423 protein-coding genes, 2 tRNA genes, 6 rRNA genes and 3 riboswitches (3 of these 434 only partly in view) are annotated in these 450,095 nt (G+C 68.4%); of the genes, 206 read left to right on the top strand and 225 right to left on the bottom strand.

Features of this window, described 5'->3' with window-relative positions:
• Window position 1, top strand: partial view of an SRPBCC family protein gene (locus ABC337_RS10660; protein WP_412883979.1) — a 1-nt sliver only. It extends 461 nt beyond the left edge of the window; just 1 of its 462 coding nucleotides falls inside the window; the start codon falls outside the window, past its left edge; the stop codon is cut by the window's left edge — 1 of its three bases falls inside, at window position 1.
• Window positions 1–501, top strand: partial view of a type II 3-dehydroquinate dehydratase gene (gene aroQ, locus ABC337_RS10655; RefSeq protein WP_412883980.1) — the 3' portion only. It extends 3 nt beyond the left edge of the window; 501 of the gene's 504 nt are visible here — the last part of the coding sequence; its start codon lies beyond the left edge, outside the window; the stop codon is at window positions 499–501. The genes ABC337_RS10660 and aroQ overlap by 4 nt, the downstream gene beginning before the upstream one ends.
• A 1-nt stretch (window position 502) precedes the next feature.
• A complete protein-coding gene (locus ABC337_RS10650) occupies window positions 503–1,543 on the top strand; it encodes a DUF2332 domain-containing protein (protein WP_412883981.1) in 1,041 nt (346 codons plus the stop codon).
• A 3-nt stretch (window positions 1,544–1,546) separates the two neighbouring features.
• Here the strand turns inward: ABC337_RS10650 and ABC337_RS10645 are convergent, their stop codons facing one another.
• Window positions 1,547–2,728, bottom strand: coding sequence for a MarP family serine protease (locus ABC337_RS10645; RefSeq protein ID WP_412883982.1), 1,182 nt, complete (start codon window positions 2,726–2,728; stop codon window positions 1,547–1,549).
• Between the two features lie 227 nt (window positions 2,729–2,955).
• Between ABC337_RS10645 and ABC337_RS10640 the strand changes: the two genes are divergently transcribed.
• Window positions 2,956–3,633 carry a Crp/Fnr family transcriptional regulator gene (locus ABC337_RS10640; RefSeq protein WP_290256164.1) on the top strand — a complete coding sequence of 226 codons (678 nt, stop codon included), beginning with the start codon at window positions 2,956–2,958 and terminating at the stop codon, window positions 3,631–3,633.
• A gap of 76 nt (window positions 3,634–3,709) precedes the next feature.
• Here ABC337_RS10640 and ABC337_RS10635 read toward each other — a convergent pair whose 3' ends face one another.
• Genes ABC337_RS10635 through sp36 form a run of 3 tightly spaced genes read right to left on the bottom strand, consistent with a single transcriptional unit; the run spans window position 3,710 to window position 5,328 of the window.
• Window positions 3,710–4,621, bottom strand: coding sequence for an NUDIX hydrolase (locus ABC337_RS10635; protein ID WP_412883983.1), 912 nt, complete (start codon window positions 4,619–4,621; stop codon window positions 3,710–3,712).
• A gap of 15 nt (window positions 4,622–4,636) precedes the next feature.
• Complete coding sequence (locus ABC337_RS10630) at window positions 4,637–5,170, bottom strand: RidA family protein (protein WP_412883984.1); 534 nt, start codon at window positions 5,168–5,170, stop codon at window positions 4,637–4,639.
• Window positions 5,171–5,172: 2 nt separating this feature from the next.
• Window positions 5,173–5,328: a Sp36 family protein gene (gene sp36, locus ABC337_RS10625; RefSeq protein WP_003797879.1), complete on the bottom strand. Its 156-nt coding sequence runs from the start codon at window positions 5,326–5,328 to the stop codon at window positions 5,173–5,175.
• Between the two features lie 37 nt (window positions 5,329–5,365).
• Here sp36 and ABC337_RS10620 point away from each other — a divergent pair, with 37 nt between their 5' ends.
• From ABC337_RS10620 to ABC337_RS10600, 5 genes are all read left to right on the top strand, one after another.
• Window positions 5,366–7,744, top strand: a complete 2,379-nt coding sequence (locus tag ABC337_RS10620; RefSeq protein ID WP_412883985.1) for a transglycosylase domain-containing protein — start codon at window positions 5,366–5,368, stop codon at window positions 7,742–7,744.
• An 8-nt stretch (window positions 7,745–7,752) separates the two neighbouring features.
• Window positions 7,753–8,691, top strand: a complete 939-nt coding sequence (locus ABC337_RS10615; RefSeq protein WP_412883986.1) for a metallophosphoesterase — start codon at window positions 7,753–7,755, stop codon at window positions 8,689–8,691.
• Window positions 8,692–8,858: 167 nt separating this feature from the next.
• On the top strand, window positions 8,859–10,676 hold the full coding sequence (locus ABC337_RS10610; protein ID WP_412883987.1) for an ABC transporter ATP-binding protein: 1,818 nt from the start codon (window positions 8,859–8,861) through the stop codon (window positions 10,674–10,676).
• Window positions 10,673–12,532, top strand: coding sequence for an ABC transporter ATP-binding protein (locus ABC337_RS10605; protein ID WP_412883988.1), 1,860 nt, complete (start codon window positions 10,673–10,675; stop codon window positions 12,530–12,532). The genes ABC337_RS10610 and ABC337_RS10605 overlap by 4 nt, the downstream gene beginning before the upstream one ends.
• A gap of 127 nt (window positions 12,533–12,659) precedes the next feature.
• Window positions 12,660–12,736 (top strand) — tRNA-Pro (locus ABC337_RS10600).
• A gap of 149 nt (window positions 12,737–12,885) precedes the next feature.
• Here ABC337_RS10600 and ABC337_RS10595 read toward each other — a convergent pair.
• Window positions 12,886–13,104, bottom strand: a complete 219-nt coding sequence (locus ABC337_RS10595; RefSeq protein WP_290256171.1) for a hypothetical protein — start codon at window positions 13,102–13,104, stop codon at window positions 12,886–12,888.
• Between the two features lie 131 nt (window positions 13,105–13,235).
• Here ABC337_RS10595 and ABC337_RS10590 point away from each other — a divergent pair, with 131 nt between their 5' ends.
• Window positions 13,236–14,519, top strand: coding sequence for a helix-turn-helix domain-containing protein (locus tag ABC337_RS10590; protein WP_412883989.1), 1,284 nt, complete (start codon window positions 13,236–13,238; stop codon window positions 14,517–14,519).
• Window positions 14,520–14,567: 48 nt separating this feature from the next.
• Here ABC337_RS10590 and ABC337_RS10585 read toward each other — a convergent pair whose 3' ends face one another.
• Entirely contained in the window at window positions 14,568–15,509 is a 942-nt protein-coding gene (locus ABC337_RS10585) for a phosphoribosylaminoimidazolesuccinocarboxamide synthase (protein WP_412883990.1), read from the bottom strand.
• Window positions 15,510–15,511: 2 nt separating this feature from the next.
• Window positions 15,512–16,816, bottom strand: coding sequence for a phosphoribosylamine--glycine ligase (purD, locus tag ABC337_RS10580; RefSeq protein WP_412883991.1), 1,305 nt, complete (start codon window positions 16,814–16,816; stop codon window positions 15,512–15,514).
• A gap of 166 nt (window positions 16,817–16,982) precedes the next feature.
• Between purD and ABC337_RS10575 the strand changes: the two genes are divergently transcribed.
• From ABC337_RS10575 to ABC337_RS10565, 3 genes are read left to right on the top strand one after another with little or no spacing between them, the layout of a single operon-like run.
• A complete protein-coding gene (locus ABC337_RS10575; RefSeq protein WP_412884948.1) occupies window positions 16,983–18,521 on the top strand; it encodes a molybdopterin-dependent oxidoreductase in 1,539 nt (512 codons plus the stop codon).
• 36 nt (window positions 18,522–18,557) lie between these two features.
• Window positions 18,558–19,574 (top strand): asparaginase, encoded by a 1,017-nt coding sequence (locus tag ABC337_RS10570; RefSeq protein ID WP_412883992.1) that lies wholly within the window; start codon window positions 18,558–18,560, stop codon window positions 19,572–19,574.
• Window positions 19,575–19,578: 4 nt separating this feature from the next.
• Window positions 19,579–19,944, top strand: a complete 366-nt coding sequence (locus ABC337_RS10565; protein ID WP_412883993.1) for a sterol carrier family protein — start codon at window positions 19,579–19,581, stop codon at window positions 19,942–19,944.
• Window positions 19,945–20,007: 63 nt separating this feature from the next.
• Here ABC337_RS10565 and ABC337_RS10560 read toward each other — a convergent pair whose 3' ends face one another.
• Window positions 20,008–20,766, bottom strand: a complete 759-nt coding sequence (locus tag ABC337_RS10560) for an SDR family oxidoreductase (protein ID WP_412883994.1) — start codon at window positions 20,764–20,766, stop codon at window positions 20,008–20,010.
• A gap of 84 nt (window positions 20,767–20,850) precedes the next feature.
• Here ABC337_RS10560 and ABC337_RS10555 point away from each other — a divergent pair, with 84 nt between their 5' ends.
• Window positions 20,851–21,798 (top strand): CHAD domain-containing protein, encoded by a 948-nt coding sequence (locus ABC337_RS10555; RefSeq protein WP_412883995.1) that lies wholly within the window; start codon window positions 20,851–20,853, stop codon window positions 21,796–21,798.
• A 13-nt stretch (window positions 21,799–21,811) separates the two neighbouring features.
• Here the strand turns inward: ABC337_RS10555 and ABC337_RS10550 are convergent, their stop codons facing one another.
• The 4 genes from ABC337_RS10550 to ABC337_RS10535 form a co-directional block, all read right to left on the bottom strand.
• Window positions 21,812–22,987 carry a zinc-dependent alcohol dehydrogenase gene (locus ABC337_RS10550; RefSeq protein ID WP_412883996.1) on the bottom strand — a complete coding sequence of 392 codons (1,176 nt, stop codon included), beginning with the start codon at window positions 22,985–22,987 and terminating at the stop codon, window positions 21,812–21,814.
• A 137-nt stretch (window positions 22,988–23,124) separates the two neighbouring features.
• Window positions 23,125–23,817: an HAD family hydrolase gene (locus ABC337_RS10545; RefSeq protein WP_412883997.1), complete on the bottom strand. Its 693-nt coding sequence runs from the start codon at window positions 23,815–23,817 to the stop codon at window positions 23,125–23,127.
• A complete protein-coding gene (locus ABC337_RS10540; protein ID WP_290256181.1) occupies window positions 23,804–24,103 on the bottom strand; it encodes a YegP family protein in 300 nt (99 codons plus the stop codon). Before ABC337_RS10540 ends, ABC337_RS10545 begins: the two co-directional genes overlap by 14 nt.
• A gap of 129 nt (window positions 24,104–24,232) precedes the next feature.
• On the bottom strand, window positions 24,233–26,008 hold the full coding sequence (locus ABC337_RS10535; protein ID WP_412883998.1) for a glycoside hydrolase family 15 protein: 1,776 nt from the start codon (window positions 26,006–26,008) through the stop codon (window positions 24,233–24,235).
• A 42-nt stretch (window positions 26,009–26,050) separates the two neighbouring features.
• Here ABC337_RS10535 and ABC337_RS10530 point away from each other — a divergent pair, with 42 nt between their 5' ends.
• The gene (locus tag ABC337_RS10530; RefSeq protein WP_412883999.1) at window positions 26,051–26,821 is read left to right on the top strand and encodes a DUF72 domain-containing protein; all 771 of its coding nucleotides are present in this window, start codon (window positions 26,051–26,053) and stop codon (window positions 26,819–26,821) included.
• Between the two features lie 26 nt (window positions 26,822–26,847).
• Complete coding sequence (locus ABC337_RS10525) at window positions 26,848–27,912, top strand: App1 family protein phosphatidate phosphatase (protein ID WP_412884949.1); 1,065 nt, start codon at window positions 26,848–26,850, stop codon at window positions 27,910–27,912.
• Here ABC337_RS10525 and ABC337_RS10520 read toward each other — a convergent pair.
• From ABC337_RS10520 to ABC337_RS10505, 4 genes are all read right to left on the bottom strand, one after another.
• On the bottom strand, window positions 27,909–29,435 hold the full coding sequence (locus tag ABC337_RS10520) for a GH1 family beta-glucosidase (protein ID WP_412884000.1): 1,527 nt from the start codon (window positions 29,433–29,435) through the stop codon (window positions 27,909–27,911). The genes ABC337_RS10525 and ABC337_RS10520 overlap by 4 nt on opposite strands.
• 117 nt (window positions 29,436–29,552) lie before the next feature.
• Window positions 29,553–29,942, bottom strand: coding sequence for a hypothetical protein (locus ABC337_RS10515; RefSeq protein WP_412884001.1), 390 nt, complete (start codon window positions 29,940–29,942; stop codon window positions 29,553–29,555).
• Between the two features lie 57 nt (window positions 29,943–29,999).
• Complete coding sequence (locus tag ABC337_RS10510) at window positions 30,000–30,317, bottom strand: J domain-containing protein (protein WP_412884002.1); 318 nt, start codon at window positions 30,315–30,317, stop codon at window positions 30,000–30,002.
• Between the two features lie 141 nt (window positions 30,318–30,458).
• Complete coding sequence (locus tag ABC337_RS10505; RefSeq protein WP_412884950.1) at window positions 30,459–30,884, bottom strand: Hsp20/alpha crystallin family protein; 426 nt, start codon at window positions 30,882–30,884, stop codon at window positions 30,459–30,461.
• A 170-nt stretch (window positions 30,885–31,054) separates the two neighbouring features.
• On the opposite strand from ABC337_RS10505, the gene ABC337_RS10500 reads away from it, so the two are divergent.
• Window positions 31,055–31,360 carry a MerR family transcriptional regulator gene (locus ABC337_RS10500; RefSeq protein WP_412884003.1) on the top strand — a complete coding sequence of 102 codons (306 nt, stop codon included), beginning with the start codon at window positions 31,055–31,057 and terminating at the stop codon, window positions 31,358–31,360.
• 30 nt (window positions 31,361–31,390) lie between these two features.
• Here ABC337_RS10500 and ABC337_RS10495 read toward each other — a convergent pair whose 3' ends face one another.
• A complete protein-coding gene (locus ABC337_RS10495) occupies window positions 31,391–32,173 on the bottom strand; it encodes a phosphatase PAP2 family protein (protein ID WP_412884004.1) in 783 nt (260 codons plus the stop codon).
• Window positions 32,174–32,486: 313 nt separating this feature from the next.
• Here ABC337_RS10495 and ABC337_RS10490 point away from each other — a divergent pair, with 313 nt between their 5' ends.
• Window positions 32,487–32,696 (top strand): hypothetical protein, encoded by a 210-nt coding sequence (locus ABC337_RS10490; protein WP_290256190.1) that lies wholly within the window; start codon window positions 32,487–32,489, stop codon window positions 32,694–32,696.
• Window positions 32,697–32,870: 174 nt separating this feature from the next.
• Here ABC337_RS10490 and manD read toward each other — a convergent pair whose 3' ends face one another.
• From manD to ABC337_RS10455, 7 genes are all read right to left on the bottom strand, one after another.
• A complete protein-coding gene (manD, locus tag ABC337_RS10485) occupies window positions 32,871–34,100 on the bottom strand; it encodes a D-mannonate dehydratase ManD (protein ID WP_290256191.1) in 1,230 nt (409 codons plus the stop codon).
• Between the two features lie 75 nt (window positions 34,101–34,175).
• Entirely contained in the window at window positions 34,176–35,204 is a 1,029-nt protein-coding gene (locus ABC337_RS10480) for a sugar kinase (RefSeq protein ID WP_412884005.1), read from the bottom strand.
• A complete protein-coding gene (locus ABC337_RS10475) occupies window positions 35,201–35,869 on the bottom strand; it encodes a bifunctional 4-hydroxy-2-oxoglutarate aldolase/2-dehydro-3-deoxy-phosphogluconate aldolase (protein ID WP_412884006.1) in 669 nt (222 codons plus the stop codon). The genes ABC337_RS10480 and ABC337_RS10475 overlap by 4 nt, the downstream gene beginning before the upstream one ends.
• Before the next feature lie 5 nt (window positions 35,870–35,874).
• Window positions 35,875–37,023, bottom strand: a complete 1,149-nt coding sequence (gene dgoD, locus ABC337_RS10470) for a galactonate dehydratase (protein ID WP_412884007.1) — start codon at window positions 37,021–37,023, stop codon at window positions 35,875–35,877.
• A 6-nt stretch (window positions 37,024–37,029) separates the two neighbouring features.
• Window positions 37,030–37,923, bottom strand: a complete 894-nt coding sequence (locus tag ABC337_RS10465) for a carbohydrate ABC transporter permease (protein ID WP_412884008.1) — start codon at window positions 37,921–37,923, stop codon at window positions 37,030–37,032.
• Window positions 37,920–38,888 carry a carbohydrate ABC transporter permease gene (locus ABC337_RS10460; protein ID WP_364133941.1) on the bottom strand — a complete coding sequence of 323 codons (969 nt, stop codon included), beginning with the start codon at window positions 38,886–38,888 and terminating at the stop codon, window positions 37,920–37,922. Before ABC337_RS10460 ends, ABC337_RS10465 begins: the two co-directional genes overlap by 4 nt.
• A 109-nt stretch (window positions 38,889–38,997) precedes the next feature.
• Complete coding sequence (locus tag ABC337_RS10455; protein WP_400158396.1) at window positions 38,998–40,293, bottom strand: ABC transporter substrate-binding protein; 1,296 nt, start codon at window positions 40,291–40,293, stop codon at window positions 38,998–39,000.
• Window positions 40,294–40,426: 133 nt separating this feature from the next.
• On the opposite strand from ABC337_RS10455, the gene ABC337_RS10450 reads away from it, so the two are divergent.
• Entirely contained in the window at window positions 40,427–41,230 is an 804-nt protein-coding gene (locus tag ABC337_RS10450; protein ID WP_412884009.1) for a FadR/GntR family transcriptional regulator, read from the top strand.
• Between the two features lie 19 nt (window positions 41,231–41,249).
• Here ABC337_RS10450 and ABC337_RS10445 read toward each other — a convergent pair whose 3' ends face one another.
• Window positions 41,250–42,281, bottom strand: coding sequence for an aldo/keto reductase (locus ABC337_RS10445; protein WP_412884010.1), 1,032 nt, complete (start codon window positions 42,279–42,281; stop codon window positions 41,250–41,252).
• 8 nt (window positions 42,282–42,289) lie between these two features.
• Window positions 42,290–43,162, bottom strand: coding sequence for an NAD-dependent epimerase/dehydratase family protein (locus ABC337_RS10440; RefSeq protein WP_412884011.1), 873 nt, complete (start codon window positions 43,160–43,162; stop codon window positions 42,290–42,292).
• A 159-nt stretch (window positions 43,163–43,321) separates the two neighbouring features.
• Between ABC337_RS10440 and ABC337_RS10435 the strand changes: the two genes are divergently transcribed.
• The 3 genes from ABC337_RS10435 (at window position 43,322) to ABC337_RS10425 (ending at window position 44,900) form a co-directional block, all read left to right on the top strand.
• On the top strand, window positions 43,322–43,795 hold the full coding sequence (locus tag ABC337_RS10435) for a universal stress protein (protein ID WP_412884012.1): 474 nt from the start codon (window positions 43,322–43,324) through the stop codon (window positions 43,793–43,795).
• A gap of 17 nt (window positions 43,796–43,812) precedes the next feature.
• On the top strand, window positions 43,813–44,532 hold the full coding sequence (locus ABC337_RS10430) for a hypothetical protein (RefSeq protein ID WP_412884013.1): 720 nt from the start codon (window positions 43,813–43,815) through the stop codon (window positions 44,530–44,532).
• A gap of 101 nt (window positions 44,533–44,633) precedes the next feature.
• On the top strand, window positions 44,634–44,900 hold the full coding sequence (locus ABC337_RS10425; protein ID WP_290256203.1) for a DUF6480 family protein: 267 nt from the start codon (window positions 44,634–44,636) through the stop codon (window positions 44,898–44,900).
• Window positions 44,901–44,935: 35 nt separating this feature from the next.
• Here ABC337_RS10425 and ABC337_RS10420 read toward each other — a convergent pair whose 3' ends face one another.
• The 3 genes from ABC337_RS10420 to mgtA form a co-directional block, all read right to left on the bottom strand.
• A complete protein-coding gene (locus tag ABC337_RS10420; protein ID WP_412884014.1) occupies window positions 44,936–45,361 on the bottom strand; it encodes a DUF302 domain-containing protein in 426 nt (141 codons plus the stop codon).
• 3 nt (window positions 45,362–45,364) lie between these two features.
• Entirely contained in the window at window positions 45,365–46,717 is a 1,353-nt protein-coding gene (locus ABC337_RS10415) for a phosphoribosyltransferase family protein (RefSeq protein ID WP_412884015.1), read from the bottom strand.
• 102 nt (window positions 46,718–46,819) lie between these two features.
• On the bottom strand, window positions 46,820–49,567 hold the full coding sequence (gene mgtA / locus ABC337_RS10410) for a magnesium-translocating P-type ATPase (RefSeq protein WP_412884016.1): 2,748 nt from the start codon (window positions 49,565–49,567) through the stop codon (window positions 46,820–46,822).
• 298 nt (window positions 49,568–49,865) lie between these two features.
• On the opposite strand from mgtA, the gene ABC337_RS10405 reads away from it, so the two are divergent.
• On the top strand, window positions 49,866–50,600 hold the full coding sequence (locus ABC337_RS10405; RefSeq protein WP_412884017.1) for a GAF and ANTAR domain-containing protein: 735 nt from the start codon (window positions 49,866–49,868) through the stop codon (window positions 50,598–50,600).
• On the opposite strand, the gene ABC337_RS10400 is transcribed toward ABC337_RS10405, so the two are convergent.
• From ABC337_RS10400 to ABC337_RS10380, 5 genes are all read right to left on the bottom strand, one after another.
• A complete protein-coding gene (locus tag ABC337_RS10400; RefSeq protein WP_412884018.1) occupies window positions 50,597–51,277 on the bottom strand; it encodes an esterase/lipase family protein in 681 nt (226 codons plus the stop codon). The genes ABC337_RS10405 and ABC337_RS10400 overlap by 4 nt on opposite strands.
• Window positions 51,274–52,155, bottom strand: a complete 882-nt coding sequence (locus ABC337_RS10395; RefSeq protein ID WP_412884019.1) for an alpha/beta fold hydrolase — start codon at window positions 52,153–52,155, stop codon at window positions 51,274–51,276. Before ABC337_RS10395 ends, ABC337_RS10400 begins: the two co-directional genes overlap by 4 nt.
• A gap of 109 nt (window positions 52,156–52,264) precedes the next feature.
• Complete coding sequence (locus ABC337_RS10390) at window positions 52,265–53,311, bottom strand: IS3 family transposase (protein WP_412882303.1); 1,047 nt, start codon at window positions 53,309–53,311, stop codon at window positions 52,265–52,267.
• On the bottom strand, window positions 53,275–53,697 hold the full coding sequence (locus ABC337_RS10385) for a transposase (RefSeq protein WP_412882304.1): 423 nt from the start codon (window positions 53,695–53,697) through the stop codon (window positions 53,275–53,277). Before ABC337_RS10385 ends, ABC337_RS10390 begins: the two co-directional genes overlap by 37 nt.
• A 184-nt stretch (window positions 53,698–53,881) precedes the next feature.
• A complete protein-coding gene (locus tag ABC337_RS10380) occupies window positions 53,882–54,223 on the bottom strand; it encodes a cupin domain-containing protein (RefSeq protein ID WP_412884020.1) in 342 nt (113 codons plus the stop codon).
• A 199-nt stretch (window positions 54,224–54,422) separates the two neighbouring features.
• On the opposite strand from ABC337_RS10380, the gene ABC337_RS10375 reads away from it, so the two are divergent.
• Complete coding sequence (locus ABC337_RS10375; RefSeq protein ID WP_412884021.1) at window positions 54,423–54,665, top strand: hypothetical protein; 243 nt, start codon at window positions 54,423–54,425, stop codon at window positions 54,663–54,665.
• Here the strand turns inward: ABC337_RS10375 and ABC337_RS10370 are convergent.
• Together ABC337_RS10370 and ABC337_RS10365 are read right to left on the bottom strand one after the other, a co-directional pair.
• Window positions 54,662–55,075 carry a VOC family protein gene (locus ABC337_RS10370; RefSeq protein WP_412884022.1) on the bottom strand — a complete coding sequence of 138 codons (414 nt, stop codon included), beginning with the start codon at window positions 55,073–55,075 and terminating at the stop codon, window positions 54,662–54,664. The two genes, ABC337_RS10375 and ABC337_RS10370, sit on opposite strands and share 4 nt — an antisense overlap.
• A gap of 194 nt (window positions 55,076–55,269) precedes the next feature.
• Window positions 55,270–55,836: a type 1 glutamine amidotransferase domain-containing protein gene (locus ABC337_RS10365; protein ID WP_412884023.1), complete on the bottom strand. Its 567-nt coding sequence runs from the start codon at window positions 55,834–55,836 to the stop codon at window positions 55,270–55,272.
• Window positions 55,837–56,107: 271 nt separating this feature from the next.
• Between ABC337_RS10365 and ABC337_RS10360 the strand changes: the two genes are divergently transcribed.
• Both ABC337_RS10360 and ABC337_RS10355 read left to right on the top strand, forming a co-directional pair.
• Window positions 56,108–56,359, top strand: a complete 252-nt coding sequence (locus tag ABC337_RS10360) for a DUF2630 family protein (RefSeq protein WP_412884024.1) — start codon at window positions 56,108–56,110, stop codon at window positions 56,357–56,359.
• A 192-nt stretch (window positions 56,360–56,551) separates the two neighbouring features.
• Window positions 56,552–57,973, top strand: coding sequence for a S8 family peptidase (locus ABC337_RS10355; RefSeq protein WP_412884025.1), 1,422 nt, complete (start codon window positions 56,552–56,554; stop codon window positions 57,971–57,973).
• A 78-nt stretch (window positions 57,974–58,051) separates the two neighbouring features.
• On the opposite strand, the gene ABC337_RS10350 is transcribed toward ABC337_RS10355, so the two are convergent.
• The gene (locus ABC337_RS10350) at window positions 58,052–59,530 is read right to left on the bottom strand and encodes a purine-cytosine permease family protein (protein ID WP_412884026.1); all 1,479 of its coding nucleotides are present in this window, start codon (window positions 59,528–59,530) and stop codon (window positions 58,052–58,054) included.
• Between the two features lie 313 nt (window positions 59,531–59,843).
• On the opposite strand from ABC337_RS10350, the gene ABC337_RS10345 reads away from it, so the two are divergent.
• Both ABC337_RS10345 and ABC337_RS10340 read left to right on the top strand, forming a co-directional pair.
• Window positions 59,844–61,208 (top strand): ammonium transporter, encoded by a 1,365-nt coding sequence (locus ABC337_RS10345; RefSeq protein ID WP_412884027.1) that lies wholly within the window; start codon window positions 59,844–59,846, stop codon window positions 61,206–61,208.
• A 42-nt stretch (window positions 61,209–61,250) separates the two neighbouring features.
• Window positions 61,251–63,125, top strand: coding sequence for a Na+/H+ antiporter (locus ABC337_RS10340; protein ID WP_412884028.1), 1,875 nt, complete (start codon window positions 61,251–61,253; stop codon window positions 63,123–63,125).
• 74 nt (window positions 63,126–63,199) lie between these two features.
• Here ABC337_RS10340 and ABC337_RS10335 read toward each other — a convergent pair whose 3' ends face one another.
• Both ABC337_RS10335 and ABC337_RS10330 read right to left on the bottom strand, forming a co-directional pair.
• Window positions 63,200–63,328, bottom strand: coding sequence for a hypothetical protein (locus ABC337_RS10335; RefSeq protein ID WP_412884029.1), 129 nt, complete (start codon window positions 63,326–63,328; stop codon window positions 63,200–63,202).
• Window positions 63,328–63,864, bottom strand: coding sequence for a Pr6Pr family membrane protein (locus ABC337_RS10330; protein ID WP_412884030.1), 537 nt, complete (start codon window positions 63,862–63,864; stop codon window positions 63,328–63,330). Before ABC337_RS10330 ends, ABC337_RS10335 begins: the two co-directional genes overlap by 1 nt.
• Before the next feature lie 159 nt (window positions 63,865–64,023).
• Here ABC337_RS10330 and ABC337_RS10325 point away from each other — a divergent pair, with 159 nt between their 5' ends.
• Window positions 64,024–64,353: a DUF6221 family protein gene (locus ABC337_RS10325; RefSeq protein WP_412884031.1), complete on the top strand. Its 330-nt coding sequence runs from the start codon at window positions 64,024–64,026 to the stop codon at window positions 64,351–64,353.
• Between the two features lie 111 nt (window positions 64,354–64,464).
• On the top strand, window positions 64,465–65,106 hold the full coding sequence (locus tag ABC337_RS10320) for an NADPH-dependent F420 reductase (RefSeq protein WP_412884032.1): 642 nt from the start codon (window positions 64,465–64,467) through the stop codon (window positions 65,104–65,106).
• On the opposite strand, the gene ABC337_RS10315 is transcribed toward ABC337_RS10320, so the two are convergent.
• On the bottom strand, window positions 65,103–65,702 hold the full coding sequence (locus ABC337_RS10315; protein ID WP_412884033.1) for a DnaJ family domain-containing protein: 600 nt from the start codon (window positions 65,700–65,702) through the stop codon (window positions 65,103–65,105). The genes ABC337_RS10320 and ABC337_RS10315 overlap by 4 nt on opposite strands.
• Window positions 65,703–65,985: 283 nt before the next feature.
• Between ABC337_RS10315 and ABC337_RS10310 the strand changes: the two genes are divergently transcribed.
• The gene (locus ABC337_RS10310; RefSeq protein ID WP_412884034.1) at window positions 65,986–67,161 is read left to right on the top strand and encodes a glycosyltransferase; all 1,176 of its coding nucleotides are present in this window, start codon (window positions 65,986–65,988) and stop codon (window positions 67,159–67,161) included.
• Window positions 67,158–68,612, top strand: a complete 1,455-nt coding sequence (locus tag ABC337_RS10305) for a lipopolysaccharide biosynthesis protein (protein WP_412884035.1) — start codon at window positions 67,158–67,160, stop codon at window positions 68,610–68,612. The genes ABC337_RS10310 and ABC337_RS10305 overlap by 4 nt, the downstream gene beginning before the upstream one ends.
• Window positions 68,613–68,715: 103 nt before the next feature.
• On the opposite strand, the gene ABC337_RS10300 is transcribed toward ABC337_RS10305, so the two are convergent.
• The 8 genes from ABC337_RS10300 to ABC337_RS10265 form a co-directional block, all read right to left on the bottom strand.
• On the bottom strand, window positions 68,716–70,566 hold the full coding sequence (locus tag ABC337_RS10300; protein WP_412884036.1) for a nucleoside/nucleotide kinase family protein: 1,851 nt from the start codon (window positions 70,564–70,566) through the stop codon (window positions 68,716–68,718).
• A 277-nt stretch (window positions 70,567–70,843) separates the two neighbouring features.
• The gene (locus tag ABC337_RS10295) at window positions 70,844–72,532 is read right to left on the bottom strand and encodes a long-chain-fatty-acid--CoA ligase (protein ID WP_412884037.1); all 1,689 of its coding nucleotides are present in this window, start codon (window positions 72,530–72,532) and stop codon (window positions 70,844–70,846) included.
• 100 nt (window positions 72,533–72,632) lie between these two features.
• Window positions 72,633–73,898 (bottom strand): aminoglycoside phosphotransferase family protein, encoded by a 1,266-nt coding sequence (locus ABC337_RS10290; protein WP_412884038.1) that lies wholly within the window; start codon window positions 73,896–73,898, stop codon window positions 72,633–72,635.
• Window positions 73,882–74,685 carry a glycoside hydrolase family 16 protein gene (locus tag ABC337_RS10285; RefSeq protein ID WP_412884039.1) on the bottom strand — a complete coding sequence of 268 codons (804 nt, stop codon included), beginning with the start codon at window positions 74,683–74,685 and terminating at the stop codon, window positions 73,882–73,884. Before ABC337_RS10285 ends, ABC337_RS10290 begins: the two co-directional genes overlap by 17 nt.
• A gap of 16 nt (window positions 74,686–74,701) precedes the next feature.
• On the bottom strand, window positions 74,702–76,816 hold the full coding sequence (locus ABC337_RS10280) for a hypothetical protein (protein ID WP_412884040.1): 2,115 nt from the start codon (window positions 76,814–76,816) through the stop codon (window positions 74,702–74,704).
• Between the two features lie 199 nt (window positions 76,817–77,015).
• Window positions 77,016–78,314, bottom strand: coding sequence for a glycosyltransferase family 2 protein (locus ABC337_RS10275; protein ID WP_412884041.1), 1,299 nt, complete (start codon window positions 78,312–78,314; stop codon window positions 77,016–77,018).
• On the bottom strand, window positions 78,311–79,312 hold the full coding sequence (locus ABC337_RS10270; protein ID WP_412884042.1) for a glycosyltransferase family 2 protein: 1,002 nt from the start codon (window positions 79,310–79,312) through the stop codon (window positions 78,311–78,313). Before ABC337_RS10270 ends, ABC337_RS10275 begins: the two co-directional genes overlap by 4 nt.
• A gap of 1 nt (window position 79,313) precedes the next feature.
• Window positions 79,314–80,093, bottom strand: coding sequence for a glycosyltransferase family 2 protein (locus tag ABC337_RS10265; protein WP_290256231.1), 780 nt, complete (start codon window positions 80,091–80,093; stop codon window positions 79,314–79,316).
• 768 nt (window positions 80,094–80,861) lie between these two features.
• Between ABC337_RS10265 and ABC337_RS10260 the strand changes: the two genes are divergently transcribed.
• The gene (locus ABC337_RS10260) at window positions 80,862–83,102 is read left to right on the top strand and encodes a PKD domain-containing protein (protein WP_412884043.1); all 2,241 of its coding nucleotides are present in this window, start codon (window positions 80,862–80,864) and stop codon (window positions 83,100–83,102) included.
• A gap of 153 nt (window positions 83,103–83,255) precedes the next feature.
• Here the strand turns inward: ABC337_RS10260 and ABC337_RS10255 are convergent, their stop codons facing one another.
• On the bottom strand, window positions 83,256–84,035 hold the full coding sequence (locus tag ABC337_RS10255) for an SDR family NAD(P)-dependent oxidoreductase (RefSeq protein WP_412884044.1): 780 nt from the start codon (window positions 84,033–84,035) through the stop codon (window positions 83,256–83,258).
• Window positions 84,036–84,147: 112 nt separating this feature from the next.
• Between ABC337_RS10255 and ABC337_RS10250 the strand changes: the two genes are divergently transcribed.
• Entirely contained in the window at window positions 84,148–84,690 is a 543-nt protein-coding gene (locus ABC337_RS10250; RefSeq protein ID WP_412884045.1) for a TspO/MBR family protein, read from the top strand.
• Between the two features lie 43 nt (window positions 84,691–84,733).
• Here ABC337_RS10250 and ABC337_RS10245 read toward each other — a convergent pair whose 3' ends face one another.
• The 5 genes from ABC337_RS10245 to ABC337_RS10225 form a co-directional block, all read right to left on the bottom strand.
• A complete protein-coding gene (locus tag ABC337_RS10245; protein WP_412884046.1) occupies window positions 84,734–85,231 on the bottom strand; it encodes an SRPBCC family protein in 498 nt (165 codons plus the stop codon).
• Between the two features lie 32 nt (window positions 85,232–85,263).
• The gene (locus tag ABC337_RS10240) at window positions 85,264–85,632 is read right to left on the bottom strand and encodes an ArsR/SmtB family transcription factor (protein ID WP_412884047.1); all 369 of its coding nucleotides are present in this window, start codon (window positions 85,630–85,632) and stop codon (window positions 85,264–85,266) included.
• Between the two features lie 46 nt (window positions 85,633–85,678).
• Window positions 85,679–87,682 carry an ATP-binding protein gene (locus tag ABC337_RS10235; RefSeq protein ID WP_412893226.1) on the bottom strand — a complete coding sequence of 668 codons (2,004 nt, stop codon included), beginning with the start codon at window positions 87,680–87,682 and terminating at the stop codon, window positions 85,679–85,681.
• A 113-nt stretch (window positions 87,683–87,795) separates the two neighbouring features.
• A complete protein-coding gene (locus ABC337_RS10230; RefSeq protein WP_412884049.1) occupies window positions 87,796–88,233 on the bottom strand; it encodes a DUF7793 family protein in 438 nt (145 codons plus the stop codon).
• Between the two features lie 49 nt (window positions 88,234–88,282).
• Entirely contained in the window at window positions 88,283–90,598 is a 2,316-nt protein-coding gene (locus ABC337_RS10225) for a glycosyltransferase family 2 protein (RefSeq protein ID WP_412884050.1), read from the bottom strand.
• A gap of 214 nt (window positions 90,599–90,812) precedes the next feature.
• Here ABC337_RS10225 and ABC337_RS10220 point away from each other — a divergent pair, with 214 nt between their 5' ends.
• The 3 genes from ABC337_RS10220 (at window position 90,813) to ABC337_RS10210 (ending at window position 93,173) form a co-directional block, all read left to right on the top strand.
• Window positions 90,813–92,393, top strand: coding sequence for a chitinase (locus tag ABC337_RS10220; RefSeq protein WP_412884051.1), 1,581 nt, complete (start codon window positions 90,813–90,815; stop codon window positions 92,391–92,393).
• 54 nt (window positions 92,394–92,447) lie between these two features.
• Entirely contained in the window at window positions 92,448–92,654 is a 207-nt protein-coding gene (locus ABC337_RS10215) for a hypervirulence associated TUDOR domain-containing protein (RefSeq protein ID WP_290256242.1), read from the top strand.
• Between the two features lie 315 nt (window positions 92,655–92,969).
• Complete coding sequence (locus ABC337_RS10210) at window positions 92,970–93,173, top strand: hypothetical protein (protein ID WP_412884052.1); 204 nt, start codon at window positions 92,970–92,972, stop codon at window positions 93,171–93,173.
• A 7-nt stretch (window positions 93,174–93,180) separates the two neighbouring features.
• Here the strand turns inward: ABC337_RS10210 and ABC337_RS10205 are convergent, their stop codons facing one another.
• Both ABC337_RS10205 and ABC337_RS10200 read right to left on the bottom strand, forming a co-directional pair.
• A complete protein-coding gene (locus ABC337_RS10205) occupies window positions 93,181–94,140 on the bottom strand; it encodes a diguanylate cyclase domain-containing protein (protein ID WP_412884053.1) in 960 nt (319 codons plus the stop codon).
• On the bottom strand, window positions 94,137–94,952 hold the full coding sequence (locus tag ABC337_RS10200; RefSeq protein ID WP_412884054.1) for an alpha/beta fold hydrolase: 816 nt from the start codon (window positions 94,950–94,952) through the stop codon (window positions 94,137–94,139). The genes ABC337_RS10205 and ABC337_RS10200 overlap by 4 nt, the downstream gene beginning before the upstream one ends.
• A gap of 188 nt (window positions 94,953–95,140) precedes the next feature.
• Here ABC337_RS10200 and ABC337_RS10195 point away from each other — a divergent pair, with 188 nt between their 5' ends.
• Together ABC337_RS10195 and ABC337_RS10190 are read left to right on the top strand one after the other, a co-directional pair.
• Window positions 95,141–95,521 (top strand): hypothetical protein, encoded by a 381-nt coding sequence (locus ABC337_RS10195; RefSeq protein ID WP_412884055.1) that lies wholly within the window; start codon window positions 95,141–95,143, stop codon window positions 95,519–95,521.
• Complete coding sequence (locus ABC337_RS10190; RefSeq protein WP_412884056.1) at window positions 95,518–96,528, top strand: serine/threonine-protein kinase; 1,011 nt, start codon at window positions 95,518–95,520, stop codon at window positions 96,526–96,528. Before ABC337_RS10195 ends, ABC337_RS10190 begins: the two co-directional genes overlap by 4 nt.
• Before the next feature lie 14 nt (window positions 96,529–96,542).
• Here the strand turns inward: ABC337_RS10190 and ABC337_RS10185 are convergent, their stop codons facing one another.
• The 9 genes from ABC337_RS10185 to ABC337_RS10145 form a co-directional block, all read right to left on the bottom strand.
• Window positions 96,543–96,932 (bottom strand): hypothetical protein, encoded by a 390-nt coding sequence (locus tag ABC337_RS10185; protein WP_412884057.1) that lies wholly within the window; start codon window positions 96,930–96,932, stop codon window positions 96,543–96,545.
• Window positions 96,929–97,540: an Asp23/Gls24 family envelope stress response protein gene (locus ABC337_RS10180; RefSeq protein ID WP_412884058.1), complete on the bottom strand. Its 612-nt coding sequence runs from the start codon at window positions 97,538–97,540 to the stop codon at window positions 96,929–96,931. Before ABC337_RS10180 ends, ABC337_RS10185 begins: the two co-directional genes overlap by 4 nt.
• Complete coding sequence (locus ABC337_RS10175) at window positions 97,537–98,127, bottom strand: RNA polymerase sigma factor (RefSeq protein ID WP_412884059.1); 591 nt, start codon at window positions 98,125–98,127, stop codon at window positions 97,537–97,539. The genes ABC337_RS10180 and ABC337_RS10175 overlap by 4 nt, the downstream gene beginning before the upstream one ends.
• A 108-nt stretch (window positions 98,128–98,235) precedes the next feature.
• Entirely contained in the window at window positions 98,236–98,466 is a 231-nt protein-coding gene (locus ABC337_RS10170) for a CsbD family protein (RefSeq protein ID WP_290256251.1), read from the bottom strand.
• Between the two features lie 61 nt (window positions 98,467–98,527).
• Entirely contained in the window at window positions 98,528–99,133 is a 606-nt protein-coding gene (locus tag ABC337_RS10165) for a hypothetical protein (protein ID WP_412884060.1), read from the bottom strand.
• A complete protein-coding gene (locus tag ABC337_RS10160) occupies window positions 99,130–99,711 on the bottom strand; it encodes a hypothetical protein (protein WP_412884061.1) in 582 nt (193 codons plus the stop codon). Before ABC337_RS10160 ends, ABC337_RS10165 begins: the two co-directional genes overlap by 4 nt.
• On the bottom strand, window positions 99,708–100,049 hold the full coding sequence (locus tag ABC337_RS10155) for a hypothetical protein (protein WP_412884062.1): 342 nt from the start codon (window positions 100,047–100,049) through the stop codon (window positions 99,708–99,710). Before ABC337_RS10155 ends, ABC337_RS10160 begins: the two co-directional genes overlap by 4 nt.
• Window positions 100,046–100,237, bottom strand: a complete 192-nt coding sequence (locus tag ABC337_RS10150) for a DUF2273 domain-containing protein (protein ID WP_400158352.1) — start codon at window positions 100,235–100,237, stop codon at window positions 100,046–100,048. The genes ABC337_RS10155 and ABC337_RS10150 overlap by 4 nt, the downstream gene beginning before the upstream one ends.
• Window positions 100,234–100,707, bottom strand: coding sequence for an Asp23/Gls24 family envelope stress response protein (locus tag ABC337_RS10145; RefSeq protein WP_400158351.1), 474 nt, complete (start codon window positions 100,705–100,707; stop codon window positions 100,234–100,236). Before ABC337_RS10145 ends, ABC337_RS10150 begins: the two co-directional genes overlap by 4 nt.
• Window positions 100,708–100,940: 233 nt before the next feature.
• On the opposite strand from ABC337_RS10145, the gene ABC337_RS10140 reads away from it, so the two are divergent.
• From ABC337_RS10140 to ABC337_RS10130, 3 genes are all read left to right on the top strand, one after another.
• Window positions 100,941–101,966, top strand: a complete 1,026-nt coding sequence (locus ABC337_RS10140) for a DUF6454 family protein (protein ID WP_412884063.1) — start codon at window positions 100,941–100,943, stop codon at window positions 101,964–101,966.
• Window positions 101,967–101,996: 30 nt separating this feature from the next.
• Window positions 101,997–103,745, top strand: a complete 1,749-nt coding sequence (locus ABC337_RS10135) for a phospholipase C (protein ID WP_412884064.1) — start codon at window positions 101,997–101,999, stop codon at window positions 103,743–103,745.
• Window positions 103,746–103,843: 98 nt separating this feature from the next.
• Complete coding sequence (locus ABC337_RS10130) at window positions 103,844–104,593, top strand: ABC transporter permease (protein WP_412884065.1); 750 nt, start codon at window positions 103,844–103,846, stop codon at window positions 104,591–104,593.
• 94 nt (window positions 104,594–104,687) lie between these two features.
• Here ABC337_RS10130 and ABC337_RS10125 read toward each other — a convergent pair whose 3' ends face one another.
• From ABC337_RS10125 to ABC337_RS10115, 3 genes are all read right to left on the bottom strand, one after another.
• Entirely contained in the window at window positions 104,688–106,022 is a 1,335-nt protein-coding gene (locus ABC337_RS10125; protein ID WP_412884066.1) for an MFS transporter, read from the bottom strand.
• Complete coding sequence (argE, locus tag ABC337_RS10120) at window positions 106,019–107,269, bottom strand: acetylornithine deacetylase (RefSeq protein ID WP_412884067.1); 1,251 nt, start codon at window positions 107,267–107,269, stop codon at window positions 106,019–106,021. The genes ABC337_RS10125 and argE overlap by 4 nt, the downstream gene beginning before the upstream one ends.
• Window positions 107,270–107,455: 186 nt before the next feature.
• Window positions 107,456–108,070, bottom strand: a complete 615-nt coding sequence (locus tag ABC337_RS10115) for a helix-turn-helix domain-containing protein (protein ID WP_412884068.1) — start codon at window positions 108,068–108,070, stop codon at window positions 107,456–107,458.
• An 83-nt stretch (window positions 108,071–108,153) separates the two neighbouring features.
• Between ABC337_RS10115 and ABC337_RS10110 the strand changes: the two genes are divergently transcribed.
• The 8 genes from ABC337_RS10110 (at window position 108,154) to ABC337_RS10075 (ending at window position 116,027) form a co-directional block, all read left to right on the top strand.
• Window positions 108,154–108,726, top strand: coding sequence for an MOSC domain-containing protein (locus tag ABC337_RS10110; protein WP_412884069.1), 573 nt, complete (start codon window positions 108,154–108,156; stop codon window positions 108,724–108,726).
• Between the two features lie 34 nt (window positions 108,727–108,760).
• Window positions 108,761–109,444 carry a GntR family transcriptional regulator gene (locus ABC337_RS10105; protein WP_412884070.1) on the top strand — a complete coding sequence of 228 codons (684 nt, stop codon included), beginning with the start codon at window positions 108,761–108,763 and terminating at the stop codon, window positions 109,442–109,444.
• Window positions 109,445–109,642: 198 nt separating this feature from the next.
• Window positions 109,643–110,365: a DUF969 domain-containing protein gene (locus ABC337_RS10100; RefSeq protein WP_412884071.1), complete on the top strand. Its 723-nt coding sequence runs from the start codon at window positions 109,643–109,645 to the stop codon at window positions 110,363–110,365.
• Window positions 110,362–111,333, top strand: coding sequence for a DUF979 domain-containing protein (locus tag ABC337_RS10095; protein ID WP_412884072.1), 972 nt, complete (start codon window positions 110,362–110,364; stop codon window positions 111,331–111,333). The genes ABC337_RS10100 and ABC337_RS10095 overlap by 4 nt, the downstream gene beginning before the upstream one ends.
• A gap of 30 nt (window positions 111,334–111,363) precedes the next feature.
• The gene (locus tag ABC337_RS10090) at window positions 111,364–112,440 is read left to right on the top strand and encodes a DUF2891 family protein (protein WP_412884073.1); all 1,077 of its coding nucleotides are present in this window, start codon (window positions 111,364–111,366) and stop codon (window positions 112,438–112,440) included.
• An 82-nt stretch (window positions 112,441–112,522) separates the two neighbouring features.
• Entirely contained in the window at window positions 112,523–113,299 is a 777-nt protein-coding gene (locus tag ABC337_RS10085) for an electron transfer flavoprotein subunit beta/FixA family protein (protein WP_412884074.1), read from the top strand.
• Between the two features lie 11 nt (window positions 113,300–113,310).
• Window positions 113,311–114,321 (top strand): electron transfer flavoprotein subunit alpha/FixB family protein, encoded by a 1,011-nt coding sequence (locus ABC337_RS10080; RefSeq protein WP_412884075.1) that lies wholly within the window; start codon window positions 113,311–113,313, stop codon window positions 114,319–114,321.
• A 647-nt stretch (window positions 114,322–114,968) separates the two neighbouring features.
• Entirely contained in the window at window positions 114,969–116,027 is a 1,059-nt protein-coding gene (locus tag ABC337_RS10075; protein WP_412884076.1) for a cytochrome b/b6 domain-containing protein, read from the top strand.
• On the opposite strand, the gene ABC337_RS10070 is transcribed toward ABC337_RS10075, so the two are convergent.
• Both ABC337_RS10070 and ABC337_RS10065 read right to left on the bottom strand, forming a co-directional pair.
• Window positions 116,024–116,359 (bottom strand): YqfO family protein, encoded by a 336-nt coding sequence (locus ABC337_RS10070; RefSeq protein ID WP_412884077.1) that lies wholly within the window; start codon window positions 116,357–116,359, stop codon window positions 116,024–116,026. The genes ABC337_RS10075 and ABC337_RS10070 overlap by 4 nt on opposite strands.
• Before the next feature lie 10 nt (window positions 116,360–116,369).
• Window positions 116,370–116,711: a YciI family protein gene (locus ABC337_RS10065; protein WP_412884078.1), complete on the bottom strand. Its 342-nt coding sequence runs from the start codon at window positions 116,709–116,711 to the stop codon at window positions 116,370–116,372.
• A 263-nt stretch (window positions 116,712–116,974) separates the two neighbouring features.
• Here ABC337_RS10065 and ABC337_RS10060 point away from each other — a divergent pair, with 263 nt between their 5' ends.
• Window positions 116,975–117,403 (top strand): hypothetical protein, encoded by a 429-nt coding sequence (locus tag ABC337_RS10060; protein WP_412884079.1) that lies wholly within the window; start codon window positions 116,975–116,977, stop codon window positions 117,401–117,403.
• 106 nt (window positions 117,404–117,509) lie between these two features.
• Here ABC337_RS10060 and ABC337_RS10055 read toward each other — a convergent pair whose 3' ends face one another.
• From ABC337_RS10055 to ABC337_RS10040, 4 genes are read right to left on the bottom strand one after another with little or no spacing between them, the layout of a single operon-like run.
• A complete protein-coding gene (locus ABC337_RS10055) occupies window positions 117,510–118,793 on the bottom strand; it encodes an MFS transporter (protein ID WP_412884080.1) in 1,284 nt (427 codons plus the stop codon).
• Between the two features lie 14 nt (window positions 118,794–118,807).
• On the bottom strand, window positions 118,808–120,034 hold the full coding sequence (locus tag ABC337_RS10050; RefSeq protein WP_412884081.1) for a CaiB/BaiF CoA transferase family protein: 1,227 nt from the start codon (window positions 120,032–120,034) through the stop codon (window positions 118,808–118,810).
• Window positions 120,031–121,494: a dihydroorotase gene (locus tag ABC337_RS10045; protein ID WP_400158334.1), complete on the bottom strand. Its 1,464-nt coding sequence runs from the start codon at window positions 121,492–121,494 to the stop codon at window positions 120,031–120,033. Before ABC337_RS10045 ends, ABC337_RS10050 begins: the two co-directional genes overlap by 4 nt.
• 52 nt (window positions 121,495–121,546) lie before the next feature.
• Window positions 121,547–122,914, bottom strand: coding sequence for an FAD-dependent oxidoreductase (locus ABC337_RS10040; protein ID WP_412884082.1), 1,368 nt, complete (start codon window positions 122,912–122,914; stop codon window positions 121,547–121,549).
• Window positions 122,915–123,131: 217 nt separating this feature from the next.
• Between ABC337_RS10040 and ABC337_RS10035 the strand changes: the two genes are divergently transcribed.
• The 5 genes from ABC337_RS10035 (at window position 123,132) to ABC337_RS10015 (ending at window position 128,388) form a co-directional block, all read left to right on the top strand.
• Window positions 123,132–123,926, top strand: a complete 795-nt coding sequence (locus tag ABC337_RS10035) for an IclR family transcriptional regulator (protein WP_412884083.1) — start codon at window positions 123,132–123,134, stop codon at window positions 123,924–123,926.
• The gene (locus tag ABC337_RS10030; protein ID WP_412884084.1) at window positions 123,923–124,744 is read left to right on the top strand and encodes an HpcH/HpaI aldolase/citrate lyase family protein; all 822 of its coding nucleotides are present in this window, start codon (window positions 123,923–123,925) and stop codon (window positions 124,742–124,744) included. The genes ABC337_RS10035 and ABC337_RS10030 overlap by 4 nt, the downstream gene beginning before the upstream one ends.
• A gap of 18 nt (window positions 124,745–124,762) precedes the next feature.
• Window positions 124,763–125,599 carry a cyclase family protein gene (locus ABC337_RS10025; RefSeq protein WP_412884085.1) on the top strand — a complete coding sequence of 279 codons (837 nt, stop codon included), beginning with the start codon at window positions 124,763–124,765 and terminating at the stop codon, window positions 125,597–125,599.
• The gene (locus tag ABC337_RS10020; RefSeq protein WP_412884086.1) at window positions 125,596–127,014 is read left to right on the top strand and encodes an MmgE/PrpD family protein; all 1,419 of its coding nucleotides are present in this window, start codon (window positions 125,596–125,598) and stop codon (window positions 127,012–127,014) included. The genes ABC337_RS10025 and ABC337_RS10020 overlap by 4 nt, the downstream gene beginning before the upstream one ends.
• Before the next feature lie 135 nt (window positions 127,015–127,149).
• Window positions 127,150–128,388 (top strand): NAD(P)/FAD-dependent oxidoreductase, encoded by a 1,239-nt coding sequence (locus ABC337_RS10015; protein WP_412884087.1) that lies wholly within the window; start codon window positions 127,150–127,152, stop codon window positions 128,386–128,388.
• Between the two features lie 78 nt (window positions 128,389–128,466).
• Here ABC337_RS10015 and ABC337_RS10010 read toward each other — a convergent pair whose 3' ends face one another.
• The 6 genes from ABC337_RS10010 to ABC337_RS09985 form a co-directional block, all read right to left on the bottom strand.
• On the bottom strand, window positions 128,467–129,267 hold the full coding sequence (locus tag ABC337_RS10010) for a MerR family transcriptional regulator (protein ID WP_412884088.1): 801 nt from the start codon (window positions 129,265–129,267) through the stop codon (window positions 128,467–128,469).
• A gap of 62 nt (window positions 129,268–129,329) precedes the next feature.
• Entirely contained in the window at window positions 129,330–129,653 is a 324-nt protein-coding gene (locus ABC337_RS10005; protein WP_412884089.1) for a YciI family protein, read from the bottom strand.
• A 62-nt stretch (window positions 129,654–129,715) separates the two neighbouring features.
• Entirely contained in the window at window positions 129,716–130,591 is an 876-nt protein-coding gene (locus ABC337_RS10000; protein ID WP_412893225.1) for an aminoglycoside phosphotransferase family protein, read from the bottom strand.
• A 30-nt stretch (window positions 130,592–130,621) separates the two neighbouring features.
• Window positions 130,622–131,101, bottom strand: a complete 480-nt coding sequence (locus ABC337_RS09995) for a GNAT family N-acetyltransferase (protein WP_412893224.1) — start codon at window positions 131,099–131,101, stop codon at window positions 130,622–130,624.
• Window positions 131,102–131,125: 24 nt separating this feature from the next.
• Window positions 131,126–133,129: a vWA domain-containing protein gene (locus ABC337_RS09990; protein ID WP_412884092.1), complete on the bottom strand. Its 2,004-nt coding sequence runs from the start codon at window positions 133,127–133,129 to the stop codon at window positions 131,126–131,128.
• 24 nt (window positions 133,130–133,153) lie between these two features.
• Entirely contained in the window at window positions 133,154–134,542 is a 1,389-nt protein-coding gene (locus tag ABC337_RS09985) for a sigma 54-interacting transcriptional regulator (protein WP_412884093.1), read from the bottom strand.
• 93 nt (window positions 134,543–134,635) lie between these two features.
• Between ABC337_RS09985 and ABC337_RS09980 the strand changes: the two genes are divergently transcribed.
• The 4 genes from ABC337_RS09980 (at window position 134,636) to ABC337_RS09965 (ending at window position 137,952) form a co-directional block, all read left to right on the top strand.
• On the top strand, window positions 134,636–135,310 hold the full coding sequence (locus ABC337_RS09980) for an MSMEG_4193 family putative phosphomutase (RefSeq protein WP_412884094.1): 675 nt from the start codon (window positions 134,636–134,638) through the stop codon (window positions 135,308–135,310).
• 25 nt (window positions 135,311–135,335) lie between these two features.
• The gene (locus ABC337_RS09975; protein WP_412884095.1) at window positions 135,336–136,037 is read left to right on the top strand and encodes an SCO1664 family protein; all 702 of its coding nucleotides are present in this window, start codon (window positions 135,336–135,338) and stop codon (window positions 136,035–136,037) included.
• A 212-nt stretch (window positions 136,038–136,249) separates the two neighbouring features.
• Window positions 136,250–137,455, top strand: a complete 1,206-nt coding sequence (gene ftsW / locus ABC337_RS09970) for a putative lipid II flippase FtsW (RefSeq protein ID WP_412884096.1) — start codon at window positions 136,250–136,252, stop codon at window positions 137,453–137,455.
• Between the two features lie 32 nt (window positions 137,456–137,487).
• Window positions 137,488–137,952 (top strand): phage tail protein, encoded by a 465-nt coding sequence (locus ABC337_RS09965; RefSeq protein WP_412884097.1) that lies wholly within the window; start codon window positions 137,488–137,490, stop codon window positions 137,950–137,952.
• 16 nt (window positions 137,953–137,968) lie between these two features.
• Here the strand turns inward: ABC337_RS09965 and ABC337_RS09960 are convergent, their stop codons facing one another.
• Window positions 137,969–138,142 (bottom strand): hypothetical protein, encoded by a 174-nt coding sequence (locus ABC337_RS09960; RefSeq protein WP_412884098.1) that lies wholly within the window; start codon window positions 138,140–138,142, stop codon window positions 137,969–137,971.
• Window positions 138,143–138,164: 22 nt separating this feature from the next.
• Between ABC337_RS09960 and ABC337_RS09955 the strand changes: the two genes are divergently transcribed.
• Window positions 138,165–138,539, top strand: a complete 375-nt coding sequence (locus ABC337_RS09955) for a hypothetical protein (protein WP_412884099.1) — start codon at window positions 138,165–138,167, stop codon at window positions 138,537–138,539.
• 140 nt (window positions 138,540–138,679) lie between these two features.
• Here ABC337_RS09955 and ABC337_RS09950 read toward each other — a convergent pair whose 3' ends face one another.
• Together ABC337_RS09950 and ABC337_RS09945 are read right to left on the bottom strand one after the other, a co-directional pair.
• The gene (locus ABC337_RS09950) at window positions 138,680–139,396 is read right to left on the bottom strand and encodes a haloacid dehalogenase type II (RefSeq protein ID WP_412884100.1); all 717 of its coding nucleotides are present in this window, start codon (window positions 139,394–139,396) and stop codon (window positions 138,680–138,682) included.
• Window positions 139,393–140,427 (bottom strand): Lrp/AsnC family transcriptional regulator, encoded by a 1,035-nt coding sequence (locus tag ABC337_RS09945; RefSeq protein WP_412884101.1) that lies wholly within the window; start codon window positions 140,425–140,427, stop codon window positions 139,393–139,395. The genes ABC337_RS09950 and ABC337_RS09945 overlap by 4 nt, the downstream gene beginning before the upstream one ends.
• Window positions 140,428–140,686: 259 nt before the next feature.
• Here ABC337_RS09945 and ABC337_RS09940 point away from each other — a divergent pair, with 259 nt between their 5' ends.
• From ABC337_RS09940 to ABC337_RS09920, 5 genes are read left to right on the top strand one after another with little or no spacing between them, the layout of a single operon-like run.
• Entirely contained in the window at window positions 140,687–141,607 is a 921-nt protein-coding gene (locus ABC337_RS09940) for a polysaccharide deacetylase family protein (RefSeq protein WP_412884102.1), read from the top strand.
• Window positions 141,604–142,917: an MFS transporter gene (locus ABC337_RS09935; RefSeq protein ID WP_412884103.1), complete on the top strand. Its 1,314-nt coding sequence runs from the start codon at window positions 141,604–141,606 to the stop codon at window positions 142,915–142,917. Before ABC337_RS09940 ends, ABC337_RS09935 begins: the two co-directional genes overlap by 4 nt.
• A complete protein-coding gene (locus ABC337_RS09930; RefSeq protein WP_412884104.1) occupies window positions 142,914–143,723 on the top strand; it encodes an SDR family NAD(P)-dependent oxidoreductase in 810 nt (269 codons plus the stop codon). Before ABC337_RS09935 ends, ABC337_RS09930 begins: the two co-directional genes overlap by 4 nt.
• The gene (locus ABC337_RS09925; protein WP_412884105.1) at window positions 143,720–144,736 is read left to right on the top strand and encodes a ketopantoate reductase family protein; all 1,017 of its coding nucleotides are present in this window, start codon (window positions 143,720–143,722) and stop codon (window positions 144,734–144,736) included. Before ABC337_RS09930 ends, ABC337_RS09925 begins: the two co-directional genes overlap by 4 nt.
• Window positions 144,733–145,929 (top strand): M20 family metallopeptidase, encoded by a 1,197-nt coding sequence (locus ABC337_RS09920; protein ID WP_412884106.1) that lies wholly within the window; start codon window positions 144,733–144,735, stop codon window positions 145,927–145,929. The genes ABC337_RS09925 and ABC337_RS09920 overlap by 4 nt, the downstream gene beginning before the upstream one ends.
• A gap of 279 nt (window positions 145,930–146,208) precedes the next feature.
• Here the strand turns inward: ABC337_RS09920 and ABC337_RS09915 are convergent, their stop codons facing one another.
• The 4 genes from ABC337_RS09915 to ABC337_RS09900 are packed head-to-tail and all read right to left on the bottom strand — an operon-like array spanning window position 146,209 to window position 151,418.
• Window positions 146,209–147,324 carry an ABC transporter substrate-binding protein gene (locus tag ABC337_RS09915; RefSeq protein WP_412884107.1) on the bottom strand — a complete coding sequence of 372 codons (1,116 nt, stop codon included), beginning with the start codon at window positions 147,322–147,324 and terminating at the stop codon, window positions 146,209–146,211.
• Between the two features lie 37 nt (window positions 147,325–147,361).
• A complete protein-coding gene (locus ABC337_RS09910; RefSeq protein ID WP_412884108.1) occupies window positions 147,362–149,140 on the bottom strand; it encodes an ABC transporter permease in 1,779 nt (592 codons plus the stop codon).
• On the bottom strand, window positions 149,137–150,234 hold the full coding sequence (locus ABC337_RS09905; protein ID WP_412884109.1) for an ABC transporter ATP-binding protein: 1,098 nt from the start codon (window positions 150,232–150,234) through the stop codon (window positions 149,137–149,139). The genes ABC337_RS09910 and ABC337_RS09905 overlap by 4 nt, the downstream gene beginning before the upstream one ends.
• A 38-nt stretch (window positions 150,235–150,272) precedes the next feature.
• Window positions 150,273–151,418 (bottom strand): PrpF domain-containing protein, encoded by a 1,146-nt coding sequence (locus ABC337_RS09900; protein WP_412884110.1) that lies wholly within the window; start codon window positions 151,416–151,418, stop codon window positions 150,273–150,275.
• Window positions 151,419–151,730: 312 nt separating this feature from the next.
• On the opposite strand from ABC337_RS09900, the gene ABC337_RS09895 reads away from it, so the two are divergent.
• From ABC337_RS09895 to tcuA, 3 genes are all read left to right on the top strand, one after another.
• Window positions 151,731–152,390 carry a GntR family transcriptional regulator gene (locus ABC337_RS09895; protein ID WP_400160181.1) on the top strand — a complete coding sequence of 220 codons (660 nt, stop codon included), beginning with the start codon at window positions 151,731–151,733 and terminating at the stop codon, window positions 152,388–152,390.
• Window positions 152,391–152,466: 76 nt separating this feature from the next.
• The gene (locus ABC337_RS09890) at window positions 152,467–152,889 is read left to right on the top strand and encodes a universal stress protein (protein ID WP_412884111.1); all 423 of its coding nucleotides are present in this window, start codon (window positions 152,467–152,469) and stop codon (window positions 152,887–152,889) included.
• Between the two features lie 211 nt (window positions 152,890–153,100).
• Window positions 153,101–154,570 (top strand): FAD-dependent tricarballylate dehydrogenase TcuA, encoded by a 1,470-nt coding sequence (gene tcuA / locus ABC337_RS09885; RefSeq protein ID WP_412884112.1) that lies wholly within the window; start codon window positions 153,101–153,103, stop codon window positions 154,568–154,570.
• Between the two features lie 32 nt (window positions 154,571–154,602).
• Here the strand turns inward: tcuA and ABC337_RS09880 are convergent, their stop codons facing one another.
• The gene (locus ABC337_RS09880; RefSeq protein WP_412884113.1) at window positions 154,603–155,334 is read right to left on the bottom strand and encodes an alpha/beta fold hydrolase; all 732 of its coding nucleotides are present in this window, start codon (window positions 155,332–155,334) and stop codon (window positions 154,603–154,605) included.
• A 140-nt stretch (window positions 155,335–155,474) separates the two neighbouring features.
• Between ABC337_RS09880 and ABC337_RS09875 the strand changes: the two genes are divergently transcribed.
• The 3 genes from ABC337_RS09875 (at window position 155,475) to ABC337_RS09865 (ending at window position 158,589) form a co-directional block, all read left to right on the top strand.
• Window positions 155,475–156,116 carry a GntR family transcriptional regulator gene (locus ABC337_RS09875; protein WP_412884114.1) on the top strand — a complete coding sequence of 214 codons (642 nt, stop codon included), beginning with the start codon at window positions 155,475–155,477 and terminating at the stop codon, window positions 156,114–156,116.
• 484 nt (window positions 156,117–156,600) lie between these two features.
• Window positions 156,601–157,425 carry a hypothetical protein gene (locus tag ABC337_RS09870; protein ID WP_412884115.1) on the top strand — a complete coding sequence of 275 codons (825 nt, stop codon included), beginning with the start codon at window positions 156,601–156,603 and terminating at the stop codon, window positions 157,423–157,425.
• On the top strand, window positions 157,426–158,589 hold the full coding sequence (locus ABC337_RS09865; RefSeq protein WP_412884116.1) for an ImmA/IrrE family metallo-endopeptidase: 1,164 nt from the start codon (window positions 157,426–157,428) through the stop codon (window positions 158,587–158,589). It abuts the gene before it with no gap.
• A gap of 374 nt (window positions 158,590–158,963) precedes the next feature.
• Here the strand turns inward: ABC337_RS09865 and ABC337_RS09860 are convergent, their stop codons facing one another.
• The 4 genes from ABC337_RS09860 to ABC337_RS09845 all read right to left on the bottom strand — a co-directional run bounded on the left by ABC337_RS09860 (window position 158,964) and on the right by ABC337_RS09845 (window position 164,602).
• The gene (locus ABC337_RS09860) at window positions 158,964–159,656 is read right to left on the bottom strand and encodes a DUF3800 domain-containing protein (RefSeq protein WP_412884117.1); all 693 of its coding nucleotides are present in this window, start codon (window positions 159,654–159,656) and stop codon (window positions 158,964–158,966) included.
• Window positions 159,653–160,495, bottom strand: a complete 843-nt coding sequence (locus tag ABC337_RS09855; RefSeq protein ID WP_412884118.1) for a hypothetical protein — start codon at window positions 160,493–160,495, stop codon at window positions 159,653–159,655. Before ABC337_RS09855 ends, ABC337_RS09860 begins: the two co-directional genes overlap by 4 nt.
• A 271-nt stretch (window positions 160,496–160,766) precedes the next feature.
• Window positions 160,767–162,869, bottom strand: a complete 2,103-nt coding sequence (locus tag ABC337_RS09850; protein WP_412884119.1) for an ABC transporter ATP-binding protein — start codon at window positions 162,867–162,869, stop codon at window positions 160,767–160,769.
• A complete protein-coding gene (locus tag ABC337_RS09845; RefSeq protein ID WP_412884120.1) occupies window positions 162,866–164,602 on the bottom strand; it encodes an ABC transporter ATP-binding protein in 1,737 nt (578 codons plus the stop codon). Before ABC337_RS09845 ends, ABC337_RS09850 begins: the two co-directional genes overlap by 4 nt.
• Before the next feature lie 243 nt (window positions 164,603–164,845).
• Here ABC337_RS09845 and ABC337_RS09840 point away from each other — a divergent pair, with 243 nt between their 5' ends.
• The gene (locus ABC337_RS09840) at window positions 164,846–165,667 is read left to right on the top strand and encodes an MBL fold metallo-hydrolase (protein ID WP_412884121.1); all 822 of its coding nucleotides are present in this window, start codon (window positions 164,846–164,848) and stop codon (window positions 165,665–165,667) included.
• A 30-nt stretch (window positions 165,668–165,697) separates the two neighbouring features.
• Here ABC337_RS09840 and ABC337_RS09835 read toward each other — a convergent pair whose 3' ends face one another.
• Together ABC337_RS09835 and ABC337_RS09830 are read right to left on the bottom strand one after the other, a co-directional pair.
• The gene (locus ABC337_RS09835) at window positions 165,698–166,735 is read right to left on the bottom strand and encodes a DUF808 domain-containing protein (RefSeq protein WP_412884122.1); all 1,038 of its coding nucleotides are present in this window, start codon (window positions 166,733–166,735) and stop codon (window positions 165,698–165,700) included.
• Between the two features lie 155 nt (window positions 166,736–166,890).
• On the bottom strand, window positions 166,891–168,810 hold the full coding sequence (locus ABC337_RS09830; RefSeq protein ID WP_412884123.1) for an alpha-amylase family glycosyl hydrolase: 1,920 nt from the start codon (window positions 168,808–168,810) through the stop codon (window positions 166,891–166,893).
• Between the two features lie 210 nt (window positions 168,811–169,020).
• Here ABC337_RS09830 and ABC337_RS09825 point away from each other — a divergent pair, with 210 nt between their 5' ends.
• Complete coding sequence (locus tag ABC337_RS09825; protein ID WP_290256312.1) at window positions 169,021–169,173, top strand: hypothetical protein; 153 nt, start codon at window positions 169,021–169,023, stop codon at window positions 169,171–169,173.
• 19 nt (window positions 169,174–169,192) lie between these two features.
• On the opposite strand, the gene ABC337_RS09820 is transcribed toward ABC337_RS09825, so the two are convergent.
• The 4 genes from ABC337_RS09820 to ABC337_RS09805 form a co-directional block, all read right to left on the bottom strand.
• Window positions 169,193–170,071 carry an aldo/keto reductase gene (locus tag ABC337_RS09820; protein WP_412884124.1) on the bottom strand — a complete coding sequence of 293 codons (879 nt, stop codon included), beginning with the start codon at window positions 170,069–170,071 and terminating at the stop codon, window positions 169,193–169,195.
• Between the two features lie 146 nt (window positions 170,072–170,217).
• The gene (locus ABC337_RS09815) at window positions 170,218–171,219 is read right to left on the bottom strand and encodes an alcohol dehydrogenase (protein WP_412884125.1); all 1,002 of its coding nucleotides are present in this window, start codon (window positions 171,217–171,219) and stop codon (window positions 170,218–170,220) included.
• Between the two features lie 181 nt (window positions 171,220–171,400).
• Window positions 171,401–172,840 carry a C4-dicarboxylate transporter DctA gene (gene dctA, locus ABC337_RS09810; RefSeq protein ID WP_412884126.1) on the bottom strand — a complete coding sequence of 480 codons (1,440 nt, stop codon included), beginning with the start codon at window positions 172,838–172,840 and terminating at the stop codon, window positions 171,401–171,403.
• A gap of 59 nt (window positions 172,841–172,899) precedes the next feature.
• Complete coding sequence (locus tag ABC337_RS09805) at window positions 172,900–174,057, bottom strand: PrpF domain-containing protein (protein WP_412893305.1); 1,158 nt, start codon at window positions 174,055–174,057, stop codon at window positions 172,900–172,902.
• A gap of 116 nt (window positions 174,058–174,173) precedes the next feature.
• On the opposite strand from ABC337_RS09805, the gene ABC337_RS09800 reads away from it, so the two are divergent.
• Genes ABC337_RS09800 through ABC337_RS09790 form a run of 3 tightly spaced genes read left to right on the top strand, consistent with a single transcriptional unit; the run spans window position 174,174 to window position 176,250 of the window.
• Window positions 174,174–175,118, top strand: a complete 945-nt coding sequence (locus ABC337_RS09800) for a LysR family transcriptional regulator (RefSeq protein WP_412884128.1) — start codon at window positions 174,174–174,176, stop codon at window positions 175,116–175,118.
• Window positions 175,115–175,804: a haloacid dehalogenase type II gene (locus tag ABC337_RS09795; RefSeq protein ID WP_412884129.1), complete on the top strand. Its 690-nt coding sequence runs from the start codon at window positions 175,115–175,117 to the stop codon at window positions 175,802–175,804. The genes ABC337_RS09800 and ABC337_RS09795 overlap by 4 nt, the downstream gene beginning before the upstream one ends.
• Window positions 175,805–175,806: 2 nt before the next feature.
• Window positions 175,807–176,250 (top strand): YdeI/OmpD-associated family protein, encoded by a 444-nt coding sequence (locus ABC337_RS09790; protein WP_412884130.1) that lies wholly within the window; start codon window positions 175,807–175,809, stop codon window positions 176,248–176,250.
• A gap of 8 nt (window positions 176,251–176,258) precedes the next feature.
• Here the strand turns inward: ABC337_RS09790 and ABC337_RS09785 are convergent, their stop codons facing one another.
• Complete coding sequence (locus ABC337_RS09785) at window positions 176,259–176,450, bottom strand: hypothetical protein (protein ID WP_412884131.1); 192 nt, start codon at window positions 176,448–176,450, stop codon at window positions 176,259–176,261.
• Between the two features lie 83 nt (window positions 176,451–176,533).
• Entirely contained in the window at window positions 176,534–177,454 is a 921-nt protein-coding gene (locus ABC337_RS09780) for a 2-hydroxyacid dehydrogenase (RefSeq protein ID WP_412884132.1), read from the bottom strand.
• 182 nt (window positions 177,455–177,636) lie between these two features.
• Here ABC337_RS09780 and ABC337_RS09775 point away from each other — a divergent pair, with 182 nt between their 5' ends.
• On the top strand, window positions 177,637–178,611 hold the full coding sequence (locus ABC337_RS09775; protein ID WP_412884133.1) for a serine hydrolase: 975 nt from the start codon (window positions 177,637–177,639) through the stop codon (window positions 178,609–178,611).
• Window positions 178,612–178,729: 118 nt separating this feature from the next.
• Window positions 178,730–179,734 (top strand): IS481 family transposase, encoded by a 1,005-nt coding sequence (locus ABC337_RS09770; protein ID WP_412882958.1) that lies wholly within the window; start codon window positions 178,730–178,732, stop codon window positions 179,732–179,734.
• A gap of 67 nt (window positions 179,735–179,801) precedes the next feature.
• On the opposite strand, the gene ABC337_RS09765 is transcribed toward ABC337_RS09770, so the two are convergent.
• Window positions 179,802–179,963, bottom strand: coding sequence for a hypothetical protein (locus tag ABC337_RS09765; RefSeq protein ID WP_412884134.1), 162 nt, complete (start codon window positions 179,961–179,963; stop codon window positions 179,802–179,804).
• 192 nt (window positions 179,964–180,155) lie between these two features.
• Here ABC337_RS09765 and ABC337_RS09760 point away from each other — a divergent pair, with 192 nt between their 5' ends.
• Window positions 180,156–180,992: an alpha/beta fold hydrolase gene (locus ABC337_RS09760; protein ID WP_412884135.1), complete on the top strand. Its 837-nt coding sequence runs from the start codon at window positions 180,156–180,158 to the stop codon at window positions 180,990–180,992.
• Between the two features lie 29 nt (window positions 180,993–181,021).
• On the opposite strand, the gene ABC337_RS09755 is transcribed toward ABC337_RS09760, so the two are convergent.
• The 3 genes from ABC337_RS09755 to ABC337_RS09745 all read right to left on the bottom strand — a co-directional run bounded on the left by ABC337_RS09755 (window position 181,022) and on the right by ABC337_RS09745 (window position 183,097).
• Window positions 181,022–182,038, bottom strand: coding sequence for a serine hydrolase (locus ABC337_RS09755; protein WP_412884136.1), 1,017 nt, complete (start codon window positions 182,036–182,038; stop codon window positions 181,022–181,024).
• Between the two features lie 103 nt (window positions 182,039–182,141).
• The gene (locus ABC337_RS09750; protein ID WP_412884137.1) at window positions 182,142–182,381 is read right to left on the bottom strand and encodes a hypothetical protein; all 240 of its coding nucleotides are present in this window, start codon (window positions 182,379–182,381) and stop codon (window positions 182,142–182,144) included.
• A 65-nt stretch (window positions 182,382–182,446) separates the two neighbouring features.
• Entirely contained in the window at window positions 182,447–183,097 is a 651-nt protein-coding gene (locus ABC337_RS09745; RefSeq protein WP_412884138.1) for a uracil-DNA glycosylase, read from the bottom strand.
• Between the two features lie 47 nt (window positions 183,098–183,144).
• On the opposite strand from ABC337_RS09745, the gene ABC337_RS09740 reads away from it, so the two are divergent.
• Window positions 183,145–183,669, top strand: coding sequence for a DUF488 domain-containing protein (locus ABC337_RS09740; protein WP_412884139.1), 525 nt, complete (start codon window positions 183,145–183,147; stop codon window positions 183,667–183,669).
• Between the two features lie 3 nt (window positions 183,670–183,672).
• Here ABC337_RS09740 and ABC337_RS09735 read toward each other — a convergent pair whose 3' ends face one another.
• Window positions 183,673–184,656, bottom strand: coding sequence for an aldo/keto reductase (locus ABC337_RS09735; protein WP_412884140.1), 984 nt, complete (start codon window positions 184,654–184,656; stop codon window positions 183,673–183,675).
• Between the two features lie 73 nt (window positions 184,657–184,729).
• Between ABC337_RS09735 and ABC337_RS09730 the strand changes: the two genes are divergently transcribed.
• From ABC337_RS09730 to bcp, 3 genes are all read left to right on the top strand, one after another.
• Complete coding sequence (locus ABC337_RS09730; RefSeq protein ID WP_412884141.1) at window positions 184,730–184,894, top strand: hypothetical protein; 165 nt, start codon at window positions 184,730–184,732, stop codon at window positions 184,892–184,894.
• 10 nt (window positions 184,895–184,904) lie between these two features.
• Entirely contained in the window at window positions 184,905–185,711 is an 807-nt protein-coding gene (locus ABC337_RS09725; protein WP_412884142.1) for a hydroxypyruvate isomerase family protein, read from the top strand.
• 82 nt (window positions 185,712–185,793) lie between these two features.
• Window positions 185,794–186,270, top strand: coding sequence for a thioredoxin-dependent thiol peroxidase (bcp, locus tag ABC337_RS09720; RefSeq protein WP_412884143.1), 477 nt, complete (start codon window positions 185,794–185,796; stop codon window positions 186,268–186,270).
• A 36-nt stretch (window positions 186,271–186,306) separates the two neighbouring features.
• On the opposite strand, the gene ABC337_RS09715 is transcribed toward bcp, so the two are convergent.
• The gene (locus ABC337_RS09715) at window positions 186,307–187,155 is read right to left on the bottom strand and encodes a methyltransferase domain-containing protein (RefSeq protein WP_412884144.1); all 849 of its coding nucleotides are present in this window, start codon (window positions 187,153–187,155) and stop codon (window positions 186,307–186,309) included.
• A 183-nt stretch (window positions 187,156–187,338) separates the two neighbouring features.
• On the opposite strand from ABC337_RS09715, the gene ABC337_RS09710 reads away from it, so the two are divergent.
• From ABC337_RS09710 to purM, 3 genes are all read left to right on the top strand, one after another.
• A complete protein-coding gene (locus ABC337_RS09710; protein WP_412884145.1) occupies window positions 187,339–187,668 on the top strand; it encodes a hypothetical protein in 330 nt (109 codons plus the stop codon).
• A gap of 88 nt (window positions 187,669–187,756) precedes the next feature.
• Complete coding sequence (gene purF, locus ABC337_RS09705) at window positions 187,757–189,469, top strand: amidophosphoribosyltransferase (protein WP_412884146.1); 1,713 nt, start codon at window positions 187,757–187,759, stop codon at window positions 189,467–189,469.
• A complete protein-coding gene (gene purM, locus ABC337_RS09700; protein WP_412884147.1) occupies window positions 189,466–190,629 on the top strand; it encodes a phosphoribosylformylglycinamidine cyclo-ligase in 1,164 nt (387 codons plus the stop codon). The genes purF and purM overlap by 4 nt, the downstream gene beginning before the upstream one ends.
• Window positions 190,630–190,719: 90 nt before the next feature.
• Here the strand turns inward: purM and ABC337_RS09695 are convergent, their stop codons facing one another.
• Complete coding sequence (locus ABC337_RS09695) at window positions 190,720–191,499, bottom strand: VOC family protein (RefSeq protein ID WP_412884148.1); 780 nt, start codon at window positions 191,497–191,499, stop codon at window positions 190,720–190,722.
• A gap of 138 nt (window positions 191,500–191,637) precedes the next feature.
• Entirely contained in the window at window positions 191,638–191,871 is a 234-nt protein-coding gene (locus ABC337_RS09690; protein WP_290256489.1) for a DUF3073 domain-containing protein, read from the bottom strand.
• A 287-nt stretch (window positions 191,872–192,158) separates the two neighbouring features.
• On the opposite strand from ABC337_RS09690, the gene ABC337_RS09685 reads away from it, so the two are divergent.
• Complete coding sequence (locus tag ABC337_RS09685) at window positions 192,159–193,154, top strand: septum formation family protein (protein WP_412884149.1); 996 nt, start codon at window positions 192,159–192,161, stop codon at window positions 193,152–193,154.
• Window positions 193,155–193,194: 40 nt separating this feature from the next.
• Here the strand turns inward: ABC337_RS09685 and clpB are convergent, their stop codons facing one another.
• The gene (clpB, locus tag ABC337_RS09680) at window positions 193,195–195,867 is read right to left on the bottom strand and encodes an ATP-dependent chaperone ClpB (protein ID WP_412884150.1); all 2,673 of its coding nucleotides are present in this window, start codon (window positions 195,865–195,867) and stop codon (window positions 193,195–193,197) included.
• A gap of 278 nt (window positions 195,868–196,145) precedes the next feature.
• Between clpB and ABC337_RS09675 the strand changes: the two genes are divergently transcribed.
• A complete protein-coding gene (locus tag ABC337_RS09675; protein WP_412884151.1) occupies window positions 196,146–196,643 on the top strand; it encodes a carboxymuconolactone decarboxylase family protein in 498 nt (165 codons plus the stop codon).
• Here ABC337_RS09675 and ABC337_RS09670 read toward each other — a convergent pair.
• From ABC337_RS09670 to ABC337_RS09650, 5 genes are read right to left on the bottom strand one after another with little or no spacing between them, the layout of a single operon-like run.
• Window positions 196,640–197,719, bottom strand: coding sequence for an SDR family oxidoreductase (locus ABC337_RS09670; protein WP_412884152.1), 1,080 nt, complete (start codon window positions 197,717–197,719; stop codon window positions 196,640–196,642). The genes ABC337_RS09675 and ABC337_RS09670 overlap by 4 nt on opposite strands.
• Before the next feature lie 37 nt (window positions 197,720–197,756).
• On the bottom strand, window positions 197,757–198,857 hold the full coding sequence (locus ABC337_RS09665; protein WP_412884153.1) for a sulfate/molybdate ABC transporter ATP-binding protein: 1,101 nt from the start codon (window positions 198,855–198,857) through the stop codon (window positions 197,757–197,759).
• On the bottom strand, window positions 198,854–199,720 hold the full coding sequence (locus ABC337_RS09660; RefSeq protein ID WP_412884154.1) for an ABC transporter permease: 867 nt from the start codon (window positions 199,718–199,720) through the stop codon (window positions 198,854–198,856). The genes ABC337_RS09665 and ABC337_RS09660 overlap by 4 nt, the downstream gene beginning before the upstream one ends.
• Window positions 199,717–200,478 (bottom strand): molybdate ABC transporter substrate-binding protein, encoded by a 762-nt coding sequence (gene modA, locus ABC337_RS09655; RefSeq protein WP_412884155.1) that lies wholly within the window; start codon window positions 200,476–200,478, stop codon window positions 199,717–199,719. The genes ABC337_RS09660 and modA overlap by 4 nt, the downstream gene beginning before the upstream one ends.
• Window positions 200,475–200,900, bottom strand: a complete 426-nt coding sequence (locus ABC337_RS09650; RefSeq protein WP_412884156.1) for a TOBE domain-containing protein — start codon at window positions 200,898–200,900, stop codon at window positions 200,475–200,477. The genes modA and ABC337_RS09650 overlap by 4 nt, the downstream gene beginning before the upstream one ends.
• 104 nt (window positions 200,901–201,004) lie before the next feature.
• Between ABC337_RS09650 and ABC337_RS09645 the strand changes: the two genes are divergently transcribed.
• Window positions 201,005–201,874, top strand: coding sequence for a DUF4031 domain-containing protein (locus tag ABC337_RS09645; protein WP_412884157.1), 870 nt, complete (start codon window positions 201,005–201,007; stop codon window positions 201,872–201,874).
• Window positions 201,875–201,887: 13 nt separating this feature from the next.
• On the opposite strand, the gene ABC337_RS09640 is transcribed toward ABC337_RS09645, so the two are convergent.
• Both ABC337_RS09640 and ABC337_RS09635 read right to left on the bottom strand, forming a co-directional pair.
• On the bottom strand, window positions 201,888–202,403 hold the full coding sequence (locus ABC337_RS09640) for an SRPBCC family protein (protein ID WP_412884158.1): 516 nt from the start codon (window positions 202,401–202,403) through the stop codon (window positions 201,888–201,890).
• 42 nt (window positions 202,404–202,445) lie between these two features.
• On the bottom strand, window positions 202,446–202,847 hold the full coding sequence (locus ABC337_RS09635) for a YccF domain-containing protein (protein WP_412884159.1): 402 nt from the start codon (window positions 202,845–202,847) through the stop codon (window positions 202,446–202,448).
• A 180-nt stretch (window positions 202,848–203,027) separates the two neighbouring features.
• Here ABC337_RS09635 and ABC337_RS09630 point away from each other — a divergent pair, with 180 nt between their 5' ends.
• A complete protein-coding gene (locus tag ABC337_RS09630; RefSeq protein WP_412884160.1) occupies window positions 203,028–204,113 on the top strand; it encodes a metallophosphoesterase in 1,086 nt (361 codons plus the stop codon).
• Window positions 204,114–204,154: 41 nt separating this feature from the next.
• Here ABC337_RS09630 and ABC337_RS09625 read toward each other — a convergent pair whose 3' ends face one another.
• Window positions 204,155–204,754 (bottom strand): phosphoribosylanthranilate isomerase, encoded by a 600-nt coding sequence (locus ABC337_RS09625; protein WP_412884161.1) that lies wholly within the window; start codon window positions 204,752–204,754, stop codon window positions 204,155–204,157.
• 129 nt (window positions 204,755–204,883) lie between these two features.
• On the opposite strand from ABC337_RS09625, the gene ABC337_RS09620 reads away from it, so the two are divergent.
• From ABC337_RS09620 to ABC337_RS09600, 5 genes are all read left to right on the top strand, one after another.
• Window positions 204,884–205,435 carry a HutD/Ves family protein gene (locus tag ABC337_RS09620; protein ID WP_412884162.1) on the top strand — a complete coding sequence of 184 codons (552 nt, stop codon included), beginning with the start codon at window positions 204,884–204,886 and terminating at the stop codon, window positions 205,433–205,435.
• A 47-nt stretch (window positions 205,436–205,482) separates the two neighbouring features.
• Window positions 205,483–205,546, top strand: a riboswitch (guanidine-III (ykkC-III) riboswitch).
• A gap of 11 nt (window positions 205,547–205,557) precedes the next feature.
• Window positions 205,558–205,881, top strand: coding sequence for a DMT family transporter (locus tag ABC337_RS09615; protein ID WP_412884163.1), 324 nt, complete (start codon window positions 205,558–205,560; stop codon window positions 205,879–205,881).
• Window positions 205,881–206,285 (top strand): DMT family transporter, encoded by a 405-nt coding sequence (locus ABC337_RS09610; RefSeq protein ID WP_412884951.1) that lies wholly within the window; start codon window positions 205,881–205,883, stop codon window positions 206,283–206,285. Before ABC337_RS09615 ends, ABC337_RS09610 begins: the two co-directional genes overlap by 1 nt.
• 199 nt (window positions 206,286–206,484) lie before the next feature.
• Complete coding sequence (locus ABC337_RS09605; RefSeq protein ID WP_412884164.1) at window positions 206,485–207,492, top strand: aldo/keto reductase; 1,008 nt, start codon at window positions 206,485–206,487, stop codon at window positions 207,490–207,492.
• A gap of 20 nt (window positions 207,493–207,512) precedes the next feature.
• On the top strand, window positions 207,513–208,163 hold the full coding sequence (locus tag ABC337_RS09600) for an MBL fold metallo-hydrolase (RefSeq protein WP_412884165.1): 651 nt from the start codon (window positions 207,513–207,515) through the stop codon (window positions 208,161–208,163).
• Between the two features lie 192 nt (window positions 208,164–208,355).
• On the opposite strand, the gene ABC337_RS09595 is transcribed toward ABC337_RS09600, so the two are convergent.
• The 3 genes from ABC337_RS09595 to ABC337_RS09585 all read right to left on the bottom strand — a co-directional run bounded on the left by ABC337_RS09595 (window position 208,356) and on the right by ABC337_RS09585 (window position 213,194).
• Entirely contained in the window at window positions 208,356–210,254 is a 1,899-nt protein-coding gene (locus ABC337_RS09595) for a DEAD/DEAH box helicase (RefSeq protein WP_412884166.1), read from the bottom strand.
• Between the two features lie 381 nt (window positions 210,255–210,635).
• Window positions 210,636–212,138 (bottom strand): MFS transporter, encoded by a 1,503-nt coding sequence (locus ABC337_RS09590; protein ID WP_412884167.1) that lies wholly within the window; start codon window positions 212,136–212,138, stop codon window positions 210,636–210,638.
• A 9-nt stretch (window positions 212,139–212,147) separates the two neighbouring features.
• The gene (locus tag ABC337_RS09585) at window positions 212,148–213,194 is read right to left on the bottom strand and encodes an Lrp/AsnC family transcriptional regulator (protein ID WP_412884168.1); all 1,047 of its coding nucleotides are present in this window, start codon (window positions 213,192–213,194) and stop codon (window positions 212,148–212,150) included.
• Between the two features lie 130 nt (window positions 213,195–213,324).
• Here ABC337_RS09585 and ABC337_RS09580 point away from each other — a divergent pair, with 130 nt between their 5' ends.
• The 5 genes from ABC337_RS09580 (at window position 213,325) to ABC337_RS09560 (ending at window position 221,480) form a co-directional block, all read left to right on the top strand.
• On the top strand, window positions 213,325–214,590 hold the full coding sequence (locus tag ABC337_RS09580) for a M20 metallopeptidase family protein (RefSeq protein ID WP_412884169.1): 1,266 nt from the start codon (window positions 213,325–213,327) through the stop codon (window positions 214,588–214,590).
• A gap of 51 nt (window positions 214,591–214,641) precedes the next feature.
• A complete protein-coding gene (locus ABC337_RS09575) occupies window positions 214,642–215,931 on the top strand; it encodes an MFS transporter (RefSeq protein ID WP_412884170.1) in 1,290 nt (429 codons plus the stop codon).
• A 127-nt stretch (window positions 215,932–216,058) separates the two neighbouring features.
• Window positions 216,059–216,982, top strand: coding sequence for a tRNA (guanosine(46)-N7)-methyltransferase TrmB (gene trmB / locus ABC337_RS09570; RefSeq protein WP_412884171.1), 924 nt, complete (start codon window positions 216,059–216,061; stop codon window positions 216,980–216,982).
• A 91-nt stretch (window positions 216,983–217,073) separates the two neighbouring features.
• Window positions 217,074–217,880 carry a DUF1206 domain-containing protein gene (locus ABC337_RS09565; RefSeq protein WP_412884952.1) on the top strand — a complete coding sequence of 269 codons (807 nt, stop codon included), beginning with the start codon at window positions 217,074–217,076 and terminating at the stop codon, window positions 217,878–217,880.
• A gap of 108 nt (window positions 217,881–217,988) precedes the next feature.
• Window positions 217,989–221,480, top strand: a complete 3,492-nt coding sequence (locus ABC337_RS09560) for a DEAD/DEAH box helicase (protein ID WP_412884172.1) — start codon at window positions 217,989–217,991, stop codon at window positions 221,478–221,480.
• A 12-nt stretch (window positions 221,481–221,492) separates the two neighbouring features.
• Here ABC337_RS09560 and ABC337_RS09555 read toward each other — a convergent pair whose 3' ends face one another.
• From ABC337_RS09555 to ABC337_RS09525, 7 genes are all read right to left on the bottom strand, one after another.
• Complete coding sequence (locus ABC337_RS09555; protein WP_412884173.1) at window positions 221,493–221,891, bottom strand: hypothetical protein; 399 nt, start codon at window positions 221,889–221,891, stop codon at window positions 221,493–221,495.
• 286 nt (window positions 221,892–222,177) lie between these two features.
• The gene (locus tag ABC337_RS09550) at window positions 222,178–222,600 is read right to left on the bottom strand and encodes a heat shock protein transcriptional repressor HspR (RefSeq protein ID WP_412884174.1); all 423 of its coding nucleotides are present in this window, start codon (window positions 222,598–222,600) and stop codon (window positions 222,178–222,180) included.
• A 10-nt stretch (window positions 222,601–222,610) separates the two neighbouring features.
• The gene (locus tag ABC337_RS09545; RefSeq protein WP_412884175.1) at window positions 222,611–223,591 is read right to left on the bottom strand and encodes a DnaJ C-terminal domain-containing protein; all 981 of its coding nucleotides are present in this window, start codon (window positions 223,589–223,591) and stop codon (window positions 222,611–222,613) included.
• 246 nt (window positions 223,592–223,837) lie between these two features.
• Window positions 223,838–224,485, bottom strand: coding sequence for a nucleotide exchange factor GrpE (locus ABC337_RS09540; protein WP_412884176.1), 648 nt, complete (start codon window positions 224,483–224,485; stop codon window positions 223,838–223,840).
• A gap of 2 nt (window positions 224,486–224,487) precedes the next feature.
• Complete coding sequence (gene dnaK / locus ABC337_RS09535) at window positions 224,488–226,344, bottom strand: molecular chaperone DnaK (protein ID WP_412884177.1); 1,857 nt, start codon at window positions 226,342–226,344, stop codon at window positions 224,488–224,490.
• 379 nt (window positions 226,345–226,723) lie between these two features.
• Entirely contained in the window at window positions 226,724–227,155 is a 432-nt protein-coding gene (locus ABC337_RS09530; RefSeq protein ID WP_412884178.1) for a hypothetical protein, read from the bottom strand.
• A 181-nt stretch (window positions 227,156–227,336) separates the two neighbouring features.
• On the bottom strand, window positions 227,337–229,544 hold the full coding sequence (locus ABC337_RS09525) for an MMPL family transporter (protein ID WP_412884179.1): 2,208 nt from the start codon (window positions 229,542–229,544) through the stop codon (window positions 227,337–227,339).
• 190 nt (window positions 229,545–229,734) lie between these two features.
• Here ABC337_RS09525 and ABC337_RS09520 point away from each other — a divergent pair, with 190 nt between their 5' ends.
• Both ABC337_RS09520 and ABC337_RS09515 read left to right on the top strand, forming a co-directional pair.
• Entirely contained in the window at window positions 229,735–230,226 is a 492-nt protein-coding gene (locus ABC337_RS09520) for a MarR family winged helix-turn-helix transcriptional regulator (protein ID WP_412884180.1), read from the top strand.
• Window positions 230,227–230,235: 9 nt separating this feature from the next.
• The gene (locus tag ABC337_RS09515) at window positions 230,236–231,051 is read left to right on the top strand and encodes a methyltransferase domain-containing protein (RefSeq protein ID WP_412884181.1); all 816 of its coding nucleotides are present in this window, start codon (window positions 230,236–230,238) and stop codon (window positions 231,049–231,051) included.
• Between the two features lie 231 nt (window positions 231,052–231,282).
• Here ABC337_RS09515 and ABC337_RS09510 read toward each other — a convergent pair whose 3' ends face one another.
• From ABC337_RS09510 to ABC337_RS09500, 3 genes are all read right to left on the bottom strand, one after another.
• Window positions 231,283–231,789 (bottom strand): hypothetical protein, encoded by a 507-nt coding sequence (locus ABC337_RS09510; RefSeq protein WP_412884182.1) that lies wholly within the window; start codon window positions 231,787–231,789, stop codon window positions 231,283–231,285.
• Between the two features lie 632 nt (window positions 231,790–232,421).
• Window positions 232,422–232,664, bottom strand: coding sequence for a hypothetical protein (locus tag ABC337_RS09505; protein ID WP_412884183.1), 243 nt, complete (start codon window positions 232,662–232,664; stop codon window positions 232,422–232,424).
• Between the two features lie 670 nt (window positions 232,665–233,334).
• On the bottom strand, window positions 233,335–233,952 hold the full coding sequence (locus ABC337_RS09500; RefSeq protein WP_412884184.1) for a GNAT family N-acetyltransferase: 618 nt from the start codon (window positions 233,950–233,952) through the stop codon (window positions 233,335–233,337).
• Between the two features lie 638 nt (window positions 233,953–234,590).
• On the opposite strand from ABC337_RS09500, the gene ABC337_RS09495 reads away from it, so the two are divergent.
• Window positions 234,591–234,752 (top strand): hypothetical protein, encoded by a 162-nt coding sequence (locus tag ABC337_RS09495; protein ID WP_412884185.1) that lies wholly within the window; start codon window positions 234,591–234,593, stop codon window positions 234,750–234,752.
• Between the two features lie 315 nt (window positions 234,753–235,067).
• Here the strand turns inward: ABC337_RS09495 and ABC337_RS09490 are convergent, their stop codons facing one another.
• Window positions 235,068–235,373 carry a hypothetical protein gene (locus tag ABC337_RS09490; RefSeq protein WP_412884186.1) on the bottom strand — a complete coding sequence of 102 codons (306 nt, stop codon included), beginning with the start codon at window positions 235,371–235,373 and terminating at the stop codon, window positions 235,068–235,070.
• Between the two features lie 1,008 nt (window positions 235,374–236,381).
• On the opposite strand from ABC337_RS09490, the gene ABC337_RS09485 reads away from it, so the two are divergent.
• On the top strand, window positions 236,382–236,801 hold the full coding sequence (locus tag ABC337_RS09485; RefSeq protein WP_412884187.1) for a hypothetical protein: 420 nt from the start codon (window positions 236,382–236,384) through the stop codon (window positions 236,799–236,801).
• Window positions 236,802–237,027: 226 nt separating this feature from the next.
• A complete protein-coding gene (locus ABC337_RS09480) occupies window positions 237,028–237,615 on the top strand; it encodes a DUF4304 domain-containing protein (RefSeq protein WP_412884188.1) in 588 nt (195 codons plus the stop codon).
• Between the two features lie 757 nt (window positions 237,616–238,372).
• On the opposite strand, the gene ABC337_RS09475 is transcribed toward ABC337_RS09480, so the two are convergent.
• Window positions 238,373–238,540, bottom strand: coding sequence for a hypothetical protein (locus ABC337_RS09475; protein ID WP_412884189.1), 168 nt, complete (start codon window positions 238,538–238,540; stop codon window positions 238,373–238,375).
• A gap of 149 nt (window positions 238,541–238,689) precedes the next feature.
• Window positions 238,690–239,016: a histone-like nucleoid-structuring protein Lsr2 gene (locus ABC337_RS09470; protein ID WP_412884190.1), complete on the bottom strand. Its 327-nt coding sequence runs from the start codon at window positions 239,014–239,016 to the stop codon at window positions 238,690–238,692.
• Window positions 239,017–239,285: 269 nt separating this feature from the next.
• Between ABC337_RS09470 and ABC337_RS09465 the strand changes: the two genes are divergently transcribed.
• Window positions 239,286–240,050 (top strand): carbohydrate kinase family protein, encoded by a 765-nt coding sequence (locus tag ABC337_RS09465; protein WP_412884191.1) that lies wholly within the window; start codon window positions 239,286–239,288, stop codon window positions 240,048–240,050.
• A 146-nt stretch (window positions 240,051–240,196) separates the two neighbouring features.
• Here ABC337_RS09465 and ABC337_RS09460 read toward each other — a convergent pair whose 3' ends face one another.
• A complete protein-coding gene (locus ABC337_RS09460; protein WP_412884953.1) occupies window positions 240,197–241,129 on the bottom strand; it encodes an NADP-dependent oxidoreductase in 933 nt (310 codons plus the stop codon).
• Window positions 241,130–241,233: 104 nt separating this feature from the next.
• Between ABC337_RS09460 and ABC337_RS09455 the strand changes: the two genes are divergently transcribed.
• From ABC337_RS09455 to ABC337_RS09435, 5 genes are all read left to right on the top strand, one after another.
• Entirely contained in the window at window positions 241,234–241,728 is a 495-nt protein-coding gene (locus tag ABC337_RS09455) for a MarR family winged helix-turn-helix transcriptional regulator (RefSeq protein ID WP_412884192.1), read from the top strand.
• Window positions 241,729–242,255: 527 nt separating this feature from the next.
• Window positions 242,256–242,888, top strand: coding sequence for a DUF433 domain-containing protein (locus ABC337_RS09450; RefSeq protein WP_412884193.1), 633 nt, complete (start codon window positions 242,256–242,258; stop codon window positions 242,886–242,888).
• A complete protein-coding gene (locus ABC337_RS09445; RefSeq protein ID WP_412884194.1) occupies window positions 242,885–243,298 on the top strand; it encodes a PIN-like domain-containing protein in 414 nt (137 codons plus the stop codon). Before ABC337_RS09450 ends, ABC337_RS09445 begins: the two co-directional genes overlap by 4 nt.
• A gap of 188 nt (window positions 243,299–243,486) precedes the next feature.
• Complete coding sequence (locus tag ABC337_RS09440) at window positions 243,487–246,282, top strand: DNA methyltransferase (RefSeq protein ID WP_412884954.1); 2,796 nt, start codon at window positions 243,487–243,489, stop codon at window positions 246,280–246,282.
• Between the two features lie 315 nt (window positions 246,283–246,597).
• Window positions 246,598–247,890, top strand: coding sequence for an ISL3 family transposase (locus ABC337_RS09435; RefSeq protein WP_412883490.1), 1,293 nt, complete (start codon window positions 246,598–246,600; stop codon window positions 247,888–247,890).
• Here ABC337_RS09435 and ABC337_RS09430 read toward each other — a convergent pair.
• From ABC337_RS09430 to ABC337_RS09415, 4 genes are all read right to left on the bottom strand, one after another.
• On the bottom strand, window positions 247,859–249,121 hold the full coding sequence (locus tag ABC337_RS09430) for an MFS transporter (protein WP_412884195.1): 1,263 nt from the start codon (window positions 249,119–249,121) through the stop codon (window positions 247,859–247,861). The two genes, ABC337_RS09435 and ABC337_RS09430, sit on opposite strands and share 32 nt — an antisense overlap.
• The gene (locus ABC337_RS09425) at window positions 249,118–249,660 is read right to left on the bottom strand and encodes a Chromate resistance protein ChrB (protein WP_412884196.1); all 543 of its coding nucleotides are present in this window, start codon (window positions 249,658–249,660) and stop codon (window positions 249,118–249,120) included. Before ABC337_RS09425 ends, ABC337_RS09430 begins: the two co-directional genes overlap by 4 nt.
• 171 nt (window positions 249,661–249,831) lie before the next feature.
• Window positions 249,832–250,209 carry an ArsR/SmtB family transcription factor gene (locus tag ABC337_RS09420; RefSeq protein ID WP_400599932.1) on the bottom strand — a complete coding sequence of 126 codons (378 nt, stop codon included), beginning with the start codon at window positions 250,207–250,209 and terminating at the stop codon, window positions 249,832–249,834.
• Window positions 250,193–251,455: an MFS transporter gene (locus tag ABC337_RS09415; RefSeq protein ID WP_412884197.1), complete on the bottom strand. Its 1,263-nt coding sequence runs from the start codon at window positions 251,453–251,455 to the stop codon at window positions 250,193–250,195. Before ABC337_RS09415 ends, ABC337_RS09420 begins: the two co-directional genes overlap by 17 nt.
• 350 nt (window positions 251,456–251,805) lie before the next feature.
• Here ABC337_RS09415 and ABC337_RS09410 point away from each other — a divergent pair, with 350 nt between their 5' ends.
• On the top strand, window positions 251,806–252,387 hold the full coding sequence (locus tag ABC337_RS09410; protein WP_412884198.1) for a recombinase family protein: 582 nt from the start codon (window positions 251,806–251,808) through the stop codon (window positions 252,385–252,387).
• 593 nt (window positions 252,388–252,980) lie between these two features.
• On the opposite strand, the gene ABC337_RS09405 is transcribed toward ABC337_RS09410, so the two are convergent.
• Window positions 252,981–253,475 (bottom strand): hypothetical protein, encoded by a 495-nt coding sequence (locus ABC337_RS09405; protein ID WP_412884199.1) that lies wholly within the window; start codon window positions 253,473–253,475, stop codon window positions 252,981–252,983.
• Complete coding sequence (locus tag ABC337_RS09400) at window positions 253,472–253,603, bottom strand: hypothetical protein (RefSeq protein ID WP_400160376.1); 132 nt, start codon at window positions 253,601–253,603, stop codon at window positions 253,472–253,474. The genes ABC337_RS09405 and ABC337_RS09400 overlap by 4 nt, the downstream gene beginning before the upstream one ends.
• Before the next feature lie 698 nt (window positions 253,604–254,301).
• On the opposite strand from ABC337_RS09400, the gene ABC337_RS09395 reads away from it, so the two are divergent.
• The 3 genes from ABC337_RS09395 (at window position 254,302) to ABC337_RS09385 (ending at window position 256,865) form a co-directional block, all read left to right on the top strand.
• On the top strand, window positions 254,302–254,787 hold the full coding sequence (locus ABC337_RS09395; RefSeq protein WP_412884200.1) for a Chromate resistance protein ChrB: 486 nt from the start codon (window positions 254,302–254,304) through the stop codon (window positions 254,785–254,787).
• Window positions 254,788–254,868: 81 nt separating this feature from the next.
• Entirely contained in the window at window positions 254,869–255,573 is a 705-nt protein-coding gene (locus ABC337_RS09390; RefSeq protein WP_373993043.1) for a DedA family protein, read from the top strand.
• Window positions 255,574–255,761: 188 nt separating this feature from the next.
• Window positions 255,762–256,865 (top strand): alkaline phosphatase family protein, encoded by a 1,104-nt coding sequence (locus ABC337_RS09385; RefSeq protein ID WP_412884201.1) that lies wholly within the window; start codon window positions 255,762–255,764, stop codon window positions 256,863–256,865.
• Between the two features lie 83 nt (window positions 256,866–256,948).
• On the opposite strand, the gene ABC337_RS09380 is transcribed toward ABC337_RS09385, so the two are convergent.
• Both ABC337_RS09380 and ABC337_RS09375 read right to left on the bottom strand, forming a co-directional pair.
• Window positions 256,949–259,621, bottom strand: coding sequence for a bifunctional lysylphosphatidylglycerol flippase/synthetase MprF (locus tag ABC337_RS09380; RefSeq protein WP_412884202.1), 2,673 nt, complete (start codon window positions 259,619–259,621; stop codon window positions 256,949–256,951).
• 70 nt (window positions 259,622–259,691) lie between these two features.
• On the bottom strand, window positions 259,692–260,420 hold the full coding sequence (locus ABC337_RS09375) for a phosphatase PAP2 family protein (protein WP_412884203.1): 729 nt from the start codon (window positions 260,418–260,420) through the stop codon (window positions 259,692–259,694).
• A 156-nt stretch (window positions 260,421–260,576) separates the two neighbouring features.
• On the opposite strand from ABC337_RS09375, the gene ABC337_RS09370 reads away from it, so the two are divergent.
• Window positions 260,577–261,260, top strand: coding sequence for a response regulator transcription factor (locus ABC337_RS09370; RefSeq protein WP_237429497.1), 684 nt, complete (start codon window positions 260,577–260,579; stop codon window positions 261,258–261,260).
• Window positions 261,261–261,351: 91 nt separating this feature from the next.
• Here ABC337_RS09370 and ABC337_RS09365 read toward each other — a convergent pair whose 3' ends face one another.
• Entirely contained in the window at window positions 261,352–261,633 is a 282-nt protein-coding gene (locus ABC337_RS09365) for a hypothetical protein (protein ID WP_011689709.1), read from the bottom strand.
• Between the two features lie 130 nt (window positions 261,634–261,763).
• Window positions 261,764–263,218: an ATP-binding protein gene (locus tag ABC337_RS09360; protein WP_412884204.1), complete on the bottom strand. Its 1,455-nt coding sequence runs from the start codon at window positions 263,216–263,218 to the stop codon at window positions 261,764–261,766.
• A gap of 186 nt (window positions 263,219–263,404) precedes the next feature.
• On the opposite strand from ABC337_RS09360, the gene ABC337_RS09355 reads away from it, so the two are divergent.
• The 11 genes from ABC337_RS09355 (at window position 263,405) to ABC337_RS09305 (ending at window position 273,330) form a co-directional block, all read left to right on the top strand.
• A complete protein-coding gene (locus tag ABC337_RS09355; protein ID WP_011689707.1) occupies window positions 263,405–263,743 on the top strand; it encodes a hypothetical protein in 339 nt (112 codons plus the stop codon).
• A gap of 158 nt (window positions 263,744–263,901) precedes the next feature.
• Window positions 263,902–265,224: an alpha/beta hydrolase gene (locus ABC337_RS09350; RefSeq protein WP_412884205.1), complete on the top strand. Its 1,323-nt coding sequence runs from the start codon at window positions 263,902–263,904 to the stop codon at window positions 265,222–265,224.
• A 91-nt stretch (window positions 265,225–265,315) separates the two neighbouring features.
• Window positions 265,316–266,053: an ABC transporter ATP-binding protein gene (locus ABC337_RS09345; RefSeq protein WP_237429493.1), complete on the top strand. Its 738-nt coding sequence runs from the start codon at window positions 265,316–265,318 to the stop codon at window positions 266,051–266,053.
• Entirely contained in the window at window positions 266,050–266,952 is a 903-nt protein-coding gene (locus ABC337_RS09340; RefSeq protein WP_011689704.1) for an ABC transporter permease, read from the top strand. Before ABC337_RS09345 ends, ABC337_RS09340 begins: the two co-directional genes overlap by 4 nt.
• Entirely contained in the window at window positions 266,945–267,913 is a 969-nt protein-coding gene (locus ABC337_RS09335; RefSeq protein ID WP_412884206.1) for an ABC transporter permease, read from the top strand. Before ABC337_RS09340 ends, ABC337_RS09335 begins: the two co-directional genes overlap by 8 nt.
• Window positions 267,914–267,918: 5 nt before the next feature.
• Window positions 267,919–268,506 (top strand): hypothetical protein, encoded by a 588-nt coding sequence (locus tag ABC337_RS09330; RefSeq protein ID WP_412884207.1) that lies wholly within the window; start codon window positions 267,919–267,921, stop codon window positions 268,504–268,506.
• Between the two features lie 183 nt (window positions 268,507–268,689).
• Window positions 268,690–269,034, top strand: coding sequence for a hypothetical protein (locus ABC337_RS09325; protein ID WP_412884208.1), 345 nt, complete (start codon window positions 268,690–268,692; stop codon window positions 269,032–269,034).
• 327 nt (window positions 269,035–269,361) lie between these two features.
• Window positions 269,362–270,042 (top strand): curculin domain-containing protein, encoded by a 681-nt coding sequence (locus tag ABC337_RS09320; RefSeq protein WP_412884209.1) that lies wholly within the window; start codon window positions 269,362–269,364, stop codon window positions 270,040–270,042.
• Between the two features lie 950 nt (window positions 270,043–270,992).
• Window positions 270,993–271,871 (top strand): prolipoprotein diacylglyceryl transferase, encoded by an 879-nt coding sequence (gene lgt / locus ABC337_RS09315; RefSeq protein ID WP_412884210.1) that lies wholly within the window; start codon window positions 270,993–270,995, stop codon window positions 271,869–271,871.
• A gap of 307 nt (window positions 271,872–272,178) precedes the next feature.
• Window positions 272,179–272,415 (top strand): recombinase family protein, encoded by a 237-nt coding sequence (locus ABC337_RS09310; RefSeq protein ID WP_430270366.1) that lies wholly within the window; start codon window positions 272,179–272,181, stop codon window positions 272,413–272,415.
• A 411-nt stretch (window positions 272,416–272,826) separates the two neighbouring features.
• Window positions 272,827–273,330 (top strand): GrpB family protein, encoded by a 504-nt coding sequence (locus ABC337_RS09305; RefSeq protein ID WP_412884211.1) that lies wholly within the window; start codon window positions 272,827–272,829, stop codon window positions 273,328–273,330.
• A 68-nt stretch (window positions 273,331–273,398) separates the two neighbouring features.
• On the opposite strand, the gene ABC337_RS09300 is transcribed toward ABC337_RS09305, so the two are convergent.
• Window positions 273,399–274,496: an IS110 family RNA-guided transposase gene (locus ABC337_RS09300; RefSeq protein WP_412884955.1), complete on the bottom strand. Its 1,098-nt coding sequence runs from the start codon at window positions 274,494–274,496 to the stop codon at window positions 273,399–273,401.
• Between the two features lie 422 nt (window positions 274,497–274,918).
• Entirely contained in the window at window positions 274,919–276,199 is a 1,281-nt protein-coding gene (locus ABC337_RS09295) for an IS110 family RNA-guided transposase (RefSeq protein WP_412884956.1), read from the bottom strand.
• Between the two features lie 1,253 nt (window positions 276,200–277,452).
• Between ABC337_RS09295 and ABC337_RS09290 the strand changes: the two genes are divergently transcribed.
• Together ABC337_RS09290 and ABC337_RS09285 are read left to right on the top strand one after the other, a co-directional pair.
• Window positions 277,453–278,121: a hypothetical protein gene (locus tag ABC337_RS09290; protein WP_412884212.1), complete on the top strand. Its 669-nt coding sequence runs from the start codon at window positions 277,453–277,455 to the stop codon at window positions 278,119–278,121.
• Window positions 278,121–278,384, top strand: coding sequence for a helix-turn-helix domain-containing protein (locus ABC337_RS09285; RefSeq protein ID WP_412884213.1), 264 nt, complete (start codon window positions 278,121–278,123; stop codon window positions 278,382–278,384). The genes ABC337_RS09290 and ABC337_RS09285 overlap by 1 nt, the downstream gene beginning before the upstream one ends.
• 97 nt (window positions 278,385–278,481) lie before the next feature.
• Here the strand turns inward: ABC337_RS09285 and ABC337_RS09280 are convergent, their stop codons facing one another.
• A complete protein-coding gene (locus ABC337_RS09280; protein WP_412884214.1) occupies window positions 278,482–279,687 on the bottom strand; it encodes an IS110 family RNA-guided transposase in 1,206 nt (401 codons plus the stop codon).
• A gap of 376 nt (window positions 279,688–280,063) precedes the next feature.
• Here ABC337_RS09280 and ABC337_RS09275 point away from each other — a divergent pair, with 376 nt between their 5' ends.
• The gene (locus tag ABC337_RS09275) at window positions 280,064–280,282 is read left to right on the top strand and encodes a hypothetical protein (protein WP_412884215.1); all 219 of its coding nucleotides are present in this window, start codon (window positions 280,064–280,066) and stop codon (window positions 280,280–280,282) included.
• Between the two features lie 92 nt (window positions 280,283–280,374).
• Here the strand turns inward: ABC337_RS09275 and ABC337_RS09270 are convergent, their stop codons facing one another.
• Window positions 280,375–280,524 carry a hypothetical protein gene (locus ABC337_RS09270; protein WP_412884216.1) on the bottom strand — a complete coding sequence of 50 codons (150 nt, stop codon included), beginning with the start codon at window positions 280,522–280,524 and terminating at the stop codon, window positions 280,375–280,377.
• Window positions 280,525–280,678: 154 nt separating this feature from the next.
• Here ABC337_RS09270 and ABC337_RS09265 point away from each other — a divergent pair, with 154 nt between their 5' ends.
• The 4 genes from ABC337_RS09265 to ABC337_RS09250 all read left to right on the top strand — a co-directional run bounded on the left by ABC337_RS09265 (window position 280,679) and on the right by ABC337_RS09250 (window position 283,039).
• Window positions 280,679–280,828: a hypothetical protein gene (locus tag ABC337_RS09265; RefSeq protein WP_412884217.1), complete on the top strand. Its 150-nt coding sequence runs from the start codon at window positions 280,679–280,681 to the stop codon at window positions 280,826–280,828.
• Window positions 280,829–281,168: 340 nt separating this feature from the next.
• Window positions 281,169–281,678 (top strand): hypothetical protein, encoded by a 510-nt coding sequence (locus ABC337_RS09260; RefSeq protein ID WP_412884218.1) that lies wholly within the window; start codon window positions 281,169–281,171, stop codon window positions 281,676–281,678.
• 138 nt (window positions 281,679–281,816) lie between these two features.
• Window positions 281,817–282,365, top strand: coding sequence for a dihydrofolate reductase family protein (locus ABC337_RS09255; protein ID WP_412884219.1), 549 nt, complete (start codon window positions 281,817–281,819; stop codon window positions 282,363–282,365).
• A gap of 50 nt (window positions 282,366–282,415) precedes the next feature.
• Window positions 282,416–283,039 (top strand): LysE family transporter, encoded by a 624-nt coding sequence (locus ABC337_RS09250; RefSeq protein WP_412884220.1) that lies wholly within the window; start codon window positions 282,416–282,418, stop codon window positions 283,037–283,039.
• 8 nt (window positions 283,040–283,047) lie between these two features.
• Here the strand turns inward: ABC337_RS09250 and ABC337_RS09245 are convergent, their stop codons facing one another.
• From ABC337_RS09245 to ABC337_RS09225, 5 genes are read right to left on the bottom strand one after another with little or no spacing between them, the layout of a single operon-like run.
• Window positions 283,048–284,676 (bottom strand): acyl-CoA synthetase, encoded by a 1,629-nt coding sequence (locus ABC337_RS09245; RefSeq protein ID WP_412884221.1) that lies wholly within the window; start codon window positions 284,674–284,676, stop codon window positions 283,048–283,050.
• 34 nt (window positions 284,677–284,710) lie between these two features.
• Window positions 284,711–285,166: a MaoC family dehydratase gene (locus ABC337_RS09240; RefSeq protein WP_412884222.1), complete on the bottom strand. Its 456-nt coding sequence runs from the start codon at window positions 285,164–285,166 to the stop codon at window positions 284,711–284,713.
• 28 nt (window positions 285,167–285,194) lie between these two features.
• On the bottom strand, window positions 285,195–286,403 hold the full coding sequence (locus ABC337_RS09235; protein WP_412884223.1) for an acyl-CoA dehydrogenase family protein: 1,209 nt from the start codon (window positions 286,401–286,403) through the stop codon (window positions 285,195–285,197).
• Window position 286,404: 1 nt separating this feature from the next.
• The gene (locus ABC337_RS09230) at window positions 286,405–287,298 is read right to left on the bottom strand and encodes an amidohydrolase family protein (RefSeq protein WP_412884224.1); all 894 of its coding nucleotides are present in this window, start codon (window positions 287,296–287,298) and stop codon (window positions 286,405–286,407) included.
• A gap of 1 nt (window position 287,299) precedes the next feature.
• A complete protein-coding gene (locus tag ABC337_RS09225; protein ID WP_412884225.1) occupies window positions 287,300–288,235 on the bottom strand; it encodes an SDR family NAD(P)-dependent oxidoreductase in 936 nt (311 codons plus the stop codon).
• A gap of 184 nt (window positions 288,236–288,419) precedes the next feature.
• Between ABC337_RS09225 and ABC337_RS09220 the strand changes: the two genes are divergently transcribed.
• Complete coding sequence (locus tag ABC337_RS09220; RefSeq protein WP_412884957.1) at window positions 288,420–288,827, top strand: MarR family winged helix-turn-helix transcriptional regulator; 408 nt, start codon at window positions 288,420–288,422, stop codon at window positions 288,825–288,827.
• Window positions 288,828–288,836: 9 nt separating this feature from the next.
• Here ABC337_RS09220 and ABC337_RS09215 read toward each other — a convergent pair whose 3' ends face one another.
• Window positions 288,837–289,292 carry an SRPBCC family protein gene (locus ABC337_RS09215; protein WP_412884226.1) on the bottom strand — a complete coding sequence of 152 codons (456 nt, stop codon included), beginning with the start codon at window positions 289,290–289,292 and terminating at the stop codon, window positions 288,837–288,839.
• Window positions 289,293–289,388: 96 nt separating this feature from the next.
• Here ABC337_RS09215 and ABC337_RS09210 point away from each other — a divergent pair, with 96 nt between their 5' ends.
• On the top strand, window positions 289,389–289,946 hold the full coding sequence (locus ABC337_RS09210) for a hypothetical protein (RefSeq protein WP_412884227.1): 558 nt from the start codon (window positions 289,389–289,391) through the stop codon (window positions 289,944–289,946).
• An 88-nt stretch (window positions 289,947–290,034) separates the two neighbouring features.
• On the opposite strand, the gene ABC337_RS09205 is transcribed toward ABC337_RS09210, so the two are convergent.
• The gene (locus ABC337_RS09205) at window positions 290,035–290,259 is read right to left on the bottom strand and encodes a hypothetical protein (RefSeq protein WP_412884228.1); all 225 of its coding nucleotides are present in this window, start codon (window positions 290,257–290,259) and stop codon (window positions 290,035–290,037) included.
• Window positions 290,260–290,346: 87 nt separating this feature from the next.
• Between ABC337_RS09205 and ABC337_RS09200 the strand changes: the two genes are divergently transcribed.
• Window positions 290,347–290,688, top strand: a complete 342-nt coding sequence (locus tag ABC337_RS09200; RefSeq protein WP_412884229.1) for a peptidoglycan DD-metalloendopeptidase family protein — start codon at window positions 290,347–290,349, stop codon at window positions 290,686–290,688.
• Complete coding sequence (locus ABC337_RS09195) at window positions 290,685–291,344, top strand: Type 1 glutamine amidotransferase-like domain-containing protein (protein ID WP_412884230.1); 660 nt, start codon at window positions 290,685–290,687, stop codon at window positions 291,342–291,344. Before ABC337_RS09200 ends, ABC337_RS09195 begins: the two co-directional genes overlap by 4 nt.
• Before the next feature lie 916 nt (window positions 291,345–292,260).
• Here the strand turns inward: ABC337_RS09195 and sigK are convergent.
• Complete coding sequence (gene sigK, locus ABC337_RS09190) at window positions 292,261–292,845, bottom strand: ECF RNA polymerase sigma factor SigK (RefSeq protein ID WP_412884231.1); 585 nt, start codon at window positions 292,843–292,845, stop codon at window positions 292,261–292,263.
• Between the two features lie 208 nt (window positions 292,846–293,053).
• Between sigK and ABC337_RS09185 the strand changes: the two genes are divergently transcribed.
• From ABC337_RS09185 to pabB, 4 genes are all read left to right on the top strand, one after another.
• On the top strand, window positions 293,054–293,749 hold the full coding sequence (locus tag ABC337_RS09185) for a TetR/AcrR family transcriptional regulator (RefSeq protein WP_412884232.1): 696 nt from the start codon (window positions 293,054–293,056) through the stop codon (window positions 293,747–293,749).
• A 104-nt stretch (window positions 293,750–293,853) separates the two neighbouring features.
• The gene (locus ABC337_RS09180) at window positions 293,854–294,384 is read left to right on the top strand and encodes a GNAT family N-acetyltransferase (RefSeq protein WP_412884233.1); all 531 of its coding nucleotides are present in this window, start codon (window positions 293,854–293,856) and stop codon (window positions 294,382–294,384) included.
• A gap of 104 nt (window positions 294,385–294,488) precedes the next feature.
• Window positions 294,489–295,070 carry a low molecular weight protein-tyrosine-phosphatase gene (locus ABC337_RS09175; RefSeq protein ID WP_412884234.1) on the top strand — a complete coding sequence of 194 codons (582 nt, stop codon included), beginning with the start codon at window positions 294,489–294,491 and terminating at the stop codon, window positions 295,068–295,070.
• On the top strand, window positions 295,067–297,130 hold the full coding sequence (gene pabB, locus ABC337_RS09170; RefSeq protein WP_412884235.1) for an aminodeoxychorismate synthase component I: 2,064 nt from the start codon (window positions 295,067–295,069) through the stop codon (window positions 297,128–297,130). The genes ABC337_RS09175 and pabB overlap by 4 nt, the downstream gene beginning before the upstream one ends.
• A gap of 34 nt (window positions 297,131–297,164) precedes the next feature.
• On the opposite strand, the gene cls is transcribed toward pabB, so the two are convergent.
• Complete coding sequence (gene cls / locus ABC337_RS09165; protein WP_412884236.1) at window positions 297,165–298,640, bottom strand: cardiolipin synthase; 1,476 nt, start codon at window positions 298,638–298,640, stop codon at window positions 297,165–297,167.
• 91 nt (window positions 298,641–298,731) lie between these two features.
• Here cls and ABC337_RS09160 point away from each other — a divergent pair, with 91 nt between their 5' ends.
• Window positions 298,732–299,682, top strand: coding sequence for an aminodeoxychorismate lyase (locus ABC337_RS09160; RefSeq protein ID WP_412884237.1), 951 nt, complete (start codon window positions 298,732–298,734; stop codon window positions 299,680–299,682).
• A 24-nt stretch (window positions 299,683–299,706) separates the two neighbouring features.
• Here the strand turns inward: ABC337_RS09160 and ABC337_RS09155 are convergent, their stop codons facing one another.
• From ABC337_RS09155 to ABC337_RS09135, 5 genes are all read right to left on the bottom strand, one after another.
• Window positions 299,707–300,477 (bottom strand): hypothetical protein, encoded by a 771-nt coding sequence (locus tag ABC337_RS09155; protein WP_412884238.1) that lies wholly within the window; start codon window positions 300,475–300,477, stop codon window positions 299,707–299,709.
• A gap of 157 nt (window positions 300,478–300,634) precedes the next feature.
• Window positions 300,635–301,714 (bottom strand): ACT domain-containing protein, encoded by a 1,080-nt coding sequence (locus ABC337_RS09150; protein ID WP_412884239.1) that lies wholly within the window; start codon window positions 301,712–301,714, stop codon window positions 300,635–300,637.
• The gene (locus tag ABC337_RS09145; RefSeq protein WP_412884240.1) at window positions 301,711–303,006 is read right to left on the bottom strand and encodes a glycosyltransferase family 2 protein; all 1,296 of its coding nucleotides are present in this window, start codon (window positions 303,004–303,006) and stop codon (window positions 301,711–301,713) included. The genes ABC337_RS09150 and ABC337_RS09145 overlap by 4 nt, the downstream gene beginning before the upstream one ends.
• On the bottom strand, window positions 302,993–303,937 hold the full coding sequence (locus ABC337_RS09140; protein WP_412884241.1) for an ATP-grasp domain-containing protein: 945 nt from the start codon (window positions 303,935–303,937) through the stop codon (window positions 302,993–302,995). Before ABC337_RS09140 ends, ABC337_RS09145 begins: the two co-directional genes overlap by 14 nt.
• Window positions 303,934–304,839, bottom strand: coding sequence for a PIG-L deacetylase family protein (locus ABC337_RS09135; protein ID WP_412884242.1), 906 nt, complete (start codon window positions 304,837–304,839; stop codon window positions 303,934–303,936). Before ABC337_RS09135 ends, ABC337_RS09140 begins: the two co-directional genes overlap by 4 nt.
• Before the next feature lie 466 nt (window positions 304,840–305,305).
• Window positions 305,306–305,418, top strand: a riboswitch (SAM riboswitch).
• Between the two features lie 115 nt (window positions 305,419–305,533).
• On the opposite strand from ABC337_RS09135, the gene ABC337_RS09130 reads away from it, so the two are divergent.
• Genes ABC337_RS09130 through ABC337_RS09120 form a run of 3 tightly spaced genes read left to right on the top strand, consistent with a single transcriptional unit; the run spans window position 305,534 to window position 307,361 of the window.
• The gene (locus ABC337_RS09130) at window positions 305,534–305,749 is read left to right on the top strand and encodes a DUF1737 domain-containing protein (RefSeq protein ID WP_412884958.1); all 216 of its coding nucleotides are present in this window, start codon (window positions 305,534–305,536) and stop codon (window positions 305,747–305,749) included.
• Window positions 305,746–306,153, top strand: coding sequence for a rhodanese-like domain-containing protein (locus ABC337_RS09125; protein ID WP_412884243.1), 408 nt, complete (start codon window positions 305,746–305,748; stop codon window positions 306,151–306,153). The genes ABC337_RS09130 and ABC337_RS09125 overlap by 4 nt, the downstream gene beginning before the upstream one ends.
• Window positions 306,150–307,361 carry an O-succinylhomoserine sulfhydrylase gene (locus ABC337_RS09120; protein WP_412884244.1) on the top strand — a complete coding sequence of 404 codons (1,212 nt, stop codon included), beginning with the start codon at window positions 306,150–306,152 and terminating at the stop codon, window positions 307,359–307,361. The genes ABC337_RS09125 and ABC337_RS09120 overlap by 4 nt, the downstream gene beginning before the upstream one ends.
• 25 nt (window positions 307,362–307,386) lie before the next feature.
• Here ABC337_RS09120 and ABC337_RS09115 read toward each other — a convergent pair whose 3' ends face one another.
• The 5 genes from ABC337_RS09115 to ABC337_RS09095 form a co-directional block, all read right to left on the bottom strand.
• On the bottom strand, window positions 307,387–308,535 hold the full coding sequence (locus ABC337_RS09115; RefSeq protein WP_412884245.1) for a glutamate--cysteine ligase 2: 1,149 nt from the start codon (window positions 308,533–308,535) through the stop codon (window positions 307,387–307,389).
• 23 nt (window positions 308,536–308,558) lie between these two features.
• Complete coding sequence (locus ABC337_RS09110; protein ID WP_412884246.1) at window positions 308,559–310,082, bottom strand: UDP-N-acetylglucosamine 1-carboxyvinyltransferase; 1,524 nt, start codon at window positions 310,080–310,082, stop codon at window positions 308,559–308,561.
• A gap of 100 nt (window positions 310,083–310,182) precedes the next feature.
• Window positions 310,183–310,986 (bottom strand): energy-coupling factor transporter transmembrane component T family protein, encoded by an 804-nt coding sequence (locus tag ABC337_RS09105; protein ID WP_412884247.1) that lies wholly within the window; start codon window positions 310,984–310,986, stop codon window positions 310,183–310,185.
• A complete protein-coding gene (locus ABC337_RS09100) occupies window positions 310,983–312,542 on the bottom strand; it encodes an ABC transporter ATP-binding protein (RefSeq protein WP_412884248.1) in 1,560 nt (519 codons plus the stop codon). The genes ABC337_RS09105 and ABC337_RS09100 overlap by 4 nt, the downstream gene beginning before the upstream one ends.
• 10 nt (window positions 312,543–312,552) lie before the next feature.
• Window positions 312,553–313,185 carry an ECF transporter S component gene (locus ABC337_RS09095; protein WP_412884249.1) on the bottom strand — a complete coding sequence of 211 codons (633 nt, stop codon included), beginning with the start codon at window positions 313,183–313,185 and terminating at the stop codon, window positions 312,553–312,555.
• A 67-nt stretch (window positions 313,186–313,252) separates the two neighbouring features.
• A riboswitch (TPP riboswitch) is annotated at window positions 313,253–313,394 on the bottom strand.
• A 236-nt stretch (window positions 313,395–313,630) separates the two neighbouring features.
• Between ABC337_RS09095 and ABC337_RS09090 the strand changes: the two genes are divergently transcribed.
• A complete protein-coding gene (locus tag ABC337_RS09090) occupies window positions 313,631–313,894 on the top strand; it encodes a DUF4235 domain-containing protein (RefSeq protein ID WP_290256419.1) in 264 nt (87 codons plus the stop codon).
• A gap of 42 nt (window positions 313,895–313,936) precedes the next feature.
• On the opposite strand, the gene mnhG is transcribed toward ABC337_RS09090, so the two are convergent.
• From mnhG to ABC337_RS09060, 6 genes are read right to left on the bottom strand one after another with little or no spacing between them, the layout of a single operon-like run.
• Entirely contained in the window at window positions 313,937–314,344 is a 408-nt protein-coding gene (gene mnhG, locus ABC337_RS09085) for a monovalent cation/H(+) antiporter subunit G (RefSeq protein WP_412884250.1), read from the bottom strand.
• On the bottom strand, window positions 314,334–314,612 hold the full coding sequence (locus ABC337_RS09080) for an MrpF/PhaF family protein (protein ID WP_412884251.1): 279 nt from the start codon (window positions 314,610–314,612) through the stop codon (window positions 314,334–314,336). The genes mnhG and ABC337_RS09080 overlap by 11 nt, the downstream gene beginning before the upstream one ends.
• Window positions 314,609–315,154 (bottom strand): Na+/H+ antiporter subunit E, encoded by a 546-nt coding sequence (locus tag ABC337_RS09075; protein ID WP_412884252.1) that lies wholly within the window; start codon window positions 315,152–315,154, stop codon window positions 314,609–314,611. The genes ABC337_RS09080 and ABC337_RS09075 overlap by 4 nt, the downstream gene beginning before the upstream one ends.
• Window positions 315,151–316,779 carry a Na+/H+ antiporter subunit D gene (locus ABC337_RS09070; RefSeq protein WP_412884253.1) on the bottom strand — a complete coding sequence of 543 codons (1,629 nt, stop codon included), beginning with the start codon at window positions 316,777–316,779 and terminating at the stop codon, window positions 315,151–315,153. The genes ABC337_RS09075 and ABC337_RS09070 overlap by 4 nt, the downstream gene beginning before the upstream one ends.
• On the bottom strand, window positions 316,776–317,321 hold the full coding sequence (locus tag ABC337_RS09065) for a Na(+)/H(+) antiporter subunit C (RefSeq protein ID WP_412884254.1): 546 nt from the start codon (window positions 317,319–317,321) through the stop codon (window positions 316,776–316,778). Before ABC337_RS09065 ends, ABC337_RS09070 begins: the two co-directional genes overlap by 4 nt.
• Window positions 317,318–320,272, bottom strand: a complete 2,955-nt coding sequence (locus tag ABC337_RS09060; protein WP_412893223.1) for a Na+/H+ antiporter subunit A — start codon at window positions 320,270–320,272, stop codon at window positions 317,318–317,320. The genes ABC337_RS09065 and ABC337_RS09060 overlap by 4 nt, the downstream gene beginning before the upstream one ends.
• A gap of 156 nt (window positions 320,273–320,428) precedes the next feature.
• On the opposite strand from ABC337_RS09060, the gene ABC337_RS09055 reads away from it, so the two are divergent.
• The 3 genes from ABC337_RS09055 to ABC337_RS09045 all read left to right on the top strand — a co-directional run bounded on the left by ABC337_RS09055 (window position 320,429) and on the right by ABC337_RS09045 (window position 323,573).
• Entirely contained in the window at window positions 320,429–321,826 is a 1,398-nt protein-coding gene (locus ABC337_RS09055) for an MFS transporter (protein ID WP_412884256.1), read from the top strand.
• Window positions 321,827–321,890: 64 nt separating this feature from the next.
• Window positions 321,891–322,373, top strand: coding sequence for a cation:proton antiporter regulatory subunit (locus ABC337_RS09050; protein WP_290256427.1), 483 nt, complete (start codon window positions 321,891–321,893; stop codon window positions 322,371–322,373).
• Between the two features lie 3 nt (window positions 322,374–322,376).
• Entirely contained in the window at window positions 322,377–323,573 is a 1,197-nt protein-coding gene (locus tag ABC337_RS09045) for a cation:proton antiporter (protein ID WP_412884257.1), read from the top strand.
• Window positions 323,574–323,610: 37 nt separating this feature from the next.
• Here the strand turns inward: ABC337_RS09045 and dcd are convergent, their stop codons facing one another.
• Window positions 323,611–324,192, bottom strand: coding sequence for a dCTP deaminase (gene dcd / locus ABC337_RS09040; RefSeq protein WP_412884258.1), 582 nt, complete (start codon window positions 324,190–324,192; stop codon window positions 323,611–323,613).
• A 79-nt stretch (window positions 324,193–324,271) separates the two neighbouring features.
• Window positions 324,272–324,718 carry an SRPBCC family protein gene (locus ABC337_RS09035; RefSeq protein ID WP_412884259.1) on the bottom strand — a complete coding sequence of 149 codons (447 nt, stop codon included), beginning with the start codon at window positions 324,716–324,718 and terminating at the stop codon, window positions 324,272–324,274.
• A gap of 234 nt (window positions 324,719–324,952) precedes the next feature.
• Between ABC337_RS09035 and ABC337_RS09030 the strand changes: the two genes are divergently transcribed.
• The 3 genes from ABC337_RS09030 (at window position 324,953) to ABC337_RS09020 (ending at window position 326,440) form a co-directional block, all read left to right on the top strand.
• A tRNA-Gly gene (locus ABC337_RS09030) sits at window positions 324,953–325,026 on the top strand.
• Between the two features lie 107 nt (window positions 325,027–325,133).
• Window positions 325,134–325,283, top strand: coding sequence for a hypothetical protein (locus tag ABC337_RS09025; protein ID WP_412884260.1), 150 nt, complete (start codon window positions 325,134–325,136; stop codon window positions 325,281–325,283).
• On the top strand, window positions 325,280–326,440 hold the full coding sequence (locus ABC337_RS09020; protein ID WP_412884261.1) for a N(5)-(carboxyethyl)ornithine synthase: 1,161 nt from the start codon (window positions 325,280–325,282) through the stop codon (window positions 326,438–326,440). The genes ABC337_RS09025 and ABC337_RS09020 overlap by 4 nt, the downstream gene beginning before the upstream one ends.
• A 90-nt stretch (window positions 326,441–326,530) precedes the next feature.
• Here the strand turns inward: ABC337_RS09020 and ABC337_RS09015 are convergent, their stop codons facing one another.
• Window positions 326,531–327,847 carry an MFS transporter gene (locus ABC337_RS09015; protein WP_412884959.1) on the bottom strand — a complete coding sequence of 439 codons (1,317 nt, stop codon included), beginning with the start codon at window positions 327,845–327,847 and terminating at the stop codon, window positions 326,531–326,533.
• Window positions 327,848–328,096: 249 nt separating this feature from the next.
• Between ABC337_RS09015 and ABC337_RS09010 the strand changes: the two genes are divergently transcribed.
• Window positions 328,097–328,951 carry a LysR substrate-binding domain-containing protein gene (locus tag ABC337_RS09010; RefSeq protein WP_364134548.1) on the top strand — a complete coding sequence of 285 codons (855 nt, stop codon included), beginning with the start codon at window positions 328,097–328,099 and terminating at the stop codon, window positions 328,949–328,951.
• A gap of 252 nt (window positions 328,952–329,203) precedes the next feature.
• Window positions 329,204–329,563 carry a hypothetical protein gene (locus ABC337_RS09005; RefSeq protein ID WP_412884262.1) on the top strand — a complete coding sequence of 120 codons (360 nt, stop codon included), beginning with the start codon at window positions 329,204–329,206 and terminating at the stop codon, window positions 329,561–329,563.
• Between the two features lie 131 nt (window positions 329,564–329,694).
• On the opposite strand, the gene ABC337_RS09000 is transcribed toward ABC337_RS09005, so the two are convergent.
• Window positions 329,695–333,201 (bottom strand): bifunctional proline dehydrogenase/L-glutamate gamma-semialdehyde dehydrogenase, encoded by a 3,507-nt coding sequence (locus ABC337_RS09000; RefSeq protein WP_412884263.1) that lies wholly within the window; start codon window positions 333,199–333,201, stop codon window positions 329,695–329,697.
• Between the two features lie 236 nt (window positions 333,202–333,437).
• Complete coding sequence (locus ABC337_RS08995) at window positions 333,438–334,901, bottom strand: amino acid permease (protein ID WP_412884264.1); 1,464 nt, start codon at window positions 334,899–334,901, stop codon at window positions 333,438–333,440.
• A gap of 150 nt (window positions 334,902–335,051) precedes the next feature.
• On the opposite strand from ABC337_RS08995, the gene ABC337_RS08990 reads away from it, so the two are divergent.
• The 14 genes from ABC337_RS08990 (at window position 335,052) to galK (ending at window position 351,813) form a co-directional block, all read left to right on the top strand.
• Complete coding sequence (locus ABC337_RS08990) at window positions 335,052–335,960, top strand: LysR family transcriptional regulator (RefSeq protein ID WP_290256437.1); 909 nt, start codon at window positions 335,052–335,054, stop codon at window positions 335,958–335,960.
• An 84-nt stretch (window positions 335,961–336,044) separates the two neighbouring features.
• Complete coding sequence (gene panD, locus ABC337_RS08985; protein ID WP_364134559.1) at window positions 336,045–336,473, top strand: aspartate 1-decarboxylase; 429 nt, start codon at window positions 336,045–336,047, stop codon at window positions 336,471–336,473.
• Window positions 336,474–336,507: 34 nt separating this feature from the next.
• Window positions 336,508–337,434 carry an AEC family transporter gene (locus tag ABC337_RS08980; RefSeq protein ID WP_412884265.1) on the top strand — a complete coding sequence of 309 codons (927 nt, stop codon included), beginning with the start codon at window positions 336,508–336,510 and terminating at the stop codon, window positions 337,432–337,434.
• Window positions 337,435–337,530: 96 nt separating this feature from the next.
• On the top strand, window positions 337,531–338,676 hold the full coding sequence (locus tag ABC337_RS08975) for a GmrSD restriction endonuclease domain-containing protein (RefSeq protein WP_412884266.1): 1,146 nt from the start codon (window positions 337,531–337,533) through the stop codon (window positions 338,674–338,676).
• A 72-nt stretch (window positions 338,677–338,748) separates the two neighbouring features.
• Window positions 338,749–339,933 (top strand): NAD(P)/FAD-dependent oxidoreductase, encoded by a 1,185-nt coding sequence (locus ABC337_RS08970; protein ID WP_412884267.1) that lies wholly within the window; start codon window positions 338,749–338,751, stop codon window positions 339,931–339,933.
• A 4-nt stretch (window positions 339,934–339,937) separates the two neighbouring features.
• A complete protein-coding gene (locus tag ABC337_RS08965) occupies window positions 339,938–340,813 on the top strand; it encodes an RNA polymerase sigma-70 factor (RefSeq protein ID WP_412884268.1) in 876 nt (291 codons plus the stop codon).
• Window positions 340,814–340,983: 170 nt separating this feature from the next.
• Complete coding sequence (locus ABC337_RS08960) at window positions 340,984–342,300, top strand: ABC transporter substrate-binding protein (RefSeq protein ID WP_412884269.1); 1,317 nt, start codon at window positions 340,984–340,986, stop codon at window positions 342,298–342,300.
• 41 nt (window positions 342,301–342,341) lie between these two features.
• Window positions 342,342–343,295, top strand: coding sequence for a carbohydrate ABC transporter permease (locus tag ABC337_RS08955; RefSeq protein ID WP_412884270.1), 954 nt, complete (start codon window positions 342,342–342,344; stop codon window positions 343,293–343,295).
• Window positions 343,292–344,239 (top strand): carbohydrate ABC transporter permease, encoded by a 948-nt coding sequence (locus ABC337_RS08950; RefSeq protein ID WP_412884271.1) that lies wholly within the window; start codon window positions 343,292–343,294, stop codon window positions 344,237–344,239. Before ABC337_RS08955 ends, ABC337_RS08950 begins: the two co-directional genes overlap by 4 nt.
• 2 nt (window positions 344,240–344,241) lie before the next feature.
• A complete protein-coding gene (locus ABC337_RS08945; protein WP_412893222.1) occupies window positions 344,242–346,314 on the top strand; it encodes a beta-galactosidase in 2,073 nt (690 codons plus the stop codon).
• 47 nt (window positions 346,315–346,361) lie between these two features.
• The gene (locus tag ABC337_RS08940) at window positions 346,362–347,156 is read left to right on the top strand and encodes a DeoR/GlpR family DNA-binding transcription regulator (protein ID WP_412884273.1); all 795 of its coding nucleotides are present in this window, start codon (window positions 346,362–346,364) and stop codon (window positions 347,154–347,156) included.
• A 69-nt stretch (window positions 347,157–347,225) separates the two neighbouring features.
• Window positions 347,226–349,475 carry an alpha-galactosidase gene (locus ABC337_RS08935; protein ID WP_412884274.1) on the top strand — a complete coding sequence of 750 codons (2,250 nt, stop codon included), beginning with the start codon at window positions 347,226–347,228 and terminating at the stop codon, window positions 349,473–349,475.
• A 1-nt stretch (window position 349,476) separates the two neighbouring features.
• Window positions 349,477–350,607 carry a galactose-1-phosphate uridylyltransferase gene (gene galT, locus ABC337_RS08930; RefSeq protein WP_412884275.1) on the top strand — a complete coding sequence of 377 codons (1,131 nt, stop codon included), beginning with the start codon at window positions 349,477–349,479 and terminating at the stop codon, window positions 350,605–350,607.
• A gap of 18 nt (window positions 350,608–350,625) precedes the next feature.
• Complete coding sequence (gene galK / locus ABC337_RS08925) at window positions 350,626–351,813, top strand: galactokinase (protein ID WP_412884276.1); 1,188 nt, start codon at window positions 350,626–350,628, stop codon at window positions 351,811–351,813.
• A 2-nt stretch (window positions 351,814–351,815) separates the two neighbouring features.
• Here galK and ABC337_RS08920 read toward each other — a convergent pair whose 3' ends face one another.
• Window positions 351,816–352,805, bottom strand: coding sequence for an LLM class flavin-dependent oxidoreductase (locus ABC337_RS08920; protein WP_412884277.1), 990 nt, complete (start codon window positions 352,803–352,805; stop codon window positions 351,816–351,818).
• A 180-nt stretch (window positions 352,806–352,985) separates the two neighbouring features.
• Here ABC337_RS08920 and ABC337_RS08915 point away from each other — a divergent pair, with 180 nt between their 5' ends.
• From ABC337_RS08915 to ABC337_RS08900, 4 genes are all read left to right on the top strand, one after another.
• On the top strand, window positions 352,986–353,855 hold the full coding sequence (locus ABC337_RS08915) for an aldo/keto reductase (protein WP_412884278.1): 870 nt from the start codon (window positions 352,986–352,988) through the stop codon (window positions 353,853–353,855).
• A 58-nt stretch (window positions 353,856–353,913) separates the two neighbouring features.
• Window positions 353,914–354,621 (top strand): type 1 glutamine amidotransferase domain-containing protein, encoded by a 708-nt coding sequence (locus ABC337_RS08910; protein WP_412884279.1) that lies wholly within the window; start codon window positions 353,914–353,916, stop codon window positions 354,619–354,621.
• Between the two features lie 49 nt (window positions 354,622–354,670).
• Entirely contained in the window at window positions 354,671–356,365 is a 1,695-nt protein-coding gene (locus ABC337_RS08905) for a helicase HerA-like domain-containing protein (protein ID WP_412884280.1), read from the top strand.
• A 156-nt stretch (window positions 356,366–356,521) separates the two neighbouring features.
• Entirely contained in the window at window positions 356,522–357,514 is a 993-nt protein-coding gene (locus ABC337_RS08900; protein WP_412884960.1) for a hypothetical protein, read from the top strand.
• Between the two features lie 257 nt (window positions 357,515–357,771).
• On the opposite strand, the gene ABC337_RS08895 is transcribed toward ABC337_RS08900, so the two are convergent.
• The 3 genes from ABC337_RS08895 to ABC337_RS08885 form a co-directional block, all read right to left on the bottom strand.
• Window positions 357,772–359,733, bottom strand: coding sequence for an NHL domain-containing thioredoxin family protein (locus tag ABC337_RS08895; protein WP_412884281.1), 1,962 nt, complete (start codon window positions 359,731–359,733; stop codon window positions 357,772–357,774).
• Window positions 359,733–361,871, bottom strand: coding sequence for a bifunctional copper resistance protein CopD/cytochrome c oxidase assembly protein (locus tag ABC337_RS08890; protein ID WP_412884282.1), 2,139 nt, complete (start codon window positions 361,869–361,871; stop codon window positions 359,733–359,735). The genes ABC337_RS08895 and ABC337_RS08890 overlap by 1 nt, the downstream gene beginning before the upstream one ends.
• A 132-nt stretch (window positions 361,872–362,003) precedes the next feature.
• Complete coding sequence (locus tag ABC337_RS08885; protein WP_056341443.1) at window positions 362,004–362,291, bottom strand: HU family DNA-binding protein; 288 nt, start codon at window positions 362,289–362,291, stop codon at window positions 362,004–362,006.
• Between the two features lie 726 nt (window positions 362,292–363,017).
• Between ABC337_RS08885 and ABC337_RS08880 the strand changes: the two genes are divergently transcribed.
• Entirely contained in the window at window positions 363,018–364,310 is a 1,293-nt protein-coding gene (locus ABC337_RS08880) for an ISL3 family transposase (RefSeq protein WP_412883490.1), read from the top strand.
• 98 nt (window positions 364,311–364,408) lie between these two features.
• On the opposite strand, the gene rrf (ABC337_RS08875) is transcribed toward ABC337_RS08880, so the two are convergent.
• The 3 genes from rrf (ABC337_RS08875) to ABC337_RS08865 form a co-directional block, all read right to left on the bottom strand.
• A 5S ribosomal RNA gene (gene rrf, locus ABC337_RS08875) occupies window positions 364,409–364,525 on the bottom strand.
• A 216-nt stretch (window positions 364,526–364,741) separates the two neighbouring features.
• Window positions 364,742–367,867 (bottom strand): 23S ribosomal RNA (locus tag ABC337_RS08870).
• A gap of 568 nt (window positions 367,868–368,435) precedes the next feature.
• Window positions 368,436–369,959: ribosomal RNA gene (locus tag ABC337_RS08865) — 16S ribosomal RNA — on the bottom strand.
• The 16S, 23S and 5S rRNA genes sit together here, the layout of an rRNA operon.
• A gap of 693 nt (window positions 369,960–370,652) precedes the next feature.
• Here ABC337_RS08865 and ABC337_RS08860 point away from each other — a divergent pair.
• Window positions 370,653–373,094 (top strand): HAD-IC family P-type ATPase, encoded by a 2,442-nt coding sequence (locus tag ABC337_RS08860; RefSeq protein ID WP_412884283.1) that lies wholly within the window; start codon window positions 370,653–370,655, stop codon window positions 373,092–373,094.
• A 64-nt stretch (window positions 373,095–373,158) separates the two neighbouring features.
• On the opposite strand, the gene rrf (ABC337_RS08855) is transcribed toward ABC337_RS08860, so the two are convergent.
• From rrf (ABC337_RS08855) to rpmB, 6 genes are all read right to left on the bottom strand, one after another.
• A 5S ribosomal RNA gene (gene rrf / locus ABC337_RS08855) occupies window positions 373,159–373,275 on the bottom strand.
• A gap of 215 nt (window positions 373,276–373,490) precedes the next feature.
• Window positions 373,491–376,616: ribosomal RNA gene (locus ABC337_RS08850) — 23S ribosomal RNA — on the bottom strand.
• 567 nt (window positions 376,617–377,183) lie between these two features.
• Window positions 377,184–378,707 (bottom strand): 16S ribosomal RNA (locus ABC337_RS08845).
• Between the two features lie 666 nt (window positions 378,708–379,373).
• A complete protein-coding gene (gene rpsN / locus ABC337_RS08840; RefSeq protein WP_043485315.1) occupies window positions 379,374–379,679 on the bottom strand; it encodes a 30S ribosomal protein S14 in 306 nt (101 codons plus the stop codon).
• 4 nt (window positions 379,680–379,683) lie between these two features.
• A complete protein-coding gene (gene rpmG, locus ABC337_RS08835) occupies window positions 379,684–379,851 on the bottom strand; it encodes a 50S ribosomal protein L33 (RefSeq protein ID WP_290257284.1) in 168 nt (55 codons plus the stop codon).
• A complete protein-coding gene (gene rpmB / locus ABC337_RS08830) occupies window positions 379,851–380,087 on the bottom strand; it encodes a 50S ribosomal protein L28 (RefSeq protein WP_056737118.1) in 237 nt (78 codons plus the stop codon). The genes rpmG and rpmB overlap by 1 nt, the downstream gene beginning before the upstream one ends.
• Before the next feature lie 462 nt (window positions 380,088–380,549).
• Here rpmB and ABC337_RS08825 point away from each other — a divergent pair, with 462 nt between their 5' ends.
• The 3 genes from ABC337_RS08825 to ABC337_RS08815 are packed head-to-tail and all read left to right on the top strand — an operon-like array spanning window position 380,550 to window position 383,345.
• Window positions 380,550–381,992 (top strand): ferredoxin reductase family protein, encoded by a 1,443-nt coding sequence (locus ABC337_RS08825; RefSeq protein ID WP_412884284.1) that lies wholly within the window; start codon window positions 380,550–380,552, stop codon window positions 381,990–381,992.
• Window positions 381,989–382,546 (top strand): FMN-binding protein, encoded by a 558-nt coding sequence (locus ABC337_RS08820; protein WP_412884285.1) that lies wholly within the window; start codon window positions 381,989–381,991, stop codon window positions 382,544–382,546. Before ABC337_RS08825 ends, ABC337_RS08820 begins: the two co-directional genes overlap by 4 nt.
• Window positions 382,547–382,586: 40 nt before the next feature.
• Window positions 382,587–383,345: an FAD:protein FMN transferase gene (locus ABC337_RS08815; RefSeq protein ID WP_412884286.1), complete on the top strand. Its 759-nt coding sequence runs from the start codon at window positions 382,587–382,589 to the stop codon at window positions 383,343–383,345.
• Window positions 383,346–383,373: 28 nt separating this feature from the next.
• Here ABC337_RS08815 and ABC337_RS08810 read toward each other — a convergent pair whose 3' ends face one another.
• The 3 genes from ABC337_RS08810 to ABC337_RS08800 form a co-directional block, all read right to left on the bottom strand.
• The gene (locus tag ABC337_RS08810; protein ID WP_412884287.1) at window positions 383,374–384,762 is read right to left on the bottom strand and encodes a GH1 family beta-glucosidase; all 1,389 of its coding nucleotides are present in this window, start codon (window positions 384,760–384,762) and stop codon (window positions 383,374–383,376) included.
• A gap of 61 nt (window positions 384,763–384,823) precedes the next feature.
• Window positions 384,824–385,585, bottom strand: coding sequence for an SGNH/GDSL hydrolase family protein (locus ABC337_RS08805; RefSeq protein ID WP_412884288.1), 762 nt, complete (start codon window positions 385,583–385,585; stop codon window positions 384,824–384,826).
• 51 nt (window positions 385,586–385,636) lie between these two features.
• On the bottom strand, window positions 385,637–386,134 hold the full coding sequence (locus ABC337_RS08800; RefSeq protein ID WP_412884289.1) for a MarR family winged helix-turn-helix transcriptional regulator: 498 nt from the start codon (window positions 386,132–386,134) through the stop codon (window positions 385,637–385,639).
• Between the two features lie 105 nt (window positions 386,135–386,239).
• On the opposite strand from ABC337_RS08800, the gene ABC337_RS08795 reads away from it, so the two are divergent.
• The gene (locus tag ABC337_RS08795; RefSeq protein WP_412884290.1) at window positions 386,240–386,527 is read left to right on the top strand and encodes a YciI family protein; all 288 of its coding nucleotides are present in this window, start codon (window positions 386,240–386,242) and stop codon (window positions 386,525–386,527) included.
• A gap of 8 nt (window positions 386,528–386,535) precedes the next feature.
• Here ABC337_RS08795 and ABC337_RS08790 read toward each other — a convergent pair whose 3' ends face one another.
• From ABC337_RS08790 to ABC337_RS08765, 6 genes are all read right to left on the bottom strand, one after another.
• Complete coding sequence (locus tag ABC337_RS08790) at window positions 386,536–387,357, bottom strand: SGNH/GDSL hydrolase family protein (RefSeq protein ID WP_412884291.1); 822 nt, start codon at window positions 387,355–387,357, stop codon at window positions 386,536–386,538.
• 115 nt (window positions 387,358–387,472) lie between these two features.
• The gene (locus ABC337_RS08785; RefSeq protein ID WP_412884961.1) at window positions 387,473–388,453 is read right to left on the bottom strand and encodes a siderophore-interacting protein; all 981 of its coding nucleotides are present in this window, start codon (window positions 388,451–388,453) and stop codon (window positions 387,473–387,475) included.
• Window positions 388,454–388,506: 53 nt separating this feature from the next.
• The gene (locus ABC337_RS08780) at window positions 388,507–389,373 is read right to left on the bottom strand and encodes an ABC transporter ATP-binding protein (RefSeq protein WP_412884292.1); all 867 of its coding nucleotides are present in this window, start codon (window positions 389,371–389,373) and stop codon (window positions 388,507–388,509) included.
• Window position 389,374: 1 nt separating this feature from the next.
• Window positions 389,375–390,388: a FecCD family ABC transporter permease gene (locus ABC337_RS08775; protein WP_412884962.1), complete on the bottom strand. Its 1,014-nt coding sequence runs from the start codon at window positions 390,386–390,388 to the stop codon at window positions 389,375–389,377.
• A gap of 17 nt (window positions 390,389–390,405) precedes the next feature.
• On the bottom strand, window positions 390,406–391,416 hold the full coding sequence (locus tag ABC337_RS08770; RefSeq protein ID WP_412884293.1) for a FecCD family ABC transporter permease: 1,011 nt from the start codon (window positions 391,414–391,416) through the stop codon (window positions 390,406–390,408).
• Between the two features lie 8 nt (window positions 391,417–391,424).
• Window positions 391,425–392,531 carry an iron-siderophore ABC transporter substrate-binding protein gene (locus tag ABC337_RS08765; RefSeq protein ID WP_412884294.1) on the bottom strand — a complete coding sequence of 369 codons (1,107 nt, stop codon included), beginning with the start codon at window positions 392,529–392,531 and terminating at the stop codon, window positions 391,425–391,427.
• Window positions 392,532–392,971: 440 nt separating this feature from the next.
• Between ABC337_RS08765 and ABC337_RS08760 the strand changes: the two genes are divergently transcribed.
• Entirely contained in the window at window positions 392,972–393,466 is a 495-nt protein-coding gene (locus ABC337_RS08760; RefSeq protein ID WP_412884295.1) for an FBP domain-containing protein, read from the top strand.
• 61 nt (window positions 393,467–393,527) lie between these two features.
• Here ABC337_RS08760 and ABC337_RS08755 read toward each other — a convergent pair whose 3' ends face one another.
• From ABC337_RS08755 to ABC337_RS08745, 3 genes are read right to left on the bottom strand one after another with little or no spacing between them, the layout of a single operon-like run.
• Entirely contained in the window at window positions 393,528–397,031 is a 3,504-nt protein-coding gene (locus ABC337_RS08755) for an ATP-binding protein (protein WP_412884296.1), read from the bottom strand.
• On the bottom strand, window positions 397,028–397,864 hold the full coding sequence (locus tag ABC337_RS08750; protein ID WP_412884297.1) for a DUF4194 domain-containing protein: 837 nt from the start codon (window positions 397,862–397,864) through the stop codon (window positions 397,028–397,030). The genes ABC337_RS08755 and ABC337_RS08750 overlap by 4 nt, the downstream gene beginning before the upstream one ends.
• A gap of 2 nt (window positions 397,865–397,866) precedes the next feature.
• Window positions 397,867–399,315: a DUF3375 family protein gene (locus ABC337_RS08745; RefSeq protein ID WP_412884298.1), complete on the bottom strand. Its 1,449-nt coding sequence runs from the start codon at window positions 399,313–399,315 to the stop codon at window positions 397,867–397,869.
• Window positions 399,316–399,601: 286 nt separating this feature from the next.
• Between ABC337_RS08745 and ABC337_RS08740 the strand changes: the two genes are divergently transcribed.
• From ABC337_RS08740 to ABC337_RS08730, 3 genes are all read left to right on the top strand, one after another.
• Window positions 399,602–399,931, top strand: a complete 330-nt coding sequence (locus tag ABC337_RS08740; RefSeq protein ID WP_412884299.1) for a hypothetical protein — start codon at window positions 399,602–399,604, stop codon at window positions 399,929–399,931.
• A gap of 64 nt (window positions 399,932–399,995) precedes the next feature.
• Window positions 399,996–402,014 carry an acyl-CoA dehydrogenase family protein gene (locus tag ABC337_RS08735; protein WP_412884300.1) on the top strand — a complete coding sequence of 673 codons (2,019 nt, stop codon included), beginning with the start codon at window positions 399,996–399,998 and terminating at the stop codon, window positions 402,012–402,014.
• A gap of 154 nt (window positions 402,015–402,168) precedes the next feature.
• Complete coding sequence (locus tag ABC337_RS08730; protein WP_412884301.1) at window positions 402,169–403,188, top strand: TIGR04086 family membrane protein; 1,020 nt, start codon at window positions 402,169–402,171, stop codon at window positions 403,186–403,188.
• 22 nt (window positions 403,189–403,210) lie between these two features.
• Here ABC337_RS08730 and ABC337_RS08725 read toward each other — a convergent pair whose 3' ends face one another.
• On the bottom strand, window positions 403,211–403,609 hold the full coding sequence (locus tag ABC337_RS08725) for a YchJ family protein (protein WP_412884302.1): 399 nt from the start codon (window positions 403,607–403,609) through the stop codon (window positions 403,211–403,213).
• A 203-nt stretch (window positions 403,610–403,812) separates the two neighbouring features.
• Between ABC337_RS08725 and ABC337_RS08720 the strand changes: the two genes are divergently transcribed.
• The 3 genes from ABC337_RS08720 (at window position 403,813) to ABC337_RS08710 (ending at window position 405,827) form a co-directional block, all read left to right on the top strand.
• A complete protein-coding gene (locus tag ABC337_RS08720; protein WP_412884303.1) occupies window positions 403,813–404,181 on the top strand; it encodes a hypothetical protein in 369 nt (122 codons plus the stop codon).
• A 40-nt stretch (window positions 404,182–404,221) separates the two neighbouring features.
• Complete coding sequence (locus tag ABC337_RS08715) at window positions 404,222–405,226, top strand: aldo/keto reductase family protein (RefSeq protein ID WP_412884304.1); 1,005 nt, start codon at window positions 404,222–404,224, stop codon at window positions 405,224–405,226.
• Window positions 405,227–405,386: 160 nt separating this feature from the next.
• Window positions 405,387–405,827, top strand: coding sequence for a DUF4282 domain-containing protein (locus ABC337_RS08710; protein WP_412884305.1), 441 nt, complete (start codon window positions 405,387–405,389; stop codon window positions 405,825–405,827).
• Window positions 405,828–405,868: 41 nt separating this feature from the next.
• On the opposite strand, the gene ABC337_RS08705 is transcribed toward ABC337_RS08710, so the two are convergent.
• The 6 genes from ABC337_RS08705 to ABC337_RS08680 all read right to left on the bottom strand — a co-directional run bounded on the left by ABC337_RS08705 (window position 405,869) and on the right by ABC337_RS08680 (window position 411,082).
• Complete coding sequence (locus ABC337_RS08705) at window positions 405,869–406,750, bottom strand: cytochrome c oxidase assembly protein (protein ID WP_412884306.1); 882 nt, start codon at window positions 406,748–406,750, stop codon at window positions 405,869–405,871.
• Between the two features lie 51 nt (window positions 406,751–406,801).
• Window positions 406,802–407,521 (bottom strand): SGNH/GDSL hydrolase family protein, encoded by a 720-nt coding sequence (locus ABC337_RS08700; RefSeq protein ID WP_412884307.1) that lies wholly within the window; start codon window positions 407,519–407,521, stop codon window positions 406,802–406,804.
• A 123-nt stretch (window positions 407,522–407,644) separates the two neighbouring features.
• Window positions 407,645–409,264 (bottom strand): DUF4389 domain-containing protein, encoded by a 1,620-nt coding sequence (locus ABC337_RS08695; RefSeq protein WP_412884308.1) that lies wholly within the window; start codon window positions 409,262–409,264, stop codon window positions 407,645–407,647.
• Window positions 409,261–409,701 carry a flavodoxin family protein gene (locus tag ABC337_RS08690; RefSeq protein ID WP_290257262.1) on the bottom strand — a complete coding sequence of 147 codons (441 nt, stop codon included), beginning with the start codon at window positions 409,699–409,701 and terminating at the stop codon, window positions 409,261–409,263. The genes ABC337_RS08695 and ABC337_RS08690 overlap by 4 nt, the downstream gene beginning before the upstream one ends.
• The gene (locus ABC337_RS08685) at window positions 409,698–410,753 is read right to left on the bottom strand and encodes a zinc-dependent alcohol dehydrogenase family protein (protein ID WP_412884309.1); all 1,056 of its coding nucleotides are present in this window, start codon (window positions 410,751–410,753) and stop codon (window positions 409,698–409,700) included. The genes ABC337_RS08690 and ABC337_RS08685 overlap by 4 nt, the downstream gene beginning before the upstream one ends.
• On the bottom strand, window positions 410,750–411,082 hold the full coding sequence (locus tag ABC337_RS08680; RefSeq protein WP_412884310.1) for a hypothetical protein: 333 nt from the start codon (window positions 411,080–411,082) through the stop codon (window positions 410,750–410,752). The genes ABC337_RS08685 and ABC337_RS08680 overlap by 4 nt, the downstream gene beginning before the upstream one ends.
• Window positions 411,083–411,490: 408 nt before the next feature.
• Between ABC337_RS08680 and ABC337_RS08675 the strand changes: the two genes are divergently transcribed.
• Entirely contained in the window at window positions 411,491–413,014 is a 1,524-nt protein-coding gene (locus ABC337_RS08675) for an amidohydrolase (RefSeq protein ID WP_412884311.1), read from the top strand.
• On the opposite strand, the gene ABC337_RS08670 is transcribed toward ABC337_RS08675, so the two are convergent.
• The gene (locus tag ABC337_RS08670) at window positions 412,998–413,519 is read right to left on the bottom strand and encodes a hypothetical protein (RefSeq protein ID WP_412884312.1); all 522 of its coding nucleotides are present in this window, start codon (window positions 413,517–413,519) and stop codon (window positions 412,998–413,000) included. The two genes, ABC337_RS08675 and ABC337_RS08670, sit on opposite strands and share 17 nt — an antisense overlap.
• A 350-nt stretch (window positions 413,520–413,869) precedes the next feature.
• Here ABC337_RS08670 and ABC337_RS08665 point away from each other — a divergent pair, with 350 nt between their 5' ends.
• From ABC337_RS08665 to ABC337_RS08625, 9 genes are all read left to right on the top strand, one after another.
• Window positions 413,870–415,315, top strand: a complete 1,446-nt coding sequence (locus ABC337_RS08665; protein ID WP_412884313.1) for an HNH endonuclease — start codon at window positions 413,870–413,872, stop codon at window positions 415,313–415,315.
• Window positions 415,316–415,635: 320 nt separating this feature from the next.
• Window positions 415,636–416,253 (top strand): uracil-DNA glycosylase family protein, encoded by a 618-nt coding sequence (locus ABC337_RS08660; RefSeq protein ID WP_412884314.1) that lies wholly within the window; start codon window positions 415,636–415,638, stop codon window positions 416,251–416,253.
• A 114-nt stretch (window positions 416,254–416,367) separates the two neighbouring features.
• Entirely contained in the window at window positions 416,368–417,111 is a 744-nt protein-coding gene (locus tag ABC337_RS08655; RefSeq protein ID WP_412884315.1) for an SDR family oxidoreductase, read from the top strand.
• A gap of 6 nt (window positions 417,112–417,117) precedes the next feature.
• On the top strand, window positions 417,118–418,095 hold the full coding sequence (locus ABC337_RS08650; RefSeq protein WP_412884316.1) for an L-lactate dehydrogenase: 978 nt from the start codon (window positions 417,118–417,120) through the stop codon (window positions 418,093–418,095).
• Between the two features lie 76 nt (window positions 418,096–418,171).
• Window positions 418,172–418,879, top strand: coding sequence for a FadR/GntR family transcriptional regulator (locus tag ABC337_RS08645; RefSeq protein WP_412884317.1), 708 nt, complete (start codon window positions 418,172–418,174; stop codon window positions 418,877–418,879).
• Window positions 418,880–418,927: 48 nt separating this feature from the next.
• Entirely contained in the window at window positions 418,928–419,971 is a 1,044-nt protein-coding gene (locus tag ABC337_RS08640) for an asparaginase (RefSeq protein WP_412884318.1), read from the top strand.
• A gap of 8 nt (window positions 419,972–419,979) precedes the next feature.
• Window positions 419,980–421,392: an aspartate ammonia-lyase gene (locus tag ABC337_RS08635; protein WP_412884319.1), complete on the top strand. Its 1,413-nt coding sequence runs from the start codon at window positions 419,980–419,982 to the stop codon at window positions 421,390–421,392.
• A 29-nt stretch (window positions 421,393–421,421) separates the two neighbouring features.
• Window positions 421,422–422,975 (top strand): amino acid permease, encoded by a 1,554-nt coding sequence (locus ABC337_RS08630; protein ID WP_412884320.1) that lies wholly within the window; start codon window positions 421,422–421,424, stop codon window positions 422,973–422,975.
• Between the two features lie 66 nt (window positions 422,976–423,041).
• Window positions 423,042–424,355 (top strand): ATP-binding protein, encoded by a 1,314-nt coding sequence (locus tag ABC337_RS08625; RefSeq protein WP_412884321.1) that lies wholly within the window; start codon window positions 423,042–423,044, stop codon window positions 424,353–424,355.
• On the opposite strand, the gene ABC337_RS08620 is transcribed toward ABC337_RS08625, so the two are convergent.
• Together ABC337_RS08620 and gluQRS are read right to left on the bottom strand one after the other, a co-directional pair.
• Window positions 424,352–424,897 carry an HD domain-containing protein gene (locus ABC337_RS08620; protein ID WP_412884322.1) on the bottom strand — a complete coding sequence of 182 codons (546 nt, stop codon included), beginning with the start codon at window positions 424,895–424,897 and terminating at the stop codon, window positions 424,352–424,354. The two genes, ABC337_RS08625 and ABC337_RS08620, sit on opposite strands and share 4 nt — an antisense overlap.
• A 9-nt stretch (window positions 424,898–424,906) precedes the next feature.
• Window positions 424,907–425,797 carry a tRNA glutamyl-Q(34) synthetase GluQRS gene (gene gluQRS, locus ABC337_RS08615; RefSeq protein ID WP_412884323.1) on the bottom strand — a complete coding sequence of 297 codons (891 nt, stop codon included), beginning with the start codon at window positions 425,795–425,797 and terminating at the stop codon, window positions 424,907–424,909.
• 327 nt (window positions 425,798–426,124) lie between these two features.
• Between gluQRS and ABC337_RS08610 the strand changes: the two genes are divergently transcribed.
• The gene (locus ABC337_RS08610; protein ID WP_400159627.1) at window positions 426,125–426,583 is read left to right on the top strand and encodes an Lrp/AsnC family transcriptional regulator; all 459 of its coding nucleotides are present in this window, start codon (window positions 426,125–426,127) and stop codon (window positions 426,581–426,583) included.
• A gap of 35 nt (window positions 426,584–426,618) precedes the next feature.
• On the opposite strand, the gene ABC337_RS08605 is transcribed toward ABC337_RS08610, so the two are convergent.
• From ABC337_RS08605 to ABC337_RS08590, 4 genes are all read right to left on the bottom strand, one after another.
• The gene (locus tag ABC337_RS08605; protein WP_412884324.1) at window positions 426,619–427,119 is read right to left on the bottom strand and encodes a DUF456 domain-containing protein; all 501 of its coding nucleotides are present in this window, start codon (window positions 427,117–427,119) and stop codon (window positions 426,619–426,621) included.
• 24 nt (window positions 427,120–427,143) lie between these two features.
• Window positions 427,144–428,358: an NAD(P)-dependent malic enzyme gene (locus ABC337_RS08600; protein ID WP_412884325.1), complete on the bottom strand. Its 1,215-nt coding sequence runs from the start codon at window positions 428,356–428,358 to the stop codon at window positions 427,144–427,146.
• A gap of 217 nt (window positions 428,359–428,575) precedes the next feature.
• Entirely contained in the window at window positions 428,576–429,172 is a 597-nt protein-coding gene (locus ABC337_RS08595) for a helix-turn-helix domain-containing protein (RefSeq protein WP_290257244.1), read from the bottom strand.
• A gap of 124 nt (window positions 429,173–429,296) precedes the next feature.
• Complete coding sequence (locus tag ABC337_RS08590; RefSeq protein ID WP_412884326.1) at window positions 429,297–430,577, bottom strand: MFS transporter; 1,281 nt, start codon at window positions 430,575–430,577, stop codon at window positions 429,297–429,299.
• A 97-nt stretch (window positions 430,578–430,674) separates the two neighbouring features.
• Here ABC337_RS08590 and rraA point away from each other — a divergent pair, with 97 nt between their 5' ends.
• From rraA to ABC337_RS08575, 3 genes are all read left to right on the top strand, one after another.
• A complete protein-coding gene (rraA, locus tag ABC337_RS08585) occupies window positions 430,675–431,151 on the top strand; it encodes a ribonuclease E activity regulator RraA (RefSeq protein ID WP_412884327.1) in 477 nt (158 codons plus the stop codon).
• Between the two features lie 107 nt (window positions 431,152–431,258).
• The gene (locus ABC337_RS08580; RefSeq protein WP_412884328.1) at window positions 431,259–432,917 is read left to right on the top strand and encodes an MDR family MFS transporter; all 1,659 of its coding nucleotides are present in this window, start codon (window positions 431,259–431,261) and stop codon (window positions 432,915–432,917) included.
• 188 nt (window positions 432,918–433,105) lie between these two features.
• Window positions 433,106–434,545, top strand: a complete 1,440-nt coding sequence (locus ABC337_RS08575; RefSeq protein WP_412884329.1) for a sugar porter family MFS transporter — start codon at window positions 433,106–433,108, stop codon at window positions 434,543–434,545.
• A gap of 109 nt (window positions 434,546–434,654) precedes the next feature.
• On the opposite strand, the gene ABC337_RS08570 is transcribed toward ABC337_RS08575, so the two are convergent.
• Both ABC337_RS08570 and ABC337_RS08565 read right to left on the bottom strand, forming a co-directional pair.
• Window positions 434,655–435,881, bottom strand: a complete 1,227-nt coding sequence (locus ABC337_RS08570) for an MFS transporter (protein ID WP_412884330.1) — start codon at window positions 435,879–435,881, stop codon at window positions 434,655–434,657.
• 77 nt (window positions 435,882–435,958) lie between these two features.
• On the bottom strand, window positions 435,959–436,417 hold the full coding sequence (locus ABC337_RS08565) for a MarR family winged helix-turn-helix transcriptional regulator (RefSeq protein ID WP_412884331.1): 459 nt from the start codon (window positions 436,415–436,417) through the stop codon (window positions 435,959–435,961).
• Window positions 436,418–436,567: 150 nt separating this feature from the next.
• On the opposite strand from ABC337_RS08565, the gene cycA reads away from it, so the two are divergent.
• Entirely contained in the window at window positions 436,568–438,031 is a 1,464-nt protein-coding gene (gene cycA / locus ABC337_RS08560) for a D-serine/D-alanine/glycine transporter (protein WP_290257236.1), read from the top strand.
• A 117-nt stretch (window positions 438,032–438,148) separates the two neighbouring features.
• Here cycA and ABC337_RS08555 read toward each other — a convergent pair whose 3' ends face one another.
• From ABC337_RS08555 to ABC337_RS08545, 3 genes are read right to left on the bottom strand one after another with little or no spacing between them, the layout of a single operon-like run.
• Window positions 438,149–439,297 (bottom strand): mannitol-1-phosphate 5-dehydrogenase, encoded by a 1,149-nt coding sequence (locus tag ABC337_RS08555; RefSeq protein ID WP_412884332.1) that lies wholly within the window; start codon window positions 439,295–439,297, stop codon window positions 438,149–438,151.
• Window positions 439,297–441,279 (bottom strand): PTS mannitol transporter subunit IICBA, encoded by a 1,983-nt coding sequence (locus ABC337_RS08550; protein ID WP_412884333.1) that lies wholly within the window; start codon window positions 441,277–441,279, stop codon window positions 439,297–439,299. The genes ABC337_RS08555 and ABC337_RS08550 overlap by 1 nt, the downstream gene beginning before the upstream one ends.
• A 58-nt stretch (window positions 441,280–441,337) precedes the next feature.
• A complete protein-coding gene (locus tag ABC337_RS08545; protein WP_290257232.1) occupies window positions 441,338–442,066 on the bottom strand; it encodes a TetR/AcrR family transcriptional regulator in 729 nt (242 codons plus the stop codon).
• Between the two features lie 188 nt (window positions 442,067–442,254).
• Here ABC337_RS08545 and ptsP point away from each other — a divergent pair, with 188 nt between their 5' ends.
• From ptsP to ABC337_RS08530, 3 genes are all read left to right on the top strand, one after another.
• Entirely contained in the window at window positions 442,255–443,940 is a 1,686-nt protein-coding gene (ptsP, locus tag ABC337_RS08540; RefSeq protein WP_412884334.1) for a phosphoenolpyruvate--protein phosphotransferase, read from the top strand.
• 53 nt (window positions 443,941–443,993) lie between these two features.
• Window positions 443,994–444,413: a helix-turn-helix domain-containing protein gene (locus ABC337_RS08535; RefSeq protein WP_412884335.1), complete on the top strand. Its 420-nt coding sequence runs from the start codon at window positions 443,994–443,996 to the stop codon at window positions 444,411–444,413.
• Between the two features lie 74 nt (window positions 444,414–444,487).
• Window positions 444,488–444,721: a hypothetical protein gene (locus ABC337_RS08530; protein ID WP_412884336.1), complete on the top strand. Its 234-nt coding sequence runs from the start codon at window positions 444,488–444,490 to the stop codon at window positions 444,719–444,721.
• A 22-nt stretch (window positions 444,722–444,743) separates the two neighbouring features.
• On the opposite strand, the gene ABC337_RS08525 is transcribed toward ABC337_RS08530, so the two are convergent.
• The gene (locus ABC337_RS08525) at window positions 444,744–445,964 is read right to left on the bottom strand and encodes a helix-turn-helix domain-containing protein (RefSeq protein ID WP_412884337.1); all 1,221 of its coding nucleotides are present in this window, start codon (window positions 445,962–445,964) and stop codon (window positions 444,744–444,746) included.
• Between the two features lie 245 nt (window positions 445,965–446,209).
• Here ABC337_RS08525 and ald point away from each other — a divergent pair, with 245 nt between their 5' ends.
• Entirely contained in the window at window positions 446,210–447,328 is a 1,119-nt protein-coding gene (gene ald / locus ABC337_RS08520; protein WP_377970883.1) for an alanine dehydrogenase, read from the top strand.
• A 56-nt stretch (window positions 447,329–447,384) separates the two neighbouring features.
• On the opposite strand, the gene ABC337_RS08515 is transcribed toward ald, so the two are convergent.
• Both ABC337_RS08515 and ABC337_RS08510 read right to left on the bottom strand, forming a co-directional pair.
• Window positions 447,385–448,449: a Gfo/Idh/MocA family protein gene (locus tag ABC337_RS08515; protein WP_412884338.1), complete on the bottom strand. Its 1,065-nt coding sequence runs from the start codon at window positions 448,447–448,449 to the stop codon at window positions 447,385–447,387.
• A gap of 135 nt (window positions 448,450–448,584) precedes the next feature.
• On the bottom strand, window positions 448,585–450,095 hold the 3' portion of the coding sequence (locus tag ABC337_RS08510; protein ID WP_412884339.1) for an ABC transporter family substrate-binding protein. It continues 202 nt past the right edge of the window; 1,511 of the gene's 1,713 nt are visible here — the last part of the coding sequence; its start codon lies off the right edge, out of view; its stop codon occupies window positions 448,585–448,587.

The following is a 450,095-nucleotide window of genomic DNA, read 5'->3' as shown; positions in this document are numbered from 1 at the left end:
AGCGAAGCGATCTCCCCCGAGTCCAGCACCGACGGCGCCGCCACCGACACCGCCGGACGCGGCACCATCCTGGTCCTCAACGGGCCCAACCTGAACATGCTGGGGACCCGGGAACCTGAGAAGTACGGCACGGCCACGCTCGCCGACGTCGAACGGCTCGCCGTCGAGGCCGGCGCCGCCCATGGCCTGGCAGTGGAGTGTTTCCAGTCCAACCACGAGGGCGCATTGGTTGACGCCATCCACGCCGCCCGCGGCAAGGCCATCGGCATCGTCCTGAACGCCGGTGCCTACACCCACACCTCGGTGGCCATCCGGGACGCGATCAGCGCGGTGCAGATCCCCACGGTGGAGGTCCACATCACGAATGTCCATGCCAGGGAACCGTTCCGGCACACGTCCTACCTCTCGGACATCAGCAAGGCGGTCATCGCCGGCGCCGGCGTCCTCGGCTACCGGTTCGCCGTGGACTACCTGGCGGCCCTGGACGCGGGCCGGGCCTGACATGACTCCGGCGGCAGGGGCCGGCGCCACGGCCGACTGGTACCGGCACTTCGGCGGCGTCGACGCTCCGGGCAACTCCCCCTGCTACGCCGACTGGTCCCTGCAGATCGCCGAGGACCCCGCCCTGCTGGAACGCATCGACCGATGGCCGCACACCAAGCGCCAGCCCCTCCTGCTGCTGGCGGCGGCGCGCTACGCCGGGGCCGTGACCGGGCCCTACCCGCAGTTCCGGGCCTTCCTGGACGCGCACTGGGAAGAGGTGTCCCGGACGGTTCTGGCGCGCTCAACCCAGACCAATGAGGCGGGCCGCTGCGCCACCCTGCTGCCCTCCCTGGCCAGAATCGCCGAGGCTGAAGCGCGGCCCCTCGCCCTGCTGGAGGTCGGCGCCTCCGCCGGGCTGACCCTGTTTCCCGACCGGTACGGGTACGAATTCGTCGACGGCGGCGCCCTGAGGCGGCTGGACCCGCGGGATACCGCGCCAGGCAGTTGCCCGGTGCTGCGCTGTGACACCAAGGGTCCGGTCCCGTTGCCCCGCAAGGTGCCGGAGGTGGTGTGGCGGGCGGGGATCGACCTGAACCCGTTGGACGTCAACAATCCCGACGACGTCGCGTGGCTGGAGGCGCTGGTCTGGCCCGAACAGGACTTCCGACGGGCGCGGCTGCGGCAGGCGATCGCCATCGCCCGCGCCACACCGCCCCGGCTGGTGGCCGGCGACCTCAACGACCAGTTGGTCAGCCTCGCGGACCAGGCTCCGCCGGAGGCCGCGCTGGTGGTCTTCCACAGCGCGGTGATGGCCTACCTGGACGCGGACGGCCGGGAGCGTTTCCGGGACACCATCGCCCTGCTCGCCGCGGACCGGGGCTGCCACTGGATCTCGAACGAGGGTCACATGGTCATCGTGCAGCCGGACGGGTCCAGCGTGGTTCCGGAGATGGACGAAGCGAGGCTCCGGGGACGCTTCCTCGTGATGGAGGACGGCGTGCCCGTGGCCGCGGCCGGGCCCCACGGCCAGAGCCTGGAATGGCTCGAAGGCGGGGGCTAAGGCCTACTTCTTGATGCACTGCCCGGGCGAGACCGGGTCCCCCAGGCCGGAGGCCTTCGCCGCGACCGGTCCCAGGTCGTTCATCGTGATCGCGAACCCGAGGGAGTTCTCCGACGTCGACTTCGCGAAGACCACCCCGGCCACCTGGCCGTCCGTGGTCAGCAGCGGGCCGCCGGAGTTGCCCGGCTGGACGTCGCCCGCCAGCCGGTAGACGTCCTCCGGGGCGGCGTTGTTGCCATAGATGTCCGGCACCAGCACGGTGGCGATGTCCCGGATGGCGGCCGGCTTGGACTGGAACGGGCCGCCATGCGGGTAGCCCGCGAACGCGGCCTGGCTGCCGGCGGGCAGGTTGGAACTCAGCTGCAGCGGGGCGGACCGCAGGCCGTCCACGGCCAGGACCGCCAGGTCGTGCTGGCTGTCGAAGTAGACCACCCGGCCGGGCAGCGCGCCCCCGCCGGGAACCTCGACGACGGGCTCGGGCACGCCGGCAACGACGTGCGCGTTGGTCACCACGCGCCCGGCGGAGACCACGAACCCGGTCCCGGTCTGGTTCTGGCCGCACTGGTAGGCGGTGCCCGCGATCTTCAGGACCGACGCCGAGGCGCGGTTCAGCGCGGGCGTGTCGGTGCTGGCGTCCGGGACAGGGACCGGCTGGCCGCCGATCCCCTCGAACAGCGTGGGGATGCCGTCGCCGATGACGGCGGAGCGTAGCTGGGCGAGGGACGCCTTGAGGGGTGTGGGGGTAACGCCGTCGATGAAGCCGATCACCTTGGAGTCGGCCAACTGCTGCGACACCATCGGGACGCCGAGGGCGCTGATGCTGAAGGCCAGCATGGACATCACAAGGGCGGAAACGGCGACGTTGACGCCACCGCCCACCACCCGGTCCGCGAACCGCAGCGGTCTGGGTTTGACGACGCTGCGGATGCGGCGGCCGATCATGGTTCCGAGCCCGTGGCCCAGCATCATCAACGCCACCGTGGCGGCGATGATCGCGGTGAGCCGCCACCCAGGGTCGCCGACAAGGTCGCTGACGATGGGGACCGCGAAGAACGCGGCCACGGCACCGGCCGCGAAACCGGCGATACCGCCGAGCGTCACCAGGAACCCGTTGCGCAGGCCGTAGATCAGGTAGGACAACAGCGTCAGGATCAACGCGAGGTCCAGGATGGTCAAGCCAAACAACGGGGCTCCTTAGGGGCTGGTAGGAGGCTCATTCTACCGGTGCACCCTGACAGTTTGCGGGGCACGGGCCGCCGCCGGAACGTCACCGGAGCAGCTGCGGGGTACCCGCCGGGCCCGGCACCGCCGCCTCTTCTGGCGCGTCCCGGTGCCAAGTACGTCACAGAAGCCGCAAAATTCTGAAACAATGGCTGAAGCGCCCCAGCCGACACAGTTAGTCAGGAGTTTTCATGGATATCGAGGTATTGCGCCGCGCACCCCTTTTTGCCACGCTCGACGACGAGGCCTTCCGTCTGCTGACGGACGAGCTCACCGAGGTGGACCTTTCCCGCGGTGCCTCGGTCTTCCGGGAAGGCGACCAGGGCGACCAGCTCTACTTCATCGTCTCCGGCAAGGTGAAGCTCGGCCGCACCTCCCCCGACGGCCGCGAGTCGCTGCTGGCGATCCTCGGACCGGGCGAGCTGTTCGGTGAGATGGCCCTCTTCGACCCGAGCCCCCGCACCGCCACCGCGACGGCCGTGTCCGAGACCCGCCTCGCGGGCCTGAAGAACGAGAGCCTGAACGCCCTGCTCCGCAGCCGCCCCGAGGTGTCAGCCCAGCTGTTGCAGGCACTGGCCCGCCGCCTGCGCCGCACCAACGACTCCCTCTCGGACCTGGTCTTCTCCGACGTTCCGGGCCGCGTGGCGAAGGCCCTGCTGGACCTCGCCGACCGCTTCGGCCGTCCGGCGACCGACGGCGTGCTGGTCGCCCACGAACTGACCCAGGAAGAGCTCGCGCAGCTGGTCGGCGCCTCCCGCGAGACGGTCAACAAGGCCCTGGCAGAGTTCGTCCAGCGCGGCTGGCTGCGGCTCGAGGCCCGCGCCGTCGTCATCCTGGACATGCAGCGCCTCCGCCAGCGCTCCCGCTAGACACACCCCAGCAGCAAACGCGAAAGGGCCGGCTCCGAAGAAAACGGAGCCGGCCCTTTCGCATAGGCGGACGGCCCTAGCGTTCGCGCTGGGGCTCGTTGGCGACGGTCTTGGCGGCCTCGACCTCGAGCATGAGCACGCCGTCCTCCTCCACCAGCTTCGGCTGGTAGACGTGGGCGCTGCGCTTGTAGCTGAGGTAGGCGATGCAGCCGTTGGCGCTGGCCATCTTCTCGAGCATGATCTCCGAGCCGGGGACAAGGAGCTGGCCCAGACGGAGACCCACGGTGTTCGGCTGGCCCACCTCGTCGCCCAGTGCGGTGGTGTCGCGCTCGGCGATGACCTTGCGGACGCAGACCCAGCGCGCCCACACCCCCTTGCTGGCCAGCATGGACGGCTGCTGGTTCATCGGCACGGTGGCGGCGAAGTAGCGGGTATTGAAGCGCCGGTGCGAGAAGTCGGGGCTGAGCCAGTTGACCAGCGGCTTGAGCAGGTCCGTGCGGACGGAGAGGCCGCGTTTGGCCAGTACGTCGGTAAAGGATTTCTCCTGCTCCGCGACGGCCTCCCGGGCCCGCATCCACTCCGGGGAGGTGTTGTTCTCCACCGTGGAGGAAAGGTCCGGACCGGCGAGGAGGATGCCCGTTTCTTCGAACAGCTCGCGGATCGCTCCGATCACGTGCCGGCGGGCGAGGCCGACGTCGGCCGTTCCCATCCGCTCCGCCCAGTATGAGGGCGGCGGCCCGAGCCAGCCGACGGCGTCGTCGTCGGAGGACTCCAGCGAGCCGCCCGGGAAGGCGAGCACGCCCAGCGGTGATGTGCCCGGCCGGTAGCCGAGCCAGGTCTCCAAACCCGTGGGCGAATCCCGGAGCAGCACCACCGAGGAGGCGAAACGCGGGGCGCGCGGAGTGCGCTCCCCGTGCTCCAGCCAGCTGCGGGCCGCTCCCTCGAGGTCCGGGGGAAGATCAAACAAACGTCGTGCGAGGTGTGGCAAGGAAAGCGACCGGCCTTAGGCGAATTCTGCGATCAGTTCGACTTCCACCGGGGAATCGAGCGGCAGGACGGAGACACCGACGGCGGAGCGGGCGTGCTGCCCGGCGTCGCCAAGGACCCTGCCCAGCAGCTCGGAGGCGCCGTTGATGACGCCGGGCTGGCCGGTGAAGGACGGGTCGGAGGAGACGAAGCCGACCACCTTGACGATCCGGGTGATCCGGTCCAGGTCGCCGATGACGCTCTTGACCGCGGCGAGGGCGTTCACGGCGCAGATCGCGGCGAAGCGCTGGGCGTCCTCCGGGGACACGGTGGCCTCGTCGGAGGCACCCTCGGCGCCCGAGGAGACCTTGCCGGTCTCTTCCAGGCGGCCGTCGACGAACGGCAGCTGGCCGGAGGTATAGACGTGGTTGCCGGAGACGACGGCGGGAACGTAGGCGGCCACGGGCGCGGCCACCTCGGGGAGCGTCATGCCGAGTTCGGCGAGGCGCTGTTCGACGGCGGACGTCGCACCCGCGGAGGCTGCCGGCGTCGTGGCTTCGGACGTGCTCATGGTTACTGCTTCTCCCGCTTCAGGTAGGCCACCAGGCCGTTGCCGTCGGGGCCCGGAACTACCTGCACCAGCTCCCAGCCGTCGTCACCCCACTGATCAAGAATCTGCTTGGTGGCGTGAATAATGAGCGGAATCGTGGCGTACTCCCATTTGGTCATGAAGGAAAGCCTAGTGCTTGCCGCTAAAGTGGAAAACATGGCGACTGGTAAGAACCCTGTATTCGACACTGCCACCACCCTCGGAAAGCTCATCCTTTTCCTTGGCGTGAGCGTTGTCTGTGGCGTGCTCGTTGCGGGGCTGCTCGTTCCCGCGGCGGCCCTCTCCGGCAACACGGCCAGCGGGTCGATCAAATTCTTTGAGGCTCTCCCGGCGGAGCTCCAGGTGGACCCGCCGAGCCAGGCGACCACCATCCTCGCCTCCGATGGCAGCGTTATCGCCAGCGTCTACTCGGAGAACCGCACCCGCGTCTCCCTGGACCAGATGTCCCCTTACGTCAAGGACGCCGTGGTCGCGATCGAGGACAGCCGCTTCTACGAGCATGGCGGCGTGGACACCACCGGTATCCTCCGCGCGCTCGTGGCGACCGCCCGCGGCAACAAGCAGGGCGCCTCCACCATCACGCAGCAGTACGTGAACAACGTCATCAACTCCTCCCTGGAGATGGAGGGCAAGAGCGACCAGGTACTACTCAACGGCGTCAATAAGAGCATTGGCGACAAGCTCCGCGAGATGAAGCTCTCGATCGCCCTGGAGAAAAAGTTCTCCAAGGAACAGATCCTCGAGGGCTACCTGAACATCGTCTTCTTCAACCGCGACGCCTACGGCATCGAGGCTGCCTCGAAGTTCTTCTTCAGCACCTCGGCCAAGGACCTGACGCTGCCCCAGGCCGCGCTGCTTGCGGGTCTGGTCAACAGCCCGTCCTTCTACGACCCGATCACGCACCCGGACAATGCCAAGGTCCGCCGTGACCTGGTCCTCAAGGCCATGCTGACCCAGGGCAAGATCAAGCAGGCCGACTACGACGCCGCTGTGGCCACCCCGGTGGAAACCAAAGTCACGCAGCCCCAGCAGGGCTGCCAGAACGCCGCGATGGCGCCGTACTTCTGCGACTACGTCATGCACCTGCTGCAGAACAACCCCGCGTACGGCGCCGACGCCGACGCCCGGGAGCGCAAGATCTTCCGCGGCGGCCTGACCATCAAAACCACCCTTGATCCGAAGGCCCAGGCCGTGGCCCAGGAACAGGTCAACGCCACCGCCGGGGCGAACCCGGACAAGTGGGGCGCCTCGCTGGTTTCCGTCCAGCCCGGCACCGGCAAGATCATCGACATGGCCCAGAACACCTCGTTCCTGGCCGGCGACGGCAAATTCAACACCCAGCTGAACTTCAACGTCGACGCCTACGACAGCAAAGGCCAGGACCTCAACGGCGTGGGCGGTATGCAGCCCGGCTCGACCATGAAGCCCTTCACGTTCGCGGAGTGGCTGAACGAAGGCAAGTCGATGAACACCATCGTTGACGGCTCCGTCCGGAAATATCCGCTCAACTTCAAGTGGAAGAACTCCTGCGGCGTGACCACCGGCGCGTACAACACCGCCGAAAAGGCGCTGGGTGCTGCGGACGACCTCCAGAACGCCGAGGATGGCTACTACAAGCCGATGACGGTCCTCAAGGGGCTCTATAACTCCATCAACACGGTGACCTTCGCGTCCGCCGCGCAGCTGGACTTCTGCGGCATCCAGAAGATGGTGGATTCGGTGGGTCTGCACTCCGGCCTCCCCGAGAAGGACAAAGACCAGAAGATCATTCTTGATGCCAACGGCAACATTGCGAACCCGAACCCCAAGATCGACATGTTCACCACGGCCAACCTCCTGGGCTCCACCCAGACCTCGCCGCTGGCCATGGCCAGCGCCTTCGCGACCTTCGCCAACGACGGCAAGTACTGTGAGCCGATCGCCATCACCTCGGTGACCGATGCCACCGGCGCGCAACTGCCGGCCCAGAACACCAATTGCCGTGACGCGGTCAAGCCCGAGGTGGCCCGTGGCGTGAACTACGCGCTACAGGAAGTCCTGAACCAGGGTTCCGGCTCGCTGATCCGCCCCCGGATCTCCACCCGGACCGACTTCCCGATTGGCGCAAAGACCGGTACCTCCAACAACAACGGCTCCACCTGGGTGGTGGGTCACACCACCGGCCTGGCCACCGCCTCCTGGTTTGGCGATCCGCTGGGGAACCAGTTCCGCCCGGGCCAGAACGTCACCATCAACGGCCAGTTCTACACGGGCATCGACGGCTACATGCTCGCCGGTCCGCAGTTCTCCAAATTCATGGCTGCCGTCGCCCCGGGCTACGGCACAAACCCCTTCCCGGCTCCGCCGTCGAACCTGGTCAACGGCTACACGCCCGTCCCGGTGCCCAACACCCGGCAGAACACCCAAGCGACGCCGGCGCCGAACAACCCGGCCCCCAACAACCCGGCACCTGCTCCCAGCAGCCCGGCTGCACCGGCTCCCGCGCCGAGCTCGGCGGCACCGGCGCCGACCAACCCCGGCACTGGCAAGCCGTGACCCCCTCCATGAGCACGCTGGCGAGCCGCGTCCGAAGCATCGGGCGCGGCATTGCCGTCACCACCGCCGTCGGAGCCGCGGCCGGCGCCGCCGCAACCGGCTACGGTCTCTGGGAGAAGAACCAGTTCGTGCTCCGCGAGGAATCCTTGGCGATCCTGCCTCCGGGCTACGGCCCGCTGCGCGTGCTGCACCTCAGCGACATCCACTTCGTACTCGGCCAGCGCAAGAAGGCCGACTGGCTGGCTTCCCTGGCCGCGCTGGAGCCGGACCTGGTGGTCAACACCGGCGACAACGTCAGCCACGTCAACGCCATCGACCCCGTCCTGGAGGCCCTCCGGCCGTTGCTCCAGTTCCCGGGTGTCTTCGTGCCGGGCTCCAATGACTACTACGCGCCCCGGTTCAAGAACCCCGCGTCCTACTTCACCGGGCCCTCCTCCACCCCCAAGACCCCCGTGGCCCTCGACTGGCCCAGGCTGCGCACCGGCTTCGGCATGTCCGGCTGGGTGGACCTGACCAACCGCTGCCAGTCCCTGGTGGTCGACGGCCTCCGGCTGGACTTCTCCGGCGTCGACGACCCGCACCTGCGACTGGAAAAGTACGCCGGCTGGCCCCGCGGCACCCGCAACCAGGACACGAAACCTCACCTGCGGATTGCCGTCGCGCACGCCCCCTACCAGCGCGTCCTGGACCACTTCACCGAGGACGCCGCGGACCTGATCCTCGCGGGGCACACCCATGGCGGCCAGATCTGCGTCCCCGGCTACGGCGCCCTCGTGGCCAACTGTGATCTGCCCACCTGGCGAGCCAAGGGCCTACACGACTGGACAAGCAACGGGCTGACGACGCCGGTCAACGTCTCGGGCGGCATCGGTACCTCACGCTTCGCCCCGGTCCGCATCGCCTGCAAGCCCGAGGCCGTGCTGCTGACTCTCACCGCGAAGGCCTAGACGCGCCGACTGACCCGGAGCGGTCATTACGGAACATAATTTCTGCGCCAGATTGGCAGGGGCCGCAGAATGCTGTGAACGTGGTCACGCCATGGCCTAGGGTAGTTGCTACCGGAAACTACATTCAGTTGCGTAAACCCTTTCGCAGTTGCAGTTAAGAAGCAGGCATGGCTACACAGACCCCGTTCTTCTCTTCCATCAACCGCCTCTATCCCCACGTCCGGCCGATCCTGCCGCGCCTGATCCTGGGCCTGCTCAGCGCCCTGATGGCCAGTATCGTCGCCCTGGCCATCCCGCAGGTATTGCGGGTCCTGATCAACGATTCGCTCAAGCCCGGCGGCAGCGGCCAGGCCGTCTGGATCTCCGCCGGGATCGTCCTGCTGCTGGGCATCGCGGAGGCGGGGCTGGTGGCCCTCCGGCGGCAGTTCGTCATCAACCCGGCCACCACGGTGGAAACCCGGATGCGGGTCTCGCTCTACGACCACCTGCAGGACCTCGCCGTGGCCTTCCACGACCGGTGGGGATCCGGGCAGCTGCTCTCCCGGGCCATGACGGACCTGAACTTCCTCCGCCGCTGGATGGCCTTCGGCGCCATCATGCTGGTGGTCACCACCCTGACCGTGCTGATCGGCGTCGTGGTCATGTTCGCCATGAGCTGGCAGCTGGCCCTGATCTTCCTCGCCGCGGCCGTGCCGATCATGATCTACGGCTTCCGTTTCCGGACCCGGTACTCCAAAGTGGCACGCCGCAGTCAGGACCAGGCCGGTGACCTGGCCACCACGGTGGAGGAATCGGTCCACGGCATCCGCGTGCTCAAGGCGTTCGGCCGCAGCCGCGAGGCCCTGGAGAACTTCAACGAACAGGCCGAGGAACTGCGCCAGACCGAGATCGACAAGGCCAAGCACCTGGCCACCTTCAGCCTGGTGGTCACGCTGCTGCCCGAACTCGCGCTCGGCGCGGGCCTCGTCGCCGGCGTCCTGCTCGCCGCCGACGGCCAGCTCAGCATCGGCGCCCTGGTGGCCTTCTTCGCCACCGCCGCCGTCATCGCCGCCCCCGTGGAAGTCTGCGGCATGCTCCTGGCCATGGCACTCACGGCCAAGACCGCCATCGACCGGCACTTCGAGGTGATGGACGCGGTGAACACCATCACCAGCCCGGACCACCCCCGCAGCCCGGCCGACCTGAAGGGCGCACTGTCCTTCCGGCACGCCACCTTCGCCTTTGAGGACGCTCCGGACAAGCCCATCCTCAAGGACATCACCCTGGACATCAGGCCCGGCGAGACCATGGCGCTGGTGGGCATTACCGGCAGCGGCAAGAGCACCCTGCTGCAACTGGTCCCCCGCCTGTTCGACGTGACCGCCGGGTCGGTGGAGATCGACGGCGTCGACGTGCGCGAGTTCGACGTCGCGGGGCTGCGCAGCGCCGTGGCCGTCGCCTTCGAGGATACCACCCTGTTCTCCAACTCCGTCCGGGACAACGTCCTCCTCGGCGTCGCGGACACCGTGCCGGCCGAGCGCCGCGAGGAGATCCTGGCCGAGGCCCTGGACACCGCCCAGGCCCACTTCGCCTATTCCCTGCCCGAGGGACTCGACACCCTGATCGGCGAGGAGGGCCTCAGCCTCTCCGGCGGCCAGCGCCAGCGCATCGCCCTGGCCCGCGCCGTCGCCGCCGACCCCACGGTCCTGGTCCTCGACGACCCGCTCTCGGCCCTGGACGTCAACACCGAGGAACTGGTGGAAACCCGGCTCCGCGAGGTCCTCGCGGACACAACCACCCTGGTGGTGGCGCACCGGCCCTCGACCGTGGCCCTCGCGGACCGGGTGGCCCTGCTGCAGGACGGCCGGATCACCGCGGTGGGCACCCACACCGAACTGCTCGCGGAGAACAGCCACTACCGCTACGTCATCGCCAGCCTGGACCCCGAACCACGGGACCTGGACTCCGAACTCTCCGCCCTCGAGGCCGAGGAGGTTTCGCCATGAGCACCGCCACCTTCGGCACCGCCAACGAGGACAACGCCCACCTCTCCAAGGCCGAGAGCCGGGCCGTGCGGCGCCGCTCTTTGGCCCTGCTGGGCTCGCTGATCCGGCCCGTCCGGCGGCGCTTCTGGCTCACCATCGCCGCCGTCGTGCTGTCGCAGGCCGCCCGCGTGGCCGGGCCCGCCCTGATCGCCTTCGGCATTGACCGGGCGCTGCCCGCGCTGCGCTCCGGGGACAGCTTCCCCCTGGTCTTCGCCGGAGCGGCCTACCTGGCGGCGGCGATCGCGACGGCGGGACTGACAGCGCTCTACGTGACGTCCACCGCCCGGCTGAGCCAGTCGATGCTGCTGGACCTGCGGGTGCGGGTCTTCCGGCAGACGCAGCGGCTGAGCCTTGAGTTCCACGAGAAGTACACTTCGGGCCGGATCATCGCCCGGCAGACCTCCGACCTGGAGGCGCTGCGCGAGCTTCTGGACTCCGGGGTCTCGTCGCTTGCGTCCGGGTTGCTGTTCATGATCTTCACGGCCGTCACCATCTTCGCCCTGGACTGGCGCAGCGGCCTGCTGGTCCTGGCCGCCGGCGTCCCGATGTACTTCCTGTCCCGCTGGTACCAGAAGCATTCGCAGATCGCATTCCGGGAGTCCCGGGTGGTCTCGGCCCGGCTGATCGTGCACTTCGTGGAGACCATGACCGGCATCCGTGCCGTGAAGGCCTTCCGCAAGGAACGGCAGAACGCCGAACGCTACGCCGAGCTGTCCGAGGAATACCGGCTGGTCACGGTCCGTTCGATCAACCTCAACGGCGTCTTCCAGCCCGGCCTGGTGCTGATCGGCAACATCTGCGTCGCGGTCGTCCTGCTGGTGGGTGGCTTCCGGGTGCTCGACGGCGGCCTGGCCGTCGGCGTGCTGCTGGCCCTGATCCTCTCCACCAAGCGCTTCTTCCAGCCCGTGGACCAGATGGCGATGTTCTATAACTCCTTCCAGAGCGCCCAGGCGGCCCTCGAGAAGGTCTCCGGCCTCCTCGAGGAGGTGCCCACCGTCCGCCCGCCGGAACACCCGGTGGCACTCCCCCGCGCCACCGGGCGGATCGACTTCAACCAGGTGGAGTTCCGCTACGGTGACGGCCCGGTCATCATCCCCACCCTGGACCTGCACATCCCGGCCGGCCAGACGGTCGCACTCGTGGGCCAGACCGGCGCTGGCAAGTCCACGCTGGCCAAGCTGATCGCGCGGTTCTACGACGTCTCGGCCGGGTCGTTGACGCTCGACGGCGTCGACCTCCGGCAGCTTGCGACGGCGGATCTGCGCCGCAACGTCGTCATGGTCACCCAGGAGGCCTTCCTGTTCAGCGGCACCGTGGCGGACAACATCGCCCTGGGCCGGCCGGACGCGAGCCGCCAGGAGATCGAGGCGGCCGCCATGGCTGTCGGCGCGCACGGGTTCATCACCGAGCTGCCGGACGGCTACGACACCGACGTGAACAAGCGCGGCGGCCGCGTCTCCGCAGGCCAGCGGCAGCTGATCAGCTTTGCCCGCGCCTTCCTGGCCCGGCCCGCGGTGCTGATCCTGGACGAGGCCACCTCCTCCCTGGACATCCCGTCCGAGCGCATGGTCCAGGCCGGACTGGCCAGCCTGCTCCGCGGCACCGGCGGGGCGGAGAGTGACGGCCCCGAGAACGCCGACGCCGGCAGCCGCACCGCGCTGATCATCGCCCACCGCCTCTCCACCGTGGAAACCGCGGACCGGGTGCTGGTGGTCCACGACGGCAAGGTGGTGGAAGACGGGTCGCCCGCGGAACTGATCGGCGGCGGCGGCCGTTTCGCCGCCCTGCACGGGGCCTGGAAGGACTCGCTGGTCTGAGCCGGAGCCGCCGGCACCCGCCCCGGACGGTTGAAGCGCCGCCGAGGGAGGACGTTTGGGCGGTCCCGATTTCGCATCCGGGGCCGGTATCGGATACTCTTGTGAAGTTGCTTTTGCAGCAACGGATCGGGATGTGGCGCAGCTTGGTAGCGCGCGTCGTTCGGGACGACGAGGTCGCAGGTTCAAATCCTGTCATCCCGACCAGTCAAAAGAGGGCCTTCCACTGGAAGGCCCTCTTTTTGTATCCGCTCCCGGGGGATGTACCTTCGCGGTGGCCGAATCGAATCGACGGCGGAGACAGCACGGCCCCGGCATCGTGTGATGCCGGGGCCGTTGAGTCTGCGAGTCAGGGATTACATCGGGTCGGGCCAGTTGCCGACGTTGGTGGAGTAGGTCATCGGGTCCGGCCAGTTGCCGACGGCGGAGGCGACGCGCATCGGGTCGGGCCAGTTGCCGACGGCGGTTACCTGCGTGGAATCGGAGCTGGAGCCAGCGGCGATGATGCCGGGAGCCGCCGCGGAGAAGGCCAAGGCCCCTGCGAGTGCCAGGCCTGCTGCAATCTTCTTCACCATGGTGATCCTCAAATCTTGAGTCGGAGTCGTTACCAAGCCTGTAGTTCCCTTGTTGACATACATTGTAAAATTTCTTCCACAGATGCTGTCAAGCATTTAGTACATCGATTGTCCGGAATGAGGTGGGATCCGTGGGGAACGGATTTGGCGAAAAACTCCGCGCGGAGCGGCTGGACCGCGGGCTCACGCAGGCTGAATTGGGCAGGGACTTGTACTCGCCCAGCTACATCTCCCTGCTTGAGACCGGGCGCCGCGAACCCACTGCCGACGTGATCGAGGAACTGGCCCGCCGCCTGGACCTGGCCCCGAAGGCCTTGGAGGCGTGGAGCCAGCCGGTCTCCATCAGCGACGCCGAGTACGTGCTGGCCGGCCTTTACGCCCGCCAGGCCTGGGACCTGCGGGATTACCCGCTGGCCGCGCAGCACGCCGCGACCGCCGCACAGATCGCCCTGGAGTCCAAGAACACCAGCGCCTGGTGGAACATGACCTACATGCAGGCCGAGTGCCTGATCAAGCAGGGCCTCTGGGCCGAGTGCCGGGCCATGGTCCAGCGCCTGCTGGACCACCCGCTGGCCGCCGAATCGGCGGGCCTGGGTGTCCGGGCCCGTCAGATGCTCGCCGCCGCCGCACAGGGCCAGGGCCAGCTGAAGGACGCCGTCGACTACGCCCAGGAGGCTGTCCGGCTCTGCGCCCAGCTGCCGAAGGGCTCCACCATGATCATCGGCGCCCTGCGCGCCCTGATTGGCGCCCTGGCCGAGAGCGGCCGCCTGGACGAGGCCTGGAAGTACTGCCAGGACATGAACGCGGAGATGGAAGGCCAGTCACTGCCCCAGCTGGCCGGCGAGGTGGCCTGGGTGGTGGGCAACGTCGCCTTCATGCGCCATGACTACGCGGAGGGCATCAAGTACCACGAGGAGGCCGGCAAGCTCCTCTCCCCCGCCTACGACATCGACCTCTGGGCCCGGTTCAACAAGGCCTCCGCCGCGGTGCGGCTCTCCTCCGGCATCGTCGAACCGGAAACCCTGTCCGCGATCGAACGTGCTGAGCTGGCCCTCTCGATCGTCGGCGGCACGGACACTGACCGGCTGGAGGTCGCGTTCATCCGCGCCCGGTGGCTCTACCTCACGGGGGACATCATGGGCGCGGTGCAGAAACTGCGCGAGATCCATGCCGAGCGCTCACTCCTGGCACGGCACACGGCCGGCGAGGTGTCGCTGCTGCTGGGCAAGGCGCTCAAGGCCGCCGGCGAGGTTGAGGAGGCCCTGGTCTACCTGGACGAGGCGCAGAAGGACTTCAGCGCCGCCGGGGCCTCGGACCGCGTCCAGCAGGCGCTGGACGCCGTCCTGGAGATCAAGCTGGCCCAGCGCCGCGCCGAGGCGGCATCGGCCGGCAGCCAGCAGCCCGCCACCAGCTAACTGAGGCCCTCAGCTAACAGGGGCCACCAGCCAGCGGCCGGCGGCGCCTCAGGCGAAGGTGCGGCCGGTCAGCAGCTCGTAGGCCTCCACGTAGCGGCTCCGGGTGCGGGCGACGACGTCGTCCGGCAGCGCCGGCGGCGGCGTGTCGGAGGACTTGTCCCAACCCGACGCGGCCGAGGTCAGCCAGTCGCGGACATACTGCTTGTCGTAGGAGGGCTGCGCCTTGCCCGGCTCGTAGGTGGCGGCGTCCCAGAACCGTGACGAGTCGGGCGTCAGGACCTCGTCGCCGAGGGTGATCACACCGGTGGCGGCGTCCACGCCGAACTCCACCTTGGTGTCCGCGAGGATGATCCCGCGGCCCCGGGCGATGTCCTCGGCCTTGGTGTAGATCTCCAGGGTCAGGTCCCGCAGCCGCGCGGCGGTGTCGGCGCCGACCAGGTCCACGACGGCGTCGTAGGTGATGTTTTCGTCGTGCTCGCCCACCTCGGCCTTGGCGGAGGGAGTGAAGATGGCGTGCTCCAGCCGGGAGCCGTCGACCAGCCCGGGCGGCAGCGGGATGCTGCAGACCGTGCCGGAGTCCCGGTATTCGACCAGGCCGGAGCCGGTGAGGTAGCCGCGGGCGATGCATTCGACCGGGAACATGTCCAGCTTCTTGCAGATCATGGCCCGGCCCTCCACCTCTGCCGGGACACCGTCGGCGGCCATGGCGGCGAGGACGTGGTGCTCGACACCGAGCTGCTCGAACCACCACAGGCTCAGCTGGGTCAGGATGCGGCCCTTGTCCGGGATCTCGCTGGCCAGCACGTGGTCATAGGCGCTGATCCGGTCGCTGGCCACCACCAGGACGCAGTCCTGGCCCATCCGCTCCGTGATGGCGGGGTCCGCCGGCGCGTAGAGGTCGCGGACCTTGCCCGAGTAGATGTGCTTCCAGCCCGGCAGCTCGGGGGCTTGGGTCTGGAGGCCGCCGGCGAGGGGTTCGTGTGCGTTCATGGTCAGGACTTCGCTTTCGTCGCGGCGGCGGGGCCGGCCACGGTGATCGCACCGCGGGCGGCCTTGGCACCGATGTCGGTGCGGTACTGGGATCCCTCCAGCTGGATCAGCTCGACGCCGTCGTACGCCCGTTCCCGGGCCTCCACCAGATCCGTTCCAAGCGCGACGACGGCGAGGACGCGGCCGCCGGCCGAGACCACCTTGCCGTCGTCGTCGAGCCGGGTGCCGGCGTGGATCACGTGGACGCCATCCAGGGCCTCGGCCTTCTTGAGCCCGCGGATCCGGTCACCGGTGCGCGGGGTGCCGGGGTAGTTTTCGGCGGCCACGACGACGGCCACCGCGGTGTCCCTGGACCAACGCAGCGGCTGGACTTCGGCGAGTTCGCCCTTCGCGGCAGCCATCAGCAGGCCGCCCAGCGGGGTCTTGAGCCGGGCCAAGACCGCCTGCGTTTCCGGGTCGCCGAAGCGGACGTTGAACTCGATTACCCGGGTACCGCGTGAGGTCAGCGCGAGGCCGATGAAGAGCACGCCGACGAAGGGAGTGCCGCGGTGGGCCATCTGGCTGACGGTGGGCTGCGCCACCCGTTCCAGGACCTCGTCCACGAGGCCTTCGGGCGCCCATTCCAGCGGGGTGTATGCGCCCATGCCGCCGGTGTTGGGGCCCTCGTCGTTGTCGAAGATGCGCTTGAAGTCCTGGGCGGGAGAGAGCGCCACCGTGGTGCTGCCGTCGCAGAGGACGAACAGCGACACCTCGGGTCCGTCGAGGAACTCCTCGATGACCACGGTACCGCCGGCGTCGAAGCAGCTCTGCGCGTGGGCCAGCGCCTCGTCCCGGTCGTTGGTGACCACGACGCCCTTGCCCGCGGCGAGCCCGTCGTCCTTGACGACGTACGGGGCGCCGAAGGTGTCGAGGGCGTCGGCGGCTTCCTCGGCGTTGGAGGCCACGCGGGCCATGGCCGTCGGCACGCCGGCTTCGGCCATGATGTCCTTGGCGAAGGCCTTGGAGGCCTCGAGCTGGGCGGCGGCCTTGCTGGGGCCGAAGACCGGGATCCCGGCTTCACGGACCGCGTCCGACACACCGGCGGCGAGCGGCGCCTCGGGGCCGACGACCACCAGGTCGACGGCCAGCCGGGTCGCGAGGGCGGCGACGGCGTCGGGATCGTTGGCGTCGATGGCATAGGTGGGGACCAGGGTGCTGATGCCGGCGTTCCCCGGCGCCGCGTGGACCTCGGAGACATTCGGATCGGCGAGCAGGGAACGGACAATGGCGTGTTCGCGGCCGCCGGGGCCGATGACAAGTACCTTCACAGTTCCCTAGGGTACTTTGTGCACGCGGCAGGCTCCTAAGCTGTGTCGGGCCGGCAATCCCCCGGGTCAGCGGCTCCGAATAAGGGATATGACATCGTCCAGCAGCACTCAGCCCGGCACCACCGCGCGGCCGCGTAAGCGTTTCCTGCCCTCGGGGCCCACGGTCATGGCCGCCCTGGCCGGGGTGGTGTCCGCCGGCGTCGTCCTTGCCGTCGCGGAACTCGTAGGGGCCTTCTTCACGGCCCGCGCCACCCCGCTGATCGCCCTCGGTTCGACCTTCATCGACTTCACCCCGCCGTGGATGAAGGACTTTGCGATCGCCACGTTCGGCACCAATGACAAGGCCGCCCTCTTTGCGGGGATGGGCCTGACCATCTTCCTCCTCGCCTGCGTGCTCGGCATCGTCGCCTACCGGCGTTGGTCGCTCGGCGTCGCCGGGGTGCTGCTGATGGGCGCCGTGATCGTCGCCAGCGTCGTGACGCGTGCCAGCGTCAAGCCGCTGGATGCCATCCCGTCGCTGATTGGCACCGTGGCTGGCCTGGTGGTCCTGCGGTTCCTGATCGGGAAGCTCTGGCGGATGCGGTCCTGGCCCGACGCCGAAGTCGGGCGCAGCGCCAAGGAACCGGACCGGCCGGCCACCAGCCGCCGCGCCTTCTTCGCCGCAACCGGCATCACCGCCGTCGGGGCTGCCGTGGCCGCCACCGGTGGCCGGCTGCTCAGCGCCGCCCGCAGCAACGTGGCCAAGGCCCGTGAGAGCCTGGCCCTTCCCGCACCGGCCAAGGCTGCCGCCCCCGTTCCCGCCGGGGTGCAGTCCAAGGTGCCCGGTGTTACGCCGTGGCTGACCCCGAACAAGGACTTCTACCGCATCGACACCGCCCTCAGCGTGCCCGAGGTCAATGCCCAGGACTGGGAACTGCGGGTCCACGGCATGGTGGAGCAGGAGGTCCGGCTCACCTTCCAGGACCTGCTGGACGCGAAGCTGATCGAGTCCCACGTCTCGCTGACCTGCGTCTCCAACCCGGTGGGTGGCAACCTGGCCGGCAACGCCAAGTGGCTGGGCATGCCCATCCGCGACGTCCTCGCGATGGCCCGGCCCAAGGACGGCGCCGACATGGTGCTCTCCACGTCCGTGGACGGCTTCAGCGCCTCCACCCCCATCGAGGTCCTGCGGGATGACCGCGACGCGATGCTGGCCATCGGCATGAACGGCGAGGCGCTGCCGCTGGAACACGGCTACCCGGTGCGGATGGTGGTCCCGGGCCTGTACGGCTTCGTCTCCGCCACCAAGTGGGTGGTCGACCTTGAGGTGACCCGGTTCGCGGACGCCAAGGCCTACTGGACCCAGCGCGGCTGGTCCGAGCGCGGACCGATCAAGACCATGGCCCGGGTGGAGGTGCCCAAGTCCTTCGCCAAGGTCCCCGCCGGCAAGGTAGCGGTGGGCGGCACCGCGTGGGCGCAGACCCGCGGCATCACCAAGGTGGAGATCCAGATCGACAACGGCCCCTGGACCCCGGTGGAACTGTCCACCGAGGCGTCCCTGGTGACGTGGCGGCAGTGGTCCTACGAGTGGGACGCCACCCCCGGACCGCACTACCTCAAGGTCCGCGCTACCGACGGAACCGGCGAGGTGCAGACGGACAAGCGGGCCGATCCGGTCCCCGACGGTGCCTCAGGCTGGCAGTCCGTCATGGTCACCGTGGAGTAACCGGGTGACAGCGGCCCGGGCACCTAGACTGGCAGCATGCCTCTGAACCCGCATGCCACCTTCTCCGTCGAGTCCGCCGTCGAATTGGCGGTGGTGGAGCGCAGCGGTTTCATCGAATCACGGCACATCGGGGCCGCCGTCGTGCTTTCCGCCGATGGCCAGGTGGTCACCGAACTGGGCGACATCACCGCCCCGGTGTTCGCCCGCTCCACCCTGAAACCGTTGCAGGCCCTCGCCGCGATGCAGGCGGGCGTCCCCCTGAGGGGCGCCCAGGTGGCCATTGCCTGCGGCAGCCACGTCGGGTCCCTGGACCACATGGACGTGGTTGAGGGCATGCTCAAGGCCGCCGGCGTGACCGAGGACCAGCTGCAGTGCCCCGCCGACTGGCCGGCCGACGAGACCGCCCGGACCTGGCTGGTGCAGACCGAGCGCGGCAAGTCCCGGCTGGCCTTCAACTGCTCCGGCAAGCACGCCGCGTTCCTGTGGGCCTGCACGGAGAACGGCTGGGACACCCACAGCTACCTCGAGCCGAACCACCCGCTGCAGCAGCGCGTCCGCTCTGTGATTGAGGAATACTGCGGGGAACGGATCGCCCACCTGGGCATCGACGGCTGCGGAGCCCCCGTGGCCGCCGTCTCCCTCACCGGACTGGCCCGGGCCTACTCCCAGCTGGCCAAGGCTCCCGGCGACCACCACTCCAACGCCCGGGCCGCCACCATCGCCACCTCCATGCTGGATTACCCGTGGGCGGTCCAGGGCCGCGGCGAGGCGAACACTATCGTGATGAACGACCTCGGCATCATCGCCAAGATCGGCGCCGAAGGCGTCCTGGCCATGGCCACCCCGCAGGGCGTCGCCGTGGCCATCAAAGTCCTCGACGGGAACATCCGCGCCACCACCCTGGTGGGGCTGACGCTGCTGGCCGCCGCCGGTGCCGTGGACATTCCCGAGGTCTCCAGCGTGCTCGAAAAAGTCATCGACCCGGTGCTGGGAGGTGGCCGGCCGGTGGGCAAGATCCGCCTCGGCCACGCCGTCTCGGCGCTGCTGGACTAGGGCCATGGCAGTGGCACGGCGCCGGATCCCGGTGGACGAAGGACGCGCGGCCCTGGCGGCCTGGCGCGCAGCCACGGACGGGGCGGTCCCCCGCGCCACCGTGGCCACCGCCGTCCGCTACACCCTGGAGGAAGTCACGGCCCGGGCGCCCGGAAACTCCGTGGAGGTCCGGGTCCCCCCGTTCGGCGTCACCCAGTGCGTGGAGGGCCCCCGGCACACCCGCGGCACGCCACCGAACGTGATCGAGTGCGACGCCGCCACCTGGCTCGCCATGGTCACCGGCTCCCTGGCCTGGGCGGACGCGGTGGACGCTGGCAAGGTGGCCGCCTCGGGCCTCCGGGCGGACCTGTCCCGGCTGCTTCCGCTCTAGTCCCGCCACGGGCTGGGGCGGCTGGGCTACTGCCGCAGTGCCGCTGCGCCGAGCCCGCTTAGCTCACCCGCGGCCGATGAAGGGCATGCCGGCGGCGGTGATGACCACCGAGCCCACGCTGGCGGCGGCCGGCATCCCGGCCATCATCAGCACCGCCCTGGCCGCATCCTCCACCGGGAAGGTCGGTTCCACCCGGCGGCTGCCGTCCGCCTGCAGGGCCCCGTCGCCCACGCCGATCGTGTCCATCAGCCCGGTGGCGGCGTTCCCGATGTCGATCTGGCCGCAGGTGATGCCGAAGCCCCGGCCGTCCAGCTCGATGCTTTTGGTCAGCCCGGTGATCGCGTGCTTCGTCACGGTGTAGGCCACCGACCGGGGCCGGGGCGAGTGGGCGGAGATGGAGCCGTTGTTGATGATCCGGCCGCCCTGCGGCATCTGCTCCTTCATCGCCCGGACCGCGGCACCGGCACAGAGGAGGGACCCGGTGATGTTCACCGCCGCCGTCGCCTCCCAGTCCTCGGGGCTGAGCTCGTCCACGGCCGCCGACGGACCAAACGTTCCGGCGTTGTTGAACAGAACGTCCACCCGGCCCCAACGCTCCAGCGTCACCGCGAAGAGGCGTTCGACGTCGTCGGGCCGGGTGATGTCGCACGGCACGGTGAGCGCCAGGGCGTGCCCGGCCCCCGTTTCCAACAGCTTCTCTTCCCGCCTGCCGGCCAGGACCACGCGGTAGCCCTCGGCCAGCATCAGCCGGGCCACCGCCCGTCCGATGCCGGATCCCGCTCCGGTGACGACGGCGACCTGGCCGGCGTGGTGGTGTGTCATGGGGTCTCCTGGGGCGTGGCGGCGGGTGCGGTCCAGCCCAGCCTACGCCGGGCGGGGCCGGCCGCTGAAGACGTACAGTGAAGCGTGGCATCCACCGCGGGAGACGTCGTGCTGGCCTACCTGGCCGGGCAGGTGGCCGAGGTGCGCCGCCTGGCGCCCGGCGCCGGGGCGGGCCGGGCCGGGCATATCCACCAAATGCGGGTCGCCGTCCGGCGGCTCCGTTCGGTCCTCGCTTCCTGCCGGACCCTGTTCGTCAGCGGTGCCGTGGAACCGCTGCGCGACGAGCTGCGCTGGCTCTCGGGGGTGCTGGGCTCGGCCCGGGACCCCGGCGTGGTGCGGGACCGGCTCCTGGAGGCGGCGGCCACGGAGCCTGCGGCCCTGCGCTGGGCAGTCGACCCCGCTGCGGCCCTGATCGGCACACGGCTGGATGCCGACACGGCGGCCGGGCACGCCGCGGCCGCCGACGCCCTCACAGGTGCCCGCTACGCCGGGTTGCTGGCAGCCATCGATACTTTCCTCGCCGACCCGCCCTCGGCTCCTGCCGCCGGGGAGCCGGCGCGCCGGGTCTACCGGGCCGTGCGCCGGGACGGCCGGCGCCTGGTCCGGGCCGCCGTGGCCCTGAATGACGACACGGCGGGCGCGGACCCGGGCGCCGGGCCGGGCAGGGAGTCGGGCGCGGATCACGACGTCGCCCTACACACGGTGCGCAAGGCCGCCAAGCGGCTGCGGTACTCCGCCGAGCTGATGCTGGACGCCGTGCCGGACGGACCGGCCAAGCGGCTGAAGTACGGCCGCCGGGCGGCCAAAGGCGCCCGGTCAGTCCAACAGGTTCTGGGCCTGCACCAGGACAGCGTCATGGCGCGGGCGGTTCTCATGGAGCTGGCCCGGCGTCCCGGCGCGGGGGGCGAAGCCGTCGCCGGGTCCGCCGTCGGCTTCGCCCTCGGCCGGCTGCACGCCGCCGAGGACCTGCGTGCAGCGGCAGCCGAGAAGACGTTCCGTAAGTCCTGGCGGAAGCTGCGGCGGCTGCTGTAAGCCCGGCGGCAGCCTAGGGTTTCAGGACCACCTTGATGCAGCCGTCCTGCTTCTTCTGGAACATCTCGTACATGGCCGGGGCCTCGCTCAGGCTGGCCTCGTGGGTGACAAGGTCCATCACGCCCAGCGGGTCGGCGTCGTCCTCCACCAGCGGCAGCAGGTCCTCGGTCCAGCGGCGGACGTTGCACTGGCCCATCCGCAGCTGGATCTGCTTGTCGAACATGGACATCAGCGGCATCGGCGAGGCCTCGCCGCCGTAGACGCCGCTCAGGGAGACGGTGCCGCCGCGGCGGACCGCGTCGAGGGCTGTGTGCAGGGCCGAGAGCCGGTCCACCCCGGCGCTTTCGAACGTCTTCTGCGCCAGCTTGTCCGGGAGCAGCCCGGCCGCGTGCTGCATGAATGAGGCCACCGGCGAATCGTGCGCTTCCATGCCGACCGCGTCCACCACCGAGTCGGCGCCGCGGCCCTGGGTCATGGAGCGCAGCTCATCGGCCACGTCCTTGGACAAGTCGAGAGTTTCCACTCCGTGCCGCTCGGCCATGGCGCGGCGCTCCGGGACGGGATCCACGGCGATGACCCGAAGTCCCAGGTGGCGCCCGATCCGGGAGGCGAACTGACCGACGGGACCCAGCCCCATCACTGCCATGGTCCCGCCCTCGGGGACGTCGGCGTATTTCACTCCCTGCCACGCGGTGGGCAGGATGTCCGAGAGGAACAGGTAGCGCTGGTCCGGCAGTTCAGAGCCCACCTTGATCGGACCATAATCTGCGTGCGGGACCCGCAGGTATTCGGCCTGGCCGCCGGGCACCGAGCCGTATAGCTCGGAGAAGCCGAACAGCGAGGCGCCGGAGCCCTTCTCCTTGACCTGGGTGGTCTCGCACTGGGACTGCAGCCCCATGCTGCACATGTAGCAGCTGCCGCAGGAGATGTTGAAGGGAATGACCACGCGGTCGCCAATGGCCAGGTTATTGACCGCGCTCCCAACCTCGACGACGACGCCCATCGGTTCGTGACCAATCACGTCACCCTTGTGCATGTACGGGCCGAGGACCTCGTACAGGTGCAGGTCGGAGCCGCAGATGGCGGACGAGGTGATTTTCACAATTGCGTCCGTCGGTTCCTGAATGACCGGATCCGGGACCTCTTCCACGCTCACGGATCGTTTGCCCTGCCATGTGAGTGCCTGCATGCGCATTCCTCTTTCTTGGGTCGAATCTGTCGGTGAAAACTATGGGATCTGGTGATGGGGAGGGTGGAGCCGCCGGCGCGGGGCGCAGAAGCACCGACGGACCCTGTGAGGGCGGCCGGCGCCGGGTGCCGATGCCGTCACCGGCTGCGGGCGGCGAGTTTCCCGATGACGCTGCCGGCGAGGTTGGCGAGCAGGGCGCGCGGGTTTTCGTAGACCTCCGCCGCGCCGGCGTCGCGCAGTTCGGCCTCGCTGGTGCCGCCGCAGGTCACGGCGACGGTGGGAATGCCGAGTTTGGCGGCGGCCTTGATGTCCCAGACGGAATCGCCGACGTAGACCGCGTTGTCCGCGGCAACGCCCACGGCTTCCAGCGCGGCGACCAGGATGTCCGGCTGCGGTTTGCTCTCCTCCGCATCGGCCGAGCTGGTGGCCGCGTGCAGGTAGGCGTCGGCGTCAATCGCGCCGCGCAGCATCTCCAGGTCCCGCCCGTGGGCGGAGGAGGCGAGGGCGACGGCGAGGCCGACGTCGTGGCACTGGACTAAGAGTTCGCGGGCCCCGTCGGTGCGGCGCAACGCCGGCCAGTAGGTGGCGAAGACGGCCGCCTGAGAGGCGGTGAGGGCGTCGTCGCCGTCGCGGTCGCGGTCCGGCAGCAGGTGGTCCAGCAGCTTGTCCCCGCCCATCCCGACCGAGCGGTGAATGCTCGCCATCGGCACGTCGAGTCCCGCCTGGCGGAAGGACTGCCACCACGCCAGGGTGTGAAGGTAGGAGGAGTCGACCAGCGTGCCGTCGACGTCGAAGAGGACGGCCGCGCGCGGGTGGTCAGTGATGGGCACGGGTTCGCTTCGTCGCAGCCAGCGTGCCGCCGGTGAGGGATGATCCACGCCCCGCACCCGCCGTCCGGCGCTTGGCCATCGACGCCATGATCGCGGTCTGCCCGTCGCCGCTGCGGTCCCGCACCAGTCCGGTGCCTGCGATCTCGCGGGCCTGGGCGATCCCGGCCACCGCCGCCCGCTTGGTCGGGAAGGTCACGGAGACCGCCATCAGGTCGCCTGCGGCGTCAATCATCCGGATCCGGTACCCGCCGTCGGGTGCGTCTACGAGCTCAAAGTATCCTGCCATCGCCAACTCCTTCAGTGCTGTTCCCCTCGTGGGGGACGTTAGTAAGTATACTTATCTAAGCTCTGGAGGAAAGTCCCCGGCGTGATTCCGGGGACTGCTGCCGGCGGCGCGCCAGTGCGGCCGGAGCGGCTAGTCGCCGCGATCCCCCTTCTCCGGTTCCAACTGCAGCGCGGTGCGGATCAGGGCGAAGTGGCTGAAGGCCTGCGGGGTGTTGCCCAGCTGCCGGGCCTCCTCGACGCCCCACTCCTCGCTCAGCAGGCCGACGTCGTTGCGCAGCGCCAGGAGCCGCTTGAACAGCTCCTCGCCCTCGCGGCGCCGGCCGGCCCCGAGCAGGGCCTCCACCAGCCAGAACGAGCAGGCCAGGAAGACGCCCTCTCCGCCGGCGACGCCGTCGTCGCTCTGCTCCACCCGGTAGCGCAGCACAAAACCGTCGTGCGTCAGTTCCCGCTGGATGGCCTCGATGGTGCCGATCACCCGCGGATCGTCCGGCGGCAGGAACCCCACCCGCGGGATGAGCAGCAGGCTGGCGTCCAGTTCCGGCCGGCCGTACGACTGGACGAACGTGTTGCGTTCGGCGTCGAACCCGTTGGCCATGACGTCCGCGTGGATCCGGTCCCGGAGGTCCTCCCAGCGGTCCGCGGGGCCGGGCAGGTGGAAGTCGCGCACGCCCTTGACCATCCGGTCCGCCGCCACCCAGGCCATCACCTTGGAGTGGGTGAAGTGCCGGCGGGGTCCGCGCATTTCCCAGAGTCCATTGTCCGGCTGGTTCCAGGCCGTCTCCAGGTGCTCCATCAGGGCCACCTGGACATCCCAGGACTCGTCGGGATGCTGGAGCAGGGCCGAGCGGGTCAGCGCCAGCCCGTCCAGCACCTCGCCCCAGACGTCCAGCTGCAGCTGCCCGGCGGCGGCGTTGCCGACCCGGACCGGTGTCGATTTCTCGTAGCCGTCCAGCCAGTCGAGGGTCAGTTCCGGCAGCCGGCGTTCCCCGTGCAGGCCGTACATGATCTGCAGGTCCGCCGGGTCTCCGGCGACGGCCCGCAGCAGCCAGTCCCGCCACGCGCCGGCCTCCTCGGAGTACCCGGACGCCAGCAGCGCCTGCAGTGTCAGGGTCGCGTCCCGCAGCCAGCAGTACCGGTAGTCCCAGTTGCGTTCGCCGCCGAGTTCCTCCGGCAGCGACGTGGTCACCGCGGCAACGATCCCGCCGGTCGGGGCGAAGGTGAGGGCCTTGAGCGTGATCAGCGAGCGCAGCACGGGCTCCCGGTACGGGCCGGTGATCCGGCACCGGTCCGCCCACTGCAGCCAGAAGGATTCGGTGGCTTCCAGCACCGCCTCCGGGTCCACTTTCCGCGGCCGGCCAAGGTGGCTCGGGGACCAGGTGAGGACGAACGGTATCCGCTGGCCGGCCTTCACCGTGAAGTCGGAGACGGTCTGCAGGTGCTCGCCGCGCAGCGGGGCGTCGGTGACGAGGTAGGCGGCGTCGGGCCCGGCGATCGCGTGGATGCCGTGCTCGTCGTGGCGGACCCACGGGATGATGTTGCCGTAGTCGAAGCGGAGCGCCAGCTGGCCGCGCATCCGGACACTGCCGCGGATGCCCACCACGATCCGGACGATGTCCGCGGCGCCGTCGCGCGGGGACATGAAGTCGATGACCTTGGCCTTGCCCTCAGGAGTTTCCCACTCGGTCTCGAGGATGAGGGTGTTCTTGCGGTACTTCCGGCGGGTGCATTCGCCGCCCCCGGCCGGGGCGAGCAGCCAGCGGCCGGCCTCCGGGGTGTCCAGCAGGGCGCTGAAGCAGGCCGGCGAGTCGAACTGCGGCAGGCAGAGCCAGTCGATCGAACCCTCGGTGCTGATCAGCGCGGCGGTGTGCAGGTCGCCGACCATTGCGTAATCCTCGATGCGTGCCATGGCTCTTAGCGTGCCATACGGGCCTGGGCTAGGATCCCTTCCATGCCGGAGGATCAGCCAAAGCTGGCGCGGACGCCGCGCGGGACGGCCCACATCGGGACCAGCGGCTGGAGCTATGACCACTGGGCGGGCGTGTTCTACCCGCCGGGTCTGCCCGCGGCCAGGCGGCTGGCCTACTATGCCGCCCGGCTTGGCACGGTTGAGCTGAACGCGAGCTTTTACCGCTGGCCGCGGGAGGGCTCGTTTGCCGGCTGGCGGGAGCGGCTTCCGGAGGGGTTCGTCCTGTCCGTCAAGGCGCCGCGGGGCCTGACCCATGGCAGGAAGCTCTACGGCCCGGAGGCGTGGGTGGAGCGGATCGTCCGGGGCTGGCACGAGCTGGGCGAGCGGCGTGGTGTGCTGCTGGTCCAGTTGCCGCCGGACCTGGAGCGGGACGATGCGCGGCTGGAGTATTTCCTTGCTGCGCTGCCCCGGTGGATCCGGGTGAGCGTGGAGTTCCGGCACCCCAGCTGGGACCACCCGGAGGTGTACGCCCTGCTGGAGCGCCACGCCGCGGCGTACTGCGTGATGAGCGGCGCCGGGCTGCCCTGCATCCTGCGCGCCACCGCGCCGTTCGTCTATGTCCGGTTGCACGGCCCGGACCCGGACCGGCTGTACGCCGGCTCCTACCCGGACGACGACCTCCGCTGGTGGGCGGCGCGGATTGGCGAGTGGCTGGATGCCGGGCGGGACGTCTATGCCTACTTCAACAACGACGGCGGCGGACACGCGGTGCGCAACGCCCTGACCCTGCGGGATCTGCTGGGGCCGCACTGACGCTGTGGGAGAGTGGTGTCATGGAAATGGCGTCCCAACAACCCGCCCCCAGGTCCTCCCCGTCGGCCAGCCAGGCGCTGCGGTTCGCGCACCTGGTCTCGGATTCGGTGAACCACCTGCGCCTGAAGGCGGCGCGCAGCTGGAAGTTCTCGCCGCAGACCATCGCCTACCAGGGGTACGGCTCCACCGAATGGGTCCGGGTCCTGGCCCGGGTGCTGCTGACCAGCAAACCGGCGCCCGGCAGCCGGGCCGAGCAGGTGGCACTCAACGGGAACCAGAACATCCGCGGCTGGCGCGCGTTCACCTCGGTGCCGATCCAGTTCGTCGAGGTGGAGATCGAGATCGGCGGCGTCACGACGACGGTCCATGCCGACCGCGGCGGCATCGTGGACACCGTGATCCCCGTGCGGCTCGAACCGGGCTGGCACACGGCAACCATCCACGCCGACGGCACCGAACCGGCAGAGGCCCGGATTTATGTCATTTCCCCGGACACCACGCTGGGCATCGTCTCCGATATCGACGACACCATCATGGTCACCGCCCTCCCGCGCCCGTTCCTGGCGCTGTGGAACACCTTCGTGTTGAACGAACGCGCCCGGATGGCCACCCCGGGCATGGCCGTGCTGATGGACCGGCTGATGGTGGAGTACCCGGAGGCGCCGGTGATCTACCTGTCCACCGGGCCGTGGAACGCGGCCCCCACCCTGGCCCGGTTCATGACCCGCAATCTCTACCCGCAGGGGACGCTGCTGCTCACCGACTGGGGCCTGACCCACGACCGCTGGTTCCGCAGCGGCCAGGACCACAAGCGCCGGAACCTGGAACTGCTGGCCACCGAGTTCCCGAACATGCGCTGGCTGCTCTTCGGTGACAACGGCCAGCACGACGAGGAGATCTACTCGGACTTCGTGAAAGAGCACGCCAGCCAGGTGGCGGCGATCGGGATCCGACAGCTCTCCGCCGGCGAGGCTGTGCTGGCCGGCGGCCACTCGGGCAGCGGCGATCACAGCGCGTCAGGGGTGCCCTGGATCTACTCCCCCGACGGCGCCGGCATGGTCAAGCGCCTGCAGGAGCTGGACCTGCTCTAGCCGGCCGCCGGCGCCGTCTCCTCCGGGGTGGCCTCGGCCGCTGCGGACTCCCCTGGGCTGGGGTCAACCAGGGACTCCGACGCCGCCCGCCGCGCGGCCATGACCTCGCGGAGCCAGTGGAACGAGGCCTTGGGCGTGCGCTCCATGGTGTCCCGGTCCACGTGCAGCAGGCCGAACTGCTGGTGGTAGCCCGCGGACCATTCGAAGTTATCCAGCAGGGACCACACGTAGTAGCCGCGCAGGTCGATTGATTCCGCCGAACCGCCCGGGGAGGTCGCCTCGATGGCCGCCTCGATGTGCTCGGCGAGGTAGCGCACGCGGCGCTCGTCCGGGACGATCAGCCGGCCCTCGGCGTCGTGGATTTCCAGGTCCTGGAAGCTGGCGCCGCCCTCGGTGATGTAGACGGGCGGCAGGTTGGGGTATCGCTCGGCCATCTCGGCCAGCGCCACGGCCATGTAGTCGGGCTTGATCGGCCAGCCGTAGGCGGTGAGCTCCGTGTCCGGGAAGCTCTCGACATGGAACGGCGTCGCTCCCCCGCCGCCGTTCAGGTCGTTGCCCATGGCCTCCGCCATGCCCTCGGGCACGGTGCCCTCACCGGGGCCGGCCGCGACGCGGGTGGGCATGTAGTAGTTCAGCCCGTAGAAGTCCAGGGGCTGCGAGATCAGCTCCATGTCCTCCTTGGAGGGGCTGAAGGAGGAGAAGAAGGTGGCGGCACGGATGGCGTCCGGGTACTTGCCCAGCAGGACGGGATCGGCGTAGAGCCGGTTCTGCCCCACGTCCATGATGCCGGCGCTGACCTTGTCCAGGGGGTTGATGGACGCCGGGACCATCGGCGAATAGACGTTGGTCATGCCGATCCCGCCGGGGACTTTGGCGGCCCGGAGCGCCTGCAGCGCCAGGCCGTGGCCGAGGAGCTGGTGGTGGACGCTGGGCAGGGCCTTGAGCATGTGCGATTCACCGGGGGCGTGGACGCCCAGCATGTACCCGTTGGCGCTGACCGTGGCCGGTTCGTTGATGGTGACCCACCGGGCCACACGGTCGCCGTAGGCCGCGGCCGCGATCTCGGCGAACTCGCCCAGGCGGTACGCGGTGTCCCGGTTCATCCAGCCGCCGGCCTCGTCCAGTTCCAGCGGGGTGTCCCAGTGGTAGAGGGTGGCCATCGGGGCGATTCCGTTGGCCAGCAGCAGGTCGATCAGCCGGTCATAGAAGTCCAGGCCCTTGGGGTTGACCGGGCCGCTGCCGCCGGGCTGGATGCGCGGCCAGGAGAGCGAGAACCGGTAGGAGTCGATGCCCAGGTCCTTCATCAGCGCGACGTCTTCGGGCATCCGGTGGTAGTGGTCGCAGGCCATGACCGGGCTGTGGTCGTCCACGATCGCGCCCGGCACCGCGGCGAAGACATCCCAGCCGGATTTGCCCCGGCCGTCCTCGTCCAGCGCGCCTTCGATCTGGAACGCGGCAGTGGCCACGCCCATGGTGAACCCTGCGGGCAGGATGGCGGCCAGATCGCGGGCGGAAGCTTTCATCGGTGGTTCCCCTATGCAGTTGCGCTGGTGATTGATTGATCTTAGGCCCGGAGCGGGGCGCTTCCTAAACCCCGGCCCGCGCCGCCGTGCCGCGGCCGGCCGCCCCCGGGGGCCGGGTCAGTAGTGCACGCCGTCGGGGCCGAACAGGAACTCCTTCGCGTGCGCCACGGCCTTCTTGAACGCGTCATTGCGCAGGGTGAGCAGCTGCTCGGCGTCGTCCGCCGCGGGCTCCAGGTAGGCGGTGAAGCCGGGTCGCAGGACCCAGATGTCGCCCGCCGGAGGCAGGTAGAAGACTCCGAACGAGCGGTGCTGGCTGTCCTCGGCGGCCCAGATCGGCACCACGGCCAGCGCCGCCCCGGTGTCGACGTTGATCCATTGGGCGCGCGGCAGGGGAAGTTCGTGCGCCTCCGGGTCAAGGAACGGTGCTGTGCCCTCGCCCCAGCGTTCCTCGAAGCGTTCGTGGAAGGCGGGGATCAGGTGTGAATCGTATTGCCGCCATGCGCTCATGGCTGCCCTCCTCATGTCCAGCTGTGGTGGCGGGTGCGGGGACCCGGCGGCCGCGCATCACCACGGCCCGCGTTCCCAGCGCACCGGGGTGACCCGGACCAGCGGCCGCGTGGCCCGCCGCCGCACCGGGATGTCCCGGCCGGCACTATCGAAGCCCTCACTCCGTCCGTAGGCGGGGTCGTACCGGGCCCGGGATTCCGGGTGGCCGAGGACGGCGAAGGCCTCAAGGACCCGGCGCACGTCCTCCCCGCCCGCCGCCCCGACGTCGGGGTGCAGGCTACGCAGCAGCGCCCGGTACCGGCGCCGGATGTCCGCACCGGTGGCGTCCGGCCCCACGCCAAGCGCGGCATACAGGCCCCGCGGGTCACGGTTCACGGCCCCGCCCCTCCTTTCGGACGGCTCCTTTCGGACGGCCCCTTTTGGACGGCTCCTTGTGGAATGCTCCTTTTGGACGGCGGGGACCCGGCGCCGGAGGGCACCGGATCCCGCGCCAAACCGGCAGAAATGCCGCCGGTGCTACTTGGCGATCTCGTGCATGCTGTCCTGGCTGTGCGTGATCTCGATCTTGCGCGCCTTTGCCTTTTCCAGGACCGGAATGCGCAGGGTCAGCACGCCGTCGGTATAGCTGGCCTTGATCTTTTCCGTGTCCAGCGAATCGCCCAGGATCAGTTGCCGGCTGAAGACGCCGCGGGGCCGCTCCGAGGCGATCATCTCGACGTTCGGCTGGGTCGGGTCACGGCGTTCGGCCCGGACGGTCAGGACGTTCCGTTCGATGTCGAGGTCCACCGAATCGACGTTGACGCCGGGGAGGTCGAAAGCGGCAACGAATTCGCCGTCCTCCTGCCAGGCGTCCATCGGCATCGCGGCAGGCCGCGCCGTGGTTCCGAAGACCTGCTGGGTCAGCCGGTCAAGCTCACGGAACGGGTCCGTACGCATCAACATCATTTCCCACTCCTTCATCCGAGAGTCCTTCAGGTTTTCGGGCTATCCGCCGCCTCTACCATCTACGAATTATCTATGGTGGCGGATATAGTTTTTTTATAGCACCGGCATGAAACTGGTGCAAGAGGATTTTGCGGCGCCGCGGCGGCGTCGACCCGAAGGAGGGCAGCATGGCGCAACGGGGGGACGACGTGGGGGTCTACGCGATTTCGGTAGTGGCCGAGCTGGTGGGCACGGGGCAGCAGAACATCCGGCTGTACGAGCGCAAGGGCCTGTTGACGCCCGACCGCACGGCGGGGGGCACCCGGCAATATAGCGAGACGGATCTGGCCGTGCTGCGGCGGATCGGTGAGCTGCTGGCGGAGGGCCTGAACCTGGCCGGCGTCGCCAAGGTGCTGGAGCTGGAGACCGCCAACGCGGGGCTTCGCCGGGAGCTTGAGCGGCGCAAGGACGCGCAGCGGCGCGCGGCCCGCTAGAGGAACCGCGGGCCCCGCGCCGTCGAAGGCCTATTCCGCGGCGGATTCCTTCTTGGAGAGCTTGCCGGTGACCGGCTCCCCCTCGATACGGACGGTCCGCCAGGTATCGAGCAGCATGACCGCGCCCAGGATCACGAAGGAGATGGACAGCGAGGCCAGCGCGTCGGTGGTCCAGTGGTACCCCAGGTACAGCCGGCTCAGCGCGGCGAAGACAATGCCGATGCCGGCGACGGTGAAGCCGACGACGGCGGCGCGCGGGTTCCGGCGCCGCGAGAAGACCAGGAATGAGGTGACCAGCAGGAAGTCGCAGGCGCCCAGGACGTGGCCGGAGGGGAAGGAGAAGGTGGCGTCGGCGCCGAAGAGCATCAGGTCCACCGGAGGACGGTGGCGTTCGACGGTGTGGCCGATCAGCTGGGCCAGGATGACGCCGGTCAGCATGGCGCCGGCCAGCACCATGGGCCGCCAGGCGTGCTTGGCCAGCAGGCCCCAGGCGACGGTCACCACCAGGATGATGATGGGCAGGCCGATCGGGCCGAAGACGATCGCCAGGATAATCATGATGGTGGTGGCGGGCTCGCCGCGCAGGGCCACCAGGCCGGAGCGGATCGGCTCGTCGACCACGCTGACGCCGGTGTGGGTCAGGACGCTGACCAGGATGAAGGTGAACAGCGCGGCGCCGACGACCATGAGGATGGCGCCGGTGCGGTAGAGCCGGCGGCGGTCCTCGGGCTCCATGTACCGCTCTTCAACGACAAACTTGTCGTGGAAGACCCGCCACCAGCCCGAGCGTTCTCCTGATTGGTCTTGCGCCATTGCCCGCGTCCGCCTCTGCCCTGTGTTCGTGGTCCCCGCGCTGTACGCCCGGGACGTGGCCACCGCGTGGTGGCCGGCGGCCGGGCCGCCCGTATTGACCGTGTGCTTACTAATGTTCAGGAAGATTATCCCGGTTTGCTGTGAGGCCGGGCACCGGCGGCTCCGGACACACCGCGAATGATCCGGCGCGCCGTCCGCGTGGTGATTTGACTCACATTTAACCCAACCGCTAATCTCACTTCAGCCGTGGTCCGCACGGTGACACAGCGGGGTGAAATGGAGCGCAGGGGGCGCTCCGGGAGAGGCAGTTCTGATGACCACAGCCAACGAGTGCATTGAGATCCAGGTGGACAGCCGGCGGCTGCTGGACGAGCGGCTCAACGACGCGGTCCAGGGCCTGCAGCGGGTGGCCATGCTCACCGGCACCCACGGCATCCTGTTGACCCGCCACAAGCCCGGCCACTACACCGCGGCGCTCTCGGACCAGGTCCCCTTCGGCATGACCCGGGAACTGATCCACTAGGCCCGCCCGACGGCGCAGACCGGAGCGCCGGCGCGCCGCACCATCCACAGACCAGGCCCCGGCCGGCTGAGCCTCGACTCGCCGCCCGGGGCCTTCTGTGCGTTTCCCGCTATTGGATTGCCCGGCGCCGGGATGCCGGGCGACGCCGGCGCCGCCTGGCCCCGGCGCTGCCGGTCACCAGTCGTGGACGGTCCCGTCGACCAGGCGGTTATAGGGCAGGTAGGCCTGCTGGTAGGGGTACGCGGCGGCGGCTTCCTCGTTGAATTCCACTCCCAGCCCGGGCTCCTCTCCCGGGTGCAGGTAGCCGTCGGTGAAGGTCATCGACTGTTCGAAGACCTCGTTGGTGGCGGCCGAGTGCTGCATGTACTCCTGGATGCCGTAGTTGTGGATGGCCAGGCCCACGTGCAGCTGGGCGGCGAAGCCCACCGGGGAGATGTCCGTGGGGCCGTGGAAGCCGGACTTGACCTGGTACTGGGCGGCGAAGTCCATCACCTTCTTCAGCGGGCTGATGCCGCCAAAGTGGGTGGAGGCGGCCCGCACGTAGTCGATCAGCTGTTCCTTGATCAGGGCCTGGAAGTCGTAGACGGTGTTGAAGACCTCGCCGATCGCCAGCGGGGTGGTGGTGTGCTGCCGCACCAGCCGGAGCGCCTCCTGGTTTTCGGCCGGGGTGCAGTCCTCCAGCCAGAAGAGATCGTAGGGTTCCAGGGCCTTCCCCAGCTTGGCGGCCTGGATGGGCGTCATTCGGTGGTGGCCGTCGTGCAGCAGCGGCAGTTCCGGGCCGAACTCGTTCCGGACCGCTTCGAAGACGGTCGGGAGGTGCCGCAGGTAGGCGCGGGTGTCCCAGTCCTCCTCCTGCGGAAACGCGCCGCGCCCGGCCGGTTCGTAGTCGTACCGCTCACCGGAAGCCTGGGCCTGCGCAGCCACCCCGTAGACGGCCTTGATCCCGGGGACCGCGGTCTGGATCCTGATGGACTTGTAGCCCAGCTCCAGGTGTTCGCGGACCGAGTCGAACAGGGAGGGCAGGTCCGAGCCCGAGGCATGGCCATAGGCGCGGAGCCCGTTGCGGGAGGCGCCGCCGAGCAGCTGGTAGACCGGCATCCCGGCGAGCTTGCCCTTGATGTCCCAGAGGGCCATGTCGACGGCGGCGATCGCAGCCATGGTGACCGGGCCGCGGCGCCAGTAGGAGCTGCGGTAGAGGAACTGCCAGGTGTCCTCGATCCGGTGCGGGTCCTTGCCGATCAGCAGCTGGGCGACGTGTTCCTTCAAGTACGCGGCAACGGCCAGCTCGCGGCCGTTCAGGGTGGCGTCCCCGATGCCGGTCACCCCGTCCTCCGTGGTGATCCGGAGGGTCACGAAGTTCCGGGACGGGCTGGTGACGAAGACGTCGGCGGCAATGATTTTCATGGGTGGAGCGGTCCTTTCGCGGCGGAGGGTGACGGCGGACTCTGTTGGCGGACTCCGACGAGGGATGGGGGCGCCTCAGCGCTGCGTGCCGCCCTCCGGGAGGGCGCCCAGCAGGGCCAGTTCGGCGGCGGTGGGCAGGCCCTCGCAGTCGCCGGCGGAGCTGACGGCGAAGGCACCGGCCAGGGTGCCGCGGCGCAGGCGTTCGGCGGTGCCGGCGCCCTCGAGCAGGGCGGAGAGGTAGCCGGCGGTGAAGGCATCGCCGGCGCCGACGGTGTCGATGCTGGTGACGGGGACGGCGGGGGCTTCCAGGCGGCCCGCGGCGGTGTAGACGCCGGCGCCGGCGGCGCCGCGTTTAACCACGACGTCGAGGACGCCGCGGCCCAGCAACTCCGCGGCCATCGCCGCCTCCCGCTCCGCGCCGGCACTTTCGAAACCGTCACCGGCACCGGCAACCGGATCGGCGGCGGTGGCTCCGGTCCCCCGACGGGCGCGTTCGCCGCCGTCGGCCACCAGGTCCAGTTCGTCGTCGGAGGCGATCAGCACCGTGGCATGCCGGGCGAGCGGCGTCAGTACGGCGCGTGCCTCGTCGCGGGACCAGAGCTTGGCGCGGTAGTTCACGTCCAGGGAGACGGTGAGCCCCTCGGCGGCGCCGCGGGCGGCGGCGTACTCCACGGCCCGGCGGGCCTCAGGGCTGAGTGCCGGGGTGATGCCGGTCAGGTGCAGCGCCCGGGGCGCGGCGGCGAAGGCCCGGTCCACGTCGTCCCGGTTGAGGGTGGAGCCTGCGGACCCGGCCCGGTAGTAGAACGCCCGGCTGATGTCCGCGGTGCGGCGTTCGAGGAACATCACCCCGGTGCCTCGGGTGTCCTCCACCCGGTGGCGGACGTCGATGCCCTCGCCGCGCAGCCCGCGCAGGATGAATTCGCCGTGCGGGTCGGACCCGACGACGCCGGCCCAGGCCACGCGGTGGCCCAGCCGGGCGACGCCGACCGCCACGTTGGATTCGGCCCCGGCCACGTGCATGCCCAGGCTGCCGCCGGCCGAGAGCGGACCGGCGGAGCGGAGCGAGACCATGGCCTCGCCGAGGGTGAGCAGGTCGACGCTCACGGCCGGGCCGCCGGGACGGCGGCGTAGCCGGAGGCCAGTTCGACGAAGGCGCGGGCGCGTTCCCGGACCGGTTCGAGGTCCCCGCCGGAGGCTGCGTCGCCGAAGAGCGGACCGCCGAGGCCCACGCCCACGGCGCCGGCGTCCCAGTAGCTTTCGGCCTCGTTCAGTCCCACGCCGCCCACCGCGATGAAGGGGATGCCGGGGAACGGGTCGCGGACGGCCTTCAGGTAGCCGGGGCCGCCGACGGAGGCGGGGAAGAGTTTCACGGCAGTGGCACCGCGGTTCATCGCCTCGTAGGACTCGCTGGGGGTGAACGCCCCGGCCAGGACGGGCAGCTCCAGCCGGACCGCTTCTTCGATGGAGCTGGCCAGCGAGGGGGTCACGATGAACTGGCCGCCGGCCTCGGCAACGTCCGCGACGTCGTGGGCGGTCAGGACGGTGCCGGCGCCGACGTAGCAGCCCTCGGGCGCCACCGCCCGGACCGCCGCGATGGCGCCCAGGGCGTCCGGCGTGGTGAGGGCGATCTCGACGAAGCGGAAGCCCTCCCCGAGGGCGGCGAGGGCCGCGCGGGCGGCGGCTCCGCCGTCGTTGCCGCGCACGATGGCGACCAGGCGGGTGGCGCTGATGCCGCCCAGCAGGGCCGCTGAAGTGAGGGTGGTGTTCACGCTTCCTACCATTCTGCGAAGGCGCCGTCGTCGTGGCGCCAGACCGGGCCGCGCCAGGCGTGGCCGCGCTTGTCCGCGGCACGGACCACGGCCTCGTCGATCTCGATGCCGAGGCCTGGGCCGGTGAGCCGCTCGATGTGGCCGTCGACGAATTTCAGCGGCGTCTTGTCCACCACGTAGTCCAGGACCTCGGCGCCCTGGTTGTAGTGAATGCCGATGCTCTGCTCCTGGATCAGGAAGTTCGGGGTCGCGAACCCTACCTGCAGGCAGGCGGCCAGGGCCAGCGGCCCCAGGGGGCAGTGCGGGGCCAGCTGGACCTCGTAGATTTCGGCGAGCGAGGCGATCTTGCGCACCTCGGTGATGCCGCCGGCGTGGGAGAGGTCCGGCTGGGCCACGGCGATGCCGGCCTGCAGGGCGGGCAGGAATTCCTGCCGGCTGTAGAGCCGTTCGCCGGTGGAGACCGGGGTTGTTGTGGAGGCGGTGAACTCCCGCAGCAGGTGCGTGTTCTCCGGGACCACGGGTTCTTCCAGGAAGAACGGCCGGTACGGTTCCAGCAGCGGCGCCACCCGGCGGGCGTTGGCCAGGCTGAAGCGGCCGTGGAAGTCGACAGCGACGTCGCGGTGGTCGCCCAGGACCTCGCGAGCGGCGGCCACACGGCGGACGACGCCGTCGAGCTCGGCCACGGAGGCGAGCGGGCTCATCCGTCCGCTGGCGTTCATCTTCACCGCGGTGAGGCCCACCTCCAACTGCGCGCTGATCTGGTCCGCCACCTCGTTGGGTTCGTCGCCGCCCACCCAGCCGTACATCCGGATCCGGTCCCGGACGTGTCCGCCCAGGAGCTGGTGCACGGGGGTGTTGAAGTGCTTGCCGGCGATGTCCCAGAGGGCCTGGTCCAGGCCGGAGACGGCGCTGGCCAGGATGGGTCCGCCGCGGTAGAAGGAGCCCTTGGTCATCACCTGCCAGTGGTCCTCGATCCGCAGCGCGTCCTGGCCGATCAGGACCTCGGAGAGCTGGTCCACGGCGGTGCGGACGGTTTCGCTGCGGCCTTCGCAGGTGGCCTCGCCCCAGCCGACGATTCCGCTCTCGGTCTCGATCCGGACGAAGAGCCAGCGCGGCGCGACGAGGAAGGTTTCGATTCTGCTGATGCGTGTCATTCGTGCCTAGCCCTTGGTGGCCCCGGCGGTGAGGCCGGAGACGATGTATTTCTGCGTGAAGAGCGCAATGATCATGATCGGGATGGTGACCACCGTGGCGGCGGCCATCAGCCCGCCCCAGTCGATGCTGGCGTAGGAGACGAAGTCGAAGATCGCCACCGGCAGGGTCTTTGTCTTGGAGCCGGAGAGCACCAGGGCGAACATGAAGTTGTTCCACGAGAAGATGAAGGACAGGATGCCGGCCGTGGCGATGCCGGAGACGGAGAGCGGCAGGGTGATCCGGCGGAACGCCCCGATCGGGGTGAGCCCGTCCACCTGCGCGGATTCCTCGAGTTCCAGGGGCAACGAGTCGAAGTAGCTCATCATGATGTAGACGATCAGCGGCAGCGCCACGAACATGTGGCTGAGGATCAGCACCTCGAACCCGCCCACCATCTTCAGGTTGGAGAAGACGTAGTACCAGGGCACCAGGAGCGAGACGCCGGGGATGACGCGGGCCATCAGGACCACCAGGGCCGAGCGGTGCATGGTGAACCGGCTCATGGCGTAGGCGGCGGGGACGCCGAGCACCAGGGACAGCGCCGTGGAGACGAAGGCCACCCAGAAGCTGTTGAAGATGAAGATGAAGTAGTTGTTCCGCTGCAGCACGTTGGCGTAGTTCTCGCCGGTGGGCGTAAAGACGAAGGACTTGGCCGTGTCGTAGATGTCCACGTTGGTCTTGAACGAAGCCAGCAGCATCCAGATCAGCGGGGCGATGAGGAAGAGCACGACGGCGATCAGCGCGACGACGCGGAAGACCTTGTACGCGCGGGTCGCCAGCGGCTTGCGACGGCGGGCGGGACGGGGCGCCGCGGACGGGACGGCGGCGATTCCGGCCGGGGTCTGGGAGGGGACGGTCATTTGCTTACCGCTTTCTTGCGCATGGTCAGCAGCCACATGGTGCCGATGATGATCATGAAGAACAGGATCAGCACCGCGGAGGAGAGCCCGTACTGGTTGTAGTCGAAGCTCAGGCCGTAGGCGTAGACGTTCAGGGTCTCCACCTCGTGGAAGGAGCCGCCGCCCTTGCCCTTGGTGGCGTAGAGGATGTCGAAGGTCTTCAGGGCGTCGATGCCGCGCAGCAGGATGGCGACGATCACGGTCGGCATCATCAGCGGCAGGGTGATGAAGAAGAACCGCTGGAAGGAGTTGGCGCCGTCCATCCGGGCGGCCTCGTCGGGTTCGTCCGAGAGCGAGGTCAGGCCGGCGAGGAGGATTAGCACCACCATGGGCGTCCACTGCCAGATGTCCATGAAGATGGTGGTGCCCAGGGCGGTGTCCTGGCCGGAAAGCCACGGCTGCGGCGGGATGCCGATCATGCCCAGCAGCTGGTTGACGAAGCCGATGTTGGGGTCGAAGATCAGGCGCCACATCATGCCGACCGCCACGGGGGTGGCCACCAGCGGGAGCAGGATCGCGACGCGGACCCACTTCTCGCCGCGGAACGGCCGCCAGAGCAGCAGGGCGATGCCCATGCCCAGAACTACCTCGCAGATCAGGGCCACGCCGGTGAAGGAGAGCGTGCGGCCGACGGCGGGCCAGAACCGTTCGACGTCGGAGAGCACGGTGACGTAGTTGTCCAGGCCGATGAACTCCGACGCCGCGCGGACCGAGCCCTGCGAGTCGGTCAGGCTCAGGTACAGGGTCCAGGCCAGCGGGAAGATGATCAGGACGCCGACGAAGATCATCGCCGGGGCGGCGAAGAGCCACTTGCGGTGCCGGTTGGCCCAGGCGGAGAAGCTTCGCTGCGGGCCGGCTGAGCGGGCCGGGCCGCGGCCGGCGGTCCCCGGCGGCGTGTCGCTGCGGGTGGTGTTCAGAACAGACATGGTTCACCTAAGGAGTCAGGGGGTGAAGGTGGGGCCGGCGGTCCGGCCCGGAGTGGAGCGGTCCCCCGCGGGACGGCCGGAGCCCGGCCGTCCCGCAGAGGAGGGAGCGCTACTTCTTTTCGCTGTCCAGGAACTTCTGGAACGCGTCCGACGCCGAGGAGGCCTCGGTGGAGGCATCCGCGCCGGTGATCGTGGCGACGATCGGGGCGCCGACGATTTCGCGGGCCTTGCCGACGGTGACAACCTCGGGACGGTCGTGGCCGACGCCGTTCTTGGCGCTGACGGCAATCGCGTCGGCGAGGTCCTTCGGGTAGGTGGAAGTGCCGGCCGGGTCGGCCCAGACCGAGGCGCGCGGACCGGGGACGCCGGCCTTCTGCGCGGCCAGGGTGCGGTCCTTGCTGGTGGCCCACTGGATGAACTTCCAGGCGTTGTCCTGGTTGCTGGAAGCCTTGTTGATGGCCAGGCCCCACGAGGGGATGTTGTACGGCTTGGAACCGGCCGGGCCGGCGGGGAGGGCGGCGAAGCCCACCTTGTCGGCGACCTTGGACTTGGCCGGGTCGGTGGCGTTCTTGTAGAGCGAGTCGGCCTCGGTGTAGAAGGCGGCCTTGCCCTGGGTGAAGATGGCCATCGCCTCGGGCCAGCTCATGTCGGTGCTGACGTTCTTGGGGCCGGAGTTCTTGATCAGGCCGCCGTAGAAGGAGTAGGCCTTCTTGGCCGCGTCGCTGCCGATGGCGGATTTGCCGTTGGCGTCGATGAAGTCGCCGCCGAAGCTGTAGAGGAAGCTGGAGAACTGGGTGACGGCGGCGGACTTGCCGGTGCGGGCCACGAAGCCGGCGGTGTCCGGGTTGGCGGCCGAGATCTTCTGGGCGGCGGCCTGCAGTTCGTCCATGGTCTTGGGAACCTCGATACCGGCGGCCTGCAGCAGGTCCTTGCGGTAGTAGAGGACCTCGCGCTCGGTGATGATCGGAACGCCGACCACCTTGCCGTCGACGGTGGAGGCCTTGACCGGGCCCTCCTGGTAGTCCTTCCAGTCCCAGCCGGCGTCGCCGGTGACCTTGGAGGTCAGGTCCGCGAGGTAGCCGTTCTTGGCGAACGCCTTGCCCTCCTGGAGCGGGCGGTACATCATGACGTCGATTTCGTCGCTGCCGGCGTTGAGCTTGACGTTGTACTGGTCGGAGAGCTGATCCTCGCCGAGCTGGGTGAGTTCGACCTTGAGGCCGGTGGCCTTCTCGAACTCGGGGATCGCGGCCTTGATGCCGTCGGTCCACACGTGGTTGGCCAGGGTGACCCGGACGGTGCCGGCTGCCTTGGCATCGCTGCTGCCGCTGCCACCGCCGCAGGCTGTCAGTCCGAGCGAGAGGGCCGCGGCCACCGCCGCGTATTTCACCATAGAACGCCGCTTCATTACGACTCCCTTGTCTTCAGGGCCGGACCCGGTCCAGCCGTGCGCGGATGCATCTTTACATCTGCTCTGGAGCGATCCTAGTGAAATAAAGCAGACTTAAACAACCCCTTGCGCCCACCCGTATGCTTTATTCATGCAAACCCCAACGGCGGAGTCTTCAGCAGACCTGCACTCCGTGCTGGTCCAGACGCTGGGCCTCGCCATTGCCGAGGGGACCCTGGCGCCGCACTCGATCCTGCGGCTGGATGAGCTCGAGGCCCGGCACGGGGTGTCCCGGTCCGTGGTGCGCGAGGCCACCCGGGTGCTCTCGGCCATGGGCATGCTGGAATCCCGCCGCCGGCTCGGCACCGTGGTCCGGCCGGAGGAATGCTGGAACCTCTACGACCCGCAGGTGATCCGGTGGCGGCTGGCGTCCTCGCGCCGGGTGGACCAGCTGCGGGCGCTGAACGAACTGCGCGGCGCCATCGAGCCGCAGGCGGCGCGGCTCGCCGCGGAGCGGGCCACCTGGGAGGCCGGCAGCGACCTGGTGGCGCAGGCCGCCCGGCTTTGGGCGGCCGGGCAGCGCGGCAACCAGGACGAGTTCCTGCGCCTGGACATTGAGTTCCATGCCACTGTGCTCCGGGCCTCGGGCAACCCGATGTTCTCCCAGCTCCACAACCTGGTGGCTGAGGTCCTTACCGGCCGCACCGAGCACGGCCTGATGCCGCACCTGCCCCAGCACGAGGCGCTGCAGCTGCACGTCGACGTCGCCAGCGCCATCCAGCGCGGCGAAATGGACGCCGCCCACGCCGCCATGCGGCGCATCGTGGAGCAGTCCACCGAGGAAATCGGCGACATCTGGTCCAGCAGCCACCAGCAAAGTGCCGCCAAGGACGACGCCGGGGCGGCCCCCGGGCCGGGGGCCGCCCCGCAACCGGGGACGGCCGCCGCCCCGTAAGCCGGGAGGCAACCCTGCGCTAGCGGCCGCCGGCGATCTTGCGGCTGCGCTGTTCCCGGGCCATTGGCCCGTATGGGTAGACGCCCACCCGGGGCGCGCTGACCTGGTCGAGCCGCGCCAGCTCGTCGGCGGAGAGCCCCAGCCCGGCCGCCGCGAGGTTGTCCTCCAGTTGCTCCACGCTCCGCGCGCCCAGGATCACCGAGGTGACCGCGGGCTGCCCGGCCAGCCACGCCAGCGCCACCTGGGCGTCGCTGACGTTGTGCCCTTCGGCGATGGCGTGCACGGCGTCGACGATCTCCCAGGTGCGCGGATCCGCATTGCGCGCCTCCCACGCCTCCATGCCGCGCTTCGGGTTCTCGCCCAGGCGGGTGGCACCCTGCGGGGCCTGGTCGCGGCGGTACTTGCCGGAGAGCCAGCCCCCGCCCAGCGGCGACCAGGGCAGGAGGCCGATCCCGGCGTCGAGGGAGGCGGGCACGATCTCCGACTCGATCTCACGCACCAGCAGGCTGTACTGCGGCTGCAGGGTCACCGGCGGGTTCCAGCCGTGGGCGCGGGCCAGGTGCACGGCCTTGGTCAGCTGCCAGCCGAGGAAATTCGAGAAGCCGTAGTAGCCGATCTTGCCGCTGCGCACGGCGTCGTCGAGGAACCGCAGGGACTCCTCCAGCGGGGTGACCGGGTCCCAGGCGTGCAGCTGGTACAGGTCAATCTGCTCCACGCCCAGCCGGCGCAGCGAATCATCCAGCGCCCGGGTCAGGTGCCGCCGGGAGGTGCCGACGTCGTTGGGCGCCGCCCCCATCGGGAAGCGCCCCTTGGAGGCGATCACCACGGAGTCCCGGGCATCCGGGCGGGCGGCGAGCCAGCGGCCGGTGATTTCCTCCGAGACGCCGGCGGAGTAGACGTCGGCTGTGTCGATGAAGTTGCCGCCGGCGGCGACGTAGCGGTCGAGGATCGCGTGCGACTGCTCCTCGGTGGCCTCGGCGCCGAACGTCATGGTCCCGAGGGCGTAGCTGGAGACGACGGCGCCGCTGGCGCCCAGGGTGCGGTAGTCCATGTGGGTCCTCAGTCTTCGGTGGGGGTGGTCTCGAGCGAGTGGTAGTCGCGCCAGCTATGTTCCGGTTCGTACCCGAGGACGCGGCGGGCCTTGTCGATCGAGAGCATGGTCTCGTGCTCGCCGAGGTCCTTGACCACCTTCACGCCGGGGAAGACCTCAGCCGCGAGTTCGGCGCTGGGCCGGCTCATGACGGTGTCGGCGTTGGCGATCACGAAGGCCTCGAAGCCGGGTTCGGTGTACGCCAGCGCCCGGGCCACGGCCTGTGCGCCGTCGCGGCCGTCGATGTAGCCCCAGAGGTTCCACTTGCGGAGCCGGGCGTCGGCGTCGAAGGATGGGAATTCTTCGTAGTCCTCGGCGTCCATGACGTTGGAGAACCGCAGGGCGCTGATGCTCAGGGTGGGGTCCCAGCGGGTCAGCTGGATGGCCATCTGCTCCTCCAGGTGCTTGACCAGGGAGTAGGTGCTCTCCGGGCGGGCCGCGTACTCCTCGTCCACCGGGATATAGGGCGGGTCGATGTCGAAGGGCAGGCCCAGCACGGTCTCACTGGACGCGTAGACGATCTTCTTGATACCGGCCCGGCGGGCGGCCTGGAAGACGTTGTAGGTGGCCAGCATGTTGTTCTCGAAGGTGGCCGCGTCCGGGGCCAGTCCGGGTGCCGGGATCGCGGCCAGGTGCACGATCGCGTCGAAGCCCTCGTGCCGGTCGTCCAGGCCGAGGATCACATCCACCACGTGGCCGTAGTTGCGCAGGTCCACCCGGGTGAAACCGGGATCCCGCTCTCCGGTCTGGTCCAGGGCGGTCACCTCGTGGCCGTCGGCCCTGAGCCTGCGGACCACGTGCCGTCCCAGTTTTCCGTTTGCTCCGGTTAGTGCAATTCTCATCGGTTCTCCTCGGTGGTCGCGACGCTGCCGTGGCTCCACCCTAGATCGGCTGCGGCCCCGCCGCACACAGGGTCCGCCCAGAGGACAGTGCTAAACCGGCTCCTCCCGCGGTGACTTTCGGCCCTAGGCGGCGGCCGGGGCGGCGGCGATGGTGGGGGCATGGGCGCAGATCAGCGGATTGTCGTGGGTGTCGATGGCTCGGAATTCTCGACGACGGCGTTGCGCCTCGCCGGGCGCATGGCCGACGGCCTGGGCGCCCCCCTGACTGTGGTCACTTGCCTGGGCAGCTCCGACCATTTCTTCGCCTCCCACCTGCCGGAGGAACGCGCCGCCTCCACCGAAGAGCTGGAGGAGACCGCCAAGCGGCTGCTGGAGGAGACGCTGGAGCGGGCCTTCGGCAGCGAGCGCCCGGAGCGGCTGAGCCGCGAGGTGAAGTTCGGCCCGCCGGCGAAGGTGCTGGTCGATGAAAGCGCCGACGCCCAGCTGTTGGTGGTGGGGCGCCGGGGCCGCGGCGGCTTCCTTGCCCAGGTGATGGGATCGGTGAGCGGTGCCTGCGCCGCCCACGCCAAGTGCCCGGTCCTGATCGTGGGCCAGGGTGACGCCGGACAGGCCGGGGCCGCCGGGACGGCGTGATGCCCGGGAGGCAACCCATGCAGTCGGCAAGAACCAGCATCGTAGCGGGCCTGGCCCTGATGGGCGTCGGACTGCTGTGGCTACTCGACGTCCTCGGGGTGCTGGCGGGCGCCGTCGTGATCCCGCCGCTGATCTTCGCGGCCGTGGGCGTGGCCTTCGCGGTGTTCCTCGTCCGGGACCGGGCCTTCTGGTGGGCGGCAATCCCCGGTTCGGTCTTCCTGGGCCTGGCCGCCGTGATCCTGGCCGGCCAGGCCGGCGCGGGCGGCCGGGCCGGCGCCTTCCTGTTCGTCCTCATGGCGGCGGGGTTCGCGGCCGTCTTCCTGCGGGTCCCCGGTTTCTGGTGGGCACTGATTCCGTGCGGGGTGATGCTGACCCTGGCGGTGGTGGTGGCCCTGCCGGCGGGCCTCCCGGATGCCACCACCGCCGCCGTCTTCTTCCTGGGCCTGGCGGCGACCTTCGCCGTGCTCGCCCTGGTCCCGGTCCACGGGGAACCGGACCCGGGCGCATCGCCTGCCGCCGCGGGCGGAACCCCCGTGCGGCCGGTGCGGATGCGGTGGCCGCTGGCGCCGGCGGCAGTACTGGGCGTGCTGGGGGTCGTGTTCCTGGGGCAGGCCGCCGCTGTTCTGGTGCCGTCTGCCGTCATTGTCCCGGCGGTGGTGATCCTCGCCGGCCTCGGGCTGCTCGCCTACGCGGTCCGGGCGCACCGGCATGGGGGCAACCGGCCGCACGGCGCCTAGGCGGAGTTCCGGTGGAGGCTGTCCACCGGGCTCCGCGGGCGGTTAGGATAGTCAGCATGCTTATCAAAGCGTCCTGAGCAGGCCCGACGGAAGGCATCACCATGAGCAGCTACCACCCCGAAAATGACCCGGCCAACCCGGACCCGCCCAAGCCCGGCGGGGGCTCGGCGGACCCGGAGGCCGCGGAGGCGCTGAAGGCCCGGCATGCCGCGGCCCGCGGCGACGGCCAGCCCGATGCGGCGGCGTCACCGAACCCGGACCCGCTGGAGGGAAACATCACCGGCCTGGAACCCGGCGGCGGCGTACCGCCCGGCGAGACTCCCCCGGCGGAAGGCCAGATGAGCCGGGACCAGGGGCACGCCGAGTAGCAGTTCCAGGCAGGGACTCCGGCCCGGCCCCGGTTCTATGAGCCGGTGTCGGAGCCCTGCACCAGTTCGTCGAGGGCGGCACGGAGCCGGGTGCCGGCGTCGTCCGCCACCTCACGTACCGCATCGCTGTCGCTGAGCTGCACCATGGTCTGCGGGTCGATGGCTTGGACCGTCGTGGCAGGATCCCCCGCCCCGCGGCGGACCACCACGTTGCACGGCAGCAGGGCGCCGAGCTCCGGTTCGGCGGCGAGCGCCTTGCTGGCCAGGTGCGGGTTGCAGGCACCCAGGATCACGTAGTCGCCCACGGCCGACGCGGCGTCCTCCCCCAGTTTTGCCGCGAAGGTGGCGCGGACGTTGATCTCGGACAGCACCCCGAATCCCTGGGCGGCGAGCGCCGCCTTGGTTTTCGCCACTGCTTCTTCCCAACTGGCCGGCACGACGGCGGTGTACGTGTACTGCATGCATCACTCCTTGGCGGTGGCGGCCCTCGCGGGCGCGAGGTGCTTGCCGAACCAGTCTCTGGCCAGGATGGCCGCGGCGGCAAGGGTCCCCGGTTCCTCGAACAGGTGCGTGGCCCCCTGGACCACGGCCAGCTGGTTCGGGCAGCGCAGCTGCGCCTTGGCCTGGCGGTTCAGCTCCAGGACCTCGGTATCCAGGCCGCCGACGATCAGCAGCGTCGGGGCGCGCACGGCGCCGAGCCGCGGGCCGGCCAGGTCCGGCCGGCCGCCGCGGGAGACCACAGCCGTGACCCGGGCGAAGGGTTCGGATGCGGACCACAGCGCCGCCGCCGCGCCGGTGCTGGCCCCGAAGTAGCCCACGTCGCACACCGCGGTGTCCTCACGGGTACCCAACCATTCCGTGGCGGCAGTGAGCCTGCGGGCGAGCAGCTGGATGTCGAAGACGTTCGCACGGTCACGCTCCTCGGCCGGGGTCAGCAGGTCCAGCAGCAGGGTCCCCAGCCCGGCGTGCTGCAGCACCCCCGCCACGAAGCGGTTCCGGGGGCTGTGCCGGCTGCTGCCGCTGCCGTGGGCGAAGACGACGACGGCGCGGGCCGGGACCGGCAGGTGCAGCTGCCCCGCCAGCCGCACGCCCTGGGCCGGGATCTCCACCTCCTCCTCGACCTCGGCCGGTTCCGGTGCCGCGGCCGTCCCCGTGCCCGGATACGCCGGGGCGTCGTGGAGCCGGCGGGCTGCGGCGTCGAGGAGCTGGATCACCTCGTCATCCTCGGTGGGTGAGAAGTCCCGGTAGTGGTAGCCGACGGCGGTGAACTGGCGCGGGGTGGCCAGACAGAACACCTCGTCGGGCTCCACCAACCGGGCGAGGGTGTCCGCGGGCGCCACGGGAACGGCCAGGACCACCCGGGCGGCGCCGAGCTGCCGGGCGATTTTGCAGGCGACCCGTGCCGTGGATCCGGTGGCGATCCCGTCGTCGACGATCACCGCAATCCGGCCGGTCAGGTCCTGGCGGCGGCGGCCCCTGCGGAAGCGGGCCACCCGGTCCTCCAGGACCACCCGCTCGCGGTCCTCCACGGCGCGTATTTCGTCCTCGCCCACCCGGGACTGGGCCAGGACGTGTTCTTCGAGGACTCGGGCCCCGCCCTCCCCGATCGCCCCCATGGCCAGTTCCGGTTGGTAGGGCAGGCCCAGTTTCCGGACCACGATCACATCCAGCGGGGCGTCCAGGGCAGCGGCCACCTCCGCCGCCACGGGCACGCCGCCGCGGGGCAGTCCCAGCACCACAATGTCCTTGCCCCGCAGGTCCCAGAGGCGCCTCCCCAGCTGCCGTCCGGCGTCGACCCGGTCTTCAAAAATGCTCATGGTCCCGGCTTTCCGATCAGGGAGGCGGCCGCCGGGCGCCGCCGGCGGAGTGGGCCGCCGGGGCGGTGGATGCCCGGCCGGGCCGCTTCATCTCACTATCGTTCACGGCTTTCGGGGGCGTGAGGGCCCTTGGACCCGGTTTCGTTTGCCGCGGTTTTCCCTGCCGCGGCGGGGTGCCAACGGTGCCCGGCGGGCATGGCGGGTGGTGGCGCCGGGGGTGCTGAACCGCGCGGCCCGCCGGGCCATGTGGTGGTCCCGGCCCCGCCGCCGGACCCGGGGCAGAACCGCCGCCGGGGGCTGCTGGGCGGCCCGGGCGAAGAACCACCGCTTGGCCACCTCCACCAGCACCAGGTAGACCACGGTCATGCCCAGCAGCGCCAGGAAGAACGGGACCGGCAACGGGTCGAATCCCAGCAGCCCGGCCAGCGGCGAGAGCGGGAGGAAAACACCCACCGCCACGACCCCGAGGGACGCTCCGAGCAGCCCGGCGGAGGGCCGGCTGCGCAGGAACGGGACCCGCCGGGTGCGGATCGCGAAGATGATCAGCGTTTGCGTGGCGATCGATTCGATGAACCAACCGGCCCGGAACTCCCCCGGGACGGCGTTGAAGACGTACAGCATCAGGCCGAACGTCGCGAAGTCGAAGAGGGAGCTGATCGGGCCGAAGAGGAACATGAACCGCCGGATGAAGCCGATGTTCCAGTGCGCCGGCGCCAGCAGCTGCTCGCGGTCCACCCGGTCCCCGGGGATGGCCAGCTGGCCGGTGTCGTAGAGCAGGTTGTTGAGCAGGATCTGGCCCGGAAGCATCGGCAGGAAGCTCAACACCACGGAGGCCGTCGCGGCGCTGAACATGTTCCCGAAGTTGCTGGAGGTCCCCATCAGCACGTACTTGATGGTGTTGGCGAAGATCCGGCGGCCCTCCATCACGCCGTCGGCCAGGACACCCAGGTCCTTGTCCAGGAGAACGACGTCGGCGGCGTCCTTGGCCACATCGGTGGCGCTGTCAACGGAGATGCCGATGTCCGCCTGGTGCAGCGCGAGGGCGTCGTTGACACCGTCGCCCATGAATCCCACCGCCCCGCCGCTCTGGCGCAGCAGCCGGATGATCCGGGCCTTCTGCTCGGGCGAGACGCGGGCAAAGATACTGGCCTCACGGGCGGCGGCGCTCAGCTCCGGGTCGGACATGGCCTCTGCCTCGGCGCCGGTGATGGTGCCGCCGGAGAGGACGCCGAGTTCGTCACAGACCCGCTCGGCCACTTTGGCGTTGTCCCCGGTGGCGATCTTGACCGTGATGCCCAGCGCCTCCAGCCGGTCCAGCGATTCGCGCGCGTTGGCCTTGGGCGGGTCGAGGAAGACCAGGAAGCCGGCCAGCCGGAGCCCGGTTTCGTCGGCCGGGGTCAGATCCGCCAGTCCGGGCGCTTCCCGGGTGGCCACCGCCACGACGCGGGAGCCGGCGGCGAACTGGGCGTCCAGCAGCGCCTGGACCTCGGCGGTGACGGGTCCGCAGAGGGCCAGGACGTCTTCCGGGGAGCCCTTGGTGATGATCCGCGGCCTGCCGTCGCCGTCGCGGACCAGTACGGAGGTGCGGCGCCGGAGGTGGTCGAAGCCGATCACGTCGAGGCGTTCGTACCGCGCCGGCTCGAAGCCGGCGGCCTGCGGCGATTCCCACAGCGCGGCGTCCAGCGGGTTCTGGCCGATGACGGAGCGCTCCGCCGCGGAGTAATCCACCTCGGTGGCCAGGAGTCCCAGGGTGAACAGCTCGGGCGGGCCGGTTCCCTGGGCCACGGGGAGCGCCATCGTGAAGCTGATCCTGCCCTCCGTCAACGTGCCGGTCTTGTCCGTGACCAGGATGTCCATGTCGCCGAGGTCCTCGATGCAGACCAGCCGCTTGACCAGGACTTTCCGCTTAGCCAGCTGCCGGGTTCCGGTGGCCAGGCTGGTGCTGACGACGGCGGGCAGGAGCTGGGGGGTGATGCCCACCGCGATGGCGAGGGAGAACAGCAGCGACTCGATCACCGGCCGCTGCAGGAGCAGGTTGGCGACAAAGATCAGCGAGGTCAGCCCGATGGCGACCTCCAGCAGCAGGAAGGAGAACCGCTTGAGGCCCAGCTGGAACTCTGTTTGCGGTTGCCGCTCCCCGAGGCCCAGAGCGATCCGGCCGAATTCGGCGCGTCCGCCGGTGGCGACCACCACGCAGGTGCAACTTCCGGACTGGATGACGGTGCCCATGAAGGCGCAGGAGGTCAGGTCGGCGAGCGAGGCGTTCTCGGTCACGGGCGCGGGCGTCTTGGCCACCGGCATTGACTCGCCGGTCAGGATGCTCTCGTCGCAGAGCAGGTCTTTAGCCCTAAGGATGCGCAAGTCCGCCGGGATGATGGCGCCGAGGCCCAACTGGACGACGTCGCCCGGGACCAGGGCGGTGACAGCCACCTCGCAGACGGTGCCGTCACGGACCACGACGGCGGTGTGCGTGACCCGGGAGTGCAGGGCCTCGGCTGCCCGCTCCGCGCGGAATTCGTTGCTGAACCCCAGGCCGACGCTGACGAGGAGGATCACGCCGATCACCACGGAGTTGGTGGCGTCGCCCAGCGAAAGGGAAAGCCCGGCGGTGATCAGCAGCAGGATCAGGATGGGGCTACGGAACTGCCGCGCCAGCACGGACCAGGCGCTGGCCTCGTGGGTCCGGACCGCATTGGGTCCCACCGCGTCCAGCCGGTCCGCGGCCGCAGCCCCGGACAGCCCGTCCGGCCCGGAGCCGAGGGCGGCCAGGACGGCGTCGGGCGCCTGCCGCGCGGCGTCGGTGATGGTCAGCGGCGGGGAGGCGGCCTCCCGTAGTTCAAGCTGTGACATGCGGTATCCGTCCGAGTGCCTGCCAGTTAGGCCTAAGACTACGACCGGCACCCGCACCCGTCATGCCGTTCGGCGGAATTCCTGCCAGCGGGCGGGGCGCCGTCCGCTGGCGGCGGACGGCCGGACAGGGCGCACCAAAAGAGTCCGGCGTCCTGTATATACTTTTTCTCGGTACGGTTTAGCAGAAGGCCGTTGGACGAATTTGGTCCGGCCCTGTCACCGTTACCACCGTGAACTTGCTCGCCGTGGTGCCCCAGCTGCCGGATCGACACCTCGAGCGAAACGGCATCAACGAACAGTGGCAAGTGATTCATCTGTGGCTTCGATTAGCCAACACCTGAACCAATTCGTGCTCAACAGCGCGGACATGGAAGAGTTCCTCGGCGAATTAGCGAAGGTCTCCGCGCGCACCCTCTCCGAGGTCGGCGACGAAGTGCTGTGCGGCATCACCCTCCTCCGGGAGCGCAAGGCGGCCACCGTGGCCAGCAGCAGCGCCGCCGCCCAGGCCATGGACGAGATCCAGTACGGCTTCAGCGACGGCCCGTGCATCACGGCGTCCCGCGAACAGGTCCCGGTCCATATCGAGGATCTGGAAGCGGACGAGCGGTGGCCGCAGTGCACGGCACGGATCCGGGAACACGGCATGCGCTCCATCCTGGCCGTCCCGTTCCTCCTCGACGGCGACACCCGGGCCGCGCTCAACCTGTATTCGCGCCGCCCGCACCGCTTCGACGAGCGGGCCCGCGACCTGGCCCACGGCTTCGTGAGCCAGACCTCCATGGCGCTGCGGCTCGCGGTCCGGTTCGCCCACTTCAGCGAGAAGGCCAGCAACCTCAAGGCGACCCTGGAGACCCGCACGGGCATCGACGTCGCCGTCGGCATCATCATGGCGCAGAACCGCTGCAGCCAGGCGGAGGCGTTCGAGCTGCTCAAGGCCGCCTCCAGCACCCGCAACGTCAAGCTGCACACCGTGGCGGCAAGCATCGTCGATTCCCTGGGACAGGGACCGGCGCGCACGCACTTCGACAGCTAGGCCGGCGGGGCGGCCGCCTCCTCGAGGACGGTCTTCAGGGTCTCTTCGTGGGCCAGGATGCGGAAGTGGCCGCCGGTGTCGAGCTGGATGTTCCGCGCCCCGGGCAGGACGCTGCCTTCCGGAATGTGCGGGTCGAAGAGCCCGTAGATGGAGGTGATCCGCTCGTTGACCCGCTGTTCGCGGGAGAGCTGGAGGGTCACGGCGCTGCGTGGGGAGAGCGCCCGGAGGCTCGGCAGCAGCATGAACCCGGCGTAACGCGAGCCCGAGAAGGGCGAGGCCACGGCCACCATGCGGACCAGCCGTCGCTCGGGGTCCAGGGCCATCATGGCGAACTTGCCGATCAGGCCGCCCTTGCTGTGCGCCACGATCAGGACGTCCGTCAGGTCCCTGTCCCGCAGGTAGCCGGCGATCAGTTCGGCGGCCTTCGGCACGGCCAGCCGGTTCCGCTGCAGCACGGTCACCACGTGCACCGGATGCCCGGCGTCGTGCAGGGTCCGGATCAGCGGCATCATGAAGCGCCAGTCCTCGAAAATGCCGGGGATGATGAGGACGTGGCGGCCCGTCCCGCTGAGGAATTCATCCGGGCTCACCCGGGAGACGGCGCTGCGCAGTTGCCGGCCGACGGCGTACACGTAGTCCAGCGCCCACCAGCCGGCGACCCGGAGCGGACCGCTCATGCGACGGGCTCCGCGGCGGGGGCGGCTTCGGTCAGGCCGGCGAAGCGGAGGATCGCCTCGGCCACCTCGACGGACTTGTTGTGCTGGACCACGTGTCCGGTGCCCTCGACCTCGAGGAACGCACCCGCGGCGGCCCGCGCCATCAGGCGGTGGCACCAGTCCCTCGGCGCCACCGGATCGTGCTCGCCGCGGAGCACCAGGACCGGGGCGGACACGTCCATGATCCGGTCCTCCAGGCGGTAATCCATCATCACCCTGAGGTTCTTCAGGTACCAGGCGGGCCCGCAGCGCAGGTAGTCGGTGAAGACGACGGCGTTCGAGGACGGGCTCTCAAAGGAGAGGCAATCCCGGCCCAGGGCCAGCGCCTGCCGGGCCACGGTGCGCCTGCGGTCGTTGACCACGGGACCCATCAGGACCACGTGACGGACCCGGGCCGGCTGCTGCACGGCCACCTCCGTGACGAATTGGGTGCCCATCGAGTGTCCGACAATGACGAAGTCCAGCACTCCCAGCCGTTCCAGCGCACCGATGATGTAGGTGGCCTGTTCGGCGGCGTTGAGGGTGTGGTCCGGTTCCGGCGTGGCCCCGAAGCCCGGCAAGTCGATCGAAAAGGTGTCCACCGTCGCGGCGAGGTTGCGGTGCAACCGCTCCAGGTAGCGGTGGGAGGCGCCGATGCCGTGGATCAGGACGACGGCGGGCGGCCCCGGCGCGGGCTCGGCGGGGCCCTTGGTGCCGATGCCGCTGCCGGTGGCTCCGGCGTCGCGGCCGGGCACATCGGTGGTGGCTCCGGCGTCGTCGGTGTCCGCGCTCCTGCGGGAGGCGAACACGTGGCCCACGTGCCCGGCCACCTCAACCTCGATGCGCACGGGCCTGCTCATGGGGTGTCTCGTTTCTTTCGGCGTCCCGTAAGCATACTGACTACACCTGAGCGGGTGCTGGGCGCCGCTTCGACGGTTCCCTGCCGAACAGACGTGCAGACGGTATGTATCAAGCTGTTTGTGACAGCTGGGTGGTTTGTTTGTGGTTGATGCCGGCTGGGGGTGGGGCTCCGGGTGCGGTGGGTTTGCGGTGGTATCGGTGCGGGTTGCGGTTGTAGGAGGCGTCGAGGGTGGCTTGGCGTTGGCTGCGTGCCTGCTCGATCCGGCCGTGGTGGACGGTGTCGGGGGTGTAGTAGTTCAGTCCGCTGTGGCGGTGGTTGGTGTTGTAGTCGGTGAAGAACGCGGCCATGTGGTCCCGGGCGTGGTCCAGGTCCTGGAACCGGCGGGGGAAGTCGAGGTCATATTTGACGGTCTTGAACAGGGACTCCGAGTACGGGTTGTCATCGGAGACCCGGGGCCGGGAGTAGGAGAGCTCGATGCCCAGTGCCCGGGCCAGGTCCAGGGTTGTGCCGGCCCGCATCGGGGCCCCGTTATCGGCGTGCAGGACCGTGGGGCTGTGGTGGTTTCCGGTGACGGCGTCCCGGATCAGGGCGGCGGCGAGGGCGGCTGTTTCGGTGTGTTCAACCCGGTGCCCGACGACCTTGCGGGAGTAGACATCCATGATGGTGTAGAGCCGGTAGGTGTGTCTCCCGGGCCCGTGGAGCATCGTGATGTCCCAGCTCCAGAGCTGGTTCGGGGCGTCCGCGTTCAGGACAGGTTTGACCCGTTGCCGGGAGCCGGTGCCGCCGCGTTGAACCCGGCGGTCCCCGTTTTGCCCGTGCGCGGCCACGATCCGGTGGGCTGAGGCGATCGAGAAGGAACAGCGCCCGGAATCGAGCATCCGGTAGTAGGCCTGGGTGACCGAGAGGTTCCCGTAGTCCTCGGAGTTGAGCCGTTCCATGAATTCCTTAGCCTCAGCCGTGCTGATCCGGTTCGGGTAGGCCCGGCCCTTATGCGGGAGGGTGACTCCGGCGGGAGGAGCGGGGTTCAGATGCCGGTACCAGGTGGTGCGGTGAAGACCGAGCAGGGCGCAGGTCCTCACCGCTGACCAGCCGGCCGAGACCAGGTGCCCGGCAAAGGTCAGGGCGATTCCTTTCCAGACTTTGGGATCAACCATTCGGGCCGGCCCGGGTCCGGGTCCGGAAGGTGCGGGTCCGTTGCCGCCGCGCTCCTGGCCATCGCGTCCAAGAGCGCGGAAGCTTTTCCCAGAATGTCCACCGCGGCCTCGGACCGGGCCAGTTTGGCTTTAAGGATCTCGTTCTCTCTCAAGACCCGTTTGAGCTGTTGCTTATCTCCGGCATTCAAGCGCTGGTCCTCACTTCCTGGCGCGGCATTGGACCTCAACTCCCCGGCCTCACGCTGCCGGACCCAGAGCCGAAGAGTTCCATCGGTGATGCCGACCGCCCTGCTGAACGCGGTCCTGGAACCGCGTTCAAGGCACTTGTCGTACTCCTCGAGAATCGCGTGTTTCTGCGCGAGAGTGAAGTGGCTCCGGTTAGACACACGCGAAGGGATCACAAAATCCATTACGGACCTTTCCCCGCCCCGAACGCCCGACCGTGAACGACAGGAAACCTGTCACACAACAGCCTGACACACAGGGCAGAAGCGTCGATCCGGCGCGGAACCGTCGAATCGGGATGTGCCGCGGGCGGGTCAGTTGCGGCGCCTGCCCCGGTCGATGCGGCTACACCGGACCGAGCGGTGCCGGGCCGGTGGCCGGGGCCGGAGCCGGTTCCTTGAGTTCGACGAAGAGGGCGTGTGTGGCGCTCGCGCCGATGTTCTCCCCGGAGTGGGTCTGCGCGGGCAGCCACCGCGCCTGCCCGGCGGGGAGCTCGACGGCGGTCTCCCGTCCGTTGGCGGTGAGGCGGCGCCGGAAGCTGCTGAGGGTGACCATCACCGAGTCCGGATGCCGGTGCTCCACGGTCTTGTCGCCCGGGGCATCGACGTATTCCAGGACGCGGACGCGCTCATTTTCGAAGACCACCCGGTACAGGGCAGGGTTGGTCTCCACGGGATCCTGGTTCATGTCCGGACTGTAGCCCCGGACGGCCCCGGGCACCACGGCCTTACTGCCCGACCGTCCCCGCGGTGCCGCGCCGGAACAGCCACGCCGCTCGGCAGACGTGGGCCTGTACCGCCGCGGCGGGTCCCTGTAGCGTGGCAGGAAGGGCCGGGTCCGCCGGTCCGCGCGAGTCATCGGAACATGCGAGTCATCGGAGGAACACGTGAGCGACAAGCCGGTTGAGCCCGAAGAGATCGTCAGCGACGGAGTGCAGGAGGGCAGCAATCCGGTCCCCCGCGACGAGGAAGGCAACGCCGCCGGCCAGTCCGCCGGAGAGCCTGGGACGGACGGTCAGCAGGAAGGCAACGGGACCCCCGACTCGCGCAAGGTCCCGGGCCCCGCGGAACAGGACGACGCCGAGACGGCGGACGACCGCGGTCTCACCACCGACACCACGCCGGACTAGGTGGCGGGCGGGGCGATGTTGACCAGCCAGTCCACCCCGAACCTGTCCTTGCACATCCCGAACATGTCGCCCCACGGTGCCCGGTCCAGCGGGACCGTGACCGATCCCCCGTCGGACAGCTTGTCCCAGTAGCCGCGCAACTCGGCCTCGTCGGCGCCGCTCAGGGACACGGAGAAGTTGTTGCCCGGCGTGTAGTCCATACTGTTGGGCGTGTCCGCGCCCATCAGCACCATGCCCGAGTCCACCGTCAGCATGGCATGCATAATTTTGTCTTGCTCGGCGGGGTCCTCGCTGGCGCGGAAGTCGGCGAAGGTACTCATGGTCAGCTGGCCGCCGAAGACCGACTGATAAAACGTCATGGCGTCCCTGGCGGTGTCGCGAAAGCCAAGGTAGGGGTTCAGCGTGGTCATAGTTCCGGCCTCCCGGGAGCTGGTCAGGTGCTGTTGCTGGTCAGGTGCCTGCGGGCGCCGCACCCCACGGAGGGACCGGTTCCCGCTGGGTGACATCCTGCCGGATCGGGGACCTGCTGCACAGGGGCCAAACGCCGCAGGCCGCGTTCCCACCGTGATGGGGACGCGGCCTGCGGCGCGGCTGGGGCTGACTGCTACGCGGTCTGGCCGGCGTGCTCGCCCTCGGCGATTTCTTCGATCAGCTTCGCATTGAAAGCCTTCAGATCGTCAGGGGTCCGGCTGGTGACCAGGCCCTGGTCGACCACGACCTCCTCATCGGACCAGTTGGCGCCGGCGTTCTTGAGGTCTGTTTCGAGCGTGTAGTACGAGGTCAGGCTGCGGCCGTTGGCCACACCGGCGTCGATCAGCAGCCACGGGCCGTGGCAGATCGAGGCGACCGGCTTGTGCTGTTCGAAGAAGCTGCGGGCGAAGGCCTGGGCTCCCTGGTCGGCACGGAGGTGGTCGGCGTTGACGACACCGCCGGGGATGACCAGCGCGTGGAAATCGTCGGCGTTGGCCTCGTCGACAGTCAGGTCCACGGTGAACGTCTCACCCTTGTCGGTACCGTCGTAGCCCTGCAGGGTGCCGCTCTTCGGCGACACCAGGGTGGGCTCGCCTCCGGCTTCCTTGACCGCGTTCCAGGGGCCGGTCAGCTCGACCTGCTCGACGCCGTCCGTCAGCAGGAAAGCGACCTTCTTGCCCGAGATGTTGTGTTCCGACATACGTCCTCCTCTAAGCGATGCGCGTCGCTGGCGGCTTGAGGGCCGCGGTGCCCCGCGCAGAAAGATTGGTGGCTTGCCTTTCCCACTCTAGGAACTTCGAAAATAATAAGCAAGCTGATCATATGATGGGGTTACGCCGCCCGTCAGCGCGGCCGCCGGGCACCCCCGGCCCTTTGGACCAGCCCTCTATTCAGCAGGGTCCGCCGGTGGCTACGCTGGCGGGGTCAATCCGGCACCGGAACCGCGGGCTCACCGCAGGAAGCAGGCAATCATGGACGAACGCGACATTCTGCAGCGCATCACCGCCCTGGTGGACGAGGAGCGCGGACTCCGGGAGCAGGCCGAGGCCGCCAGCCCGGAGCACGACCACGCTCCGGACCGTCTCCGCCTCCAGCAGCTCGAGGAGGACCTGGACCAGTGCTGGGACCTGCTTCGGCAGCGGCGGGCGAAGCGGCAGTATGGGGAGAACCCGGATGAGGCCGAGGCCCGCCCCGTCAGCCAGGTGGAGGGCTACAAGGGCTGACGCGGCGCGCGACGGCGGCGTGCGCGCGGTCGCCGCGCACGGCGTCAGCCTTCGCGCGACGGCGGCGCACCGCGTCAGACTGCACTCCCCGGGAGCGGGCCAAGGACCAAAGGGCCCCTGATTTTTCGGTGGCGCCGGCCTACCATAAGGACGGGGGGCACCCGGAAGCGCTGTCGCTTATTGGAGGCCACGATGTTCACCTTTGTCCGCTCACTTTTCCCGTCGGCGCAGAAGGAGTCGGTGGCCGCCCCGCCGGGCCGCCCCCGCCGCTCCCGGCCCTGGGCAGCGGCCGCCGCAGTCGTTGTCGCGCTCGGAGCGGCGACTCTGGGCGGATCCCCGGCCTCAGCGGCCGCACCCACCCAAAGCTTCATCGTGGTCCTCAAGGACGGCGCCGGCGACGCCGGGGCAATCGCGGCCGCGCACCGGAGCAGCTTCGGGGTTACCGCGGCCACCGTCTACCGCAACGCCGTCAGCGGGTACGCCGGCACCATGACCCAGGCCCAAGCGGCCCAGGTGGCCAAGGATCCACGCGTGGACTTCGTCACCGCGGACCGGCGCTTCGGCCAGCCCGACGAACCGAAACCGGCCGGATCCCAGGTGGCGCCGGCGTGGTGGCAGCGCATCGGCGGCGAGCCGGAGGAGGCCCAGGAGTCTGCCCGGGCCAACCCGGCCCGCGACAAGGGCACCGGCGTGAACGTGGCCGTAATCGACAGCGGCATCGACGGCAACCACCCGGACCTGAACGTCCGCGGCGGCGTCGACTGCACCTCGGGCCAGCCCGTCAAAGTCACCCCGATCGACAAACTGGGTCACGGCACGGCCGTGGCCGGCGTTATCGGCGCCCGCAACAACAACCTCGGCATCATCGGCACGGCGCCCGGCACCCCGCTCTGGTCGGTCCGCGTGGTGACGGACGACGACGTCATCACCGAGGCGAGCCTCATCTGCGCGATCGACTGGGTCACCTCCACCCGCCGCGACGACGACCCGACAAACGACATCTCGGTGGCCAACATCAGCATCGGCGGCCCCGGGTCGGACACGGCCAACTGCGGCAAGGGCACCGACCCGATGCACTACGCCATCTGTCGCTCGATCCGCGCCGGCGTCACCTATGCGGTGGCGGCGGGAAACGAGTCCTCCAACCTGGCCGGCACCGTTCCGGCCAGCTACCACGAGGTCCTCACGGCCACCGCGATCGCCGACTTTGACGGGCAGCCGGGCGGACTCGCCGGCACCGTCTGCGGGACGGTGGACTTCGGTATCTTCGGCCAGAAGGACGACGCGCCGGCCTTCTTCTCCAACTACGCGGTGGCCGCCAAGGAGCGCCGCCATACGGTGGCGGCGCCGGGGGTCTGCGTCCTCTCCACCGCACCCGGGGGCTACGGCATCAACCACGGAACCAGCTTCGCCAGCCCCGCGGTAGCCGGCGCCGTCGCCCTCTGCATCAGCGACGGGGCCTGCCACGGTTCCGGGGCCGAGGTGGGCGAGCAGTTCCTGGACCATATCGAGGCGTACAACCACCGGCACCGGGACTTCGGCTTCACCGGCGACCCGCTCCGGCCCGTTGACTCCAAGTACTACGGCTACCTGACGGAGATCGCCCACTTCTGATTTTGCGCCGCCCGTTTCGACGGTTCCAAACGTCTATCCGGCAGGGAACCGTAGAATCGGTGCGCCCGTGAGGCCGGGTCAGGCGACGGGCGCCGCGCTGAGCCGCTCCGGCTTGTCCGCGTCCGGAGTTCCGACGTCCGCGGGGTAAATCATCTCCTCCGGCGCCCGGGAGCTGCGCTTTGCCAGCGGGTAGAAGACGACGGCGGTCACCACCAGCCCCACCAGCCAGGAGATGTCAGAGCCGCCGAGCACCTCGGTCATCGGGCCGGTGTACAGGGTCTGGGCCAGGAACGGGATCTGCGCGACGATGCCTACCGCGTAGGAGATCAGGGCGGGTGCATTCCAGCGGCCATAGCGCCCGTTTGGATCGTAGAGGGCCGGGATGTCTACCCGCTCCTTCGACACGAGGTAGTAATCCACCAGGTTGATGGAGCTCCACGGGATGAAGACCATCAGGAGCAACAGGACGAAGTTCTTGAAGTTGGCGATGAAGTCCGGGGACGCGAGGACCGCTATCAGCACGGAGAGTCCAATGAAACCGACCACGTAGGCGAACCTGGTGCGGGAGGACGTAACGGCCTGGCGGGTGAATGCGGTGACGGAGGTCAGCATGGTCATGTAACCGCCATAGGCGTTCAGCGTGTTCACGGTGAGTTTGCCGGTGACGATGACCAGGTAGATCACGACGGCGATCAGTCCCCCGCCGCTGAGGTTGCCGAGGAAGGCGACCTGACCGTCGAGGAAACGCTGGCCTTTCGGGAGCGCCATCGACGCGAAGAGTGCCCCCAGCGTCATGGACCACTGCGAGCCCAGCACCGTCCCGGCGAAGGCTGCGAGGAAAGTCTTGCGGGCCGGAGTGGATGCCGGCAGGTACCGCGAGTAGTCGGCGACGTACGGGCCGTAGGTCAGCTGCCAGCCGGCTCCGAGGGAGACTGCCAGCAGGAACGTGGGGAATTCGAAGGAACCGGAGGCGAGCATGGCGCCGACGTCCTGGCTGGTGAACAGGCGCACTCCCAGGTAGGTGAAGCCCACAACGCCGACAACGGTAGAGATGCGCCCCAGCAGGTGGATGTATTTGTAGCCAAGCGTTGCGACGAGGACCGTCAGGGCGCCGAAGATGACCATGCCGACGGCGGGGACTCCCGTGCGGGTGATCTGGTCGATCGCCTGTCCCGCCAGGACCGTGCCCGTGGCCGCGAAGCCCAGGTACATGACGATCACCAGGACAAGCGGAATAACCGCTCCGAACACGCCGAACTGGGCCCGGCTGGAAATCATCTGGGGCAGGCCGAGCTTTGGACCCTGGGCCGCGTGCAGTGCCATCACCGCGCCGCCGAGCAGGTTGCCCAACAGCAAACCCAGAATGGCCCAGAGCGCGTCGGCGCCGAAGAGGACGGCCAAGGCGCCGTCGACAATCGCCGTAATCTGCATGTTCGCCCCGAACCACAGGGTGAACTGCTGCCGGGGCGAGCCGTGCCGCTCGCCGGCCGGAACGAAGTCGATGGAGCGGCGTTCAACGCGCTGCCCGCCGCCTCCCGTTCGAGTGGATGCCTGCATGCTCGTCCTCACTTCAAAGATTTGGGTGGTCGGTCCATCTGAGCACGCGGCGTGACCGGGATCACCGGTGAAAAGGACGTTATGGTCTGGGATTCCGGACGGGCTACTGAAGCAGGTCCCTCGGCGACCCGGGTGAGCCCTCGTTAACATCCCCGAAACATGACCGTTAACGCCCCGACACGAAAGCCCGAATCCTGTAACTTTCCCGCAACGCAGAGCCCGACTGCCTGAAACACTCCGACGCGAGGATTAAACCCGGTTGGGGGCCGGCGGCGAAGTGTCCCGGTACAACGGTTGACGAAGGGACACGCAGGTGCAGCTCACCGCGGGAAGCGTCTGGATCATCATCTCTGCAGCCCTCGCGCTGCTCATGACCCCGGCCCTGGGCCTGTTCTACGGCGGCATGACCCGCGCCAAGGCCTCCTTGAACATGATCATGATGAGCTTCGTCTCGGCGGGCATCGTCGGCGTCGTCTGGGTCCTCTGGGGCTACTCGATGTCCACCGGCCAGGGCGTGCTGGGCATCTTCGGAGACCCGTTCGCCAACGCGGGCCTCTCCCGGCTGATCGGCTCCCCGGACCTGATCAAGGCCGGTTTCAGCGCCACCTTCGCCATCATCACCGTCGCCCTCATCAGCGGGGCCATCGCCGACCGCACCAAATTCTCCGCCTGGGCACTCTTCGTCCCGGTGTGGATCACCGCCGTCTACTGCCCGCTGGCCTATATGGTCTGGGGCGGCGGGCTAATGAGCCCTGGCGGCGCCGTCAGCAAGATCTTCGGCCAGGTCATCGACTTCGCTGGCGGCACCGTCGTCGAAATCGCTTCCGGCACCGCGGCCCTGGTCATGGTCCTGATCGTCGGCAACCGCCACGGTTTCGCGAAGGACCCCTCGCACCGCCCGCACAACATCCCCTTCATCATGCTGGGCGCCGGCATCCTCTGGTTCGGCTGGTTCGGCTTCAACGCCGGCGCCGCCACCACCGTGGAACAGGCCGGCCTGATCTGGGTCAACACCCTTGCCGCCCCGGCCGCCGCCATGCTCAGCTGGCTGGCCGTGGAGAAGGTCCGGCACGGCCACCCCACCTCGCTCGGCGCCGCGTCCGGCGTCGTCGCGGGCCTGGTGGCCATCACGCCCTCGTGCGCCAACGTCAGCCCGCTCGCCGCCGTCGGACTGGGCCTGCTGGCCGGTGCCGCTTGCTGCGTGTTCGTGGACCTGAAGTTCCGCTTCGGCTTTGATGACTCGCTCGACGTCGTCGGCGTCCACCTCGGCGGCGGCCTGATCGGCACCCTGGCCCTGGGCTTCATCGCCCTGCCCGTTGACGGCCACGGCGGCGGCCTGTTCTACGGCGGCGGGCTGCAGCAGCTGGTGGCCCAGACCGTGGCCGTGCTAATCACCGTGCTCCTCTCGGCCCTGGCGACGGCGGTCATCGGCCTGGCCATCCACAAGACCATCGGCTTCCGGGTGAGCCACGAGGCCGAGGTGGCTGGCGTCGACCGCTCCGAGCACGCCGAGACCGCATACGAGTTCGACGGCCTGGCGCACAGCCGCTTCAACCCCTTCGGCCACCATGGCCTCCCTCACACGGTGCACGCGGCGGCGGGCCACGGGCGGACCGGGGAACCGGCGGAAGAACACGGTCGCGTCAAGGAGTCCGTCACGGCGGGCAACGCCGCCTGAGAACCGGTCCGCGCCGCGGGGAGCGCCTGACAGAATGAGCCTATGGACATAGCCCTCGGTTTGCTGGTGCTCGTTGCGGTCGTCTGCGCCGGAAGCGCCCTGGGCCGGAAGCTGGACATCTCGGTCCCGCTGCTGCTGGTCCTGGCCGGCGTCGCGGGGTCCTTCATTCCCTTCGTCCCGGACATCGAACTGAACCCCGAAATGGTCCTGGTGGGCCTGCTGCCGCCGCTGCTCTACGCGGCGGCACTGCGCACCTCGCTGTTCGACTTCGGCTCCAACCGCCGCGCCATCGGCCTGCTCTCGGTGGGCTACGTGATCTTCGGAACCATCGCCGTCGGCCTGGTGGTGTGGTGGCTGTTCCCGGAAATCCCGCTCGCGGCCGCGATCGCCCTCGGCGCCGTCGTCGCGCCGCCGGACGCCGTGGCCGCCACCGCGATCGCCCGCAAGGTGGGCATGCCGCGCCGGATCGTGACCATCCTCGAGGGCGAGTCACTGGTCAACGACGCCACCGCCCTGGTCTGCCTGCGCAGCGCCATCGCCGCCATCGCGGGGACCGTCTCGGCGGCCGGCGTCGCGGGGGGATTCGTGCTCGCCGCGGGCGGCGGCCTGGTGGTGGGCCTGGCCGCGGCCTACGTCCTGACCATGCTGCGCAAGCGGATCCGCAACGTCGCGATCAACACCTCGACGTCGTTGATGGCCCCGTTCGTCGCCTACCTCCCGGCCGAGGCCATCCACGCCTCCGGGGTCCTCGCCGTCGTCGTCACCGGCCTGGTGATGGGGATGAAGGCGCCGTCCATGCCGAACGGCGCGGCCCGGCTCAGCCAGCGCAGCAACTGGAACACCGTGCAGTTCCTGCTGGAGAACTCCGTGTTCCTGCTGATCGGCCTGCAGGTCCGGACCATCATCGAGGGCGTCCAGGACGATTCGCTCGGCGCGGGCCGGATCTGGGCCGGCTGCGCGGTGATCCTGCTGGCGGTGCTGGTGCTGCGGCCGGTCTGGGTCTTCCCCGCAACCTACCTGCCGCGGCTGATTCCCAGCATCAAGCACAAGGACCCTGCCCCGCCCTGGCAATTCGCCGCAATCGTGTCCTGGGCGGGCATGCGCGGGGTGGTGACCCTCGCCGCGGTGCTGGTGCTGCCGGCAGACCTGGAACACCGCTCCGTGCTGATCCTCGCGGCCATGGTGGTGGTGGGCGGCACCCTCACCCTGCAAGGCTTCACGCTGCCCCCGCTGGTCCGGTGGCTGCGGGTGCAGGGCCCCGACCGGCGCGAGGACGCGCTCAACCAGGCCTCCCTGATGCAGTTGGCGACGGCGGCGGGCGTGGAACGCTTGCAGGAACTGCGCACCGACAACGACCCGCCCGAAGTGATGGCGATGCTGAAGCGGCGCACCCAGGAGCGCGGGCTGGCGGCGTGGGAGCGCCTGGGCCGGCCCACCTCCGAAGCCGCGACCCCCAGCCAGCGGTACGCGGAGCTGCGCCTGGCGATGCTGGAGGCGGAACGGTCCAAGGTACTGGAGCTCCGGCGCGGCGGTGAATACGCCCACGAGGTGCTCAGCGAGGTCCTGGACCGGCTGGACGTCGAGGAATCCATGCTGGATATCTCCCTCGACGAGCTGGACACGGCCGGCGACGGCGGCGGCGAGGGCCTCGCGCAGCCCGGCGGCGCCTGCGGGCACCTGGAGTCCGCCCCCGACCGCGAAGTCCCCGAGGACCCCTTCTGCGCCGAATGCCGGCGGGAGGGCACGACGCCGGTCCACCTCAGGATGTGCCTGGCGTGCGGAAACGTCGCCTGCTGCGACTCCTCCCCCGGCACCCACGCCACGAAGCATTACCGCTCTACCGGCCATCCCGTGATGCGCAGCGCCGAACCCGGCGAGGAGTGGCGCTGGTGCTACGAGGACGACCTGCTGGGCTAGGCACCGCTTCGCTTGCACCAGCAGGGGCCGGAGCCACATCCCGGTGTCAATGAGCCCGTGTCAATGCGCCGGAGTCACCGCGCCGGTGTAGCTCGTTCCGGAGCGGGGTCCTCGCCAGCCGTCACGGGTGAGAGGCGGAGCCTGGTGGAGAGCGCGGCGATGGCTGCGAAGACGACGGCGCCGATGGCGATGGCCAGGGACATCACGGCCACCATGCCGTACCCGCCGTTCCGGGGATCGAGGAAGGGGTAGGGTACCAGCCGACAATGGGGCCGCGGATCAGGCTGTAGACGAGGTACAGCAGTGGAAAGGCCAGCCACACCATGGAGGTCCGCAGCGGAATCCTGGTGGTCGGCAGGTCCACAAGCCAATCGATCACCATGATCGTGGGGATCGTGTAGTGCAACACCACATTGATCCAGGGAATCGGGGTGTTGACGTCGATGTCGCTCAGGAGCAAGTTGTACACAATGCCCGTGATGGTCATGTAGATGGTCGCGGCGCCCCGCAAGAGGTCCAGCCACCGGGGGCTGAGGCCCTTCCACGAGCAGTAAGCGGCAATCCCGAGGGTCACGAAGGCGATGACGTTCGATTCAATCGTGAAATAGCTGAAGAAGTTGCTCGCCTTGGCCCCTGGAACATTCAGCAGGAGGTGGGACAGCTGAAGGACGACGGCGGCGAGGCCGAGGGCTGCAAACCAGGCCCTGAAGAGGGCAAGACCACGGTTGGGCATTGTCATGGACGATCTCCCTCGCTGTGTACCGGCGGAATCGGACCGGGCGGCGTCACCCTACCGGCAGGAACACCCGGCGCAGGGCCGGCGGGGATCACGATCCGGACACACGGATCCCGGCCCCGCGGATGCCTGCCAGCGGTGGCCGGGCGTACCCTCGGAGCTGTGGACATCGTTGAATTCCTGTCCCAACGGATCGGCGAGGACGAGGCCGCGGCCAGGTCACTGCTGACCGATAGGACCCTCTCCAAGTCCGGCGAATGGTACGAACAGCGGCTGCTGCTCGAGTGCGAGGCCAAACGGCGGCTGATCCAAGTGGTGGAGGCTGCCCGGCAATCCGCCCTGACGGCCATGGTCACCGAATCCGTTGACGACGGTTCCGGGGACGGCGGCTGGGCGCCCCGGTCACTGGACTGGATGGAACGGTCGCTGCGGGCGGTGGCGCTGCCCTACGTCGACCACCCGGACTTCAACGAGGACTGGCTGCGGCTCTGACGTGCCGGCCATGAGGCGTTTGGGTCCGTCCGCCGACCGGAAAAGCTCCGCGCAGAGCGAACGGCCCGCACGGCACGAAATATCCCGGGACCCGGCGTCGTTGCCCCCACTATGACAACTATTGGAATCATCGGTGCAGGTCACATTGGCAGCCAGGTCGCCCGCAAGGCGGTCGAACTCGGCTACGACGTCGTCATCAGCAACTCCCGTGGACCCGAGACGCTGGGCGACCTCGTCGCTGAACTGGGGCCGAAGGCCCGCGCGGCCACGGCCGCCGAAGCCGCCGCGGCGGGCGACTTCGCCGTCGTCACCGTCCCGCTGAAGAACATCGGCGACATCCCGGCCGAACCGCTTGCCGGGAAGATCGTGGTGGACACCAACAACTACTACTGGGAGCGCGACGGCCGCATCGCCGCGCTGGACAACGGCGAGGCCACCACCTCCGGCATGCTGCAGGACCTCCTCCCGGAGTCCAAGGTGGCCAAGGGCTTCAACCACATCATGTACACCCAGATCACCACCGACGGCACCCCCGCCGGCACCGACAACCGCCGGGCACTGGCCACCGCCAGTGACTACCCGGAGGCAGCGGAACTGGTCACCCGGCTGTACGACGAGTTCGGTTTCGACACCGTCAACATCGGCCCGCTCTCCGAGAGCTGGCGCGTGGAACGCGACCGCCCTGCCTACGGCAGCCGCCAGAACGCCGAGGAACTGCGCGAGAACCTGGCCAAGGCGCCCCGCACCCTTTAGCGGTATCCCCCGGACCGCCGGCGCCACCACGGCCGCCGGCGGTCCGGCTCCGTCGCCGGGACCTCCGGTTCCGCCACGGCACGACGCTCCCGCCATCTGGCGACCTCGACGTCGGCGTCCCGGGTCTTCGTGATCACCGGCGGCCCGCCCTGCAACTGGCGCCGCGCCTCGATGACGCGGGCGTTGAAGTCGGCGATGATCTCCCGCACCTGGGATTCCGCCACCTGCTGGTCCAGCCGGTCATCCAGGGCGGCGTTCTCGGTCCGCAGCAGGATTGCGGCCGGACCCAGTCCGCTCAGGTCCTCACGCTGCAGCAGCCCCTTGACCCACCAGTCCGGGTCATAGACCTCGCCCAGGCCCGGGATCGGCTTGCCGGCGTACTTCAAATTGTCGAACTTCCCCTGCGCCATGGCGTCCCGGACCAGGTACTCGGCACGGGCCGCGTCGTCCACTGCCGCGCGCTTCCGCCGCAGATCCGCCTCCGCCGCGTCCAGCTCGGCCTGTTCCTCAACCGAACTGCCGCTGATCCGGAGGGACCGCAGCCCGGCGGCCCGTTCCACCCGGCGCCGGAATGCCGAATTCTCCCCCTCGACCATGGTGCACCCCTTCCCGGGTCCGATGCTTGTCTCCCAGTATGACCAGCGGGACGACGGCGGCGGAACCCCGGTAAAACGTCAGCATCAGCTCAACTTCCCGCCCATAAGGATTGCGCGTCGGAAAGCGGAAGCGGAACTCCCGAAGGGGGTTCCGGCCGCGACGTCACTGCGGGGGCGGTAGAAGGCCGGATTTCGCAGGCGGAAATTTACCCCTTCTAGGGCCTTGTGAACAGGGCCTTGTGGCCCCCGATAACCGGTAGGTGGGGTCAAGTACACTCATGCAATGAGGCTTCTGTACATCACAGAAAGTGCGCCCAACCGCGACCCCGTGTACGGGGATGGCAGCTCCATGATCCCGTACGAAATCCTGCGGAATCTGCCCGCCGACGTCGACGTGACCCTGCTCAGCTACTCCGGCCGGGTCGAACTGCCGGCGGAGATCCGCGAGCGCTGCACGGAGGTCCACGTCCTTACCCCCCGCCCGCGCGCGGCCGCCCTCGTCCGCTCCCTGGGCGGCCTCAACGGCGCCGGCCGGCACGAACGGGCCACGCGCGAGGCGGCGGAGCTGACCGCCGCGCTCTCAGCCCGCGCCGACGCCACCCTCATCCACGGACCACACGCCCTTTTCCTCTCCCGGTACGTCCAGGGTCCCCTGGTGCTGCAGACCGTTGACCCCTGGTCCGTGCGGACGCAGATGGACACCGCCATCGCCGGCCGGCTGAAGGCCGCCTACCGGGTCCGGGAATTCCTGGCCCTGCGCGCCGAACGCCGGCTCCCGGCCCGGGCCCGCCTGCTCACCGTCGGAGCCAAGGACGCCGCCCGGTGGTCCGCCAGCCTGGGGCGCCCCGTCCGCAGCATCCCCAACGGCGCCGACCAGGCGGCGCAGCCCGCCGTCCGGCGCGAGGACCCCGTGGTCTGTTTCGTCGGCAGCCTGAATTACGGCCCGAACATCGACAGCGCCCAGGTCCTGGTCCGGTCCATCGCCCCGCTGGTCTGGGAAACCGTCCCCCGGGCCACCTTTGTGCTCGCCGGACGCCGGCCGGACCCCGCCGTCCTGGCCCTGGCCGGCCCGCGGGTGGAGGTCGCCGGCAACGTGCCCTCTGTCCTGGACGTCTACCGGGCGGCGGACGTGGCCGCCTTCCCCGACGAACACGGCGTCGGGATCCGCAACTCGGTGCGCGAGGCGCTGGCCGCCGGTGTGCCCGTCGTGGCCACCCCGGTGGGGGCCCGGGAGCAGGAAGCCCACCCGCTGCTGACCGTCGTCGAGGACCCGGAGGTCTTCGCCCGGCGGGTCGTCGAGGCGCTCGAGAACCGCGGGACCGGCGCGAGGACCGCAGAGTCTGAGGGCGCGGGGTTGGTCCGTTCCTGGCAGACCGCGGCGTTGGAGTACCTGGCGGAACTGCACTCGGCCATCGGCTCCGCGGGGGCGGGGCTTCCGGCGCGGAGCACCTCCGCATGACTCAGGCCCCGCCGGGGGAACTGGCCCGGACCGGCGTGCGCGGCGCGATGTGGCAGGGCCTTGCCTTCGCCGGCGGCCGCATCATCGTCCTGATCACCACCGTCGTCCTGGCCCGGCTGCTGTCCCCGCACGAATACGGCCTGGTGGCCCTGGCCCTGGTCCTGATGGGCTACGCGGAGACAATTGCGGACGCCGGGGTTGCGCAGGCCTTGGTGTACCTTCCGCGGACCGGGGTCATCGCCCGGTCCGCGCTCATGATCTCGGCGATCCTGGGCTCCCTGCTGGGGCTCACGGCCTTCCTCGCCGCGCCCCTCATCGCCGACCTGTTCAAGCTCCCCGATGTGGTCCCCCTGGTGCAGATCCTGGGGGTCTCGGTGCTGGCGACGTCGCTCGGCGCCGTCCCCGAGGCCCTGCTTCGCCGGGACCTGCAGTTCAAGAAGCTCACCGCGGCCCCGGTCCTCAAGGCTGTCACCATGGGGACGGTGACCCTGTTCCTGGCCTTCACCGGCCACGGGGCATGGTCGCTGGCGGTGGGCACGGCCGCCGGGTCCGTGGCGTACGCGGCGACCTGCTGGTTCCTGGTCCGGACGCACGCCCCCTGGCAGATCTGGCGGATCAGCAAGCCCGCGCTGCTGGCCAACGTCAAGTACGGCGCACCAGTGGCGGGCAGCAGCCTGCTGGCCCGGCTGATCTTCGACATCGACTACCTGATCATTGGGATCATCCTGGGCGCCCAGGCCCTCGGCTACTACACGCTGGCGTTCCGGCTCCCGGAAGTGGTGATCCTCAACGTCTTCTTCGTCCTTTCCACCGTCCTCTTCCCGCTGTACGCCCGGGTCCGCGGCGAACCCGAACGGCTCCGCGCCGGCTACCTGACCAGTGTGCGGATCCAGTCCCTCTACGGCGTCACCGCCGGTGTGGGACTCTCCGTGGTGGCGCCGGTGCTGGTGCCGCTGGTGTTCGGCGACAAGTGGGACGAGGCCGTGCTGCCGCTGATCTTCCTGGCCCTCTACGCCGCCGCCCGCTCCCTCGGCGCCGGCGCCAACGACGTCTACAAGGCCCTGGGCCGGCCCGGGCTCTCGATCGTGGTGTCGCTGGTCCGCCTCCTGATCCTCCTGCCCGTCCTGCTGTATTCCACCCGCTGGGGCATCGTGGGCGTGGCCGTGGCGCAGCTGGTGGTGGCCGTGGTGTTCGCGGTGGGAATGCAGGTGGTCGCGGCGAAGGTCATCCAGTTGCGGCCCCGGGCCCTGTTGCGCGCCATCGCCCCAGGCCTGGTGTGCGGCGCCGCGGTGGCGCTGACCGGCCTGGGAAACCTTCTGGCCCCGGAACTGGGGTCCGTGCCCTGCATGGTGCTTGTGGTCGTGGTGGCGGTCGGGGCGGTCTACGCGATCGTCCGGTTCGCCTACCGTCCGCTGCACGACGAGCTGCTGGCCATGGTCCGCCGCTCCTAGGAGGAGGCCATACCGGCCGCGCCGAACTGCTGAGGTGGTCCGGCGGCCCTGCTAAGTCGACCCGCTCTAATGATCCGGCGGCGGTATTGCTAGGGCAGTATTGCTAGGCCGGCCGGCGGCCCGTGACGGTGCCAGCCGGGATCGCGACCGCGAACAGCCGCAGCCCCAGTGCCACCCGCCCCGCGACGGCCTTCAGCAGGCCGAAGCGGACCCCCTGCCGGAGCGCCAGGGTACCGCGCACCGCCTCCGGGGAGTCGACCGGTACCAGCCGGGCCGGGCCGTCGAGGCCGGGGACGTTCCAGTGCACCGTGACGTCCTCGAAGCCGTGTTTACGGAACAGCCGCTTCCAGCCCGCCACCGTGTGCGGCCCGCGCCCGGAGGCGTTGCGCCGCACCTGGGCGCAGACCCATCCCCCGGGTTCCACGTCCGCCGCCGCCCGCTCGAAGAGGCCGGCGTCGGGTTCGCGCAGGAGCACGACGTCGAACTGCGCCCCGGGCGCGCCCGTGCCTGTGCCCACCGGCCGGGTATCCGGGTCCAGCAGCTGGAGGGCGCCCAGCAGCTCCGGGTCGATCGATCCCCCGTAGCCCAGGTGCCGGGGCTGCAGGACGGGGGTCAGGAAGCGCCAGTCCAGCATCCGCCAGCGGTGCAGGGTCAGGCCGGGACGTCCGCCCGGATCCGCTTCCGGGGGCGGAAGGGTCCGGGAGGAGATGCTGTTCCAGACCGTTTCGGTGGCCAGCCGGCGGACCAACTCACGGGGCAGCCCGGCGTCGATCACGCGGGCGCCGGGCAGCCGGGTGGCCAGTTGCAGGTAGGACTTGCGCCAGTGCTCCAGCAGCTCCACCGTGTGCTCACCCTTCCGGGCGAACATCACCTCGCCCGGGGCATCAAGGACCAGCAGCACGTCGGGCGCCGGTCCCAGTTTCACCGCCAGCGTGTTGGTCAGGCCCGCGCTGGTGTGGCCGCCGCCGACCTGCGGGAGGAGCGCGTCGTACGCCACCCGGTCCATCAGCACCACCCGGCCGCGAAGGCTGTGATAGCGGGCCTTGGTGCCGCCCTTGAGCACCCGGAACATCTTCTTGGCGGTCCGGCCGCCAGGCAGCCGCTCAAGCCACCGGTCCCACGGCCCGGCGCCCCAGAGCCCCATGTAGACGTAGGACGTGGGGATGGGAAAGTCCGCGCGAAGCCCGTGCAGGAGCGTGGTCTTGCCGGCACCGTCCGGCGCCATGACGCCAACCACCGGGCCGGGGCCGGGGAGCCGCGGGGTCAGCAGCCGGAGTGTTCGGTGGCCCAGCCAGCGGCCGCGGCTGGCCAGCGGCTGGGCCCGGGTCCAGGCGCGCCGCCACCGTCCGGCGAGGTCGCGGGCGCCGTCGAAGTTTCCCGCGTTGACGGCGTCGAGCAGGGCGGATGCCGCCCCGTCCCCGCTGCGCCTGTCCACGTACTCCGCGACGGGTCCGGCGGTTGAGGCGACGGCGGCGGACGCGAGCGCCGCGGCCTGGCGGTCGGCCGCTATCGCGCCCTTGTCCAGGACCAGATGCAGCAGGTGCAGCCAGGCTTTGTCGGCCGGTTCGGGGAGCCACAGGCCGTCCTGCCGGACGCGGCGGTCCAGGCAGTCGGCGGCCAGCGGTGTGCTCCACTGCTGGAAGCGGCCGAAGGACACCTCGGACACGACGTCGAGTTTGAGCCAGAATTCGTCGGCGTCCATGTAGCCGAAGTAAAACCGGTGGCTGCCGTGCCCGGTGGCGTGCACGCGGCACAGTCCGATCCGCGCCATCAGCCCATCCAGTTGGGGCAGCATCCTCGGATCTACCAGCAGGTCCACGTCGCCGTCCGGGCAGGCCAGGTCGTTCTCGCCGCGCAGGAGAACCCATGGCAGTCCGGTGTCCTCGAGGGCGCGGAAGGCCGCAAGCACGGTGGGGTGGGCGGCCGGGAGGCGTGTCTGGGGGTGAATGCTCACGGCGCGCACCCGCCGTCGTCCGTCGAGTGTGCCATGTCCGTGAGACCTCCTAGACCGGATCCGGCCAGTCCCGCGGACTCCCGCCCACGGCCGCGAAGACGGCCGCTGTCAGCCCGGGGACAATCAGCCCGCAACGGGCTGGCACGGCGTTGCCGCCGCCGGAAAATGTGTTCTCAGCCTAGGAGCGGCCGCCCCGCCTGTCACGAGTAGCGGCACGGGGGTGCCGACGCCCGGGTACTTGGCCGCTACCCGTAAGCGCGCACCCGGCCCGGCGTCGTCAGAGCCGCGGCAGGACGTCCTCGCGGACCTGCTTACGGAGGATCTTGCCGAGCATGGACCGGGGCAGGTCGGGGACGGCCACCACCCGCCGCGGAACCTTGTAGCCGGCAAGGTGCTCGCGGCAGTGGGTTCGCAGGGCTTCCTCGTCCAGGGCGGTGCCGGGTTCGAGTTCGACGGCGGCCACCACCATTTCGCCGCCACGTTCCAGCGGCTTGCCGACAACCGCGGCGTCGCGGACGTCCGGGTGCAGGCGCAGCACGGCCTCCACCTCGGTGGGTGAGACGTTGAAGCCGCCGGTGATGATCAGTTCCTTGGCCCGGTCCACCACGGTGGTGAACCCGTCGGCGTCGACGGTCACCACGTCGCCGGTCCGCAGCCAGCCGTCCGCCGTCAGGGTTTTGGCGGTTTCCTCGGGATTGTTCCAGTAGCCCTGGAAGACCTGCGGGCCCTTGATCAGCAGCTCCCCGGGCTGGCCCTGGGCGACCTCGACGGAGGGATCGTCGACCTCGACCACCTTCATCAGCGTGGAGGGGAACGGCACGCCGATCGTCCCGGTGCGGCGGGTGGGGTGGAACGGGTTGCCGAGCGCCACCGGGGAGGACTCGGTCATCCCGTAGCCCTCCACCAGCAGCCCGCCGGAGACCGATTCCCAGAGTTCCACCACGTGGTCGGGGAGGTTCATGGCCCCGGAGATGCAGTACTTGCAGGACCTCAGGGAGATGCCCTTCTCCTTCGCGGCCATGGCGGTGCGCTCGTAGATCGGCGGGACGGCGCAGTAGACGGTGGCGGGCGACTTCTTCATGGCGGCCAGGATCAGGTCCGGGTCGAACTTGGGGAAGAGCACCAGCAGGCCCTGCTTACGGATCCCGTAGGTCAGGTAGAGCGTCATGCCGAAGGCGTGGAACATCGGCAGGATCGCGTAGAAGATTTCCTTGCGGTATTCCGCGCCCGCCATCCAGGCCTCGCCCTGCAGCGCGTTGGCGTAGAGGTTGAAGTGCGTCAGCATGGCGCCCTTGGGCCGGCCGGTGGTGCCGGAGGTGTACTGGATCGCGGCGAGGTCCGTGACTGCCGGGCGGGGGTGCAAGGGGTCGATCCGGCCGTGGCCCAGCAACCCCTTCCACGGCATGGTGCCGGGGGCGGGCGCGGTGAGCGATTCCCGGGTCTGGCGGAGCTTCTTCACCGGCAGGGAGAGGGCCAGCCGTTTGACGGCCGGGAACGCCTCGAGGAGGTTTACGGAGACGACGTGGTCGATTTCGATGTCGGCCGGGAACTCGCGGACGGCGGCGGCGGCCTTGTCCCAGGCGATCACCACGCGTGCCTGGTGGTCCTCGAACTGGTGGCGCAGCTCGCGGGAGGTGTACAGCGGGTTGTGTTCGACGACGACGGCGCCCAGGCGGAGGACCGCGTAGAACGCGACGACGTGCTGCGGGCAGTTGGGGAGGATCAGGGCCACGCGGTCGCCGGCGCGCACGCCCAGGCGGCGCAGTCCCTCGGCGGCCCGGTCCACCTGGTCGCCGAGGTCGGTGTAGCTGGTCCGCCGGCCGAAGAACTCCATGGCGGGGGCGGCGCCGGCCTCGCTCACGGACCGTTCGAACATGGACACGAGCGACTCGGTGGGCAGCTCGATGTCGGCCGGGACGCCCGGCTGGTAGTTCTTCAGCCAGGGCCGGGGGTCCGTGTTGTGCATGTTCACATCTTGCCGTGAACCAGCAGCGGGGAGGTAATTTTCCAGCTCAGGGGCCGGGTCCAGGGTCCGGTCCGGTTGGTGGTCCGGGTCCGGGTGCCGGTCAGAGCACCCCGGCTGTGGCGGCGTGCCGCCACAGCCAGAAATCCCGGTCCCCGAAGACCGCCCGCCGCACTTCGGCCGGGCCGCGCGGCGCAGCCCCGGCGGGCGCCGCCACGGGTCCGGCCCCGGCGTCAACGGCGGCACCGGGCTGGGGCGCCTGCGCCCCCGGGCCGGCCGGTACATCCGGGCCGCCAAGGACGGCAGGACCGGGCCGCTCCCCGGCGCGGTCGCCGCGGTCACCGGTCCCGGTACCCCCGGCGGCCTCGCCGTTCGGGGCCCGTCCCCCGGCCCCTGCCGACTCCGCGGCGAGCCGGAAGGCGAGGGTGGAGGCGGACCGCGCCCAGGTGGCCAGCACCAGTGCGGGCAGCAGCGCGGGGTCGATGTCGCGGCGGACCAGGTGCTGGCGCAGGGGCTCGCGCGCCCAGCCGTCCCGGCCGAAGGCGGTGTCGAAGGCCGCCAGCTGGGCCGGCCTTTCGAACGCCTGCTCGGCAGACTCGCTGAGGTACTGCAGGTAGAAGGTCAGGTCATGTCCGGGCAGCCCGTAAGCGGACGCGCGCTCCCAATCCATCACCTGGAGCCGCCCGGCCGGGCCGATCAGCAGGTTGGGATGGCTGAGGTCGGCGTGTTCGAACACGGCCGGCAGCTGCGCCGAACGCAGCGGCTGCAACGCCTCGTGGGTCCGGCCGACCAGGTCCGTGAGCTCGTCCTCGCCGGGTAGCAGCAGCTCCAGCGCCTGCAGGGGCCGCTCCACGGTGCGCTCGTACCAGCCCTCGTTTCCCGCCGCCGGCCGGGTGCAGGGCAGCGAATCGATGAAGTCCACGCCGAGGGCGACGGCTACCGGCAGGTCCGCGGCAACCCGGTCCGGGTCCAGGGCCGGGCCGGTCAGCGGGGTTTCCACCAGGACGGTGTGTCCGGACAGATCCAGGGCGGCGACGACGCGGGGCACGCCCTCGACCTGGTCGCCGCCGAGGACCCCGAGCTGCCAGAGCATGTCCGCCTCCCGGAGCACCCCCTCGTTGTCCCCGGGGCAGCGCGGCACCTTCACCACCAGGGAGGGCTGCCGGGCGCCGGGGGCGAAGATGAGGGCGACGACGTGCCGGGAGGTGGTGAACTGCGGGGTGATGAAAACCGTGGTCCAGTCCCGGCCCAGGCCGAGGCCGGCGAGGTCCCATTCGTCGTAGTGGTCCCGGAGGACGGCGTCGATGAAGCTTCCGCCGGCGGCAGGCACCGGGAACGGCGTCGTCGTGGCCTTACGGGGCGTACGCATACTGCACCACCCAGTCCACTTCGATGTGGCCGGAGACCGACGGAGCCGGCGTTCCGGCGTCGGCCCCGTCCTTTGTCTCGGCCTGCAGCGTCCACCTCATGCCGGTGTTGGGAACGCCGTCCGGCATTGTTGTTTCCCCCACGAGTTCACCGTCCCAAAACCACTTGACCTTGCCTGGAGTCCATTCCGTCGTCGCCACGTGCCACCCGGTTCCGTCCGTGGCGGAGGTGTTCCGGGTGGTGGGGTCGAAGCGGTCCGGACCTTTCAGCGGGGAATCCTTGATGGCGGATACCCCGTAAAACGGGCCGTTGAGTTCCCCCTCCGGCCAGTCGATCTCCCCGTCCAGCCAGTTGTCGCTGGTGGGCCACAGCAGGAAGGCGATCTTGTACCCGGGCATCGTGTCGGCCCGGAACCGGATGGAGTAGCGGCCGTAGCGCTGCCCGTCGTAACCGAAGGGCACCACGCTGGCCACCCTGGGCTTCCCCCCGGAGCTGTGGAGGAAGAAGTCCAGCTTTCCGTCCTTGACCGACAGGACCTTATCCGGGGTGTAGACCCCCTGGCCGGACGTGTCGGCCAGGTCGTGGTAGCCCCGCATATCCGGTCCGTACACGTCGCCGACCGTGCCCATCGGTGCCGCCCGGGTGAAGTCCTGCGTCCCCGTCTGCTTCCAGCCGGGGAGGTCCCCCACCGGCATAGCCGTTGCCGGAGGCGACGGTTTGAGCAGTATGGCGATGGTCATGGTGATCCCTGCGGCGAGCAGGACGACGACCACCCTGACCAGCACCATGCCGCTCCTCGTCACGCTAGCCGGTCTTGGCGAGTTCGTAGATCCGGACAGCGCCGTTCTCGAACACCCGCTGGACGTTGGAGGATCCGGCCAGCTGCCGCTCCAGGGTGGGGAGTGTGCCGGGATCGAACAGGTTGTCCTTGGCCGCCTGCGCGATCTGCGAGTCGGAGAAGACCACGAAGATCCGGTCCGGCTTGAAGTTGCGGTCAGCGTACCGGGCCACGTCCACCGAGGTCAGGCCGTGGCCGGAGGACTGGATGAACTTGGTCAGCGACGCCGTCCGTCCCGCGTCCAGGTAACTGGGATAGTTCGGACCCACCAGCAGCGGGAAGAAGGCGTTCGTTTCCATCACCGCGTCCTTGGGATTGACGGTGGAATCCAGCCACTGGGCCGCGGCGACGTCTTCCTTGGGGACGCGGAACTTGGCCTCGTTCTGGAAGTAGGTGATGGTGAACAGAATCGCCATCGCGGTCAGTGCCGCCGCGGTGCCGATGGCCGCCTTGCGGGTCCGCAGCGGCCCGGCCCAGAACAGCCAGGCGGCGCCGACGGCCAGCCAGGGAAGGGCGAACAGGTAAACCCGGAACTTGGCTTCGCCGCCGTAGGACTGGATCAGCAGCCAGAACAGCGGTGCGACGGCCAGCCAGGCCACCATGATCGTTTGCCGGACGTTGCCGCGCAGCAGGTTGCGGACGAAGCCGCCCACGCCCAAGATGCCGATGAGGATGGACAGGGCCTCCGGCGCCCGGCCCAGCAGGCCGGTGGGGCCTCCGTCCGGCGGCTCGTAGCTGGCGTTCTTCAGGAAGTCGAAGCCGAAGAGTCCGTACTTGCCGGCCACGAAGTCGAGGTTGGGCAGCAGGTACAGGACGGCCAGCACCGCCAGGACCGGGCCCGCCCAGCGCGGCCGGAAGTATCCGAAGACGAAGAGCGGCAGCAACGCCAGGCTCGCCAGGTAGGGGGTGAGCTGGTGGCTGGCCACCGAGACGGCCTGCAGGACCAGCAGGACAATCACCGCCGGCAGCACCAGGGTCTGGGCGAAAGGCCGGGTCTGCGCGTCATCCTGTGCCGAGTCCGACCGCGCTGCCCGGCGGCGGCTCAGCCTCTCCTCCCAGGCGACGGCGAACCGCGCCGGGGTGCCGCGCAGGAAGGTCAGGGCGATCAGGCACATCGTCAGGTACAGCGTGTAGGAGAACGCCTGCGGGGAGTAGTAGTTCTGGTTGACCCAGTTGGTCAACGCGAACACCAGGGCCGCCGTCCACTGGATCCGGCGGTTGCTGGAGAGGGCCCGGACAATCGCCAGGACGAGTGCCACATCCAGCACGGCGAAGCTGAACTCTGCCAGCGAGGCGTAACCGATGGCGTCCGGGTATCCCACCGTGTCGCCCAGGAAGGCGCTGGCGGAGAAGAACCCGGGCCAGCGGTTGTAGATATCGATCGAGGCGTCCACCTGGCCGGAGGCCCCGATGTAGTCGGTGACGGCGATGTGCTTGTACGTCCACGGGAGCCGGGGAACGCTGACCACCAGGGCCGCCGATGCGTAGAGCATGGCGACGAGGCCGGTAAAAGAGACCGCGAGGAACGGGGTGGATGCCATCTCCCGGGCCGCGACCGCCCAGATGCAGAGCCCGGCAACGGCGGCGACGGCCACGAACCAGATCGGCGGGAAGGTCGAGAGCAGTCCGGCGTCGCCCTTCAGCCCGTCCCCGGTCACGGACAACGCCACGCCCCAGAGGACCATGGCCGCCGCCAGCACGGCCCACGGGATGTGGCTCGCGGGGCTGCTGTTCCGCAGGCCATCGAGGCTCAGGAGCCGCCGCCACTGCAGGGGCTCCCGGTCCGTGGCCGGGGCGGGCAGGACGATCAGCAGGACGGAGGAGGCGATCAGCACCGCGGCTGCGACGGGCCTCGGCTGCCACAGGTGGGTCCACACCATCGCCAGGGACAGGATGGTGTAGACGGCGGCGCTGAGTACCAGCGTGCCGATGGCCCGTGCCAGCGGATCAATGCCGGTGAGCCGCCGCACCACCACCCATCCCGGGAGGATCAGGCAGCCGAGCAGCGTCACCGGGGCCAGCGCGGGTCCTCCCAGCCCGAGCAGGATCAGTGCTGCCAGAACGACTCCGGCAATGGCCAAGCCGACATCCAGGGGGCGCTCCGTACGGAGCCTGTTCACCGACGAGAGGGGCGCCCTGGGCGCCGGCTTCTCGTTTTCCATAATGAGACTCATGAACTTGACTTCCTCGCTTGTTGAAAAGTGGCGAGGGGAAAACGGTGTTCCATGGTGACGCCGAATTCCCCTCAAAACTGTGCGTCGTGTGCTGCGATGCGGCTGCCTATGCGGCTCGTCGGCGCCGGCAGGAGCGGCGCTGCAGCAGATAGTTGAACGGGCCGCGGGCCACCGAGACGAGCTCGGTGCGCAGCGCCTTTGCCATCACCGGGTTCCTCGGGACGTCGTCGGCCGTCTCGCCGTCGGCATGCGCGCGGGTGTTGCGCAGGAAGTAGACGGCGCCGCGGGGTGCCCGGACCAGCGCCATCCGCGCGGTCCGGGGGTTGAGCATGATCTTGGTCAGCCATGCTCCCAGGCCGTTGCCGTAGCCCCGCGCCTGGACGATCAGGTCGTCGAGTTCGGCGCGGTGCCGGTGCCAGACAACGGCGGAGGGCTGGACCACCAGCGACCGCCCGGACAGAATGACCCGGGTGAACATGTCCAGGTCCTCGCCCCCGCCGGTCCGCGTGCCTACCCCCAGGGCAGGATCAAATGCCCCCAGCGCCAGGGCCGTCCGGCGGTCGAGGGCGAAGTTCGCTCCCGTCCCATAGGCCCCCACGCAGAATGGGAAGACGGGCAGGTCCGCCGGCGGGTCGGCCAGGGAGTAGACCCTGGGCGCCACGGTCTTGGACCAGCTCACCCGCTCCTCGAAGTACCCCTGCGCCAGCGAGCGAAGCTCCCCCGCCGGGACCAGCCCGGTGACACAGGCGACGTCGGGGGCCTGTTCGAAGCCTGCGGCGATTCCCCTCAGCCACCCCGGGTCCACCACGACGTCGTCATCGGTGTACGCGACGATGTCGCCGCGCGCGTGCCGGAGGCCGGCGTTGCGGGCGTTGGAAAGTCCGGGGCGCCGCTCCGAGATGAGGACCAGCCGCGCGTCGGAGAACTCGGTCCGGACCAGGTCACGGGTGACGCTGGTCCGGGCGGCGTTGTCCACGACGATGACGTCGAAGTCCGGGTAGTCGAGGCGGAGGATGGCGTGCAGGGCCTTCCGGAGCAGCTCCGGCCGGTCCCGCGTGCAGACGACGACACTGATGGCGGGGGTTGTGGTGGAGTCCGGCGCCGGGACCCGGGGCAGGGCGGCGGCCGCCTCCTCGAGCCGGGTCCGGGAGAGCGTGCCGTCGGCCGTTTCCAGGTCGACGAAGCCACGGACGGCGGCACCCTCCCTGACCAGCAGACGTGCCCGCCGGTATCCCTGCGCGTCCTGCAGCCGCAGTTCGCTGCACCCGCCCAGGGATCCCAGGTCCACGGCTCCAACCCAGCGGGCACCGGCCCAGTCGGGGGCCGCTTCGGCCCCCATGGCCGGGGCCAGCTCGAGGACCGCGCCGGCCGGATCTGGCCGGCGCGGCGCGGCGACGTCGATCACGTGGCTTCCCGCCAGGGCTGCTGGGCCGCAGGAGCGGCGGCAGCCGGGGTGGGAGCCTCACCCGTGCCAAGCCGGCGGCCGCTGACATAGCCGGCGGCCGTCACCCCCAGCACCGCCACGTAGGCGCCTGCACGTTGCAGGCCGTGCGGGTCCTTGCCGCGGCCCCAGTCCGTCAGGGCGCCGACGACTGCCCGGGGCAGGACGCTGCGGACATACCGCCGTTCCGGCCCCAGGGCCCGCTTGTGGCCGACGACCTTGCTGACCTGGGCCTTGGAGAGGCCCTCGGACCAGGAGCGCTCGAGCATGTACCGGAACGTGCCCCGCTGGACCGGGACGTGGTGCCGGACCACGGCAGCGGGTTCGTAAACCACCCGCGATCCGGGGGATCCGATGGCCGCACGGATGCAAATCTCGGTCTCCTCACAGCCCAGCGGCTTGGTTGCCTGCCGGCCAAGGCTGACGTTGAAGCCCCCTACGTGCTGGAGGATGTCGCGCCGGAAGGACATGTTGGCGCCCACTACGTTGCGGACCTCGGAGGCCACCGTGGGCAGGCCGCGGTGGCTGCAGCCGACAATCCAGTCCAGCTCGGGACCGAAATGACCGGGCCGGCCGCCTTCCCAGACGGGTTCGACGCGGCCGCCGACGGCCAGGACATCCGAGTCGTCGTAGAGGGCCGTGAGTCGCTCCAGCCATGTCGGCTCGGCCTCGGCGTCGTCGTCCAGGAAGGCGACGATGTCGGAGGTCACGAGCGCGGCGCCGGTGTTGCGGGCCCCGGAGAGCCCCTTCGGACCGGTGCTCTCCACGAGGGTCACGTCCTGGACAGTTGCCACCAGCCGCTTGTACAGGTCAACGTTGTGGTCGACCACCACGATCACCTGTTCTGGCCGGAGGGTCTGGGCGTGGACGGAATCGATGACGTGCATCAGCAGGTCCCAGCGCTGCTCGGTATAGGAGCAGATCACCACGGAGACCGACGGGCGGAAATTGGCGTTGAGCATCTCAAGCCCCTTCCGCCACCGCGAGCACGCTGCGCGGATCCGTGGGCGTGCGGGCGAAGCGGACGTCCGGGTAGGTGTACTTCACCCGACGCAGCGCCTCGGGCCGGGCGCCGGCGGAGGGCGCCTCCCAGCTGGTGCACTCCTTGGCCAGGGTGCGCAGAACGCGCCAGCCGTCACGGAACGTCTGCAGGTTCGAAACCCCGGAGATGCGGTCCAGCTCGAAGCTGGGCACCTCCGCGATCCGCAGGCCGGCGCGCGCCGCCCGGACGATCAGCTCGGTCTCGATTTCGAAACCGTCCGATTCGAGCTGCAGCACCTCCAGGCATTCGCGCCGCAGGGCGATGTAGCCGTAGCAGAGGTCAGAGTAGTTGCTGCGAAGGACCGTGTTGGCGAGGCCGGTGAGCACCCGGTTGCCGGTGTTGCGCAGCCAGGTCAGGTCCTCCGAGCCTCCGCCGGTCACGTACCGGGAACCCTTCACGAAGTCGTAGTCGTGCTGGAGGGGAGAAACGAACCAGCCGATCTCCTGCGGATCCATGCTGCCGTCGGCGTCGAGCATCACGATGATGTCCCCGGAGGCGGCGGCGAAGCCGGCCCGGACCGCGATGCCCTTTCCCTTCCGCGGTTCCTTAACCACGACGACGTCGACCCGCAGGGCGCGGGCGACGTCGACAGTGTGGTCCCGCGAGCGTCCGTCGACGATCACCACCTCATCCACGTACGACGGCATGCGCCGCAGCACCCAGGGCAGATTCATTTCCTCATTGAGCGTTGGAATTACCACACTGACAGTTGCCCGGAGCGCGGAACTATCGGTTGTTGAGACAGATCTTGGGGCCAAATTTTGAACTGACAAAAGCCTCACCACTTCATGAATTTAGACGCCCGGGAATTACCCCCAGCGATTGAGAACCTATCGGACAAATTCGGAGAGAATTTCACAAACCTGTACCGACCCATATCCCAGCTTTGCCACTGGGCTGTGGCCATATCCGAAGCCTAAAGTTCACCTAAAGTTGTGTCACGAGTGGCTGTTACTTGGGCCTGTGTACTCATATCCGCAGTAGAAAAGGGGTCCTACTTGGGTCCCCGGACCGGGCTACTCGGACCGCAGGGCAGGATCCGCGATGGACTACTCAGCCGCTAGCAGCCAGCCGCCAGGCCGCGGGAAACAGCGGAATTACGGGCCCGATTCCGTCCCCACCTCCCTTTTCCGCGGAATCCTTCCCGCCCGGGCAGCGGTCTCACCGGCAGCTGGCCGGCACGCGGCCCGGGGCGGGCCACTCCCTTCCCTGACCACCGGCCTGCGTACGCCGCCCCGGTTACCGCATCCGACATTCCCGGTTGACGCACTCAATTACCGCGGTCAGGAGAGCCAACCGGTTGAGGGCCGGAATTAGTTTACAAAGAATTAGCAAAAGGATCTATCCAGTCGGCGGGCCGGTGGCTACCATGGCCTCATTCAACACCCGACAATTGCGCCCGCATGAGGGCCCGCGTCCAAAACCCTCCCGCGCCAATGATTGTCGCGGCAAGAAAGAAAATGGTCCCAATGATGAAACGAATATCGCACTGGCTTAGCCGGTCCCTGGTGGTGGCCCTGGCCGCCGCCGGCGGCTTGTTGGGGGTCGCCGGAAGCGCTTCGGCTGCGGACAGCTACGGAACTCCCAGCATCAGTTTTAGCGGCGTCAGCAACCCTCCCACCTCGGACAAGCCGCAGAGCAAGCTCTGGTGGAATGACGGCTCCTGGTGGGCGGACATGTGGACCTCCGGCAGCGGCTGGCACATCTTCCGGCTGGATGTCCCCACCAACAAGTGGGTGGACACGGGGCTGCTCAACGACAGCCGGGGGAATACCCTGGCCGATGTGTTGTGGGACGGCGGCAAGCTGTACATCGCGTCGCACGTGGTGACCATCTCGACGGACAGCACGCCGAAGCCCTCCGTCTCCGGACAGCCGGCCAAGCTCTACCGCTATAGCTACTCCGGCGGCACCTACACCCTCGATGCGGGCTTCCCCACCACCATCACGAACAACACCAGCGAGTCGATGACCATCGATAAGGACACCACCGGTGCCATCTGGGCGACCTGGACGCAGGTGTCCGGGAACTCGACTTCCGGTTACAAGAGCACGGTCTACGTCAACAATTCGGCGCCCGGCGGGACCAGCTGGAACACCCCGTTCGTCATCCCGGTCTCCAACCCAACTGCCGCGGCAGACGACATCTCCGCGATCGTTGCGTTCGGCAGCAACAAGATCGGCGTGATGTGGAGTGACCAGCTCACGGACAGCGTGCACTGGGCCATCCGCACCGACGGCACCAACCCGACCGCTACATCGTCGTGGCGGTTCCAGGACGCCATCAAGGGCAAGGGCCAGGCGGACGACCACCTGAACATCAAGACCCTGCAGGCGGACACGAGCGGGCGTGTCTTTGCGGCCGTCAAGACCAGCCTGAACGACACCTCGACGGATAAGACCCTGCCGCAGTTGCTGCTGCTGGTCTTCAAGCCGGCCACCGGGTCCTTCAGCCAGTCCACCATCGCCTCCGTCGGCGACTGTGTGTCCCGGCCGCAGATCCTGCTGGATACGCAGAACAATGTGGTGCACGCCTTCCACACCGCCCCGGGCAGCACCGTGACCGGTTGCGCGTACTCGGGTGTCGCCGGCGCCATCTACGAGAAGACCGCCCCGATGGATAACCCGGTCTTCGGTTCGGGCCGCGGGACCCCCGTGATCCAGGACGGCGCGTCCTTCAACATGAACGACGTGACCACCACGAAGCAGAGCGTGAACAGCTCCACCGGCATGGCGATCATGGCCAGCAACATGGTCACCAAGACGTACTGGTTTGCCTACCGCGGCCTGGGCAGCACCCCGCCCCCGGCCACGAAGCCGGTAGCGTCGTTCACGGCGACGCCGACCTCGGGCACCGCGCCGCTGAACGTCGCCTTTACGGACACCTCCTCCGGCTCTCCGACCTCGTGGGCGTGGGACTTCGGTGACGGAACCTCGGCGACCACCCAGAACCCCTCCCACACCTACGCGGCGGGAACGTTCACGGCCAAGCTGACCGCCACCAACAGCGCCGGGTCCTCGACCTCCAGCGCCGTGATCACGGTCGGTTCCGCTCCGCCGCCCCCGCCGCCGACGTCGTCGGGCATCACCGTGGGCGCATCGTCCACGGCGGTCTCCACCACGGCCAGCTCCACGGTCAGCCTTGCCAAGCCCTCCGGGGTGGCGGCCGGTGACGTCCTGGTCGCCGCCATCACCGCGGACCTCGGCCCGTCGGTCACCGCTCCCGCGGGCTGGACGCCGATCGTCAACGGGCTGGGCATCAACAGCTCCGCCAGCAGCGGGGCGAAGGTCTTCAGCTACTACCACGTGGTGGGGTCCGCGGACCCGGCCAGCTACAGCTGGGCACTGAGCACAGCCGTCAAGTGGGGAGCCGGGGTGACCGCCTACCGCGGCGTCAACACCACGACGCCGCTGGACAGCTCCGTGGCAACCGCGGTCAACACCACGTACTCGGCCACCAGCATCACCGCGCCGAGCATCACCACCGCCAGCAACGGGGCCATGCTGATCGGCGGCGTGGGCTTCGACAGCTCCAGCCCGGGCGCCACCCCGCCGGGCGGCTGGACCGAACGCTGGGAATCCAGCGGCGGCCAAATCGGTGAACTCGCCGATGCGCCGCAGGCCACCGCCGGGGCCTCCGGCACCGCCACCTGGACGTTCAGCACTGCCAAGGCCGTGGGCGTCTGGCGCACCGCGCTGAAGCCGGCGTAGCCACAGCAGCGCCAAGCAAGTCACAAACGACGATGCCCAGGCCCGATCCGGCCGGGGCATCGCTGTGTGCGGCGGGGCTCCCACCCCCCATCTGACTGGCAGCTGAGGCCGTTTTGAGGCGTCAAAACGGCCTCAGCTGCCAGCTAGTCGGGCTCAGAGGGCGGACCAGCCGCCGTCGGAGGCGAGCACCGCGCCGTTGATGTTGGTGCCGTCGTCGCTGAGCAGGAAGGTGATGGAGGCCGCCAGTTGCGCCGCCGAGGCAGGCGTCGGAATGTTCGCGCCCATCAGCGGCCCCAGCCGCTCGACCGCCAGTTGCGAGCCCCATTCGGCGACGATGTTGGTGATGGTCGCGCCGGGGGCAACCGTGTTGAAGCGCAGCCCTTTGGGCCCGTACATCACCGCCGAGTTCTTGGTCAGCCCGATGACGGCGTGCTTGGAGGCGGTGTACGCGGCGCCGGCCGCGGAGCCGCGCAGGCCCGCTTCCGAGGAGACGTTGACGACGGAGCCCGTCCCCGCCTCCAGCATCAGCGGCAGGACCGCCCGGGTCAGCCGCATCAGTCCGGTGACGTTGATCCGGAACACGCGCTCCCAGACCGCGTCGTCCACCTCGTGGATCGGGGCGAAGTTGTCCATGATGCCGGCGACGTTCGCCAGGGCGTCGACGCGGCCGCCGGCGGCCTCGACGACGGCGGCGACCGTCTCCGCGGCGGAGATGTCCCCCGCAACGGGCAGGATCTCCAGCTCCCGGTGCCCCGCCACCAACTCATCGAGGCGCTCCGCGCTCACGTCCGCCGCGACCACCCGGCCGCCCTCCTTCGCGACCCGGAGGGCCGTTGCCAGCCCGATGCCCGAACCCGCCCCGGTGACGATGACGGTCCTGCCCGCGAACCGGCCGGGGGTGATGTTTTCCTGCCATGCAGCTTCGTTGCCCATGATGTCCTTCCAGACGCAGCAGTCCTTGACAGCGCCAGCTTAGGGCAGCGGCCGGCCGGGGAACATGGGTCACGGTTTGACGGGAGTGCCGGATGTTGTTCACAGTGATTCTGTGCTCTTGAACGTCGAACCAAGCGCTCCGGGCACGTCCGCCCCCGGCGCCCTCCCGCGGGGCCGGCAGGCAGCCGCCCTGGGGGTATTCCTGGCCGTCTCTTTCGTGGTGTCCTTCGTGGGGTCCCTGCCCATCCGGGCCAACGCTGCCGGCTGGTACGCCACCGCCCTGACGGCCCCGTGGACGCCGCCTGCGCTGGCCTTCAGTTCCGTCTGGCTGTTGCTGTACGCGGGCATGGCGGTCGCCGCCTGGCTGGTCTGGCGCCAGCGGCTGCTGCCGCGCCGGCCGGCCCTCCTGGCCTACGGCGGGTTGTTGCTGCTGAACCTGGCCTGGCCCCTGATGTTCTTTGGCATGTACCCCATGATGGGCGTTTCCGCACTGTGGCTGGCCCTGGTCCTGATTACGGCGCACGCGGCCCTGGCCGCCGCCACGGTGTTCCGATTCGGGCCGATCAGCACCGCGGCCGGGCTGCTGATGCTCCCGTACCTTTCCTGGCTGGTCTTCTCGGCCAGCCTGAACCTGTACGCCGCCCTCACCAACTGAGGGCGGCGTAGAGGTTCAGGCCTACAGGTTCAGGACGCGCCGCTCAGGCGCGGACCGGTTCGGCAAGGAGCGCATCCACCTGGCCGAGCGCGCCCTTCATGCCCTCCTCCATGCCCATGGCGACGATCTTTTCCATCTGTTCCGGGGTTTCGAAGGTTGAGACCACGCTCATCCGGGTCCGGCCGCCCAGGTCCTCCAGGGTGACGACGCCGTGGATGGTGCCCATCTCCGCGACCGGCTCGCCGTCGTCGTCGGCAAACCCGTCGTCGAACACCAGGCGGTGCGGGGCCTCCAGGGAGACGAAGCGCCACCAACCGCGGGCCTTCTCCCCCTCGGGGCCGGTCATGTAATAGCTCGCCTCTCCGCCGGGCACGAAGTCATGCTTTTCGAAGGTCGCCGGCCAGGTGGGCGGACCCCACCAGCGTTCGAGTTGCCGCGGATCCTCCCAGATCTGCCAGACGCGCTCGACGCCGGCATCGAACTCCGCGATCACGGTGAGGCTCAGCGCCCCGGGATCCTGGGCTGAACTGATGACTGTCATGATGTCCCCTTCCCTGCGATTGGTGATGCTGGCTAGTCCCCGGTGGAGCCACTCCCCGGCGCGGGCGGCGTACCTTCCGCGAGAAGGTCCGCGATTCGGTCCGAGCGCTCCCTCCAGATGTTTTCGTAGTCGTCCAGCAGACGCCGGACCCGTTGCAGTCCGTCATGGTTGGCCCGCACGATCTGCTCCCGTCCGCGTTTCTCCTTGGTCACCAGGGTGGCGCGCTCCAGGACGGCAACATGCTTTTGGACGGCGGCGAAGCTCATCGCGTAGCGCTCGGCGAGGCCCGAGACCGAAGACTCCGACGCCGTCACCCGCCGCACGATGTCCCGCCGGGTGGCGTCGGCCAGGGCCTGGAACACCCGGTCCGCCGCCTCTTCACTCAACTGATCTACAACCATTTGGTTGTAGAATATGCTGCTGCCGGTGGGCCGTCAAGGGTTTCTGTCAGCCCAGGAAAGTCCGGTGGACGTCGCTGCCGTAGCGGCGGACGATATCCCGCCGGGCGGCCTGGAACGCTTCAAGATCGCCGCGGTGGCCGTGCTGGGCCACGCGGCGCCGGGCGAGTTCGTCCGCGATGACGTCCAGGAACAGTTCGGCCAGCAGCAGCCGGGCCGAGTCGCGGAACCGGCCCCGGCCGTCGACGTAAAGCCGCACGGTGGGGGCAGCGGTGTTGATGATGACCTTGCGCTCCGCGGCGCTGTACACCGCCCGGTCTGCGCCCTCGGGCAGGCTGCGGAACTCGTAGCCGGCGAAAAGGTCCATGCCGTGGTCCCGGTTGGGCCGCGGCCTGGCCCGGGAGTCGCCTGGCGGAGCCGCGGCCCCGGCGTGCGCCGGCTGGTCACCGGCGTGCCGGGACGCCTGTTCGGCGATGACGATCTCGCAGGTGGCCCAGTGGTCTCCGGCCCTCACGGTAAGCATGCCCCGCTCCCCCGCGCGGTCCCCGGTGACCGTCCAGACCAGCCGTCCCGGATCATCGGCCACCAGGGTGTCCTGTGCCGGGGCGTGCGGCCCCTCGAGATGGATGGACGGTGGCAGCTCGGGTTCGACGGAAAGTCCTGTGGCGGAGAAGTCCGCACCCGGCGGCAGCAGTGCGGGGTCGGGCAGCAGCGCCACGTGGAACGCATGCCCCGGCGGGCGGTAGTAAAACGGCGTGGTGAACCGCAGCGCCGGGACCGCGCCGGGTGCGTCGGCGTCCCGGGTGGCTTGGGCAAGGACGCCGGCGCCGGCCTGTCCGGTTCCGGGCGTCAAGGAAGGAGCCTCGGGCTCCGTCTGCAGCCCGAGGTCGACGACGGCGGCGCGGTTCATGTGCCGTAGCAGCTCTTCGATCATCTCCGCGGTCCGGCCCGAGGTGGTGGCCCGCTCCAGGTGCGAGAGTTTCTCCCGCTCGGCGAGCACGGCGGGGGCCAGCGCCGCGCTGACGGCCCGGGAGAAGGCTTCCACGAAAGGATCCCGGGCGTTGAGGCCTTCCCGTTCGTCGCTGATGACCGCGCGGCCGTGGCCCAGCATGTCGGTGAGGGCATCGCAGCGGACCTCCCCGAAGAGGTACTCCGTGCCCACCTGGTTCTCGAAGTCGAACAGCTGGCAGTCCAGGACGGCCTGGCCGGAGAGCACCACCAGCCCGTTGGTCCGTTCGTCGCCGCGGCTGATGAGCTCGGTCCCGGAGGCCCGCTTCACGGTCAGGGCGAACGGGTAGTCCCGGCCCTCGAGCGGCACCGTCCCGGCCTGCCCGGGCCCGATGAGGACCTCGGCCGCGGGCTCGGTGAACACGACCGGCTCGGGGCTGTCCGCGCCGGAGCCGGGGTGTCCGGCGGACAGTTCCACGGTGCGCCGGCCCAGCACCGCCCGCAGGTAGTAGTTGTTGGCCAGCGACTGACGCAGGGTGTGGTGCTGGCTGATCACCACGCGGGGGTTCTCGACGACGATCGTCACCCGGGTGCCGTGCCCAGCCGTCGGCCCCTCCGTCGTCAGCCCCAGCCGCGCATAGTCCCCGGGGAGGGCCGGGCGGCTGCCGCCGCCGTCGTCGTAAAGGTACCCGCCGCTGGCGCCGCGGAAGATGTCGATCCGGGTGAAGCGCCCGTCCCGGATGGTTTCCAGCCAGCCGTGGCCCAGCCCGAAGACGGCCTGTTTCAGGCCCCGGCCGAAGTAGCCGCGGCCGTTGCCCTCGCCGCGGGCCAGCGGGCTGTGCGCGCCGCCGTAGCTGAGGATGCTGCGGGCCTGCCCGAAGCTCATGCCCTCCGCCTGGTCGGCGACCGTGAGCACGGCGCCGGTGAGGTGCCGTTCGTAGCCGACCAGGATCCGGCCCGTATCCGCGGCGTCGGCACGCTCCATCCGGGCGTAGCTTTCGTCGCTGTTGGTGATCAGTTCCACCAGCGCCTTCTCCACCGAGGCGAAGCGCCGCGAATCGATCCCGATCACGCGCTGGTCAACCTGGATTTCGGCGACGCCCATGGCACTCCCTCGCTTGGCTCCCCACCGCAGGCGGATCACAGCGCGACGGGTCACGGCCGGGCGGCCCCTTGGTCGCGGGGCGGTGCGCCGGCCGTTACGGGGAGGCTACCAGTTCAGCGGTTCGCGGCGTCAGAGTATCCCGGGGCCGGGTTTCCGGCGGCCGCGCCGCCGGTTTCGGAGTCCTCGAGGAACCCGCGCAGCCAGGCCAGGGCCTCGGCCCGGGAGGTGAAGAACTCGTGCGGGTAGTCGGTGTCCCGGCTGGTGGCCGCGGCGATCACCCGGTCCACCGCGCTGGAGCCCAGCACCGCGATAGCCAGGACGTCCGAGGACTTCGCGAACTCGTACCGGGCCGCCGCGCTGATTTCGACGTCGGTCATCACCGAGAGCATCGGCATGCGGCTGCTCCCGGTGATCGCGGCGGTCGCTTTGAGGGCGTCCCGCGCGTCGACGATGTCCACGAACGAGCCCGGCGCCCAGGAGGACTCGATGATGCCGTCGGTGACCGTCAGCGAGTTTTTCCCGTTCGCAGCGAGGATCGTTTCGGCCGTCATCCGGCCCATTGTAGGCGCGGCGCGCAGTGGCAGCGTGTCAACACCCCGGTCAGCGGACGCCGGCACGCTTGCGGCGGTCCTTCTTGCCGCGCAGGTCCCGGTTCAGCCGGCGGTCGCCGTGGTACAGGATGGACTCCCAGTCGATCTCCTCGGGAGCCTTCGGCACGATCGCCGGAGCCTCGGCGCGCGGGGCCTTGGGCCTGACGTAAAGCCAGTTCAGCACGCCTAGGAAGATGTCCACGATGGAGTTCCGGACCCCGATGTAGGCCACGATCGCGTAGGTGGCCATGACCGCGTTGAACGCCGCGAACACCGCGTTGGCCCAGTTCTGCAGGGAGACGTCGCGCCAGACGGTGAAGAGGGAGAACGCCACGATCGCGTAGGGTGCCAGGACGTAGATGGCGGGAGCGGCGGTCCGGTCCTTGACCTTGGGCGTGCGGGCGAAGGGGATCTTGTCGCCGGTCAGGGCCTGCTGCAGCGACTTGATGACGCCGGCCAGGTTGACCGGCATGAGGACCAGGTTGAAGCCGTAGATCCTAAAGATGTCGCTGAAACGGTGGCCGGAATCGCGGAGGTCGCTGCCCATCGCCAGGAAGTAGGGCAGGGCGGCAGCGAACACCAACGGGCTGAGCAGCCGGCTGTCGTAGGGGTAGGCGAGCAGGAAGAGCAGGCCGAAGCTGGCCCAGGTGATGGAGGCCATGTAGTTGACCCGCAGCATGACTTCGCGGCCGCGCACGTTCCGGTCGGTGCCGCGGCGGCGCCGGATGGTGTCCCAGAGCTTGGGCAGGATCAGCAGGCCGCCGTTGGCCCAGCGGCGGCGCTGCACCACCAGGGACCCGAAGTCCGGCGGGGTGGCGCTGTAGCTGAGGCGTTCGGGGTAATTGACCAGGTCCCAGCCCTCGCGGCCGAGGTCCACGCTGGATTCGGTGTCCTCGATGACCGTCCGGTCCTGGATGTAGGTCCGCACCTCGAAGCCGCCCTCGGAGGAGACCTCCACGATGTCCTCGAGCGCCACCTTGCGGATCACCGCGTTGGCGCCCACCCAGAAGGTCGCGCCGTAGCGGGTCATGCCCTGGTGCTGGATGTGCTGGAGGTCGGTCGAGGCGCCGGCGACGCGCTCGATGCGGGTCGGGGCGCCGCGGAAGGAGGAGTACGGGGTCTGGGTAACGGCGACCCGTTCGTTGCCCGGGGATTCCAGGAACGCGACCAGGCGCAGGCAGTAGTCGCGCAGCAGCAGCGAGTCGGCGTCGAGGGTCAGGACGTAGGTGCTGTCGGCCACGACCAGGTCGCCGGGCGCGGGCTCCGTGGCCTGCCGCAGGACGGTCCCGTCCGCGGTCTGTTCCTGCCGCCAGCGGTGGCCCATCAGGCTCAGGTAGGAGTTCAGGTTCATCGCCTTGTTCGCCTCGTGCGAGAGGCTGACGTACTTCTTGCGCTCGAAAGAGGCGACGCGGGCGTTGAAGATCCAGGTCAGGCGGGCGTAGAGCTCGCGCATCCGGGGACGCTCGGGGACGGCACCCTGGGCCTGGGCGGCGTACAGTGCGGTCAGGACCAGCCGGAGCTCGCGGGCGAGGCCCATGAGGACCAGGTCCACGAAGAACTCATCGACGTGGTCCTCCACGCGTTCGGCCTCGGCCATGCCTTCAAGCCAGCCGGCGGCGTATTCGTATTCGTCGATCAGCGCGCGCAGGCCGGCGTCGCCGTGCCCCTCGCCCTGGTCAAAGGCGGCCAGCGCCGCATTCAGCCGGGTGGCGGGTTCCTTTAGCGTCCGGGTGATGTTGGTGGCCAGGTCGCGGGTGGCCTGCAGCCGCTCCTGGTCCGCCGGGTCGGTCGGAAAGGGCGGGTCATCGAGCAGCAGCACCACGGAAAGGTCGGGGAATTCCTGCAGCGCGGCGGACCACAGCGTAGCCCGGACCACCTGCGGCTCCTCGGCGTAGGAGGGGACGAGCACGGTGACGGAGGAGTCGTAGTCGGCGAAGTGGCGGTCCAGTTCGCCGCGCGGAATCCTGCGGTGGTCGCGGAAGCGGTTAAGTGCGCCCTGGCGGGCCAGCAGGTACATCAGCGCCGAAAAAGTCAGGAATGTTACGACGACGACGTAGGAGACGGATTCGGCGCGGAACCGGAACCCGGCCGTGGGGTCATTGATGAGCTGCCGCAGCACGGTGGTCACCACATAGGCGAGCCAGGCCAGGACGGTGACGACGATGCCGACCCGGCCAAGGATGATTTTCCGGCGCGACGGCTCGGGGTGGACGATGGCCAGGGGCTCTGACCGCCGTTCTGCACCCCATTGGCGTTTCCGGGTTTTCGACGCCGCGTCATCGGCGTCCAGATCTTCGGGCCGAGGCGTGGCCAGGACGTCAGTCATACTTCCCCATCTGCAGATGTGTACCCCCAGCGGACACACGTCAGGCCGCACTGTCCGCCATTGCACGGTGCGATCTGCCCTTATACTAAGCGCACGACCCCGAATTATCAGTCCCCCGGCCGAAGATCGTTACCGGCGGGAGACTCTTGATTTGGCGGCGTATCCGCATTAGGGGGTTGCCGGACAGCTCTCCGACAAGCATTGGGGTAATTCTGTGTCTAACCGCTTTCCCGGACGCCGCCTTTCCAAGCTGCGGCTGGGGATCCTCATCCTGGTCGTGGCCGTCCTCGCCGGCGGCTCCTACCTGGGCCTGCGTTCCTTCCAGGACGCCAACGCCGCCTCGTCCATCCCGTCCGTGTTCTCGGGCTACGTGGACGTGACGGCCACGCCGCGGTTCGCGTTCGAGACCCCCACCACGCCCGAGGCGAAGGGCACCGTGCTGTCCTTCATCGTCGCGGACAAGCAGAACCCCTGCGTCCCGTCCTGGGGCGCCGCCTACGGCCTGGCCCAGGCCGAGTCGGACCTTGACCTGGACCGCCGCATCGCCCGGCTGCGCCAGGCCGGCGGCTCGGTGTCCGTGTCCTTTGGCGGCCTGACCAACAGCGAACTGGCGGTCGCCTGCACGGACCAGGACCGGCTCACCGGCGCCTACCGCGATGTCGTCGAACGCTACGACCTCCCCTCGATCGACCTGGACGTCGAGGGGGCCGCGCTCAGTGACACCGCCTCGCTGGACCGCCGCGGCAAGGCCGTCGCCGCCCTCCAGCAGCAGCGCTCGGGCGCCGGCAAGAACCTCGACGTCTGGCTCACCCTCCCGGCAGACCCCAACGGCCTGACCGAGGCCGGGCGCGACGCCGTGGCCCGCACCCTCCGCGCCGGCGTGAAGCTGACCGGCGTAAATATCATGACGATGGACTTCGGCGGCAGCAAGCAGCCGGGACAGTCCATGTACCAGGCCTCCGCGTCCGCCGCCGACGCCGCCCACAAGCAGCTCCAGGCGCTGTACCGCGACAACGGCGAGGACCTCGGCACGGACACCACCTGGCGCCGGCTGGGACTGACGCCGATGATCGGCCAGAACGACATTGCCGGCGAAATCTTCACCCTGGACGACGCGGCCGCGCTCAACGCCTACGCCAAGTCCAAGGGCGTGGGCCGGGTGTCCATGTGGTCCCTGAACCGCGACCGCACCTGCGGCAGCAACTACCCCGACGTCACCAAGGTCTCGGACAGCTGCAGCGGCATCAATCAGGGCAGCTCCTCCTTCTCGACAGTCCTCGGCGCCGACGTCATCCCGACCCGCAGCGCGGACGCACCGGCCCCGGCGGCCTCCGCGACCCCGACGGCCACCGACGACCCCTCCACCAGCCCGTACCCGGTGTGGAACCAGACCTCCCGCTACGTCAGCGGCGACCGGATCGTCTGGCACGGCAACGTCTACGAGGCCAAGTGGTGGACGCAGGGCGACAGCCCGGACAACCCCGTGGAACAGGGCGCCGCCGTGCCGTGGAAGCTGATCGGCCCGGTTCTGCCCGGCGACCGCCCCAGCCCCCGCGCCACGGTCCCGGCCGGTACCTACCCGGACTGGTCTCCGACCACCGTGTACCAGCGCGGAACCCGGATCCTCTTCGACGGGTACGCCTTCGAGGCCAAGTGGTGGAGCCAGGGCGACAGCCCGCAGGCAATGCTCGAGGGCGCCCCGGACTCCCCTTGGCTCAAGCTCACGGCGGCCCAGCTGCAGGCGCCGTCGGCAACGGCGTCGGCGACGGCTTCCCCCACCGCGTCCGGGAAGTAGCGGCCGCCAACTCCCTTTCCCATCCGCCCGATCCAGCGAACCGACGGAGCGCCCGTGTCACTGCGCAAAGGAATGTCCGTGGAGTGGAACTCGCCGCAGGGAAAGACCCACGGCAAGATCGTGGAAAAGAAAACAAGCGACTTCGAGCTGGACGGAAACACCCACCGGGCCAGCGAGGACGAGCCGCAGTACGTGGTGGAGTCGGCCAAGACCGGTGCCCGCGCGGCACACAAGGCCTCGGCCCTGACCGAAAAGAAGTAGCCGCCGGGCCGTCCCGCCCGGGCATGTGACCATTCTCACCCGCAATATTCGGCTTCTGGCTTGAGGGCCATGCCGGCCGCTGTGCATCATGGAAAAGCCGGCCGGGACCCCCAAGCTCCCGCCGGCGCAGCCCCGGATCCGCCCCGATGCCCCGCGCGTCGGACGCTGGCCGGGGATCCATACTGGTGGACGCAACGAGGCCAAACCGGTGGGCTTTCCAGCCGCCATGGTCCCGGGTGTTTCCGGTATGGACTGACGGCGGCTCCGCATCGGTGCGGCAGCCGGAGATCCGGATCAAGAATGGAAGCCTGAACAATGACGTTTGAAACTGCCACCACCGTGACCCACAAATTCTGGGACCGTGCCACGATGCACCACGAGCTGGATGCCCTGGTCCACGAGCACTCGGTCCGCTACAACACCGCCAAGTCCAACGTCGCCGTCCACGCCAGCGGCCCCAACACCTTCACCCTCAGCGTGCAGCACGGCGCGGGCAACCTCGAGGCGGCCTCCGCCTAGGACGCGGCTAACCGGCCGCTGACCGCATGGCCGTCTTGGCCCGGTACATATCCTGGTCAGCGCCGGCAAGCAATGACGCGGCAAGATCGTGGACCCGGTCCGCTCCGGCGGCCGGGTCCACTGCCGTTTCCGCCTGGCCCACAGCGATCGACAACGCCAGCGTTGCGCTTTCGACCGCCAACGGGGCCGCCAGGCAGCCCCGGACCCGTGCCGCCACGGCATCCAGCTCGGCCGCCGTCACCAGATCCGGAACCAGGATGACAAACTCGTCCCCGCTGTAACGGGTCACCATGTCGGAACCGCGGACCGCACCGGAAAGCATGCGGGCCACGTGCTCCAGCACCCGGTCCCCCGCGGCGTGACCCAGGGAGTCGTTGACCAGCTTGAAGTCGTTGACGTCGCAGAACAACAGCCCCACGCGCCCGCCGTCGTCCCCGGCCCTCGCCAGGGCCGCAATCAGGCTCTCCTGCAGGTGCCGGCGGTTCGGCAGCCCCGTGAGCGGGTCGTGGAGCGCCCGGTGGTGCGCCTCCCGCAGCAGGGCAGCCCGCTCCGCGGCGGCGTCCTCCAGCTGCCGGTGGGCGGCGGCCAGCTCGTATTCGTAGCGCCGGCGCTCCGGTGCGGCGTAGAAGATCGCCAGGTCCCGCGTCCCGCCCCCGATCTGGGTCCGCGTTACCGTGAGCAGGACCGGCCGACGCTCCCCGTCCGGCGCCAGCAGGGACACCGCCAGCTCGGACAGCTGACCTTCCCGGTCCAGGACAGGCACGGCGTGGGTCCGGAACATCAGCCGGTCCCCGGCGGGGAAGAGGTCCAGGAGCCGTTTCCCCTCCAGCTCACCCGGCAACGCCCCGGCCCAGCGGGTGAGGGTGGCGTTCGCGGCCTCGATCACACCGTCGGTCCCGGCGACGGCGTATCCGGCCGGCGCGGCGTGGAAGAGTTCGCCGTAGTCTAGCGGCGCGGGTCCGGTCACGATGCCGCCAGGAAGTCGAGCATGGCGGCCGCGGTGTCCTCGGGCGCACTGGACTGCGGGAAGTGGCCGGTGGCGGAGAGGCGGACCAGCGTGCCGTGGGCCAGGTTCTCCTGAAGGTAGGCGCCCACCGAGTCGGGGGTGACGACGTCGTCCGTTGCCTGCAGCACCAGCGTGGGAACCCGGACCTCGGGGAGCAGGTGGCGGGTGTCGGAGAGGAAGGCCACCCGGGCGAAGTCCCGGGCCACGCGCGGTCCGATGCGGCCGAAGCTGCCCTGGACCTCCCGCTCCAGCTCGGGAGCGTCGGGGACGTTCATGTAGACCGGCGCCATGGATTCGGCCCAGACCAGATAGTTTGAATCCAGGGACCGGAAGAGATCGTCGAGGTCGCCGCGGCTGAATCCGCCCTCGTAGCCCTGGTCCGGGTGGTCCAGGTAGCAGGGCGAGGCGGTCAACAGGATCAGGCGCCCGAAGCGGTCCGCGCCGTCGCGTGCCGCGGCGCTGACCGCCATCATGGACCCCACGCTGTGTCCCACCAGGGTGGCGTCCCGCAGTTCGAGCCGGGCACAGACCTCCAGCAGGTCGTCGACGTAGGCCTCCAGCGAGGCGTAGCGGCCGGAGTCGTAGGCCGCCTTGTCCGAGCCGCCCGAGCCGACGTGGTCTATCAGCACCACGCGGTAACGGTCCGTGAAGGCGGGCAGGATCCGGCGCCAGATGGATTGATCCGTTCCGAAGCCGTGCGCGAAGACCAGGGCCGGGCCGTCCTCCGGACCCAGGATCCGGACGTTGTTGCGGACCAGCGCATCGGTTACCACGTGATCATCCCGCCTTCTCCCCGACCCTCGTCGGCCTCGTTGTTGCTCTTGCCGGCCGGCCTGGATCGGCGGATGGGTCGTACCATCCTAGCTCCGGCCGGCCCCCTGGCCGTGGAGCCGGGCTGGACAAGATAACAATACTAGTTAGACTAGCTATATTGCTTTCTAGCTAAAAGATTGGTGACACCATGACGGCGGTACTCGAACCCAGGCAGGCGGCCCCCGCCGCCCTTTCAGTGCACGTCGACGCCGCCCCGCAGCACTGCGGCGGGGCCATGGTGAAACAGCAAGCCTCGCTGGATTCCCTGCTCTGGGGCTTCAAGCTGCCGGCCTCCGCGGAGTGGGTCTGCCCCTGCGGCTTCCGGCAGGACGCGGCCGCCGCCGGAGAGCCGCTGCACGCCGTCAGCACCGCCGCGGCCCGGGTCGAGAGCCTGCAATGGGAGCTGGACGCCGCAAAGGACGAACTGCTGTCCGCCCTGCGGGCTGCGGCCGCTAACGGTTCGACCAGCACCGAGCTGGTCGAGGCTGCCGGACTGCCCGACGACGAGTTCGCCCGGCTCCTGCTGTGACCTTCGCCCAAGTTCTCGGCGACCAACACCGTGCGGCCCGCCCCCTGCACCGTCGGACGCCCGTGCAGGCCGCGGCCGGGCATGCACAGCGCATAGCCAGGCCCGGCACCTGTCCCGCGGGCCCGCCCGGCATCGTCAGCCGGCGGGCGGGCACCCCCGCCGCGACGGGCACCGCCGCAGTCGAGCGCCTTCTGGACGGACGCTACCTCCTCGGCGAACTGCTGGGCCGCGGCTCCGAGGCGGACGTCTACCGGGCCACCGACCTGGCGGCACGAAGCTCCGCCCCGGAGCTGGCGGTCAAGATCTTCCGCGCCGGGACCGCGGATGCCGCCTCGCCGTTCATCCGTGAGCGGGACCTCCACGGCCCGCTGCGGCAGCGCGCGATCGTGCGGGTGCTGGGCCATGGCCGGGCGGCCGACGACGACGCCACGGCGGCAGGCCGCGGCTATGTCGTCACCGAGCTGATTGACGGCCCCGACCTGCGGTCCCATCTGCACGGGAACACCCTCAGTGCCGGGCAGGTGACCGTATGGTCGGCCGACATTGCCGGTGCACTGGCCCACCTTCACCGCCGCGGCATCGTGCACAACGACGTGAAACCGGCCAACATCATCCTGGCCGGCCTCACGCCCGGGCACGCCGGCGCAGGGGGCCGGGCCACGCTGACCGACTTCGGCATCGCCACGAGCGCCCGGCACCGGGCCAACAGCGCCACGTCCGGCACGCCCCACTACCTCAGTCCCGCGGCGGTGCATGGCACCGGGACCAGCAGCGCCAGCGACATCTATGCCCTGGGCCTGGTGATCTTCGAGTGCCTGACCGGCATCAAGGCCTTCCCCGGGCCGGCGCTGGAGTCGATGGTGGCCCGCACGCTGCGGCTGCCGAGGCTCCCGTCGACGGTGGGGCGACGCTGGTCCGTGCTGCTGCATGCGATGACCGATCCGGAACCCGCCCGCCGGCCCACCGCCGCCGCCGTCGGCCGCGCCCTGAAGCGCATCGCCCGGTGACCCGGGCCCGGCGCTCATCCGGCGATGTGGACGACGGCAACTTCCACCGCACAGCGGCGCGGTTCCAGGTGCGCGCGGACCGCGGCTGCCGCGGCGCGTGCGACGTCGGGGGCGCGGTGTCCGGTGGCTACACCGATGCGGGCCTTGACCGTGACGACGTCGCCGGAGGCGTCCACTGCCACCGGGTTGGGCGTCTCGCCGGTGACGGCGGCGTGGGCGGCGCCGGCAATGTTCTGCCACACCGGGTGGGCCGGGTACAGCGTCTGGACGCCGTCGACCTGTTCGAGGACCCGGTGCAGTTCGCGTGCCACGGCACTGTCCGATCCGCCGCTGACAGCAGTGTCCGGTGCGACGGCCGGGGCGTGGTCCGAAGCGCTGGCGCTCGGGCGCAGGGGCTCGGTCATGGCTTCTCCTCCGGTGTGGTCTGGGTCCGGTCCGCCGGTGGGGGCGGGGCCAGGATGTCGGTAATGGTGACGTCGATCGACGTGATGTTCAATTCGGTTTGCTGTGACAGCGTGTCCGCCAGCTGGCTGCGGAGCTCGGCCGCCCGTTGTTCCAACGGGTGGCCGTACACCACGGCCAGGTCCACGGAGACGGTCACCGGGGCCCCGGGGGTTCCTACGTCCCCGTGCAGCCGGCATTTTCCCGCCGCGGTCCCGGGCAACGCATCCGCCACGGAACGGATCACCGCTGAAATGGCGCCCTCCGTCTCGGACAGGATGTCGTCTGCATGGCCGCCGCGAACAGGGATACTCCGTCCGGGCCTGAGTTCCAGCCGGAGGTTGTCCAGGATGGACTGCATCCAGTCGTCGGTGCCCGATCCCGCCGCCTCGATGTCGGCGTCTCGCAGGTCGGTTCCGAGCGCCGAAATGCTGCCCAGCGCCGCCAGACCCGCCTGGCATTCCGGGCACTGATTGAGGTGTCCGGGGTCGGCGAATTCGCCGGTGTCCAGATACGTGCTGAGTTCGGCCAGGGTATGTCCGCAGTCGAGGGTGTCGTTGGGTGTACTCATCGCCATTCCTCCATTTCACGCGCCAGGGTGACCCGCGCCCGTGCCAGCCTGCCGCGGACGCTCGCGGTGCTGATGTTCAGGGTCTGCGCGATGTCCTCGTAGCTTTGGTCGTTGAATTCCTTGAGCACCCAGCAGCGGCGTTGTTCCTCCGGCAGTGCTGCCAGCGCCCGCTTGAGTGCTTCGATCCGCGAGCCGCTGACTGCGGAAGATTCCGGGTCCGGGCTTGCGGGCCGGCCGGCCATGCCCGCGTCCAGCGTCTCCTCGACGGAGTCGACGTCGGTGTGGAAGCGGCGGCGGCGCAGGTGGTCGATGCTGCGGCTGCCGGTGATGCGGAGCAACCAGCCCCTGACCGCCGCGGGTTCCCGCAGGGTGTCGATCTGGCGCCAGGCTTGCATCAGCGCTTCCTGGACGACGTCGTCGGCGTCGGCAAGGGAGCCGGTCAGGCGGCGTGCGGCGGCCCGCATCACGGGCCCGTGACGCCGGGCGAGGGTTTCGAAGGCCGCGGTGTCGCCGTCGGCAGCGCGGCCGGCAAGCAGCGCATCCGGGACGGCGTCCAGGTGGTGCGGCGCCGGGGGTGAACCAGTCACGTGTCTATCGCTTTCATCGCGGGCCGTAAAGAGCGGGCCATAAAAGTGGGCCGGGCACCGGCCCGGGCTCCCTCAGGGGGCGGCCCGGGCCGGGTGCGGCCGGTGGAACTAGTTCTTGCTGAAGCCTTCTTTGATCTTGCGCGCGGCTTCACGGAGGTTGCCGCCGACGTCGGCCGCGGCGTCCTTGATCTTCTCGCCGGCGTCCTGCAGCTGGGCCTTGGCCTGGTCCTGCTGGCCCTCGCGTTCCAGCTGCTCGTTGCCGGTCAACTTGCCGGCACCCTCCTTGGCGGCGCCGAGGTGGTTGGTCACGGCGTTGTTGGCCTTGTCATCGATCCCCATGATCGTGTTCCTTTCCTGTCGGTCGTGCTCGTGTAAGGGTGGTGCTCTGTTCCGGTCCCGGTCAGCGGGCGCGTTCTGCGCCGGCCACCCGGGACCGTACTCCGGTGGTGATTCGTACCAGGACCGGGACCGGATGCCCGATCAGCGCGTCGATGCCGCGCACCAGTTCCTCGGCGGTGTCCGCGAGTTCCCGTGGTGAGGCGCCCTTCCGGGCCTCCAGCCGGAGCCGCAGCCCAGTGCCGCGCCGGCTTTCCCAGGCGGAGACGTTGCTGCCGACCACCAGGCGGTTGCCGTCCAGCGCCTCGCTGACGGCGGTGCCAATGAGTCCTGCGTCGATGGTGGTGGCACCCCGGTCGCCGTCGTCGTCCCTGGCCAGCCGGGGAGTCCGGCCGCCGCCCTGGGAGGCGAGCCATGCCACGGAGAGCGCGGCGGCGACGAGGAAGACGGCCACTGCGGCCACCGACCACCAGCTCCCGGGCCGTCCCGGCAGGGGCGCCGAGGCCAGTGCGGCCCGGGCCTGGTCCATCAGGAAGGTGCCGGTGGCGGTCCAGCTGGCGGCAATGTCCGGGACCAGCCCGGCCGCGGCGGTTACGGCGCCGGCGGCCAGCAGGACCAGCCCGGCCAGTGCCAGCAGGATGCGGTTCAGTGCCCTGTTTGTGTTGCTCACTGTCCCAGCACTCCTTCCTTGAGGATCCGGACCGAGGGCGCGAGCCGGCGGTCCAGGCGGTAGGCGGCGAGTTCGCCGTCCACCGCCGCATGGATGGCATCCCGGTCCGCGGGCACTCCGGAGGTGGGGCGGACCTGGACCGCGACCGACCGGGAGGAAACCGTGGAGGTCACCTGGCCCGGGGTGAGCCCGGCGGCCAGCCGTGCCCGCCGGGAGACGGCGGCGGCGATGACCTCGTCGTCCACCACGACGGCGGTGCGGTCGCTTTCGAGGGCCCGCCGGGAGCGGCGGCCGCCCGCAATCGCGGTGAGGAGCAGGGCCAGGCCCAGCAGCGCCACGCCCGCCCCGGCCGCGGCCAGCCCGGCCGGGATGGTGGCCTGGGGCAGTCCGGTCAGCCAGCGCCACAGCTGTCCGGGAGCGGCCAGCAGGGCGGGTTCGCCGAGCAGTGCCAGCACCGTCTCCAGCGCCAGCCAGAGGAAGAGGACGGTCAGCAGGATCGCGGTCACGGCCGACACTGTTGCCCGGGAGGAGTGGGTTTCCCGCCGAAGAATCCGCCGGGTTGCCTGGTTCTGGTTCACGCCACTCTCCTTTCCTGGTGCTCGCGTGGGGTCTTGGCGCCGCTGAGCCTGATGTCCACCCGGCCCAGCTGCATCCCGGTCAGCTGCGGGGCACGGTCGAGGATGGCCTGCCGCGCGGCACGGGACTTCTCGAAGAGGCTGACCGGCTGGTCCGGCCGCGGGCCGAGCAGCGGCGGCACGGCCAGCTGCACGGTCACCGCGGCGGCCAGCTGGCCGGCGTCGTCGTCCAGCTGGGCGGAGACGTTGCCCCGGGGAACCCCGAAGGCTTCCGCGGTGACCGCTTCGACGGTGTGCCGCAGGGCCGTCCCCGTGATCCGGGTGTGGCCGGTGCGGGTCATGACGATGAGCGCTTGCCGCGCAGGGCGTCCAGCACTCCGGCCAGATCCAGCCGGCCCTCGGCGCTGCGGCCCAGGATGGCACCGATGCCCATGAACAGGGCGGTCAGGACCAGTCCCCAGAAGCCGAACGCCAGGGCGACGACCGCCAGGACGGCGCCGGCGGCGACGCCGGCGACCGTCGGGCTCATGCGACCCTCGGCTCGTTGGTGTCGTCGTCATCCTGGTCGTCCGAGGGGACGTGGATGTCGGTGATGGTGATGTTGACCTCGGTGACCTCCATGCCGACCAGGTCCTCGACGGCGTTGTACACGGCGTCGCGGGCGTTATCGGCCACCTGCTGGAGCGGGTAGGGGTACTCGACGACGAGGGTGACGTCGACGGCAACCTGGGTCTGGCCGACCTCGACGCTCACACCCTGGGTGAGGTCCTTCTGGCCAACCTTTTCGCGCAGGGTGCCAAGGGCCCGGGCTGCGCCGCCGCCGAGGGCGTGGACGCCCTCGATCTCCTGGATGGCGATGCCGGCGATCTTGGCGACGACGCCGTCGGCCACCGTGGTGTTGCCGCGGCCGTCGTTCTTGGTGTGCTGGTTGGTGGTGGCGACCGCGGTGGACGTGGTCTTGGCCGGAACGTCTGCGGGGGTGTGCGTCTGGTTGGTCATTGCTATCACTCCTGTTCGTTGAGGGAGGCGCACTGATGCGCCGTCACTAGGAAGACGGGGCGGGCACGGGAAACCTCACGGTCGACTTTGCGTGAGCTGCATCACAGTCCGCTTCACCGTCAGGAGCGGATGCGGAACCGGCCCCCGGGCGTTCACCTTGGCTCTACACCCGGTTCATTACCGGCGGGTAGCTTGGCCGGGTCAGCCGGAGATCCAACCCTGAGAGGCTCACCATGAGCGCGACTCGTACCCGAGGCATCCTTACCGCCGCCGCAGCCATCGTCCTGGCCGCATCCGCGATCGGCGGCACCGCCGTCGCCCAGGCCGCGGACAACGACCACCGCGGTGGAGCGGACCCCGGCTCCCACGCCCAGGACGGCCCGGGCACGGCCCTGGCGGACGCGTTCAGCCGTGTGGACCGCGGAACGGCCTGGCAGCAAACCGGCAAGCTGAAACTGGATTTCCCGACCTACCACACGGAGGGAATTGCCTTCAGCGAGGACCACATCTTCCTCTCGGCCGTCCAGATCACGGAGCCCACCACCAAGTTCGCGACCCCGCAGAACGGCTTCGACCGGACCCCTGGCAAGGGCATCGGCCACCTGTTCGTCATGGACAAGGCCGGGAAACTGCAAAAGGACATCACCCTGGGCGAGGGCGACATGTACCACCCCGGCGGCATCGACTTCGACGGCACAAACGTCTGGGTGCCGGTGGCGCAGTACCGCCCGGACAGCAGCGCGATCATCTACAAGGTGGATGCCAAAACCCTGGACGTGCACAAGCAGTTCGAGGTCAAGGACCACTTCGGCGGCCTCGTCATGGACAAGCAGACCGGCCACCTGGTGGGAAACACCTGGGGATCGCGGCGCTTCGCCGAATGGGATCTGCAGGGTAAGCAGCTCGCCACCTGGCAGAACCCGAACTACTTCATCGACTACCAGGACTGCCAGTACGTCCCGAGTTCGAAGATGCTCTGCGGCGGCATCACCAACCTCCCGCAGACGCCCGCCGCCGGCGGGACCGCGGGGACCTACGAGCTGGGCGGGATGGCGATGATCGACCTGAAGTCCCACGCCGTGAGCCGCGATGTGCCGTTCCAGCAGTGGTCCACCGCCGGCCACGTGGCCACCCGCAACCCGTTCAAAATGACCGCCGACGGCGACCACCTGACCATGAAGGTGGCCCCGGACAACGGCGACGAAGGCAACGGCACCGAAATCCTCACTTACGAAGCAACCGTCAAAGCCGCCAACTAGCGGCACCCGGCCCGAACCGATCGGAAAATCATGATTCCCCCAACCCCCCGCTCCACCCGGCGGCGCATTGCCGCCGCCACCGGTGCCACCGCCCTGGCCGCCACGGCCCTCACGGCAGGCCTGGTCGGCGTCGGCGCCGGTCCCGCCTCCGCCGGCGGCAATGACCACCGCGGCACCGCGACGCCCATCCAGCACGTCGTCGTGATCTTCCAGGAAAACGTTTCCTTCGACCACTACTTCGCCACCTACCCGAAGGCCGCGAACATCCCCGGCGAGACCCAGCAGGGTTCGGGCGCCGCGGCGGCCACGTTCACGGCCGCGAAGAACACGCCCAAGAAGATCGACACGCTGGCCTCCGCGGGCCTGCTGGCGCCGAACAACCCCAACGCTAAGCAGCCCGAGCGGCTCACCCCACAGCAGGCCGTCACCTGCGACCAGGACCATAACTACGGCGCCGAGCAGAAGGCCTACAACGGCGGGCTGATGGATAAGTTCGTCGAATACACCAGCCGGGACGCGTGCGGCCCCAACCAGTACGGCCGCAACGGGCTGACCATGGACTACTACGACGGCAACACCGTCACCGGCATCTGGAACTACGCCCAGAACTACGCCATGAGCGACAACCACTACAGCACCGTCTTCGGCCCCTCCACCCCGGGCGCGCTGAACCTGGTCTCCGGCCAGACCCACGGCGCCACCGAGTTCACCGCGGACGGCAAGCCCGTGGCCACCCCCGCCGCCGGCAGCTACACCGTCCGCCAGCCCGATGCCAACGGCGTGGGCACGGTCATCAACGACCCGGACCCGGTCTACGACGACTGCTCCAACAACAGCCATGCCAAGACCAACAACCTGGCGGGCATGACCGGCAAGAACATCGGTGACCTGCTCAGCGCCAAGGGCACCTCCTGGGGCTGGTTCCAGGGCGGATTCACCCCGAGCACCCCGGCGACAGCCACGGCCCCGGCGTCCTGCCTGACCAGCCACACGAACGCCGCCGGCGCCTCCGTGGTGGACTACTCCCCGCACCACCAGCCGTTCCAGTACTACAAGTCCACGGCCAACCCGCACCACCTGGCCCCGGCCTCGGACGCGGAAATCGGCCACGACGGCCAGGCCAACCACCAGTACGACCTGACCGACTTCGGCAAGGTGGTCAACACGGACAACATGCCGGCCGTCTCCTTCCTGAAGGCGGGCATGTTCCAGGACGGGCACGCCGCCTACTCCGACCCGATCGATGAGCAGAAGTTCATCACCGCCACGGTCAACCAGATCCAGAAGTCCAAGAACTGGGAGAACACCGCCGTGGTCCTGGCCTACGACGATTCCGACGGCTGGTACGACCACGCCGCCGCGAAGGTGAAGAACTCCTCCAACACCGCCGACGACGCCGCGTGGTGCCAGAACGCCGCGGCCGCCGGTGTCCCGATGGCCGGCGGTTACGCCGACCGCTGCGGACCCGGCCCGCGCCAGCCGCTGGTGGTCATCTCCCCGTACGCGAAGAAGAACTTCGTGGACCACACCCAGACGGATCAGGCCTCGATCCTGCGCTTCATCGAGGACAACTGGCACACCGGCCAGGTCGGCGACGCCTCCGCGGACGCCGGGGCGGGTTCCTTGAAGGCGATGTTCAACTTCGACCACAAGCGTCCCGGCACGGTGCTGCTGGATGAGCAGACGGGGGCCGTGGCCTCTGTCACCGGCCCGAAGGATGACGGTCAGGACGGGGACTCGCAGGGAGAGACCTCCAAGGGAGAGAACTCAGGCAAGTAGCCCCTCCGGTGCAGGCCGCCGCCTGCCCCGCTCCTGTTGGAAGCGCCGCCCGGCTGATGCCGGGCGGCGCTTTCTTTGCCTCCGGATAGGCTGGCCGCATGACCCCTCCCGCAGATCTGCTGCCGGCGCTGGCCGGTGTCGCCGTGTTGGTGGCGGTGACCCTCGCGGTGCTCACGGCCTACCGCGTCCCCGCCCGGTTTGCGCCGGCCTGGGCGATCCTGCGCGGCGCCCTGCAGCTGGCGGCGATCAGCCTGGTCCTCAGCGGCGTCATCACCAACGGCTACCTGGTGGCCCTGGCGCTGCTGGTGATGTTCACGGTGGCCGCGTGGACGGCCACCCGCCGGCTGGGCCGGGACCGGCGGATGTTCGGCCGGGTCGGCGCCGCGATGGGTGCCGGGGTGGCCGTCACCCTCGCCGTCGTCTTCGCCACCGGCGCCATCGAGTTCTCGCCGCGCTACGCGCTGGCGATCGGCGGCATCGTCATCGGCAACGCCATGTCCATCACCACCCTGGCCGGCCGGCACTTCCAACAGACTGCCGCGGCCCGGTGGGAGGAGGTGGAAGGGTGGCTGGCCCTGGGCGCCCGGCCGCGCCAGGCCACCACCGAGCTGGCCCGGGAGGCGGTGCACGCGGGGCTGGTCCCCACCACCGACCAGAGCAAGACCACCGGCCTCGTCACCCTGCCCGGAGCCTTCGTGGGCGCCATCTTCGGCGGCATCTCACCCCTGTCCGCAGGGGTGTTCCAAGTGGTGGTGCTGGCCTCGATCATGGCCGCGGGGGCCATCACGGCCGTGGTGATCGTGCTGTTCCTGGCCCCGCTGCGGGTCAAACCGGTCCCGGCGGCGTGAGGCGCCAGGACGCTGCCGCCCGCCACGCGGGCCCGGAACACAGAAGCCCGCCCCGGCACGCGGCCGGAGCGGGCTCCTGGGTCTGGCTATCGTCCTACGCCTGCCGGTAGACCTTGCGGGCGACGGTCAGGCTGGCCGCGGCGATGATGGCGATGGCCACCAGGTAGTAGCCGGGCACCAGCAGGGACCCGGTGCTGCCGATCAGTGCGGTGAGGATGAACGGGGCGAACCCGCCGAAGACCGTAACGCCGATGTTGTAGCCCAGCGAGAGGCCGGTGGAGCGGATCCGGGCCGGGAACATCGAGGACATGATTGCCGGGAGCGGGGCGAAGTAGGCGGTGGCCAGGACGGAGAGCACCAGTTCGACCACGATCATGGTGGGCAGTTCCGGGGCGGCGATGAGAGCCAGGAACGCCGGGATGCCGACGACGATCGTGCCGCCGGCGGCCCAGGTCATCACCCGGGCCGGGCCCACCTTGTCCGAGAGCATGCCGATGAACGGAGAGCCCACGCTCATCACGATGCCGAAGATCAGGGTGGAGAGGAACGCGACCGCCTTGGGCATGTTCAGGTTCACGATCGCGTAGGTGGGCATAAAGAGGGCGATGTACACGCCCACGGAGCCCAGGGAGACGACGCCGACGATCGCCCAGAGCCGCCCGCCGTTGCCGACGAAGGTCTCCCGCAGCGGCGCCGTCGAGGTTTCCGTGGCGAGGAACTCCGGGGTCTCCTCCATCTTGGAGCGGATATACCAGCCCACGGGGCCGATCGCGAGGGCGAAGATGAACGGCAGCCGCCATCCCCAGGACTCCAGCGACTGGGTGCTGAGGTAGCTGTTCAGGACGAACCCGAAGATGCCGGCCAGCAGGATGCCGCCGCCCTGGGTGGCCACCTGCCAGCTGCCGTAGAACGCCTTCCGGGTGGGGGCGTATTCGATCAGGTAGGCCGTGGCGGTGCCGAATTCCCCGCCGGTGGCGAAGCCCTGCAGCAGCCGGGCCACGAGGACGATGATGCTGGCCGTCACGCCGATCATGGCCGCCGTCGGCGCGACGACGATCAGCAGGGTTCCCACGAACATCACCAGGATGGAGACCAGCATGCCGGCCTTCCTGCCGGCCCTGTCCGCGTAGCGTCCGATCAGGATGCCGCCGAGGGGCCGCATGATGAAGGAGACACCGAATGAGGCGAAGGTCAGCAGCAGGGAGGCGGCGTCGCTGGTGGTGGGGAAGAAGAGCTTGGAGATGGTGACGGCGAAGGTGCCGTAGACGATCAGGTCGAACCATTCGAGGCCGTTGCCGATCGAGGCGGCGACGACGGCCTTGCGGGCGTTGCTGCGTTCGACGGCGTTGAGGGTGCGCGGGGCGGCCTGGCTGTCAGCGTCGGCTGCGCCTCCCGTGGCGGCCACGCCGGTGGTGGTGGGTTGGCTCATGGCTGCGGGGTCCCTTCGGTGGGTTCGGTGGAGGTCAGGTGGTCGGCCAGCGCGCGGAGGAAGTCCTCGCAGGCGGCGATCTGGCTCAGTTCGATGTATTCGTTGGCGGTGTGGCCCTGGTCCATGGACCCGGGTCCGCAGACCACGGTGTCGATGCCGGCGAGCTGGAACAGGCCGGCCTCGGTGGCGTAGACGACCGTCTCTTCGACGGCGTTTCCGGTCAGCCGCTGGGCCAGGTCCAGGGCTGCGCGTGGGCCCTCGGGGCTGAGGCCGGGGACGGCGCCCAGCTGTTCCATGACGATGTCCGTGCCGGGTTTCTCGGCTTGAATCTCGGCCCGCAGCCCATCGAGGGCCTCCCGGATCCGGGCGATGATGCCCTCCGGATCGACGCCGGGGATGGTCCGGAATTCGAATTCGAAGGCGCAGTGCTCTGCCACGGTGTTGACGGCCGCGCCGCCGCTGACGACGCCGACATTGGCGGTGGTGTAGGGCACCACGAAGGTCGGGTCGAAGGGGCCGGACAGCCGGTGCTCGTCGGCGAGGGACCGGATCGCGGCGATCGCGCGGGCGGCGTATTCGATCGCATTGACGCCGGTGGAGGTCATCGAGGAGTGCGCGGCGATGCCGGAGACGGTGACGCGGAACAGCTGGCTGCTCTTGTGCGCGGAGACCGGCCGCATGCTGGTGGGCTCGCCCACGAAGCCGAGCCGGGGCCGGATGCCGCGGGCTTCCAGTTCGGCGAGCAGGACCACGGCGCCGTGGCAGCCCACCTCCTCGTCGTAGGTCCAGGCGAAGTGCAGCGGCTCGGCGAGGGGCCGCGACAGGAACTCGGGCAGGAAACCCAGAATGGCGCCGCTGAAGGCCTTCATGTCGGTGGCTCCGCGGCCATAGAGCCGGCCGCCGCGGATCTCGGCGGTGAAGGGGTCGCTGTGCCAGTCCTGGCCGTCGACGGGGACGACGTCCGTGTGCCCGGCGAGCATGATGCCCCCGGTGACGGTGCCGTCGGCGGCCGGGATGGTGCCGAAGAGGTTGGCCTTGCGGCCGTCGGGGCTGGGGACCACAAGCGGGGTGATGCCGCGGGCGGAGAGTTCGTCGGCCATGAACCGGATGAGCTCGAGGTTGGAGTTGCGGCTGGTGGTGTCGAAGCCGATCAGCGTGGCGGACCAGTCAACGGCGGCGGCGCTGGGCGCAACGGCCGCGGAGGTGGCAGGCAGAGACGTGGCGGCCGGTGAGGTGGCAGGCGTCATGGGTGGTTTCCCCCGGAACGGTGTTGGAGTGCTGCGCCATGGGGGTCCGGTTGCGGTCTCCGGCCCGGCGCGGCGGCGGCCAAACGGCCCCGCTTTCCCCAGTATTTGGCCCCCGGACGATGCCTGTCAACACTTTGAGCCGCATTTATTCATTTTATTGAACGGCCCTCAGGGGGCCGCGCCCGCTCAGAACGACGGCGGCGTCATCGCCCCGATCAGCACCGCATCCTTGTCGGCGGGGTTGCGGTACCAGTGCGGCAGGGAGGAATCGTAGGTCAGCGAATCACCCTCCTCCAGCTCATAGCCCACGCCGTTGACACAGACGTAGAGCCGCCCCTGCACCACGGTCACGCACTCTTCGCCGGCGTGCTTGAACGGGGCGTCCTTGTTGTCCCAGCCGGCGGCGATCTGGGCCCGCAGCATGCCCAGCTGGCCGTTCATGTGCGGGGTCAGCAGCTCGTAGATCAGGTTGTCCTCGGCCACTTCCAGCCGGCGGCGTTCGTCGCGGCGGACCAGCGCCCCGCCCTGGTCCTTGGTGTCGAAGAAGCGCCCCACCGGCACCTTGAGCGCCTGGGAGAGCTTGATCAGGGTAGTCAGCGAGGGGTTGCCCTGGCCGCGCTCGATCTGGCTCAGCAGGCCCGGGCTCAACCCGGCCGCGGCCGCGAGGCTGCCGATGCTGAAGCCGGCCTCGCGGCGCAGGTGCAGCACCAGGGCGCCCACCGCCGTCATCGCCCGCTCGGCCTGGTCTTCGACCCCGGGAGACTCCAGCGTCAGGCCCAGGTGGCCGCCAAGATTGTCCATGCCACGATGCTCCGCCATAGTGAAGTTATCGTCAAGATAATGAAGCCCAACCGGGGCTGCCGCGCCGGCGGTAGCGTGGAGGCATGAGCGAGGCTTACCGCTACGACGTCGAGATCCTGCATCTGCTGGTCTCCCCCGCCCACGCCTACTTCGGCCGGGCAAGAGAGGGCGCAGCCGACGTCCCGACGCACGACGCGGCGGAGGCCCAGTTCGTCGCCGGCAAGGGGATCGCCGGGGACCGGTTCTTCGGCAAGGCCGCGCACATGGACGCCGCCGCGACCCTGTTCGCCGTCGAGGGCCTGGAGGCGATCGCAGCGGAGCTTGGCACGCCGCCCCTGGACCCGCTGCTGACCCGGCGCAACGTGATCATCCGTGGCGCCGAGCTGGCACCGCTGCTGGGCAACGAGTTCGTGCTGGAGTCCGGCGGGGACACGGTCCGGCTCAAGGCAGGACGGCCCGCGCACCCTTGCGTATGGATGGATTCGATGCTGGCCCCCGGCGCGCACAAGGCGATGCGCGGGCGTGGCGGCGTGCGCTGCCGGGTGGTGTCCGACGGCGTGCTGCACCGCGGCCCCGCGGCGCTGGTCAGCCCCGTGCCGCTGGACCCGGCGCGGGCCGGCGAGGCGTCGGTCCTGCGCCCGTCACGCCTGCCGTAAGGGGCGGCGCGGCCGCTCCACTAGGCTTGGCGCCATGACATTTGAAGCGGTCCTGGAGTCCCTGCGCGGCGTGGCGAAGGGGTCCACCCACTCGCACACCGGGCTGTGGGTCTCGGACCAGCTGCGGCAGCGGATTGCCGCGGGTGAGCTCACCCCGGGCACCAAGCTCTCCGAGGAGGCCCTCGGCGAGGCGCTGGGCGTCAGCCGCAACACCCTCCGCGAGGCCTTCACCGCCCTGCACGCCGAGCACATCGTGACCCGGATCCCCAACCGCGGCGTGTTCGTGGCCCGGCCCGCCGCCGAGGACATCCGCGAAATCTACCGGGTCCGCCGCTTCGTCGAACCCGCAGCCGTTCTCTGGCACGAGGCCGCCCCGGTGGATGAGCTGCGCGCCGTCGTCGCCGATGCCCAGGACGCCCGCGCCCGCGGCGACATCGCAGGGATGGCGGGCGCCAATCAGGAGTTCCACCGCGCCCTGGTAGCCCGCGCCGGCAGCGAGCGCCTGGACTCGCTGATGAAGCAGGTGCTGGCCGAGATGCGCCTGGTATTCCACTCGATGGGATCGGACCCCGCCTTCCACGAGCCCTACGTGGCGGACAATGCCCGGGTGCTGGAGTTGATCGCCGCCGGCCGCAACGCCGAGGCGGCGGAGCTGATGCGGGACTACCTGAACCGGGCCGAGGCGCAGCTGCTGGCCGCAATGGAGGAGCAGCACTAAGCCGGAGCCCCGCCGGAAGCGGGCCGGCCGCCTGGCGCATGCCCGCCACCCCTCTTGCGCATTGTTCAACAAAACCATAAGCTGTGGATCACAGTGATGGGCATCACTTTGCGGAAGTCACCCCTTTCAGCTCGGCCGGGCCGGCCATGCCCCTAACTACTCTCGTCCGCGGAACACTGCTGCGTCCTGCGGGGATGGATGGATATGCTCGTACTCATCGGGGTCTTGCTGGTCATCGTCGGCTTCGCCGTCCGCCTCAACCCACTCATTGTTGTCACCGTTTCCGGCATCGTCACGGCGTTGCTGGGCGGCCTGTCCCCGCTCGAGATCCTCAACGCGTTCGGCTCCGGCTTCGCCAGCAGCCGGTCCGTGACGATCTTCGTGGTGGTCCTGCCGGTCATCGGCATCATCGAACGTTTCGGGCTGCAGGAGCAGGCCAAGACGCTGATCGCGAAGCTGGCCAGGCTCACCGCCGGCCGCGTGCTGCTGGGCTACCTGCTGGTCCGCCAGGCCACCGCCGCCGTCGGCCTCACCGGCATCGGCGGCCACGCCCAGACCGTACGGCCGCTGGTCTTCCCCATGGCCGAAGGTGCCGCCCTGCGCCGCTACGGCCACGTCCCCGAAAAGGTCCGGGAGAAGATCAAGGGCCACTCCGCCGCGGCGGACAACGTGGGCGTCTTCTTCGGTGAGGACATCTTCGTGGCGGTCGGCTCCATCCTGCTGATCACCTCGTTCGTGGACACCACCTACAAGCTGCACCTCGAACCCCTGGAGCTGGCCGTCTGGGCCATCCCCACCGCCATCATCGCCTTCCTCATCCACGGCTTCCGGCTGCTGCGGCTGGACCGCCAGCTGGACAAGGACGTCCGCGCCGCCGTCGAGGAAGAGAAGTCCGCCGTCACCGTAGGAGACAACGCATGATCAAGGTCGAAGCCGTCTTCTGGCTGATTGGCATTCTGTTCATCGCCTGGGCGTTCCTGATTTCCCGGGATACCACCCACCCCAAGCGCTGGGGCAGCTCGGCCTTCTGGGGCCTGCTGGGCCTCTGCTTCTTCTACGGCTCCTGGGTGCAGGCGAACACCGCCCCGGCCTGGGTCCTGGGCGTGGCCGTCCTGGTCCTGGTGGTCCTGGCCAGCACCGGTCCCCTCGGTGACGGCAAGTCCCGCACCACCAGCGAGGCCGAGCGCACCGCGTCCGCGGCCCGCTTCGGCAACAAGCTGTTCATCCCGGCGCTGACCCTGCCGGTGGTCACCGTGATCATCGTCCTGCTCGCCCCGGTCCTGAAGGTCGGCGGCCAGCCGCTCCTCGACCCGGCCAACACCACCCTCCTGGCCCTGGCCATCGGCGCCATCGCGGCCGCCGTCGTCGCCGTCGTCCTGCTCAAGCCCAAGAACAAGCTGACCCCCATCTTCGAGGGCCGCCGGATCCTCGAATCCATCGGCTGGGCCGCGCTGCTGCCGCAGATGCTCTCCACCCTGGGCATCCTGTTCACCAAGGCCGGCGTGGGCAAGGCCGTGGGCACCCTGGCCACCGGCGTCCTGCCGGAGGGTTCGCTGATCGCCGCCGTGATCGTCTACTCCGTGGGCATGTTCCTCTTCACCGTGCTGATGGGCAACGCGTTCGCCGCGTTCCCGATCATGACAGCGGCCATCGGCTGGCCGGTGCTGGTCCAGGGCTTCCACGGCACCCCGGCGATCATCTTCGCGATCGGCATGCTGGCCGGCTTCTGCGGCACGCTCTGCACCCCCATGGCGGCCAACTTCAACCTGGTGCCCTCGGCGCTACTGGAGATGAAGAACAAGTACGGCGTCATCAAGGCGCAGGTGGCCACCGCCGTGCCGCTGCTGGCCGCCAACATCGGCCTGATGTACTTCCTGGCCTTCAACTGATCCCGTCCGCCACCACCCGTTAGGGGCACCATGAGCCACTCCGCCGCACCGTCCGCCGTCACCGCCGTCACAGCCGGAACCGAAGAGATGGACCGGCTGGCCGACACCTACGCGGACATCGTGCTGGAGAACCTGGGCCGGCCGTACCCGTATGCCTCGCACCACGTGGAGACGTCGCTTGAGGACCGGCCCAGCCCGCGGGAGCTCCACCCGGCGTTCCACACCTCGTTCGACTGGCACTCCTGCGTGCACATGACCTGGCTGGGCGTGACCCTGCTGGGCCACGGCGTCAGCCCGGACCGGGACGCGGCACTGCGCCGGGTGCTGGCGGCCAACCTCACCCCGGAAAACCTTGCCGCGGAGGGCGCCTACCTGCTGGCCAATCCCAGCTGGGAACGTCCCTACGGCTGGGCTTGGCTGGTGCGGCTCGCCGCCACCGCCATCAAGGCGGAGGACGCGCAGGTGCGGGAATGGGGTGCGGCGCTGGAACCGCTGGTGGACATCGTGGCCTCGCTGGTGGCGGACTGGACGGCCAAGGCCGAGTTCCCGGTCCGGCACGGGCTGCACACCAACGCCGCCTTCGGCCTGGGGCTGCTGCTGGACGCCTTCCGTGTGCTGGGCCGGGACCGGGCCGCCGCCGTGTGCGAGGAGGCGGCGCTGCGGTGGTTCAAGGACGACGCCGGCTGGCCCGGCGAGTGGGAGCTCAGCGGCCAGGACTTCCTCTCCGCCGGGCTGAGCGAGGCGGACCTGATGGCGCGTGTGCTCGACGGCGGTGACTTCGCTGCCTGGTTCACCCGCTTCCTGCCGGACCTGGCGCCGGGGTCCCGGATCCTGGCGCCGTTCACCGTCACCGACGAAACCGACGGCTACCTGGCGCACCTGAACGGCCTGAACCTCAGCCGGGCCGGGCAGCTGATCCGGATCAGCGCCGCGCTCTCCGCCTCCGGGTCCTCTTCCGGGTCCTCGCCGGAGGAGCTCTGCGGTGTGCTCGACGGCGCCTCGGGGCCGCTGCTGGAGGCCGGCCTGGCCGCGGTGAGCACGGACGAATTCATGTCCAGCCACTGGCTGGCCAGCTTCGCCTGGGACGCGCTGGCCTCGGCGCGCTGAGGAGCGCGGCAGGTTTCGTAGACTCTAGGGAGATTCGGCGTGCCGCCTCCCGGCGGCGTGCCCGCCACAGGAAGAGCCATCAATGAAGATTGTCGTCCTAGTCAAGGAAGTCCCGGACACCTACGGGGACCGGAAACTGAGCCTCGAGACCGGCGTCGCGGACCGCGGGGCCAACGAGGCGGTGATCGACGAAATCGGCGAGCGCGCCCTGGAACTGGCGCTGAGCTACGCCGACGCGCACGAGGGAACCGACGTCGTCGTCCTCTCCCTCGCCCCCGAATCCGCCACCGCCACCCTGCGCAAGGGACTGGCGATGGGGGCCGGCAGCGCCGTGCACGTCTCCGATGAGGCGCTCCGCGGCGCGGACCTGGGCCTCACCGCCGAGACCCTGGCCGCCGCTATCCGCCGCACCGGGTTCGACCTGGTGGTCACCGGCAACCTCTCCACCGATGGCACCGGCGGCATGATCCCCGCGATGCTCGCCGAACTCCTCGACGTCCCGCACGCCACAGGCCTGGCCTCCGTCTCGATCGGGGATGGCAGCGTTTCCGGCACCCGCCCGGTGGACGACGGCGTGCAGCAGGTCTCTGCGCAACTTCCGGCGGTCATCTCCATCACCGAGGCGCTGCCCGGGCCGCGGTTCCCCAACTTCAAGGGCATCATGGCGGCCAAGAAGAAGCCGCTGGAGGTCATCGGCCTCGCCGACCTGGGCGTCGCGGCCGACGATCCGGAGGCGGCGCGGTCCATCATGCTCTCCGTCGCGGAACGGCCGCCGCGCGCGGCCGGCGTCAAGATCGTCGACGACGGCGACGCGGGCGAGAAGATCGCCGCATTCCTGATCGAAAACCGCCTGGCGTAGGGAGCACCGACATGACTGAATTTCCCACCGACGCCATCCTGGTGGCGCTCGAAACCACCGCCGCCGGGGAGTTGGAGAAGGCTGCCGCGGGGTTGCTTGGCGCCGCTGCCGCCGTGGGCACACCCGTGGCGCTGGTGCTGCCCACCCCGCAGGCCGGGAACAACCCCGGTGATGCGGTTCCGTCCGGTGGTCCCGCCGCGGACGCCGCGGCCCTCGGCGCCGCCCATGTCCTGGTCGCGGAGAATCCGGCCCCGGAGGCCCTCGGTGTCCCGGCCGTTGACGCGCTGGCCGCCGCCGTGGAGCTGGTCCGGCCGGACGCCGTGCTGATGTCGCATTCCCTCAACGGCCGCGACCTGGCCGGCCGCTTCGCAGCCCGGACCCGCTCCGCCGTCTGCGTCGACGCCGTGGGAGTCTCCCGCGACGAGGAGGGCGTCGTGGCGCACCACTCGGTCTACGGCGGCGCCTACAACGTCACTGCCACGGCCACCTTCGGGCCGCCCGTCATCACCATCCGGCAGGGCTCCATCGAGGCCCGCGCCGAAGCCCGGACTGCGGCCCCGGAGACCCTCACCGTGACCGCCTCCGGGAAGTCCGCGGCAAGGATCGAGTCCTTCGAGGGCGCCGCGGCAGCCTCCACCCGGCCCGAACTCCGCGGCGCCGCCAAGGTGGTGGCCGGCGGCCGGGGCCTCGCTTCCAAGGAACAGTTCGCCTTGGTGGAGGAGCTCGCCGACACCCTGGGCGCTGCCGTCGGAGCCTCCCGCGCCGCGGTGGACGCCGGCTACGTCGCGCAGTCGCAGCAGGTGGGCCAGACCGGGGTGTCCGTGTCCGCGCAGCTGTACGTGGCGCTCGGCATCTCCGGGGCCATCCAGCACCGGGCGGGCATGCAGACCGCGAAGACGATCGTGGCCGTGAACAAGGACGCCGACGCACCGATCTTCGAGATCGCCGACTTCGGTGTGGTGGGCGATGTCTTCACGGTGGTCCCCCAGCTGATCAGCGCCCTCGAAGCGCGGAAGAAGTAGCGGTGGCGGCCCCCTCACGACCGCTCCGCCGGGGACTCCCCCGGGTTCCGGGCGGCGAGCCCTGGCCTCCCGCGGGCGAGGCTCCGGAGCGCTTTGCCTCGGCGGCTGCTTCGGCGCCCGCGGCTGTTCCTGCTCCCGCGCCGGACATTGCGGCGCCCACGGCCGAGACGATGGTAACCGCCGCAACCGAGGTGCCCGCGGCTACCCCCGCGTCCGACGGCGGGCGGCGGCTCCGGCGAGGCCTTCCCCGCGTCCCGGGCGGGGAGCCCTGGCCTCCCGCCGGAATGGCGCCGCTATTCGTGGCCACAGCGGCGCCGCCCGCTTCAGGGTCTGTCGCGGAAGCTGCCGCGGTTCCTCCAGCAGCGGCTGCACCCGCACCGGCCGGGGCGTCGGTCCCCGCGGCGGTCTCCCCGACCACAGCCGCACCCGCGCCCGACCCCTCTCCTGCTCCCGCGGCAACGGCAGCTGCCGCCGTGGCCCCTACTCCGGCGGGTTCTGTGCCCCTGCGCAGGGGCCTCCCCCGGGTTCCCGGCGGCGAACCCTGGCCCCCGGCAGGCACAGCTCCGGCCCGAACCGCCGCTTCCCGTTCCATCACGTCACCGGCCCCGGTTGCGGCGCCAGCCGTCGCCACCGAGCCGACTGCTCCCGTGGTCCAGGAACCCGTCCTTGACGCGGCGCCCGAGGCCCAGGCTCCCGCGCCGGACGCTGTTCAGGCTCCCGCCCCGGCGGCCGCGGAGGCCCCCGTGCCGACCGCCGCCCCGGTTGCTCCCACCAAGGCGGCCGCCGCGCCGAAGCCCGAACCCCGCCGTTACGGGTCGCGGACCCTGGCCGGCTGGATCCGCCGGGTGGCGCTCATAGCCGTGGGCGCCGTCGTCGCCGCCGGAATCCTGATCCTGGCGGCCCGCGGCGTCACCACGCTGCCGGGCGTTCCGGAGTTCCTCCGCCGCTACCCCGGCGCCTACGAGCTGCCGGACTCGGCGCAGGCCGGTTTCCCGTGGTGGGCCCAGTGGCAGCACTTCCTGAACTTCTTCCTGATGGTGCTAATCATCCGCTCCGGCTACCAGGTGCGGACCCAGCAGAAGCCGCCCGCCTACTGGACGCCGGCGCGGGGCGGGAAGAAGATCAGCATTACGCTCTGGCTGCACCAGTCGTTGGACATCCTGTGGCTGGCCAACGGGCTGATGTTCGCGGTGCTGCTGTTCGCCTCCGGGCACTGGCTGCGGATCGTACCCACCAGCTGGGAGGTGTTCCCCAACGCGGCGTCGGCGCTGCTGCAGTACCTGACCCTCGACTGGCCGGTGGAGGACGGCTGGGTGAACTACAACAGCCTGCAGCAGCTGATGTACTTCGTCGTGGTGTTCATTGCGGCGCCGCTTGCCGTGGTTACCGGCGTGCGGATGAGCGAACTCTGGCCAAAGAACGCCAACACCCTGAACCGGATCTATCCCGTGGAGGTGGCCCGCGCGCTGCACTTCCCCACCATGCTGTTCTTCGTGCTGTTCATCCTGGTTCACGTGTTCCTGGTGTTCGCCACCGGGGCGCTGTGGAACCTGAATCACATGTTCGCCGGTTCGGACGAGGTGAACTGGGTGGGCTTCTGGCTCTTCGCGGCGGGCCTGGCCGTCACGGCGGGCGCCTGGTTCGCGGCGCGGCCGCTGGTGCTGGCGCCGTTGGCCCGGCTGTCCGGAAAGGTCAGCAGCCGCTAGGGAGCCACGGGCAGGGTGATGTCTACCGGAAACGTCATGAAGGCCGGCGTCTCGTAGGGGTGCACGGCCAGCGCCGCTGCGACGACGGCGTCGCGCCGGTCCCGCGGGTAGATGGCCTCGATCCTGACCTCGGCGACTTCCTCCGGCGTGCCCACGGCACCGACGGCGGGCGTGGCGCCGTACAGCGGGGTGAACCGGCCCGTCTTGGGGGTGCTGAACGAGCAGTGTGAGTAGTTGCCCAGCCGTCCTGCGCCGGTGTCGCCGATCGCCCGGCGCACCGCCTCGGCGTCGGCCGCGGGCACGTAGATCACCAGGCAGTCCATGGCCGCCATGAACAGCGGGTCAGGCTTCCGCGTCGCTGCCGAAGGCGCGGATTTCCTGCGGGCAGCGGCACGCCGTGGCGAATTTGGCGCCCCATTCGATGGCCGCCTCGTGCGAGGGCAGGTCCAGGATCGAGTAGCCGCCCTCCAGGTGCGCGGTCTGCGGGTAGGTGCCCGCCCGCGCCTCGCCTCCGCCGTCGACCACCACCGGCGGGACGCTTTCGTCGATGCCGCCGCCGAACACCCACACGCCGGCGGCCTGGGCCTCGCGGACGACGGCGTGCGCGGCGTCGGCGACGGCGGGAAGTTCCTCGAGCGGGACGTCCATGGCGGCGCTCGGAAACGAGATCAGGTACTTGGTCATGGCGCTGACTCCTTTGTCGCGGCGGGGAGGGCTTTAATCCTCGTCCCCATGCGGCACCTCGGGCAAGGGGCCGGACGACACCGTCGGGGCGGGGGCGAGCCGTTCCGGAGCTGCGCCCTCCGTCGTCCTAGGTTAGGGGGATGTCACCCGCGCTTATTTGGAACGTCGCTGTACCGGTAGCCGTTCTTGTCCTGATCTCGGCGTTGTCCTGGTGGGCGTGGAAGCACCCCAACCGGTCCAAGGAATTCCCGGATCGGATTCGAATGCCAAAGTTCCAGGCCTTCTTCGGCTGGCTGTTCCTGACCGTCGGACTGGTCATGGGGCTGGCTTCGTTCATGCACCCCCGGGCGCCACTGGGAGCGCAGATCGCTTCCGTCGTGATCGTGTTGGTCGGGCTGTTTTTCCTCTTCATGTACCGCAACTTCTACATCGTTCCGCGCACCTACGATGTGGCGTACCGGACGATTATGGGCAAGGAGCACCTGGTCACCTACGCCGACATAGTTTCCTACGACGTCGTGCGGCTGCGCGGCCAGCCATTCCTGACCTTCAAGGACTGCCACGGCGTCAGGTTCAGCATCAACAGCGCGGCCTACGACATGGCGCCGCTGCTGCGGGCCATCGACTTCCACAAGGTCACGGGCCGCTGGCCCGGACGCGAAGAAACTCCCGTCGCCGAAGCCCGCGACTGAGCGGGGCCTTCCGCCCGGCGGGAAACGGGCAGAGAAAAGGAGGAGCGGACCGGCGCTGGCCGGACCGCTCCTCCTGTTCCCGACCCTTTGAGGCCGGGTACGGGTACTATCCCCGCACCGGTGCCTCGACCTGTTCGGCCGTGACGCGGGCCGGTTCCTTGGTGAAGAACAGGAGCGCTGCGGCGGCGATGACGCAGAGCACGGCCATGATGACGAAGCCGCCGGTGTAGCTGCCGGACTCGGAGACGATGAAGCCCATGACGCTCGGGGCGATGATGCCGGAGAGCGCGAAGCATGCATCGGCGAACCCGGCGGCGGTGCCGGGCTGCTTGGGAGCGGCGTCAATGGAGGCAACCCACCAGATGCCGCCGGTGACGAAGCCGAACCCGACGCCCAGGGAGATGCAGACCAGGGCGAGCGTCAGGGTCACGGGCATGACCAGCAGCGGAACCAGGGAGGCCCCGGCCAGCAGCAGGGCGACGCCGATGATGGTGAAGCGGGAGCGGACCTGCTGGGTGCGCTTGTAGATGCGGTCCACCAGTACGCCGCCGACCAAAGCGCCGACGACGCCGGCAGCCCAGGGAGCGACGGAGAAGGCACCGACGGCCTTGAGCGAGAGCCCGAATCCTGCCTGGAGGTACTGCGGCAGCCAGTACATGAAGGCCCAGAACATGAAGCCCCAGGCGAAGTAGCCCAGGCCCACGATCCAAAGGTTGCGGTTGCGCAGGATGGAGCCCCACTCCATCTTCTCTTCGTGGCCGCTGTCCTCGCCCTCGGTCTGGCCGCTCTTGATGTAGGCCCGCTCTTCCTCGGAGCAGAACGCCGCCTCGGCGGGCGAGTTCTTCAGGTACGGCACCGCGATGAGCACCCACAGGACACCGGCGGCGGCGAGGATCCAGAACATTGCCATCCACCCGGTGAGGCTCACCAGCTGGGTGAGGAGGGGTCCGCCGATCAGCAGGCTGCCGGAGACGGCCACGCCGCCCACCAGGGCGAGCGCCTTGCCGCGCTCCTGGGCGGGGAGCCACCGGCTGGCGATGCGGGTGGCCGCAGGGAAGCAGGGAGCCTCCCCGGCGCCGAGCACGATCCGGACCAGGATGAGGCCCAGGAAGCCGCCGGCCGCCGGGGTAAGCGCGGAGGACACGGCCCAGACGAGCATTCCCCAGATGAGGACCTTGCGGGAGCCGAACCTGTCCACCAGGGGTCCGGAGAGCAGGGCGAAGACCATGTACCCGACGGAGAAGGCCGAGCTGATGATGCCGTATTCGGCGGCGGAGATACCGAAATGCTCCCGGATCGGCGTCGCTGCGAACGAGATGGCGCTGCGGTCGATGTAGTTGACCAGCACCAGTCCAAGGACAATGCAGAGCGTAAACCAACGCGATTTCATAGGGTTCCTAGGGGTCAGATGACGCCGCGTTCACGGAGATCGCGGAGTTCGGAGGGATCGTGTCCGAGGGCGGTGAGGACCTCGTCGGTGTCGGCACCGAGCGGGCGCCCGGTGTGCCGAATGGAGCCGGGGGATTTGGTCATCCGCCACATCACGTTCTGCATGCGGACCGATCCAAGATCTGGGTCGGGGACTCGGGTGATCATCTCCGTGGCCACAATTTGTTCGTCCACGAGCAGCTCGCTGGGACGGTATACCGGCGCCACGGCCGCGCCGGCGGCCTCGAATTCCTGCACCACCTCGTCGCGGGTGCGCTGTTCGACCCAGCTGCCGACGTAGCCGTCGAGCAGCTCGGCGTGCTGGGCACGCTGCCTGCCGGTGGCGAACCAGGGTTCGTCGATGACCTCGGGGTGGCCCACCAGGCGCAGCACCCGCTCGGCGATCGCCTGGGCGCTGGTCGAGACAGCCACCCAGTGGTCGTCTTTGGTCCGGTACAGGTTGCGCGGGGAGTTGTTCTGCGACCGGTTGCCGGTGCGGTCCTGGTCCAGTCCCAGCTGGTCCGCGTAGATCACGGCGGGCCCGACGGCGGTCATGATCGGGCTGAGCAGGTCCAGGTCGATCACCTGACCCTCACCGCCGTTGCGGTCCCGTTCCAGCAGGGCCATGGCGACGGCGGAGGACCCGGCGACGCCGGCGATCGAATCCGCGAGCCCGAACGCGGGCAGGGTGGGCGGCCCGTCGGGTTCTCCGGTGAGGTGCGCGAAACCGCTCATGGACTCGACCAGTGTCCCGAACGCGGGTCGGGACGAGTACGGGCCGCGCTGGCCGAAGCCGCTGACGCGCAGCATCACCAGGCCCGGGTTGTCCTTGGACAGCACGTCATAGCCGAGGCCCCAGCGCTCGAAGGTGCCGGGCCGGAAGTTCTCGACGACGACGTCCGCGGTGGCGGCGAGCTCCCGGAAGATCTCCTGGCCCTCCGGGGTTCCGAGGTGGAGGGTGACGGTCTGCTTGTTGCGGCTGACCATTTTCCACCACAGCGGAATCCCGTCCTTGTCCAGCCCGTGGCCCCGCATGCCGTCCGGTTTGGTGGGGTGTTCGATCTTGATGACGTTGGCGCCGAAGTCACCGAGAATCTGGGCCGCCAGCGGACCCGCCAGGATGGTCGAGGCGTCCAGGACCTTCAGGCCGCGGAGCGGTCCGTGGTTGGTCTCGGCGACGGCGCCGAAGGCGTCGGCGCTCACAGGTACGGGCGCTGCAGGTAGCGGCCGACGGGCTCGCCGGTGATGACGCCGTCGGTCAGCACGCGGTGGCCGCGGACGAACGTGTCCGTGACCTTGGCGCCGAGTTCGAAGCCCTCGAACGGCGTGTACTCCTGGGTGGATTCGGAGTCCTCGGCGCGCACGGTCCAGACGGCGTCGGGGTCCACGATCGCGATGTCGGCGTCGGCGCCCTCCACCAGCCGGCCCTTGCCGGGCAGGCCGTAGCGGGACGCCGGGTTAGAGGAGGTCAGCTCGGCGATGCGGCGGAGGGACAGCCCGCGCTTGCGTCCCTCGGTGATCAGGCCGGGCAGCAGGTACTCGGTGCCGCCGAAGCCGGACTTGGCGGCGAAGATGTCGTCGCGGTCGTCACCGAACTTCTGCTCGTCCTTGCAACACGCGTGGTCGGAGACCACCCAGTCGATGTTGCCGGCCAGCATGTGCTCCCAGAGGGCCTCGACGTCGTCGCGGGGACGCAGCGGCGGGTTGACCTTGCCACCCAGGCCGTGGGCGGTGTCGATGTCGGCCAGCAGGTGCCCGATGGTCACCTCGCGGCGGAAGTCCACGTGGGGGAACGCCTCCGCCATCTTCATCGCAGCCTTCAGCGCCTTGGCCGAGCTCAGGTGCAGGAGGTTGATGTTGGGCAGGCCGGTCTCGTCGGCCAGGAAGGACGCGATGGTGACGGCCAGACCCTCGGAATGCTGCGGCCGGGACGCGCTGTAGGCGGCCAGACCGGTGAGGGTGCCTTCCTCCTCCACGAGCTTGGTGTACGCGCTCATGATCTCGGCGGTCTCGCAGTGCAGGGAGAGGGAAATGTGCGGGGCCAGCTCGGGCAGCTTCTCGCGGGCGGCCTGGATGCCGCGCATGACGAACTCGAAGTGCGCCAGGTTGTAGTTCTCATCCTCGGGGATCATCAGGAATTCGCTCTGCGAGGTGGAGCGCCCGTGGAGTCCGTGGCTGCCGTAGAACATGAAGATCTTGAAGGACGTGACGCCGTGGTCCTCAACCAGCGACGGGATTTCCTCGATGTGCTGCTTGGACATCGGGGCCAGGTGGAAGGCGTAGTCAATGTAGGCCTTGCCCTCGGACGTGGCCAGCACCTCGGGGTAGAACTCCTTGTAGGGGCCGCCCTTGTTCAGGTAGTACTGCCCGGTCCGCATGTAGGTGATCGCGGAGGTCACACCGCCCTGGGCGCTTGCCCGGGACTCGGAGACGGTGTCCTCGCCGAGCGGGTTGTAGATGCCCCAGTGCTGGTGGGCGTCCACGACGCCGGGGAAGACCAGCTTGCCCGCGGCGTCGACGATCTCGGCGCCGTCGGCGGAAAGGTTCGGCCCGATCGCGGTGATCTTGCCGTCGGTGACGAGGATGTCCAAGAATTCGCCGTCGTCGGGGGCGTTCTCCTCGGGCCGCACAACGGTGCCGTTCTTGATGAGGAAGGTACTCACGTAAAACTCCTGATGCTCTGGTGATGGAAAGGTGGGGCCGCGCGGAACGCGGTCAGGTGCGTGCGCCCAGGTCTTCGGCGGCCAGCCAGGCCAGGCCGAAGGCGGTGAGCAGGCCGTTGCCGGCCAGGTATCCGGCGGCGCCGTGGCCGGATATTCCGATGGCGGCACCGCCCGAGGCGTAGAGGCCGGGGATGGGCGCCTGGTCCTCCCGGGTCAGCACGCGGGCGTGGTCGTCGACCACCAGACCGCCCTGGGTGTGGAACAGTGCGGGAACGATGCGGACGGCGGCGAAGGGGCCGGTCAGGGCGTGGCGGTCATCGCTGCGGCCCTGCCGGTCGGGCTCCTCACCCCGGGCTGCCCGCGCGGCCGCCTCGACGTCGTCGGCGAGCGCGTCCGCGGGAACCTTCAGGCGCTCCGCCAGCTCGGACAGGGTCCCGGCCCGCACCAGCGCCCCGCTGTCGGCTACTTGCCGGAAGTCCGTGAAGGCCAGGCACTGCTGTTCGATGTGCTGGTCGATGATGATCCAGCCGGTCTGTCCGGGCTGGCCGGCCAGGATCGCCGCAAACTCCGAGTAGCCGGTCGTCTCGTCCGCGAAGCGCCGGCCATCGGTGTTCACGATCAGGCCGCCGTGCAGGACGGTGGCCCAGCCCACGAGGGTCTGGCTGGAGGCGGAGAGGGCGGCGTGCCCCTGGTAGGCGTCAAGGTAAGCCGAGTCCGCGCCAAGGCCGGCGCCGATCCGCAGGGCATCCCCGCGGCTGTAAAACCCGCCGTGATAGTGGACGCCCGCCATCTCCGGGATCCACCGCTCCACCAATTCCGGCGCGCCGCCGTAGCCGTTGGTGGCCAGCAGCACTGCCGGAACGGACAGCCGGTCCGTGGAACCGTCAGGGGTTGAGGCGACGATGCCGGAGACCGCTCCGCCGCTGACCTCGACCTCTTCGAGGGTCATGGGGGTGATGAGTTCGATCCGCTCGTGGCGGCGGGCGCGGTCCACCAGGTGGGCCAGGAGGGTGGATCCGTGCCGGCCGGAGATGGTGTGGCACCGGTCGGCGCTGTGTCCGGGGTAGTGGAAGTCGGTCACCAGCTCAAGGGGCAGCCCGAGTTCGTCGGCCATCCATGTGACCATGGGGGCGCTCGCCGCGGTCAGGGCCTGCGCGAGCCGCCGGTCCGCACTGCCGCCGGTCTTCCGCTCGATGTCTCCGAGGAAACGGCCGGGGCTGTCGTCGATTCCGGCGGATTCCTGCCAGCGGGTGCCGGCCGCGGGAATCATGGCGGTGCACATCGAGGTGTTGTTTCCGCGCTGGAACTGATCATCCGCGTCGATAACGACGACGTCGTGGCCCAGATCCGCGGCGCGCAGCGCGGCGATCAAACCACCGCCCGCACCTGCCACGGCCAGATCGAAATCGTACTCGGGCATTCTCACCTCCCTCCCTGTTCCGCTTGGCGGAACATATTTGGTCTGTGTCGTGGAACACTTTGCCTGATCACATTCCAGTGCGCAAGGGTTATTTTTCAGAAACTTCCGATAATTCGCGGGATTCTCTTTGGCGGGAGTCTCGACAAGCGTTCCGTTAGGCGGTACAAATGGTGAAAGTCATCAATCCGGACTTCGCCAGCCACTCAGGGAGCCAACAATGGAAACCACGTCCAGCGGGACCACCTCCGCGGCCCGTGCGGCCGACGTCCTCGTGGCCTTCGGCCGCCGGAACAGTGCCCTCGGAATCTCCGAGATCGCCCGCTCCACCGGACTGTCGAAGGCTGTGGTGCACCGCATCGTGTCCACCTTCGTCGAGCGCGGCCTCCTCACCTATGAGGCGACCAGCCGCCGGTACCGGCTGGGGCCTGCCGCCGTCACTCTCGGAGCGCGGGCGCTGGACACCTCGCCGCTGCGGCGGGCCGCCCGGGAAGCGCTGGTGGAACTCCAGCGGCAGACCGGCGAAACCGCAACCGTGTCGGCCCGGATCCCCGGCGGCAGGGTTTATCTCGACCAGGTGGAGAGCACCCAGGAAATCAAGATGACCGTGGAGATCGGCCGCTGCTTCGACCTGCACAGCGGCAGTTCCGGCCGCGCCATCCTGGCATTCCTCTCCGAGGACGAGCAGGAGGACATCCTCTCCCGGCCGCTGCCCCGGCAGACCGCGGCGACGGTGACCGACCCCGAGGCGCTGCGCGCTTCCCTCCGGGACACCCGGGCCCGGGGCGTCTGCCACTCCGAGGGTGAGCGCCAGGAGGGCGCGGCGTCGCTGGCCGCCCCTGTCTTCGCCGACGACGGACAGGTGGTTGGCTCCATCTCCGTCTGCGGGCCGAGCTACCGGATGTCCGAGGAAAAGCGCTCCCGGTACGAGGAAGCGTTGCTGGAAGCGGCCGCCAAGGTCTCCCGCAACCTCGGCTACAACCCTCAGGCCGCCGGCCGGGAGGCCGCCTCATGATTCCGCGCAGCTGGCTCTACGTCCCGGGTCACCGGGACGACCGGATTGCCAAGGCGCTGGATTCGGCCGCCGACGCCGTCATCATCGACCTCGAGGACGCGGTGCCGTCCACGGCCAAGGACGCCGCCCTGGCGAATGCGGTCCACGCCCTCGAAACTTCCGGGGCCGGGCGGCAGGTCTGGATCCGGGTCAACCCGCTGGACACGCCGTGGTCCGCGCAGGAGCTTGAGACGCTGGGCCGGGCGGACCGCAAACCGGCGGGCGTCCGGGTCGCCAAGGCCGAGGATCCCGCTGCGATCCGCCGGGCCGGTGACGCCCTGGGCTGCCAGATTCACCTCCTGATTGAGACGGCGGCCGCACTCCGCGACGCCCCGCTGCTGGCCGGCACCCACCCCCGGGTCACCGGCCTGTCTCTCGGCGAGGCCGACCTCGCCGCCGACCTGCGGGTTTCACCGGAGGGCCTGGAGTGGGCGCGCGGCTGGATTGTCACCGCCACCCGCTCCCATGGCCTCGCTTCCCCTGTCCAGAGTGTCTACACCGACGTCGCCGACCTTGAGGGCCTGCGCCACAGCAGCCTGCAGGGGCGGAAGCAAGGGTTTTTCGGCCGCACCGTGATCCATCCCCGCCAGATCGACGTCGTCAACACCGCGTTCACTCCCACCCCGGAGGAAGTGGCGCGCGCCGAGGGCGTCGTCGCCCTCGCCCAATCGTCCGCCGAGGCCGGAGAGACGGCCGTTCTCGATTCCGACGGGCGCTTTATTGACCCCGCCGTCGTGGAGAACGCCCGGCTGGTCCTCGACCTCGCCATCCGCGACTAGTCCCTTATGAGGAGTTCCATGCATAACGCCACCACGTCCACCACCGATGCCCTGCTCAGCGCCGTCACGGGCAGCACCCAGGAAGTGGTCGAACTCGGCCACCCCCACTTCACCGGCATGCCCTGCTCCCCCAACCACCCCGGGTTCCGGATGACCCTGATCCGCCGGCACGGTGACATGGTCCGGCCCGACGGAGGGTCCGCCTCCAACGAAATCATCGTCACCGGCGGACACGTGGGAACCCACGTCGATGCCCTCTCCCACGTCAGCCATGAGGGCATGCTGCACGGAGGCGTGGACGCGGAGGACGCCCAGCGCGGCGGAAAGTTTTCCCAGCTCGGAGCGGACCAGATCCCCTTCCTGCTGCGCCGCGGCCTGCTCCTGGACATTGCCGCACTGCACGGGGTGGACGCCCTTGAAGCCGGCCAGGCGGTGACCGCGAAGGACCTCCAGGACGCCGCCGACGCCGCCGGAATCTCGCCCCGCTCCGGGGACGTGGTGCTGATCCGGACCGGCTGGGCCCGGCACTTCGAGGACCCCGCACGGTATCTCGGCCAGACGGACGGCGTCCCGGGTCCCGATGTGGAAGCGGCCCGCTGGCTTGCTTCAGCCGGGATTGTCGCCGCGGGCGCGGACACCACCGCCTTCGAACACATCCCCGCCGGCAAGGGCCACAGCGTGCTGCCGGTCCACCGGATCATGCTGGTGGAAAACGGCATCCACATCATCGAGCACCTGAACCTTGAGGACGCCTCCCGGCACGGGCTGACCGAATTCACCTTCGTCATGGCCCCGCTGCGGATCGTCGGCGGGACCGGTTCCCCGATCCGCCCGGTCGCGGTGATGACCCGATGAGCCGGCACGATTTCACCGGCACCGTCGTCGGCCGGCTCGCCGCCCTGGCGGACCATACCCGAAAAGACGGCCTGGCCGCGGACCTGCGCAAGGACGTGGCCCGCCGGGTGCTTGACCTGCTGGGCAACTCGCTGGCCGCCCACAGCCAGCCCTCCGCGGCCGCCGTGATCGGCGTCGCCACCGGCTGGGGTGGAAACGAGGACGCCACGGCCATCGGCACCGGCGGCCGTTTCCCCGCGGCGACGGCGGCCCTGGTGAACGGCACCCTGGCCCACTCGATGGACTCCGACGACACGCACCTGCCCTCGGTCCTGCACCCCTCCGCCTCCGTCATCCCGGCGGCCCTTGCGGTGGCGGAGGCCACGGGCGCCAGCGGGGCGGCACTCTTGGACGCGGCCGGCGTCGGCATCGAAATCACGGTGCGGCTGGGCATGGGCGGCTATGACGAGGCCTTGGGAAACTCGGAGTTTTTCGAGCGTGGCCAGCATGCCACCTCCATCTGCGGCGCCATTGGTTCGGCTGCCGCCGCCGCGATGCTCTACGGGCTCGACGCCGAGGGCATTGCCGACGCGATGGGCATCGCCGCCAGCTTCGGGGCGGGCCTGCTGGAGGCGAACCGGACCGGCGGGACCGTCAAGCGAACGCACTGCGGCTGGGCGGCGCATTCCGGGATCACGGCCGCCGAGCTGTCCCGGCACGGGCTCACCGGGCCGCCCACGGTCATCGAGGGCAGGTTCGGTTTCCTGCACGCCTTCTGCGGAGACCGTGCCGACGCCGCGAAGGTGGTCGAGGGTCTCGGCGAGCACTGGGAACTCCCGGGCATCTTCTTCAAGCCCTACCCGTGCAACCACTTCACGCATGCCGGCATCGACGCCGCCCGTGAGCTCCGCGACCGCGGCGTCCGGCCGCAGGACATCGTCGGCATCGAACTGGGCGTTCCGGCGCCGGTGCTGCGGACCATCGCCGAGCCCGCCGAGTCCAAGGCCAAGCCGGAATCGGGCTACCACGCCGCCTTCTCCGGCCCCTTCACCGTTGCACGGGCCCTCCTGGGCGGCTCGGGTCTGGGCGTTGGGCATCACGATTTCACCGACGGGATGGCGAAGGATCCGGAGACCCTGCGGCTGGCCGGGCTGGTCCGCTGCCACGCCGACGAGCGCAGCAGTGAGATCTACCCGCACCAGTTCCCGGCGGTGCTGCGGGTCAACACCCGGGACGGCGAATGGCATGAGGCGCGGGTGGAGTTCAACCGCGGCGGCCCGAAGAACCCGCTGAGCGATGACGAGCTGGCCGAGAAGTTCCGCCTCAACGTCGGCGGCCGGCGGTCTTCGGAGGACACGGACCAGGTGGCCGCGTTGGCCCTCGGCCTCGGGGACGCCTTGGACGTCGCCGAGCTCATGGCGGCGGTCCGGGAATAGCACCCGCCGTCGTCGTCCCCTCCGAAGGATTGGGCGCACCGGCCGCCTGTTCCGCGGAAAGCTCACCGTGCTTACCATTGAGGATCCAGTTGCAGGTCAGTTGCGCTGACGAACCGCACCATCCAAGGAGTGCCGATGTCGCTGAGCAAGGAAACACCCGGGGGACCTGAGTCCGCGCCCAGGCAACATCACGACGTGGTTGTTATCGGCGGCGGCAATGCCGGCGTCTCGCTGGCCGCTCGCCTTCAGCGCGGCGGAGTCAACGATGTTGCCCTGATCGAACCCGCGGCCGAACACCAGTACCAGCCGTTGTTCTCCCATATTGCCGGTGGGCGGGCGAAGGCGTCGTCCGCGGTCCGGAGGCAGTCCTCGGTCATACCGCGCGGGGTGCGCTGGATCCAAGACCGGGCCGTGGACATCGACGCTGCAACCAAGACTGTTTCCCTGGACCACGGCGGCCCGCTGGGATACAACCAGCTGGTCGTCTGCCCGGGCCTGCAGCTTGACTGGGACAGTATCCCGGGGCTGGCCGCGGCCGTTCAGTCACCGTCGGGCGCCTCCCACTACGAGCTATCCCTGGCGACGAAGGCCTGGACGCTGCTCAAGGGTCTCCGGTCGGGGACAGCCATCTTCACCATGCCGTCCGGGCCCATCAAATGCGGCGGCGCGGCGCAAAAGCCGATGCACCTGGCCTGTGACTACTGGCGCAAGCAGGGAGTCCTGAAGGACATCCGGGTGATTATGGTGCAGCCCACCGCAACGGTCTTCGGCGTACCGGGTGTGGACGAGGAGCTCAATCGCAAGATCGCCGAATATGGCATCGAGCTGCGCCTGAACAGCGAAGTCGTCCTGGTGGAGCCTTCGGCCCGGACCGTGCTGGTCAAGAACAACGGCACCGGAATCGCCGAGGAACTCCACTACGACGTGCTCAACGTTGTCCCGCCGCAGTCGGCACCGGACTGGCTCAAGGCCACCGACCTGCCTGCGGCCGGCGACGACGGCGGGTTCGTGGAGGTGGATCCGGAGACGCTGCGCCATGTGCGGTTCCCGGACGTCTGGTCGCTGGGGGATGCGGCCGGCACCGCCAACTCCAAGTCGGGCGGCGCGCTGCGCAAGCAGGCCAAGGTGCTGGCTGCGAACCTGATGGCGGCCCGCGAAGGGAAGGCTCTGCCGGAACGGTATGATGGCTACTCCGTCTGCCCCTTCACGGTGTCCCGCTCCACGGTGGTCTTCGCCGAATTCGATGCCCAATACCGGCCCATGCCCACGATTCCCAAGGTGCCGACCTGGAAGGAGAGCCGCGCGTCCTGGATTGTGGACCGAGACATCTTCCCCCACGTGTACTGGAACCTGATCCTCAAGGGCCGCGCGTAGGCCCGAGGCGCCCAACACGGTCCTCACGCCTCTCCGAAGGCCGCCGTCGTCGTCCCCCGACGCGCCGCGGTACCGGACCTAGCGCGCGACGGGCTGCTGCAACTCGGTCACCCAGTCCGCCTGATCCTCCGACTCGGCCCGGAGGTACACCTCGCGGCACGGTCCGGACGGGGTGTAGCCGCGGGCAATGATTTCGGCGTGGACAGCCTGCCAGCTCTCGCCGATGCGGTCCATCGGGCCCAGGTGGACGCCGCAGATCGCGGCAGGGACGCGCGGAAGCTCCACCGCCTCAACGCTGTCGGGGATGTTTCCCGTGGCGGCGTAGCCGGCGGTGATGCGCATGCCGTCCTCACCCGCCTCGTACTGAGCGATGGGCGTCTCGAGGGACCCGCCGGCGGCGCTGAGCACCCCGGCCACGCCGTCGAACAACGGCCCGACGACGCCGGCCACCTCCGGTTGTTCGGCGACGGCGGCGGTCCGGGCGGCGAGGCGGACGGCAGGAAGGGACTTCTCGATGATTTCGATCTGGGTCATGTGCTTTTCCTTCTCAATCAGGTGGAGCCTCCGCTCGACGTCGATGAGCCGTGCCGCGGCCAGCCGCTGTTCCTCCGCCACCTCGGCGCGCCGGATCTGCAGCAGCCGGGCCATCCGCTCCGCATCAACCCCGGCGTCGAGCATGGCGGCAACGTCCGCCAGGCCGAACCCGAGCTGGCGGAGCGCGACGATCCGGTGCAGCCGTTCCAGCTGGGCGGGGTCATAGGAGCGGTAACCGCTGAACTCATCCACGTGCGCGGGAACGAGCAGGCCCGAGGTGTCCCAGTGCCGCAACATGCGGTGGGTGACCTGGCCGATCTGCGCGAACGCTCCAATGGATAACATGACTCAGTTCTCCTGCCTTCCACAGTGTCAGAGTCAAGTATCGCGGCCGGGCGCCGGTCCACTCACAGGAACGGCCGCACCTCTACCTTGCGGTTGCAGGCCTTGGATCCCTCGGCGGCGAGCTTGAGCGCCGCGTCGAGGTCTGGGGCCTCGATAATCCAGAAACCCGCCAGGAACTCCTTGCTCTCCACGAACGGGCCGTCAGTCATCATCGGAGCGGCGCCCCGGTTGTCGACGACGGTGGCCGTGTCGGGAAAGCCGAGGCCGCCGGCAAAGACCCAGTGCCCGTCGGCCTGCAGGCGGTCGTTGAAGTCGTCGATGGCCGCCATCTCCTCCGAGGGGGCGAGCTCACGCTCGTCGTGGATCACGGACAGCAAATACTGCATCTCGCATCTTCTCCTGTGGTAGTGGGCAACTCAATTCTGGCTGAGGATTTGGCCGGACCGGATCAGCCGTCCAAGATCTGTTCGATCCCGAAGGCGCCCACGGAGAACATGCGCCGATTATCGTCTGACGTGCTGACCATGGCAGTGGATAACACGAGGGCCCAGCCACGCGCCCGCGTCCACATTTCCTTGCCAGCGGACGGGCCAAGGGCGTCACGGAAGCGCCGACGGGCGCAGGCGTCGAACATCAACCACCCGGCGGCAAGATCCACGGCCGGATCCCCGGCGCCGACATCGCCAAAATCGATCACGCCGGTCAGCGAGCCGGAAGCGTCGAGGAGGATGTTAGCCGGGTGAAGGTCACCGTGCAGCATCATCGCGGGACCGTCCCATGCGCGGGCCGCGCAGGCCGCCGCCCAGACTGCTTCCAGTTCCGCCGCCCGGGGATAGCGTTCCTTGTCCTGGAGCCGCTCCCGAACTGCTGCATCACGTTGTGTCAGCGGCACACCGCGGACGGGGTTCACCGGGACTCCGGCACCGGCTGGACTGTGAAGGGACCGGAGGAACGCCGCAAGGCCATCGGCGGCCGGTCCGCGATCGGGTACCGCGGCATCGGCCGCCGGGGTGCCGGGAATCCACCGCACGATGCTCCACGGCCACGGAAAGTCCGCCGTCGGCCGGCCGGCGTGGACCGGGACCGGCACCGGAACCGGCGAGCGCCTGGCGATTCCGGGCAGGTACAGCTGCTCATGCAGGATCAGCGGCACGGCTTTGGCACGGCGGGGCAATCGGACGGCCAGATCGCCCCCGAGGCGGAATGTCACGTTGTCCCAGCCATGGGCGTTCCGGACCAAGGAGAGGTCGGCGAGGTCGGGACGTTGGGCGCGGAGCAGGGAACGGACGACGGCGGCATCTACTTCCAGCGTGGCTCTTGGCATGACCGCCATTCAGGGGACCCTTCTTCCGCTTCAAAGCTCGCGATAGTAGTAAAGCATCGGGTCTGCCCGGCCCGCTTCCGTGCTGATGAACCCGTGGGCCTCATAGAAGCGGCGCGCATCGGTGTCCTCGCCATCCACGTTGATCTCGAGGAGTTCGCCGCCCCGGCCCCGCACCAGATCCAGGGCCGCGTCCAGGAGTGCGCTGCCCAAGCGGTGGCCGCGGAGGTCAGGCCGGACGTAGAGCTCGTCGAGGATCGCGACCGGCCCCCGGTACCAGACGTTGGGCCGAAAACTTAGCACGGCAACCCCGCTCGCTGGGTCGCCGGTCAGCAGGACCACCACATCGTCGCCCGCCAGCAGTTGCGTCAATCGTGATTCCAGCTCCTGGGTGCCGGGCGTCGGCGCCGAGAACTCGGTGTTGAAGTCATGGAGCAACCGGGCAACGGCGGCGGCGTCGTCCGGTGCCGCCCGCCGCGGCGCCGGGCCGCCCGCAACATCGTCGGAAGTCATGTCATTCACCGGGTAGTGAGGGCCCTACGTCGCCCAGTCCTCCTCATTGAAAGGCCGGCCGCGGAAGTGCGCGCGGAGGTATTCGCCGACGACGGCGGCGCCCAGGTCCCCGGTGTCCGGTGCCACCACACGGCCCTCCACCCGGCGGGCCATCCGGGCCACGAACCGTTCCAGGCCCGGGTCCTCGCCCAGCCGGAAAAATGTCGCCTGCACCCCGCCGCGGCCCAGCCGGTCCAGCTCCGCCACGGTCAGCCGGATGGTTTCGGCGTCCGGCGGCCAGTTGAACCAGGACTCGCCGTCGGCCTCCAGGTGGGCGGTGGGTTCGCCGTCGGTGACCACCAGCAGCACCGGCTGCATGGAGGGGTGCTTGCGGAAGAACCGGCCGGCCAGCAGCAGCCCGTGGTGCAGGTTGGTGCCCTGTTCCCGCAGCGCCGGCAGGGCGGTGAGCTCGCCGATGTCCATGGTTTGGGCGTACCGGCCGAAGCTGATCAGCTGCAGCCGGTCGCCGCGGAACCTCGTGGAGACCAGATGGTGCAGGGCCAGGGCGGTCCGCTTCATCGGCACCCAGCGGCCCTCGGCGGCCATCGAGAAGGAAACATCCACCAGGAGGGCGACGGCGGCCTGGGTGCGGGCCTCGGTCTCCGTGATCTCGATGTCGTCAACGGCCAGGCGCAGCCCGTGGCGCGGGTCGCCGCCGTCGCCGATCGTGCGGCGGATGGCGTTGGTGATGGTCCGGGTGACATCCCACGGCTCGGCGTCGCCGAACTGCCAGGGACGGCTGGACCCGGTCTGCTCCCCCGCCGCACCGGCCGCCCGGGTCTCCCGCCGGCCCTGCCGGCCGGAGAGTTGCTTCGCGGTGTCCCGCAGCAGGGAGCGGCCCAGCCGGCGCATCGCCTGCGGGGACAGGCTGAGGTCGCCGTCGGCACCGCGGCGCAGGAACCCGCCGTCGTGCATGGCCTTTTCGATCTCCGCCAACGTCCGGGCGGAGACGGCGGCGTCCTGCCCCAGCTGCCGGGCCAGGGCGTCCAGGTCCACGTCGTCCAGGCTGGACCCGTTGTAGGACTGGGAGAGCTGGTCGGCCAGTTCGTCCAGCTCGGCGAGGTCCTGAAGCACCCCGGTGCCGTCGCCCAGCCCCAGCCCTTCCTCGCCCTCGAAGCGCTCGGACCCGGACCAGTCCTCGCCGGGGCGCAGCGCCTGGAGGTTGGCGTCGAGTTGGCCCAGCTGTGCCATTAACTCCGGGGAACCGAACGCCTGGGCGGAGAGCTGCATCAGTTCCGCGCGCTGCTCGGCGGTCATGGAGCGCATCATCCGCTGCCCTGCGGCGGCGCGCTTGGCGAGGGCGTCTATCAGTTCCTCGACGGACTGCGGGTTCTCCGGGAAGAAGTCGCCGTGACTGGCCATGAAGTCCTGGAAGTCCTGGTCCGTGTCCTCGCCGCGGCGGTGCTTGTCCAGGAGTTCGTTGAGGTCACCCAGCATGGCGGCGACGGCGGCGCGGTCCTCGTCCGTGGCGCCCTCGAGCGCCTGCTTCATGCCGGCGAAGCGCTGTTCCAGCGCTTCCCGGCCCAGCAGGTCCTTGATCTGCTCGTAGGCCTCCCGCGCGGTGCTGGACTGCCAGTCGTAGGAGGAGAGTTCGTTGACCGCGGCGGCCGTGGAGGCGGGCAGGTTTTGCATCTGCATGTCCCGGAAGGCCCGGTCCGTGTCGTCCATTCGGACGTCGCGGGCCAGCTGTTTGCGTTCCTCCAGCACGGCGGTGTCCAGCAGCTCCCGGACCTCCTCCAGCGTCCCGTCCAGCTTGTGCCGGCCCAGCAGGTCCTTGCGCCGCTGCTGGATGCGGCCGGCGAGTTCGTCCAGGCCGTCCCGGTTCCTGCCGCCGCGGCGCAGGTACTCCTGCAGGGCGCGCCGGGGCGAGTACCCGGCCATGACGTCCTCGGCCACGGCGTCCAGGGCCTCGGTCAGGTCCACCGGGGGCGCCAGCGGATCCGGCCCGCCGGCGTAGCGGCCGTAACGCGAGCGGTTATGAGCGCTCATCGCGCCTCCCCTGTCAGGACGGAATTACCCGTAGATGGTGGCTTCGTCGTCGGAGTCCTTGGAGATCCGGCGGGCGAGGTAGAGGCCTTCGAGGGCCAGTTCGACGGCGGCGGCGCGCTGGCCGTCGTTGTCGGCGCCGAGCCGCTCCCCGACCTCGTCGTAGAGCCGGGAGCCGTTGAGTGAGGGCAGGCCTTCCAGGAACTCCTTGGCGGTGACCAGCTGTCCGGTGGTCACGGTCGAGGACCCGTCGAGGGCGGTGACCAGCGGGCCGAGGTCGATGCCGTGCAGGTGCGCCCGGACGGTCTCGGCGGTGGCCATCCGCAGCAGGTGGTCCAGGATGTCCTGTTCCCGGCCCTCCTCGCCGGATTCAAACTCGATCTTGCCGGCCAGGACGTCCACGGCCGCCTCCAGGTCGATGATCCGGGCGACGGCGTTGTCCTCCCCGCGGACGCTGGCCCGGCGCAGGGCGGCGGCGGCCACCGTTTCGGCACCGGCGATGGCGAACCGGGCGGAGACGCCGGAGGTCTGGTTGACCGCCGGGGACTGCCGCAGCGCGCGGGTGTAGCGGCCCAGGATCTCCAGGATGACCGGCGGGACGGCGGCCACGAGGTGGCCCTCCTGTTCGATGACGGCCACCTCATCCTCGAGTTCAATCGGGTAGTGGGTGCGGATTTCGGCGCCGAAGCGGTCCCGCAGCGGGGTGATGATGCGGCCGCGGTTGGTGTAGTCCTCCGGGTTGGCGGAGGCCACTACCAGCACGTCCAGCGGTAGCCGGAGCACGTAGCCGCGGATCTGGATGTCCCGTTCCTCCATGACGTTGAGCATGGACACCTGGATCCGTTCGGCCAGGTCGGGGAGTTCGTTGATGGCGATGATGCCGCGGTTTGAGCGCGGGATCAGGCCGTAGTGGATGGTTTCCGGGTCGCCCAGGCGGCGGCCCTCGGCCACCCGCATCGGGTCGACGTCGCCGATTAGATCCGCCACGGAGGTGTCCGGCGTCGCGAGCTTCTCCACGTAGCGCTCCGAGCGGTGCCGCCATGCCACCCGCAGCCGGTCCCCCTCGGTGAGCGCCAGGGCGCGGGAGTGCTCGGTGATGGGTTCGTAGGGGTGTTCGTTCAGCTCGGAGTCCTCGATGACCGGCGACCACTCGTCCAGCAGCCCGGCGAGGGTGCGCAGCAGGCGTGTCTTGCCCTGGCCGCGTTCGCCGAGGAGGACGACGTCGTGCCCGGCCAGCAGGGCGCGTTCGAGCTGCGGCAGGACGGTGCGGCTGAAACCGAACATGCCGGGCCAGGGGTCCCGGCCGGCGGCGAGCGCTGCCAGCAGGTTGTCTCGGATCTCGCGGCGCAGGTCCTTCTGGACGTGGCCGGAGGCGCGCAGTTCACCAACGGTGTAGATCTCGGGGCGTTCACTCACTCCTCCACCGTAGACCTGCACCCGGGGCGTAATCGAGGGATTTCCTGAGAAACCTCGGCGCTTCCCCCGGCCGGGAAGTTAGGGTTGGTAGCGATGGCTACCGCAACCGCAGACAACGCCCCCACTTCCCCGGCACCGGCGCGTCCGGCGACGATCCTGCTGCTGGTGCGGCACGGGCAGACGCCCACCACCGGCAGCGTCCTTCCCGGCCGGGCGCCGGGGCTGCACCTCTCGGACCGCGGCCGGGAACAGGCCGAACGCGTCGCGGAGCGGCTCGCCGGGTTGCGGGTGGACGCGCTCTACTCCTCGCCGATGGAGCGGGCACAGGAAACGGCGGAGCCGACGGCGGCACGCACCGGCCTGGCCGTCACCGCCGAGGAGGGACTGCTGGAGTGCGACTTCGGCGGCTGGACCGGCTCGGCGATCTCGGATTTGGCGGCCCTGCCGGAGTGGCAGACGGTGCAGCACAGCCCGTCCCAGTTCCGCTTCCCGGACGGCGAGAGCTTCCCGGAGATGCAGGCCCGGATTGTCGTCGCCATGGAGCGGGCACGGGATGCCCATGCCGGCGGCGTGGTGGTCTGCTTCTCGCACGCGGACCCCATCAAGGCCGCCGTCGCCCATGCCCTGGGCACCCCGCTGGATCTGTTCCAGCGCATCTACATCAGCCCGGGGTCGGTGTCCGCGATCTCTTACACGAACGGGCAGGACCCGGCGGTGCTGATGGTGAATTCGACGGCGGAGCCGCTGAGCGGGCTGAGGCCGGAATGATCGAAACTCCCGGGCGGGTGGAACCGTGGCCGGCCGCGAACTGACCCTGCTGACCGAGGGCAGCATCGAACTGGTGGGAGTCATCCCGCGCAGCAGCAACCAGACGTTCCTGGTGCAGGTATCCCTCGGCGAGGAGGTGGGCTTCGCCGTGTACAAGCCGGAGTCGGGCGAACGGCCGCTCTCCGACTTCGACCCCGGACTCTATAAGCGCGAGCGTGCCGCCTACCTGCTGAGCGAGTGGCTGGGCTGGGGGTTCATCCCGCACACCGTGACCCGGGAGGACGCGCCCCTGGGCGTCGGTTCGCTGCAGTGGTTCATCGAGTGCGACTTCCAGCACCATTACTTCACCCTGTTCGAGGATGCCCCGGAGACGCATCCCGAACTGGCACGGATGGCCCTGTTCGACTTCGTCGCCAACAACACGGACCGCAAGAGCGGCCACGTGCTCCGCGGCGACGACGGCCGGATCTGGGGCATCGACCACGGGCTCTGCTTCTCGGCCGTGTTCAAGCTCCGCACGGTGATCTGGGACTTCGCCGGCGAACCCATCCCGGAGAAGTTGCTGGCGGACATCGCCCCGCTGGCCGAGGCCGTCCCGGCCGAGCTGGCGGAATTACTCGACGACGACGAGGTCACCGCCCTGCAGCGCCGCGTCCAGCGGATGATGCTCGCCGAGTCCCTGCCGGTGGACCGCACCGGCATGCGGTACCCCTGGCCGCTGGTTTAGCGCCGGGCCACCGCGCAGGCCGTCGCCCGGAATAGCCGTGAACGAAGACTGGCGTCGCTGGTAGAAGCCGGGGAATTTCCCGCTCGACGGCGCGTTCGACGTCGGGGGCGGCGCCGGGCGGATAGTCTGCCGTTCCGGCACGGATCAGCGGGAGCGCGCCAGCGGATACCCGCGAGCGCCCGTACTGTCGGCACGAATCAAGGAGAACAGCGATGGGCACCCTCATCAGGACACCCCAACCGCGTCCGGCCCGCGCGCGGCGGGAACCCGGCCGGATCCGCACCTGGATCGGGGATGACCCCTCGGACCGGCAGCGTCCCATTATCCTGGCCGTGGTGCTGACGCTCGCCGCCATCGGGCTGGTAGAGGTGGCCTCCGCTTCCTCCGTGGAATCCGTCGCCGCCGGCGCCAACCCCTACGACCTGCCGTTGAAACAGGGCATGTGGACCATCGCCGGGATCGTGCTCATGCTGTTCCTGGCCGGGCTCCGGGAGCACCACATCCGGAAGCTTGCCTGGCCCATGCTCATCACCGCCGTCCTCTCCCTCGTTCTGGTGTTCACCCCGCTGGGCATGACTGTCAACGGCAACCGCAACTGGCTCAGCGTGGGCGGCTTCACCGCGCAGCCATCTGAGTTCGCCAAGCTCGCGCTGATCGTCTGGGCCGCCGACATCCTGACCCGCAAGCAGAAGCTCCTCGGCCAGTGGAAACACGCCGTCGTCCCTTTGCTGCCTGTGGGAGGCATCATCATGGGACTCGTCGCCCTTGGCCATGACCTCGGCACCACCATGATCGTCATGCTCATCCTCGCCGCCACCCTGTACTACGGCGCCGTCCCGATGAAGGTGATCTGGGTGGCGGGGTCGATCTCTGCCTTCGCGGCGCTGATCCTCGCCGCCACCAGCGGCAACCGCATGGGCCGAATCTCGTCCTGGCTCGGGGGCGGCTCCGCCGATGACTCCCAGGGGCTCGGGTATCAGGCGCTGAACGGTCAGTACGCGCTGGCCTCCGGTGGCTGGTTCGGCGCCGGGCTGGGCCAGAGCCGGCAGAAGTGGAACTGGATCCCGGAGGCGCACAACGACTTCATCTTCACCATCCTGGGTGAGGAACTCGGGTTCGCCGGGACATTGCTGGTGCTGGCACTCTTCGCCGTGCTCGCCGTCGCGATCTTCAAGACCATCGCCCGGACCGAGGGGACCTTCGCCCGGGCGCTCTCCTGCAGCGTCGTCACCTGGATCATCGGACAGGCCGTCATCAACATCGCGATGGTCAGCGGGCTGCTCCCGGTGATCGGCGTGCCCCTGCCGTTCATCTCCTACGGCGGCTCCGCGATGGTGTCCTCCCTCGCCGGCATCGGCATGATCCTCGCCGTCACCCGGTCTCCCCAGAAGGTCCGGGAGCCGTCCGCGCTACCCTAGTCCCACTACAGGACAAACCAGGGAGGAAACCCATGCCGTACGTCGTCGACTTCAAGGACGTGTCCACCGTCGGACTCGAATCCTCCCCCGTGGCGGAGTCACTGGCCGGGTTGCGCGCCAACGAGGCCCGCTACTACAACACCAAGTACAGCCACGCCTTCACCGTCAGCCCGGCCGCGGACGCCCGGGACACCGTGGACCGGGTGGCCCGGATCCTCAAGGAGGAGCGGGACCTGGTGATCGGGTCCCGGCCGCTGGAGGCGACCAGGTTCGAGGTGGACGGGCTGCGGATGGACTACGTCTTCTACGAATCGGGCCTGTCCATCAACGTCATGTACAGCATCGAGGACGGCGGGAAACGGGCCGTGGGGTTCAAGCTCTCGGACGGCATGGAGGTCCCGGAGGAACTGGCGGACAAGTTCAAGTTCGCCCGGCAGAAGTCCAAGCTGGCCGGCACCATCCGCGGCTCGTACTTCGTGATCAAGGGCGAGTACTAGGGGGCGCTCATTAACCTCAGTCCCCGAGCGTCCCGGCGAGGTCCTCGATCGATTCGACGACGACGTCGTAGTCGCCGTCGGACGCCTGGTCCGCGTGCCCGCCTGGCCCGTATTCATCGGGCCAGGAGACGAAGGCCGTCCCCAGGCCCAGAGCCGCGGCGGCATCGAGGTCATACCGGTGCGAGGCCACCGCGGTTGTTAGGATCGAATCAATGAACCAAAAAAATCCAAAAGGTCCAGCAAGAGACTCTTACTGGGTTCTTCTCAGCATTTTTTTCGCAGCCGGAGTCGCTATCATCGGCCTTGCTGAGGGGTTCATTCTCCTCGGGGCGTCACTGGCGCTCCTGACGGCCATCGTCATCTTGACGTCCGTGCACGGACAGTTCAGGAAAGATGTCGTAGGCAGCCTTTCGACTGCGTCACCGGGCGTAGGCATTGGGGCGGCTACCGTCGTTGCCTGTGCCGTCCTGATGCGTGGTTCGGCTTCCGCGCTGTGGGCTGTTCCCTTGCTGTCCGTTGGCGCCTCGATCGTGCTTTATTTTTGGCTGCGCCGCAATGGCCGGTACAACAAATCCGCCGCAGCATAGCTGACTGCCAGTTCATGGGAGGCATCTGACCGTTGACCGGGCGGCCGCCAGCCGCTCGGTCAATGATCAGACCGCCGCGGAGCAGCATCCGCGGCTCGTACTTCGTCATCAAGGGCGAGTACTGAAGGGCTAGATACGGCTCAGGCCCTTAGCGCCCCGGCGAGCTCCTCGATCGATTCCACCACGACGTCGTAGTCCCCGGCCGACGCCCGATCCGCGTTTCCGCCCGGCCCGTATTCATCGGGCCGGTAGACGAACGCCGTCCCCAGACCCAATGCCGCGGCGGCGTCCAGGTCATACCGGTGCGAGGCCACCATGAGGATCTGCGCCGGGTCCACGCCCAACAGGCCCGCCGCACCCAGGTAGGTCGACTCGTGGGGCTTGAAAGCGCGGAACTGCTGCGCGGAGAAGATCGCATCCCAGTCGAAGCCGCACGTTCGTGAGGTTGAGACGACGGCGGAGAGGTCGGCGTTGGACAGCGCTGCGACGAGGTGCGACCGCCGTAACCGCCGCAGTCCCGCGGCCGCGTCCGGCCAGGGCCGCAACTGCTCCCACCCGTCCGTGAGGAGAGCGATCTCTTCGGCCGTCACCACATCCTCGAGCCCGCGCCGTCGAACGATCTCCGCCAGCCCGTCGGCGTAGATGGAACGGACCGACCGCCACTGCCCCGCCCCGGACAGCTCCGCCACAGCCGTTCGGTAGGCCGCCCGCCACTCATCCACCATCGACAGCCACTCGAGCTCCGCGGCCCTGCCGCCCAGGACGTTCCGGCCGTGGTCCAGCAGGGTGGTCCGAAAATCCGTGAGCGTGCCCTGGACATCAAACAGGAGCGCTTTGTAGGGCTCGCGGGGCATCATGCCTTCTTCACGGACGGGCGCGATGCGCTTCTCCTAAGGAGTCCCTCCACTTGCTCGCCAATATAGGGCCCCTCACGGTCCATCCAGTACCGCCTCGTAATTCTGGTTGCCACCCGCGTGTCCATCGATTGGATGCCGGGGAGAGCCCCGATGTCCTCGGTGATGAAATCTCCCAGACTCTTTGCATCCTTGAAGACGCCGTGGAAGACCACGGGAGCCCTGCCCGTCACCATGCTGACCATGCGGGCTGATCCGTGCTCGCCGAGCTTGTCCAGCACCTGGGAGATGAACTTCGGTTTTACCTGAAGGGAGACGACAGCGGTGAGCGGAAACCCAACGGCGGCCGGTTCAACCTCAACCCGCGGAGAGATGGCCCCCGTCCCCAGCAGCATTTGAATGGCCCGGTACGCCGACGAGCTGCTGACGTTCAGAGTGCGAGCTACCTCCGCGGCTGAAGCTCTGGCGTTGCGTCCCAATTCGCACATTGTGCCGAACTCAAGGTCCGTCAACTCCGCCAGGGACTCCAGAGGAGGAAGGCTGACCGGCACCACATGCGCCTGCAGGTCCTCATTCTGCCTGGCGGTCAGGCGCGGAATACGCCAGCTTTGCCCCACCCGCCGCGAATCCAAGACCAACCGGCTTTCGACCGACCTGATACCGGGCAATGACGGGATTTCGTTGCTGAGCAGTCCATTGATATCGGTCCCAAGCAACGGGAAGATATCCGCGTAAATGTCGCCCGACCCCGAGGTGGTCATGACCACTTGAACGTCCGGAAACGCTCGGAGCCGATCGGCCACCTCACCGGATCTGCCCGGCTCGCAATTTATCCATAGCTGCTGTGGGTTTCCGGACAGGATCAATGGCCAGGCGTACCTCCCAATCACCTTCAACAGACGATCGTTCTGCAGTCGGTTCAGTCTTCGCGTGATGGTGCTGGTGGGTACGGAGAGGATGTCCGCCAACGCATTCGCCGGGACTCTAGGGGCCACCTGCAGGGCCGCGATGATGTCCAGGTCCGTCTCGTCCATGAGTGGAATGGTGGCCTCCGCCGTCGTCGTTAATGCGCTGTCACGACTATAGGTTACCGCCGGGCGATCACTGGTCGCTATGAAAAAACCAACAGAGATGCTCTGCGTGAACGATTTTCTCAAAGTCTATTGCCCAGACAAACGATCTGCTCTAGGTTGGAAGCCTGAGACGTGCATCACTCTCAAACCCTTCGACCCGGACAACTTCGCTTCTAAGTCCCCGCCGAAACTCCGCATCTTCAAAAACAAAGGAGCGCTTGTGAACAACGCCCAGTCGTGGCAATGGCCCGAGTCGGAGTGGCGAGGCCACGTCAACCGCGTCCGTGCCGGGCAATCCCTCATTCACCCAGACCCGGCCGAACGCTGGAAGAACGGGGCGAGGGCTGCAGTCCTGCTGTCCTTCGACTCCGACCACGAGACGCCTTCGCTTCGCGACGGCGAAACGTCGCCGGGACGGATGGCGCAAGGAGAGTACGGAGCCCGAGCAGGGGTGCCCCGCATCCTGGAGCTACTCCGCCGTTACGAATCACCGGCGTCGTTCTACATCCCGGCCGTCTGCGCGCTCCTTCGACCCGATGAAGTCCCGGCCTATGTGGAGCAGGGCCACGAGGTAGCAGTGCATGGCTGGATCCACGAACGGAACACGTTGCTCACCCACGAGCAGGAACTCGATCTGCTGGGACGTGCCACCGACGTGCTGCACCATCAGGCTGGCATCCGGCCAGTCGGCATCCGGACGCCGTCATGGGACTTTTCGGACTCCACCCTCGATGTCATCCGCGAGTTGGGGTTCATTTACGACTCGTCGCTAATGGCAGACGACGAGCCCTACGAAATCCTGGCGGATGGCGCCCAGACGGGCATCATCGAGATCCCGGTGGAGTGGATCAGGGATGACGCACCGTACCTGATGATGGACCGTTTCACCGGGCTGCGCCCCTACATGCCGCCCCGCCAGCTCCTCCAAATCTGGAAGGACGAGTTCGACGCGGCCTACGCGGAGGGTGGAGTCTTCCAGCTCACCATGCACCCTCACATCATCGGGCACCGGTCCCGCCTGATGATCCTGGCTGAACTGATGGACCACATCCGATCCCACGACGATGTGTGGATCACCACCCACGCGGATTTGGCAGCCCATGTTGCCTCCCGGCTCACCACAAGGACGATCACCTCATGACACAGCAACTGACCGTGGACGGGGTCCACGCCACCAAACTCTCGCCGCAGGGCCGCAGGGCAATTGTCGCCGGAAGCATCGGTAACGCCGTCGAGTGGGTGGACTGGGCCGTCTACACGACTTTCTCATCTGTGTTCGCCCATCATTTCTTTCCCAAGGGCGATCCCATCGCGGCCCTCTTGGCTACGCTCGCCATTTTCGCCGTCGGGTTCGTGATGCGGCCCGTCGGAGCCGCGATCATGGGCGCCTACGCGGATCACCACGGGCGGAAGAAGGGCCTGGTTCTCACCATCGGCCTGATGGCCGGGGCCACCGCCCTGATCGGTATCGCCCCCACGTACGACACCGTCGGCATCCTGTCGCCGATCATCCTGGTGATTGCCCGTATGGTCCAGGGCTTCGCCGCCGGCGGAGAGTTCGGCTCCTCTTCGGCATTCCTGGTCGAATCGGCAGCACCCCGCCGACGTGCCTTTGCCGGCTCTTGGCAGCAGGTGTCGGTTGGCGCCGGTGTCCTGCTCGCTTCCGGTATGGGCGCGATCATCACCAGCACCCTGTCCAAGGACGCATTGGACAGCTGGGGATGGCGGCTCGCCTTTATCGTCGCCGCACTCCTCGGCCTGGTGGGTCTGTGGCTGCGTTCCTCCGTTGAGGAAACCGAATCGTTCGTCAACTCCAAGAGCCGCTCAGAGGCGGCCGGCGAAACTCGCCGCAATTCGGTCTTCACCATGTTCGTCAAGCACCCCAAAGCCACCCTGCGCGTGTTCGGCGTGACCATCGCCGGCACCTTGCTCTACTACATGTGGGTCTCATACATGCCCACGTACGCGGCAGTCTCAACGGGCATCCCACTGAGCCAGGCACTCCTCGCGAACTTCATCGCCGTCGGCTTGTTCCTGATCCTGCTTCCCTTCGCGGGACTGCTGTCTGACAAGATCGGCCGCAAACCCACCATGACGGCCTTCGCTGCCGGATTCCTGCTGTTCTCATGGCCGGCCTTCGCCCTGCTGAACGGTAACTTCTGGATGCTGCTGCTCATCGAGGTCATCGGCATCATCCTGCTCCTGGGCTACTCCGCCAACTGCGCTGTCATCATGGCCGAGCAGTTCCCGGCCGAGGTCCGGGCGACCGGCATCGGTCTGCCCTACGCCCTCGCAGTAGCAGTTTTCGGCGGCACCGCCCCGTACATCACCACCTGGATGAACACGAGCGGCTACGGCGGATTCGTGTGGCTCTACTGCGCGATCGCCGCAGCAATCGGCGTGGCCGTGTACCTGACCATGCCTGAGACTAAAGGCAAGGCTCTCGATTGAGCCGGCACGCACTGATCACCGGGGCAGGAAGCGGCATCGGCCGCCAAGTGGCGCACCGCTTCGCGGGACTTGGCTTCCGAATCACGCTGGTGGACGTCAAGCCGGAGGCCCTGGCCGCCGTCGAGGAGGAGTGCCGGGCGGCCGGGGCGCAGGAGGTGAATAGCCTGACGGCGGACCTCGCAACTCCCAGCGGTCCGGGGGACATGGTCGCCCGTGCCTGGGCGGACGCTCCGGTGGATGTCCTGGTCAACTCCGCAGGGATCTATCCGGCAACTCCCTTCCTGTCCCTTGACGCCGCCATCTGGGACGCGGTGCTGAACCTCAACACCCGCGCTCCCCTCCTGGCCACCGTTGCCCTCGCTCAGCGGGCCATCGACGCCGGAAGAGGTGCCAGCGTCGTCAACATCTCCTCGGGCGCGGCCCTGCGGGCCCGTCCCGGCGCCGCGCCCTACTCCACGTCCAAAGCCGCGCTTGAAATGGCGACGCGGGCCTCGGCTTTGGAATTGGGCCCTCACGGCATCCGCGTCAATGCGGTCGCGCCCGGCTTCGTGACGGTCAACAGCGACGCCAACCCGGTGACGGAGGAATACGCCGCCGCCGTGTCCGGCAACCCGCTGGGGCGCCGCGGCGAACCCGACGACATTGCCCGCGCCGTCGTCTGGTTGGCCGGACCCGAGGCCGAATGGATCACGGGCGAGACCCTGCGCGTCGACGGCGGCTCGTCCGCCGGCGCCATGAACCTGCCGTTGCACTGGCCCGCCAACACGGCGGCCCCCGACGGCAATAACACGAAAGTATCTTCATGACGGAAAACCCATACACAGTGGTCGGCGCCGGAGCGATCGGCGGCACGCTGGCCGCCCACCTCCACGCACAGGGCGTCCCGGTCCAGTTGGTTGACGCCGATCCCCTGCACGTCGCGGCCATCCGCGAGAACGGACTCCAGATCAAGAGTCCGTCCGGGACCCTGGCCGCGGACGTTCCCTGCTACGGCCTGGACGATGCCCCCGCCGCCCTGGACCGCGTCCTGCTGGCGGTCAAAGCCCAGGCCACCGACAGCGCCGCGGCCTGGATAGCCCCCCGGCTCAGCAGCACCGGCTACATCGCCTCCCTGCAGAACGGCCTCAACGAGGCCACCATCGCCCGGCATGTCGGGGCCGACCGGACTGTGATCGCCTTTGTTGATCTCTTCGCCGACGTCCTCGAACCGGGTGTCATCAACGACGGCGGCATCGGCGCCATGGCGCTCGGCGAGTACGCCGGCGGCACCAGCGACCGGGTGCGGCAACTGGCCCACGACCTGCGCCACTGGGGCACACCGGCGGTCACTGACAACGTGGCCGGTTACCTCTGGGCCAAACTCGGGTTCGGGGCCATGCTCACCGCCACGGCACTGGCCGACGCCGACATGAGTGAGCTGATCGATCGACACCGGCCTGCGATGAACGAACTCGCCGCGGAGGTTTTCGAAGTGGCCGCGGCCGAGGGCATCACCCTGGAGGGGTTCGATGCGTTCGACCCTTCCTGCTACACCCGCGGCGCCGACGCCGGCCGGAATGCCGAGGCCACGGACGACCTCGTCAAATGGCTCTCCACCCAGACCAAGACCCGCTCCGGCATCTGGCGCGACATTGCGGTGCGCAAACGCCCCACCGAGGTGCCCACCCAGTACCGCCCGGTCTTGGAAATGGCCGCCAAACACCAGCTCGACGTGCCTTTGATTAAGGACCTGGTCTCGCTCATCACGCAGCTCGAAACGGGTGCCATCGCCATGGACGAGGAACACCTCACCGCTCTTGACCGGAAGGCCACCCGATGACCGCGATTGAACAACTGCCAGACTGGGTAGCCGCACACCGTGCTGCCCTCCTCGAAGACCTGACGGCCTACGTCGCCCTGGAGACCCCATCGGATGACAAGGCGCTGCTGTCAGCGGGTCTGGCCTGGGTGGAGGAATGGATTGCCAGCCGCATCGGCACCCCCGCCGCCCGGCGCCACATCGACGGCGGGGACTGGGGCGACAGCGTCGTGCTCGATTACCCTTCCAACGTCGGCGGGGAGGGCTGGATTACCGCCCTCTGCCACTACGACACCGTCTGGTCCGCCGGCACGCTGCGCGACTGGCCCCCGACCGTGGACGGGGACCACTTCAGCGGACCCGGCGCCTTCGACATGAAGGCCGGCCTAGTGCAGCTGGTGTGGGCCCTCCGTGCCGGAGCCGAGCTGGGCCTGCCCCGCCCCAACCTCAGGCTGGTACTCAACGGGGATGAGGAGGTGGGAAGCCCTGCGTCGCGGCCTGTCATCGAGAGGGAAGCCGCGCGAGGCAGCGCTGTCCTGGTGTTCGAGGCCAGCGCCGCAGGCGCACTGAAGACGGCTCGGAAGGGCGTGGGAATCTTCCGGGTTACCGCGACCGGACGAGAAGCCCACGCCGGGCTGGACCCGGAAGTGGGCGCCAGCGCCATCGACGAAATAGCGCACGTGATCGTGCAGCTGCACGCCGCCACGGACCTGGCCAAGGGAACCACCGTCAACGTCGGACTTGTGGAGGGCGGGACGCGGACCAACGTCAAGGCCGGATCTGCAACAGCCGACCTCGACGTCAGGGTGACGTCCGAAGATGAGGCCGGGCGAATCACCGCGACGCTGGAAGGTCTGACCCCGCGCAGCCCAAAGGCCTCCGTGGAGGTCTCTGGTGGCTGGAACCGTCCCGTCATGCCCCGCTCCGCCGAAACGGGGAGCTTATACGCAACGGCTGAAGAGGTGGCCGCCCGCCTTGGCTTTGCGCTGACGGAAACTTCGGTCGGCGGCGCCAGCGACGGCAACTTCGCCGCGGCCCTGGGGCTACCTGTACTCGACGGACTTGGAGCCGTGGGCGACGGTGCGCACGCGCGCCACGAATGGGTCAGCATCGAGGGCATGCTTGAGCGAACCAGTCTCGCGGCCGGGCTGCTCACGGCTCTCCACGAGAAAGCCATCGCCGATTTGCGGGACGACGTCACCGTGGGGGCATAAGTCCGACGAACCTGAACGATCCCGGAGACAAACCCGGGCGGGCACCTCCGGGTACCCGCCCGGGTTTGTCGTTTGGGGCGGCCTTCGGGGGCGCGCAACCGCGCCGGCCTCTGCTCGCAACCAGCGGCTAGTTACCGGCGGCGGACACCGAACAAACGGCATAAAGAAGCCGCAGCGGGGCGGCGCACGTTGCGAATAGGCGATGGTCCCGGTGACCATCATTCGCCGCCCCACTGCGGTTCGTTGCCCGGGCCGGTGACGGCCCGGGCAGCTTGCGGGTTACTTGCTGTAGCCGAAGACCTTGTTCCACTTGGCCAGGTCGTCCTTGCCGAAGCTGATCGCGTCGGTGTTGGCCATGCGGTAGACCTTGCCGGAGTCGGCGGCCGGCAGCTTGATGCCCATGATGGTGGGCGGCTCAACGTCGGTGCGGGCCGGGTATTCGCCCAGCTGTGCGAAAACCTTCTGGCCCTGCTTGGACAGGTTGTAGTTCATGAACACCTTGGCCGCCTCAACGTTCGTGGCGGACCCGGCCATGCCCAGGTAGTAGTCGTACGCCACCAGGCCCTCGTCCGGGACGATGAACTTCACCGGAGCCTTGTCCTGCACGGCGGAGATGTTGGTGCCGCTGATGGTCACGGTTCCCACCGCCACCTCACCGCGGGCCAGCGCGGTGGCCTCGGCGCCCAGGGAGTCGTAGATGGTGGGCTTCTGCGCGGCGTACTTGGCGAAGTAGTCAGCGCCCAGCTTCGATTCCATGAAGCGGTTCAGGGAGGCGGTGCTGCCGCCGGAGCCGCCCTGGACGATCCCCAGCTTGCCCTGCCACTTGCCGCTGACGGCGTCGTTCCAGGACTTCGGGGCGTCCGCATCCTTGACCAGCTGGGTGTTGTAGCCCAGCGTGTAGACGGAGTTGAACATGCGGGTGAACTGCCCGCCGTCGACCGAGACGTCCTTGAACTGCGAAGCGCCCGGCACGTCGTAGGCCTTCCAGACCTTGGCGTCCTCCAGGGTCTTGGCGATCCGGTAGTCGGAGGTGCGGATGACGTCGGCGCCCAGCTTGCCGGCACCCTGTTCGGACTGGACGCGCTCGGCCAGCTTGTTCGGGGTCAGGCGGACCACGTTGACCTTAATACCGGTGTCCTTGGTGAAGGCGGCCACCAGGGCGCTCTCGGAAGATTCGGTGTAGCCGGAGTAGAGGCTCAGGGTCTGGGTCTTGGCCTTGTCATAGGTGGCCTTGTCCGCGATGTTCTCGCCGTTGATCACCAGCCCGTCGTCGGTCTTGACCTCTGCCGTGGCGGTGACCACGCTGTTGCTCGCGGCGGCGCCGCCGCAGGCAGCCATGCTCAGGGAGAGGACGACGCCGAGGCCGAGCAGGGGGATTTTGGACGCTAACTTCATTGTTTAGACCCTTTCAAATGGTGTGGTGTGGGAAGCGTTACTTGGTCTCGAGCTTGCGGTCGGCGCCCACCTTCTGGGCGATCACCGCCAGCACCGCGATCACGACGATGTACAGGACGCTGACGGCCGCGGCCGACTGGCTCTGGCCGTTGTCGAAGTTGTCGAAGACCAGGATCGAGAGGATCCGGGTGTTCGAGGTGAACAGGAAGATCGAGGCGCTCAGTTCACGCATCGAGAGCATCAGGAACAGCAGGAATGAGGACGTGATGCCCACCCGCATCAGCGGCAGGGTCACGTTCACGATCGCCTTGGAGCGGCGGGCGCCGAGCATGACGGCGCTGTCCTCCAGGTCCTGGTCCATCTGCAGCATCGACGCCGAGATGCCCCGGTAGCCCTGCGGCAGGAACACGGCCACGCAGGCGATCGCCAGGATCAGCAGGGTGCCGTAGACCGGGACCGGCAGCAGCAGCCAGGTCCACAGCAGGCCGATGCCCATGACGATCGCGGGGACCGCCAGCGGGGTCATGGCGATCAGTTCGATCAGCTGGCCGCCGCGGGTCTTGGTCCGGTAGCGGACGTAGGAGGCAATGAAGCTGAGCGTGGTGCCGGCGATCGCGGCCAGCAGCGCCACCATCACGCTGTTGCGCAGCGCCAGCTGGAAGTCGTGCGAGGCCAGCACGTCGGCCAGCTTGGCGAAGCTCATGGCCCCGGTCTCGAAGAGCTGGGAGATGGAGGCGACGAACGGGGTGGCCTGCATGGAGGCGGCCAGCAGCGCGAGCATCGGCAGGACGACGGCGACGGCGAAGTACGCCAGGGCCAGGATGGTGAACGGCCAGCGCAGCTTCCGCAGCGGCACCTGGCGGGGACGGTTGCCCTTGCCGGTGACGGTGGTGAACTTGCGCTTGTTGATGATGCGCTGCTGGATCACGGTGATGACCAGCAGGGCCGCGGTCAGGACGATCGCGATGCTGGCGGCCTGGTTGCTCTTGGCCGGCGTCGCGCTCATCAGGCGGTAGATGTAGGTGGGCAACGTGTCGATGCCGGCGGGGTTGCCGATCACCTGGGCCACCGGGAAGTTCTCCATGGTCAGGGCGAAGACCAGGATTGCCGAACCCAGCACGGCCGGCAGGGCCAGCGGCAGGGTGACGGTGCGGAGCATGGTCTTCAGGGTGGCGCCGTGGACGGTGGCGGCCTCCTCGAGGTCGGCGTTCATCATCGACAGGGAGCTGTGCATCAGCAGGAACGCGTACGGGGCGTAGAAGATGCCGAGGACGAAGATCAGGCCGGGAAGGCTGTAGATGTTGATGACGAAGTCGATGCCGAGGTCGCGGAGCAGGATGTTCAGGTAGCCGGCGCTCGGGGAGGACAGCAGCGACCAGGCCAGCGCACCCACCAGGGCGGGGATGAACATGGGGGCCATGCCGATGAAGAAGATGAACTTGCGCATCGGCGCATCCGTGCGGGCGCAGACGAAGGCCAGGAACGCGCCGATCACCAGGGCGACGACGGCGGATCCGGCACCCACCATGAGCGAGTTGCCGAGCGCACCCAGGGCCTCCGGGCTGGCCAGGAGCATCAGGTTGTCCAGGGTCAGGCCGCCCAGGGAAATGTTGCCGGGCCGGGGCACGGCGTCGGAGAACGCTGCGAGCAGCACCAGGGCCAGCGGCAGGAGCACCAGGACGGACAGGATCGCGATGATGATCATGGCGGGGGTGCTCTTGCGCAGGTTCCCGAGGGCCTTGGTGCCGCCGCGGGAGGATGCGGGGACGGGGGAAGCCGCGACGGCGGGATCCGCCAGCGGGGTCTTGAGGCTCATACCAGCACCTCCGCCGGGAGGATCTGGACCTGGGCGGGATCGATGCTGACCCAGACGGAGTCGCCCACCTCGTGCTGTTCGCCGCGCTTGATGGTGCCCAGCGCGTCCAGTTCCAGGCCGCCGTCGAGCTCCACGGCGTAGCGGACGTCGTTGCCCTGGAAGCCGGCGACGCGGACCTTGCCCTTCCAGGCGTTGGCGGCCGCGGTGGGCTGGGCGGAGAGCTGCAGGTCCTCGGCGCGCATGCAGACCTTCATCTGCTGCGGGGCCGTGGCGGCGCGCTGGGCGGAGTGGATGGTGAGCCCGTGGTCGGTCACCTTGGCGGTGGCGGAGCCGTCCGGGGCGGGCACCGCCTCGCAGTCCATGACGTTGGAGACGCCGAGGAAGTGGGCGATCGAGGCGCTGGCCGGGGTCTCGTACATCTCTCGGGGGCCGCCGATCTGGACGATCTTGCCGCCCTGCAGCAGGGCGATCCGGTCCGCCAGGGCGAAGGCCTCGTGCTGGGCGTGGGTGACGTAGACGCAGGTCAGGCCCAGTCGGAGCTGGATCTCGCGGAGTTCCACGCGGAGCCGGTCACGGAGCCGGGCGTCCAGGTTGGAGAGCGGCTCGTCGAGCATCAGGACGCTGGGGCGCATCACCAGGCTGCGGGCCAGGGCCACGCGCTGCATCTGCCCGCCGCTGAGGAGGCTGGCGCCGCGGTCCGCGAACTTCTCCAGGCCCACCAGGGTCAGGACCTCCATCACCCGGTCCCGGGTTTCGGACTTGGAGAGCTTCTGCAGCTTCAGGGAGTAGGCCACGTTCTGGAAGACGGTCATGTGCGGCCAGACGGCGTAGGACTGGAAGACCATGCCCACGTTGCGCTTGTTCGGCGGCAGGTTGATGCCCTTTTCGGAGTCGAACACCACGACGTCGTCGATGATGATCCGGCCGGAGCTGGGCTCCTCCAGCCCGGCGAGGCAGCGCATGGTGCTGGTCTTGCCGCAGCCGGACTGGCCCAGCAGGACCAGGGCCTCGCCGTCGCCGATCTCGAGGTTGAGGTTTTCGATGGCGACGAAGTCACCGTATTTGAGCTGCAGATTCTGGATGCTGATTTTCATGACACGTCCTTGTGAATGGTGGTTAGCCTGCCGCCCGGTCAGTCGCCGGGGACGAGCACGGTTCCTTCGCTGATGACCCGGGCCGACCGCTGGAAGGCGACCTTGCTGGGAACAGGCGCGTCCAGGGCGGTCCTGGTGGCGCCGTTGAGGAGGTGGATCGCCAGGGTGTCCCCGCCGTCGTTGTCTGTGTTGTCGGCGTTGCCGGAGGTGCCGGAGGTGCCGACGGCGGCGTTGGCGACGATGGAGCCGGCGCGCCCGGAGGCGGCGGCGATGGCGACGGCGCTGGTGAGTCCGATCGCCGGGTGCAGGGCGCCCATCGAGATCATCCGCGCGGAGACGCCGGTCTCCCCCGCCGGCGGCGGGCCCACGATCCCCACCTTCGGGATGGAGGTCAGGTGGCTGGGGATGCCCATGACCTTGGCGGCGGCGGCGCGCAGCTCCGGTGCCAGGGCCACCAGTTCCTCCAGCTCGTCCGCGTCCTCCCGGCCGGTGAAGCCGAAGTCGCGCGGATCGAAGATCGCCGCCGGGGCACCGGCGTCGATCAGCGTGGCGTGGAAGGTGCGGCCCTGGACGGTGACCTCATCGACGGCGTGGCCGGTGGGCATTTCCGTCTCGAAGCTGGTCCAGCTGCTGCTCTCGAAGATGATGTCCACGGGGACGCCCGGATAGTACTGGCCCGGGATCTGCCGCGAGCCGTAGGTGGGGACCTCGCCGCCGGGGGTGGGGACCTCGCAGACCAGGCTCAGCCCGGTGACCGTGTTGACGATCGTGACGCGGGAGACGCCGTCGGCCGGGGGCACCAGCCGGGCGTGCAGCGCGTACAGGCCCAGGCCGGTGGCGCAGTTGCCGCAGTTGCTGTCCCACTCCACGGAGGGCTTGTCGATGGCCACCTGCGCGAAGCGGTAGTTCACCACGCCGTCTGCCGAGCCGAGGTCGTCCACGATGATCGCCTTGCTGGTGGTGGAGGACGCGCCGCCGACGCCGTCGATCTGGCGGAGGTCCGGGGAGCCGAAGGTGCGGATCAGCAGGCGTTCGATGTCCGCGGTGTCCGCTGGCAGGTCGCTCTGGCGGAAGATCCAGCACTTGCTGGTCCCGCCGCGAACCAGGGCGGCCGGGACCTGAATGACTGACGTTCGTGGGGAGTCCGATTCCCCCAGTTGGACCGTGCCGGTGGGGCTGGTCATGGTGTCTCCTCAATGGTGCCTGCGTACCGTCGTTGGTACCGGTCGATCTTTGAAGCGCTTTCGGTACAGTTTTAAGAAACTGTCCTCGCTTTTGGTCGAATGTATACCGTTTGCAAGAAGCGAGCAACAAAAAAGTGTGTTGGCACACACCCGTTACCGAAATGTGACGGGCGTCTCGCCCGGGATGCGAGCAGGTGTTCACGAAAAGGATCAGCTGTATACCGTGTGTTAAAATGGCCTTCGACTGTATGGTGAGTTGCATCAGGCCCGCCTGATGTTCACACCGTTGCTGCCACGAGGAAGAGACCAGCGATGAGCAATCCGGCCCTGATGAGCCCGTACTTGATGATCCGCAACGCGATCATTGCCCAGGAGCTCCCGCCCAAGGCCCAGCTGGTGGAGACCGCCCTGGCCAAGAAGTACAACGTCTCCCGCACCCCCATCCGCGAGGCCCTGCGCCGGCTGGAAACCGAGGGCCTGGTGGAGCGGATCGGCTCCCGCATGCAGGTCCGGGAGTACCGGCCCGAGGAGATGCTGGACCTGTACGAGGTGCGTTCCTTCCTGGAGGAGGCCGCGGCGAAGACGGCCGCGCTGCGCCACACGGACATGGACCTCATGCTGATCGAGCGAGCCCACCAGAGCATGGTGGACCTGAAGTTCGAGGAGGCCACCGCGGCGCAGCTCGCCGCCGTGAACCGCACCTTCCACGAGCGCATCTGGGCCGCGAGCCACAGCGCCGCCCTGCTGGATCTGCTGGACCGCATCCTGGTCCACTTCATCCGCTACCCCGGCACCACGCTGTCCACCCCGGCCCGCTGGAGCCAGGTACTGAAGGAACACGAGGAACTCGTCGCCGCCATCCGGGACCGGGACGCGGAACGCGCCGGCAAGATCGCCAGCGCCCACCTGGAAGTGGCCAAGAACATCCGCATCGAGATGTACATCGACGCCCAGGAGATCCCTGCGCCGTAAGACCCCTGCACGTCACCCGGTGCCCGACGGGCATCCGGGAGCACAGCCATGAGTGACTAACGAAGGAGATCGACCAGTGTCAGGCATTGTCATCGTCGGCGTCGACGGATCAGAAACAGCCATGAAGGCAGCACGCACCGCGGCGGACCTGGCCCAGGCCATGGGCACCACGCTCAACGTGGTCACCGCGTACGCCAGCGACAAGACCGAGGTGGTGGAGATCGCGGGCGAGGACTGGACCGTCTCCGACTCGGAGCAGGCCCACAAGGTGGCCCAGCGCGTGGCGGCCCTGCTCGGCGCCTCCGGCGTGAGCACCACCTACACCGCAGCCCGCGGCAAGCCGCACGAGGTGCTCATCAGCGAGGCCGAGCGCCTCGAGGCGAAGGTGATCGTGGTGGGCAACCGGCGCATGCAGGGCCTGGGCCGCGTCCTGGGCAGTGTGGCCAACACGGTGGCGCACAACGCCCCGTGCGACGTGTACATCGCGAAGACCAACTAGAGCTCAACGAAAACTAGCCCCGCGCCCCTCGCGGGCGCAGCGCATCAAGCAGGGAGCCCGGCCGGGCTGGACTAATTCAGTCCACCGCCGGGCTCCCTGCTGCGTTCCGGGCTTCCAACGCCACTCCCCCGCAACACTGTGGACCACCTCTTGTTGAATTGCATCCTGTTGTATACATTCGTATTCAAACAACGAGATAGGAGTCTGGACAATGGTGGAGAACGTGGACGTTCTGGTGGTGGGCGGCGGCAACGCCGGGTTCACGGCGGCACTGGCCGCGGCGGAAAACGGCCGCTCCGTGCTGTTGCTGGAGAAGTCGGAGAAGGACCGCGCCGGCGGCAACAGCTACTACACGGCCGGCGCCACCCGCATTCCGCACGGCGGGCTGGAAGACCTGGCCGACGTCGTCGAACCCGACGACCGGCATGCCGTCACCGAGGTGCCGCCGTACACGCAGGAGGATTACCTCGCGGATCTGGCGAAGGTCTCCGGCGGCCGGAATGATCCGGAGCTGTCCCGGGTGCTGGTGGAGGAGAGCCACGGGACGCTGCGCTGGCTGCAGCGGCAGGGGCTGAAGTACCGGCTGATGTATGAGCGCCAGGCGTACAGCCGGCCGGACGGGTCCTTTTTGTTCTGGGGCGGCCTGCACATCGGCAACGTCGGCGGCGGCAAGGGCCTGATGGAGGACCACGCGGCGGCGGCCGGACGTGCCGGCGTCGACGTCCGCTACGGCCACGCCGTCGCCGGGCTGATCGTCGAGGACGGTCGCGTGGCCGGGGTGCGCTTCCGCGACGACACCAAAGGAACCCTCGGCGAGGTGCGGGCGGAGTCCGTGATCCTGGCCTCCGGCGGCTTCGAGGCGAACCCGGAGATGCGGCAGCGCTACCTGGGCGAGGGCTGGCAGAACGCGAAGGTCCGCGGCACCCCGGGGAACACCGGCGAGATGATCCGCGCCGCCCTGGACGCGGGCGCGGCGCAGGGCGGCGACTGGTCCACCTGCCACAGCGTCGCCTGGGATGCCGGGTTCGCGGAGAACGAGAGCAACTACCAGTTGACCAATCAGCTCACCCGCGGCGGCTACCCGCTGGGGATCGTGGTGAACCGGGACGGCGCGCGGTTCGTGGACGAGGGCGCGGACTTTCGCAATTACACCTACGCCCGCTACGGCCGGGACATCCTGCAGCAGCCCGGCGCGGTGGCCTACCAGCTCTTCGACGCCACCACCCGGCCCATGCTCCGCGCCGAAGAGTACGAGATGCCCGGCGTCTCGGTGATCGAGGCCGATGACCTGGCCACCCTGGCCGAGCGCGCGGGCATCGACCCGGCGGGGCTGGAACGCACCGTGGCCGAGTTCAACGCTGGCATCGACACCGGCCGGAGTTTCGACCCGAACGTCAAGGACGGCCGCACCGCCGCCGTGGTGCCGCCCAAGAGCAACTGGGCGCTGGCGCTGGAGACGGCCCCCTTCTACGCCTTCCCCGTCACCTGCGGCGTGACGTTCACATTCGGCGGGCTGAAGACGGACACCTACGGCCGGGTGCTGGACCGCGACGGCGCGCCCATCCCGGGCCTGCTGGCCTGCGGCGAGGCACTCGGCGGGCTTTTCAGCGGCAACTACCCGGGCGGCAGCGGACTCGCGGCCGGGGCGGTGTTCGGCCGGCGGGCCGGGTCCGTCGCCTAGGCCCTTTCCGGCTCCCGCCTCCGCGTCCCTTGCTAACTTTCGACGACGGCGTGGAGGGCGGCGGCGGTGCCCGCGGGGTCGGTCAGCATGGCGCAATGGTCCCCGCCCATGGTGACCAGCCGGGTGGCGGCCGGCAGATTGGACAGGGACATCCGCATCCGCCGCTCGGTATTCTGCCGGTCGTCCCTGGGCCAGAGGTAGGTCACGGGGACGCCGTCCAGGGCACCGGCGGCCAAGGTCCACGGTTCGAAGAGGGGCCCGGCGGGCTGCGGAGTGAGGCGGGACCGGATCGCTCGGACCGCGGGGTCGTCCGGGTCCAGCGAGGAGAGCCAGCGGGAGGCCACCACCTCGGCGGGGACCACGTAGCTGCCGTCCCCGCGCTCGGCCGCCTCCCGTTCGTAGGTCTCGCGGATGGCGGGGTCCAGGGTGTCCGCCCAGGACTGGCCGGGCTTGCGGGCCTGGGCGCTGAAGTAAACCAGGCGCCGGACCTTGTCCGGGCGCTGCAGGGCCGCGGCGGCGATCGGGTACCCGGCCATGCTGTGCCCGGCGAGGACCACCGGTTCCGGGGCGGCGTCCAGGCGTTCGACGACGGCGGCCACGTAGTCCGCCACGGTCACCGAGCCGCGCGGGGTGGTGTCACTTCCGTGGCCGGGGAGGTCGAAGGCGGCGGCCTCCGTGCCAAGGCCGGCGAGTTCGGCGATGGCGTCGTCCCAGCACCACGCGCCGAGCATGCTTCCGTGGACCAGCAGGATCTCGGCGTGCATGGTCGCTCCTTCGTTGGGCTCGCTGCGGCCGCCGGGGCTCCGGCGCCGCAATTGAATGCAAATGTATACTGCGAGCTGGGCGATGGGAACCCGGATAATTGCCCGCCGACGTTAGGTCCGGGCCTCGGTGAGGAGCGTGCGTGGTGTTGGAGAAGTCGGTCTACAGCCGTCTGCGGGAGGACATCCTGAGCTCGGCGATCACGCCGGAGGAGACGCTCACCGAGGTTAAGCTGACGGAGCGGTATGGCGCCTCCCGTACCCCCGTCCGCGAGGCGCTGCAGCGGCTGGAGCAGGACGGCCTGCTGGAGCGCCGCGGCAAGGCCCTGGCAGTTCGGACGCGCACGGCCGAGGAGATTGTGGACATCTACGAGTCGCGAATCGTGCTGGAGGAGGCGGCCGCGGCCAAGGCTGCGCGGAAGCGGACCGACCTGGACGTCCGGCTGTTGCGGGCCAAGTACCAAGGCATGCGGGCGCTGAATCCGGCGGACGGGCCGGCCCTGGCCGAGGCCAACCGGGAGTTCCACGGCCTGATCTGGACCGCGGCCCACAGCCCGTCACTGATCCGGCTGCTCACCGGGCTTGATCAGCAAGTCCGCCGCTACACTCTGACCACCCTCACCCACCCGGGCCGCTGGGACGCAGTGCTGGCCGACTACGACGCACTGGTTGCAGCGATCGATGCGGGCGAGGCGACTGTGGCGGGCGACATCGCCGCCCGCCACATGACCGAAGCCCTGGAAATCCGCCTGCAGATGTACGCCGAGGACCCACAGCGGTTGTAGGGGCTTCCGCCACAACCCCCTCGCCGCGTTCGCTAATACTCGCTGTCGTACCGTGCCTGTCGCCGGCAACACGGGCCGAGGAATTCACCATGAGTCGCGCCAGGACGACGGCCTCACCCTGACCGCCGACCACGGGCCTTCACTTGTCCGCTGCGGATCGGGCGTTCAGCGCGTTCAGTATGACTGCAACTTTCACTGGCGCAAGACAGTGTTTGACGGCGCCCCTAGGCGCGGCGTGTGGACAAAATCTGCAGCCACGAGCATCACGTCAGACGACACCAGCGATGCCGTGGTCAGAGAGCGATAGCCGGTATATCTGGGCTCGCAGGTGCTGGGCACCCCACTGGGCGAAGGCTTCGTTGGCGTCCAGCGGGTCGGGCCAATCTGCGGAAAATCGCCACGCATGACATTTGTCCCATTAGTGCGCTAAAGTAAAGCCAGACGCGCACCAGAGGTGCTGAAACATAATTGGGGGCAAGCAGATATGAACGATCTGAAAGTCGAGCGGTGGGCGCAGGCAGCGTTTGGTGGGGTCGCAGAGGATTTGGCGGCCCGCATTCCCGACGCCTTGCGGGCCGCACACGTCGCCGCCCTGTCGGCCCACGTGTCGGCGGAGATGACCACGAATGACACCTATGGCCACACGCTTAAAGTCAAACAACATGAGCTGCTCGTCGAGCACCTCAGAGACATCCCTGGGGTAACGACCCGAAGGCCGCAGGGCATGCGGTTCGAGCTCGCCGTGATTCCGGAAACTAATGTTGCTATTCTCCCGCTGCGGTATACGACGGATCCGAAAGAAAGGCGTGAGGACGCCCGGCTCGCCTCACCGGTATCCGATCTGCGCAAGTCCCTTCTGAGCATTAATTCCTCTGTCGCACCGCGGCAGCTCACCATCGAGCATGCCTTTGAGGACGACGCAATTCTGGCAGGCAACCTCGAAGAACTGGAAGTAGTCGACAAACAGCTCAGGTCGTTCGGTCGCATCGTCGTTGTGGGATATGCAAGTAATCCAGTGGCTGGGGTGTGGGGAATCGGCTGGGGGGACCTTGAGCTGGAAGACGAAAGCAGTGGCAAGGTTCACTGGACCCACTGGGAGTCCCTTGACGGCAGCCAGCCCTTTGCCTCCACGCGGGATATTCCGCGGCCAGCCGTACCGGCCACGCGTACCGTGGACGATACGGACCGGTTCGATAGCGGCGTGAACGAGGATGACTTCGACCTGACTCCACGGTCGCCAGGATATGGGGCCCCTGTCAGCGAACCAGGGCGGGAACTACCGTCAACGGGAAATGACGGAGAAAAGTAGATGTCGCGTCTAAGAGTCTTAGGTCAAGGCGCGCTGGACGGCACTCAATCGGCCGTCGACATTGCTGCGGCTTTCGATCCAGGCCGCTTGGTTCAAGCACGGCGACTGGCTGGCCTGACCAAGAGCGCTGTTGCCAGGCAACTCGGTGTCTCCGCAGTAGCCCTCGGCCACTGGGAAGCCGGGACCAACCTACCCCGTCCAGACCACGTACAAAAGCTGTGCGAAGTCTTGGATGTCCCGATTCCCTTTTTTGCTGCCGGGCGCCCATATGCACACCTGAGCGAGTCCGACGCGCATTTCCGCAGCCTCCGTCGGACCCCCGCGCATCAGCGAGCTAAAGCCATCGCATTTACGGAGCAGGTTTGGGAATTGACGTATGCGCTGGAGAAGCGCGTGCAACTGCCACCCGTGCGTCTGCCCGGGTTTAGCGCAGGCGAGGTTACCCCGCGGATTCAGGCCTCGGATCCAGCACGCGCCGCACAAATGCTTAGGTCCGAATGGAACCTAGGGCTAGGCAGAATTCCACGCATGGTGAGGGTCATGGAACAGCACGGAGTGGTCGTTTCCCTTTCACCTTTCGCTGGCTCTGCCACTCCCACGGTTGACGCCTTTTCGACGTCGCGGTTGCCCCGACCCGTTGTAGTGTTAACCCCCGACCGCGCCCAGGACGTCAACAGGCACAGGTTCACTGCAGCTCACGAGCTGGGACATTTAATCATGCATCCAGACGCGGCTCCCGGGGATCCGCAGCTCGAGAAGGAAGCTGACCAGTTCGCCGCTGAACTACTAACGCCTGCAGAATCGATTACCCCTCTTTTGCCCGACCGGCTAGACCTCCACGCCCTGGATCGACTCAGCAAGGCGTGGGGAGTCTCGATTGAGTCTCTTATATATCGTTGCCACGAGCTAGGGACCGTTTCAGAGGCGGCTTACAGGCGGGCCTTCCAGAGGTTGAATCAGCTGAGAAAAGTGAGTCTGTTCAACCTTGAATCAGTTAACGGATACCCCGGTGAGATACCGGCACTGCTTCCGAAGGCATTCGAAGTCGCAGAGGCGAACGGCCTTTCGATCGGTGTATTGGCACGAGAGCTCGCCTGCAAGCCTGCGCGAGTGCGCATGTTGCTGGGTCAAAGCGACAGCCGACCACAACTACGCTTGGTGTAGCGGGTTTTTCAGCCGGCTTCAACGACCACTAACTTGAGTCAGCCTGAAATTCCTTCTCCTGCACTGGTTTGGATCACGCATTGGGCTTTCGCCGGTGATCTTAGAGCCGGGCCGAGGGAAAGACGGTGCTCCGCAAGCGTCGGATCGCTCGCGGCTACCCGCATGGGTAGCCACTAGATGGTCTTCACGGACGACCGACTCCAAGCTGTTGCCCTGGCGAAAGAGATACGCCAGTCCGAGTACCCAGTAGGACTGGCAGTCGGGTCAACAGCAAGCACAATCAATAGGAACTACCCATTCAGGCCGATCCGCTGTAAGCTTGATCTGCGGACCCGCCCCACACACGTGGACAGGCGGGTCTAGCTGTTTAACGGCTAAACAGGTTGCGGTTCCAGCTGGCAATCTTGTGTTGCCAGATGATCCGTGTACCAGTTCCAAGCGAACTGGTTTCCGGCGTGACGGTTTAGGTGGCAGAAGACTGTGTAGGCCACGAGGTCAGCCATCTGCACCCACTGTGAGCTCCGCGAATCGTGGAACATCGGGTCCTCGATTACATGGCGTGTGTCCAGGCTCAGAGCCCGGTGAGCGTTGTAGTACGTCGGATCTGAGCCGTTTCCATCCATGCTTAGGAATGCGTACGTGCCCTCGGCTCGGTGGCGTTCGTTGAGCCGCCCCAATAGCTTCCGGTACACATCTCCGCGCTCTTGGTGGTACGCCCGCCCCTTAGCAGTGGTGCGGCGATATACGGACCCGATCTGGAGCTCTTCGCAGTTCCCCAGTACTGCGAGGCAGTCCAGTGCGACGGCGCGCCCCAGGGTCTTCCACTCTGTCCTGTCCGCCGGGTCGCTTCGAGTGGAGATACGGTCTCGACCGTTGATGAATTTCGTGGCGTGCAGTTCTTCCGAAGGCGGGACAGAATGGTCGCGATACAGCGCCTTGCGCAACTCCAAAATTTCCCGGAGGGCGTAGCGCCAGCGTTCAGGCTTACATTCGATCCAGCCATAGACGATGAGATCGCTGTCGACGGACCCCGAGTCGTCGACATAGATCAAGCGGGATATGGTCATTTCGCCGAGCTCTCCTTTTGGGCTGACTGCACAGATTTCTTAGCAAGGCGGTTCTTGCGTTCGCCGGCAGCATGTTGCTGGATTGATTTGCGCGCCTGATAACCGAAGTCGCCTTTGAGCGAGTACCAGGAGCGGACGGTCCAGCCTGTGGGTGACAGCGGAGCCCTGATCTTCTCGATGCGCCGGCTAAGAAGCCCGGCCGCTTCGAGCTCTTTGATCCCCTTTTGTGCGGTCTGTGGCTTCAGCCCGTACCACTTCTCAGCGTTTTCGTAGGTCAACCAGACCTCTGCCTTAACGTTTGTTTCCTTAGCCACCACGAGCAACATCGCCAAGGCTGACAGGCTGAGGCGAGCGAAGAGCTCGTCCCTCCAGAAGGCGTCTGGAATGGTGAAGTACGCGTTCAAGCGGTCAGTTCTGCCTGCTGGCGGTTCGTATGGCGCCTCACCGTCCTCCCGCCGCGGCACGACTCGCAAGAGGCGGTCTTCACGGCTCTTGACAATGAGTCCAAGCTTTTCAAGGTCAGCCCACGCCCGCGAAAGCGTGGAAGCAGTCCATGTAAGACCCCGGGAGGAAGTGAGAGCACGAATCCACACCTCGCCCTGAAGCGGGTCACGGCGTTCTGCAAGCCAAGGCCAGCAGGTGAGCAGCAACACATACAGGACCAGGGCGCGATGCTTTCGTTGTCCGACCATGAGAGCCAGAGTGGAACCGCGCGGACGGTCTGCGTCGGGTAGCTGAACTAGCACATGCCTGAGCTGGGTGTATCCCCTGGCCGACAGACGCAGCATCTCCGCCCGGGTTTCATCGGGCGAAGGGCCGCCCTCGTGATCTTCTCGCATAGGTAGATCATGCCACAATCGACAGGTCCTGTTCCCAAGAGCAGGCAGGTACCGATTGCTGATTCAGACTAGATAATGCGATGCGCCTTCGATACGCCAATGCGATTCACTATGCGATACTCGATGCGATACACCAAAATAGCGCCGATTTCAGGGAGACCCAGAGGACGGGCCCGGTTTCCGTGTACCGATTACGATCTCAAAGATTTGCCGTACCTTGACCACCTTGCTACTTGCGGATCCCATTTAGAGGCACAGCTAAGCATTGCCTCTAGACCTCCGCCACCGGTGCCGCAAACTGGGCCTCGTACAGCCGCGCGTACGCACCGCCGGCCTCCAGCAGCGAGGCGTGCGTCCCCTGCTCCACGATCTGGCCGGCTTCCATCACCAGGATGAGGTCGGCGTCGCGGATGGTGGAGAGCCGGTGGGCGATGACGAACGAGGTCCGGTCGGACCGCAGCGCGCTCATGGCCTTCTGCACCAGCACCTCGGTGCGGGTGTCCACCGAGGACGTTGCCTCGTCCAGGATCAGCACGGACGGACGGGCCAGGAACGCCCGGGCGATGGTCAGCAGCTGCTTCTCCCCCGCGGACACATTAGAACCCTCGTCGTCGAGCACCGTGTCGTAGCCCTGCGGCAGGGACCGGACGAACCGGTCCACGTAGGTCGCCTTCGCCGCCTCGAGGATCTCCGCCTCCGAAGCGGAGGGCCGGCCATAGGCGATGTTGTCCCGGATGGTCCCGCCGAACAGCCAGGTGTCCTGCAGCACCATGCCCATCCGCGAGCGCAGCTCGTGCCGGGACATCAGCGCCACGTCCACCCCGTCCAGGGTGATCCGGCCGGCGTCGAGCTCGTAGAAGCGCATCATCAGGTTCACCAGCGTGGTCTTGCCCGCCCCGGTGGGCCCCACGATCGCCACCGTCTGGCCCGGCTCGGCGACCAACGAAAGCGATGAGATCAGCGGCTTGTCCGGGGAGTACGCGAAGGACACGTCCTCGAACACCAGCCGCCCGCGCGTCGACTCGGGCGTGACCGGCGCGTCCGGGTCGGTCAGCTGCTCCTCGGTGTCCAGCAGCTCGAACACCCGCTCGGCCGAGGCAACGCCGGACTGCAGCAGGTTCGCCATCGAGCCCAGCTGGGCCAGCGGCTGGGTGAACTGCCGCGAGTACTGAATGAACGCCTGCACGTCGCCCAGCTGCATCGCCCCGGACGCCACCTGCAGGCCGCCCACCACGGCGATCCCCACGTAGACCAGGTTCCCGATGAACGTCATGGCCGGCATGATCAGCCCCGAGATGAACTGCGCGCCGAAGCTCGCCTGGTACAGCTCTGCGTTCTTCTGCCGGAACGTCTCCTCCACCTCGCGCTGCCGGCCGAACACCTTGACCAGTGCGTGCCCGGTGTACGTCTCCTCGATCTGCCCATTCAGCTCGCCGGTGTTCTTCCACTGCGCCACGAACAGCTTCTGCGAGCGCTTGGCGATCAGCGCCGTCGTCACCAGGGTCAGCGGAATAGTCACCAGCGCGATGATCGCCAGCGTGGGAGAGAGGATCATCATCATCACCAGCACCCCGGCCACGGTCAGTAGCGAGGTCACCGCCTGGCTGATGGACTGCTGCAGGCTCTGGGAGATGTTGTCCACGTCGTTGGTGACGCGGCTGAGCAGCTCGCCGCGCTGCACGGTGTCGAAGTAGCGCAGCGGCAGGCGGTTGATCTTCGCCTCGATCCGCTCGCGCAGCCGGTATACGGTCCGCTGCACCACGCCGTTGAGGATGTAGGCCTGCATCCACATGAACGCGGACGCCAGCACGTACAGCGCCAGCGCCCACAGCAGCACCGAGGACAGCGCGGTGAAGTCGATCCCGGTGCCCGGCGTCAGGTTCATGGCGCCGAGCATGTCCGCCTTCTGGTTCTCCCCCGCGGCGCGCAGCTGGGTGATCAGCTGGTCCTTCGTCACCCCGGCGGGCAGCTGCTTCGAGACGACGCCGGCGAAGATCAAGTTGGTGCCCTCGCCCAGGAGCCGCGGGCCGATTACGGAGAACGTCACACTGACGACGGCGAGGAGCAGCACCAGCGTCAGCCAGAGCCGCTCGGGACGGAGTTCGCCCAGCAGCCGCTTCGCGGAGGGGCCGAAGTTCATCGCCTTCTCCGCGGGGACGTTCATCCCGGCGAACGGTCCGCCGCGGCCGGGGCCGCCAGCCGGGCGGGGAATGCGGAGCGGGGCGTCCTTGTCGGCGCCGGGACCGCGGGAAGCAGTGGGGGCGCCGCCGGGGCGCGGACCGCCCGGGCCGTGCCCGCCCGTGCTGCCGCCGGGACCACCTGGCCCGCCGGCTCCGCCGCCCGCCGTCGGCGTCTGGGATTCGACCTTGCTCATACCGCCTCCTCCGCCGCGAGCTGGGAGTTCACAATCTCGTTGTACGTCTCAGAGGACTCCAGCAGCTCCTCGTGCATGCCCTGGGCGACGATCCTGCCGTCGTCGAGCACCAGGATCTGGTCCGCGTCCGCGATGCTAGAAACCCGCTGCGCGATGATCACCAGGGTGGCGCCGGCGGTGTGTTGCTTGAGCGCCTGCCGCAGCCGGGCATCCGTGGCGGTGTCCAGCGAGGAGAACGAGTCGTCAAAGATGTACAGCTCGGGCCGTTTCACCAGCGCCCGGGCAATCGCGATCCGCTGCCGCTGCCCGCCGGAGACGTTCGTTCCGCCCTGCGAGATCGGCGCGTCCAGGCCCCCCTCCATCTCCCGGACGAAATCCTCGGCCTGGGCGATGGCCAGCGCCTGCCAGAGTTCGTCCTCGGTGGCGTCGGGTTTGCCGTAGAGCAGGTTGCTGCGGACCGTGCCGGAGAACAGGTAGGGCTTCTGCGGGACCAGGCCGATGTGCCCCCAGAGCTGGTCCGGGTGCAGTTCACGGACGTCCACGCCGTCGATCCGGACCGAGCCGGAGGTGGCGTCGAAGAGCCTCGGCATCAGGTTCACCAGGGTAGTCTTGCCCGAGCCGGTGGACCCGATGATCGCCGTCGTCTGCCCGGCGCGGGCGGTGAAGCTGACGTCGGAGAGGACCGGGGCCTCGGCGCCCGGGTAGGCGAAGCCGACGTCGCGCATCTGCAGTTCGCCACGGGCGGCGCCGGCGAGGCTGACCGGCTGCGCGGGCGGCCGGACGCTGGATTCGGTGCCCAGCACCTGCCCGATCCGGTCCGCGGAGACGGCGGCGCGCGGGATCATGATCGCCATGAACGTGGCCATCATGACGGACATCAGGATCTGCATCAGGTAGCTGAGGAACGCGATCATGGTGCCGACCTGCATGGAGCCGTCCTCGATCCGGTACGCACCGAACCAGATCACCGCCACGGAGGAGACGTTGAGGACCAGCATCACGGTGGGGAATGCGAGCGCCATGAGCCGGCCGGCGCGCAGGGCGGTCTCGGTGACGTCCGCGTTGGCGCGGCCGAAGCGTTCGGTCTCGATGTCCTCCCGGACGAAGGCGCGGACCACGCGGATGCCGGTGAGCTGTTCGCGGAGCACCCGGTTCACGGTGTCGATCCGGGTCTGCATCAGCCGGAAGAGCGGCACCATCCGGGTCACGATCAGGCCGACGGCCAGCAGCAGCACCGGGACGCTGACGGCGATCAGCCAGGACAGTTGCACGTCCTGCCGGATGGCCATGATGACGCCGCCGATGCTGAGCATGGGGGCGGTGACCATCAGCGTGGCGGACATCAGCACCAGTTGCTGGACCTGCTGGACGTCGTTGGTGGAGCGGGTGATCAGGCTGGGTGCGCCGAAGCGGGTGACTTCCTGTTCGGAGAATTCGGCCACCCGGGTGAAGATCGCCCCGCGCACGTCCCGGCCCAGCGCCATCGCGGCCTTCGCGCCGAAGTAGACGGCAGCGATGGTGCAGGCGATCTGCAGCAGCGTGATCATCAGCATCTCGCCGCCGGTGCGCATGATGTAATCCGTGTCCCCGCGTGCCACGCCCTGGTCGATGATGTCCGCGTTCAGGGTGGGCAGGTAGAGCGAGGCAATGGAGGCGGCCAGCTGGAAGACGACGACGGCGAGCAGCAGCGCGCGCTGCGGCCGCAGGTATTGGACGAGCAGTTTCCAGAGCATCCGGTCTCCACTTCTGAAAGTGCCACGCGCAGCGTCCCCACGCGCTGCTGGTTCGAACGCCAGTTTACGTCCGGATGCTGGGCGTAAACCGGGTTCCTCTCAGGGCGGACGCACCGCGGAAACTGCCCGTCTCGGAACTGCCGTAACCCCCGTGGGATGAGCCGGGCATCCAAGTACTTGTGCTCCACGCAGGCCGGGAATAGCCTCCCAACCAGCGGTTCACAACCAAGCGGGAGGCAGTCCATGCTGAGGCAGGTCGCGGAGGGCGTTCTGGTGCACCGGAGCGACTTCCTTCAGAGCAACTGCGTGATCGTCCAAGGCCACGACGGGGTTCTGCTGATCGACCCCGGCATCACGCGCACCGAACTGGCCGGCCTCGCGCACGACGTTCGCGAACTGGGCCAGCCCGTCGTGGCGGGCTTCGCCACGCATCCGCATTGGGACCACGTGCTGTGGCATGAAGCCTTTGGCGACGCGCCCCGCTACGGGACGGCCCGCTGCGCGGCGTCGATGCGGGATCTGCTGTCCACACCCGACTGGCAGGACCGCGTGGCCGGCGTCCTGCCGCCTGAGTTCGCCGACCAGATCCCGATGGAGCTGCTCGGGCTCATCACCGGCCTGCCCGACGACGCGTCGCACCTTCCGTGGGACGGCCCCTCCATCCGCGTCATTGAGCATCGGGCCCACACCCAGGGCCACGCGGCGCTGCTCGTCGAGGAGCGCCGCGTCCTGGTGGCAGGCGACATGCTCTCCGACATCCTGATGCCGTTCCTCGACCTCAACGCCGACGATCCGCTCGCCGACTACCTCGCAGCGCTGCAGCTGTTCGACGGCGTGGCTGACCGCGTCGATGCCGTCATCCCCGGCCACGGCTCCGTCGGCGGGGCGGACCAGCTGCAGGCCCGGATCGACCAGGACCTCGCCTACGTGGAGACCCTGCGCGACGGCGGCACGCGCGATGATCCGCGGGTCGGCCCCTCGGCTCCCCTGCCGTGGCTGCGGGACGTGCACAGCTTCCAGCTCCAGCGGCTCGCGCAGAAAGCCCAGGACGCTGCGTCCGAGTAGCGGCGCGATAGGTTCGGCCGGAAGGACGGGCTAGGAGGCGGGGTCGGTCTCGTGCTGCGCGGGCTGACGGTCCCCGGCCGCCGCACTGGGATTGTGGTTTTCGCGGCCGCCGTGGCCGCCGTCGTTCTTCTTCCCGAAGGGCAACACCTTCAGCAGCGGCGTCACGACCGCCATGACCACCAGGCCCCAGGCGAGTCCCAGGACGGCCGAGAACAGGGTGTTCACCAGCCAGGCGAGGAACCCGCCCACCACGGCGACCCCGGCGACGGGGTGCTCAAGGGCGTGGACCAGGTCGTAGGGGCCGTGCCAGCCGAGGTCGTGGGCGCCCTGGAGCATGATGTGCCCGCCCACCCAGAGCATGGCGCCCGTCCCGATGACTGTGATGGTGGTCAGCACCTTCGGCATGCCCCGGACCAGGAGCTCGCCGAAGCGCTTGGCGCCGGCGGACTTCCTGGTGGTCAGGTGCAGGCCGATGTCATCCATCTTGACGATGAGACCGACGGCGCCGTACACGGCCGCGGTGATTGCGATGGCCACTGCGACCAGGATGACGGCGCGGACCCAGAGCGATTCCGCCGCCACCTCGTTCATGGCGATGACCATGATCTCGCAGGAAAGGATGAAGTCGGTGGTGATGGCGCCCTTGACGACCCTGGCTTCGGCCTCCGGTCCCCGGTCCACCGCCGGGGTGTCCTCGTCCGCCTCGTGCTGACCCCGGAGCTTGTGCCAGATCTTCTCGGCGCCCTCGTAGCAGAGGTAGGTGCCGCCGGCCATGAGGATGAACGGGATGATCCACGGGATGAAGGCGCTGATAAGCAGCAGCGCCGGCAGGATGATCAGGAGCTTGTTCCGCACCGACCCCCAGAAGATCTTCCGGATCATCGGCAGTTCGCGGGACGGGTCCGCGCCGGACACGTACTGCGGGGTGACGGCGGCGTCGTCAATCACGACGCCGGCAGCCTTGGCACCTGCCTTGGCCGCACCGGCCGCGACGTCGTCCACCGAGGCGGCGGCGATCCGGGCCAGGGCGGCGATGTCGTCCAGCAGGGCGACCAGTCCGCCGCTCATCGGGCGATGTCAGGCTGTTGAGCGGCGGATGGAAGGTCGCGGGAGCCTCTGCCCAGGCACGTAGTCAACATCTTCGAATTATATGCGGGCGCACGGCCGGGAGGCCGCCGGGGCGGCGGCAGGACGGCGCCCCAGAGGATGCCCCGGACGCTTCCTCAGACGCGGAGCCAGCGGAAGCCGTGCGGTTCCAGGGTCAGGCCGTCCCGGAGCGGGACCCGTCCGCCGTTGATGAGGTCTTCAGCGGTGTCCGGCATCCCGCCGAGCGTCGTGGAGTCGAGGTGCTGGGCGGTGTCTCCGAAGTTGGCGAGCACCAGGATGGTGGACTCTCCCCCGTGGGAAGTTCCCGGGCGCTGGTAGCCCAGCACGTCCGCGTTGTGGGTGTGGAACGGGACCAGCCGGCCGCCCGCGAACTCCGGGGTCCGCCGTCGCACGTCAATCAGGTGGGTCAGTCCGGCGAAGATCTTCCCGGCGTCCGTCGCCGGGTCTGTGCGTTCCGCATAGCGCTCCGCCGGGTACTCCGGCCGGCCCACCCAGCGGCTGTCTTCGGCCTTGGCCGGGTCCTGGCGGTAGGCGTAGTCGTTCAGTTGCCCCACCTCATCGCCCAGGTACAGCAGCGGGACGCCGCCGGTGCTGAGGACGATCGAGTGGGCCAGCAGGATCCGCGCGACGGCGGACGGGTCGCCCGCCTCGAGCCCGGCGAGGGACGCCGTCGTGCCCGAAACGCGGCAGTCCCCGGTGCGGGGGTTGTCCTGGAAGGGCACGCCGCGGGCGAAGCTGTCCGGAAACCGGTTGACGAAGAAGGCGTTGAGGAAACTTCGGTGGAGCTGGCCGTTGATGCCGAATTCGGCGGCGTCCTCGTCGGAGAAGGTCCAGCCGATATCGTCGTGGCTGCGGACGTAGTTCACCCAGGCGGTGCCGTCCGGGATGTGGTGGCGGCGTTCCAGGGCTTGGGCCAGCAGGTTCACCTCGCGGGTGGCCAGCGTGTTCCAGATCAGGGCCATCTGCAGCGGGTTGTAGCTGAGCTGGCACTCCCCCGGGCTGATGTACTGCACCACCTCGTCCGGGTGCACGATCGCCTCGGACTTGAACAGCAGCGACGGCGCCGCGAGCCGGCAGACGGCGTTGAACGCCTGCAGCAGCAGGTGCGCCTCCGGCAGGCTCTCGCATGGGGTGCCCAGCTGCTTCCAAATGAACGCCACCGCGTCCATCCGGACGATGTCCACGCCCTGGTTGGCCAGGTACAGCATTTCCCCGGCCATGGCGCGGAACACGCGCGGGTTGCGGTAGTTCAGGTCCCATTGGAAGGAGTGGAAGGTGGCCCAGATCCAGCGCCCGTCCTCCAGCTGGATGAAGGAGCCGGGGTGGTCATCCGGGAAGATCTCCCGGACGGTCTCCTCGTACGCGTCCGGCATGGTCCGGTCCGGGAAGATCAGGTAGAAGTCCTCGAAGCCGGGCTCCCCCGCCATGGCCTTGCGCGCCCACTCGTGTTCGTTGGAAGTGTGGTTGAAGATGAAGTCCACCACCAGGGCGATGCCGTTTTCCCTGAGTTCGCGGGCGACGGCGGCGAGCTCGGCCATGGTGCCGAGCGCCGGGTTCACGTCGCGGTAGCTGGAGACGGCGTAGCCGCCGTCGGAGTTCTCCTCCGGGGCACGGAACAGCGGCATCAGGTGCAGGTACGTCAGGCCCAGCTCCCGGAAGTACGGGATGCGGGCGCGCAGCCCGGAGAGGTCGCCCGCGTAGAGGTCCACGTAGCAGACGCCGCCCAGCATCCCGTTGGACTGGAACCAATCCGGGTTCGCGGCGCGGTCCGCGTCCAGCGCCTTCAGGTCAGCCGGCCGCTCCTGCCAGGACGCCGCCGCGTCGAGGACCAGCTGCCGCAACTCGGCGTCGCCGTCCGGGCCGTAGATCCGCCCGAACAGGGACTCCAGCCGCGGGAACTCGGCGTCGAACCGCTCCCGGAAGTCGTTCCAGTCCCGGTCCGTGGTGCCGGGCCGGCGGGCGGACGCCAGGGCGGAGGCGACGTCGGCGCGGGTGCTGTCCCCGGGCACGGTTCCGGGGGAAGTGGTGGGCGGCACGGTGCTCCTTCGCTGCGGTGGCGGCCGACGGCGTGTGCGGCCCTGGAGATAAGGCTGTGGCCTGAGCGCGGCGTTGTCCATCCCGGACCGCGGTCCGGGCGTCAGAATCTGTGGCGATGGTCACGATAGCCGGGAGATCGTCAGCCTGATTACTACCTCCACCGCGCGCCGGTTCGACCCAGCCCCTCCGATGGCGTAGACATGAGGACCATGACCTCTACCCAGACACCGTCTCCGCTGGAAACCCCGGCCGCGGCTTCCGCCCACGCAGCGCTCTTTTCCGAACCCGAGGTCGTCACCGCCGTCGTCGTTCCCGGCCTGGATCCGTCCAAGGTCGCCGCGCAGTTCTCCGACCCGCTGTAGCCTGCGCCTGGCGGGCTTCCTAGGTTGAAGCCGGCCAGTCCGAACCCACCGCGAGCCATGCCCGATCGATTGCCGCCAAGGCGTCGGCGTCCAGGGGTCCGCCGGCCGCAGCCGCGATGTTGTGACGCAGGTGCTCCAGCTTGGCCGTCCCCGCGATGGCGGTGTGCACGCCGGGCGCGTACACCGTAAACCGCAGGGCAAATTCGGCCCAGTCCAGGGCCCCGGGGTCCAGCTCGAGGGCCCGGAGCCGTTCCCAGTAGAGCTCGGCATAATTTCCCACCGGTCGCTCGGCGAACCGCCAGGGCGCGTTCGCGATCGGACGCTTGGCGATCACTCCCAGTTCGGGCCGCTTGCCCACGACGTTGCGCAGATTCCACTGATCGGCGATGTTGACGCTGGTTTCGATGGCACCGAACCGGCCCGACTCCGCCGCGAAGGCCAGAGCCTCGTTGTCCCCGCTGTAGCCGGCGACGCCGATTTTGCCGTCGGCCACGGCCTTATCCAGAGTGTCCTGCAGGTCACCGCGCCGCAGGACGTCAAGCGGGCAGGAGTGCAGGTAGAAGATGTCCAGGCGTTCGGACTGGGTCAGCCGCAGCGACCGTTCGATGCTCTCCAGCACGCTGCCGGGCGACCAATCGCGTTGGCCGTTGATCTTCGGACCGCCCTTGGTGGAGAGCACGAATTCGTCCCGCCGGTGGCCGAGGTGCCGGCCGATGCGCTCCTCGCTCAGCCCGTAACTGGCCGCCGTGTCGATCAGCGTTACACCGAGGTCCAATGCCCCATTGAGCACGTCGGCGGCGTCGCGCTCGGTGACGTCGGATTCCCCGATCTGGCCTGCACCGAGCCCCACGATGGAAACGTTCAATCCGGTATCGCCGAACGGCCTTGTCTCCAGCATTGTCGCTCCCTTGTCTCCAGCCACGCCCACCCTCGCGGGGTGGGCCTGTCATCAATTCCTAGCGGAAGCGTTGACGCTCCCCGCCCTCAGGCTATCCGCCGTGCGCCGCAGGCCGGGCACGGCGGACAGCCTGTGGGACGCCCGTCCTAGTTGGTGGTGAGGACCACGCGGAAGCGGGCCTTACCGGACATCATGTGGTCGAAGCCTTCGGCCGCCTTGTCCAGCGGGTAGGTCTCGATCATCGGGCGGACGCCGGTGAGGGCGGAGAAGCGGAGGGTGTCCTCGGAGTCCTTCGCGGTGCCGGAGGCATGGCCGTTGACGGAACTGCTGCCCATCACCAGGCTGGCCGCACTGACCTCGAGGGATTCGTGCGGGACACCCAGGACCACCAGGCGGCCGCGGGGCGCCAGGCCGCCGACGGTGCCGGACATCGCCGCGGCGTCCGTGACGGTGGCGAGGACCACCTTGGCGCCGCCGAGCTTCTTCAGTTCCTCGGCGACGTCGGACGAGGTGCTGTCGATGTAGTGGTGGGCGCCCAGGTCCTTGGCGAACGATTCCTTCTCCGAGCCGCGGGCGATCGCGACGACCTCGAAGCCCATCTTGGCGGCGAACTGCACGCCCAGGTGGCCCAGGCCGCCCAGGCCGAGAACGGCGACGACGTTGCCCGCGCGGGCACCGCTGTGCCGCAGGCCGTTGAAGGTGGTGACGCCGGCGCACATCAGCGGCGCGGCCTCCTCGAAGCTCAGCCCCTCGGGGATGGCGGCGAGGGCGTCGGCCGGGGCCACGAGGTATTCGGCGTAGCCGCCGTCGGCGCTCAGGCCGGTGGTCTTGCCGACGGAGCAGGTGATGAAGTCGCCCCGGCGGCAGGAGTCGCACTCGAAGCAGGCGCCGCCAAACCAACCGATGCCCACCCGCTGGCCTGCCTCCCAACGGGTGACGCCGTCGCCCACAGACTCGACCGTGCCGGCGACCTCGTGGCCGGGGATGCGGGGGTAGGAGGAGGCGAAACCGGCCGCGGCCATGGCGTCGGAGTGGCAGATGCCGCTGGCGTGGACCTTGACCAGGACGTGGCCCCGGGGAACCTCAGGAATGTCACGGTCGACGGTTTCGAAGGAGGAGCCGGGGGCTGCAAACTGGATGGCTTTCATGGGGGTGCCTTTCCATAGCTTTCGGTGGCGGCCCGGGTGGGGAGAGCCGGGCCGTTCAGTCATGCGGGGGCACACGGCAACGGTGCCGGCCGGCCGTCATGGCCAACCGGCACCGCGGAGTCCGCGCGCCCGACCGTCAGTTTACGACCGGAGGCTGGGCGTGGGCAGAGTGGAATGTTTCCTAGTGCACGAGTGCCGGCTGGGGAGCCTTGACCGGCTCCGCCGGGTGCCCGGCGCCGGGGGTCGCGACGGCGCCCACCGGGGTTTCGGTGCCGTGCCCGGCATGGGCCGTCACGCTGCCGCCCGCCGGAGCGTCGGTGCCGTGCCCGGCGTGGGCCGCAACGGCGTCGGCCTCGGTGGGAACGAACCCGGCCTTGAGCTCGCGGTGCAGGGTCACGGTGTCCAGCGACTTCTGCCACTTGGCGACGGCGATGCAGGAAACGATGTTGCAGACCGTGCTGGTCAGGGCGCGGGCCTCGCTCATGAATCGGTCGATGCCGACGATCAGGGCCACGCCGGCCACCGGGAGGGTGGGCATGACGGTCAGCGTCGCCACCAGGGCCACGAAGCCGCTGCCGGTCACGCCGGCGGCGCCCTTGGAGGTCAGGAGCATCATGCCGAGCATCACCAGAATCTGGCCCCAGCTGAGGTGGATGTCGCACGCCTGGGCTATGAACATGGAGGCGAGGGTCAGGTAGATGGCCGTGCCGGAGAGGTTGAAGCTGTAGCCGGTGGGGACCACCAGGCCCACGACGCTGCGGTCGCAGCCGATTCGTTCCAGCTTCGAGAGCAGCCGCGGCAGCACCGGTTCGGAGGAGGAGGTGGCCAGCACGATGAAGAACTCGTCCTTGAAGTAGCGCAGGGTCTGCCAGAGGCTGAAACCGGTGATCCGGGCGAGGAGGCCCAGACCGACGACGACGAAGACGATGCAGGCGGCGTAGAAGGCCACGATCAGCATGCCCAGGTTGCCGATGGAGTGCGCGCCGTACTTGCCGACTGTGAAGGCCATGGCGCCGAAGGCACCCAGCGGGGCGACCTTCATGATGTAGCCGAAGACCACGAAGAGCATCTTGTTGAAGCTGTTCACCACGTTCAGGGCCACCTGACCGGGGGCGCCGAGCCGGCTGAAGGCGAAGCCGCAGAGCATCGCGATGACCAGGACGGGCAGCACCTCACCGTCGGCGAAGGCGCCCACGAAGGTGGTGGGAATGATGTTCAGGAAGAAGTCCACGGGGCTGCTGCTGGGCAGCTGGCTGGTGTACTTCGCCGCCACCGAGGAGTCCAGGTGCGCCGGGTCGATGTGCATGCCGGTGCCGGGCTGGATGATCATCACCGCGGCCAGGCCCAGGGCCAGCGCCACAGCGGTCAGCGCGTAGAACAGGCCGAGGGAGCGGAGCAGGGTGGGCCGGACCTTCTTGGTGTCCGTCAGGGAGGTGATGCCGCCGACGATCGTGCAGAAGACGATCGGGGCGATCATGAACTTCACCAGCTTGACGAAGCCGTCGCCGATCGGTTTCAGCCCGGCGCCGAGGTCCGGCCAGAGGGAGCCCACCAGGACGCCGAGGGCGACGCCGATGAGGACCTGGACGTAGAGATGCCCGAGGATGGATTTGATCTTCATTGAACAACTTCCTTGCTGAATGCGGCCCTCTCATGATGACAGGGCAACAGGTACGGGTGCTAGGCGGAGATGCCAGATGACCTGGCGACGTCAATATCGGCCGTAGCGAGGTGCCGGGCCGCGCGGTGCAGCGCGACTTCGGTGATGGAGCCGTCGTCCCCGGCGACGACTTCCGTGGTGACCACGCCGGCGGGGGTGCCGATGCGCAGCAGGCGGGAGGTGCCCGGGGCGAGCTCCGGGGTGTGGCGGAGGAGCCCGGCCGGAACGGATCCGGGCAGGGCGGCGGCCAGGGAGACGGCCACCGCGGAGGTGAGGCCGATGGCCGGGTGCGGGGCGAGCATGGAGAGCATGCGGACCCGCAGGTCGTGGGAGTCCGCGGGGACCAGGGTCCCGTCCGCGGCGGTGTAGTCGCCGGGTCCGGCGACGACGCCGACCTTGGGGACCGCGTTCTGCGGCGGGTCCTCGGGCTTCCGGAGACCCATCATCAGGCCCGCGGCGGCCCGGGCCGCCACCAGGGTGCCGAGCTGCCCGGAGAGGTTGCCGGTCATGTCGGAGAGGTCGACGCCCGCCTCGTCGGCCGGGATCAGGACGGCCGGGGCACCGGCGTCCACCAGCGTGGCCGCCACGGAGCGTGGGCCGAGGTCGATGCTGTCCGCCGGGGCGTCCGTGGGCAGGACAGCGCCGGTGCTGCGGCCCCAGGGGCCGTGGAAGGACAAGCTGACGGGGACGCCGACGGCGGAGCTGCCGGGAACCCGGGCCAGTCCGGACTTCGGGATGGTACCGCCGGGGGTGGGGACGGTGCCGCTGAGCACTGCGCCGGTGTTGAGGTTGCGCATCCGGACCCGGGTGAGTCCGTCGGCGGCGGGGACTATGCCCGTCTGCACGGCGAACAGGGCAATGGCGGTGGCGCAGTTGCCGCAGTTGGAGCCGAGCTCCACGGTGCGGTCCCCGATCCCCACCTGGGCGAACAGGTAGTCGAGGTCCGCGTCCTCCCCCGGGGTGGCCCAGATGACGGCCGCCTTGGAGGTGGTGGAGGTGCCGCCGCCGACGCCGTCGAGCTGCCGGGCGTCCGTCGCGCCGAACGCGTCGGCGAGCAGTTCGCGGATTTCTTCCCGGTTGGTTGCGAACGGGGCGACGTCTTTCGCGTCAAACAACCAGCATTTGCTGGTCCCGCCCCGATACCAGTGGCCTCGCAGTCCCACGGTGTTCTCCTTCATGTGGTGCAGATGGTTCATCGCGCATCCCTGCGCTTCCCCATCTACGATCCGGCAGTCGAGACTTCAGCACAATCACGATAAATTCGACGCCTGTTCACTTTTGCTAAAGTCAGGGGATGGCAAAGCTTGATCTTCACCGGCTCCACCTGCTCCGCGAGGTGCACCGTTCCGGGTCCCTGACCTCCGCGGCGGCGGCCTTGTCCTTCACCACCTCGGCGGTGTCCCAGCAGATCGCGAAGCTCGAACACGAGGTGGGCGTTTCACTGGTGGACCGGCAACCGCGTGGCGTGGTTTTGACCGAGGCCGGGCTGGCGCTGGTGGGCTACGCGGACGACATCGACCGGACCATTGAGGCGGCCCGGGCGGAGATGGACGAGTTCGCCGGGCTCCGCCGGGGGCAGCTGCGGATGGGCACCTTCCCCACGGTGGGCGCCTCGCTGATGCCGGACGTGGTGCTGGCGTTCCGGGCGCGGCATCCGGACGTGGCAGTGACGGTGATCAGCGCCCGGCGCGAGGGGCTGCTGGAGTCGCTGCGCCGCCGCGACGTCGAACTGACCCTGCTCTGGGACTACCCCTGGCAGGAGATCGCGGACGAGGACCTCTCCCTGGTCCGGCTGATGAACGACCCCACCATGCTGCTGGTGCAGCGCGACCACCCGCTGGCCGGGAAGAAGTCCGTGCGGATCGAGACGCTGCGGGACCAGGAGTGGATCGTCCGGGACGAGCACCCCGTAGCGGACGTGCTCCGCCGGGTCTGCCGCGAGGCGGGATTCGAGCCGCGGATCGCCTTCGACGCCAACGATTACCAGGAAACCCAGGGCATGGTGGCCGCCGGTATCGGGATCGCCCTGGCACCGCAGCTCGCGCTCAGCGCGCTGCGGCCCGACGTCGTCGCCGTCCCCCTCGCCGGCGCTCCGAAACGCCGGATCCTCCTGGCCCAGCTGGCCAACCGCAGGCTGAGCCCGGCGGCGCAGCAGGCCGCCGCGGTTTTCCGGTCGACGGCGAAGCGCCGGGCCGCGGGGCGTATAACGGAGACACCGGCAACCGAGGAGCAGCAATGACCGCACCGCTTTCCGTCATCGTCTTTGACGTCAACGAGACCTTGTCCGACATGTCGCCGATGGGCGGCCGCTTCGCCGCGGTGGGAGCGCCGCCGGAGCTGTCCCCGGCCTGGTTCGCCTCCCTGCTGCGGGACGGCTTCGCGCTGGCCGCGGCCGGCGATAACCAGGGCTTCGCCGAGATCGGCGCGGCCGTCCTGCGGGAGCTGTTCGCCGGGGTGGAACTGAACCGTCCGCTTGAGGACGCGGTGCAGCACGTGATGGACGGCTTCGGCAGCCTGGGTGTCCACCCGGATGTCGCGGGCGGGATCCGGTCCCTGGCCGACGCCGGATTCCGGCTGGTCACGCTGAGCAACGGTTCGGCACGGATCGCCGGGAAACTGTTGGACGACGCCGGGATCCGGGACGCGTTCGAGGCGCTGCTCTCGGTGGAGGATGCGCCCGCCTGGAAACCCGCCCGATCCTCCTACGAGTACGCGGCGGCGGCAACCGGGGCGGCCCCGGGCGAGATGATGCTGGTGGCCGTCCACCCCTGGGATATTAACGGCGCGGCCCGGGCCGGGCTCAGGACCGCATGGCTGAACCGGTCCGGCCACGGGTACCCCGCCCATTTCGCGGCACCGGACGTCACGGTGGCGGCCTTGACGGATCTTCCGGCGGCTCTGGCGTCCTCCGGGGGCATACTGTGAGGATGAAATTCACCACCACCATCCAGGGCAGCGCCACCAAGACCGGCATCGTCGTGCCGCAGGAGGTGGTCGACGCCCTGGGCGCCGGCCGGAAACCGCCCGTGGTGGTGACAATTAACGGTGCCAGCTATCGCAGCAGCATCGCCGTGATGGGCGGGCAGAACATGATCGGCGTCAGCGCCGCCAACCGGGCTCTCACCGGGGTGTCCGGCGGCGACACCGTGGAGGTCGACGTCGAGGTGGACACCCAGCCGCGCGTCGTCGAGGTCCCGGAGGACCTGGCCGCCGCGCTGGAGGCGGACTCGGAGGCGAAGGCGTTTTACGCGACGCTGAACTACAGCAGCCAGCGCCGGTACGTGGAGCCGCTGGCGGACGCGAAGACCGCGGAGACCCGGGCCCGCCGCGTGGCCAAGGTGGTGGCCGACCTCCGGGCCGGGAAGAAGTAGCTTCCCCGTCAGTAGCGGTTTCCGGCGTCGTTCCCGGCTCCTCCCCGGACCTCCAGTCCGTAGCGCCGCTGCCCCAGCACGGCCTTGAAGACCGCATCCTCCGAGGCGGCGGAGAAGGGGCCGAAGCGCCTTTTGCCAGCGCCGACGGCCGGCCGGTCGAGTTGATCAGCCTGTTCGGCCAACAGGGCGAGCGGATGCACGTCCGCGCCCGGCCGAAGACCGGTTCAACCGGGCTCGGGCGCGACTAGCCCGGCAGAGGGTTCCTTGCAGTTTCCTGCGCGGCTTAGCTGTTCAGCACCACGTTAATGGGCGGTTCGCCGGCCAGCATCAGGTCGATCTGGCGCTGCAGCAGCTTGCCCATCCGGGGGCGCATCGCGGCGGAGGCGCCGCCCACATGCGGGGTGATGATGACACCGGGGATTTCCCAGAGAGGGTGGTCGGCGGGTAGGGGCTCAGGGTCGGTGACGTCGACGGCGGCGCGTATCCGGCCGGCGGAGGTGTGCTTGACCAGCGCGTCGGTGTCAGCCACCGGGCCGCGGGCGATGTTGACCAGCAGGGCGCCGTCGGGCATGGCGGAGAGGAACGCGTCGTCGATCAGGTGCCGGGTTGAGTCGCTGAGCGGGACGCCGACAATGACGATGTCGTGCTTCGGCAGCAGGTCGTGGAGTTCGTCGATGCCGTGGATATGCCCGCGGCCATCGGTCCGGGCGCGGCTGGCCACCCGGGTCACCGTGGTCTCGAACGGCAGGAGCCGGTCCTCGATGGCCTTGCCCACGCCGCCGTAGCCGACGATCAGCACGCGCTGGTCCGCCAGGCTGGCCGTGGGCCGGCCCTCCCAGCGGCGTTCCCGCTGGTTCTGCAGGAGGCGGGGGAACTCGCGCTGGCTGGCCAGGATCAGTGCCAGGGTCAGTTCCGCAGTGGAGGTCTCGTGCACGCTGGCGGCGTTGGCGAAGACGTGGCCGTTCGGCAGGAACTCCGCCACGCCGTCGTACCCGATCGACTGGCTCTGCACCAGCCCCGTCTCGACGCCCTCCAGGCCGCGCAGCACGGCCGGGCCGCCCATGTACGGCGGCACCACGATGTCGAGCCGCGGCATGGGCGGTTCGCCGGAGAGGTCCCACTCCAGGACCGTGACGTCCGGGTCAGGGGTGAGGTAGTCGCGCAGGGTGGCATCCGGCAGGGAGACAGTGATTTTCCTAGGCATGGCAGCCAGCCTAACCGTACGGTCCGACCACGGCGCGCAGCGTCCGCCAGGCGGGAAGCTGGGAGTTGGCCCACACCCACTGGGCCGCGCCGCGTGGGGCGTGGACTTCACCGCAGCCCGGGCCTAGATTCGAGGCATCCCCCGGCCTGCCGCCCAGGCCTGCACGTGAAAGGCCACGCACCATGAACTCCCCCGCACCCGGCAAGCCCGAACCGGAAAGCTCACGGGTGGGTAGCGGGGGTGCCGGAATGGCGCCATCCGGTGGGCCGCGGGTCAGCCCGCGCGTCCGGGCGCGGCGCCGGATTTTGGCGGTGTGGTCCACCACGGCCCTGGTCCTGGCCGGGGCCATCACCGTGGGAACGGTGCGCACCGGACCGGAGCCTAAGACCGACTTCTGGGCCACGCTGAAGAGCCAGCTGCAGCCCCTGCCCGCCCGGGACGTCAAGGTGAATACGCCGCCGCCCGCCGCCGTCGACCTCTCCGGCGAGATCAAGCGGATCCTGGCCGAGAATCCCGACTACCGGATCGGCGTCGTCGTGCAGGACACCCGGGGCGGCGAGCCGCAGCGCTTCGGCGACACGGCCGATTACACCGCCGCCAGCACCGCCAAAATCCTGACGGCGGTGGCGTATTACGCCCTGGTGGAGCGGGGTGAACGCTCGCTGGACACCCCGCTGGGCAGCTACGACGCCGGTTTCCAGATCCAGGCGATGGTCAACACCAGCAGCGACGATTCCTGGCTGCTGCTGATGAACGACATCGGGTACCCGGAGCTGATCAAGTACGCGGCGTCGATCGGCATCAGCTACGACCCGGAAAAGAACCTGCTGACCCCCGTCGAGATGGCGTCACTGCTCAAGCAGCTCTACGCCGGGCAGTTGCTCAGCCCCGAGCACACCGAGGAACTGCTGGGCTTCATGCAGCACACCAACGACGAGGAACTCATCCCCGCAGCGGTCCCGGAGGGGGTGACGGTGAGCCACAAGTACGGTCTGCTCGAGGGGTTCGTGCACGACGCCGCCGTGCTCAGCTCCGGGAACGCCGCCTACGCCGTGGCGATCTACACCTGGGGCGGATCCGACGCCGACAGCCCGGAGCGGATCGAAGTCTTCCACGAACTGACGACGGCGGTCACCGGGGCGCTGTTCCGTCGATAGGGCGAGCTAGCTGTACTGTCCCGGCAGGTTGGTGACACGGGATTGATGTGAAGCAATAAGAGGACCTCCGGGTGTTGTGTGGTGCTTGTCGAGAGCGAACACAAACCAGGAGGTCCTCGTGTCCCACCGTAACGCGTTTCTGGCCCATGCGGGGCGTCTGCAGCTGGCCCGGTGCATCGTGGTTGATGGGTGGCCGTTGCGGCGGGCCGCGGAGCGGTTCAATGTCTCTGTCCCGACGGCGGCGCGCTGGTCCCGACGGTACCGGGAGCTGGGCGAAGAGGGCCTGGAGGACCGCAGGAGCCGGCCGCTGACCTGCCCGCACCGGACCCCGGTCCGCACCGAGCGGCGTGTGCTCGGGTTGCGGGTGAGCCGGCGGTGGGGTCCGGCCCGGATCGCGTACTGCCTGCATCTGAACGTCTCCACGGTCCACCGCATCCTGACCCGGTACCTGTGCCCGCCGCTGCGGTTCACTGACCCTGCCACGGGGATCCGGGTCCGCGGCCGTGAGCGTGCCCGCCGGTATGAATACCCCCGGCCCGGGGAGATGATCCACGTGGATATTAAGAAACTGGGCCGTATCCCCAACGGCGGCGGGCACCGCGTCCACGGGCGGGTTCAGGGCGAGGCGAACTCCCGGGCCAGGAACCTCGCCGATGGCCGGCGCAAGGACCGGGGCCAGGTCCGGGGTTACACCTTCCTGCACCACGCCCTGGATGACCACTCCCGGTTTGTGTACTCCGAGATCCTGCCCGATGAAACCAAGGAAACCGCCTCGGCATTCATGCGCAACGCCATCGCCGCGTTCGCCGACCGCGGCGTCAAGATCCAGCGGGTACTCACGGACAACGGTTCCTGCTACCGATCCCGGGCGTTTGCCGCTGTCCTGGCAGAAACAGGCATCAGCCACAAACGCACCCGCCCCTACAGGCCGCAAACCAACGGCAAGGTCGAACGCTTCAACCGCATCCTCCAAGAGGAATGGGCCTACGCGAAGACCTACACCTCAGAAACCGAACGGCAAGCCTGCTACCCGGACTTCCTCGAGTACTACAATCACCGCAGGCCCCACACCGCACTCAAGGGCGCCTCGCCCAACACCCGCGTCACTAACCAACCGGGTTAGTACAGCTAGCTGGCCCCGGCGTCGCTAAGCTGCGGGCGCCCGGTTCAGGGGCGCCCGCACCGAGGGATCAGCGGCCGAAGAGCTTGGCGAAGAATCCGGTCTTGGGCTCGTTCTCGTGGCCCTTGCAGCGGCCCGCGGCCTTGACGCCGCGCATCACCTGGTCAACGTGCTGGCCACAGCCGGCCCAGGTGGTCTTTCCGCATTTCTTGCAGGTCACTGCACGGCACATTCGCTACTCCCTTGTTGTAGGTCTTCGTAGCTTCAGTATACCCCCAGGGGTATTTTCCGCAAGACACAGGAACAGCCGGCCGCCACCGGTCGTTGATCCCCTTCAGCGGGCGCTTCCCTTCAGCGGCGCAGCTGCCCGCAGAGACGTCAGACCGTACAGATCAGAGCACGACAGTACCGAGAGGACCGCTCCATGGCTTACATCAAGGTTGGCACCGAGAACACCACCGACGTCGAGCTTTACTACGAGGATCACGGCAGCGGCCAGCCCGTAGTCCTGATCCACGGCTACCCGTTGGACGGCTCATCCTGGGAGAAGCAGACTACTGCGCTGCTCTCCGCAGGCTACCGTGTGATTACCTACGACCGCCGCGGCTTCGGCAAGTCCAGCAAGCCCACCCACGGCTATGACTACGACACGTTCGCCGCCGACCTGGACACCCTGATGAACGGGCTGGACTTGAACGACGCCGTCCTGGTCGGCTTCTCGATGGGCACCGGCGAGGTTGGCCGGTACCTGGGCCGGTACGGCTCGTCCCGGGTGGCGAAGGCCGTCTTCCTCGGCTCGCTGGAGCCCTACCTGCTCCAGGCGGACGACAACCCCGACGGCGTGCCGCAGTCCGTGTTCGACGGCCTGCTTGAGGCGGTCACCGCGGACCGGTACGCGTTCTTCACCGAGTTCTTCAAGAATTTCTACAACAGCGACTCCTTCCTGGGCACCCCGCGGCTCAGCGAGGAGGTCATGCGTGCCGGGTGGAACCTGGCCAGCACGGCCGGCCCCACCGCGTCGGTCGCCGCCCAGCCCACCTGGCTGACCGACTTCCGCGCCGACGTCGCCAAAATCGATGTCCCTTCCCTGATTGTGCACGGCACCGCCGACAACATTCTGCCGATCGATGCCACCGGGCGGCGCTTCGCCAAGGCCCTGCCGAGCGCGGAGTACATCGAGATCGAAGGCGCGCCGCACGGCATGCTCTGGACCCACGCCGCCGAGGTCAACGAGGCACTGCTGGGCTTCCTGGCGAAGTAGCCTCCGGCTCTCCGCGCCGGTTCCTGGGGTCAGAACAGGGTGCCGGCCACCGCACCGGTGATCTGGTGGATGATGTCGGTCCTTTCGGGGACGCTGTCCAGGTCGTCGCCCTTCGTGTAGACCACCAGGGCGTAGGCGCGGCCGTCCTTGGCGAGGATGCCGGCGTCGTGCAGTTCGCCGCCGAGCAGGCCGTACTTGTGAAACACCGTGATGCCGGCGGGGACGGCGGCCGGGATCAGGGTCTCGTCGTTGGTGTCCTGCATGGTTGACAGCAGCTGGGAGGTGTCCGCGGGGTCCAGCAGCTTGCCGGAGTAGAGGTCGGTCAGGATGCGGGCCGTGTCCGCCGGCGCCAGGGTGTTGCTCTCCGGGGTGTACTGGATGCCCAGCGCGGACGCGTAGTCGGAGAGGTTGCTGTGGCCGATCGCGTCCATGATCAGGGACCAGGAGTCGTTGTCGCTCTGCTGGATCATCGCCTGGAGCTGGAAGCCAGCGGAGTAGGCGCCGAGGGTTCCGGTCAGGGTCGCCTCACCGGTTTCCACCAGGTGGTAGTAGGCGGCCGCGGCCAGGACTTTCGCGGTGCTGGCGGCTTCGAACTGCTCTTCCACGCCGTATTGGTGCACCTCGTCGCCGGCCGTGATGTCCTGCAGCGCGACGCCGATCTGGTACTCGGGGTTGGCGTCGATGATGGCATTGATCTTCGCGTCGAGGCCGGCGTCGATCGTGCCCGCAGGGTTGGCAGTGGAAACAGCGGGAGCGGCGGCAGCGGAAGCGGCCGCCGGGGCGGCGACGGCGGAGGCGGGCGCCGGCGTTGCCGGGGAAGCGGGGGCCGGCGCGTTCACCGTCGGAGCGGCCGCAGCCACGGGCGACGACGGCGCCACGCGGGAGTTCGCGAGGGCATGGATGCCGGTGGTCAGCAGCGCGCCCAGCAGGAGGGTCGAGCCCGCGAGGACGACAGCCCGTCGGCGCCGGAAAGTCCGGGAGGGCGTCGGCCCGGGTCTGCGGGCCGATGTGGTGGTGCGGCCCTGCCGGGACGTGCTCTCTTCCATGGGGACAAGCTAGCCCTCGAAGCTATGCCGGAGCTATGAAACAGCTGGGGTATGGCTGCCCGGTGCACCGGGTCGCGGCCCCGACCCACATGCAGCCTGGTGGCTAGACCTCGTCGTCCCAGGTGCCTTCGGCCGCGGCGTCCTCGGGTTTGTCTTCGTGGCCTGGCTCACCGGGGCCGACGTAGGCTGCCGGGACGGTGCCCGCGGCCTGGGTCATCTGCTCCTCGCGGATGTTCCCTGCGGCCTCCGCTTCCGGCTGCGGCTGTTCGTTCGGGGCGGCGTCCGGGTCGCCGGGGCCGCGCAGGCCGGCGGGTTCGGTTCCGGGCTGGTTCGGGTCGCTCATGGTGTGCCTTTCGTCCGCGGCTGGCGTTTACCCCACCCTAGCCCCGTCGTCCCCGGGGCGGGCGGCTACCGGGGCATCCCGGCGTCGAACAGTTCCTCCAGCCCGCGCTTGAATTCCGCCCGGCCGCCGTGGGCCGGGTGTCGGATTTTCGGGGCGTGGACGCCGCTGCGGAGCAGGCTCCGGTGGGCGATGTTGCCGACTGCCACCACGGTGGTGATGCCGAAGAGCGCCATCAGTTCCTCCCGGAAGGGGATGCCCGCCGCCGCTTCCGCCGCCGTCGGGGTGCGGTTGGACTGCGGTTGGCCCGGCCGGTGGGTGTGCCAGGGGCAGGCGCTCCAGAGCAGGGGCAGGAAGTCGAGTTCGGCGAGGACCTCCCACATCACGGTGGCGGTCGGCTCGGCGGCAACCCCGGCAGCCTCCGGCGGGAGTTCGTAGCCCTGGTCCTTGCCGAACAGGCCGAAGTGGTTGGGCGCTCCGCTGAACATGACCCGGTTGGTGAACGGCACGCCGGTGAGCCGCATGCCGCGGAAACCCGGCGCCTCACCCAGCAGCAACACCGGTGGCCGCCGGTCGAGCAGCGCCTGCAGGTACAGCTCCAGGTTCCGACGCCGGACGGCGTTCGCGGGAACGGTGTCGGCGAAGAAGTTGTTGCAGGCCGGCCGCATTTCCGCGGCAGCCAGCCGCCCCACGAACCGGCTGATTGCCGCCGTCGTCATGGGCACCCGCCCAAAGCGTGCGCGGGAGCTGGGCCTAACATGGGGTCATGACGGACACGACCATCTTCACGGTGGGCCACTCCACTCATCCCATCGACGACTTCATCGACATCCTCACAGCCCACGGCATCAAGAAACTCATCGACGTCCGGACTGTCCCGAAGTCGCGGCACAATCCCCAGTTCAACGCGGACGAGCTCGCTGCCAGCGTCCGCGGCCGCGGAATCACGTACCGGCGGATGTCGTCGCTCGGCGGCCTCCGGCATACAACCAAGGACAGTCCCAACGGGGCCTGGCGCAACGCCTCGTTCCGGGGCTACGCGGACTACATGCAGACGCCGGAGTTCGCCGCCGCCATAGACGAACTGCTGGAACGGGGACGGCACGGCGACGCGGCGATCATGTGCGCCGAGGCGGTCCCGTGGCGGTGCCACCGCTCCCTGATCGGCGACGCGCTTCTGGTCCGTGGCGCAGCGGTTCAGGACATCATGTCCGCGACGTCCGCCAAGCCCCATTCGCTTGCCTCCTTCGCCCGGGTCGAGGGCCGCCGGCTCTGGTATCCGCCCGAATAGCCGCTACCAGCGCGGGTGGATCGCCGCCCGGAAGTAGCGGTCGTAGATTTCGTGGACGCCGACGTCGAACGTGGCGTCAATGCCGCGGACAGACGCCGCCTCGGCGTTGGCCCGGGCTTGTTCGACGCTGCGGGCGCCCGGGATCACCGTGCTGACGCCGTCCTGCGCCGCGACCCAGGCGAGTGCCGCCTGGGCGGTGGTGACGCCGTCGGGCACCAGCTGCTCGAACTCCGCCACCGCCTTCAGCCCCTCCGCGAAATCCACGCCGGAGAACGTCTCCCCGACGTCGAACGCGGAGCCGGTCCGGTTGTAGTTGCGGTGATCATCCGCGGCGAAGGTGGTCTCCGGCGTGTACTTGCCCGAGAGCAGCCCGGATGCAAGCGGCACGCGGGTGATGATGCCGACGCCCGCCGCCTGGGCAGCCGGGAGCAACTCATCCAGAGGCTTGAGCCGGAACGCGTTCAGGATGATCTGTACAGTGGCAGTGCCCTCATGCCGGAGCGCCTCCATGGCCTCGTCCACCCGCTCCACGCTGACGCCGTAGTGACGGATGGCGCCCTCCGCCACGAGCGTGTCCAGCGCATCGTAAACCTCGGCGTTGCTGTAGACGGCCGTGGGCGGGCAGTGCAGCTGGACCAGATCCAGCCGGTCTACGCCGAGGTTGCGGCGGGAACGGTCCGTCCACGCCCGGAAATTCTCCAGGGTGTAATTTTCCGGCCGCTGCTCCACCCGTCGGCCCATCTTGGTGGCCACGGTGATGTCCAAGTCCGGATTCGCCGCGAGGAAGGCGCCGATGGCCTGCTCGCTCCGGCCGTCCCCGTAGACGTCCGCGGTGTCGAAGAACGTCACGCCGGCCTCCGCCGAGGCGCCGAGGATGGCCTGCGCTTCCGCCGTGTCAACGGTGCCCCAGTCCGCACCAAGCTGCCAGGTCCCCAGCCCGATCACGGAGACATTCCTACCGGTCTTGCCTAAGAGTCGCTGTTCCATGGTCCGACTATAGGCCCGGGTACCGACAGTGGAACACGTCGGGCACCGGCGGCGGGCTTGCTAGCCTGAGCCTGTGAAATACGAGTCGCTGTGGATCGGGATGCTCATCGGTGCGGCCATCGGCTATGCGGTCGGGGTGGCCACCGCGGACAAGCCCTTCACCGGGCTGCTCATCGGCGTCGCTGTCGGGGCCTTGGCGGGCCTGGCCGCGCGCCGCGACCCGCGCAAGCGCCGCTAGGAGCACCGCCATGACGTTCACGGTGAACTGCTCGATCCTCCTCACAGAACTGCCGCTGCTGGAACGCCCGGCCGCGGCGCGGGCCGCCGGCTTCGACGCCGTCGAGTTCTGGTGGCCGTTCGCCTCGTCCGTGCCCGGCGACGCCGAGGTGACCAGGTTTGAGCGCGCCATCAAAGACGCCGGGGTGCAGCTGACAGGTCTGAACTTCAACGCCGGGGACATGCCCGACGGGGACCGGGGCCTGGTGTCGTGGCCGGGCCGGGAGGCGGAATTCCGGGACAACGCCGACGTCGTCGCGGGCATCGGCGGGCGGCTCGGCTGCACGCTCTTCAACGCCTTGTACGGCAACCGCCAGGACGGCCTCGCGACCCACGTCCAGGACGACCTGGCCGTCGCTAACCTCGCCGCGGCGGCCGCGGCGGTGGGGCGGATCGGCGGGACCGTGCTGCTCGAACCGGTCAGCAACGCCCCGCACTATCCACTGCGCCACGCGGCGGACGCGCTGGACGTGATCGGCCGGGTGCAGCGGGAGACCGGGGCCGAAAACGTCCGGCTGCTGGCCGATTTCTACCACCTCGCTGTCAACGGCGACGACGTCGACGGCGTCATCGAGGCGCACGCGGCGGACTTCGGCCACATCCAGATCGCCGACGCTCCGGGCCGCGGCGCCCCGGGAACCGGTGACCTGCCGCTGGAACGGTGGATCGGTCGCAGCCGCGAACTCGGCTACGGCGGCCGGGTGGGACTTGAATACACCGCCGCCGGTGAGACCGCCTTCGACTGGGCGCGACGGCAACCGGACTGGCACGCTCACTAAGGCTGTTCGGCGCGGCGGAATAGGGTCCGGGCGGCCGGTGTTGTGCACCACAGATCAGGCCCAACCGACCAAAGGAGCTCCCATGAGCCAGGCCCCCGTCAAGCTTCAGCCCGGAACCCCGGCCCCCGAATTCACGCTGCCCGACGCCGAGGGAAAGCCCGTCTCGCTGGCCGATTACCGCGGCAAGAACGTCATTGTGTACTTCTACCCGCAGGCGGCGACCCCAGGCTGCACCACCGAGGCCTGCGACTTCCGCGACAACCTCGCCTCGCTGGAGGGCTCCGGGTACGAGGTCCTGGGCATCTCCCCCGACGCCCCGGACGCCCTGGCCCACTTCACCGGCGACTTCGCCCTGACCTTCCCGCTGCTCTCCGACGAGAACCATGCGGTGGCGCTGGCCTACGGCGCCTGGGGCGAGAAGCTGGTCCGCGGCGAGATCACCGAGGGAATCGTCCGCTCCACCGTGGTTCTGGACCCGGAGGGCAAGGTCACGCTGGCGCAATACCAAGTCAAGGCCGACGGCCACGTCGCAGCGCTGAAGGCGGAGCTGGGGGTTTAGCGGGGCGCGGGCGCGGTTCGGCCAGGCACCCACCCGCTACGGCCGGGTCCCGGAGACGATGGTCGCGGTCGAGCGCAGCCGGATGGCGCCCTCGTGTTCGTAACGGCCCAGCATCTGGAAGACGTCGGATCGGATCAGGGACTGCGCTTCCGGGTCGGCTTGGGCCAGGCCGAGGCACACCGTGGTGGCGATGTCTGTCATGAACTGCCAGTAGCTCTCCGGGGACTCGTGGATCAGGTCGGCGCTGACGGACCGCTCTCTGACATCCGCCAGCCCCGCTTCCCGGAACAGCGCCGGCAGGAAGCCCGGGGCGGAGCAGCGGAATACTCCGGGCATCCACACAGGCGGCGGCATCAGGCCGGCATGCTGGGCGAGGGACCCCAGGACCAGGGTTGCCCAGGGGTTTTGCGCCGCCCGGCCCCACGCCGCGGCGCTGATCCGGGCACCGGGCCGGGCCGTCCGCACCATCCGGGCCAGTGCCGCCCGCAGGTCCGGGAAGTACAGGAACCCGAAGCGGCAGAGGACGGCGTCGAACGAGCCATCCGGAAAAGGGAGCTCCACGGCGGCGCAGGCGGTGAAAGTGACATTTTCCAAGCGGGCAGACGCGGCCTTCTCCTCCGCCACGTGCAGCATTCCCGCGGAGATATCCGTCAGCGCTACGGTGCCTTGCGGAACCAGGGAGGCGGCAGTCAAGCCGGGTTCACCCGTACCGGCGGCCACGTCCAGCACCGCAAAGTCCTGGCCCAGACGGGCGTCCTCAAGGACGGCGTCGCCGAACGGGCCCTGCCAGCCGAGCACCTCCGCGTCCCACTTCTTCCAACCGGCGGCGAAGGAGTCCCAGATGACCCGCTGCTGATCCCGGAGACTCTCCGCGGAGACTGACATGGTGCTTCCCTCACAGTCCGGACCGCACCCTCCCCCGCAGACCAGTCTGCTCTCCGGGGACCGTCGCACGCTAGGGGCCCTTTTCCCGCTGCGGAAACGGACGGGCGCGCCCCGGGTCCGGGCCGCGCAGGTCCGGTATCGGCGCGGAATCCGCACCGGCCGGAGGACAGTAGGCTTAAAGGCATGGCTCCCGAAGACACCCCCGTAGCGCCCGAACGCCGATCCGTGACCGTCCGGCGCGCTCCGAAGTACGTCCCGTTCCTCATCGCGGGCGGCCTGCTGGGCATCGTCGTGGCAGCAGTGATCGCCTATGGGATCCCCACCAGCGACCAGAGCTACGACGCCAACGCCGTCTTCGGGTTCTTCCTGACCTTCTGCATCGCCGGCGGAGCGATTGTCGGCGCCATCGTCGCGCTGATCCTGGACCGGGTCAGCGTGCGGCGGTCCGAGAGCGCCGTCGTCGAATCCGTCCCCGATTCGGTGCCGGACACCGAGGACGAAGACCGCGCCTAAGCAGGCAGCGAAGGGGCCCGCAACCCCCGAAGGGTCACATTCGGGCCCCTCGGAGCGGCCCCGCCACGCAACGTGAGATAATCGACCAGTGGCACGCGGCGACGGAAAACTTTCTCATGACCTTCTCTCTGGCGAAAAAGGCCCGCAGGACGCATGTGGCGTCTTCGGCGTCTGGGCTCCCGGGGAGGAGGTGGCAAAACTCACCTATTACGGTCTGTACGCACTGCAGCACCGTGGCCAGGAGTCGGCTGGCATTGCGACCAGCGACGGCAAGCGGATCAACGTCTACAAGGACATGGGCCTCGTGTCCCAGGTCTTCGACGAGACCACGCTGAACACCCTGACCGGGCACCTCGCCGTCGGCCACTGCCGGTACTCCACCACCGGCGCGAGCCACTGGGCCAACGCCCAGCCCACCCTCGGTGCGACGGCCACCGGCACGGTGGCCCTGGCCCACAACGGCAACCTCACCAACACGGCCGAGCTCAAGGCCATGATCATGGACCGCAACGCCGGCCAGCTCACCGGTGAGATGAAGCAGGGCAACACCTCGGACACCGCCCTGGTCACCGCCCTGCTGGAGGGCGAGGAGGGCAAGTCCCTCGAACAGACCGCCCTGGAACTGCTGCCCAAGATCAAGGGCGGCTTCTGCTTCGTCTTCATGGACGAGGGCACCCTCTACGCGGCCCGCGACACCTACGGCATCCGCCCGCTGGTTCTCGGCAGGCTGGAACGCGGCTGGGTGGTCGCCTCCGAGCAGTCCGCCCTCGCCACGGTGGGCGCGAGCTTCATCCGCGAGATAGAGCCGGGCGAATTCATCGCCATCGACGAACAGGGCGTCCGCTCCCAGCGCTTCGCGGAGGCGACGCCGGCCGGCTGCGTCTTCGAATACGTCTACCTGGCCCGCCCCGACGCCGCGATCGCCGGCCGCTCGGTCTACGAATCCCGCGTTGAAATGGGCCGCCAGCTGGCCCGCGAGAACACTCAGGAAGCGGACATCGTCATCCCGGTGCCGGAGTCCGGCACCCCCGCCGCAGTCGGCTACGCCGAGGAATCCGGCATCCCCTTCGCCCACGGCTTCGTCAAGAACGCCTATGTGGGCCGCACGTTCATCCAGCCGTCGCAGACCTTGCGCCAGCTTGGCATCCGGCTTAAGCTCAACGCCCTCGAGTCCGTGATCCGCGGCAAGCGCGTGGTGGTGGTGGACGACTCGATCGTCCGCGGCAACACCCAGCGCGCGATCGTCCGGATGCTTCGCGAGGCCGGCGCCGCCGCCGTGCACGTGAAGATCTCCTCCCCGCCGGTCAAGTGGCCCTGCTTCTACGGCATCGACTTCGCCTCCCGCGCGGAGCTGATCGCCAACGGCGCCACCATCGAGGAGATTTCCCAGGCCATCGGCGCCGATTCGCTGGCCTACATTTCCGAGGACGGCATGATCGGCGCCACCCGGCAGCCGCGCGAACGTCTGTGCACCGCCTGCTTCACCGGCAAGTACCCGATCGAACTCCCCGGCGCGGACAAGCTCGGCAAGAACCTGCTCGAGCGCACGGACCTTGGTGGAGTGCCCGCCGGAAAGCCGAGCGGACTGCCCGCCATGGCCGCCACCCCCGGGATCCCGGGCGCCACCTCCGGAGCCACGGCCGACGCCGACGCCGCCATCCCGGCCAACGAGGACCCGGCGGAGAAGGCCGGCGCCACCGGCTGCGATCCGGGCCCGGATGCCGAATTCGAAGGACTGCTCACCGACGCCGACCGCGTCCCCGCCGACCAGCTTGATGCCGACAAGAAAGAGCCAGTATGACTTCCGCCTCCCCGGCCGCTGACACCAACGACGCCGGAACCCCCGGCATCACCTACGCCTCCGCCGGCGTCGACGTCGAAGCGGGCGACCGCGCCGTCGAACTCATGAAGGACGCCGTCAAGGCCACGCACAACTCCTCCGTGATCGGTGGCGTGGGCGGCTTCGCCGGCCTGTTCGACGTCTCCCGGCTGCTTACCTACCAGCGGCCCCTGCTGGCCACCTCCACCGACGGCGTCGGCACCAAGGTCGCCATCGCCCAGGCCATGGACATCCATGACACCATCGGCTTCGACCTAGTGGGCATGGTGGTGGACGACATCGTCGTCGTGGGCGCCGAACCGCTCTACATGACCGACTACATCGCCTGCGGCAAGGTGGTCCCCGAGCGCATCGCGGACATCGTCCGCGGCATCGCCGCCGCCTGCTCGGTGGCCGGCACCGCCCTTGTGGGCGGCGAAACCGCCGAGCACCCGGGCCTCCTTGGCGAGCACGAGTACGACGTCGCCGGTGCCGCCACCGGCGTGGTCGAGGCCGATTCCCTGCTGGGCCCGGACCGCGTCCGCTCCGGCGACGTGGTGATCGGCATGGCCTCCTCCGGCCTGCACTCCAACGGCTACTCCCTGGTCCGCCGCGTCATCAACCACGCCGGCTGGGCCCTGGACCGCGAGGTCTCCGAGTTTGAACGCACTCTGGGCGAGGAACTGCTGGAGCCCACCCGCGTCTACGCCGCGGACTGCCTGGACCTGGCCCGAACCTTCCCGGTCAACAGCTCCAAGGGCGTCCACGGCTTCAGCCACGTCACCGGCGGCGGCCTGGCCGCCAACCTGGCCCGCGTCCTCCCGCAGGGCCTGCTGGCCACCGTGGACCGCGCCACCTGGCAGCTTCCCGCCATCTTCAAGCTAGTCTCCGAGCTGGGCAACGTCCCGCTGGCCGACCTAGAGCGGACCCTCAATGTGGGCGTCGGCATGGTCGCGATCGTCTCGCCCGAGGCCGCCGACGCCGCCGTGGCCCACCTGAACGCCCGCGGCCTGCCGTCCTGGGTCATGGGCACCGTCGGGGAAAACTCCGACTCCATCGACAAGTCCGGCCCGGATTACGTCCAGGGCGCAAAGGGCGTCGACGGCGGCGCCGTGCGGATGGTCAACGCATACGCCGGCTAGCTTCAGAACCACCGTCCGGGCGCTTCCCACCAACGTGGGGAGCGCCCGCGGCGTTTAAGCGGGCTTCTCAGCGTGGCGGCCGGAAGTCGCCTAGACTTCCAGCAGGCTGATCACGCCGCCCTGCGGGTCACGGATGGTCGCGATGGTGCCGGCTTCCTCGACATCCTCCGGCTCGACCAGGACGGTGGCGCCGGCAGCGCGGGCGGCCTCCACGGCCGCGGGGACACTGTCAACGCCGAAGTACACCTGCCAGCCCGGGTCCAGGTGCTTCTCCGCGGCCGGGACGGTGGCGATCCCGGCCACCTCGACGCCGCCGACCATCAGGGTGGTGTAGGTGCCGCCGTCGTCCTGCGGGTATTCGGTGACCTCGTGGCCGAAGAGCGTCTGGAAGCACCCGACGGCGCGCTGCGGCTCGGGCGTGAGGAGCTCCACCCAGGACAGCGCCCCCGCCTCGCCGGCGCGGGCGGCCCCGATGTGCGTGCCGGGCTGCCAGGCTCCGGTGGTGCCGCCGCCGGGAGGAGTGAAGAAGACCATGGTGCCGGTGTCGCCCACCGCTTCCGGGCCGAAGTCCACCACACCTCCGGTGTGCGGCACGTCCGCGGCGAGCCCGGCGGCGTCGTCCACGGCGAAGTACACGTTCCACTGCGCCGGGATGCCGGACTGGCCCTGCGCCGGGTTCTGCGGGGCAATCACGGACACCAGGTCCCCGCCCAGGAAGGCCTTGGCATAGCTGCGGCCGTCAGGGGTGGGCAGGTCCTCGAAGCGCCAGCCGAGCAGCGCGCCGTAGAACTCCTTTGCCGAAGCGACGTCCGGGGTCTGGAGATCCACCCAGCACACCTCGCCCGGGGCGTAGGCCTTATGAAACGCCATGCTGGCTCCTTTCAAACGGTCTCGGCAACGGGAATCGGTGAGGGCATGCGAAAGCCCGCCGGGCACACCCAGTAAGGGTGCGCCCGGCGGGCTGAAAATCACGTCCGGCGCTCAAGGACCGCGCCGGAAAGGGAACGACTAGCCGATGCGACGGGTGTCAACCTCGTCGTCGTCTTCTTCCACATCGTCCGCGTACTTATCCACGTAAGCCGAATAATCCGGTTCAACCGGTTCATCCGCGAAGTGGCTCGAGGGACGACTTCCCGGGCCCGTCAGCTCGCGCTGCAGGGCGGAATAGTCAGTGTTCGGGGAGTAGTACTTGATGTCCCGAGCCTGCTTGGTAGCTTTTGCCTTTTGACGGCCGCGCCCCATGGCGTGACCCCCTTTTGTACTTGGACCGGAGGTGGTCACCTTGGCGATCGGTGAGGCCCCGGAATGATTGGTCAATTTGTCGTACACCTAGATTACATGCTTTCGGCAGGTACCGCTTGCCGGCGGAGGCTAAAGGCACTTCCCCCGCCCTTTCCGCCGCGCACGCGCGAGGTTACCGGAACGTAACCTTCCTGGCATATTCGATAGAGTCTCCTGATGGGCCTCCCACCAGCGGGGCCCAGCCGGACCGTCAGGCTGGCCAGATGCACTGAAAAGGTGGGTTCCGAGTGAGCGAAAAGCCGGACAGCGACGCTACGGCCGGGGACGGCACTACCCGTAACCCTGCGGTTCCGCCGGTGAACGCCGACGGCGACGGGGCACCCCAGGCGCCCCGCGCCCCTTTCGGCACCGTCATTCCGCCGCGGCCCGCCGCCCCACCGACGTCCTCCTTCGCCCGGGTCCCTGCCGCAGCCTCCCCCGCCGGTGAGCCCGCCGCTGAACCGTTCGCTTCCCCGGCCGGCGAACCCACTGACCAACCCGCCGCCGGAGATACCCGCGTGCAGAATCCCACCGCCGACACCGCATCGCAAGGCCCGGCACCCCGGAACCCCACGGACCAGGGCCTCGCAACGAGCCGCACGCGCCGCTCATCCCCCACGGGCCAGGTGGGCCAGATGGGTCAGCTGCTGTCCGACCGGATGGGCAAACTCCGCGCCTCGGACGCCGGCGCCAAGGCCCGGGATCTCGCGGGCCGGGCCACGACGGCGGTGCGCCGCTCCGGCCGGGGGAAGCTGATCGCCGGCGTCGCCGCCGTCGTCGTCCTCGCCCTGCTCATCTGGTGGATCGCCGCGCTGGCGGGCGGCTCCCGGGACGCAGGCGCGCCCGCGCCCGCCGGGAGCTCCTCCTCCCCCACCGCCGAGCGGGGAGCGCTGCCGCTGGAGAACGTCAGCCCGCTGGACTACCGGCTGGGCGACTGCTTCAAGGACTTCGACGCCAACGCCGCCAAATCGACCGTGGTCGCGTGCGACACCGCGCATTCGGCGCAACTGATCCAGATCGAGTCCTACGCCGCCTCGGACGCCTACCCGGGCCGGGATGCGCTGAAGCAGAAGGCGCTGGACGCCTGCAAGGCCGCGCAGCTGACCGACAAGTCGGGCAACTACGCCCTGAGCTACAAACTCGCGTACCCCAGCTCATCGAGCTGGGGTACGGGAGACCGGCGGGTGGACTGCTACGTCGCCTCGGATGCCGGCAACGTCATCATGGAGTCGCTGCTGCCGTAGCAGTGCCGCCCGTTTGGCGCTGCCATTGAGCGCGTCGCGCTTAGTCCTTGCGGCGGACCGAGAGGCCGCTGCCGCGGGAGGCGCCGCCGCGGGAGGCGCCGCCGTCGGGCCGGGCGGAGACGTCCGGGCCGCCCATGGTGAGCTCCATCAGGTCCGGCGCGGTATCCACCAGCACCGTGTCGCCGTCGGCGATCTTCCCGGCGAGGATGGCCTTGGCCAGCCGGTCGCCGATCTCGCGCTGGACCAGCCGGCGCAGCGGGCGGGCACCGTACGCCGGGTCATAGCCGGTGACGGCAAGCCAGGCGCGGGCACCCTCGGAGACTTCCAGGGTCAGGCGGCGACCCTTGAGCCGTTCGCCCAGCTCCTTGACCTGCAGCTCCACGATGTGGGCGAGCTCCTCCACCGTCAGCGGGTCGAACAGGACCACCTCGTCGAGCCGGTTCAGGAACTCCGGCTTGAAGGAGGCGTGCACGGTGGCCATCACGGCGTCCCGCTTGGCGGCGGCGTCCAGGGTCGGGTCCACCAGGAACTGGCTGCCCAGGTTCGAGGTCAGCACCAGGATCACGTTGCGGAAGTCCACGGTGCGGCCCTGGCCGTCGGTGAGGCGGCCGTCGTCGAGCACCTGCAGGAGGATGTCGAAGACCTCCGGGTGGGCCTTCTCCACCTCGTCGAGCAGCAGCACGGAGTAGGGCCGGCGGCGGACGGCCTCGGTCAGCTGGCCGCCCTCTTCGTAGCCGACGTAGCCCGGAGGGGCACCGACCAGCCGGGCCACGGAGTGCTTCTCCGAGTACTCGGACATGTCGATCCGCACCATGGCACGCTCGTCGTCGAAGAGGAAGTCGGCCAGGGATTTCGCCAGCTCGGTCTTGCCGACGCCGGTGGGGCCCAGGAAGAGGAATGAGCCGGTGGGCCGGTTGGGGTCGCTGATGCCGGCGCGGGCGCGGCGGACGGCGTCGGACACGGCGGTGACGGCCTTGGCCTGGCCGATCAGCCGCTCGCCCAGGACGTGTTCCATCTCCAGCAGCTTCTGGCTCTCGCCCTGCAGCATGCGGCCGGCGGGTATGCCGGTCCAGGCGGAAATCACCTCGGCGATGTCATCCGCGGTGACCTCGTCGGCCACCATCTGCCCGGACTTGTCCGGCACGGCAGCCTCGGCCTCGGCGGCGGCCGTCAGTTCCCGTTCCAGCGCCGGAATCTCTCCGTAGAGGATGCGGGAGGCGGCCTCCAGGTCACCCTCGCGCTGGGCCTTGTCCGCGGCGGACCGCAGCTCATCAAGCCGGGCGCGCAGGTCACCCACGCGGTTCAGGCCGGCCTTCTCCGACTCCCACCGGGCATTCAGGGCGGCCAGCTCTTCCTTCTTGTCCGCCATATCGGCGCGCAGGGCCTCGAGCCGTTCCACCGACGCCGGGTCGGTTTCGCCGGTCAGGGCCAGTTCTTCCATGGTCAGCCGGTCCACCTGGCGCTGCAGCTGGTCGATTTCCTCCGGCGCGGAGTCGATCTCCATCCGGAGCCGGGAGGCGGCCTCGTCCACCAGGTCGATGGCCTTGTCCGGCAGCTGGCGGCCGGAGATGTAGCGGTTGGAGAGGGTCGCGGCGGCCACCAGGGCGGAGTCGGCGATGGAGACCTTGTGGTGGGCCTCGTAGCGTTCCTTGAGGCCGCGGAGGATGCCGATGGTGTCCTCGACGCTCGGCTCGCCAACAAAGACCTGCTGGAAGCGCCGCTCCAGGGCCGGGTCCTTCTCGATGTTCTCGCGGTATTCGTCCAACGTGGTGGCGCCGATCAGGCGCAGTTCGCCGCGGGCCAGCATGGGCTTGAGCATGTTGCCGGCGTCCATCGAGCTGTCCCCGGAGGCGCCGGCACCCACCACGGTGTGCAGCTCGTCGATGAAGGTGACAATCTGGCCCTCGGAGTTCTTGATCTCCTCCAGGACCGCCTTCAGCCGTTCCTCGAACTCGCCGCGGTACTTGGCCCCGGCCACCATGGAGGCGAGGTCCAGGGCGATCAGGGTCTTGCCGCGCAGGCTTTCGGGCACGTCGCCGGCGACGATGCGCTGGGCGAGGCCCTCGACGACGGCGGTCTTGCCGACGCCGGGCTCGCCGATGATCACGGGGTTGTTCTTGGTGCGGCGGCTGAGGACCTGGATGATGCGGCGGATCTCGGCGTCGCGGCCGATCACCGGGTCCAGCTTGCCGGAGCGGGCGACGGCGGTGAGGTCCGTGCCGAACTTCTCCAGCGCCTGGAAGGTGTTCTCGGGGTCGGCGTTGTCCACCTTGCGGTCGCCACGGACACCGGGCAGGGCGGCGAGCAGCGCCTCGTGCGAGGCGCCTGCGTCGCGCAGCAGCCGTCCGACGTCGTCGCTGCCGGCCGCGAGGCCCAGCAGCAGGTGCTCGGTGGAGACGAAGGTGTCACCGAGGCGCTCGGCCTCGTTCTGGGCGTTTTTGATCGCCTGCATGGCCGTGCGGGACAGCTGGGCCTGCTGCACCGAGCTGCCGGAGGTGGACGGGAGGGCCTTGATGGCGGAGCTCGCCTGGACGCTGACGGCATCCGGATCGGTGCCGGTGGCTCGCAGCAGGGCGACGGCGACGCCCTCGCGGTGGTCCATGAGCGCCTTGAGCAGATGCGCCGGCTCCAGCTGCGGGTTGCCGGCCGTCGAGGCGTTCATGGCTGCGGCCGAAAGAGCCTCCTGGCTCTTGGTGGTGAATTTGGCGTCCAAAGAGAGCTCCTTCCGGGTGGGACTGATCGCTAAGTTGAGTGTACCCCGCTCAACTTTATCCAGACCCTCTTTGGCTCCATGTTTGCCCACGGCGAAACTGGTGTCTAGGGGCGGCATCCCCGCACCCTGGCCCCACAAAACAAACGATCCGGCTGTCGGTTCCCCCAAGGAACCGACGACCGGATCGGATAAGTGCTACAGACAGAGTGTGTCACAGATATGACAAAGTTGTCACACGGGCTCCGTGAAGTTGTTCTGCGTGTCGGTACGCTGGGGTCATGGATGAGACCCCCGCCGCCGAACACGGCGATCGCAGCACTTCCTCCGGCCGCCTATTCTTGGACAAGGAGCACCCCGCCGCGTGGCGTGCACTCAACGGGCTGGGCCTGAAAGCCAAGGAGGCCGCCACCGAGGCGGGCCTGGACCAGACGCTGATCGAGCTGTTGAACGTGCGGATCTCAGAGATCAACGGCTGTGCGTTTTGCCTGGACCTGCACGTCCACGACGCCGTCAAGAACGGTGAAACCGCGCAGCGCCTGGCGGTCCTGCCGGCCTGGCGGGACACGGACCTGTTCAGCGCCAAGGAGCGGGCCGCCCTGACCCTCGCCGAGGCGATCACCGACATTTCGGACCAGGCCGCCCGGGAACACGAGGGCCGGGCGGCCCGGCAGCAGCTGAGCGAGGCGGAGTTCTCGGCGATCAGCTGGCTGGCGATCACCATGAACGCCTTCAACCGGGTTTCGATCGTCAGCCAGCACCCGGTCCGCGCCCGCTAGGGGATCAGCCGGTCCGCCCGGAACCTGTCGAACAGGTCCGTGAACGAATCAAGGGTGCGGCGGTACCCGGTGAATCCGGCCACCCGGCTCTTGCTCATGTCCGCCAGCACCTCGATATTGCGGCCGAGGTCGCCGTCGGTGTGCCACCAGGACGAGACCCGGCCCAGGTCCGCTTCCGCCAGGCCGTGCCGGGCCGCGAGGTCCGCCCAGGTCTGCTCCATGCCCTGCATCTGGACCTCCAGCGGCCGGGGTGCGCCCTCGAAGCCGCCGTGTTCGACGCCGAAGTAGGCGGCCAGCCGCGGCCACATCCAGCGCCAGCGGAAGACGTCGCCGTTGACCACGTTGTACGCCTGGTTCGCCGCGCCGTCGTCCGTCGCTGCCCAGACCATGTGCTCGGCCAGCAGGCCGCTGTCCGTCATGTCCGTGAGGCTGTTCCACTGCGTCTCGGAGCCCGGGAAGATGAACGGCCTGCCGAGTTCCTTGCAGAGGGTCGCCTGCACGGCAAGGGTGAGGCCCATGTTCATCGCGTTGCCCACGGCGTGGCCGATCACGGTGTGGGCGCGGTGCACGGACCAGGTGAAGCCCTGCCGCTCCGCTGCCGCCCAGAGCTCGTCCTCCTGGTTGTAGTAGAAGTTGGCGACCGGTAGCCGGGGCTCCTCCTCGTGGAACGGCGTGTCCGGCATGTCGCCCTCGCCGTAGGCCTCGAACGGGCCGAGGTAGTGCTTCAGGCCGGTCATCAGCGCGACGTGGCGGACGGGGCTGTGGGAGACGGCACCCAGCAGGTTCCTCAGCAGCGCGGCGTTGACCCGGATGTTGTCCTGTTCCGTGTCCTGCCGGGACCAGGCGGTGAAGAACACCTGGGTGGGCCGCTCGCCGGCCAGGGCCGCGGCGAGGCTTTCCGGGGAACCGAGGTCCGCCGCGATGGAGCGGGCACCGGGGAGGACGGCGCCGCTGCGGGTCAGGGCCAGGACGTCCCAGCCGGTACCGGCGAGGAGGCTGACCAGGGCCGATCCGGCGATCCCGCTGGCGCCGACCACCAGCGCGGTCTGTCCTTGGCCTGTTTCAGAGTGCTGCACGGTATTCCTCCTGGTTGCGGGTGGGGCTCCCTCCACCCTAGGCCGGATAGATCGAGACCGCCGCCGCCTTGACCACGAAGTAGGCCCGCACCCCCGGGGCCAGGGACAGATCCGCGGATGCGGCGGGGGTGATGTCCGCGGCGAAGTCGCCCGCCCTGACCCTGATCTGGTCACCGTGCGGCTCCAGGTCCGTGACGGTGACGGCGAAGGCGTTGCGCGGGCTGCCGTGCGGCAGGTCGGGGAAGACGGAGACGGCCGACGGCGGGAACGCCGCCACGCCCGCCTGGCCCGGGACCGGGGTGTCCTCGTGCCGGCCCGCGAGCTCTGTACCCGGAGCGCCTTGGCCGCCTGGGCCTCTCAGGGCACCCGGGCCCCCGCCGGCCGGGTCCGGCAGCAGCCCGCCCGCCGTCACGGTGCCGGGGACCAGATTGAGCCCGGCCAGTCCGGCGGCGAACCTGCTCCGTGGCCGCGTGAGCACCTCGCGGGTGGGGCCCTGCTCGACGATCCGGCCTGCCTCGAGCACCACCACCGTGTCCGCGAGCATGTAGGCATCCAGGACGTCGTGGGTGACGATGATGGCGCGGCGGCCGGTCAGGACCCGTTTCAGCAGGCGACGCAGCAGGGGCGCGGCGTGGACGTCCAGGGCGGCCATCGGCTCGTCCAGCAGCAGCAGGCCCGGGTCGGCCGCGAGCGCGCGGGCCACGGCCACCCGTTGGGCCTGGCCTCCGGAGAGTTCGCCGGGCCGGCGGCCGGCCAGGTCCGTGGCCTCGACCTCGGCCAGCCAGCGGGCGGCCGCCTCCCGGGCCGCGGCGCGTCCGGCGCCGGCGCTGCGCGGACCGAAGGCCACGTTGTCCAGGGCGGTCAGGTGCGGGAAGAGCAGTGCCTCCTGAGCCAGCAGCGCGGTTCCGCGGCGGTGCGGCTGGGTCCACACCGTGCGGCCGCCGCCGAGGTGGAACAGCGCCCGGCCGTCGAGCGCGGCCGTGCCCGAGTCCGGGCGGATCAGGCCGGCGATAACGGAGAGCAGGGTGGATTTTCCGGCGCCGTTGGGGCCCAGGATGGCGACGGTTTCCGCAGCTCCCAGGTTCAGCGAGACGTCCAGGCCCCGGTCCGCGACCACGGCGTCAAGGGTGAACGTCATCGCCCCGCCTCCGCCGGATCGGCGTCCGGGATGCGGGACGAGGTGCGGGATGGCGAGGCAGCCGGTGTCCCGGGGCCGCGGTAGCTGACGCCCACGACGATGACCGCCACGGCCACCAGCAGCAGCGACAGGGCGACGGCGGCGTTGGCGTCGGTCTCCCGCTGCAGGTAGATCTCCAGCGGCAGGGTCCGGGTGATGCCCTGCAGGCTGCCGGCAAAGGTGAGGGTGGCGCCGAACTCGCCCAGGCTTCGGGCGAAGGAGAGGACCGCCCCGGAGGCGAGGCCGGGCAGCACCAGCGGCAACGTGACCCGCCGGAGCACGGTGCCGGGCCGGGCGCCGAGCGTCGCGGCCACCGCCTCGTACCGCTGGCCGCCGGCCCGCAGCGCCCCCTCCAGGCTGACCACCAGGAACGGCAGGGCGACGAATGTCTGCGCCAGGACCACCGCCGTCGTCGAGAAGGCAATCTGGATGCCCGCCACCTCCAGGCCGCGGCCCAGCAGCCCCTGCCGGCCGAAGGTGTAGAGCAGGGCGATGCCGCCGACCACCGGGGGGAGCACCAGGGGCAGCAGCACGAAGGACCGGAGCAGCCGCTGGCCGCGGAAGTCGCCGCGGGCCAGTACCAGCGCCAGTGGCACCCCCAGCAGGATGCAGAGCGCGGTGCTCGCGGCTGCCGTCCGCAGGCTCAGGCCCAGCGCCGTCAGGGAGGCGTCCGAGGTCACCAGCGGCAGGAAGTTGGGCCAGTCGACGCGGGCCACCACGGCTGCCAGGGGCAGCAGGATGAACGCGGCGGCGACGACGGCGAGCGACGCCACCCAGCGGGGGATGCCGCTGTAGCCGTGGCGCCTCGGCCCGGGGCGCCTCACGGACGCCCGAACCCGGCGTCGGCCAGCACCTTCTGGCCCTCGGCGCCGGTGACCTCGTCGAGGAAGGCGCCCGCGAGGTCCTTGTCGCGGCTGCCGCGCAGCGCGGTGATCGGGTAGGTGTTGACGGCGGCCGCGGACTCCGGGAAGGGCACTCCTTTGACCTTGCCCGCCGCGCCCTGAACGTCAGTGACGTAGACCAGTCCGGCGTCGGCCTCCCCCGATGCCACCTTGCCGAGGACGTCGGTGACCGAGGATTCCTCGCTGACCGGTGCCAGGCGCACCCCGGTCTTCCCCTCGACGGCCACTGCGGCCGCGCCGCAGGGGACCTGCGGTGCACAGACCACCACGCGGGTGCCCGGCCTGGTCAGGTCCGCGAAGGACGTGATGCCGGCGGGATTGGCCGGCGGCACCGCGATGGTGAGGGTGTTGCTGGCGAAGTTCCGCGGGCTGCCCTCGGCGAGCCCGGCGCCGGTCACCTTGGCCATGTTCGCGGGGTCGGCGGAGGCGAAGACATCCGCCGGGGCGCCCTGGCCCAGCTGGGTGGCGAGGTCGGAGGAACCGGCGAAGCTCAGGGTGACCTTGGTGCCGGGGTGGCTGGCCTCGAAACTGCGGGCCAGCGCGGTGAAGGGGGCCTTGAGGGAGGCCGCGGCGAAAACGGTGAGGGCTTTCCCCTCCCCTGCGCTGCCTCCGCTGCCGCAGCCGGCGGTCCCGGCGGCCAGGGCTGCGGCGGCGAGGAGCGCCGCGGCGCGGCGGATCATGACAGGGCCTTCCCGTGCGGGCCGCTGCCGTGCGGGCTCTCGATGATCACCGTGGTGGCCTTGACGACGGCGGTGGCGACGGAGCCGAGTTCCAGCCCGAGGTCCCGGACGGCCTCGCTGCTCATCAGCGACACCACACGGAACGGTCCGCACTGCAGCTCCACCTGCGCCATCACCGTGTCAGCGGTGATGCCGGTGACCAGGCCGACGAAGCGGTTGCGGGCCGAACTGCCGCCGCGGGACGGGTCCTCCGGGAGCCTGGCCTGGTCCCGGGCCACGCCGGCGAGCTCCAGCCCGTCCACCACCAGCCGGCCGGCGTCGTCCCGGTGCGGGGTCAGGGTTCCGCTCTCGGTCCAGCGGCGGACGGTATCGTCGCTGACACCCAGGAACCGGGCCGCTTCGGAGACGCGAAAAGTAGGCATAGGGCCACTATAGTCCGCAGATGCGGATGTTTGCCGCAATAATCGACGCAATTCCGGCTCTCGAACAAAGTGGCCCCCTGCCGGCCGCCTCGTAAACTGCCGGAATGGCCGTCTACATCGATCCCCCGTTCTGGCCCGCCCACGGCACCGTCTTCTCGCACCTGGTGTCCGACAGCTCCCTCGAGGAGCTGCATGCGTTCGCGAGGGCGGCGGGGATCCCGGAGCGGGCGTTCGACGGCGACCACTACGACGTCGCCGAGGCCCGCTTCGACGCGCTGGTCGCCGCCGGTGCCATCCCGGTGGAGGGCCGGGTCCTGGTGCGCAAGCTGATCGCCAGCGGGCTCCGGATTCCCGCCCGGCGGCGCAACGGTTCACTGAAGCTCCCGCTCCTGACGCGCTGGAACGAGACTCTGCCCGGCCACGACGCGCTCTTCCTGGACCTCCTGGACCGGTGGGGTGAGGAGCACCGGAACTACCACGGCCGCACCCACCTGCTCGCGGTGCTGGAGGCGCTGGACCTGCTGGCCGAACCCGGCCTGCCGTCCCGGACGGTGCGCCTGGCGGCCTGGTTCCATGACGCGGTCTACCACGGCATCGCAGGCGAGGACGAGGAGGAATCCGCGCGCCTGGCCGAGGAACGGCTGGGCCGGGCCGGCCTGCCCGACGGCGAGGCGGAGGAGGTGGCGCGGCTGGTGCGGATGACGGCGGACCACCGGCCCGAGCCGGGCGACCACGCCGCGGCCCTTCTCAGCGACGCCGACCTCTCCATCCTCGGCAGTGACCCCACAGAGTACGCCCGCTACCTCGCGGCCGTGCGGAAGGACTTCGCGCACATCGGCGACGCCGATTTTGCCGCCGGCCGCGCCGCCGTCGTCCGCCAACTGCTGGCACAGGAGCCACTCTTCCACACCGGGCGCGGGCGTTCCCTCTGGGAGGACGCGGCGCGGCGGAACCTCGCGGGGGAACTAACCTAGCCGCCCGGCGGCCCTACAGGTCCCCGGCGCTCCCGGCTGTGCGGCGGAGGTGTTCGGCGAGCCGGTCGAAGGATTCGCGCCAGCCGGAGCCGTGGGTGTCCCGATGCTCAGCGGTATCGAAGGGGCCCTGGGTGAAGACCAGCCGGGTGCCTCCGTCGATCTCCTCGAGCCGGAAGACGCCCTCCGTCTCGGTGCCCCGGGTGCCGTCGGCCTTCTCCCAGGCATGGGTGAAGACGAACAGTGTGGGCGGCTCGAGATCGGTGATGACTCCGCTGAACCAGTGTTCCTGGCCGGTGGCGTTCTCTAGGAGGCAGGCCCGGTACGGGGTGCCGATTTCCAGGTCCGCGTCGATGGTCTCGCGCAGGGCCCGGAAGCCGCGCGGCCCCCACCAGGCAGCCGCCTGGTCAGGATCGACCAGGGCTGACCAGACCGCCCGGGCGGGCACCTGGAACTCGCGGGTGATCACCAGCGTGAGCTCGTCCTGTTCCGGCATGGCTTCCGCGCCGGTGGATTCTGCGTTTTCCAGCATTGCCCTCTCCCTCCGCGTTGCGGCGACGGTTGAGCCTGTTTCCTAGCGGTAGACGCCGGCGAACGGCCGGTCCGTCGTGATGATCTGCTTACCCAGCGGCATCAGGGAGACCGGGATCAGCTTGAGGTTGGCGATGGCCAGCGGGATCCCGATGATGGTCACGGCCATGGCGAAGGCGGTCACCACGTGGCCCACGGCGATCCAGATGCCGGCCACCAGCAGCCAGATGACGTTGCCCAGCAGGGACAGGGCACCGCCACCGCCGGGCCGGTCCACCACGGCGCGGCCGAAGGGCCACAGGGCGTAGGACGCGATGCGGAAGGAGGCCAGGCCCCAGGGGATGGTGACGATCAGGAGGCAGCAGACGACGCCGGCCACGAAGTAGCCCAGCGCGAGCCACAGTCCCCCGAACAGCAGCCAGATGATGTTGAGCAGTGTCTTCATGGCACCATTCTCCCCCGCCGGCGGTGGATCTGTCCTCGGGGATGGCCCTGAACCGCCCCTGAATCCGTGGCCCTGGTGTGGACCGCTGGCGCCGGGCCCTGTCCGGGGACACGTGCCCCGGTTTACCCTAGGCGTAGGCCGGGCCGTAGCCCGGAAACAGCCTGCGAAAGGGCGGAACGCATGGGGTCGTGGCTGGCACGGAGCCGCCGGAGTTCGCCCGTGGCCGCCCTCTCCGCCCTGCTGGCACTCGCGTTGCTCACCGGATGCACCGGCGGGAGCCCGCAACCGCCGTCGTCCGGGGCGGCACCCGGGACTTCGTCCGCGACCAAGGCGCCCCGCTCCACCCCGGCGCAGGCGCCCGTCGTGTTCACCGCGCAGGGGGACATCGGAGTCGGCTCCAACGCCCGCAAAGTGCTCGGCACGGTCGCGAAGATCAAACCGGCACTGAACCTGGCGCTGGGCGACTTCAGCTACCAGGCCGGCCTCGAACAGCAGTTCTGCGATATGGTCACCGGCGTCCTCGGCTCCGGCTTCCCCTACGAGCTGGTCACCGGCAACCACGAGAGCGACGGGCACGACGGCGACATCGCCACCTTCGCCCAGTGCCTGCCGAACCGGCTGCCCGGGCTGGTGGGCGACTACGGCACGCAGTGGTACGTCGACGTACCCGAAAAGAACCCCCTGGTCCGCATCATCATGGTCTCCCCCGGGATCAAGTTCAAGGACGGGAAAACCCTGGATTACGGCCGCGACAGCGAACGCTGGACGTGGACCGCGGACGCGCTGGACGGGGCGAAGGAACGGAACATCCCCTGGACGGTGGTGGGCATGCACACCCCCTGCTTCAACCTGGGCGCCTACTCCTGCCAGCCCGGCGCAGACTTCACCAACCTGCTGATCGAGAAGAAGGTGGACCTGGTCCTCACCGGCCATCAGCACCTCTACCAGCGCACGCACCAACTGGGCCACAGTCCGGACTGCCCGGCTCTGGTCCCGGATGAGTTCTCGAAACCGTGTCTCGGCGGCACCGGTGGCTCACTGACCCAGGGCCGCGGGACGGTGTTCGCCGGCGTCGGAATCGGCGGGGTGGGGCTGCACGACGTCCGCGAGAACGACCCGGAGGCCGGCTATTTCGCGGAATGGTCCGGCAAGAACGTCAAGCCCACCTACGGCACGCTCAAGGTGTCCGCGGGAGAGGACGCGCTGACCGCCGCGCTGGTCCCGGCCGAGGGCAGCTTCACGGATTCCTTCACCATCACGCGGTGACCGCGCCCTGGGTGGGGGTGGCTGGCCCTTGGTGGCGCCGGTCAGCGCCCCTTGGCGGCGGTGACGAAGGCCGTGACCCGGGCCGGGTCCTTGACCCCGCGGGAAACCTCGACGCCGGAGGAGACGTCCACGCCCCACGCACCGGCGGCCGCGGCGGCGTCTGCCACGTTCTCCGGGTCCAGGCCGCCGGCCAGCAACCAGTGCCGGTCCCCCAGCCCCCGGGCGCGGACCGAGGCGTAGTCCCAGGCTTCGCCGGAGCCGGGCACGGCGGCGTCGACCAGCACCAGGTCCTCGCCCCAGTCGGCAAAGGCTTCCGGTTCCGCGGACATCGTTATCGCCCGGATCAGCTTCATGCCGGCGTTGTGGACGGTCCGGACATCCTCCCGGCTCCGGTCGCCGTGCAGCTGGACCCAGTCCAGTCCGGCGTCCCTGGCCGCCGCGACGGCATCGGCCGCCGATTCGTGCCGGAAGACGCCCACCGCGGGGACCCCGGACGGCACGCCGGGCAGCAGTTCGCGGACCCGTTCCGGGGCCACCTGCCGGGGGCTGGCGGTCAGGACGAAGCCCACCGCGTCCGCCCCGGCGTAGACGGCGGCCCGGACGGCCTCGCTGGTGGTGAGACCGCATACCTTGACGAACATTCCGGCTCCCTACCGCTGTGCTGTGTTGCTTTCACTGCTGTGTCGCTTTCACTGCTGTGTCGCTTTGACCTTGCCTCGACGTTAGCAAGTCCCGCGCCCGGCCACCGGCGCCGCGGCTAGGCTGATCCCATGGACATCATCCGTTACGCCGACCTTAAGCCCGCCCCCTGGCGCAACGGCGGTGGCACCACCCGAGAACTGGCCCGCTTCCCGCTCGGCGCGGCCGACGGCGGCTGGGACTGGCGGGTGAGCATCGCGGAGGTCGGCAAGGCCGGGGACTTCTCCGCGTTCCCCGGGATGGAGCGGGTCCTCACCGTCGTGGACGGCGACCTGCTGTTCCTGACGGTCGACGGCGCCGAGCACCCGCTGGAAAAGTACCGCCCCTTCCGGTTCTCCGGCGACGCCGACGCGGCCGGAGCCCTGCCCACCGGCGACATCCGGGACCTGAACGTCATCTGCCGGCGGGGCACCTTCAAGGGCTTCACCTCCATCATCGAGCTGTCCAAGAAGCGCGCACACCCGGTCTTCGAGGGGCAGTTCGGCATCCTGCTGCAGGGCCAGGCGACGGTCGACGGCGAGGCGCTGGGCCGGTACGACGCCGTCGTCGGATCGGAGCCGGCGACGCCCGAGATCCTGGGCCGCGGCTTCCTGGCCGTCGTCTCGATCGACCCCGTCGCCTGAACCCGGTCCGGCCGGAGGCCTAGCTTCCGGCTTTTGCTAGGCTGAAAGCAAGGCCGGATCCCGGCCTCCGGACGACGGTTCAGTACCCGGCACGCGACAAGACTGGCCAAAGGATTCTTGTCATGTCGTGGATCATTCTCATTGCCGCCGGATCGCTCGAAGCCGTGTGGGCCGCCGCGTTGCACCGCACGTCGCAGGCCACCGGCCGCCGCCGCCTCCTGCCGGGCGCCCTGTTCCTGGTAGCCGTCCTCGCCAGCACCGGCGGACTCGCGATCGCCATGCAGACCATCCCCACTGGGACCGCCTACGCCGTCTGGGTAGGAGTCGGCGTCGTCCTTACCTCCGCCTACGCCATGGCCACCCGGGTTGAACCCGCCAGCGCCGCCCGGATCCTGCTGCTCGGCGGGATCGTGGCGTGCGTGGCCGGCCTGAAGCTGGTGGCGTGATGCGCGCCGGCACCCGTGGAACGGGTGTTTCCTGGCTGATCCTGCTCGGCTCGGCCGTCCTCGAGGCGGTGTGGGCCACGGCCCTGGGCCTTTCCGACGGGTTCAGCCGTCCCGTGCCTACCCTGGTCTTCGCCGTGGCCGCGGCGTTGAGCATGGCCGGGCTGGGCGTAGCCGTGCGGCGCATCCCGCTGGGCACCGCGTACGCCGTGTGGGTGGGAATCGGTGCGGCACTGACCGTCGGCTGGGCGATGGCCACCGGCGTCGAACCCGCCAACCCGCTGAAACTGTTGTTCATCGCGGGGATCGTCGGCTGCGCGGCCGGCCTGAAACTGCTGCCCAGCGGGCCCGAGGACCCTCAACCGTCTGCTCCCGAGCCTGCGTCCCGTACGCTCCCGCCCGGTTAGTCACGCAGGCAACCCCGATCCGGCCGGACACGCCGTGTCGCAGGCCCGGGTCCGGCAGGTAACCGGGCAGGAACGCACACACGCCTGCCGCCGGGCACCGACAAAGGCCGGCAACCCCCGGAAACCCGCCCGGAATACCGGGACCGGGCGGGAGGTTCTTGGCTGGGACAGCGGTTCCGGCAATGACAGGAGACTCCAGATGACAGCCACAGTTCAGCTCGGCGACGGCCTCAGCGTCAGCCCCCTCGGGTTCGGCGGCATGGCCCTGACCCCGGTCTACGGCGAGGTAGACCAGGCCGAGGCGCTGGCCACCCTGCACCACGCCGTCGACGCCGGGGTGACCTTCCTGGACACCGCGGACATCTACGGCAGCGGCAGCAATGAGGAACTCTTCGCCGCCCTGCTCAAGGACCGGCGCTCCGAGGTGCAGTTGGCCACGAAGTTCGGTCTGGTGGGGAACCCGGCGGAGGGCTACACGGACATCCGGGGCGACGCCGCCTACGTCCGCGCGGCCGTGGACCGCAGCCTGTCCCGCCTCGGTACCGACAGTATCGACCTGTATTACATGCACCGCCGTGACCTCCGCGTTCCGATTGTGGAAACCGTGGAGGCCATGGCGGAGCTGGTCAAGGCCGGAAAGGTCAAGCATCTGGGCCTGTCCGAGGTGACGGCGGCGGAACTCCGGGAAGCCCACGCCGTCCACCCGATTGCCGCCGTCCAGAGCGAATGGTCCATCTGGAGCCGGGACGTGGAGCGCAACGTGGTGCCCGCGGCGGCCGAACTGGGTGTCGGCTTCGTGCCCTATTCGCCGCTGGGCCGGGGGTTCCTGACCGGCACCGTGGATGCCTCGAAGCTGGGCAGCAACGACTTCCGCCGCAACATCCCCCGCTTCGCCGCGGACGCTGTGGACGCCAACCAGGCCGTGGTGGCCACGGTCCGCGAGGTCGCCGCCGAGCTGCAGACCGCCAGCGGTCCCGCCACACCGGCGCAGGTTGCCCTGGCCTGGCTGCTGGCCCGCGGCGAGGCGCTGGGCCTGCCCGTCGTCCCGATTCCCGGCACCCGCAAGGCCGCCCGGATCGATGAAAACCTCGGCGCCCTGTCCCTGAAGCTGGACCCGGCGCAACTCGACCGGCTCAACACCGCGGCGGACGCCGTCGTCGGCTCCCGCGCAGCGAACCCGGGCTGGGTCTCCGAGGGCCGGGAATAGGCGGTCCTAGACTGATGCCCATGGACTCACTCATTCATTCGCTCCGCGACGTCACCATCCGCAGGATTTCGGTCAGTGAGATGGACAACAATGTGTACCTGCTCACCGCTAAGGCTTCCGGCGCGCAGCTCCTGATCGATGCGGCCGATGATGCGGCCGCCATCGAGGCGCTGCTGGCCGACGCCGCCGCGGACACCGAGGCGACGCCGAAGCTGGCGCTGATCGCCACCACGCACCAGCACTGGGACCACGTCCGTGCGCTGCCCGAGGTGGTCAAGGAGACCGGCGCGAAGACCGCCGCCGGAACCGACGACGCTCCCGCGCTGCCGGTGCCGGTGGATGTGCTGCTGGATCACGGCGACGTCGGCAACTTCGACGGGTTCGACGTGACGGCGGTGCACCTGCGCGGCCACACCCCGGGCTCGGTGGCGCTGGTGTACCAGGACCCGGCAGGGCCCGCGCACATCTTCTCCGGCGACTCGCTGTTTCCGGGCGGGGTGGGCAACACGGACAAGGATCCGGTGCGGTTCACCCAGCTCCTGGACGATGTGTCCGCGCGGCTGTTCGATGCCTACCCGGACGACACGGTCGTGCACCCGGGCCACGGCAAGCCGACCACCCTCGGTGCGGAACGCCCGCACCTTGAGGAGTGGCGCGCCCGCGGCTGGTAGATTCTGCCGGCTCGGCAGGAGCCGGAATCCGCGCCGGTTCCGGACCGGCGCCGCGGATTCGGACGGCCGTATCGGGGACCCCCGGTGCGGCCGTCCGTTTCCGTAGCGCGGACGGTTAATCCACCCCGAAACTTGGGGCCACGACCGCCGGGTTCCCTGGCCGAGCTTGCGAGGTTAGGGAGCGGTTGGGGACTAGCGGCTGCGGCGGTCGTTCGATGCCGGGGCCGACGCGCGGCGGGGACCGCCGCTGCGGGCCGGACGGCCTTCGCCGGAGCGGCCGTTGCCGCCGCCCGCGTAGGAACCGCCGGAGGTGCCGCCGCTGTTGGAAGACCAGACCGGAGCCGAACCGCCGCCGGAGCGACCGCCCGATTTGGTGCCTGCCGCAGCACGCTGGCCGGTGGCCGGACGTCCGCTACGCTGGCCGCCGGTGGAACCGCCGGTACGCGGGGCGCCGCCCCGGCCCGCGGCCGATCCGCCACGGGGTGCCCCGCCGCGGGAATCGTTCCGGCCCTCGGCTGCACGGCCGTCGGAACCGCGACCCGCGGCGGGACGGCCGCCGGCGGACGGAACATCGTTGTGGTGCGCGTAGGCGGTGGCGCGGCCGCGGCCCCGGGCGTTGCGGCGCTCGGAACGCTCGGCGTCGGACCGGTCCTGGTTCTGCTCGGCGATGCGCTCGGCGGCGCTGCGGGCAGCGGCCTGGCCCTCGTAGGCAACGGCGCGGCGCTCGGCACGCGGCAGGTCGGTGCGCGGAGCCTCGGCGGACACCTTGCCGCGTCCACCGCGGCCGCCGCGGCCACCGGCGGTGGGGGCTGCCTGGCGGCGGGCCCGCTTGCGCTCGGCGTTGGCACCGGTGGAGCTGCCACCGCCCTGCTGCGGAGCCTTGGCGGCCAGCAGCGCGGCGCGGGTGCGGGGGTCAACCTTCTCGGCGATGTCGCCGACGAGCTCGGCCACGATCGGCGAGCTGGCGGTGACGCGCTCGAAGCTGACGTCCACGCCTGCGGCCTTCATGAGCTTCTTCACGTCGGACTGCTGCTCCGGCAGGGTCAGGGTGACCACGGTGCCGTCGGAACCGGCGCGGGCGGTACGGCCCGAGCGGTGCAGGTAGGCCTTGTGCTCGGTGGGCGGGTCCACGTGGATGACGAGTTCGACGTCGTCGACGTGCACGCCGCGGGCGGCGACGTCGGTGGCGACCAGGACGCGGACGTCGCCGGAGGAGAACTCGGCGAGGTTGCGGTCACGGGCGTTCTGCGACAGGTTGCCGTGGAGGTCGACGGCGGGGATGCCGGCGTCGGTCAGGGTCTTGGCCAGCTTGCGGGCGTGGTGCTTGGTGCGCATGAACAGCACGCGGCGGCCGGCGCCGGAGGCGAGCTCCACGATCAGCTGCTTCTTCACGGTCTGGTCGTTGACCACCAGGACGTGGTGCTCCATGGTGGTGACCGCGGCCTGGGGGTCGTCCACGGAGTGGGTCAGCGGGTTGGAGAGGTAGCGCTGGACGATCTTGTCCACGCCGTTGTCCAGGGTGGCGGAGAAGAGCAGGCGCTGACCCTGGGTGGGGGTCATGTCCATGAGCTTCTTGACCACGGGGAGGAAGCCGAGGTCGGCCATGTGGTCGGCCTCGTCCAGGACGGTGATTTCGACCGACTCGAGGGTCAGGATGCGCTGGCGGATCAGGTCCTCCAGGCGGCCGGGGCAGGCGATGACGATGTCGACGCCGGCGCGGAGGGCCTTTTCCTGGCGGGCCTGGGAGATGCCGCCGTAGATCACGGTGGTGTTCAGGCCGACGGCCTTGGCCAGCGGCTCAACCGTGGCGTTGATCTGGGTTGCCAGCTCGCGGGTGGGGGCCAAGACCAGGGCCATGGGGCGGCCGGGCTTGCGGAAGTGCGCGGCCTCGCGCTCGGCGAGACGGGCGACCAGCGGGATGGCGAAGGCGATGGTCTTGCCGGAGCCGGTGCGGCCGCGGCCCAGGACGTCGCGTCCGGCCAGGGTGTCAGGAAGGGTCTTGACCTGGATGGGGAACGGCTCGGTGATTCCCTGGGCGGTCAGGGTGTCGGCAAGGGCCTTGGGCGTGCCGAGGGCAGCAAATGTAGTCATAAGTGTCAAGGGTCTTTCAGGCGGTATCCGTGCGGATATCGGCCCCCGGCGCCGGTTGGACCAGGGGTTCGCCGAAGAAAAGTCAGGTGGTCGACCGGGCGGTCTGCGGGTAGCCGCTCATTGCCGGGACCAAATGGAACGCGTTCATCGACGCAGGATGTGCCTCTCACATGAAAAAATCCCACTCCCGCGGGGAGATTCCGAGGAATCCGCGGGCGATCCGGCGGTCTGCCGAGGCTTTCCAGCCGGATCAGGAGTGGGCATCACTGCACATCAAGTTCCCCCAGTCTATCATCCGGGACCCTCCTCCCGTTTCCAGCCCGTCCCAACTGACTCGCAGCTAATGCCGTTTTCGCGGTCCAAAACGGCATTAACTGCCGGTCAGTCGGGTGCGCCGCGGCGGGCGACGCGCGGCGCCACCAGGACGCCGGCGACGCCGATCGCGGCGGTGAGGGCGAAGACCCCGGCGAACGGTGCGGCGGCACCGTTCGGGCCGGCTCCCGCCGTCGTGAACGCCGCGAAGATGATGCCCGTGGTGGCCAGCGAGAGGGCGCCGCCGAGGGAGTCCGAGATGGACATCGCGGAGCTGTTGAAGCCCTCGTTTTCGCGGGTGGAGAGGGCCAGAGTCATGACGCTGAGCCGCGCGTACATCAGGCCCATGCCCGCGCCGGCGAACACCCAGCCGGCGATCGCGACGGCGGCGGGCCAGCCGAGGACGGTGGTGGCCAGGGCCAGGACGACGGCGGCGAGCACCATCGCCGCCCCGATCCGGATGGCGCGGCGGTGTTCCAGCCGAGGGCCCAGGCGGCCCTGCACCGCGGACGCGGAGGCCCACGCCACGGCGCCGGCGGTGAGGGTCAGCCCGGCAAAGGTGGGCGCGAAGGCGTAACGCTCCACCAGCAGGTACGGCAGGTACACCTCGGCGCCGAAGAACGCGGCGGAGGCCAGCCCGCGGGTGAGGATGACGCTGGGAAGCCCGCGCCGGGCGGTCAGCGTGCCGCGGGGCATCAGCGGGCGGACGGCCAGCAGCGCGACGGCGACGGCGGCCCCGGCCAGCAGCCCGCCGATCCCCGGGAGGGACGAGGAGAGGTTCAGGCCCAGGACCGCGGCGGCAGCGAGCGCGGCCAGCCCCAGCTTGGCCAGCGCCCCGGGGACGCGGGAGGGCCGGGGGCCCGCCTGATTACCAGTGCCAGATTCCGCCAGGGCGGATTCCGCCGGAGCCGGTTCCGGCTGGCCCGCCGGGACTTCATTAGGGGCGGGCTCGTTTTTCGGCAGCCCGCGCAGCGCCGGAGCGGTCAGCAGCAACGCCGGAACCACCAGGCCCACCACACCCAGGAAGACCCACGGCCAGCCCGCCACCTCCGCCACCAGCCCGGCGGTGAACGGGCCCACCAGCGAGGGGACCACCCACGCGGCGGAGAACGCGGCGAAGATCTTGGGGTGCAGCGGCGGCGGGTAGACCCGGGCCACCACCACGTACAGCGCCACGGTCAGGCCGCCGCCACCGAGACCCTGCACCAGGCGCCCCGCGACCAGGACCGGCATGGAGGCGGCGGTCCCGGCAATCAGCAGCCCCACGACGAACATGCCGACGGCGGAGAGCAGCGGCGCCACCGGCCCCCTGCGGTCGGCCCAGCTGCCGGAGGCCACCATGCCGATCACGCCGGTGGCCAGCGGCCCGGCGAAGGCCAGGGCGTAGAGCCCGGCGCCGTCGAGTTCGCGGCTGACCAGCGGCATGATCGTGGTCACCGCCAGCGATTCGAAGGCCGCCAGGAACACCAGCGCGCAGGCGCCGAGGGTCACCAGAACGTACCGGCGCTGGAAGATGCCGCCGGTCTCCGGCCCTTGGTCCGGGCGGGTTCGCGGGCTGGCGGGGTTCGACATACCTGAAGCCTACGGCGCAAGCCCCTGGGCGGGGACGACGACGGCGCCGCTGGCCCGGGAGTCGGCGTCGAGCATCCACCCCACCCGCTTGACGGTCCGAAGCATCACCACGCTCTCCACCAGCTCGATCCCCGGCACCTTCTGCTGCAGCGCGAGTTCGACCGTCATCACGTCGGCCAGGGACTGCAGCCACATGATGATCACGAAGTTGGTGGGCCCGGTGGTGGAGGCGCTCAGCCGGACGTTGCGCATGGTCTTCAGCTCGGCGGCCGCCGCCTCGTGCTGGCCGGCGGGGACGTTGACGAACCACTGGCAGGTGACCGGGAAGGACGAATAGCGCTGGGCCACCTCGCAGCGGAAGGACAGCATGCCGCTGGCCAGCACCCGGTTCAGCTGCCGCTGGACGGTGGCCGGGTGGCGGCCCAGGCTCCGGGCGATCTCCGCGGCCGTGGCCCGCCCGTCCCGGGCCAGGAACGGCAGCAGCGCCAGGTGGCTCTCCGGCAGTTCCCGCGCGACGGCGGCCGCTGATGCTGCCGTTCCGGCCTCAGCGCCGGCCAGGGTCCGCACGGCCGCCTGCTGCGCCCGGTCCAGCACGTTGAGCCGCCAGGCGCCGCCGCTGGAATGCAGCCGGGTGCACAACGCGGTCTCGTACTTGGTCAGGCCCTCGATCTCCTTCAGCCGGGACATCACCTGGTCGCTGAGGTCGTCCAGGGACCGGGTGATGACGGTGAGCATCAGGTTGCGCTTGCTGGCAGCCTCCTCCACGGTCACCACCTCCGGCATCAGGGCCAGCTGCTCGGTGACCTCGTCACGGCGGTGCATCTCGCAGTCGACGGCGATGAAGGCCAGGCACATCTGGTGCGGGTCGCCGATCAGGTGAGCGGTGATCCACGAAACCCCGGACGCCCGCAGCCGGTCCCACCTGGCCGCCAGCGTGGTGGCGTGGACACCCAGGACCTCCGCGGCGTCGCCCCAGCCCAGCCGCGGCGCCATCTGCAGCACGTTGATCAACGCAAGGTCATCCTCGCTCAGCTCCACGTCCCACTCCCCTCTCATGCACGAATCCTGCGTTCCACGGGAATGGATGCATATTTCCAGCCCTTAGCGCCCGTGTGGCGCAGGTCACTCCAGAATAGACCCGAACGCACCGCCCCAATCAACCGCCCATCAACCGCCAGGAGAGTTTGTGACCATCACCGACGACGCCCGGGAACTCCAGCCGGAGCTGGCCCGCTTCCGCCACGCCCTGCACCGCGAACCGGAAATCGGCCTGGACCTGCCCCGCACCCAGGAAAAGGTCCTGCAGCAACTCGACGGGCTGGGCTACGAGATCACCCTCGGCACAGACACCACCTCCGTCACCGCCGTGCTCCGCGGCCAGGGGAACGCCGGCTCCGGAGCCGATGACGTGAGCCGTCCCGCCGTGCTCCTGCGCGCCGACATGGATGGCCTCCCGGTCCAGGAGAAGACCGGCATCGACTACTCCTCCACCATGGACGGCGCCATGCACGCCTGCGGCCACGACCTGCACACCTCCATGCTCGCCGGCGCCGCCACCCTGCTGGCCGAGCAGCGGCACCAGCTGGCCGGCGACGTCGTCCTGATGTTCCAGCCCGGCGAGGAAGGCTTCGACGGCGCCAGCTACATGATCCGCGAGGGCGTCCTGGACGCCCCGGGCCGGCGCGTGGACGCCGCCTACGGCATGCACGTGTTCTCCGCACTGGAACCGCACGGCACCTTCTGCACCAAGCCCGGCGTAATGCTCAGCTCCTCCGACGGGCTCACCGTCACCGTGCTGGGCGCCGGCGGCCACGGCTCCGCCCCGCACGCGGCCAAGGACCCGGTCACGGTCGCCGCCGAGATGGTCACGGCGCTGCAGGTCATGGTCACCCGCCAGTTCAACATGTTCGACCCGGTGGTCCTCTCCGTGGGCGTGCTCCAGGCCGGCACCAAGCGGAACATCATCCCCGAATCCGCCCGGATCGAGGCGACGGTGCGGACCTTCTCGGAGGAATCCCGGCAGAAGATGATGGACGCCGTCCCCCGCCTGCTGCGCGGCATCGCGGCGGCCCACGGGCTCGACGTCGACGTCGACTACCAGCAGGAATATCCGCTCACCATCACCGATGAGGACGAGACCCGCACCGCGGAAAACGTCATCGGGGACCTCTTCGGCGAGGGCCGGCTGGCCCGCTGGGCCACGCCGCTGAGCGGCTCCGAGGACTTCTCCCGCGTCCTGGCCGAGGTCCCGGGCACCTTCATCGGCCTCTCCGCCGTCCCGCACGGCGGCGACCACACGACGTCGGCGTTCAACCACTCGCCGTACGCCACGTTCGACGACGCCGTCCTGGCCGACGGCGCCGCCCTCTACGCCGAACTCGCCCTGTCCCGGCTCGCCACCCTCTCGGCCGCCACAGCCACCGCGGCCGCCGTACCCGCCGGCCGCTCCTAACCGGCACCCCCGTCCAGCACCACTCCCACCCAGAACCACCCGGAGATTTCCATGACAGCAACCGTGTCCCAGCCGACGGCTCCCCGGACATCCACCCGCAAGACCCTGATCGGCACCGGCATCGGCAACGCCGTCGAATGGTACGACTGGGCGATCTACGCCACGTTCACCCCGTTCATCGCCAGCCAGCTCTTCAGCAAGTCGGACCCCGCCTCGGCGGTGCTCTCCACCCTGGCGATCTTCGCCGTCGGCTTCGTCGCCCGGCCCTTCGGCGGCTTCCTCTTCGGTTGGATCGGCGACCGGATCGGCCGCAAGGCATCCATGACCCTGGCCGTAGGCCTGGCGTCGGTGGGCAGCCTGATGATCGGCGTCGCCCCGACCTTCGCCGCGGTGGGCGCCTTCGCGTCCCTGATGCTGCTGGTGGCCCGGCTGGTCCAGGGCCTGGCGCACGGCGGCGAGCTGCCCTCCTCCCAGACCTACCTCTCGGAGATGGCGCCGAAGGAACACCGCGGCTTCTGGGCCACCCTGATCTACACCTCCGGCACGGTCGGCATCCTCTTCGGCACCCTGCTGGGCGCGGTCCTGAACATGGCCCTCTCCACCGAGGCGATGAACGCCTGGGGCTGGCGGGTGCCGTTCCTGATCGGCGCCGCGATGGGACTGTACGCCCTGATCATGCGGTCCCGGCTGCACGAGACCGACGTCTTCGCCGGTGAGGCGCTGGCCGAGAAGAAGGCCGCGATCTGGCCGCAGATCGTCCGGCACCGCAAGCAGGCCCTGCAGGTGATCGGCCTGACCGTGGGCCTGACGGTCATCTACTACATCTGGGGCGTCGTCGCCCCCAGCTACGCCACCACCGCCCTGAAGATCGACCGCGGCGAGGCGCTCTGGGCCGGCGTCGTGGGCAACATCGTCTTCATCGCAGCGCTGCCGTTCTGGGGCAAGCTCGCGGACCGGATCGGCCGCAAGAAGGTGCTGTGGGCCGGCGCGATCGGCTCGGGCCTGCTGCACTTCCCGATGACCGCCCTGCTGAAGGATTCGGCCTGGCAGTTGGCCGTCAGCATGTCCGTGATGCTGATCTTCATCGCCGCGAGCGCCGCGATCGTCCCGGCTGTGTACGCCGAACTGTTCCCCACCAGCATCCGCACTGTCGGCGTCGGCGTGCCGTACTCCATCTGCGTCGCGCTCTTCGGCGGCACCGCCCCGTACCTGCAGCAGTGGCTGGGCACCAGCCTGCAGTCTCCGCAGCTGTTCAACGTCTACGCCGTGGCCCTGCTGGCCGTCTCCGCCCTGTTCGTCTTCACCATCCCGGAGACCAAGGGCAAGGACCTCACCGCCTGACCGGGGCCAGGCGCCGCTGCAAAGCCCCGGTTTCTCCCAACTGACTCGCACCTGAGGCCGTTATGAGCGCTCATAACGGCCTCAGCTGCGAGTCAGTTGGGTGCGGGGCTCCACTATTCTGGAGGGGATGAGTGAAACCCCAGAATCCCCGCAGCCGGCGCCTTCCCCGCGCCCGGTGACCCCCGGCAGCCAGGCCTCCTTCGGCACCTACGGCGGCCGCCCGGTGAGCTTCGTGCGCCGCGGCACCCGGCTGCAGGGCCGCCGCCAGGCGGCCTGGGACGAGCATTCGGACCGCTGGGCCGTGGACGTGCCCCGGCACATCGCCAACACCTCCGTCCACCCGGACTACGTCTTCGACGCCGAGGCCGAGTTCGGCCGCACGGCCCCGCTGATCGTGGAGATCGGCTCCGGCCTGGGCGACGCCGTCTGCCATGCGGCCGAACAGAACCCGGACACCGACTTCCTGGCCGTGGAGGTCTACACCCCGGGCCTGGCCAACACCCTGATCAAGATCAACAGCCGCGGCCTGACCAACGTCCGCGTGGTGGAGGCCAACGCCCCCGAGGTCCTGGCCAGCATGCTTCCCGCCGGCTCCGTCACCGAACTCTGGGTCTTCTTCCCGGACCCGTGGCACAAGTCCCGGCACCACAAGCGCCGCCTGATCCAGCCGGCGTTCGCGGAACTCGCCGCCCGGGCGCTCAAGCCCGGCGGCATCTTCCGGATCGCCACCGACTGGTCCAACTACGCCGTGCACGTCCGGGAGGTCATGGCCGGCGCCGCCGACTTCGAAAACCTGCACGAGGGCGAACGCAGCGGCCCGGACAGCCCGCTGACCCAGGTCTGGGAATCCGGCGTGGAGTCCGTGGTGGGCGGCGCCCCGGTCAAGGAGGGCCGCGCCCCGGTCAGCACCGAGCACACCGGCCCCAACGAGGGCGTCGACGACGTCGGCGGCTGGGCGCCGCGGTTCGACGGCCGGATCCTGACCAGCTTCGAGAACAAGGCCCACGAGGCCGGCCGGCTGATCTTCGACCTCAGCTACCGGCGCCGCTGATCCGGGCCCATCGCCTGCGGCCGCGGGGGCCGTCCGCATGGCAGGATTACGGCAAAGCTCAACAGTGCAAGAACGGACCAGCAGCATGGAACTGAAAGACGCGGCAGAAGTTGCGGAGGATGTCACCAACTCCCGGCCGCTCGAAATCGCGGCCCGAGCGGGGTTCGCCGTCTCCGGGCTGCTGCACTTCCTGATCGGCCTGGTCGCGATCCGCCTCGCGATGGGCGGCCAGGGCCAGGCGGACGTCAGCGGCGCGGTGGCCGAGATGGCCCAGCAGCCCGTCGGACCGTACCTGCTCTGGAGCGCGTTCGCCGCGTGCGTGGCCTTGGCAATCTGGCAGACCAGCGACGCGGTGTTCGACTTCGAGCACCTGGAAACGAAGAAGAAAGCCGCCAGGAAGCTCAAGGCCGCCCTGCAGGCCGTCGTCTACACCGGCTTCGCACTGACCCTCGCGTCGGTGGCCCTGGGCGCGCACGCGGACCATCGCCAGTCCACCAGCGACCTGACCCTGCACCTGATGGCCACGCCCGGCGGGACGCTTTTGCTGATCCTGATCGGTGTCGCCGTGGCCGTGACCGGCGTGGTCTATGCCATCCGCGGCTTCCGGAAGTCCTTCGTGAAGTACCTCCGCATGCCTGCCAATGAGCACGCCTGCCTGGCCGTGAAGGTCACCGGGATCATCGGCTACGCGGCCAAGGGCGTGGCCCTGCTGCTGACCGGGATGCTGATCGTGATTGCCACCATCAAGGCTGACCCGGACGAATCGACCGGGCTCGACGGCGGCCTCAAGGCCCTGCGGGACCAGCCGCTGGGCATGTACATGCTCGCCGCCGTCGGCGCCGGGCTGATCTGCTACGGCATCTTCATGGCCGTCCGCGCCCGCCTCGCACGGATGTAGCCGGACTCCGGCCCCTGCCCTGGCCCCCACGGCCGGCGCCCGCGGTCCGGGGTCACCGCCGGCTGGCTAAGATGGATCAGATGACCAACTGCCGAAAGTAGTGCCTTCATGCCCTCGAATCCGGATGAGAATGCGGCACTGGCGATCCAGACCCCCGCAATCAACGACCGCTCCCTCGCGGCCGGGCTCGCCTACGCCATGGGGAGCCGGGTCTCCGGGATTTCCTTCGACGCCGCCACCGGGCTGATGCTGGGCAAGGTCCGCGGCGGGTCCGATGTGCCGTATTCGACGACGGCGAAGCTGGTCCGCAAGGGCGGCGGCTGGAGCTGCACCGTGGGCGTCTGCAGCTGCCCGGTCCGCAAGGACTGCAAGCACGTCGCGGCGCTGCTTTTCGCGGCGGAGGACAACCCGGCCACCCGTGTGCAGCTGCTGGCCCCGGCCGAGACGTCCCGGCTCTCCCGGCAGCCGGCTCCCGTGGACCTGCCCGACTGGGAGCAGGCGCTCAGCCCGCTGCTCTCCCGGCAGGCGTCCACGCAGCCCTCCGCCGGCGTGCCCTTGGCGCTGCAGTTCGAGATCGAGGAACCGGCTCCGCACTTCTCCTACACCGGCCGCCGCGACCCGCTGCGCAGCGTCCGCCAGCTCAAGGCCCGCCCCGTCATCATGGGCGCGAAGGGCAAGTGGATCCGCGGCGACGTCTCGTGGAGCACCCTGAGCTACCTGAACTACCGCCGGGAGTGCAACGAGGCCCACGTGGAGTGGATGCTGGAGTTCCTGGCCTCGCACACTTCCGTGGCGAACCGCCAGCACGCCGGGACCGGGCTCTGGCTGGGTCTGAACACCTACGCCGGCCGGAACCTGTGGAGCCTGCTGGAGGAGGCCCGCAAGATCGGCCTGGCCCTGGTTCACGGCAAGGCGGACGAGCCCGTGCACCTGGCGGCGAGCCCCGCCGCCGTCGGACTCAACCTCACCCGCTTCGGCACCCCCGCCGGCGCTGGCGCCGGGAACGGCGCGGACAGCGCCGCCGGAACCGGCGCCGACGACGGCGGCGGCAACGACGGCGGCCTCGCCCTCGCGCCCATCATCACCGTCGAGGCCACCGAGGTGGACCCCGCGGCGGTGGGCACCATCGGCCGCCCCGCGCACGGCATCTTCGTCACGGGTGACGCCGGGACCCTCCCGGGCCTGGCACCCGAGGGCGCCACGATCACGCTCGCGCCGCTCGAGGCCGGGCTCAGCGAGGAACTGCTGGCGTTCGTCACCGCCGGCACCACGCTGCACATCCCGTCCCGGGACGAGACCCGCTTCCTCACCGGTTTCTACCCGAAGCTGAAGCAGACCGCCCGGGTCACCGCCTCGGACGAGTCGGTGGAGCTGCCGACGCTGGCCGTCCCCACGCTGTCGCTGCTGGCGAATTACGGCGCGGACCACCGGGTCCGACTGCACTGGGAGTGGCACTACACCTCCGGCACCCTGGTCACGGCGCAGCCGCTTTGGCGCCACCCCGGCGACCACGGCTATCGGGACGACACCGCCGAGGCGCGCATCCTCGAAACCGTGGGCCAGCCCTGGGAGGTGGTGCCCAAGCTCGGCGAATCGGCCACCGGCGGCTGGGGCACACCCCGGCTCGCCGACTCCGCAGAGCTCAGCGGCCTGGACACCCTGGCGTTCACCGAGGAGGTCCTCCCCCGGCTGCGCCAGCTGGCCGAGGTCACCGTGGACACCGCCGGCGAGATCGCCGACTACCGCGAGGCGGAGGAGGCCCCGGTGGTCTCCATCTCCACCAAGGCCACCGAACAGCGGGACTGGTTCGACCTGGGCATCCAGATTTCGCTGGAGGGCCAGCCGGTGTCCTTCGCCGCCGTGTTCTCCGCTCTCGCCGCCGGTCAGACGAAGATGCTGCTACCCAGCGGCGCCTACTTCTCGCTGGACCTGCCCGAGCTGCACCAACTGCGCGCCCTGATCGAGGAGGCCCGGGAGCTGCAGGACAACAAGGACGCCCCGCTCCAGATCAGCCGCTTCCAGGCCGGGCTCTGGGACGAGCTGGCGCAGCTGGGGATCGTGGACGAACAGGCCTCCGCCTGGCGGGACGCCGTCGGCGGGCTGCTGGAGGGGGGCGTGAAAGGCCTGCCGCTGCCGGACACCCTGGACGCGGAGCTGCGTCCCTACCAGCTGGAGGGCTTCAACTGGCTGAGCTTCCTCTACCGCCACGGCCTGGGCGGGGTGCTGGCCGACGACATGGGCCTGGGCAAGACCGTGCAGACGCTCGCGCTGATCTGCGCGGCGAAGATCGCGGCTGCCGAGGCGGCGTCTGTTGCGGCTGACGGCGACGACGACGCCGGGGCACCCGGAGCCGCGGGCGCCGCCCCGTTCCTGGTGGTGGCACCCACGTCCGTGGTGGGCAACTGGCTGGCCGAGACCGCTCGGTTTGCCCCCGGGCTGACCGTGCGGGCCATCGGCGAGACCTTCGCCAAGAGCGGCTCCGATCCTGCCGACGCTCTGGCCGGCGCCGACGTCGTCATCACCTCCTACGCGCTCTTCCGCATCGACTACGACGCGTACGCGTCCCGCCGCTGGGCCGGCCTGGTGCTGGACGAGGCGCAGTTCGTGAAGAACCATCAGTCCAAGGCCTACCAGTGCGCCCGGAAGCTGCCTGCGGACTTCAAGCTGGCGGTGACCGGCACGCCGCTGGAGAACAACCTGATGGAGTTCTGGGCGCTGACCTCGATCGTGGCGCCCGGGCTGTTCGCCAGCCCCAAGCGCTTCGCGGAGAACTACCAGCGGCCGGTGGAGAAGAACGGGGACCGGGCACGGCTGGACAAGCTGCGCCGCCGGGTCCGCCCGCTGATGCTGCGCCGCACCAAGGAACAGGTGATCCGGGACCTGCCGCCCAAGCAGGAGCAGATCCTGGAGGTGGTGCTGAATCCGCGGCACCAAAAGGTCTACCAGACCCACCTGCAGCGCGAACGGCAGAAGATCCTGGGCCTGATCGAGGACGTGAACAAGAACCGTTTCACGATCTTCCAGTCGTTGACCCTGCTCCGGCAGCTCAGCCTGGACCCGTCCCTGATCGACCCGTCCCTCTCCGGGATCCGGGCCAGCAAGCTGGACGTGCTCTTCGAACAGCTCCAGGACCTCGTGGCGGAGGGCCACCGGGCGCTGATCTTCAGCCAGTTCACCGGGTTCCTCGGCAAGGTCCGGGAGCGGCTGATCGAGGAGAACATCGAGTTCTGCTACCTGGACGGCAGCACCCGGAACCGTGCGGACGTGGTTAGCGAGTTCAAGAACGGCGCCGCCCCGGTGTTCCTGATCAGCCTCAAGGCTGGCGGCTTCGGCCTGAACCTGACCGAGGCGGACTACGTGTTCCTGCTGGACCCGTGGTGGAACCCGGCATCCGAGGCGCAGGCTGTGGACCGGACGCACCGGATCGGCCAGGCCCGGAACGTGATGGTCTACCGGCTGGTGGCCAAGGACACGATCGAGGAGAAGGTCATGGCCTTGAAGGCGAAGAAGTCCCAGCTGTTCGCCGACGTGGTGGAGGGCGACGCGCTGGCCGGCGGTGCGCTGACAGCGGAGGACCTGGCCGGGCTCTTCGACGACTAGCCGGAGCGGGCCTCAGGCGGCGGCCGGCGCGGTGATCCGCCCGGTGGCCAGCCGCCGCTGGAACCAGCGGCGGAGCTGCTTGCCCTTGCCCTTCCACCAACTGTCCTCGTCCGGGTCCGTGTGCCAGCGGAAGATCACGGTCACCAGGACGAAGACGCCGCCGGCGGTCTGCGCCCACGCCCCGGATGCCGCGTACACCAGCACGGCGAGGCTCAGCGCCAGGATCGACGGCGGGACCAGGGTCAGGAAGACGGTGTTGGCCAGGTAGCGGCGCTGGGAGCGCGGCACCGAGACGGCCCGGACCATGTCGGTGCAGACGCACACGACCACGATCGTCTGGCCGAAGGTGAGCAGCAGCAGGCCCGGCAGGGAGTTGCCAAAGAGGGCCAGGGCATTCAGTCCGGAGTTCATGGCCGGCCCGCGCTCAGTGCGGACGCCGGCGCCGTCACGGGCGTGCGTCGGGAAGTGGTGGAATCCCCTAAACCACGGGTGAGTTCATTCATCGGTGCTGCCCCCCGGCTTGTGCACGTGACCGGCCCGCCCCAGGGCGTCGACCGGTGGCGGCAGTGCGCCGCCGAGACCATCTAACCGGGCGGGAAAGCGGCCCGTCAGGGGGTCGCGGTACTCGACTTTGCGGTTTCACCACCCGTCTTTGCGGGCGGCTACTCAGTCCCGCCGGGTGGACTACTTAGGCGGGTCAGGAGTTGTCGCGGGGGCGCCAGACGACGAGGGCCTGGGAGCGGGGGCGCGGCCGCTGGCCGCGGGCGAGGGTGACCACATCTCCCGCAGCACCGGCGGCGAAAATCCTGGAATCCAGCGGCTGCCGGCGGCGGCTGAGCTCCTCGGTGAGTTCGGAGACCCGGTGCTGCAGGGCCGCGACCTGGTTCTCCAGCTGCAGGATCCGCTTGATGCCTTCGAGCGAGACGCCCTCTTGGGAGAGCCGCTGCACCTCGCGGAGCATGTTCACGTCCCGCTGCGAGTACCGGCGGGACTTCCCGGGGGCGCGGCTGGGCGAGACGATGCCAAGCCGGTCATACTGGCGCAGCGTCTGCGGGTGCATGTCCGCCAGTTCAGCGGCGACCGAGATGACGAAGATCGGCTGGTCGAACTCGATGTCCATGGCTGGACTCCTACAGCCGGGCCTTGGCTGCCAGGCCCGCCCGGACGTCCTCGCCGGCGGTGGCCGCGGCGAACGCCTTGACGGCGTCCTCGGCTTCCTTGGTCAGCTTCTTGGGGACGGCGACGTCGATGGTGACGAGCAGGTCGCCGGTGGCCTTGCTGTGCTTGACGCCGCGGCCCTTGACCCGGAGCGTCCGGCCGGTGGGGGTGCCCGCGGGAACCCGGACCCGGACCTTGTCGCCGTCGAGCGTGGGAACCTCGATGTCCGCGCCCAGGGCAGCCTCGGGGAAGGTGACCGGAACGTGGATGCGCAGGTTGTCACCGTCGCGGGTGTAGAAATCGTGCGGCTTAACCGAGACGGTAACCATCAGGTCGCCGTTGCCGGCGGGGCCGTACTGGCCCTTGCCGCGGACCCGGACCTTCTGGCCGTCCTTGATGCCGGCGGGGATGCGCACGTCAATGACCTCGCCGTCGGGCTCGCGCAGGCCGATCGTGGTGCCGCGGATGGAACCGGCGAAGGAGATGCTGGTGGAGGCGGTCCGGTCTGCGCCCTTCTGCGGGCCGCGCTGGAAGGACTGGCCGCCACCGAAGCCGCCGCCGCCGAACAGGTCGGCGAATTCGGGCGGAATGCCGCCGGCGGTGCTGTAGCCGCCGGTTTGTCGGCCCCCGCCGCCGGTGAACAGGCCGCCGAAGAGGTCCTCGAAGCCGGCCCCGCCGCCGGGCTGGCCCGCGCCGCCGGGGGCAAACCGGGCGCCGCCACCCATCGCCCGAATGGCGTCGTACTGTTGGCGCTCGTCGGCGTCGGAGAGCACGGAGTAGGCCTCGGAGATGTCCTTGAACTTCTTCTCCGAAGCGGTATCCCCGGCGTTGGTATCCGGGTGGTGCTGCCGGGCGAGCTTCCGGTAGGCCTTCTTAATGTCGGCGTCGGAAGCGTCCTTGGCGACACCAAGGATCTTGTAAAAGTCCTTGTCGACCCAGTCCTGGCTGGCCACTGGCGTTTCCTTTCAAAAGTCGTGCAGAGTGCGCTTCGCAGACGATGGGCCCCCGCCCCTTCGCCGGGTGGCTGGGGATCTGCGATCCCCAGCCACCCGGCTTCGACAGGCCCGATGCCACTCCCGGGGCCCATCGTCTGCTGCGCGCAGTATGTCCACTCACCTTAGGCGAGAAGACCGCGGGCGCGGAGGGCGGAGCGGATGAGAGGGCGGGGCCCCCTCATCCGCGAAGGCGCGGTGGTGACGCTACGCCGGGACGGACACGATCACTTGGGCGGCGCGCAGGACCCGGTCGCCGGACTTGTAGCCCGAGCGGAGGACCTGGCTGACCGTGTCGGTTTCGACGTCGGCGCCGGGCTGCTGGATGAGGGCTTCGTGGATCGTGGGGTCGAACTCCACGCCGGTCTCATCGATGCGCACCAGACCGTAGGTCTTGAGCGCGTTCTCCAGCTTCGCGGCGATCGCGGCGAACGGGCCGTCGGCCAGGTCGCCGTGCTGCCGGGCGGCGTCGACGTCGTCCAGCACCGGGAGCAGGGAGTTCAGGACGCCGATGACGGCCATCTCCCCTGCCACGGCGCGGTCGCGTTCGACGCGCTTGCGGTAGTTGACGTACTCGGCCTGCAAACGGCGGAGGTCGTTCTTCAGTTCCTCCGCCTCCCCGGCGTTGACGCCCTGCGCCACGGAGTCCGCGGCCGGGACGTCCACGCTGTCGAGGATGTCCTCGGCCTGGGACAGGGCGTCCCCGGATCCGGACTCCGCCGCAGCCGGTTCCTGGTCCGGGTGCCGTGCCTGGCCGGTCTTCGGATCAACCTTGCGGTTGTCGTGGACCACCGGCTTCTGGCTCTCGTCCGGGCCCTCGCCGGCGTGCTCTGCTTCGTTACCGTGGTGCGGCATGATTACTTCTTCTCGTCTTCGTCAACGATCTCGGCGTCGACGATGTCCTCGTCGGACGCCTTCTCGCCGGCCGGGGCACCTTCGGCACCGGCGGCACCCTCAGCGGCACCAGCCTGGGCGTAGATGGCCTCGCCGAGCTTGGTCTGGGAAGCCTGCAGCTTCTCAAACGCGGTCTTGACGGCGGCGTCGTCCGTGCCCTCAAGCGCCTTCTTCAGCTCGTCGACGTCGGCCTGGACCTCGGTCTTGACCTCTTCGGGCAGCTTGTCAGGGTTGTCGGCGATCAGCTTGTCCACGGAGTAGGCGAGCTGCTCGGCGGTGTTGCGGGTGTCGGTCGCCTCGCGGCGGGCCTTGTCCTCGGCTGCGTGCTCCTCGGCGTCACGGACCATGCGGTCGATGTCTTCCTTGGAGAGGCTGGAACCGCCGGTGATGGTCATCGACTGTTCCTTGCCGGTGCCCTTGTCCTTGGCGGAGACGTGGACGATGCCGTTGGCGTCGATGTCGAAGGTGACCTCAACCTGCGGCACACCGCGCGGGGCCGGGGCGATACCGGTCAGTTCGAACGTGCCCAGCGGCTTGTTGTCGCGGGTGAATTCACGCTCGCCCTGGAAGACCTGGATGGCCACGGACGGCTGGTTGTCATCCGCGGTGGTGAAGGTCTCGGACCGCTTGGTGGGGATGGCCGTGTTGCGCTCGATCAGGTGCGTCATGACGCCGCCCTTGGTTTCGATACCGAGGGAGAGCGGGGTGACGTCGATCAGCAGCACGTCCTTGCGTTCGCCCTTGAGGACGCCGGCCTGCAGGGCGGCGCCGACGGCGACGACCTCGTCCGGGTTGACGCCCTTGTTGGGCTCCTTGCCGCCGGCCAGTTCCTTGACCAACTCGGAGACGGCGGGCATACGGGTGGAGCCGCCGACGAGCACGATGTGGTCGATGTCGGAGAGCTTGATGCCGGCTTCCTTGATCACGTCGTGGAACGGCTTCTTGGTGCGCTCCAGCAGGTCCTTGGTCAGGTCCTGGAACTTGGCGCGGGTCAGCTGCTCGTCCAGGTGGACCGGGCCGTCGGGGGTGACGGAGAGGTACTGGAGGGAGACGTTGGTGCTGGAGGAGGAGGAGAGTTCCTTCTTGGCCTGCTCGGCAGCCTCGCGGAGACGCTGCAGGGCGATCTTGTCCTTGGAGAGGTCGATGCCCTTGACCTTGAGCTGGTTCAGCAGGTAGTCAACGACGCGCTGGTCCCAGTCGTCGCCGCCCAGGCGGTTGTCACCAGCGGTCGCGCGAACCTGAATGGTGGAGAAGTCGTCCTCGTCCTTGCCCACTTCGAGCAGGGAGACGTCGAAGGTGCCGCCGCCGAGGTCGAAGACGAGGATGAGTTCATCTTCCTTGCCCTTGTCCAGGCCATAGGCCAGGGCGGCCGCGGTGGGCTCGTTGACGATGCGCAGAACCTTCAGGCCCGCGATCTCGCCGGCTTCCTTGGTGGCCTGGCGCTCGGCGTCGTTGAAGTAGGCCGGGACGGTGATAACCGCGTCGGTGACCTTCTCGCCCAGGTAGGACTCGGCGTCGTTCTTGAGCTTCATGAGGATACGGGCGGAGATTTCCTGCGCCGTGTACTTCTTGTCATCGATGCCCATGGTCCAGTCGGTGCCCATGTGGCGCTTGACCGAGGAGATGGTGCGGTCGATGTTGTTGACGGCCTGGCGCTTGGCGATTTCGCCGACCAGGACCTCACCGGACTTGGAGAACGCAACGACCGACGGCGTGGTGCGGCCACCCTCGGCGTTGGCAATGACGGTGGGCTCGCCACCTTCGAGAACGGAAACAACGGAGTTGGTGGTTCCGAGGTCAATACCTACTGCTCGTGACATGTGTGGCTTCCTTCTTTCCTTGGAAACGTGCTGCCCCCGGCCATCGGGCGGAGGCCCGGCGACCGGGAGTAAACCCGGGATCGAGCCCGTCGATTGTCGAGGCGCGCCCACTTGTTGAGCGCTCTGCACTCAAGTCTACGCAGGCCCATTCCGATGTCAATCCAAAGTTGAGTCGCATCCACTCAACTTCGGCTGACGGCCCTCGTTTTCGAGCACGACGGCGGCGCTGATGCTGGCGGTCTTGTTCCGCCAAACCCCGGGATTCCGCGGATTTCGGCGCCACTGCGATTCCCGGTGTACGCAGGGCGGGTGCCCCGGCGGCCGTTTCGCTCTGCGAGAACGGCCCCGCCGGGCCCGCCTAAAAAGTCCTTCTGCGCGCTTAGCGCCCGGTTTCGTCGTCGCGGCGATCGTCGCCGCGGTGTTCGCTGCCGCGGGCCGCCTCGCCCGCTGCCCGGTGGCCGGTGGCGCCCGCGGCGCCGTAGTCGCCCTCCTCGTATTCGCCCTCGTCGCCGGCGACGGCGTCCGGGCCAGTGGCGCCGGCGCGGCCGTAGTCGCCCTCCGGGTAGTCGCCCTCCTCGGCGCCGACCGCGGAGCCGGTGGCGACGCCGGCCTTGCCGTAGTCACCCTCGGCGTATTCGCCCTCCGGGGCGCCCGCCGGGTTCTCCCCGGTCACACCGGCGTTGCCGTAGTCGCCCTCGACGTACTGGCCGGCGTCGGCCTCGAGGCCCGCCTCCTCGGCGGCCGGGGCGGCCGCATCATGCCGCGCTTCTTCTGCTGCCGTTCGATCAAACTCACCGTGATTGTCAGACATGGGTGGATCCCTCCTGCAGGCGTGCGCGCCCGCTCGGGCGCAGGGGCAGTCTATCGAGGGACCCCGGGCGGCGACAGGGCCGTTTCCCTGCGCCGGGATGCCCCTTAACGAGGCAGCCGCCGCCACGGTTGCCTGGTGGGGGAACCAGGGCCGGTGACGGCGGCTGCGGCCGGGGAAGGTCTTAGCGGACGCCCGCCTCCGCGGCTTCCGGCTCGGGCTGCGTGACCTGGGCCCGCGCCGCACGGTCGGTCTCCGCCCGGCCCAGCTTGCTGGGCCACCAGATCCGGTGGCCCAGGTCGTAGGCCAGGGCCGGGACCAGCAGGGACCGGACCAGGACCGTGTCCAGCAGCACGCCGAACGCCACAATGAAGGCCAGCTGCACCAGGAACATGATGGGGATGACGCCCAGGGCGGCGAAGGTGGCGGCCAGGACCACGCCGGCGGAGGTGATCACGCCGCCGGTGACGCCCAGGCCGCGCAGGATGCCCGGCCGGGTGCCGTGCTTGATGGATTCCTCGCGGACCCGGCTCATCAGGAAGATGTTGTAGTCCACACCGAGGGCCACGAGGAACACGAAGCCGAACAGCGGGACGGTGGCGTCCGCCCCCGGGAAGCCGAAGACGTGGTTGAACACGACCGCGGAGACACCCATCGCGGCGCCGTAGGAGAGGACCACCGAGGCCACCAGCAGCACCGGCGCCAGGACTGAGCGGAGCAGCAGCATCAGGATGACCAGGATGACACCCAGGACCACCGGGATGATGGTGACGAGGTCGCGCTGGGCGGTGGTGTTGGTATCCAGCGCCGTGGCCGTCACCCCGCCGACGAGCGCGCCGCTGTCGATGGCCTTGAGCTCCTTGCGGAGTTCGACGACGACGTTCTCGGCCTCGTTGGAGTCGGCCGCATCGTTCAGGGTGGCGTTGATCAGGACCCGGCCGTCGCGGACCGCGGGTTCCGTGGCGGCACCGGGAGCGCCGGGGATGACCGGGGCGCCGCCGTCGGCCACCAGGTAGGCATCGCCCACGCCGTCGGTGTCCTTGGTCTTGGCCAGCACGTCCTGGGCCTTGGCCTGGTCGGTCACGATCACGGCCGGGCTGCCGCTGCCGGCGTCGAAGTGGCGTGCCAGAGCCTTCTGGCCGTCCACCGCGTTGGAGGCGGAGAGGATGACGGCGGTCTGCGGGACGCCGTTGGCCCTGAGCTGGAGCACACCCGCGGCGGCGACCACCAGCAGCAGGACCGAGGCCACCCAGACGGTGCGCGGCCGGCGGGAAACCAGCGAGCCGGTGGCCCGCCACAGGCCCTTCTGGCCCTCGAGGCCGGTGACGAATTCCGGCTCGCGCTCCTCCTCGGGGAGCACCTTGGGCCGGAACGGCCAGAACGCGGCGCGGCCCAGTAGCGCCATCATGGCCGGCAGCAGGGTGAGCGCGGCGAAGAGCGAGCAGAGGATGCCGGCGGCCGCCACCGGGCCCAGCGCCTTATTCGAGTTCAGGTCGGAGAAGAGCAGGCAGAGCAGGGCGATGATCACCGTGGCGCCGGATGCCAGGATCGGCTCCCACGCGGCCTTCCACGCGGTGAGGGCGGCGGCGGTGCGGTTGGTGGTGTGCGTCAGGGCCTCGCGGAACCGTGCCACGTAGAGCAGGGCGTAGTCGGTCGCGGCGCCAATCACCAGGATGGACAGGATGCCCTGGCTCTGGCCGTTGAGCTGGATCCAGCCCAGCTTGGCCATGCCGAAGACCAGCAGGATGGCGGCGCAGAGGGCGAACACGGATGTGAACAGCACCGCGATGGGCAGCAGCAGGGACCGGTAGACCACCAGGAGAATCACGAACACGGCACCGAGCGCCACGAGCAGGAGGATGCCGTCGATGCCGCCGAAGGCGCTGACCAGGTCCGCGGTGAGGCCCGCCGGGCCGGTGACGAAGGTCTGCATGCCCTCGGGGGCGGAGGCCTTGACCTCGTCGCGGACCTCCTTGATCACATTCTTGACCTCGTCGGAGGAGGCGATGGGGACCACGAACTGGACGGCCTTCGCGTCCTTGGAGGGGATCGGCCCGATCACGCTGCTGCCGGCCTTGAGTTCCTCCAGTTTGCCCTTGAGCGCGGCGGCCTGGCCGAGCTGGGCGGGCGTGAACTCGGCGTCGCTTTCGATCACGACGACGGCGGGGATCTCCTTGGAGTCGCGGAACTTGGCCTGCCAGTCCTGCGCTTCCGTGGCCTCGGCGCCGGCCGGGAGGAAGGAGGCCTGGTCATTGGAGGAGACTTCGCTCAGCCGGCCGAAGGTGGGGCCGCCGATGCCGGCGATGGCCAGCCAGGTGACCACCAGCAGGACGGGCACCAGCCAGCGGAGCCAGAACGGTACACGGGTCGAGTTTTGCCGCTTGGTTTTCATGGCGTCCTTCTCTGGGGGCGGTACGGAGTAGACTTCAGTAAATCATAGATTATCTCCATGATGGATATAAGTGCCTGGCTAGATAAATTGGGATGTGTTTCCTGCCCGGGATCCGCCCAGTCCCCTGGAGTAAACTCCGTGGGGCGCCAGGTGCGCCGGGGGATGAATCGTAGGAGGAGGTGAGCGGACAGTGTCAGCAGATGTTCCACCGCAGGGCGGCCCCGGTGAGCCGTCGCCGCTGGTCCGGCTGCTCCAGGAGTTCAGCCTGGAGGCCAACCGCTACGTCGACGCCGCCGGCGCCCGTAACGACATGCACCGGACGGACCTCAACGCCCTGTCCGTGATCATGGAGCACACCGCCAAGAACCAGGTGGTCACCCCCGGGGTGCTGCGCCGGGAACTGCACCTCAGCTCACCCGCCACCACAGCGCTCATCGACCGGCTGGACCGTTCCGGCCACGTGGTGCGGGAGCGCCAGGGCACGGACCGCCGGCAGGTCCAGTTGAGGATGACGGCCAAGGCCTTCGACGACGGCGGTGCCATGTTCCTGCCGCTGGCCCGCCACATGGGGGCCGCAATGGAACGCTTCACCGCGGAGGAACTGGAGGTGGCCACCCGGTTCCTGACCGCGATGATCGCCGCCACGGTCCGGGCAGGCGAGGAAGCTTCCGGAAGCGCGTAGCCTGTGGCCATGAGCGCCGAACAGCCCGAGGATGTCTACACGCACGGCCATCACGAATCCGTGGTCCGCGCCCACGCGTCGCGCACGGCGGAGAACTCCGCCGCGTTCGTACTCCCGCACCTGACCCCGGGCGTTTCGGTGCTTGACGTCGGCTGCGGCCCTGGCAGCATCACCTGCGACTTCGCCGCCCTGGTGGCGCCCGGGGAAGTGACCGGGCTGGACCGCTCGGCCGAGGTGATCGCCCACGCTTCCGCGCTGGCCGCCGAACGCGGCACCGCCAACGCCCGGTTCGTGGCCGGCAATCTCTACGACCTGGACTTCGAGGACGAAAGCTTCGACGTCGTCCACGCCCATCAGGTCCTCCAGCACCTCACCGACCCGGTGGCCGCGCTGCGGGAAATGCGGCGGGTGGCCAAGGCCGGGGGCATCGTCGCCGCCCGCGACGCCGATTTCCACGGCATGAGCTGGCACCCGGCCGTACCGGAGCTGGATGAATGGATGGAGCTGTACCAGCGGATCGCCCGCAAGAACGGCGCGGAACCGGACACCGGGCGGAGGCTGGTGTCCTGGGCGCAGTCCGCCGGCTTCACCGACGTCGCGCCCAGTAGCAGCAACTGGCTCTACGCCACCGGCCAGACCCGGCGCTGGCAGGCCAGGGTCTGGGGCGAACGGGTGCTGCATTCCTCCTTCGCGGAGCAGGCCGTGGAGTACGGCTTCGCCACTCCCGCGGATCTCGCCCGGATCTCCGCGGGCTGGCACCGCTGGGGATCCACCGACGACGGCTGGTTCCTGATCCCCAACGGCGAGATCATCGCCCGCGCCTGAGCTTGAGCTCGGCTCAAGACAGGGTCACCGAGAAGTACCGGGTCCGTGACCGCCAGCGGCTATCGAATGCTCGACAAACTTTTGGTCGTATTCATGTCTGTAGCTCTCAATGCCAGTCACCCGTCTCATTACCCTAGGGTTTTGAGGCACCTAGGTTATGAGACACCTCGGTCAGCCCTGACAGCCGGTTCCGGAGTCCGCAAGAAGATCCTCCGTCGTGCAGAGTGACCTTCAAAGGCCAGCGGCGTCGGACTCCGAGAGCTTGAGCTCGCAGTATCGTCCGGTTGGCTGCCCATCGATGCTGAACTCAAAACGAAGCGTCCGGGCCTCCGCGGGTGGAGCCGGGGTGTAGATCCAATGGGCTTCCCATTCCGTGCCACCGCCCGCTACTTGGCCTCCTGACCACTGGTATTCGGTCCCGAGATCATCCGACACGACGGTGGTCAGCCGCTCAAAGACAGCGACACCAGGCATCGCCGGAGCGTTCTCGGTTGCATCCGCTCTCGCAGCCTTGCGCCGTTCCGCCCACTCATAGCGGTCCCGTTCAAACAGGACGTCCCGAGACATCGTCTCTTCACCGCGCACACCACTGAGAGACAAGTGGATACCGATCCTTCGTGCATTGGCACCAGCGACGTCGCCCGGCGTGTCTTTCAACTGGGCTCCGGCAAAGCGCACGTCGACACCATCGCTCGTTCCGATGACGAGATCAGCAGGAGCATGTGTGAGTACCTTCATGCAGTCACCCTAACTGCGCTCAGGCGTCTAATCACGACGGCCAACCTCCGAAGTTCTGCGTCCGACGAGCTCATCTGCTCGAGATGTCCCGGTGAGGGATCGCTTACCGGGCACTTTGTTGGGTACCTATGAGCCGGGATTTTTCGAAGCACAGAGATTCGGCTGTGGTTGAGTAGCCCTATGAATGACTATTCGGCTGGAGGCGCAGTCTGGTTCGCCATCGCGTTGATCAACGCTGGGTTGGCTGAACAGAAATACCGAAGCAGGATCGCATGGTTTCTTATTTCCGTCTTCGTCGGCCTTTGCCACCCTGTTCATCGTGGTGCTTCCGCCACCGCAGCCGGTCCCGAAAGTCAATGGTGGGCAGGCACACCGGCAATGATTCAGACCCTATAAGTGAAAGTCCCGGCAGCGCACTCCGCCGAAGGGAGCCAGGACTGCCCGTGCCTCTGGATGCTGCGGTGCCCGCTTGGGGATCCGCGTGTGGGCGCGCGACGGTGCACAAACCAGCCATCAGCCCGTCCGTTGGGGGGGATCCCTCACTGGGACACCTCAAGTCATCCGGTGCCTAGGAGTCACCTAAAGCCGGAGCAGTCCCCAGTGCGCAAAGGGCTGCATCATTTGACCGTTATCTAGAACCAAAGTCGGAGACGGAAGCGAAATCTATCTCCGAGAACTTTTTCGAGTTCATCTCGGAGGCGAACCCCTTCCAGGTCAAAGTGTTTGCGGCGTTGTTCACTCCCAAACATCCCTGTCTCTTCATTGGCATGTTCGTTGAAGAATTTTGCCCAGGCCTCAAGATCTTCGTACAGAGCCTTTGGAAGTTCACTCTTCCAATCAGGCACATCTTCTAGCGCCCAAAATATGGTGGACATCGGCCAGGTGTACCCGTAATCGACGTCGACAAGGATCTCGGGTCGAGGATCTTGCGAAGGCGTAGCCACAATACGACTCTATCCTCGGCGGCCGTGGCTGTTCGACGGGTATGAGGTTAGATTTTTCGGTTGGTTTCGGAGAATATGACCGTCAGATCGAGCCGTATGGGCCGGACTTGAAAATCGGCGTTGTGAAGCAAAGCTTTCCGCCGCCCTAACTCCGCGGATATCCGCCCGCGGGATACTCTCCACGGCCTGTCCCGTCGCCCAGACCAGCAGATCATCCCACAGACCTCCGGTACCCACGTGATTGATTCGATCCTGCCACTGGCCTTGGTGAAAGAATCAGAGCTTGCCCGTTAGCCGATCCCCTTCCGGACAGTAAGAAGGCCCCTGGAACAGTTCAACGATTATTCTCCGGGGGACCGCCGCTTTTCTTTGAGTCCTGCACGCAAGGTCGCGAAGATCAGGATGCCCATTGCCGTTGCGGTGAACCAAAGGCCCGTGGAACCCTGAACAGCGAGAACTACGGAGACGATCAGGACCGCTACTGCAACGACGAGTAGTCCCCATCGTCCGGCGGTCATCTTTTCCCCAGTTCTGCGGGCTTTTGGATCATGCCATTGTCGAACCATGCCAGCGGTATATGGGAGGACGCCATGCCGCGAGCCTACCCACTCGAACATCCACCGCAAGTCACAGCCGCAGGATGCTCCTCGAACGGGGACCCGTGAGCCGGTTGCATTCCGGAAGCCTTAGCCCCGGAATGGGATCCCTGACCGGACGTTGGCTCACGAAAGACCGAGAACTCTCGACCGGATAGGGTCTTTTCGAGTATGTCGTCCGTTTCCGTTGCCCACTGCTTTTGCCCGTCGTGGTCGACATATTGGTAGGTTGTTGTGGTCGACCGCCCAGCGAATGTGAATCCCAGCCGCTGATAGAGCCGACGGGCTCCAGGGTTATCGGCGCCGACACCAAGATAGAGCTTGCCGAAGCCACTCCGCTCCGCCTGCGCTTCAATCCACCGGCACATGGCTGTACCTGCCCCGGCACCCCGAAAGGCTTCCTGGACGTGGAGGTGCTTAAGTTCCGGGGCTTCCTCGGAGCGGAAATCCAAGACGACAGTGCCAAGCAACTGTTCATCCCGCCACGCAGCTGCGAAGACAATGTTTCCGGCGGCCTGCTCTCTGAGAAAGCGGCGTGCGATCCCCGACCCTGGTGGTTCGCCGGCTTCAAGCGCGGCCAACTCCCGATCGGTGCACCTCCGAACTACTAGATCTGTCCCCATTCACTCCCCCAGAGTGTGTTTCATCGAGCGTACCGACTCATCGGTCAGAATCAGGGGTGAGCCCCGTCCGGCAAGAGGATCCCCTAACCGAATACCGGAGCGTCGCACGGTTTACTTCGATTCGAAGAAGATGGTCTCGGTGGTCGAGTCGTCGGTTGCAGGCTTCCCGTAAATCAGTGCATACCGGGCGTACGGCTCTAGCTGATCATTGTTGGACGTATGGTGGTCCTCCCAGCGGAGGAAAACCTCAAAGGGATTTCCTCCTGCTTTGGTTCTCGCCCATGCGATAACGTCCGTCACCTCTCTGGCATCGCTGACATCCCATTCATCAACGAGCCAGGCGGAATTCGTGTCCGGCGGTGGAAACCAAAGACGCACTCTGTAGCTTGGCGGTAGATCGCCGCCTCCGACGGAATCATCCGCAGCAGCTCGCGACATTCGCATAGTGCCGAGCCTACGCCGCAAAGTCGGAATCAGGCGCCCGTGAAGGTGCCCTAAACGCTATACATGCAGCGTCTCGGAACCCTAGCGTTTCTAGGCACTGAGATTATTTGGCCGGGGCGGTTCCTCCCCCCGTATGGTCCCTGAATTGAAACATGCGGCGACTTGGCCACCGCCGTCGCCGGTAGGCTGGCTGGATGGCTGATGTGGGGGCCGTTCTTGAGGTTGAGCGGGTGTTGGCGGGCTATGCGGGTGCCCCGGTATGCGGTGAGGTCACGGTGGGATTGCGTCCCGGGGAAGTTCTCGGCGTGGTGGGCCTCAATGGCGCAGGGAAACCCGCCCTGGTCTTGAAGACGTAAATCAACTGTGCCGGCATCCGGCCGCTCACCATCGCGGTCGTGCTGATCACCCGCCCAAAGGAATACTGGTCATCCGGCATCTGCAGCACGAAAACATCCCCAGCGCGAGGCTCCTTCCTCGACGGTTTCAAGGTCCTCATATTTGTCTGGACCAGACTCACTAGTTGGTGTCTCCTTTCATCGGGCTTCACCCCCACGCAACCGCGCCCATGTAAGAGCGGCCGCTCTGGGAATGCCATTGACTAGCCTCCCTCACGGCGGGCCTCTGACTCGATTTGACGGCTGAACCGCCGACGTTGGCGCCCTCTCCCCCAACTAGTCCACGAGCCGCATGCGCCCTCGATCAGTCAAGCGCAGCCAGAAGCCAGTGCCCATAGGCGGCCACGCAAGATGTTCCAATTCGTCCACGGCACGGGCGACCCAGTCCTCGGCCGAACCTGGCCACTCCTCGAAGTCGGTCTCGCCTAAATCCCCCGGGACCATCAAGGCGGCCTGGAAAACCTCACCACCCCTGGAACCCTCAGTGAAGTCCCCCTCAGCCACTATCCAAGCTGCCTCGTCCAGGCTCACCCAGTCGTCCTCGCCCGCCAGCAGCAGCTCGTGCATCACATCTGGAGTCATTCAATATGCACCTTTCGATGTCACCCCGTACCTCTGAATATGCCTATGGCCGGCACCACCAGATCGACGCCCCTAAAAGTGCCTTCGAGTGTGAAAGTCATCGTATAGTCGCTCGATTTCCGGTCGCCGAGTCAGAAGTCGCTCCTAACCCAAGGTGCTCCCACTGTCTCCCGTTCTGCTTCTTGATTTGGTTTTAGGTCGAGCACGTCAGCGACAGATGAGTCGTGGTCAAGCACGTGACCCATTCCAACCACCCGGTAGGCGCTGGCGTCGTCCGGGTGACTATCTCCGCAGAGGGCGCACCAGTCACCGTCCGGGCGGGTCACATATAGCACCGGCCGGCTGTGGTCGAAGACGTGAGTGCAGACGTACGTCTTCGTCCCACGCGGAATCTCGAATGCCTTAGCTTCTGAAGCCATAGTTGTCCTCGCCGTTCCTCGCTCACTCGCCTCCAATGGACCGGGATGCCTGGGCCCGCTGGCGCTCCCCCCGCGTTGGCCACGTTGTTAGCCCCCCGTCGCAAGTTCTGATGGTGGCACCATAAACGAATTTACAGCTGAGGATATCCAGTCGATCGATCACGCCGGCCGGCCACTCCGCGACCGTGGCTGAAAGAAAGCCTTCAGCCTTGACGAGCTGATGGCGGCCTGGGAACATCTCATAGTTCAGATCGAGTCCGGTATAGCGGCATGTTGGACGAATACACGAACGACTTGGCGAGCCGGGATTGGCCGGATGCCGCGTGGCCACTCCTCACGGTCCATGCGCGCATTCTCTGGATACCGGGACTGGACTGACTGGACGTAGGGTTCCTGGCCGCGACAAAAGAGGACATCGCCAAAGAGCTCAGCCGGTTCTATCGAATCGAGTCTGGCGATAAGTGGTGGTGACGACGCATCCCAATCCGCCGGGCCGGAGAATTCGCCGACGACCTAAGAGCGACATAAAACTCCACTTTCTGTATCTAAACACACCGGGATCAGCGATACCCAAACCATAATTGCGGCCATGGCTATCAGTACAGGCGGCATCATCGAGGATTGGGGTCCGCCGCGTTGGGCCCTCCAGGAAGTCAAAAGGCAGGTAGCCAGCTTCGCCCCTCGCCAATCCGACCAGGACTACGTCGTCGACATCGCATTTCGTTCGTGGCACCCCAACAGGGAACCCGAGTTCACCGGAGTCCACGCCGCCATGGTCGGGCGCAAGCAACGACGATTCATCATCTGGCATTCGGTCCCAAAGGGGCTGGACACGGCCGCCGCGGTTCGCGCCTGGCTGGCCAGTGTGCTCCCTGAGACGGCGCGGCTCGTCCGCGAGTATCTTCCCCGAAAGTCAAAGGCATACCCCTCTGAGCAGCTCGCAGCCGAGATCGACGCCCTAAGAGAAATGCTGCTCAAAACGGACTCGTCCGATCCTTCGACTATCTAGGACCCCCACGGCCACTGACTACACGGAAACAGACCAAAAGCACGGCAGGAGTACCCGCCAACAGGATGCCTCACACCAATGCGCCGACGCGATCCCTGGGGCGTTGCCGGCCACAGTCCGGACGGCTTTGGCCGCGTCCTTTCGGTCCTCCTGGCTGGGACACTCCCCGACAATTAAATTCAGTGTCGAGGCGCATTAACAAACATTCCGCGCGAGACTAGGTGCCGTGGACGAAACGAAAATAATCGAGAACACCTTCGCGGGCGTGCTCAAAGCGCGTGGCTACCGAAAACGGGCACGCAACTGGTTCCGCACAACCTCTGCCGGCGAGTACCAAGTAGTCAACCTCCAGAAGTCCTCCTGGGGCGGAGACAACTTCTACGTCAATCTTGGCTGGCATGCGGCGGTTCCTTCGGGAGACTTCCGAGCAGCACACATGTGCGCCCTGGCGCTCCGAGCCGAGGACACCGGCGTCATCCCAACCATCGACTACGTCAGATCCGATGGACTGACAGCCCATAACCTTCCCGGAATCCTTCTCCTGAATTCTGAGACGAGAGATCGCCTGCCCGAGACAGCACTCGTCGAGCAACTCACCGAAGTCGTCGTCGTGCCGATCTCAGACCTCATGAACCGCACCCCCTCATTGGACGACCTGGTGCCCCTCCTCACGGAAAAACCCTGCTTCGTTTCCCGTTCAGTGCGCGAAGAACTCCGACGACGGGGACATGAGCTGCCATGGCACACAGTGACGTCCACCCAGTCTCCAGATCAGTCAGATACGTCCGACAGTAATCCACCCACTGCTAAATAGGTTGTCGCCAGATGTCGGGGCTAAGCCCGGACAGCCGGCGGCACAATTTACTCCTAACCATAGGCGCCAGCGCTGCCTTGGCCGTTGCACCACCAAGCTATGAAAAATCGGGAGCCTCGACCGCCGGCCACCTTTTAGGCGGCTCATCACCGAACCAAGGCTGTTCCAGCCCCACGATGAGTCCTCCGTCAAGCCAAACGATCAGCTCCTCAGTCAGTTCGCCGTCTCCGCCCAGGACCGCCGGGATCGGCTCGAGCGGTCCATCGGGTAGCGGCACTCTGGTGGCCCCAGGAGGCACAAACACGCTAATCGATCTCCCTGGAACCTTCTCGACAACTGTCGCTACCCGCGACTGATAGACCAGCGGGTGCGCAACGTGGCTTGGAAGCCTGTCGGCAATGCAGGCCACAAGCGCGACAAGACCCGGCGGCATGGGCACACGCTCCATCATCACCACTACAACCCCATTCATGCAGAAAGTCGGGTTATTGGCGTACCGAGCTGCGCCACGCAGCCGGCCTGTGGCCGAAGGGCCATCGGTACCCCGAAACCACTCGCAGGCGGCCCCAATAAATCATTCAACCCCGCCTCCGCCCTGTCGCGGCCCGTCGGCCACCGAGGATCATCGACCCGATAATCAAGATCATGGCGACGGCAGTCGGCCACACCCCGGTTCGGCCGTACAGCATGGCGCCGACGGCGCTGAGAAGGAGAAAGGCAGCCAGCCCAATAAGGGCTCCCCTGAGGAAGCTCACCGTCACGCTTCCTTGCGTGGGCGGGTCAAGAGGAATACCGCTGCCACCGCAACGAAGACCCCAATGAGGAACGCTTGCATCGCACCGATCGATGACCACAGGAGCGCCCAGGGCAGAAAACCGGATAGGAAAACGATCACAGATCTGGCAGCTTTGTTCTGGGTCCCCATGATTGAACGGTACCAGCGGGGCCGGCCACTAAGCGGGCGTCAAAGGACGTGCGAACGGGGCGCTCCGTACCGAGCGCACCACGCGAATCTCAACGAACCGCTCTCGTCTCGGGCAATTCGAGGCTTCGTCCACGGCCTCCACCTTCCGCCTAGTGGGCGTCTTCGTATGCCTTCATGATGTCCCGGCTGATGCGGCCACGGGCGCTGGGGTTGTGCCCGTTTGCCTCGGCCCACTCCCGGATCCGCTGCTTCTGTTCCCGGTTGGACGCGCTGGCGGTGGTTTTCCGGCCGGCTGAGGAGCCGCGAACGCGGCGGCCGTGGGCGATGTAGGGTCCAAGCGCTTTCCGCAGCCCGACCGCGTTCTCTTCCGCCAGGTCGATCTCGTACTCGACACCGTCGAGGGCAAAACGCACGGATTCCTGGGCGTCTTCGCCTGAGATGTCGTCGATCAGCTGAACATGAACTCTGCGGGCCAATGGGATTCCTTTGTTCGGATTAGCGGTGTTGCTCCCCCATGCCAACGCCAGTCGTTGAGACACCACACTATTTCAAACTCGCGGTCCGGGCCGTCGGGACGGTTTTCCCGGAATATGCCTTCGGCGCGGGAGCGAGCTTGTCAGCCCGGTCCGAGGGCTCGGCAAGGTAGCCTGCGGACGTGCCTGGTTTCCCATCTGTTGCTGTCTTTGGTCCCTCATCGTGGAACCACCTGGTCGTGCTGGATCATCTACCGGAACCGGTGCCGCATATGCAGTTCGCGCGCCGTTCGTGGGAGACCGTCGGGGGCACCTCGGCGGGCAAGGCATTACACCTGGCGGATCTCGGCATCAACGTGCGCCTGTGCTCGCCTTTGGGCGCGGACGACGCCGGCGGCCGGGTCCGGGACGCCTTCACCACCGCGGGCATCCCTGTCGACGCGATTACATCCGAGCGCACCGAGCGCCACGTCAACCTCATGACCGAGAACGGGGGCCGGGTTTCGCTGTACACCTCGGTGCCTTCCACACCGGCCGTGGAGGACGTTGACGCTGCCGTGCGAACGCTGGTCGCGGCCGATCGTGCCGTCATAGACCTCAGTGAGCTTGGCCTGCTGCTGCTCGAACGTGACGAGGTCCGGAAGAAACCGCTATGGATGGACCTTCACGATTACGACGGGTCCTCCGCGTTCCACGACCCGTTCGTGAGGGCCGCCGACGTCGTCTTCATGAACGATGACCGGACAACCGATCCCTGGGAGCTCATGGGCTCCTGCCTCGCCCGGGGCCCTCGCCTGGCGATCTGCACCCGCGGGGCGCAAGGCGCCCTGGCCCTCGAGGCCGACGGTACACGGCACGAGGTGGCCGCCGTTCCCGTCGACGTCGTGGACACAAACGGTGCCGGCGATGCCTTCATGGCCGGCTTCCTGGCCTCGAGTCTGCACGGCGCGTCGGTAGCGGAGTCCCTTGAAGCCGCGGCGAACCAGGCCCGCGTCGCCCTCCAAAGCGAACACCTGCACCCCGTCCTCGAAGGCTAGCTCGGCCAACCCGCCGTCTCTGTGCCTAGGCACTGAACCAGGCTCCGGTGCCCGACCCTTCCGCCGCCTGACACCAGCGGGTGGGGGATCCGGACGGAATGGGACGCAACTCGAAGGGCATCGGGGTCTTGATGCGGGGACCGGCTTCACCGTGCGAGGACGATGACTTTCCCGGCCACGCGCCCCTCAGCGGCTTCGGCGTGCAGGGCGGGAAGTTCGGCGAGCGGGATCCGGCGGCCGACCTCCACTGTCAGCTCTCCCTTATCCACAAGGGAGACAAGCTCGGCGAGGCGGTCCCTGTTGGGCTGGACGAACACGGTGGCGGCACGGACACCGCGGCCCGCGTCGTCCGGCGTCGCCATGAACGCCGTGGTGCTGACTACCGCTCCGCCGTCGCGCACCAGGGCGACAAGCCCGTCGAACTCCTCCGGATCGATCGGAGCGAGATTGAGCAGCACATCCACCTGGCCGGTAACGGCACTCAACAGGTCTGAGCGGGTGTGGTCGATGATTTGGTCAGCCCCGGCTGCCCGGACGGCCGCGGCGCTTCGCGGACTGGCCGTGGCCACCACCCCGATGCCGGCCCGCTTCGCCAGCTGGATGGCGTACTTACCCACGACGCCGCCGGCGCCCACGATGAGTACCCGCTGGCCGGCGACCAACTGCCCCTCGTCGAAGAGCGCCTGCCATGCTGTCAGGCCCACCGACGGCAGCCCCGCCGCGTCGGCCAGCGGGATGCCCGCAGGGGCCGAAACGACCGCGCGGGCCGGGGCAAGAACGTATTCGGCGGCGCCGCCGTCGTGCTCCATTGGTAGGAACGCGATCACCTGGTCCCCGACGGCGACGCCCTCCACGCCCTCCCCCACCGCGTCCACGGTGCCGGACACGTCGTAGCCAGGAACATGAGGCAGCACCACCGGAATGGGGAGGAAGCCCGCCCGCATTCCTTTGTCAGCCGCGTTGAAGGCCGACGCTTCCACCCGCAGCCGGACCTCCCCGGCTGCCGGGCTCGGACGCTGGATCTCCAACAGACGGAGCACCTCGGGTCCGCCAACCTTTTCGAACTGCACAGCCTTCATAACTGCCTTCATGGCTATTCTCCTTCTCGTCTATTGCTTCGAATTCGAAGCACGAGAGGAATCTAGCACTGCTTCGAACTCGAAGCAACCCCTAGAATGGAGTTATGACTCAGACGCCCCCACCCCTCAGCCCCAGCCAGCTCGCGGCATACTTCGCCTTCACCGAAGTTGGAAGCCTTGTGCGCCACGCGGTGGAAAAGCAACTGCGCGAGGCCGGGGACCTGAGCTACGTCCAGTTCCAGCTCCTCGCCACCCTGGGCGACGCCCCCGATGGGGTGCGACGCATGACCGATCTCGCCGACGGGCTGGTCTACAGCCGCAGCGGCCTCACCTATCAGGCCCAACTGCTGGAGAAGCGCGGACTGGTGACACGTTCCCCCTCTCCCGACGATGAACGCAGCACCTTGGTGACCCTCACTGCGGACGGTCGCGCGATCCTGGGCGAGGTTTTTCCGGGCCACATCGACGCGGTCCGGACCCTGCTTTTCGCTGCCCTTTCAGACGACGACGTCGAAGACCTCGCTCGCATCATGGGCAAGGCCGCCGGACAACTCCGCTCCGCGCCCCCGCGCTCGGCCTCGCCCCGCCGGCGGAAATGACTCTGACCGAGGACAGGGACAAAGCTCAGCACTGTTTCTCCCGTCCATCGCTGAGCTCAACACTGTTTCGCTGCCGGATCAGCACTGTCCACCCTCGGCAGGCACCGCAAAACTCACTCACTCAAGAGTTCTGATCAGGAATCAGCGTCGAGATTCCGCAGTCGAGTTCTGCCGTTCCCGGTAGCCGCGAAAAAGGCCGCCTTCAAGCGGATCCAGCCACTCCCAGCGAACTAGGCACAAACGGTCGTTATTGACCCGACCGCGAGTTCGCATGGTGACTCGTTTTCAAGACAGCAGCATTGTCCCAACCCCTTAGCTGGAGTCCCGACTGGATAACTCCGCAATGTCGCGTGGGGAGCTGACAAAGCCCAGCGAGGATTGAGTCGTGTAGTTGAGAATCCTAGCCGGGGCTCAGCGACGCCTACTCGGGACAAGGACCTTATCGGCGCGGCGATATGATTCTGTCGGTTCCCTCTGGGATCGTTTGAACAAAATAAGGGCCATTCGATCCTAGGGAGGGAGAGCGCGTGTCATTTCCAGCCGACCTCACTGCGGCCCTCTCAGGCACCTCTTTGCACCAGTTGTACCTGTGGCGCAGATCCGGCCTTCTCATCCCCGAAGTGAGCGCCGGCCGACCACCGCTCTATTCTTTCCGGGACGTTACGGCGCTTCGCGCTATGTCCTATCTCCGCGCGCGCACGTCACTTCAGAGCATACGAACGGCATTCGGGACCCTCCGGTCGCTTAACTTCAACGATCATCCCTCGGCATACCGATTCGAGACCGATGGCAGAACAATAGCCGTCACAGACGGCTCGGGAAACACCGTTGACCTCGTTCGGCACAAGGGTCAAATGGCGGCCTTCACGCTAGCTGACATCTTCCGCCCCTTCGAGAATCTCCAGAATCAGACAGTAGCCGACTTCGAGCACCCTCGGCCCCGCTTGGCTGTGAATGGCGACCGCCTCGGCGGCTGGCCGACGATCGACGGTACCCGCGTGCCCTACGACGTCGTAACACAGTTCCTCGGCGAGCATCCGGATGAGGAGGACTTCGATGACCTTCACTACTACTATCCCGACGTCAGCCGAGCGGCGGCGGAGGACGCTGTCGATTTCAGCGTCGAGGTCACGGCAACCCACCGGGGGTCCGCGGCTTGAAGTTCCTCCTCGACGAGTGTGTCTCTTACCGCCTCATGCCTTCGTTGGAAGCGGCCTTCCGCAATTGCGAATTCCACTCTGTGACCTCGTTGAATTGGCGCGGCACGCTCGATCCGAAGCTCTTCCGCTCGGCCGCTGAGGAGTCCTTTGACGTCTTGGTTAGCTTGGACCACAAGATCCTTCGCCTCGACGACGAGCGAAATGCACTGCGGAAGGCGGGGCTACACTTCGCCGCGATCGAGCGCCCGCCGCTGGGTGTGAAGGGCAAGGACTTCAACGGCCTCGTACTCGCCCAGCTTGTGTCATGCCTCACGCTTGTTTTGCGGACGTCCACCGCCGCACCGACCCTGTTCCGCCTTGGCGCCGTGCCACATGATCACACAAAGAGGCTCACGGTCGAGCACATCTAGGCGAGTGACGCAGGAGAGCGCGGCGGCTTCGGCGCTCCAGCGCCACTGCAGCCATCTGTGGCGCTGACCGCCCCGCTGGTTCGTTCCACGGGCGGGTCTGTCATACAGTCGTGGAATTGACCTATGGGGGAAGGAATCTTGTGGCGTTACCGCACGCACCGTCGAAGAAGCCGTTGAGCTTGCGAGAGATGCAGAACCGAGCACGGAAGTTTGTTGCGGACTGGCAGGGGGAAACGCGGGAGAACGCGGAGTCGCAGTCTTGGTGGAATGACTTCTTTGACATCTTTGGGGTAGCGCGGCGGGAAGTAGCGTCTTACGAGCGGTGGGCGAAGCGGGCATCTACTGGCCGTCAGGGGCGCATTGATGTTTTCATGCCTGGAGTGATGATTGCTGAACACAAATCGCTGGGCAAGGATGAAGGGCGCGGGGTTTCTCAAGCGGAGGATTACCTGCGGGGAGGGGACATCGGCCACCACGAGTTCCCTCGTTTTCTGGTCTCTTGTGATTTCGACAGAATCACCTTGGACGACCTGGAATCCGATGACCCACCGTTCTCTTTCCGACTAAAAGACCTTCCAAAATACGTTCAACGCTTCGCTTTTCTGGGCGGCTACACGCCGCCTCGACGTCGCCAGGGCGAGGATGAGGCCGTATCCGTTAAGGCAGCTCGGTCTATGTCAGCGCTCTACGAAGTGCTTCTTGGTGACGTTGACACGGATGAAGACTCACACCACTCCGAGCAGGCCGCGATCTTTATGACACGGATACTTTTTCTTCTGTACGGAGACGATGCTGTCGGCCTATGGGAACCGGGGTCTTTCGAGGCTTACCTTAAGAATTCCACCAGCCCGGATGGGTCAGATGTCGGTCCTTCCATCGCCTACTTGTTCCAAATATTGGATACGCCGCCAGCACGACGCTCTGCCACGCTGTCACCGCTGCTCTCAGTCTTCCCATACGTCAACGGTGGACTCTTCGCCGACCGGGTCGACATCCCGGACTTCACTGCGGAAATGCGTCAAGCCCTTTTGACGGCCTGCGAGCTGGACTGGGCCGGCATCTCCCCGGCTATCTTCGGCTCTTTGTTCCAGGGACTTACTTCCCGGGAGGAACGGAGGGCACACGGTGAGCACTACACAACTGAAACGAACATACTGAAGGTTCTGCGCCCTCTTTTCTTGGACGAGTTCGAAGAGCGTCTCCAGCTCGCGTGGACCTCCCCAGGAGAGCTACGGAAGCTGCGCACCGAGCTTGGCGGCTACCGTTATTTGGACCCAGCCTGTGGTTGCGGGAACTTTCTAATCGTCGCCTACAGAGAAATGGCGGACATCGAGTTCCGGATCCTCGCCAGACTACGAGAACTGTCGGGACAAATGGACTACACCCTCGACCCGACTTGGGGCCTGCAAGTGACGCCCGATCACTTCGGTGGAATAGAGATCAACTGGTGGCCGGCGAAGATCGCGCAGACCGCCATGTTTCTGACTCAGCACCGGGTCACCCAACAGTTGGGCGAGATAGGTGAGCCACCGTCGATTCTGCCAATTCGCGAAGCTGCTTCAATCGTTCACGCCAACGCCTTAGCAGTGGACTGGAATGAAGCCACCCACCCAGGGAATCGCGCCACCTATGTGTTCGGCAACCCACCCTTTATCGGGCAATACTCCAAGTCTGCGCAGCAAACCGAAGGCATGAAGCAAGCGTGGGGAGGGGACTATGACGGATATCTGGACTACGTCACCGCTTGGCACGCAAAAGCGCTCAGTTTCCTCAAAGCCGCCCCTGGCAGCCGGTTTGGGTTCGTCACGACCAATTCCATTACACAGGGTCAGCCTGTCCCAGCTCTCTTTCGGCCAATCCTTCGGGACGGTTGGAGGATCCGTTTTGCCCACCGGACATTTGCGTGGACGTCGGAAGCCACCGGAAAAGCAGCTGTGCACTGCGTTATTGTCGGGTTCGACCAGGACCCCTCCGCCAAAGCACGCCTTTGGGAATATGAAACACCTAAGTCAGAACCGGTTGAAGTCGACACGCGCTCTATCAATCCCTACCTCGTGGACGCCCCCACTGTTCTGATCGAGAAACGAAGTCAACCGCTGTCGCCGCATCTCCTTCCGGTTACGAAGGGGTCGCAGCCCACAGACGGCGGGTACCTTCTCAGTGAAGGTGAGGAAGCTCGAGCTCTTAGAAATGATGCAGTTGCCGGGAAGTACATGCGGCCGTTTGTTGGTGCCCGCGAGCTGATCAACGGCGGAGATCGCTGGTGCCTATGGCTGGAGGCAGTTTCTGCGCAGGATTTGAGAGGCTCAGAGCTTCTGAGGGAGCGGGTAGAGAACGTGCGGCGGTTCCGGCTTGAGAGCCCAAAGGCCGCTACGAAAGCCCTCGCTTCCACACCAGCCGTTTTTGCAGAGCGCCGGCAACCTTCGGTTCCTTATCTGTGCATCCCCTCCGTTGTGAGCGAGCAAAGGCCCTATCTAACCTGCGGTCGTTTTGACCCGGAGGTCGTAACAAGCAATCTAGCTTTCACCGCCCCGGACGTTGATGGGTTCCTCTTTGGCGTCATATCGTCGGCCATGTTCATGACGTGGCAAAAGACGGTAGGGGGCCGGCTGAAATCGGACCTCCGATTCTCAAACACCATTGTGTGGAACAACTTTCCCTTGTCTGAGATGACTGAGCTTCAACGCTCCCGCGTCATTGAAGCAGGACAAGACGTGCTTCAAGCCCGTGAGTCTCATCCCGGGCGTACGTTGGCTGATCTGTATCACCCGCTAGCGATGCCGCAGGGCTTGGTCACAGCACACAAGGCTCTGGACCGCGCTGTTGATGCGGTCTTCGGATTCCGGAAAGCGCCAAGCCTCCTAGAGAGGCAGGAACGGCTCTTTGACCGCTACGCCCAGCTCACGGCTGGTTCATCCGGCTCTGGTCTTCGAATTGTGAGCGATTCGCACGGCGACGGAGCCGACGCAGAAACGCGAGTGTAATCACTGGGAGCAGCCATAAAGCGGAAGGGCCGGCACTTGAGTGCGTGCCCTTCCTGATTTCCCTTAGGCACAGGAGATCTGTATCTCAGCGGAGCTGAAGTGTTTGTGGTGCTGCCGCGCCCTGGTACCTCGTTGTTTCTGGTCGCGCGGCTGGAGACTGGTTCGCTGGGTTCTCGCGGTGAATGGCGGTCCGTCCGGTAACCGGGCTCTTCGCGGTTCGTGGGGAACTGATTTCGTGTCGTAGCTAAAAAAGGGGCCCGTGGCCCTGCTGGGATGAGTGTGTCTAGCATTCAACCAGGAACAGGACCACGAGCCTTGACTGAGCCTACCTTCGTGGCGTTCGACGCTGCCACCAGCATCTTCAACCTGCCCGACTACCGCGTCCTCTCCGTCACCGTGCTGGAAGACGGGCGCCGCCAGATCATCGTCGAAACAGACCAGCCACCAGGCTGCCCGAGCTGCGGTGTTGTCGCGACGCGGCGGAAGGAACGGCGCCTCCAACGGATCCGGGATATCCCTGTCGCCGGCGCCGTGGAGGTGCTCTGGTCCAAGTACCGCTGGCATTGCGAGGAACCGGCCTGCCCGCGGCTTTCCTTCTTTGAATCCACCGCCCAGGTCCCGCGCCGCGCCCGTTCCACGGGCCGGCTCCGGGACCACGTCGTTGATGCGGTCATCAATTCCGGCAGGGCCGTGTCCGAGACGGCCGCTGCGTTCGCGGTGTCCTGGTGGATGGTCCGTGCCGCGCTGAACGAAGCCTGCCTTCTGACGCTGCCGGACGTGGATGAGCTCAGCCCCCGCATGCTGGGCATCGACGAACACCGGTTCCGATCCGTGCGGTATTTCCGTGACCCGGACTCCAGCTCGTGGATCCGGCACGAGCCGTGGATGACCACCATCGTGGATCTGGACACCGGGCAGGTCTTGGGTGTGGTCGATGGCCGGGACCACAAGGGCGTTGGCGACTGGCTCTTCGCCCGCCCGCTTCAGTGGCGGCTGGGCGTGCAGGTCGTTGCGATCGACCCCTCGGCCGCATTCCGGAAAGCGTTGAGGATGTGGCTTCCCCGCACCGCTGTCGCGGTCGATCACTTCCACTTGGTGTCCCTGGCCAACCAGGCGGTGACAGAGGCCCGGCAGAACCTCTCCCAGCAGGTCAAGGGCCGCCGCGGCCGCGGCATCGACAAGGCCTGGGCCCACCGGATGCTGCTCCTGCGCGCCGGCGACAAGCTCTCTGACCCCGCGGCCCACCGCCTGGCTGAGGTCTTCACCGCCGATGACGCCACCGGCAAGCTCGAGGCAGTCTGGAAGGTCAAGGAAAAGCTGCGGGCGCTGCTGCGCACCAACTCGCTGGCTGACGCCGCCGCGGCGAAAGAGGAACTCATGACCCTCGTTGAAGCCGCCGGAAGGCCGGAGACGAACAAGCTCTACCGCACTGTCTGCCGGTGGTGGAACGAGATCGAAGTCCTCATCGTCACCGGCGCCACAACCGGCAAGGTCGAAGCCAACAACACCGGAATCAAACACATCAAACGCACCGCCCGCGGCTACCGCAACGCAGGGAACTACAAATCGATTATCCTCATGACCAGTGCCGTCCGGACGGCGGCATGACACTCATCCGCGGAATCAATTTCCCCATAAACCTTGAAGAGCCGGTAACCGTGTGGGCGCGGGGTTCCGGGCTGCGGTTCAGGCGGAGAGCGCCGGCAGCGGCAACCACGAGGGCCAGGGCGCCAAGGCCGAGAGGCAGCCCGGCGAGCGTGGCGATCCCTCCGACCAGGAGGGGGCCGCCGGCGTCTCCGAGTTCGCGTCCGAGCTCAGCCGAGCCCATGGTTCGCCCCATCCGTTCCGGAGGAGTGGTATCGGCCAGGTGGGCGAAGCCCAGCGGCGTGGCAACACCCACGCCTGCACCGATTGCGGCGGCGGCCAGGAAAATAGTGACGGGCCCCGGTGCCAGCGCGAGGATCGCGATACCGGCGGAGGTGAGCAGCAGCCCGGTTCTCATGCCGCGGGCATCGCCGATCCGGCCCCGGTCGCGCGACCTGCCGATCCAGGGCTGGATCAGGACCGAGGCGATGGCCAGAACACTGACGGCGGCCGTTCCTGCGAAGGGTCCGAGCCCGTACCGGGTGGCCAGCGCGGGAAGGAACCCGATCGCGGATCCCAACGCAGCGGTCGAGGCCGCCAGCACCAACGTGGGGATCAGGAACCGCCGCTCCGTGACCTGGCGCGCCAGATCCAGCACCGTGTAGCGCCGGCGCGGGAGAGGCTCCAGATGAGGCACGCGCACGATCACCCACACCGCCGTGACGGCAGCCAGCACCGAGAGGGCGGCAAACAGCAGCGCGAACCCGCCGGCGAAAATCAGGCCCGCCCCCAGCAATGGTCCGATGACGTATCCGAGGCTCTTCCAGGACCCGTACCGGCCAAAATACGTGCCGGCGTTCCTGCCCCCGGCCAGGCGGGCGACCATCGCCGAGGATGCCGGAGAGAACGCCGAGGCTGCCGCACCCTGGCCGAGACGGGCCAGGCCGAGCATGAGCGGATTGGCAGCCCACAGGCCGATGAGCGAGAGCAAAGCAAAGGCCAGAAGGCCACCAACAATGACCGGTTTCGCGCCGATCCGGTCACTGAGCGCACCGAAGACCGGCTTCAGGAACACCTCCGCGAGGTCGTACACGGCGAGCAGGATGCCGAGATTCAGCAGCGTCAGGCCGATGTTCTCGCTCTGGGCACCCATGCCGGCTGCGATGCTGTGGGCGCCGAAGGCCGTCACGAACCCGGCAGCGTACAACGGCGCCGAGGACGTCCGGGCCGCCAGGGCGGGAGCAGGACCATTCATGAGTGCAGCTCCTGATAAACGAGCCCGGAAAATTCCTCCAAGACAACGGCGCAGGCAGCCAATTCCTCATCTGCTCTGGCTGCCGATGGGCTGCCGAAGACGTCCCTCGCGCGGATCGTGCGGAACCACCGCCTCAGCCGTTCCAGGTTCTGTTCTTCCTCTTCCAACTCGGCCAGCGTGAACTTATGCTTGGAGATTTCCCGGGCGATTTCGTCCTTGAACTTCCCACAATCAGCGACGAACTCCGCCCATTCATCCTCCCTGGCAGCGTCGAACAATGCACGGAGCTTCGCAGCATCAGCATCAGTGGAGCCCGTGGTCAGCAGGATCAGCTCACCGCCGCCGGAACGGGCCAGAGCCCGCGCCTTGTCGGCACCTTCCCTGCACACCGGCACATCGGGGGCCGTCCATGCACCTTGTCCGACCGGAACCGCACCGAACCGCCGCAGCTCGCGCCAGACGGCGACCCGGTGCCGGGACGGTTCAGAGGGCACCTGCACGAGCATCACAAGCCAGGAAGATTCCAATGTGTTAGTCACAGGTGCAATTGTAACTGCTGTTACATATCCCCTGCCCGTCCGCATGCGGATGCACCTAACGCGTGAAGCGCAGCGGTATTTGGCGTTGTTTTGTCAGCGCTATTTGGCGGGTCCAGCTCAGTGGTCAGTGCTTTCGATGGCGGCGGCGGGTTACCGGCATGGGGAGAGGCGTCAGTCGTGGGCCGGTTCCCCGGTCATCCGGTGGTCGGCGTGGTTGATGGTTTCGCGGATGAGCCGGACCAGGTGCCCGTCGTGCAGGGAATAGATGACGTGCCGGCCGTCTTTGCGGGTGTCCACGAGGCCGGTGAGCCGGAGTTTGGCCAGGTGCTGGCTGACCACGGTCCGGGGCGCACCGGATGCGTCGGTGAGTTCGGTGACGGTTTTCGGTCCGGTGGAAAGCTGCCAGAGCAGGTGCAGGCGGGTGGGTTCGGCGAGCATCCGCAGCGTGCCTGCGGCTGTTTCGAGCAGTTCCGGGCCCGGGGTGACCGGGTGGGCCAGGGAGGGTTCCCCGGGGACAGTGTTCAACGCGCTGCTAGGCCGGTTGCTCAACGGTCTGCTCCTCAGTGGCTGGTTCCTGGGATGCCGCGGCGGTGTGACGTGGCCAGGACAGGAATGCACCCGCACTGCCTATCATCGCAATAATTGTCAGGGCCAGCGCGGCCCAGCCCAAACCGGCGGCCGCCCCGATCCAACCGGCCAGCGGGTAGGTCAGGATGTAGCAGGCGTGGGAGAGGGAGAACTGCGCCGTGAAAACGTAGGGCCGGGTTTCCTCGGTGGAGGCATCGCGCAGCAGCCGGGAGGAGGGGGTGAGGATCGTGGAGTTCGCCGCACCGAGCAGGAACCACAGCCCCAGCAGCAGCCACCATCCCGCACCACCGACGCCCAGGAGGGTCAGGAGTGTGGCGCCGGACAGCACGGCGGGGATCAGGGCGGCGCCGGTGAGCATGACCGCCCGGTCCCCGAAACGGTCCAGGACCCGGGGCGCAGACAAGGCAACGATCATTGAACCGACGCCGAAGCAGGCCAGGGCCAGGGCCAGGTCGGTTTCGGGGCGGTGCAGGACATCCCGGACGTAGACCACAGTATTGACGAGCACCAAGGCCGTCGGGGCTGCGACCACGAGGTTCAGTGCCAGCAGGGACCGCAGGCGCCGGTTTCGCCAGAAGATCCGTGTGCCCAGGGTGGTCCGGTGCCACAGGGACGTCTGCGGCCCGGCCGGGGCGGAAAGCCGGGGCAGAACCGTGATGGTGACCATGAAGGCCGAGAACAGGAAACCGGCAACCGTTCCGATGAACAGGTTGCTGTAGCTGATCAGCGTCAGCAACAACGCCGCAAGGGCCGGGCTGACCAGGGATTCCATGTCATAGGCCAGCCTGGAGAGGGACAACGCGCGCGTGTAGTCCCGCTCGTCCTTCAAAATGGTGGGAATCAGCGACTGGAAGGCCGGGGTGAAGGTCGCGGAGGCGGACTGCAGCAGGAAGATCACGACGTAGATCTGCCAGGTCTCGGTGATGAAGGGCAGGCACAGTGCCATCGCCGCCCGGATCAGGTCCGCCCCGATCAGCACCGGCTTTTTCGGGAGCCGCGCCACCAGGGCAGTGATCACCGGGGCGAGACCCACATAGGCCAGCATCTTGATCGTCAGGGCCGTGCCAAGGACCGCTCCGGCGTTCCGGCCCGCCAGGTCATAGGCCAGCAACCCCAGGGCCACCGTGAGCAGGCCCGTGCCGACCAGGGCCACGATCTGGGCGGCGAACAGCCGCCGGTAGGTCACATTCCGCAAAACCGCTAACATCAGGCCAACTCCCTTAAGTGCATATGTGCGCGTCCATGCACCCACTGTAGTGGACTTTCGTCCTTACGATGTTTCACCCTCGGCCGCAATTGGATGCAGGGGCGCTCCAGGGGTGTGCGGACTCCTCTCGTACGGCCCCGTCTTGTCGTTATCGATAACGAAGGATTTCAAGAACAGGTTGATTGGAGAATCGTGGTGTTCGCAGCGAGCTGTTGCAAACGGGCATCTTTCTGCGGAAAACCGCCGTTGGGACGAAAAACCGAGCTCAGGGCCGGTCGTTCTCACAAATAGTTCTCAAAACGGTACAGTCGAACCAACACACCAGGCTGAGTTTTGAGAAGAGAACACCCATGACCTCACACCGAATCGGCTACGCCCGAGTCTCCACCCGGGACCAGAACCTGGGCTTGCAGATCGGCGCCCTGAAGAAGGCCGGATGCGACAAAATCTACGAAGACACGATCAGCGGCACCAAGTCTCACCGCCCCGGACTCGGCCAGGCGCTAGACACCCTGCGCGACGGTGACACCCTGGTGGTGTGGAAGCTAGACCGCCTGGGCCGGAGCGTGAAAGACCTCCTGGACTTCGCCGGCGGCCTAAACAACCGCGGCGTAGGCTTCGTCAGCCTCACCGACGCGATCGATACCACCACGGTCTCCGGGCGCTTTTTCTTCAACGTGATGGCATCCCTGGCCCAGATGGAACGGGAGCTCATGGTCGAGCGCACCCAAGCCGGACTCCGAGCCGCGCGCGAACAGGGACGAGTAGGTGGCCGCAAACGCATCATGACGGAAGCCAAGATCCGCTCAGCCCGCAAACTACTCAACCAGGGAACACCGCCCCGGGAAGTGGCCACGAGCCTCGGCGTCTCCGTCCCGACGCTCTACCGGTGGGTCCCGGCAACGGGCGCGACTAGGGCTTCGACGCAATAGTCGCTGCTGTTTGGTGCAGGCGACTTCTGAAAAGTGACGGTTGGTGCAGAGGACTATTGAGCGGAATGCAATTCCGTGCAGGGGACTTGTGACATCTCCGTGTCCGTACTCGTCTGCACTACGCCGGAATTCCGCGGGAGCGAGTGCAGACGACTTCTGAAAACGACAATTTTCGGCGGTAGATGGCGGTCTTTTGCGGCGATATTCGTCGCCTCGCTGCCGCGAGGGAATCGCCTATCGAACGCCGGGCCGGTTATTACGCTGGCGTCCTCCGGGCGCCGGTATGTGCTTGTAGAGGGAATTTCGGTCCGGTCGTGGGAAGCGCTTTCTTCGTGCTTTGCCTGATGCACGCCGCCCTCACCACCACGCTTCGGGCTTCATGGTTCCCGGGTTCGGTGGTCTCTCGTTCCTGCGGCCAGAACTGGAACGCTGTGGGTACTCGGATAGCTGTAAGGGTCCCTACAGGGGCCGAAGTGGGCCGGCTGTGGCCGGTTGGTGATCGGTGGGCTCCAGCAGACCAGCGCCGGGTAGTGGTCATTGAACAGACAGCCCTGGCATGGTCCGGCGTCGTCCCGGTTTGCGTTCGGCAGGGCTTAGAGCCCGGTTAGCAGCTCGCGGGCTCTGTCGAGGGCGTCTTGGCACGTGCGAACCATTTGCCCGGGTGTGTTCGAGGTTCGGTAGAGGTCGCGTGCCCATTCGAATTCGGCAGCTGCCTCGCGGTAGCGGGCTTCGTCGAACAGTCGCCTGCCGATCTGGTATCGGACCATGGCCTCGCGGACGCGGGTCCCGGCCAGTTGTAGTGCTTCTTCGTGGACCCGGGCCGCCTCATGCCAGGCGTATTGGCGCTGGTAGGCGCGGGCGAGCACCAACAGGGGTAGGAGCCGGTCCCGGGCTGTTGCCGCCAGTGCGTGGCCGGCGCGTATGGCTTCCTCTGGCTGGCCGAGAAGCGATAAGATCCACACCCGTTCAAGGGCAGGGCAGGAGTCGAGGCGGGCCCACAGCGCCTCCCTGTCCAGGACGATTTCCCGCAGCGTTATCGGGTCCGTTCTCCACAGACTTCCCTGGACCTGGTCGGGGTCGGGTATCACAGGACCGGTGCTGCTTGATCAGAGCCCGGGACGGCGCGGCGCCTCCAGAGGTCCCTCTCGAGGGTGGTTCCGTACGGTACGTCGGGGCTGGCCTCCACCGTGAACAGCGACTGGCCGAGGCGGGTCATTAGGATTCCTCGTCTGTCCCCCGACTCTGCGGTGTCCCGGACCTGCTTCACGGCGACGGCCAGGTCCTCCTGGAGACAATGCGGATTTTCTACGACCACGACCCGGACAGCGGGGCTATCCGGCGCCGTGGACAAAGGTCCCCCGGGGGCAGGGTTGGCGGTGGTCATGTGTACCCAATCTCCTAGATCTGATCACATTCTGACTAACCATCGGTACCGGCCGGGATGGAAGGCACGTGCTGGTCAGCCGGACGGCAGTTGCACGATCTGCGCCAGCATAACCGAGCTTCCTGTATGGTCCACCAAAAGACGGCGTCAATTCGGGGCGCTGTTTCGGCGGCTTCACCGGGGTCGGACGCACCAGTCCTTCGACGCTGTGCGGGCGGCTGGTCGGCCATTAGGAGCTACGGACCGGGCGCACACTTACCGGGGCCGCAGTCTTCCGGCGACCGCGGCGGAGGCTTTTTCTTCCTGCTGTGCTGCCGCTGAAGTACCGAGGGCCTGTGATGTCCGCGCGGGCTGCGATGCATGTAGGGCTCTCCCGTCGGAATGCCCCTGCTTCGGAGTCTCTTTGGCCGCCGGGGCAGGTTGTACGGCGCGGATAGGGGTGGCGGACACCTATTGTTCCGGGCAGTCCGTGCGCACACTGGATTCGGAGCGGCCGGGTGTGGCCAACGGCGCCCGATAAGCTGGGGTCCATGACGTGGTTGGTGCTGATAGTCAGGCTCCGTGGCGCTGCACCCCGGTATCGGCGCCGCGTTTACGCCGCTCTCGCTGACGGCGGAGGTGTCGCCGTTTCCGGGGGTGTCTGGGCTATCCCGGATACCGTGATGCATCGTCCGGCCGTGGATGCCGCCGTAAGGCATGCCCTGGCCGGCGGCGGTGACATCGTTGTCATGGCCACCACGACGGACAATGGCGCCAGTAATGAGGTGTTCGAGGTGAAACTTTCCGAACGGCTCACGGCCGAGGCAGAGGCTATCACCGGCAGGTGCACAGGTCTTGCTGCCGCGGCCGCGGCCGGGTGCGGGCGGGGTGGGCTGTCGACGGATCTACATGCCCTTCAACGGGACGTCCGTCGCTTGGCGCGCCTGGACGTGATCGGGCTTGAGGTCGTCGCGTCAGCTGAAGCGGCTGTGGCCCGGGCAGGGAATTTACCGGCGGCGTGTGAGTGCCGGGTTTGAGGAACGGGCCCGGTCGTTGCGGATTGCACCGGGCAGCTGTTCTCAGCGTCTGCTCAGCATGGTTGCCCTATGGTGAGGGCCATGGTTTCTTTGGCGTTGCCTGCCGGTGTGTTGTCCCGACCCGTTGCCGGGCTGCTCCCGCCGTGGCTTGATCCGAACGAGTTCCTGCGTGATCCTGCCTTGGCTCCATGGGTCGTCGGGGTCGTGTGTGTGTTCCTGTTCGTCGAGACCGGTCTTCTGGTCGGGTTCTTCCTGCCGGGGGATTCGCTTCTGTTCACGGCGGGATTGCTGGTGGCCACCGGCACTATTCAGGTGAATATTCTGTTTCTGGCGGCCGCCGCGTTCGTGGCCGCTTTCGTAGGCGACCAGGCCGGGTATCTGATCGGCCGCAAAGCGGGGCCTGCGGTATTTCGGAAAGAGGATTCCCGGTTTTTCAAACGCAGATACGTGGACCAGGCGCACCGCTTTTTCGAGAAGTACGGACGCCGGTCCGTTGTTCTGGCCCGCTTTGTTCCGGTGGTGCGGACGTTCCTTCCGGTCACGGCCGGCGTCGCCGGGATGAGTTACCGTTCCTTCTTCGCCTTTAATGCCATCGGGGCTGCCTTGTGGGGCGTAGGGGTGACGTTACTCGGGTTCTGGCTGGGACGCTACGAGTGGATCGGTTCGAACATTGACCTGATTTTCGTTGTCATCGTTGTAATCTCTTTCGTCCCCATCGCAGTGGAACTGCTCAAGAGCCGACGACGTACCGCCGCCGCTCAGGGACGGGAGCACGAAAGATCCTGAACAAGGGACGCAGGCGCCGTGGACCGGCCGAAGCTCTTTCCGGCGGCTGCTCCTTCACAGGTTGCCCGCAGGAAGATCAGAGCATCCCAAAGGCTCATTTCTGGCAGGCTCAGTCGCAGGGGCCGGGAACTTTGCGGCGTCGCCGCAGGGGTATCCGTCAAGGAAAATTCTGAGGACAGGAGCTCAGCGTGACAGCCCGAACTCGTTCGCTATGGAAGAGCACGCTCCCGCGGCGATCCCAGACCGCCACGCTGATGGCGATGGGCGCCCTCCTCGTCACGGCGGCGGCCTGCCAGTCGCAGGGTGGGCCGGTGCAGGGACAACGGTCCGGCACGCCGGGCCACGTGTTCGTGATCAATCTGGAGAACAAGGGTTATGACCGGGTGTGGGGCAGCGGTTCCCCGGCCCCGTACCTCTCTGGAACTCTGCGCTCCCAGGGCGTGCTGCTGACCAACTATTACGGCATCTCGCACAACTCGCTGCCCAATTATCTGGCCCAGATCTCCGGGCAGCCGCCTAACGTGAGCACCAAAAAGGACTGCCCCGTCTACACGCCGTTTACCGGCACGGGTGTTGATTCACAGGGACGGCTGATGGGCGACGGGTGTGTGTTCCCTGCCGAGGTGCCCACCATCGCCGGGCAACTGAGCGCCAAGGCGAAAGCCTGGCGCGGCTACATGGAAGACATGTCCGCACCCTGCCAGCACCCGGAGCTCGGTGCCGTCGACGAACATGTGGCGGCCTCCCCCGGTGACCAGTACGGCACCCGCCACAACCCGTTCGTTTATTTCCGTTCCCTGACCTCCACCCCGGACTGCGCCAAAAACGTCGTCAACTACTCCAGGCTCGCAAAGGACCTGCAGTCGGTCAACACTACGGCCAACCTCTCCTACATCACCCCTAACCTCTGCCACGACGGGCACGACAGTCCCTGCGTGGACGGGACCGCCGGCGGCCTCGGTACGGCGGATGAATGGTTGAAGAGCCAGGTGCCGGCGATCCTGGCCTCCCCCGCCTACCAGCAGGACGGCATGCTCGTGATCACCTTTGACGAGGCCGACGGCGGGGCCGTCGGCCCCTCGACGGGCGTCACCGGCGGCACAGCAGGAGGAAAGGTCGGCGCCTTGGTACTCTCCCCGTTCACCGCCCCGGGCAGCAGCTCGGACCGCCCCTACAACCATTACAGCCTGCTGGCCACCATGGAAGACATCTTCGCCCTGCCCCGTCTCGCGGGCGCCGGCGAACCGGGGGTCAACACCTTCGGGACCGACGTTTACCGTTCCGGTCCCTAGGAAACGCCGCTCCGCAAAAAGGGGGTGAAAGGGGCCCTTCGTTTTGCGGTCGGGTTTTGCTCAGGCGGAGCGTGCGCCGGTTGTTACGGCCGCGGCGGGTTCGGGGCGTGAGGTTTCACCGTGTGCTCCTCACCGGGGTTTCGGGAGGGTGACTGGTGGCCGGTCTGGTTGATGGGCGGTTTTTTGTATGTGGCGCGTCCGAGGATGTGGCGGGCCAGTGTGAGGGTTTCGCGGAGTTTGATGGCCGGGAGGTATGCGCGGGTGATGGCGTTGCCGATGGCCGGAAGGGCGGCCGCGTCAGGGTAGAGCATGTACAGGGGTTCGTAGCGGGGCTGGAATTTCGCTTTGAATGCCAGCAGGGACCTGAACCCGTAGACAGGTTCCAGGGCCTCGCCGAGCCGGCCTAGGAAGCGGTCGAGGCCGCCGGTTCCTCCCGTTTCGGGGGTTTCCGCGGTGGATGGTGTGGTGCCGGCGTGCCGGGCCAGTGGTGCTCCGGAGAGACTGATATAGCGGCAGCGCTCGGCTTGGAGGTCCAGGGCTGCGGAGGCGATGAGGAATTCGATGCCGGCACGGAACCCTGTGCTGCGGCGCCGCATGAAGTCCAGGGTCCAGCCTTCGATAGCGCCGTTGCGGTAGACGGGCAGCCAGGAAGTAACGGCGTGGATTTGGTGGGTGTCGTCGATGGCGAGCAGCAGGCGGACGTTGGGGTCGTTGAGTTCGTCCAGGCCGCCGAGGGTGAAGCCCATTTCCGGGACTTTTTTATCGGCTACCCATTCTTCGGAGATTTCCTGGATCTGGGCGGCCAGGGTGAGGGGTGCGTCATGGTAGGTGGTCCATTCGGCGCGGATCCCGTTTTTGGCCGCGTTGTTCAGGGCCGTGCGGATGTCCTGGAATTTTTTTCCTTTGAAGGACAGCGTGTCCAGTTCCAGAATGGTTTCCTGGGCTACCTGCACGGATCCCCAGCCAAGAGAAGCTGCGTGGTCGCGCAGGTGTTGGGGTACGGAGTAGAAGCACGGTGTCCAGCCGTGACCGGTGCAGAATGCTGTGAACTCCGCCAAAGAGGACTTTCCCTGGTGCCCGGGGCCGACCGGGCCTCCAAGGGTCAGGGCGATCCCGGCGATGGTCCGGTAGGCAATGAAGCTTTCTCCGGTGGCGGAGAACCAGTAGGTGTTCCCCGGCCAGGTTGTCATCCACGACAGGGTGCTGCCCTGCCCTGTTTTCAGAATTTCCCGGGCCCGGGCGGTCCCGGCGGCGTGCTGGGCCGGGACCGGGTGCAGGAATGTTTTGAGGATCAGGACGGCGGTGACGGCCCAGAAGACGGTGCCGGTGCCTTCATAGAGGATGACCGCGGGGGTGCTTTGGGGGAAGAACGCCGGGGAGAGATCGAACAGGTATCCCAGCGGCAGGAACCTGTCGGGAATATCGGCCAGCAGGTCAAGCGGCGCCGGAACGGGCGTGAAGCCGGGGGCCAGGAGGATGCCGGCGAGCAGGTAGACCGAGGCCAGGGCGGCGGCTGTTTTCCCGGCGCTGACCGCGAGGCTCCGGTAGGTTCCTGCCGGGGCGGTGAGGGGGAACAATTTGCGGGTCAGCAGCAGCACCAGCGTCAGTGCCACCGGCAGCAGCAGCGGCAGTATCAGGGCCAACGGGTGTGTGTAGCCGGGGACCTCGATAGGGCCCGCCGCTTCGCCGGCAGCGGTGTTTGCGGGCACCGGGGACAACGCTGCGGCAATGGTGATTCCTGCCAGAACGGACAATGCCAGCTCGATCAGCACGGCGCCGGCCCAGGCGAAGCGGCGTCCCCGCCGCAGCCCGTCGGAGAGCAGCAGCAACAAGAACGACGGGAGGACGGCCATGAAGATCCCGCCGGCACCGGCGCGCAGCTGCAGTTGCGCCCTCGCGCATTCCTTGGCCTGTCCAGGGTCTGTGCAGAGGCTTTGGAGTGTCTGCGGGTCTACGGGCTGGATGTTCGTAAACAGGAACCGCAACACCGAGAGGGGCCCGGCGGCGTGCGGGGCCAGGCCGGCGACGACAGGTCCGACGGCGGACACGGCCACCAGCAGGGCGACCAGGACCCGGCCTTCGTGCCGGGAGGTCACGGGACGGCCGAACCGGGGTGCCCTGCCATGCAGGACCGGGCCGAGGAGGGCGCCGGCAACGGCGGCTCCGAGCCGGACCAAATCCGCGAACCCGCCTGTATAGAGGGCCAGCAGAATCAGCAGGGCGAAGACGGCCAGGCGGATCCGCCGCCGCCAGAGGGTGGGCATGGTCGCCGTGCCGGCCATCAGTGCCCCGGTGATGAGTGCACTGGGGCCGAGGAAGAGGTGCCCGCTCATTTCGCGTGTCCAGGCACCCATCACCTGGTGCGCGGCGGCCAGGAAGCCAAGAGCGGCGGCGATTCCCAGGATCTGGGAGCCAAGGGCGGCTGCAGCGAACCGCGCACTGCCCATCCGTGGTTCCAGGGCCAGCCCCACCACCAGGGTCAGGGCACTTCCGAGCAGGTACCCGGTCAGGTTATGCGCCCAGAAACCTGAGGCGGGCAGCGCCCACCAGTGGCCGGGCACAGAGTGTGCGGCTGCGGCCACGTTCGGGCGCAGGGTCCCGGACGGGCCGTCGATGAGACTGGACGACACCGTTCCGGCGGCCCAAAAGATGAAAATCCAGCCAAGTGTGGCCGGCGCGCGGCGCAGCTGCCGGAGCGCAAAGGCCAGTGCCCTTGGAATGACCGGTTTCCCGGGCTCCTGAGGGGTCGCAGCCACAGGGTTCCTTTCAACGGAGGGGTAGCACGCTGACACGGGAGTGGCCCTCCAGGGCCTCTTTCCGCCCGGGTTACCCCCGGGTACGGTCCGTGGCCGTGCGGTCTAACTTCCGGATCAGCTGCACGCGGCCGATCCGGGGTGCAATGAGGGTATTCCATACCGGCGACCAGGCCAGGACCGCCGCGGTGCTGATGAACACCGAACCGACCACGTCACTGAGGTAATGGACCCCGAGGTAAAGGCGGGAGAACGCGACGACTGCTGCGAAAAGCGAACCCGCGACCAGCGCTGCCAGCCGTTGACCCTTGCTGCGGGCCAGGACCAGCACGGCGGCGAGGAACAGGGAGACGGCGAAGGCCGTGTGGCCGGAGGGGAAACTGTTGTGGCCTGTTTCAACGACCAGGGACGCTGTCACGTCCCCCGGCGGCCGGGAGCGGCCCACCAGTGCTTTGACCGCTGATGAGGCCAGCCAGCCGGCGGCGACGACGGACCCGAACGCCACCGCCTGCACCGGGTTGCGGCGGACCCCGAGCAGATACAGGCAGATGACCAGGACGAGCGTCACCGCTCCTACCGGTCCCAGTCCGTAGTGGATGGCCTCGCTCAACCCGGTTAGGGCACTGTTTCGGCCGTGGCTCAGGGCAATGTCCAGTCCCAGTTCCGGTGACACCGGCCCGAAAGACTTCGCCACCATTCCGGCCGCGGCGGTGGTGGCGAAGATGGAGGCAGCCACGGTGACCCACCACCAGGACTGAAGTCCGGGAAATATTGTGCTCCGGCGGGCCGGGGAGGTATCCATGGTGCAGTCCTGACAGTTCGAGTGCTGATGCGCGGGGCGTGCCACCAGCTTGCGGCACCGGCTCTGAGAAGAACCTGAGAGGGGCTTCGACGTTTCTCAGGTTCCGCACAACAGGACTCCGGGATACTGCAGCTATCAAAGGAAAGGGGTGCGGACATGCGGGTTCTGCTGGTCGAGGACGAAAAGATGCTGGCCGAGACGGTCCGGCGCGGGCTGGTCAACGAGGGGTTCGTGGTGGATGTCACCCATGATGGTGTCAGTGGGTTGTGGGCGGCGACGGAGAACCCGTACGACGTGATTTTGTTGGATCTGATGCTTCCGCTCAAGAACGGTTACGACGTTCTGAAGGAGTTGCGGGAGCGGCTGGTCTGGACCCCGGTGCTGATGCTGACGGCCAAGGACGGGGAATACGACCAGACGGACGCCTTCGATCTGGGAGCTGATGATTACCTGACCAAGCCTTTCAGCTTTATCGTCCTCGTTGCCCGGATCCGTGCCCTGATCCGGCGGGGCGCGCCGGAGCGGCCTGTCACCCTCACGGTGGGTTCGCTGACGTTGGACCCGGGCAGCCGCAGCGTGCGCCGGGGCGATACCGTCATCGAACTGACGGCCCGGGAGTACGGTCTGCTGCATTACCTGATGCGCAGCCATGGCCAGGTCGTGTCCAAAGCCCAGATCCTCGACAACGTCTGGGATCCGGCGTTTGAAGGCGGCGACAACGTGGTGGAGGTCTATATCGGCTACCTGCGGCGCAAGATCGATGCCCCGTTCGGGCTGCAGACCTTGGCCACGGTCCGGGGCATGGGGTACATGCTGGGCGCCGACCGGCCGGCCGGGTGAAAAACCTCCGCCCTTGCCCTGATTGTCCTGGTCCGGTGCGGCGCCTGAGGCCGCCTGCGGAGGTTCCGGTGCCGGTCGGGCCGGGGCTGGCTTAGGCGGTGCCGGCGTGGAACCGCCGGTGTGTATGCGGGGCAGCTTCGCCGAATTCGAGTTCCTCCTCGATCAGCCGCTCATCGGTGTGGACTTCCTTGGGGTAGCCGGTGAGGACGTCCAGGTCAGAGCCTCCGGGGCTGTGTACTGCCGGGGCGGCAGTGTGGGCAGGTGTCGCCGGCGGCGGGGTTTTTCCGTGCTCCGCCGCGGACGCCGAGCCCATCCCGAGGCTCAGAGCGACGACGACCGCCAAAGCGGTGCCGGGTATGCTGCGAAGGTTCATGGGGACCACACTTCCTCACCGCTGCTGAGGAACCGCTGTGACGATCCGTCCCGCAACCCCGGCTTCCGCGGTCCGGATACCGCCGGCGCCGGGCCGGGGCTCCCGGATGGCTGCGAAGCCGGCCGGACTCTTACGGGGTATCCGGCGCCCGCGGGTCTCCCGCCGTGACCGGGTCCTTTGGTTGGCGGGGTTCCGGTGCCGGGGCGAAGCCCAGTTCGAAGCGGCATCCGCCGCCGAGGGTTTCGCCGGTGCGGATCCAGCCGTGGTGGGCTGTCATGATGCCGGCGGCGATGGCCAGGCCAAGGCCGCTGCCGCCGCTTTCGCGGGACCGGCTCTGATCCAGCCTGACGAACCGTTCAAAGATCCGTTCCCGGTCGGCCGCCGGCACCGGCGGGCCGTCGTTATCGATCGTGATCTGTGCCCCGCTGCCGGTGTTGCGCAACGTGATGCTGATCCGGGACGCGGCGTGCCGGTCGGCGTTGTCCAGGACGTTGCGTATGACCTGGGCCAGGCGCCGCGGGTCCCCGGTGATCCGGGAGGGTTCGAGGCTGGCTTCGATCCGGCGGGTGCTGGTGGAGCGAAACCGGCGGACTTCTTCGTTCAGGACATCGTCGAGGTCCACATCTGTAGTTTCCAGGCGCAGGCCGCCGTCGTTCGTTTTGGCCAGGGTCAACAGATCCTCGACCAGATACCGCATGCGGGCCGTTTCGCCGGCGAGAACGGTTTTCATGTGTTCCCACGTCGCCCCCGAGGCGTCGGCGGCGGCGATCTCCACACCGGCACTGAGGGTCGCGAGCGGGCTGCGGAGTTCATGGCTGGCATCCGAGACGAAGCGGCGCTGTTCCTGGTCCGAGGCCTGCAGCCTGCCCAGCATCATGTTCATCGTCTCCGCCAGCGCCTGGATCTCATCACTGGTCGGCGGGACGTCAACGCGGCCGTCCAGGTTCCGGGCGCTGATCCCTGCGACCTGGCCGCGGATCCGTTCAACCTGCCGCAGGGACCGGCCCACCAGCACCCAGACCGACACGCCCACAACTACCAGTAACAGCGGGGTGGCTCCGAGGATGAACCAGGCCACGGTGGACACCGTATCCGCCTGGACCTGCACCGTCGCGGCCACGACGACGGTGTAAAGGCGACCGCCGACGTCGGCGCCGGTCGCGACGATCAGGAAATCATCATCATCGCGCAGACTGGGCAGCCCGGACACATCCTGCGTGAGAGTCTGCCCGTGACCGGGCCGCAGGGAAGTGAGGGCAACCGTCTTCGCCGCCGGCACCGAGGCGGCAAAAACCGCCCCGCCGGGAGTAAGGATCTGCACATACTGGCCGGTGTGGGCGGTCGAGACAATGTATTGGCCCGCTTCGGCGACATCCTGCCCGGAGATCTGCGCGATCACATCCGCCGCCTGCCGCCGGGCGGCCGTTTCCGTTGAAGCGACCAGAGAGGTCTGCAGCAACACGAGCAGGACCAGCCCGCCCACGGCCAGAGCCGCCGCGACCACCAGAACCGCAGTTGCCGTGGCGCGCTTGCGCACACCCCACCGCGCGCCGCCGGCAGAGGGCAGAACCCGGTCAGTATCCATAATCCAAGGATGGGCCCGGCACGGTGCAGATACCAAACCCCTCCCGTGGCAGGGTACCGGATCCGGTTCAGCGGGATCTCAACCGGGTTAAGGGTCCTCTCAGGTCCCGCGGGACACACTGGATCCATAGCCCCCCGCACCGGGAGGCGCCGGCGGACCCGCAACCCGCCACGAAAGGAGCCGGACATGAACGTCAAAGACCTGAAAGCCAGGACAAAAATCGTCATCGTCAGCGCAGGAGTCCTCGGCCTGGCCGGACTCGGCATCGGGGCAGCAAACGCTGCCACCCCCTCCCCGTCACCGACCACCACCCAGTCCGTCACCGCGGATACCCCCACCCCGGGTGACACGGCCGACGCGCCGGGCACGGTGGAGAAGGCCACGCCCGGCGACGCCGCCGACGCCCCGGGCGCGGCCGAGGGAACCGAAAAGGCAGACGCCCCTGAAGCCCCCGGTGATACCGGACCGAACGTCGAACAGACCGGTGAGCACACCGATCCGGGCGACGCCCCCGGAACCCCGTAACACCGGGCACCCAGGGAAGAAACCAGCCGGCGCCACGGACCCCCCAGCCCTCACCGCCGGCATACCAGGACCCGCGAAGCACCCCGGCTTCGCGGGTCCTCCTGTCCCCGGTAACAAACCCCCGGCGTCCACAATGTCCTGACCTGTTAGAGGACCGCATGATCACCCTGACCGGAGTGGAGCTGTTGAGCGGGGCAGTCCCGGCCTGCACCGCTGTTGCTGCCGCGGCGGCCGCGCTCTTCCTGCTGATCCGCCGCCGGCGGCGCTGGTGGATGGCCACGGGCGGGGCCTTTCTGGCCGCGGCACTGCTGGCTGCGGGGACGGGCTGGGTTCTGGTCCACGCCGCGGGGGTTTCGGCCCAGGAGCTGCCGCTGCCCGTGACCGTGTGGATGGGGCTCGCGTACTGGGCTGTGCTGCTGGCCGGGCTGAACCTGGCCGGAAGCTCCCGGCGCCGCAGAATCCTGGCACCGGTGGCCATGACGGCGCTGATTCTGGTGGCGGCGTTACAAGTGAACATCTACTACGCCGCGTACCGGACCCTGGGTGACATGACCGGGGCCAGTACCGCCGCCATCGGGGCGCTGCCGCAGGCCGCGCGCGCGGTACCCCGCACCATGCCCGGGCCGGCTCCCGGCCCGAAGACCGGCCCGGTGGCCTCGACCTGGGTGAAACCGCCGGGGCTCCCCGCGGCCGGGACGATAAGCTCGGTGCAGATCCCGGGTAACGTTTCAGGTTTCGCTGCACGCCCCGGGTACGTCTACCTCCCCCCGGCCTACCAGGCCCCGTCCCGGCCGGCGATGCCTGTCCTGGTCCTGGTGGCGGGCCAGCCCGGCTCACCGGCGGACTGGATCACCGCCGGAGGAGTAGCAACAACCATGGATGCCTTCGCAGCAGCGCACGAAGGGCTCGCCCCGGTTGTCGTCATCCCGGATGTCAACGGCTCGGCGCCGGGGAACACCATGTGCATGGATTCGAAGATCGCCAACGCCGGCACCTATCTCGCCACCGATGTTCCGGCGTGGATCAAGACCACCCTGAGAGTGGATCCGGTCCCGGCCCGCTGGGCGGTCGGCGGGTTCTCCTTCGGCGGGACCTGCGCCCTGCAGATGGCCGCCCTGCACCCGGACATCTACCCTTCAGCGATCGACCTCAGCGGCGAAGCCGAACCCGCGCTGGGCCCGGACCGGTCCGCAACTATCGCCCAGGCGTTCGGCGGCAACACGGCAGCCTTCGATGCGGTCTCGCCCCTGAAGGTCCTGGCCGCCGGGCACTACAGCCACAGCAGGATCTACCTTGCCGCCGGGGCGCAGGATGGAACGTTCTCCGGATACCAGGCCCGGACCGCTGACGCGGCCGCCAAAGCCGGCATGAGCGTCAGGACCGCCCTGGTCCCGGGCCAGGGGCACTCCTGGGAGATCCCCCGACAAACGATGGGACCGGCCCTGGACTGGCTGGCTCCGGCCCTCGGCCTGAGCCGCTGACGCCCGGGGGCTCAAGAACGAGCGTCCGGGGTTCAGGGGTTCAGGCCCGTCCTCAGGTTTCTCTTACCGGCGTCGTCATAAGTTGCGGTGTATGACGGACATGGCAATCGAAACCAGCTCACTGGCTAAGGCTTACGGATCCAAGCAGGCCCTCCAGGCCCTGAGCCTCGAGGTCCCTCGAGGGGAAATCTTCGGGCTGCTCGGACACAACGGGGCGGGTAAAACCACCACCGTGAACATCCTAACCACCCTGCTGCCGGCTACGTCCGGCACAGCCCGCATCGCCGGCCATGACGTGGCCACCGGCGCTGACCTGGTGCGCCGCTCGATCGGTTACCTGCCGGAGAATGTCCAGTTCTACGACAACCTCACCCTCACCGAGAACCTGACGTTCTTCGCCAGGCTCTCCGGGATAGCGGCCCCCGCAGCCCGGATCGAAGCGGCCCTTGAAGCCGTGGACTTCACCGGCCACGGCCACGAGAAAATGTCCACGTTCAGCAAAGGGATGCGTCAACGCGCCGGCATCGCCCAGGCCATCCTGCACGAACCGGCGGTGCTGTTCCTGGACGAACCGACCTCCGGGCTGGACCCGCAAGGGGTGGCCAACCTGCGGGAAATCATCATCGGCCTCAACCAGTCACTGGGAATGACGGTGTTCATGAACACCCACCTCCTGGCCGAAGTGACCAAAACGTGCACCAGCATCGGAATCCTCAGCTCAGGGCGGCTGATCTACCAGAACTCCGTCGCGGCCACCCTCGGGGCCTTCCCCGACCAGGCATCCCTGGAAGACATCTACCTCCACATCGAAGCCGGCACCCCGTCATGAATCCCTGGGCCGCCACCGTCAGTCATGAACTGCGCAGCGCCGGACGTGAACGTCTGCCCCAGTTGCTCCTGGCCGTGTTTATCGGCATGACCGCAGTCTCGGCGTTCATCGGCTCGGCCGCGAAGGCAACCGTCACGAACGTGTACAACTCAGCCGCCGGCCAGGGACTGACAAGTGCCCCTAACCCCTTCGGCAACGTCCCGGCCCTCTACTACGCCCGCAATACCGTCATTTACATCCTCCTGATCGGGGCTCTCCTGGCCGTTGTGACCGGTGTGCAGTCCGGGATGCGGGACCGGCGTGCCCGGACGATCGACCTGGTCCTGACCCGGCGCCTGTCCCCGGCCGGGTACCTGGCCGCGAAATTTACCGGCATCAGCCTGGGACTCCTGGGCGTGCTGGCGGCCTCGGCGCTGATCAGCATGGCCTCCATCAGCGCGGTCACCGGCAGCATCCCGGCGCCCGGCCAGCTGCTCCGGCTCACCGCCCTCTTTGCCCTGGCATGGATCTTCCTGCTCTTCTTCGTGGCCCTGGGCATGCTGGCCGGGCTCCACGCCTCCAGCTACACCGCCGCGCTCCTGGTTCCCATCGTGGTCTGGAGCGTCATTATTTTCGTCCTGCCCCTGCTCGGCACCGCCGTTCACCCGGTCTCGCTGTTGAACCCGGTGACACCTCCTGCGGCCCCGCAGACCGGGATCTTCGCCGTCACCGGCTCCCTCACCGGCCCCCTGTCCCTCGGGGAGCAGTTCAAACACGTCGCTTCGATCCTGCTGCAGGACCCCCAGGCCAGCGGCACGATGACCGGCGGGATCATGGTCATCCTGGCCTTCCTCGCCGTCGGGGTCACCCTGATCGTCCTGACCGGCCGCGCGAGCATGCGAAAGGAACTCCATGACTAGCCTCCTCACGCTCTGCGGGAAGGAAATCCGGGACTTGTCCCGAAACCGTTCCATGCGGCTGCTGATCACCTTCCTGGCCCTCATCGTCGTGCTCTCCGTCCTCGTAGCGGCCGCAGACTTCCGTGCCAAAACCGCTGACTACACCAGCTACCTGGCCGCCCTCAAAGCCAGCGGCGGCACCGTCACCGCCCCACCCCCGGACCTCTTCCCGCTGCAGATGCTGCGGGCAGCGATGGAGTACCTGGAAATCGTCGGGGCACTCTTCGCCGTGATCCTCGGCTACGGACTGATCGCCAAGGAAAAAAACAACGGCACCCTGCAACTGATCTTCACCCGTCCCCTGGGACGCCACAGCTTCGCCGCCGGCAAAATCCTGGCCGCCTTCACCATCTGGGCCGCCGTCACCGCAGCCCTGTTCTCCGTCATCACCGGGGCCCTGCTCATCGCCGGCAACGCCCCCCTGACCGGCACAGACCTCACCCGACTAGTACTCGCCGCAGCCCACACCACCATCTACCTGACCATGTGGTCGCTCGCCGCGCTGGCCCTGGCCGCCCTCACCCGGACCCCGGCCACCGGCCTGGTACTTGCCCTGGTCCTCTGGCTCATCGTCGTTCTGGTGATCCCCCAGATCGGCGACACCATGGATCCGGACAACCAGATCCCCGGAGGGCTGTTCGCAGGCCTCCAAATCGACAAAGCACACGAACACGCCATTATGGCCAACTTCACCGGCTACGAAACAGCCCGCGACCTCATCGAACAAACCTCCCTCACCAAACAATACGAACGCCCCCTCTTCGCCTGGCTCGGTATCAAAAACCAATACAACCAACAGAGCCCCGCCTATGTATGGGCCCAGACCTTCAACCACACCCTCTGGCTCCTCGCCGGCTTCACCGCAGCAACGGGCTCCGCGGTCCTGGCCGCCACCCGGCACAAACTCCTCCGAAAGGCCTAAGAACAATGAAAACGCCCGCCCTTAGAAGAATCCTCCCTCTGGCCCTCATCGCCATCGCCATCCTGGCCGCCATCCTGATCTGGCAAGGGGCCTCCGGCCCCGGCAGCCCCACGGCCGGCACCACCGGCACCGCCGCGGCCGGCCCCGCAGCGACCGTACTTCCCGTGACAAAAAACCCCATCACCGCCACCGGGACCGCCCCCGGACTGACCATCAGCAAGGCCAAAGCCGAAGACAACACCGACCCGCAAACCAACGCCGCAGTTCCGGACCGCCTTCAGTTCACCCTGAGCAACTCCACCCCCGCGCCGCTTACCGGCCTGGAGGTGTACTACACCATGAAAGACACCGCCACCGGACAGACAGAGTCCTACTACCAGAAACTCGACGGGCTGACCCTGGCACCTGATACGTCAGCGACAGTGTATTTCGACAACGCCACCGGCACCGGGCACTACCCGGAGAACAAATACAGCCTCTACCGAACCTCCACGAACGAAGTAAAAATCAGCGTCGAAGCCGCCGCACCCGGACTCGCCCCGGTCACCGCCACCGCCACGAAAGCCAAAGGCACCGGAGAAAAAATCGACTAACCCCCTACCGGTCAAGTACTGGTGCAGGAATAAGACTCAGGACGCCCTCAGGAACCGCCAGCCATGCTGGTAGTACCGGAACGAAACCGCAGGAGGCACCATCATGCAGATCCCTAATAGCCCGAACCCGGCTGCCTGCCCCGAACCTCCGCGCCCGGCGGACCGACAGCAGGGGGCCAGCTCATGACCTGGATCATCCGCCGCGGCCGCGTGGTACGTTCGAAAAAGGACCAAAGCCAAACCTCCGGGCGGCCCAAAGCAACACCTCCGGCCGCCACGTATCGCCCGGCACGGCGGGACCACCTAAACTCCCGCCACGGGCCGGAGGCCGGCACCAGTCAAAACCTGCACAATTCAGGGATCGTCATCGATGACGCGTACAGACGGCCGCCGCAACTGACCACCCAAGCGCGGCAGGGACAGGCGACCGGCCGGCCGCACGGCCCCGCCCGTCCATGCGCGGACAAAAGATCAAAACCGATTAGCCGAAGCGTCCGCATCGAAGAAGAAGAAAAAGAAGAAGGATAACCCCATGAGTTCTCAGCAACCCCTGACTGCACTGACTGAGGCAAATGCCAGCCACGCAGAACGTGATGACGACACCTCCATGACACTGGACTCACAGGCGGAGGACATTATCCGGACCGTCCTGTCAGGAACGGACCCAACAGCCGCACCCGCCAGGCACCGGCTGCGCAGTCTGCTCGCCGTCCACCCCGGCGACCACATCGCTGTACTCAGACACCACCTGATCCAAACCCGCGCACCGCTGTCTCCGCCTCCGGACCGGGCCGCCGTAAACCAACGCCCGGAGATGCGTCCACGATTCATCACCACAACCGACGGGGAACGGCCATGACATTGCACCCGGAAACAGCACTCCGCCCCGGCTCCGCAGCAACCTCTCCGAACAGCCGCTACCGGCTGCTCTATCAAACGGACGGGAACCTCGTCCTTTATGGCCCCGACGGGCCCCTGTGGGACTCCGGGTCCAACGGCCGCGGTGCCGGGGCATGCATCATGCAGGCCGACGGGAACCTAGTCCTCTACGGCCCCAATGACGAATACGTGTGGGACACCGAAACCGATAACAACCCCGGAAGCCGTCTCGTCATCCAGGACGACGGAAACGCAGTCATCTACCGGCCCGACGGTTCCCCGCTGTGGGCTACAGAAACATGCCAGCCGCCAGGCAGCGCCGACTCCCACGTCCTGCAGTCAGGATCAACACTCACCCCCACCCACGGAATCAGATCCGCCAACGGGCTCTACGGACTTCTTTACCAGACTGACGGGAACCTCGTCTTTTACGGCCCCGACGGACCCCTGTGGGACTCCGGGACCAACGGCCGCGGCGCCGGGGCATGCATCATGCAGCCCGACGGGAACCTCGTCCTCTACGGCCCCAACGACGAATACGTGTGGGACACCGAAACCGATAACAACCCCGGAAGCCGGCTCGTCATCCAGGACGACGGAAACGCAGTCATCTACCGGCCCGACGGAAACCCAACATGGGTAACGGGAACCCACTAAGGGCCGCAAGAGGGCGGCATTCCGTACCCGTCACTGGCACTGCGAACAAAATCGCCGGCGGCGGCCCGCCGGCAATCGTAGGGTGGAAAAGACACCCGCCTCGACGACATGACCGCCAGGGCACCTCGCGCCAGGAAATCGAGCTCCAATCCGTGGCCCTGCAGGGGAGACGCGCCGGTACAGTCTGGCGGCTGACTCAGAGTGGAGTGCAGGAGCCGCTCGCCTTTGCCGCACGAACGATAAGTGGGCACAATTTCTGCTCCGAATGCGAAGCACAGCCACCGGCCTCCGGGCAGCCACAAAAATGCCGTAGTCACCGTCCACTGGAAAGTGGACGGTGCAAAGTACACCACGTAGATTCGCGTGTATCCGATATGCCCTTCGGGGCCGGATGCCCGCCCCCAGGTGCAGGGTGCGGTGGAAGCCACTGAAGCAGTCCGGTGGAAAGAACGCACACGCGCAGAATGAGGCGATATGCCCACCTCACACATCACGCAATTTCTCCTGGAAGCAACAATTCCGGACCAGACTCAGGAACCCCTCGGGTCCGACTGCCTCTACGGGCTCTACACCAGCTGGTGCATTCTGCATCGCATCAGCCCCCTCGAGGCCCGCCACTTCCGCGACGCGCTCCAACACCACGGAGTAGAACCAGGCAAGACTCGACGAAGAATCGCAGGTCCCGCCGCCGCCGACTACATAATCTCCAGCTACCCGCCGTTTTCCAGCAACGCTCTATAACGACCACGTATCGGCACCACGACCGCGCACCGCTCGCCTGATGTCCCCTACCCCGACATCGTCCGCGCCGCCGGCACGTTGGGCGGAGGCCACCGAGCGATGACAGGTTCCGCCGACTGATCAGCACGACAGCGGAGCAATTACCGCCCGGCCGCGCCGAACCATAGGCTTAGACTTCACGTTCCCCGTTCACCATCCGGCAGGATCCCATGGCTGCGCAGGCCCCAACAGAGTCATTCATCCCATCACCGACCGTCAGTGCGTTCCATCTGGGACCGCTGACCATCCACTTCTACGCGCTGTGCATTCTTGCCGGCATCGCACTCGCCCTCTGGCTCGGGTCCCGGCGCTGGCAGCAGCGCGGCGGCCAACCGGGTCAGGTGCTGGACATCTGCCTCTGGGCGATTCCGGCCGGAATCATCGGCGGCCGGATCTACCACGTCATCACCGACCCCGAATTGTATTTCCTCCCCGGTCGGAACCCGTGGAACGCCCTCGCCATCTGGGACGGCGGCCTCGGCATCTGGGGTGCCGTCGCCTTTGGCTGCGCCGGCGCCTGGATCGGCTGCCGCAGGCTGAAGGTCTCCTTCGTCGCTTTCCTGGACGCCGTCGCCCCCGGCGTCCTCTTCGCCCAGGCGCTGGGCCGCTGGGGAAACTGGTTCAACAACGAACTCTACGGCGACCCCAGCACCCTGCCATGGAAGCTCCAGATCCACCAGATGGACCCTGCCTCCGGGATCGCCGCGACGGACGCGTCCGGGGCGCCTGTGGTCTTAGGATTCTTCGAGCCGACGTTCCTGTACGAGTCGTTGTGGTGCGTGATCGCCGGGGGTGCAATCCTATTCCTCGATGCCCGCTTCAGGCTGGGCGCGGGAAGTGTGTTCGCCCTCTACGTGGGCGGTTACTCTGCCGGGCGCTTCGTCTTCGAGTTGATGCGCTCCGACTACGCAAACCTGATCCTGGGTCTGCGAGTGAACACCTGGGTCGCGGCCTTGCTCTTTGCCGCCGGCTCGACATTATTCCTTGCGCTGTTCCGCCGTCCCCGGTCCAGGACCGGGCCGGCGCCCTTCGACCCGGCCTCGGTTTAGGCCGGACCCGGCTCGACCGTAATCTTTTGCGCGCCGGTGCGAATATGGCGATACCCGCAGCAGCGGAAAATGGTCGTGATGATCAGGTCGATAGCGCCCGCCGCGGTGGATCAGCTGGCGGGATCGTACCTGACCTTCGGAGACGTCGGCCAGCCGTTGCGCACCCACACAATTTTGGACACCAGGACTGTCTGGGAAGTAGCTTCTCGCCGTCCGGGCGCAGCTCTCCGGCTGGCGACCATCAACACGTCTGGCGGGTGACTTCTAGCTCGGCGCAAAGTCCACTGACCGTTGTTTCGGGCTCGCCCTGGACATTGAGCGCGGAATTGGTTTTGTCAGCCTCACCGACTCGATCGACACCACCACCGCCTCCGGACGCTGCTTCTTCAACGTGATGGCCTCCCTGGCTCAGATGGAACGCGAGCTCATGGTCGAACGCACCCAGGCGGGCCTCCAGGCAGCGCGCGAACAGGGCCGGGTCGGCGGACGCAAGCGTGTAATGACTGAGGCCAAGATCCGCTCAGCTCGGAAGCTCCTCAGCTAGGGAACGCCGCCCAAGGAAGTTGCTGCCAGCCTCGGGGTCTCGGGGCCCACGCTGTACCGCTGGGTCCGGGCCTCGAACCCTGAAGCAGTTGCAGTCCCGCAGCTCGGTCTTTGGTGCAAACGACTGTTGAAAAAATGCATGACGGTGCAGACGACTTCTGCAACTGACGAACGTAGCGGCGCGTTTCCTGGGCACGGTGATCGACCGGCTTACGGGCGAGTCTGCTGACACGATCCGGCATGCGAGACCTTTGGTGCTGCCCTGTCCGTGACTTGCGAGGTCAGGTCCTCGATCCAGTGCCAATCGGGTCCCAACTGTGGCAACACCTTAGAGGGCCTATCGGGCGCCACCCAAGGCGGCAGCGGCGTGGCCTCAAAGAGTGCAGACACCATCGGGACCAGAATCGGACGGATGGACGACGAACAGCCGGTGACACTTGTGGCGAGCAGATACGAGGAATGGGCGGACCACTATGCCCGGTTCGCCGCGGCGATCCTCGAAGTGCTCCCCGAAGCCCACTGCGAACACATTGGTTCGACTTCCGTGCCCGACCTGCCGGCGAAAGATGTCATAGACGTGATCGTGGGGGTCAAGGTTTCGAGCGTTCAAAATGCAGCCCGGGCGCTGAAAATGGCGGGGTTCGCCCTCGAGGGGATGAAGCCCGGCCATTGCTGGCTCGCGTGGCCAAGCCGCCGCCATCGAGAATCCGTGGTGCACGTCGTCGCATTCGAAGGCACTGAATGGTCTGCACGCATCGCATTCCGCGATCTGCTCAGAGAAGATCCGGCGGCCCGCGCCGAATACTTTGAGGCCAAGAAGATTGCAGCCGACGCAGCCTCGGGCTGGAGTGACTACACGGCTGCCAAATACCCCACCGTCGCGCGCCTTCTAACTCGGACCAATCGAATGCCCTGACGACGCCCAGCGGCAGGTCCCAGGAAGGGGAAATTTGCACGCCGAGGGATCCTTTACCGGACACCACCTCAACCATCTGCCCCGGCAACGCGGGATGGGGCCGGTTCCGCGGTGGCGTAAAGTGCGTTGAGCTGGCGGTAGAGGATACGGGCAATGTAGCGCTTGAGGGATCTGCGGATTTCGCGGTAGCTGCGTCCTTCTTGGGTGCGTTTGGCGACGTAGTCCCGTGTTCCGGGGTCGTGGACCATCCGGGTCATGGTGATGGTGTGCAAAGCCCTGTTCAGGCGCCTGTCACCGCCCCGGTTGAGCCTGTGCCGGACAGTGTTACCGCTTGAGGCCGGCAAGGGATTCACCCCTGCCAGCGAGGCGAAGGCAGCTTCACTGCGGACCCTTCCAGGATGCGACCAAGCTGTCAGGACAGTGGCGACGGTGACAGCCCCAGCCCCCACCATCTCCAACAGCGGCGCCGCCGGGCTGTCTTGGATCAGCTCTGTCATACGCTTCTGATTCGCCGTCAGCTGGGTGGTCACCTCGAGAACGCGGCGCGCCAACCGGACTGCCTCCTCGCGCGCGATCGACAGTTCGATCTGCTCCTGTCGTTCCCGCCACCTGGTGATCGTGACGATCTGGGCGGGAACCAGAGGTTTACGGGCGTCAATTCCCAGATCGTGTGCCCGGAGTAAGGCGATGAGTGCATTGACGTTCATTGTTCGGTCCCGGGTCAACTGATCCCGGGCTGCGCTCAGGATCCTGAGCCCGGCACGGGCTCCTTCATCCCTGCGCGGAGCACGGAGCTGGGACTCCTCGATGGTCAGGACTGCGGTTCCGATGGCGGCCGCGTCCAGCGGGTCGGACTTGCCGATGCCCCGGCGCCCTCGGGCGTTCATCCGTGGTGCTTCGGCGACGTCATAGCCGGCGTCGGTTACCGCCCTGGCCAGACGTGCCCCATAAGAGCCGATACCCTCAACGGCCCATAGACAGGCGACATCACCGTCTGTCCGTCGGCCGACCCAGGCAAGTGCGCGGGAAATCCCTGCCGGGGTGGTCGGGAACTGCTCGCACGCGACCTGCTGCTTGGTGCTGGCCTCGATGATGGCGTAGGTGTGGGTGCGGGCGTGGCAGTCCACGCCGATTACGAACGGGCGGGTCTGCGCAACGAGAGTCAACGCGGCCACCCTCCTTCCTTTCGAACGGGCACGACTGGTCGCATCACGACCGGCACTGACCTGGGGAAGAGTCACGTCGAGGCAATACTGTGATGAGCCACAACCCCAAAGGGCTGGGCAAGCTTCTAATCAAGCCACCGACGTGGGACAGGTCAACGCCGGCCGCTCCCCCCAGTACGGACAAGTCGGGGGACATGCACCCTCAAAGGGGCAATTGTTTTTTCGAGTCACGCGCCAGGCAGAACGACCGGCATCAACACTGCCAGCTAGTCCCAGACCAGCCACTGCAAGACTCACAGTTGTTTTTTGGCTGCTGGCGGAGCTTGCGGAGCTGTGCCCGACGGAGGCCTGTCTACCGAAGGCAAGGGGCGGGAAATTCCCGGAGGAAATAAGCGACGAAGACATCTCACGTGTTTAGGAAGTCAAGCAGCGAGGTTTGCGGCCGGTGGAGTGAAGGCTGTGGCTTCGTCGAAACGGGTGCCGGTGGTAAGGCAATGGTGGAGTTGGCCGAGGAGGCGGTTGAAGAGGTTCCGTTGGGCTGCTGCATGCCAGTCCCCGGCTGCGCGGCGGCGCTTGTAGTGGGCTCTGGCGCCTGGGGATCCGGTCAGGGCGGACAGCGCCCACATGTATCCGGCGGTGCTGAGCCGGTCATTCTTGACGAATCTGCGGCCGACGAATTTCTTCTTTCCCGAGGCTCTGGTGATGGGCGCGGAGCCGGCGTACGCCTTCAGGGACCGGGCGTCGGTGAAGCGGGTTTTGTCGTCTCCGATTTCTGCGAGGATCCGGGCACCGAGTTGGGTGCCGATCCCGGGGAAGCTGAGCAGGATTTGCGCGTCGGGGTGGGTGAGGAATGCTTCCTCGACCGCGGTGCTGAGCTGATCAATGGCTTGGCAGGCGGCGTCGAGGAGGAGCAGCAGCCCGGCGGCCTGCTGGCCCATGGCGTCTTCGACGGCCTGGGGCTGGCGGGCATGATCACCCCGAAGGATGGTCTTTATCCGTTGGGCCTGGGCGGCGATGCCGCGGGAGCGTCCCGCGCGGCGCAGCGCGGCTTCGATCCGGGCGGTGCTGAGCCGGGCAGCTGTGCCCGGGGTGGGTGCGATGCGCAGCAGTTCCCTGGTCTCGGGGCGGGTGAGCCCGTTCTGCCAGACCGCGCCGGCCTGTAGGAGCGCTGGGTAGAACTGGCGCAGCACGGAGCGGAGCTGGTTAGCGGTCTGTTGGCGTGCCCAAACCGCGTCCTGCTGGGCCCGGGCCAGGACGGTGATCGCCCTTGCCTGCTCGGTGTCGGCCGGCAGGGGGCGGTGCGCGTGGGCGTCAGTGCGAAGGATGTTCGCCAGCACCAGGGCATCCCCCGGGTCGGACTTCTTCTTCGAGACCCCGTGCCTGTCGCGGTAGCGGGCGGCCGAGAGCGGATTGACCGCGTAGATCTTCCGGGTGCCGGCGCGCAGGGCCGCGACGAGCAGGCCCTGGCTCGTCTCGATCGCCACCGGGACCGGGTTCTGGGGTGTGTCTCCGTATTCGGCGAGCAGTTCCATCAGGTCCCGGTAGCCGGCGGCGTCGTCGGTGATCCTGCGTTTGGCCAACAGCTCTCCGGCGCTGTCGATGATGGCAATGTCATGGTGGCCCTCGGCCCAGTCGATCCCGCAGTAGAGGTCCAATCTGTACTCCTCGCAGTCAAGGTGTGTTCTGTTCCCGGGGTGTGCCAGTTCGGATCACGCAGCGCCCTAATTCCAAGACTCGAAGGTCTGCCATCTCACCAGCCGTTCGTGAAACGAGTCCACTTCGGGCGCCCCGGTCTAACCAAGAGCTCCACGGCTCCCGGAGAAGGAAGGGGTCATCCCGCAGCCTGCACGCCACCACGAGAACCAAGTACCACGCCAGCAGTCGGGGGTTCCGCTGCCACGCGGGCGGCGGAACCTGGCCGGCAAAAGCCCGGAGGGCATCTGCCGGCCAGTCCGGGGTCCCGCGGCGCCAATCTGCACCGGTACGCACCGCTCTTCGTCGAGGGTTCAAGGACCCAAGAGCGCCGAAGGCGTCGCAGCGATACTGCGCCGTGGAACCCCGAAACAGCTCCGGGTAGGCCAACTGATCTGGCGCTGCGAGAAGCTGCCTGTGATCGCATTAACCGGGCATCGGCCCGGCTAATTAAGGGCTCTGCGGCGGGCGCCCTCAGCGAACGCGCCGCTCTGCGTCGAGGATTCAAGATCCAAGAGCGCCGAAGGCGTCACCACTGATGACTCCACCGCAGAACTCCACCAAGACAGCCCCGGAGTGGCCAACCATCTGGCCCTTTGAAGCCGCTTAACAACGAATTAGGAGCGCCGCAGGGAAATTCCTGCACCGCAGGCCCCGGAGGAACGGAGGGGCTAGACGGGCCGGAGCGGGCACGTACGATCCGAAGGAATCTCAATGATGTTGTCAACGGATGTCGGTGGCGTCCCGGCCGGAGACGGCCGGGACATGCGAGGTGTTTCTAGTGCGCCCTGCCCGGGTAGGGCTTCCGGTCTTACTCCGGCCGTTCGGCGGCCGTGGCAGGGAGGCTGTCCGGGCCGTCGGACTGGCCCGATGCCCAGTGGAAGAACACCTCGGCGGTGATCGCTTCGAAAGGGCGAGCAGCGGATGGATTGGGGGAAGAAAGAGGCGCAGCGCCGACACAAGGCAGCCGGAGCGCGGCCGTCCGAAGGACGGTTGAGCCGGTGGAGCGGGCACGTGGGATCCAACGGACAGCGGCAAAAAAGAAAGGAGGAAAATGCCTGTGCTGCCCGAGCGCGGCGAGACTCATTTGTGGGGCTCCTGGGCGTCACTCGCCGGAGCCATTCGCGTGAACGGCGGATTCGCTCCCTCTCAGGAGGATTCGTCTTCGACCTTGACGGATCCCCCACCCTGGATAACGTATCGCTTATCGATAACAACGATATTCGATATACACAGGCTGGGACATGACCGCTATGGGGGAACGATGAACACGACAGAGGCTATCCGGCACCGAACCGCCCCGCATCATCTCGGGGTCTGGTCCCGCGCCGCGTTGGTCCTCGCCATGGCCGTCTCGGTGCTGTGGATTGCCGGCGCATTATGGGATGTCATTGCATCCCTGACCGCGTCGTTCAGCCGCCAGAGTACCTTCACTATTCACACCCGAAGCGCGTCGGTGGACAGCTGGGGATATCTGGGTCCGGATGTCCTCTCTCTGGTCCCTTTGGAGTCAAGCCTGTCCGTCCAGAACATTCCTGAAGGCGCGGCGCTTCTGCTGGCAGGAGTTGGAATTCTCAACGGCAGCAGTTGGATTGCGCTGGCCACTCTGATGTTCGTTGTATCGCTAAAGGTATTCAAAGGACGGCCCTTCACCCGATTGGTCTCCCGGGCTCTAGCTGCAACCGGTCTGCTCATCCTCGTAGCCGTCGGCCTCATTGCTGCCCTTGGTGGGGCCGGCCAGAAGCAGGTCATGGACCATATCGGGCGGGAACGGATCCTCTCGCAGCCAGGATTGGCATACAGCGATCTCCCCTTCTACGTCTGGAACAGCATCAGCCTTCCCCTGCTGATTGCCGGCCTGCTCCTGCTGCTTTTGGCCGGCGCCTTCAAACTCGGCACCCGCTACCAGCAGGACACCGAGGGTCTGGTCTGATGTCGCCCGCCAAACAGGACGACGATCTGAGTGGCATTCATTGCCGGCTCGACGAACTACTGCTGGCAAACGACATGACGCTGACAGAGCTCAGCAGGCGCGTCGGCGTGTCCGTAGTAAATCTCTCCGTGCTGAAAAACGACCGCGCTAAAGCCATCCGGTTCTCAACTCTCGCAGCCATATGCGAAGCGCTGAAGTGCGAGGTCGGGGATTTGCTCTCGATAGGCCGACCCGCGGATGCCGCGGGCTCGCGAATCACATAAGTCTCGCGCCACCGCCAGGCGGCAGCTCCTTTGGGGGGAGCTGCCGCCAGGCCGGTGGCGCGCTCTAGCCCAAAGAGATACTGGGGCCGGTAGGAGCTCAGGCAGCTAGACCCAGTGCCTGGACCGGAACCGGTGTGTAGGTGGTTCCGTCGCGGAGCATGGCCCAGAGAACGTTCAGCCGGCGCCGGGCCAGGGAGAGCATGGCCTGAATATGGGTTTTGCCTTCGGTGCGTTTTCGGTCGTAGTAGGTCCGGGAGGCAGGGCAGCTTTTCAGGGCCGAAAGCCCGGAGAGGTAGAAGACGCGCAGGAGCCTGCGGTCATAGCGGCGTGGCCGGTGATGGTTGCCACTGATCCTGCCGGAATCGCGGGGCGCGGGTGCGAGGCCTGCGACGCCGGCGAACCGGTCCGCGGTTTCGTAAACGGTGAGGTCTCCGCCTGTGGCCCCGAGGAACTCGGCTGCGAGAACGGGGCCGAAGCCGGGCATGCTCAGCAGCACCTGCGTGTGCCGGTGTTCCGTGACTGTCTCGCTGATCAGAGCATCGAGCTCGGTCAGCTCTTCGTTCAGCGTCAAAATCTCTCTGGCCAGTGCGGCGACGATCCCCTCCCCCATCTGCTGGGCCGGAACGATCGTGTGCTGGGATTTGGCGGCCTCGACCGCGGTTGCCGCAACGGCAGCCGAGGACCGGGCCCCTTGCTTCTTCAGCCAGGCGTGGATCCTGGCCTGCCCTGCGCGGCGGATCCCGTCCGGCGTCCGGTGTTTGGTTAGCAGTGTCAGGGCTGCCTTGGAGCGGCTGTAGTCGAAGGCCCTTTCCAGCGCGGGGAAATATTCGAGCAGTTGGGCCTGCAGGCGGTTGATTGCCCGGGTGCGGTCCGCGGATTTGTCGGCCCGCCTCGCGGTGAGGATCCGCAGCCCCGTGCTGATCTCGTCCCCAGCCCGCAAGGGTTGCAGGTCGGTTCGCATCCGGGCCTGGTCGGCAATGACGGCCGCGTCCTTGGCGTCGGTCTTCCCTTCGCCTCGATAAATTTTGGAGGCGTGGTGCACCGTCCGGCCGGGAATGTAAAGGATGTCCTGGCCATGGCCGATGAGCAGGGCGATGAGCAGCGCCGGGCCGCCGTGGTTCAGGTCGGTCGCCCAAACTACCGGCTCCCCGCCTGCCAGCTCCAGAACACTGGCCAGGAGCTGCAGCAGCGCGGGTTCATCATTCGGGATTCGCTGGGAGAGCAGGCGGTTTCCGTCCCCGTCGATCACAAAGCAGTGATGGTGGGCTTTGCCGGCATCAATGCCGGCCCATAGTTGCACCAAGAACAGCCTCCAGTCTGTCGGATGGTTATGGGTCCCAGCAGATAACCGCGCCGTCGTGTTTTTATCCGGCGATCATGTCGCGTCTCTCAATCAGCGGTCGGGTCATCGCGGGGTGACGGGCGGCCAATCCTTCGAAGCCGTCACGCGAAAGTCGTCCGGTACAGCAGCCAAAGCCATACCCGCCTCCCCTGGGTAGCCACGACCCTACAATGGCCGCGGAACTGAGCCCCGTAACAACATAAGGACAGCAGCCAAAAAACGTCGAAGACGTAAGAAAAGGGCCAGGGCAGCCGGAGCTCTGCGACGGAGGCACTGGACCAACAGCCGGCCGCGCCAGCGGACGACCGATCTGGTCTTTGGTTCTACGCTGGGGGGCATGGGCAACGTAGACCTGGTACATTCGCCCGCGCACCGGCCCCGGCAGCGGTGGCCGCTGGCGCTGGCGGTGGTCTTCACCGTGGCCTTTCTGGGTGCGCTGGCCCTGGTTGCCGTCGATCTAACTGTCGGCCGGCCTTTGGCCGGCGACCTCTTTGTCGCCGGCCTGAACGGCGCGGTGGCCGCGGCGCTGTGGGCCTTGCGGGCACGAGGATTCTAAAAGCGAAGGCGCCGGCACGATTGCTCGTGCCGGCGCTTTCTGTTTTCCCTCTGCAAAGGAAATCTGTGGGGCAGCGTCTCGCTGCCTGGTCGTTAGAAGTTGTGGTGTTCCTGGGCCCATTCGGTATCGACCGGGCCGATCTTTTCGCCGGCGGTGAGCAGGCTGAGTTCAATGATGTCCTCGGTCAGGCTGGGGTTGGCGGGCCGGGCGTCGTCCTCGGTCATGGTGAATTCGTGGCTCATGGTGGCGCTCCCCCGCGTTGGTGCCGTGTTCGTTCCTCCACTCTAGCCGGGGTTTTTGCCTGTTTCCTGGGATGCTAGTCGTTCGACGGCTGGGCCGTCGATGAGCCGGGTCGTGAGAGGCTGTCAGGAGATTGAGCGCTCACCAGGGGGAAACATGGTTTCGATCGTCATATCCATACTTGTTTTTGCAGTGCCGGCGGCGGTGATCACCTTTGCCTTGTACTGGATCATTCGCATGGGCGTGAAGCATGGCTTGCGGTCTTACTACGCGGAGCGGCAGCAGCAATCCGAGACTTCCATCTAGGCTTCTTCGCCGAGCTGGAGATGGTGTGGCTGCGCCCGCGCGAGCGTCTGGGCGGCCGGAGGAGCGCCAGCGGGGGAGGCCGCCCAGACGCCGCAAAAGGACGGCCGGTGTTGCTGGTGGAGCTTGCGGAGCTGTGCCGGCCGGGCCTACGCGGCCCTCAAAGGCCTAGTCCGCCCATCGTTCGGGCACGCGGGGAACACCTCCCCACCGCCTGAGCGGCCGCACCTGCACAGGAACGCCACAGTGCTACCAAAGTCCTGCCCTACCTGCGCGGGCGACGCTGGATTCAGCCGAAAAGACCGGCTGGCCCGGATTCCGGGCTCCAGGAAAGGAGCAACACATGGCAAAGATCAACAAGACCACGGCGGCCATCATGCTGGCGGCGGTGATCGGCGGCGGCGCTGTCGGCGCCGCCGTCCCCGCAATGGCGGCAGACAACACCGGATCGACGTCGTCCAGCGCCACCAGCGGCACCGCGGCGGGCGGCTACGGGGCGGCCGGGACCGACGGCGGCCAGCGCGGACCGCATCAGGCCAACGGCAAGACTGAGGAGGTACTCACCGGTGACACGGCAACCAAGGTCGAAGCCGCCGTCACGGCAGCCCAGCCCGGAGCAACGATCGACCGGATGGAAACCGACGCCGACGGCGCCACCTACGAGGCCCACATCACGAAGGCCGACGGCACCCGGGCCACCGTCCTGCTGGACGGCAACTTCACCGTGACCGGCACCGAAGACATGGGGCAGGGCGGACCGGGCGGCCACGGCGGCCCCGGTGACGGCGACGGCGACGGCGGCCAGGGCGGCACGGGCCAGAACGACGCCGACGCTCCCGCGACCAACGGATGACGCGGCGGGGTACCGGGGCCGTCGGCCCGGGTACCCCGACCGTCCGGCCCCCGGAGGCAACCCGGCCGCCCGGAACCCATTCCCTCCGCGCGGATCTGCCGCTAGGGTGCAGGCATTGACCCGATGTGAGGAGAGCGGATGCGCAAGGTAACGGCCGGATTGTTCAGCTCGGTGGACGGCGTGGTGGAGGACCCGTTCCTCTGGCAGTTCGACAGCTTCGACGCGGAACTGGGGGCCGGCATGGGCGAGATGATGGGCCGAATCGACGCCGGGCTGCTGGGCCGGGTCGGCTACCAGCAGTGGTCGGAGTACTGGCCTAACGCACAGGCCGATGACGACTTCGGCGCCTTCATCAACCCGCTGCCGAAGTACGTGGCCTCCCGGACCCTCAGCGGGGACCTCGCCTGGCAGAACTCGCAGCTGATCGAGGGTCCGCTGGAGGACTTCGTAAAGGAGCTCAAGCAGGGCGACGGCGGCGACATCGGCGTCTTCAGCAGCATCTCCCTGGTCCGCCAACTGTTCTTCGCCGGCCTGCTGGACAGCCTCATGCTGATCGTCCACCCGGTGGTTGCAGGCAGCGGCCGGAAGCTCTTCAACGACGGCGACCCGCTCAGCCGGCTGGAGCTGCAGTCCTCCGAGCAGACCAGCAAGGGCAACATGATCCTCAGTTACGGCCGCCGGGACTGAGCAGCGGCCCGGATGCGGGCGCCGGCAGCGGCGAACCGTAAGCTTGGCGGGTGCAATTCTCCCTCTGGCTGGCCCTGGTCGGCGCCGGCGTACTGATCAGTTTCACGCCCGGCGCGGGCGCCATCAACACCATGAGCAACTCGCTCAACTCCGGCTTCCGGCGCGCCATCTGGGGGATCCTGGGCCAGCAAGCGGCCCTGGTCCTGCACATCCTGATCGTGGCCCTCGGCGTCGGCGTCCTAGTGGCCAGCTCGCCGCTGGCGTTCAACATCATCCGCTACGCCGGCGCCGCGTACCTGGTGTACCTGGGCATCCAGCAGTTCCGCCACAAGCCTGACCTGGACCAGGAGAAAGCCGCGGCCCTGCGGAACGAGCCGGCGTTGTCCATGTTCCGCCGCGGCCTCTGGGTGAACCTGCTCAACCCGAAGGCGATCATCTTCTTCCTGGCGTTCATGCCGCAGTTCATCCGCCCTGACCAGCCGCTGCTGCCGCAGTACCTGGTGCTGTCCCTGACCGTGATCGTGATCGACATCCTGGTCATGTGGTTCTTCTTCGCCGCGGCCGCCAAGACCTTCCAGCGGTTCACGCACGACGCGCGCGGCCAGCGGATCCTCAACCGCGTCTTCGGCGTCCTGTTCATGGCCGTCGGCGTGCTGCTGGCCGCCATCCACTAGGACAGGCGCTACACCGCGCCCTGGGTCAGCTTCCGCAGCTCTGCCTTGCGGATCTTGCCGCTGGCAGTCCGGGGCATCTGGTCCACGAATACGACGGACTTCGGGATCTTGTACCGGGCCAGCTTCCCGTCCAGGTGCGCGCGCAGCTCCTCCTCGGTCAGCCGGGCCCCGTCCCGCAGCGACACCACGGCCCGCGGCACCTCGCCCCACTTCTCATCGGCCACGCCGATCACTGCCACGCTGCCGACGGCGTCGAGCTCGGCGATTACCTGCTCCACCTCGGCCGGGTAGATGTTCTCCCCGCCGGAGATGATCATGTCCTTGAGCCGGTCGGAGATGAAGACGAAGCCGTCGTCGTCTGTATACCCCATGTCGCCCGACTTGAACCAGCCGTCCGGCGTATACGACTCGGCCGTGGCTTCGGGCCGGTTCCAGTATTCACGGATGACGTTGGGGCCTTTGATCTGGATCTCCCCCACCGTTCCCGGCGCGGCCGGGCCGGGAATGGGCTCCAGAGGGTCCGCCACCCGGACGTCGGTGAAGAAGTGCGGCAGTCCGGAGGAACCGGCCTTCTCCCGGGACCGTGCCGCCGGCAGCGTGGTGGCGCCCGGGGCGGTCTCGGTCATGCCGTAGCCGTTGGAGAAGTGCAGTCCACGCCGTTCGTAGGCGTCCAGGACCCGCAGGGGAACGGCCGAGCCGCCGCAGGTGAGCTTGTTCAGCGAGCCCAGCTCCGTGCTGTCCCAGTCCGGGTGTTCGCAGAGCATCTGGAACGTGGTGGGCACCCCGCTGAGGGTGGTGGCCCGGTGCCGCTGGATCAGTTCCAGGGTCCGGCGGGGGTCGAAGCGGGCCTCCAGGACCACGGTGCCGCCCTTAAGCAGCGTAGGCAGCACGCCCATGTCCAGCGAGGCCACATGGAACATCGGGGAGATCATGAGCGCCACGTCGGCCGAGGAAAAGTCGAAGTCCACCAGCACGTTGATGCAGTTCCAGGTGATGTTGCCGTGCGTGAGCAGCGCACCTTTGGGGCTGCCGGTGGTGCCGGAGGTGTAAAGGATCATGGCCCCGTCGTCCAGGGTCACGACGATGTCCGGGGCGTCGGGAGACCCTGCGGCGAGCGCCTGCTCGTAGTCCTCGACGGCGGCGCCTTCGCCCCCTCCGACGTGCCCGCCCGGTTCGGTCCCGGGCACCGGTTCGGCGCCAGGCACCGCTTCGGTGCCGGACGCCGCGCCGGCCGTACCGCCGTCGTCGACCACCAATCGGGTCCGGACGCCCGTGCCGGCCGAGCCGCGCCCGGCGAGCCCGGCCAGGCTGGCCGCGTGGACCAGGACGGCGGCGCCGCAGTCCTGCAGCTGGAACTGGATCTCCGGTGGCGCCAGGCGCGTGTTCAGCGGGACGAACACGGCGCCCAGCAGCCCGGCGGCGAAGAGCGTCTCCAGGAACGCCGGGTCGTTCTCACCCAGGTACGCGACGCGGTGGCCCTTGGTGACGCCGCGTCGGCCCAGGGCGTCGGCCAGCCGGACGGCCCGCTCGGCCAGCTGCGCGTACGTCACGGCCCGCTCGCCGGCGATCACGGCGGTTTTGGTGCCCGACTTGGGACTGCGCCGTTGCAGCCATGAGCCGATGCCGAAATTCTCCACGGCAGGTCCTTTCGAGAGGCGGAGCCGGGGCGGCTTACTTGTAGAAGCGGGCGAGGAACTCGGCGACGACGGCGGGCCGTTCCTGGCCTTCGATCTCGATGGTGTTGGAGACCTTGATCTGGGCGCCGCCCTTGACCTCGGTGACCTCGGCGATGGTGGCCTGCATCCGGATCCGCGAGCCCACCTTCACCGGGGAGGTGAAGCGGACCTTGTCCAGGCCGTAGTTGACCTTGGTGGTGACGCCCTCGACGTCGAACAGCTCGCCCCAGAACGGGATGATCAGGGACAGGGTCAGGAAACCGTGCGCGATCGGGGCGCCGAAGGGCCCTTCCTTGGCGCGTTCGACGTCGACGTGGATCCATTGGTCGTCCCCGGTGGCCTCGGCGAACTTGTTGATTTGTTCCTGCGTGATTTCGCGGTAGTCGGTGACGCCGAGGTCGGTTCCGGCGAGGGTGAGCAGCTTGTCGAAGTCGACAACGAGGTTGGGCATGGCGGGCTCCTGGAGTTGGTGGGGGTGGTTAGTGGGTGAAGGCGCTGTGGCCGGTGAGGGCGCGGCCGATGATGAGGGCGTTGATGTCGTGCGTACCCTCGTAGGAATAGATTGCCTCGGCGTCGGCGTGGAAGCGGGCGACGTCGGCCGCCAGGGTGATGCCGTTGCCGCCGACCACCTCCCGGGCCAGCGCCACGGTTTCGCGCATCAGCAGGGAGGTCTGCATCTTGGCCAGCGCCGAGTCCTGGTCCCGGTAGACGCCGCGGTCCTGCTGTTCGGTCAACCGGACCACCAGCGAGAGGGCGGAGGTGACGTTGCCCAGCATCCGGGCGAGCTTCTCCTGGACCAGCTGGAACGAGCCCAGCGGCCGGCCGAACTGCTGCCGTTCGGTGACGTAGCGGAGGGCCGCCTCGAACGCGCCGGCGGCGGTGCCGGTGGCAATCCAGGCGACGTCGGAGCGCATCATCCGCAACATCGCGGCGACGTCGCGGAACGAGTTGACGTTGTGCAGCCGCATCGCCTCGGGGACGCGGACATCCGCCAACGTGATGTGGGCGTTCTGCATCATCCGCAGCGAGGCCTTGCCGTGGATTTTTTCCAGGGTCACGCCCCCGGACTGCCGGTCGACCAGGAAGCCCTTGACCTGCCCGTCGGCCTCGTCGCGGGCGAAAACGGCCAGCACGTCGGCGGTCAGGGCTCCCCCGATCCAGCGCTTGGCCCCGTTGAGGATCCAGTCGCCGCCGTCGCGCCGGGCGCTGGTGGCCAGGCCGCCGGCGATGTCCGAACCGTGCTCCGGTTCGGTCAGGGAGAAGACGCCCTTGAGCGAGAAGTCCAGCACCCTGGGGAGCCATTCGGCCCGCTGCTCCGGGGAGGCGCCCACCGTGATGGCGGTCCGGAAGAGGCCGGCCTGGGCGGTGTAGAAGGTCGCCAGGGACGCGTCCGTGCGCGCCAACTCGAAGATCCGGAAGCCGTGGTAGATCCCGCGGGCCGGGGTGTGGCCGGGTCCGGGCGGGCCGGTCACCTCGGCCGGTTCCATCAGGTCCAGGTCGATCAGCGGACCGGTCAGCTGGTCCGGGAAGTCGCCGCGTTCCCAGTAATCGGCCAGCAGTGGCCTGGCCTGCTCATCGAGGAAGGTCCGCAGCCGGCCCAGCACCCGCCGCTCCGCAGCGGTGAGCAGCGCCTCGGCGTCGTAGTAGTCGCAGACGCCGTAGAGGCGCTCGGTGGTTTCCGCGCCCACCTCAACCACCAAGCCCGAGCAGGCGGACGGCGTTGGCCTTGAGGATCTTCGGCCGGACCTCGTCCTTGAGCGGCAGGTCGGCGAAGGCGCCGAGCCATTTCTGCGGGGTGATCAGGGGGAAATCGGTGCCGAAGAGGACCTTGTCCTGCAGCACCGAGTTCGACATCCGCACCAGCGACTCCGGGAAGTACTTCGGGGACCAGCCGGAGAGGTCGATGAAGACGTTGGCCTTGTGCGTGGCGATCGAGTTCGCCTCGTCCTGCCACGGCACGGACGGGTGGGCCATGATGATCTGAAGCTCCGGGAAGTCCGCGGCCACGGCGTCGAGCAGCAGCGGGTTGGAGTACGCCAGCTTGATGCCGTAGCCGCCCGGCAGCCCCGCGCCCATGCCGTTCTGGCCGGTGTGGAATATCGCCGGCAGGCCCAGCTCCTGCAGCGTCTCCCAGAGCGGGTAGAACTGCTCATCGGAGGGGTCGAAGCCCTGCAGGCTGGGGTGGAACTTGAAGCCGCGGGCGCCGAGCTCCTCCGCCTGGTGGCGGGCGCCGGTGATGGCGTCCGGGCCGGTGCGCGGGTCGACGCTGCCGAACGGAATCAGCACGTCATTGTTGCGGGCGGCGCCGGCGATCAGCTCGGGAATGCTGTTGGGTTCGTGTTTGAGCTGGGTGCGGGCGTCCACGGTGAAGACGACGGCGGCCATGTTCAGTTCGCGGTAGATCTCGGCGATCCGGTCCAGCGACGGCGTCCGGTCCTCGGCCTTGAAGTACTTGGCGGAGGCCTCGGTGAGGGTTTCGGGCAGGGAGTTGTGGCCGCAGCTGTCCACCTCGAGGTGGACGTGCATGTCGATCGCATTGAGCGCGGCCGCGTCGATGCCGGGTTCGTACCGGGTCGAGGCCATCTCAGCGGGCCTGCGCCGGTTCGGGCTGCAGCTCCTCCGGCAGCGGCAGGAACTCCTCGCCCACGCTCTGCAGCTTGTCGCCAAAGAGTGAGTCGAAGTTCTCCACGAGGTCCTGGTAACCCCAGCCGCCCTCGCGGTACTCGGTGGCGGCGGCCTCCGGGTGGGTCCAGAGCTGGAGCCGGTCGCCACCGGCGCCGATGGCCTGGCCGGTGATCCCGGCGGCGGCGTCGGAGGCCAGGAACGCCACCAGCCCGGCGACGTCGTCGGCGGTGCCGAAGCCCAGGTCGTGGCGGAAGAAGGCCGGCATGGCCTCGCCGCGCTCGTCCGCTTCGACGGCCTTCTGGAAGTACGGGACGGTCTTGGTCATGGCGGTGGCGGCCACGGGGATGACGGCGTTGGCGGTCACGCCTGCCTTCTTCATCTCCAGCGCCCAGGTGCGGACCATGCCCACGATCCCGGCCTTGGCGGCGGCGTAGTTGGTCTGGCCGAAGTTGCCGCGCTGGCCGGTGGGCGAACCGATGGTGATGATGCGGCCGGGAACCTGGTTTTCCTTGAAGTAGCCGAAGGCCTCCCGGGCGCAGGTGAAAGTGCCCTTGAGGTGGACGTTGATGACGGCGTCGAAGTCCTCGTCCGTCATCTTCAGCAGGCTCTTGTCCCGGAGGATGCCGGCGTTGGTGACCAGGATGTCCAGCCGGCCGAACGTGTCGACCGCCGCCTGGACCAGCTGTTTGGCCACCTCGGAGCTGCCCACGGGGGCGACGACGGCGGTGGCGCGGCCGCCGTCGGCCTCGATGGTGCGGACGGCGTCGGCTGCAACCGCCTCGTCGACGTCGTTGACGACGACGGCGGCGCCCTGCCGGGCCAGTTCCCGGGCGTAGGCCAGGCCCAGCCCCCGGCCGCTGCCGGTGACGATCGCTACTTTTCCTGCGAGGCTCATTGCCGCTCCTTTGCTAGCTGCCGCGCGTCCTGCACGGCGGCGTGGGACGTTGTTCTGGATCCATGAAAGTATGGATAATTGAGAAAGTCAATGATTTATTTTGTCGACCATTGGAGCCGTAATGACGATCGAAGCCACGGGCGCACCGGGCACGGACCGGGCGGAGAAGCTCACGGCCGCGCCCATGGCCGGCGACGCCGGATTCCTGCTGGCGAAGCTCCATGCTGCCGGCTCGGTCCTGAACAACCGGGCGCTGGCCGGGTTCGGGTTGAAGGAGCGCTCCTTCTCCGTGCTGGCCCTGGCCGCCTGCGGGCTGGAGCCGACCCAGCGCGAGATGGCGGAGTTCCTCAGCCTGGATCCCAGCCAGATCGTGGCGTTGATCGATGAGCTTGAGGGCCGGGGGCTGGTGATGCGCGCGCCCGGAAAGCAGGACCGGCGCGCCAAGACGGTCGCCACCACCGACGCGGGCGACGCCGTTTTCTGGCAGGCGACCTCGGCTGCCCGGGAGGCCGAGGTCGCCGCCCTGGGCCGGCTCAGCGCCGAGGAGGCCGGACAGTTAAAGACCCTGCTCCGGAAGGCGCTGTGGGGTTAGCGAACCGGGCTACTCAATGAGCGTGCCGCCGGCAAGATGCCGGTTGCGCGTCTCGATCAGCTGTTTGAGGTAGCGGCCGAGCACCGCCTTCTCGACCAGGCGCCCGAGGGGGCCGAACGGTGCCGAGAATTCGATGCGGTCCAGCATGAGGGTTCCCGCTCCATCCGCCCTGAATTCATGGACGTGCCGGAACCGTCGGAACGGACCCCTCACCTGCTCGTCAACGAAAGAGTCAGGCGCGTGCATCTCCGTAATCCGGCTGGTCATGTGCAGCGGAATGCCGAAATGGTGGGCCCGCCAGGTCACTTCCTCGCCGAGGGAAATGAGGCCTGAGGTCACCCCGGCGATGGCTTCTTCCCGGGAGTGCGCCAGGGAATCTTTGTGGACGTCGATGTTGCGCGCACGATCAAACATCTCCGCCGGGGGCATGGTGGTGCGCGTCCTGCATTCGAAAGTGACGGCCATCGTCAGAGTATTGCAGGGTTTTGATCCCGCCCCGAGTGCATTCGATATCCCGCTCCCGCTATTTCACCCGGGCCGCCCCTATGCAAGACTGCCCCCATGGATGATCCGCGAAGCCGCATCCATCCTCTTCTTCGCCAAGGCGAGGAGCTGTTGTGGGACGGCCAGCCTGACCCGAAGGTTCGTTTCACCGGTGCCGATGCATTTCTCATTCCCTTCAGCATTTTGTGGGGAGGATTCGCGGTCTTTTGGGAATTATCGGCCATCCGCATGGCCGCTCAGCCATTCTTCGTCTTGTGGGGTGTGCCGTTCGTCCTGCTGGGCCTCTATTTCATCTTCGGACGGTTCATCGTGAAGGGGCGTCGGAAGCGGATCACGGCCTACGGGCTTACTGACCGCCGGGCCATTGTCCGCGTCGGTGACCGGACCGTCGTGGATTCCCCGCTGGGCACTGTGCCCACCAAGATCGACCGATCGCGCGACGGCCGCCATGCGAATGTGGTGTTCGGCCAGCAGGGTTTGATGGGCGTTGTCGGCATGTATCAGAACACCGGTCTCGACTTCATGGGTCTGGGAATGGGCCAGGCCGTCGCCTTTTACGACGTTGCCGATCCTGGCGATCTGCTGAGGGCGCTGGACCACGTCGGGGTTCGGTGACAGGCCGGGTCAGTGGGCCGAATGTGTGTGGACTCTGGTTTTAGGGAATCGCGGACGCCAGAATGAACCGCATGGCCCTGGCTGCGAACTACGGTCCTCCCGTCGTGCTGGGGTACCCCTTGGCCGGGAGCTTCCGGGCACGGAAGAGCCCCGCGCGGCGGGTGCCGAGCCACGGAACGGACTTGATGGGGACCACCTTCGCCATCGATTTCATCCCCGTTGATGAGGACGGTCGGTCCGCGCCGTTGAACTGGCGGGCCGTGGCTGCGACGGAGCGGCCCGAAACCTTCGTGGGATTTGGGATCGATGTCATGGCGCCAGCCGCGGGACGCGTCGTGGTGGCCCAGGAGGGGAGGACGATCACGCGGCACGCCGGTCGCAACTGACGCTGCTTGCCTACATGGCAGGGCAGCCCCGGCGCATCCGGCGCGGGGCGGGCGCCATCGCGGGGAATCACGTCGTCGTCGCGATCGGCGGCAACGGGCCGTACGTCTTGGTTGCCCACCTGCGGCAGGGATCCGTCAGCGTGGTCGTGGGCGACGTCGTCGAGCGGGGCCAGGTGATCGGACAGTGTGGGAACTCAGGAAACAGTACCCAGCCGCATGTCCACGTGCAGGTGACGGACAGCGTTGACTGGCCTCGTGCGCACGGACTTCCCCTCGCGTTCCAGACTGCCGCCGGCATCGAACTGCCCGGAGAGTCCCAAATCATCCGATCCGCCACCACCGGAGGTAGTCCTTGAAACTCTTGCTGACATCAGGCGGCGTCACGAATCCGAGCATTCGCTCCGCGCTGCTTGACCTGCTGGGCAAGCCCGTTGAGGAGTGCCACGCGCTGGCCATCCCCACGGCACAGTGGGGCCACCCCGCGTGCGGTCCGGAATCGGCGCAGCGGTTCGTGGCCGCAGGGACGGGCTCGCCGCACCTGTCCGGCCTGGGCTGGGCCGCGGTCGGCGTCCTGGAACTCACCGCCCTGCCGAGCATCGGGCAGGAACGCTGGATCCCGTGGGTCCGGGACGCCGACGTGCTCCTGGTCGACGGCGGTGACGCGAGCTACCTGGCCCACTGGATCCGCGAGTCCGGGCTTGAAGGACTCCTGCCGTCGCTCCCCGAAACGGTCTGGCTCGGGGTGAGCGCCGGGAGCATGGTCATGGCTCCGCGGATCGGGAAGGACTTCGTCCATTGGCCGTCGGCGCCGGACGACCGCACCCTTGGAGCGGTGGACTTTGCGATCTTCCCGCACCTGTTCGCCTTCCCGACCAACACCATGACCGACGCCGAACGGTGGGCGGAGGAGCTGGGCAGCCCGGCCTACGCCATCGACGAGCAGACTGCCATCTCAGTGGTCGACGGCTCCGTCGACGTGATCTCCGAGGGAACCTGGAGGAGGTTCGGCTAACGCCCCCCCTTTGCTGAACCTTGATCCGTTGTCCGGCTGTCCGGCCGGTGTTAGCGTGGGGGCGATTGGGGGGAGGTGCTGTGACGGGTTTGGAGTTGCTGGAACGTTTCGTCCAGCTGGATGTCGCGGTCCGCGCGACCATCGGTTCCGGGCTTCCTCCTATCGCGGCCGTAGCGCTTTTGGCGCTGGTCGTTGCCACGGCCATCGCCATGGCCCACACCTTCCAGGCACTTCTCAACCGCCTCGTTGTTTTCATCGGCTGCGCCGTCGTCGGTGTTACTGAGGAGCCGCTCAGGCGGTTACCCCTCTCATCCGCGTGGCCGCCACCTGCCGGCGGTCCGGGCCCCCGCGCTCCTGGCGGTCACGGAAACCGCCCCTGAGCCATCAACAGCCGAAGTCCACGGCCTGACCCCTCGCGGCCATAGCCAATCCGACCGGCTGCTCCTCACCGGCTCACCGGGCGACCTCGTCACCGAGTCATTCGCCACCGCCACCAGGAGTTTATTGCCGTGTCCCCACACATCCCCGCACGCACAGTGCCTTCGTTTCACCGCCCGCTCAGTTCCCGGCCCATCCGGCGCCTTGCCTTGCTAACCCGTCTGGGCCGTCGGCTTTACCGCCGCGTGGCACTGCGGGCCCTCTCGTTCGGCGGCTGGGTCTGGCTCGCGGCCGGCTCCGCCATCGGATTCGAAGCCTTCGACATTCTCTTTGGAACCTTCGCAATCGCCCCGGAATTGCTCCCGTTCGCCATCCTCGGGATCGCACTGGTTTGGTATTTCCGGGAGCGGTTGAGGCGGCTCACCGCACGTGCGCGCGCATACCGACGGCTCAGGAGGCTCGGCGGCGGCCGGAGGCGCCAACGAAACCACGGCTGCGGGGACCGGCCCGTCTAGCCGGCCGCCACTAGTCGGCCCGCTTAGGCGACACCGAGTTGGGCCCGTAGCCGGCTCAAGCCGTCGCGGATCCGTGACTTGATTGTGGGCAGAGGCACAGACAGCTTTTCTGCCACCTCCCGGTAAGTGAGGCTGCCGAAGTAGGCCAAGAGGATGGACTCGCGTTGCAGGGGCGAAAGGACTGTGAGGGCTTCGGAAACCTGACGGACTTCCATCCTGTTCGTGACCGCCTCGCCCACTTCGTCAAAAGGATGCTCCCATTCGGCCGTCGCCCAACGCGCGTCGCGGTCGGCGCTGCTCTGCCACGAACGGACCTTATCTACCGCCTTGCGGTGCGCCATGGTCACAAGCCATGCATACGGGCTGCCAAGTGCAGGGTTGTACGTGTCCGCGTTCTGCCAGACCAGGAGGAACACCTCCTGCATGACTTCCTCACTGAGTTCAGGATCCCGGACAACACGCCGCACCACGCTGAACACCCGCGGCGAAGTGAGGCGATAAAACTCGGAAAAGGCCTCGTGGTTACCCTCTGCGGTTTCAACCAACAAACCGGCCAGGAAGGTTCTGGCTTCATCCTGCCCGGACGGCGGTCGGTCCAGTGTCTCCATAGTGTCTTTTCGGTCAGTCCGCGTCAGCCCCCAGCGGGCCACCGATGAAGCAATTGAGGAGCGTATGGTGAAACCAAGAGGATGGTGGCTGCCCGGTAAAACCAGAGCCCTACCAGCCGGGTGAAGAAACAGCGGAGAACGCTCGTTCTCCGCTGTCGCTTACATTAGAGAACGATCGTTTTCCACGCAAGCCGAAAGGGACCAAGGCATGTCCGTGCCAGAAGCTGCGGCAGGGCCGACGTCTTCCATCGACGCCGCGGCGGCGGCAGAGGATGCCGTCCGGGAAGGCATTGTGACCGCCGTCGGGCCCCTGTTTTACGCGCGCGGATTCACCACGGTGGGCATGGATGAGGTCAGGGCAGTTGCCGGCGTCTCGCTCAAGCGCCTCTACCGGCTCTTTCCCTCGAAGGAAGACCTCGTTGAACAGGTCCTGCTTGGCTGGCGGGAGGACTGGGAGACAAATATCGTCGCGCAGGTGGAATCCACGCAGGTACCCCGTGACCGCTTGCTGGCCGTGTTCGATTTCCTGGCCGCCTGGTTCACATCGGAGGGGTTCCGGGGATGCGCCTTCATCAATTCATTTGGCGAGTTGAGCGGAACGTCGGGAAGAATCGGCGCCATTGTCCGGGCACAGAAAGCGGAGTTCCAGGACTACCTGGCCCGGGTCGCAGCCGAAACGGGCGCACCCGCCTCACTTGCCCCGCAGTTGGCCATCCTGGCGGAGGGCGCGGTGACGACGGCCGCCATTTCCGCCAGTCCGGAGCCGGCGCGCCAAGCCCGGGCCGCCGCGGAGATACTTATCGACGTCGCGCTTGGTACGCGCCCCAATCCCCGCCAAGGCTCCGACAGCCAGGAGGACACTCCCCGGGCCGGATCTGCCGTAAGCACCGTGCCAACGGGCTAGCACCGGCTGCCCCGACCGCCAGCGTTGACTCGGCGGAAAGAAGTGCCCCACGTCGGCCCGAGAAAATCCGAGGCCGCAAGGCGGCGACATGGCAGACTGCCAGAGTGATCGCGTCCCTCACCCTGCCCGAGACCCTCCGCAGCTCCGCCCGTGAGCTGACCCTGCGCAGGGCCACCGAGAATGACCTCACCGCCCTGATGCGCCTCCTCGCCGACGACCCAATCAGTGCGGCCAGGGGCGACCAGGCCGACGCTTCGGATACCGAGGCCTACCGCTCCGCACTGCTGGAGATCACCGCCGACCCCGCCAACGAGCTGCTCGTCGTGACGGACGACGGCGGTGAGCTGATGGGCACGATGCAGCTCACCAGGATCCCCGGCATGGCCCGGCGAGGCTCCACCCGGCTTCTTGTGGAAGCCGTCCGCGTCCGGAGCGATACCCGTTCGGGAGGCATTGGAACGGCCATGATGCGCTGGGTCACCGACACCGCTGCCCCGGCACTCGGCGCGTCCCTGGTGCAGCTCACCTCGGATGAGGCCCGCAAGGATGCCCACCGGTTCTACGAGCGTCTGGGCTTTGTGGGATCCCACCGTGGTTTCAAATACCCGATCTCCTCTTCGGCCGGCAGCAAATGACTAGCACCTGCACGGCCGGCCGGCGGGCGTCACTTCTGCCTGCGTGACCGGTCACACAGTGCACTTTGCTGGTCAACGGGCCCGCGCATCCCTCATGCTTAGTCATGACCTCAACGCGGAGCCAGTACCGGATTATCACGGTGTGCACCGGAAACATCTGCCGGTCGCCCATGGCCGAGCTAATGCTGGCCGAGGCTCTGGCCGCGGAGCAGCTGACCGGCGTCGACGTCGACTCCGCCGGCATCACCGCCTACGAGGTGGGACGCCCCATCGATCCGCGGGCAGCCCGTAAGCTCGCCGCCCACCAGATTCCCTCGGCGGGCCACATCGCGCGCGAATGGCGCAACGAATGGTTCCAGTCCCGGGATCTCATCCTTGCCATGGACGTCGACCACTACGGCTGGCTGCGGCAGGCGGCCCCCGACGCCGCGTCCCTGTCCAAAATCCGCATGCTCCGCAGCTTCGATCCCGCCGTCGCCGGCAGGGACCCCCTGGACCAAGGCATCGAAGACCCCTGGTACGGCGGCCATACGGACTTCGACATCACCTGGGACCTGATCCACGCCTCCCTGCCCGGCCTCCTCGACCACGTCCGGGCCGCCCTGGCCCGCTCCGCCGCCGGCCTCCGGTCCCTCCCGGCCCCGGACGAAGCCGACACGGAGCAGCGGGTACGCTCTATTTCATGAGCCCCGCACCCGTCATCATCGCCATCGACGGACGCTCCGGGGCAGGCAAAACCACCCTCGCCATTGAACTCGCGGCACGGCTGCGGGAGCACCGCACGGTCTCACTCTTCCACCTCGAGGACATCTATCCCGGCTGGAACGGCCTGGCCGCCGGGATCGACCGCTACGCCGCCACCGTCCTGGCACCGCTCCGGCGCGGCGCCACCGCGCACTGGACCAGCTGGGACTGGGAGCGGCACTACGACGGCGAGGGACGCACCACCCGCCCGGCCGACGTCGTCCTGGTCGAGGGTGTCGGTGCAGCAGCCGCTGAGGCCGCGCCGTACCTCGACGCCGTGATCTGGGCCGACGCCCCCGACGGCGCCCGCAAAGACCGCGCCCTGGAGCGCGACGGCCACACCTACGCCCCCTACTGGGAGCAGTGGGCAGAGCAGGAAGAGGCCTGGCTGGCCGGAGACGATGTCCGCGCCCGGGCCGACGTTAGGGTCCTCAACCACGCCGACGGCGCCGCCCCCGGCCAGGTGTTGCAGGCGCTGCTGCACCTTCCCGCCCTGGCCATGCTGCTGCACCCGGAACGGCAGGCCCGCCACTCGCTGCCCCTCCATGCCGAGCGGATCGACGCCGCCCCCGACCCCGCACTCCTCTTCGATGCTCTCTACGGCGGCTCGGAGCGGGCCGTCTGGCTCGATTCCTCCCTCACCAGCGACCCGGCGGGCCGGGGCCGCTTCAGCATCCTGGCCGACGACGGCGGCAGCCACGGCCAATCGGCCCTGCACCGCTCCGGCCGCACCGTGATCCGCACTGGCGGCGCGGCTGCCACCATCGAGGGCGGCTTCTTCCGGTGGCTCGACGCAGAGTGGAACAGCAGACCGCTCCGCTCCCCCGACGACTACGGGTGCGGCTTCGCCCTGGGCTGGCTGGGCTACCTCGGCTACGAACTCAAACGGGAAACCGGCGGCAGCGACGTGGCCGCCGTCACCCCGGACGCCGCGCTGATTTTCGCCGGCCGGGCCGTGGTCCTCGATCACGCGGAGAGTGCCGTCTGGCTGCTGGCTCTGGAGGACCCCGACGCCGCCGGGTGGCTGGCCACGGCCAGCGACGCGATAAGCACTGCGGCAAGCGTGGTGGTGGGCACGGCATCAACGGGTGACAGCACGCCCGTGCCAGAACGCGCGGACGGCGGAGGTAGCGCGGCACCGCCGGTGTTCACCGCCCGGGATACCGCGGCCGGCTACCAGGCCAAGATCGCCGAGGCGGGGCACCAGATCGCCGAGGGCAACAGCTACGAGGTCTGCCTCACCACCGCCCTCACCGCCGAGGTTCCGGCCGGCGCCGTCGACCCGTGGGAGACCTACCTGGCGCTGCGGCGCCGGAATCCCGCCCCGTTCGCCAGCTTCCTGCGCCTGGACAACGTCGCGGTCGCCAGCACCTCTCCCGAGAGGTTCCTGCGGATCACCGCCGACGGCGCCATGCGGGCAGAACCGATCAAGGGCACGCGGCGCCGGTCTTCGGACCCGGAGGCGGACCGCGCGCTGCGGGATGAACTGGCCGCCGCCTCCAAGGACCGGGCCGAGAACATCATGATCGTGGATCTGCTGCGCAACGACCTCAGCCACTTCGCTGTCCCGGGGTCGGTCTCCGTCAGCCGCCTCTGCGCGGTGGAGAGCTACGCCACTGTCCATCAGATGGTGAGCACCATCGACGCCCGGCTCCGGCCCGGCGCATCCCGGGCCGAGGCGGTGGCGGCGTGCTTCCCGGCAGGCTCCATGACAGGCGCCCCGAAGGTCAGCACCATGGCCATCCTGGACCACCTTGAGGCGGCCCCGCGCGGCGTCTACTCCGGCGCCGTCGGCTACTTCTCGCTCGACGGCGGCACCGACCTCGCCGTCGCCATCCGCACCTTGGTGATGCACGACGGCGCCGGGGAGGGCACCACCCTGAGCCTCGGCGTCGGCGGCGCGATCACCGCCGACTCGGACCCCGCCGAGGAATACGAGGAGATCCGCACCAAGGCTTTCGGCGTGCTCTCGGCCCTGGGCTCTGTCTTCCCGCGCGGCTGAGAGCCCCGCCTGATCGCCCGGCTAAAAGCCCCCGCTACTGCAGGGTTGCGGTCAGGCGGGCGACGTTGTCGATGTACTTGATCCGCTTAGGCCGCTGCATCCACTCCTCGAGCTTCAGCTCGCGGGAGATGCCCCGGTACGTCTCCTCGACCTCGCGGATCCGGCTGACGATGTCCTCGCCGAGCATCATCACGGAGACCTCGAGGTTCAGCGAGAAGGACCGCATGTCCATGTTGCTCGAGCCCAGCACGGCCACCTCGTTGTCCACGGTGAAGTGCTTGGCGTGCAGCACGAACGGGGCCTTGTAGAGGTGGATCCGCACTCCCGCCTCGAGCAGCGCCTGGTAGTAGGACTGCTGGGCGTGGTGGACCAGGAATTGGTCGCCTTTTTCGGAGACGAAGAGTTCGACGTCGACGCCGCGCTGGGCCGCCGTCGTCACCGCGTACAGCAGCGAATCGTCCGGGACGAAGTAGGGGCTGCAGATGGAGAGCTTGTGCTGCGCGGAGTAGATCAGCGTGTTGAAGAGGCGGAGGTTGTTTTCCGTGATGAACCCGGGGCCGCTGGGAACCACCTGCGCGGTGATGTGGCCGGGCACCGACTCGGGCCGGTGGCCCAGCTGGTGCTCGAGCGACTCGTCGGTCTCGCTGAGCCAGTCGGTGGCAAAGACGACGTTCAGGGTGGTGACGATCTGGCCGCGCATGCAGGCCATCAGCTCCACCCATTCGCGGCCCACCTTGCGGTGCCGCGGGTTGTTGTAGGAGGGCTCGATCAGGTTTTGCGAGCCGGTGAAGGCGACCTCGCCGTCGATCACCATGATCTTGCGGTGGTTGCGCAGGTCCGGTCGGCGCCACTGGCCGTGGACGGGCTGCAGCGGCAGCATCGGCCGCCAGCGGATCTTGCTGGCCTTCAGGCGTGCGATCAGCTTGCTGTAGCCCTTGATCCGCAGGGTGCCCAGGTGGTCGAACAGCAGCCGGACCTCGACGCCGCGTTCGGCGGCATCCTCCAGTGCCGTCAGCAGCTCATCGGTGACGTGGTCGGAGCTGAGGATGTAGAACTCGGCGTTGATGAAGCTCTTGGCCTCGCGGGCCGCGGCGGCCATGGCCTTGATCGAATCCGGGTAGCCCGGCAGCAGCTCCACGCTGTTGCCGTCCACCATCGGCAGCGACCCCAGGGTCTTGTTTAGCTCCGCGGCGGAGGCCACCCATTCGGGGCCGTCGTAGCGGCTCTCGACGGCGGCCAGTTCCGAGGTGCCGGCGCGGATCCTGGTGTTCACGGCCTCCTGCTGGGCACGGCGGCGGCGGGAGAGCCGGAAGTTGCCGAACAGCAGGAACAGCACCAGGCCGACGGAGGGAACGAAGAAGATGCCCAGCAACCACGCCATGGCGGTGGTGGGGCGGCGGTTGCCGGGGATGATGCCCAACGCCAGCACGCGGATGGCGAGGTCGATCAGCGTGAGGATCAGGATCGCCCAGGACGGGAGAGACCCCACGAACGGTAAAGGCCAGAGCACAGGCGAACCCCTCAAGTTCCAGACCCGCGGAACAGTTCCGGAACGGGCAATTTGCAAATCTTATCCCGGCGCGCCGCACTAAGCTGAAGCCATGACTACGTCCGCCTCCGCTCCCGCCAACGCCACGGTGCTGGTCTTCCTCGATCCCGCGTTCGAGGACGGCCGCGTCGCCGATTCCTCCAAGCCGCAGCTGATGGCCACGGACCAGGGTGCCACCCGCGGCGACGGCATCTTCGAATCCCTCCTGGCCGTGGGCGGCCAGCCCCGCAAACTGCCGCGGCACCTGGCCCGGCTGGCCGGTTCGGCGCGGACGCTGGAGCTGGAAATTCCGGCGGAGGACGCCTGGCGGAAGGCCATCGCGACGGCGCTCCGGGAGTTCCGTGCGGGCGCCCCCGAGGACGGCGACGACGAGGTGGTGGTGAAGCTGATCGCCACCCGCGGAGTCGAGGGCTCCACCGTCCCGACCTGCTGGGTGCAGGCCTCCACCCCGCCCGCGGCCGGCCGCGCGCAGCGCGAGAGCGGCATCGACGTGATCCTGCTGGACCGCGGCTATGACAGCGAGGTGGGCGAGCGCGCGCCGTGGCTGCTGCTCGGCGCGAAGACGCTCTCCTACGCGGTGAACATGGCCGCGCTGCGCTACGCCCACCACCAGGGCGCCGACGACGTCATCTTCACGTCCTCCGACGGCCGGGTGCTGGAGGGCCCGACGTCGACCGTGCTGCTGGCGCACCTGGAAACCGCCGACGACGGCGACGGCGGGACCCGAACGGTGCGCCGCCTGATCACCCCGCAGCTGGACAGCGGCATTCTCCCCGGCACCTCGCAGGGCGCCCTGTTCGCCGCCGCGAAGGCCGCCGGCTGGGAGCTGGGCTACGGCCCGCTGGTGCCGGAGGACCTGTACGACGCCGACGCCGTGTGGCTGATCTCCAGCATCCGGCTGCTGGCGCCGGTCAACCACATCGACGGCAAGGAAATCGGCACCGCCGACGTCCGCCGCCAGTTGACCGCCGAACTGAACGAACTGTTCGCCACGGTCCAGTAGCTGCCAGGACGTCCGCGTTCCCGCTTAGCCCTGGGCCAGGGCGTCGCTGACGATCTTCGCCAGCGTGGCGGCCGACTCAGCACCCACGCCCTGGCCGATGGCCACGGCGGAGACGGACAGGGAACCCTTGATCCCGGTGACGACGGCGGTCTGGGTGGCCTGCCCGTCCGGCAGTCCCTGCGTGGTCAGGGACCCGAAGGACGCGTCCCCGCCGGTCTCGACGGGAAGGACCTCCGTCTTGCCGGTGATCTTCTTGCCCTGCAGTTCGATGGTGTAGTTGGCGCACTTGCCGGCGTTGTCCTTCGCGGCGGCGGCCCCCTTGGACAGCACGGACGGGTCCGAGACGGACACCAGGGTCACGGTGGTCATCGCCTGGCCGGAGGAGGACTTCGCCACGCCGCCGGTGTAGGTGCTGCCGGCCGGGATCTGGCCGCTGGTGTCCACCAAGGCGGCGCATTCCTGCGGGGTGATGACGGCCGCGGAGATCATCTGCTTGGCCGCCGCGATGCCCGTCTCCAGCTGGTCCGCCGGGACCGCCGTCAGAGGATGGCCTTCCCCGTCTTTCAGGCCGACCAGGATGGTGCCGAGTTCGGCGGTGGAGTAGGCCTTCGGGCTGGCGGTGGGGCTGGGGCTGGGCGCCGACGACGAGGCTGCGGCCGTTGCCTGGGATCCGGCCGCCGACGTTTCCGGGGCGCCGGTGGACGGGGCAGCGGAGGAACCGCCGCCGGAGCACCCGGCCATGGCCAGGCCCGCGGCGATGATCAGGGCGGAAGGTGCGAGGCGGTGCGTGGTCATGATGTCCCCCAAAGGATTGTGCGGATACGTGCGGTGCGAATAACAGCGGTGCGGATGGTTGCCGTGCGGATGCCAACGGTGCGAATGAGCGTGGAGAGGTGCGTGTTGTGGGCGAGCCTACGACATTGCCGGCCGCCGGGACAGCCCGCGCCCGGTGTCATGACCACGCCTTGCGCAGGGCCGCCCACGCGGCGTCGTCCAGCATGCTCGAGGGGGTGACCGCGACGGCGTCCGCGCCGCCGGCCACCGAGTCCGCGAGCGCGGTCTCCAGGTCTGCGGCTGACACGGTCCCGGAGCGTGCCCACATCCCGGTGGAGATGACGAACCGTCCGGGCCTCGCCGCCATGGCCGCGGCCAGTTGCCGCGAGTAGTCCGGGCCCTTGCCGTTGAGCGCAAAGTAGTTCCACAGCACCAGCCGGTCCGCCGCCTTGGCCAGCAGGGCATAGTCATGCCCGCTTTCCGGCCGGTCCCCCGCCGGGTCCTGCCACGGCGCCCGGACGTCCATGTCCAGGCTGGCGCCGTTGGCGTGCGCGGCGGCGGCGGCCTTGGCCACCACGGAGGCGAGGGCCCCGGACCGCCAGGCGCCGATGCTGGCGTCCCCGGTGTTGATCCCGCCGTCGGCCTTCCGCGGCCAGTCCTTCGCGCCGGTGGCGCGCAGGTAGGAGTCGCGGTCGTCCCCGCCGTAGGTGTTGTCGTCGAACATCAGCTCGGTCAGCGCCACGGCGTCGGGGTGGTAGCGGAGGGTCACCTCGTCGACGAACTCCACCAGCCGCTGGCCCACGGGTCCGGTGGTCAGGGCGGTGACGCTGGCGAAGTCCTTGGACCGGGTGCCGTCGAGGTTGATGCCGGCCAGGCCCTGGTTCTTGGCGATCCAGCCCGGGATCAGCAGGTCGATGGTGAGCGTGACCCGGCGTTTGCTGCCGTTGCCCGCGGTGCCGAGGGCCTTGATGGCCTCCGCCACGTGGTCGCGGCCGCCTGCGGCTTCAAGCTCGGGGTGTTTGTCCCACCGGAACGCCGTCCAGTCCAGGCGGCCCACGCTGATAGTGACGCTGTTGGCGTTGACCTCGTCGAGCCGCCTGGCCAGGGCCGGGAGGCCGCCGGGGTCCTCGACCACGGTTTCGTAGCCGACGCCGACGGTGCGCTCCGGCGCCGGTGCCTCCGCCCGGGGAGGCGCCGGCGCCGAGCAGCCCGTCAGGGCAAGCATTGCCATGGCCAGCGTTGCGGCCAGCAGCCTCACACCCTGACCTCGGTGATGGCCGCCGCCGTCGGGACGCTGACCACTCCGGTGCGCTTCAGCTTGTTCCAGTGCGCCTGCTTGCCGCGGGTCTCCTGCAGCAGCGCCGCCGCCATGGTGAGGCCGGTGAACACGGAGTAGAAGGGGACCAGCGGCAGGGTCCAGGCGTGCCGCAGGTCCGGCCACGCCCGGTTGAGGGAGAGACCGAACAGGGTCAGGACCGCCGTGACCACCAGCCCCAGCCAGCCCAGCACCGCCCACGCGTCGGCGCCCAGCGGGCTCCGGCCGCCGGCCACCAGGAGCAGCAGGTCCGCCAGCAGGGCCAGCTGCAGGACGGGGAGTGCCACCATGGTCACGGTGTTGAACAGCAGGTACGCGCCGAACCGGCCGCGCCGCAGGTTCCCGATCATGTCCTTGTGCACCCGCATGGTCTGCAGCAGCCCCCGGGCCCACCGGACCCGCTGCCGCCAGAGGGCGTGCACCGTGGACGGCGACTCTGCGTAGACCAGGGCCTTCGGCGCGAACACCACGTTGTACCCGGCCCGGTGCACCCGCCAGGTCAGCTCCAGGTCCTCCCCCACGGTGTCCTCGCGGAACGGTCCGACGTCGGCCAGGACCGAGCGCGGGAACGCACCGATGTTGCCGGAGACGATCGGCAGGCAGCCGATCACCGTCAGTGCCCGCCGGACCAGGCCGGTGCCCACGTGGCTGATGAACGCGAGCATCCGGGTTTGGACGCGGTTGAGGTTGACCGGCCGGTCGTCGCCGCAGACGGCGCCCACGCGGCGGTCCGTGAAGCCCTGGAGCATCCGCTTGACCGTGCTGCGGGAGAAGATGCCGTCGGCGTCGACGAACATCAGGACCTCGCCGGTCGAATAGTTCAGGCCGCGGTTCAGTGCGGCGCCCTTGCCGGCGTTCTCCTGGGTCAGGACCGTGATCCTCGGGTCCCCGGCGGCCAGCTCGTGCATCAGTTCCAGCGTGTTGTCCGTGGAACCGTCGTCCACCAGGACCACGTCGTAGCGGTCGTAGGTGGTGAGCTGGATGGACCGGACGCAGTTCTCGATCACGGTGGCCTCGTTATAGGCCGGGACGATGATCGAGACGGTGGGCCATTCGTTCAGCAGGGTCCCCTGGCCGCTGCGGCGCCGGCGGGTCACCTGTACCTGGAACCAGAGGGCCAGCGGCAGCACCAGCAGCTTGAGCAGGCCGAAGACCAGCACCGGAATGCCGAGCGCCACCAGCAGCAGCTGGGCGCCGGGCATCAGTCCGGCGAGGAGATTCTCATACCAGGGCATGGGCGAACGCTCCCCTCGTCTGCAGGAACGACGCCGGGTTGAAGGCCGGGAGCGAGAACGAGGCGAGGACGGCGTCGAGCAGTTCCGGCGCGCGCTGGCTGTTCGCCCCGAACCGGGCATTGATTTCCAGCACCACCGGGGTGCCGTCGGCCCGGCGCCGGACGTCGAGGTCCACCGGCCCGGTGAGGGACAGGGCACGGACGGCGTTCATTGCCAGGTTGCCGACGTCGTTCGCCTCCCCGGCCTCCACCCGGCGGGTGCTGAGGGCGTTGCCGACCTCGCCCTGCGCGAGCGCGGTTTTCTCCACGACGACGGCGAACGGCGGGGTGGTGTTGTGCGCCGGGGTTCCGAAGACCATGGGCCCGTACTCGGTGCCGGGAATGAATTCCTGGACGATCAGGCCGCCGGGAAGTCCGGCCCAGTCGACGTCGGAACCGCTCCGGACCACTGTCACGCCGCGGCCGCCGCGGGACACCCGGGGCTTGATGACGACGGGTCCGCCCAGGAACTCGATGGCCTCCTCCGCGCAGCTGAAGTCCCGGGGGACCCCGAAGGCGGGAACCGGGACGCCGGCGGAGTGCAGCTGCCAGGCGGTGTAGAGCTTGTCGTCGGCGAGCGCGACGGCGCCGGGCGGGCCGATGATGACGCGGACGTCCGGGCCAAAGCCGGCCCGGAAGGCGGCCAGGCGGGGCAGTTCCTCGCTGACCGTGGGGATCACGAGGTTGATGCCTTCGGAGGAGACCAGCCGGCGCAGTGCGGACACCAGCTCGGGATCCTTGGCCTCGGGCACCCGGACCACCGGGACCCCGGAGACCTCAGCCAGGTCGCGGATGTCCGTGCCGAGGACCGGGATGCCGCGTTCGGTCAGTTGCGCGGCAAGGGCCCGGCCGGCGGGGCCGCCGACGCCGGTGACCAGCACGCGGGGCTTCACAGCTTCTCCATTTCGGTGCTCAGCAGGCGGACGGGTTCATAGGCTTCGGCGACCCGGCGGCGGGCTTGGCCGCCGCGGAAGGAGGCGATGCCGCGGACCCGTTCGGGCGTCATGTAGGGCTTGGCGAGCTGGTCGCTGTGCATCTTCACCGCCTGGACCTTGGCGTCGACGTAGTCGTCAATGTCCACGAAGACGCTGGGGTTGAATTCCCGGGTGGCGGAGGGGCTCTCGTAGCAAAGAATGGAGTGATGCTGCCGGGCGGCCCGCAGGGTGGCCTGGTGCACCGCCTGGTGGTCCTGGTGCTGGTCGTGGTTGGAGTGGGTGAGGATGATGTCCGGGTTGAAGCGCACGATCGCGTGCTCGATGGCGCCCACCATTTCCTGGCTGTGGCGGTGCAGCTCGGTGTCCGTGAAGTTGTGGTGGATCATGCCGGTCAGGCCCATGAAGGTGGCGCCGCGCTGGGCGTCCAGCGAACGCTCCAGGGCGTTGCCGCCGCGCTTGCCGTCGCTCATCACCAGCCCCTGCACCTCGTGGCCGGAGTCGACGAACTTGGCGAGCGTTCCGCCGCAGGCCAGCTCCAGGTCATCCGGGTGGGCGCCGATGGCCAGCACCCGGCGGGGCTGACGGGCCGGGCTTCCGCCGGTGCGCAGGGCGGTCAGCGCGATGGCGAGGGCGGTGAGTCCGCCCAGGGTGGCGGTCAGGTCCGCGGTCTGCCAGAACTCGGAGGCGTCCAGGGCAAAGGCGGCGACGTTGGCCAGCAGGAGCACTACGCCGGTGGCGAGGGAAATCCGGCGCAGAAGTTCGGGACGGCGCAGGCGGCGGTGGAACCAGGATTTCCCCACTGCCGCTGCGACCAGCAGCGCAATCAGCAAGACGATTATCAAGACGTAAATCGAGACCATGAATCTTTCCAGTTCTTCTTCGAGGTGCCGGCCGCCACCAGTGCTGTGCCGGACAAAATGATGGATCTGCAACCCGCCCGGCAGAGGCTGCCGGGTTCTGGAGGGAAGGATTGCTTGTCAAAGAACCGGTCCGCGGTATCCCGGCGGAGACGTCAAAACCCATGCGCCAGCGGCGCTGCGCAAACGGCCGGAAGCGGCCGCGCAGCGGGTGCTGAAAAGGCGTATGCGGTATGTGGAGACCCAGCTGAGACCTTGGACTGCCACTTCAGTAAACGTGACGCCCCTATCGGAAAACCCGAGTAGGCAATACCCGAAAAGCATTCGGCCACCGCGGACGAGATCGACTTTTTGTACTCGATCAGGACGGGCGCGATACTCGGTTGGGCTGCGGAGGACAGCCTCCCGTGACCGAACATGACGGGGTCGACGCGCGGGTGCGGGCCCCGGGGTGCTAGGTTTTTTGCAGAGTAATGAGAACCGGTGCCAAGCCCTGACTGGCCGGTCGGCAACCCTCCTTTTGCGGCGGGGTGCCTCAGGTGACTACTCGGCAATCGACCATTCGAGCTGCAAGCGTGAACGTAAGGAGTTTGTCGTGTCCGACGCGACCCCGCCCCCAGTCCCCACTCCCGGAACCGGCACCCCGGCCACCCCTCCCGCACAGGCTGCCGCCCCCGCGGAGCGGCTAGCCTACCGGCTGCTGACCGGCCCTGACGACCGCAGCTTCTGCGAGCGGATCTCGGCCGCCCTTGCCGACGGGTATGTGCTGCACGGCAGCCCGGCCGCAACCTTCAATGGCACCTCGGTGATCGTGGCGCAGGCCCTGGTGCTGCCGGCCGCCGTCGCGGAGGCGGACGCCGCGGTGGCCCGCGCCGTCGACGTCCTGGAGTTCGACGGGCGGGCAGGAGCATGAGCTACGCCGGGGACCTGACTCCGCAGGCGGCCTGGGAACGGGTGCAGTCCGGCGCGGTGCTGGTGGACGTCCGCACCCGCGCCGAGTGGGCGCAGATCGGCGTCCCGGTGACCGGCGGTGCGGCCGCTGAGCCGGTCTTCATCGAGTGGACCCGGGCCGGCGGCGTGCCGAACGAGGCCTTCCTCGACGAGCTCCGGCAGCGCGTTCCGGCCGACGCCGAACTGCTCTTCCTCTGCCGGTCCGGGGCCCGCTCCGTCGCGGCGGCAGGGGCTGCGTCGGCGGCAGGATTCGCCGTCTACAACGTGCTGGACGGGTTCGAGGGCCAGCCGGATGAGTCCGGCGTCCGCCGCGTCAACGGCTGGAAGAACGTGGGCCTGCCGACCGACGGGACCCGCACCGCATGAGTTTCAATCCCGAGGCCGCGGACTGGAGCCCGGACACCCAGGCCGTCCGTGGCGGCCTGGACCGGACCGGCTTCCAAGAAACCACAGAGCCGATCTTCCTCAATTCCGGCTTCGTCTACGAATCCGCCGTCGCCGCGGAGCGGGCCTTTACCGGCGAGGACGAGCGGTTCGTTTACTCCCGCTACGGCAACCCTTCGGTGGCCACTTTCCAGGAGCGGCTCCGCCTGCTCGAGGGCACCGAGGCGTGTTTCGCGACGGCATCGGGCATGTCCGCGGTGTTCACCGCCCTCGGCGCGCTGCTCGGGGCCGGGGACCGGGTGGTCGCTGCCCGGTCCCTGTTCGGATCCTGCTTCGTGATCCTCAACGAGATCCTGCCGCGCTGGGGCGTGGAGACCGTCTTCGTCGACGGCCCGGACATGGACCAGTGGCGTGAAGCGCTGGCTGAACCCACGACGGCGGTCTTCTTCGAGTCGCCGTCGAACCCGATGCAGGAGATCGTGGACATCGCCGCCGTGAGCGGGCTGGCGCACGCCGCCGGCGCCACCGTGGTGGTGGACAACGTCTTCGCCACCCCGCTGCTGCAGCGTTGCACGGACTTCGGCGCGGACGTGGTGGTCTACTCCGGCACGAAGCACATCGACGGCCAGGGCCGGGTGCTGGGCGGCGCGATCCTGGGCAGCAAGGAGTTCATCGAGGGCCCGGTCCGGCAGCTGATGCGCCACACCGGACCGGCGCTGTCCGCCTTCAACGCCTGGGTGCTGACCAAGGGCCTGGAAACCATGTCGCTGCGGGTCAACCACGCCTCCGCCTCGGCGCTGCGGCTGGCCGAGTGGCTCGAGGAGCAGCAGGCAGTGACCTGGGTGAAGTACCCGCTCCTGGCCTCCCACCCGCAGCACGAGCTGGCCGCCAGGCAGATGAAGTCCGGCGGGACGGTGCTGACCTTCGAACTGGCTCCCCCGGCCGGCAGGTCCGCCAAGGACGCCGCCTTCGAGCTGCTTGACGGGCTGCGGATCGTCGACATCTCCAACAACCTGGGCGACTCGAAGTCGCTGATCACGCACCCGGCCACCACCACGCACCGGGCCATGGGCCCGGAGGGGCGGGCGGCTATCGGGTTGAGCGACGGCGTGGTGCGGCTCTCCGTGGGACTGGAGGACCCGGAGGACCTGATCCGGGACCTGGGCCAGGCCCTGGCGCGAATCCAGTAATCCTCAGAGGCGTGGAACGCGCGGCCTAGAACCGGCGGACGGGTGCCAGCGCCGGCAGCGGCCCGGTAGCGGTGCCGGCGTCGGGCGAGTCCCTGCCGACCGTGGTCCGCACCGCCTGGCCGACGACGGCGCCGAGGCCGGCGCGGCGCTGCAGCTCCGCCCCGGTGCCCTCCGCCAGGATTCTGGCCACCCCGGCGCGCGCCAGGCCGAGCTCGCCCTGGTCCGCCAGGACGGGGGCGAGGTAGTCCACCAGGGCGTTCACCACGTCGGCCGCGGGGCGGGGCCGGAAGGTGCCGAAGTCCAGCAGCTCGGAGGACAGCCCGCAGTTGCTCGCCTGCCAGGCCGCCATCCGAAGGAGCACTGTTGGCACCGGCGCCGGGTCCACGCCGTCGTACCACTCGCGCGAGGCGGTCTCCACCAGCGCCCGCACCAGCACCGCCAGCAGCGCCGCGTCCTCCGCGCGCAGGCACACGTCCGCCACCCGGATCTCCACGGTGGGATGGTTCCGGGCCAGCCGCGCGTCGAAGTACACCATCCCCTCGTCGAAAAGCACGCCGCTTTCCAGCAGCCGCGACACCACCCTGCGGTAGGCCGCGTGGCTGCCGAAGACCATCGCCGGACCGGCAGCGGGCCAGCGATTCCAGGCCTGGGTGCGGTAGCTCTCGAACCCGGTTTCCATCCCGTTCCAGTACGGGGAGTTGGCGCTCAGGGCGATCAGCACCGCCAGCTTGTCCCGGATCCGGTCCAGCACCGCCACCCCCTCCTCGGGCGAGTCGATGGCGGCGTGGACGTGCAGCCCGCAGGTGAGCTGTTCCTGGACGGTGAGGCCGAACCGCCGCTGCATCGTGGCGTAGCGCAGTTTGGGGGTGGTGTGGGTGGGGGCGGCCAGCGGCGAGGTAGCCAGCGCCGCCACCCGGGCGCCGTGGACCCGGGCGGCCTCGTCGGCGGTCCGGCGGGCCCGGCGAATCTGCCGCAGCAGGGCGTCATGCTCCCGGCAGGGCAACGTCTGGGTCTCGATCTGTTCGAGCTTGAGCTCGAAACTGAAGCCGGAATGGCCGTCGCCCGTGTCCGGGTCCCGGATGAGCCCGCGCAGCATGGCGTCTGCGAGCGCCAGCGGAAGCCCGGTGACGGGGTCCACGATCAGCAGTTCCTCTTCGACGCCGAAGGTGCGCATAACCCATTGTGCGCCGGGGCCGCTTAGTCCTGGAAGTACTCGATCTTCGCGCCGATGGTGTTCAGCCGCTCGGCCAGATCCTCGTACCCGCGCTCGATCACGTAGATGTTGCGCAGCTCGGATACGCCCCGGGCGGCCAGCATGGCCAGCAGCAGGCAGGCGGCAGGGCGAAGGGCCGGCGGGCAGCCCACCTCGGCGGCGCGCCACTTAGTCGGGCCGTTGACGTAGATCCGATGCGGGTCCAGCAGCTGCACCTGTGCGCCGAGCCGGTTCAGCTCGGTCAGGTAGATGGCGCGGTTCTCGTAGACCCAGTCGTGGATCATGGTCTGGCCCTGCGCGTTGGCGGCGATCACGGCGAAGAACGGCAGGTTGTCGATGTTCAAGCCCGGGAACGGCATGGGGTGGATCTTGTCCTCGGGTGCCTTCAGCTCGGAGGGCCGGGTGGTGACGTCCACCAGCCGGGTCCGTCCGTTGCGCGCCACGTATTCGGCGGAGACCTCCAGCCGCTGGCCCATCTGCTCGAGGGTGGCCAGTTCGATTTCCATGAACTCGATCGGCACGCGGCGGATGGTGACCTCGGAGTTGGTCACGATGCCGGCCGTGATCAGGCTCATCGCCTCGATCGGGTCCTCGGAGGGGAAGTATTCGATGTCCACGTCCACCGCGGGCCGGCCGACGATCTTCAGCGTGGTGGTCCCGACGCCGTCGATCTCCACGCCCAGACGCTGCAGGTAGAAGCAGAGGTCCTGGACCATGTAGTTGGGGCTGGCGTTGCGGATGATGGTGGTGCCGCGGCGGTGGGCTGCGGCCATGATGGCGTTCTCGGTGACCGTGTCGCCCCGCTCGCTGAGGACGAAGGAGCGGTTCTCGGCGTCGGCGGGCGGTGCCTGGACGGTGTAGAAGCCGGAGGTGGCCTCCACGCTGAGGCCGAACTGGCGCAGCGCCTGCATGTGCGGTTCCACGGTCCGGGTGCCCAGGTCGCAGCCGCCGGCGTAGGGGAGCCGGTACTCGGCGGACTCGTCCAGCAGCGGGCCCAGCAGCATGATGACGCTGCGGGTGCGGCGGGCGGCGTCGACGTCCATGCCGTCGAGGTCCAGGACGGCGGGGCGGCGGATTTGCAGGTCGGTGGCGTTCAGCCAGGTGCATTCGACGCCGATGCTGGTGAGCACCTCGACGATCCGGTTGACCTCCTCGATCCGGGCCAGCCGGCGCAGCACCGTGGTGCCGCGGTTGATCAGGCTGGCGCAGAGCAGGGCGACGCCGGCGTTCTTACTGCTGTTGACGTCGACGGCGCCGGAGAGGGTGTGTCCGCCCTCCACGCGCAGGTGGGTCATCTGGGGCCGGCCCACCTTGACGATGGAGCGGCCGAAGATGGATTCCAGGCGCTGGATCATCTTCAGGCTCAGGTTCTGCTTGCCCTGTTCCATCCGGGCGACGGCGCTCTGGCTGGTGCCGAGCTCGGCGGCAAGCTTGCCCTGGGTCCAGCCCTTTTCGCCGCGTGCGTCCTTGAGGACCGTGCCGAGGTGTTCTGCAGTGGGAAGCGTCATACCCAAGAAATATCACAGCTGAGCTACCGGCCGCCTCCGGAAGCGCTTCAAAGCGCGTAACGTCACACCCCTAGTCGGATGGTGCGATAACCCTCCAACGTCACTGCTGCCCGAGGAACACCATGTTCCAGGTCCCGGCGGCGACGGCGGCGGCTACCGCCGACCCCGCGATCACCATTCCGCCCAGAACTACCCACACGTCCAGCCCGGTGAAGCGCGCCTGCCGGGCCCAGGTCCGCCGGGCCCCGCCGAAGCCGCGCGCCTCCATGGTCACCGCCAGCCGCGACGCCCGCCGAACCGCCTGGACCAGCAGCCCGAAGCTCTGCCCCAGCATGGCCCTGGCGCGCTGCGCCGGGCTGCCGTGCGAGCCCACGCCGCGGGCCCGCCTGGCCATCCCGATGGTCTGCCATTCCTCCGCCATGAGTCCCACCAGCCGCATCGCGGCCAGCGTGCCCAGCACAAACCGGTGCGGCAGCCGGGCCTGCTGCGCGAGGGCGTCGGCCAGGTCAGTGGGGTCGGTGCAGCTCATCAGCAAGACGGCCGGCAGCGCGATCGCCAGGCCGCGCAGCAGGAAGCCCAGGCCCAGCTGCAGCGAGCCCTCGCTGATGGACCAGAGCCCCACGTCGACCAGGATCCGGCCCCGGTCCGGGGCGAGGATGGCTGTGCTCCAGCCGCCCAGGGCGGCGGCCAGGATCAAGGGCCAGCCGCGGCGCCAGAGCAGGGTGGGGGTGAGCCCGGCCAGTGGGAACAGCAGCACCTCGAAGACCAGGGCCACGGACGCGGAGACCCAGTCGATGGACAGGGCCAGCGCCACGGTGATCAGGACGACGCCGGAGAACTTGGCCAGCGGGTTGGCGCGGGCCAGCAGGGCGCGGTTTCCCTCCAGGGTCAGGGCTTCCCTCATGCCGCCGCCCCCTGGAGCTTGAGTTCGTCGCCGCCGAGGACGTCACTGAATTCGGCGTCGTGAGTGACGGAGACGACGGCGGTGCCAGCGTCCAGGAGTTCGGAGAGGAAGGAGGCCAGCTCGGCCCAGGTGTTGGCATCCTGGCCGAACGTGGGTTCGTCCAGGACCAGGACTTGCGGGTGGGCGGCCAGCACGGTGGCCACGGACAGGCGCCGTTTCTCGCCGCCGGAGAGGGTGTACGGGTTGGCGTCCACCAGGTGCCGCAGCCGCAGCCGCTCCAGCAGTTCGTCCACCCGGTCCGCGCCGCGGCCGAGCTGCCGCGGCCCGAAGGTCAGTTCGTCCAGCACCCGGCCGGTCACGAACTGGTGTTCGGGTTCCTGGAAGACCGTGCCGATCCGCGGGATCAGCTGCTGTGCCTTCCAGACGTAGGGGTCGATGCCCGCGCCGGCGCTGAGGTCGGTGGTGGCGGACACGGTCCCGGCCACCGGGGCCAGCAGCCCGGCGAGGGTCAGGGCGAAGGTCGATTTCCCGGCGCCGTTGGGCCCGGTGATGGTGAGCGCGCGTCCGGCGCGGACCTGCGCGGCGATGCCCTCCTGCACCGGCACGGGCGGCACCGGCCGGAAACGGGTCCGGAGGCCGCCGCGGCGGGGACGGTCGCGGGACACGGCCAGGGACTCTGCGGCCAGCAGCAGGCGGCCGGCCTGGAGGCCAGGCTCCGGACCCTGCCCGGTTACGCCGGCGCTCCGGGCACGGGTGGCGGGCACGTGGCCCGGGACCCAGACTCCGGCGGCGATCAGCATCTCCCGCGCCTCGGCCAGGACCCGGTCCGGCGGCCCGTCCAGCAGCACCGCGGATTCGCCCGCGGTGCCGGGCTGGAGCACCACGATCCGGTCCACCAGGTCCTTCCACACGGAAACCCGGTGTTCGACCACCACCAGGGTGGCGCCGGTCCGGTCCAGGCAGCGGCCCACAGCGTCGCGGACCTCCAGCACGCCGGCGGGGTCAAGGTTGGCGGTGGGTTCGTCCAGCAGCAGCAGCCCGGGCCGCATGGCGAGGATGCCGGCCAGGGCCAGCCGCTGCTTCTGCCCGCCGGAGAGGGCCGAGGTCGGGTGCCCCAGGGGCAGGGACCCGAGCCCGACGTCGTCGAGCGCCTCCCCCACCCTCGCCCAGATCTCCGCGGGCGGGACGGCGAGGTTCTCCGCCCCGAACGCGACGTCGTCGCCCACGCGGGAGAGCACCACCTGGGTCTCCGGGTCCTGCTGCACCAGCCCGGCGCGTCCGCGCCGGTCCCGGGGCGGGGCACCGTCGATCAGCAGGCTGCCGGCCTCGTCGGCGTCGTCGGCATCCGCGTCCGCGCCGCCGCCCTCGCCGAGGACCCCGGCGAGGGCGTGCAGAAGGGTCGACTTACCGGCGCCGGAGGGACCCAGCAGCAGGACGCGTTCGCCCGGGCTGATGTCCAGGTCCAGTCCGCTGATGGCGGGGCGGGACCGTCCGGCGTGCCGCCAGCCCCAGCCGCGGGCGGTGACCGCGGCGGGGCGGACGTCGTCGGCGTTCATGCGCGGGGTGTCAGGAGAAGACGGGTTCGGTGGCCGCCTTGCGGGAGGCGAAGGAGGCCAGCACCCCGGTCCGGGCCAGGCCGCGGGTGGCGATCCAGGCCAGGCCGCCGGCGATCACGGCACCGGAGATGGCGCAGAAGACGATGTAGGCGGCCTTGTCCCCGGCCTCGAAGGCGATGTTCCAGCCCCAGGGCAGGAAGCAGTCGTTCAGGCCGCAGAAGAGGCCCGCGCCGGCGCCGGCGAGCAGGGAGACCGGGAGGTTGAACTTGGTGTAGCGGAACGCGGCGAAGACCAGCTCCGCGCCGAGGCCCTGCAGGATGCCGGAGATCAGCACGGTGGTGCCGTACTGGGAGCCCATGATCAGCTCGCCAGTGGCGGCAACGGCTTCGCAGAACAGCGCGGCGCCGGGCTTGCGGACCACCAGCATGCCGAGGACCGCGGGGATCATCCAGCCGCCGGCGTAGAGGCCGGTCAGGGGCGGGTAGACGGCGGTGAGCGGGACGGACACCACGTTGGCGCCCTGGTCCCAGGCCCAAAAGATGACGCCGCCGGCGATCGCGATCAGCGCCGCCAGGACAATGTCGACCACGCGCCAGCTCTTCTTGCCGGCTGCTGTGGCGCGGGGGGTGGAAATATCGGTCATGTCGTCCTCCTGAGGTACAGGAGGGGAGGGTGTTCCGGCCACGGCGGCCGCTGCCGCGTGTTCCGGACACCCTGAGAACTCGACTCCCTTGCGCCGGTACTAACCGGATCAGGTTCGAGGGTCTGCGGCTGTCCGCACTCTCAGCGCCCACCTACGGTTCCCGGATTCCTCCGGAAGGGTCCGACGGCGGCGCTCCCCTGTCGTTGTGAATGTCGCCCGTGTGGGCTGGGCCAGTTTACACCCGCGCCGCCGGGGCCCGCCTCCCCTTCCGGCCGAGCCCGATCAGCACGATGCCGACCGCCACGAACGGCGCCCAGGGTGCGCTCCGGTCTCTGTCCATGCCCGACGGTAGGCCGGGCGGCGCGCGGCGGACAGGGGCGTCCGCCCCGGACCGGTGTGCCAGTAGGCTAGGGGCAGTCCTGTTTCCACCCGCAAGGAGCACGAAATGAACATTGTCATCAAACTGCTCGGCACCGGCATCAGCCTGGTCGCCGGTCTCGTCGGCACCAAGCTCGTGGACACCGTCTGGGAGAAGACCACCGGCAACAAGCCGCCGAAGGGCCACGACGACGACGTCCCCACCACGCTGCGCCAGGCCCTGACCTTCGCGCTGATCTCGGCCTCGGTGAGCGCCGTCATCCAGGTCCTCGCCAACCGCGGCACGCAGCGGGCCATCACCCGCTTCGCCAAGACCCAGGACATCGTCTAGGCGCACCGCACCACCAGACTCCGACGGGGAGTCCCCCGGGCATCAGTCCCGGCGGGGCTCCCCGTCGTCGTTGAAGCCGCGTTCCCCGGCGGCCTGCTGCACCACCGCTTCCAGCTCGTCCGCGCTCAGCAGCTCCGGGTGGAGATGCTTGGTGCGATAGCCGGCACGGCCCACCATGTGCGCGGAGACCGGAACGGTCAGCAGCTGGAAGATCCACGCGACCACCAGCACCGGCCACACCCACCAGGTGCGCATCTGCAGGCCCACGGCGCACAGCAACAGGAACAGGCCCAGGACCTGCGGCTTGGTGGCGGCGTGCATCCGGCTCATCAGGTCCGGGAAGCGGAGCAGGCCGATCGCCGCGCCGAGGGACATCAGCGCGCCCACCACCATGAACACTCCGGACACGGCGTCGATCACCGGGTCTGCGGAAAAGGTCTCATGATTCATGGGGATGCCTCCTCCGGTCGGCCACGAAGCGGGCCACGGTCACCGAGCCGACGAAGCCGATGATCGAGATCGCCACCAGCAGCATCAGGTTGTTCAGGTGCCGGTTGACGGCCATGTCGATGCACAGCGCCGCGCCCAGGATGGCCAGCAGCACGTCGGCGGCGAGGACCCGGTCCAGCAGGGACGGCCCGCGGGCGATCCGGATGATGGCGCCGCCTGCCGCGAGGGACAGGATGACGGCGGTCACGGCCAGGACGATCGGCATCATGCGGCTGCCTCCTGTTTGAGGGCGGAAACTTCCTCCGGGGTGCCCATGATCCGGATCAGGCCGGCCTCGGTGTCCCGAACGTCCTTGCGGAGCTTGGCGGCGTCGTCGGCGTCGCGGACGTTGATGCCGTGGATGTAGAGCGTGGACGTGGTCCGGTCCACCTCCACTACCAGGGATCCCGGGATCAGCGAGATGACGTGCCCGGTGGCGGTGACCAGGAGGTCCGAATGGCTGCGGAGCGGGACGGCGACGACGGCACTGATCACCCGGGGCCCGCGGACCACGGCGAGGTAGAGGACCTGGAAGCTCGCCGCGACCACCTTGGCCAGGAACACCACGCCGAAGGGAATGGCGCGCAGCACGTTGAACCGGCCGCCCAGTTCCACCGGCGGCAGGTAGAACAGCCTGGCCACGAGCACCGCGATCAGCGCCCCGAAGAGCAGGTTGCCGGCGCTGAAGTCCTGCCAGAGGGCGCCCCAGACAATCACCAGCCAGACCAGCAGCGGCAGTTCCTGGCGCAGCGAGATCCGTTTGCGGGTCATTTGCCGCCTCCCTGGGCCACGGGCTGCGGCGGGGCCGGAACCGTGACCTCGTCACCGAGGACCGCGTGGATGTAGGAGGACCGGTCCAGCATCTCGGCCGCGGACTGACCGGAGAGGCGGAACAGCGGCCCGGCGAACACGGTCAGGGCCACGCCGAGGATGACCAGCGCCAGGGTGGAACCGACCATGGTGCGCGGCAGCAGGCTCACCGTGTGTCGTGCGGAGGACGCCCCGGCACCACCGGTTCCCTGGGAATCCCCGCCCGGGGCGGCGAGCAGCACCGGGTCCGGATGCTCGGCGTCCTCGGGCTTGCGCCAGAAAGCACGGTTCCAGACGCGGGCGATGGCCAGCAGGGTCAGGAGGCTGGTCAGGACGCCGCCGGCCACCAGCGCGTACGCCAGCGGGGTGCCGAGCAGGACGCCGGCCTGCAGCAGGCCCAACTTGCCCAGGAAACCGGAGAGCGGCGGGATCCCGGCGAGGTTCATGGCCGGGATGAAGAACAGCACGGCCAGCAGCGGCGAGAGCTTGGCCAGGCCGGCCACCCGGTCCACGGAGGAGCTGCCGGCCCGGCGTTCAATCAACCCGGTGACCAGGAAGAGGCTGGTCTGGATGGTGATGTGGTGCGCCACGTAAAACACCGCGGCGCCCAGGCCGGCCACCGAGGACATCGCCAGCCCGAAGACCATGTACCCGATGTGGCTGACCAGGGTGAAGGAGAGCAGACGTTTGATGTCGCTTTGCGCGAGCGCGCCCAGGATCCCCACCACCATGGTCAGCAGCGCCACCACCATCAGCGGTTGATTGAAGGTGTCACCGGGGAAGAGCAGCGTCTCGGTGCGGACGATCGCGTAGACGCCCACCTTGGTGAGCAGGCCTGCGAACACCGCCGTGACCGGAGCGGGGGCGGTCGGGTAGGAGTCCGGCAGCCAGAAGGAGAGCGGGAAGACGGCGGCCTTGATCCCGAAAGCCACGAGCAGCAGCACGTGCAGCAGGTTCCGGGTGCCCTGGTCCAGGTCCCCCAGCTTCATGGCCAGGTCCGCCATGTTGATGGTGCCCGTGGCGCCGTAGATCATCGCGATGGCAATCAGGAACAGCACCGAGGACACGACGGAGACCACCACATAGGTCACACCGGCGCGGATCCGCGGGCCGGTGCCGCCGAGGGTCATCAGCACGTAGCTGGCCGTCAGCAGGATCTCAAAGCCCACGTAGAGGTTGAACAGGTCACCGGAGAGGAAGGCGTTGGACACCCCGGCCACCAGGATCAGGTAGGTGGGGTGGAAGATCGAGACCGGGGCGTCGCTGTCGCCGTCGGCCATGCCCTGCCCGGTTGCGTAGACCAGCACGGCCAGGCTGATGGCGGAGGAGACCACCAGCATCAGCGAGGAGAACTGGTCCACCACCAGCACGATCCCCCACGGCGGCAGCCAGCCGCCGATGCTCACCGCCGCCGTACCGCCCTCCCAGACGGAGGCCAGCAGCCAGCACTCGAGCAGCAGGGTCAGGGAGAGCAGCGCGATGCTGACGGTCCGCTGCGCCCGGGAGTGCCGGATCAACAAGAAGGTCAGGGCGGCGCCCAGGATGGGGAGGACGACGGCGAGCGGGGCAAAGCTGGCGATGTTCACTCGGACCCTCCTTCCTGGTTCGGTGCAATGGTGCGGGAGCCGGGCCGTTCCTCGGCGGCGGCGTCGCTGGCCGGCATCTGCCGGGCGCCGGCGAGGATCGTCCCGCCGTCGTCCTGTTCGACGGCGGGCAGCGGAAATTCGGAGGTTTCCTCGGGGATGACGGCGTCGTCCTCGGCGTCGAAGCTGGGGGTCTCGGCGACGCGGAGGTCCTCGGCGTCGTCCTGGATCTCGTCCTGCCGGGCCAGCACCCAGGTGCGGTAGATGATGCCGAGCATGAACGCGGTGACGGCGAAGGAGATCACGATCGAGGTGAGGATCAGCGCCTGCGGCAGCGGGTCGCTGTAGGCGCCGGGATCGGTGTCCTTGGCGAACAGCGGGGCCAGGCCGGCGTAGCCGCCGGTGGTGAGGATGAGCAGGTTGGTGGCGTTCGCCAGCAGCATCAGGCCCAGCAGCACCCGGGTGATGCTGCGTTCCAGGAGCAGGTAGATGCCGCAGGCGTACAGCACCCCCATCACGGTCAGCAGGGTCAGGTTGACGCTCATGCATTCCCCCCGGGGGTGGTTCCGGCGGCCGCGTCCGACTGCTCTTCGAAGTGTTCGTCGATTTCGGCGCCGAGGCTGCGGAGCACGTCCAGGGCCAGGCCGACGACGACGATGTAGACGCCGATGTCGAAGATGGTGGAGGTGACGAACTTGATGTCACCGAAGACCGGCAGCCACAGCTGGACAATGGCGCTCTGGAAGACCTCGCCGCCCAGGAGCAGCGGCGCCACCCCGGACACGGCCGCCGTGGCCAGGCCGATGCCCAGCAGCGCGCCGGCGCTCAGCGGCGCCGCCTCGCGCAGCTCGAACCGGCCGCCGGCGAGGTAGCGGATGGTCAGCGCCAGCCCGGCCATCAGGCCGCCGGCGAAGCCGCCGCCGGGCAGGTTGTGCCCGGCCAGCAGCAGGTAGATGGAGAAGACGATCATCGAGTGGAACACCAGGCGGGTCACCACCTCGAAGATGATGGAACGCCGCTCGGGGGCGAGGGTCCGGCCGGCCACCAGCCAGGCGTCCTTGGTGGACGCCGCGAACCGGCGGCTCAGGGCCAGCGCGGCACCGTCGCGGCTGTGCGCGGGGGCGGCCAGGCGGCCCACCGTGCCCTCGTCGGCCGACCCGGAGGACCGGATCCGGTCTCCGCGGCCGCGGACAAAGATGAGGCTGGCGACGCCGGTGGCGGCGAGGGCCAGGACGGAGATCTCGCCGAAGGTGTCCCAGGCCCGGATGTCCACCAGGGTGACGTTGACGACGTTGAGCCCGCCGCCGCCGTCGTAGGCCAGCCGCGGGAAGTCGAGCGAGACGGGTGTGGCGACCCGGGCGCCGAGGGCGTAGATCGCCACGAAGATCATGGTTAGGCCGAAGCCTGCGCCGATGATGATCCGGACCACGCGGTACCGGCCGCCGGTGCGGTCCCGGAGTTCGGCCGGGAGGCTGCGCATGGCCAGCACGAACGCCACCAGAATGATGGTCTCCACAAGCATCTGGGTCAGCGCGAGGTCCGGGGCGCCCTGCAGCGCGAACATCAGGGCGATGCCGTAGCCGGTGACGGAGACCATCAGCACGGCCAGGAACCGCTTGTTGGCGCGGACCGCGGCGAGGGCGCCGACCACGATGCCGGCGCCGGCCACCAGCTGCAGCGGGGACCCGGGATCGATGACGTAGAGGTCCGCCGGGAGCGGCTTGCCCGCGAGCAGGATGGCGGTCAGCGGGAGCAGGAAGGCCACGCTGAGGATGACGGCCAGATAGAAGTAGAGCGAACCGCGCTGGGTGCGGCCGGTGACCCACACGGCGGCGTCGTCGAGCGCGCCGATGGTCTGCTGGTAGGCGCGGTCGCCGTTGATCCAGCCCGGGACCAGCTCCTGGGCCCGGGCGACGGCGCCGCGTCCGTAGTACATCGCCAGTCCGAAGGCGAAGGTCACGGCGGTCAGGCCCAGGGCCGGCGTGATGCCGTGCCAGAGGGCGAGGTGCCCGGCGTCCGGGGCGCCCTCGCCGGCGAACAGGGCGGCGTAGGGCTGGATCCAGCCGTCCACCGGCGCGGGCCACAGCCCGTATGCCACGGTGAGGACGGCCAGCAGGGCGGGCGCGGCCAGGAAGGCGGGCTTGATGGCCTTGAACCGGGTCACCGGGACACCGTCCTTGACCGCGAACGCGCCCCAGAGGAAGCGCGCGCTGTAGGCGAAGGTCAGGATCGACCCGACGACGACGCCGACCAGGACCACCACGCCCCAGGGCCCGGTCCCGGCGTGGTGCACGAAGGCCTCGACGACAGACTCCTTGGCCACGAACCCGGCCAGCGGCGGCACCCCGGCCATCGAGGCGGCGCCGATGATGGCCACGACGCCGAGCGCGCGGGAGGAGCGGAACACCCCGGAGAGCTTCCGGATGTCGCGGGTGCCGGCCTGGTGGTCGATGATGCCGACCACCAGGAACAGGGTGGCCTTGAAGAGCCCGTGGGCCAGCAGCAGGGCGATCCCGGCCAGGGCGGCGTCGGGCTGGCCGAGGCCCACCACCATGCTCAGGAAGCCGAGCTGGCTGACGGTGCCGTAGGCGAGGATGAGTTTGATGTCCGTCTGGCGCAGCGCCCGGTAGCCGCCCACCAGCATGGTGGCCAGGCCCAGGCCCAGCACCACCGGCAGCCAGGTGTCCGTCCCGGCGAACCCGGGCGCCAGCCGTGCCACGAGGTAGATGCCGGCCTTCACCATCGCCGCGGCGTGCAGGTACGCGCTGACCGGGGTGGGGGCGGCCATGGCGCCCGGCAGCCAGAAGTGGAAGGGCACCAGCGCGGACTTGGTGATGGCCCCCACCAGCACCAGCACGACGGCGGTAGCCACCGCGGGCGCGGCGGGGCCCGACACCAGTTCCGGCGCCTGCTGCAGCAGGGCCGAGATCCGGTACGTGCCGGCGAAGGAACCGAGCATGATCAGGCCCACCAGCATGGCCAGGCCGCCGGCGGTGGTGACGATCAGGGCCTGCAATGCGGAGCGCCGGGCCGCCAGCCGGGTCCGGGCGTAGCCGATCAGCAGGTAGGACAGGACGGTGGTGAGCTCCCAGAAGATGAACATCAGGAGCAGGTCGTCCGCGGTGACCAGCCCGAACATCGCCCCGGCGAAGGCCAGCAGCTGCGCCCCGAAGCCGCCTAGATTGCTGTCCTTGTTCTTGAAGTACCGGGCGCAATAAACCAGAACCAGCGTGCCGACGCCCAGGATCAGCAGGGACATCACCCAGGCCAGGGCATCCATCCGGAAGGCCAGCTCCAGGCCAAGGTCGGGAATCCAGGGGACCAGCAGGGCGGGGGCGTCCGGGGCCGCATACACGGCGTCGTGCTGCAGGATCAGCCACAGGAACGAACCCGCGGGGACCGCCGCCAGCGCATAGAACGCATTCCTGCCCACCCGGCGGAAGAGAAACGGCGCCACAAGAGCCACAGCGAAGTGCACGGCTAGGACTGTGATCACTGGTATCTCCGCAACGTCAGGAATTCGGTTATCAAAAAGTTGGAGCAGGCGGCGCATGTGGTTAGGTTCAGTCCGAACAGTTTACCAAGCGTGTACAAATTCTTTTCTGCCCGTTTCATCCCGATCCGAGCCGCGGGGACGGCTAACATCAGGGCTATGAATTCCGCCACCGCTCCCGAGGCCGCACCGGCGTCCGAACTTGGTTCCGGACGCCAGCCCGCCGGGAGGGGACGCATCCTGGCCTGGGCCGCCTGGGACTGGGGCTCTGCCGCATTCAACGCCGTCATGACGACGTTCGTCTTCACCGTGTACCTGACTTCCAAGGCCTTCGGCGGCGAGGACGAGGCCTCCGCGGTGCTCGGCACCGCCCTGGCCATCGCCGGCGCCGCCATCGCGGTGCTCGCACCGGTGACCGGGCAGCGGTCCGACGCCGGCGGCCGCCGGAAGCTCTGGCTGGGGGTGAACACCGCCGCGGTCGCACTGCTTACCGGGCTCTGCTTCTTCGTCTTCCCCCGGCCGGAATTCCTGCTGCTGGGGGTCACCCTGATCGCCCTCGGCAACATCTTCTTCGAGTTCGCCGGCGTCAATTACAACGCCATGCTCGCCCAGATTTCGACGCCGGCCAATATCGGCAAAATCAGTGGCTTCGGCTGGGCCTCGGGCTACCTCGGCGGCATCGTGGCGCTGCTGATCGTCCTGCAGCTGTTCGTCCAGCCGAGCATCGAGTGGTTCGGTGCCTCCACCGAGGACAGCCTGAACATCCGGCTGGTCGCCGTCTTCTCGGCGCTCTGGCTGCTCGTCTTCGCCATCCCGGTCATGGTCGCCGTGCCCGAGGTGCCCACCGCCCGGCAGGACAAACTGGGGTTCTTCGCCTCCTATGGACTGCTGGCACGCCGGATCAAGGCCATCTACCGGACCAGCCCGCACACCATCTACTTCCTGCTGGCCAGCGCCATCTTCCGCGACGGCCTCGCCGCCGTGTTCACCTTCGGCGGGGTGATCGCCGCCGGCACCTTCGGCTTCGACCTCAAGCAGGTCATCTTTTTCGCCATCTTCGGCAACGTCGTCGCCGCCGTCGGCGCGCTCGTGGGCGGACTCCTCGACGACCGGGCCGGCCCCAAGGCGGTCATCATCGGCTCTCTGGCGGGCCTGCTCCTGGCCGGCACCGTTCTGCTGATCCTGGGCAACGGGACATATTCCTTCTTCGGCATATCCTGGTCCGGGAGCATGACCTTCTGGGTCTTCGGCCTGTTCCTCTGCCTGTTCGTCGGCCCCGCCCAGTCCTCCTCCCGTGCCTACCTGGCCAGGCTTGCCCCGAGCGGGGAGACCGGCGAGCTGTTCGGGCTCTACGCCACCACCGGCCGCGCCGTGAGCTTCCTCGCCCCGGCCCTGTTCACCCTCTGCATCACCATCGCCACGCCCCTGGTGGCCCCCGGCCAGGCGCAGCGCTGGGGCATCGTCGGGATCATGGTGGTGCTGCTGGCCGGCCTGCTGGTGGTGCTGCCGGTCAAGGCCCCGGGCAAGACGGACATCGCCGTCGTTCCCTCCCGCTAGGCGGCCGCCCGGCTGCGGCCTTGAACCCGGCCCCAAAACCGGGCGCGGCCACTAGGCTGGTGGCATGAACGTGGATGAGACCGAACTTCCCGGACTGGGCCGGCGCAAGGATTTCATGACCGCCTCGGGGCGCCGGATCGGCGTCGTCGAATACCGCGAGGGGCAGACCGAGCTCATCGTCTCCACATGGGACGATCCGGACACCTGCCAGGCCTCGATTCCCCTCACCGCCGATGAGGCCGCCGCCCTGGGCAACCTGCTCGGCGGCCAGCGGCTGGCCATGCAACTCTCCGAGGCCCACCGCGAGGTTCCCGGGATCGTCACCCGGCAGTTCTCCATCGCGGCCGACTCGCCGTTCCAGAACCAGCCGATGGGCAAGGCCTGCATCCGGACCCGCAGCGGCGCCTCGATCGTGGCGATCATGCGCGAGGGCGAGGTGCTCCCCTCCCCCGGCCCCGACGTCGTGCTCCACCCCGGTGACCTGCTGGTGGCCGTCGGCACCCAGGAGGGCCTGGACACCGCGGCCTCCATCCTGCGCAACGGATAAGCCGTGGATGCCCTCGCCGTGACCCTGATCGAACTGGGGGCCGTCGTGTTCTGCCTCGGCCTGCTGGCGAGGCTGGCCGGGCGGATCGGCATGTCCCCCATCCCGCTGTACCTGGTCGGCGGGCTGTTCTTCGGCGCGGGCGGGCTGGTCAAGCTCGAGGGCATGCACGAGTTCGCGCACCTCTCCAGCGAGATCGGCGTCATCCTTCTCCTGCTCATGCTCGGCCTGGAATATACGGCGGCCGAGCTGGTCACTGGGCTGCGCCGCTCCTGGCAGGCCGGTGTGCTGGACCTGGTCCTGAACTTCCTCCCCGGCGCGGGCCTGGCGCTGATGCTGGGGTGGGGCGTCGTGGGGGCCATGGTGATGGGCGGCGTCACCTACATTTCCTCCTCCGGCATCGCCGCGAAAGTAATCACGGACCTGGGCCGGATCGGTAACCGCGAGACGCCGGTGATCCTCTCCATCCTGGTCTTCGAGGACCTGGCCATGGCCGTGTACCTGCCCGTCCTAACGGCCACCCTGGCCGGGGTGAGCCTCCTGGTGGGGCTGCAGACCGTGGGGATCTCGCTCGCCGTCGTCACCCTGGTGCTGGTGGTGGCGCTGCGGCACGGGCACCACGTCTCCCGGGCCGTGCACAGCGAGAACTCGGAAGTTTTCCTGCTCAACCTCCTCGGCGCGGCGCTGCTGGTGGCGGGTTTGGCCGCGGCCATGCAGGTCTCGGCGGCGGTAGGTGCGTTCATGCTCGGCATCGCGATTTCCGGCGCCACGGCCCACAGCGCCACCCGCATCCTGGAGCCGCTGCGGGACCTGTTCGCCGCGATCTTCTTTGTGGTCTTCGGCCTGAACACTGACCCCACGTCCATCCCGCCGGTGCTGGGCTGGGCGCTGGCCCTGGCGGTCCTCACCGCTGCCACCAAGATGCTGACCGGCATCTGGGCGGCGAAGCGGGCCGGCATCGCGATTCCGGGACGGTTCCGTGCCGGGGCGGCCCTGATTGCCCGCGGCGAATTCTCCATCGTGATCGCGGGCCTGGCGGTGGCCTCAGGCGTGGTGCCGCGGGAGCTCGCGGCGCTGGCCACCGCCTATGTGCTGATCATGGCCGTCACGGGTCCGCTCGCGGCCAAGTTCATCGAGCCCGCGGTCCGGGCGGTCCGGCGTCCGGCGCGCCGCGCGGTGCAGCGGACACGGGCGGTTAACTAACCGCCCGCGCTCAGCGCCTCAGCGCACCGCCCTCCGGCTAGGAAGAGATCTCGGTGCGGTGGAAGTTCAGGTGGCTGCGGCTGGCGGTGGGGCCGCGCTGGCCCTGGTACCGGTTGCCGTACTCGCCGGAGCCGTAGGGGTGCTCGGCGGCGGAGCTGAGCCGGAAGAAGCACAGCTGGCCGATCTTCATGCCGGGCCAGAGCTTGATCGGCAGGGTTGCCATGTTGGACAGTTCCAGCGTGACGTGGCCGGAGAAGCCCGGGTCGATGAAGCCCGCCGTCGAGTGCGTCAGCAGCCCCAGCCGGCCGAGGGAGGACTTGCCCTCCAGCCTGGCGGCGATGTCGTCGGGCAGGGTGACCGTCTCATAGGTGGAGCCCAGGACGAACTCGCCGGGGTGCAGGATGAACGGTTCGTCCGCGTCGACCTCCACCAGGCGGGTCAGCTCCGGCTGGTCCACGGCGGGGTCAATGTGCGCGTACTTGTGGTTGTCGAAGAGGCGGAAGAAGCGGTCGATCCGCACGTCCACCGATGAGGGCTGGACCATGGCGGGGTCGAACGGTTCCAGCACAATCCGCTGGGAGTCGATTTCGGTACGAATGTCGCGGTCAGAGATCAGCACAGGATCAAAAGTACCGCAGGTTCCCCGCTCCCCCGCGTCCGTGCCGGCGGCCCCGTCACAGAGGATCCGACGGCTGCGCTCAGGCCGCGGCCTGCTCCGCTTCCAGCAGCATCTTCAGCTGCTCGAGCTGCACCACCTGGGCCTGCATGGCACGACGCATCCCGGCCGAGAGCAGGAACGAGGCCACGCCGGGCCGGTAGCGCAGGGCGAAGCGGACGTGGGTACTGCCGCCATGGGTGCTCAGGTAATACCCGCAGTGCACCCGTGCGCGCCCGGAAATGACCTGGAACTGGATCTCCGCGCCGGGCCGGGTGGCCGTCAGTTCGAAGTCCCCGCCCGCCGGGGGAAAACCGCCGGGGGCAAGCCGCGGCCGGTACACCGAACCCGGGGCACCCACCGCGCCGGAGACCAGCGCGACGCTCTCAATCCCCTCGCGCCAGTACGGCAGGTTCCGGGGGTCCAGGAGGAACGCGTAGATGCCCATGGCGTCGTACTGGATGACGACGTCGTGCTCTGCATACGCCACGGAAGTTCCCCTACGGTCGGACTAATGGTGCTCGTAGCCCGTTTCCCCTCAGACCGCAGCTAACCCCACCACGGTATCCAGCGGCCGGGGCTCCCGCACCGTCACCGGACCGTCTTTACCGAAGAGTTATCCAGCCGGTACCGGGCGTTGATGTTCGGGGAACTCCTGCGCCTGGGGTAAGGTGAATCTCGTTGTTCCGCAGGACACTGCCGTGGGTTATTGGCCGGTCCCTGCGCGGCTGTAGCTCAATGGTAGAGCGCTAGCTTCCCAAGCTTGATACGCGGGTTCGATTCCCGTCAGCCGCTCCAAATCCCCCTCCTCCGCCCCCTCCCGTCACGAAGCGACGCGGCCTATTAGGCGGCTACCTGTATCGTTCGAAGTCTGGAACCTTTTCGGTTCCGCAACAGGAGCGAACATGGCTGACAAATCCCCCCGTCAAGCAGCATCCAAGAAATCCACTAAATCCATCAAGGAAAAGCGCGCCGATAAGAGAGCCGCCGCCGCGCCGCCCAGCTCCTTGGACAAGGGCCCCGCCGCCAAGGCCCCGGTCGCCAAAAAGAAGTGACAGGGTCACCGGAACGACTCACCCTCGGGATCCTTGCAAGTACGCGCAAGCAGGACGAACGCCGCCTGCCCGTCCACCCCGGCCACTTTGAGCGCATCGCCCCGGAACTCCGCGAGCACATGATCGTCGAAACCGGATACGGCAGCCGGTTCGGCATGACGGATGACAGGTTGGCGGAGCTGGTGGGACGGGTCGCCCAGCGCCCGGAAGTACTGGCCGCGGCCGACGTCGTTCTGTTGCCGAAGCCCCAGCCCGAGGATCTGGCCGAGCTCCGGGATGGACAGGTCCTCTGGGGTTGGCCGCACTGCGTCCAGGACCCGGCGATCACCCAGTTGGCGATCGACAAGAAGCTCACACTGATTGCCTTCGAGGCCATGAACCATTGGGCCAGTGACGGCGGGTTCGGCCTTCACGTGTTCCACAAGAACAACGAACTGGCTGGCTACTGCTCGGTGCTGCACGCGCTGTCCCTGACCGGATCCACCGGGGACTACGGCCGGCGGCTCAGCGCCGTCGTCATTGGCTTCGGCGCCACCGCACGCGGCGCCGTGACGGCCCTGAATGCCCATGGCATCCATGACGTTCAGGTGCTGACCAACCGGGGAGTCGCCGCGGTTGGTTCCCCCATCCACTCCGTGCGGATCGCCCAGTTCGACCACGACACGGAGGCGCCCTTCCTGAGCGAGGTCATCACCGAACGGGGCCGGGTACCGCTGGCCCCGTTCCTGGCGGAAAGCGACATTGTGGTCAACTGCACCCTGCAGGATCCGACCGCACCGCTGACGTACCTGCGCACTGAGGACCTGGCCGCGTTCCGGCCCGGCAGCCTGATCATCGACGTGTCCTGCGACGAGGGCATGGGCTTCAGCTGGGCGCGGACCACCACGTTTACCGAGCCGATGTTCACGGTCGGAAGCAGCATCGACTACTACGCCGTGGACCACAGCCCGTCCTACCTCTGGAACTCCGCGAGCTGGGAGATAAGCGAGGCGCTGCTTCCGTTCCTTGCCCCGGTCCTGTCCGGCCCGGAGGGGTGGGCAGGTGAGGAGACCATCCGCCGTGCCATCGAAATACGCGACGGCGTGGTGTTGAATCCGGATGTCCTGGCGTTCCAGCACCGGCAGCCGGACTACCCGCACCTGCCGGTGGCCGGCTAACGGTTCCGCGCCGGTTCCTGGATTCTGCGCCGGTTCCGGACAGCCGCTACGCCGATCCGCGGAGCGGCTGTCCGGAAACGGCGCGGAAACCTATGCAGCCACGATCCGGAGCAGCCGGCGCCGGTGCCGCAGGTCCACTTTGAGCGTCAGCTGCCCCCGCCGGGCCAGCAGCACCGCAACCGAAGCTGCGGCCAGCGCCGGGACCCCGCCGGAGATGAGGATCGCGGTGTGCGGGTCCGCGTGCTCGGCCAGCCACCCCATCAGCGGGCCGCCGATCGCCTGCCCGCCGATCAGCACCATGATGTACAGGCTCATCACCCGTCCGCGGATCCCCATGTTCGCGCTGACCTGCACCAGCTGGTTGGCGGCGGTGAGGAACATCAGGCACCAGAACCCGGCCAGCACCATCGCCGCGCCGAACCAGACCATCGAGGGCGCGGCCGCACCGAGGCAGAGCATCAGCCCGTACATGCCGGCCCCGAGCATGACCGAGCGCAGCCGCAACTCGCGCCGTCGGGCCGAGGTGATGGCCCCGGCCAGTGCGCCGAGCGCCACCAGGGCGTTGAGCAGCCCGTACCCGCCGGCGCCGACGTCGTACACGTGGTCCGCGAAGGCGGCCAGCAGCACCGGCAGGCTCATGGCGAAGACGGACACGAACCCGGCCATCAGCCAGGGCCAGTAGATGGTGGGCTTGGCGAGGGCGTAGCGGAGGCCCTCCTTGAGCATGCCCTTGCGCTTGGCGGCGGGCGGCGTGGTGTGCAGCTCATCCTTGCGCAGCACCAGCAGCATGGTCACGGTGGAACAGCACGCCACGGCGTTGCCCGCGAAGGCCCAGCCCGCCCCCACCGCGCCTAGCAAAATCCCGGCGACGGCAGGCCCGATCAGGCCGCCGAGCTGGAAGATGGTGGAGTTCAGGCTGATGGCGTTCCGGAGGTACACCGGCCCCACCAGTTCGTTGACGAACACCTGGCGTGCGGGCTGGTCCAGCACGGTGACCAGGCCCAGCGCCAGGGCGATCGCGTAGACATGCCAGACCTCGATCCGGCCCGTCAGCGCCAGGACAGCGAGCGCCGCGGCAAGAACGGCCGCCATCGACTGGCAGAGCATCAGGATCCGGCGCTTGGCAAAGCGGTCCGCCATCATGCCCGCCCACGGACCGAGGAAGAGCGAGGGCAGGAACTGCAGGGCCACGGTCACCCCGACGGCCGTGACGGAGCCCGAAAGCTGCAGCACCAGCCAGTCCTGGGCGATCCGCTGCATCCACAGGGCGATCACCGCGATGAAATGCCCGGCCGCGAAGATCCGGTAGTTACGGACGGTGAGCGAGACGAAGGTGTGCCGCCAGGGCAGCCGTTCGCTCACGACGGCGAGCGGCTCGGTCACGGGCGACGACGGCGTCAGGGCCAGCGCGTCGGCGGCGGGCGGCGACGGCGGTAGCGGGTCCGGCGCGGGCCGGCGGGTCGGGGTCGGGTCTGGGTCGGCGGCCTGGAACGGCGGTGGGGGTGCCACGGAAAAGTCCTCGTGAGAGTGGGCCTGCGGGAGTCGGTTTAACGCTAGGCTGGCCGCAATCGATTATGGAAGGTTATTGGATGCATAACTCCCATCACGAAATGCAATGTACCCCGGTGGCCACCCGCGGGTCCGGGAAACGCGCCCGTGTTTGAGCCCGCCCAGCTCCGATCCTTTCTGGCCGTCGCCGAAACGCTGAGCTTCACCCGCGCGGCGGAGCGGCTGGGGCTCGCCCAGCCCACCATTAGCCAGCATGTCCGGAAGCTGGAGGCCGCCGCCGGCCGGACCCTGATCGCACGGGACACCAGGGATGTGCGCCTGACGGACAACGGCGACGCCATGGCCGGGTTCGCCCGCAGCATCCTCTCCGCCCATGACTCGGCGGCCCGCTACTTCTCCGGCTCAGCGATGCGCGGCCGGCTGCGGTTCGGTACCGCGGACGACCTGGCCATCACGGGACTGCCCCGGATCCTGCGGGAGTTCCGGCAGGTCTACCCGCAGATCAACCTGGAACTGACGGTCGGCCAGAGCGACCAGCTGTACAAACGGCTCAACGCCGGGCAGCTGGACCTGGTCTTCGTGAAGTGGGTGGCCGGGGCCAAGGACGGCACGGTGGTGCAGCAGGATTCCTTCGCGTGGGTGGGCCTGGAGCAGACGGCCCTGGCGCCCGGGCATCCCGTCCCGCTGATCGCCTACCCCGCTCCCAGCCTCAGCCGGAAGCTGGCGATCGACGCCCTGGAGGCCTCCGGCCGCACCTGGCGGATCACCTGCACCACGCGGCAGATCAGCGGGGTGCTGGCGGCGGTGCGGGCAGGTATCGGCGTCGCCGTGATGCCGTCGTCGCTGGTTCCGGACGACTTGAAGATCATCACCAGGCGCTTCGACCTGCCGCCGGTGGGCGACGTCGACTTCACGTTGATCCGGAATCCGCTGGCCAACACGGAGGTCATCGAGGCTCTCACCCAGACCATCACGGGCCGCGCGCTGCACCGACCGGCGTAGGAATACCCGGCTTTACCTGCCCCTCCGGGACGCACTACCTGCCCGACGCGGGCGACGCCCGGGCGGGGATACGCAACCATTGAACCCGCCGGATACTTGCCCTATCCTGACACTACTTGCAGGTCAAGCAGAGGCCAGCCACCCCGCTCAGTCAAGAGAGCACAGACTACGGACGCTTCCTGCCGTCGCTGCCGGTACTCCCGGCCCTCCGTGGCACCCAGCGTTCGGGATAGGCCAGCAATGACGCCAGCCATGAATACTCCCCACGCCTCGATGCGGCCGGCCCCGCGACGGCTCGGCCCCCGCACCCCTGCCCGCCCGGCCGCTGCGGCCGCGGCACGGCTGGAGGGAATCGCCCACCCCGCCCTCGGCCGGCTCGATCCGCACCCAGCACCCGCACGCGCCGACGGCGACTATGTGGGCATTCCTTTCTGTGAACGCTGCGGGACCGACGAGTTCGTCTACCTGGAGTCGTTCGTTCCGCCTCGGCACCACCGCGACGGATCCGTCAGCCAGCTCGGCGAGGTGACCTACTTCTGCTCCGGCTGCGAGGACTTCTCCGCCCATGCCGTTCCCGCGTCCTGGGCACCGCCCGGCTGGTACCTCGGCTAAGCCCGGACTAAAACACAAAGGGGCGGCGCGGGAACCGAAAGGTCCCCGCGCCGCCCCTGTGTTACGCCCCCCGGACGGGCCGTCCGGCCCGCCCGGGTCCGCGCGGGCCGTCCGGGAGGCGCCGGATCGTCCTAGATCAGCCCGTCGGAGAGGTGGTTCGCGGTGCCGAAGCGGTGCGCGGTGATGCTGACCGCCTGCTCGTGCAGGAACGGCAGCAGTTCCACGCGGCCGGCCTCGGTCACGGGGTGGGTGTAGACGGCCAGGTCCGGACGTCCGCCGGTGGCCTCGGCGAGGGCCACGGGGTCACCGCCGATCAGGCGGATCCGCGGGACGGCGAGCTTCGGCGCGGCGGCGAGGCGCCCTGCCGAGGCCAGCCACGCGGCGTCGTCCTCCACCGTCGCCGTGATACCGAGCCCTGCGAGCACGGCCTGCAGCTGGGCGGGCAGCGCCACGGCGCTGGACACCGTGACGGTGGACCCGGCGCGGACGCCGGCGGCCACCACGCGGACCAGCTCGGCGAGCGTGCTGCCCGCGGAGAGCCGGACCAGGACCGGCAGGGCCCGGTAGCGGAAGACGTTGCGCTCCGCGCTCAGCCCGGACACGTCCTTGGCGGTGCCGAACTCGTCGGACCAGGCCTGCGCGTCCGAGGCGAGGGCGCGCTGCAGCGGGGCGACGTCGGCGGCGGCGAGGAAGCCCTTGGCGGCGTCCTCGATCCGCGCCACCTCGGGGCTCAGCGGGCGAGGGGCCGCGGTGGCTTCCGTGCTGGTCCAGCCGCCCAGCCCGGCGAGGTAGTTGGGGCCGCCGGCCTTGGTGCCGGCGCCGACGGCCGACTTCTTCCAGCCGCCGAAGGGCTGGCGCTGCACGATCGCGCCGGTGATGCCGCGGTTGACGTATAGGTTGCCCGCCTCGATGGTGTCCAGCCACAGGGCCAGTTCGTCCGAGTTCAGCGAGTGCAGCCCGGCGGTCAGGCCGTACTCGATCTGGTTCTGGATGGCGATGGCCTCCTCCAGGGTGGCGGCGGTCATCACGCCGAGCACCGGCCCGAAGAACTCGGTGAGGTGGAAGTAGGACCCGCGCCGCACGCCGGAGCGGACACCGGGGCTCCAGAGCTTCCCGGAGTCGTCGAGCTGCCGCGGTTCCACGGCCCAGGTCTCACCCTCGCCGAGGGTGGTCAGGGCGTTCAGGAGCTTGCCGCCGGCGGGTTCGATGATCGGGCCCATCTGGCTGGCGGGGTCCTCCGGGTAACCGACCTTGAGGGAGGTGACGGCGTCGATCAGCTGGTTGTGGAAGCGCTTGGAGGTCGCGACGGAGCCCACCAGGATCACCAGGGACGCGGCCGAGCACTTCTGGCCGGCGTGGCCGAACGCGGAGTAGGCCACGTCCTTGGCGGCCAGGTCCAGGTCGGCACTGGGGGTGACGATGATGGCGTTCTTGCCGCTGGTTTCGGCCAGCAGCGGCAGGTCCTTGCGGAACGAGCGGAAGAGTTCGGCTGTCTCGTAGCCGCCGGTGAGGATCACGCGGTCCACGGCCGGGTGGGAGATCAGCTGCGTTCCGAGTTCCCGTTCGCCCAGCTGCACCATGGTCAGCACATCGCGGGGGACGCCGGCCTCCCAGAGCGCCTCGACCATGACGGCACCGCTGCGGGCGGCCTGCTTGGCGGGCTTGATCACGACGGCGGAGCCGGCGGCGAGGGCGGCGAGCGTGGAGCCGGCGGGGATAGCAACCGGGAAGTTCCACGGCGGCGTCACGACGGTGAGCTTCGCGGGGACGAAGGTGGCGCCGTCGACGTCGTCGAGCTTCCGCGCCGATTCGGCGTAGTAGTGGGCGAAGTCGACGGCTTCGCTGACTTCGGGGTCGCCCTGGTCGATGGTCTTGCCGGTCTCGCTGGCCATGACCTCGAGCAGTTCGGCCCGGCGGGCTTCCAGCGCGTCGCCGGCGCGGTGCAGGATCTCGGCCCGCTCGGCGCCGGAGAGCGCGCCCCAGACCTTGCCCTTGGCGACGGCGGTGTCGATGACGGCGTTGAGGGTGTCCTCGTCGGTGATGGTGGCTGCCTCGACGGCGGCGTTGCCCAGGGTGGAGCCCGGCACGCGGTCCAGGATGGCGCGGCCCCAGTCGCGGTTGGCGGGCAGCGACGGGTCCGTGTCGGGGGTGTTCCGGAAGCCCTCGCGCGGCATCGGTTCGGCCGGCAGGGCGCGGTTCTGGCGGCGGTTCGGGGCCGGGACCTCCTCGTCGAGAGCGGCCAGGGAGGCCAGGAAGCGCTGCTTCTCCCGTTCGAAGAGCTGCTCGTTCTCGGAGAGTTCGAACACGGCGGACATGAAGTTGTCCTGGCTGGCGCCTTCCTCGAGCCGGCGGATCAGGTAGGCGATCGCGACGTCGAACTCGGCCGGGTGGACCACCGGGGTGTAGAGCAGGAGCGAGCCGACGTCCTTTTTGACGGCTTCAGCCTGGCCCTGCGCCATGCCGAGCAGCATCTCGAATTCGATGCCCTGGTGCCCGGCGTCCGCGAGGCCGCGCTTCTTGGCCAGCAGCCAGGCGAAGGCGATGTCGAAGAGGTTGTGTCCGGCGACGCCGATCCGGACGTTGCGGATGCGGTCCGGGTGCAGGGAGTAGTTGATGACGCGCTTGTAGTTGGTGTCCGAGTCCTGCTTGGTGTTCCAGGTAGCCAGCGGCCAGTCGTGCAGGGAGGCCTCGACCTGTTCCATCGGCAGGTTGGCGCCCTTGACCACGCGGACCTTGATCGGGGCGCCGCCGTTGGCGCGGCGTTCGGCGGCCCAGTCCTGGAGGCGGATCATGGCGGAGAGGGCGTCCGGCAGGTAGGCCTGGAGCACGATGCCGGCCTCGAGGTTCTTGAACTCGGGCTTGTCCAGGATCCGGGTGAAGACCGCGATGGTCATGTCCAGGTCCTTGTACTCCTCCATGTCCAGGTTGATGAACTTGGCCTTGCCGCCGTTGGCAGCGAAGGACGCGGCGCGGGTGAAGAGCGGGGTGAGCTTCTCGACGACGTGCTCGACGGCCTCGTCGAAGGCCCAGGCGGAGTGCGGGGCGACCGTGGAGGAGACCTTGATCGAGACGTAGTCGACGTCGGGGCGGGCCAGCAGCGCGTGCGTGCCCTTGAGCCGGCGGGAGGCCTCGTGCTCGCCGAGGACGGCCTCGCCGAGGAGGTTGACGTTGAGCTTGATGCCGTCCTTGCGGATCTTGGCGATGGCGGGGCCCAGCTTGGCGTCGGTGGCGTCCACGATCAGGTGGCCGACCATCTCGCGGAGTACGCGGCGGGCCACCGGGATGACCACCTGCGGCAGGGCCGGCGCCATGGTTCCGCCGAGGCGGACGGCGGCGCGCATGTACCAGGGCAGGAAGGCGGGGACCTTGGGGGCCAGGGCGGCGAGGTTGCGGGCGGCGACGTGGAGGTCCTCGGGTCGGACGACGCCGTCGACGAACCCGACCGTGAAGCCGAGGCCGTTCGGGTCCTTCAGCACGCCGGCGAGCTGCTGGGCGGACGTGTCGACGGGAACCTCGGAGGCGGCGGTGAGCCAGCGGCGCACCAGCGCGATGCAGTCATCGGCCAGGGCCGCCGCTTCGGCAACGGTCGTGGCCGCGGCGGCGGTGACGGCGCCAGTTTCCGTAGAGGTGTGGGTCATGGTGGCACTCGGACTTTCTCAAGATGTGGACGTTTCTTCCCATCAGTATGCGATCCGTATCACGTAAGATAAAGCGACGTTTTCTGAGCAGTACTGGTTAGAAAAGCAGCAGTTTTCCAAGGCCCTCCCTCACCTCCGGCCTTCCCCCCTCCGACGGCTTCTCACGTGGGGCCGAGAATGACGAAACCCTCCCGCAGAAGCTGCGGGAGGGTTCGCCAAGAGTGCGGGAGCCTAGGTTAGCCGACGTGCCGGTGCTGCTCCACTGCCTCCTGGTGCCGCGGGCTCGCCGGGTTCATTACCGAGTGCTTCCGGCCGTAGCCGAAGTAGATGCACAGGCCCACCACCAGCCACACGCCGAAGCGCAGCCAGGTCTCCCAGTGCAGCTGGGCCATCAGGAACGCCGACGCCAGCATGCCGAAGAGCGGCACCACGGGCATTAACGGCAGGCGGAAGGTGCGCGGGGCGTCCGGGCGCTTGTAGCGGAAGATGATCACCGAGAGGCAGACGACGACGAACGCGGCCAGGATGCCGATGTTGGTCAGGTCCGCCACGGCCTTGATCGGGAACACCCCGGCCAGCAGGGCGGAGGCGACGCCGGCGATCCACGTGACCCGCTGCGGGGTGCCGTGCCGGTCCGTCTTGGCGAACCAGCCCGGGAGCAGGCCGTCGCGGCTCATGGAGAACCACACGCGGGTGACGCCGAGGAGGAACGTGAGCATCACGGTCAGGATCGAGAGCACGGCGAAGACGGAGATGATGGTGGCAATCACCGGCAGGCCCACACCGTTGAAGGCGGAGGCGAAGCCGGCCTTCGGATCGATGTCCTTGTAGTTCTGCATGCCGGTGAGGACCAGGGTGGCGGCGACGTAGAGCAGCATGGCGACGATCAGGGACAGCACGATCGCCTTGGGCATGTGCTTCTTGCCGTCGGTGGCTTCCTCAGCCGCTGTACTCATTGCGTCGTAGCCGAAGACCGCGAAGAACACGGTGGCGGACCCGGCCAGTACGGGGCCGAAGCCGCTGGGCATGAACGGGTTGTAGTTATTGGTGTTGATGTAGAAGATGCCCAGTCCGATGATGAACAGGATCAGGACCACCTTGATGGCGACGGCGATCAGCTCGAACCGTCCGAACGCCCGGGTGCCGCGGGACAGGATCCAGGTCACCAGCAGGCAGACCAGGATGGCGGGAATGTTCACCACGCCGCCCTTGCCCTCGTCCACGGTGGAGGTCATCCAGACCGGCATGTGGATCCCGATGCCGGAGAGGAAGGCGTCGAAGTAGCCGGAGATGCCGATCGCCACCACGGCCACGATCGCGATGTATTCCAGCAACAGGTCCCAGCCAATGAACCAGCCGATGACCTCGCCGAGCGCCACGTAGCCATAGGTGTAGGCGGACCCCGCGCGCGGAATCATGCCGGCGAATTCGGCATAGGACAGGGCGGCCGCCGCGGAGGCCAGGCCCGCGATCAGGAAGGAGAACAGCACCGCCGGCCCCACCCCGGGCTCGCTCTCGCTGCCGTGCGCCACAAGGCCGGCCAGGGAGAAGATGCCGACGCCGATGATGCCGCCGACGCCGATGGCCGTCAGTTGCCAGAGGCCCAGGCTCTTGAACAGGCCGCTGTGCTTGCTTTCTTCCTCGATGTCGTCGATCGGCTTGCGCCGCATGATCGATCTGGTCAGGTCGCTGGTGCTCATTCCGGTCTCCTGCGTCGGGTGGGCCCCGCCCCAGCCGGCGGCGGGCGCCCGTGGTGGGGGTCACATGATTGATTCAGTATGCAAGCCGGATTCCATTAGATAAAGTGACTTCTCCTAACCGATAAACATTAGAATTCACAAGGAATTGTCATGCTCGATGTCCGGCGGCTGCGGTTGCTGCGCGAACTCCAGATCCGCGGCACCCTGGCCGAGGTGGCCGAAGCGCTCCAGTACAGCCCGTCGTCGGTCTCCCAGCAGCTGGCCCAGCTGGAGAAGGAAGCCGGCGTCGAACTGCTCCGCAAGACCGGCCGCCGGGTCCAGCTGACGCCGCAGGCGGAGGTTCTCGTGGCCCACACGGCGCAGCTGCTGGAGACGCTGGAGCAGGCCGAGGCGGACCTTGCCGCCTCGCTGACCACGGTGACCGGCACCGTGCGGATCGCCGTTTTCCAGTCCGCCGCTTTGGCGCTGATGCCGGACGCCCTGACCCGGATGACCGAGAGCTATCCCGAGGTGCGGATCGAGATGACCCAGCGGGAACCGGAGACGGCGCTGCACGAGACCTGGGCGCGGGACTTCGACCTTGTCATCGCCGAGCAGTACCCCGGCCACGCCGCGCCCCACTACGCCGAACTGGACCGGGTCAGCCTGACCCGGGACGCCATCCGGCTGGCCGTTCCGCCGGCCGCGCCCGGGCGGCCCACGGCGGCCTCGCTCGCGGACACCGCCGGCATGCCGTGGGTGATGGAGCCGCGCGGCGCGGCGTCCCGGCACTGGGCGGAACAGGCCTGCCGCAGCGCCGGCTTCGAACCCGACGTCCGCTTCGAGACCGCGGACCTGCAGGCACAGATCCGGCTGATCGAGTCCGGCAACGCGGTGGCGCTGATGCCGGACCTGGTCTGGACCGGGCGAGGGACCACGGCCCGGCTGATCGAACTGCCGGGCCGGCCCTACCGGACGGTCTTCACCTCGGTCCGGCGATCCAGCGCGAAGCGGCCGGCGATCCTGGCCGCGCGTGAGGTGCTGGCGCAGACGGCGGCCTCGATCTCACCGGCGGAGTGAGCGCCGGCGGAGTGAGCGACCGCGGCCGGGGGTGTTCCCTGGCTCACAGCGGGTGAGGCGCCCCGGCGCTAGACTGAAGCTGTTATGAATCGCACAATGTTCAAGTCCAAAATCCACCGCGCCACGGTCACCCACGCGGACCTTCACTATGTCGGCTCGGTCACCGTGGACCTGGACCTGCTGGAAGCGGCGGACATCCTCCCGGGCGAGCTGGTGTCCATCGTCGACGTCACCAATGGTGCGCGCCTGGAGACCTATACCATCGCCGGCGAGCGCGGTTCGGGCGTCATCGGCATCAACGGGGCCGCCGCGCACCTGATGCACGAGAACGACATCGTCATCCTCATCACCTACGCCCAGATGACCACCGAGGAGGCCAAGGCCTTCACGCCCACCGTGGTCCATGTGGACCGGGACAACCGTGTGGTGCAGATCGGCAACGACCCCGCAGAAGGCCACACCGCCGGAATCCTCCGGCCGCCGCATGCGCTGAACAACGCCGCCCTGAGCTGAAGCCGCTCCGCCCCCTGAACCCGGAACCGGCCGGATGCTAGGCGTCCTGGCCGGCTTCTTCGTCGTCTGGTCGATCATCCTGGTCGGTATGGTCGTCGGCCGCCGCGGCATCCTCGGCGAGAACGCCCGCTCCGTCCTGAGCGCCCTGACCTTCTTTGTCGCCAGCCCCGCCCTGCTGTTCGAGACCCTCAGCAAGGCCAGGCTCAACGAGGTCTTTGCCGCCCCGCTGCTGGTCACCGCCGTCGGGGCCGTCGCCACCGCGGCGTTGTATTTTGGGCTGGTCCGTTTTGTGCTCAAGCGGCCGCTGCCGGAGGCCCTGGTCTCCTCGATGAGCGCTTCCCTGGCCAACTCGGCCAACCTCGGCATCCCGATCGCCGTCTTCGTCCTCGGCAACGCCGGCTACGTCGCGCCGCTGCTGATCTTCCAGCTCGCGTTCTTCACGCCGCTGTTCCTGATCCTGCTGGACGCCACCACCAGCGGCCACAGGACCACCCCGCTGAGCTTCCTGCTGATGATCCTACGCAACCCGATGATCGTCGGGTCCGCGCTCGGGCTGGTGGTGGCAGGCACCGGAGTGCAGATCCCGGAGCTGGTGCTGCAGCCAGTCCATCTGATTGGCGGTGCCGCGATCCCCGCCATGCTGTTGGCCTTCGGCATGAGCCTGAACGGCTCGCGGCCCCTGCACGCCGCCGCGGGCCGCCAAGTGGACACGGTGCTGGCCAGCTGCTTCAAGCTCGTGGTGCACCCGGCGCTGGCATTCCTGTTCGCCCGCTTCGCCCTCGGGCTGGACGGCCAGGCCCTGTTCGCCGTCGTCGTTACCTCCGCCCTGCCCACCGCCCAGAACGTCTTCGTCGTCGCCACCCGGTACCGGACCGGGCTGACCGTGGCCAAGGACACCGTGCTGATCACCACGGTGGTGGCCGTCCCCGCCATGATCGGGGTGGCCCTGCTGTTGGCCTGAGCGGCGTGGCATCGCGGGCGCCGGACCTGCCGCCACTAGGCTGGGGACGGCCTTTCGCGGCCACGCATCAGGCAGCACACCGGGGGAAGCAGGATCATGGGCAGGAACGACGACGGCGCAGGCGCCGCAGCCAAGGGACGCCGCGGCGTCATCGACTGGATCGCCTGCGGAATTGCCGGCCTGGTGCTGGTCTCCACCACCGCGTGCGGCGGGCCCGCCCCGGCGGCCGCAGACGCCGTCCCGGCAGCGGTCCACACCACCGCCGCTACCAGCGCGTCCCCGACCCCGACCGCCACGCCGTCGCCGTCGCCGTCCGCGGACCCGGACAACCCGCTGGACCCGGACACCGTCCCGGCCGTCGGCGCCGCCGGGGCCACGGCACCGCACGGTCAGCCCGCCTTCGCCAGCAAGGCCCTGGACGTCCTCGCCACCCTGCCCGTCAAGGGCCGCGCACCCAAGACCGGGTACTCCCGCGACCAGTTCGGCCAGGCCTGGGCCGACGTCGACCGCAACGGCTGTGACACCCGCAACGACATCCTCCGCCGCGACCTGACCGGGACCGCCCTGAAGCCGGGCACCCACGACTGCGTGGTCCTCTCCGGCGCCCTGAACGACCCCTACACCGCGACGGCGATCGCCTTCGTGCGGGGCAGCAGCACCAGCTCGGCGGTGCAGATCGACCACGTCGTGGCGCTCAGCGATGCCTGGCAGAAGGGCGCCCAGCAGCTCAGCGCGGCCCAGCGCCTCGCCCTCGCGAACGACCCGCTGAACCTCCTCGCCGTCGACGGCCCCACCAACACGAAGAAGAGCGACGGCGACGCCGCCACCTGGCTGCCGCCGAACAAGGCCTACCGCTGCGAGTACGTCGCCCGGCAGGTCTCGGTCAAGGCCACCTACTCGCTCTGGGTCACCCAGGCCGAGCACGACGCCATGGCCCGGGTGCTGGGCGACTGCCCCGGCGCCCTCGCCCCGACCAACGAGCAGGCGCCCGCCCCGGCCGCGGCACCGCCGGCCCAGGCAGCACCGGCGCAGCCGGCTCCCGTCCAGCCCGCTCCCGCACCCGCTCCCGTCCAGCCCGCTCCCGCACCGGCGCCCGCCGCCGTCGTCCCCGCGGCCCCCGCCACCGCGTACTACGCCAACTGCACGGCCGTGCGGGCCGCCGGCGCCGCTCCTCTCCGCCGCGGCCAGCCCGGCTACAGCAGCAAGCTGGACCGCGACGGCGACGGTATCGCCTGCGAATAACCGCCGGCTGTCACATCCGGGGCGCCGGCGGTGTCTGGTGTTTAACAACGGTTCTTCGGACAGGAGTTAGACATGGCAGCACAGCGCGTTCTCATCCTCGGGGCCGGCTACGCCGGCGTCATGGCCGCCAACCGGCTCGCCGGCCGCTCCCCGGCGTTCCGGGTCACCGTGGTCAACCCGGCGGCGGACTTCATCGAGCGGATCCGGCTCCACCAGGTGGCCGCCGGGACCAGGGCCTCGGCCGCCGTTCCGCTCGGGTCCCTCCTGAACCCGGCGGTGGACCTGGTCCGGGACAGCGCCGTGCGGATCGATCCGGCCCGGCGGCTGGTGCACCTCGCCGGCAGCCCGGCTCCCCTGGCCTACGACGCGCTGCTGTACGCCGTCGGCAGCGGCCACGCCCCGGCCGCACCCGGCACCGGGGACGACGCCGGCTTCGGCGTCCGGGACGCCCCTTCGGCCGCCCGGCTCCGGTCCCGGCTGCGCAGCCTGGCCCCCGGCAGCACCGTCAGCGTGGTGGGTGCCGGGCTGACCGGGCTCGAGCTGGTTGCCGAAATCGCCGAAAGCCACCGGCACCTGCGCCTGCGCCTGGTGACCCGCGGGGTGGTGGGCGGGGACCTGACGCCCTCCGGCGCGCGTGCGGTCCTGGCCCGGCTGGCACGGCTCGGCGTCGAGGTAGTGGAGAATACCGACGTGCGGTCCTGCGACGAGTCCACCCTCACCACCTCCGGCGGCGCGGTCCTGCCCTCGGCCTGCACCGTCCGGGCGGCCGGCTTCGCGGTGCCGCCCCTGGCCCGGGACAGCGGCCTGCCCACTGACGCGCAGGGCCGGCTCCTGGTTGATTCGTTCCTCGCCTGCCCGGACCACCCGGGCATCTTCGGCGCCGGGGACGCCGTCAAGGTCGCCGGTCCGGAGGGCCGGCACCTGCGGATGAGCTGCGCATCGGCCCTGCCGCTGGGCGCCCAGGCCGCGGACGGCATTGCCGCCCACCTCGACGGAGGCGGGCCCTCCCCGGTGTCCGCAGGCTATCTGCTCCGCTGCCTCAGCCTGGGCCGCGGCGCCGGCCTCATCCAGCCCGTCACCGCCGGGGACCACCCCCGCGGCCCGGTGCTCCGCGGCCCGCTGGCCGCGCTGGCCAAGGAACAGGTGTGCCGGATGACGGTGTCCTGGCTCCGGGCCGAGTCACGCCGGCCGGGCTCCTTCACCTGGCCCCGCGGTCCGCAGGCGGCGTTGCCGGAACCCGCCGCCGGGGTGCGGTAACGCCATGGACAGCCACCGGACCTTCGCCGAACACCGCCCGCTGCTGTTCACCATTGCCTACGAGATCACCGGCACGGCCGCGGATGCCGAGGACGTGCTCCAGGAGAGCTACCTGAAGTGGTCCGCCGTGGATCCGGACGGCATCGACAACCCCCGGGCGTACCTCGCCACCATCGTCACCCGCCAGGCGCTGAACACCCTGCGGAGTGCACGGCGGCGGCGCGAGGACTACGTCGGCCCCTGGCTGCCGGAGCCGGTGGCCACCCTCCCTGACGTCGCGGACGACGCCGTCCTCGCCGACTCGCTCTCCTTCGCCATGCTCGTGGTGCTCGAAAGCCTCTCCCCGGACCAGCGGGCCGCCTTCATCCTCCGGGAGGTCTTCGACTTCCCCTACGAGGAGATCGCCGGGGCGACGGGCAAGACGCCGGCCGCGGTCCGCCAACTGGTCCACCGCGCCAAGGACCACGTGGCCCGGCGCACCCCGCGCTACGACGTCGACGCCCGGGACCGGAAGGACGTCACGGACCGCTTCGTCGCCGCCGCGATGGGCGGCGACGTGCAGGCCCTCATGGATGTCCTGGCTCCCGGAGCCGTCCTGCTCTCCGACGGCGGGGGCAAGGTCTCGGCCGCCCGCCGCCCGGTGGTGGGCGCGGAAAACATTGCCCGCTTCCTGCTCGGCCTCGCCGGCAAGCCGCTCCCTGACATGCGGCTGGAGCCCGCTGTCCTGAACGCGATGCCCGCGATCGTCATCTCCAGCGGCGGCCGCGCGGACCTCGCCGTCGTGATCGAGACCGACGGCGGACACGTCACCGGGCTGTACCTGGTACGCAATCCGGACAAACTCGGCGCCGTCGCGTCGGTCCGGCACCTCGGCCGCTAACCGGCTCGACAGCCCCACCGCCCCCTTGCGTCCCCCGGGCAGACCTTCAGCATGTTCCCAGCACGTAACAAAATGTGCTTTTTTGCCTGTTGACGTTCCTTATTGTGCGATTATGATGAATAATCATGTGAGCTGCTTCACACCACCCGCACTGTTTCAAAGGAGAAATCATGACCATGCACGAAGACGCTCTGCGCCGGGCCTCCAGCCAGGGCGGGTGGGACCGCCGGACGCTGCTGAAGACGTTCGGTGCCGGCGCCGTCGCCTTCGCCGGGGCGCCCCTGCTCAGCGCCTGCACCGGCGGCAGCGGACCCGCCGCCAGCGGCAACAAGGCGGTCACCTTCGGTTCCGGTTCGTCCGACGAGGTACCCAAGGCCGCGTACAAGGCCGTCACCGACGCGTTCACCAAGAAGTCCGGCATTGCCGTCACCACCAACACGGTTCCGCACAACGACTTCCAGAACAAGATCAACACCTACCTGCAGGGCAGCCCCGACGACACCTTCACCTGGTTCGCCGGCTACCGCATGCAGTACTACGCCGGCAAGGGCCTGCTCGCCCCGATCGACGACGTCTGGGAGAAGATCGGCGGCAACTACTCGGACGCCATGAAGAAGGCCTCCACCGGCGCCGACGGCAAGATGTACTTCGTCCCGAACTACAACTACCCGTGGGGCTTCTTCTACCGGAAGAGCCTCTGGGCCGAGAAGGGCTACGAGGTCCCCACCACGTACGACGCCCTCCTGGCCCTCTGCAAGAAGATGCAGGCCGACGGGCTCATCCCGATCGAATTCGCCGACAAGGACGGCTGGCCGGCCATGGGCACCTTCGACTACCTGAACATGCGCCTGAACGGCTACCAGTTCCACATGGACCTGACCGCGCACAAGGAATCCTGGGACCAGAAGAAGGTCAGCGACGTCTTCGACACCTGGAAGGCCATGCTGCCCTTCCAGAACCCGAACGCCCTCGGCATGACCTGGCAGGACTCCGCCAAGAACCTTGGCGACAAGAAGTCCGGCATGTACCTGCTCGGATCCTTCCTCACCCAGCAGTACACGGACAAGACCGTGGCCGCGGACATCGACTTCTTCCCGTTCCCGGAACTGGCGATGGAAGGCCGCGACGCCGTCGAAGCCCCCATCGACGGTCTCCTGCTCTCCAAGAAGGGCGGCCAGAACCAGTCGGCCAAGGACTTCCTCGCCTACCTCGGCACCCCCGAAGGCCAGGACGTCTACGCCTCCGTGGACAGCTCCAACATCGCCACGGCCAAGGGCTCGGACACCTCGAAGTTCACGCCGCTGACCAAGAAGATGGCGGACGTGATCACCAACGCCAAGAGCATCAGCCAGTTCTTCGACCGTGACGCGCTCCCGGCCATGGCGAACAACGTCATGATCCCCGCGCTGCAGTCCTTCATCAAGGACGGCAACGTGGACGTCAAGAACCTGGAAGCCCAGGCCAAGTCCCTCTACGCCGCGCAGTAGCGCTGCCAGGGCCCTTTCATCGGCACTAAGGAAATGTTCTTGTGAGTACACCATCCAAAACGAGCCCCGCCGGGGCACGGCGTCCAGCCGCTGCCCGGGCGGGGCGGGTCCGCCGCCTTTCCGGCCGCGACAAGTGGGTCCTGGCCTTCATGGTGGGACTGCCCACCCTGATCCAGCTGGTTCTGGTCTGGATCCCCACGCTGCTTTCGGCGGCCCTGTCCTTCACCCGGTGGAACGGCCTGAGCCTGGACGACATCAAGCCGGCGGGCGTCAGCAACTACGACTTCATCGCACAGAACTACCCGCCGTTCTGGCCGGCCGTACAGCACAACGTGCTGTGGCTGGTGTTCCTGGCCGTGATCGCCACGCCGCTGGGGCTGCTGCTGGCCATCCTGCTGGACCAGAACATCCGCGGCACCCGGATCTACCAGAGCATCTTCTTCACCCCGGTGATGCTCTCCCTGGCCCTGATCGGCGTCATCTGGCAGCTGTTCTACAACCGGGACAACGGTCTGTTGAACTTCCTGCTCGGCACCGCCGGCACGCCCCAGGCCGTCGACTGGTTCGGTGACTCCGGCGTGAACATCTGGGCCGCGCTGATCGCCGCAACCTGGCGCCACGCCGGCTACGTCATGATCCTCTACCTGGCCGGCCTCAAGGGCGTGGACCCCACGCTCCGCGAGGCGGCCCAGATCGACGGCGCCAACGCCGTGCAGACCTTCTTCCGGGTGATTTTCCCGGCCATGCGTCCGGTCAACGTCATCATCATCGTCATCACCGTGATCGAATCCCTCCGGGCCTTCGACATCGTGTACGTCATCAACCGCGGTACCAATGGCCTGGAACTGATCAGCGCCCTGGTGATCCAGAACCTCGTCGGCGAGGGCCAGGTGATCGGCGTCGGCTCGGCCCTGGCCGTCATCCTGCTGGTCATCTCGCTGGTACCCATCACGTTCTACCTGTCCCGGGCCTTTGGAAAGGACAAAGAGGCATGAGTATCGCACAGCCTACGGACGCACGCCCGGCGGGCCGGGCACCGTCACGGCGCGGCGCCGCCGCGGGAGCCGGGAGCCAGAGCGCCGGCAAGCGCAACAAGCCCCGTTTCGGCCTCCACATCTTCCTGAGCGTGCTCGCGGTGATGTGGCTGATCCCCCTGGCCTGGACCGTCTTCACCGCGCTCCGGCCCAAGGCGGACACGGACAAGTACGGCTACTTCAGCTTCGGCGGGTCCTTCAACTTCGACAACTTCGTCCAGGCCTGGACCCAGGGCGGCTTCGCCCAATACGCCTGGAACTCGGCCCTGATCACCATCCCCTCCGTCATCCTGGTGCTCTTCTTCGCCTCCATGATGGCGTTCGCGGTCAGCCGGGTCAGCTGGAAGTTCAACGTCACCCTGCTGATCATGTTCACCGCCGGCAACCTGCTCCCCCCGCAGGTCCTCGCCGCCCCGCTGTTCGAGATGTTCAAGCTCCTCCCCCTGCCGTACAGCGTCAGCGACTCCGGCAGCCTGCTCAACACCTACATCAGCGTGATCGCCGTGGACACCGCCTTCCAGATCGGCTTCGTGACCTTCGTGCTCTCGAACTACATGAAGGCCCTCTCCCCGGAACTGACCGAGGCCGCCCTGGTGGACGGCGCCGGCATCTGGCGCCAGTACTGGGAGATCATCCTCCCCCTGTGCCGGCCGGCGCTGGCCGCCATGGGCACCCTGGAAGTCATCTTCATCTACAACGACTTCTTCTGGCCGCTGCTGTTCCTGCAGAGCGGTGACCGGCTGCCCCTGACCACCGCCGTGAACAACCTCCAGGGCCAGTTCCTCTCCAACTACAACCTCATCGCCGCCGGCGCCATGATCACCGCCATCCCCGCCCTGGTGATCTACCTTGCCCTCCAGCGGCACTTCGTGGCCGGCCTGACCCTCGGCTCCAGCAAAGGATAATTGTGGACAACAGCACCAAGCCCCCCAGGGCCTCCATCGACTACATCACCGCCCGCCTCGGCTCCGAGGGCGCCCCGCAGCTGGCCTTCGGCGGCGACTACAACCCGGAGCAGTGGCCGGAGGAGACCTGGGCCGAGGACGTCGCCCTGATGCGCGAGGCCGGCGTGAACCTGGTCAGCGTCGGCATCTTCAGCTGGTCCCTGCTGGAACCCTCCGAGGGCGAGTACGAGTTCGGCTGGCTGGACCGGGTCCTGGACCTGCTGCACGAGAACGGCATCCGGGTGGACCTGGCCAACGCCACCGCCTCCCCGCCGCCGTGGTTCAGCCACAAGTACCCGGAGTCCCTGCCCGTGACGGCCGACGGCGTGCGGCACAGCTACGGTTCCCGGCAGGCGTTCGCCGCCTCCAGCCCGGACTACCGCCGGGCCGCCGCCGCCCTGACCGAGCAGATCGCCACCCGCTACAAGGACCACCCCGCCGTCGTCATGTGGCACGTGCACAACGAGTACGGCTGCCACAACCAGCCCGACTACTCCGACGGCGCCGCCGCCGGCTTTCGGGTCTGGCTGAAGAACCGCTACAGCACCCTGGACGGGCTCAACGCCGCCTGGGGCACCGCGTTCTGGTCCCAGCGCTACTACGACTGGGAGGAGATCCTGCCGCCGCGCACCTCCGGCACCTGGGTCAACCCCACCCAGCAGCTGGACTTCGCCCGCTACTCCTCCGACGAACTGCTCGAGTGCTACAAGGCCGAGGCGGAGATCATCCGCTCCCACTCGGAGCACCCGGTCACCACCAACTTCATGGGCTTCAACATGGGCCTGCACCAGCCGGTGGACTACTGGCGCTGGTCCGAGCAGATGGACGTGGTCTCCAACGACCACTACCTGATCGCCGAGGACCTGCGGAACTACCAGGAACTCGCGGCGACGGCGGACCTCACCCGCGGCTGGGCGCAGGGCAAGCCCTGGCTGCTGATGGAACACTCGACGTCGGCGGTCAACTGGCAGCCCCGCAACATCGCCAAGGCGCCCGGGGAAATGCTGCGCAACTCGATGCAGCACGTGGCCCGCGGCTCCGACGGCGCCCTGTTCTTCCAGTGGCGCGCCTCCCGTGCCGGGGCCGAAAAGTTCCACTCCGGCCTGCTGCCGCACGCCGGGACGGAAACCAAGGTCTGGCGCGAGGTGGTCCGGCTGGGCCAGGCCCTGCGCAGCCTGTCCGAGATCGCCGGCTCCACCGTCACCGGCGCCTCCGGCCGGGTGGACGTCGCGATCGTTCACGACACCGACGCCCGCTGGGCCTCGGAACTCGATTCGCACCCCAGCGTGGACGCCTCCAACATCGCCGAGACCCGCCGCTGGCACGACGCCTTCTACCGGGCCGGGATCCCCACCGACTTCGTCCGCAGCACCGATGACCTCTCCGGCTACCGGCTGGTCATCGCCCCGATGCAGTACCTGATCACCGACGAGGGTGCCGCCAACCTGGACGGCTTCGTCCGCGCCGGCGGCCACCTGGTGGTGTCCTACTTCTCCGGTATCGTGGACGAAAATGACCACATCAGGCTTGGCGGCTACCCCGGCGCGTTCCGCGAACTGCTCGGCGTGCAGATGGAGGAGTTCTTCCCGCTCCGCGCCGGCGAGAGCGTCCCGCTCAGCCGCTTCGGCGCCGGCACGTACTGGAACGAACTGGGCCACGCCACGACCGCCGACGTGCTCTCCGCCGTCGCCCACGGCCCGGCGGCCGGATCCCCCGCGGTGACCCGCAACGTCGCCGGCAAGGGGCGGGCCTACTACGCCGCCACCACTCTCTCCCCCGAGGGGCTGCGCGAACTGCTCGCCGTCGTCTGCCCCGACGCCGGCGTCGCGCCCCTGGTCCCGGCCCTCCCGGCCGACGTCGAGGTGGTCCGCCGGGCCAAGGACGGCACGCACTGGACGTTCTGCATCAACCACTCGGACCGGGACGTGCACCTGCCGCTGGAAGGCTACGACGTCCTGGCCGACGCCGGGCTCGACGGCGGCCTGGGGCTTCCGGCCGGGGGCGTCGCCGTCGTCCGTTCCACCTCCCCGCAGTAGCCGCACCCGCCGGCCACCTCACCCGCCAACGCTTAGAAGGACTCCCGATGCTCGCCGCAGCCCGTCACTCAGCCATCCTCGCCGAGGTCCAGCGCGAGCGGATCGTCCGCGTCGCGGACCTCGCCAAGATGCTGGGCGTCTCGCTGATGACGGTGCGGCGGGACATCGAGGCCCTCGACGCGGCCGGCGCGGTGGAGAAGATCCACGGCGGCGCGAAACTGCCCGGCGGGGCCAGCACCCACGAGCCGGGCTTCGAGCTGAAGATGACCCAGCTCAAGGACGAGAAGATGGCCATCGCCCAGGAGGCGGCGGCCCAGGTCCGGGAGGGGATGGCGGTGGGCCTCAGCGCCGGCACCACCACCTGGGCGCTGGCGCAGCTGCTGACGGCCGGGCCGCAGATCACCCTGGTCACTAATTCGGTGCGGATCGCGGACACGTTCCACCAGAGTTCCTCCCCGTCCACCGTGATCCTCACCGGCGGCCAGCGCACCCCCTCGGACGCCCTGGTGGGGCCGCTGGCCACCTCTTCGCTCCGGCAGCTGCACCTGGACGTGCTCTTCCTGGGCGTCCACGGGGTGGACCCGGATGCCGGGTTCACCACCCCGAACGTGCTGGAGGCCGAAACGGACCGGGCCTTCGTGGCCGCGGCCCGGCGCGTGGTGGTCCTGGCCGACCACACCAAGTGGGGCACCCTGGGCATCAGCACCATCGCCGCCCTCGAGGACGCCGACGAGCTGATCAGCGACGACCTCCTGGGCACCGAGGCCCGGCGCGTCCTCGGCGAGCGCGTGGGCCGGTTGCGGCTGGCCCCCACGCACACCGCCGGAGCAGCCACCGGCTGAGCCGCTTCAACCCCCTATTCCCCCTACCTCCCTCTGAATCCCCGAAACCTGACGACGCCTGGAGCTGCAGTGAATAACCCGGACCTGAACCTTGCCCCGGAGAGCCGGACCCCGGCCACTCCGGCGGCGCCCGCGCCGCTGTACCTGCGCCGCTCCGGCACCGCCCTGCTGCTGGACTTCCGCACCGGCGAGCCCGCCCTGCTGCACTTCGGCGCGGACCTCGGCCCTGAGCTGCCGGACCTGTCGCTCCTGACGGACCCGGTGCCGCACTCGGCCCTGGACGTGCCGGTGACCCTGGGCCTGGTCCCGCAGGCCTCCTCCGGCTGGCGCGGACGGCCCGGCCTGCGCGGCCACCGCGGCGGCACGGCGTTCTCGCCCCGGCTGCGGCTGGTCTCCGTGGACGCGGATCCCGGCGACGGCGCCTCCGCGGTCCTCACCCAGACCGACCCGGACGTCGGGATCACCGTGCGCACCGAGCTCCGGCTCAACGACGGCGGGCTGCTGCAGCTACGCCACACCCTGGTCAATGACGGCGGCTCCCCCTACACCGTGGAGGAACTCGCCGCGGTGCTGCCCGTGGGCCGTGCGGCCGCCGAGGTCCTGGACCTCACCGGCCGCTGGTGCCGGGAATCCCACCCGCAGCGGCTCCCCCTGCAGCAGGGCACCTGGGTCCGGTCCGGCCGGCACGGCCGCACCGGCCACGACGCCTCACTGCTCCTGGCCGCCGGCACCCCCGGCTTCGGCTACCGGCACGGGCAGGTCTGGGCCGTGCACCTGGGCTGGAGCGGCAACCACGAGAGCTTCGTGGACACCACCGGCGACGGCCGCACCGTGATCGGCGCCTCCGAACTCCTCGGATCCGCCGAGGTCACCCTCGCCCCGGGCGAAAGCTACGAGACCCCGTGGCTGTTCGCCGCCTACTCGGACGAAGGCCTGGACGGCATCACCGCGGCGTTCTACGCCTGGTTTCGCGCCCGCCCGCACCACCCCACCGCCGGGAAGCCCCGGCCCGTGGTGCTCAACGTCTGGGAGGCCGTCTACTTCGACCACCGGCTGCCGGCCCTGCTCGACCTCGCCGCCACCGCCGCCGCACTCGGCGTGGAACGCTACGTCCTCGACGACGGCTGGTTCCGCGGCCGCCGGAACGACACCGCGGGCCTCGGCGACTGGTACGTGGACGAGGACCTCTGGCCGGACGGGCTGACCCCGCTGATCGACGCCGTCACAGGCCACGGGATGGAATTCGGCCTCTGGGTGGAACCGGAAATGGTCAACGAGGACTCGGACCTGGCCCGCGCGCACCCCGACTGGATCGCCGGACCCGCGACCGGCGCCGCCGGTGGGCCCGCTTCGGCCGGCCGGCTGCCCGAGCGCTGGCGGCACCAGCAGGTCCTCGACCTGGTCAACCCCGACGCCTGGCAGTACATCTACGACCGGCTCGACGCCCTGCTGAGCGAGAACCGGATCAGCTACCTCAAGTGGGACCAGAACCGGGACCTGACCGAGATGGGCCACGACGGCCGGCCCTCCGTCCACGCCCAGACCCGCGCGGTCTACCGGCTCCTCGACGCCCTGCGCGAGGCCCACCCGGACGTCGAGATCGAAAGCTGCTCCTCCGGCGGCGCCCGCGTGGACCTGGGCATCCTGGAACGGACGGACCGGGTCTGGGGATCGGACTGCAACGACGCCCTGGAGCGCCAGACCATCCAGCGCTGGACCGGGATGGTGGTCCCGCCCGAGCTGGTGGGCTCCCACATCGGCCCCACCCGCAGCCACACCACGGCCCGCACCCACGACCTGTCCTTCCGGGCCGTCACCGCCATGTTCGGCCACTTCGGCCTGGAATGGGACGTCCGGCACCTCGAACCCGCCGAGCGGGACGAACTGGCCCGGGCGATCGCCCTGTTCAAGGAGTACCGGGGGCTGCTGCACAGCGGCCGGATGGTCCGGGCGGACGAACCGGACCCGGCGCTGCGGCTGCACGGCGTGGTGGCGCACGACGGCGGGGAGGCCCTGTTCGCCCTGGTGTCCGTGGCCACCTCGTTCGCCGAAATCCCCGGCCGGGTCTGCCTGCCGGGCCTGGACCCGGACACCCGGTACCGGGTCGAGGCGGTCTACCCCGCCGCGACGGACCGCGGCGCCTACCTCCAGACGGCACCGCCGGGCTGGCTGGCCGGCGGCGTGGAAGCCACCGGCCGTTTCCTGGCCGGCTCGGGCCTGCCGATGCCGGTCCTGAACCCGGAGCACGGCGTGCTCCTGTCCGTCCGCCGGGCCGGCGGCGGCGCACCCCACAGCGGCACCCCGGTAAGGAACTCCTAGCATGGAACAGATCACCAAACGCGCCTACAAGCTCTCCGATGGGCGGGACCTGATCTACTTCGACGACGCGGACACCACGCTGCCGCCGGACCGCGGCCCGGACCTGCGCGAACCCATGGACCGGCCGGAGACGGCCACCATGCGCCAGGACGTGCTGACCGGCGAGTGGATCTCCATCGCGGCGGCCCGGCAGAACCGGGTGGTCCTGCCGCCCACCCACCGGGACCCGCTGGCCCCGGCGTCGCGCGACAACCCCTCCGAAATCCCCAGCCGCTACGACGTCGCCGTCTTCGAGAACAAGTCCCCCTCCTTCGGCCCGGCCCTCACCGGCCCGGACGCCCCCGAAGGTCTGGAGGACCTGGCCCGGATCGGCCTGGGCCGCAGCCGGCAGGCGGTGGGCCGCTGCGAGGTGGTCTGCTTCTCCCCCGAGCACACCGGGTCCCTCGCCGGCCTGTCCCGGTCCCGGATGCGGACCGTGGTGGAGGCCTGGGCGGACCGCACCGCCGCGCTCTCCGCGCTGCCCGGCGTCGAACAGGTCTTCCCGTTCGAGAACCGCGGCGAGGCGATCGGCGTGACCCTGCACCACCCGCACGGCCAGATCTACGCCTACCCGTACATCACCCCCCGCACCTCCCAGCTGATCCGCACCCTGGCGGACTACGAGGGCTCCCTCTTCGAGGACATCCTCGCCTTCGAACGGAACTCCGAGCGGGTGCTGCTGCAGGGTGAGCACTGGACGGCGTTCGTGCCGTTCGCGGCGCGCTGGCCCCTGGAGGTCCACGTCCTGCCGCACCGGCACGTCCCGGACCTCGCCGGCACCACCGACGCCGAACGGGACGAATTCGCCGGCCTGTACGGGCGGCTGCTGCGCGGCGTCGACGCCCTGTACGACACCCCCACCCCGTACATCTCGGCGTGGCACCAGGCCCCGGTCAACGCCCACCGGGACGACATCCGGCTCATGCTGCAGCTGACCTCGCCCCGCCGGGAGAAGAACAAGCTGAAGTACCTGGCAGGGTCGGAGGCCGCCATGGGCGCCTTCATCGCCGACATCCCCCCGGAAACCGCCGCCGCGCGGCTGCGCGAGGCCATCGCCACCGCCGACGCCGCCACCGGCATCCCCACCACGTAGCAGGAAGAACCACCCGCCATGACTGAACTCTCCCAGCAGGGACGCGACTACTTCGCCGGCCAGTTCGGCCACCAGCCCGAGGGGGTCTGGTCCGCCCCGGGCCGTGTGAACCTCATCGGCGAGCACACCGACTACAACGACGGTTTCGCCTTCCCCATCGCGATCGAGAAGCGCGCCGCCGTCGCCGCATCCCGCCGGGAGGACCGGCGGCTGCGGGTGGCCAGCGATTCCTTCCCCGGCGTCGTCGTCGTCGGACTTGACGGCCTGGACCCCGACGCACTGCAGGGCTGGTCCGGCTACCCCCTCGGCGTCGCCTGGGCCATGGCGGAGGCGCTGCGGAGCGCCGGCCGCGACGTCGCGCAGCTGCCCGGCGTGGACCTGGCGCTCACCTCGGACGTTCCCGCCGGCGCCGGCCTGTCCTCCTCCGCCGCGATCGAATGCTCCGTGGCCTTGGCCCTGAACGAGCTCTGGGACGCGGGCCTGGACCGGCAGGAGCTCGCCCGGATCGGCCAGCTCGCGGAGAACCGCGTGGTCGGCGCACCCACCGGCATCATGGACCAGTCCGCGTCGCTGCTGGGCGAACCGGACCACGGGATCCTGCTGGACTGCCAGAGCCTGGTGACGGAGATCGTCCCGCTCGGGTTCGAGGCCGCCGGCGTGGGCCTGCTGGTCATCGACACCCGGACCAGCCACTCGCACTCCGACGGCGGGTACGCCAGCCGCCGCCGCTCCTGCGAGGAGGGCGCGGAGGCGATGGGCGTGGGCAGCCTGCGCGGCCTGGGCCCCGAGGACCTGCCCCGCGCCGAAGCCACCCTGGAGCCGGTGACGTTCCGCCGGGTCCGGCACATCATCACCGAAAACCAGCGGGTCCTGGACACGGTGGCCACCCTGCGCAGCCACGGCGCCGCCGCCATCGGACCGTTCCTGAACGCCTCACACGTCTCCATGCGGGACGACTTCGAGATCTCCACCCCGGAACTGGACCTCGCGGTCGCCACCGCCCAGTCCCTGGGGGCGATTGGGGCGCGGATGACCGGCGGCGGGTTCGGCGGGGCGGCCATCGCCCTGGTCCGGGACGCCGACGCCGAAACCGTCGCCCGCGGCGTGCTCGAGGCCTTCGACAAGGCGGGCTTCACCGCGCCGCACATCTTCCCGGTCACCGCGGCCGAGGGCGCCCGGCGCGAGCCGGCGTTCGAGGAGGCCTAGGGCTAGACCCTGGCCAGCCCGGCAACCTCGGCGAGCAGTTCCACGGACCGGAGCCGGTCCTCGACCCGGGGGCTCTGGTGCGCCACAATCAGCTCGTCGGCGTCGGCGTGCTTCGTGAAGCCGTCCAGGTACTCCATGACGGCGTCGGGGGTGCCGACGGCGGAGTACTTCATCATCTGCGCCATGTGCTGGCCCTGCGGGGAGTCCAGGATCATGTCCGCCTCGTCGTCGCTGAAGACCCGGCCGTTGCCGAAGAACAGGGACACCCGGGCCCGCTTGGTGGCCTGGAACATCTCCTGCGCGTCGGAGGCGGAGTCCGCGGCGATCACGTTCACGGCGGCGATCACGTGCGGGGCGTCCAGCTGCTCGGAGGGCCGGAACTCGCGGCGGTAGATCGCGACGGCGTCCTGCAGCGCGTTCGGCGCGAAGTGCGAGGCGAACGCGTACGGCAGGCCCAGCTGCGCGGCCAGGCGGGCGCCGAAGAGGGACGAGCCCAGGATGTACAGCGGCACGTTGGTGCCCTTGCCCGGGATGGCCTCCACGCCCTGGATCCGGCTGTTGCCGGTGAGGTAGCCCTGCAGCTCCAGCACGTCCTGCGGGAAGCTGTCGGCGCTCATCGGGTCGCGGCGCAGCGCCCGCATGGTGTTCTGGTCGCTGCCGGGGGCACGGCCCAGGCCCAGGTCGATCCGGCCCGGATGCAGCGTCTCCAGGGTGCCGAACTGCTCGGCGATGGTCAGCGGAGAGTGGTTAGGCAGCATGACGCCGCCGGCGCCGAGCCGGATGCTCTTGGTCTGCGACGCGACGTGGGCGATCAGGACGCTGGTCGCGGAGGAGGCGATCGTGGACATGTTGTGGTGCTCGGCGTACCAGATGCGGCGGTAGCCCAGCTCCTCGGCCCGCTGCGCCATGGCAACGCTGCCGGCGAAGCTCTCTGCCGCCGTCTGGCCCTTGCCGATGATTGCGAGGTCAAGGATGGAAAGCGGAACAGTCACGGAAAAGCCGGCCTTTCGTAGCGGAAAGTGTGGGAAGTGCAGTGTGAGGAATGCCGGGCCGTCCTGCGGCCGGGCGCCTATAGGTGGCAACGACGGCGGTGCCCGTCTTATTTCTGCCAATCTCCGTTGCGGCCGCCACACCGGCGGAATACTCAGCACCCTTACTGTGTTGGCCTTGCCATGAGCCACGAGACAACAGAGCACCAGGAAGTATCCGCCACGATCGACCTGCCGGGCGTCGGAACCGTCCACCGGCTCGGCTTCGGTGCCATGCGCATCGTCGGCGACGGCGTATGGGGCGAGCCGGCCGACCGTGCCGCCGCCGTCGCCGTCGTCCGCCGCGCCGTCGACCTCGGCGTCGACTTCATCGACACCGCCGACTCCTACGGCCCCAACATCAGCGAGGAAATCCTGGCCGAGGCGCTGCACCCGTATCCGGCGGGCCTGAAGATCGCCACGAAGGTGGGCTTCACGCGCACCGGGCCGGACCAGTGGATCCCCGTCGGCCGTCCCGAGTACCTGCGCCAGCAGACCGAACTGAGCCTGCGCAAGCTCAAGGTCGACGCCCTGGGCCTGCTGCAGCTGCACCGGATCGACCCCAAGGTCGACGCCGAGGAGCAGTTCGGCGTGCTCCGCGAGCTGCTGGACGAGGGCAAGGTGAAGGCCCTGGGCCTGTCCCAGGTCAGCGTCGCCGAACTCGAACAGGCAGGCAAGCACTTCACCGTCTCCACCGTGCAGAACCGCTACAACCTGACCGACCGCAGCTCCGAGGACGTCCTGGACTACGCCGAGGAGAAGGGCATCGGTTTCATCCCCTGGGCCCCCATCTCCGCCGGCGAACTCGCCCGGCCGGGCGGACCGCTGGACGAGGCCGCCAAGCGTCTCGGCGCCACCACCTCGCAGGTGGCCCTGGCCTGGCTGCTGCGCCGCTCCCCCGTCATGACGCCCATCCCCGGCACCGGCTCCATCAAGCACCTGGAGGAAAACCTCGCGGCTGCCGGCGTCGTCCTCGATGACGCCACCTTCGCCGAGCTCAACAACGCCCGCTAGACCACCTTCCCCCTCATAAACCCACCGCCGGGCCCGCCCGGCAGAACAGGAGCACACCATGGCCAACATCCTGATGGTCGTATCCGCCGCCGATTCCCTCACCATGCGTGACGGCAGCCAGCACCCCACCGGCTTCTGGGCCGAGGAGCTCGTCGTCTCCCACCAGGAACTGATCAAGGCCGGCCACACCGTCCACATCGCCACCCCCGGCGGCACCAAGCCCACCGTGGACCAGGTCAGCCTGCAGGCGGACCAGGCCGGCGGCCAGGAGCGCGCGGACGGCTTCCGCTCCTACCTGGAGCAGATCGACGGCGAGCTCTCCTCCCCGCTGGTGCTCGCCGACGTCGACCTCTCCGGCTACGACGCCGTGGTCATGCCCGGCGGCCACGGCCCGATGGCCGACCTGTACCAGGACGCATCCCTCGGCAAACTCCTGACCCAGGCCAACAACGACGGCAAGATCATCGCCCCGTTCTGCCACGGCCCCGCCGGCCTGCTCAGCGCGGTCGACGGCGACGGCACCTTCGCCTTCGCCGGCCGCCGCGTCACCGTCTTCACCAACGAGGAGGAACTCGGCGGCGGCACCGGCGAGAACACCCCGTGGTTCGTCGAGGACGAGCTCAAGAACAAGGGCGCCGTCGTGGACAACGGCGGAGCCTGGACCTCCCACGTGATCCGGGACGGCAACCTGATCAGCGGCCAGAACCCGCAGTCCAGCGCGGACGTGGCCCAGGAAGTCATCAAGGCTCTCACCGACGCAAAGTAATTACGGCCGACGCCGGGTCCGGGCAACCGGACCCGGCTAAGCTAGCCGCATGGCGATCAAATCCACCGCAGATAAAGTAGCCACACTCCAAAAGGGATACACCCTGGAGGGTCCCACGATTGAGCTGGGAGCAGCGATCGTCGACGGCGAGCTGCACAAGGAAGCACCGGTCCGCCTGCCGCTGGCCATGATGAACCGGCACGGCCTGGTGGCCGGCGCCACCGGCACGGGCAAGACCGTGACGCTGCACATGATGGCCGAACAGCTCTCCACCGCTGGGGTCCCGGTGTTCCTCGCGGACATCAAGGGCGACCTCTCCGGCCTCGCCACCGCGGCCGCCGGCTCCGAGAAACTCAAGGCCCGCACCGACAGCATCGGCCAGCCGTGGTCCGGCAAGACCTTCCCGGTGGAATTCCTCGCCCTCGGCGGCGACGGCGCCGGCGTCCCGGTCCGCGCCACGGTCACCTCCTTCGGCCCGATCCTGCTCTCCCGGATCATGGACCTGAACGAGACCCAGGAATCCAGCCTGCAACTGGTCTTTCACTTCGCGGACAAGAACAACCTCGAACTGATCGACCTCAAGGACCTCCGCGCGGTCATCCAGTTCCTCACCTCCGATGAGGGCAAGGAAGCCCTCCAGGACCTCGGCGGGCTCTCCAAGGCCACCGCCGGCGTCATCCTCCGCGAACTGATCACCCTCGAGGCCCAGGGCATGGAGAAGTTCTTCGGCGAGCCCGAGTTCAACACCGCCGAGCTGCTCCGCACCGCCCCCGACGGCCGCGGCGTGGTCTCCTGCCTGGAACTGCCCACCCTGCAGACCAAGCCGATGCTGTTCTCCACCTTCCTGATGTGGCTGCTGGCGGACCTGTTCGAGGACCTGCCCGAGGCCGGGGACCTGGACAAGCCGAAGCTGGTCTTCTTCCTCGACGAGGCGCACCTGCTCTTCAACGGCGCCTCCAAGGCCTTCCTCGATGCCATCACCACCACCGTGCGGCTGATCCGCTCCAAGGGCGTCGGCATCTTCTTCGTGACCCAGACCCCGAAGGATGTCCCCGCCGACGTCCTGGGCCAGCTGGCCAACCGGGTCCAGCACGCCCTGCGGGCCTTCACCCCGGAGGATGCCAAGGCCCTCAAGGCCACCGTCTCGACCTTCCCGGTCAGCGACTACGACCTTGAGGAAACCCTGACCACGGCGGGCATCGGCGAGGCCGTCATCACCGTCATGAACGAGAAGGGTGCACCCACCCCGGTGGCGCTGACCCGGCTGCGCGCGCCGGAATCCGTGATGGGTCCCAGCGAGGCCGCCCTGGTGGCCAGCACCGTGGCGGCCTCGTCGCTGCTGGCCGCGTACGGCACCGCCGTCGACAACGTCTCGGCCTACGAGAAGCTCTCCGGCAAGGCCGCCGCACCCACGGGTCCGGCCGCCGGCCCGGCCTCGGCGCCGGAGACCGGGGCTACCCCGGCCGGCACGCCCACCGACGTCGACGCCGACGCGCGGCGGATCGAGGAGGAGATCCTTGGCCGCCCGAGCAGCCGCCCGGCCCCCGCTCCCGAACCCCGCCGTGCCCCGCAGGCCCCGCCCGCCCCGCAGCAGGGCGGCGGCATGGCCGGTGACCTGGCCGGCGCCCTGGGCGGTGCGCTCGGCGGCGGGCTGAAGAGCATGGCCCGGTCCTTGGGCACCCAGCTGGGCCGCGAACTGCTGCGCGGCGTCTTCGGCACGTCTTCCCGGAGCCGTCGCCGCTGACGCCTGTGGGGTGCAGGCTGGGAGCGCCCGGCTGTTGGCCTGACTCCGGCCTCTCTGGGGTCTGGCTGGGGCTTCTCTGGGCGCGTCCGGCCGTCATGCACGGACGTCGTGACACCGGGATTTGGCGGGGCGGCAGGTAACGTAAGAGTCGTGCAGATGAGTCAGGCCGTCGTCAAAACCGCAGCCCTGTGGCTGCTGGGCCTGATGCTGGCAGTGGCCGGCGCCGTCGTCGCCATCAACGTCGTGAACAATTCCCTGGCCAGCCCGCAACAGCCGGTGCGCGAATATCTGGACGCGCTCCGCCAAGGTGAGGGCGCCAAAGCCCTCGGCCTGCTGCACGCCTCCGTCCCCAAGAGCAACGCCGCCATGCTGGATGGCGCCGGCCTGAAGGCGGCCGCGGCGCGCCTCTCCGACGTCTCGGTGGGCCGCGCGGAGGACCGGGGCGGCAACCGGGTGATGGTGCCGATCGACTACAGCATCGACGGCAGCCGCCAGCGCACGGAGTTCCTGCTCCAGGGCTCGGACCCGCAATGGCTGTTCTTCCGGGACTGGGCCTTCGTACCCACCACGCTGCCCGTCCTGGACGTCACCGTGGTCAACTCCAACCACGCCGCCCTCAACGGGGTTCCGGTCAACATGCCCAACGGCCGCAACAGCTTTGCCGTGTTTTACCCCGGCCAGTACGAGGCGTCCCTGAACAGCCAGTACTTCGCGGCGCCCCCTTCCCGGACCACGCTGACCGGCAAGGACGCCCCGGCCGCGCCGCTGAACCTGCTGACCCGCGCCACCGACGGGCTCAAGGGCGCCGTCACGGCCAAGGTCAAGGAATTCCTGGACACCTGCGCGGACCAGGCGGACAAGAAGCAGCAGCTCCAGCCGGACTGCCCGTTCTACCACGCCACCAACAACCGGGTGGTGGACGGCACCATCGACTGGAGCATCACCGACTACCCGGTGGTCAGCATCGAACCCTTCGGCGGCCGCTGGGTGGTGGCGCCACTGGACGGCAAGGCCCGGATCAAGGCCCGGCAGGTGGACCTCTTCACCGGCGCCGTCACCGAACTGAACGCGGTGCACGACTTCAGCTTCACCGCCCGGCTGGACGTCGACGGGGACTCGGTGAAGCTGACCCCGCAGCTGACCGGCTAGTTTTTCTGCGGCCGACGCTCCGGACTGGCCCTTCTTTGGGCGCTCGGTCCCCGGTTCCCGGTATATGCACGGGATCCATGGCCCCACTCTGCGGGTGGCCCGCCGGCCCCGATGGCCACAAAAGGGCCCATGTGGACAACGTCGGCGCCGGACCGGCCCGTCTTTGCCCTCCCCGGCCCAATACCAACCAGCCGGCCAGCGGCAAGCGGAGGCATAAAAGGGCCGGTCCGGGTCAGACCCGGACCGGCCCAGTCGCCTTAGTCCATTCCGCGTAGATCCAGCACCAGTTCGGTATCACCGTCGGGCTGCAAGGTCACCGGGATGCCCCAGTCCTGCTGGTACAGGTGGCAGGCCGCATGGTCCGGGATCTCGCCGTCGGCGTCCTCGGGGCCGTCACAGGCGGCCGCGCGGGCCGTGATGTGCAGGACGCCCTCGGGGACATCGGAGGCTAGCTCCAGGGTGCGGAGCAGCCCCACGGAGGTCCCGCCGCCGGCCACCAGCAGCTCCGGCGGGGTGGAGGAGATCTTCAGCTGCGTCGGGTCGCCCCAGCGGTCGTCCAGCTTCTGCCCGGTCGGGGCGTTGAAGCGGACCGTGAGGGACAGCAGCCCGGGCGCCACCGGGCTCTTAGGCCGCTGCGTCTGGGCGGCTCCCTCGTCCACCTGCTGGGCTTCCTTGGGGATCGGCACGTACACGAGCTGGTGCTTGTTGGCCTCGACCACCACCAGCAGCGGCTCCTCGCCGGCCACGTGGGTGTGATCCACAATCACGTCGGAGGGCTCGGACAGGCCGCGGGCCAGGGTGGACACGGTTCCGGTGGCCGGGTCGTAGCGGCGGACAGCGCCGTTGTAGGTGTCGGCGATGGCCACGGAGCCGTCGGGCAGCACGGTGACGCCCAGCGGGTGCTGGAGCCGCGCCTCGGCGGCCGGGCCGTCACGGAAACCGAAGTCGAACAGGCCCTTGCCCACGGCGGACTCGACGGTGACGCTGCGGTCCTCGCCGATCACCAGCTTCCGGAGCGCGGAGGTCTCGGAGTCTGCCACCCAGATGTTGCCGTCGGCGTCTTCGGCGAGGCCGGAGGACTGGGCGAACCAGGCCTCGGCGGCCGGGCCGTCCAGGAGCCCCTCGAGGCCGTTGCCGGCGACGATGGTGACGGCCCCGGTCAGCGGGTCGAAGCCGAAGATCTGGTGCACACCGGCCATGGCCACGACCACGGCGTTGAGCTTCGCGGACCAGACGACGTCCCACGGCGAGCTGAGCGCCACCTTCAGCGGATCGGCTTCCAGCGGGGCACCGTAGGCGGCACCCTCCTCGTCCACGCGGGCCGGCCCGGTCTCGAGCAGCCGCTGGATTCCGTTGCCGGCCAGGGTGGTTGCGTCACCGGTGCGGAGCGAGAGCCCGCGGAGCCGGTGGTTCACCGAGTCGGCAATCACGACGTCGTAGCCGGCCTGGTCGGCCACCTCCTGGGGCAGCAGCACCAGGCCCTGGGGCTCGTTGAAGCGGGCGTCGGCGGGGCCGCCGTCGGCGTACCCCTTCTCGCCCGAGCCGTAGGTGCCCAGCACCGTCTCGAAGTCGGTAGAGAGTTCCACCAGGCGGTGGTGGCCGGTGTCGGTGACCAGCCAGGACCCGGCGTCGCCGGCGGCATCGGAGCCGCGGCCGGCGGGCAGGTAAAGGGCCTTGCCGGGGAAGCGCAGGGTGCCCGACGTCGGTTCCGGCGCGACGTAGGGGCCGTCGCCGCGGTGCAGGGTGCCCTTGGCCTCGTGTTCAGCGATGAGTTCGGGGATCAGCACGGCGAGGCCGTCGGCGTGACCCTCACCGGAGAGGTGCGCCACGATGTAGCCCTCGGGGTCGACGACCACCAAGGTGGGCCAAGCGCGGGCGGTGTACGCCTTCCAGGTCTCCAGCTCCGGGTCGTCCAGGACCGGGTGGCGGATCTCGTAGCGTTCGACGGCGGCGGCGAGGGCCACCGGGTCCGCCTCGTGCTCGAACTTGGGCGAGTGCACGCCCACGGTCACCAGGACGTCCGAGTACTCCTGCTCGAGGGGGCGCAGCTCGTCCAGGACGTGCAGGCAGTTGATGCAGCAGAAGGTCCAGAAATCCAGGAGCACGATCTTGCCGCGCAGGGATTCGAGGTCCAGGGACTTGCCGCCGGTGTTCAACCAGCCGCGTCCCACGAGTTCGGAGGCCCGGACCCGGTGGTGGGTGCGTACTGTTTCGCTCATCAGCGTCCTTCCAGCTTGGAGATTCGGTCGGCCAGCTTCGCGTCGCGTTCGGCGAGCTTGGCAAACATATCGTTGTAAGCGGTGAGATCGGCGTCGTTATTCCTGTCCGCGGCGCGGTCGGTGCGCTTCGATTCGCGCGCGTCGGAGCGGGACCACTGGACGGCGACGCCGATCGCCACCAGCAGGGTGGGTACCTCGCCGATGCCCCAGGCCACGGCACCGCCGGTCTGCTGGTCCAGCAGGGCCGACTGTCCCCAGGCCCGGCCGAGGTTGCCGAAGTAGTCCGCGGCCAGCAACCCGGTGCCACCCATGATGGAGACGCCGAAGAAGGCGTGGAAGCCCATCGTGGCCAGCAGCAGCAACAGGCGCATCGGGTACGCGGCGCGGCGCGGCAGCGGATCGATGCCAATCATGGTGAGCACGAAGATGTAGCCGGTCAGGAGGAAGTGCAGGTTCATCAGCTCGTGGCCCACGTGGTCGCGCATGGCGTAGCCGAACGCGTCCGAGAAGTAGAACAGGATGATGGACCCGGCGAAGTTCGCGGCGGCGAAGAGCGGGTGCGTGACCAGCTGGGAGAACTTCGAGTGCACGAAGATCAGCAGCCATTCCCGCGGGCCGCGTGAGCTGTCACGGCGCGCGGTGAGGGCGCGCAGCGCGAGGGTCACCGGGGCGCCGAGGACCAGGAAGATGGGCGCCACCATGGTCAGGGCCATGTGGTCCACCATGTGCGCGGAGAACAGCACCCGGCCGTAAACCGCCGGCGGCCCGGAGGTGATGTAGGTCAGGACGACCAGGCCGATGATCCAGTTCGCCGTCCGGAACCAGGACCAGGAATCGCCCCGCTTGGTGACCTTCCGGACGCCCAGCAGGTAGGAGACCAGGCCGGCGGCGGCCACGGCCACCCAGAGCCAGTCGAAGCGCCATTCGGTGAGCCAGCGCTCCGGGGTCAGCTCGGGCGGCAGTTCGTAGCCGGAGAGGATGAATGCCGGGGAGGCGTCGGGGGCGAAGGTGGTGGGCTGCGGCGGGGCCGAGCGGCCGAGGGCCACCGCCAGGCCGGAGGTGGCGCCCATGATCAGCAGTTCGACGGCGATCAGCTGCCAGAGCACCCGGCGGGCCGTCTTGCCGTGGCCCGTGGCGCCCAGCTGAGGGATGACCCACCGCCGATGCATGAAGCCCACGCCGCCGAGGACCAGGGTGGCCGCGGCCTTGGCCATGATCAACTGCCCGTAGGGGGAGCCGAAGAGGTCGGCCCAGCTGGAGACCCGGATGCTGGCGTTGACGATGCCCGAGCCGAAGACCAGGGCGAAGGCGAATCCGGCCAGAGCGGAGAACCGCCGCAGGGTGGGCTCGGTGATGTCGGCCTTGCCGCCGGAGCTGGTGAGAATTTGGGAGAGGAGGGCGAGCACGATGATGCCGCCCACCCAGGCGGACACACCGGCCAGGTGCAGGGCCAGGGAGTTGATGGCGCCCTCATGGTCGTTCGAGCTGGCGGAGTGGCCGATCAGCGCCTGCGGGATCAGGCCGCCCGCGGCGATCACCAGCGTGATGGCCAGCGCGCCCCGGGAGCGGATGCCGAAGAGTGCGGTGGTCACGACGGCGGCGATGATGACGACGGCGAGCCAGGCCCTGCCGGTGTCGATGTCCGTCATGTAGTAGACCAGTGACTTGGTGAATTGCGGGTCGCCCGCGAGGGTCTGGCCGGCGATGTCGGCGTAGCTGAGCACCAGGACGGCGACGGCGGACAGCGTCCAGACGACGCCGGCGATCGCCGTGACGGCCAGCGCCCGAGTGAAGGCGGGGTGTTCGGGGGCGTTCCTGTCCCGGGAGGCCTTGCGGGTGGAGTTCCGCGGCAGGATGCCGACGGCGAAGAGGAGGCCGCCGATCACGGTCGCGATCGAGATGTTGTGCAGCGCCTTGGTGACCGGCAGGCCCCAGCGGACAAGGGCGCCGGGGTCGGAGACCGCGCGGGCGCCCGCCGCGCCGGAGAACAGCAGTCCGGCGATCAGGGCGGCGAAGAGTGCCGCCAGCCCGGCCCACAGCCACGGTTGCGTGATGCCAGGGGTGCCGGCGCCGGAGCCAGCCGGTCCGCCCGGCCGGGAGGACGCTGCCGGGCTCTGGGTTCTCGTAGCAAAAGGCACAGTTCCATTGTCCGCTACTGCCGCCGCCGGGCCGAATCCGGGGTCACGGCGGGCCGGCCGCTGGCGGGTTGGTTAAACGCAAAGGAGCGGCAACCCGCGAGGGGTTGCCGCTCCTTCAAGCGTGGAAGAAGACTACTTCTTCTTGGCGACGGCGGCCTTCAGCTTGGAGCCTGCGGTCAGCTTGACGCTGTGGCCGGCGGCGATCTGAATGGTCTCGCCGGTCTGCGGGTTGCGGCCGGTGCGGGCAGCGCGGTCGGTGCGCTCAACGGCGAGCCAGCCCGGGATGGTGATCTTTTCGCCCGCGGCGACAGAGGTCTCGAAAACCTCGAACAGTGCATCGAGCACGGAGTTGACGGCTGCCTGGCTGGTGCCGGCCTTGCCAGCTACCTCTGAAACAAGTTCACTACGGTTCTTAGCCATGTATGTCCTCCTGGACTGATCTAATTTCTGAAGCCTGCCCGCAGTGCGCGAGCAAGCCACTCTTCGAAAACTTACCAGCTAGGCGCCCGCGAGGAGACAAAATTCCGCGTGTTTTCGCGCTTTTTTGGCCAAAATCACGACTTCGCGGGGGTTTGGACGGCCCATTTCAGCCCTCAGCGGACGCATCAGCACCATCACCCCCAGCCGGCGCACCACCGGCCGGATGCCGGGCCACCGAAGAATCGCCGGGACCGTGGGCGGGAATGGCTCCGCAGCGCCCCTGATGAAGTGGCTGCGGCCGCGCTGTTGCCGTGCCGCCGGCGTGGGCGCCGGGCTGCGGGGACCGGGCACTGAGCAATGACCACCGGGCGGTGTACCTACCCCAGCTCAAACAACGGGCCCAGGACCCGCGTAAGCCTCCCTGTCGCCTGTCGAGCTCTCTCCGTTCCGGCAGCTAGGGGCAAGGGCCGGCACCGTCTCCCCTGAAGCCCGCCGATCCCAGGTCGAGCAGCGAGCTAGGAGCCGGCAGTGCGCCTGCCCTAAAGCCTGCCGAGTACCGGGCTTCCCCGCTGCCGGTTGGCCGCCACGATTGTGCTGTTGTTGTTGTGGTTAAAGGGCTCTTCGCGGTTCGTGGGGAACTGATTTCGTGTCGTAGCTAAAAAAGGGGCCCGTGGCCCTGCTGGGATGAGTGTGTCTAGCATTCAACCAGGAACAGGACCACGAGCCTTGACTGAGCCTACCTTCGTGGCGTTCGACGCTGCCACCAGCATCTTCAACCTGCCCGACTACCGCGTCCTCTCCGTCACCGTGCTGGAAGACGGGCGCCGCCAGATCATCGTCGAAACAGACCAGCCACCAGGCTGCCCGAGCTGCGGTGTTGTCGCGACGCGGCGGAAGGAACGGCGCCTCCAACGGATCCGGGATATCCCTGTCGCCGGCGCCGTGGAGGTGCTCTGGTCCAAGTACCGCTGGCATTGCGAGGAACCGGCCTGCCCGCGGCTTTCCTTCTTTGAATCCACCGCCCAGGTCCCGCGCCGCGCCCGTTCCACGGGCCGGCTCCGGGACCACGTCGTTGATGCGGTCATCAATTCCGGCAGGGCCGTGTCCGAGACGGCCGCTGCGTTCGCGGTGTCCTGGTGGATGGTCCGTGCCGCGCTGAACGAAGCCTGCCTTCTGACGCTGCCGGACGTGGATGAGCTCAGCCCCCGCATGCTGGGCATCGACGAACACCGGTTCCGATCCGTGCGGTATTTCCGTGACCCGGACTCCAGCTCGTGGATCCGGCACGAGCCGTGGATGACCACCATCGTGGATCTGGACACCGGGCAGGTCTTGGGTGTGGTCGATGGCCGGGACCACAAGGGCGTTGGCGACTGGCTCTTCGCCCGCCCGCTTCAGTGGCGGCTGGGCGTGCAGGTCGTTGCGATCGACCCCTCGGCCGCATTCCGGAAAGCGTTGAGGATGTGGCTTCCCCGCACCGCTGTCGCGGTCGATCACTTCCACTTGGTGTCCCTGGCCAACCAGGCGGTGACAGAGGCCCGGCAGAACCTCTCCCAGCAGGTCAAGGGCCGCCGCGGCCGCGGCATCGACAAGGCCTGGGCCCACCGGATGCTGCTCCTGCGCGCCGGCGACAAGCTCTCTGACCCCGCGGCCCACCGCCTGGCTGAGGTCTTCACCGCCGATGACGCCACCGGCAAGCTCGAGGCAGTCTGGAAGGTCAAGGAAAAGCTGCGGGCGCTGCTGCGCACCAACTCGCTGGCTGACGCCGCCGCGGCGAAAGAGGAACTCATGACCCTCGTTGAAGCCGCCGGAAGGCCGGAGACGAACAAGCTCTACCGCACTGTCTGCCGGTGGTGGAACGAGATCGAAGTCCTCATCGTCACCGGCGCCACAACCGGCAAGGTCGAAGCCAACAACACCGGAATCAAACACATCAAACGCACCGCCCGCGGCTACCGCAACGCAGGGAACTACAAATCGATTATCCTCATGACCAGTGCCGTCCGGACGGCGGCATGACACTCATCCGCGGAATCAATTTCCCCATAAACCTTGAAGAGCCGGTTAAAGTGGGAGAGCCTCCAACCGTGTGGTTGGAGGCTCTCGACCTAATGGTTGTCCGGCGGTGACCTACTCTCCCACACCCTCCCGGGTGCAGTACCATCGGCGCTGTGGGTCTTAGCTTCCGGGTTCGGAATGGGACCGGGCGTTTCCCCCACGCTATGACCGCCGTAACCCTGTTACCCGGACCGAACCCCGTGCGGGGTTGGTGGGAAGACTTTTGGTTACAACTCTGCTCTTTTAGGGCAGTGTGGTGTTGTATTCAATTATATTCGGTTCCGTGCAACGCAACTCACCCGTGGTGGGTTTGTTGGTTGGGAACCACATAGTGGACGCAAGCAGTCTTGTTCTTCATACCCACCCCGGCAAACAGTGTTTGGGGGTGGTGTGTGGTGTAAGTTATCGGCCTATTAGTACCGGTCAGCTTCACGAGTCTTTAGTCCTCGCTTCCACATCCGGCCTATCAACCCAGTGGTCTGGCTGGGGGCCTCTCACACACAAGGTGTATGGAAATCTCATCTTGAAGCGAGCTTCCCGCTTAGATGCTTTCAGCGGTTATCCCATCCGAACGTAGCTAATCAGCGGTGCACTTGGCAGTACAACTGACACACCAGAGGTTCGTCCGTCCCGGTCCTCTCGTACTAAGGACAGCCCTTCTCAAATTTCCTGCGCGCGCAGCGGATAGGGACCGAACTGTCTCACGACGTTCTAAACCCAGCTCGCGTACCGCTTTAATGGGCGAACAGCCCAACCCTTGGGACCTACTCCAGCCCCAGGATGCGACGAGCCGACATCGAGGTGCCAAACCATGCCGTCGATATGGACTCTTGGGCAAGATCAGCCTGTTATCCCCGAGGTACCTTTTATCCGTTGAGCGACGGCCATTCCACAATGTACCGCCGGATCACTAGTCCCGACTTTCGTCCCTGCTCGAGATGTCTCTCTCACAGTCAAGCTCCCTTGTGCACTTACACTCGACACCTGATTGCCAACCAGGCTGAGGGAACCTTTGGGCGCCTCCGTTACTTTTTAGGAGGCAACCGCCCCAGTTAAACTACCCATCAGGCACTGTCCCTGACCCGGATTACGGGCCGAAGTTAGATGTCCAAAGTGACCAGAGTGGTATTTCAACGATGACTCCACCCGAACTGGCGTCCGGGCTTCAACGTCTCCCACCTATCCTACACAAGCCACTCCGAACACCAATACCAAACTATAGTAAAGGTCTCGGGGTCTTTCCGTCCTGCTGCGCGTAACGAGCATCTTTACTCGTACTGCAATTTCGCCGAGTTTATGGTTGAGACAGCGGGGAAGTCGTTACTCCATTCGTGCAGGTCGGAACTTACCCGACAAGGAATTTCGCTACCTTAGGATGGTTATAGTTACCACCGCCGTTTACTGGGGCTTAAATTCTCAGCTTCGCCTTGCGGCTAACCGGTCCTCTTAACCTTCCAGCACCGGGCAGGAGTCAGTCCGTATACATCGTCTTGCGACTTCGCACGGACCTGTGTTTTTAGTAAACAGTCGCTTCCCCCTGGTCTCTGCGGCCCCGCCACGCTCCGGACAGCTAGTGTCCATCACGATAGGGGCCCCCCTTCTCCCGAAGTTACGGGGGCATTTTGCCGAGTTCCTTAACCATAATTCTCTCGATCGCCTTAGTATTCTCTACCTGATCACCTGTGTCGGTTTGGGGTACGGGCGGCTAAAACCTCGCGTCGATGCTTTTCTCGGCAGCATAGGATCACCGGATCCCCCCATACGGGGGTCCCATCGGGTCTCAGGCATCATGAACAGCGGATTTGCCTACCGTTCGCCCTACATCCTTAGACCGGGGCAACCATCGCCCGGCCCGGCTACCTTCCTGCGTCACACCTGTTAATACGCTTGCCTCCCAGGTTTCGGTCCCGCGCTCCACCAAAACCCTCACACCACAAGGATGATCGGGCAGGTCTCGGGCGGTTAGTATCCCCTGTTCAACATGGGCGGTTTTTCGCCGGTACGGGAATATCAACCCGTTGTCCATCGACTACGCCTGTCGGCCTCGCCTTAGGTCCCGACTTACCCAGGGCAGATTAGCTTGACCCTGGAACCCTTGATCATTCGGCGGACGGGTTTCTCACCCGTCTTTCGCTACTCATGCCTGCATTCTCACTCGTGTAGGCTCCACCGCTGGTTTACACCGCGACTTCACTGCCCACACGACGCTCCCCTACCCATCCAGACGCCTGAACCACAAGGGCTTAGCAAAAATCTGAATGCCACAACTTCGGCGGTGTACTTGAGCCCCGCTACATTGTCGGCGCGGAATCACTTGACCAGTGAGCTATTACGCACTCTTTTAAGGATGGCTGCTTCTAAGCCAACCTCCTGGTTGTCTTCGCAACTCCACATCCTTTCCCACTTAGCACACGCTTAGGGGCCTTAGTTGGTGGTCTGGGCTGTTTCCCTCTCGACTATGAAGCTTATCCCCCACAGTCTCACTGCTGCGCTCTCACTTACCGGCATTCGGAGTTTGGCTGACGTCAGTAACCTTGTAGGGCCCATTAGCCATCCAGTAGCTCTACCTCCGATAAGAAACACGCAACGCTGCACCTAAATGCATTTCGGGGAGAACCAGCTATCACGAAGTTTGATTGGCCTTTCACCCCTACCCACAGCTCATCCCCTCCATTTTCAACTGAAGTGGGTTCGGTCCTCCACGACGTCTTACCGTCGCTTCAACCTGGCCATGGGTAGATCACTTCGCTTCGGGTCTAGATCACGCCACTGCAACGCCCTATTCAGACTCGCTTTCGCTACGGCTTCCCCACACGGGTTAACCTCGCGACGTAACACTAACTCGCAGGCTCATTCTTCAAAAGGCACGCCGTCACAACTACAAGGCTGCTCCGACGGATTGTAAGCACACGGTTTCAGGTACTGTTTCACTCCCCTCCCGGGGTACTTTTCACCTTTCCCTCACGGTACTGGTCCGCTATCGGTCATTAGGGAGTATTTAGGCTTATCAGGTGGTCCTGACAGATTCGCACGGGATTTCTCGGGCCCCGTGCTACTTGGGATACTCTCCAGGCGGCGTAAAAAACATTTCGGTTACGGGGCTCACACCCTCTCTGGCCGGCCTTTCAAGACCGTTCACCTATGCCCACGCTCTCACCCCACTGTCCCGGCAGAGACAGAACGGAAAGTCCCACAACCCCGACCATGCAACGCCCGCCGGCTATCACACATGGAACGGTTTAGCCTGATCCGCGTTCGCTCGCCACTACTAACGGAATCACTATTGTTTTCTCTTCCTGCGGGTACTGAGATGTTTCACTTCCCCGCGTTCCCTCCACGCACCCTATGTGTTCAGATGCGGGTCACCAGGCAACTCGCGCCCCTGGCGGGGTTTCCCCATTCGGACACCCTGGGATCACAGTCCGGTTATCGACTCCCCCAGGCTTATCGCAGATTCCTACGTCCTTCTTCGGCTCCTAATGCCAAGGCATCCACCGTGTGCTCTTAAAAACTTGACCACAAAAGATCAAGGAGTAATTTCGAGAGAACCACAGAAACCAACCACACCACAACAACACCACCCCAAAGGGCAGTACCATCAAGCGCAGCCAGATCCAGGTTCATATTCTTGGAAATTGCTTCTTATAAAAGATGCTCGCGTCCACTATGTAGTTCTCAAACAACAACCCCGTACCACACACCCCACACACCAACCCCCTGCCAAAAGCAGAAGGTCGACAGTGTCCAGGGCGTCGCAGCCAGGAAGCCAGAAACACACAAAACCCACACCCCGCACCCACCCCCAAAAGGAGGCAGACACAGGCCATGGTCCTGTTGTCTCAGGACCCAACAGTGTGCCAAACACTACCCACCGGATACCTCACCGAAGCGTTCCAGGAACACCCACCCCACAAGGGAGTGCGTCTTCCGTACTAACCACCGGCAAAACCCCGACAGGCACCTATTCATTGATATTCCACCCATGAGCACCCGCCGCAGAACTTGCGTCTGCGCAACGGGCCTACTCCTGACAACACCACCACACCAGTACTTAGACCAGGCGGGGTTGTTGTAGGCGCTCCTTAGAAAGGAGGTGATCCAGCCGCACCTTCCGGTACGGCTACCTTGTTACGACTTAGTCCCAATCGCCAGTCCCACCTTCGACAGCTCCCTCCCACAAGGGGTTAGGCCACCGGCTTCGGGTGTTACCAACTTTCGTGACTTGACGGGCGGTGTGTACAAGGCCCGGGAACGTATTCACCGCAGCGTTGCTGATCTGCGATTACTAGCGACTCCGACTTCATGGGGTCGAGTTGCAGACCCCAATCCGAACTGAGACCGGCTTTTTGGGATTAGCTCCACCTCACAGTATCGCAACCCTTTGTACCGGCCATTGTAGCATGCGTGAAGCCCAAGACATAAGGGGCATGATGATTTGACGTCGTCCCCACCTTCCTCCGAGTTGACCCCGGCAGTCTCCCATGAGTCCCCGCCATAACGCGCTGGCAACATGGAACGAGGGTTGCGCTCGTTGCGGGACTTAACCCAACATCTCACGACACGAGCTGACGACAACCATGCACCACCTGTAAACCGACCACAAGTGGGGGACCTGTTTCCAGGTCTTACCGGTTCATGTCAAGCCTTGGTAAGGTTCTTCGCGTTGCATCGAATTAATCCGCATGCTCCGCCGCTTGTGCGGGCCCCCGTCAATTCCTTTGAGTTTTAGCCTTGCGGCCGTACTCCCCAGGCGGGGCACTTAATGCGTTAGCTACGGCGCGGAAAACGTGGAATGTCCCCCACACCTAGTGCCCAACGTTTACGGCATGGACTACCAGGGTATCTAATCCTGTTCGCTCCCCATGCTTTCGCTCCTCAGCGTCAGTTAATGCCCAGAGACCTGCCTTCGCCATCGGTGTTCCTCCTGATATCTGCGCATTTCACCGCTACACCAGGAATTCCAGTCTCCCCTACATCACTCTAGTCTGCCCGTACCCACCGCAGATCCGGAGTTGAGCCCCGGACTTTCACGGCAGACGCGACAAACCGCCTACGAGCTCTTTACGCCCAATAATTCCGGATAACGCTTGCGCCCTACGTATTACCGCGGCTGCTGGCACGTAGTTAGCCGGCGCTTCTTCTGCAGGTACCGTCACTTTCGCTTCTTCCCTACTGAAAGAGGTTTACAACCCGAAGGCCGTCATCCCTCACGCGGCGTCGCTGCATCAGGCTTCCGCCCATTGTGCAATATTCCCCACTGCTGCCTCCCGTAGGAGTCTGGGCCGTGTCTCAGTCCCAGTGTGGCCGGTCACCCTCTCAGGCCGGCTACCCGTCGTCGCCTTGGTGAGCCATTACCTCACCAACAAGCTGATAGGCCGCGAGTCCATCCAAAACCACAAAAGCTTTCCACCCCCCACCATGCGATGAGGAGTCATATCCGGTATTAGACCCAGTTTCCCAGGCTTATCCCAGAGTTAAGGGCAGGTTACTCACGTGTTACTCACCCGTTCGCCACTAATCCCCCCAGCAAGCTGGGGATCATCGTTCGACTTGCATGTGTTAAGCACGCCGCCAGCGTTCATCCTGAGCCAGGATCAAACTCTCCGTTGAAAACAAACAGACACAACACGCACCACCGGGAAAACGGCGACAACATGCTGCACAAAATTTGAAACCAGCTGAAAACCGTGCCATCCACGGGGTGGACAACACAGCATAATCAACCAATCAATAAAACAATCGGTATCAACAAACTTGGCACACTATTGAGTTCTCAAACAACAGACACACCCGGCACCACCACAACCCACAAGGGCCGCGACTCGCTCCGGAGCAACTTTTCAAACTTACCCGATGTCCTTCTCCGAAGCAAATTCGACTTTCTCGAACCAGATTCAGGAGATGCATCAGCCCCAGCCAAAAATAGTGGTCAAAAGATTGTCCAAGATTTTGGTCTTGTAGTTTTTTGGGGGTTTGGCCGCCTTCGGTTCCCGGCCTCTCGGCTGGTCTCCCTCGCGGCGACTTAGAAAACAATACACCCCGCCGGGCGCGTCTGCAAACCCGGGCCGAAGGGCCCACCCCGGCCGGAGCAAACCCCGGAAACCCGCGGACTTTCGGCCCTTGCAGCGCCCCAGCGGGCCATCGAAGGCCCAGTTGTGGGGAAAGGGCTGCCTGTATGCTGCGTCACTCCTAGGCCCGCTGCGTCTACCATCGGGGTGTGAGGGCAGAACGCCGGCGCCAGAAGACACGAACGGTGGATGCGCGTGTGCCCGCTCCCCCGGACCCGGCCTGAATCACCGCGAGGTGGCGGACCGCGTAAAGCGGGGTCTGGACAACAAGGTGCAGGACCGGTCCAGCCGCAGTCTCTGGGAGATCTTCAAGGCCAACGTCCTCACGCTCTTCAATGCCATCGTCGGGGGCAGCTTCCTGATCCTGTTGCTGCTGGGCCGGTGGCAGGACGCGCTGTTCGGTCTCGCGGCCGCCGGCAACGCGGTGATAGGCGTCGTGCAGGAGTTCCGAGCCAAACGCTCCCTCGACCGGCTGGCAATCCTCGATGCTCCGCAGGCGCGGGTCCTCCGTGATGGACTGCCCGTCGAGATTCCCACCGCGGAGGTGGTGCGGGACGATGTCCTGATCCTCCGGGCCGGCGACCAGGTGACCGCCGACGCTGAGGTGGTTGAGTCCTCCGGGCTCGAGGCGGATGAATCCCTGCTGACGGGTGAGTCCGACCCCGTGGACAAGGCAACAGGGTCTGAGGTGTTGTCCGGGTCGCTGGTGGTTGCCGGCCGGGGCCATGCACGGGTGGTGCGGGTAGGTGCGGAATCGTTCTCCAGCCGGATCACGGCGGATGCGCGGCGTTTCTCCCTGGTGCAGTCCGAGATCCGCAACAGCCTGAACCGTGTCCTCCGCTGGATCGCCTGGGCCATCCTGCCCGTCGCCCTACTGGTGGCTACCGGGGAGATGCAGGCCAGGGGCGGCTGGCAGTCTGTGACCGTCGACGGGGCATGGGTACCCGCCGTCGTCGGCGTGATCGCCAGCGTCATCGCCATGGTCCCCCTGGGCCTCGTGCTGCTGACCAGCGTGGCCTTCGCCGTCGGCGGTCTCCGTCTGGCCGCGCACAAGGTCCTGATCCAGGAGCTCGCCGCGGTCGAGGGATTGGCAAGGGTGGATGTCCTCTGCCTGGACAAGACCGGCACCCTCACCGAAGGCGGCCTCAGGTTCGACGCCGTGCACCAGCTGCTGCCGGACCCGCCGCCGGGGTGGGAGCACGCGCTGGGCTGGTTCGCCTCGGAACCGGAGGCGAATGCGACCGCGCGCAGCATGGAGCTCGCCTTCGAGGACGACGGCGGCTTCCGCTCCGTGTCCTACGTCCCGTTCTCCTCCGCCCGCAAGTGGAGCGGCGCCACGTTCGACGCCGGCATCGGCACCACCTCGACGTGGGTCCTTGGCGCCCCCGACATCCTCCTTGCCCCGGGTACCGCAGCAACGGTGCAACCAGTCGGAGAGCCTGCGTCGGCGGGGGACGCGCCAGACGCCGCGGCCGCCGCCCTCCACCAGGCCGGGGACCTCGCCGCCGGCGGTCTCCGCACCCTCCTCCTCGCCCAGGCATCCGGCCTGCCCCGGCAGGGAACGGACGACGGCGCGTTGCCCGCATCCGTGCGCCCGGTGGCCCTGCTGACCTTCCGCGAGCAGCCCCGGGCTGAGGCCGCAACCACCCTGGAATACTTCCGGGCGGAGGGCGTGACGGTGAAGATCATCTCCGGCGACGAACCGGGAACGGTTGCCGCCATCGCCCGCCGGGTGGGGCTGACGGTTCCCCACGGCGTCGATGCCCGGACCCTTCCCGAGGATCCGGAACGGCTCGCGGAGGTGATGGAAGCGAACACGGTGTTCGGCCGGGTCAGCCCCCACCAGAAGCGCGACATGGTGGCCGCCCTCCAGCGGCGCGGGCACACGGTCGCCATGACCGGCGACGGAGTCAACGACGCCCTGGCCCTGAAGACCGCGGACTTGGGCATTGCCGTGAACTCGGCGGCACCAGCCACCAAAGCCGTCGCCCGCCTGGTGCTCCTGGATGGCCGCTTCGACCGGTTGCCGGAAGTGGTAGCGGAGGGCCGGCGCGTCATCGCCAACATCGAACGGGTCTCCAGCTTGTTCCTCAGCAAGACGGCCTACGCCGTGGCCATCGCCGCGAGCTTCGCGCTGCTGCAGTGGCCCTTCCCGTTCCTGCCCCGCCAGCTGTCCTTCACCGACGGACTGACCATCGGGATCCCGGCCTTCTTCCTGGCCCTGATGCCCAACGCCCGCCGCTACCGTGCCGGCTTCCTCCGGCGTTCCCTGTGGTTCTCCGTGCCTGCGGGGCTGATCGTCACGGCCTCGCTGATTGCGGTCACGGCGGCGTCGACGACGGCGGATCCGGCGCCGCGTGCGGAGGACCTTCGCTCGGCGGCGGTCCTCACCCTGTCCATCGTCGGGCTGTGGATCCTGAGTGCCGTGGCACGGCCGCTGAACGCCGGCCGGCTGGGTGTACTGGCGGCGATGGCCGCCGCGCTGGTTGTCCTGCTGGGAGTGCCGCTGGCCCAGGACTTCTTCATCCTTGGCTGGCCGCCGGAGCCGTTGCTGCTGGCCGCACTGGGGTCGGGTCTGGGCGGCGGGGCGTTAGTCGAGGTCCTGGCGTGGCTACACCGGCGCCGGTTCAACGGCCGGCCCGAGGCAGAGGCCAGGGCGGAGCCCGCGAAGCAGTAGCGAATGGTTGCTTAAAGTGGGAGAGCCTCCAACCGTGTGGTTGGAGGCTCTCGACCTAATGGTTGTCCGGCGGTGACCTACTCTCCCACACCCTCCCGGGTGCAGTACCATCGGCGCTGTGGGTCTTAGCTTCCGGGTTCGGAATGGGACCGGGCGTTTCCCCCACGCTATGACCGCCGTAACCCTGTTACCCGGACCGAACCCCGTGCGGGGTTGGTGGGAAGACTTTTGGTTACAACTCTGCTTTTTAGGGCAGTGTGGTGTTGTATTCAATTATATTCGGTTCCGTGCAACGCAACTCACCCGTGGTGGGTTTGTTGGTTGGGAACCACATAGTGGACGCAAGCAGTCTTGTTCTTCATACCCACCCCGGCAAACAGTGTTTGGGGGTGGTGTGTGGTGTAAGTTATCGGCCTATTAGTACCGGTCAGCTTCACGAGTCTTTAGTCCTCGCTTCCACATCCGGCCTATCAACCCAGTGGTCTGGCTGGGGGCCTCTCACACACAAGGTGTATGGAAATCTCATCTTGAAGCGAGCTTCCCGCTTAGATGCTTTCAGCGGTTATCCCATCCGAACGTAGCTAATCAGCGGTGCACTTGGCAGTACAACTGACACACCAGAGGTTCGTCCGTCCCGGTCCTCTCGTACTAAGGACAGCCCTTCTCAAATTTCCTGCGCGCGCAGCGGATAGGGACCGAACTGTCTCACGACGTTCTAAACCCAGCTCGCGTACCGCTTTAATGGGCGAACAGCCCAACCCTTGGGACCTACTCCAGCCCCAGGATGCGACGAGCCGACATCGAGGTGCCAAACCATGCCGTCGATATGGACTCTTGGGCAAGATCAGCCTGTTATCCCCGAGGTACCTTTTATCCGTTGAGCGACGGCCATTCCACAATGTACCGCCGGATCACTAGTCCCGACTTTCGTCCCTGCTCGAGATGTCTCTCTCACAGTCAAGCTCCCTTGTGCACTTACACTCGACACCTGATTGCCAACCAGGCTGAGGGAACCTTTGGGCGCCTCCGTTACTTTTTAGGAGGCAACCGCCCCAGTTAAACTACCCATCAGGCACTGTCCCTGACCCGGATTACGGGCCGAAGTTAGATGTCCAAAGTGACCAGAGTGGTATTTCAACGATGACTCCACCCGAACTGGCGTCCGGGCTTCAACGTCTCCCACCTATCCTACACAAGCCACTCCGAACACCAATACCAAACTATAGTAAAGGTCTCGGGGTCTTTCCGTCCTGCTGCGCGTAACGAGCATCTTTACTCGTACTGCAATTTCGCCGAGTTTATGGTTGAGACAGCGGGGAAGTCGTTACTCCATTCGTGCAGGTCGGAACTTACCCGACAAGGAATTTCGCTACCTTAGGATGGTTATAGTTACCACCGCCGTTTACTGGGGCTTAAATTCTCAGCTTCGCCTTGCGGCTAACCGGTCCTCTTAACCTTCCAGCACCGGGCAGGAGTCAGTCCGTATACATCGTCTTGCGACTTCGCACGGACCTGTGTTTTTAGTAAACAGTCGCTTCCCCCTGGTCTCTGCGGCCCCGCCACGCTCCGGACAGCTTGTGTCCATCACGATAGGGGCCCCCCTTCTCCCGAAGTTACGGGGGCATTTTGCCGAGTTCCTTAACCATAATTCTCTCGATCGCCTTAGTATTCTCTACCTGATCACCTGTGTCGGTTTGGGGTACGGGCGGCTAAAACCTCGCGTCGATGCTTTTCTCGGCAGCATAGGATCACCGGATCCCCCCATACGGGGGTCCCATCGGGTCTCAGGCATCATGAACAGCGGATTTGCCTACCGTTCGCCCTACATCCTTAGACCGGGGCAACCATCGCCCGGCCCGGCTACCTTCCTGCGTCACACCTGTTAATACGCTTGCCTCCCAGGTTTCGGTCCCGCGCTCCACCAAAACCCTCACACCACAAGGATGATCGGGCAGGTCTCGGGCGGTTAGTATCCCCTGTTCAACATGGGCGGTTTTTCGCCGGTACGGGAATATCAACCCGTTGTCCATCGACTACGCCTGTCGGCCTCGCCTTAGGTCCCGACTTACCCAGGGCAGATTAGCTTGACCCTGGAACCCTTGATCATTCGGCGGACGGGTTTCTCACCCGTCTTTCGCTACTCATGCCTGCATTCTCACTCGTGTAGGCTCCACCGCTGGTTTACACCGCGACTTCACTGCCCACACGACGCTCCCCTACCCATCCAGACGCCTGAACCACAAGGGCTTAGCAAAAATCTGAATGCCACAACTTCGGCGGTGTACTTGAGCCCCGCTACATTGTCGGCGCGGAATCACTTGACCAGTGAGCTATTACGCACTCTTTTAAGGATGGCTGCTTCTAAGCCAACCTCCTGGTTGTCTTCGCAACTCCACATCCTTTCCCACTTAGCACACGCTTAGGGGCCTTAGTTGGTGGTCTGGGCTGTTTCCCTCTCGACTATGAAGCTTATCCCCCACAGTCTCACTGCTGCGCTCTCACTTACCGGCATTCGGAGTTTGGCTGACGTCAGTAACCTTGTAGGGCCCATTAGCCATCCAGTAGCTCTACCTCCGATAAGAAACACGCAACGCTGCACCTAAATGCATTTCGGGGAGAACCAGCTATCACGAAGTTTGATTGGCCTTTCACCCCTACCCACAGCTCATCCCCTCCATTTTCAACTGAAGTGGGTTCGGTCCTCCACGACGTCTTACCGTCGCTTCAACCTGGCCATGGGTAGATCACTTCGCTTCGGGTCTAGATCACGCCACTGCAACGCCCTATTCAGACTCGCTTTCGCTACGGCTTCCCCACACGGGTTAACCTCGCGACGTAACACTAACTCGCAGGCTCATTCTTCAAAAGGCACGCCGTCACAACTACAAGGCTGCTCCGACGGATTGTAAGCACACGGTTTCAGGTACTGTTTCACTCCCCTCCCGGGGTACTTTTCACCTTTCCCTCACGGTACTGGTCCGCTATCGGTCATTAGGGAGTATTTAGGCTTATCAGGTGGTCCTGACAGATTCGCACGGGATTTCTCGGGCCCCGTGCTACTTGGGATACTCTCCAGGCGGCGTAAAAAACATTTCGGTTACGGGGCTCACACCCTCTCTGGCCGGCCTTTCAAGACCGTTCACCTATGCCCACGCTCTCACCCCACTGTCCCGGCAGAGACAGAACGGAAAGTCCCACAACCCCGACCATGCAACGCCCGCCGGCTATCACACATGGAACGGTTTAGCCTGATCCGCGTTCGCTCGCCACTACTAACGGAATCACTATTGTTTTCTCTTCCTGCGGGTACTGAGATGTTTCACTTCCCCGCGTTCCCTCCACGCACCCTATGTGTTCAGATGCGGGTCACCAGGCAACTCGCGCCCCTGGCGGGGTTTCCCCATTCGGACACCCTGGGATCACAGTCCGGTTATCGACTCCCCCAGGCTTATCGCAGATTCCTACGTCCTTCTTCGGCTCCTAATGCCAAGGCATCCACCGTGTGCTCTTAAAAACTTGACCACAAAAGATCAAGGAGTAATTTCGAGAGAACCACAGAAACCAACCACACCACAACAACACCACCCAAGGGCAGTACCATCAAGCGCAGCCAGATCCAGGTTCATATTCTTGGAAATTGCTTCTTATAAAAGATGCTCGCGTCCACTATGTAGTTCTCAAACAACAACCCCGTACCACACACCCCACACACCAACCCCCTGCCAAAAGCAGAAGGTCGACAGCGCACAGGGCGTCGCAGCCAGGAAGCCAGAAACACACAAAACCCACACCCCGCACCCACCCCCAAAAGGAGGCAGACACAGGCCATGGTCCTGTTGTCTCAGGACCCAACAGTGTGCCAAACACTACCCACCCGAACCTCCACCGAAGCGTTCCAGGAACACCCACCCCACAAAGAGGAGTGCGTCTTCCGTACTAACACCGGCAAAAACCCGACAGGCACCTATTCGTTGATATTCCACCCATGAGCACCCGCCGCAGAACAAACGTCTGCGCAACGGGCCTACTCCTGACAACACCACCACACCAGTACATAGACCAGGCGGGGTTGTTGTAGGCGCTCCTTAGAAAGGAGGTGATCCAGCCGCACCTTCCGGTACGGCTACCTTGTTACGACTTAGTCCCAATCGCCAGTCCCACCTTCGACAGCTCCCTCCCACAAGGGGTTAGGCCACCGGCTTCGGGTGTTACCAACTTTCGTGACTTGACGGGCGGTGTGTACAAGGCCCGGGAACGTATTCACCGCAGCGTTGCTGATCTGCGATTACTAGCGACTCCGACTTCATGGGGTCGAGTTGCAGACCCCAATCCGAACTGAGACCGGCTTTTTGGGATTAGCTCCACCTCACAGTATCGCAACCCTTTGTACCGGCCATTGTAGCATGCGTGAAGCCCAAGACATAAGGGGCATGATGATTTGACGTCGTCCCCACCTTCCTCCGAGTTGACCCCGGCAGTCTCCCATGAGTCCCCGCCATAACGCGCTGGCAACATGGAACGAGGGTTGCGCTCGTTGCGGGACTTAACCCAACATCTCACGACACGAGCTGACGACAACCATGCACCACCTGTAAACCGACCACAAGTGGGGGACCTGTTTCCAGGTCTTACCGGTTCATGTCAAGCCTTGGTAAGGTTCTTCGCGTTGCATCGAATTAATCCGCATGCTCCGCCGCTTGTGCGGGCCCCCGTCAATTCCTTTGAGTTTTAGCCTTGCGGCCGTACTCCCCAGGCGGGGCACTTAATGCGTTAGCTACGGCGCGGAAAACGTGGAATGTCCCCCACACCTAGTGCCCAACGTTTACGGCATGGACTACCAGGGTATCTAATCCTGTTCGCTCCCCATGCTTTCGCTCCTCAGCGTCAGTTAATGCCCAGAGACCTGCCTTCGCCATCGGTGTTCCTCCTGATATCTGCGCATTTCACCGCTACACCAGGAATTCCAGTCTCCCCTACATCACTCTAGTCTGCCCGTACCCACCGCAGATCCGGAGTTGAGCCCCGGACTTTCACGGCAGACGCGACAAACCGCCTACGAGCTCTTTACGCCCAATAATTCCGGATAACGCTTGCGCCCTACGTATTACCGCGGCTGCTGGCACGTAGTTAGCCGGCGCTTCTTCTGCAGGTACCGTCACTTTCGCTTCTTCCCTACTGAAAGAGGTTTACAACCCGAAGGCCGTCATCCCTCACGCGGCGTCGCTGCATCAGGCTTCCGCCCATTGTGCAATATTCCCCACTGCTGCCTCCCGTAGGAGTCTGGGCCGTGTCTCAGTCCCAGTGTGGCCGGTCACCCTCTCAGGCCGGCTACCCGTCGTCGCCTTGGTGAGCCATTACCTCACCAACAAGCTGATAGGCCGCGAGTCCATCCAAAACCACAAAAGCTTTCCACCCCCCACCATGCGATGAGGAGTCATATCCGGTATTAGACCCAGTTTCCCAGGCTTATCCCAGAGTTAAGGGCAGGTTACTCACGTGTTACTCACCCGTTCGCCACTAATCCCCGGTGCAAGCACCGGATCATCGTTCGACTTGCATGTGTTAAGCACGCCGCCAGCGTTCATCCTGAGCCAGGATCAAACTCTCCGTTGAAAACAAACAGACACAACACGCACCACCGGGAAAACGGCGACAACATGCTGCACAAAATTTGAAACCAGCTGAAAACCATGCCATCCACGGGGTGGACAACACAGCATAATCAACCAATCAATAAAACAATCGGTATCAACAAACTTGGCACACTATTGAGTTCTCAAACAACAGACACACCCGGCACCACCACAACCCCTCAAGGGACCGCGACTCGCTCCGGAGCAACTTTTCAAACTTACCCGATCACCAACCGCAATGCAAACCGGCGTACTCGCCGAATCCCACGCAATGGAAGGGTCCCCACCCGAAAAACCGGCGCAGAATTCCGCACCATTTTTCAGGCTGTTCATCAGGGGGTCGGTCGCCATCTTTCCGCTTCAGCGGCGGCGACTCGAATAACTTTACACACGAACACCGGACCACACAAATCGCGCCCCGAAGACCCACCCCCGCCCCTAAAAACCCCTGAAATCCGGGACGCAGCGCCCCATCGCGGCCGAAACAACCGCCGTCGTGCGCAAAACCCGTCCGTGTGCGCTCGGTCACCACCCCGCGAACACGGGACCGGAACCGGCAGCCAGCGCAGACGGCTTAACGCACAAGGGGCCGGCAACCATGACGGTTGCCGGCCCCTCTTAAGCCACTGGCTTCAGGAGTGCTGAATTACCAGGAAGACTTCGTGATGCCCGGGAGCTCACCGCGGTGAGCCATGTCGCGGAAGCGAACACGGGAGATGCCGAACTTCTGGAAGGTGCCACGCGGGCGGCCATCGATGATGTCGCGGTTGCGGAGGCGGACCGGGGAAGCGTTGCGCGGCAGCTTCTGCAGGCCGAGGCGTGCAGCTTCGCGGGCTTCGTCGGTCGAGTTGGGGTCGACCAGGGCCTTCTTCAGTTCGAGGCGCTTTGCAGCATAGCGCTCGACGATGACTTTACGCTGTTCGTTCTTAGCGATCATTGACTTCTTAGCCATGTGCTTAGCGCTCCTCTCGGAATTCGACGTGCTTGCGGATCTTGGGATCGTACTTCCGCAGGACCATGCGGTCCGGGTCGTTACGACGGTTCTTGCGCGTCACGTAGGTGTAACCCGTGCCCGCGGTCGACTTGAGCTTGATGATCGGACGTACGTCCTTGTCCTTTGCCACTAGAGCTTCACTCCTCGTGCCAGGATGTCGGCGACGACAACGTCGATGCCGCGTACGTCGATGGTCTTGATGCCACGTGCAGAGACCTGCAGGGTGACATTACGGCGCAGGGACGGAACCCAGTAGCGCTTCTTCTGGATGTTCGGGTCGAACCGGCGCTTGTTGCGGCGGTGCGAGTGCGAAATGCTGTGTCCAAAGCCCGGCTCGGCTCCGGTCACCTGGCAGTGTGCTGCCATGACGACTCTCCTCATGAAAATAAATGAAACGGCAGGCGGAGTTCCGCGTTACCGTGCGATAGGCAGCGTCCGCCGCCAGCTCTCCTCGAACGGGCCCCTCACGACGACGGCCGAAACCGTGCTGCGAGGGAGCCAATGAAGGAGTCCGAGATAACCGTCAGGGAGAACTCGTAAGCCTTCACTGCGGTACCGGGATGCCGGGCGAATACAGGAACGCGCGCAACTTGAGCCCCTAACTACCGGCCTTCGGGGCTGTCTGCACTGCAGATTTTCCCGTCAACCGGAGCAATTGCCCACGCTCCGCGCCACCTAGCGCCTACCAAGTCTACGATCTCGTGGAATTAAAGACCAATCCGGGGGTCCGAGGGTGTATAAGGCGGTCCGCCCGGCCTGCAGCGAAGACTTAAGCGGGGCGCAGTTCTTTCACAGCAAAACGAAAGGGAACGGGCAGATTCTGGATCCATGAACACATCGACCCAGACTGCTCAGCAGCCCCTCGCCCGGCGGGCCGGGGCCGGCGGCAACCCGTTCGCGGCGCAGCACCGCCGGCGGATGTTCAGGGGCGACCTGCTCACGGTCATCGCCTGGTCCTCCGTCGCCGCCGCCATTGCCCTCTGGCTCGCCGACGGCGGCGCGTCCGGCTTCTCCACTCCCGGCGGCGCGTTCACCGCCCTGGGCATCGTGGCCGGCCTCGCCGGCATGGACCTGGTGCTGCTGATGCTGCTGCTAGCGGCGCGGCTGCCCATCATCGACGGGGCCGTCGGCCACGACCGGGCCCTTGAATTCCACCGGAAGCTGGGCAAGCCCGCCCTCTACCTGCTCCTGGCCCACGGCGTCCTGCTGGCAATCGGCTACGGGATGGCGGACGGCCTGGACCCCGTCAGCGAGGCGGTGTCCCTCTGGGTCCAGGTGCCGGACATGTGGCTGGCGTACATCTCCATCCTGCTGTTCATCGCCGTCGTCGTGACCTCCCTGGTGGCTGTGCGCCGCCGCTTCCCGTACGAGTTCTGGTACGCGGTTCACCTGTTGACCTACGCCGCGGTCCTGACCTCCATCCCCCATCAGTTCAGCGTCGGCGGCCTCTTCGCCGAGGGGACCTGGCAGCGCTGGTACTGGCTGGCCGTCTGCATCGGGACCGGCGCCGCGTTGGCGCACTACCGGGTCCTGGAGCCGATCGTTGCCACCGTCCGGCACCAGCTGAGGGTCAGCCGCGTGGTCTCCGCCGGCCACGGCGTTGTCAGCATCGAAATGACCGGCCGGCACCTCGACGAGCTGGCCGGCAGCGGCGGCCGCTTCTTCATCTGGCGGTTCCTGGCCCCCGGCCAGTGGTGGCACCCGCACCCCTTCAGCCTCTCTGCTGAGCCCGTGACGTTCGGGGCCGACGGCGCCGGCAGGCTCCGGATCACTGTCCGGAACCTGGGCCGCGGTTCCGCCGCCCTGGCCCGGCTGCGGCCAGGCACTAGGGTAGCGGTGGAGGGCCCTTACGGGCTGTTCAGCTCGGCTTCCCGAAGCCGCCGGAAGGTGGTCCTCATCGGCGCCGGGATCGGCATCACCCCCATCCGGGCGCTGCTGGAGAACACGCCCTTCGCGCCGGGGGAAGCCACGGTGATCCTCCGCGGCCACAACCAGTCCGGCCTGTACCTGGGCGACGAGATCCTGGACCTCTGCCAGCGGCGCGGGGCCACCCTGTTCCACCTGACCGGCCGGCGGCCGCGGGGCGTGAGCACCTGGCTGCCCGAGAGCGAGTCCCGCGCCGGCTACCGGCTGGCCAGCTACGCTCCCGACCTTGCCGGTTCAGACATCTACGTCTGCGGCCCGGATGCCTGGGCCCGGAACGTCCTCGACGACGCACGCCAGGCCGGCGTGCGGGAAGAACAGCTCCACTACGAAAGGTTTGACTGGTGAGAATACGCGCAGTAGTTTCAGCGACCCTGGCTTCCGCCGGGATCCTTTTGGCCGGCTGGCAATCCGGCGCCCACGTGGCCGAATCTGCCAGCGCCGTCGGCACGACGGCGGGAACCGCCGGGACCGGGGCCACCGGCACCGGGTCCGCCAAGTCCGGGCTGGGCAGCTCCGCCGGCGGCTCGTCCTCCGGGTCCGCAGCCTCCGGGGACACGTCCTCCGGCACCGGCACCAGCGGCTCATCGGGATCCTCCGGCAGCTCCTCCGGTTCCTCCAGTGCCGGCGGCACCTTCACCGGGGACTCGGTACAGACCCGGTTCGGCTCGGTCCAGGTGCAGATCATCGTCAGCGGCGGCAAGATCACGGACGTCAAGGCGCTGCAGCTCACGGACGAGGACCGCCGCTCGGTGCAGATCAGCAACCGCGCCGCTCCCCTGCTGCGCTCCGAGGTCCTCCAGGCCCAGTCCGCCAACGTCCAGACCATCAGCGGTGCCACCGTCACTAGCTCTGCGTACCTGACCTCGCTGCAGGCGGCCCTCGATGCGGCCCACCTCTAAGCCGGAAAGCCCGGCACTAAAGGCCCGGACGTTCCAGTGCATGGGCACCGTCATCGGCCTCACCGTCCCGATGGCAGCGAACGACGACGGCGGCTCCCGGGCCGCGGTGGAGGAGGCCCTCGGCACGGCCGCGGACGCCGTCGAACGCATCTTCCGCGAGCTCGACGGGCAGTTCAGCCTCTACCGGCCGGATTCGGAGGCCAGCCGGGTGGCCCGCCGGGAGGTGACCCCCGGGGAAACCTCGGCCGGCTTCCGGGACCGCTACGCCGAGGCCGCGGACTGGCGGCTGCTCACCGAGGGCGCCTTCACCCCGGAACGTCCCGACGGAGCCCCGGACCTGTCCGGGTTGGTCAAGGGCTACGCGGTCCAGGAGGCCGGGGCCGCCCTGTCGTCGCTGGGACTGACGGACTGGTGCCTCAACGCCGGCGGCGACGTGCTGGTCTCCGGCTCGCCGATTGTCGGGACCGCCGCCACCTGGCAGGCCGGCATCGTGGACCCGCAGGACCGCGAAACCCTGCTGGCCGCCTACCCGCTGGGCGGCGGCACCACCGCGCAGGCGCTGGCCACCTCGGGCTCGGCCGAACGCGGCGACCACATCTGGACGCGGGCCACCGGGCCGAGCGAATTCCTGCAGGTTTCTGTCGCGGCGGCGGACATCGTGACCGCCGACGTGCTGGCCACCGCGATCGTGGCGGGAGGGCTCCCGATGCTGAACCGCGCCACCGACGGCTGGGACGTCCAGGTCCTCGCGGTCAGGCGCGACGGCGGCCTGCTCGCCACACCCGGTTTCCGCGCCTAGCGTTCCCGGCCGTCAGCGCTCCGGGCCGTCAGCCCGGCAGGGCGTTCGACGCCGCGACGCGGGCGTACCAAAGCCCGCTGGCCTTGGGGATCCGGCGCTGTGTGTCGTACTCCACCCGGACCAGGCCGAAGCGCTGGTGGTAGCCGAAGGCCCACTCGAAGTTATCCAGCAGGGACCAGGCGAAGTAGCCGCGCACGTCCACGCCCTCGGCAATCGCCGCGTGCAGCGCGCGGAGGTGCTGTTCGAAGAAGCTCCGCCGGTCCTCGTCGTTGACGAAGCCCTCGGCGTCCGGTTCGTCGTCGTACGCGGCGCCGTTCTCGGTGATGTAGATCGGAATCCCTGCCAGGCCCGTGTAGTCGCGTTGCAGCCGCACCAGCAGCCGGCGCAGCCCGTCGGGCTGGACTTCCCAGCCCATGCCGGTGACGGAGAGGCCGCGGGGCACGGCGTGCACGCCGTCGGCGGCCACCATCGGGGAGGACGGGTCGGGGTCCAGGCCGGGCTCCGCCGTGAAGGCGCTCCCGTGGTAGTAATTGACGCCCAGGACGTCCAGCGGGGCGCTGATCAGCTCGAGGTCTCCGGGCCGGACGACGTCGGCCATGCCCAGGTGCGCGACGTCGGCCAGGACGTCCGCGGGGTACTCGCCCCGGAAGAGCGGATCCAGGAACAGCCGGTTGGATTGGCCGTCCGCGCGCCGGGCGGCGTCGCGGTCCAGTTCACGGTCCGGGTCCGCCGGGTCCGCAACTGTCAGGTTCAGGGTGATGCCCACGGTGGCGGCGGCGTCCCGGCTCCGGATCTCCCGCGCCGCCAAACCGTGGCCCAGCAGCAGGTGGTGGACGGCGGCGAGGGCGGCCGACGGGTCCTTGCGGCCGGGGGCATGAAGGCCGGCGGCGTAGCCCAGGAAGGCCGAAACCCAGGGTTCGTTCAGGGTGGTCCAGAACCGGACCCGGTCCCCCAGCGCCCCGTGCATCACGGCCGCGAACTCCGCGAACCGTTCGGCGGTCTCCCGGGCAGCCCAGCCGCCCTTGTCCTCCAGCGCCTGGGGCAGGTCCCAGTGGTAGAGGGTGATCCAGGGCGTGATCCCGGCCGCCAGCAGCCGGTCGACCAGGTCCGAGTAGAAGGCGATTCCCTCCGGGTTGGGGGTGACGCCGTCGGGCATGCAGCGGGCCCAGGAGACCGAGAACCGGTAGGCGGCCAGGTTCAGGTCCTGCATCAGCGCGATGTCCTGCGCCGTGCGGTGGTAGTGATCGCAGGCGACGTCGCCGTTGTGCCCGTCCGCCACGGCGCCGGGCACCCGGCTGAAGACGTCCCAGATCGATTCGCCGCGCCCGCCTTCCCGGGCCGCGCCCTCGATCTGGTAAGCGGCGGTGGCGGCGCCCCAAAGGAATCCGGGCGGGAAGGTCACTGGGGTGCTGTTCATCCGGTGCTGCTCCTTTGCACGGTGCCAATCCTTCTATCGGGGCAGCGGGCGCTGCCCCGCCTTAGAGGTGGGTCAGCTGAGGATACCGCGGCGCGAGGCCGTCGCCGGAGGACTTCCCGGTGACCCGCCGCATCACCCAGGGGCCGGCGAATTCGCGGACCCAGCGGGCGTTGGCGGCGAGCGCTTCGGAGCGGCTGAGTTCCGGGACCGGGGTCATGGGCGGCACGTCGATGGAATGCTCGTGGGCCAGGACGTCGAGGACCCGCCGGGCCATGGTGGCGTGGCCGGCCGGGGACATATGCATCCGGTCCGTGGCCCACATGCCCCAGTCGTAGTATTCGCTGAACCGCCAGTAGTCCACCAGGAGTGCCCCGTGGTCCCCCGCGATGCCGCGGACCAGTTCGTTGTAGATGGCGGTGCGGCCGCGCATCGTGCTGAACACTTTGGACCCGCGGGCGTCGAAGCCGGTGAACATCACCACGGTGGCGCCGGTTGCCGTGAGGGTGCGGATGGCGGCGTCGTAGTCGGCCAGCAGGCCGTCAATGTCGATGCTGGGCCGGAGGATGTCGTTGGCTCCGGCGTAGATGGTCACCAGCGTGGGGTTGAGCGCGACGGCGGCATCCACCTGTTCGGCCAGGATCTGCCGCAATTTCCGGCCACGGATAGCGAGGTTGGCGTAGCCGAAGCCGGGGTCCGCGGCGCCGAGCTGCTCGGCGACCCGGTCGGCCCAGCCGCGCACCCCGTTGGGGCGGGCCGGATCGTCGTCACCGACGCCTTCGGTAAAGGAGTCTCCGAGGGCCACGTACCGGGTGCTGAAATCCATGCAGACAGTCTGTCACCCGTTGCCGGAAGCAACCAAGGAGGCCCGGGCGGACTACCCGGCCTCGGCGGGTACGTTCTCGCGCAGGATCCAGTGGCAGGGGTCCAGCCGGGCCACCACCTTCTCGCCGATCCGGGCGAGGGCGGCGACGTCGTCGGGGTCCAGGGCGTCGAGGAAGAGCTCGCGCACCGCTTCCACGTGGGCGGGGGCGAGCCCGACGAGGGTTTCCAGGCCGGCATCCGTCAGGTGCGCCGTGGTGACGCGGGCATCCCCCGGGTGGGGCTGGCGTTCCAGCCACCCCCGGTTCTGCAGTTTGGTGACCACGTGCGAGAGCCGGGACAGCGAGGCGCTGGTGCGGGCGGCGAGTTCGCTCATCGGCAAGTAGCGGCCCTCCGCCTCGGAGAGCATCGCCAGGACGTTGTAGTCGAAAAGCGAGAGCTTCCCGGCGGAGTGCAGCTGGGTGTCCAGCGCGGCCGGCAGCAGGGTGTTGATGCTCAGCTGTGCCAGCCAGGCACGGCGTTCCTCGGCGTTAAGCCAGCGCGGATCGGTCATGGCTCCATTCTAGGAGCCGGGAAGCTTGACGGTTCAATCCTCCACAGTTTCTGTCCCTGCCGGGGCGCCGTTCCGGGGCTTCGCACCAGGCGGTACGCTGACGCTATGTACGTCGTGTCGCTCACCTACAAGGTGCCCGAAGAGATCGTCGATTTCCACCTGCCCGCGCACGTCCAGTGGCTGCAGGACGCCTTCGACCGGGGCGTCTTCATGGTGGCGGGGCGGAAGATTCCCCGGACCGGCGGGCTCCTGCTCTCGAATGCCGACCGCGCGGACCTGGACGCGGCGCTGCTCGCGGATCCGTTCTACGTCAACGGCGTGGCGGACTTCGACGTCGAGGAGTTCCACGCCAGCCGGGTGGCCCCCGGCTTCGAGAACCTGCTGGACGGCTAGGCCGGGCCTCAGGCCAGCAGCTTCTTCAGCCCGCCCTTCTCCGGCACCCGCACCGGCTGCGGCCAGCGCGGGGTGAGCTGGTCCCCCAGGGTGACGCCACGGAGTTTCCGGCCGAACAGCGGCAGCACCCAGTCATGCACCCAGCGCCGCTGCCGCCGTTCCCAGTCGCGGAACCCCAGCGGGGCCGGCGGTTCCCATTCCTTGGGGCTGATGCTGTGCGGGACGCCCAGATGGTCCAGGACCTGCGCGGCGAGGTACTTGTGGCCGGCCTTGGACATGTGGAGCCGGTCGCTGTACCACATCCTGGGGTCCTGGAAAGCCTCGAAGGCCCAGTAGTCCACCAGCACGGCTCCGTACCAGTCGGCCAGTTCCCGGACCCGGCGGTTGTAGAGGGTGTTGCGGCGCTTGAAGGGTTCGAGCAGCACGGAGACCTTGACGTCGAAGCCGGTGAAAAGCACCACGGTGGCCCCCGAGGCGGTAAGCCGCTGGACCAGGACCTCGTAGTCGTCCATCAGGTCCTCGATGTCGGTGCCGAGGTCCAGCAGGTCGTTGCCGCCGGCGTACAGGGTCACCAGGGTGGGCTTCATCGCCAGCGCCGGTTCCAGCTGCTCGGCGATGATCTGCCGGAGGCGTTTGCTGCGGATGGCGAGGTTGGCGTACTCCCAGCCCGGGTCCGCTTTCGCCAGCCTCTCGGCCACCCGGTCCGCCCAGCCCCGGACGCCGTTGGGCAGGTGCTTGCTGCGGTCCCCCACACCCTCGGTGAAGGAATCGCCAAGGGCGACGTAGACGCGCCGCCCGTCCGGGCCCGGATGCAAGAGGTTCGCGGCCATGCCGCCACGGTAGCGCCGCCGGCCAACCAGCCGGTGCCGGGAGGGTGAACTGCGGGCGGCGGCTTGGCACCGGGACGGTGCCGCCCTGATTCCATACCGCCGCCCGCGCCTTTGCCTAGAGCTCGGCCCGGCCCTGCCGCCAGTAGCCCATGAAGGCCAGCTGCGCCCGGTCGATTCCCGCCTCGCGGACCAGGTAGCGCCGCAACTCCCGGACCGTGGCCGCCTCGCCGGCCATCCAGGCGTAGAACGGGCTCGCGGTGGCGCCGTCGGGGGTCTCCCACAGCAACCCGGGGTCCGCATCCGGCGTGACCGCTTCCGCTTCGGGGTCCTGCGACCGCGTCCTCCGGCCCGTGCCGTCCAGGCGGGAGACAACATCCCGTACGGCGTCCCGGAGCAACTCTCCGTGCGGGCGGCCCCGATGCGCACCGTGCCCGGCGCCGGAGCCGCGCGCGACCCAGGTGACTGCGACGTCGGCCTCCGTGCGGATGTCCCGGATGTCGCCGGCGTCGGGGACCTCCAGGACGGCGTCGCCGCTGAGATGCGGCGGCAGGGTCTCGAGAATCGCACAGATTGCCGGGACCGCCGTCTCGTCCCCGGCCAGCAGGATCCGACCGGCGGCGCCGGGCCGCCACTCGATGCCGGCGTAGGTCTCCTCCAGTACGCAGTGCGCGGCGCGGCTGTTCGGGCCGATCAGGGTGACGCGGTCCCCGGGCCTTGCCTGCCGGGCCCACGTGGCACCCGGCCCCTCGCTGGCGGTTCCGGCGCCCTCTCCGTGCAGCACGATGTCGACGTCGATCTCGGGGTAGACGGCGTCCAGCCGGGCCCGCCGGACGGTGTAGGTGCGCATGGACCCCCGGACGTCCGGGTCCATGGCCAGCCACTGGCGGTACCAGCCGGGTTCCTCCACGCGGAAAACGGGAAGGGGCAGCACGGTTCCGTCCGCCGCCCGCGACGGGAGCACCAGCTTCACCCGGAGGTCCAGGGTGGGGCCGTGGACGCCGAAGTCGCGCAGCGCGTAGCCGCCGAGGGTGATCCGCCGGAAGCTGGGGCTGAGGTCCCGCACGGCGGAGACGGTGACGTCGAAGGCGCGGGACATCGGCTGCTCGGCGAGCGCTTCGGGGACCGGGTGCCGCGCCGTACGCTGGGCGGTCACGGGATCGCCACCATCACGTCGCCGCCGGCCGGGGCAGCCGCCGGGGCGCCCGTGGGAGCACCCTCCGGGGCGGATGCGGTGTGGTGGCGCCCGAGCGGCAGCACCAGCGGTGTGCCGGACACCGGGTCCGGCATCACCCGGCACTCCAGGCCGAACACCTCCCGGATCAGCTTCTCCGTGACCACCGCCGCGGAGGCGCCCTGAGCCACGATCCGACCGGCCTTGAGGGCGATCAGGTGGTCCGCGTAGCGTGCGGCCAGGTTCAGGTCGTGGAGCACGATCACCACCGTGGTGCCGCGGCGCCGGTTGAGGTCCGTCAGCAGGTCCAGCACCTCCACCTGGTGGGCCAGGTCCAGGTACGTGGTGGGTTCGTCGAGCAGCAGCAGTTCGGTCTCCTGCGCCAGCGCCATCGCGATCCAGACCCGTTGGCGCTGGCCGCCGGAGAGCTCGTCGACGTCGCGTCCGGCCAGGTGGGCGGTGTCCGTGGCCGCCAGTGCCCGCTCGACGGCGTCCTCGTCGGCCCGGCTCCAGCCGCCGAAGGCGCCGCGGTGCGGGTAACGGCCCCGGCCGACGAGGTCACGGACGGAGAGGCCGGCCGGGGCGGAGGGGTGCTGCGGGAGCAGTCCCATCTGCCGGGCGAGGTCCCGGGCCGGGCGGGACCGGATGTCCTGGCCGTCGAGGGTGACGGCGCCGCCCGCGGGCTTGAGCAGCCGGGACAGGCCGCGGAGCAGGGTGGACTTGCCGCAGGCGTTGGCGCCCACGATCATGGTCACCTTCCCGGGCGGAATCGTGCAGCTGAGGCCGGCCACCACCGGTGTGGCCCCGTACTCGAGGGTGAGATCCTGTGCGGCGAGTTCTGCCATCTCAGGTGTCCTTTCGGTTGGCGGTGGCCAGCAGCCACAGCAGGAAGGGCGCGCCCAGCGCACCGGTCACGACCCCCACGGGGAGGACGGTCCCGGCCAGGAGCAGCGGGGCAAGGTTCGCGGCGAGGAAGTCCGCGGAGAGGACAATCAGCATCCCGGTCAGGGCCGCAGCCGGCAGGCTGGTCCGGCGGGTCAGGCGGCGGGAAATCGGGCCGGCGAGGAAAGCGACGAAGGCCACCGGGCCGACCGCCGCCGTCGCGCAGGCAGCGAGGGCGACGCCGACCACCACGACGCCCAGCCGGGTGGCGCCGACCCGCACGCCGAGCCCTGCGGCGGCGTCGTCGCCGAGCTCGACCATCCGCAGGGGCCGCGCCAGGGCGGCGGCCGCCGGGACCAGCACCAGCAGGGCCGCGGCCAGAACGCCCGCCCGCTCCCAGCCGGCGGAATTCAGCGAACCGTTGAGCCACACCAGGGCGTCCGCGGCGGTCCGGATGTCCGAGCGGGTCATGAGGAAACTGACCACCGCCTGCAGGGCCGCGGCGATTCCGACGCCGGCCAGGATTAGCCGGCCGCCGGCCGCCCCGCTCCCGCCGGTACCGCGGCGGGAGATCGCATAAATCAGGAGGGCGACGGCGAGGGCGCCCGCGAGCGCGGCCCCGGACACGGCGGCGCCGGAGGCCCCGAAGACGATGATGGCCGTGACCGCCGCGGCGCTCGCCCCGTAGCTGATGCCGATGACGTCCGGGCTGGCCAGCGGATTCCGCAGCAGCGTCTGGAACAGCGCCCCCGAGAGGCCGAAGGCGGCGCCGACCATGGCGCCTGTGACCGCCCGCGGCAACTTCAGCTCCATCACCATGAAACTCACCGTCGGGATCCTGGGGGCACCGCTGAGGTGCGCGGCGAGGACCCTCCACAGGTCGGGAACGGTGACGGTGTAGCTGCCCAACAGGACCGCCGCCGAGAACACCCCGCCGGCGGCGAGGGCCAGCAGGACCGCCGGGCGGGACGGCCGCAGGGACGGCAGCCGGGCGCTCACAGCGCGGCCCCCTTGCTCCGGCGGACCAGCCAGACAAAGACGGGGGCTCCCACCAGGGCGGTCATGATCCCCGCAGGCACCTCGCCCGGGAGCAGGACCACCCGCCCGGCCACGTCAGCGAGGAGCAGCAGGCACGGCCCCAACACCAGGGACAGCGGCAGGATCCACCGGTAATCCGGGCCGGAAAGGAGCCGGACCGCGTGCGGCACCACCAGGCCCACGAAGCCGATCGGCCCGGCCAGCGCCGTGGCCGCCCCGCAGAGCAGCACCACTCCCAGCGCGGTGACCCCGCGGGTGAGGCCGACGCGTTGGCCGAGTCCGCGGGCGACGTCGTCTCCCAGCGCCAGGCCGTTCAGGGCACGCCCGGCAACCACGACAAGCACGGCGCCCGCGACCAGGAACGGCAGCCCGGCCAGCACCACGGACCAGTCCCGTCCGGCGAGGCCCCCCACCTGCCAGAACCGGAACCGGTCCAGGGTGTCCTGGCTGGAGATCAGGATCACGTTCATCAGCGAGAACAAAGCCGCGCTCAGGGCGGCACCGGCGAGGGCGAGTTTCACCGGGGTGGCGCCGCCCCGGCCCGCCGCGGCGATCAGGTAGACCACGACGGCGGCCGCCGAGGCCCCGGCGAACGCGAGCCACAGGTACCCGGTCAGCGAGGTCACCCCCGCGAGGTGGATACCGGCGACCACGGCCAGCGCCGCCCCGGCGTTGACGCCCAGGATGCCCGGGTCCGCCAGGGGGTTGCGGGCCACGCCCTGCATGGCGGCCCCGGCCAGGCCCAGCGCGCCGCCCGCCAGGAGCCCCAGCACAGTGCGCGGCACCCGGGCCTGCACCACGGCGTGATCCCCGTTGCCCGGATCGAACCCGGTCAAGGCCGCGACGACGGTGCCGAGGCTGAGCTGCCGGGCGCCCACCGCCAGCGAGGCCGCGGACACCAGGACCAGCGCGGCAACGGCGGCGAGCAGCCAGCCGGCGCGGACGCTCCGCCCCCGGGCTGAGCGCATGGGGCGCCCTACTTTGCCGCGGCGGCGGTGTCCGCCGCGGCCGCGAGCTGGGGAAGGAAGCGGTCCAGCGCCCACGGCAGGCTCAGCGGGGAGGCCGCGGAGATCGAGAGCGTCAGCGTGTTGTCCGGGTCCGCAACCAGGGCGCCCTTCTTAATCGCGGGGATCTGGCCGAGCAGGGGGTGCTGCTTGATCGAGTCCGCGGTCTTGGCGTCTGGGATCCAGGTGACGAAGAGGTCCGAGTCGAGCTCGTTGGCCTTCTCGGCGGACCACGGGATGAAGAACTCCTTGGAATCCTTGGTGTTCGAGGCCACCACGGGGGCCAGGGTCATTCCCAGGCTGGAGAGGAACCGGGGACGGTTGTCATTGGCGGTGTAGATGTTCACGCCGTCGCTCTTGGCCGGCTCCAGGTTGCCGTAGATGAAGGTCTTGCCGGCCAGCTGGGGGTAGGCGGCGGCCTTGTCCCTGACCGTGGCCTCGGTCTTCGCGACCAGGTCGGCGGCCTCGGCCTCCTTGCCCAGCGCCTTGCCGATCATGGCGGTGGAGTCCTGCCAGGCGGTGCCGTAGGCGACGCCGGGCTGCGCCACCACGGGGGCGATGTCGCTGAGCTTGCGGTAGTCCTCCTCGCTGAGGCCGGAGTAGGCGCCGAGGATCACATCCGGGTTGAGCTTGGCGATTTCGGCGAAGTTGATCCCGTCAGCCTCCGAGTACTGCGTGGGCGCGGTGGCGGAGCCGGCTCCGGCGCCCAGCCGGTCCAGCGCGGTGTCCTTCCACGGCGTCGACGCCCGGCTGTTACCGCCCCAGTCATTCTTCGGCAGGCCCACCGGCACGACGCCCAGGGCGAGCGCGACGTCGTCGTTGACCCAGGACACGGTGACCACGCGCCGCGGCTGGTGCTCCAGCGTCGTCTCACCAAAGGCGTGCTTGATGGTCACGGGGTAGCCGGCGGTGGCGGCCCCCGCGTCCTGCGCGCCGACGGGGCCGGTGGAGCAGCCGGCCAGGCCAAGGCCGGCGACGACGGCGAGGGCGGCTGCACCGAGTGCGCGCCGGGAGAGGGTGCGCGGGCTCAGGAGAGTTCGGGCGAAGCGGGAGGGAGGCGTAGCAAGCGGGGACGTCACGAGAATCCTTAGGTAGGTGATGCAAACCTAAGTAAGGCTAACCTATCTTCAATATAATTACGCAAGCTTTGAGTGACGTAATTGCCTTGGGGTGCCTCGCGGGTCCGCGAAGGGCGGACTGGACACCGGGTTCCGCGTTTGCGAGGATGGCGGAGCCGGGCATCGGGAACCGGCACCGGACGGGCAGAGATCACCTCCGGATGCGACGAGGGAAAGTGGGCGGACATCAGGACGATGACTCCAGCCGCAGTCAGCGGGGTGGCCGTTGCGGCCTGCATCGCGCCCGCGCCGTCGCCGGCCCCCTCCACCATGTACGGACCCGCCGCGGCCTAACGCCGCCGCGCCCCCCCTACCGGAATCGCAGGCCGGCAGCAGCCTGCCCTTCTCCCCCGCGCGTCCAACGCGCCGGCCGGAGCTCTCCGATCCCGAAAGACCTTCCCATGGACGAAATCACCGCTGCCCGCATCCGCTCCTCCTTCATCAACGCCAGCCGCTCCGAAACCGCCAAGCTGAACCTGCCCAGAAATTTCGACAGCCTGGACTGGGACAGCCTCGACTTCCTCGGCTGGCGCGACGGCAAGATGCCGCTGCGCGGCTACCTGGTGCTCCCCGGCGCCACCGGGCCCGTCGGCATCATGCTCCGCGCCCCCGAAGGCGGTGCCAAGAAAAACCGCGCGGTCCTCTGCGAACTGTGCCGCGACATCCACTCCAAGGACGACGTGCTGCTCTGGGTGGCCAAACGGGCGGGCCAGTCAGGCCGCAACGGCAACACCGTGGGCACCTTGATCTGTGCGGACTTCGGCTGCTGCCGCAACGTGCGCGTGGCGCCGCCGGTCAACGACATCAACCCGGACCCGGAGGCGGCCGTCGCCCGCCAGGTCGAAGGCCTGATAGCCCGGACCGCGCAGTTCATGGACCGCGTCCGCGGAGCTTGACGGCACGGCCCCGTCTCACCCTGTGCGCCCGGGCTGCTTAGGCCGCCCGGGCGCGCCGGCGTCAGCGCAGGATGATGTCCACCGGGTTCGCCTCGGACCGCCACGCCCCGCCGTCGGCGGCATTGGGGGCGATCACCGGGGCCGTCAACACGCCGGAACGGTTGGTGCGCTTGTCCCGGAGGATCTCGGTCACCGAACCGAGGTGCCGGGACAGGTCGATCACGTTCTCCGGGGCGGCGAGCAGCAGCTGGAAACCGAATTCGTGCAGCGCCTTGATGCCGGCGCCGGCGAATTCCTCGGAGGCCAGGACGAACGCCTCGTCCATCATGACCGTGCCGTAGGTGGTGAAGCCCTGCTCGGCGATGCCCAGCTGGTAGCTCAGCGCGGCCGCCATAATGAACGCGGTGAAGCGCTGCCGCTCGCCGCCGGACATGGAGCCGGTGTCCGCGTGCATGAACACCTCGGTCTTCTTCGCACCCTTCGCCGAGCCGGACTTCGCGGCGCCGGACTTGCCGGTGCGGGCGGCCACCTCGCGGTGTTCCTTGCACTGGATAAACAGGTGCCCGCGGACGTCCAGCACCTCGGCGCGCCAGCGGCGGTCCTCCGGGCTCTGCGAACCCAGCCGCTTCACGAGGGTTTCCAGCGACTTGTACCGGGTGGTGAGTTCGACGTCGTCGTCCGCGGGCGTCGACGCACCGGCGGCGACAGTCTTCCCGGGCCTGGCGTGCCGGACCTTGAGGGCGTTCTGGATGGCGTCCTTGAACTGCTTGGCCGTGGCCGGAAGGGTCTGCTTAATGTCCAGCTCCAGGTAACTGCCCTCGTGGAAGTTCACCTGGGACAGGATGCCGTTCAGCGGCAGGATCCGGCTGGTGATGGAGCGCCGCTCCTCGTCCAGCAGGTGCAGCAGCGTGGAGAACGATTCGTGCGTGCGCTGGTTGAAGAACTGCCGGAACTCGGCCTCCTGGGCGGGCAGGCCGTCGCTGACGATCGCGTGGTACCGGGCCTCGAACTCGCCGGCGGCGCCGATGGAGGTGCCGTGGTCGGCGGAGATGGCCGTGCCCCACTCACGGACGAAGCCCTCGAAGATGCGGGTAAGCCGCTCAGCGGTGGCCTGGCCGCGGGACTCAGCGGCGTGCAGTTCGGCCAGCAGCCGGGTCCGCACCTGGTTGGCCAGCAGGTCCAGTTCGTGCATTTCCAGCACATCGCCAAAGCCGCTGAAGTACTCCGCCAGGGCCGCGGCAGCCTCCGGGGAGGGCGGCTGCTCGGCGAGCCGGCGCCGGGCCGCGTCCAGCAGTGAGTCGGCGGTGGTCAGCTGCGCGTCCAGGGCCTTGTATTCGCTCTGCAGCACGGCGGCGGATTCGGTGCTGGACTGGTGCCGCTCACGGGCCGTCTCCACCGTGGCCCGCAGCGGTTCCAGGTCCGCCTGGGCGGCGAGGGCGTCCTTGAGCCGCTGTTCGATCCGGGCCAGCTCCTCGGCGGCGACCGCCGCGGACACCTGCTCCCAGGGCCGGTGGTCCTCGGCGACGCGCCGCAGCGCCTCGAGCTGCCGGGTCATGCCCTGGTGCGATTCCTCGCGGTCCTGGGCAAGCTCCGCGGCCCGCGCCAGTTCCCGTTCCAGCTCCTCCACCTGGGCCGCCACCAGGTCCAGCTTGGCGGCGTTGTCGAAGCCCAGGACGTAATCCTGCCGCCCGGTGAAACGGTCATCCTTTTCCACGGTGTGGCGGTTGCGCTTGACCACGCCGCCCAGGCTGAGGCCCTTGTCCAGGCCGGCAAGCTCGTCCGGGTTCTCCACACAGGGGTAGGCGAAGTCCAGGGCGATCCGCTCCCGGATCCACTGCCCGGCCTCCGCAATCGCGCTGCCCTCGGGCCCGGCGGTGAGGATGTCCAGCTTGCCCAGCAGGTCGCCGTCGGACGCCTCCGCCACGGCCAGCGCCCCGCCTGCGAGCGGCTTGGAGATGTCCACGGCGCGGAGGGCACCGCGGACCGTGTGGTCGTTGAGGTAGCGGGTGACGGCCGTGAAGTGCTCGCCCGGCACCAGCAGCGTGGTGGCGAGGCTCCGCAGCGCACGTTCGGCGGCCGGGCGCCAGCGTTCCTGGCCCTCGGCGAGGTCGATCAGCTCGCCACCGAACGGCATCTGCTCCTCCGGGACCCCGATGGCGGCGGCGATGGCGGTGCGGTTCTCGATGCTCGACGGCGGCAAGAGGGACTTGCGGGTCTTCAGTGAGACGAGTTCCTGCTGGGCCGCGGCGAGTTCACGCTTGCGCGCGGCGTGGCTGTCGAACGCCTCGAAGCGCAGTTCCTTCAGCGCCTCGGAGTCGTCCTTGAGTTCGGCCGACCGCGCGGCGGCGTGCTCGTGGGCCTGCTCCCAGCCCGCGGCGGTCCAGTCGAGCTCCAGGCCGGCGTCGGTGAGGGCCTTCCGGGCGGAGGCCTCCACTTCCTCGCGGAGCTTCAGGCCCACCCGGGCGTTCTCCAGCGACTGTTCGATCGCGGAGATCGCGTTGCCGCCCTGGTTGTTGTACTCCGCCTCGAGCTGGCGCAGTTCCTTGGCCAGGCCGTCCCGGACGGCCCGCTCGGCGGCCAGGTCCTTGGCCTTCGCCTGGGCCAGGTCCTTGAACCGGGCCAGGGTCTTCTCATGTATGGCGACGGCGAGCTGCTGCCGGTAGGCCTCAAATTCCTCGCCGGCAAGTTCCCGCAGCCGGTTCGCGTCCAGCAGGGACTGGGCGTACTCCTTGTTCAGGCCGGGGACCGGGGCCAGCTGGTCACGCTGCTGCCGGACGTCCTCGAGCCGCTGCCGGATGGACATGAGGTTGCTGAATTCCTCGACGACGTCGTCCGCGGCGGCCAGGGTGGCCGGGGCATCCAGCACCTGGTCGCGGAAGAACGTGTTCACGCTGCCGCCGAGGCCCTTGCCGGCCTGGATGACGCGCAGCAGCGGCAGCGCCTGGTCCGAGTTGATCCCCAACAGCCGGCGAAACCGCTCCGCGAACGCCTTGTGCACATCGAAAATCTGGGCGTCCGGGAAGATGGCGTCCAGCGTGGACTTGGTGAACCGCTTCTCCGCGATCCCCTCCACCTTGGCCAGGTCCAGCGGCTTGTTGTCGATCAGGTAGAACCGGCCGACGCTGGATTCGGTGCCGTTCTTGGGCAGGTCGAAGAGGGCCGAAATGGTGACCCGGGTGCCGGCGGCGTTGTCGAACGTCAGCGCGACGGCTGACCAGGTGGCGCCGGGGCGCTGGTAGGCACTGGCCGAGCCCTCGCCGACGGCCTTGTCTCCCACCTTGCCGCGCATATACGTGAACGTGGTCCGCTTGTCCTCGACGGCCCCGCCGGCCCGCTGCGCAGCGGCCTCATTGGACCGCGGCCGGGCATCGAAGACACGCAGCATCGCGTCGAACAGCGTGGACTTGCCGACGCCGGAGTTGCCCGTCAGCAGCGTGCCGTTGCGGTCCACGTGCATCGTATGCGCGCCGTGGAATGTACCCCAGTTGACCACCTGCACCAGGGCGAGGCGCATCTGTCCCGGGTTCGTCAGCTCGCCCATAGGAAGCATGGTTGCGATGCTCATTCGGCTGCCTCGGTTTCGTTGGCGGGGCTGGGTGACGAGTCGTCCTCACCGTCCGAGTCCTCGGTGGTGTCCTCACCGTCCGGAACAGCGTCGCCGTCGAGTTCGAGGAGGGGTTCCGTGCCGGTGGGGTCGGTGCCGGCGGCGATCAGGGCCTCGATGTGGGCGGGGATGTCGCCGATGTTCTCGAAGGGCAGGGCCAGCGGGAGGGCGTTGGAGATGGTGTACACGTCGTCGAGGCCGGTGCCCAGCAGCAGCTGGCGGGCCAGGAGCTTGGTGATGGCGCGGTTGACGACGTCGGCGTCGCGCAGGGCGTCCTGCTGGCCGGCGGGCTGGTAGTGGGCCACGAGGTCGGCGATTTCCTCCCGCGTGATGGTCGGGTCGGTCTGGGCCGTGACGTGCCGGTCCAGCAACAGCCGCAGCCGGAGCAGGACGATCGTCTCTACCCGGCTGAGCGCGCGCTGCTGGCGCAGGATGCTGGAGCGGGTGCTGCCGCCGATGGCCTCCGGGTCCACCGGGCGCAGGACGGCGACCTTCCGCTCATGGTCCAGCTGCAGGGTCAGGAACAGCTCGGAGAGCCGGCTGCGCAGGATCAGCTGGTTGTCGAGCAGCGTGGTCCAGAGCTTCTCGTCCCGGCCGCCGTCGATGTAGGGGCCCTTGAGCAGCTTCACCAGCGCCTGCCGCACCTTCATCGGCAGCACCCCGGTGTCGCCGGGGAAGAGGGCCGCGCCGTCGACGAAGGTGTCGCGGGGAGTCACCGTGAACGGGTCCGCCTGCGCCCGGGTAGCAGCCGTTTCGGCCCCTGCGTCGGGCGTGTCCTGCGGCGATTCGGTCATCTTCAGTCCTCTTTAAGCGTGACGACGGGGAGGTAGGCGGTGCGGGTGGACCCGTCGATTTGTTCGAAGTCCAGCGGCTGCCAACCGCCGCGGTCGAACCCGGCGCCCTGGTGCAGCGCGTGGGAGAGCAGCGCCCGGATGGAGTTGATGTGGCGTTCGTCCGCGGGCAGCTGCTCCCAGGCCTCGGCGAGGGTGGCCGCCCCGGCGGCGGCGCCGCGGATGGCGGCCGGGTTGGCCTTACCGGTGCGCGGCGAGCGCGCCCGGTCCGAGTCGCTGAACGCGATCGGGTCAGCCAGCTTGGGCGGGGCGGCGAACTCGTCCGGGTCGAAGAGTTTGATCATGGCCAGCGACTCGAAGCCCGCGTTGTAGAGCACCGGCCCGCGGACCAGGCCCGGCCGCTCGCGCTCGTAGGGCAGGGAGCGGATCGCCTGCTCGGCCTCCCGCAGGACCTTCCGCAGCCGCACCGACTGGCGGTAGTCGTCGCTCTGCACGTAGGTGTTCAGGCTCTCGCTGAGCTTGCCGTAGATCCGCTGGATCTGGCTGTGCTGGCTGCGGAGTTCGGCGACGAGGTTCTTCAGCGTCTCCCGTTCCTCCTGGCTGAGGTCGTCGGCGAACTGGCGGCTGAGCACCTCGCCGATCGCGGAACGGAACCGCAACTGCTGCTGGGGGTCCTCCAGGAAGGCGGTAAAGGACCGGAACGTCCTGCCCTCGGGGCTCTGCCGGAGCCGCTTGTCCGCCTCCAGGACCTGGGCCATGGTGGCGCCCTTGCTGAGCGACTCCTCGATGATCTGGTTGCGGAGTTCGCCCACCAGTTCCTCGATCCGGTCACGCATCTTCTTGTAGTCGGCGGGCAGGCTCGCGGCGAGGTCCAGGATGTTGCCCGCGGCCTCGACGGCTTCCTCGTCGTCGAGCAGGCCGTCGAATTCCCCGGAGCTGATGTCCTCGATCAGCTGGCGCCGTTCGCCGATCTCTTCCTGAAGCGCCTCCAGCCGGGCGCTCTGGTCCGGGTTGGTTTCGTTGGCCAGCTTCTCGACGTCGCCCAGCAGCGTGCCCAGGCGGGAGCCGTTGAGGGTGGAGCGTTCGCTGGAGAGACTGTCGAGGAACGCCAGCACGCGGGCCGCCGGTTCGGTGACTTCGTAGACGATCTGGCCCGACTGGTTGCGGCGGGTGAGGAAGTTCTTCCGGGTCCACTCGTCGCCGAAGGCCTTGCCGTTCGCCGACCCGCCGAGGCCCGGCTCCTGTCGGCGGAGCTGTTCGAGGAAGGCGTCGACGTCGGCGTGGAACTGTTCCAGCGGCAGCTGCGGCCGGGTGCGGGTGAAGGAGGCCTGCAGGACCGCGATCACCCAGGGGGCGGAGCGAGTCAGCGCCCACGCGGGTCCCTTGGTCAGCAGTTCCAGCTCACGCAGCCGGGCACTGATGGCGTCCGCGGAGGACAGGGCGGATCCGGGCACGCAACTCTCCTCTCGCTGCCGGGGGACGGCAGCGACGCAAAACTGCCAGCTACAAGGTTAACGCAGGCACCGCCGACGCCGGACTCGCCCCCTCTCGCCTCCAAACCGGCTCGTGGGGCGCATGTTTCTGGTGGGGCTCCTGCGATCTGTTCGTGACCTACCACCGGGTAGCGTCTCGATCCCGTATCAAGAGGGCCCGACGCGCCCCGGGACTCTGGAACGGCCCGCCTCCCCCGCCCTACGCTCGGGCTACTGATTCAGCCGAAGCGCCGTTGCAGGAGGAAGAATGCAGTTCGATGCGAGCCTGTTTGATCTGACCACGGTGGAGACCGGGACCCTGGTGTTCGGCGGGACACTGCTGTTTGCCGCCCTTCTGGCCCTGTTCATCATGACGGCGGCGACGGTGGCCCTGGCGCTGCTGGGCGTGGGCAAGCTGGCCTGGTTCCTCGTCGTCCGGACGCTCGTGGGAATGGTCACCGGCATCAATACGGCGTGGGAGCACTTGGTCCACCACGCGGGCCGGGTGGAACTGCCCGGCGACTTCCCGGGCGAACTGATCGGGCACTCGTCCCCTAGCACCGGCACCTACCCGCGAGTAATCTTGCGGGACAGCTGAAGGGTCCTCCACCCGCGGCGGATCCAGGGCTTGAGCCGGCCAGTCCGGTGAGGGGAGATGCCCAGTGAGCTCCGCCGTCGACAACCCAGCCGCTCCCGATCCGGGGCCGGAAACCGGACATCCCGCCGTCGAGGCCCCGCCGGCCGACGAACTGGGGGCTGGCGCCACCGCGGACACCGCCCGCGCCGTCGCAGAGGCCGCCCGGGACACCAGCTGGGACCGGCCCAGCTTCGCGAAGGGCCTGTACCTGGGCAGCTTCGACCCAAGCCTGATCCATCCCTGGCCGCAGGCCCCGGCGGACGACGTCGAACGCGGCGAGGCGTTCATGGAGCGGCTCACGGTCTACTGCCGCACCATGTCCGGCCGGGTGATCGAGCGGGAGGCGAAAATCCCGGACGAATACATCAAGGGCCTGGCGGACCTGGGCGCGTTCGGCATGAAGATTCCCCGCGAGTACGGCGGCCTGGGCCTCACGTTGGTCTACTACGGCCGCGCCCTCGCCCTGCTGGGCTCGGTGCATCCCAGCCTCGGTGCGCTGCTCTCCGCCCACCAGTCGATCGGCGTGCCCGAACCGGTCAAGGTGTTCGGCACAGCGGAGCAGAAACGCGAGTACCTCCCCCGGTGCGCGGCCGGCGCCGTCACCGCCTTCCTGCTCACAGAGCCCGACGTCGGCAGCGACCCCGCCCGCATGGGCAGCACGGCAGTACCTTCCGACGACGGTTCCTCCTACCTCCTCGACGGCGTGAAGCTCTGGACCACCAACGGCGTGATTGCCGAGCTGGTGGTGGTCATGGCCGTGGTGCCGCCGCACACGGACCCGGACGGCACGGAGCACCGGGGCGGGATCAGCGCGTTCGTGGTGGAGATGGACTCGCCCGGCATCACGGTGGAGAACCGCAACGCGTTCATGGGCCTGCGGGGCATCGAGAACGGCGTCACCCGCTTCCACCAAGTCCGGGTGCCCGCCGCCAACCGGCTGGGGCGGGAGGGCCAGGGCCTGAAAATCGCGCTGACCACGCTGAACACCGGCCGCTTGAGCATCCCGGCCCTCTGCGTGGCGTCCGGCCGCTGGAGCCTCAAAATCGCGCGGGAGTGGTCCAACGCCCGTACCCAGTGGGGTCGCCCGGTGGGCCGGCACGAGGCGGTGGGTAAGAAGATCGCCTTCATCGCGGCGAGCGCCTTCGCCCTGGACGCGGTCTTTGAACTGTGCGCCGAGTTGGCCGACGCCGGGCAGAAGGACGTCCGGATCGAGGCAGCGCTGGCCAAGCTCTGGTCCACGGAGATCAGCTGCCGGATCGCAGACGAGCTGGTGCAGATCCGCGGCGGGCGTGGCTTCGAGACCGCCGATTCGCTGCAGGCCCGGGGCGAACGGGCGGTGCCGGCAGAGCAGCAGTTGCGGGACCTGCGGATCAACCGGATCTTCGAGGGGTCCTCGGAGATCATGCGGCTGCTGATCGCGCGGGAGGCCGTGGACGCACACCTGGCCGCCGCGGGCGCGCTGGCCACCGCGGACGCCAGCCTGCCGGACAAGGCCCGGGCCGCCGTCGGCGCCTCCGGCTTCTACGCCCGCTGGCTGCCGAAGCTGCTCGCCGGCAACGGCATGGACCCGCGGTCCTACGGTGACTTCGGCCGGCTGGCCCGGCACCTGCGGTACGTCGAGCGCGCCTCGCGGAAGCTGGCGCGGCAGACCTTCTACGGGATGGGCCGCTGGCAGGCGGCCCTGGAGCACAAACAGGCGTTCCTGGGCCGGATCGTGGATATCGGCGCCGAGCTGTTCGCCATCTCCGCCTGCTGCTCCCGGGCTGAGATGCTGCTGCGCACCGCGCCGGAGCGCGGGGCGTCCGCCTACGAACTGGCCGATGCCTACTGCGCGCAGGCCCGGGTGCGGGTCGAGGAATACTTCGACCAGCTCTGGCGGAACACCGACGACGGCGACCGCGGCCTGACGGCGAGGGTGCTGGCCGGCGACTACGAGTGGCTGGAGGCCGGCGTGCTGGACCAGTCGGAGGGCACCGGGCCGTGGATCGCCGACGCCTCCCCGCGCGAGTCGAAAGCGGAAAACCTGCACCGGAGCTACCGCTGACCTGCGGCAACACCCGCGATCCCTAATAATAAGTAACCTTGCTAATTGGGTTGCCGGCGTGGTTAGGTATGGCAAGACCTGGTGACGGTCGAAGCATTGCCGTGCCCGGCCGGAACAGCCGGCACGGGTCTCCCAATGAAAGCGAGCAGCCATCATGAGCAGCACAGCAGGCCCCGAAGACCGCAGCCCCCGCCGCGAGAGCACGGCGGACCTCGAAACGGGCCGCGACGCCCGGATCCACGACGCCCGGCAGGACACCGCCGAGACCGTCCGCCCCGCCGGGACCGAGACTGTCCACCCCGCCGAAGAGCACGCCGGCCACCACGCCGAGCACCGCGCGGAGACTCCCCCCGCGGCCGCCGCCGGGACCCCCGCCGAAGAACGCGAAATCCGCGCCGAGGACCGGGCAGGCCACTCCACCGAGACCCGCGCCATGCCCGCCGCCGCCGGTGCCGCGACGGGTGCCGCCGCCGCCACGGCCGCCCGGGACCACCACGACGACCGGCCCATCCACGGCTCGCGCGACCCCCGCCGGGACGGACTGGACCGCCACGACCGGCTGGACCGGGAAACCGTCGTCGAGGAGGTCCCCACCCGCGAAACAGTCGTGGCCCGCGAAAAGGAACAGTTCGGCGGCATCAAGGTCGGCTCCGCCTTCTTCGGCTGGCTCGCCGCCACCGGCATGGCCGTGATCCTGACCGCGCTGGTCGCCGCCGCCGGTACCGCCGTCGGCCTCGCCACCAACACCACGGTGAACGATGCCGTGAACCAGGCCTCCGGCAACCAGACCGTGGGCCTCGCCGGCATCATCACCCTCCTGGTGATCCTGTTCCTCTCCTACTACTGCGGCGGCTACGTGGCCGGCCGGATGGCGCGCTTCAACGGCGCGCGGCAGGGCCTCATGGTGTGGATCTGGGCGCTGATCGCCGCCGTCGTCGTCGCCATCCTGGCCATGACCGCCGGCCAGAAGTTCGACGTCCTCGCCAACCTGAACAGCTTCCCGCGCATCCCGGTCAACGAGGGCGACCTCACCACCACCAGCGTGATCGCCGCCGTCGTGGTGGCCGTCGTGGCCCTGATCGGCGCCATGCTGGGCGGCCTCGCGGGCATGCGCTTCCACCGCAAGGTGGACCGCGCCGGCTTCACCCCGGTGGAAACGGTCGAGGAGCGCTAATCCCCTCCGGGAAACGGCACCCCTAGCGGCCCTCGACACCGTCGAGGTAGTGCCAGCGGCGGTCCAGCCGGCGGAACCGGTTGGTCTCGCGCTGGACGCCGCGCTCCCCGGCCACCCGGTAGTGCGCCGCGAACTCGACCGTTCCCTCGCTGTCCAGGGGGCCGCCGCGGTGGGTCGCGAGGATGTCCAGCCGCCGCCACTGGATCGCCGGATCCAGGTCCAGCTCCGCCGGCCGGGTCTCCGGATGCCAGGTGCGGAGCAGGTACTCCGGATCCAGGACCACGAACGCGCTGTACCGTGACCGCATCAGCTGCTCGGCGGTCGGTGCTTCCGCTTCCCCGCGGTGGTACCGGCCGCAGCACTGCCCGTACTGCTCACCGGAGAGGCACGGGCACCGGCCCTCGAACCCTGACTGCTGCACGCGTTTCCCTTCCCTCGCCCGGTCCCTGACGGCCCGAAGCTGACACCGACTATATGCCTGTGGCGGGCCGCCGCGGGCCCGAAGGTATCGGCTTGGACACATCCTGGGTCCGCCGACGTTTCCCGGCGCGTCGGCGGCCAATTCTCCGTAAGGTTAACGGTGGCCGGGAACGGCCCGCAGCAGGCTTGGAAGGGAGAGGCGACGTGGAAGACCCGACGACCACCGCCATGAATCTGACCTACGCCGGCACCCTCGTGATCGGCGTCGTCATGTTCTTCGGCGTCGCGGCGGCCTTCGTCATCACCCTCCTGCTCGCCGGCCTCGGCAGGCTCATCGCCACCCTGGGCATGGCCCTCTTCGGCCGCCGCGCCGGCGCACCCGTGGCGACGAAACGCAGGCCGAAACTGAAGCCGGCCCGCAAAGACCCGCAGATCTCCCCGGAATGGGCGGCCGCCGTCGAACGCGCCGATGCCCGGGCCCGCGCACGGGCCGAGGCGGCCGCGGCACCCGAAGTCACCGTCTCCGTCCGCGAGCTCCCCGCCGCCGGCCGTCCGGAGCGCAAGGCCAGCTGAGCCCTTACCGCGCCCGGGTATCTGGGCTACGTTGGGACCCATGGAATTCAGATACCTCGGCCATAGCGGCTTCAAGATCTCGGAAATCACCTTCGGCAACTGGCTCACCCACGGCTCACAGGTGGAGAACGACGTCGCCACCCAGTGCGTGCGGGCGGCGCTCGACGCCGGGATCAGCACCTTCGACACGGCCGACGTCTACGCCAACACGGCCGCCGAGACCGTCCTCGGCGAGGCCCTCAAGGGCGAGCGGCGTGAATCCCTGGAAATCTTCACCAAGGTCTTCGGCCCCACCGGCCCCAAGGGCCACAACGACCTGGGGCTTTCCCGCAAGCACATCATGGAGTCCATCAACGGCTCCCTGTCCCGGCTGCAGACCGACTACGTCGACCTCTACCAAGCCCACCGGTACGACTTCGAAACCCCGCTGGAAGAAACCATGCAGGCCTTCGCCGACATCGTCCGGCAGGGCAAGGCGCTATACATCGGCGTCAGCGAATGGACCGCGCAGCAGATCCGCGACGGCCACGCCCTCGCCAAGGAACTGGGCTTCCAGCTGATCTCCAACCAGCCGCAGTACTCCATGCTGTGGCGGGTCATCGAGGCCGAAGTGGTCCCCACGTCCGAGGAGCTGGGCCTGTCCCAGATCGTCTGGTCCCCCATGGCCCAGGGTGTCCTCAGCGGCAAGTACCACCCGGGAAAGCCCGCACCCGAGGGCAGCCGCGCCACCGATTCCAAGGGCGGCGCGCGGATGATCGAGCGCTGGATGTCCGACGAGGTGCTCACCGGCGTGCAGCAACTCAAGCCCATCGCCGACGAGGCCGGGCTGACGATGGCGCAGCTGAGCATCGCCTGGGTGCTGCAGAACAAGAACGTCGCCTCCGCCATCATGGGCGCCTCGCGGCCCGAACAGATCGAGAAGAACGTTGCTGCGGCCGGCGTGAAGCTGGACCAGGGCATCATGGACAAGATCGATGCGGCCATCGGTTTGCTGGCCGAGCGCGATCCGGCGCAGACCAAGTCCCCGGCGTCGCGCGAGGCCTGACGCGGGACTGCCTGCCCCGGGGCTGGCGCGACCCGGGCCGGGCGCGACCCTGTGCTGGCGCGCCGGGCCGCCTTGCGCTGGCGGGAGCGTGTTTCGGTTAGGCTCTGCACAACCGACACGATCCCGCCCGCAGGTGGCGGGCCACTCCTTGGGGGAGCCAATGAAAAACCTCTTCGATTTTTCCTTCACCCGGTTCGTAGCGCCGTCGATCGCCAGGATCGTCTACATCCTGATCATGATCGCCCTCGGCGTGATGTACCTCTTCTTCGTCATCTCGGCCTTCGCCAGCCGGAACCCGTTCCTCGGGGTGCTCGTGCTGCTGGTGATCGGCCCGCTGATCGTGATTATCTACCTGGCCCTGGCCCGGATCGGCCTCGAGTCCCTGGTGGCCGGCATCCGGACCGCGGAGAACACCGCGGAACTGATCCGGATGCAAGGCGGCACCCCTCCGGGCGCCCACCTGGGCCCGCAGCAGCACGGACCGGTGGGTCCGCAGTCCTGGGACACGCACGGCAACCAGTACCCGGCACCGCAGCAGCCCCAGCAGTACCCGGGCGGCTACCCGGGTTCCGGCCAGCCGCCCGTCCCGCCGGCACAGTAACCAGGCGCACGCAGCACGGCGCCGCACCATGCAGCCTGCGCCTAGCGGCCCCGGCGCAGGTGTTCGGCGTTGAGGGCTTCCAGCTCGCTGTCCGTCAGGTCGTCGAAGCTCCGCGCCTCGCGCTTATCCGTGCGGGAGAACCGCATAAACATCAGGATGATCAGCGGCAGGTCCACGGCCTCGCAGATGAACCAGAGCGCGTCCCCGGCCAGTTGCTGGTCCCGGAGCGCGTCGGGGAACCAGCCGGGCCCGGCCTGCCGCGCCGTCATCAGGTCCAGCACCTGACCGTTCAGCCGGAGCAGGATCCCGGGGACGGCGTCCACCAGCAACTCGATGAAGACGAAGACGAACTCCAGCGTGATGAAGGCGCTGGAGCGGTGGAAGTCGGCCTCCTCGATAATGGGCAGCGCCATCAGCAGGCCCAGCAGCGGGATGACCACGGTCAGCAGGGCTTCTGCCAGTGGATTGGCCCGCAGCACATGGAACGCCGGGGTCAGGAAGGTCGAGAAGAGCGCCAGGCCCAGCAGCGGTGCCACCAGGGAATTGCTGACGAAGCGGACCAGACGGTGGCCCAGCACGGAATCCAGGCGTCCGGCGCCGCGCTCCGACAAGGCGGCGCGGGCCAGTCCGATGGGTTTTCCGAGACCGATCAGGAGCGGGACGACGAAGAGCAGCAGCGTGATCTTCACCGTGAACGCCCACCGCAGCCCGGCGCTGTAGACGCCGGTGAACCCGCAGGTCAGCACCAGGAATGAGCCGAGGCCCAGAAGATAGAAGGCGAGCGTGCGCCAGAGCGGCCAGCGCCCGCCCTTTGCCGCCGCGGCCCGGAGTCCCAGGCCGTAGAGGGTGCCGGCGATCAGCGCGAGAACCAGCGCGGTCCAGTCGACCTGCCAGGCGGAAATAACGACGTCGAGAGGTGGCACCCGCCCACCTTACGGGCGTTTCCTAGGAATTTCCCGGGATCGACGGCGGCGTTATTCGGCCGGGCGGCCCGGCTGCGGGTTCTGCTCCGGCGCGGCGTGCTCGATCACGGCGGCGATGTGCTGGAGCAGGTATTCCTGTCCGGCCACGGTGGGGTGGTCGCCGTCGGGCCCGATCAGGTCCTCGACGTCGTCGCTGATCCAGCCCTCGGCGATGGGGTCCACGAATTCGGCGCCGGCGCCCTGCGCGGCGCTCCTGAGTTGGGAGCGGATATCCAGCAGGCCGGGGTCGGGGTCCGTGGTGTACGACGGCGGGCCCACCACGATCAGCTTGGCCGAAGGGGCCGCGACCTCCGCGTGGGCCAGCGCCGTCGAGGCCGCCTCGCCGACGTCGTCGGGGGCGTAGCCAAGATCGTTCTCCGAACCGAAGAACACCACCACGCCGGTGTCCGGCGTGACGAACTGGTCCACCTGGCTGCCGAAGGTGCCGTCGGCGTCACCCGGGCGGACGTAGCCGCTGCCGTTTTCCGCTGCGTTGACCACCTGGAACCCGGACAGGGCGGGATCCGTGCGGATCAGGGCCGGCCAGGCGTGGTCGGGCGATGTGCCGTGGCCGGTGCTGAGCGAATCGCCGACCACCACCACGCGCACCGCGGGGGCCGCCGTGACCGCCGGCTGCGAGGAACTGGCGAGGGCCGCCGCTACCAGGCAGGCCGCGATACCTACGGCGACGTGCCGTCCGTGACTGCCGTGCGGGAAGAAGGTGACTGCCATGATCGCCTCCTGCCTGGAACCTGCCGTGTCCGCCCCCGCAGGGACGCTGGATACAGCAACGTTGCCGACTGTTGCCAGTGTAGCCGCGCCCGCTGTGGACGCCACCCCCTGGGGCCAACAGGTTCAGGAAGCCGGCGGCGGAACCGGGCCGGGCTGCGGTGGGGCCGGGGCGGGTGGGATTGGGCCGGGTGGGACCGGCGCCGGCCAGATCGGGCCGGGCGGGACCGGCGCCGGCTGCGCGTCGCCGGGATCGGCAGGGCCGAGGTCCAGGTGGAACGGCGGATACTCGTCCCTCATCAGGGCCACGTAGGTGATGACCCGGTAGACCCACCGGTTGAGCCCCATCAGCAGGTCGAAGAGACCCGGCCAGTATCGGCCGCTGAACAGGAGCACCACCCCCGCGATGAGCACCAGCAGCCCGATCAGGGAGATGCCCGCGTTCTCCTGCACCCATTCGGTGCCGTCCCAGTACCGCTCCCGGCCGCCCCAGCCGCGCACGGTGCCGGTCAGGATCCCCACGATCAGCAGATGGGGAATGGCCAGCAGCCAGGACTTCACCAGCACCAGGCCGTGGGAGAGCCGCTCCGGGTAGTCGACGTCGAAGTCGGCGGGATAGTCGGTCCGGGCCAGGGTGAAGGGCGGGTACCGGTCCGTGCCGAGCGCCGAGTAGGAATAGAACGCCACCCGCCAGTTCCAGCGGATCACGCCCACGTTGAAGGCAAACAGCGAGCGCGGATACCGGCCGGTGAACAGGATGGCGAACCCCGCCACGATCGTGGTGACCACCAGCGCGAACCAGAGGAAAAACAGCACGATGTAGTGCGGGATGGCCAGGAACCACTTCACCAGCCACAGCCACCGGGATAGCTGCGGGTCCAGGTGGCCGCTGAGCCGGGCGGGATAGATGCGGCCGTGGGGCGTCCCGGCCGCGGCATGCATGGCAGGAGGGGGTGCCGGAACGGGTGCGGGTGACGGAATAGCCGGCGCGGGGACGGTCGACGGCGGCGGGTAACCGTGGGGTGGCGGCAGCACGGGATAGCCGGGGCCCCCCGGCCCTGCAGCCCCCAGCCCCGCCGCGCCCAGCACGATCAGCAGCACCCCGACGCCCAGCAGCACCACTCCGGCGATCAGCAGGCCGATGAAGATCGGCAGCAGGAGCTCCGAACGGACCCCGCCGCTCAGGTCCACGGCCACCGGGCTCGCCGCGTCGGCGTTCATTATGACGACGGCCCAGTTTCCTGGCCGGATGTCCCAGCGCAGGTCCTGGCTGCCCGTCCCGGAGACGGAGGCGGCCCAAAAGGTCTGCTCCGCCGGCCGCCCGGGCGCCTTCGTGCCGGGGACGGTGCGGTAGTCGGCCTGGAAGGGCGAGAACCGGACGTCGGCGAGCTCGGAGTGCGGGACGCCGGCGAGGTAGCCCGCGACGTCGGCCTGGCGGGCGATTCCGATGAACACCGGCCGGGACGGGTCTGCGGCGGAACCGCGCAGCAGGATGCTGCCCGGCGTCGCGTCCGTACCGGGGAGTGTCCCGTTGGGGCGCATGCCGCCGTCGTCGAGGATGTTGATCCGGGGAAGTGTCAGCGCGTAGCCGTCCGCCGTGAAGCGTTCCGTGGGGGTGGTGAAATAGCCGCCGTCGCGCTGCTGGTAGTTGGCCCAGCCGGTGGCGGCGGCCCCGGCGAGCAGGCCCAAGCCCAGCAGCGCGGCGAGCGAGCCGAGGACCAGCAGGACTACCCGCCCGGGCTTCATGGCCTTTCCGCCGCCTCCAGTAGCGACTGACCCCAACGGGTCGCCTTTTCGATCTCTCCGGGCCGCAGCGGGCCCTCGCTGCCGCGGACGTAGAACGGCATGGGCTCGGAGATGATGTCCGCGCCGTGGTCCTTCAGTGACTGGGCCATCTTCTTGGCCGCGTCGCCGTGGATGAACATCCGCACCCGGGTGTCGAAGGCGGCGGCCTTCACGCCGGCCAGGTCGCCGTCGCCCAGCCCGGAGAGCAGTTCCGTGACCTTGGGCGTGGGACGCCAGCCGTTAATCGGGCTGCCCAGGACCAGCAGGTCCCCCGCCAGCAGGTCCGAGGGCCGGAAGTCGGTGACCGGGATGGGATCCGCGTGGAAGACCTCCGCGACGGCCTCGGCCACCGACTTGGTGTTGCCGTAGGCGGAGTCGTAGACGACATGGGCCCTCATCCGCTGATCACCACCTTCAGCGCCTTGGTTTCTGCCGCCCGGGCGAAGGTGTCATAGGCGTCCAGGAACTGCTCGAAGCGGAACCGGTGGGTGGCGAACTTGGCCACCGGGATCTTCTTCCGGGCCACGAGCTTCAGCAGCATCGGCGTCGTATTGGCGTTGACCAGGCCCATGCTGATGGTGATGTTCTGGATCCAGAGGTCCTCGACGTGCAGTTCCACGGGTTTGCCGTGCACGCCCACGTTGGCCACCGTGCCGCCGGGACGAACGATGTCCGTGCACATGCCAAAGGTCGCCGGGACACCCACCGCCTCGATCGCCACGTCCACGCCCAGCCCGTCGGTGCGGGCCAGGACCTGGTCCTTCCAGTCGGCGTCGCTGGAGAGGACGGCGTCGGTGGCCCCGAATTCCCGGGCCTTCTCCAGCCGGTTCGCGTCCAGGTCGACGGCGATGATGGTGGCCGCGCCATAAAGCCCGGCCGTAGCGATTGCGGCGAGGCCCACCGGCCCGGCCCCGATCACCGCAACGGTGTCCCCCGGCTTGACCCGGCCGTACTGCACGCCGATCTCGAAGCCCGTGGGGAGGATGTCGGAGAGCATCACGGCTTCCTCGTCGCTGACGCCCTCCGGCAGCAGGTGCAGCGAGTTCTCCGCGTACGGAACCCGGACGAACTCGGCCTGCGTGCCGTCGATCAGGTGCCCGAACACCCAGCCAATCCCGGACTTCCCCTCCTCCCCTAAGCAGTGCGAGTACAGGCCGGTCTTGCAGTTGGCGCAATGCCCGCAGGACTTGATGCAGGAGATGATCACCCGGTCCCCCACCTTGAGGCTCGTCACGGAGGACCCCACCTCGGTGATGGTGCCGACGCCCTCGTGGCCCAGGATCCGTCCCTCGGTCACGGCGGGCACGTCGCCCTTGAGGATGTGCAAGTCCGTGCCGCAGATGGTGGTGGTGTCCACCCGGACGATCGCGTCGCTCGGGTTGGTGATCACCGGGTCCGGAACGTCGGTCCAGGATTTCTTGCCGGGGCCGCCATAGACGAGGGCTTTCATGCAGACTCCTTGACTCGAAGGACCACCGGCGGATCAACGATCCGCAGGCGGCAGGGCGTAACGGAGGCATCGATCCCCGAGGAGACGATCGACTGGCGGGCGTGCTCGCGGAGTTCGTCGAAGGCGGCCGCGGTAACCCGGGCATGGCCGAGGTCCACGACGATTTCGAAGCCCACGAACTTGGCGACCACCCGCCGGCAGACGACATACAGCGCGCGGATGTTCGTCGTCGTCACGACGCCCCGCACGTCCACCCGAACGGTTTCGGACGCCGGGTCGGTGTGCAGCACCACCTTGATGCGCGGGTCGCCGTGGGACGGATGCGCCAAAAAGGATCTCGCGCGACTGCTGTGATGGGCGTGTCCCAAGGGGCTCATGGCGCCTCAGCGCTCCCCGCGACGCCGGGCGTTGCCGGTCCCCGCTGCCGTGCCTCTTGCTGCCGGTCATTCACCATGGCGGATCTCCTGCCTTTCCTGCCCAAGCTGGAAAGTGCAACTGCCATTTCCTCACCCCAGGGTCATAGCGAGACCGAAATTTCCTCGCAGGCGCTTCCCCAATTCCCCAAAATTGCCGTGCTGGATTCGCCCAATACCCAGAGTGACGGGGCCGCTCTGCCCGGGCAAGGGGACAAAGGTCCCTTGGACTGCCGCCTCAGGCGGGGGCTGATACGGGTGTGCGTTGTGTGGCTGCTGCTACGTGGATTGCCGCGCTCCGGGGACCCCTTTAGCCTTGCTGCTATGCCTAAAACAGCCCCCGACGCCGGTGCGCCGGACCTTCTTCTCACCGGCGTCCACCAGCCGGACGATATGACGCCGTGTGACATCCTCCTGAGTGGTGGGCGGGTCGCGGCTATCGCGCCGGCGGGGTCCCACGCATCGGTTCCGGCGGGGACACGGCGGGTGGACTTCGACGGCCGGTTCGTGATTCCCGGGCTGTGGGACGAGTACGTGCACATGAACCAGTGGGCGCTGACCTTGGGCCGGGTGGATCTCTCCGGTGCCGCGTCGGCGCGGGAGGCCGCCGCCGTCGTCGGGGCTCACGCGGACGGCGTGCGCGAGGGCGACACACGCGACGGCGGCGCGGTCTCCGGCGGCCGGACGCTGGTCGGCGTCGGCTTCCGCGACGCCGTATGGGCCGACGCCCCCAGCCTGGAGCTGCTGGACGGGGCGACCGGGGGTGTCCCGGTGGCGCTGATCAGCCACGACCTGCACTGCGTCTGGCTGAACTCGGCCGGCGCCGCGCGCTACGGGGTACACCCGGGTCCGGACGGCCTGCTGCGGGAGGAGCCGGCGTTCGCGCTGACCCGCGAGCTGGGCCGCCTGCCCGATGCCGACGTCGACGCCCTGGTCCGCTCCGCGGGTGCGGCGGCCGCCGCGCGGGGCATCGTGGGGATCGTGGACCTCGAGATGGTGTGGAACCGGGATCCCTGGCTGCGCCGGATCGCCGACGGGTTCGACTCGTTCCGTGTGGAGGCAGGGGTGTACCCGCAGGACCTGGACCGGGCTGTTGAGGAGGGGATGCGCACCTGCCAACAGGTTCCTGGGGGTGCCGGGCTGCTCAGCGTCGGGCCGTTGAAGGTGCTGATCGACGGGTCGCTGAACACCCGTACGGCGTACTGCGTGGACCCCTATCCGCACGGCGGCCGCGGGCTGCTGACGGTGAGCGAGTCGGAGTTGCTGGAGTTGCTGGTGCGTGCCCGCGATACCAGGTTCGTGCCCGCGGTCCATGCGATCGGCGACGGCGCCAACGAGGTCGCGCTGAACGCCTTCGCCGCCGCGGGCGTGAAGGGACGCATCGAACACGCCCAGTTCGTCCGGCGGCAGGACTTTGCGCGCTTCGGCCAGCTGGGGCTGACCGCCAGTGTCCAGCCGACCCACGCGCTGGATGACCGCGACGCCGCCGACGCCAACTGGGAGGGCCGCACGGACCGGGCCTTCCCGCTGCGGTCCCTGCTCGACGCCGGTGCCACGCTGGCGCTCGGGTCGGACGCGCCGGTGGCCCCGCTGGAGCCGTGGACAACGATGTCCGCCGCGACCACCCGGGCACGCGGCGACGGGCGGGAGCCGTGGCATCCGGAGCAGGCGCTGACGCGGCGAGAGGCACTGGCGGCCTCCGCCCGCGGGCGTTCCCGCATCCGCGTCGGCGACCCGGCCGACGTCGTCGTCGTGGAGGGGGATCCGCTCACCGTGGACGACGCCGCGTTCGCCGCGATGCCGGTGGCCGCGACGCTGGTGGCGGGCCGCTTCAGCTTCGGGGGCTAGGTGCCTGGACCAGGTTCGCGAAGGGCAGCCGGCCAAAGTCCTCGACGAAGGCCGCGTGGTAGGACGCCAGGGCCGGGGCCAACTCGTCGACGGGGAGCTCGCGCCAGGCGACGATGAGCCGGTCCGCAGACGCCAGCTGCCAGACGAGTCGGCCGTCCCAGTGTCCCGGCGGCCTGCCCCGGCCGAAGTCGACGAATTCCTGGATCTGCCGGCGGAGCCCGCGGTTGCCCTTGCTGCCGGGGCCGGCCTTGCCCAGGTAGAGGATGTCGGCGCCTTCGACCCACTCGGCCTTCAGTGTTTCCTGCGGGAGGCCGGGGTTCTTTTTCTTGAAGACTCCTGCGGTGCTCTTTGCGAGGAACTCCGGCTCGACCGGCTCCTGGCCGCCCGCGGGCAGCAGAACGGCGAAAATACGGGGCTTCTGGGGGATGCGGTTGATCTCCAGCTCGCCCAGGGGCCGAAATCCGGTGAAGCCGTCACGCTTCAGTGAAGCTCTGTTCAGGGGCATGGATTCCTCGGGGATTGCTTGGATACGGCAAGTTCCAGTATGGACGGTGGGGGTGACTGGGGTGCAGTGCGGGTTGAGGGCTGACGGCGGACAGGGGCGGTGCGCGCTCTCCCGGAACGCGGGCCGGGACCCCCGTTCCGCGCAGATGGCGAGGTGCGCTGCGCGCCTGGTCTTCGGGCCCCGCGGCCAGCGAACAGCGGACACTCGCCGTACGACGGCGTTACGCGCGCCGTCCTACGCCTCGGAGCCAGACGTGCTCCATATGACGGCCATTGCGTAGTTCCTTTAGCCGCTAGGGATTTCTCCGTGCTCTGCCTTTAAATGTCAGACCCTCCCGGTTGAATTGATTTATGGAAGGCACTCGGAAGCTTTTCGAAGACTTAGTCGCTGCAGCGGCCCCCACGGTGGGGGACGCGGCGGCGATCATCGATGAGCTCCGCGCCCTGGAGGACCGGAAGGCGGCGATCTCAGCCCGGCAGGCCAGGTTGGCCGTGGCCTTGGATCTGGTCCGGCGGCGGGAACAAGCGGCTCTTGGGTTGCCCGCGGACCAGCTTGGGGCCGGGGTCGGGGCGGAGGTCGCGTTGGCGCGGCGGGAATCCCCGGCCAAAGGCTCACGCCTCCTGGGTCTGGCCCGGGCACTGGTCACCGAGATGCCGCACACCCTCGCCGCCCTCGACACCGGACGGCTGAACGAATGGCGGGCCACGCTCCTGGTCCGCGAGACCGCCTGCCTGGACGCCGCGGATAGGGCCGCCGTGGACGAGGAACTCGCCGCCGACACCGGGACCTTCGACGGCGCCGGAGACCGGGCCATCATCTCCGCCGCCAAAGCCGCCGCCTACCGGCACGACCCACGATCCGTCACCCAACGCGCGGCACACGCCGAAACCGAACGGAGTGTCAGTCTCCGCCCGGCACCGGACACGATGTGTTACCTGACGGCCCTGCTTCCCGTCACCGCCGGCGTGGCCGCCTACGCGGCGTTGACCCGGCACGCCGACACCGCCCGCGCCACCGGTGACCCACGATCCCGGGTGCAGGTGATGGCGGACGCTCTGGTGGAACGGGTCACCGGGACACCTGGCGGGATCACCGGCATCGAAGTCCAACTCGTCATGACCGACCGGACCCTCCTCGCCGGCGATAACGAACCCGCTAGGCTCGCGGGCTACGGTGTCGTCCCGGCCGGGTGGGCCAGGAAACTCGTGGCTGCCAAGGGCGACATCCCAGAGCTCACAACGTGGGTGCGGCGGCTTTACACCGCTCCCGGCACCGGCGAACTCATCGGCATGGATTCCCGGGCCCGGCTCTTCCCCGCAGGGCTGCGCCGCTTCATTGAAGCCCGCGACAACATGTGCCGGACCCCATTCTGCGACGCCCCCATCCGTCACCTTGACCACATCGTTCCCTGGTACCGCGGCAGAGAAACCACAGCAGCCAACGGCGCCGGCCTCTGCGCAGCCTTCAACCACACCAAAGAAACCCCCGGCTGGACCTCACGACAAGCCATTGCGGAGGCACCACTCAACAAGGGGAGGCCGGGCGACAATCCCCCTCCGGCTACACGCCACACCCTCGAACTCACCACCCCCACCGGTCACACCTACACCTCAACAGCGCCACCTCTTCCCGGCAACTCAACGGGAAGTGGAGCGTGTTTCAGATCAGCACAGGGAGGGGAGCCAGCGACGGATCATGCCCATGGTTCCCGGCCTCTGGGAGGGCCGGAGCTGAGGGCGGAGCGTCATCGAATGAGGGCACGGCGGCTCGGGCGGAAGAAAAAGGTCGCGGCTTGAGTTGCAACGAGCCGTCCGACGCCCAGCTTGCTGGCTCGGGCAAAGTCGGACACCGCTGCGCGGGGAATGCCCCGACTTAAACACAGAACCTGCAGGTACCTTCGCGATCTCGCTATGAGCTGGCCCGGGAATCGAAACACCCTGAACGGCCCGTGAAAATCAGATGGTTACCTGCAGGCACTTAAAGCCTACGCCGCCGTCGAGCCCGGGGCCAAGGGGTCGGTGGACTCTTGCCCGGCCCCCGGAAATGGCTCCCAGCCTAGCGGCGTAGAGTGGACAGAGACGCCTGATTCTGGACGCCAAGTGCTGAGGGAGAAATCGTGACGATTGACTGGGACGAGAAGAAGACCCTGCTGCAGGAACCGAACATCGCCGCCGTCACCCAACTCTGTGATGAGCTCAGGGAGAAGAAGCCGGGCTCGGTGGTCCCCTACATCGACCCCGTCCATGACGAGGACGAATGCCGGATCGTCAGCCTCCATATCTCGCCCGGCAAGGGCTGCGAATCGGGGTTCCTCTCCCACTTCAACGACGACGAAGCCGCCCAGCGCGCCACGTCCATCTACGAGGCCGTGGATCTCGACCCCCGTTACGTCATGCCCTGGAACGCCTACCCCTGGGTCCGCGACCCCGGCCTTCCCACGGCACTGAACGTCCAGGAAAAAACCGACGGCCTCCGCCCGTTCCGCCAGTTCATGAAAATCAACAAGCGCGCCTCCGCCGTGATCGCCCACGGCGCCGACGCCCACTCCTTCCTCACCCTCTTCGAGAAGACGTACCACTCCTCGCTGAAGAACCGCGGCATCAAGATCTACAAGGCCACCGCCCTCGGCGGCCGCGCCTTCGCCGTCTCAGCGGCCAAGCAGGAGGAACTGCTCGCCAAGAACGTCGCCGTCTACAAGGACGCGATGCAGCGGGCGGGCATTCAGCACCTCTGATCCCCCGGGCATAACGGCCCTCCCCCGCCCCGCCCTCGGCGGGCATGCTGGGAGGGCCGGCCGCGCGGCCGGTCCACAGTGGCGCCCGGACGGCGCCGGAAGGGCGGGTGCGCGATGGGACGGTTGGACGGCAAGGTGGCCCTGATCAGCGGCGGCGCCCGCGGCATCGGCGCGGCCATGGCCCGGCGGTTCCTCGAGGAGGGGGCCAGCGCCGTCGTGGGGGATGTCCTGGACGACGACGGCGCCGCGCTGGCTGCCGAGCTCGGCGACCGGCTCCGTTACGTCCACCTCGACGTGACCCGGCCCGGGGACTGGGGCGCCGCGGTGGACCAGGCCGTCACGGCCTTCGGCGGCCTCAGCATCCTGGTCAACAACGCCGGGATCGTGACCTTCGGCCGCATCGATGAGTACCCGCACGAGCAGTGGGCCCGCATCATCGAGGTCAACCTCACCGGCGTCTTCAACGGCATCAAGGCGGCGGCCCCGGCCCTCGCCCGCGCCGGCAGTTCCTCCATAATCAACGTCTCCTCGATCGCCGGGATCCGCGGCTACGAGAACCTCCCCGGTTACACCGCCGCCAAGTTCGGCGTCCGCGGCCTGACCAAGGCCGCCGCCCTGGACCTCGGCCGCGACGGCACCCGGGTCAACTCGATCCACCCCGGTGTCATCCGCACCCCGATGACCGACGGCATGACCTTCGACACCGGGCACGTCGCCCTCCACCGCATCGGTGAACCCGTGGATGTGGCGGACCTGGCCGTCTACCTGGCCGGCGACGAGTCCTCCTTCGTCACCGGCGCCGAGTTCGTCATCGACGGCGGAGAGACCGCCGGCACCGTCATCACCCCGGCCGGCTGACCGCCCATGGCAACGGCAGCAACGCCCGGAACGGCACGCTCCGGTACCAAACTCGCCGTCGTCGGCGCCGGCAGCGTCGGCACCTCGCTGGCCTACGCCGCCCTGATCCGGGGATCCGCCGGCCACGTCGCGCTCTACGACGTCAACGCCGCCAAGGCCGAGGCGGAGGTCCTGGACCTGGCCCACGGCACCCAGTTCTCCGCCGCAGCCGTGACGGTCGACGGCGGCGGGGACATCGCCGCGGTGGCCGGAGCCGACGTCGTCGTCATCACCGCCGGGGCCAAGCAGTCGCCCGGCCAGACCCGACTGGACCTCGCCGGAACCAACGTCCGGATCCTCGAACAGCTCATGCCACGCCTCATAGACCACGCCCCGGACGCCGTCTACGTCCTGGTCACCAACCCCTGCGACGTTCTCACGGTCGCGGCCCAGAAGATCACGGGCCTGCCCCCGTCGCGCATCTTCTCCTCCGGAACCGTGCTGGACACCTCCCGGCTGCGGTGGCTGCTGGCGCACCGGGCGGGTGTCTCCGTCAGCAGCGTCCACGCCAGCATGGTGGGCGAACACGGGGACACCGAGTTCCCGGTATGGTCCGGCGCCACAATCGGGCCGGTCCCCATCCGGGAGTGGACGGTCGACGGCGGCCGCATCTTCACCGACGCCTCGCTCGCCGAGACCGCCCTGGACGTCACCCAGGCGGCCTACAAGGTGATCGCCGGGAAGGGCGCCACGAACTACGCGATCGGCCTCTCCGGCGCCCGGATCGTCGAGGCCCTGCTCCGCTCCGAGAACGCCGTCCTACCTGTCTCCACGGTGCTGGACGGGCAGCACGGCATCACCGGCGTCGCCCTGTCCCTGCCGAGCGTCGTGGGCCGGGGCGGCGTACGGACGGTGCTGGAAACACCTATGGACGACGGCGAGATTACCTCGCTGCACCACAGTGCGGAGACGCTGCGGCAGAGCCTGGCGTCCCTGGGAATCTAGGGAAATCCCTCCGCAGATCCCCGTCATCCGGCCCCGCATATTGACAGCCCGATGTGACCCCTGCCATATTTGAACCGTGAACCTGTCAGACAGCCGGACAGCTGGACAGCCTCTCGCCCGCCTCAGCGCCGCCGAAGCCGTCTTCAACGTCCTCCGCTCGGATATCGAATCCGGGAAACTCCCCGTCGGCGCGAAACTCAGCTCCGAGGCCACCCTCGCCCAGCAGTACGGCGTCAGCCGCTCCGTGGTCCGGGAGGCCCTGCGCTCCTGCACCGCCCTGGGCCTGACCGTGACCCGCACCGGGCGCGGCACCTTCGTGGTTGCCGACCGCGTCGCCACGGACCTGGTCCTCGGCCAGTACTCGGCCCTGGACCTCACCGAGGCCCGGCCCCACATCGAGGTCCCCGCCGCCGGACTCGCCGCGGAACGGCGCTCCGACGAGGAGCTGGAAACCATGCGGGACATCGTCGCCGAGATGGCCGGCGAGGACGATCCCGAGGTGTGGGTGGGCCTGGACTCGAACTTCCACGCCCTGATCGCCAAGGCCAGCCGGAACAAGGTCTTTGAGAACGTCGTCGCCGAGATCCGCGAGGCGCTGGCCTCCCAGTCGGAGACCCTGAACATGGTGGCCGACCGCCAGCACGCCTCCAACGACGAGCACCGGAAGATCCTCGCCGCCATCGAAGCCGGCGACGCCGCGACCGCCCGGGTGGCGATGAGCCAGCACCTGCACGCTGTCGGCGAGGCCCTCGCCTCCATCCTGCACCCCACCAGCGCCGCCTAAGCGCCCACCACCGGGCACCACCCGCGCCCACCCGATCCAAAGGACACCATGACTTTGCCTTCCCCCGCCCTCGCCCCGGACCGCCTGGACCCGGCCGGCCTGCCGCAGCACGCCGCCTTGGCGGCCCAGACCCGCGACGGGCTGGTCGAAAGCATCCACTACGGCTCGGTGGCGGCCACCGCCGCCGACGGATCCCTGCTGCTCTCCGCCGGCGACCCGCAGGCCCCGTTCTACCCCCGCTCGGCCCTGAAGCCGCTGCAGGCGGTCGCCATGGTCCGCGCCGGCCTCCAGCTCCCGGCCGATCTCCTGGCCCTCGCCGCGGCCAGCCACTCCGGCGGCCCCGAGCACCGCGACGGTGCCCTGCGCATCCTGGAACTGCACGGCCTCGGCCCGGACGCGCTGGAAAACAGCACCGACCTGCCCTACGGCGTCCGTGAGCGCGAGGAATGGCTCCGCGCCGGGGGCACGGCCACCCAGCTGGCCCAGAACTGCTCCGGCAAGCACGCCGCGATGGCCGCCACCTGCGTCATCAACGGCTGGCCCGTGGCGGGGTACCTCGACCCCGGCCACCCGCTGCAGCAGCAGGTGGCCCGGACCGTGGTGGAACTGACCGGCCAGGAGCCGGAACGGACCTCCACGGACGGCTGCGGCACCCCGCTGTTCGCCCTGCCCCTCGGCGGCATGGCCCGCGCCTTCGGCCGGATCGCCGCCGGGAACGGCACCGCTGGAATCGACACAGCGGAAGCCGCCGTGGCCGACGCGATGCGCCGCCACCCGGAGATGGTGGCAGGCCCGGACCGGGACGTCACCGCCCTGATGCGCTTGGTTCCCGGGCTGGTGGCCAAGGACGGCTTCGAGGGCGTCCAGCTCGTCGGCCTCCCGGACGGCCGCGGCGTCGCCGTGAAGATCTCCGACGGCGGCGACCGCGCCCGGATGCCCGTCACCGTCCGGATCCTGGAGGCTCTCGGCGTCGACGCGGAGGCCCTGTCCGCCCTCGCGACGGCCCCCGTCCTCGGTGGCGGCCACCCCGTGGGGCTGCTCCAGGCCACCGACTTCCTCTCCTCCATCACCCCCAGCACCGACGCACGCTAAGGAACGCCATGACCACCCCCGCCACCGCAGACTTCCGCTCGGAACACGACCTTCTGGGCGACCGGGACGTCCCCGCCGACGCCTACTGGGGCGTCCACACCCTGCGTGCCGTCGAGAACTTCCCCATCACGGGCCAGCCGCTGTCCTCCAACATGTACCTGGTCCGCGGACTCGCCGCCGTGAAGCTGGCCGCAGCCCGCGCCAACCACGAACTGGGCCTGCTGGACGCCCGCCGCGCGGACGCCATCGAGGAAGCCTGCACCGACGTCATGAGCGGCAAACTCAGCGAGCAGTTCGTCGTCGACGTCATCCAAGGCGGCGCCGGAACGTCGTCGAACATGAACGCCAACGAGGTGATCGCCAACCGGGCGCTCGAAATCCTGGGCAACCCCAAGGGCGACTACGCGCAGCTGCACCCCAACGACCACGTCAACCTCAGCCAGTCCACGAACGACGTGTACCCCACCGCGGTGAAACTCGGCACCATCTTCGCCGCCCGGGAACTGCTCGAGGCCCTCACCGAACTTGAGGACGCGTTCGCAGCGAAGGCCATGGAGTTCCGCACTGTCGTCAAGATGGGCCGCACCCAGCTCCAGGACGCCGTCCCGATGACCCTCGGCCAGGAGTTCGGCACCTACGCCGTCACCATCGGCGAGGACCGGCTCCGGCTGGCCGAGGCGGACCTGCTGATCCACGAGATCAACCTCGGCGCCACCGCGATCGGCACCGGGCTGAACGCCCCGGCCGGCTACGCCGAGGCCGCCTGCCGGCACCTCGCCCAGATCACCGGCCTGCCGCTGGTCACCGCCGTCGACCTGATCGAGGCCACCCAGGACGTGGGCGCATTCGTGCACCTCTCCGGCGTGCTCAAGCGGGTTGCCGTGAAGCTGTCCAAGATCTGCAACGACCTCCGCCTGCTCTCCTCCGGACCCCGCGCCGGCCTGGGCGAGATCAACCTACCCGCCGTGCAGTCCGGCTCCTCGATCATGCCCGGCAAGATCAACCCGGTCATCCCCGAGGTGGTCAGCCAGGTCGCCTACGAGGTGATCGGCAACGACGTCACCATCACCATGGCCGCCGAGGCCGGCCAGCTGCAGCTGAACGCCTTCGAACCGATCATCGTCCACAGCCTCCACAAGAGCATCTCCCACCTGGAAGCCGCCTGCCGCACCCTCACGGCACGCTGCGTCCGGGGCATCACCGCCAACACCGAACGGCTCCGCCTCACCGTGGAGCAGTCAATCGGCCTGGTCACCGCACTGAACCCGCACCTGGGTTACGCGACCGCCACGGCCATCGCCCAGGAAGCCCTCGCCACCGGCAAGGGAGTCGCGGAACTGGTCCTCGAACACGGACTGCTCACCGCCGAGCAGCTCGCCGACCTCCTCAGCCCGCAGCGCCTGGCCAACCTGAGCAAGTAGCGTCCCCCGAACCCCCAAAAGGACCCCCCATGTCATCTCCCGGAACAGCACGCTCCCCCCAGCCCACGGTCACTGACCACACCATCCCGCTGCACGCCCACGCCACCGAGGCGGCCCTGCACGCCGAGGACCAGGGCTACCACAAGAGCCTCAAACCCCGTCAGGTCCAGATGATCGCGATCGGCGGCGCGATCGGCACCGGCCTGTTCATGGGCGCCGGCGGCCGGCTCGCCGCGGCCGGACCCGCCCTGATCATCAGCTACGCCGTCTGCGGCTTCTTCGCCTTCATGATCCTGCGCGCCCTGGGCGAACTGGTCATGCACCGGCCCTCCTCGGGATCGTTCGTCTCCTACGCCCGCGAATTCTTCGGCGAGAAGGCCGCCTTCGTCACCGGCTGGCTGTACTGGCTGAACTGGGCGATGACCGCGATCGTGGACATCACCGCCGTCGCGCTCTACATGAACTTCTTCAAGAAGTACTGGGCGCCGATCGCGGACGTGCCGCAGTGGACCTGGGCCCTGGCGGCGCTGATCCTGGTCCTGGGCCTGAACCTGATCAGCGTCAAGGTCTTCGGTGAGATGGAGTTCTGGTTCGCGCTGATCAAGGTGGTGGCCCTGGTCTCCTTCCTGCTGGTCGGCATCTACTTCGTCATCTTCGGCACCCCGGTCCCCGGCCATGAGGTGGGCTTCACCCTGATCGCGGACAACGGCGGCTTCTTCCCGAACGGGCTGCTGCCCGCCGTCGTCGTGATGCAGGGCGTCGTGTTCGCCTACGCCTCGATCGAGCTGATCGGCACCGCCGCCGGCGAGACCGAAAACCCGGAGAAGATCATGCCCCGGGCCATCAACACGGTGATCGTGCGGATCGCGGTGTTCTACGTCGGCTCGCTGATCCTGCTCTCCCTGCTGCTGCCCTTCAACGCCTACAAGGCCGGCGAGAGCCCCTTCGTGACGTTCTTCGGCTCGATCGGCGTCGACGGCGTGGACGCCATCATGAACCTGGTGGTCCTCACCGCCGCGCTCTCCTCCCTCAACGCCGGCCTGTACTCCACCGGCCGGATCATGCGCTCCATGTCCGTCTCCGGCTCCGCCCCGAAGTTCGCCGCCCGGATGAACAAGGCCGGCGTGCCCTACGGCGGCATCGCCCTGACCGCCGGCGTGGCCGTCCTCGGCGTCATCCTCAACGCCGTGGTCCCGGCCGAGGCCTTCGAAATCGTCCTGAACGTCGCGTCCCTGGGCATCATCAGCACCTGGGGCATGATCGTGCTCTGCCAGATGCAGCTGGCGAAACTCGCCGCCCGCGGCGAACTCCTCCGGCCCTCCTTCCGAATGCCCGGCGCGCCCGTCACCGGCTGGATCACCCTGGCGTTCCTGCTGGCCGTTCTGGTCCTAATGGCCTTCGACTCGCCCGTGGGCACCTGGACCATCGCCTCCCTGGTGGTCATCATCCCGCTGCTGATGCTCGGCTGGCGCCTCTGCAAGCACCGCATCCTGGAGATCGCCGCGGTGCGTGACGGCTTCACCGGCCCCGCCCCGCTGGTAGCGAACCGGCCGGGTCCGGGTGCCGGCGGCGCGACCGTCTAGGCCGGATCGCCTAAGCTCGGAGCAGGCATTCCTTCGGGCTCAACGACGATCCACCGGGAGAAACACATGACCAGTTGGCGCATCCGGGACTTCCACTCCGCGGACCTGGACGGGATCCTGCACCTGTGGGAGACACTCAAGGCCTCGAACGTCGAGCCGGTCTATGCCCTCTCCGAGGTCCTCGCCTCCTGCGAAAAGGACCACGCCGTGGTGGCGGTGCAGGGCGAGCAGGTGGTGGGCGCCGCCGTCGGCCGCGCCGCCCACGACCAGGGCTGGATCGTCTTCCTGGCCACCCTGCCCGAGTACCGCGGCCGCGGCATCGGCACCTCGCTGCTGGCCGCGGTGGAAAACCGGATGGCCCCGCACGGGCTGAACAAGCTCTCCGCGCTGATGCCGGAATCCGAGACCCGGGTGGAGGCGTTCCTTGGCCGCGGGTTCGTGCTGAAGAAGAACCTCCGCTACTTCGAGCGCCGGATCCCGGTCCAGCGCCAGGAGCTGGAGCCGCTGAGCCAGCTGGGCGGCCGGATCCTGGCGCGGGACCTCTGGGAGAACGTCGCCGGGATGCGGAACGAGAAGGAACTCCTGGAGCGCCGTCTGGTGCTGCCGCTGGCCGAAGCCGAGCTGGCTGACGAGTTCGGGGTGGTCCCGCCGCGCGCCGTCGTCCTCTTCGGCCCGCCCGGGACCGGGAAGACCACCTTCGCCAAGGCGATCGCGTCCCGGCTGGAGTGGCCGTTCGTGGAGGTCTTCCCGTCCCGGCTGGCTGCGGACCCGCTGGGCCTGGCCGGGGCGCTGCGGGAGACGTTCCTGGAGATCGCGGAGCTGGAACACGCCGTGGTCTTCATCGACGAGGTGGAGGAGATCGCCTCGCAGCGCGCCGGGGATCCGCCCTCGCCGCTGCAAGGCGTGACGAACGAACTGCTGAAGATCATCCCGGCCTTCCGGGAGCAGCCGGGCCGCCTGCTGGTCTGCGCCACCAACTTCATCCGCGCTCTGGATTCGGCGTTCCTGCGCCACGGCCGGTTCGACTACGTCATCCCCATCGGCCTCCCGGACCGGCAGGCCCGCGAGGCGATGTGGCAGCGCTTCATTCCCGCCGCGGTGGTGGACGACGTCGACATCGAGCTGCTGGTGGAGCGCACAGAGGGCTTCTCCCCCGCGGATATCGAATACGCCGCCCGGAGCGCCTCGCAGCGCGCCCTGGAGAACGCGGTGTACGGGGAGGGCGACGGCGGAGCGCCCGGTTCCGGCGCGGGAAGCGCCGTGCGGCGGGGCCCGGCCACCCAGGATTACCTCGACGCGATCGCGGACACCCGGACCACTGTCAGCGCTGAGGTGCAGCAGGAGTTCCTCGAGGACATTGACCTGCTGGGCCGGGTCTAGGCGTCCCCGTCGAGTTCCGCCAGCAGCCAGGGGTTGATCCGGGCCAGGATCTTGCGCGTTTCCTCGACCGGAACGGCCGCGTAGAGGACGGGACGAGCGTCCGCGTACCGGGTCACCGGCGGCTTGTCCGGCCACTTCTCGGCCAGGGCCTGCACCCGTTCGGGGAGCGAGTTGTGGGCGTTGTCGGCGATCTTGACCAGTGTGGCGTCATGGTGCTCCGCGATCGCGCGGATCCCTGACTGGTAGTCGTCCGGGTTGTCCTGCAGCCGCTTCGTCACCCGATCGATGATGTCCACGGCCCGCTCGGAGACTCCCATCTCCAGCAGCGCCTGCCGGGTGATCGGGGTGTCCTCCGCGATGTCGTGCAGGTAGCCGGCGATCTGGATGTCCTCGTCGAAGTCGGCCAGCGCGTCGCCGACGGCCAGCACGTGCTCGCGGTAGGGCCTTTTCAGCTTGTCCTTTTGCCGGTTGTGGGCCACCTCAGCGAGGACCCTGGCCGTCTCGACGGTGAAGCGCGGTGCGGAAGGCTCTGTTTCGGGCATGGGTTCAGCCTACGCGTCCGTCATCCCCGGCCACACCCAGGGCTCCCGCGGCAGCGCGGCCGGGTCGAAGGCCGCCAGGGCATTCCCTAGGGGGCCGGGAGGCAGCCCGAGCGAGGCCAGGAGCAGGTCCCGGACCCGGTCCGCGGTCACGCCGGCGGCGGCCAGATCCGCCAGGGTGACGGCGCCGTCCCGCTTGGCCAGCCGGGCGCCGTCGGCGTTCAGCACCAGCGGCACGTGCGCATATTCCGGCACGGGAATATTCAGCAGGCCGGCGAGGTAGGCCTGGCGCGGGGTGGAGGGCAGCAGGTCATCGCCCCGGACCACCTGGTCGATGCCCTGTTCGCCGTCGTCGACCACGACGGCGAGGTTGTAGGCGGTGACCCCGTCGGCGCGGCGGAGCACGAAGTCGTCCACGACGCCGGTGAAACTCCCCAGGAGCCGGTCCCGGACGGTGCCCTCGGTGACCCCGGCCCGCAGCCGGATGGCGGCGGGGCGGAGGGCGCGCCTGGCCTCCCGTTCGGCGTCGTCCAGGGTCCGGCAGGTTCCCGGGTACGCGCCCTGCGGCGCGTGCGGGGCCGACGGCGCCTCCTGGATTTCGCGCCGGGTGCAGAAACATTCGTAGGTCAGGCCAGCCGCGGTCAGCCGGTCGATCGCGGCGGCGTAGAGCGGCTCCCGGCCGGTCTGGCGGACGACGGGGCCGTCCCAGGTCAGGCCGATCGCGGTCAGGTCCCGCAGTTGCGCCTCCTCGGCGCCGGAGCGGGCCCGGTCCAGGTCCTCCACGCGCAGCAGGAACCGGCGGCCGGAGGAGCGGGCGAAGAGCCAGGCCAGGAGGGCGGTGCGGAGGTTGCCGGCGTGCAGCTCTCCCGAGGGGCTGGGAGCGAAACGGCCGGCGGGATTCATGGGTCAAGCCTATGCCGGACAGCACAAGAGCCCCTCAGCCACCGATGACTTCGGGAAACCGACGTCGGGGGCTCAGGGGCTCTTGCCAGGGTGTGCGGAATGACCAGGGTGTGAACAAGAGTCAATCAGCGGCGGGCCCCTTGCGGGAGCCGGGTCCAGAATCCGGGAGGTGTACCGGGAGATCTTTAGCCATTGGGTGCCGGCGGTGGCCGGTGTTCCTTTGTTGCCACCATTTGAGCAGAAGCCCTACAGTTGATGCAACGGACGCCAGTGGCATTGATCAGACTGACCAAGGCACGCCAAAACATCTTGCAGGGAGTGGTCAGATTGCAGCAACTCGACGGAACGGACCGGCGGATCCTCCTGGCCCTCGACGAGGAACCCCGGATGCCGATCATGCTGCTGGCGCAGAAACTGGGCCTGGCCCGCGGGACCGTGCAGTCGCGGCTGGAGCGGATGACCGCCTCGGGTGCCCTGCGCGCCAACAGCAGCCGGGTCCTCCCGGCCGCACTGGGCCGCGGCGTGGCGGCGGCGGTGAGCGCCGAACTGGACCAGAGCCACCTGAACGAGGCGATCGCCGCGCTGCGGAACATCCCCGAGGTCCTCGAATGCCACGCCCCCGCCGGGGACACCGACCTGCTCATCCGGGTGGTCGCCACCAGCCCGGACGACCTCTACCGGGTCTCCGAGGAAATCCGGCTCTGCCCGGGCATCGTCCGGACCTCCACCAGCATGTTCCTGCGCGAGGTCATCCCCTACCGGACCACCGGACTTCTCGCCGACTAGGCCCCCGGACGGCACCCGCACCCACCGCTACGCCTCTAAGCGACGGCGGCGGTCCAGACCCCGATCACCCAGGTGCTGGCGGCCAGGCAGGCGAGACCGAACTCGGCCAGCATGCCCAGGCCCGTGGCCTTCAGGGCCGCCCAGCTGGACGCCGCGGCGGTGCGCCAGGCGCGGGTGCGGTGCAGCTCGCTCAGCAGCAGGGCGGCGGCGAAGCCGACGAAGAGCCCCACCACGGGAATCAGGAACATGCCGACGACGCCGAACACCAGCCCGGTGACCACCGAGCGGCCGGGGATGCTGTGCTGCTTGAGCTTCCGGCCCGTCAGCACCGCGCCGGCGGCCATGCCAGCCAGCACGAACACCCCGCCCACGGCAAGGACCACCCAGCCGGTGGTGCCCGCCCCGCCCCAGAGGGCCCAGGCGAGCAGGCTGAGGGCAATCAGGATACTGCCCGGCAGGACCGGGATGACGATGCCCGCCACCCCGGTCAGGATGGCCAGGCCGCACAGGACGGTGACGAGCGTTTCGGCGAACACCTGCCCAGTCTAGGGCCGGCCCGCCTACCCCTCGGAGACCGCGGCGGCGACGGCGGCGGCCACCGCCGGGGCGACGCGCGGGTCCAGCGGGCTGGGCACGATGTAGTCGGCGGAGAGGTCCTCCTCGGCGAGCGCGGCGATGGCCCGCGCGGCGGCCAGCTTCATGGCCGGGGTGATCCGTCGCGCACCGGCGTCGAGAGCGCCGCGGAAGATGCCGGGGAAGGCCAGGACGTTGTTGATCTGGTTCGGGAAGTCGCTGCGGCCGGTGGCGACGACGGCCGCGTACTTCGTGGCGACCTCGGGCAGCACCTCCGGGTCCGGGTTGGAGAGGGCGAACACGATCGCGCCGTCGTTCATCCGGGCCAGGTGCGCCTCGTCCAGCCGGGAGGAGGAGACGCCGATGAAGACGTCGGCCGCGTCCAGCGCCTCGCCCGGACCGCCGCTGACCCCGCGCGGGTTGCTGCGGGCCGCGAGCCGGGCCTTCTTGCTGGCCGGGTCCGCGGCGATGTCCGCCCGCTCCCGGTTGATCACGCCGCGGGAGTCCAGCAGGACGACGTCGTCGATCCCGGCGGTTAGCAGGATCTCGGCGACGGCGATGCCGGCGGCGCCGGCGCCGGAGACCACCACGCGCAGGCCCTCCAGGTCGCGGCCGGCGACCTTCGCGGCACCGGTGAGGGCGGCGAGGACCACGACGGCGGTGCCGTGCTGGTCATCGTGCATGACGGGGCAGTCGAGGGCCTCGATCAGCTTCTCCTCGAGCTCGAAGCAGCGCGGGGCCGAGACGTCCTCCAGGTTGACGGCGCCGAAGCTGGGCCGCAGGCGGACCAGGGTCTCCACGATCTCGTCGACGTCGGTGGTGTTGAGCACCAGCGGGATGGAGTCGAGGTCGCCGAAGGCCTTGAACAGGGCGGACTTGCCCTCCATTACCGGGAGGGAGGCGCTGGGACCGATGTTGCCGAGGCCCAGGACGGCGGTGCCGTCGCTCACCACCACCACGAGGCGTTCGGCCCAGGTGAGGGTCTTGGCGAGTTCCGGTTCCGCGGCGATCGCCCGGCTGACCTGGGCGACGCCCGGGGTGTAGGCGATGGAGAGGTCGCGCTTGCTCTCCAGCGGGACGGTGCTGGCGATGGAGAGTTTGCCGCCCTGGTGGGAGGCGAAGATTTCCTGGTCGTCGATCGGGGCGGCTGCGGTCCCGGCTGCGTCGTCGGCGGAAGTGGGCAGGATGGTTTCAATGGACACGTCGTTGTCTCCTGGGGCTGACCGTGGGCATACGGCACTTGGCTGCCTGGGCGCGGACGCGCCCAGGGTGGTTGTGGGGAACTCCGGCGGCGGCCCCGGGGTGGCGGGCCTGCGGTGGAGATTCCGGAAAGTGCTGGCATGGCGCCGCTCCGGTGTTGCCATGGTAGCCAGATTCGGGGCCGGGCCGGAGTCGGCCGGACACAAAGGAGTAACCGGTCTAGACCGGCTTGGCCGCCTGGGACCCGCGTTCGAAGAGGGAGCAGGCCCGCTTCAGGTCTTCCTCGGCCTCAAAGAGCGAGAGCCTGCGGCACCGCACGGACTGCACCAGCCCGGACACGGTCAACAGCAGGACCCGGGACACCACGGGGTCGCCGCTGACGGCGGTGACGGCCTTCTCCGCCGTCGCGTCGATATCGCGCAGCAGGCGGGTGGTATCCGTGTCCTTGGCGTACACCACCCGGTTCAGGCACTGTTCCACCGCCGGCTGCATCAGGCGCATGTGGAAGATCTCCATCACGACGCCCACCAGGACGTGCACCGGGGCGCGGGTCCCGGCGGGCCGGTCGCCCACGTGCAGCTCGCCGAGCTGCTTGCGGTAGAGGGCCAGCATCAGCTGGGTGGAGGAAGGAAAGTACCGGTAGAGGGTGCCCAGCGGCACGTCGGCCTTCGCGGCCACTTCGGAGAGCACGACGGCGTCGAGGCCGGTGCGGGCGAAGCCGGCGGCGACGTCGAGGATGCGGGCATAGCGCTGACGCTGCCGGGGCAGCGTGGGCGGCGGCGCCATCGGGGGAAGATCGGAAAGAGACTCAGGCATCGGCAAGGTTCCGGGGTCGTTTTCTCGGCACTGCGGAGGCGTGCTCCGCCGGGGTGCCGCGGGAATCCCGTCCACTATACGGCACCGGGCTGGGCGCCCGGCCAGTCACACGGGAGCCTGCCGCTCAGTCCACGCCTTTGATTTTCACGACGAACACCGCACCCAACAGACCTATCACGGCCGCCGCGACGTAGAGCGAGACGTACCCGCCCCAGAGGGCGACGAACGGGTAGGCGATCAGCGGCGCGAGCACCTGCGGGAGCGAGTTGGCGATGTTGATGACGCCCAGATCCTTGCCGCGGCTCAACGCCGTCGGCAGCACCTGGGTGATCAAGGCGAAGTCGACGGCGAGGTAGGCGCCGAAGCCGATGCCGAGCACCGACGCGCCCACCAGGGCCCCGGACCAGGTGGGGTCGAAGGCCAGGACCAGGGCGGCCGCGGCGATCACGGCGGAGGAGACGATGACCAAGGGTTTGCGCCGCCCCATACGGTCGCTGAGCCGGCCGCCGATCACGCTGGTGATGATCACCATCACCGCGTACAGGCCGGTCAGGATCAGCACGCCGAATTCGGCCTCGATGCCCTGGGTTTCGCGGAGCCGGACCGCGTCCGTGAGGAAGAACAGGAGGTAGAGGGTGATCATGTGGTTGCCGATGTTCACCAGCAGCCGGGTCAGCCAGGCCCAGGCGAAGTCCGGGTAACGGGCCGGGGAAACCCAGAAGCTGCGGAGGAACGCGGCCAGCGCGAACGGCGGCCGCTCCCCCGGCGGGAGGGCGACGTCGTCGTTGCGCCGGTAATACAGCACGACGCCGGCGAGCAGGACGGCGGCGCAGAGCACATAGCCCAGGCCAAAGTGCCCGGCGACGACGGCGGCGATCACGGCGCCCAGCAGGATGCCGACGGTCTGGCCCATCGCGGCGAGGCCGCCCACGGTGCCGCGCTGGGCGACGGGGACCCGGTCCGGGATCGCCGCGGTGATGGCGGCGTAGGCGGCGTTGCAGCCGGCCTGGACCAGGCACCACAGCAGCGCCATGACGGCCACGTTCGGCGCCCCGGCGAGCGCCACCAGGGCGGCGGCGCCCAGCACCGCTCCGGAGACCACCCACGGGACCCGCCGGCCCCGCCGTGCCGCGGTGCGGTCGCTCAGCGCGCCGCTCAGCGGGTTCGCCACCACGGACACGGCCGCGCCCGCCCCGGTGACCAGGGCCAGGATGGCTTCCTTCTGCCCCTCGTCGAACACCGCGGCCTGCTGGCCGAGGAGGACCTGGAGCGGGCCGAAGAAGGCGGCGTTGATGCCCACGTTGACCAGGACGACGCCGGTGGTCCACACCGGCCGGACGGGCCGGACCGGTTCGGCGGTGGCGGGTGAGGCACTCCCGGCGGCCGGCAGATCGGACAGGCTCATGTGGTTCCCCCCGGAACGGATGGCTGGCGCGGTGGACCAGGCTGGGGCCAGACTATCGTGGGCTGCAAGAGCCACACCCGCCGCCAGAGGAGACGCCATGACCCGGACGCCCGTCAACACCGCCGACCTGTACGACGAGCGCGGGGAGGAGTTGGACTCCCTGGCCCTGCAGTTCCAGTCGCTGGGCGGCCGGAGCCACTTCGACGGCCCGGTCCGGACCATCCGCTGCCTCGAAGACAACGGCCTGGTCAAGAGCGTGCTGGCGACCCCGGGCGATGGCGCGGTCCTGGTAGTCGACGGCGGCGGCTCGCTGCGCACCGCCCTGATGGGGGACATGATCGCCGCGAGCGCCGTGGAGAACGGCTGGGCCGGCGTCGTCATCAACGGCGCGATCCGTGACCGCGTAGCCATCGCCGGGCTCCCGCTGGGCGTCAAGGCCCTGGGCAGCAACCCGCGCAAGAGCGCCAAAAACGGCGCCGGCGACCAGGACGTGGAGCTGGTGATCGACGGCGTCAGCATCCGCCCCGGGCAGCGCATCTGGTGCGACCCGGACGGCATCCTGCTGGAGCGCTGAGAAGGCCGGGAAAATTGGCCGGAAAATCAGGAACAAAGCTGGCACTAAGATAGTTACTGAAAGCAACCTTTGTGCTTAAATCCTGAATCTTTCCCCTTGGAGCAGTCATGTCCACCACCACCTCCGCCCGCCTGCCCGGTGAGGTCCTGACGCACCGTCAGACCATCACCGTCATGGTGGGCCTCATGCTCGGCATGTTCCTCTCGTCGCTGGACCAGACGATCGTCTCGACGTCCATCTACACGATCGCCAACGACCTCGACGGCCTCTCGCTGCAGGCCTGGGCGACGACGGCCTACCTGATCACCTCCACGGTGAGCACCCCCCTCTACGGCAAGCTCAGCGACATCTTCGGCCGCCGGCCCCTGTACCTCGCGGCCATCCTCATCTTCCTGGCCGGGTCCCTCTACGCCGGGTCGGTCCACTCCATGACCGAACTGGCGATCGCCCGCGGCATCCAGGGCATGGGCGCCGGCGGCCTGCTGGCCCTGGCGCTGACCATCATCGGCGACATCGTCGCCCTCAAGGACCGCGCCAAGTTCCAGGGCTACTTCATGTCCGTCTTCGGCGTCTCCTCCGTGCTGGGCCCCGTGATCGGCGGCGCATTCGCCGGTTCCGCGAACATCCTCGGCTTCGACGGCTGGCGCTGGGTCTTCTTCATCAACATCCCGATCGGACTGGCTGCCCTCGCCGTCGTGTTCCTCTACCTGCACCTGCCCGCCAAGCACCTCAAGCAGAAGATCGACTACTGGGGGGCCGCCGCCATCACCCTGGCGATCGTGCCGCTGCTGCTGGTCGCCGAACAGGGCCGCACCTGGGGCTGGGCCTCCACCGAGGCCTTCGTCTGCTACGGGCTGGGCGTCGTCGGCATCGCCGCGTTCCTGCTGGCCGAAAAGCGCGCCGGTGACTACGCACTGATCCCGCTGCGGCTCTTCAGCAACACCACCTTCGGGCTGTCCTCGCTGCTGAACTTCATCATCGGCATCGGCATGTTCGGCGCCATCGCGATGCTGCCCATGTACCTCCAGCTGGTCAAGGGCCTCACCCCCACCGAGGCCGGCCTGATGATGATCACCTTCACGGTGGGCATCCTGACCGGTTCCATCACCGCGGGCCGGACCATCTCCGCCTCGGGCACCTACCGGATCTTCCCGATCCTGGGCACCGCCGTCCTGACCGGCGCCGCCGTCGTCATGGGCCTGTCCCTGGGCGTGGACACCCCGCTCTGGGTCCCCGGCGCGATCGCCGTGTTCTTCGGCCTGGGCCTGGGCTTCTGCATGCAGCCGCTGACGCTGGCCATGCAGGTCTCCGTCCCGCCCAAGGACATGGGCGTGGGCACCTCCTCGGCCGCGTTCTTCCGCTCCATGGGCGGCGCCGTCGGCACAGCCGTGTTCATCTCCATGCTCTTCAGCCTCGCGGCGGACAAGGTGGGCAACGGCATGAAGGCCGCCGTCCAGAACGCCGACTACCTGAAGGTCCTCAAGAACCCGGCGGTGGCGGCGGACCCGGCAAACGCCAAGCTGTACGCCTTCTTCAAGGACGGCGCCAGCAACGATTCGCTGAACGACACGAGCTGGCTGCACACCGCCAACCCCGAGCTGACCCGCCCGATCACCGAGGGATTCGCCCAGTCGATCGACGCCGTCATGCTCACCGCGGCCATCCTCACCGGCCTCGCGTTCCTGATCACCTTCGCACTGCCGAACAAGAAGCTCACGGACCCGAAGGCCGCCGCCCGGGAAGGCGCCGCGGCCGCGGCGCACTGACCTGCGCGCAGGGTGACACCCTCCGGCGGGAGCGGCTTCGGCTGCCCCCGCCGGAGGCGCTTAACCGCCCGGTTCCGCTATGTTTCGGCTCACTTTCACGGTCCCCGTGACGTGCACCATGCGGGGACCGGTGTAAAACTGGATAGTTGCGGCGCAAGCCGCTGACCACGATTTGCCGAGGGAGCCATATGACCACCACCCAGGACCAGACCGCCGCGAAGATTCCGAAGCGGGTCATCTGGCTAGCCGTGGCGGGCGCCGTCGGCGGCTTCCTCTTCGGCTTCGACTCCTCCGTCGTCAACGGCGCCGTCGATGCCATCAAGGAACAGTTCGCCCTCAGCGAGGCCGTGACCGGCTTCGCCGTCGCCGTCGCCCTGCTGGGCTGCGCGGCCGGCGCCTACCTCGCCGGGAAAGTCGCGGACCGTTACGGCCGCATCCCGGCCATGAAACTGGGCGCCCTGCTGTTCCTGGTCAGCGCGTTCGGCACCGGCTTCGCCTTCGGCGTCTGGGACCTGATCTTCTGGCGCCTGATCGGCGGCCTGGGCATCGGCCTCGCCTCGGTGATCGCTCCCGCCTACATCTCCGAGATCTCCCCGCGGCACGTCCGCGGCCGGCTCGCCTCGCTGCAGCAGCTCGCCATCACCACCGGTATCTTCGCGGCGCTGCTCTCGGACGCCCTGTTCGCCAACACCGCCGGCGGCGCCGACCAGAACCTCTGGTTCGGCATCGAGGCCTGGCGCTGGATGTTCATTGCCGGCGCCGTCCCCGCCGTGATCTACGGCTGGATCGCGTTCACCCTGCCGGAATCCCCGCGGTTCCTGGTGGTCAAGGGCAAGGACGAGGAGGCCCGCAAGGTCTTCAAGTCGATTGCCCCGAACGAGGACACGGACCGTCACCTGCGCGACATCAAGGACGCCATCGAAGAGGACAAAATCGCCGGCAAGAAGGGTTCGCTGCGCGGCAAGGCCCTGGGCCTGCAGCCGGTGGTCTGGATCGGCGTCATCCTCTCCGTGCTGCAGCAGTTCGTCGGCATCAACGTGATCTTCTACTACTCCACCACCCTGTGGAAGGCCGTCGGGTTCCAGGAAAAGGACTCGCTGACCATCTCGGTGGCCACGGCCATCACTAACATCCTGGTCACCCTGGTGGCCATCGCCCTGGTGGACCGGGTGGGCCGCCGCCCCATCATGCTGGCCGGCTCGATCGGCATGGCCGCCTCGCTGGCCACCATGGCCGTGGCCTTCGGCTCCGCGACCGGCTCGGGTGAGAACATCACCCTCCCCGGCGGCTGGGGTCCGGCGGCGCTCGTGGCCGCCAACGTCTTCGTCATCAGCTTCGGCGCCTCCTGGGGCCCGCTGGTGTGGGTGCTGCTGGGCGAGATCTTCCCGTCCCGCATCCGTGCCCGCGCGCTCGGCCTGGCCGCGGCCGCCCAGTGGATCGCGAACTTCGCCATCACGCTGAGCTTCCCCGTCATGGCCGCCGCGTCTCTGCCACTGACCTACGCCATGTACGCCCTGTTCGCGGCGGCGTCGTTCTTCTTCGTGATGTTCAAGGTCCCGGAGACCAACGGCATGGCCCTGGAGCACGCCGAGACGCTGTTCGTCCCGAAGGGTTCCGCCAAGAAGTAAGCCGCTCGGCGGGGAGGTCAGTAGGCAGCTCAGCCGGTAAAAGCACAAAGGTCGGGCCCATGTTTCCGCGGAAACATGGGCCCGACCGTTGTTGTTTACTACCGGGCGGTTAGACCAGGTGCGGCTCGTGCGTGCTGAGGAACCGGCGTCCGCCGAGGACCACCGCGATGGCCACTGCCATGGCGACGGCGGCCGCGAAGAACGGCACCTGCGGGCCGAAGTTCTCGCCCAGCTGGGCGGCGGCGAACGGCGCCAGCGCGCCGCCCATCCAGCGCACGAAGTTGTAGCCGGCGGAGGCCACCGGACGCGGGGAGTCGGAGACGCCCATGGCGAGTTCGGTGTAGATCGTGTTGTTCACGCCCAGCAGGGCGCCGGAGACCACCACGAGGGCGACGACGGCGGGCACCGAGTGGCCCGCGGACAGGCCCAGGCCCACCAGGTCCAGCAGCAGCAGGGCCAGGGTGCCGGAGAGGACCCGGACGGCGCCGAAGCGGCGCTGCAGGGCGGGGGCCACGAAGACGGAGAACACGGCGACGGCGACGCCCCAGCCGAAGAAGACCGCGCCGATGCCGTAGGCGTCCATTCCGAGGATGAACGGGGTGAAGGCCAGGATGGTGAAGAAGCCGTAGTTGTAGAACAGGCCGCTGGCTGCGGTGGTGCGCAGGCCCTTGTGGCCCAGTGCCAGCAGCGGGTCGCGGAGCCGGACCTTACGTTCGGGCAGCGGCGTCTTGGGCAGCAGGGCAATCAGGGCGATGAAGGCGGCAGCCATCAGCACGGCGGTGCCGAAGAACGGGGCGCGCCACTGCCAGCCGCCCAGCAGGGCGCCGAGCAGCGGGCCGAGCGAGATGCCCAGGCCGAGGGCGGCCTCGTAGAGGATGATCGCAATTCCGGCGCCGCCGCTGGCGACGCCGACAATGACGGCGAGGGCGGTGGCCACGAAGAGGGCGTTGCCCAGGCCCCAGCCGGCGCGGAAGCCCACGAGCTCACCGACGGATCCGGAGAAACCGGAGAGGGACGCGAAGACCACGATGATCGCCAGGCCGGTCAGCAGCGTGCGCTTGCCGCCGATCCGGGAGGATACGAAGCCCGTGATGAGCATGGCGATGGCCGTGACCAGGAAGTAGCTGGTGAACAGCAGCGAGACCTGGCTGGGGGTGGCCTCCAGGTTCTTGGCGATGGCCGGGAGGATGGGATCCACCAGGCCGATGCCCATGAAGGCGAAGACGGCCGCGAGGGCGGTGGCCCACACCGCCTTCGGCTGCTTGAGGAACGAGGCCTTTTCGGCTTCGAGGGTTGATGATGCTTCCGGCGCTGGGGCCGTGAGCTGGCCGTCCATGGAGGGCGCTCCTAGGGTCGTGGGTGTACGGGGTGGTCTGTGTTGCGCCGGGCGGCGCCGGGCGGCGCCGGCGCGGGTCAGGTCTGGACGGATTCGTTGATCCGGCCAATCACCGGCATGGCGGCGGCCAGGGCCCGCCGGTCCTCCTCCGGGAGGCCGCCGAGGATCTGCGCCATGACGGCGTTGCGGCGGGCGTTCGCGGACTCGACGGCGGTGTGCCCCGCGGCGGTGAGGCGGACGCGGACGGCCCGGGAATCGGTGGGGTCCGCCTCCCGCTGGACCAGGCCCGCGCGTTCGAGCTTGATGATCTGCTCCGTGGCGCTGGGGACCTTGACGCCCTGGTTCCGGGCGATCTCGCCCACCCGGACGCCGCCGTCGGAGTCCGCCTCCAGCAGCATCTTGAGGGTGCTGATCTGGGCAGCGCTGAGCTCGCCGTCGGCGTCGAGGCGGCGCACCAGGTAGATGCTGTGCCGCAGCGCCTCGCGGAAGTCCTGGGCCAGGGCGAGCAGGTCCTCGCCGGGGGTCTCATCGTTCATACTTAGGAAGCCTAACAGTTAGGGTGCCTAAGAGTCAAGGATGGCCGCGGGACGACCCATAACGCACCCCGCGGGCTAAACCTGTACTTTAGGAGGGCTGATTTGTAACCGCCGTCACCCCTTCGGCGGACCATTCGAAGGATCGTTGATATGCCCGAACAGACCACCGCGGGGCAAAGAACTGCCTCCAGCCGGGACACCGAGCCCCACCTCGCCCGCTCGCTGAGCAACCGCCACATCCAGCTGCTCGCCATCGGCGGGGCCATCGGCACCGGACTCTTCATGGGCTCCGGCAAGACCATCTCGGTGGCCGGCCCGTCCGTGATCTTTGTGTACATGATCATCGGCTTCATGCTCTTCTTCGTGATGCGCGCCATGGGCCAGCTGCTGCTCTCCAACCTGAACTACAAGTCCTTCAGCGACTTCGCCGGCGACCTGCTGGGACCGTGGGCCGGCTTCTTCACCGGCTGGACCTACTGGTTCTGCTGGGTGGTCACCGGCGTCGCCGACGTGATCGCGATCGCCGGCTACGCCGAGGAGCTCTGGCCCGGCATCCAGCTCTGGGTCCCCGGCATCGCCACGATCGTCATCCTGCTGCTGCTGAACCTGCCCACGGTCAAGGCCTTCGGCGAGACCGAGTTCTGGTTCGCGCTGATCAAGATCGTGGCGATCGTCGCGCTGATCGTGGTGGGCCTGGTCATGATCTTCACCGGCTTCCAGTCCAACGCCGGCACCGCCTCCTTCAGCAACCTGTGGAGCCACGGCGGCTTCTTCCCCAAGGAGTTCATGGGGTTCGTGGCGGGCTTCCAGATCGCCGTGTTCGCCTTCGTCGGCATCGAACTGGTGGGCACCGCGGCGGCGGAGACCAAGAACCCGGAGCACAACCTGCCCCGGGCCATCAACGCCATCCCGCTGCGTGTCATGCTGTTCTACGTCGGCGCCTTGATCATCCTGATGTCCGTCACCCCGTGGACCGGCTTCAAGGCCGGGCAGAGCCCCTTCATCGCGATGTTCTCCCTGGCCGGCCTCGGCATGGCGGCCACGGTGGTGAACCTGGTGGTCCTGACCTCCGCGATGTCCTCGGCCAACTCCGGCATCTACTCCACGTCCCGGATGGTCTACGGCCTGGCGAACGACGGCGACGCCCCCAAGGTCTTCGGCCGGCTCTCCAGCCGCAAGGTCCCGCAGAACGCCCTGTTCCTCTCCTGCGTGCTGCTGCTCGCCGGCGTCGTGCTGCTCTACGCGGGCAAGGACGTGGGCACCGCGTTCGACATGGTCACCACCGTCTCCGCGGTCTGCTTCATGTTCGTCTGGAGCATCATCCTGGCCAGCTACCTGGTCTTCCGGAAGCGCCGGCCGCAGCTGCACGACGCCTCCACCTTCAAGATGCCCGGCGGCATCCCGATGGTGTGGGTGGTGTTCGCGTTCTTCGCGTTCCTGGTCTGGGCGCTGACCACCCAGCCGGACACCCTGGTGGCGCTGCTGGTCACCCCGCTGTGGTTCGCCATCCTGGGCGTCGCGTTCGCCGTAGTCCGGCGGTCCCCGCTGCACCAGGCCCGGGTGGCCGAGTGGAAGTCCATGGCCGACGCCGAAACGGCCGCCGCCCGCCCCTGACGCTCGCTCAGGTCCCGCACCAAAACAACGGGCCCTCCCTCACATGATGTGAGGGAGGGCCCGTTGCTGTTGATGTTGTTGTTGGTGCAGCGTTGTTGTTGGTGCAGCAGAACGCCCTCAGAGTGCGGCCTTGGCCTCCGTGACCAGGGCGCAGACGGCGGGGAACAACGGATGGGTCGGCTCCAGGCCGGTGATCCGGGCTGTGGCATCCTCCGGGCTGGAGGACGCCAGGATCTGGCCCAGCTCCACGGCCTCGGCGTCGGCCGGGTCGTTAAACCGCAGCGCGGCGGCCATCGCCCCGAGCAGCGCTTCCGGGACGATGCCCCGCTCGGCCAGCTCGGCGGCCGGTCCGATGAAGCGCTCGTGCCGGCTGAGCTTGCGCAGCGGTGCCCGCCCCACACGGTTCACGGTGTCCGGCAGGTACGGGTTGGTGAAGCGACCCAGGATCTTCTGCACGTAGGCTTCCTGCTCGTCGCGGTTGAAGCCGTGCTTGGCCACCAGCAGTTCCTTGGTCTCGTCCAGGACAGCCCGCACGTCCGCGGCGACGTCCTGGTCCGCCATGGCGTCCGAGATCTTCTCCAACCCGGCATCGAACCCGAAGTACGCCGCGGAGGCGTGCCCGGTGTTGACGGTGAACAGCTTCCGCTCGATGTAGGGGCCCAGGTCGTCGACGAACGTGGCGCCCGGGATGACCGGCTGGTGGTCCCCGAACGGCGTCCGGTCGATGACCCACTCGTAGAAGGTCTCGACGGTGACGTCCAGGCCCTGGCCGGCCTCCTGGTTAGGCACGATCCGGTCCACGGCGGTGTTGGCGAACACCGCGGCTGCCGCCAGGTCGCCGGCGGCCGGATCCCACTGGGCGGTGATTTCGGATTTCAGGATGTCCGTCGCATTGATGGCGTTCTCGCACGCCATCACCTGCAGCGGAGCCAGCCCCGCCGCGCGGGCCGCGATCCCCTTGGCGATCACGGGCGCCACGAACTTCAGGATGTGCGGCCCGACGGCGGTGGTGACGACGTCCGCCGTCGCGATCTCAGCGACGACGGCGTCCTCCTGGCTGCCGGAATTCAGCGCGCGGAAGTTGTCCACCGTACGCACGGCCGGGGTCTCCCCCACCTCGTGCACCCGGTAGCTGTCCGCCGAGGCGAGCTGGGAGATCAGCGCGTCCGCGACGTCCGCGAACACCACCTCATAGCCCGCCTCGTGCAGCAGCAGCCCGACAAACCCGCGGCCGATGTTTCCGGCTCCGAAATGAACAGCCTTCACTAGTCATTGACCTTTCCCAGCAGGTCCAGCACTTCGTCGACGGTGGTGGCCGCCTCCAGCTGTGCGACCTGCGCCTTGTTGGTGAACACCTTCGCGATCGAGGAGAGGATCTGCAGGTGCTCGTTGTTCATGCCGGCGACGCCGACGACGAACTTGACCTCTTTACCGTTCCAGTCGATGCCCTCCGGGTACCGGACCACGGACACCGCGGACTTCATGATGTGGTCCTTGGCGGCGTTGGTGCCGTGCGGGATGGCGAGGTAGCTGCCCATGTAGGTGGAGACGGACTCCTCCCGTTCGTGCATGGCGTCCAGGTAGCCGGAGTCGACGGCGCCGCGGTCCAGCAGGAGCCGGCCGGCCTCGTCGATCGCACCGTCACGGGTGGTCGCGGAGCCCTGCAGGACCACACTGTCGGCCACCAGGATGTCCGACGGTGCGGCCGTCCCGGTTTCCGCGGTGGCGGTTCCGGCAGCGACGGCAGTTCCGGCGGCGGGGGCCGCAACGGCGCCCGAGGCGTCCGCCGGGGCGTTGCTGCTGCGGACCAGTTCCACGATCTCGTCGTAACGCGGCGAGTTCATGAAGTTGTCCACGGAGACGTGCACCGCGCTGGAGGTGGCCGGACGGGCCCGCTCGGTCAGGTCCTGGTGGGTGATGACGACGTCGTAGCTGTCCGAGAGGTTCGCGATGGCGGAGTTGGTGACCTTGACGTCCGGGTAGCCGGCGGCCTTGATCTTGTTCCGCAGCACCGAGGCGCCCATCGCGGAGGAGCCCATGCCGGCGTCGCAGGCGAAGACGATGTTCTTCACCGGTCCGGCCAGTACGGCCACGCCGCCGGCACCTGCGCCCGCGGCGCCACCGGTGAGGGCGGAGGAGACGGAGCTCTTCTTGCCCTTCATGGTTTCCATCCGGGTGGTCGCGGCGCCGAGTTCATCGCCCTCGACGTCCTTGCTGGCCTTGAGGATGACGGAGGCGATCACGAAGGACACCGCGGCGGCCAGCAGCACGGACAGGGCGACGCCCACCAGGCTGTCCGCCGGGGTGGCGGCGAAGACGGCGATGATGCTGCCCGGGGCGGCCGGCGAGCGCAGGCCGGCGCCGGTGAGGACCAAGGTGAAGATGCCGGTCATGCCGCCGCCGATCGCGGCGAGGATGATGATCGGCTTCATCAGCACGTACGGGAAGTAGATCTCGTGGATGCCGCCGACGAACTGGATCAGCGCGGCACCGGGAGCCGAGGCCTTCGCCATGCCCTTGCCGAACAGCATGTAGGCGAGCAGGATGCCGACGCCGGGGCCGGGGTTGGCCTCGAGCAGGAACAGGATGGACTTGCCCTGGGCGAGGGCCTGTTCGGTACCCAGCGGGGTGAGGATGCCGTGGTTGACGGCGTTGTTCAGGAACAGCACCTTGGCGGGTTCGATGAAGATGCTGGTGAAGGGCAGCAGTCCGTTGTTGACCAGGAATTCGACGACGGCGCTGGCGCCGTTGCTGAAGGCCTTGACTACCGGGCCGATGACCAGCATGCCGAAGATGGCCATGATGGCGGCGACGATGCCGGCGGTGAAGTTGTCGATCAGCATCTCGAAGCCGGGCTTGACCTTGTTTTCCCAGAGGCTCTCGAGCTTCTTCATGATCCAGGCCGTGAGCGGGCCCATGATCATGGCGCCGATGAACATCGGGATGTCCGTGCCGACGATCACGCCCATGGTGGCCGCCGCGCCGACGACGCCGCCGCGGACGCCATAGACCATCCGGCCGCCGGTGTAGCCGATCAGCAGCGGCAGCAGGTAGGTGATCATCGGGCCGACCAGCTTGGCCAGTTCGGTGTTGGGGGTGAAGCCCGCCGGGATGAAGAAGGCGGTGATGATGCCCCAGGCGATGAAGGCGCCGATGTTCGGCATGATCATGCCCGAGAGGAAGGTGCCAAATTTCTGGACGCCGACCCGCACGCTGCTACGGGGTTTCGCAACTGTCTCTGTTGCCATGTGATTTCCTAACCGTGTTTTCCTGCTGCACCGCAGGAGTGTCCGATATTTCGACGAGCTAGCTGGTGGAACTGATGGAGATCCGGTGGAGCCATTCGAGGAAGAGCTTGAGTTCAGAGCTGGAGAGCTGGTCCGAGTGCGAGGACTGCAGGGCCGCGTTCAGGGCGATCGCGGCCACCACCACCGGCGACTTGCCGGGGTCTTCCGGGTCGGCCTCGCGGGCCAGGTCGGTGGAGACGGCAAAGATCATGGCGTCCCGGGTCATGGCCGAGAGCTCCAGGTTCCGTTCCGGGGCCTTCTCCGTGATGAGCATCAGGGTCACGCCCACGTTCGCGGCCAGAATGCTGCGCGCCGCTTCCTTGGGCGGGACGGCCAGGTGGCCGGCCACGGCGGCCTTGTTCAGCATGCCCTCGAGCAGCGCCTCGGCGTCGGCGACGACGGCGGGGCGGCTTTCGGGGCGGATGTTACCGAACATGACCAGGTACAGCTCGGGCTGCTTCAGGCCGAACTGGACGTGCTTGTCCCACATCCGCCGGATGTTCTCCAGCGGACGGCCGGACGGTTCGAAGTCCCGCTCCCCCGCCACGTACTCCTCGAAGCCGGCCGCTACGACGGCGTCGAACAGGCCTTCCTTGTCCCCGAAGTGGTGGTAGAGCGTGGGTGCCGTGACTCCGGCCAGCTGCGTGATCTGGCGGGTGGAGACGGCGGCGCCTCCGGATTTGGCCAGCAGTCCGGCGGCTGCGCGGAGCAGCCGGATTTTGGGCGGTAGCTGGCCATCGATACTCATAGCCGCTACCCTAGCACCTATAGCAACGCTATATGAAGTGCATCACAACACTTTTTTCCATCGACTTTTTCAGGTGCTTCGGGTTCCGGGTTGACGTAGTGGACGGCCGCGGGAAATCTAGGGTCTAGCGGCTCAGCAGCGGCATCTGGACCGTCTTACTGGCTCACGGCAGAGAATGAGGACTTTCAGTGCAGAACTTCCAAGGTGTAGGCGTCAGCCCCGGCCGGATCATCGGCACCATCCGTCAGATGCCCAAACCGGTCAGCGAGCCGCCCGCCGGCGAGCAGCTGCCCGCCGGTGTCTCCGCCGAGGATGCGACGGCCGCGCTGAAGGCCGCCGCGAAGGCCGTGCACGACCAGCTCAAGAACCGCGCCCAGACCGTCAGCGGTGACGGCAAGGCCGTGCTGGAGGCCACCGCCCTGATGGCGACGGACACCATGCTGCTGAAGACCGCCGGGAAGCTGATCGCCCGCGGCACCTCCAACCAGCGGGCCATCTGGGAGGCCGGCGCCTCCGTCTCGGAGATGCTGCACAACCTCGGCGGCTACATGGCCGAACGCGCCACCGACGTCCTGGACGTCCGCGCCCGGATCGTCGCCGAACTGCGCGGCGTGCCCGCCCCCGGCATCCCCAGCGCCGAGACGCCGTTCATCCTCATCGCCGAGGACCTTGCCCCGGCCGACACCGCCACCCTGGACCCGGAGAAGGTCCTGGCCCTGCTCACCGCCGGCGGCGGCCCGCAGTCGCACACCGCGATCATCGCCCGCTCGCTCGGCCTGCCCGCCGTCGTGGCGGCCGCCGGCGTGGACGCCCTGGCCGACGGCACCGAGGTCTACGTCGACGGCGCCGCCGGCACCATCACCGCCGAACCCGGCGAGGAGCAGCGCCACGCGGCCGAGCAGTGGGCGGCGACGGCGTCGCTGCTGGCCGACTTCGACGGCACCGGAACGACGGCGGACGGGCACCAGGTGCCGCTGCTGGCCAACGTCGGCGGCGGCAAGGACGCTGCGGCCGCCGCACGGCTCAACGCCCAGGGCGTGGGCCTGTTCCGCACCGAGTTCTGCTTCCTCGAGCGCGACAACGAACCGAGCGTGGACGAGCAGGCGGCCGCCTACAAGGAGGTCTTCCACGCCTTCCCCGGCAAGAAGGTGGTGCTGCGCACCCTGGACGCCGGTGCCGACAAGCCGCTGCCGTTCCTCACCGACGCCACCGAGCCCAACCCGGCGCTCGGCGTCCGCGGCTACCGCACCGACCTGACCACCCCCGGCGTCCTGGAGCGCCAGCTGCAGGCGATCGCCCGCGCCGCGGCCGAATCTGAGGCGGACGTCTGGGTGATGGCCCCGATGATCTCCACCGCCGAGGAGGCGGCCCGGTTCGCCACCATGTGCGCGGAGGCCGGCCTCAAGACCCCCGGCGTCATGGTGGAGGTCCCGTCCGCCGCCCTGACCGCCGAGGCGATCCTGCGCGAGGTCTCCTTCGCCAGCCTGGGTACCAACGACCTGACCCAGTACGCCATGGCCGCTGACCGGCAGCTCGGCCCGCTGGCCGGCCTGAACACCCCGTGGCAGCCCGCCGTGCTCCGCCTGGTGGGCCTGACCGTGGAGGGTTCCGTCGCCGAGGGCCACAGCAAGTCCGTGGGTGTCTGCGGCGAGGCCGCCGCGGACCCGGCCCTGGCCGTGGTCCTCACCGGCCTGGGCGTGACCACCCTGTCCATGACCGCCCGTTCCATCGCCGCGGTGGCCGCGGTCCTGAAGACCGTGACCCTGGGCGAGGCGCAGGAATTGGCGAAGCTGGCCCTCTCCGCCCCGAGCGCCACGGACGCGCGCGCCTGGGTCCGGGCCAAGCTTCCGGTCCTGGAGGAACTGGGCCTCTGACCGGGTCTCTCTAGCAGCCGCCGCGGCGGGCCCGGGACGCTAGGATGCAGTCCATGACACTCATCGCGCCCCGGGTCACCGCCGCGCTCCCCGCCGAGGACGCCCAGGCACTCCGCTACGCCCTCGACGGCAGCACCGACGTCACCGTCTTCGTCGACGGGACGGTCCACCGGCTGCCCGCCTCCGCCCGGGACGCCGTCGTGGATCTGCTGCAGCGCTTCAGCCGCGGCGAATCCGTCACGGTCAGCAGCGTCGAGGAAATGCTGACCACCTCCCGGGCGGCCGAGCTGGCGGGCATCTCGCACACCTACCTGCGCAACATGACGGACCGCGGCGAGATCCCGGTCCAGTACCGCGGGACGCACCGGCGCATCAGGCTGGCGGACATCATGGCCTGGCTGGAGACGCAGAAGAAGAGCGGGGCCGCGGGCGGGGAACCTGCCGGGTCCCCCGATTCCGCCGAAGAATCCTGACGGCGTGATAAGGATCAAGCAACAATCCGGCCCCGGGGCGAAAGTGCGGCGGAACCCGGGGTTACGCTGGAATTGTGGGTAAGTTCAGAGGGTGGCACATCCTGGCCGGCATCGCCGCCATGGTGATCACCGGCATCCTCGGAAACCTGATGGGGCTGAACAACACCGCGTCCTTCATGGCCAGTTGCGTGGTCTTCGTCGCCGTCGCCCTCTGGACCGAAAGCCGGCTCACGCGCCGCCGGCGCGAAACGGCCCGGCAGGCCCCGCGCGACTCCGTGCACGAGGGCCCGGAGCCGGACGAGCGGTAGATTCCCGCTAGATCTGTTCCCGCTAAATCCTCGGCCGTTCCGCCCAGCGCCGCGCTTTGAGCGCCGCGTGCAGTTCCAGCCGGACCAGGCCCTTGAGCGGGTCTACGCCCAGCAGCTGCCGGATCCGTCCCAGCCGGTTGTAGATGCTGCTGCGGTGCAGGTGCAGCTTCGCCGCGACATCCTGGACCGAGCCGTCGTTGTCGTAGAACAGCTCCAGCACCGGCAGGAGCTCCCCGTTCCGGTCGTGGTCGGCCAGGGTGCGGAAGTGCACCGACCCCGCATCGGCCCAGGCCCCGGCGCCGCCGCCCGCGGAGGCCAGCAGCTGGTAGATCCCGGTGGCCCGGCAGTCCACCAGCTCCCCCAGCTGCGGATCGACGGCGGCCGCCTGCGCCGCCTGGCGCGACTGCTGGTACGCCTCCACCAGCCCCCGGGGCCGGGAGAATCCCTCCGAGGTCCCCAGGATGATCCGCCGGACGGGCCGGCCGGAACGCTTGGCCAGCTCCAGCTGATAGTGCACCAGCACCTGGGCGTGATCGGCCCGGCCGGTGGACTCCTTGAACAGGATCACCGCGTGGGTCTCCGTCCCGGCGCTGAAGAGGGCCGCATCCACGCCGATGGTGGCCTGCAGCGCCGCGGAGCGGTGGACCAGCATGGCGTCCGCGGGGTCCGATCCCTCGGCCCAGCCGTCGGCGTCGAGCACGGTGACCAGCTGCCAGGGCCCGCGGCCCTGCACTTCCTTCCAGCCCGCGACGGCGGCGACGGCGTTCGCCTCCCCGCGGCAGGCGGCAAGGAACTCCCGTTCCCGGCGGCGGCGGAACTCGGATTCGGCGGTGTTGGAGTCCAGCAGCAGCGCCGAGAGCTGCTCCAGGTCGCGGGCCACGTCCGGCAGCTGGGCCAGGACGGACCCGGCGGTGGGCTCTCCGGCGTCGAGCTGGACCCAGAGGTAGCCCACCCGGAAGCCGCGGACCAGCAGGGGAACGCAGACCCGGCCCAGCATGCCCAGCTCCTCGTTCGCCGGGACCACCACCGGCCGGACCGCGGTGGCTATGCCGTGCGAGAGCTGCCAGGCGCTGACGTCCACCGGGACGCGCTTGCTGAGCAGGAAGTTCACCCGCACCCGGTCCGCAGCGGACTGGTTGGAGGAGTAGGCGAGCAGGACACCGTCGAGGTCCTCCAGGGACAGCCCGCGCCCCAGCCGCATGGCCACGCGCTCCACGAGCTGCTCGACGTCCTGCTGCTGCATGCTGCCACAGTACTGCCCCGCCCGGGCCGCGGCGAAGCCGGACCGCTCCGGACAGCAGGCGACACCTGCCGCCCGCACCCTCGACATCTGTCGAACCGCGCCGGATAACATCCCCGGAATGGCGGGGTTTTGGCGTCGGGCGGGCAGGACGTCCCTGTCGCCTGCCTCACAGCCGGTCCTATTCTGGAATCACGACTTCCCCCGTACACCCGGCCGGCCAGGCCGCCACTTTTGGAGCTTCACACATGATCATCGGTGTCCCCAAAGAGATCAAGAACAACGAATTCCGCGTCGCCATCACGGCGGCCGGCGTGCACGAATTCCGCCACCACGGCCACACCGTCCTGGTGGAGCGCGGCGCGGGCCTGGGCTCGGGCATCACGGACGAGGAATACGCCATCGCCGGCGCCGAGATCGTCGCCGAGGCCGACGACGTCTGGGCCCGCGCCGACATGGTGATGAAGGTCAAGGAGCCGGTCAAGGCCGAGTACCACCGCTTCCGCAAGGGCCTGATCCTCTTCACCTACCTGCACCTGGCCGCCGAGCCGGAACTGACCCAGGAACTGATCAACTCCGGCGTCACCGCGATCGCCTACGAGACCGTGCAGGAGGGCCGCGCGCTGCCGCTGCTGGCCCCCATGTCCGAGGTCGCCGGCCGCCTGTCCGTCCAGGTGGGCGCCACCTCGCTGATGGCCCCGGCCGGCGGCAAGGGCGTGCTGCTCGGCGGCGTCCCGGGCGTCCGTCCGGCCAAGGTCGTTGTCCTGGGGGCCGGCGTGGCCGGCACCAACGCCGCCGCCATGGCCCTGGGCCTCGGCGCCGACGTCACCATCCTGGACATCAACATCAACCGCCTGCGCGAACTGGACGCCCAGTACCAGGGCCGCCTGAAGACCGTCGCGTCCAACGCCTACGAGATCGAAAAGTCCGTGGTCGACGCCGACCTGGTCATCGGTTCGGTGCTGATCCCGGGCGCCAAGGCCCCCAAGCTGGTCACCAACGAGCTGGTCTCCCGGATGAAGCCGGGCTCGGTCCTGGTGGACATCGCCGTGGACCAGGGCGGCTGCTTCGAGGACACCCACCCCACCACGCACCAGGAACCCACGTACAAGGTCCACAACACGATCTTCTACTGCGTGGCCAACATGCCCGGCGCCGTGCCGAACACCTCCACCTACGCGCTGACCAACGTCACGCTGCGCTACGGCGTGGCGCTGGCAAACCTGGGCGTCAAGGCCGCGTTCGATCGGGACGCCGCCCTGGCCGCCGGCCTGAACATCGCCGCCGGCAAGGTGGCGCACCGGTCCGTCTCCGAGGCGCACAACCTGCCCCTGGTCTCCGACTGGCACGAGCTGGTTTCCGCGTAACACCCGGTCAGCTGTTTGAACGGCAGTCATCCCCACGGATGGCTGCCGTTCGGGCGTTAAGGCCTCTCCCCCGCCAGTTCCCGGGCCTGCTCGATCAGCGCGAGGGCGGCGACGGCGTCGGCGGGATCCACGGGGAGGGACAGAGGCGAGCTCGCGCCGCCGTCGGCGATCTTCTCCGCGAGCAACCGGTAGAACTCCGGGTAGGCGCCGCGTTCGGTGGGCAGCCGGTCCAGGTGGCCGTCACGGCCCAGCAGGCCGGCCCACTCCGTGTCCTCGACCCCGTAGGCCGCGTCCAGCGGGCTGCCGCCGGCCGCCAGGTAGGGTTCCTGCGAGTCCACGCCGTGTTTGGTGAAGCCGCCGCCGCTGCCCAGGATCCGGAACCGGGGTCCCGGCTGGGCGCAGAGCAGGTTCATCCAGAGGTGGCTCGTCACCCCGGAGTCGTGCCGCAGCGCCAGGAACGCGTCGTCGTCGGAGGCCCCGCCGGGCCGCCGCACGCCCAGCTCGGCGTGCGTGAGGGTCGCGGGCCCGAACAGTTGCAAGGCCTGATCCACCAGGTGGGTGCCCAGGTCGTAGAGCACCCCGCCGCCCTCGGCCGCCGTCGCCGCCGCCTTCCACGGCTTGCTGACCGCCGGGGACCAGCGCTCGAACCGGGACTCGAAGCGCGCCACCTGGCCCAGGCTGCCGGCCGCCAGCAGACCGCGGACGGTCAGGAAATCGCCGTCCCAGCGGCGGTTCTGGAACACGGTGAGCACCCGGCCCAGCCGCCCGGCCAGGCCGGTCAACTCCTGGCCCTCGTCGCTGGTCACGGTGAACGGCTTGTCCACCACGACGTCGAGCCCGGCCTCCAGCGCGGCGCGGGCGAGCGGGTAGTGCGTGGCCGGCGGCGTGCCGAGCACCAGCACGTCCAGGCCGTCCGCGGCTTCCAGGATGGCCTCCGGGGTGTCCACGAGCCGGGCGCCCGGGTAGCGGTCGGCGGCCGCGGCGCGCCGGCCCGGGTCCGCGGTGGCGATGACCTCCAACGAGTAGGCGGGGTCCGCGGCGATCAGGGGCGCGTGGAAGACGCTGCCGGAGAGGCCGAACCCGGCGACGGCGGTGCGGAGGGGATGCGAGGGGGCTGCCATGGGTCCACGCTACCGGCCCCTTGCACACGCAGGGCGCTCCCTCGGTTTCGGCTACAAAAAAGGCGACGCTCCCCCACGAAGTGAGGGAGCGTCGCCCGAATTCCCGCATAAGCTGCGGGAGCGTCGGAGGGGAGGTTACTTCTTTTCCCAGCCGATGGTGGTCCAGTCCGGAACCTGGGACAGGCTCTTGAACAGGGAGGGGCCGTAGTTCGCCAGGCCCGTGCGGGCGAAGGAGATCTGCGGGCCGTTCATCACGACGCCCATGGAGAAGTACTTCGCCATGTGCTCCTTCTCGACCTCCATGGCCGCCTTGTTGCGCTCGGCATTGTCGGCGATGGTGGAGAGCTTCTTGATCTTCGCGTCGAGGTCGGCGTCGCCGAGCTCGTTCTCGTTGGTCTTGGAGTCGTAGAACTGCTTGACCGCGTCGGTCGCGTCGGCGCCGACGGTGTAACCGGAGACGCTCAGGTAGAAATCGCGGCTGCCCAGGACCTTGCCGAAGTCGGCGGAGGCGCGCTGGTCGATGCCGACATCCATGCCGCCGGCCTGGAGCTGCTTCTGCAGGGTCTGGGCGAAGGCGAGCGTGGTGGGGTCGTCACCGAAGTTGCTGATCTTGAAGGCGGCGGGAACGCCGTCCTTTTCCATGATGCCCGCGGCGTTGGCCTTGTAGCCAGCGTCGGTCAGGATCTTCTTGGCGGCGTCGGGGCCGGTCTCGGTGACGGGGTAGTTGTCCTGGTAGTACTTCGAGAACGGCAGCAGCATCATCGAGCCGGAGCTTTCCTCTTCCCAGTTCAGCCCGTTGAAGCGGACCTTGCGGAGGGCCTCGCGGTCAACCGCGGTGAAGATCGCCTTGCGGATGGCGACGTCGGTCATCGGAGCCTTCTGGGCGTTGATGTTCAGGCCGCCGGCGAACAGGCGCTGGCCGCGCCGGATCTCGGAGTTCTTGGTGCCGTCGAGCTGCTTGTACGGCGTGATGGTGTTTGCGGACACACCATCGATCTCACCGTTCTTGAACGCCGCGATGGCGGCGCTGGACTCGAGCTGGCGGAAGACAACGCTTTCCAGCACCGGCTTGGTGCCCCACCACTTGTCGTTCGGGACCATGGTGACGGTCTTCGCGGCGGTGTCGTACTTGTCGACCTTGAACGGGCCTGCCATCCACTCGGGGTGCATGTCGCCGGTGAAGCCGGTGTTGAAGATCTCCGGGGTGTTGACGGCCGGGTGGATGAAGCCGGTGAAGAGGGAGTCCAGCGGGTAGACCGGCTGGGTGGTGGTGACAACGACTTCCTTGTCGTTGGCGCCGGCCTTGACCGAGTCCACGAATTCGTAGGCGCCGGACGAGACGATGTCGATGTCCTTGTTCTGCCCGTTGAGCATCTTCCAGGTGTTCTCGAAGGTCTTCACGTCGATCGGGGTGCCGTCGTTGAACGTGGCCTTCGGGTTCACCTTGATGGTGATGGTCTGCTTGCCGTCCTTGACATCGCTCTTGACGTCCTCGCAGAAGTTCTTGTTCGGCGTGGCGGTGCCGTCGAAGTCGAAGTTCCAGCAGCCCCAGGTGCCGGCCTCATCGATCGGGCGGTGCAGGGCGGTGTTGTCCGCGCTGTTGCCGGTGTTGGAGAAGCCGTTGAAGTCCGGGCCGATGTTCCCCA

This window comes from Arthrobacter phoenicis (assembly GCF_047238215.1).
Lineage (GTDB): Bacteria > Actinomycetota > Actinomycetes > Actinomycetales > Micrococcaceae > Arthrobacter.
This window is presented reverse-complemented; position numbering and strand designations above follow the sequence as displayed.

Coding starts and splice junctions, on each gene's coding strand:
- ABC337_RS10010 (WP_412884088.1), bottom strand. CDS start 129,267: ATGTTATCCATTGGAGCGTTCGCGCAGATCGGCCAGGTCACCCACCGC.
- ABC337_RS09525 (WP_412884179.1), bottom strand. CDS start 229,544: ATGAAAACCAAGCGGCAAAACTCGACCCGTGTACCGTTCTGGCTCCGC.
- ABC337_RS10495 (WP_412884004.1), bottom strand. CDS start 32,173: ATGGCGCAAGACCAATCAGGAGAACGCTCGGGCTGGTGGCGGGTCTTC.
- ABC337_RS10610 (WP_412883987.1), top strand. CDS start 8,859: ATGGCTACACAGACCCCGTTCTTCTCTTCCATCAACCGCCTCTATCCC.
- ABC337_RS09690 (WP_290256489.1), bottom strand. CDS start 191,871: ATGGGGCGCGGCCGTCAAAAGGCAAAAGCTACCAAGCAGGCTCGGGAC.
- ABC337_RS09750 (WP_412884137.1), bottom strand. CDS start 182,381: ATGAGCGACCCGAACCAGCCCGGAACCGAACCCGCCGGCCTGCGCGGC.
- ABC337_RS10170 (WP_290256251.1), bottom strand. CDS start 98,466: ATGGGGATCGATGACAAGGCCAACAACGCCGTGACCAACCACCTCGGC.
- ABC337_RS10030 (WP_412884084.1), top strand. CDS start 123,923: ATGATTCCGCGCAGCTGGCTCTACGTCCCGGGTCACCGGGACGACCGG.
- ABC337_RS09755 (WP_412884136.1), bottom strand. CDS start 182,038: ATGGAAGAGAGCACGTCCCGGCAGGGCCGCACCACCACATCGGCCCGC.
- ABC337_RS10390 (WP_412882303.1), bottom strand. CDS start 53,311: ATGGTTGATCCCAAAGTCTGGAAAGGAATCGCCCTGACCTTTGCCGGG.
- ABC337_RS08525 (WP_412884337.1), bottom strand. CDS start 445,964: ATGCAGCAGCAGGACGTCGAGCAGCTCGTGGAGCGCGTGGCCATGCGG.
- ABC337_RS10400 (WP_412884018.1), bottom strand. CDS start 51,277: ATGAGCGGTCCGCTCCGGGTCGCCGGCTGGTGGGCGCTGGACTACGTG.
- ABC337_RS08710 (WP_412884305.1), top strand. CDS start 405,387: ATGAAAAACCTCTTCGATTTTTCCTTCACCCGGTTCGTAGCGCCGTCG.
- sp36 (WP_003797879.1), bottom strand. CDS start 5,328: ATGACCAAATGGGAGTACGCCACGATTCCGCTCATTATTCACGCCACC.
- ABC337_RS08965 (WP_412884268.1), top strand. CDS start 339,938: ATGGACAGCCACCGGACCTTCGCCGAACACCGCCCGCTGCTGTTCACC.
- ABC337_RS09725 (WP_412884142.1), top strand. CDS start 184,905: ATGACGTTCACGGTGAACTGCTCGATCCTCCTCACAGAACTGCCGCTG.
- ABC337_RS10565 (WP_412883993.1), top strand. CDS start 19,579: ATGGCAGTGGCACGGCGCCGGATCCCGGTGGACGAAGGACGCGCGGCC.
- lgt (WP_412884210.1), top strand. CDS start 270,993: ATGGCTGCGCAGGCCCCAACAGAGTCATTCATCCCATCACCGACCGTC.
- ABC337_RS09145 (WP_412884240.1), bottom strand. CDS start 303,006: ATGCCCTGGTATGAGAATCTCCTCGCCGGACTGATGCCCGGCGCCCAG.
- ABC337_RS09845 (WP_412884120.1), bottom strand. CDS start 164,602: ATGCTCTGGAAACTGCTCGTCCAATACCTGCGGCCGCAGCGCGCGCTG.
- ABC337_RS09430 (WP_412884195.1), bottom strand. CDS start 249,121: ATGAATGGTCCTGCTCCCGCCCTGGCGGCCCGGACGTCCTCGGCGCCG.
- ABC337_RS08655 (WP_412884315.1), top strand. CDS start 416,368: ATGGGACGGTTGGACGGCAAGGTGGCCCTGATCAGCGGCGGCGCCCGC.
- ABC337_RS08760 (WP_412884295.1), top strand. CDS start 392,972: ATGGACGAAATCACCGCTGCCCGCATCCGCTCCTCCTTCATCAACGCC.
- ABC337_RS08640 (WP_412884318.1), top strand. CDS start 418,928: ATGACTTTGCCTTCCCCCGCCCTCGCCCCGGACCGCCTGGACCCGGCC.
- ABC337_RS08750 (WP_412884297.1), bottom strand. CDS start 397,864: ATGACCGAATCGCCGCAGGACACGCCCGACGCAGGGGCCGAAACGGCT.
- galT (WP_412884275.1), top strand. CDS start 349,477: ATGGAACAGATCACCAAACGCGCCTACAAGCTCTCCGATGGGCGGGAC.
- ABC337_RS09090 (WP_290256419.1), top strand. CDS start 313,631: ATGAACATTGTCATCAAACTGCTCGGCACCGGCATCAGCCTGGTCGCC.
- ABC337_RS08590 (WP_412884326.1), bottom strand. CDS start 430,577: ATGAGCCTGTCCGATCTGCCGGCCGCCGGGAGTGCCTCACCCGCCACC.
- ABC337_RS08785 (WP_412884961.1), bottom strand. CDS start 388,453: ATGTCCCGCGCCTTCGACGTCACCGTCTCCGCCGTGCGGGACCTCAGC.
- ABC337_RS09815 (WP_412884125.1), bottom strand. CDS start 171,219: ATGAAAGCCATCCAGTTTGCAGCCCCCGGCTCCTCCTTCGAAACCGTC.
- ABC337_RS10615 (WP_412883986.1), top strand. CDS start 7,753: ATGAGCACGCTGGCGAGCCGCGTCCGAAGCATCGGGCGCGGCATTGCC.
- ABC337_RS09615 (WP_412884163.1), top strand. CDS start 205,558: ATGTCGTGGATCATTCTCATTGCCGCCGGATCGCTCGAAGCCGTGTGG.
- ABC337_RS09995 (WP_412893224.1), bottom strand. CDS start 131,101: ATGACTTCCGACGATGTTGCGGGCGGCCCGGCGCCGCGGCGGGCGGCA.
- trmB (WP_412884171.1), top strand. CDS start 216,059: ATGAGTGAAACCCCAGAATCCCCGCAGCCGGCGCCTTCCCCGCGCCCG.
- ABC337_RS09590 (WP_412884167.1), bottom strand. CDS start 212,138: ATGTCGAACCCCGCCAGCCCGCGAACCCGCCCGGACCAAGGGCCGGAG.
- ABC337_RS08895 (WP_412884281.1), bottom strand. CDS start 359,733: ATGAGCGAAACAGTACGCACCCACCACCGGGTCCGGGCCTCCGAACTC.
- ABC337_RS09850 (WP_412884119.1), bottom strand. CDS start 162,869: ATGAGCAAGGTCGAATCCCAGACGCCGACGGCGGGCGGCGGAGCCGGC.
- ABC337_RS10570 (WP_412883992.1), top strand. CDS start 18,558: ATGCCTCTGAACCCGCATGCCACCTTCTCCGTCGAGTCCGCCGTCGAA.
- ABC337_RS09100 (WP_412884248.1), bottom strand. CDS start 312,542: ATGAACGCCGACGACGTCCGCCCCGCCGCGGTCACCGCCCGCGGCTGG.
- ABC337_RS09105 (WP_412884247.1), bottom strand. CDS start 310,986: ATGAGGGAAGCCCTGACCCTGGAGGGAAACCGCGCCCTGCTGGCCCGC.
- ABC337_RS10500 (WP_412884003.1), top strand. CDS start 31,055: ATGGCGCAACGGGGGGACGACGTGGGGGTCTACGCGATTTCGGTAGTG.
- ABC337_RS10350 (WP_412884026.1), bottom strand. CDS start 59,530: ATGCAGGCATCCACTCGAACGGGAGGCGGCGGGCAGCGCGTTGAACGC.
- ABC337_RS10540 (WP_290256181.1), bottom strand. CDS start 24,103: ATGGCAGGATACTTTGAGCTCGTAGACGCACCCGACGGCGGGTACCGG.
- ABC337_RS10000 (WP_412893225.1), bottom strand. CDS start 130,591: ATGCCAAGAGCCACGCTGGAAGTAGATGCCGCCGTCGTCCGTTCCCTG.
- ABC337_RS09600 (WP_412884165.1), top strand. CDS start 207,513: ATGGACTCACTCATTCATTCGCTCCGCGACGTCACCATCCGCAGGATT.
- ABC337_RS09185 (WP_412884232.1), top strand. CDS start 293,054: ATGTCCGTGCCAGAAGCTGCGGCAGGGCCGACGTCTTCCATCGACGCC.
- ABC337_RS08975 (WP_412884266.1), top strand. CDS start 337,531: ATGGGCAGGAACGACGACGGCGCAGGCGCCGCAGCCAAGGGACGCCGC.
- ABC337_RS09340 (WP_011689704.1), top strand. CDS start 266,050: ATGAATCCCTGGGCCGCCACCGTCAGTCATGAACTGCGCAGCGCCGGA.
- ABC337_RS10440 (WP_412884011.1), bottom strand. CDS start 43,162: ATGAGAATTGCACTAACCGGAGCAAACGGAAAACTGGGACGGCACGTG.
- ABC337_RS10295 (WP_412884037.1), bottom strand. CDS start 72,532: ATGCACAACACGGACCCCCGGCCCTGGCTGAAGAACTACCAGCCGGGC.
- ABC337_RS10595 (WP_290256171.1), bottom strand. CDS start 13,104: ATGGTGAAGAAGATTGCAGCAGGCCTGGCACTCGCAGGGGCCTTGGCC.
- ABC337_RS09005 (WP_412884262.1), top strand. CDS start 329,204: ATGAATACTCCCCACGCCTCGATGCGGCCGGCCCCGCGACGGCTCGGC.
- ABC337_RS09065 (WP_412884254.1), bottom strand. CDS start 317,321: ATGAGCGTCAACCTGACCCTGCTGACCGTGATGGGGGTGCTGTACGCC.
- ABC337_RS10310 (WP_412884034.1), top strand. CDS start 65,986: ATGAGGCTTCTGTACATCACAGAAAGTGCGCCCAACCGCGACCCCGTG.
- ABC337_RS09980 (WP_412884094.1), top strand. CDS start 134,636: ATGGCTACCGCAACCGCAGACAACGCCCCCACTTCCCCGGCACCGGCG.
- rpsN (WP_043485315.1), bottom strand. CDS start 379,679: ATGGCTAAGAAGTCAATGATCGCTAAGAACGAACAGCGTAAAGTCATC.
- ABC337_RS10155 (WP_412884062.1), bottom strand. CDS start 100,049: ATGACCCGCACCGGCCACACCCGGATCACGGGGACGGCCCTGCGGCAC.
- ABC337_RS09330 (WP_412884207.1), top strand. CDS start 267,919: ATGAAAACGCCCGCCCTTAGAAGAATCCTCCCTCTGGCCCTCATCGCC.
- ABC337_RS09640 (WP_412884158.1), bottom strand. CDS start 202,403: ATGCTGGAAAACGCAGAATCCACCGGCGCGGAAGCCATGCCGGAACAG.
- ABC337_RS09465 (WP_412884191.1), top strand. CDS start 239,286: ATGCAGTTCGCGCGCCGTTCGTGGGAGACCGTCGGGGGCACCTCGGCG.
- ABC337_RS10445 (WP_412884010.1), bottom strand. CDS start 42,281: ATGGACTACCGCACCCTGGGCGCCAGCGGCGCCGTCGTCTCCAGCTAC.
- ABC337_RS10505 (WP_412884950.1), bottom strand. CDS start 30,884: ATGTTGATGCGTACGGACCCGTTCCGTGAGCTTGACCGGCTGACCCAG.
- ABC337_RS10425 (WP_290256203.1), top strand. CDS start 44,634: ATGAGCAGCTACCACCCCGAAAATGACCCGGCCAACCCGGACCCGCCC.
- ABC337_RS10535 (WP_412883998.1), bottom strand. CDS start 26,008: ATGGCACGCATCGAGGATTACGCAATGGTCGGCGACCTGCACACCGCC.
- ABC337_RS09735 (WP_412884140.1), bottom strand. CDS start 184,656: ATGGAACAGCGACTCTTAGGCAAGACCGGTAGGAATGTCTCCGTGATC.
- ABC337_RS09820 (WP_412884124.1), bottom strand. CDS start 170,071: ATGCTGGAGACAAGGCCGTTCGGCGATACCGGATTGAACGTTTCCATC.
- ABC337_RS09540 (WP_412884176.1), bottom strand. CDS start 224,485: ATGCCGCACCACGGTAACGAAGCAGAGCACGCCGGCGAGGGCCCGGAC.
- ABC337_RS08535 (WP_412884335.1), top strand. CDS start 443,994: ATGACACTCATCGCGCCCCGGGTCACCGCCGCGCTCCCCGCCGAGGAC.
- ABC337_RS09650 (WP_412884156.1), bottom strand. CDS start 200,900: ATGCCTACTTTTCGCGTCTCCGAAGCGGCCCGGTTCCTGGGTGTCAGC.
- ABC337_RS10240 (WP_412884047.1), bottom strand. CDS start 85,632: ATGGTTGTAGATCAGTTGAGTGAAGAGGCGGCGGACCGGGTGTTCCAG.
- ABC337_RS09355 (WP_011689707.1), top strand. CDS start 263,405: ATGAACGTCAAAGACCTGAAAGCCAGGACAAAAATCGTCATCGTCAGC.
- ABC337_RS10620 (WP_412883985.1), top strand. CDS start 5,366: ATGGCGACTGGTAAGAACCCTGTATTCGACACTGCCACCACCCTCGGA.
- ABC337_RS09270 (WP_412884216.1), bottom strand. CDS start 280,524: ATGAGCCACGAATTCACCATGACCGAGGACGACGCCCGGCCCGCCAAC.
- ABC337_RS09255 (WP_412884219.1), top strand. CDS start 281,817: ATGCGCAAGGTAACGGCCGGATTGTTCAGCTCGGTGGACGGCGTGGTG.
- ABC337_RS10145 (WP_400158351.1), bottom strand. CDS start 100,707: ATGACCAACCAGACGCACACCCCCGCAGACGTTCCGGCCAAGACCACG.
- ABC337_RS09905 (WP_412884109.1), bottom strand. CDS start 150,234: ATGAAAATCAGCATCCAGAATCTGCAGCTCAAATACGGTGACTTCGTC.
- ABC337_RS09050 (WP_290256427.1), top strand. CDS start 321,891: ATGAACGTGGATGAGACCGAACTTCCCGGACTGGGCCGGCGCAAGGAT.
- ABC337_RS09665 (WP_412884153.1), bottom strand. CDS start 198,857: ATGACGTTCACCCTTGACGCCGTGGTCGCGGACCGGGGCCTGGACGTC.
- dctA (WP_412884126.1), bottom strand. CDS start 172,840: ATGAAGATCAAATCCATCCTCGGGCATCTCTACGTCCAGGTCCTCATC.
- ABC337_RS10320 (WP_412884032.1), top strand. CDS start 64,465: ATGACAACTATTGGAATCATCGGTGCAGGTCACATTGGCAGCCAGGTC.
- ABC337_RS10270 (WP_412884042.1), bottom strand. CDS start 79,312: ATGCTCAACGCCAATTTCCGCCCGTCGGTCTCCGTGGTGATCTGCTCC.
- ABC337_RS09370 (WP_237429497.1), top strand. CDS start 260,577: ATGCGGGTTCTGCTGGTCGAGGACGAAAAGATGCTGGCCGAGACGGTC.
- ABC337_RS09110 (WP_412884246.1), bottom strand. CDS start 310,082: ATGACGCTTCCCACTGCAGAACACCTCGGCACGGTCCTCAAGGACGCA.
- ABC337_RS09275 (WP_412884215.1), top strand. CDS start 280,064: ATGGGCAACGTAGACCTGGTACATTCGCCCGCGCACCGGCCCCGGCAG.
- ABC337_RS10455 (WP_400158396.1), bottom strand. CDS start 40,293: ATGAAGCGGCGTTCTATGGTGAAATACGCGGCGGTGGCCGCGGCCCTC.
- ABC337_RS09155 (WP_412884238.1), bottom strand. CDS start 300,477: ATGACCACGCACCGCCTCGCACCTTCCGCCCTGATCATCGCCGCGGGC.
- purM (WP_412884147.1), top strand. CDS start 189,466: ATGACTTCCGCCTCCCCGGCCGCTGACACCAACGACGCCGGAACCCCC.
- ABC337_RS09495 (WP_412884185.1), top strand. CDS start 234,591: ATGGCTGATGTGGGGGCCGTTCTTGAGGTTGAGCGGGTGTTGGCGGGC.
- ABC337_RS09795 (WP_412884129.1), top strand. CDS start 175,115: ATGACCGCACCGCTTTCCGTCATCGTCTTTGACGTCAACGAGACCTTG.
- ABC337_RS10260 (WP_412884043.1), top strand. CDS start 80,862: ATGATGAAACGAATATCGCACTGGCTTAGCCGGTCCCTGGTGGTGGCC.
- ABC337_RS09440 (WP_412884954.1), top strand. CDS start 243,487: ATGCAGAACCGAGCACGGAAGTTTGTTGCGGACTGGCAGGGGGAAACG.
- ABC337_RS09855 (WP_412884118.1), bottom strand. CDS start 160,495: ATGCGAGAAGATCACGAGGGCGGCCCTTCGCCCGATGAAACCCGGGCG.
- ABC337_RS10040 (WP_412884082.1), bottom strand. CDS start 122,914: ATGCCCGAGTACGATTTCGATCTGGCCGTGGCAGGTGCGGGCGGTGGT.
- ABC337_RS09205 (WP_412884228.1), bottom strand. CDS start 290,259: ATGACATCGATCCCAAATCCCACGAAGGTTTCGGGCCGCTCCGTCGCA.
- ABC337_RS09870 (WP_412884115.1), top strand. CDS start 156,601: ATGAACGATCTGAAAGTCGAGCGGTGGGCGCAGGCAGCGTTTGGTGGG.
- ABC337_RS08635 (WP_412884319.1), top strand. CDS start 419,980: ATGACCACCCCCGCCACCGCAGACTTCCGCTCGGAACACGACCTTCTG.
- ABC337_RS08685 (WP_412884309.1), bottom strand. CDS start 410,753: ATGAAAGCCCTCGTCTATGGCGGCCCCGGCAAGAAATCCTGGACCGAC.
- ABC337_RS09560 (WP_412884172.1), top strand. CDS start 217,989: ATGCCCTCGAATCCGGATGAGAATGCGGCACTGGCGATCCAGACCCCC.
- ABC337_RS10575 (WP_412884948.1), top strand. CDS start 16,983: ATGGCCGCCCTGGCCGGGGTGGTGTCCGCCGGCGTCGTCCTTGCCGTC.
- ABC337_RS09915 (WP_412884107.1), bottom strand. CDS start 147,324: ATGAAGTTAGCGTCCAAAATCCCCCTGCTCGGCCTCGGCGTCGTCCTC.
- ABC337_RS10180 (WP_412884058.1), bottom strand. CDS start 97,540: ATGAGTACACCCAACGACACCCTCGACTGCGGACATACCCTGGCCGAA.
- ABC337_RS09400 (WP_400160376.1), bottom strand. CDS start 253,603: ATGACCCGCCTCGGCCAGTCGCTGTTCACGGTGGAGGCCAGCCCCGAC.
- ABC337_RS09715 (WP_412884144.1), bottom strand. CDS start 187,155: ATGTCAGTCTCCGCGGAGAGTCTCCGGGATCAGCAGCGGGTCATCTGG.
- ABC337_RS09285 (WP_412884213.1), top strand. CDS start 278,121: ATGTCGCCCGCCAAACAGGACGACGATCTGAGTGGCATTCATTGCCGG.
- ABC337_RS10340 (WP_412884028.1), top strand. CDS start 61,251: ATGGACATAGCCCTCGGTTTGCTGGTGCTCGTTGCGGTCGTCTGCGCC.
- ABC337_RS10415 (WP_412884015.1), bottom strand. CDS start 46,717: ATGAGCATTTTTGAAGACCGGGTCGACGCCGGACGGCAGCTGGGGAGG.
- ABC337_RS09765 (WP_412884134.1), bottom strand. CDS start 179,963: ATGTGCCGTGCAGTGACCTGCAAGAAATGCGGAAAGACCACCTGGGCC.
- ABC337_RS09230 (WP_412884224.1), bottom strand. CDS start 287,298: ATGGCCTCGACCCGGTACGAACCCGGCATCGACGCGGCCGCGCTCAAT.
- ftsW (WP_412884096.1), top strand. CDS start 136,250: ATGGGCACCCTCATCAGGACACCCCAACCGCGTCCGGCCCGCGCGCGG.
- ABC337_RS09160 (WP_412884237.1), top strand. CDS start 298,732: ATGACTACGTCCGCCTCCGCTCCCGCCAACGCCACGGTGCTGGTCTTC.
- ABC337_RS08885 (WP_056341443.1), bottom strand. CDS start 362,291: ATGGCTAAGAACCGTAGTGAACTTGTTTCAGAGGTAGCTGGCAAGGCC.
- ABC337_RS08970 (WP_412884267.1), top strand. CDS start 338,749: ATGGCAGCACAGCGCGTTCTCATCCTCGGGGCCGGCTACGCCGGCGTC.
- tcuA (WP_412884112.1), top strand. CDS start 153,101: ATGGTGGAGAACGTGGACGTTCTGGTGGTGGGCGGCGGCAACGCCGGG.
- ABC337_RS10245 (WP_412884046.1), bottom strand. CDS start 85,231: ATGACAGTCATCAGTTCAGCCCAGGATCCCGGGGCGCTGAGCCTCACC.
- ABC337_RS09740 (WP_412884139.1), top strand. CDS start 183,145: ATGACGGACACGACCATCTTCACGGTGGGCCACTCCACTCATCCCATC.
- ABC337_RS09490 (WP_412884186.1), bottom strand. CDS start 235,373: ATGACTCCAGATGTGATGCACGAGCTGCTGCTGGCGGGCGAGGACGAC.
- ABC337_RS10460 (WP_364133941.1), bottom strand. CDS start 38,888: ATGTCTGTTCTGAACACCACCCGCAGCGACACGCCGCCGGGGACCGCC.
- ABC337_RS10230 (WP_412884049.1), bottom strand. CDS start 88,233: ATGACGGCCGAAACGATCCTCGCTGCGAACGGGAAAAACTCGCTGACG.
- ABC337_RS10490 (WP_290256190.1), top strand. CDS start 32,487: ATGACCACAGCCAACGAGTGCATTGAGATCCAGGTGGACAGCCGGCGG.
- ABC337_RS09500 (WP_412884184.1), bottom strand. CDS start 233,952: ATGGGGACAGATCTAGTAGTTCGGAGGTGCACCGATCGGGAGTTGGCC.
- ABC337_RS09325 (WP_412884208.1), top strand. CDS start 268,690: ATGACCTGGATCATCCGCCGCGGCCGCGTGGTACGTTCGAAAAAGGAC.
- ABC337_RS10330 (WP_412884030.1), bottom strand. CDS start 63,864: ATGACAATGCCCAACCGTGGTCTTGCCCTCTTCAGGGCCTGGTTTGCA.
- ABC337_RS10290 (WP_412884038.1), bottom strand. CDS start 73,898: ATGCGTACGCCCCGTAAGGCCACGACGACGCCGTTCCCGGTGCCTGCC.
- ABC337_RS10025 (WP_412884085.1), top strand. CDS start 124,763: ATGCATAACGCCACCACGTCCACCACCGATGCCCTGCTCAGCGCCGTC.
- ABC337_RS10360 (WP_412884024.1), top strand. CDS start 56,108: ATGGACGAACGCGACATTCTGCAGCGCATCACCGCCCTGGTGGACGAG.
- ABC337_RS09745 (WP_412884138.1), bottom strand. CDS start 183,097: ATGACGACGGCGGCAATCAGCCGGTTCGTGGGGCGGCTGGCTGCCGCG.
- ABC337_RS10285 (WP_412884039.1), bottom strand. CDS start 74,685: ATGGTGCTGGTCAGGGTGGTCGTCGTCCTGCTCGCCGCAGGGATCACC.
- ABC337_RS09210 (WP_412884227.1), top strand. CDS start 289,389: ATGGATGATCCGCGAAGCCGCATCCATCCTCTTCTTCGCCAAGGCGAG.
- ABC337_RS09335 (WP_412884206.1), top strand. CDS start 266,945: ATGACTAGCCTCCTCACGCTCTGCGGGAAGGAAATCCGGGACTTGTCC.
- ABC337_RS09695 (WP_412884148.1), bottom strand. CDS start 191,499: ATGGCGTTTCATAAGGCCTACGCCCCGGGCGAGGTGTGCTGGGTGGAT.
- ABC337_RS09225 (WP_412884225.1), bottom strand. CDS start 288,235: ATGAGCCTCGCAGGAAAAGTAGCGATCGTCACCGGCAGCGGCCGGGGG.
- ABC337_RS09530 (WP_412884178.1), bottom strand. CDS start 227,155: ATGTCTGACAATCACGGTGAGTTTGATCGAACGGCAGCAGAAGAAGCG.
- ABC337_RS10530 (WP_412883999.1), top strand. CDS start 26,051: ATGCCGGAGGATCAGCCAAAGCTGGCGCGGACGCCGCGCGGGACGGCC.
- cycA (WP_290257236.1), top strand. CDS start 436,568: ATGCCCGAACAGACCACCGCGGGGCAAAGAACTGCCTCCAGCCGGGAC.
- ABC337_RS10020 (WP_412884086.1), top strand. CDS start 125,596: ATGAGCCGGCACGATTTCACCGGCACCGTCGTCGGCCGGCTCGCCGCC.
- ABC337_RS10225 (WP_412884050.1), bottom strand. CDS start 90,598: ATGACTGACGTCCTGGCCACGCCTCGGCCCGAAGATCTGGACGCCGAT.
- ABC337_RS10335 (WP_412884029.1), bottom strand. CDS start 63,328: ATGTCCCTGGCCATCGCCATCGGCGCCGTCGTCTTCGCAGCCATCGCC.
- ABC337_RS08690 (WP_290257262.1), bottom strand. CDS start 409,701: ATGAGGGCCCATGTCGTCTACGACTCCGCCTACGGCAACACCAAGTCG.
- ABC337_RS09900 (WP_412884110.1), bottom strand. CDS start 151,418: ATGACCAGCCCCACCGGCACGGTCCAACTGGGGGAATCGGACTCCCCA.
- ABC337_RS10150 (WP_400158352.1), bottom strand. CDS start 100,237: ATGAGCCCGACGGTCGCCGGCGTCGCCGCCGGCGCCGTCCTGGCGGTC.
- ABC337_RS10640 (WP_290256164.1), top strand. CDS start 2,956: ATGGATATCGAGGTATTGCGCCGCGCACCCCTTTTTGCCACGCTCGAC.
- ABC337_RS10130 (WP_412884065.1), top strand. CDS start 103,844: ATGACCCCTCCCGCAGATCTGCTGCCGGCGCTGGCCGGTGTCGCCGTG.
- ABC337_RS08630 (WP_412884320.1), top strand. CDS start 421,422: ATGTCATCTCCCGGAACAGCACGCTCCCCCCAGCCCACGGTCACTGAC.
- ABC337_RS09595 (WP_412884166.1), bottom strand. CDS start 210,254: ATGACTACATTTGCTGCCCTCGGCACGCCCAAGGCCCTTGCCGACACC.
- ABC337_RS10125 (WP_412884066.1), bottom strand. CDS start 106,022: ATGAGCCAACCCACCACCACCGGCGTGGCCGCCACGGGAGGCGCAGCC.
- ABC337_RS09265 (WP_412884217.1), top strand. CDS start 280,679: ATGGTTTCGATCGTCATATCCATACTTGTTTTTGCAGTGCCGGCGGCG.
- ABC337_RS09610 (WP_412884951.1), top strand. CDS start 205,881: ATGCGCGCCGGCACCCGTGGAACGGGTGTTTCCTGGCTGATCCTGCTC.
- manD (WP_290256191.1), bottom strand. CDS start 34,100: ATGAAAATCATTGCCGCCGACGTCTTCGTCACCAGCCCGTCCCGGAAC.
- ABC337_RS10090 (WP_412884073.1), top strand. CDS start 111,364: ATGAGCCACTCCGCCGCACCGTCCGCCGTCACCGCCGTCACAGCCGGA.
- ABC337_RS10195 (WP_412884055.1), top strand. CDS start 95,141: ATGACGGCGGTACTCGAACCCAGGCAGGCGGCCCCCGCCGCCCTTTCA.
- ABC337_RS08730 (WP_412884301.1), top strand. CDS start 402,169: ATGAGCAGCACAGCAGGCCCCGAAGACCGCAGCCCCCGCCGCGAGAGC.
- ABC337_RS10430 (WP_412884013.1), top strand. CDS start 43,813: ATGCAGTCGGCAAGAACCAGCATCGTAGCGGGCCTGGCCCTGATGGGC.
- ABC337_RS10085 (WP_412884074.1), top strand. CDS start 112,523: ATGAAGATTGTCGTCCTAGTCAAGGAAGTCCCGGACACCTACGGGGAC.
- ABC337_RS10065 (WP_412884078.1), bottom strand. CDS start 116,711: ATGACCAAGTACCTGATCTCGTTTCCGAGCGCCGCCATGGACGTCCCG.
- ABC337_RS08740 (WP_412884299.1), top strand. CDS start 399,602: ATGCAGTTCGATGCGAGCCTGTTTGATCTGACCACGGTGGAGACCGGG.
- ABC337_RS08575 (WP_412884329.1), top strand. CDS start 433,106: ATGACCACCACCCAGGACCAGACCGCCGCGAAGATTCCGAAGCGGGTC.
- ABC337_RS09290 (WP_412884212.1), top strand. CDS start 277,453: ATGAACACGACAGAGGCTATCCGGCACCGAACCGCCCCGCATCATCTC.
- ABC337_RS10550 (WP_412883996.1), bottom strand. CDS start 22,987: ATGCAGGCACTCACATGGCAGGGCAAACGATCCGTGAGCGTGGAAGAG.
- ABC337_RS10305 (WP_412884035.1), top strand. CDS start 67,158: ATGACTCAGGCCCCGCCGGGGGAACTGGCCCGGACCGGCGTGCGCGGC.
- ABC337_RS09575 (WP_412884170.1), top strand. CDS start 214,642: ATGACAGCAACCGTGTCCCAGCCGACGGCTCCCCGGACATCCACCCGC.
- ABC337_RS10210 (WP_412884052.1), top strand. CDS start 92,970: ATGACGTTTGAAACTGCCACCACCGTGACCCACAAATTCTGGGACCGT.
- rraA (WP_412884327.1), top strand. CDS start 430,675: ATGACCCGGACGCCCGTCAACACCGCCGACCTGTACGACGAGCGCGGG.
- ABC337_RS09510 (WP_412884182.1), bottom strand. CDS start 231,789: ATGAAGGTACTCACACATGCTCCTGCTGATCTCGTCATCGGAACGAGC.
- ABC337_RS10520 (WP_412884000.1), bottom strand. CDS start 29,435: ATGAAAGCTTCCGCCCGCGATCTGGCCGCCATCCTGCCCGCAGGGTTC.
- ABC337_RS09395 (WP_412884200.1), top strand. CDS start 254,302: ATGACGTGGTTGGTGCTGATAGTCAGGCTCCGTGGCGCTGCACCCCGG.
- ABC337_RS08940 (WP_412884273.1), top strand. CDS start 346,362: ATGCTCGCCGCAGCCCGTCACTCAGCCATCCTCGCCGAGGTCCAGCGC.
- ABC337_RS08675 (WP_412884311.1), top strand. CDS start 411,491: ATGCCTAAAACAGCCCCCGACGCCGGTGCGCCGGACCTTCTTCTCACC.
- ABC337_RS08650 (WP_412884316.1), top strand. CDS start 417,118: ATGGCAACGGCAGCAACGCCCGGAACGGCACGCTCCGGTACCAAACTC.
- ABC337_RS10650 (WP_412883981.1), top strand. CDS start 503: ATGACTCCGGCGGCAGGGGCCGGCGCCACGGCCGACTGGTACCGGCAC.
- ABC337_RS10140 (WP_412884063.1), top strand. CDS start 100,941: ATGAGCGCGACTCGTACCCGAGGCATCCTTACCGCCGCCGCAGCCATC.
- sigK (WP_412884231.1), bottom strand. CDS start 292,845: ATGGAGACACTGGACCGACCGCCGTCCGGGCAGGATGAAGCCAGAACC.
- ABC337_RS09000 (WP_412884263.1), bottom strand. CDS start 333,201: ATGACCCACACCTCTACGGAAACTGGCGCCGTCACCGCCGCCGCGGCC.
- ABC337_RS09360 (WP_412884204.1), bottom strand. CDS start 263,218: ATGGATACTGACCGGGTTCTGCCCTCTGCCGGCGGCGCGCGGTGGGGT.
- ABC337_RS09920 (WP_412884106.1), top strand. CDS start 144,733: ATGACCGCGATTGAACAACTGCCAGACTGGGTAGCCGCACACCGTGCT.
- ABC337_RS10005 (WP_412884089.1), bottom strand. CDS start 129,653: ATGCAGTATTTGCTGTCCGTGATCCACGACGAGCGTGAGCTCGCCCCC.
- ABC337_RS09760 (WP_412884135.1), top strand. CDS start 180,156: ATGGCTTACATCAAGGTTGGCACCGAGAACACCACCGACGTCGAGCTT.
- ABC337_RS09965 (WP_412884097.1), top strand. CDS start 137,488: ATGCCGTACGTCGTCGACTTCAAGGACGTGTCCACCGTCGGACTCGAA.
- ABC337_RS09350 (WP_412884205.1), top strand. CDS start 263,902: ATGATCACCCTGACCGGAGTGGAGCTGTTGAGCGGGGCAGTCCCGGCC.
- ABC337_RS08795 (WP_412884290.1), top strand. CDS start 386,240: ATGTACGTCGTGTCGCTCACCTACAAGGTGCCCGAAGAGATCGTCGAT.
- ABC337_RS10370 (WP_412884022.1), bottom strand. CDS start 55,075: ATGACCACGCTGAACCCCTACCTTGGCTTTCGCGACACCGCCAGGGAC.
- ABC337_RS09865 (WP_412884116.1), top strand. CDS start 157,426: ATGTCGCGTCTAAGAGTCTTAGGTCAAGGCGCGCTGGACGGCACTCAA.
- ABC337_RS09220 (WP_412884957.1), top strand. CDS start 288,420: ATGGCCGGCGACGCCGGATTCCTGCTGGCGAAGCTCCATGCTGCCGGC.
- ABC337_RS10365 (WP_412884023.1), bottom strand. CDS start 55,836: ATGTCGGAACACAACATCTCGGGCAAGAAGGTCGCTTTCCTGCTGACG.
- ABC337_RS08515 (WP_412884338.1), bottom strand. CDS start 448,449: ATGGCAGCCCCCTCGCATCCCCTCCGCACCGCCGTCGCCGGGTTCGGC.
- ABC337_RS09635 (WP_412884159.1), bottom strand. CDS start 202,847: ATGAAGACACTGCTCAACATCATCTGGCTGCTGTTCGGGGGACTGTGG.
- ABC337_RS09080 (WP_412884251.1), bottom strand. CDS start 314,612: ATGATGCCGATCGTCCTGGCCGTGACCGCCGTCATCCTGTCCCTCGCG.
- mnhG (WP_412884250.1), bottom strand. CDS start 314,344: ATGAATCATGAGACCTTTTCCGCAGACCCGGTGATCGACGCCGTGTCC.
- ABC337_RS09550 (WP_412884174.1), bottom strand. CDS start 222,600: ATGGACATCGAGTTCGACCAGCCGATCTTCGTCATCTCGGTCGCCGCT.
- ABC337_RS10105 (WP_412884070.1), top strand. CDS start 108,761: ATGACATTTGAAGCGGTCCTGGAGTCCCTGCGCGGCGTGGCGAAGGGG.
- ABC337_RS08670 (WP_412884312.1), bottom strand. CDS start 413,519: ATGCCCCTGAACAGAGCTTCACTGAAGCGTGACGGCTTCACCGGATTT.
- ABC337_RS09240 (WP_412884222.1), bottom strand. CDS start 285,166: ATGCCCAACCTCGTTGTCGACTTCGACAAGCTGCTCACCCTCGCCGGA.
- ABC337_RS10315 (WP_412884033.1), bottom strand. CDS start 65,702: ATGGTCGAGGGGGAGAATTCGGCATTCCGGCGCCGGGTGGAACGGGCC.
- ABC337_RS08905 (WP_412884280.1), top strand. CDS start 354,671: ATGGCGATCAAATCCACCGCAGATAAAGTAGCCACACTCCAAAAGGGA.
- ABC337_RS08780 (WP_412884292.1), bottom strand. CDS start 389,373: ATGGCAGAACTCGCCGCACAGGATCTCACCCTCGAGTACGGGGCCACA.
- ABC337_RS08995 (WP_412884264.1), bottom strand. CDS start 334,901: ATGAGCACCAGCGACCTGACCAGATCGATCATGCGGCGCAAGCCGATC.
- ABC337_RS09125 (WP_412884243.1), top strand. CDS start 305,746: ATGAGCTACGCCGGGGACCTGACTCCGCAGGCGGCCTGGGAACGGGTG.
- ABC337_RS09260 (WP_412884218.1), top strand. CDS start 281,169: ATGGCAAAGATCAACAAGACCACGGCGGCCATCATGCTGGCGGCGGTG.
- ABC337_RS08980 (WP_412884265.1), top strand. CDS start 336,508: ATGCTAGGCGTCCTGGCCGGCTTCTTCGTCGTCTGGTCGATCATCCTG.
- ABC337_RS09800 (WP_412884128.1), top strand. CDS start 174,174: ATGGCAAAGCTTGATCTTCACCGGCTCCACCTGCTCCGCGAGGTGCAC.
- ABC337_RS10115 (WP_412884068.1), bottom strand. CDS start 108,070: ATGGACAATCTTGGCGGCCACCTGGGCCTGACGCTGGAGTCTCCCGGG.
- ABC337_RS09175 (WP_412884234.1), top strand. CDS start 294,489: ATGACCTCAACGCGGAGCCAGTACCGGATTATCACGGTGTGCACCGGA.
- ABC337_RS09835 (WP_412884122.1), bottom strand. CDS start 166,735: ATGAGCGGCGGACTGGTCGCCCTGCTGGACGACATCGCCGCCCTGGCC.
- ABC337_RS10585 (WP_412883990.1), bottom strand. CDS start 15,509: ATGAACGCACACGAACCCCTCGCCGGCGGCCTCCAGACCCAAGCCCCC.
- ABC337_RS08715 (WP_412884304.1), top strand. CDS start 404,222: ATGGAATTCAGATACCTCGGCCATAGCGGCTTCAAGATCTCGGAAATC.
- ABC337_RS09860 (WP_412884117.1), bottom strand. CDS start 159,656: ATGACCATATCCCGCTTGATCTATGTCGACGACTCGGGGTCCGTCGAC.
- ABC337_RS09415 (WP_412884197.1), bottom strand. CDS start 251,455: ATGTTAGCGGTTTTGCGGAATGTGACCTACCGGCGGCTGTTCGCCGCC.
- ABC337_RS10515 (WP_412884001.1), bottom strand. CDS start 29,942: ATGAGCGCATGGCGGCAATACGATTCACACCTGATCCCCGCCTTCCAC.
- ABC337_RS10185 (WP_412884057.1), bottom strand. CDS start 96,932: ATGACCGAGCCCCTGCGCCCGAGCGCCAGCGCTTCGGACCACGCCCCG.
- ABC337_RS10605 (WP_412883988.1), top strand. CDS start 10,673: ATGAGCACCGCCACCTTCGGCACCGCCAACGAGGACAACGCCCACCTC.
- ABC337_RS09215 (WP_412884226.1), bottom strand. CDS start 289,292: ATGGCCGTCACTTTCGAATGCAGGACGCGCACCACCATGCCCCCGGCG.
- ABC337_RS10015 (WP_412884087.1), top strand. CDS start 127,150: ATGTCGCTGAGCAAGGAAACACCCGGGGGACCTGAGTCCGCGCCCAGG.
- ABC337_RS09375 (WP_412884203.1), bottom strand. CDS start 260,420: ATGGATACCTCCCCGGCCCGCCGGAGCACAATATTTCCCGGACTTCAG.
- ABC337_RS08960 (WP_412884269.1), top strand. CDS start 340,984: ATGACCATGCACGAAGACGCTCTGCGCCGGGCCTCCAGCCAGGGCGGG.
- ABC337_RS10525 (WP_412884949.1), top strand. CDS start 26,848: ATGGCGTCCCAACAACCCGCCCCCAGGTCCTCCCCGTCGGCCAGCCAG.
- ABC337_RS09775 (WP_412884133.1), top strand. CDS start 177,637: ATGAACTCCCCCGCACCCGGCAAGCCCGAACCGGAAAGCTCACGGGTG.
- ABC337_RS10630 (WP_412883984.1), bottom strand. CDS start 5,170: ATGAGCACGTCCGAAGCCACGACGCCGGCAGCCTCCGCGGGTGCGACG.
- ABC337_RS10560 (WP_412883994.1), bottom strand. CDS start 20,766: ATGACACACCACCACGCCGGCCAGGTCGCCGTCGTCACCGGAGCGGGA.
- ABC337_RS10070 (WP_412884077.1), bottom strand. CDS start 116,359: ATGGCGGCCATGGACTGCCTGGTGATCTACGTGCCCGCGGCCGACGCC.
- ABC337_RS09605 (WP_412884164.1), top strand. CDS start 206,485: ATGACAGCCACAGTTCAGCTCGGCGACGGCCTCAGCGTCAGCCCCCTC.
- ABC337_RS08700 (WP_412884307.1), bottom strand. CDS start 407,521: ATGGCAGTCACCTTCTTCCCGCACGGCAGTCACGGACGGCACGTCGCC.
- ABC337_RS08790 (WP_412884291.1), bottom strand. CDS start 387,357: ATGGCCGCGAACCTCTTGCATCCGGGCCCGGACGGGCGGCGCGTCTAC.
- ABC337_RS10035 (WP_412884083.1), top strand. CDS start 123,132: ATGGAAACCACGTCCAGCGGGACCACCTCCGCGGCCCGTGCGGCCGAC.
- ABC337_RS10465 (WP_412884008.1), bottom strand. CDS start 37,923: ATGACCGTCCCCTCCCAGACCCCGGCCGGAATCGCCGCCGTCCCGTCC.
- ABC337_RS08580 (WP_412884328.1), top strand. CDS start 431,259: ATGTCCACCACCACCTCCGCCCGCCTGCCCGGTGAGGTCCTGACGCAC.
- ABC337_RS10420 (WP_412884014.1), bottom strand. CDS start 45,361: ATGCAGTACACGTACACCGCCGTCGTGCCGGCCAGTTGGGAAGAAGCA.
- ABC337_RS09365 (WP_011689709.1), bottom strand. CDS start 261,633: ATGAACCTTCGCAGCATACCCGGCACCGCTTTGGCGGTCGTCGTCGCT.
- ABC337_RS09935 (WP_412884103.1), top strand. CDS start 141,604: ATGACACAGCAACTGACCGTGGACGGGGTCCACGCCACCAAACTCTCG.
- galK (WP_412884276.1), top strand. CDS start 350,626: ATGACTGAACTCTCCCAGCAGGGACGCGACTACTTCGCCGGCCAGTTC.
- mgtA (WP_412884016.1), bottom strand. CDS start 49,567: ATGTCACAGCTTGAACTACGGGAGGCCGCCTCCCCGCCGCTGACCATC.
- ABC337_RS09555 (WP_412884173.1), bottom strand. CDS start 221,891: ATGAACTCCGGACTGAATGCCCTGGCCCTCTTTGGCAACTCCCTGCCG.
- ABC337_RS10435 (WP_412884012.1), top strand. CDS start 43,322: ATGGGCGCAGATCAGCGGATTGTCGTGGGTGTCGATGGCTCGGAATTC.
- ABC337_RS09515 (WP_412884181.1), top strand. CDS start 230,236: ATGAGCGCCGAACAGCCCGAGGATGTCTACACGCACGGCCATCACGAA.
- ABC337_RS08565 (WP_412884331.1), bottom strand. CDS start 436,417: ATGAACGATGAGACCCCCGGCGAGGACCTGCTCGCCCTGGCCCAGGAC.
- ABC337_RS10255 (WP_412884044.1), bottom strand. CDS start 84,035: ATGGGCAACGAAGCTGCATGGCAGGAAAACATCACCCCCGGCCGGTTC.
- ABC337_RS09825 (WP_290256312.1), top strand. CDS start 169,021: ATGACCTCTACCCAGACACCGTCTCCGCTGGAAACCCCGGCCGCGGCT.
- ABC337_RS10395 (WP_412884019.1), bottom strand. CDS start 52,155: ATGAGCAGGCCCGTGCGCATCGAGGTTGAGGTGGCCGGGCACGTGGGC.
- gluQRS (WP_412884323.1), bottom strand. CDS start 425,797: ATGAATCCCGCCGGCCGTTTCGCTCCCAGCCCCTCGGGAGAGCTGCAC.
- ABC337_RS09475 (WP_412884189.1), bottom strand. CDS start 238,540: ATGGGGACCCAGAACAAAGCTGCCAGATCTGTGATCGTTTTCCTATCC.
- ABC337_RS09585 (WP_412884168.1), bottom strand. CDS start 213,194: ATGAGAGGGGAGTGGGACGTGGAGCTGAGCGAGGATGACCTTGCGTTG.
- ABC337_RS09095 (WP_412884249.1), bottom strand. CDS start 313,185: ATGACCGATATTTCCACCCCCCGCGCCACAGCAGCCGGCAAGAAGAGC.
- ABC337_RS09840 (WP_412884121.1), top strand. CDS start 164,846: ATGCTGAGGCAGGTCGCGGAGGGCGTTCTGGTGCACCGGAGCGACTTC.
- ABC337_RS09120 (WP_412884244.1), top strand. CDS start 306,150: ATGAGTTTCAATCCCGAGGCCGCGGACTGGAGCCCGGACACCCAGGCC.
- ABC337_RS09780 (WP_412884132.1), bottom strand. CDS start 177,454: ATGCCTAGGAAAATCACTGTCTCCCTGCCGGATGCCACCCTGCGCGAC.
- ABC337_RS09880 (WP_412884113.1), bottom strand. CDS start 155,334: ATGCACGCCGAGATCCTGCTGGTCCACGGAAGCATGCTCGGCGCGTGG.
- ABC337_RS09625 (WP_412884161.1), bottom strand. CDS start 204,754: ATGTTCGTCAAGGTATGCGGTCTCACCACCAGCGAGGCCGTCCGGGCC.
- ABC337_RS10235 (WP_412893226.1), bottom strand. CDS start 87,682: ATGGGCGTCGCCGAAATCCAGGTTGACCAGCGCGTGATCGGGATCGAT.
- ABC337_RS08950 (WP_412884271.1), top strand. CDS start 343,292: ATGAGTATCGCACAGCCTACGGACGCACGCCCGGCGGGCCGGGCACCG.
- ABC337_RS08825 (WP_412884284.1), top strand. CDS start 380,550: ATGAACACATCGACCCAGACTGCTCAGCAGCCCCTCGCCCGGCGGGCC.
- ABC337_RS10450 (WP_412884009.1), top strand. CDS start 40,427: ATGCAAACCCCAACGGCGGAGTCTTCAGCAGACCTGCACTCCGTGCTG.
- ABC337_RS09895 (WP_400160181.1), top strand. CDS start 151,731: ATGAGCAATCCGGCCCTGATGAGCCCGTACTTGATGATCCGCAACGCG.
- ABC337_RS09320 (WP_412884209.1), top strand. CDS start 269,362: ATGACATTGCACCCGGAAACAGCACTCCGCCCCGGCTCCGCAGCAACC.
- ABC337_RS09955 (WP_412884099.1), top strand. CDS start 138,165: ATGAACCAAAAAAATCCAAAAGGTCCAGCAAGAGACTCTTACTGGGTT.
- ABC337_RS09390 (WP_373993043.1), top strand. CDS start 254,869: ATGGTTTCTTTGGCGTTGCCTGCCGGTGTGTTGTCCCGACCCGTTGCC.
- ABC337_RS09200 (WP_412884229.1), top strand. CDS start 290,347: ATGGCAGGGCAGCCCCGGCGCATCCGGCGCGGGGCGGGCGCCATCGCG.
- ABC337_RS09135 (WP_412884242.1), bottom strand. CDS start 304,839: ATGGTCTCGATTTACGTCTTGATAATCGTCTTGCTGATTGCGCTGCTG.
- ABC337_RS08755 (WP_412884296.1), bottom strand. CDS start 397,031: ATGAGCATCGCAACCATGCTTCCTATGGGCGAGCTGACGAACCCGGGA.
- ABC337_RS10380 (WP_412884020.1), bottom strand. CDS start 54,223: ATGAACCAGGATCCCGTGGAGACCAACCCTGCCCTGTACCGGGTGGTC.
- ABC337_RS08910 (WP_412884279.1), top strand. CDS start 353,914: ATGGCCAACATCCTGATGGTCGTATCCGCCGCCGATTCCCTCACCATG.
- dnaK (WP_412884177.1), bottom strand. CDS start 226,344: ATGTCACGAGCAGTAGGTATTGACCTCGGAACCACCAACTCCGTTGTT.
- ABC337_RS09805 (WP_412893305.1), bottom strand. CDS start 174,057: ATGAAGGAGAACACCGTGGGACTGCGAGGCCACTGGTATCGGGGCGGG.
- ABC337_RS08695 (WP_412884308.1), bottom strand. CDS start 409,264: ATGAAGCCCGGGCGGGTAGTCCTGCTGGTCCTCGGCTCGCTCGCCGCG.
- ABC337_RS09910 (WP_412884108.1), bottom strand. CDS start 149,140: ATGAGCCTCAAGACCCCGCTGGCGGATCCCGCCGTCGCGGCTTCCCCC.
- ABC337_RS09630 (WP_412884160.1), top strand. CDS start 203,028: ATGGGGTCGTGGCTGGCACGGAGCCGCCGGAGTTCGCCCGTGGCCGCC.
- ABC337_RS08625 (WP_412884321.1), top strand. CDS start 423,042: ATGACCAGTTGGCGCATCCGGGACTTCCACTCCGCGGACCTGGACGGG.
- bcp (WP_412884143.1), top strand. CDS start 185,794: ATGAGCCAGGCCCCCGTCAAGCTTCAGCCCGGAACCCCGGCCCCCGAA.
- ABC337_RS10095 (WP_412884072.1), top strand. CDS start 110,362: ATGATCAAGGTCGAAGCCGTCTTCTGGCTGATTGGCATTCTGTTCATC.
- ABC337_RS09505 (WP_412884183.1), bottom strand. CDS start 232,664: ATGTCCACCATATTTTGGGCGCTAGAAGATGTGCCTGATTGGAAGAGT.
- ABC337_RS09485 (WP_412884187.1), top strand. CDS start 236,382: ATGGCTATCAGTACAGGCGGCATCATCGAGGATTGGGGTCCGCCGCGT.
- ABC337_RS09675 (WP_412884151.1), top strand. CDS start 196,146: ATGGATGAGACCCCCGCCGCCGAACACGGCGATCGCAGCACTTCCTCC.
- ABC337_RS09950 (WP_412884100.1), bottom strand. CDS start 139,396: ATGATGCCCCGCGAGCCCTACAAAGCGCTCCTGTTTGATGTCCAGGGC.
- ABC337_RS08815 (WP_412884286.1), top strand. CDS start 382,587: ATGGGCACCGTCATCGGCCTCACCGTCCCGATGGCAGCGAACGACGAC.
- modA (WP_412884155.1), bottom strand. CDS start 200,478: ATGATCCGCCGCGCCGCGGCGCTCCTCGCCGCCGCAGCCCTGGCCGCC.
- ABC337_RS09620 (WP_412884162.1), top strand. CDS start 204,884: ATGGACATCATCCGTTACGCCGACCTTAAGCCCGCCCCCTGGCGCAAC.
- panD (WP_364134559.1), top strand. CDS start 336,045: ATGAATCGCACAATGTTCAAGTCCAAAATCCACCGCGCCACGGTCACC.
- ABC337_RS08900 (WP_412884960.1), top strand. CDS start 356,522: ATGAGTCAGGCCGTCGTCAAAACCGCAGCCCTGTGGCTGCTGGGCCTG.
- ABC337_RS08770 (WP_412884293.1), bottom strand. CDS start 391,416: ATGCGCTCAGCCCGGGGGCGGAGCGTCCGCGCCGGCTGGCTGCTCGCC.
- ABC337_RS08545 (WP_290257232.1), bottom strand. CDS start 442,066: ATGAGTATCGATGGCCAGCTACCGCCCAAAATCCGGCTGCTCCGCGCA.
- argE (WP_412884067.1), bottom strand. CDS start 107,269: ATGACGCCTGCCACCTCACCGGCCGCCACGTCTCTGCCTGCCACCTCC.
- ABC337_RS08665 (WP_412884313.1), top strand. CDS start 413,870: ATGGAAGGCACTCGGAAGCTTTTCGAAGACTTAGTCGCTGCAGCGGCC.
- ABC337_RS09460 (WP_412884953.1), bottom strand. CDS start 241,129: ATGAAGGCTGTGCAGTTCGAAAAGGTTGGCGGACCCGAGGTGCTCCGT.
- ABC337_RS08620 (WP_412884322.1), bottom strand. CDS start 424,897: ATGCCCGAAACAGAGCCTTCCGCACCGCGCTTCACCGTCGAGACGGCC.
- ABC337_RS09990 (WP_412884092.1), bottom strand. CDS start 133,129: ATGAGCGCTCATAACCGCTCGCGTTACGGCCGCTACGCCGGCGGGCCG.
- ABC337_RS08915 (WP_412884278.1), top strand. CDS start 352,986: ATGAGCCACGAGACAACAGAGCACCAGGAAGTATCCGCCACGATCGAC.
- ABC337_RS09075 (WP_412884252.1), bottom strand. CDS start 315,154: ATGACCCGCAAACGGATCTCGCTGCGCCAGGAACTGCCGCTGCTGGTC.
- ABC337_RS09345 (WP_237429493.1), top strand. CDS start 265,316: ATGACGGACATGGCAATCGAAACCAGCTCACTGGCTAAGGCTTACGGA.
- ABC337_RS09925 (WP_412884105.1), top strand. CDS start 143,720: ATGACGGAAAACCCATACACAGTGGTCGGCGCCGGAGCGATCGGCGGC.
- ABC337_RS09710 (WP_412884145.1), top strand. CDS start 187,339: ATGGCTCCCGAAGACACCCCCGTAGCGCCCGAACGCCGATCCGTGACC.
- ABC337_RS10055 (WP_412884080.1), bottom strand. CDS start 118,793: ATGAAATCGCGTTGGTTTACGCTCTGCATTGTCCTTGGACTGGTGCTG.
- ABC337_RS10080 (WP_412884075.1), top strand. CDS start 113,311: ATGACTGAATTTCCCACCGACGCCATCCTGGTGGCGCTCGAAACCACC.
- ABC337_RS08550 (WP_412884333.1), bottom strand. CDS start 441,279: ATGGCAACAGAGACAGTTGCGAAACCCCGTAGCAGCGTGCGGGTCGGC.
- ABC337_RS08805 (WP_412884288.1), bottom strand. CDS start 385,585: ATGGATTTCAGCACCCGGTACGTGGCCCTCGGAGACTCCTTTACCGAA.
- ABC337_RS08800 (WP_412884289.1), bottom strand. CDS start 386,134: ATGACCGATCCGCGCTGGCTTAACGCCGAGGAACGCCGTGCCTGGCTG.
- rpmB (WP_056737118.1), bottom strand. CDS start 380,087: ATGGCAGCACACTGCCAGGTGACCGGAGCCGAGCCGGGCTTTGGACAC.
- ABC337_RS09305 (WP_412884211.1), top strand. CDS start 272,827: ATGGACGACGAACAGCCGGTGACACTTGTGGCGAGCAGATACGAGGAA.
- ald (WP_377970883.1), top strand. CDS start 446,210: ATGATCATCGGTGTCCCCAAAGAGATCAAGAACAACGAATTCCGCGTC.
- ABC337_RS08810 (WP_412884287.1), bottom strand. CDS start 384,762: ATGAACAGCACCCCAGTGACCTTCCCGCCCGGATTCCTTTGGGGCGCC.
- ABC337_RS09025 (WP_412884260.1), top strand. CDS start 325,134: ATGGCTGACAAATCCCCCCGTCAAGCAGCATCCAAGAAATCCACTAAA.
- ABC337_RS10110 (WP_412884069.1), top strand. CDS start 108,154: ATGAGCGAGGCTTACCGCTACGACGTCGAGATCCTGCATCTGCTGGTC.
- ABC337_RS10135 (WP_412884064.1), top strand. CDS start 101,997: ATGATTCCCCCAACCCCCCGCTCCACCCGGCGGCGCATTGCCGCCGCC.
- ABC337_RS09790 (WP_412884130.1), top strand. CDS start 175,807: ATGAAATTCACCACCACCATCCAGGGCAGCGCCACCAAGACCGGCATC.
- ABC337_RS09055 (WP_412884256.1), top strand. CDS start 320,429: ATGAATTCCGCCACCGCTCCCGAGGCCGCACCGGCGTCCGAACTTGGT.
- ABC337_RS08570 (WP_412884330.1), bottom strand. CDS start 435,881: ATGGACGGCCAGCTCACGGCCCCAGCGCCGGAAGCATCATCAACCCTC.
- ABC337_RS10060 (WP_412884079.1), top strand. CDS start 116,975: ATGCCAAAGTTCCAGGCCTTCTTCGGCTGGCTGTTCCTGACCGTCGGA.
- ABC337_RS10100 (WP_412884071.1), top strand. CDS start 109,643: ATGGATATGCTCGTACTCATCGGGGTCTTGCTGGTCATCGTCGGCTTC.
- ABC337_RS09410 (WP_412884198.1), top strand. CDS start 251,806: ATGACCTCACACCGAATCGGCTACGCCCGAGTCTCCACCCGGGACCAG.
- ABC337_RS08595 (WP_290257244.1), bottom strand. CDS start 429,172: ATGCCTGAGTCTCTTTCCGATCTTCCCCCGATGGCGCCGCCGCCCACG.
- ABC337_RS09645 (WP_412884157.1), top strand. CDS start 201,005: ATGGCCGTCTACATCGATCCCCCGTTCTGGCCCGCCCACGGCACCGTC.
- ABC337_RS09945 (WP_412884101.1), bottom strand. CDS start 140,427: ATGGACGAGACGGACCTGGACATCATCGCGGCCCTGCAGGTGGCCCCT.
- ABC337_RS08990 (WP_290256437.1), top strand. CDS start 335,052: ATGCTCGATGTCCGGCGGCTGCGGTTGCTGCGCGAACTCCAGATCCGC.
- ABC337_RS10355 (WP_412884025.1), top strand. CDS start 56,552: ATGTTCACCTTTGTCCGCTCACTTTTCCCGTCGGCGCAGAAGGAGTCG.
- dgoD (WP_412884007.1), bottom strand. CDS start 37,023: ATGACACGCATCAGCAGAATCGAAACCTTCCTCGTCGCGCCGCGCTGG.
- pabB (WP_412884235.1), top strand. CDS start 295,067: ATGAGCCCCGCACCCGTCATCATCGCCATCGACGGACGCTCCGGGGCA.
- ABC337_RS09455 (WP_412884192.1), top strand. CDS start 241,234: ATGACTCAGACGCCCCCACCCCTCAGCCCCAGCCAGCTCGCGGCATAC.
- ABC337_RS09115 (WP_412884245.1), bottom strand. CDS start 308,535: ATGCGCACCTTCGGCGTCGAAGAGGAACTGCTGATCGTGGACCCCGTC.